This is a genomic window from Pseudomonas sp. G11-1, from assembly GCF_024031555.1.
In the GTDB taxonomy this organism is placed as follows: domain Bacteria; phylum Pseudomonadota; class Gammaproteobacteria; order Pseudomonadales; family Pseudomonadaceae; genus Halopseudomonas; species Halopseudomonas bauzanensis.
The window spans coordinates 1-461373 of sequence record NZ_QEYQ01000002.1; the positions used below are offsets into that span (position 1 = coordinate 1).

At 60.0% G+C, this 461373-nt stretch carries 389 protein-coding genes, 10 tRNA genes, 4 pseudogenes and 1 riboswitch (1 of these 404 only partly in view); of the genes and pseudogenes, 150 read left to right on the top strand and 253 right to left on the bottom strand.

Features of this window, described 5'->3' with window-relative positions:
- Positions 1-184: hypothetical protein (locus DHB74_RS06205; protein ID WP_499161037.1), on the top strand; the 184-nt coding region annotated here is incomplete at its 5' end.
- A gap of 7 nt (positions 185-191) precedes the next feature.
- On the opposite strand, the gene DHB74_RS06210 is transcribed toward DHB74_RS06205, so the two are convergent.
- The 12 genes from DHB74_RS06210 to uvrB all read right to left on the bottom strand — a co-directional run bounded on the left by DHB74_RS06210 (position 192) and on the right by uvrB (position 10971).
- Positions 192-974: an exodeoxyribonuclease III gene (locus DHB74_RS06210; protein WP_074779775.1), complete on the bottom strand. Its 783-nt coding sequence runs from the start codon at positions 972-974 to the stop codon at positions 192-194.
- A 235-nt stretch (positions 975-1209) separates the two neighbouring features.
- Positions 1210-1286, bottom strand: a tRNA-Pro gene (locus DHB74_RS06215).
- An 83-nt stretch (positions 1287-1369) separates the two neighbouring features.
- Positions 1370-1729 (bottom strand): MerR family transcriptional regulator, encoded by a 360-nt coding sequence (locus DHB74_RS06220; protein WP_036992242.1) that lies wholly within the window; start codon positions 1727-1729, stop codon positions 1370-1372.
- On the bottom strand, positions 1710-2012 hold the full coding sequence (gene ihfA / locus DHB74_RS06225; protein ID WP_036992243.1) for an integration host factor subunit alpha: 303 nt from the start codon (positions 2010-2012) through the stop codon (positions 1710-1712). Before ihfA ends, DHB74_RS06220 begins: the two co-directional genes overlap by 20 nt.
- A gap of 7 nt (positions 2013-2019) precedes the next feature.
- On the bottom strand, positions 2020-4401 hold the full coding sequence (gene pheT / locus DHB74_RS06230) for a phenylalanine--tRNA ligase subunit beta (protein ID WP_074779777.1): 2382 nt from the start codon (positions 4399-4401) through the stop codon (positions 2020-2022).
- A 36-nt stretch (positions 4402-4437) separates the two neighbouring features.
- Complete coding sequence (pheS, locus tag DHB74_RS06235; RefSeq protein ID WP_036992251.1) at positions 4438-5454, bottom strand: phenylalanine--tRNA ligase subunit alpha; 1017 nt, start codon at positions 5452-5454, stop codon at positions 4438-4440.
- A 105-nt stretch (positions 5455-5559) separates the two neighbouring features.
- Entirely contained in the window at positions 5560-5916 is a 357-nt protein-coding gene (gene rplT / locus DHB74_RS06240; protein ID WP_036992253.1) for a 50S ribosomal protein L20, read from the bottom strand.
- 21 nt (positions 5917-5937) lie between these two features.
- Positions 5938-6132 (bottom strand): 50S ribosomal protein L35, encoded by a 195-nt coding sequence (gene rpmI / locus DHB74_RS06245; RefSeq protein WP_036992255.1) that lies wholly within the window; start codon positions 6130-6132, stop codon positions 5938-5940.
- Positions 6133-6192: 60 nt separating this feature from the next.
- On the bottom strand, positions 6193-6744 hold the full coding sequence (gene infC, locus DHB74_RS06250) for a translation initiation factor IF-3 (protein ID WP_177173401.1): 552 nt from the start codon (positions 6742-6744) through the stop codon (positions 6193-6195).
- Positions 6741-8666, bottom strand: a complete 1926-nt coding sequence (thrS, locus tag DHB74_RS06255) for a threonine--tRNA ligase (protein WP_074779778.1) — start codon at positions 8664-8666, stop codon at positions 6741-6743. Before thrS ends, infC begins: the two co-directional genes overlap by 4 nt.
- A gap of 129 nt (positions 8667-8795) precedes the next feature.
- A tRNA-Val gene (locus DHB74_RS06260) sits at positions 8796-8872 on the bottom strand.
- A gap of 83 nt (positions 8873-8955) precedes the next feature.
- Complete coding sequence (uvrB, locus tag DHB74_RS06265) at positions 8956-10971, bottom strand: excinuclease ABC subunit UvrB (protein WP_499161038.1); 2016 nt, start codon at positions 10969-10971, stop codon at positions 8956-8958.
- Between the two features lie 192 nt (positions 10972-11163).
- Between uvrB and DHB74_RS06270 the strand changes: the two genes are divergently transcribed.
- Together DHB74_RS06270 and DHB74_RS06275 are read left to right on the top strand one after the other, a co-directional pair.
- Complete coding sequence (locus DHB74_RS06270; protein ID WP_136869908.1) at positions 11164-12369, top strand: amino acid aminotransferase; 1206 nt, start codon at positions 11164-11166, stop codon at positions 12367-12369.
- An 80-nt stretch (positions 12370-12449) separates the two neighbouring features.
- Positions 12450-12525: transfer RNA gene (locus tag DHB74_RS06275), tRNA-Asn, on the top strand.
- Positions 12526-12578: 53 nt separating this feature from the next.
- Here DHB74_RS06275 and DHB74_RS06280 read toward each other — a convergent pair.
- The gene (locus DHB74_RS06280; RefSeq protein WP_036992264.1) at positions 12579-12896 is read right to left on the bottom strand and encodes a hypothetical protein; all 318 of its coding nucleotides are present in this window, start codon (positions 12894-12896) and stop codon (positions 12579-12581) included.
- A 56-nt stretch (positions 12897-12952) separates the two neighbouring features.
- Here DHB74_RS06280 and DHB74_RS06285 point away from each other — a divergent pair, with 56 nt between their 5' ends.
- Both DHB74_RS06285 and DHB74_RS06290 read left to right on the top strand, forming a co-directional pair.
- Positions 12953-13840 carry a LysR family transcriptional regulator gene (locus tag DHB74_RS06285; protein WP_136869907.1) on the top strand — a complete coding sequence of 296 codons (888 nt, stop codon included), beginning with the start codon at positions 12953-12955 and terminating at the stop codon, positions 13838-13840.
- A gap of 106 nt (positions 13841-13946) precedes the next feature.
- Positions 13947-14510 (top strand): peptidylprolyl isomerase, encoded by a 564-nt coding sequence (locus DHB74_RS06290; protein ID WP_136869906.1) that lies wholly within the window; start codon positions 13947-13949, stop codon positions 14508-14510.
- Positions 14511-14546: 36 nt separating this feature from the next.
- On the opposite strand, the gene DHB74_RS06295 is transcribed toward DHB74_RS06290, so the two are convergent.
- The 8 genes from DHB74_RS06295 to DHB74_RS06330 form a co-directional block, all read right to left on the bottom strand.
- Positions 14547-15677 (bottom strand): GNAT family N-acetyltransferase, encoded by a 1131-nt coding sequence (locus DHB74_RS06295; RefSeq protein ID WP_499161039.1) that lies wholly within the window; start codon positions 15675-15677, stop codon positions 14547-14549.
- Positions 15678-15742: 65 nt separating this feature from the next.
- Positions 15743-16462 (bottom strand): DUF2057 family protein, encoded by a 720-nt coding sequence (locus DHB74_RS06300; protein WP_136869904.1) that lies wholly within the window; start codon positions 16460-16462, stop codon positions 15743-15745.
- 205 nt (positions 16463-16667) lie between these two features.
- Positions 16668-17747, bottom strand: coding sequence for a porin (locus DHB74_RS06305; RefSeq protein WP_036992584.1), 1080 nt, complete (start codon positions 17745-17747; stop codon positions 16668-16670).
- A 227-nt stretch (positions 17748-17974) separates the two neighbouring features.
- Positions 17975-19099: a beta-ketoacyl-ACP synthase III gene (locus DHB74_RS06310; protein ID WP_499161040.1), complete on the bottom strand. Its 1125-nt coding sequence runs from the start codon at positions 19097-19099 to the stop codon at positions 17975-17977.
- 76 nt (positions 19100-19175) lie between these two features.
- The gene (locus DHB74_RS06315) at positions 19176-20084 is read right to left on the bottom strand and encodes an alpha/beta fold hydrolase (RefSeq protein ID WP_499161041.1); all 909 of its coding nucleotides are present in this window, start codon (positions 20082-20084) and stop codon (positions 19176-19178) included.
- Positions 20085-20134: 50 nt separating this feature from the next.
- Positions 20135-24028, bottom strand: a complete 3894-nt coding sequence (gene hrpA / locus DHB74_RS06320) for an ATP-dependent RNA helicase HrpA (RefSeq protein WP_499161042.1) — start codon at positions 24026-24028, stop codon at positions 20135-20137.
- Positions 24029-24136: 108 nt separating this feature from the next.
- Positions 24137-25825 carry a long-chain-fatty-acid--CoA ligase FadD1 gene (gene fadD1, locus DHB74_RS06325; RefSeq protein WP_136869901.1) on the bottom strand — a complete coding sequence of 563 codons (1689 nt, stop codon included), beginning with the start codon at positions 25823-25825 and terminating at the stop codon, positions 24137-24139.
- A gap of 308 nt (positions 25826-26133) precedes the next feature.
- The gene (locus DHB74_RS06330; protein WP_136869900.1) at positions 26134-27819 is read right to left on the bottom strand and encodes a long-chain-fatty-acid--CoA ligase; all 1686 of its coding nucleotides are present in this window, start codon (positions 27817-27819) and stop codon (positions 26134-26136) included.
- 167 nt (positions 27820-27986) lie between these two features.
- On the opposite strand from DHB74_RS06330, the gene DHB74_RS06335 reads away from it, so the two are divergent.
- Positions 27987-28454 (top strand): MaoC/PaaZ C-terminal domain-containing protein, encoded by a 468-nt coding sequence (locus tag DHB74_RS06335; protein WP_136869899.1) that lies wholly within the window; start codon positions 27987-27989, stop codon positions 28452-28454.
- 68 nt (positions 28455-28522) lie between these two features.
- On the opposite strand, the gene DHB74_RS06340 is transcribed toward DHB74_RS06335, so the two are convergent.
- The 3 genes from DHB74_RS06340 to DHB74_RS06350 are packed head-to-tail and all read right to left on the bottom strand — an operon-like array spanning position 28523 to position 31304.
- Positions 28523-29629: a YkvI family membrane protein gene (locus tag DHB74_RS06340; RefSeq protein WP_036992272.1), complete on the bottom strand. Its 1107-nt coding sequence runs from the start codon at positions 29627-29629 to the stop codon at positions 28523-28525.
- A gap of 24 nt (positions 29630-29653) precedes the next feature.
- Complete coding sequence (locus DHB74_RS06345) at positions 29654-30031, bottom strand: RidA family protein (protein WP_036992274.1); 378 nt, start codon at positions 30029-30031, stop codon at positions 29654-29656.
- Positions 30006-31304, bottom strand: a complete 1299-nt coding sequence (locus tag DHB74_RS06350) for a D-amino acid dehydrogenase (protein WP_499161376.1) — start codon at positions 31302-31304, stop codon at positions 30006-30008. Before DHB74_RS06350 ends, DHB74_RS06345 begins: the two co-directional genes overlap by 26 nt.
- A gap of 140 nt (positions 31305-31444) precedes the next feature.
- Here DHB74_RS06350 and DHB74_RS06355 point away from each other — a divergent pair, with 140 nt between their 5' ends.
- Positions 31445-31936 (top strand): Lrp/AsnC ligand binding domain-containing protein, encoded by a 492-nt coding sequence (locus DHB74_RS06355; protein WP_036992276.1) that lies wholly within the window; start codon positions 31445-31447, stop codon positions 31934-31936.
- A 50-nt stretch (positions 31937-31986) separates the two neighbouring features.
- Here the strand turns inward: DHB74_RS06355 and DHB74_RS06360 are convergent, their stop codons facing one another.
- Positions 31987-33219: a CaiB/BaiF CoA transferase family protein gene (locus tag DHB74_RS06360; protein ID WP_036992277.1), complete on the bottom strand. Its 1233-nt coding sequence runs from the start codon at positions 33217-33219 to the stop codon at positions 31987-31989.
- A gap of 375 nt (positions 33220-33594) precedes the next feature.
- On the opposite strand from DHB74_RS06360, the gene DHB74_RS06365 reads away from it, so the two are divergent.
- Together DHB74_RS06365 and DHB74_RS06370 are read left to right on the top strand one after the other, a co-directional pair.
- Entirely contained in the window at positions 33595-34476 is an 882-nt protein-coding gene (locus DHB74_RS06365; protein WP_499161043.1) for an IclR family transcriptional regulator, read from the top strand.
- A gap of 63 nt (positions 34477-34539) precedes the next feature.
- On the top strand, positions 34540-35694 hold the full coding sequence (locus DHB74_RS06370; protein WP_136869897.1) for an acyl-CoA dehydrogenase family protein: 1155 nt from the start codon (positions 34540-34542) through the stop codon (positions 35692-35694).
- A 56-nt stretch (positions 35695-35750) separates the two neighbouring features.
- On the opposite strand, the gene DHB74_RS06375 is transcribed toward DHB74_RS06370, so the two are convergent.
- From DHB74_RS06375 to DHB74_RS06385, 3 genes are read right to left on the bottom strand one after another with little or no spacing between them, the layout of a single operon-like run.
- Complete coding sequence (locus DHB74_RS06375) at positions 35751-36707, bottom strand: alpha/beta fold hydrolase (RefSeq protein ID WP_136869896.1); 957 nt, start codon at positions 36705-36707, stop codon at positions 35751-35753.
- Positions 36708-36741: 34 nt separating this feature from the next.
- Complete coding sequence (locus DHB74_RS06380; protein ID WP_051611276.1) at positions 36742-37557, bottom strand: SDR family NAD(P)-dependent oxidoreductase; 816 nt, start codon at positions 37555-37557, stop codon at positions 36742-36744.
- A 20-nt stretch (positions 37558-37577) separates the two neighbouring features.
- Positions 37578-39053: a flavin-containing monooxygenase gene (locus tag DHB74_RS06385; RefSeq protein WP_136869895.1), complete on the bottom strand. Its 1476-nt coding sequence runs from the start codon at positions 39051-39053 to the stop codon at positions 37578-37580.
- A 76-nt stretch (positions 39054-39129) separates the two neighbouring features.
- Here DHB74_RS06385 and DHB74_RS06390 point away from each other — a divergent pair, with 76 nt between their 5' ends.
- A complete protein-coding gene (locus DHB74_RS06390) occupies positions 39130-39735 on the top strand; it encodes a TetR/AcrR family transcriptional regulator (protein ID WP_136869894.1) in 606 nt (201 codons plus the stop codon).
- Positions 39736-39804: 69 nt separating this feature from the next.
- Here DHB74_RS06390 and fadA read toward each other — a convergent pair whose 3' ends face one another.
- The 3 genes from fadA to DHB74_RS06405 form a co-directional block, all read right to left on the bottom strand.
- Positions 39805-40980 (bottom strand): acetyl-CoA C-acyltransferase FadA, encoded by a 1176-nt coding sequence (gene fadA / locus DHB74_RS06395; protein ID WP_036992284.1) that lies wholly within the window; start codon positions 40978-40980, stop codon positions 39805-39807.
- 30 nt (positions 40981-41010) lie between these two features.
- Positions 41011-43158: a fatty acid oxidation complex subunit alpha FadB gene (fadB, locus tag DHB74_RS06400; protein ID WP_280165590.1), complete on the bottom strand. Its 2148-nt coding sequence runs from the start codon at positions 43156-43158 to the stop codon at positions 41011-41013.
- A gap of 239 nt (positions 43159-43397) precedes the next feature.
- Positions 43398-43844: a hypothetical protein gene (locus tag DHB74_RS06405; RefSeq protein WP_036992286.1), complete on the bottom strand. Its 447-nt coding sequence runs from the start codon at positions 43842-43844 to the stop codon at positions 43398-43400.
- Positions 43845-43959: 115 nt separating this feature from the next.
- Between DHB74_RS06405 and DHB74_RS06410 the strand changes: the two genes are divergently transcribed.
- Positions 43960-44403 carry a universal stress protein gene (locus DHB74_RS06410; RefSeq protein WP_036992287.1) on the top strand — a complete coding sequence of 148 codons (444 nt, stop codon included), beginning with the start codon at positions 43960-43962 and terminating at the stop codon, positions 44401-44403.
- 60 nt (positions 44404-44463) lie between these two features.
- Here the strand turns inward: DHB74_RS06410 and DHB74_RS06415 are convergent, their stop codons facing one another.
- Entirely contained in the window at positions 44464-46383 is a 1920-nt protein-coding gene (locus DHB74_RS06415) for an ATP-binding cassette domain-containing protein (RefSeq protein ID WP_499161044.1), read from the bottom strand.
- A 173-nt stretch (positions 46384-46556) separates the two neighbouring features.
- Here DHB74_RS06415 and DHB74_RS06420 point away from each other — a divergent pair, with 173 nt between their 5' ends.
- Complete coding sequence (locus DHB74_RS06420) at positions 46557-48503, top strand: transglycosylase SLT domain-containing protein (RefSeq protein WP_169304620.1); 1947 nt, start codon at positions 46557-46559, stop codon at positions 48501-48503.
- A 66-nt stretch (positions 48504-48569) separates the two neighbouring features.
- Here DHB74_RS06420 and nfuA read toward each other — a convergent pair whose 3' ends face one another.
- A complete protein-coding gene (gene nfuA, locus DHB74_RS06425) occupies positions 48570-49154 on the bottom strand; it encodes a Fe-S biogenesis protein NfuA (RefSeq protein ID WP_036992289.1) in 585 nt (194 codons plus the stop codon).
- A gap of 250 nt (positions 49155-49404) precedes the next feature.
- Here nfuA and metH point away from each other — a divergent pair, with 250 nt between their 5' ends.
- From metH to DHB74_RS06450, 5 genes are all read left to right on the top strand, one after another.
- Positions 49405-53097, top strand: a complete 3693-nt coding sequence (metH, locus tag DHB74_RS06430; protein ID WP_136869892.1) for a methionine synthase — start codon at positions 49405-49407, stop codon at positions 53095-53097.
- 2 nt (positions 53098-53099) lie between these two features.
- A complete protein-coding gene (locus DHB74_RS06435; protein WP_235833949.1) occupies positions 53100-54449 on the top strand; it encodes an MATE family efflux transporter in 1350 nt (449 codons plus the stop codon).
- Positions 54450-54468: 19 nt separating this feature from the next.
- Positions 54469-54702 carry a DUF2970 domain-containing protein gene (locus tag DHB74_RS06440; protein ID WP_036992292.1) on the top strand — a complete coding sequence of 78 codons (234 nt, stop codon included), beginning with the start codon at positions 54469-54471 and terminating at the stop codon, positions 54700-54702.
- A 363-nt stretch (positions 54703-55065) separates the two neighbouring features.
- Positions 55066-56724 carry a nitrite/sulfite reductase gene (locus tag DHB74_RS06445; RefSeq protein ID WP_036992293.1) on the top strand — a complete coding sequence of 553 codons (1659 nt, stop codon included), beginning with the start codon at positions 55066-55068 and terminating at the stop codon, positions 56722-56724.
- Positions 56708-57202, top strand: coding sequence for a DUF934 domain-containing protein (locus tag DHB74_RS06450; protein ID WP_036992294.1), 495 nt, complete (start codon positions 56708-56710; stop codon positions 57200-57202). Before DHB74_RS06445 ends, DHB74_RS06450 begins: the two co-directional genes overlap by 17 nt.
- Positions 57203-57447: 245 nt before the next feature.
- On the opposite strand, the gene DHB74_RS06455 is transcribed toward DHB74_RS06450, so the two are convergent.
- The 8 genes from DHB74_RS06455 to sohB all read right to left on the bottom strand — a co-directional run bounded on the left by DHB74_RS06455 (position 57448) and on the right by sohB (position 63868).
- Positions 57448-58299 (bottom strand): PhzF family phenazine biosynthesis protein, encoded by an 852-nt coding sequence (locus DHB74_RS06455; protein ID WP_136869891.1) that lies wholly within the window; start codon positions 58297-58299, stop codon positions 57448-57450.
- 122 nt (positions 58300-58421) lie between these two features.
- Entirely contained in the window at positions 58422-58955 is a 534-nt protein-coding gene (locus tag DHB74_RS06460; RefSeq protein WP_136869890.1) for an AAA family ATPase, read from the bottom strand.
- 18 nt (positions 58956-58973) lie between these two features.
- Positions 58974-59564 carry a GNAT family N-acetyltransferase gene (locus tag DHB74_RS06465; RefSeq protein ID WP_136869889.1) on the bottom strand — a complete coding sequence of 197 codons (591 nt, stop codon included), beginning with the start codon at positions 59562-59564 and terminating at the stop codon, positions 58974-58976.
- Between the two features lie 205 nt (positions 59565-59769).
- Entirely contained in the window at positions 59770-60156 is a 387-nt protein-coding gene (locus tag DHB74_RS06470; protein WP_412917664.1) for a DUF5655 domain-containing protein, read from the bottom strand.
- A gap of 92 nt (positions 60157-60248) precedes the next feature.
- Complete coding sequence (locus tag DHB74_RS06475; RefSeq protein WP_036992297.1) at positions 60249-60725, bottom strand: AAC(3)-I family aminoglycoside N-acetyltransferase; 477 nt, start codon at positions 60723-60725, stop codon at positions 60249-60251.
- A gap of 470 nt (positions 60726-61195) precedes the next feature.
- Positions 61196-61846, bottom strand: a complete 651-nt coding sequence (gene alkB / locus DHB74_RS06480) for a DNA oxidative demethylase AlkB (RefSeq protein WP_136869888.1) — start codon at positions 61844-61846, stop codon at positions 61196-61198.
- Between the two features lie 6 nt (positions 61847-61852).
- The gene (locus DHB74_RS06485; RefSeq protein WP_136869887.1) at positions 61853-62839 is read right to left on the bottom strand and encodes a YhdH/YhfP family quinone oxidoreductase; all 987 of its coding nucleotides are present in this window, start codon (positions 62837-62839) and stop codon (positions 61853-61855) included.
- 9 nt (positions 62840-62848) lie between these two features.
- Entirely contained in the window at positions 62849-63868 is a 1020-nt protein-coding gene (gene sohB / locus DHB74_RS06490) for a protease SohB (protein ID WP_036992300.1), read from the bottom strand.
- 209 nt (positions 63869-64077) lie between these two features.
- On the opposite strand from sohB, the gene DHB74_RS06495 reads away from it, so the two are divergent.
- Positions 64078-64392 (top strand): SCP2 sterol-binding domain-containing protein, encoded by a 315-nt coding sequence (locus tag DHB74_RS06495; protein WP_074779849.1) that lies wholly within the window; start codon positions 64078-64080, stop codon positions 64390-64392.
- Between the two features lie 185 nt (positions 64393-64577).
- Here DHB74_RS06495 and DHB74_RS06500 read toward each other — a convergent pair whose 3' ends face one another.
- Together DHB74_RS06500 and DHB74_RS06505 are read right to left on the bottom strand one after the other, a co-directional pair.
- Entirely contained in the window at positions 64578-65705 is a 1128-nt protein-coding gene (locus DHB74_RS06500; protein WP_036992303.1) for an MBL fold metallo-hydrolase, read from the bottom strand.
- Positions 65706-65876: 171 nt separating this feature from the next.
- A complete protein-coding gene (locus DHB74_RS06505; RefSeq protein WP_036992304.1) occupies positions 65877-66770 on the bottom strand; it encodes a LysR family transcriptional regulator in 894 nt (297 codons plus the stop codon).
- A 172-nt stretch (positions 66771-66942) separates the two neighbouring features.
- On the opposite strand from DHB74_RS06505, the gene DHB74_RS06510 reads away from it, so the two are divergent.
- The 3 genes from DHB74_RS06510 (at position 66943) to DHB74_RS06520 (ending at position 70202) form a co-directional block, all read left to right on the top strand.
- Positions 66943-68076: an alpha/beta fold hydrolase gene (locus DHB74_RS06510; RefSeq protein WP_136869886.1), complete on the top strand. Its 1134-nt coding sequence runs from the start codon at positions 66943-66945 to the stop codon at positions 68074-68076.
- Positions 68077-68082: 6 nt separating this feature from the next.
- On the top strand, positions 68083-69294 hold the full coding sequence (locus DHB74_RS06515; protein WP_036992305.1) for an MFS transporter: 1212 nt from the start codon (positions 68083-68085) through the stop codon (positions 69292-69294).
- A gap of 140 nt (positions 69295-69434) precedes the next feature.
- Positions 69435-70202: an SDR family oxidoreductase gene (locus DHB74_RS06520; protein ID WP_036992307.1), complete on the top strand. Its 768-nt coding sequence runs from the start codon at positions 69435-69437 to the stop codon at positions 70200-70202.
- 30 nt (positions 70203-70232) lie between these two features.
- On the opposite strand, the gene DHB74_RS06525 is transcribed toward DHB74_RS06520, so the two are convergent.
- The 7 genes from DHB74_RS06525 to DHB74_RS06555 all read right to left on the bottom strand — a co-directional run bounded on the left by DHB74_RS06525 (position 70233) and on the right by DHB74_RS06555 (position 76290).
- A complete protein-coding gene (locus tag DHB74_RS06525) occupies positions 70233-70874 on the bottom strand; it encodes a hypothetical protein (RefSeq protein WP_136869884.1) in 642 nt (213 codons plus the stop codon).
- 18 nt (positions 70875-70892) lie between these two features.
- Positions 70893-71726, bottom strand: coding sequence for an NAD(+) diphosphatase (gene nudC, locus DHB74_RS06530; protein ID WP_074779853.1), 834 nt, complete (start codon positions 71724-71726; stop codon positions 70893-70895).
- Between the two features lie 5 nt (positions 71727-71731).
- Positions 71732-73381 carry a FimL-related protein gene (locus DHB74_RS06535; protein ID WP_499161045.1) on the bottom strand — a complete coding sequence of 550 codons (1650 nt, stop codon included), beginning with the start codon at positions 73379-73381 and terminating at the stop codon, positions 71732-71734.
- A 40-nt stretch (positions 73382-73421) separates the two neighbouring features.
- Positions 73422-74234, bottom strand: a complete 813-nt coding sequence (locus tag DHB74_RS06540) for a crotonase/enoyl-CoA hydratase family protein (RefSeq protein WP_036992313.1) — start codon at positions 74232-74234, stop codon at positions 73422-73424.
- 103 nt (positions 74235-74337) lie between these two features.
- A complete protein-coding gene (dnaQ, locus tag DHB74_RS06545; RefSeq protein ID WP_036992314.1) occupies positions 74338-75066 on the bottom strand; it encodes a DNA polymerase III subunit epsilon in 729 nt (242 codons plus the stop codon).
- Positions 75059-75520 (bottom strand): ribonuclease HI, encoded by a 462-nt coding sequence (gene rnhA, locus DHB74_RS06550; protein ID WP_036992316.1) that lies wholly within the window; start codon positions 75518-75520, stop codon positions 75059-75061. The genes dnaQ and rnhA overlap by 8 nt, the downstream gene beginning before the upstream one ends.
- A complete protein-coding gene (locus DHB74_RS06555; protein ID WP_499161046.1) occupies positions 75520-76290 on the bottom strand; it encodes a class I SAM-dependent methyltransferase in 771 nt (256 codons plus the stop codon). Before DHB74_RS06555 ends, rnhA begins: the two co-directional genes overlap by 1 nt.
- A gap of 75 nt (positions 76291-76365) precedes the next feature.
- On the opposite strand from DHB74_RS06555, the gene gloB reads away from it, so the two are divergent.
- The 8 genes from gloB to fabI all read left to right on the top strand — a co-directional run bounded on the left by gloB (position 76366) and on the right by fabI (position 86953).
- Complete coding sequence (gloB, locus tag DHB74_RS06560) at positions 76366-77145, top strand: hydroxyacylglutathione hydrolase (RefSeq protein ID WP_074779862.1); 780 nt, start codon at positions 76366-76368, stop codon at positions 77143-77145.
- A gap of 144 nt (positions 77146-77289) precedes the next feature.
- A complete protein-coding gene (locus tag DHB74_RS06565) occupies positions 77290-78639 on the top strand; it encodes a LysM peptidoglycan-binding domain-containing protein (protein ID WP_136869878.1) in 1350 nt (449 codons plus the stop codon).
- A gap of 65 nt (positions 78640-78704) precedes the next feature.
- Positions 78705-80540, top strand: coding sequence for an extracellular solute-binding protein (locus DHB74_RS06570; protein WP_499161047.1), 1836 nt, complete (start codon positions 78705-78707; stop codon positions 80538-80540).
- Positions 80541-80557: 17 nt separating this feature from the next.
- A complete protein-coding gene (locus DHB74_RS06575) occupies positions 80558-82390 on the top strand; it encodes an extracellular solute-binding protein (protein ID WP_499161048.1) in 1833 nt (610 codons plus the stop codon).
- Positions 82391-82392: 2 nt separating this feature from the next.
- Positions 82393-83466: a microcin C ABC transporter permease YejB gene (locus DHB74_RS06580; RefSeq protein ID WP_036992322.1), complete on the top strand. Its 1074-nt coding sequence runs from the start codon at positions 82393-82395 to the stop codon at positions 83464-83466.
- Positions 83467-83470: 4 nt separating this feature from the next.
- Positions 83471-84499, top strand: a complete 1029-nt coding sequence (locus DHB74_RS06585; protein ID WP_036992324.1) for an ABC transporter permease — start codon at positions 83471-83473, stop codon at positions 84497-84499.
- A gap of 1 nt (position 84500) precedes the next feature.
- A complete protein-coding gene (locus DHB74_RS06590; protein ID WP_036992325.1) occupies positions 84501-86126 on the top strand; it encodes an ABC transporter ATP-binding protein in 1626 nt (541 codons plus the stop codon).
- A gap of 26 nt (positions 86127-86152) precedes the next feature.
- Positions 86153-86953, top strand: a complete 801-nt coding sequence (fabI, locus tag DHB74_RS06595) for an enoyl-ACP reductase FabI (RefSeq protein ID WP_036992326.1) — start codon at positions 86153-86155, stop codon at positions 86951-86953.
- 51 nt (positions 86954-87004) lie between these two features.
- Here the strand turns inward: fabI and DHB74_RS06600 are convergent.
- The 11 genes and pseudogenes from DHB74_RS06600 to tig all read right to left on the bottom strand — a co-directional run.
- A pseudogene (locus DHB74_RS06600) lies at positions 87005-87127 on the bottom strand (NAD(P)-dependent alcohol dehydrogenase); the annotation flags it as partial.
- A gap of 80 nt (positions 87128-87207) precedes the next feature.
- Positions 87208-88635, bottom strand: coding sequence for an efflux transporter outer membrane subunit (locus DHB74_RS06605; protein WP_499161049.1), 1428 nt, complete (start codon positions 88633-88635; stop codon positions 87208-87210).
- Entirely contained in the window at positions 88632-91730 is a 3099-nt protein-coding gene (locus tag DHB74_RS06610; protein WP_499161050.1) for an efflux RND transporter permease subunit, read from the bottom strand. The genes DHB74_RS06605 and DHB74_RS06610 overlap by 4 nt, the downstream gene beginning before the upstream one ends.
- Positions 91727-94819, bottom strand: a complete 3093-nt coding sequence (locus tag DHB74_RS06615; protein ID WP_499161051.1) for a multidrug efflux RND transporter permease subunit — start codon at positions 94817-94819, stop codon at positions 91727-91729. Before DHB74_RS06615 ends, DHB74_RS06610 begins: the two co-directional genes overlap by 4 nt.
- Positions 94820-94869: 50 nt before the next feature.
- Positions 94870-96033, bottom strand: a complete 1164-nt coding sequence (locus DHB74_RS06620; RefSeq protein WP_499161052.1) for an efflux RND transporter periplasmic adaptor subunit — start codon at positions 96031-96033, stop codon at positions 94870-94872.
- 222 nt (positions 96034-96255) lie between these two features.
- Positions 96256-98139 carry a SurA N-terminal domain-containing protein gene (locus DHB74_RS06625; protein ID WP_051611291.1) on the bottom strand — a complete coding sequence of 628 codons (1884 nt, stop codon included), beginning with the start codon at positions 98137-98139 and terminating at the stop codon, positions 96256-96258.
- A 225-nt stretch (positions 98140-98364) separates the two neighbouring features.
- Positions 98365-98637 carry a nucleoid-associated protein HU-beta gene (gene hupB, locus DHB74_RS06630; RefSeq protein WP_036992334.1) on the bottom strand — a complete coding sequence of 91 codons (273 nt, stop codon included), beginning with the start codon at positions 98635-98637 and terminating at the stop codon, positions 98365-98367.
- Between the two features lie 211 nt (positions 98638-98848).
- The gene (gene lon / locus DHB74_RS06635; RefSeq protein ID WP_499161053.1) at positions 98849-101248 is read right to left on the bottom strand and encodes an endopeptidase La; all 2400 of its coding nucleotides are present in this window, start codon (positions 101246-101248) and stop codon (positions 98849-98851) included.
- A 185-nt stretch (positions 101249-101433) separates the two neighbouring features.
- Positions 101434-102717 (bottom strand): ATP-dependent Clp protease ATP-binding subunit ClpX, encoded by a 1284-nt coding sequence (clpX, locus tag DHB74_RS06640; RefSeq protein ID WP_036992337.1) that lies wholly within the window; start codon positions 102715-102717, stop codon positions 101434-101436.
- Positions 102718-102877: 160 nt separating this feature from the next.
- Entirely contained in the window at positions 102878-103519 is a 642-nt protein-coding gene (gene clpP, locus DHB74_RS06645; RefSeq protein ID WP_036992338.1) for an ATP-dependent Clp endopeptidase proteolytic subunit ClpP, read from the bottom strand.
- Between the two features lie 133 nt (positions 103520-103652).
- Positions 103653-104996, bottom strand: a complete 1344-nt coding sequence (gene tig, locus DHB74_RS06650; protein ID WP_499161054.1) for a trigger factor — start codon at positions 104994-104996, stop codon at positions 103653-103655.
- A 366-nt stretch (positions 104997-105362) separates the two neighbouring features.
- Between tig and DHB74_RS06655 the strand changes: the two genes are divergently transcribed.
- Positions 105363-106748, top strand: coding sequence for an iron-containing redox enzyme family protein (locus DHB74_RS06655; RefSeq protein WP_499161055.1), 1386 nt, complete (start codon positions 105363-105365; stop codon positions 106746-106748).
- Between the two features lie 40 nt (positions 106749-106788).
- Here DHB74_RS06655 and DHB74_RS06660 read toward each other — a convergent pair whose 3' ends face one another.
- The 3 genes from DHB74_RS06660 to DHB74_RS06670 all read right to left on the bottom strand — a co-directional run bounded on the left by DHB74_RS06660 (position 106789) and on the right by DHB74_RS06670 (position 108932).
- Positions 106789-107709, bottom strand: a complete 921-nt coding sequence (locus DHB74_RS06660) for a c-type cytochrome (RefSeq protein WP_499161056.1) — start codon at positions 107707-107709, stop codon at positions 106789-106791.
- Positions 107710-107719: 10 nt separating this feature from the next.
- Entirely contained in the window at positions 107720-108352 is a 633-nt protein-coding gene (locus DHB74_RS06665; protein WP_499161057.1) for a c-type cytochrome, read from the bottom strand.
- A gap of 142 nt (positions 108353-108494) precedes the next feature.
- Positions 108495-108932, bottom strand: a complete 438-nt coding sequence (locus DHB74_RS06670; protein ID WP_036992343.1) for a YqaA family protein — start codon at positions 108930-108932, stop codon at positions 108495-108497.
- Between the two features lie 395 nt (positions 108933-109327).
- Between DHB74_RS06670 and DHB74_RS06675 the strand changes: the two genes are divergently transcribed.
- A complete protein-coding gene (locus DHB74_RS06675; RefSeq protein ID WP_499161058.1) occupies positions 109328-109519 on the top strand; it encodes a low affinity iron permease family protein in 192 nt (63 codons plus the stop codon).
- A gap of 13 nt (positions 109520-109532) precedes the next feature.
- Here DHB74_RS06675 and DHB74_RS06680 read toward each other — a convergent pair.
- The 3 genes from DHB74_RS06680 to DHB74_RS06690 all read right to left on the bottom strand — a co-directional run bounded on the left by DHB74_RS06680 (position 109533) and on the right by DHB74_RS06690 (position 109876).
- A tRNA-Leu gene (locus DHB74_RS06680) sits at positions 109533-109617 on the bottom strand.
- 55 nt (positions 109618-109672) lie between these two features.
- A tRNA-His gene (locus DHB74_RS06685) sits at positions 109673-109748 on the bottom strand.
- Between the two features lie 51 nt (positions 109749-109799).
- Positions 109800-109876 (bottom strand) — tRNA-Arg (locus DHB74_RS06690).
- Between the two features lie 240 nt (positions 109877-110116).
- On the opposite strand from DHB74_RS06690, the gene folD reads away from it, so the two are divergent.
- Positions 110117-110971: a bifunctional methylenetetrahydrofolate dehydrogenase/methenyltetrahydrofolate cyclohydrolase FolD gene (gene folD, locus DHB74_RS06695; RefSeq protein WP_036992345.1), complete on the top strand. Its 855-nt coding sequence runs from the start codon at positions 110117-110119 to the stop codon at positions 110969-110971.
- A 25-nt stretch (positions 110972-110996) separates the two neighbouring features.
- Here folD and DHB74_RS06700 read toward each other — a convergent pair whose 3' ends face one another.
- The 6 genes from DHB74_RS06700 to DHB74_RS06725 form a co-directional block, all read right to left on the bottom strand.
- The gene (locus DHB74_RS06700; RefSeq protein WP_036992348.1) at positions 110997-111785 is read right to left on the bottom strand and encodes an SDR family oxidoreductase; all 789 of its coding nucleotides are present in this window, start codon (positions 111783-111785) and stop codon (positions 110997-110999) included.
- An 82-nt stretch (positions 111786-111867) separates the two neighbouring features.
- On the bottom strand, positions 111868-113055 hold the full coding sequence (gene prpF, locus DHB74_RS06705) for a 2-methylaconitate cis-trans isomerase PrpF (protein ID WP_499161059.1): 1188 nt from the start codon (positions 113053-113055) through the stop codon (positions 111868-111870).
- Positions 113056-113111: 56 nt separating this feature from the next.
- Positions 113112-115721: a Fe/S-dependent 2-methylisocitrate dehydratase AcnD gene (acnD, locus tag DHB74_RS06710; protein ID WP_499161060.1), complete on the bottom strand. Its 2610-nt coding sequence runs from the start codon at positions 115719-115721 to the stop codon at positions 113112-113114.
- Positions 115721-116881 (bottom strand): bifunctional 2-methylcitrate synthase/citrate synthase, encoded by a 1161-nt coding sequence (gene prpC / locus DHB74_RS06715; RefSeq protein ID WP_499161061.1) that lies wholly within the window; start codon positions 116879-116881, stop codon positions 115721-115723. Before prpC ends, acnD begins: the two co-directional genes overlap by 1 nt.
- Positions 116882-116932: 51 nt before the next feature.
- The gene (gene prpB / locus DHB74_RS06720) at positions 116933-117817 is read right to left on the bottom strand and encodes a methylisocitrate lyase (protein ID WP_280165571.1); all 885 of its coding nucleotides are present in this window, start codon (positions 117815-117817) and stop codon (positions 116933-116935) included.
- Positions 117814-118524, bottom strand: a complete 711-nt coding sequence (locus DHB74_RS06725) for a GntR family transcriptional regulator (protein WP_036992358.1) — start codon at positions 118522-118524, stop codon at positions 117814-117816. The genes prpB and DHB74_RS06725 overlap by 4 nt, the downstream gene beginning before the upstream one ends.
- Before the next feature lie 242 nt (positions 118525-118766).
- On the opposite strand from DHB74_RS06725, the gene rloB reads away from it, so the two are divergent.
- The 3 genes from rloB to pabB are packed head-to-tail and all read left to right on the top strand — an operon-like array spanning position 118767 to position 122647.
- Positions 118767-120296, top strand: coding sequence for an osmotic stress tolerance membrane protein RloB (gene rloB / locus DHB74_RS06730; RefSeq protein WP_036992360.1), 1530 nt, complete (start codon positions 118767-118769; stop codon positions 120294-120296).
- Between the two features lie 9 nt (positions 120297-120305).
- Positions 120306-121319 (top strand): alpha-L-glutamate ligase-like protein, encoded by a 1014-nt coding sequence (locus DHB74_RS06735; protein ID WP_280165570.1) that lies wholly within the window; start codon positions 120306-120308, stop codon positions 121317-121319.
- Entirely contained in the window at positions 121316-122647 is a 1332-nt protein-coding gene (gene pabB, locus DHB74_RS06740) for an aminodeoxychorismate synthase component I (RefSeq protein ID WP_499161062.1), read from the top strand. Before DHB74_RS06735 ends, pabB begins: the two co-directional genes overlap by 4 nt.
- A gap of 97 nt (positions 122648-122744) precedes the next feature.
- On the opposite strand, the gene DHB74_RS06745 is transcribed toward pabB, so the two are convergent.
- Together DHB74_RS06745 and DHB74_RS06750 are read right to left on the bottom strand one after the other, a co-directional pair.
- The gene (locus tag DHB74_RS06745) at positions 122745-124397 is read right to left on the bottom strand and encodes an arylsulfatase (RefSeq protein WP_499161063.1); all 1653 of its coding nucleotides are present in this window, start codon (positions 124395-124397) and stop codon (positions 122745-122747) included.
- Positions 124384-125478, bottom strand: coding sequence for an SMP-30/gluconolactonase/LRE family protein (locus DHB74_RS06750; RefSeq protein ID WP_499161064.1), 1095 nt, complete (start codon positions 125476-125478; stop codon positions 124384-124386). The genes DHB74_RS06745 and DHB74_RS06750 overlap by 14 nt, the downstream gene beginning before the upstream one ends.
- Positions 125479-125662: 184 nt before the next feature.
- Here DHB74_RS06750 and DHB74_RS06755 point away from each other — a divergent pair, with 184 nt between their 5' ends.
- Positions 125663-126613: a p-hydroxyphenylacetate 3-hydroxylase reductase component gene (locus DHB74_RS06755; RefSeq protein ID WP_499161065.1), complete on the top strand. Its 951-nt coding sequence runs from the start codon at positions 125663-125665 to the stop codon at positions 126611-126613.
- A 276-nt stretch (positions 126614-126889) separates the two neighbouring features.
- Here DHB74_RS06755 and DHB74_RS06760 read toward each other — a convergent pair whose 3' ends face one another.
- The 13 genes from DHB74_RS06760 to DHB74_RS06820 all read right to left on the bottom strand — a co-directional run bounded on the left by DHB74_RS06760 (position 126890) and on the right by DHB74_RS06820 (position 141467).
- On the bottom strand, positions 126890-127735 hold the full coding sequence (locus DHB74_RS06760) for an alpha/beta fold hydrolase (protein ID WP_499161066.1): 846 nt from the start codon (positions 127733-127735) through the stop codon (positions 126890-126892).
- 46 nt (positions 127736-127781) lie between these two features.
- Positions 127782-128807, bottom strand: a complete 1026-nt coding sequence (gene dmpG, locus DHB74_RS06765; RefSeq protein ID WP_499161067.1) for a 4-hydroxy-2-oxovalerate aldolase — start codon at positions 128805-128807, stop codon at positions 127782-127784.
- Entirely contained in the window at positions 128804-129754 is a 951-nt protein-coding gene (locus tag DHB74_RS06770) for an acetaldehyde dehydrogenase (acetylating) (RefSeq protein WP_499161068.1), read from the bottom strand. Before DHB74_RS06770 ends, dmpG begins: the two co-directional genes overlap by 4 nt.
- A 21-nt stretch (positions 129755-129775) precedes the next feature.
- Positions 129776-130561, bottom strand: coding sequence for a 2-oxopent-4-enoate hydratase (dmpE, locus tag DHB74_RS06775; RefSeq protein WP_499161069.1), 786 nt, complete (start codon positions 130559-130561; stop codon positions 129776-129778).
- Entirely contained in the window at positions 130554-131039 is a 486-nt protein-coding gene (locus DHB74_RS06780) for a GlcG/HbpS family heme-binding protein (RefSeq protein ID WP_499161070.1), read from the bottom strand. The genes dmpE and DHB74_RS06780 overlap by 8 nt, the downstream gene beginning before the upstream one ends.
- Complete coding sequence (locus DHB74_RS06785) at positions 131036-133528, bottom strand: efflux RND transporter permease subunit (protein WP_499161071.1); 2493 nt, start codon at positions 133526-133528, stop codon at positions 131036-131038. Before DHB74_RS06785 ends, DHB74_RS06780 begins: the two co-directional genes overlap by 4 nt.
- A 24-nt stretch (positions 133529-133552) precedes the next feature.
- Positions 133553-134614, bottom strand: a complete 1062-nt coding sequence (locus tag DHB74_RS06790; RefSeq protein WP_499161072.1) for a WD40/YVTN/BNR-like repeat-containing protein — start codon at positions 134612-134614, stop codon at positions 133553-133555.
- 61 nt (positions 134615-134675) lie between these two features.
- Positions 134676-136052: a DUF1329 domain-containing protein gene (locus DHB74_RS06795; protein WP_499161073.1), complete on the bottom strand. Its 1377-nt coding sequence runs from the start codon at positions 136050-136052 to the stop codon at positions 134676-134678.
- A gap of 9 nt (positions 136053-136061) precedes the next feature.
- Complete coding sequence (locus DHB74_RS06800; protein WP_499161074.1) at positions 136062-137732, bottom strand: DUF1302 domain-containing protein; 1671 nt, start codon at positions 137730-137732, stop codon at positions 136062-136064.
- Positions 137733-137838: 106 nt separating this feature from the next.
- A complete protein-coding gene (locus tag DHB74_RS06805; protein ID WP_499161075.1) occupies positions 137839-139053 on the bottom strand; it encodes an acyl-CoA dehydrogenase family protein in 1215 nt (404 codons plus the stop codon).
- A gap of 44 nt (positions 139054-139097) precedes the next feature.
- A complete protein-coding gene (locus tag DHB74_RS06810; RefSeq protein ID WP_499161076.1) occupies positions 139098-139631 on the bottom strand; it encodes a flavin reductase family protein in 534 nt (177 codons plus the stop codon).
- Positions 139628-140512, bottom strand: a complete 885-nt coding sequence (locus DHB74_RS06815) for an alpha/beta fold hydrolase (protein WP_499161077.1) — start codon at positions 140510-140512, stop codon at positions 139628-139630. The genes DHB74_RS06810 and DHB74_RS06815 overlap by 4 nt, the downstream gene beginning before the upstream one ends.
- 28 nt (positions 140513-140540) lie before the next feature.
- On the bottom strand, positions 140541-141467 hold the full coding sequence (locus DHB74_RS06820; RefSeq protein ID WP_499161078.1) for a VOC family protein: 927 nt from the start codon (positions 141465-141467) through the stop codon (positions 140541-140543).
- Between the two features lie 402 nt (positions 141468-141869).
- Here DHB74_RS06820 and DHB74_RS06825 point away from each other — a divergent pair, with 402 nt between their 5' ends.
- Positions 141870-143699, top strand: a complete 1830-nt coding sequence (locus DHB74_RS06825; protein ID WP_499161079.1) for a sigma 54-interacting transcriptional regulator — start codon at positions 141870-141872, stop codon at positions 143697-143699.
- A gap of 6 nt (positions 143700-143705) precedes the next feature.
- Here DHB74_RS06825 and DHB74_RS06830 read toward each other — a convergent pair whose 3' ends face one another.
- From DHB74_RS06830 to DHB74_RS06845, 4 genes are all read right to left on the bottom strand, one after another.
- Positions 143706-145046, bottom strand: a complete 1341-nt coding sequence (locus DHB74_RS06830) for an MFS transporter (protein ID WP_499161080.1) — start codon at positions 145044-145046, stop codon at positions 143706-143708.
- Between the two features lie 102 nt (positions 145047-145148).
- A complete protein-coding gene (locus DHB74_RS06835) occupies positions 145149-145724 on the bottom strand; it encodes a cysteine hydrolase family protein (RefSeq protein ID WP_499161081.1) in 576 nt (191 codons plus the stop codon).
- Between the two features lie 27 nt (positions 145725-145751).
- Complete coding sequence (locus DHB74_RS06840) at positions 145752-146495, bottom strand: SDR family NAD(P)-dependent oxidoreductase (protein ID WP_499161082.1); 744 nt, start codon at positions 146493-146495, stop codon at positions 145752-145754.
- The gene (locus DHB74_RS06845) at positions 146492-147940 is read right to left on the bottom strand and encodes an FAD-dependent oxidoreductase (protein ID WP_499161083.1); all 1449 of its coding nucleotides are present in this window, start codon (positions 147938-147940) and stop codon (positions 146492-146494) included. Before DHB74_RS06845 ends, DHB74_RS06840 begins: the two co-directional genes overlap by 4 nt.
- Positions 147941-148039: 99 nt before the next feature.
- On the opposite strand from DHB74_RS06845, the gene DHB74_RS06850 reads away from it, so the two are divergent.
- A complete protein-coding gene (locus tag DHB74_RS06850; RefSeq protein ID WP_499161084.1) occupies positions 148040-148981 on the top strand; it encodes a LysR family transcriptional regulator in 942 nt (313 codons plus the stop codon).
- Between the two features lie 30 nt (positions 148982-149011).
- Here DHB74_RS06850 and DHB74_RS06855 read toward each other — a convergent pair whose 3' ends face one another.
- The 6 genes from DHB74_RS06855 to thrH all read right to left on the bottom strand — a co-directional run bounded on the left by DHB74_RS06855 (position 149012) and on the right by thrH (position 155310).
- Positions 149012-149980 carry an electron transfer flavoprotein subunit alpha/FixB family protein gene (locus DHB74_RS06855; protein WP_499161085.1) on the bottom strand — a complete coding sequence of 323 codons (969 nt, stop codon included), beginning with the start codon at positions 149978-149980 and terminating at the stop codon, positions 149012-149014.
- Positions 149977-150759: an electron transfer flavoprotein subunit beta/FixA family protein gene (locus tag DHB74_RS06860; protein WP_499161086.1), complete on the bottom strand. Its 783-nt coding sequence runs from the start codon at positions 150757-150759 to the stop codon at positions 149977-149979. Before DHB74_RS06860 ends, DHB74_RS06855 begins: the two co-directional genes overlap by 4 nt.
- Before the next feature lie 10 nt (positions 150760-150769).
- Positions 150770-152143, bottom strand: a complete 1374-nt coding sequence (locus tag DHB74_RS06865) for an FAD-dependent oxidoreductase (RefSeq protein WP_499161087.1) — start codon at positions 152141-152143, stop codon at positions 150770-150772.
- A gap of 10 nt (positions 152144-152153) precedes the next feature.
- Positions 152154-152972 (bottom strand): aspartate/glutamate racemase family protein, encoded by an 819-nt coding sequence (locus tag DHB74_RS06870; protein ID WP_499161088.1) that lies wholly within the window; start codon positions 152970-152972, stop codon positions 152154-152156.
- Entirely contained in the window at positions 152969-154513 is a 1545-nt protein-coding gene (gene tcuA / locus DHB74_RS06875; RefSeq protein ID WP_499161089.1) for an FAD-dependent tricarballylate dehydrogenase TcuA, read from the bottom strand. Before tcuA ends, DHB74_RS06870 begins: the two co-directional genes overlap by 4 nt.
- Before the next feature lie 179 nt (positions 154514-154692).
- Positions 154693-155310 (bottom strand): bifunctional phosphoserine phosphatase/homoserine phosphotransferase ThrH, encoded by a 618-nt coding sequence (thrH, locus tag DHB74_RS06880; RefSeq protein WP_499161090.1) that lies wholly within the window; start codon positions 155308-155310, stop codon positions 154693-154695.
- Positions 155311-155518: 208 nt separating this feature from the next.
- Between thrH and DHB74_RS06885 the strand changes: the two genes are divergently transcribed.
- Positions 155519-156253, top strand: coding sequence for a phosphoadenylyl-sulfate reductase (locus DHB74_RS06885; RefSeq protein ID WP_036992364.1), 735 nt, complete (start codon positions 155519-155521; stop codon positions 156251-156253).
- 56 nt (positions 156254-156309) lie between these two features.
- Here the strand turns inward: DHB74_RS06885 and cysB are convergent, their stop codons facing one another.
- Together cysB and DHB74_RS06895 are read right to left on the bottom strand one after the other, a co-directional pair.
- Entirely contained in the window at positions 156310-157284 is a 975-nt protein-coding gene (gene cysB, locus DHB74_RS06890) for an HTH-type transcriptional regulator CysB (protein WP_036992366.1), read from the bottom strand.
- Between the two features lie 179 nt (positions 157285-157463).
- Entirely contained in the window at positions 157464-158417 is a 954-nt protein-coding gene (locus tag DHB74_RS06895; protein ID WP_499161091.1) for a putative 2-dehydropantoate 2-reductase, read from the bottom strand.
- 249 nt (positions 158418-158666) lie between these two features.
- On the opposite strand from DHB74_RS06895, the gene DHB74_RS06900 reads away from it, so the two are divergent.
- Positions 158667-159746 (top strand): 3-deoxy-7-phosphoheptulonate synthase, encoded by a 1080-nt coding sequence (locus DHB74_RS06900; RefSeq protein WP_499161092.1) that lies wholly within the window; start codon positions 158667-158669, stop codon positions 159744-159746.
- A gap of 47 nt (positions 159747-159793) precedes the next feature.
- Here the strand turns inward: DHB74_RS06900 and DHB74_RS06905 are convergent, their stop codons facing one another.
- Positions 159794-160060 (bottom strand): GNAT family N-acetyltransferase, encoded by a 267-nt coding sequence (locus DHB74_RS06905; RefSeq protein ID WP_036992372.1) that lies wholly within the window; start codon positions 160058-160060, stop codon positions 159794-159796.
- Between the two features lie 84 nt (positions 160061-160144).
- The gene (locus DHB74_RS06910) at positions 160145-161545 is read right to left on the bottom strand and encodes a GntP family permease (protein WP_074779899.1); all 1401 of its coding nucleotides are present in this window, start codon (positions 161543-161545) and stop codon (positions 160145-160147) included.
- Positions 161546-161753: 208 nt separating this feature from the next.
- On the opposite strand from DHB74_RS06910, the gene DHB74_RS06915 reads away from it, so the two are divergent.
- Complete coding sequence (locus tag DHB74_RS06915) at positions 161754-162011, top strand: Lpp/OprI family alanine-zipper lipoprotein (protein WP_036992373.1); 258 nt, start codon at positions 161754-161756, stop codon at positions 162009-162011.
- Positions 162012-162062: 51 nt separating this feature from the next.
- Here the strand turns inward: DHB74_RS06915 and DHB74_RS06920 are convergent, their stop codons facing one another.
- The 3 genes from DHB74_RS06920 to DHB74_RS06930 are packed head-to-tail and all read right to left on the bottom strand — an operon-like array spanning position 162063 to position 163971.
- Positions 162063-162995, bottom strand: coding sequence for a L,D-transpeptidase family protein (locus DHB74_RS06920; protein ID WP_136869856.1), 933 nt, complete (start codon positions 162993-162995; stop codon positions 162063-162065).
- Positions 162996-162999: 4 nt separating this feature from the next.
- Positions 163000-163332 (bottom strand): hypothetical protein, encoded by a 333-nt coding sequence (locus tag DHB74_RS06925; RefSeq protein WP_499161093.1) that lies wholly within the window; start codon positions 163330-163332, stop codon positions 163000-163002.
- A 21-nt stretch (positions 163333-163353) separates the two neighbouring features.
- Entirely contained in the window at positions 163354-163971 is a 618-nt protein-coding gene (locus DHB74_RS06930) for an arylesterase (RefSeq protein ID WP_036992376.1), read from the bottom strand.
- A 14-nt stretch (positions 163972-163985) separates the two neighbouring features.
- On the opposite strand from DHB74_RS06930, the gene DHB74_RS06935 reads away from it, so the two are divergent.
- The 3 genes from DHB74_RS06935 to greB are packed head-to-tail and all read left to right on the top strand — an operon-like array spanning position 163986 to position 167661.
- Positions 163986-164666, top strand: coding sequence for an ABC transporter ATP-binding protein (locus DHB74_RS06935; RefSeq protein ID WP_074779906.1), 681 nt, complete (start codon positions 163986-163988; stop codon positions 164664-164666).
- Positions 164663-167164 (top strand): ABC transporter permease, encoded by a 2502-nt coding sequence (locus DHB74_RS06940; protein WP_499161094.1) that lies wholly within the window; start codon positions 164663-164665, stop codon positions 167162-167164. The genes DHB74_RS06935 and DHB74_RS06940 overlap by 4 nt, the downstream gene beginning before the upstream one ends.
- 2 nt (positions 167165-167166) lie before the next feature.
- Complete coding sequence (greB, locus tag DHB74_RS06945) at positions 167167-167661, top strand: transcription elongation factor GreB (RefSeq protein ID WP_280165564.1); 495 nt, start codon at positions 167167-167169, stop codon at positions 167659-167661.
- A gap of 14 nt (positions 167662-167675) precedes the next feature.
- On the opposite strand, the gene DHB74_RS06950 is transcribed toward greB, so the two are convergent.
- A complete protein-coding gene (locus DHB74_RS06950; protein WP_499161095.1) occupies positions 167676-168635 on the bottom strand; it encodes a glutathione S-transferase family protein in 960 nt (319 codons plus the stop codon).
- Between the two features lie 120 nt (positions 168636-168755).
- Between DHB74_RS06950 and DHB74_RS06955 the strand changes: the two genes are divergently transcribed.
- The 3 genes from DHB74_RS06955 to dacB all read left to right on the top strand — a co-directional run bounded on the left by DHB74_RS06955 (position 168756) and on the right by dacB (position 172888).
- Positions 168756-170462: a DEAD/DEAH box helicase gene (locus tag DHB74_RS06955; RefSeq protein WP_074779917.1), complete on the top strand. Its 1707-nt coding sequence runs from the start codon at positions 168756-168758 to the stop codon at positions 170460-170462.
- A gap of 14 nt (positions 170463-170476) precedes the next feature.
- On the top strand, positions 170477-171265 hold the full coding sequence (locus tag DHB74_RS06960) for a TatD family hydrolase (protein ID WP_074779919.1): 789 nt from the start codon (positions 170477-170479) through the stop codon (positions 171263-171265).
- 150 nt (positions 171266-171415) lie between these two features.
- Positions 171416-172888, top strand: a complete 1473-nt coding sequence (gene dacB, locus DHB74_RS06965; protein WP_499161096.1) for a D-alanyl-D-alanine carboxypeptidase/D-alanyl-D-alanine endopeptidase — start codon at positions 171416-171418, stop codon at positions 172886-172888.
- Between the two features lie 65 nt (positions 172889-172953).
- Here dacB and rlmKL read toward each other — a convergent pair whose 3' ends face one another.
- Complete coding sequence (rlmKL, locus tag DHB74_RS06970; RefSeq protein ID WP_499161377.1) at positions 172954-175140, bottom strand: bifunctional 23S rRNA (guanine(2069)-N(7))-methyltransferase RlmK/23S rRNA (guanine(2445)-N(2))-methyltransferase RlmL; 2187 nt, start codon at positions 175138-175140, stop codon at positions 172954-172956.
- Between the two features lie 260 nt (positions 175141-175400).
- Here rlmKL and rmf point away from each other — a divergent pair, with 260 nt between their 5' ends.
- A complete protein-coding gene (rmf, locus tag DHB74_RS06975) occupies positions 175401-175616 on the top strand; it encodes a ribosome modulation factor (RefSeq protein ID WP_074779925.1) in 216 nt (71 codons plus the stop codon).
- An 89-nt stretch (positions 175617-175705) separates the two neighbouring features.
- On the opposite strand, the gene DHB74_RS06980 is transcribed toward rmf, so the two are convergent.
- From DHB74_RS06980 to DHB74_RS06990, 3 genes are all read right to left on the bottom strand, one after another.
- The gene (locus DHB74_RS06980; protein WP_499161097.1) at positions 175706-176752 is read right to left on the bottom strand and encodes a quinone-dependent dihydroorotate dehydrogenase; all 1047 of its coding nucleotides are present in this window, start codon (positions 176750-176752) and stop codon (positions 175706-175708) included.
- Between the two features lie 84 nt (positions 176753-176836).
- Entirely contained in the window at positions 176837-177058 is a 222-nt protein-coding gene (locus DHB74_RS06985; RefSeq protein WP_036992390.1) for a DUF2835 domain-containing protein, read from the bottom strand.
- Complete coding sequence (locus tag DHB74_RS06990) at positions 177039-181955, bottom strand: NAD-glutamate dehydrogenase (RefSeq protein WP_499161098.1); 4917 nt, start codon at positions 181953-181955, stop codon at positions 177039-177041. The genes DHB74_RS06985 and DHB74_RS06990 overlap by 20 nt, the downstream gene beginning before the upstream one ends.
- A 149-nt stretch (positions 181956-182104) precedes the next feature.
- Between DHB74_RS06990 and DHB74_RS06995 the strand changes: the two genes are divergently transcribed.
- The 6 genes from DHB74_RS06995 to DHB74_RS07020 are packed head-to-tail and all read left to right on the top strand — an operon-like array spanning position 182105 to position 188911.
- Complete coding sequence (locus tag DHB74_RS06995; protein ID WP_036992391.1) at positions 182105-183064, top strand: AAA family ATPase; 960 nt, start codon at positions 182105-182107, stop codon at positions 183062-183064.
- A 6-nt stretch (positions 183065-183070) separates the two neighbouring features.
- Positions 183071-184000 carry a DUF58 domain-containing protein gene (locus DHB74_RS07000; protein WP_136869850.1) on the top strand — a complete coding sequence of 310 codons (930 nt, stop codon included), beginning with the start codon at positions 183071-183073 and terminating at the stop codon, positions 183998-184000.
- On the top strand, positions 184000-184464 hold the full coding sequence (locus DHB74_RS07005) for a DUF4381 family protein (RefSeq protein WP_051611299.1): 465 nt from the start codon (positions 184000-184002) through the stop codon (positions 184462-184464). Before DHB74_RS07000 ends, DHB74_RS07005 begins: the two co-directional genes overlap by 1 nt.
- On the top strand, positions 184454-185455 hold the full coding sequence (locus tag DHB74_RS07010; protein WP_499161099.1) for a vWA domain-containing protein: 1002 nt from the start codon (positions 184454-184456) through the stop codon (positions 185453-185455). Before DHB74_RS07005 ends, DHB74_RS07010 begins: the two co-directional genes overlap by 11 nt.
- Positions 185448-187256, top strand: a complete 1809-nt coding sequence (locus DHB74_RS07015) for a VWA domain-containing protein (RefSeq protein WP_499161100.1) — start codon at positions 185448-185450, stop codon at positions 187254-187256. Before DHB74_RS07010 ends, DHB74_RS07015 begins: the two co-directional genes overlap by 8 nt.
- Positions 187253-188911 (top strand): BatD family protein, encoded by a 1659-nt coding sequence (locus DHB74_RS07020; RefSeq protein ID WP_499161101.1) that lies wholly within the window; start codon positions 187253-187255, stop codon positions 188909-188911. Before DHB74_RS07015 ends, DHB74_RS07020 begins: the two co-directional genes overlap by 4 nt.
- Positions 188912-189113: 202 nt before the next feature.
- Here DHB74_RS07020 and DHB74_RS07025 read toward each other — a convergent pair whose 3' ends face one another.
- The 11 genes from DHB74_RS07025 to DHB74_RS07075 all read right to left on the bottom strand — a co-directional run bounded on the left by DHB74_RS07025 (position 189114) and on the right by DHB74_RS07075 (position 205327).
- Complete coding sequence (locus DHB74_RS07025) at positions 189114-191465, bottom strand: efflux RND transporter permease subunit (protein ID WP_499161102.1); 2352 nt, start codon at positions 191463-191465, stop codon at positions 189114-189116.
- 55 nt (positions 191466-191520) lie between these two features.
- Positions 191521-192633: a WD40/YVTN/BNR-like repeat-containing protein gene (locus DHB74_RS07030; protein ID WP_083392493.1), complete on the bottom strand. Its 1113-nt coding sequence runs from the start codon at positions 192631-192633 to the stop codon at positions 191521-191523.
- A gap of 181 nt (positions 192634-192814) precedes the next feature.
- Positions 192815-195193, bottom strand: coding sequence for an efflux RND transporter permease subunit (locus DHB74_RS07035; protein WP_036992398.1), 2379 nt, complete (start codon positions 195191-195193; stop codon positions 192815-192817).
- Between the two features lie 436 nt (positions 195194-195629).
- Positions 195630-198284: an aminopeptidase N gene (gene pepN, locus DHB74_RS07040; RefSeq protein ID WP_499161103.1), complete on the bottom strand. Its 2655-nt coding sequence runs from the start codon at positions 198282-198284 to the stop codon at positions 195630-195632.
- A 10-nt stretch (positions 198285-198294) separates the two neighbouring features.
- Entirely contained in the window at positions 198295-199128 is an 834-nt protein-coding gene (locus tag DHB74_RS07045) for a DUF2797 domain-containing protein (protein WP_074779943.1), read from the bottom strand.
- Positions 199128-199400: a YeaC family protein gene (locus DHB74_RS07050; RefSeq protein WP_036992404.1), complete on the bottom strand. Its 273-nt coding sequence runs from the start codon at positions 199398-199400 to the stop codon at positions 199128-199130. Before DHB74_RS07050 ends, DHB74_RS07045 begins: the two co-directional genes overlap by 1 nt.
- 43 nt (positions 199401-199443) lie before the next feature.
- Positions 199444-200286, bottom strand: a complete 843-nt coding sequence (locus DHB74_RS07055; RefSeq protein ID WP_074779945.1) for a rhomboid family intramembrane serine protease — start codon at positions 200284-200286, stop codon at positions 199444-199446.
- Positions 200283-201239 carry a metallophosphoesterase gene (locus DHB74_RS07060; protein WP_074779947.1) on the bottom strand — a complete coding sequence of 319 codons (957 nt, stop codon included), beginning with the start codon at positions 201237-201239 and terminating at the stop codon, positions 200283-200285. Before DHB74_RS07060 ends, DHB74_RS07055 begins: the two co-directional genes overlap by 4 nt.
- Before the next feature lie 2 nt (positions 201240-201241).
- Positions 201242-202126 carry an NAD(+) kinase gene (locus tag DHB74_RS07065; protein WP_036992406.1) on the bottom strand — a complete coding sequence of 295 codons (885 nt, stop codon included), beginning with the start codon at positions 202124-202126 and terminating at the stop codon, positions 201242-201244.
- Between the two features lie 194 nt (positions 202127-202320).
- Entirely contained in the window at positions 202321-203124 is an 804-nt protein-coding gene (locus tag DHB74_RS07070) for a hypothetical protein (RefSeq protein WP_499161104.1), read from the bottom strand.
- A gap of 172 nt (positions 203125-203296) precedes the next feature.
- Entirely contained in the window at positions 203297-205327 is a 2031-nt protein-coding gene (locus DHB74_RS07075; RefSeq protein ID WP_499161105.1) for an oxidoreductase, read from the bottom strand.
- Positions 205328-205484: 157 nt separating this feature from the next.
- Here DHB74_RS07075 and DHB74_RS07080 point away from each other — a divergent pair, with 157 nt between their 5' ends.
- Positions 205485-206513 carry an AraC family transcriptional regulator gene (locus DHB74_RS07080; protein ID WP_074779953.1) on the top strand — a complete coding sequence of 343 codons (1029 nt, stop codon included), beginning with the start codon at positions 205485-205487 and terminating at the stop codon, positions 206511-206513.
- 327 nt (positions 206514-206840) lie between these two features.
- Here DHB74_RS07080 and DHB74_RS07085 read toward each other — a convergent pair whose 3' ends face one another.
- Genes DHB74_RS07085 through btuB form a run of 12 tightly spaced genes read right to left on the bottom strand, consistent with a single transcriptional unit; the run spans position 206841 to position 218076 of the window.
- A complete protein-coding gene (locus tag DHB74_RS07085; protein ID WP_074779955.1) occupies positions 206841-207566 on the bottom strand; it encodes an adenosylcobinamide-GDP ribazoletransferase in 726 nt (241 codons plus the stop codon).
- Positions 207554-208129: an alpha-ribazole phosphatase family protein gene (gene cobC, locus DHB74_RS07090; RefSeq protein ID WP_036992415.1), complete on the bottom strand. Its 576-nt coding sequence runs from the start codon at positions 208127-208129 to the stop codon at positions 207554-207556. Before cobC ends, DHB74_RS07085 begins: the two co-directional genes overlap by 13 nt.
- Positions 208123-209181, bottom strand: a complete 1059-nt coding sequence (cobT, locus tag DHB74_RS07095) for a nicotinate-nucleotide--dimethylbenzimidazole phosphoribosyltransferase (RefSeq protein ID WP_499161106.1) — start codon at positions 209179-209181, stop codon at positions 208123-208125. The genes cobC and cobT overlap by 7 nt, the downstream gene beginning before the upstream one ends.
- Positions 209182-209199: 18 nt before the next feature.
- Positions 209200-209715 (bottom strand): bifunctional adenosylcobinamide kinase/adenosylcobinamide-phosphate guanylyltransferase, encoded by a 516-nt coding sequence (gene cobU, locus DHB74_RS07100; protein WP_074779957.1) that lies wholly within the window; start codon positions 209713-209715, stop codon positions 209200-209202.
- Positions 209712-211169, bottom strand: a complete 1458-nt coding sequence (locus tag DHB74_RS07105) for a cobyric acid synthase (protein WP_499161107.1) — start codon at positions 211167-211169, stop codon at positions 209712-209714. Before DHB74_RS07105 ends, cobU begins: the two co-directional genes overlap by 4 nt.
- The gene (gene cobD, locus DHB74_RS07110) at positions 211166-212185 is read right to left on the bottom strand and encodes a threonine-phosphate decarboxylase CobD (RefSeq protein WP_280165551.1); all 1020 of its coding nucleotides are present in this window, start codon (positions 212183-212185) and stop codon (positions 211166-211168) included. The genes DHB74_RS07105 and cobD overlap by 4 nt, the downstream gene beginning before the upstream one ends.
- Positions 212178-213086 (bottom strand): adenosylcobinamide-phosphate synthase CbiB, encoded by a 909-nt coding sequence (gene cbiB, locus DHB74_RS07115; RefSeq protein ID WP_499161108.1) that lies wholly within the window; start codon positions 213084-213086, stop codon positions 212178-212180. The genes cobD and cbiB overlap by 8 nt, the downstream gene beginning before the upstream one ends.
- Positions 213087-213107: 21 nt before the next feature.
- The gene (gene bluB, locus DHB74_RS07120; RefSeq protein ID WP_499161109.1) at positions 213108-213761 is read right to left on the bottom strand and encodes a 5,6-dimethylbenzimidazole synthase; all 654 of its coding nucleotides are present in this window, start codon (positions 213759-213761) and stop codon (positions 213108-213110) included.
- Positions 213758-215050 (bottom strand): cobyrinic acid a,c-diamide synthase CobB, encoded by a 1293-nt coding sequence (locus tag DHB74_RS07125; RefSeq protein WP_499161378.1) that lies wholly within the window; start codon positions 215048-215050, stop codon positions 213758-213760. The genes bluB and DHB74_RS07125 overlap by 4 nt, the downstream gene beginning before the upstream one ends.
- Positions 215047-215658, bottom strand: coding sequence for a cob(I)yrinic acid a,c-diamide adenosyltransferase (cobO, locus tag DHB74_RS07130; protein ID WP_499161110.1), 612 nt, complete (start codon positions 215656-215658; stop codon positions 215047-215049). Before cobO ends, DHB74_RS07125 begins: the two co-directional genes overlap by 4 nt.
- On the bottom strand, positions 215655-216230 hold the full coding sequence (locus tag DHB74_RS07135; RefSeq protein ID WP_136869843.1) for a hypothetical protein: 576 nt from the start codon (positions 216228-216230) through the stop codon (positions 215655-215657). The genes cobO and DHB74_RS07135 overlap by 4 nt, the downstream gene beginning before the upstream one ends.
- Positions 216231-216261: 31 nt before the next feature.
- The gene (btuB, locus tag DHB74_RS07140; RefSeq protein ID WP_235833944.1) at positions 216262-218076 is read right to left on the bottom strand and encodes a TonB-dependent vitamin B12 receptor; all 1815 of its coding nucleotides are present in this window, start codon (positions 218074-218076) and stop codon (positions 216262-216264) included.
- A 119-nt stretch (positions 218077-218195) separates the two neighbouring features.
- Positions 218196-218435: riboswitch (cobalamin riboswitch) on the bottom strand.
- Positions 218436-218650: 215 nt separating this feature from the next.
- Here btuB and DHB74_RS07145 point away from each other — a divergent pair.
- On the top strand, positions 218651-218896 hold the full coding sequence (locus DHB74_RS07145; protein ID WP_074779970.1) for a heavy-metal-associated domain-containing protein: 246 nt from the start codon (positions 218651-218653) through the stop codon (positions 218894-218896).
- A 30-nt stretch (positions 218897-218926) separates the two neighbouring features.
- Entirely contained in the window at positions 218927-219373 is a 447-nt protein-coding gene (locus DHB74_RS07150; RefSeq protein WP_036992431.1) for a DUF411 domain-containing protein, read from the top strand.
- 73 nt (positions 219374-219446) lie between these two features.
- Here DHB74_RS07150 and DHB74_RS07155 read toward each other — a convergent pair.
- Positions 219447-219523: transfer RNA gene (locus tag DHB74_RS07155), tRNA-Asp, on the bottom strand.
- 166 nt (positions 219524-219689) lie between these two features.
- Between DHB74_RS07155 and DHB74_RS07160 the strand changes: the two genes are divergently transcribed.
- Genes DHB74_RS07160 through chrA form a run of 3 tightly spaced genes read left to right on the top strand, consistent with a single transcriptional unit; the run spans position 219690 to position 221688 of the window.
- Positions 219690-219866 (top strand): DUF2897 family protein, encoded by a 177-nt coding sequence (locus DHB74_RS07160; RefSeq protein WP_074779972.1) that lies wholly within the window; start codon positions 219690-219692, stop codon positions 219864-219866.
- Positions 219867-219918: 52 nt separating this feature from the next.
- A complete protein-coding gene (locus DHB74_RS07165; RefSeq protein ID WP_499161111.1) occupies positions 219919-220449 on the top strand; it encodes a DUF2058 domain-containing protein in 531 nt (176 codons plus the stop codon).
- A 30-nt stretch (positions 220450-220479) separates the two neighbouring features.
- Positions 220480-221688: a chromate efflux transporter gene (gene chrA / locus DHB74_RS07170; RefSeq protein ID WP_499161112.1), complete on the top strand. Its 1209-nt coding sequence runs from the start codon at positions 220480-220482 to the stop codon at positions 221686-221688.
- 14 nt (positions 221689-221702) lie between these two features.
- Here chrA and rloA3 read toward each other — a convergent pair whose 3' ends face one another.
- Entirely contained in the window at positions 221703-222395 is a 693-nt protein-coding gene (gene rloA3 / locus DHB74_RS07175; RefSeq protein ID WP_074779976.1) for a retropepsin-like aspartic peptidase RloA3, read from the bottom strand.
- Positions 222396-222723: 328 nt separating this feature from the next.
- On the opposite strand from rloA3, the pseudogene DHB74_RS07180 reads away from it, so the two are divergent.
- From DHB74_RS07180 to DHB74_RS07190, 3 genes and pseudogenes are all read left to right on the top strand, one after another.
- A pseudogene (locus DHB74_RS07180) lies at positions 222724-223476 on the top strand (cache domain-containing protein); the annotation flags it as partial.
- Positions 223477-223608: 132 nt separating this feature from the next.
- Entirely contained in the window at positions 223609-224334 is a 726-nt protein-coding gene (locus tag DHB74_RS07185) for a methyl-accepting chemotaxis protein (RefSeq protein WP_499161379.1), read from the top strand.
- 163 nt (positions 224335-224497) lie between these two features.
- A complete protein-coding gene (locus DHB74_RS07190; protein WP_074779978.1) occupies positions 224498-225817 on the top strand; it encodes a Na+/H+ antiporter family protein in 1320 nt (439 codons plus the stop codon).
- A gap of 159 nt (positions 225818-225976) precedes the next feature.
- Here the strand turns inward: DHB74_RS07190 and DHB74_RS07195 are convergent, their stop codons facing one another.
- From DHB74_RS07195 to DHB74_RS07210, 4 genes are read right to left on the bottom strand one after another with little or no spacing between them, the layout of a single operon-like run.
- Complete coding sequence (locus DHB74_RS07195) at positions 225977-227284, bottom strand: sensor histidine kinase (protein WP_499161113.1); 1308 nt, start codon at positions 227282-227284, stop codon at positions 225977-225979.
- Positions 227281-227952, bottom strand: coding sequence for a response regulator transcription factor (locus tag DHB74_RS07200; RefSeq protein WP_036992444.1), 672 nt, complete (start codon positions 227950-227952; stop codon positions 227281-227283). Before DHB74_RS07200 ends, DHB74_RS07195 begins: the two co-directional genes overlap by 4 nt.
- The gene (locus DHB74_RS07205) at positions 227952-228284 is read right to left on the bottom strand and encodes a PepSY domain-containing protein (RefSeq protein WP_499161114.1); all 333 of its coding nucleotides are present in this window, start codon (positions 228282-228284) and stop codon (positions 227952-227954) included. Before DHB74_RS07205 ends, DHB74_RS07200 begins: the two co-directional genes overlap by 1 nt.
- Positions 228277-228585 (bottom strand): PepSY domain-containing protein, encoded by a 309-nt coding sequence (locus tag DHB74_RS07210; RefSeq protein WP_036992445.1) that lies wholly within the window; start codon positions 228583-228585, stop codon positions 228277-228279. The genes DHB74_RS07205 and DHB74_RS07210 overlap by 8 nt, the downstream gene beginning before the upstream one ends.
- 102 nt (positions 228586-228687) lie before the next feature.
- Here DHB74_RS07210 and DHB74_RS07215 point away from each other — a divergent pair, with 102 nt between their 5' ends.
- Complete coding sequence (locus DHB74_RS07215) at positions 228688-229767, top strand: patatin-like phospholipase domain-containing protein (RefSeq protein ID WP_074779984.1); 1080 nt, start codon at positions 228688-228690, stop codon at positions 229765-229767.
- Positions 229768-229868: 101 nt separating this feature from the next.
- On the opposite strand, the gene DHB74_RS07220 is transcribed toward DHB74_RS07215, so the two are convergent.
- The 5 genes from DHB74_RS07220 to DHB74_RS07240 all read right to left on the bottom strand — a co-directional run bounded on the left by DHB74_RS07220 (position 229869) and on the right by DHB74_RS07240 (position 233492).
- Complete coding sequence (locus DHB74_RS07220) at positions 229869-230369, bottom strand: C40 family peptidase (RefSeq protein ID WP_036992447.1); 501 nt, start codon at positions 230367-230369, stop codon at positions 229869-229871.
- Positions 230370-230460: 91 nt separating this feature from the next.
- Positions 230461-231135 (bottom strand): DNA-3-methyladenine glycosylase I, encoded by a 675-nt coding sequence (locus DHB74_RS07225; protein ID WP_036992451.1) that lies wholly within the window; start codon positions 231133-231135, stop codon positions 230461-230463.
- A gap of 12 nt (positions 231136-231147) precedes the next feature.
- On the bottom strand, positions 231148-231972 hold the full coding sequence (gene ttcA, locus DHB74_RS07230; RefSeq protein ID WP_036992618.1) for a tRNA 2-thiocytidine(32) synthetase TtcA: 825 nt from the start codon (positions 231970-231972) through the stop codon (positions 231148-231150).
- A gap of 155 nt (positions 231973-232127) precedes the next feature.
- Positions 232128-232727 carry a Yip1 family protein gene (locus DHB74_RS07235; protein WP_036992452.1) on the bottom strand — a complete coding sequence of 200 codons (600 nt, stop codon included), beginning with the start codon at positions 232725-232727 and terminating at the stop codon, positions 232128-232130.
- 141 nt (positions 232728-232868) lie between these two features.
- Positions 232869-233492, bottom strand: a complete 624-nt coding sequence (locus DHB74_RS07240; RefSeq protein WP_074779990.1) for a DNA-J related domain-containing protein — start codon at positions 233490-233492, stop codon at positions 232869-232871.
- A 109-nt stretch (positions 233493-233601) separates the two neighbouring features.
- Between DHB74_RS07240 and DHB74_RS07245 the strand changes: the two genes are divergently transcribed.
- Positions 233602-235503 (top strand): choice-of-anchor I family protein, encoded by a 1902-nt coding sequence (locus DHB74_RS07245; protein WP_499161115.1) that lies wholly within the window; start codon positions 233602-233604, stop codon positions 235501-235503.
- 6 nt (positions 235504-235509) lie between these two features.
- Here the strand turns inward: DHB74_RS07245 and DHB74_RS07250 are convergent, their stop codons facing one another.
- Entirely contained in the window at positions 235510-236790 is a 1281-nt protein-coding gene (locus DHB74_RS07250; protein WP_063608031.1) for an MFS transporter, read from the bottom strand.
- A gap of 136 nt (positions 236791-236926) precedes the next feature.
- On the opposite strand from DHB74_RS07250, the gene DHB74_RS07255 reads away from it, so the two are divergent.
- On the top strand, positions 236927-237394 hold the full coding sequence (locus tag DHB74_RS07255; RefSeq protein ID WP_499161116.1) for a flavodoxin family protein: 468 nt from the start codon (positions 236927-236929) through the stop codon (positions 237392-237394).
- 3 nt (positions 237395-237397) lie between these two features.
- Positions 237398-237889: a SprT family zinc-dependent metalloprotease gene (locus DHB74_RS07260; RefSeq protein ID WP_499161117.1), complete on the top strand. Its 492-nt coding sequence runs from the start codon at positions 237398-237400 to the stop codon at positions 237887-237889.
- A gap of 6 nt (positions 237890-237895) precedes the next feature.
- Here the strand turns inward: DHB74_RS07260 and DHB74_RS07265 are convergent, their stop codons facing one another.
- On the bottom strand, positions 237896-238666 hold the full coding sequence (locus DHB74_RS07265; protein WP_499161118.1) for a spermidine synthase: 771 nt from the start codon (positions 238664-238666) through the stop codon (positions 237896-237898).
- Between the two features lie 235 nt (positions 238667-238901).
- On the opposite strand from DHB74_RS07265, the gene DHB74_RS07270 reads away from it, so the two are divergent.
- Positions 238902-240734: an ABC transporter ATP-binding protein gene (locus tag DHB74_RS07270; RefSeq protein WP_280165540.1), complete on the top strand. Its 1833-nt coding sequence runs from the start codon at positions 238902-238904 to the stop codon at positions 240732-240734.
- Between the two features lie 187 nt (positions 240735-240921).
- Here DHB74_RS07270 and acnA read toward each other — a convergent pair whose 3' ends face one another.
- On the bottom strand, positions 240922-243663 hold the full coding sequence (gene acnA, locus DHB74_RS07275) for an aconitate hydratase AcnA (protein WP_499161380.1): 2742 nt from the start codon (positions 243661-243663) through the stop codon (positions 240922-240924).
- A gap of 181 nt (positions 243664-243844) precedes the next feature.
- On the opposite strand from acnA, the gene glmS reads away from it, so the two are divergent.
- The gene (gene glmS / locus DHB74_RS07280) at positions 243845-245671 is read left to right on the top strand and encodes a glutamine--fructose-6-phosphate transaminase (isomerizing) (RefSeq protein ID WP_499161119.1); all 1827 of its coding nucleotides are present in this window, start codon (positions 243845-243847) and stop codon (positions 245669-245671) included.
- 61 nt (positions 245672-245732) lie between these two features.
- On the opposite strand, the gene DHB74_RS07285 is transcribed toward glmS, so the two are convergent.
- The gene (locus DHB74_RS07285; protein ID WP_499161120.1) at positions 245733-247916 is read right to left on the bottom strand and encodes a heavy metal translocating P-type ATPase; all 2184 of its coding nucleotides are present in this window, start codon (positions 247914-247916) and stop codon (positions 245733-245735) included.
- 81 nt (positions 247917-247997) lie between these two features.
- Between DHB74_RS07285 and cadR the strand changes: the two genes are divergently transcribed.
- Positions 247998-248402: a Cd(II)/Pb(II)-responsive transcriptional regulator gene (gene cadR, locus DHB74_RS07290; RefSeq protein WP_456236213.1), complete on the top strand. Its 405-nt coding sequence runs from the start codon at positions 247998-248000 to the stop codon at positions 248400-248402.
- Between the two features lie 6 nt (positions 248403-248408).
- Here cadR and DHB74_RS07295 read toward each other — a convergent pair whose 3' ends face one another.
- On the bottom strand, positions 248409-250463 hold the full coding sequence (locus DHB74_RS07295; protein ID WP_499161121.1) for an acyltransferase family protein: 2055 nt from the start codon (positions 250461-250463) through the stop codon (positions 248409-248411).
- A 3-nt stretch (positions 250464-250466) separates the two neighbouring features.
- Positions 250467-251453: an ATP-grasp fold amidoligase family protein gene (locus tag DHB74_RS07300; protein WP_074779996.1), complete on the bottom strand. Its 987-nt coding sequence runs from the start codon at positions 251451-251453 to the stop codon at positions 250467-250469.
- A gap of 225 nt (positions 251454-251678) precedes the next feature.
- Between DHB74_RS07300 and DHB74_RS07305 the strand changes: the two genes are divergently transcribed.
- The 13 genes from DHB74_RS07305 (at position 251679) to DHB74_RS07365 (ending at position 269595) form a co-directional block, all read left to right on the top strand.
- Positions 251679-252791 (top strand): protein kinase domain-containing protein, encoded by a 1113-nt coding sequence (locus DHB74_RS07305; RefSeq protein WP_280165536.1) that lies wholly within the window; start codon positions 251679-251681, stop codon positions 252789-252791.
- Between the two features lie 212 nt (positions 252792-253003).
- Positions 253004-255229 carry a polysaccharide biosynthesis tyrosine autokinase gene (locus DHB74_RS07310; RefSeq protein WP_074780001.1) on the top strand — a complete coding sequence of 742 codons (2226 nt, stop codon included), beginning with the start codon at positions 253004-253006 and terminating at the stop codon, positions 255227-255229.
- 55 nt (positions 255230-255284) lie between these two features.
- Positions 255285-256607 carry a UDP-glucose dehydrogenase family protein gene (locus DHB74_RS07315; RefSeq protein ID WP_499161122.1) on the top strand — a complete coding sequence of 441 codons (1323 nt, stop codon included), beginning with the start codon at positions 255285-255287 and terminating at the stop codon, positions 256605-256607.
- A gap of 1 nt (position 256608) precedes the next feature.
- Positions 256609-257820, top strand: a complete 1212-nt coding sequence (locus DHB74_RS07320) for a glycosyltransferase family 4 protein (protein WP_051611310.1) — start codon at positions 256609-256611, stop codon at positions 257818-257820.
- 55 nt (positions 257821-257875) lie between these two features.
- A complete protein-coding gene (locus tag DHB74_RS07325; protein ID WP_051611312.1) occupies positions 257876-259186 on the top strand; it encodes an O-antigen ligase family protein in 1311 nt (436 codons plus the stop codon).
- A complete protein-coding gene (locus DHB74_RS07330) occupies positions 259161-260162 on the top strand; it encodes a glycosyltransferase family 4 protein (protein ID WP_036992474.1) in 1002 nt (333 codons plus the stop codon). The genes DHB74_RS07325 and DHB74_RS07330 overlap by 26 nt, the downstream gene beginning before the upstream one ends.
- A 37-nt stretch (positions 260163-260199) precedes the next feature.
- On the top strand, positions 260200-261345 hold the full coding sequence (locus DHB74_RS07335; RefSeq protein WP_074780009.1) for a glycosyltransferase family 4 protein: 1146 nt from the start codon (positions 260200-260202) through the stop codon (positions 261343-261345).
- Positions 261346-261347: 2 nt separating this feature from the next.
- On the top strand, positions 261348-262799 hold the full coding sequence (locus tag DHB74_RS07340; RefSeq protein ID WP_074780011.1) for a mannose-1-phosphate guanylyltransferase/mannose-6-phosphate isomerase: 1452 nt from the start codon (positions 261348-261350) through the stop codon (positions 262797-262799).
- Positions 262796-264292 carry a lipopolysaccharide biosynthesis protein gene (locus DHB74_RS07345; protein WP_499161123.1) on the top strand — a complete coding sequence of 499 codons (1497 nt, stop codon included), beginning with the start codon at positions 262796-262798 and terminating at the stop codon, positions 264290-264292. The genes DHB74_RS07340 and DHB74_RS07345 overlap by 4 nt, the downstream gene beginning before the upstream one ends.
- Positions 264293-264320: 28 nt before the next feature.
- Entirely contained in the window at positions 264321-265571 is a 1251-nt protein-coding gene (locus tag DHB74_RS07350; RefSeq protein WP_499161124.1) for a polysaccharide pyruvyl transferase family protein, read from the top strand.
- Positions 265558-266934 (top strand): Coenzyme F420 hydrogenase/dehydrogenase, beta subunit C-terminal domain, encoded by a 1377-nt coding sequence (locus tag DHB74_RS07355; protein WP_499161125.1) that lies wholly within the window; start codon positions 265558-265560, stop codon positions 266932-266934. The genes DHB74_RS07350 and DHB74_RS07355 overlap by 14 nt, the downstream gene beginning before the upstream one ends.
- A gap of 129 nt (positions 266935-267063) precedes the next feature.
- On the top strand, positions 267064-268068 hold the full coding sequence (locus tag DHB74_RS07360; protein ID WP_499161126.1) for a glycosyltransferase family protein: 1005 nt from the start codon (positions 267064-267066) through the stop codon (positions 268066-268068).
- Positions 268069-268179: 111 nt separating this feature from the next.
- Positions 268180-269595 (top strand): undecaprenyl-phosphate glucose phosphotransferase, encoded by a 1416-nt coding sequence (locus DHB74_RS07365; RefSeq protein WP_074780022.1) that lies wholly within the window; start codon positions 268180-268182, stop codon positions 269593-269595.
- Between the two features lie 14 nt (positions 269596-269609).
- Here the strand turns inward: DHB74_RS07365 and dsdA are convergent, their stop codons facing one another.
- From dsdA to DHB74_RS07380, 3 genes are all read right to left on the bottom strand, one after another.
- Positions 269610-270968 (bottom strand): D-serine ammonia-lyase, encoded by a 1359-nt coding sequence (gene dsdA, locus DHB74_RS07370; RefSeq protein ID WP_499161127.1) that lies wholly within the window; start codon positions 270966-270968, stop codon positions 269610-269612.
- Between the two features lie 171 nt (positions 270969-271139).
- Positions 271140-272510 carry a DUF1329 domain-containing protein gene (locus tag DHB74_RS07375; RefSeq protein WP_036992633.1) on the bottom strand — a complete coding sequence of 457 codons (1371 nt, stop codon included), beginning with the start codon at positions 272508-272510 and terminating at the stop codon, positions 271140-271142.
- 24 nt (positions 272511-272534) lie between these two features.
- Complete coding sequence (locus DHB74_RS07380) at positions 272535-274346, bottom strand: DUF1302 domain-containing protein (RefSeq protein WP_036992483.1); 1812 nt, start codon at positions 274344-274346, stop codon at positions 272535-272537.
- Positions 274347-274609: 263 nt separating this feature from the next.
- Between DHB74_RS07380 and DHB74_RS07385 the strand changes: the two genes are divergently transcribed.
- Positions 274610-275662, top strand: a complete 1053-nt coding sequence (locus tag DHB74_RS07385) for an AraC family transcriptional regulator (RefSeq protein ID WP_083392497.1) — start codon at positions 274610-274612, stop codon at positions 275660-275662.
- A 57-nt stretch (positions 275663-275719) separates the two neighbouring features.
- Here DHB74_RS07385 and DHB74_RS07390 read toward each other — a convergent pair whose 3' ends face one another.
- The 7 genes from DHB74_RS07390 to galU all read right to left on the bottom strand — a co-directional run bounded on the left by DHB74_RS07390 (position 275720) and on the right by galU (position 286072).
- Positions 275720-277519 carry a DUF1302 domain-containing protein gene (locus DHB74_RS07390; protein ID WP_499161128.1) on the bottom strand — a complete coding sequence of 600 codons (1800 nt, stop codon included), beginning with the start codon at positions 277517-277519 and terminating at the stop codon, positions 275720-275722.
- 160 nt (positions 277520-277679) lie between these two features.
- Entirely contained in the window at positions 277680-279680 is a 2001-nt protein-coding gene (locus tag DHB74_RS07395; protein ID WP_499161129.1) for a polysaccharide biosynthesis protein, read from the bottom strand.
- A gap of 101 nt (positions 279681-279781) precedes the next feature.
- Entirely contained in the window at positions 279782-280798 is a 1017-nt protein-coding gene (gene galE, locus DHB74_RS07400; protein WP_499161130.1) for a UDP-glucose 4-epimerase GalE, read from the bottom strand.
- Positions 280795-282207 carry a phosphohexomutase domain-containing protein gene (locus DHB74_RS07405; RefSeq protein ID WP_499161131.1) on the bottom strand — a complete coding sequence of 471 codons (1413 nt, stop codon included), beginning with the start codon at positions 282205-282207 and terminating at the stop codon, positions 280795-280797. The genes galE and DHB74_RS07405 overlap by 4 nt, the downstream gene beginning before the upstream one ends.
- Before the next feature lie 41 nt (positions 282208-282248).
- Complete coding sequence (gene pgi / locus DHB74_RS07410) at positions 282249-283862, bottom strand: glucose-6-phosphate isomerase (RefSeq protein WP_499161132.1); 1614 nt, start codon at positions 283860-283862, stop codon at positions 282249-282251.
- Between the two features lie 26 nt (positions 283863-283888).
- Positions 283889-285184: a UDP-glucose dehydrogenase family protein gene (locus DHB74_RS07415; RefSeq protein ID WP_499161133.1), complete on the bottom strand. Its 1296-nt coding sequence runs from the start codon at positions 285182-285184 to the stop codon at positions 283889-283891.
- A gap of 3 nt (positions 285185-285187) precedes the next feature.
- Positions 285188-286072 carry a UTP--glucose-1-phosphate uridylyltransferase GalU gene (gene galU / locus DHB74_RS07420; protein ID WP_136869819.1) on the bottom strand — a complete coding sequence of 295 codons (885 nt, stop codon included), beginning with the start codon at positions 286070-286072 and terminating at the stop codon, positions 285188-285190.
- Positions 286073-286308: 236 nt separating this feature from the next.
- Here galU and pyrC point away from each other — a divergent pair, with 236 nt between their 5' ends.
- From pyrC to DHB74_RS07445, 5 genes are all read left to right on the top strand, one after another.
- Positions 286309-287343 (top strand): dihydroorotase, encoded by a 1035-nt coding sequence (gene pyrC / locus DHB74_RS07425; protein ID WP_074780051.1) that lies wholly within the window; start codon positions 286309-286311, stop codon positions 287341-287343.
- A gap of 96 nt (positions 287344-287439) precedes the next feature.
- On the top strand, positions 287440-288045 hold the full coding sequence (rnt, locus tag DHB74_RS07430; protein WP_407920278.1) for a ribonuclease T: 606 nt from the start codon (positions 287440-287442) through the stop codon (positions 288043-288045).
- A 137-nt stretch (positions 288046-288182) separates the two neighbouring features.
- Positions 288183-289157 (top strand): TAXI family TRAP transporter solute-binding subunit, encoded by a 975-nt coding sequence (locus DHB74_RS07435; RefSeq protein WP_036992494.1) that lies wholly within the window; start codon positions 288183-288185, stop codon positions 289155-289157.
- Between the two features lie 64 nt (positions 289158-289221).
- Positions 289222-291810 carry a TRAP transporter permease gene (locus DHB74_RS07440; RefSeq protein ID WP_136869818.1) on the top strand — a complete coding sequence of 863 codons (2589 nt, stop codon included), beginning with the start codon at positions 289222-289224 and terminating at the stop codon, positions 291808-291810.
- An 11-nt stretch (positions 291811-291821) separates the two neighbouring features.
- Positions 291822-292250, top strand: a complete 429-nt coding sequence (locus tag DHB74_RS07445) for a universal stress protein (RefSeq protein WP_074780062.1) — start codon at positions 291822-291824, stop codon at positions 292248-292250.
- 114 nt (positions 292251-292364) lie between these two features.
- On the opposite strand, the gene DHB74_RS07450 is transcribed toward DHB74_RS07445, so the two are convergent.
- Entirely contained in the window at positions 292365-293684 is a 1320-nt protein-coding gene (locus DHB74_RS07450) for a DEAD/DEAH box helicase (protein ID WP_036992635.1), read from the bottom strand.
- Positions 293685-293886: 202 nt separating this feature from the next.
- On the opposite strand from DHB74_RS07450, the gene dusA reads away from it, so the two are divergent.
- The gene (dusA, locus tag DHB74_RS07455; protein WP_499161134.1) at positions 293887-294912 is read left to right on the top strand and encodes a tRNA dihydrouridine(20/20a) synthase DusA; all 1026 of its coding nucleotides are present in this window, start codon (positions 293887-293889) and stop codon (positions 294910-294912) included.
- Between the two features lie 53 nt (positions 294913-294965).
- Positions 294966-295916: a transaldolase gene (gene tal, locus DHB74_RS07460; protein WP_136869816.1), complete on the top strand. Its 951-nt coding sequence runs from the start codon at positions 294966-294968 to the stop codon at positions 295914-295916.
- On the opposite strand, the gene rssC is transcribed toward tal, so the two are convergent.
- From rssC to DHB74_RS07475, 3 genes are all read right to left on the bottom strand, one after another.
- The gene (gene rssC / locus DHB74_RS07465) at positions 295905-296390 is read right to left on the bottom strand and encodes an anti-sigma factor antagonist RssC (RefSeq protein WP_036992638.1); all 486 of its coding nucleotides are present in this window, start codon (positions 296388-296390) and stop codon (positions 295905-295907) included. The two genes, tal and rssC, sit on opposite strands and share 12 nt — an antisense overlap.
- A complete protein-coding gene (locus tag DHB74_RS07470) occupies positions 296390-297580 on the bottom strand; it encodes a SpoIIE family protein phosphatase (RefSeq protein WP_036992499.1) in 1191 nt (396 codons plus the stop codon). Before DHB74_RS07470 ends, rssC begins: the two co-directional genes overlap by 1 nt.
- Before the next feature lie 158 nt (positions 297581-297738).
- Entirely contained in the window at positions 297739-298461 is a 723-nt protein-coding gene (locus DHB74_RS07475; protein ID WP_499161381.1) for an MlaA family lipoprotein, read from the bottom strand.
- 215 nt (positions 298462-298676) lie between these two features.
- On the opposite strand from DHB74_RS07475, the gene DHB74_RS07480 reads away from it, so the two are divergent.
- Positions 298677-298955, top strand: a complete 279-nt coding sequence (locus DHB74_RS07480; RefSeq protein WP_074780074.1) for a DUF4404 family protein — start codon at positions 298677-298679, stop codon at positions 298953-298955.
- 43 nt (positions 298956-298998) lie between these two features.
- On the opposite strand, the gene queF is transcribed toward DHB74_RS07480, so the two are convergent.
- From queF to DHB74_RS07495, 3 genes are read right to left on the bottom strand one after another with little or no spacing between them, the layout of a single operon-like run.
- On the bottom strand, positions 298999-299832 hold the full coding sequence (gene queF / locus DHB74_RS07485) for an NADPH-dependent 7-cyano-7-deazaguanine reductase QueF (RefSeq protein WP_499161135.1): 834 nt from the start codon (positions 299830-299832) through the stop codon (positions 298999-299001).
- A gap of 42 nt (positions 299833-299874) precedes the next feature.
- Positions 299875-300651 (bottom strand): ABC transporter permease, encoded by a 777-nt coding sequence (locus DHB74_RS07490; protein ID WP_499161136.1) that lies wholly within the window; start codon positions 300649-300651, stop codon positions 299875-299877.
- 2 nt (positions 300652-300653) lie between these two features.
- Complete coding sequence (locus tag DHB74_RS07495; RefSeq protein WP_036992505.1) at positions 300654-301589, bottom strand: ABC transporter ATP-binding protein; 936 nt, start codon at positions 301587-301589, stop codon at positions 300654-300656.
- A 2-nt stretch (positions 301590-301591) separates the two neighbouring features.
- Here DHB74_RS07495 and DHB74_RS07500 point away from each other — a divergent pair, with 2 nt between their 5' ends.
- Together DHB74_RS07500 and DHB74_RS07505 are read left to right on the top strand one after the other, a co-directional pair.
- On the top strand, positions 301592-301861 hold the full coding sequence (locus DHB74_RS07500) for a hypothetical protein (RefSeq protein ID WP_499161137.1): 270 nt from the start codon (positions 301592-301594) through the stop codon (positions 301859-301861).
- 155 nt (positions 301862-302016) lie between these two features.
- Positions 302017-304446 carry an acyl-CoA dehydrogenase gene (locus tag DHB74_RS07505; RefSeq protein ID WP_499161382.1) on the top strand — a complete coding sequence of 810 codons (2430 nt, stop codon included), beginning with the start codon at positions 302017-302019 and terminating at the stop codon, positions 304444-304446.
- A gap of 66 nt (positions 304447-304512) precedes the next feature.
- Here the strand turns inward: DHB74_RS07505 and DHB74_RS07510 are convergent, their stop codons facing one another.
- From DHB74_RS07510 to DHB74_RS07540, 7 genes are all read right to left on the bottom strand, one after another.
- On the bottom strand, positions 304513-306309 hold the full coding sequence (locus DHB74_RS07510) for an ABCB family ABC transporter ATP-binding protein/permease (protein ID WP_499161138.1): 1797 nt from the start codon (positions 306307-306309) through the stop codon (positions 304513-304515).
- Between the two features lie 64 nt (positions 306310-306373).
- Positions 306374-307768 (bottom strand): hypothetical protein, encoded by a 1395-nt coding sequence (locus DHB74_RS07515; protein WP_499161139.1) that lies wholly within the window; start codon positions 307766-307768, stop codon positions 306374-306376.
- Between the two features lie 181 nt (positions 307769-307949).
- Entirely contained in the window at positions 307950-308735 is a 786-nt protein-coding gene (locus DHB74_RS07520; RefSeq protein WP_074780087.1) for a dienelactone hydrolase family protein, read from the bottom strand.
- Positions 308736-308839: 104 nt separating this feature from the next.
- Positions 308840-310744 (bottom strand): molecular chaperone HtpG, encoded by a 1905-nt coding sequence (gene htpG, locus DHB74_RS07525; protein WP_499161140.1) that lies wholly within the window; start codon positions 310742-310744, stop codon positions 308840-308842.
- An 88-nt stretch (positions 310745-310832) separates the two neighbouring features.
- Entirely contained in the window at positions 310833-311837 is a 1005-nt protein-coding gene (locus DHB74_RS07530) for a hypothetical protein (protein ID WP_499161141.1), read from the bottom strand.
- 37 nt (positions 311838-311874) lie between these two features.
- A complete protein-coding gene (locus tag DHB74_RS07535; RefSeq protein ID WP_036992513.1) occupies positions 311875-312312 on the bottom strand; it encodes a PaaI family thioesterase in 438 nt (145 codons plus the stop codon).
- Positions 312309-312773 (bottom strand): PaaI family thioesterase, encoded by a 465-nt coding sequence (locus DHB74_RS07540; protein WP_036992514.1) that lies wholly within the window; start codon positions 312771-312773, stop codon positions 312309-312311. Before DHB74_RS07540 ends, DHB74_RS07535 begins: the two co-directional genes overlap by 4 nt.
- 160 nt (positions 312774-312933) lie before the next feature.
- Here DHB74_RS07540 and DHB74_RS07545 point away from each other — a divergent pair, with 160 nt between their 5' ends.
- Complete coding sequence (locus DHB74_RS07545; RefSeq protein ID WP_499161142.1) at positions 312934-313254, top strand: hypothetical protein; 321 nt, start codon at positions 312934-312936, stop codon at positions 313252-313254.
- 67 nt (positions 313255-313321) lie between these two features.
- Here DHB74_RS07545 and DHB74_RS07550 read toward each other — a convergent pair whose 3' ends face one another.
- The 11 genes from DHB74_RS07550 to sdhC form a co-directional block, all read right to left on the bottom strand.
- Positions 313322-314077 carry a DUF599 domain-containing protein gene (locus tag DHB74_RS07550; protein ID WP_051611327.1) on the bottom strand — a complete coding sequence of 252 codons (756 nt, stop codon included), beginning with the start codon at positions 314075-314077 and terminating at the stop codon, positions 313322-313324.
- Positions 314078-314099: 22 nt separating this feature from the next.
- Complete coding sequence (gene brnQ, locus DHB74_RS07555; protein WP_036992516.1) at positions 314100-315410, bottom strand: branched-chain amino acid transport system II carrier protein; 1311 nt, start codon at positions 315408-315410, stop codon at positions 314100-314102.
- Positions 315411-315573: 163 nt separating this feature from the next.
- Positions 315574-316455: a succinate--CoA ligase subunit alpha gene (sucD, locus tag DHB74_RS07560; protein WP_036992518.1), complete on the bottom strand. Its 882-nt coding sequence runs from the start codon at positions 316453-316455 to the stop codon at positions 315574-315576.
- The gene (sucC, locus tag DHB74_RS07565; RefSeq protein ID WP_036992520.1) at positions 316455-317621 is read right to left on the bottom strand and encodes an ADP-forming succinate--CoA ligase subunit beta; all 1167 of its coding nucleotides are present in this window, start codon (positions 317619-317621) and stop codon (positions 316455-316457) included. Before sucC ends, sucD begins: the two co-directional genes overlap by 1 nt.
- Before the next feature lie 204 nt (positions 317622-317825).
- Positions 317826-319262: a dihydrolipoyl dehydrogenase gene (gene lpdA, locus DHB74_RS07570; protein ID WP_499161143.1), complete on the bottom strand. Its 1437-nt coding sequence runs from the start codon at positions 319260-319262 to the stop codon at positions 317826-317828.
- A 101-nt stretch (positions 319263-319363) separates the two neighbouring features.
- A complete protein-coding gene (odhB, locus tag DHB74_RS07575; protein WP_136869811.1) occupies positions 319364-320611 on the bottom strand; it encodes a 2-oxoglutarate dehydrogenase complex dihydrolipoyllysine-residue succinyltransferase in 1248 nt (415 codons plus the stop codon).
- Between the two features lie 35 nt (positions 320612-320646).
- Positions 320647-323484, bottom strand: a complete 2838-nt coding sequence (locus DHB74_RS07580; protein ID WP_280165522.1) for a 2-oxoglutarate dehydrogenase E1 component — start codon at positions 323482-323484, stop codon at positions 320647-320649.
- Between the two features lie 290 nt (positions 323485-323774).
- Positions 323775-324479: a succinate dehydrogenase iron-sulfur subunit gene (locus DHB74_RS07585; protein ID WP_036992524.1), complete on the bottom strand. Its 705-nt coding sequence runs from the start codon at positions 324477-324479 to the stop codon at positions 323775-323777.
- Positions 324480-324490: 11 nt separating this feature from the next.
- Entirely contained in the window at positions 324491-326263 is a 1773-nt protein-coding gene (sdhA, locus tag DHB74_RS07590) for a succinate dehydrogenase flavoprotein subunit (protein WP_036992525.1), read from the bottom strand.
- Between the two features lie 3 nt (positions 326264-326266).
- On the bottom strand, positions 326267-326635 hold the full coding sequence (sdhD, locus tag DHB74_RS07595; RefSeq protein WP_036992526.1) for a succinate dehydrogenase, hydrophobic membrane anchor protein: 369 nt from the start codon (positions 326633-326635) through the stop codon (positions 326267-326269).
- Positions 326629-327015, bottom strand: coding sequence for a succinate dehydrogenase, cytochrome b556 subunit (gene sdhC, locus DHB74_RS07600; protein ID WP_143063068.1), 387 nt, complete (start codon positions 327013-327015; stop codon positions 326629-326631). Before sdhC ends, sdhD begins: the two co-directional genes overlap by 7 nt.
- A 351-nt stretch (positions 327016-327366) precedes the next feature.
- Between sdhC and gltA the strand changes: the two genes are divergently transcribed.
- Positions 327367-328641 (top strand): citrate synthase, encoded by a 1275-nt coding sequence (gene gltA / locus DHB74_RS07605; protein ID WP_499161144.1) that lies wholly within the window; start codon positions 327367-327369, stop codon positions 328639-328641.
- 61 nt (positions 328642-328702) lie between these two features.
- On the opposite strand, the gene DHB74_RS07610 is transcribed toward gltA, so the two are convergent.
- Positions 328703-328957, bottom strand: coding sequence for a YkgJ family cysteine cluster protein (locus DHB74_RS07610; protein WP_036992528.1), 255 nt, complete (start codon positions 328955-328957; stop codon positions 328703-328705).
- A gap of 59 nt (positions 328958-329016) precedes the next feature.
- A complete protein-coding gene (locus DHB74_RS07615) occupies positions 329017-329889 on the bottom strand; it encodes an NAD(P)-dependent oxidoreductase (protein WP_499161145.1) in 873 nt (290 codons plus the stop codon).
- A 211-nt stretch (positions 329890-330100) separates the two neighbouring features.
- On the opposite strand from DHB74_RS07615, the gene ppnP reads away from it, so the two are divergent.
- On the top strand, positions 330101-330382 hold the full coding sequence (ppnP, locus tag DHB74_RS07620) for a pyrimidine/purine nucleoside phosphorylase (protein WP_499161146.1): 282 nt from the start codon (positions 330101-330103) through the stop codon (positions 330380-330382).
- Here the strand turns inward: ppnP and DHB74_RS07625 are convergent.
- Positions 330379-330813: an acyl-CoA thioesterase gene (locus tag DHB74_RS07625; RefSeq protein WP_499161147.1), complete on the bottom strand. Its 435-nt coding sequence runs from the start codon at positions 330811-330813 to the stop codon at positions 330379-330381. The two genes, ppnP and DHB74_RS07625, sit on opposite strands and share 4 nt — an antisense overlap.
- Before the next feature lie 145 nt (positions 330814-330958).
- Between DHB74_RS07625 and DHB74_RS07630 the strand changes: the two genes are divergently transcribed.
- From DHB74_RS07630 to DHB74_RS07640, 3 genes are read left to right on the top strand one after another with little or no spacing between them, the layout of a single operon-like run.
- Entirely contained in the window at positions 330959-333214 is a 2256-nt protein-coding gene (locus DHB74_RS07630; protein ID WP_499161148.1) for an Orn/Lys/Arg family decarboxylase, read from the top strand.
- Between the two features lie 25 nt (positions 333215-333239).
- Positions 333240-333956: an AzlC family ABC transporter permease gene (locus DHB74_RS07635; protein WP_499161149.1), complete on the top strand. Its 717-nt coding sequence runs from the start codon at positions 333240-333242 to the stop codon at positions 333954-333956.
- Positions 333946-334254: an AzlD family protein gene (locus tag DHB74_RS07640; protein WP_499161150.1), complete on the top strand. Its 309-nt coding sequence runs from the start codon at positions 333946-333948 to the stop codon at positions 334252-334254. Before DHB74_RS07635 ends, DHB74_RS07640 begins: the two co-directional genes overlap by 11 nt.
- A gap of 52 nt (positions 334255-334306) precedes the next feature.
- Here the strand turns inward: DHB74_RS07640 and DHB74_RS07645 are convergent, their stop codons facing one another.
- A complete protein-coding gene (locus DHB74_RS07645) occupies positions 334307-335194 on the bottom strand; it encodes a LysR family transcriptional regulator (RefSeq protein WP_499161151.1) in 888 nt (295 codons plus the stop codon).
- 118 nt (positions 335195-335312) lie between these two features.
- Between DHB74_RS07645 and DHB74_RS07650 the strand changes: the two genes are divergently transcribed.
- The 4 genes from DHB74_RS07650 (at position 335313) to DHB74_RS07665 (ending at position 337637) form a co-directional block, all read left to right on the top strand.
- Positions 335313-335927: a glutathione S-transferase family protein gene (locus DHB74_RS07650; protein WP_499161152.1), complete on the top strand. Its 615-nt coding sequence runs from the start codon at positions 335313-335315 to the stop codon at positions 335925-335927.
- A gap of 25 nt (positions 335928-335952) precedes the next feature.
- Entirely contained in the window at positions 335953-336402 is a 450-nt protein-coding gene (locus DHB74_RS07655; protein WP_499161153.1) for a VOC family protein, read from the top strand.
- A gap of 143 nt (positions 336403-336545) precedes the next feature.
- Complete coding sequence (ycaC, locus tag DHB74_RS07660; protein WP_499161154.1) at positions 336546-337166, top strand: isochorismate family cysteine hydrolase YcaC; 621 nt, start codon at positions 336546-336548, stop codon at positions 337164-337166.
- A gap of 63 nt (positions 337167-337229) precedes the next feature.
- Complete coding sequence (locus tag DHB74_RS07665) at positions 337230-337637, top strand: OsmC family protein (RefSeq protein ID WP_499161155.1); 408 nt, start codon at positions 337230-337232, stop codon at positions 337635-337637.
- 57 nt (positions 337638-337694) lie between these two features.
- Here the strand turns inward: DHB74_RS07665 and DHB74_RS07670 are convergent, their stop codons facing one another.
- From DHB74_RS07670 to DHB74_RS07720, 11 genes are all read right to left on the bottom strand, one after another.
- Entirely contained in the window at positions 337695-339062 is a 1368-nt protein-coding gene (locus tag DHB74_RS07670; RefSeq protein WP_499161156.1) for an alginate export family protein, read from the bottom strand.
- A gap of 96 nt (positions 339063-339158) precedes the next feature.
- Positions 339159-339560, bottom strand: coding sequence for a RidA family protein (locus tag DHB74_RS07675; protein WP_499161157.1), 402 nt, complete (start codon positions 339558-339560; stop codon positions 339159-339161).
- 219 nt (positions 339561-339779) lie between these two features.
- Complete coding sequence (locus tag DHB74_RS07680; RefSeq protein WP_499161158.1) at positions 339780-340337, bottom strand: helix-turn-helix domain-containing protein; 558 nt, start codon at positions 340335-340337, stop codon at positions 339780-339782.
- A gap of 143 nt (positions 340338-340480) precedes the next feature.
- The gene (locus tag DHB74_RS07685; protein WP_499161159.1) at positions 340481-341119 is read right to left on the bottom strand and encodes a response regulator transcription factor; all 639 of its coding nucleotides are present in this window, start codon (positions 341117-341119) and stop codon (positions 340481-340483) included.
- 4 nt (positions 341120-341123) lie between these two features.
- Positions 341124-344180: a sensor histidine kinase gene (locus DHB74_RS07690; RefSeq protein WP_499161160.1), complete on the bottom strand. Its 3057-nt coding sequence runs from the start codon at positions 344178-344180 to the stop codon at positions 341124-341126.
- Positions 344181-344215: 35 nt separating this feature from the next.
- A complete protein-coding gene (locus tag DHB74_RS07695; RefSeq protein WP_499161161.1) occupies positions 344216-344989 on the bottom strand; it encodes an alpha/beta fold hydrolase in 774 nt (257 codons plus the stop codon).
- Positions 344990-344998: 9 nt separating this feature from the next.
- Positions 344999-346588 (bottom strand): MFS transporter, encoded by a 1590-nt coding sequence (locus DHB74_RS07700; RefSeq protein ID WP_499161383.1) that lies wholly within the window; start codon positions 346586-346588, stop codon positions 344999-345001.
- 7 nt (positions 346589-346595) lie between these two features.
- Positions 346596-348434: an amidohydrolase gene (locus DHB74_RS07705; RefSeq protein WP_499161162.1), complete on the bottom strand. Its 1839-nt coding sequence runs from the start codon at positions 348432-348434 to the stop codon at positions 346596-346598.
- Positions 348431-349006, bottom strand: coding sequence for an antibiotic biosynthesis monooxygenase (locus tag DHB74_RS07710; protein WP_499161163.1), 576 nt, complete (start codon positions 349004-349006; stop codon positions 348431-348433). The genes DHB74_RS07705 and DHB74_RS07710 overlap by 4 nt, the downstream gene beginning before the upstream one ends.
- Positions 349007-349052: 46 nt before the next feature.
- Complete coding sequence (locus DHB74_RS07715; protein ID WP_499161164.1) at positions 349053-349739, bottom strand: hydrolase; 687 nt, start codon at positions 349737-349739, stop codon at positions 349053-349055.
- A gap of 110 nt (positions 349740-349849) precedes the next feature.
- On the bottom strand, positions 349850-351904 hold the full coding sequence (locus DHB74_RS07720) for a prolyl oligopeptidase family serine peptidase (protein ID WP_499161165.1): 2055 nt from the start codon (positions 351902-351904) through the stop codon (positions 349850-349852).
- 236 nt (positions 351905-352140) lie between these two features.
- On the opposite strand from DHB74_RS07720, the gene DHB74_RS07725 reads away from it, so the two are divergent.
- The gene (locus tag DHB74_RS07725; RefSeq protein ID WP_499161166.1) at positions 352141-352725 is read left to right on the top strand and encodes a helix-turn-helix domain-containing protein; all 585 of its coding nucleotides are present in this window, start codon (positions 352141-352143) and stop codon (positions 352723-352725) included.
- A 64-nt stretch (positions 352726-352789) separates the two neighbouring features.
- Positions 352790-353683: a LysR family transcriptional regulator gene (locus tag DHB74_RS07730; protein WP_499161167.1), complete on the top strand. Its 894-nt coding sequence runs from the start codon at positions 352790-352792 to the stop codon at positions 353681-353683.
- A 48-nt stretch (positions 353684-353731) separates the two neighbouring features.
- On the opposite strand, the gene DHB74_RS07735 is transcribed toward DHB74_RS07730, so the two are convergent.
- The 6 genes from DHB74_RS07735 to DHB74_RS07760 all read right to left on the bottom strand — a co-directional run bounded on the left by DHB74_RS07735 (position 353732) and on the right by DHB74_RS07760 (position 360553).
- On the bottom strand, positions 353732-355165 hold the full coding sequence (locus tag DHB74_RS07735) for an aldehyde dehydrogenase family protein (protein ID WP_499161168.1): 1434 nt from the start codon (positions 355163-355165) through the stop codon (positions 353732-353734).
- 26 nt (positions 355166-355191) lie between these two features.
- Complete coding sequence (locus DHB74_RS07740; protein ID WP_499161169.1) at positions 355192-356838, bottom strand: acetolactate synthase large subunit; 1647 nt, start codon at positions 356836-356838, stop codon at positions 355192-355194.
- On the bottom strand, positions 356835-357746 hold the full coding sequence (locus DHB74_RS07745) for a pirin family protein (RefSeq protein WP_499161170.1): 912 nt from the start codon (positions 357744-357746) through the stop codon (positions 356835-356837). Before DHB74_RS07745 ends, DHB74_RS07740 begins: the two co-directional genes overlap by 4 nt.
- Positions 357747-357776: 30 nt before the next feature.
- On the bottom strand, positions 357777-358430 hold the full coding sequence (locus tag DHB74_RS07750) for a hydrolase (protein WP_499161171.1): 654 nt from the start codon (positions 358428-358430) through the stop codon (positions 357777-357779).
- A 184-nt stretch (positions 358431-358614) separates the two neighbouring features.
- Positions 358615-359550: an alpha/beta fold hydrolase gene (locus tag DHB74_RS07755; RefSeq protein ID WP_499161172.1), complete on the bottom strand. Its 936-nt coding sequence runs from the start codon at positions 359548-359550 to the stop codon at positions 358615-358617.
- Between the two features lie 10 nt (positions 359551-359560).
- Entirely contained in the window at positions 359561-360553 is a 993-nt protein-coding gene (locus tag DHB74_RS07760) for a zinc-dependent alcohol dehydrogenase family protein (RefSeq protein ID WP_499161173.1), read from the bottom strand.
- Positions 360554-360948: 395 nt separating this feature from the next.
- Here DHB74_RS07760 and DHB74_RS07765 point away from each other — a divergent pair, with 395 nt between their 5' ends.
- Positions 360949-361230: a hypothetical protein gene (locus tag DHB74_RS07765; protein ID WP_499161174.1), complete on the top strand. Its 282-nt coding sequence runs from the start codon at positions 360949-360951 to the stop codon at positions 361228-361230.
- A gap of 210 nt (positions 361231-361440) precedes the next feature.
- On the opposite strand, the gene DHB74_RS07770 is transcribed toward DHB74_RS07765, so the two are convergent.
- From DHB74_RS07770 to DHB74_RS07790, 5 genes are all read right to left on the bottom strand, one after another.
- Positions 361441-362424, bottom strand: a complete 984-nt coding sequence (locus tag DHB74_RS07770) for an AraC family transcriptional regulator (protein WP_499161175.1) — start codon at positions 362422-362424, stop codon at positions 361441-361443.
- A gap of 48 nt (positions 362425-362472) precedes the next feature.
- Positions 362473-362742, bottom strand: a complete 270-nt coding sequence (locus tag DHB74_RS07775; protein ID WP_499161176.1) for a DUF2790 domain-containing protein — start codon at positions 362740-362742, stop codon at positions 362473-362475.
- Positions 362743-362881: 139 nt separating this feature from the next.
- On the bottom strand, positions 362882-363190 hold the full coding sequence (locus DHB74_RS07780) for an antibiotic biosynthesis monooxygenase family protein (protein ID WP_499161177.1): 309 nt from the start codon (positions 363188-363190) through the stop codon (positions 362882-362884).
- Between the two features lie 29 nt (positions 363191-363219).
- Entirely contained in the window at positions 363220-364209 is a 990-nt protein-coding gene (locus tag DHB74_RS07785; RefSeq protein ID WP_499161178.1) for a zinc-dependent alcohol dehydrogenase family protein, read from the bottom strand.
- A 304-nt stretch (positions 364210-364513) separates the two neighbouring features.
- The gene (locus DHB74_RS07790; protein WP_499161179.1) at positions 364514-365191 is read right to left on the bottom strand and encodes a type 1 glutamine amidotransferase domain-containing protein; all 678 of its coding nucleotides are present in this window, start codon (positions 365189-365191) and stop codon (positions 364514-364516) included.
- A 212-nt stretch (positions 365192-365403) separates the two neighbouring features.
- Here DHB74_RS07790 and DHB74_RS07795 point away from each other — a divergent pair, with 212 nt between their 5' ends.
- Positions 365404-366354, top strand: a complete 951-nt coding sequence (locus DHB74_RS07795) for a GlxA family transcriptional regulator (RefSeq protein ID WP_499161180.1) — start codon at positions 365404-365406, stop codon at positions 366352-366354.
- Between the two features lie 71 nt (positions 366355-366425).
- On the opposite strand, the gene DHB74_RS07800 is transcribed toward DHB74_RS07795, so the two are convergent.
- The 5 genes and pseudogenes from DHB74_RS07800 to DHB74_RS07820 all read right to left on the bottom strand — a co-directional run bounded on the left by DHB74_RS07800 (position 366426) and on the right by DHB74_RS07820 (position 372166).
- Positions 366426-367088 (bottom strand): glutathione S-transferase, encoded by a 663-nt coding sequence (locus DHB74_RS07800; RefSeq protein WP_499161181.1) that lies wholly within the window; start codon positions 367086-367088, stop codon positions 366426-366428.
- Positions 367089-367321: 233 nt separating this feature from the next.
- A pseudogene (locus tag DHB74_RS07805) lies at positions 367322-367439 on the bottom strand (type IIL restriction-modification enzyme MmeI); the annotation flags it as partial.
- 428 nt (positions 367440-367867) lie between these two features.
- Positions 367868-370879, bottom strand: a complete 3012-nt coding sequence (locus DHB74_RS07810; protein ID WP_499161182.1) for a DEAD/DEAH box helicase — start codon at positions 370877-370879, stop codon at positions 367868-367870.
- 69 nt (positions 370880-370948) lie between these two features.
- Positions 370949-371605 carry a lysoplasmalogenase gene (locus DHB74_RS07815; RefSeq protein WP_499161183.1) on the bottom strand — a complete coding sequence of 219 codons (657 nt, stop codon included), beginning with the start codon at positions 371603-371605 and terminating at the stop codon, positions 370949-370951.
- Between the two features lie 81 nt (positions 371606-371686).
- Entirely contained in the window at positions 371687-372166 is a 480-nt protein-coding gene (locus DHB74_RS07820) for a VOC family protein (protein ID WP_499161184.1), read from the bottom strand.
- A gap of 139 nt (positions 372167-372305) precedes the next feature.
- On the opposite strand from DHB74_RS07820, the gene DHB74_RS07825 reads away from it, so the two are divergent.
- A complete protein-coding gene (locus DHB74_RS07825; protein WP_499161185.1) occupies positions 372306-374264 on the top strand; it encodes a metallophosphoesterase family protein in 1959 nt (652 codons plus the stop codon).
- 36 nt (positions 374265-374300) lie between these two features.
- On the opposite strand, the gene DHB74_RS07830 is transcribed toward DHB74_RS07825, so the two are convergent.
- From DHB74_RS07830 to DHB74_RS07855, 6 genes are all read right to left on the bottom strand, one after another.
- Positions 374301-374669: a GFA family protein gene (locus DHB74_RS07830; protein ID WP_499161186.1), complete on the bottom strand. Its 369-nt coding sequence runs from the start codon at positions 374667-374669 to the stop codon at positions 374301-374303.
- Between the two features lie 243 nt (positions 374670-374912).
- Positions 374913-374988, bottom strand: a tRNA-Ala gene (locus tag DHB74_RS07835).
- A gap of 39 nt (positions 374989-375027) precedes the next feature.
- A tRNA-Glu gene (locus tag DHB74_RS07840) sits at positions 375028-375103 on the bottom strand.
- A gap of 103 nt (positions 375104-375206) precedes the next feature.
- A tRNA-Ala gene (locus tag DHB74_RS07845) sits at positions 375207-375282 on the bottom strand.
- Between the two features lie 93 nt (positions 375283-375375).
- On the bottom strand, positions 375376-376863 hold the full coding sequence (gltX, locus tag DHB74_RS07850) for a glutamate--tRNA ligase (protein WP_074780639.1): 1488 nt from the start codon (positions 376861-376863) through the stop codon (positions 375376-375378).
- A 53-nt stretch (positions 376864-376916) separates the two neighbouring features.
- Positions 376917-377846, bottom strand: coding sequence for a LysR family transcriptional regulator (locus DHB74_RS07855; protein WP_074780636.1), 930 nt, complete (start codon positions 377844-377846; stop codon positions 376917-376919).
- 102 nt (positions 377847-377948) lie between these two features.
- On the opposite strand from DHB74_RS07855, the gene DHB74_RS07860 reads away from it, so the two are divergent.
- From DHB74_RS07860 to DHB74_RS07960, 21 genes are all read left to right on the top strand, one after another.
- Positions 377949-378980, top strand: coding sequence for an HlyD family secretion protein (locus tag DHB74_RS07860; protein ID WP_074780633.1), 1032 nt, complete (start codon positions 377949-377951; stop codon positions 378978-378980).
- Positions 378973-380514 carry a DHA2 family efflux MFS transporter permease subunit gene (locus tag DHB74_RS07865; protein ID WP_074780630.1) on the top strand — a complete coding sequence of 514 codons (1542 nt, stop codon included), beginning with the start codon at positions 378973-378975 and terminating at the stop codon, positions 380512-380514. Before DHB74_RS07860 ends, DHB74_RS07865 begins: the two co-directional genes overlap by 8 nt.
- A gap of 162 nt (positions 380515-380676) precedes the next feature.
- The gene (locus DHB74_RS07870) at positions 380677-381960 is read left to right on the top strand and encodes an NAD(P)/FAD-dependent oxidoreductase (protein ID WP_499161187.1); all 1284 of its coding nucleotides are present in this window, start codon (positions 380677-380679) and stop codon (positions 381958-381960) included.
- A 130-nt stretch (positions 381961-382090) separates the two neighbouring features.
- Positions 382091-382456: a PA2779 family protein gene (locus DHB74_RS07875; RefSeq protein ID WP_235818282.1), complete on the top strand. Its 366-nt coding sequence runs from the start codon at positions 382091-382093 to the stop codon at positions 382454-382456.
- A gap of 78 nt (positions 382457-382534) precedes the next feature.
- Positions 382535-383383: a PA2778 family cysteine peptidase gene (locus tag DHB74_RS07880; RefSeq protein WP_074780624.1), complete on the top strand. Its 849-nt coding sequence runs from the start codon at positions 382535-382537 to the stop codon at positions 383381-383383.
- Between the two features lie 407 nt (positions 383384-383790).
- Positions 383791-385362, top strand: coding sequence for a type VI secretion system protein TssA (gene tssA / locus DHB74_RS07885; protein WP_499161188.1), 1572 nt, complete (start codon positions 383791-383793; stop codon positions 385360-385362).
- A 12-nt stretch (positions 385363-385374) separates the two neighbouring features.
- Complete coding sequence (tssB, locus tag DHB74_RS07890) at positions 385375-385878, top strand: type VI secretion system contractile sheath small subunit (RefSeq protein WP_036990434.1); 504 nt, start codon at positions 385375-385377, stop codon at positions 385876-385878.
- 18 nt (positions 385879-385896) lie between these two features.
- Positions 385897-387375 carry a type VI secretion system contractile sheath large subunit gene (tssC, locus tag DHB74_RS07895; protein WP_074780618.1) on the top strand — a complete coding sequence of 493 codons (1479 nt, stop codon included), beginning with the start codon at positions 385897-385899 and terminating at the stop codon, positions 387373-387375.
- A gap of 6 nt (positions 387376-387381) precedes the next feature.
- Positions 387382-387786 (top strand): type VI secretion system baseplate subunit TssE, encoded by a 405-nt coding sequence (gene tssE / locus DHB74_RS07900; protein ID WP_036990437.1) that lies wholly within the window; start codon positions 387382-387384, stop codon positions 387784-387786.
- Positions 387787-387830: 44 nt separating this feature from the next.
- The gene (tssF, locus tag DHB74_RS07905) at positions 387831-389621 is read left to right on the top strand and encodes a type VI secretion system baseplate subunit TssF (protein ID WP_036990439.1); all 1791 of its coding nucleotides are present in this window, start codon (positions 387831-387833) and stop codon (positions 389619-389621) included.
- Positions 389585-390601, top strand: coding sequence for a type VI secretion system baseplate subunit TssG (gene tssG / locus DHB74_RS07910; protein WP_499161189.1), 1017 nt, complete (start codon positions 389585-389587; stop codon positions 390599-390601). The genes tssF and tssG overlap by 37 nt, the downstream gene beginning before the upstream one ends.
- A gap of 22 nt (positions 390602-390623) precedes the next feature.
- A complete protein-coding gene (gene tssH / locus DHB74_RS07915) occupies positions 390624-393230 on the top strand; it encodes a type VI secretion system ATPase TssH (protein WP_499161190.1) in 2607 nt (868 codons plus the stop codon).
- Between the two features lie 10 nt (positions 393231-393240).
- Positions 393241-394776, top strand: coding sequence for a sigma-54 interaction domain-containing protein (locus DHB74_RS07920; protein WP_136869404.1), 1536 nt, complete (start codon positions 393241-393243; stop codon positions 394774-394776).
- A 42-nt stretch (positions 394777-394818) separates the two neighbouring features.
- The gene (locus tag DHB74_RS07925; RefSeq protein WP_407920280.1) at positions 394819-394992 is read left to right on the top strand and encodes a type VI secretion protein; all 174 of its coding nucleotides are present in this window, start codon (positions 394819-394821) and stop codon (positions 394990-394992) included.
- 18 nt (positions 394993-395010) lie between these two features.
- A complete protein-coding gene (gene tagH, locus DHB74_RS07930; RefSeq protein WP_074780603.1) occupies positions 395011-396201 on the top strand; it encodes a type VI secretion system-associated FHA domain protein TagH in 1191 nt (396 codons plus the stop codon).
- 5 nt (positions 396202-396206) lie between these two features.
- On the top strand, positions 396207-396674 hold the full coding sequence (gene tssJ / locus DHB74_RS07935) for a type VI secretion system lipoprotein TssJ (protein ID WP_036991085.1): 468 nt from the start codon (positions 396207-396209) through the stop codon (positions 396672-396674).
- Between the two features lie 2 nt (positions 396675-396676).
- On the top strand, positions 396677-398008 hold the full coding sequence (gene tssK, locus DHB74_RS07940) for a type VI secretion system baseplate subunit TssK (RefSeq protein WP_280165498.1): 1332 nt from the start codon (positions 396677-396679) through the stop codon (positions 398006-398008).
- A 1-nt stretch (position 398009) separates the two neighbouring features.
- The gene (gene icmH, locus DHB74_RS07945; RefSeq protein ID WP_280165497.1) at positions 398010-398897 is read left to right on the top strand and encodes a type IVB secretion system protein IcmH/DotU; all 888 of its coding nucleotides are present in this window, start codon (positions 398010-398012) and stop codon (positions 398895-398897) included.
- A 2-nt stretch (positions 398898-398899) separates the two neighbouring features.
- A complete protein-coding gene (tssM, locus tag DHB74_RS07950) occupies positions 398900-402367 on the top strand; it encodes a type VI secretion system membrane subunit TssM (RefSeq protein WP_499161384.1) in 3468 nt (1155 codons plus the stop codon).
- A complete protein-coding gene (locus tag DHB74_RS07955) occupies positions 402367-403098 on the top strand; it encodes a PP2C family protein-serine/threonine phosphatase (RefSeq protein WP_136869354.1) in 732 nt (243 codons plus the stop codon). Before tssM ends, DHB74_RS07955 begins: the two co-directional genes overlap by 1 nt.
- Positions 403099-403113: 15 nt before the next feature.
- A complete protein-coding gene (locus DHB74_RS07960) occupies positions 403114-404154 on the top strand; it encodes a serine/threonine-protein kinase (RefSeq protein ID WP_136869353.1) in 1041 nt (346 codons plus the stop codon).
- Positions 404155-404408: 254 nt separating this feature from the next.
- On the opposite strand, the gene DHB74_RS07965 is transcribed toward DHB74_RS07960, so the two are convergent.
- Entirely contained in the window at positions 404409-405773 is a 1365-nt protein-coding gene (locus DHB74_RS07965; protein WP_136869402.1) for a DUF1329 domain-containing protein, read from the bottom strand.
- Positions 405774-405798: 25 nt separating this feature from the next.
- The gene (locus DHB74_RS07970; RefSeq protein ID WP_136869352.1) at positions 405799-407583 is read right to left on the bottom strand and encodes a DUF1302 domain-containing protein; all 1785 of its coding nucleotides are present in this window, start codon (positions 407581-407583) and stop codon (positions 405799-405801) included.
- A gap of 494 nt (positions 407584-408077) precedes the next feature.
- Here DHB74_RS07970 and DHB74_RS07975 point away from each other — a divergent pair, with 494 nt between their 5' ends.
- Entirely contained in the window at positions 408078-409115 is a 1038-nt protein-coding gene (locus DHB74_RS07975) for a helix-turn-helix domain-containing protein (protein ID WP_051610970.1), read from the top strand.
- A gap of 119 nt (positions 409116-409234) precedes the next feature.
- Here the strand turns inward: DHB74_RS07975 and DHB74_RS07980 are convergent, their stop codons facing one another.
- The 3 genes from DHB74_RS07980 to dctP all read right to left on the bottom strand — a co-directional run bounded on the left by DHB74_RS07980 (position 409235) and on the right by dctP (position 412208).
- On the bottom strand, positions 409235-410548 hold the full coding sequence (locus tag DHB74_RS07980; protein WP_136869351.1) for a TRAP transporter large permease: 1314 nt from the start codon (positions 410546-410548) through the stop codon (positions 409235-409237).
- Entirely contained in the window at positions 410545-411090 is a 546-nt protein-coding gene (locus DHB74_RS07985; RefSeq protein ID WP_136869350.1) for a TRAP transporter small permease subunit, read from the bottom strand. The genes DHB74_RS07980 and DHB74_RS07985 overlap by 4 nt, the downstream gene beginning before the upstream one ends.
- A 74-nt stretch (positions 411091-411164) precedes the next feature.
- Positions 411165-412208: a TRAP transporter substrate-binding protein DctP gene (gene dctP / locus DHB74_RS07990; RefSeq protein WP_136869349.1), complete on the bottom strand. Its 1044-nt coding sequence runs from the start codon at positions 412206-412208 to the stop codon at positions 411165-411167.
- 441 nt (positions 412209-412649) lie between these two features.
- Here dctP and DHB74_RS07995 point away from each other — a divergent pair, with 441 nt between their 5' ends.
- Complete coding sequence (locus DHB74_RS07995) at positions 412650-414314, top strand: long-chain fatty acid--CoA ligase (RefSeq protein WP_499161191.1); 1665 nt, start codon at positions 412650-412652, stop codon at positions 414312-414314.
- A gap of 74 nt (positions 414315-414388) precedes the next feature.
- Positions 414389-415786: a DcaP family trimeric outer membrane transporter gene (locus DHB74_RS08000; RefSeq protein ID WP_136869347.1), complete on the top strand. Its 1398-nt coding sequence runs from the start codon at positions 414389-414391 to the stop codon at positions 415784-415786.
- Between the two features lie 56 nt (positions 415787-415842).
- On the opposite strand, the gene DHB74_RS08005 is transcribed toward DHB74_RS08000, so the two are convergent.
- Complete coding sequence (locus DHB74_RS08005; protein ID WP_136869346.1) at positions 415843-416685, bottom strand: class I SAM-dependent methyltransferase; 843 nt, start codon at positions 416683-416685, stop codon at positions 415843-415845.
- Between the two features lie 179 nt (positions 416686-416864).
- On the opposite strand from DHB74_RS08005, the gene DHB74_RS08010 reads away from it, so the two are divergent.
- The 5 genes from DHB74_RS08010 (at position 416865) to DHB74_RS08030 (ending at position 421772) form a co-directional block, all read left to right on the top strand.
- Positions 416865-418061: an acyl-CoA dehydrogenase family protein gene (locus DHB74_RS08010; protein WP_036990459.1), complete on the top strand. Its 1197-nt coding sequence runs from the start codon at positions 416865-416867 to the stop codon at positions 418059-418061.
- Positions 418062-418274: 213 nt separating this feature from the next.
- Complete coding sequence (locus DHB74_RS08015) at positions 418275-419039, top strand: SDR family NAD(P)-dependent oxidoreductase (protein ID WP_036990461.1); 765 nt, start codon at positions 418275-418277, stop codon at positions 419037-419039.
- Positions 419040-419134: 95 nt separating this feature from the next.
- On the top strand, positions 419135-420184 hold the full coding sequence (locus tag DHB74_RS08020) for a phosphotransferase (RefSeq protein ID WP_136869345.1): 1050 nt from the start codon (positions 419135-419137) through the stop codon (positions 420182-420184).
- Positions 420185-420317: 133 nt separating this feature from the next.
- Positions 420318-421109: a 5'/3'-nucleotidase SurE gene (gene surE, locus DHB74_RS08025; protein ID WP_036990465.1), complete on the top strand. Its 792-nt coding sequence runs from the start codon at positions 420318-420320 to the stop codon at positions 421107-421109.
- A 138-nt stretch (positions 421110-421247) separates the two neighbouring features.
- Positions 421248-421772, top strand: coding sequence for a methylated-DNA--[protein]-cysteine S-methyltransferase (locus tag DHB74_RS08030; RefSeq protein WP_074780574.1), 525 nt, complete (start codon positions 421248-421250; stop codon positions 421770-421772).
- Between the two features lie 168 nt (positions 421773-421940).
- On the opposite strand, the gene DHB74_RS08035 is transcribed toward DHB74_RS08030, so the two are convergent.
- From DHB74_RS08035 to smc, 7 genes are all read right to left on the bottom strand, one after another.
- Positions 421941-423740: an acyl-CoA dehydrogenase gene (locus DHB74_RS08035; protein ID WP_280165491.1), complete on the bottom strand. Its 1800-nt coding sequence runs from the start codon at positions 423738-423740 to the stop codon at positions 421941-421943.
- Positions 423741-423866: 126 nt separating this feature from the next.
- A complete protein-coding gene (locus DHB74_RS08040; RefSeq protein WP_036990471.1) occupies positions 423867-425051 on the bottom strand; it encodes an acetyl-CoA C-acyltransferase in 1185 nt (394 codons plus the stop codon).
- Positions 425052-425110: 59 nt separating this feature from the next.
- Positions 425111-426451 carry a spinster family MFS transporter gene (locus tag DHB74_RS08045; protein WP_280165490.1) on the bottom strand — a complete coding sequence of 447 codons (1341 nt, stop codon included), beginning with the start codon at positions 426449-426451 and terminating at the stop codon, positions 425111-425113.
- 139 nt (positions 426452-426590) lie between these two features.
- The gene (locus tag DHB74_RS08050) at positions 426591-427556 is read right to left on the bottom strand and encodes a tRNA dihydrouridine synthase (RefSeq protein WP_136869343.1); all 966 of its coding nucleotides are present in this window, start codon (positions 427554-427556) and stop codon (positions 426591-426593) included.
- A complete protein-coding gene (ligA, locus tag DHB74_RS08055; RefSeq protein WP_136869342.1) occupies positions 427553-429925 on the bottom strand; it encodes an NAD-dependent DNA ligase LigA in 2373 nt (790 codons plus the stop codon). Before ligA ends, DHB74_RS08050 begins: the two co-directional genes overlap by 4 nt.
- 284 nt (positions 429926-430209) lie before the next feature.
- Positions 430210-431085, bottom strand: a complete 876-nt coding sequence (zipA, locus tag DHB74_RS08060) for a cell division protein ZipA (protein WP_136869341.1) — start codon at positions 431083-431085, stop codon at positions 430210-430212.
- A 212-nt stretch (positions 431086-431297) separates the two neighbouring features.
- Entirely contained in the window at positions 431298-434801 is a 3504-nt protein-coding gene (gene smc / locus DHB74_RS08065) for a chromosome segregation protein SMC (RefSeq protein ID WP_499161192.1), read from the bottom strand.
- 264 nt (positions 434802-435065) lie between these two features.
- Between smc and DHB74_RS08070 the strand changes: the two genes are divergently transcribed.
- Positions 435066-436526 (top strand): SLC13 family permease, encoded by a 1461-nt coding sequence (locus DHB74_RS08070; protein WP_280165487.1) that lies wholly within the window; start codon positions 435066-435068, stop codon positions 436524-436526.
- 303 nt (positions 436527-436829) lie between these two features.
- On the opposite strand, the gene ccmI is transcribed toward DHB74_RS08070, so the two are convergent.
- The 9 genes from ccmI to ccmA are packed head-to-tail and all read right to left on the bottom strand — an operon-like array spanning position 436830 to position 443743.
- Positions 436830-438047, bottom strand: a complete 1218-nt coding sequence (gene ccmI, locus DHB74_RS08075; protein ID WP_499161193.1) for a c-type cytochrome biogenesis protein CcmI — start codon at positions 438045-438047, stop codon at positions 436830-436832.
- Positions 438047-438520, bottom strand: coding sequence for a cytochrome c-type biogenesis protein (locus DHB74_RS08080; RefSeq protein WP_036990484.1), 474 nt, complete (start codon positions 438518-438520; stop codon positions 438047-438049). Before DHB74_RS08080 ends, ccmI begins: the two co-directional genes overlap by 1 nt.
- A complete protein-coding gene (locus tag DHB74_RS08085) occupies positions 438517-439086 on the bottom strand; it encodes a DsbE family thiol:disulfide interchange protein (RefSeq protein ID WP_036990485.1) in 570 nt (189 codons plus the stop codon). Before DHB74_RS08085 ends, DHB74_RS08080 begins: the two co-directional genes overlap by 4 nt.
- Positions 439086-441059 (bottom strand): heme lyase CcmF/NrfE family subunit, encoded by a 1974-nt coding sequence (locus tag DHB74_RS08090; protein ID WP_499161194.1) that lies wholly within the window; start codon positions 441057-441059, stop codon positions 439086-439088. The genes DHB74_RS08085 and DHB74_RS08090 overlap by 1 nt, the downstream gene beginning before the upstream one ends.
- A 12-nt stretch (positions 441060-441071) precedes the next feature.
- Complete coding sequence (gene ccmE / locus DHB74_RS08095) at positions 441072-441533, bottom strand: cytochrome c maturation protein CcmE (RefSeq protein ID WP_036990486.1); 462 nt, start codon at positions 441531-441533, stop codon at positions 441072-441074.
- Positions 441533-441700 carry a heme exporter protein CcmD gene (ccmD, locus tag DHB74_RS08100; protein WP_074780545.1) on the bottom strand — a complete coding sequence of 56 codons (168 nt, stop codon included), beginning with the start codon at positions 441698-441700 and terminating at the stop codon, positions 441533-441535. Before ccmD ends, ccmE begins: the two co-directional genes overlap by 1 nt.
- Positions 441697-442440, bottom strand: a complete 744-nt coding sequence (locus DHB74_RS08105) for a heme ABC transporter permease (RefSeq protein ID WP_036990488.1) — start codon at positions 442438-442440, stop codon at positions 441697-441699. The genes ccmD and DHB74_RS08105 overlap by 4 nt, the downstream gene beginning before the upstream one ends.
- Positions 442437-443108, bottom strand: coding sequence for a heme exporter protein CcmB (gene ccmB / locus DHB74_RS08110; RefSeq protein WP_036990489.1), 672 nt, complete (start codon positions 443106-443108; stop codon positions 442437-442439). The genes DHB74_RS08105 and ccmB overlap by 4 nt, the downstream gene beginning before the upstream one ends.
- Positions 443108-443743, bottom strand: coding sequence for a cytochrome c biogenesis heme-transporting ATPase CcmA (gene ccmA, locus DHB74_RS08115; protein WP_136869337.1), 636 nt, complete (start codon positions 443741-443743; stop codon positions 443108-443110). Before ccmA ends, ccmB begins: the two co-directional genes overlap by 1 nt.
- A 156-nt stretch (positions 443744-443899) precedes the next feature.
- Between ccmA and fliK the strand changes: the two genes are divergently transcribed.
- Positions 443900-445549, top strand: coding sequence for a flagellar hook-length control protein FliK (fliK, locus tag DHB74_RS08120; RefSeq protein ID WP_136869336.1), 1650 nt, complete (start codon positions 443900-443902; stop codon positions 445547-445549).
- Entirely contained in the window at positions 445549-445839 is a 291-nt protein-coding gene (locus DHB74_RS08125) for an EscU/YscU/HrcU family type III secretion system export apparatus switch protein (protein ID WP_499161195.1), read from the top strand. Before fliK ends, DHB74_RS08125 begins: the two co-directional genes overlap by 1 nt.
- A 74-nt stretch (positions 445840-445913) precedes the next feature.
- Here DHB74_RS08125 and rluB read toward each other — a convergent pair.
- The 6 genes and pseudogenes from rluB to DHB74_RS08155 form a co-directional block, all read right to left on the bottom strand.
- Positions 445914-446756, bottom strand: a pseudogene (gene rluB, locus DHB74_RS08130) (23S rRNA pseudouridine(2605) synthase RluB); the annotation flags it as partial.
- A gap of 74 nt (positions 446757-446830) precedes the next feature.
- Positions 446831-447577 carry an SMC-Scp complex subunit ScpB gene (scpB, locus tag DHB74_RS08135; RefSeq protein ID WP_036990494.1) on the bottom strand — a complete coding sequence of 249 codons (747 nt, stop codon included), beginning with the start codon at positions 447575-447577 and terminating at the stop codon, positions 446831-446833.
- Positions 447558-448442: a segregation and condensation protein A gene (locus tag DHB74_RS08140; RefSeq protein ID WP_136869333.1), complete on the bottom strand. Its 885-nt coding sequence runs from the start codon at positions 448440-448442 to the stop codon at positions 447558-447560. Before DHB74_RS08140 ends, scpB begins: the two co-directional genes overlap by 20 nt.
- Positions 448442-449662: a tryptophan--tRNA ligase gene (locus DHB74_RS08145; RefSeq protein ID WP_074780533.1), complete on the bottom strand. Its 1221-nt coding sequence runs from the start codon at positions 449660-449662 to the stop codon at positions 448442-448444. The genes DHB74_RS08140 and DHB74_RS08145 overlap by 1 nt, the downstream gene beginning before the upstream one ends.
- A gap of 97 nt (positions 449663-449759) precedes the next feature.
- Positions 449760-450392 (bottom strand): L-threonylcarbamoyladenylate synthase, encoded by a 633-nt coding sequence (locus DHB74_RS08150; protein ID WP_036990495.1) that lies wholly within the window; start codon positions 450390-450392, stop codon positions 449760-449762.
- 64 nt (positions 450393-450456) lie between these two features.
- Positions 450457-451323 carry a PHP domain-containing protein gene (locus tag DHB74_RS08155; protein ID WP_499161196.1) on the bottom strand — a complete coding sequence of 289 codons (867 nt, stop codon included), beginning with the start codon at positions 451321-451323 and terminating at the stop codon, positions 450457-450459.
- 134 nt (positions 451324-451457) lie between these two features.
- Between DHB74_RS08155 and DHB74_RS08160 the strand changes: the two genes are divergently transcribed.
- From DHB74_RS08160 to DHB74_RS08180, 5 genes are all read left to right on the top strand, one after another.
- Complete coding sequence (locus DHB74_RS08160; RefSeq protein WP_036990497.1) at positions 451458-451760, top strand: YciI family protein; 303 nt, start codon at positions 451458-451460, stop codon at positions 451758-451760.
- 14 nt (positions 451761-451774) lie between these two features.
- On the top strand, positions 451775-452179 hold the full coding sequence (locus DHB74_RS08165; protein ID WP_036990498.1) for an SH3 domain-containing protein: 405 nt from the start codon (positions 451775-451777) through the stop codon (positions 452177-452179).
- Positions 452180-452193: 14 nt separating this feature from the next.
- A complete protein-coding gene (locus tag DHB74_RS08170; RefSeq protein ID WP_036991106.1) occupies positions 452194-452850 on the top strand; it encodes a response regulator transcription factor in 657 nt (218 codons plus the stop codon).
- Positions 452851-452971: 121 nt separating this feature from the next.
- A complete protein-coding gene (locus DHB74_RS08175) occupies positions 452972-453343 on the top strand; it encodes a DUF4890 domain-containing protein (RefSeq protein ID WP_051610983.1) in 372 nt (123 codons plus the stop codon).
- Between the two features lie 5 nt (positions 453344-453348).
- Entirely contained in the window at positions 453349-454731 is a 1383-nt protein-coding gene (locus DHB74_RS08180) for a HAMP domain-containing sensor histidine kinase (RefSeq protein WP_051610985.1), read from the top strand.
- On the opposite strand, the gene DHB74_RS08185 is transcribed toward DHB74_RS08180, so the two are convergent.
- On the bottom strand, positions 454656-455219 hold the full coding sequence (locus DHB74_RS08185; protein ID WP_036991113.1) for a nitroreductase family protein: 564 nt from the start codon (positions 455217-455219) through the stop codon (positions 454656-454658). The two genes, DHB74_RS08180 and DHB74_RS08185, sit on opposite strands and share 76 nt — an antisense overlap.
- Positions 455220-455275: 56 nt before the next feature.
- On the opposite strand from DHB74_RS08185, the gene DHB74_RS08190 reads away from it, so the two are divergent.
- From DHB74_RS08190 to DHB74_RS08200, 3 genes are all read left to right on the top strand, one after another.
- Positions 455276-455605: an Mpo1-like protein gene (locus DHB74_RS08190; protein WP_036990499.1), complete on the top strand. Its 330-nt coding sequence runs from the start codon at positions 455276-455278 to the stop codon at positions 455603-455605.
- A gap of 89 nt (positions 455606-455694) precedes the next feature.
- Positions 455695-456261, top strand: coding sequence for an HD domain-containing protein (locus DHB74_RS08195; RefSeq protein WP_036990500.1), 567 nt, complete (start codon positions 455695-455697; stop codon positions 456259-456261).
- A 68-nt stretch (positions 456262-456329) separates the two neighbouring features.
- Positions 456330-457709, top strand: a complete 1380-nt coding sequence (locus DHB74_RS08200) for an adenylate/guanylate cyclase domain-containing protein (RefSeq protein WP_036991114.1) — start codon at positions 456330-456332, stop codon at positions 457707-457709.
- Here DHB74_RS08200 and DHB74_RS08205 read toward each other — a convergent pair.
- Positions 457702-458538, bottom strand: coding sequence for a UDP-2,3-diacylglucosamine diphosphatase (locus tag DHB74_RS08205; protein WP_036990501.1), 837 nt, complete (start codon positions 458536-458538; stop codon positions 457702-457704). The genes DHB74_RS08200 and DHB74_RS08205 overlap by 8 nt on opposite strands.
- 158 nt (positions 458539-458696) lie before the next feature.
- On the opposite strand from DHB74_RS08205, the gene DHB74_RS08210 reads away from it, so the two are divergent.
- A complete protein-coding gene (locus DHB74_RS08210; RefSeq protein ID WP_036990502.1) occupies positions 458697-460892 on the top strand; it encodes a patatin-like phospholipase family protein in 2196 nt (731 codons plus the stop codon).
- Positions 460893-460969: 77 nt separating this feature from the next.
- Here the strand turns inward: DHB74_RS08210 and recQ are convergent, their stop codons facing one another.
- A protein-coding gene (gene recQ, locus DHB74_RS08215; RefSeq protein ID WP_280165482.1) for a DNA helicase RecQ crosses the window boundary here: on the bottom strand, positions 460970-461373 show its 3' end. It continues 1726 nt past the right edge of the window; only the last 404 of its 2130 coding nucleotides appear in the window; its start codon lies beyond the right edge, outside the window; its stop codon occupies positions 460970-460972.

Sequence of the window (461373 nt, forward strand, 5' to 3'; positions counted from 1 at the left end):
GCTGCACCGCTTGACACATCGGCCTGGAACGCTGCTGCTGTTCCGGGCCAGGGAGGCGCATTCTACAGGAGTCATACCCCGTGTCAACGCCTTCCTGAAAATCCTTTCTCACCCTGAAAAAGCGATGCTGCCGGCCTCTTCAGTGAGCGGCGCATTCTACGCCGTTTCGCTTGTCTGTCAATAGCGTAGCGCTAAATTGATAGATCTACCCAAGTGGGCGCATGATCGCTGGCTTTTGGCTCATCGCGCACCCAGAGATCCACCCCGCCGCCGGTCAATCGCTCAGTCAACTGCGGACTCAGTAACAAGTGATCTATCCGCAACCCCGAGTTGGTTTTCCAATGCTGGCGAAAATAGTCCCAAAAGGTGTAGATACGCTGACCTGGATAGAGACTGTCCAGCGCATCGGTCCAGCCACGCCCCAATAAGCGCTGGTAGCACTCGCGGGTTTCTGGCTGAAGCAGCGCGTCATTTTTCCAGGAGCGGGGATTGTAGATATCGGCATCCGTCGGCACTACATTGTAGTCGCCTGCCAGCACCACTGGGTGCCCCGCCTCGAGCAAAGAGTCAGCATGCTCAATCAACCTATTGAACCAGGCAAGCTTGTAGTCGAACTTAGGGCCTGGCTGCGGATTACCATTGGGCAGGTAAAGGCAGCCTACGATCACCCCTTCCACTACCGCTTCTATATAGCGGCTCTGCCCCGGGTCAGGATCACCTGGCAACCCGCGCCGACTTAATAGAGGCTCAACTCCCCTGGCCAGTATTGCCACGCCATTCCAGGATTTCTGGCCGTGCCATACCGCCTCATACCCCGCCTCGCGGATAGCATCAACGGGGAAGACATCGTCTGCCGCTTTCAGCTCCTGCAGGCATACGATTTCCGGCTTCTCGCGCGATAGCCACTGCAACAGAGCCGGCAAGCGGGCACGAATGCCATTGATGTTGAATGTCGCTATCTTGAGGGTGCGCATCGCCCTTCACCTTGAATCATGCTTCTAGGTATCGGAACGAGAAGACCGCGCTTTAGTTCCTTCAATGACCATGCCCCCTAACGGAACCGCGCAAAACCAAGCTGCATCGCGCGAATAAAAATCGGAAGGGACATCGCAAGAGACACCGATTATCTACCGGCCAGGATTGAGAGAATTCGCGAATAATCGGGCATAAAAAAACCCAAGCATGAATGCTTGGGTTTTTAGGGATTTTTGGTCGGGACGGAGTGATTCGAACACTCGACCCCTTGCACCCCATGCAAGTGCGCTACCAGGCTGCGCTACGCCCCGATCATGCTTTGCGGTTCCTGCCAAAGCGGGACGAACTATACATTAACTAACTGAAATGCGAAAGGTTTTTTTCACGCTTTAGCTTATTTTGTCTTCAATACCTGCAGCACTTCTTCCAGCTCGGCGATGGTCTGCCGGATGAGCTGTTTGTAATGACTACCATCGTCCTTGGCTTCATCACCAGAGAGTCTTTGGCGGGCGCCACCGATGGTGAAACCCTGATCATAAAGCAATGCTCGGATCTGACGAATCATCAACACATCCTGGCGCTGATAGTAACGGCGATTACCGCGACGCTTGACCGGTGACAGCTGCGGAAACTCCTGCTCCCAGTAGCGCAGCACGTGTGGTTTGACGGCACAGAGCTCGCTAACCTCACCGATAGTGAAGTAGCGCTTTCCCGGGATTGCCGGCAGTTCGTTGTTATGGCTGGGTTCCAGCATAGGCTTCTACTCGGGCCTTGAGTTTCTGACCGGGGCGGAAGGTGACCACGCGCCGGGCCGTTATAGGTATTTCTTCGCCGGTCTTGGGATTGCGACCAGGGCGCTGACGCTTGTCGCGCAGGTCAAAATTGCCAAAACCGGACAATTTGACCTGCTCGTTGCTTTCCAGCGCATTGCGGATCTCTTCAAAAAACAGTTCTACCAGCTCCTTGGCTTCACGCTTGTTGAAGCCAAGCTCCTCGTAGAGACGTTCCGCCATTTCTGCTTTTGTCAGAGCCCCCATAGCAATCCTATTTCCGTAGTGTGGCGTTGAACCTTTGCTCCAATGACCCGAGCACCTTGTCCATAACTGCATTCACTTCTTCGTCAGTAAGAGTGCGCGATGAATGCTGTAAGGTCAAGCCGATTGCCAGACTTTTACTTTGGGGATCAATACCTTTCCCTTCATATACATCAAAGAGCCTGAGGTTTTTCAGGAACTCACCGGCCTGCTCGCGGATATCCGCCATCAGGTCGCCGGCAGCGACTCCCTTATCCACCAGGACCGCGATATCACGTCTGACTTCAGGGAAGCGGGAGAGTTCGCTGAAGCGCGGCAGCCGGCCTTCGACGATATTCTCCAGGCTCAACTCGAAGGCAAATACCGGACCTTGCAGGTCCAGCTCAGTTACCAGTTGCGGGTGCAGTGCGCCGAGCCAACCGGCAACCTTGCCGTCACGCATGATGCGCGCGCACTGACCCGGATGCAGCGCGGGGTGTTCCGACGGCTCGAAGTCAAAGGATGCCAGCGCGCCCCCCTGCCCCAGCACCGCCTCGACATCGCCCTTCACATCGTGAAAGTCCAGCTTGTCGCTACTATTAGCCCAGCCTTCGGGCAGTCGCGAACCACAGGCGATGCCTGACAACATGGGCTCCTGCAGCAACTCGCCGTTCGCTTGGGGCACGAAGCGCAGGCCACTCTCGAACAAGCGAACCCGTGATTGCTGGCGGTTCTGGTTATGCTGCACCGCTTTGCTCAGGCCCGGCCACAGGGAAGTACGCATGACTGCCATGTCGCTGGAGATGGGGTTGGCCAGCGCCAGGGGCTCACTTTGCGGATCAAACAGTTTGTTCAGGCCCGGCTCGACAAAACTGTAGGTGATCGCTTCCTGGTATCCACGCGCGACCAACAGACGCCGCAGAATCGGCAGCTCACCTCGAGTTTCCGGCTTGGCGGTGAGGCTCAATGCAGCAGTCGGAGCGCTGACCGGCAGGCGGTTGTAGCCATACAGGCGGGCCAGCTCTTCGATCAGATCGATTTCCAGCGAAATATCGAAGCGGTGGCTGGGTACATCCACCTGCCACTCGTCTTCGCCCCTGGCCGCGATCACCAATTCCAGGCCGCAGAGATAGGCTTCGACTTCCGCTGGGGCGATCTCCAACCCAAGCATCTGCGTCACACGCTCGTTACGCAAGGTGATACTTACCGGCTTCGGCAGGTATGCCGGCTCGACCGCTTCCACGACCGGGCCAGCTTCGCCACCCACGATATCCAGCAACAGCGCAGTAGCGCGCTCAGCCGCTTCACGCTGCAATTGCCAGTCGACACCACGCTCATAACGATGGGAGGCATCGGTATGCAAACCGTAGTTGCGGGCCTTGCCGGCGATCGCAATATTGTCGAAGAAAGCGCTTTCCAGGAACAGGTCGGTAGTGCTGTCATTGACACCACTGTGCTCACCACCCATGACGCCAGCCATGGCAAGGGGGCGTTCATGATCGGCAATCACCAGCGTATCGCTGCGCAGACTGATTTCCTGGCCGTCGAGCAGCACCAGCTTCTCACCCTCCTCGGCCATGCGCACCCGGATGCCACCGCGAATCTGCGCCAGATCGAAGGCATGCAGCGGCTGGCCCAGCTCCAGCATGACGTAGTTGGTGATATCCACTACAGCATCAATGCTGCGAATATCGCTACGGCGCAGGCGCTCGACCATCCACAACGGTGTCGGGCGAGAAAGGTCGACATTGCGAATGACACGACCGATATAACGCGGGCAAGCTGCGGGAGCCAAAAGCTCGACCGGGCGGGTCTCATCATGACTGGCGGAGACGGCATCGGTTACCGGGCGGCTGACCGGCGCTGCGTAGTTAGCGCCCACTTCGCGGGCCAGACCAGCGATGGACAAGCAGTCGCCACGGTTAGGCGTCAGGTCGACCTCGATGATCGCATCATCCAGGCCCAGATATTCACGCACATCATGGCCAACCGGAGCATCGGTGGGCAACTCGAACAGGCCGTCGTGATCGTCCGACAGCTTGAGCTCGGATGCCGAGCACAGCATACCGAAGGATTCGACGCCACGCAGCTTGGCCTTCTTGATCTTGAAGTCGTCGCCGAGCACGGCACCAACCATGGCGAAGGGAATCTTGATGCCAGCACGGGCGTTTGGCGCACCGCACACCACCTGGAATTCCTCGCTGCCGTTACTGACACGGCAGACACGCAGCTTGTCCGCATCGGGATGCTGCTCGGCGGCTAGAATCTCCCCCACCACCACGCCGCTGAACACACCGGCAGCCGGCGTTACGCTGTCCACTTCGAGACCAGCCATGGACAGGCGCGCGACCAGATCGTCTCGGGAAACCTCCGGATTCACCCAGCTGCGCAGCCACTGTTCACTGAATTTCATGTTCTCTTCCTGCTATCAAAGGTTGCGATTACGGTGTCAGCGAAACTGGGCCAGGAAGCGCAGGTCGTTGTCGAAGAACAGGCGCAGATCGTTCACGCCGTAACGCAGCATGGCCAGGCGCTCGACGCCCATGCCGAAGGCAAAGCCCTGAAACTGCTCGGGATCGATACCCGAGGAGTGGAATACATTGGGGTGCACCATGCCGCAGCCCATGACTTCCAGCCAGCCGGTCTGCTTGCATACCCGGCAACCGCAGCCGCTGCACATCACGCACTGGATATCGACCTCGGCGGACGGCTCGGTGAAGGGAAAGAATGACGGCCGGAAACGCACCTTCAGGTCTTTCTCGAAAAACACCTGCAGAAACTCGGCAATGGTGCCTTTCAGATCGGCGAAGCTGACCTTGCGATCAACCAGCAGGCCTTCGACCTGATGGAACATCGGCGAATGGGTCAGATCTGAATCGCAACGATAGACGCGGCCGGGGCAAACGATACGAATCGGCGGCTCCTGGCTTTCCATGGTACGCACCTGCACTGGCGAGGTGTGGGTGCGCAACAGGGTGTTGGCGTTGAAATAGAAGGTATCGTGCATCGCCCGAGCCGGGTGATGACCGGGAATATTGAGCGCCTCGAAGTTGTGGTAATCATCTTCCACTTCAGGGCCTTCCGCGACGGCGTAGCCAATGCGGGAAAAGAACTCTTCAATCCGCTCCATGGTCCGGGTGACCGGATGCAATCCGCCGCTGGCCTGGCCGCGGCCAGGGAGGGTCACATCGACCCGCTCCGCAGCAAGACGGGCATTCAGCGCTGCCGCTTCCATGCTGGTCTTGCGAGCATTCAGTGCTGTCTGCACCTGCTCCTTGGCTTCATTGACCATGGCGCCTACTTTGGGGCGCTCTTCGGCAGGGATATTGCCCAGGGTCTTCATCACCTGGGTAAGCTCGCCCTTCTTGCCAAGATACTGGACGCGAAGCTGCTCCAGCGCATTGACATCAGCCGCCTGCTGCACGGCCTCCAGGGCCTGGGAGACCAGCGCGTCTAGGTTTTCCATTTCACACTCCAGAAACAAAAATAGGGGAAGAGCGATGAGGCTCTTCCCCTATTAATGACGTTGCCAACCGGCACACGAGGCGCCGGTGATTGTCGTAACGAGGGCTTAAGCCAGGCTAGCCTTTGCTTTTTCGACAATCGCGGTAAACGCCGCTTTTTCGTTCACAGCCAGATCGGCCAGAACCTTACGGTCGATTTCAACGGATGCCTTTTTCAGGCCAGCAATCAGACGGCTGTAGGACATGCCATTCTGACGAGCACCGGCGTTGATACGGGCAATCCACAGAGCACGGAACTGACGCTTGCGCTGCTTGCGGTCACGATAGGCGTACTGACCTGCCTTGATGACCGCCTGCTTGGCAACCCGGAATACACGCGAACGCGCACCGTAGTAACCTTTGGCGAGTTTCAGAATCTTCTTGTGACGCTTGCGCGCCATTACACCACGCTTAACACGAGCCATTCTTTAAATCCTCAACCTTGATTAACGGAGGCGCAACATACGTTCAACCTTCTGGACATCTGCAGCATTGAGCTGAGAAGTACCACGCAGTTGACGCTTACGCTTGGTGCTCATCTTGGTCAGGATGTGGCTTTTGAAAGCGTGCTTGTGCTTGATGCCACTGCCAGTCACTTTAAAGCGCTTGGCGGCACCGCTCTTGGTTTTCATCTTTGCCATGTTCAGGTACTCCAAATAGAGTGGATAAGATAATCACAAGGCCTGGCGTTGCCCTGGAGATTACTTTTTCTTCTTGGGTGCTAGGACCATCATCAATTGACGACCTTCCATTTTCGGGTGCTGTTCAACGGTGCCGTATTCGGCGAGATCGGCTTCGACCCGCTTCAACAACTCCATGCCCAGCTCCTGATGAGCCATTTCGCGGCCGCGGAATCGCAGGGATACCTTGGCTTTGTCACCCTCACTAAGGAACTTGATAAGGTTGCGTAGCTTGACCTTATAGTCCCCTTCTTCCGTCCCTGGACGAAACTTGATTTCCTTGATCTGAATGATCTTCTGATTCTTCCGGGCAGCAGCCTGCTGCTTCTTCTTTTCGAAGATGTGCTTGCCGTAATCCATGATTCGGCAAACAGGCGGCTCTGCATCGGGGGAGATTTCAACCAGGTCGAGCTTGGCCTCATCAGCGGCGGCCATGGCTTCCTGAATGGACACGATACCGATTTGTTCACCTTCGGCGCCGATCAGGCGCACTTCGCGCGCCGTGATGTTTTCGTTGATCGGCGGGCGCTGTGCGGCTCTTTTGTCTTGTCTCATCTCGCGTTTAATCTTTATTGCTCCGAATTCGGGCGGCCTCGTTGTGCGACGGCGCGGGCAAGGAAATCGGAGAACTCGGCAATTGTCATCGTACCCAGATCTTTTCCCTCCCGCGTGCGCACGGCCACAGTGTGCGATTCGACTTCCCGGTCGCCGATTACCAGCAGATAGGGAGTCTTGTGCAAAGTATGCTCGCGGATTTTAAAGCCGATCTTCTCGTTTCTCAAGTCCGCAACAGCGCGATATCCCATTTCATTGAGAGATTTCTCAACTTCCTGGGAAAATTGCGCCTGATTATCGGTGATATTCAGCACCGCTACCTGGGTCGGTGCAAGCCACGCCGGGAAGTCACCAGCGTAGTGCTCGATCAGAATACCGATGAAGCGCTCGAACGAACCAAGAATGGCACGATGCAGCATAACCGGCGTCTTGCGCGCACCATCTTCGGCGACATACTGCGCGCCCAGACGGCCCGGCAGCATGAAATCAAGCTGCAGGGTACCACACTGCCAGACCCGACCCAGGCAGTCGCGCAGCGAAAACTCGATCTTCGGACCGTAGAAAGCGCCTTCACCGGGTTGCAGATCCCACTTGAGACCTGCCTCGTTCAGCGCCTCTTCCAATCCCCGCTCCGCCTGATCCCAGTCGGCATCATCACCCATCCGATCTTCCGGACGAGTGGACAGCTTCAGCTCGACGTCATCGAAGCCAAAATCGCGATAGACCTGCAAGGTCAGAGCAATAAAGTCGGCCGCCTCGGCCTTGACCTGCTCATCGGTACAGAAAATGTGCGCATCATCCTGAGTGAACCCGCGCACCCGCATCAAACCATGCAGCGAACCAGACGGCTCGTTACGATGACAGGAGCCGAACTCAGCCAGACGCAACGGCAGCTCACGGTAGCTCTTCAGCCCCTGATTGAACACCTGAATGTGGCACGGGCAGTTCATCGGCTTGATCGCGTAATCGCGGCTTTCCGACTCGGTAGTAAACATGTTCGCCGAGTAATGTTCCCAGTGTCCGGAACGCTCCCACAGCACCCGATCCACCACCTGAGGCGTGCGAATCTCGCGGTAGCCAGCGTCACGCTGGAGCTTGCGCATGTATTGCTCAAGGACCTGATAGACAGTCCAGCCGTTCGGATGCCAGAACACCATGCCCGGCGCTTCTTCCTGGGTATGGAATAGATTCAGGCGCTTGCCGATTTTGCGATGATCGCGCTTTTCGGCTTCTTCGATTCGCGTGATATAGGCAGCCAGCTGCTTCTTGTCCGCCCACGCAGTACCGTAGATACGCTGCAGCTGCTCGTTCTTGGCATCGCCGCGCCAATAGGCGCCGGAAATGCGGGTCAGCTGGAAAGCCTTGAGAAAACGGGTATTGGGCACGTGAGGGCCACGGCACATGTCGACATATTCTTCGTGATAGTACAGGCCCATGGCTTTCTCATCGGGCATGTCTTCGACCAGGCGCAGCTTGTAATCCTCGCCTCGCTCGCTAAATACCTGAATCACTTCATCACGCGGCGTCATTTTCTTGATGACATCGTACTCAGTAGCGATCAGCTCGCGCATGCGCTTCTCGATGGCCGCCATATCTTCTGGCGTAAAGCCGCGCTCGTAGGCGATGTCGTAATAGAAGCCTTCATCGATGACCGGCCCGATCACCATCTTCGCGGTGGGATACAATTGTTTGACCGCGTGCCCGACCAGGTGAGCGCAGGAGTGACGGATGATCTCCAGCCCCTCTTCGTCTTTCGGCGTAATGATCTGCAGACTGGCATCCTGATCGATGACGTCACAGGCATCTACCAGGCGACCGTCGACCTTGCCCGCCACAGTGGCCTTGGCCAGGCCGGCGCCGATGGACTGTGCCACCTCGGTCACGCTTACGGGATGATCAAAAGTACGCTGACTGCCGTCAGGAAGAGTAATGATGGGCATGAACCGCTCCTTCTCAGTGGTGACCGCTACGTAAGGCCACATGATGGAAATAGCCGGCCGGGATGACTGCTGCAGCCCGTTCGGCGTAGAAATAAAAAAGCCCGATCACAGGGTGATCGGGCTTTGATTTGGTAGGCACGATTGGATTCGAACCAACGACCCCCACCATGTCAAGGTGGTGCTCTAACCAACTGAGCTACGTGCCTGCGATGGAGGCGAACTATACGGACCACCCTCGCACCCGTCAACCCCTAAGTTACTGAAAAAGTGCAAAAACCTCGACACTCCCTCAGACGTTGACCAACTGCTTGCGCAGCTGCTGTATGTCATCACGCAGCTGTGCCGCGGCCTCGAATTCGAGATCCCGGGCGTGCTGGTACATCTTCTCTTCCAACTGGCGAATGCGCTTGGTGATTTCCGCCGGCGAGCGCAGTTTCTCGGCACCATAGCCGGCGGCATCTTCTGCAGCCTTGAGCTGACGCCGCTTGTTCGAGCGACTGCCAGGCACCACTGCGCCTTCCAGGATATCCTGCACACTCTTGACCACCCCTTTGGGAGTGATGCCGTGCTCCAGGTTGAAACTGATCTGCTTGGCGCGGCGGCGCTCGGTTTCGCCGATGGCGCGCTCCATTGAGCCGGTGATGCGGTCGGCATAAAGGATGGCCTTGCCATTCAGGTTCCGCGCTGCCCGCCCGATGGTCTGAATCAACGAGCGCTCGGAGCGGAGGAAGCCCTCCTTGTCCGCATCCAGAATAGCGACAAGAGAAACTTCAGGCATATCAAGACCTTCACGCAACAAGTTAATGCCAACCAACACATCAAAACCACCAATGCGCAGGTCGCGGATGATCTCGACACGCTCCACCGTATCGATATCCGAATGCAGATAGCGCACTCGCACACCATGATCGGCCAGATAGTCAGTGAGATCTTCGGCCATGCGCTTGGTCAAGGTAGTCACCAGCACCCGATCGCCTTGGGCGACCCGCAAGCCGATTTCCGACAACAAATCGTCCACCTGGGTCGTGGCCGGTCGCACCTCAATCAGGGGATCGACCAGCCCGGTCGGTCGCACCACCTGCTCTACCACCCGACCGGCATGGGTTTCTTCGTAGGGCCCAGGGGTGGCGGAGACAAAGATGGCCTGGGGCGAAATCGCTTCCCATTCATCGAAGCGCATGGGCCGGTTGTCCAGCGCCGATGGAAGCCGGAAGCCATATTCCACCAGCGTTTCCTTACGTGAGCGGTCGCCCTTGTACATGGCGCCGACCTGAGGCACCGACACGTGGGACTCGTCGATCACCAGCAAGGCGTTGGCCGGCAGATAATCAAACAGGGTGGGTGGCGCCTCCCCCTGTGGTCGCCCAGACAGATAGCGTGAATAGTTCTCGATGCCGTTGCAGTAACCCAGCTCCATGATCATTTCCATATCGAAGCGGGTCCGCTGTTCCAGGCGCTGGGCCTCGACCAGTTTGTTCTGACTGTTGAGCACCTCCAGGCGCTCCTTGAGTTCAACCTTGATTTCCTCTACCGCCTCCAGCAACTTCTCTCGTGGCGTCACATAATGTGATTTAGGATAGATAGTTACACGCGGAACCTTACGTAAAACCTCTCCAGTAAGCGGATCAAAGAAACTGATGGTTTCCACCGTATCGTCGAACAGCTCGATGCGGATCGCCTCCAGGTCAGATTCGGCGGGGTAAACATCGATCACATCCCCGCGCACCCGATAGGTGGCGCGCGACAGCTCCATATCGTTGCGCGTGTACTGCAGCTCTGCCAGGCGACGCAACATGGTGCGCTGGTCGAGGATATCGCCCCGATCGATATGCAGCACCATGCGCAGATAGGATTCGGGGTCGCCCAAGCCGTAGATAGCCGACACGGTGGCCACGATGATTGCATCCGACCGCTCCATCAGTGCCTTGGTCGCGGACAGACGCATCTGCTCGATATGGTCATTGATCGAAGCATCCTTCTCGATGAAGGTATCTGACGCCGGCACGTAGGCCTCGGGTTGGTAGTAGTCGTAGTAGGAAACGAAGTACTCCACCGCATTGTTCGGGAAGAACTCGCGGAACTCGCCATACAACTGCGCGGCCAGCGTCTTGTTCGGCGCCATGATGATGCTCGGGCGCTGCATCCGCTGGATGACATTGGCGATGGTGAAGGTCTTCCCCGACCCGGTCACCCCGAGCAGCGTCTGGTGAGACAGGCCGGCTTCCAGCCCTTCTACCAACTGCTCAATGGCTACCGGCTGGTCACCAGCGGGCTTGAAACGGGTTTGCAGATTGAATTGGTTCATGACGAAACGGCACCGCGAATGGACAGACAGCCATAATCATAGCATTGCCCACTGCATGGTCTGTTCTCGTTTCAAACACCACTGACCGGGACCGCGCGCACTCGCACCGCGCCCCAGTCTCTGTTTATAATAGTCGGCCGCCTGCGGCACAGCCCGACGCTTACATTCACCTGTTTCGAGTCTGCCCATATCATGAGTCTGTTTTCCCCCGTAGAAATGGCGCCACGCGATCCCATCCTTGGCCTGAACGAAGCCTTCAATGCCGATCCGCGTACAGAAAAAGTCAATCTGGGCGTCGGCGTCTATTACGACGAGAACGGTAAGGTTCCCCTCCTCCGCGCAGTACAGGCGGCAGAAGAGGCGCGGGTTGCCGAGCACGCTGCCCGCACCTACCTCCCCATGGAGGGTCTGGCACCTTACGATCTTGCTGTACAGAAACTGCTGCTGGGTGCCGATTCAGCACTGCTGGCCTCCGGTCGCCTGGTCACGGCCCAGTCGCTGGGCGGCACCGGCGCACTGAAGCTGGGCGCGGACTTCCTGTATCGCCAGGCAGGCAAACGTCTGGTCGCGATCAGTGATCCGAGCTGGGAAAACCATCGCTCGCTGTTCGAAACCGCAGGCTACGAGGTGGTGACCTATCCCTATTATGATCCGGCCACCCACGGGCTGAATCTCCAGGGCATGCTGCAAGGGATCGAAGCCTTGCCTGAAGGCAGCGTGGTGCTGCTGCATGCGTGCTGCCACAACCCGACCGGGGTGGACCTCAGCGCGGATCAATGGAAGCAGGTGATCGACGTTGTCCGCAAGTGCAACCATGTGCCCTTCCTGGACATCGCCTATCAGGGCTTTGGCGACAATCTGGAAGACGACGCACTGGCAGTGCGCCTGTTCGCCGAGGCCGGCCTGCCCTGTCTGATCGCCAGCTCTTTCTCCAAATCCTTTTCACTGTACGGCGAGCGCGTCGGCGCACTGACACTGATCACAGAAACGCCCGAAGAAGGCGAACGGGTACTATCCCAGCTCAAGCGTGTCATTCGCACCAATTATTCCAACCCGCCGACCCATGGCGCCAAGGTAGTGGCCGCGGTATTGAACAATGCCGAACTGTATGCCATGTGGGTTGAAGAGCTGGCCGAGATGCGTGTACGCATCAAGCAGATGCGCCACGCCCTGGCTGACAAGCTTCGTGCCGCCGGCGTCCAGCAGGATGTCAGCTTCATCGAACAGCAGCGCGGCATGTTCTCCTACTCCGGCCTGAGTCGCGAACAGGTCGCGCGCCTGGCCGAAGAGTCCGCCATTTACGCGGTCGGCAGCGGCCGCATCTGCGTGGCCGCGCTCAACCATGGCAATATTGATCTGGTCGCCAACGCCATGGCCAAGGTGATGCTCGAAGGCTGAAGCAAACCTCCGCGCACTTATTGAAAAGTGGTTCAAGGTATTGACTTGGATGATATTTTTGGTAAAGTGCGCGCATCCGTTCCGCGATAGCTCAGTTGGTAGAGCAAATGACTGTTAATCATTGGGTCCCAGGTTCGAGTCCTGGTCGCGGAGCCAAATCAAGAAGAACCCGGCGAATTGCCGGGTTTTTTATTGCCTGCAGAAAAGCCTCATTCCGGTGCGCAATCGATATGTACCCGGACCCGAATGATCTCCCGCGTGAACTCATGGGTCAGCACTACCTCCTCGCCCGGCTGCAGGCGTACTCTGCGCGGTAGCGGCCGCTCGGGGCCATTGACGAAGGTGGCTTGGCAACGCAGCGGCACAGTAGCCTGACTGGTCAGCTTGAGCGCAGCAATATTGCCCAGATCGGTGCTGCTCACCGACACCTCGTCTGCGCCAGGGCCCAGCTTCACATCGATGGGAAATGCCTCGGCGAACACTGGTGGCGCCAGGGCTATCCCGATGGCCAGCAAAAGTTGGTACATTTGCTTCCTCGTCTCAACGATATCTCATTCATCACCATAGGCCAGAGGTTCCATCGATGAAAGCACCACGCGTCACCCTGGAACAATGGCGCACCCTGCAAGCCGTCGTCGATCATGGCGGCTTCGCTCAGGCTGCCGAGGCCCTGCATCGCTCGCAGTCTTCGGTCAGCTACACGGTTGCCCGCATGCAGGAGCAGCTCGGTGTACCGCTGCTGGAGATTGCCGGGCGCAAAGCCGTGCTGACCGAAGCCGGAGCCGCCCTGCTGCGGCGCTCGCGCAACCTGCTCAAGGAAGCCAGTCAGCTGGAAGAGCTGGCCTGGAACATGGACCAGGGCTGGGAAGCCGAAGTGCAGTTGGTGGTCGATGCCGCATACCCCACCCAGCGTCTGGCCGGAGCGCTGAAGGCGTTTATGCCGCAGAGCAAGGGCTGCCGGGTGCAGCTGCGTGAAGAGGTGCTTTCCGGGGTGGAAGAGTGCTTGCATGATGGCACTGCCGATCTGGCCATTTCCGGTATTAACATCGCGGGCTACCTACCCCATCAGCTTGATGATATCGAGTTCGTGGCCGTAGCCCATCCAGAGCATCCCCTGCATCGGCTTGGCCGGACGTTGACCCACAACGATCTGCAATCCCACCTGCAGGTCGTGATCCGGGATTCGGGAAGGCGTCAGCCACGCGATGCTGGCTGGCTCGGAGCTGAACAACGCTGGACAGTGACCAACCTGAACACTGCCAGCCAGTTGGTGATGCAAGGGTTGGGCTTCGCCTGGTTTCCCGAGCATGCCATCGCCGAGCAACTGACCCGCGGCAGCTTGAAAGCATTGCCCCTGGTCCAGGGCGGCCGCCGCGCGGCCAACATGTTTCTTTTTGCAAACAAGGACAAGCCCCTGGGGCCTGCCACACGCATATTGGCCGACCTGATCATCGAGCACTCCCAACGCTGACTAGCGCACCCAGGGCCGTTGTGTCCGGCTTCGGTTGTGCTTACACTCGATGCCCTCTGAATTCCCAATGGCGCCCCTGCGCCTTTCCTTTTCGATGGAGATAAGCATGCTCAAGAAACTGATCGGAACCTGCGCGCTGCTGTTGGCCAGCACTGCTGTCCTGGCGGATAACCCGCGGGTGCTGCTGAATACCAGTCATGGCGATATCGAACTGGAACTGAACGCGGAAGCGGCGCCTATCTCCGTGGAGAATTTTCTGCGTTATGCTGACGCCGGCCACTACGACGGCCTGATCTTCCATCGCGTCATCCCCGGCTTCATGATTCAGGGTGGTGGCTTCGATGCCAACATGCGTCAGCGTGCCGTTGGCCAACCGATCAAGAACGAGGCTGATAATGGGCTGAAGAATGACCGCTACACCGTTGCCATGGCCCGCACCCAGGTGCGCGATAGCGCCACCAGCCAGTTCTTCATCAATCTCACCAGCAATGACTTCCTGAACCACGGCAGCCGCGACTTCGGCTATGCGGTTTTCGGCAAGGTTGTCGCTGGCGAGCATGTGGTTGAAACCATTGCCAAGGTACCGACCGGCAACCAGGGCGGACACCAGAACGTGCCGCAGAACCCGGTCACCATCATCAGCGCCAAGCGGGTCGGAACCGCGGAATAGGTCTCTCGGCAAGCCCCTGGAAAGCGCAGAAGGTCTTCAGGGGCGGCCTTCCCGACGATAGGGAAGATAGTTCATCGCGTCTTGCTGGTAGGCGCGAATACCGTCACGCTCCTGCAGCAGAAAATCCGCTACCGCCTCATGCAAGCCAGGCTGCATTCGGTGCCAAGATTGAGTCAATACCGGTTCAAACCCACGCAACAGCTTGTGCTCGCCCTGGGCACCGGCATCGAAACGGCTCAACCCCTCGGCAATACAACGCTCCATGCCCTGATAGAAACAGGTCTCGAAATGCAGTCGGTCATACTCCTCCAGGCAGCCCCAATAACGGCCGTATAGCGTATCACCGCCCACCAGAAACAGCGCCGCAGCAACCTCCCGATCCGCCTCCCTGGCGAACACCAACCGCACCGACTCCGCCATGCCTGCCGACAGTGACTCGAAGAAAGCGCTATTAAGGTAAGGATGACGCCCGCGCTTGAGGTAAGTCGCTGCATAGAATGGATAGAACCGCTCCCAGTCGGAGCTGCTGATTTCATTCCCGCAGCGCCAATCGAACTCGATGCCCTGCGCCGCCACACTCTGGCGTTCCTTACGGAAATTCTTGCGCTTGCGCGAGCTGCAGGCGATCAGAAAATCATCGAAGCAAGCATAACCGCGATTGACCCAGTGGAATTGACAGCCCAGCCGCTGAAGCCAACCGGCCGCTTCCAGAGCAGCGTTTTCCTGGCCATCATTGAACAGCAGATGCGCTCCGCTGATCCGGCCGGCAGCTACTTCCCGATTGAGCCAGCTGATCACCAATCCACGACTGTCAGCACAGCGTGCCACCAGGCGTGGCCCCTGAATAGGAGAAAAAGGAATGGCGGCCGTCAGCTTGGGATAATAACGCTGCCCTGCCCGCTCCCAGGCGTCAGCCCACTGGAAGTCGAATACATATTCGCCCCAGGAGTGGTGTTTGCGATACAGCGGCAATAACGCCTGAAGGCTGCCATCAGGGTTTTCCACCACCAGATGGGAAGGCTCCCAGCCCTGCTCCGGGCTCACCGACCCGCTGTGCTCAAGCGCATGAAGAAAGGCGTGGCGAAGAAAAGGATAATCGGTGCTCAGCAGAGCATCCCAGGCTGATGCGGAAATGTCGCTTATGTGGCTCAACTGACGTATGTGCATGGCGACAAGCATGCCACAGGGAGAGGATGGGCGGGAGGCCGGAATGCCTCCCGCGCGGGGCTATCTTACTGTTGCGCCCATTCAAGGAAGGTGGCGCGGCTGTCTTCGCTGAGCAGCTGCCACATCTGTTGCAGCGTGGTCAGCGTAGCGTCGTTATGCGGCAAGGTCTCACGGGCTGCAGCGCTCGGCATAGGTGCAATAACCTGTTGTGCCCGAGCCGTGTGAACCGCAGGAGCATTGGCCGGCGTCGCACCCAAAGGAGCTACCGTAGTTTGTTCAGCAACCGCAGTGGAACCACCGAGTAAATTGTTGACCAGTGACGTGTTACGCTGACCAGCGATTGCTGCATATCGCTCACCGGTGCGGGTATTCACCGCCCAGGCATTGAACTCGTTTTCGAAGTCCTTGGCTTCCTGCAGACCTTGCGGCCGGTCGAAGTCCAGCTCCCACAGCTCACCACCTTGACCATCAATGGTAAAGATCACGCTGCGCCCACGCACGACTTCATGATTGATACCACCATCGATATCGAAGCCATTCTTGTAGAAGGCGCTGACCTGATAAGCCCCCGGCTGAAGCTCCAGGCGCTTGTCCGCGGTCCCAAAGCTCCAGTTGGCAGCGGGAAGCTGCTGACCGTTGATAGTCTGCACTTCGAGTTCGTTGGGCACCACTACGGTGAGCACCTGGCCGGCGGATAACGGCGAACCGGGATAGAGCTGCACATGGGACTGCTGAGCACAGGCAGACAGCAGGCAGGCAGCGGCGAGAGCGAAAAGACTACGCATGGAAACTCCTTGATGCGAATGGGCAGGCTGGACGTTCGCAGCCACCGTGTAGGATTACGAGCGAAACAAGAATAAGAACAAATGATGTCAGTTCGATGACAGGCCGCTCGGCGCGTCAGGTAACATCAGAGCCGATTGAGCACAAAAAAACCGGGTTGCTCTGAATGAGCAACCCGGTTCGGTGCTTCCGTTCCCTCAGCTGGGATCAGAAGTCGTAGCGCAGACCCACACTGAAACCAGTAGCTTTTTCACCCGAAGCATCGGCGTCGCCCGGGTTAGCAGTACGAGCCTGGCTCCACGGCGTCAGCGCAACATCGTCGTCATTATCGACAAGGGCATAGTTGGCATAGACGCGAACGGCCTTGTCCAGCTTGTGCTCAATACCCACTACCCACATGTCGCTGTCGGCATTGTTGGCATCGGCGTCACGGGTCATGTACATCGCCTTGACCGCGGTATTGGGGGCAAATTTGAATTCGCCGCCCAGACCGTAGACATCAGCAGTCCACAAATCACGCTGAACAGCCGTAGCGTCGGAATCATCATATTCGACGGTCTGATAGAAACCCACCAGCTTGAATGCATCAGTCAGCTTGTAAGCCGCCGCAGCACGCAGACCATCACGCTCGCCGCGGCCGGTGTTGCTCTCTGCAGTTTCATAAGCCAGGGAGCCTTCAAACGCGCCGGCAGCATAGTTCAACGAGGCACTGAAAGCATCGGAGTCTTCGTTGTAGTCGGGGTGATTTTCATCAACGACCAGTGACTGACCTTCGTAGACCGAATAGGCCAGCTTGATATTGAAACCACCGAGGCTTGGCGTGGTGTACTGAACAGTGTTGTCGTAACGCTCATCGAACCGGGCATTGCCGACACGGGTCAGGTTACGCATATCACCGACCTGGTCACCGAACAGGTTGGCCGGACCACGGGCGACCTTGAACGGGCTGTCGAAACGGCCCAGCTGGACAGCACCCCAGTTGGTACCGGCGACGCCAACAAAAGTATCGCGGGTAGCGAAGTTCTCACCACCATCACTCTCGCCGGTGTTGAAGTTGATCTGCTGCTCGATCTGGAAGAACGCTTTCAGGTTCGGGTTGATCTGGTGATCGCCCTTGAAGCCCAGGCGCGAAGAGTTGCTGGAGATGTTGGTTTCGGAGTAATCGGCACCATCGTCCAGGAAGTCGGTGGAAACGTGGGCACGACCATAGACTGTTACATCAGCCATGGCCACGGCGGGCATGACAGCTGCAGCACCAACAACAAGTGCAATCAACTTCTTCTTCATCGGATAAAACTCCTTCGGGTTGTAAAACGTCATCCTGCGTGTGACTGACGTCGTTTTGTTTCGACGGAGCGATTATGGAAATCCGATATGACAGACAGCTTGCTGAAATATGAAGATTTGAAGACAGGGGGAACTTTTGCGAAAACGGATAATAGAAACGCCGGCATATTGCCGGCGAAGGGATTGCCGCCGAGAGAGTTCTGGGCGGCAGTGTAGCGAGAGAGATATTACCGTTTGCGGACGATAACGCTGCCAATGGAGTAACCGGCACCGAAGGAGCAGATCACGCCATGGCTACCGGACGGTAGATCATCCTGGTACTTGTGAAAGGCAATGATCGAGCCTGCCGAACTGGTGTTGGCATATTCATCCAGCACTACCGGCGCTTCCTTCTCCAGATCAGGATCACGGCCCAGCAGCTTGCGGGCGATCAGCATGTTCATGTTCAGGTTGGCCTGGTGCAGCCAGAAGCGGCTCACGTCGGCCACCGACAGCTTGAGCTCTTCCAGGTGCTTGCCGATCAGCTCGGCGACCATGGGGCAGACTTCACGGAATACCTTGCGGCCTTCCTGAACGAAGAGTTTGTCCGGCTGGCCGATACCGCTTTCGTCGGCCCGGTTGAGGAAGCCGAAGTTGTTGCGGATGTTATTGGAGAACTGGGTCAGCAGCTTGGTGCCGACGATCTCGAACTGATGCTCGGAGACCGCATCCTCAGCCCGCTCGACAATGACCGCGGTGCACGCATCGCCGAAGATAAAGTGACTGTCACGGTCACGGAAGTTCATATGACCGGTGCAGATCTCGGGGTTGACCATCAGCACCGCACGCGCCTGCCCCGTGCTTACGGTATTGGCGGCGGCCTGGATGCCGAAGGTGGCAGAAGAGCAGGCAACGTTCATATCGAAGCCGAACCCCTGGATACCCAGAGCGGCCTGCACTTCCACAGCGATAGCCGGATAGGCCCGCTGCAGATTGGAGCAGGCAACGATCACGCCATCGATATCCGCAGCGGTGCGGCCGGCACGCTCCAGGGCTTCGGTAGCAGCCTTCACCGACATTTCGCAGAGGATCGACCACTCGTCATTGCTGCGCTCGGGAATATCCGGAACCATGCGGTTGATATCGAGGATACCGCTCTTGTTGACCACATGACGGCTCTGGATGCCGGAGGCCTTCTCGATGAATTCGCTGCTCGACAGCGGCGCCGGTGCCAGCTCGCCGGCAGCTATGGCCTCGGCGTTCTCCTGGTTGAACCGCTCGGCCCAGGCGTTGAAACTGGCCACCAGTTCGTCGTTGCTGATGCTGTTCGGGGGGGTGTACAAACCTGTGCCGCTGATGACTACTTTCTGCACGGTCGAACCTCTTTATATTTTCAATGTAATGGGCGGTGACGCCGGATATCGGCGGTACGGCCACTGAAATATTCTGTTATGGCGTGTTTGCATCCGTCTGCCGAGCCAGCCAGGCCAGCATCAGCGGAAAATGGTCATTGACGGCCTGAGGGTGAGTCAGCACATCGAGGTGGCCATAATCACGGGCGCTGCCGGTGCCCTTGCGCAGCAATACCAACTGCGCGTCGTGGCTGCCCAGCTCCCGAGCGAACGCCTTGACGTCTGCGAAGTGCCCCATGCAATGATCCTTGTAGCCTGCCAGATACAGACTGCTCGGCCAGCGGATCGCTGCCAATGCCGCAGCATAATCGAAACTATCCTGCGGATCACGCCAGTTGCCGCCATTTTGCCACAGTTGGCTATCAGCATGCAGCCTCAACGACAGGTCAGCACTCCCCAGACCGAGCCTGCTCAGGGGTACGAAACCATGACGTCGGCCAGCCAGCGGTGCGAGCCGTTTCCACATCACATCCAGCAACAACCGACGCTGCCAGTTGCGCTGATGGCAGACGCGCCGAACCCCGATATGGATCAGTCCGGCGATATGCTCCAGCCAAGTTGGCTGCCGGATCAGCGCGCTGGCTGCCAACACGCCGCCCCAGCCGTGAGCAATGATGGCAAAGCGCTCGCCCGGGTGTTCGCCAGCAATGAGTTCGTACAACGCAGGCAGGTCTTCGCAGATCAATTGAAACTGGGAAATATCCGGTACGGGTGCGCTGTCAGTCGCGCGGTCGCGCAGATCCGGCACATACACATCGTAGCCCGCATCAGCCAGCCAGGGCGCCAGTCCGGTGCCACCGGCTGGGCAGAATACCGCGCCCCGCTCGCCCAGGCCGTGCAATAGCAGCACCGCCGGCCCACCGACGGCGGGAGTGAAGCGTCGTACCCGGAGGGACGCATCCGCGGCTCCGGGCACGGAGATAGAAACAATCCGCTCTTCATTCACCAGACAAATCCTTTTCTCGACTATGTCCATGGTCTACCGGTGGCGCCCATTCAGCCGGTGATCTCATGCCAGAGTTTCTTCAGGCGCTTCTCCGATACGGGTACTTTGGTCCCCAACTGTTGGGCAAACAACGATACCCGGTATTCTTCCAGCATCCAGCGCCACAGCTCCAGACGCTCATCCTGTCGGCCTTCCAGCCGGTAGCGCTCGACCCGGGTGCGGTGCTGCTCGCTGAACTGCTGGATCTCGTCAGTCCAGACCCGATCACGCTGCACCTGTCCGGGCAGTTTGTCCAGCCGCTGTTCAATAGCTGTGAAGTAGCGCGGATACTGCCCCAGCCACTGCGCCGGCACGGCGCGCACGAAGCCTTTGAATACCAGCTGCCCCAGCTGTTCGCGGATATCATTCATGGCGATAGCCCGGGCCAGGTCGATCTTGCCCTTGAGGCGCTTCTGTACCGCATGCCAGGCCTTGAGAATGCTCAGTACCTGCGCCGCGAGTTTCTCCGCAGTGGGCACGAACTCCGCCCTGCCCGCCTCGACCCGCGCCTGCAGCTGCGCCGGGCTGCGCGGCAAGGGTTCGCCCGCAGGCAGACAGGCCCGATCCACTGCCGCCAGCAGCACATCTTCAGTCAGTTGTTGCTGATTGCCGAAGTCACGGTAATAGATCGCCGCTTCCTTGAGCGCGCCCAGCTTCTGACGCAGGAATTTGGCCTGCTCGGACAGAGCCTGCAACAGCAACCGCTGCACCCCGAGGCGATGGGCCTGTTCCGCCTGGGCCGGATTATCGAACAGTTGCTCGGTCACCCCATCGCCCTGCTCTGCCCAGGCCGGCCAGAAGTCCACGTCGATACCAGCCTGCCGGCGGCTGACTTTCAGAGGTAACTCGGCCTGACCGGCCGGCACGCTGGTCTGCGCCGCAGGTGCCGCCTCGACCGACGCCTGACGATCCGCCAAGCGCCCGCTCAACTGGCTGCACAGCGCACTGTAGTCTCGGCCCGAGGCGATTTCCTTGCCTTCGGCATCCACTACCTCAATGCGCATCAACAGATGTTCTTCAAGACTGATGTCGGCCCAGGCTTCCTCGTCCAGACGTACGCCGGTCATCCGCGTGAGCTCCCGGCCCAGGGCTTGAGTCAACTTGCCCTCGCCGAAGGGCATTCGCTCCAGTGCCGCCCGGACAAAATCGGGCACCGGCACGAAATTCTTGCGCAGCGCCTTGGGCAGGCCGCGTACCAGCGCCACGCATTTGTCATACAACAGGCCGGGCACCAGCCATTCCAGCCGCTCCTCAGGCAACTGCCGCAGCAGGGCCATGGGCACCTTCAGGGTGACACCGTCAGCAGGATGGCCCGGCTCGAAATGATAGCTGAGCGGCAACGCGACCCGTTGCCAGCGCAGGGTATCCGGATACTGCTCCGCGCTGACCTCGTTGGCCTCACGCTGCAGGAGGTCCTCACGGGTCATGTGCAGCAGTTTTGGCTGATCCTGGCTGGTGCGCTTGACCCAGCGCTCAAAGCTGGCCAGTTGATATATATCCTCCGGGACTCGCTGATCGAAGAACCGATACAGGGTCTCATCATCGACCAGAATGTCACGCTTGCGCGCCTTGGCCTCCAGCGCATCCAGCTCCTCCAACAAGGCCTGATTGGCACGGTTGAAGGCGGCGCGCCCATGCCATTGCCCTTCCACCAGCGCATGACGAATGAACAGTTCGCGGGACACCACCGGGTCGATGGGGCCAAAATGAACCTTGCGCCGCGGCACAATGATCAGCCCGTAGAGCGTGACCTGCTCGAAAGCCACTACCTGGCCGCGCTTCTTTTCCCAATGGGGCTCGCTGTGGCTGGTCTTGGTCAGGTGACCGGCCAGAGGCTCCACCCACAAGGGATCGATCTTGGCGACCAGCCGGCCATAGAGCCGCCGGGTTTCGGTCAGCTCCGCGACCATCACCCAGGCCGGGCGCTTTTTCGCCAGGGCCGAGGATGGATGCAGCATGAACCGACGCTGCCGTGCGCCGAGATAATCCCCCTCCTCGGTCTTGTTACCCAGGTGGCTCAGCAGACCGGCCAGCAGCGCCTTGTGCACCGGGTCATAACCGGCTGGCTCGGGATTACTCTGCAGGCCCAGGTCCCGGCAGGTGAGCAACAGCTGACGGTGGGTTTCCCGCCATTCCCGCATCCGCAGGTAATTGAGGAACTGTCGCCGGCACCAGCTACGCAACTGGTTCTGCGACAAGTCCTGCCGCTGCTCCTCGAAACCGCGCCACAGGTTGACGAAGGCGGCAAAGTCGGACTGATCATCGCGCCATTGGGCATGGGCCTGATCTGCCGCCTGTTGGCGCTCGATCGGCCGCTCCCGCGGGTCTTGCACGGCCAGCGCACTGGCGATGATCAGTACCTCCTGCAAGCTGCCCAGCACTGCGGCTTCGATCAGCATGCGGCCGATACGTGGGTCCACCGGCAGTCGCGCCAACTGGCGGCCCACCTCGGTGATACTGCCGTCTCGCTCGACCGCGCCCAGCTCCTGCAACAGGTTGAAGCCGTCGCTGATGGCACGACCGTCCGGCGGCTCGATGAAAGGAAAGTCTTCGATCCGGCCCAGGCGCAGATGCAGCATCTGCAGAATCACCGCCGCCAGGTTGGTCCGCAGGATTTCCGGGTCGGTGAATTCAGGGCGCCCGAGGACATCCGCCTCGTCATACAGGCGCACGCAGATACCCGGCGCCACGCGGCCACAACGCCCCTTGCGCTGATTGGCGCTGGCCTGGGACACCGGCTCGATCGGCAGCCGTTGCACCTTGGAGCGTGGACTGTAACGACTGATCCGCACCTCACCAGGGTCAATCACGTAGACGATGCCCGGCACCGTCAGCGAGGTCTCGGCCACGTTGGTTGACAGAATCACCCGGCGCCCGGCATGGCTGGCAAAGATCTTCTGCTGCTCTGCCACTGACAACCGGGCGTACAGCGGCAAGATCTCGGTATGCTTCAGATTGGCCTTGCGCAGGAAGTCGGCGGTATCGCGGATCTCCCGCTCGCCGGGCAGAAAGACCAGCGCATCCCCCGGCGGCTTGCCGGTAGCCCGCTCATGGGCGTCCAGTTCGCGCAGCGCCGCGAGGATACCCTGATCGATGCTCAGGTCTTCCTCGACACGATTGCCCTCCTCGTCCACCTCCGCCGACAACGGCCGATACCAGACATCCACCGGGAAGGTGCGGCCCGACACTTCAATGATGGGCGCATCGTTGAAATGGGCGGAAAAGCGCTCCAGGTCGATAGTGGCCGAGGTGATGATGACCTTGAGGTCCGGCCGCAGCGGCAGAATGGTTTTCAGGTAACCGAGCAGAAAGTCGATATTCAGACTGCGCTCGTGGGCCTCGTCGATGATCAGGGTGTCATAGCGTGACAGCAGGCGGTCATTCTGGGTTTCGGCAAGCAGGATGCCGTCGGTCATCAATTTGACCAGGGTGCGCTCATTGCTCTGGTCAGTGAAGCGCACCTGGAAACCGACCAGCTCGCCCAGGGGCGTACCCAGCTCCTCGGCCACCCGGCTGGCAACACTGCGCGCTGCCAGGCGCCGCGGCTGGGTATGGCCAATCAGGCCACGGGCGCCCCGCCCCAGTTCCAGGCAGATTTTCGGTAACTGGGTGGTCTTGCCCGAACCAGTCTCCCCGGCGATCACCACGACCTGGCTGCCCATGATGGCGCGTTTGATCTCGTCACGCTTGGCGGCAATCGGCAGGCTGTCGTCATAGCGTACCGTGGGTACACTCTCACGCCGTGCCGTCACCTTGGCGCAGGAGGTTTTCAGCTGCTCCAGCCACCGCTCCAGCCGTGCGGGTTCCGGTTGCTTGCCCAGGCTCTGCAACTGGCGTTGCAGTCGGGGGCGCTCAGCGGACATGGCGTGGTCGAGATTGGCGGCAAGGGTATCGAGATCGGTCATGCTTTCCTGTCTGTCAAAGGTACGTCATGCGGGGCAATTCAGGCGGCAGCACGAAAAAGCCCCGCCCGGAGGACCCGGGCGGGGCTTATTGTCGCAAAGAATCGGGCGTTATGCTGCGCCGAGTTTCTTCAGTTCCTCGTCACGCAGCTCGCGGCGCAGGATCTTGCCAACGTTGGTAGTCGGCAGGCTGTCGCGGAACTCCACGTCCTTGGGCACCTTGTAAGCGGTCAGCTTGTCACGCATGTGAGTCTTGACCTGTTCGGCGGTCAGCTGCGCACCCGGCTCCCTGACCACGAACACCTTGATCGCCTCGCCGGACTTGTCGCTGGGAACGCCGATGGCTGCGCATTGCAGTACACCCGGGATCGCCGCCATCACATCTTCCAACTCGTTGGGATAGACGTTGAAGCCGGACACCACGATCATATCCTTCTTGCGGTCGACGATGCGCATGTAGCCGTCTTCCTGGATGATGGCGATATCACCGGTCTGCAACCAGCCGTCCGCGCTGAGCACTTCATCGGTAGCCTCCTGGCGCTGCCAATAGCCCTTCATCACTTGCGGGCCCTTGACGCACAACTCGCCGCGCTCGCCCACCGGCAGCTCCTGACCATCGTCATCGATCACCTTGCACAGGGTCGAAGGGACCGGGATACCGATGGTGCCCAGTTGCGTGGCATGGGTCGGGTTGACCGAGACCACCGGACTGGTTTCAGTCATGCCGTAGCCTTCGGACACCTCACAACCCGTCACCTTGTGCCAGCGCTCGGCGGTAGCCTGTTGCAGGGCCATGCCGCCGGACAGGGTCAGCTTCATGGCGCTGAAGTCCAGTTGACGGAACTGCTCGTTGTTGCACAGGGCGGCAAACAGGGTGTTAAGACCAACAAAGGCGCTGAAGCGGTACTGCTTCATTTCCTTGACGGTCGCCGGGATATCCCGCGGGTTGGTAATCAGAACGTTCTGCCCTCCCAGCAGCATGACCGACATGCAATGGAAGGTGAAAGCGTAGATGTGATAGAGCGGCAGCGGACAGATGATGACCTCTTCGCCCTCTTTCATGTTCTCCGGCATCATCACCTTGCACTGCAGCATATTGGCCAGCAGGTTGCGATGCGTCAGCATGGCCCCTTTGGCCACGCCGGTGGTGCCGCCGGTGTATTGCAGCACAGCGGTATCTTCAGCGCTGGGATTGGCTTCACGGAAGTCGGCCTTGGCACCGACCTTCATGGCCTTGGTGAAAGGCACCGAGCCGGGAATGGACCAGGCAGGAACCATCTTCTTCACATGCTTGACCACCGCGTTGACCAGCACCCGCTTGAGCGGCGGCAGCATGTCGCCGACCTCGGTCACGATGACGTGCTTGACGCCAGTCTTCGGCACCACTTCCTCCGCCAGGTGCGCCATGTTGGCCAGGCAAACCAGCGCCTTGGCACCGGAATCGTTGAACTGGTGTTCCATTTCCCGGGCGGTATACAGCGGATTGGTGTTGACCACTACATAGCCGGCGCGCATGGCACCGAACACGACGATGGGGTACTGCAACACGTTCGGCAGCTGTACGGCGATACGGTCGCCCGGCTGCAGACCGGCATGGGTCTGCAGGTAGGCAGCAAACTCACCTGACAGGTGATACATTTCGCCCCAGGTAATGGTCTTGCCGAGGTTGGTAAAGGCTGGCCTGTCGGCGAAACGCTCGCATGAATCCTTGAGGACCGCCAGAACATTGGGGTATTGATCAGGATTGATCTCGGTGGGAATGCCCTCCGGATACTTGTCGGTCCAAAAACTCGCGTGCATGAATACCCCCTGTAATGCGTCCGGTTGCAATTACCGCTGCTATTGTATTTGGTTATCGAAGCTCTGGCCTCGGCTGGCTTCGCCAGTCCGGGATGATGCGGTGAGCCCCTACTATCAGGCAGAATCGGGTTTCGACCTTTTGTGAATATTTCATCCATTCCGGTCGAAAAGTGGCTGCAGCCTAACAGCTTTTTTGGGCTCAGGCCATAGCGCGGAAGTGATCCGAAGTGACGGAGAAAAGCGGGACGAGAAGGACAAAAACCGACTGATCAGTCAGCCGGTTTTTGTATTCGACAATCAATGGAAAGTTACTGGTCGCGCAATTCCCGACGCAGGATCTTGCCAACCGGACTCATGGGCAGCGAGTCGCGGATCTCATAATGCTTGGGTACCTTGTAGCCGGTGAAATTGGAGCGGCAATAGGCTTTCAGCTCCTCCACCGTCAGATCAGCGGCCGAGGGCACGACAAACAGCTTCACTGCCTCGCCCGACTTCTCGTCCGGTACTCCAATCACCGCTGCGCTGGCCACCTTGGGGTGAGCCGAGACTACATCTTCAATCTCGTTGGGGTAGACGTTGAAACCGGACACAATCACCAGGTCCTTGATCCGGTCCACGATGCTGACGAAGCCGTCCTCATCGATCACGGCAACATCACCGGTCTTGAACCAGCCATCGGCATCCATCGCCTCGGCAGTGGCTTCGTCGCGCTGCCAGTAGCCTTTCATCACTTGTGGCCCCTTGACGCATAACTCGCCGCGCTCACCCAACGGCAGCTCGACGCCATTTTCATCAATCACCTTCACCGCCGTGCCGGGTACCGGCAAACCCACGGTGCCCAGTCTCGCCAGGCCATCACCGGGACTGGAGCAGACCACCGGTGAACACTCGGTCAAGCCATAGCCTTCACCGATACCGCTGCCGGTTCGGCTCTGCCAGCGCTCGGCTGTCGCCTTGACCAGTGCGGTGCCGCCGGAGGTGGTGCTCTTGAGTCGGGTGAAATCCAGCTCGTCGAACTCCGGATGCTCCATCAGCGCGACGAACAGCGTATTCAGCCCGACGATCGAAGAAAACTGCCACTTCTTCAATTCCTTGATGAAGCCCGGGATATCACGCGGATTGGTGATAAGCACGTTGTGGTGCCCGGCCAGCATCATGCACATGCAATTCACGGTAAACGCGAAGATGTGGTACAGCGGCAGGGGCGCGATGATTACCTCACCGCCGTCGGGCAGCAACCGCTGGCCGTCCTGGCCCAGCTGCTGCAGGTTGGCATGCACCTGCAACATGTTGGCCACCAGGTTGCCATGGGTCAGCATGGCGCCCTTGGCCACCCCGGTGGTGCCGCCGGTGTATTGCAGTACGGCAATATCATCCAGCGTGCGGGTGACCGGCATGGGCGACAGGTTCTGGCAACGAGCCAGCGCCTTCTTGAATGACACCGCCTGTGGCAGACGATAGGTCGGCACCATTTTCTTCACATGCTTGACCGCGGCATTGATCAGCAGCCCCTTGACCGGCGGCAGCATATCGCCCATGCGCGCCTCGAACAGGTACTTGATCTCGGTATCAGGCAGCACTTCCTGCACCAGGTGGCCGAACAGGTTCATGTAGATCAACGCACGCGCACCGGAGTCGGTGAACTGATGGCGCATTTCCCGGGCGGTGTACAGCGGGTTGGTATTGACCACCACCAGCCCAGCGCGCATGGCGCCGAAGACGGCGATGGGAAACTGCAACACGTTGGGCATCTGAATGGCAATACGGTCGCCGGGTTTGAGGTCGGTATAGTTCTGGATGTAGCTGGCGAAGGCTGCGGATTGGCGTTCCAGCTCACCGTAGCTCAGGGTTACCCCCATGTTGGTGAAGGCCGGCGTGTCGGCATGCTGCGCGCAGGACGATTCGAATACTTCGATGATTGAATTGAACTGGCTCAGATCAATATCGTGAGCCACCCCCGGTGGGCGTTTGTCATTCCAGAATGATGCTTCCATTTTAATCCTTCTCTCCCGTTGGGGCGCTGACTGTCAGGCCAGGCACCTGCGCTGTTATTATCCAAGCCAAAATTACCAGCAATAGCAAAAAACACAAAACCGCGTTCTGTTTCATCAATTGTCTGAATACGGTTGCATGTCAACCCAGACACTATCGGAGTTTTTCCATGTCCATGCTAGAAAACCGCACCTACGATGAAGTCCGTGTAGGCGACACCGCCAGTGTCAGCCATATCGTCAGCGAACGGGACCTGATTCTGTTTGCCACTGTTTCGGGAGATGTGAATCCGGTGCATCTCGACCAGCAGTTTGCCGAGACCACCCCGTTCAAGGGCCGCATCGCCCACGGCATGCTGTCGGGCGCGCTCATCTCCGCCGCGATCGCCTGCGAGCTGCCCGGGCCGGGCACTATCTATATAGGCCAGGAGTTGAACTTCCTGCGGCCGGTACGTCTTGATGATGAGATCCGCATCGAGCTGGAAGTATTGGAAAAACTGCCGAAGAACCGGCTGAAGATTGCCACCCGGGTGATCAATCAGGATGCCAAGAAAGTGGTGGACGGCGTGGCAACCGTGATGGCGCCCACCGATAAAGTGCGTCTGGAGCGCATCCAGTTGCCCGAGGTCAGCTACTGATCTGCTCTACAAACGACAAGGCCGCCATCAGCTGAGCGGACGGCGGCCTTGTTCATGAACCGAGATCGTCAGATTCGGCTCTGGGCCTCCTTGGCCAGCTCTTCGGTGGAACGCTTGCGGGTGCGAATCCAGCTCGCCGCGATGGCGATGATCAACACCAGCCCAACCACACCCAGCATCGGATAGACGGTACCCACCAGCTTGGTGAAGCCGACCTGGCTCAAGCCCAGCCCGACCACCGTGAAGATGGCACTCAAGACTTTGAAGCGCTTGGTTTCCGGCGCAGCGAAACGGGCGCTGAAGGCAAAGAACATCCCGACCGCAGTACTGTAGATCATGGCGACCAGCGCCAGGGACAGGAGCACCGCCAGCCATGGATGAATATTCTGCGCCAGCATCAGTGTGGGGATCTCGATACCCTGCAGCTTGTCCAGGTTGGCAAACAGGCCGATGTTCAACAGGATGATCAGAAAGCCCAACCCCAAACCTCCTACCACACCGCCGCGCCCAGCCGCTCTCGGCGATTTGGTCAGGCCACCGATGACTGCCAGCATGGGAAAGCCCACGGCGATATTGAAGGATGCGTAGAGCAAGCCACTCAAGGCCCAGTGCGATACTTCAGCGCCAAGGAAGGTGATGACCGGTACATCAGTTGCCGCCTGGTTCAGCTCTTCGGTAGAGCCGGTGCTGGTGACAATGGAGTAGACCATGATCGCCAGAACCAGAATCAACAGGAACGGCATAACCGCACTGATCAGGTTGATGATGCCCTTGACGTTCAGACACAGGGTGCCGATCACCAGCACGGTCATCAGGACGGAACCCACCAGCGGGTCCAGACCAAACTGCTGGGCGAGGGTCGAGCCCGCGCCAGCGAGCATGACCACACCCACGCCGTACAGAAAGAACGACAGAATAAGATCGACGACAAAACCCGCTTGCTTGCCGAAAATGATGTAGAGCACCTGCTTATGCGATCCGGCCTGCATGATGGAGCTGATGCGGGCGATCTGCATGCCCAGGAAGGCAAAAAGCACGGCTGATACAACCGATCCTGCAACCCCGGCAATACCGTAACCGGTGAAGAATTGCAGCACTTCGTTACCGGAGGCAAAGCCGCCACCGATAACCACGGACATGTACGCCAAGGCAATTTGCCAAGAGTTTTTGTTCATCTTACTTATCTCAACTTGTTAGATTTATAGGTTGTCGGGCCGCGTTATTTCAGGCAGTGCGGCAACTACTGACATTTCGACCAGAATATCCGATTCGCACATTCCGGCCTCTACAGTGGCTCGCACGGGGGCGACGCCCTCGGGCAGCCAGCGATCCCACACGGCATTCATGCCGGCGAAATCACGAGCGATATCCTTCAGGTAGATAGTTACCGAAAGGATATGCTGTTTGTCACTGCCCGCCTCGGCGAGCAGCTTTTCTATTTCCTGCAGGGTCTCCTGCGTTTGCTGTTCGATACCTGCGTCCATGCTCTCGCCAACCTGACCCGCCAGATAGACGGTGCCATGGTGGATGACGATCTGGCTCATCCGGTTGTCAGTGTGCAGTCGCTGGATGTGCATGTTGGTCAGCCTCTTTGTTGTCGCCGTAGCGCGATATGTCGAATCCGGCAGTGCTGATCGCCGAAGGCTTTTTCGCCATCATATCAGCCAGCAGGCGCGCCGAGCCGCAGGACATGGTCCAGCCCAGGGTGCCATGGCCGGTATTCAGGAATAAATTGCGATAGCGGGTTTTGCCGATGATCGGCGTACCATCGGGCGTCGCCGGGCGCAGGCCGGTCCACAGGTCGATGGTCGAAGTATCCGCGCCTTCGGGGAACAGATCCTCGACGATCATTTTCAGGGTTTGCCCTTTGCGTGGGTCAATCTTCAGATCGTAGCCGCGAATTTCCGCCATGCCACCGACGCGGATGCGGTTATCGAAACGGGTAATGGCCACCTTATAGGTCTCGTCCAACATGGTGGATACCGGAGCCATGTCCGAATTGGTGACCGGCACGGTGATCGAGTACCCCTTGAGCGGGTAGATCGGCGCAGTGATTCCCAGAGGGGCCAGCATGTGCGGACTGTAGCTGCCCAGCGCCATGACATAGCTATCGGCGGTTTCCAGCTTGCCATCGACCCAAACGCCATTGAGGCGATCACCGGCGTAATCCAGACGTTCGATGTTCTGGTTGAAGCGGAACTCCACGCCCAGTTCGCGCGCCATTTCGGCAATGCGGCGGGTAAACATCAGGCAATCGCCGGTCTGATCATTGGGCAGGCGCAGGCCGCCGCTCAGCTTATGTGCCACTTTGGCCAGCGCTGGCTCAGCCGAGGCCAGGGTGTTGCGATCCAGCAGTTCGTAGGGCACTCCCATCTGTTCAAGTACCGCGATGTCCTTGGCCGCGCTATCAAGCTGGGCCTGGGTTCGGAACAATTGAGTGGTGCCGCGCTGACGCCCTTCGTATTGAATGCCGGTTTCGGCGCGCAGCTCGTCCATGCAGTCACGACTGTATTCGGACAAGCGGACCATGCGCTCCTTGTTCACGGCGTAACGCGCGGCAGTGCAGTTGCGCAGCATGCGCGCCATGAACAGATACTGATTGATATCACCGGTCGGCTTGATGCTCAGCGGCGCATGCTTCTGCAACATCCATTTAATAGCCTTCAAGGGCACACCCGGTGCGGCCCAGGGCGATGCGTACCCGGGGGAGATCTGCCCGGCGTTGGCGTGACTGGTCTCTTCCGCCACGCCAGACTGGCGGTCGATCACGGTCACTTCGAACCCTTCCCTGGCAAGATAATAAGCACTGGTGGTGCCTACAACACCACTACCAAGAATCAGAATACGCATCATGAAACTCCTCGCCTCTACCGGGCTTATCGCAGTGACCGGGATTATAGGAGAGCCACAACAGTTGAATTCACTATTTAATCCGCTATATTTGGCGTTAATTTTCGTTCAATTAGCCAAAGGTCTAGTCAGATCCCCCAATGAGAACCAAACATCGTGCCCAGCGAGAACTCGATCGCATCGATCGCCAGATCCTAAGAGAACTGCAGGAAGAAGGCCGTCTCGCCTTTACCGAACTGGGTGAACGCGTGGGTCTGTCCACCACGCCCTGTACCGAACGGGTCCGCCGGCTGGAACGCGAAGGCGTGATCATGGGCTACAGCGCCCGCCTGAATCCCGCCCATCTGGAAGCAGGTTTGCTGGTCTTCGTGGAGATAAATCTGTCCTACAAATCCGGCGACATCTTCGAGGAGTTCCGCCGTGCGGTACTCAAACTGCCCCACGTTCTGGAATGCCACCTGGTCTCGGGCGATTTCGACTACCTGATCAAGGCTCGCATCAACGAGATGGCGTCCTACCGCAAACTGCTTGGCGACATCCTGTTGAAACTGCCGCACGTGCGCGAGTCGAAAAGCTACATCGTCATGGAAGAAGTGAAGGAATCGCTGGCACTGCCAGTGCCGGAACAGTAGGCCGCTGCGTCATCGCAGCGACCTGTGTAAAGACTGACAGGCGGGATTGTTCAGGGCGACTGCTCGATAATGCCCAGCGCCTTCAGCCCCGCCAACTGCTCGGCGCTCAATCCCAGGCGCTCACGCAATACCGCTTCGGTATCCTGCCCCAGCATCGGCGCCGGCCGCTGATATTCCACCGGCGTCTCGGACAGCTTGATCGGGCTGCCCACCATGGTGAAGTCCGGATTGAGCGGATGAGGCATGTTGACCAGCATGTCCCGAGCCTGGACCTGCGGTTCCTCCAGCGCCTGGGCAATATTGTTGATGGCACCCACCGGTACCTTGACCGCATGGATCTTCGCTACCCATTCATCGGCCATGCCGCCGAGAAAATGGGCCGCCAGAATGTCCACCACCTGCTCCCGGTTACGAACCCGGTCCGCATTACGGATAAAGCGGGGGTCCGCCGGCAGCTCTGGCAGACCGATGGCATCACACAGGGCCACGAACTGGGAGTCATTGCCACAGGCGATGATGAAGTCCCGGTCGGCCGCTCGAAAGACCTGATAAGGCACGATATTGGCGTGGGCATTGCCATAGCGCCCCGGCACCTTGCCCGAGGCCAGGTAATTCATGCTCTGGTTGGCCAGAGTCGCTACCTGTACATCCAGCAATGCCATATCGCAATGCTGGCCGCGCCCGGTCTTCTCCCGGTTGATCAATGCCGCCTGGATGGCAATGGTGGAGTACAGCCCGGTCATCAGGTCAGAGAAGGCCACCCCGGTCTTCTGCGGCCCACCACCGGGCAGATCGTCGCGCTCACCGGTGATGCTCATCAGCCCACCCAGGCCCTGGATGATGAAATCGTAGCCCGGCTCTGCCGCCCGCGGCCCGGTCTGACCGAAGCCGGTGATGGAGCAGTACACCAGACGCGGATTGATCTGCGCGAGGGTCGCGTAATCCAGCCCATATTTCTTGAGCGAGCCGGCCTTATAATTCTCGATCAGCACGTCGCAATCGGCCACCAGCGCCCGTACCAGCTCCTGGCCTTCGGCACTGGCCAGGTCAATCGCAACCGACCGTTTGCCCCGATTGGCTGATTGGTAATAGGAGGCTTCGGCCGTCCATTCCCCAGCGCTGTCCTTCATCCAGGGCGGCCCCCAGCCACGGGTGTCATCACCGCATCCGGGCCGCTCGACCTTGATTACCTCAGCTCCGAGATCGGCCAGAATCTGACCACACCATGGCCCAGCCAGCACCCGGCTCAGATCCAGTACCCGTATTCCAGTCAGCGCACCCATTCAGTTTTCCTGTTGCCATGAAGCCAGCGACTTCGTTCCCAACGAATTCCGCAGCATGGGCCCGCATCGCACCCCTGAAGTACCGCGGTTTTGATCATTCTGTTTGACCAGACTCTAACACTGCGCAACGACAGCTGGCTTCACAGTTCCATGCAACAGAGCACGAAGCCGGCCCCGAAGCAGATTATTGAATGGAGTTTCGCTATGCAGTATAAGATTCCGTATTCCGCGATAATCATAGTTTCGCCGGCAAGCTGAGTAAAGCAGCAGACCCCTCTCGCAAGGCTATAGCCCCGAGCGCCGGTATATTTACCTGCTTTTCTGACGAACTCGCGTTTCACTGTGCAGTATTTGATTTTGTTTTGTTGATATTTCATGAAAGCTGGAGATAACATGCGTGCCAGTCACAATCCGCCGACAAGCAATTTAAATGAACAGGCTTCAGATGCGGACGCCTTCGATGCACAGATGCTCGATCCGTTGAGCGCCTTTGACGAGGCGCCCAAGGACCGACATTTCGTCACGGCCTTGGCGCGTGGAGTGGAGATCCTGCGGTGCTTTACCCCGCGGGAAACGCTGCTGGGCAATCAGGATCTGGCCACGAAAACCGGTTTGCCAAAGGCAACGGTTACGCGGCTGACGCATACGTTGAGCCGGCTTGGCTGTCTGAAGCGGCAAGTGCAGACAGGCAAGTACCAGTTGGATGTGGGCGTGATGGGCATTGGTTATGCGCTGCTGTCGAACCTGTCGGTGCGCGCCTCCTCCCATCCGCTGATGGAAGAAATGGCCGCTTATGCGCAGGCGTCGGTGGCAATGGCAGCCAGGGACCGGCTACAGATGGTTTATCTGGATGTGGCCTACGGCAAGGCCAACATGAGTACGCGCCGGCACATAGGTACCTATCTGCCGATGCACCTGACCTCGATGGGTCGGGCGTGTCTGGCAGCAATGCCGGAAAACGAGCGGGAATTCATTCTCGATCACCTGCGGGCCACGCACCAGGACGACTGGCCGATGATCCGCAAAGGGCTGGAGCGCGCGTTCAGGGATTACGCGGATTTCGGTTATTGCATGTCGATTGGCGAATGGCAGCGGGACATCAATTCCGTGGCCGTCCCCATGATCCATGCGCAACACGGCCTGCTGGCTTTCAACTGCGGCGGCCCGAGCTTTCACCTGCCTCGAGAGAAGCTTGAGGAGGACATCGGACCGCGTCTGGTGAACATGGTAAACAACATAGAGGCTGCCACCCGCTGACGTAGCTCCGGGTGACGGATCTCTGGATAACCAGCCTGCCGGGCAGGCTACTGAGGAGAGCATATGATTCGTGATCCGGAAACACTGCAGATTCTGCTGGATTCCATCCATCAATTCGTCAATCAGGAATTGATTCCCCGGGAACATGAAGTCGCCGAGACCGACAGCATTCCCGCGGATATCGTCCAACAGATGAAGGACATGGGCTTGTTCGGTCTGACCATCCCCGAGGAATACAACGGGCTGGGCGTGACCATGGAAGAAGAAGTGAATATCGCCTTCGAACTGGGTCGCACTTCTCCCGCGTTCCGTTCCTACATCGGCACCAACAATGGCATCGGCTCCATCGGCATCCTGCTGGATGGTACCGAAGAGCAGAAAGCCCATTATCTGCCAAAGCTGGCCGCCGGTGAGTACCTCAGTTCCTTCTGCCTGACCGAGCCCGATTCCGGTTCCGACGCCGCCTCACTGAAGACCACTGCCGTGCGCGACGGTGATGACTACGTGATCAACGGCACCAAGCGCTTCATCACCAACGCCCCGCACGCCGGTATCTTCACCGTCATGGCCCGCACCAATCCCGAGATCAAGGGCGCCGGCGGCATCAGCTCCTTTATCGTCGAGCGCGGCACGCCGGGTCTGACCGTCGGTAAACCGGATCAGAAGATGGGCCAGAAAGGCGCCCATACCGCCGATGTGATCTTCGAGAACGTACGGGTGCCGGCCGCCAATCTGATCGGCGGCAAGGAAGGCGTCGGCTTCAAGACCGCCATGAAGGTACTCGACAAGGGCCGCCTGCACATCGCCGCACTGGCCGTTGGCGCCGCCGAGCGGATGCTCGCCGATTCGCTGCAGTACGCCGTCGAACGCAAGCAGTTTGGTCAGCGCATTGCCGACTTCCAGCTGATCCAGGGCATGCTCGCCGACAGCAAGGCCGACATCTATGCCGCCCGCTGCATGGTGCTGGACGCCGCCCGCAAGCGTGACGAGGGACGGAACATCAGTACCGAAGCTTCCTGCGCCAAGATGTTCTCCACCGAGATGTGCGGCCGGGTCGCCGACCGCGGGGTGCAGATCCACGGTGGCGCCGGTTACATCAGCGAATACGCCATTGAGCGGTTCTACCGCGATGTGCGCCTGTTCCGTCTGTATGAAGGCACGACGCAGATCCAGCAGGTCATCATCGCCCGCAACATGATTCGTGACGTCCAGGGCTGAGTAGCCCTATAGCGATCAAACCGGAGCCAAGCTCCGGTTTTTTTATGCCTGCAGAGTCAAGCGAGTGGCGCTGCCTGCAGGCTCCGCCGCACAAAATCGGTGGTGAGATCCGGCTGGGTCAGCGGCAGCATATGCCCACCATCAATCAACTCCAGCTCCACACTTGGCAGCCGCTCGACCATGGCTTGGCCTTGCTCCTGCGGATCAAGAATCCGGTCGTCACGTCCATACAGAATCCGGATCGGCAACTGCAGATCGGTATACCGCTGCTGCATCTGCGGCAGCACTTCCTCCAGCGCCACCAGATCCCGTGACGCCGCCACGAAATGGCTGGGTCGCAGCCCCAGCGCCCCGCCTCCCCTGATTGGAAAATCTGCAGGTACCGCCTCCGGCCCGAATACGATATCCAGCACCTGCTTGCGCCGACGAATAGCCATGGGCACCATCAATGTCCAGGCGAACAGCTTGCGCAGCCAGGATTGACGAATGGCCAATGCAGCAAAAGCTGACGAGGGGCCACCGGGAGGCATATGGGTCAGCGGCGCGATCAGCGCCAACCCGCGTAGCTTTTGCGGATGGCGCAGCGCTGTGGCCAGGCACACCGCTCCGCCCAGCGAGTGGCCGACCAGCAGGGGCTTATCCAGTTTCAGCGCATCGATTAACCCCGCTATCACATCCGCCTGGACCACCACAGACGCAGAGGCATGATCCGGCCGTTCCGAATAGCCACTGCCGGGCCGATCGATCGCCACTACCCGGTAATCCCTGGCCAGCTCGCCGAGCGTCCGGTAGGAGAAGTTCTGCGATACTCCGCTCAGGCCATGCACCAATAACAGGGTCTGCGCGCCATGACCCTGCTCGATATAGTGGATACGGTTGCCCATGATGGTGATGAAGCGCCCTTCTGCAGGCAAGCCCAGCTCCACCCGGCGGGCAGTCATGACAGTGAAAATAAACAGCCCGGCCGCGACCAGCACCACCAGGCAGAACAACGCAATCAACAGATATCCCATGTGCGTTTCACTTCCTTTTCATTGTACGTTGTCATCAGCGCTGGGCACCGGGCATTCTGGGCAATAGCCGCCAATAGCTGACCGGCATCAAGCGCTCCAGCCAGGACAATATCAGCGCATCGTTACCGACAATCACGCGCGCTTTATCCCGCACAATTCCCTTGAGAATGATTTCCGCTGCCTTGGCTGGCGGCATACGCAGTAACTTGGCCGCACGGTCCAGCTGGATTTTCCGCTCATGTTCGCAGGCGCCTTCAGGCCCTCTGGCGCTGGTCGCAATCGAAGTGGCAATCCCACCTGGATGTACCACCGTTACTCCCACCGGGCTGCCGGCCAACTCCTCGCGCAACGCATTGGAAAAGCCCCTCACGGCGAACTTGCTGGCGCAGTAGGCGCTTTGCCCAGCAGGTGCGATCAGCCCGAACAGGCTGGATACATTGACGATACGCGCCGCTGGCCGTTGTCGCAGCAGCGGCAGAAAGGCCCGCGTCATGCAAACCACCGCATCGAAGTTGATTGCCATCAGCCAATCGAAATTCTCTACCGATAGCTGATCGAAGTGCCCGCCAAGGGCCACACCCGCATTGTTGATCAGCAGGTCCACCTGCCCATGGCCGGCGATAACCTGTTCGGGTAAAACCGCGATTGCACTTCGATCTGCTACATCAAGCGGGTGCTCGGTGACGTTGACGCCACTATGTCGTGCTTGCTCCGCTGTTTCACGCAGGTTGTTGGCATTGATATCCACCAGCGCCAGATGGCAACCCTCACGAGCCAGTGCCAGAGCCAATGCTCGACCAATCCCACTGCCCGCCCCCGTCAGTACCGCTATACATCCCTGGATTTTCATATTTGGTTTTCTTGTTGGTTTTATTGAAGTTGCAACACGCCGTCATCCAGCTTGCCGTACTGAATAACATACTTGTCCGCCAGGTAGTTCTGACTCACCTGCCAGCATGGCCGATCACCCTGTTTGGGTAGTATCTCTGCAGCGCGCTGCACATAGCCGGAGGTGAAATTCAGAAACGGCAGCTCCGCCACCGCCGGATCACGGGGCGCCACCGCTATACGCGCACCTTTCTTGTCCATGTGGCGCAACAGCCGGGCCATGTAATTGGCGGTCAGTTCCGCTTTCAGCGTCCAGGATGCGTTGGTATAACCGAAGGTAAGAATCAGGTTCGGTACATCGCTGAGCATCATGCCCTTGTAGGCCATGCAGTCACCTGGGTTGACCGTTTTGCCATCCACCAGCACCTGCACATCGCCCATGCTGTTCAGCTTCAACCCGGTCGCGGTCACGATAATGTCCGCTTCCAGCTCCTGTCCGGAGCTGAGCTGTATGCCCTGGGCAGTAAAATGGTCGATGGTATCGGTGGCAATGTCGATCTGCCCGGCGCGGAGCATGTGGAACAGATCACCGTCCGGCACGGCACACACCCGTTGATCCCAGGGGTTGTAGCTGGGCGAGAAGTGCTTGATGTCCACCGCCGAACCGAGCTGGCGTTGCAGCAAATGCAACAGATAGGCCCTGACCCGTTGGGGCTTGTTGCGGGCGAGCCGGTAGAAGTACTGACCGAGCAAGACGTTCTTCCAGCGGGTCAGATGGTAGGCCAGCGGCAAGGGCAGCCAGCGTTGCAGTCGCTGGGCAACCCCATCCACCAATGGCCGGGAGACGACATAGCTGGGTGAACGTTGCAGCATGGTCACCTGCGCGCCCTGCTCGGCCAACGCCGGCACCAGGGTCACCGCCGTGGCGCCGCTCCCGATAACCACCACGCGCTTACCCCGGCAATCCAGATCTTCCGGCCAGAACTGCGGATGGATGATCTGCCCGGTAAACTCCGCCTCGTTGGGAAACTCGGGACGGTAGGCCTCGTCGTAGCTGTAATAGCCCGAGCAGAATGACATGAAGCGCGCCTGCAACTGCTCATCGCGCTGCCTGCCAGCGGCGTCGGTTACCCGAACGAGCACCGTCCACAAGGCCTGCTCACTGCACCAGCTGGCCGAGACCACCTGATGACCAAAGCGGATGTTATGAGTAACGCCCGCCTCGTCAGCAATATCCTCGATATAACGCTTGATATCTGGCCCATCAGCTATTGCCTTGCGCCCGACCCAGGGCTTATAGCTGTAGCCTAAGGTATACATGTCCGAGTCCGAACGAATCCCCGGATAACGGAACAGATCCCAGGTTCCACCAATGGCCTGTCGTCGTTCGAGAATCAGATAACGTTTGTCCGGGCATTTGTCGATCAATGCCCGAGCGGCGCCGATACCGGATAGACCAGCCCCGATAATCAGTACATCCAGCGGCGCTGGTTGGAATTGTTCTTGTAATTTATTCATGCTGAGCATCCCTGAAGCCTGTTGACAATCTATATTGTCAGCTATGATCTGACAATCTTAATTTTCAGAACAGATCATGACTGCAGACACCACAGGCAAACGCTACCGGGGATCGGCGACAGCGGAGCGGCGTGCGCTGCGCCGCCAGCAGCTGATTGATGCCGCCACCGAAGTCTATGGCGAGCATGGTTACCGTCATTCAGGCGTAAAACAGGTGTGTGAAGCGGCTGGCCTGACCCAACGTTACTTCTATGAATCCTTCAACCACAGTGATGAGTTGCTGCTTGCCTGCTATGAACAGGCCACGCGGCGTTTGCGCGAACGCAACCTCGCCGCTGCCAAGGCGGCAGGCGATGACCCAGTGGCGCGCAGCCGCGCCATGCTTGGCAGTTATTTTCAGGCATTGAAAGATGAGCCGAATGTGGCGAGATTGCTGCTGGTGGAGATTCGCGGCATCAGCCCGGCAGTGGACCAGGCTATCGAAGATGCGCTGCGCGCCAGCACCCATGACATGACCCTGGCACTGGCAAAACCCGGTCAGCAGTTCGACCGCATGCTCCAGGCAGGTATTCTGGGTGGCGTCATCCACATCGCCCTGTACTGGATGGCCAGCGGCTATGCCCAGCCGGTGGAGGTAGTGACCGAGACCACGCTGAAGATCGGCGCGGCCCTGCTGCAATAAGCCCAGAAACAACTACCCCCGCCATGGGCGGGGGTAGTTGTTTGGATCAAGCTGAAACAGCTCGAGCGATCAGACCCGTTCGAAAACGGTAGTGATGCCCTGACCCAGACCGATACACATGGTCGCGATACCAACGGTACCGTTGTTCTGCTTCATCACGTTCAGCAGGGTGCCGGAGATACGCGCACCGGAACAGCCGAACGGGTGACCCAGGGCAATGGCGCCGCCGTGCAGGTTGACCTTCTGGTCCATCTGGTCGAGCAGTTTCAGATCCTTGAGCACCGGCAGAGCCTGCGCCGCAAAGGCTTCGTTCAACTCGACATGGCTGACGTCATCCATGGTCATGCCAGCGCGCTTGAGCGCTTTCTTGGTCGCGGGAACCGGACCATAGCCCATGATCGACGGATCACAACCGGCGACAGCCATGGAACGGATGACCGCCAGCGGCTCCAGACCCAGGGCCTTGGCGCGCTCGGCAGACATGACGATCATGCAGGAAGCACCATCGGTAATCTGCGAGGAAGTACCCGCCGTCACCGTGCCACCTTTCGGGTTGAACGCAGGACGCAGGGCGCCCAGGCTTTCCATGGTGGTTTCCGGGCGGATGGTTTCATCCTCGGTGAACACCCGCAGGAAGCCGTTCTCGTCGTGGCCTTCCATCGGGATGATTTCATCCTTGAAGTTGCCCTCGACGGTGGCCTTGTGCGCCAGCTGGTGCGAACGCACACCGAACTGATCCTGCTGCTCGCGGGTAATGCCGTGCATCTTGCCGAGCATTTCCGCGGTCAGACCCATCATGCCGGCAGCCTTGGCGGCATACAGCGACAACGCCGGGTTCGGATCAACGCCGTGCATCATGCCAACGTGACCCATGTGCTCGACACCGCCGATCACAAATACATCACCGTTGCCGGTCATGATGGCCTGGGCGGCGGTGTGCAGTGCGCTCATGGACGAACCACACAGACGGCTGACGGTCTGGGCGGCACTGGTGTGGGGGATCGGGGTCATCAGCGATGCCATACGGGCGATGTTCCAGCCCTGCTCCAGGGTCTGGTTAACACAGCCCCAGATAACATCTTCAACTTCTGCCGGATCGATTTTCGGGTTACGCGCCAGCAGACCAGTGATCAGCTTGGCTGACATGGTCTCGGCACGGACATTGCGGTACATACCACCCTTGGATCGGCCCATCGGCGTGCGGCCAAAGTCGACAATTACAACGTCTCTTGGATTGAGGCTCATAAATTCACTCTCGCTCTGTACGTTCCGCGGTTAACCGAAGAATTTCTTGCCGGTGGCAGCCATTTCACGCAACTTTTCAGTCGGGTGGTACATGGGGCCAAACTCAGCGTATTTGTCAGCAATGGCCACAAACTCGGCCAGACCAATGGTGTCGATATAGCGCAGCGCGCCGCCCCGGAAGGGAGGGAAGCCAATGCCGTAGATCAGGCCCATATCGGCGTCGGCAGCGGACTCAACAATGCCATCTTCCAGGCAGCGAACGGTTTCCAGGCACAGCGGAACCATCATGATCTCGATGATTTCTTCATCGGTCAGCTCACGCTGTTCCTGCACGATAGGCTTGAGCAGCTCGTAGGCCTCGGCATCGACAACCTTCTTCGGCTTGCCCTTCTTGTCCACTTCGTAGGCATAGAAGCCCTTGCCGGTCTTCTGACCCAGGCGGTTGGCTTCATACATGACGTCGACCGCGGTCTTGGTCTTGTCTGCCATACGATCCGGATAACCTTCGGCCATCACGTCACGGCCATGGTGACCGGTGTCCATGCCAACCACGTCCATCAGATAGGCCGGGCCCATGGGCCAGCCGAATTTTTCCATGATCTTGTCGACGCGCTGGAAGTCGGCACCCATACCGATCAGACGGGCAAACCCGCCGAAATACGGGAACAGTACGCGGTTGACCAGGAAGCCCGGGCAGTCATTGACCACGATCGGCGTCTTGCCCATTTTCTTGGCGTAGGCAACGGTGGTAGCCACGGCCTTCTCGCTGGACTTCTCGCCACGGATCACCTCAACCAGCGGCATCATGTGTACCGGGTTGAAGAAGTGCATACCAACGAAGTTTTCCGGACGCTTCAGCGCCTGGGCCAGGTAGGTAATGGAGATGGTCGAGGTGTTGGAGGCGATGATCGCGTCTTCGCGTACGTGCTGCTCCACTTCGGCCAGAACGGCGTGCTTGACCTTGGGGTTCTCGACGACCGCTTCGACCACGATATCAACGTTGCCGAAATCGCCGTAGGACATGGTCGGGCGAATGGCATTCAATGCCGTAGCCATCTGCGCAGGCTTCATCCGGCCCTTCTCGACGCGCTTGCCGAGCAGTTTGGCGGCTTCGTCCAGACCCAGCTGGATGCCTTCCTCGCGGATATCCTTCATCAGGATCGGCGTGCCCTTGGAAGCGGACTGATAGGCGATACCGCCACCCATGATACCCGCGCCCAACACCGCAGCCAGTTTCACGTCGCCAGCTTGCTTGTCGTACTTCTTGGCCTTGCTCTTGAGCGCCTGATCATTCAGGAACAATCCCACCAGCGAGGCAGCCACAGTGGTCTTGGCCAGCTTGGCGAAGCCAGCAGCCTCAACTTCCAGAGCCTTGTCGCGGCCATGGTTGGCGGCTTTCTGGATGGTCTTGATCGCTTCAACCGGCGCCGGGTAGTTCGGGCCAGCCTGACCGGCAACGAAACCCTTGGTGGTTTCGAAAGCCATCATCTGCTCAATGGTGTTGAGCTTGATCTTTTCCAGCTTGGGCTGACGCTTGGCGCGGAAATCCAGCTCACCGGCAATGGCGCGGCGCACCATGTCCAGCGCCGCATCACGCAGCTTGCCATCGGCAACCACAGCGTCCACAGCGCCCACTTTCAGCGCATTGTCGGCACGCTGTTCAGCGCCACCGGCAATCCATTCAACAGCGTTGTCCACACCAATCAGACGCGGCAGGCGGACGGTGCCACCGAAACCGGGATAGATACCCAGCTTGGTTTCCGGCAGGCCGATCTTGGTGCTCTGCGCCATGACGCGGAAGTCGCAAGCCAGACACATTTCCAGACCACCACCCAGCGCCAGGCCATTGATGGCAGCGACTGTGGGTACGTTCAGGTCTTCGAAAGCATTGAAAATGCGGTTGGTTTCCAGGTTGGCAGTGACCAGCTCCTCTTCGGACAACTGGAAGGCCTGGACGAATTCAGTGATGTCGGCACCCACGATGAAGACATCCTTGCCACTGGTGACAATGACGCCGGTGATGCTGCTGTTGGACTGGATGCTGTCAACGGCCGCCTTGAGCTCGGCGAGGGTGGCCTGATTGAACTTGTTGACCGACTCGCCCTGCAGATCGAACCGCAGTTCGGCGATGCCGTCTTCAAGGATTTGAACCGTGATGGCTTTACCTTCGTAAATCATCAACTGATCTCCACGCTGTGAAAGCAGATGAGAAAACACCACCCAGCCGTTCTGCCGGACGGTGTCATGATAGTTCCCGACTACACTGGAATGATGCCTGACCAGGCAAAATTCATACGCTCGTTTGATTCGGGTACGCACACCTTCATGGAAAACCGCGCCATTGTCAATCTGCCACATTGGCATGACAGCAAAAAAACGGCGACAAGCTGCCCGGCGTCAGATATCAGCGATGGCGCTCAGGCTGCCCGAGCCTCCGCTTTCAGCGGCGCCAGCGCGGCGACAAGCTGGTTCAGTACCGCCGCATCATCCGGCTCTCGCCAGTACACCACTACCGACAGGCTTTGCCGATCAATACCACGAACCTGCGGTGGCAGTTGGCCCAGCACTTCCAGGCACCCCGGCGTTGCCGCCGAGCCGTTCAGCCACGACCAATTACCGTCGGCATCGCGGCGGCAACTGAATTCTCGGTCCAGTGGCGCGCGCTCCAGGGGCATACGGTAGGCAATACAACCCTCCAGCTGGTTCACCCGTTGTGCCTCTCGCAGCCACTCAACGGCAAAGCCGCAGCGTCTGGCCTGCTCGCGCAACCGGTGCAGATGACGCTCACGGCCACGCGGTAGCAGCTTCGCCAGATTGGAAATCAGGATTGCCGCTACCAGGCCGACTATTACCCAGGTGATCATCGGTTTTTTTCCCCATTCGGGTGAAGAATCAAGTATTTGATCGGCCTTCAGTCATTCACTGTAGACCTCCAGCCAAAGACTGCTAAGATCAGCGAAAAGCAAGGAGAGAACCCGCATGCTCTACTCACATGTGCTGGTCGCGGTTGACCTGATCGACGAATGTCGCGCCGTGGCGGATCACGCCCGACAACTGGCCCAGGCACTGGATGCCAAGCTGACCATTGTCCACGTCGTTGAACCCTTGGCCATGGCCTATGGCGGCGACGTTCCCATGGATCTGTCCATGTTGCAGCAACAGCAGTTCGAGCAGGCCCGCGAACGCATGCAACTGTTTGCCGGCGATTTCGGTCTGCCCACCGAACAGCTGCAGATCGCCTTCGGCCATCCCCGTCAGGAAATCCACCGCGTGGCGACTGAATACGGTTGTGATCTGATCGTGGTCGGCAGCCATGGCCGTCACGGGCTGGCGCTGCTGCTCGGCTCCACCGCCAACGACCTGCTGCACGGCGCCCCCTGCGATGTCATCGCTGTGCGCCTGCACAAGAAAGAAGCCAGCTGACACCCCGCCACCTCGCACAAATAACAAGGGCGCCGATTCCCGTAGGAACGGCGCCCTGGCTTAACCCTCCATATCCTCCAACTCAGCCCAGCGCTCCAGTGCCTGGTCCAGCTCGCCCTGTTTGCTCTCCAGAGCCGCGAGTACAGGCGCCGTCTGTTCGTGGGCCTGCAGATAGAACTCGGGATCGCTGACCTGCTGCTGCAAGGCTTCCAGTTCCGCCTCCAGCTTTTCCAGCAGCGCCGGCAAGGCATCCAGTTCCCGCTGCAACTTGTAGCTCAGCTTGGTCTTGGTTTTTGCCGCTGGCGCCTTGGCCGGTTCAGGCTCGACCGCGGACTCGGTCGGAGCTGGCGACTCGCTTACATCGTCGCCCCACTCCGCCAGCAATTCGACCTTGCCGCCCTGGCGCAACCAGTCCGCATAACCACCTACATACTCACGAACGTTGCCGTGGCCCTCAAACACCAGGCTGCTGGTGACCACGTTATCCAGGAAGGCCCGGTCGTGGCTGACCAACAGCACGGTGCCATCGAAACCGGCCAGCACTTCTTCCAGCAATTCGAGGGTTTCCACGTCCAGGTCGTTGGTCGGCTCGTCCAGTACCAGCACGTTGGCCGGCTTGCTGAACAACCGCGCCAGCAGCAAGCGCGCCCGCTCGCCACCGGACAGGGCCTTGACCGGCGTGCGCGTACGCTCGGGCGAGAACAGGAAGTCGCCCAGATAGCTGATCACATGCCGGCGCTCGCCATTGATCTCGATGAAATCGCGCCCCTCTGAAAGGTTGTCGATCACTGTCTTTTCCAGATCCAGCTGGCCACGCAACTGATCGAAGTAAGCCACTTCCAGCTTGGTACCGTGCTTGATAGTGCCGCTGGTGGGCTCGAGCTGGCCGAGCATCAACTTCAGCAAGGTACTCTTGCCGGAGCCGTTGTTGCCGATCAGACCGATACGGTCGCCACGGATGACATTGGTACTGAGGTTGCGCACCAGCGGGCGCTGACCCGGCCAGGCGAAATTGACCTGATCCAGCTCGATGACGCGCTTGCCCGAGGCATCGGCCGTTTCCATCTGGAAACTGGCTTTGCCCTGACGCTCGATGCGCCGAGCGCGCTCATCGCGCATGGCCTTGAGCGCCCGCACGCGACCTTCGTTACGGGTCCGCCGGGCCTTGATGCCCTGGCGGATCCATACTTCTTCCTGCGCCAGCTTCTTATCGAACAGCGCATTGGCCGTGGCTTCGGCGGCCAGCTGCTGCTCCTTGTGTTCGAGAAAGCTGCGGTAGTCGCCCTGCCAATCGATCAACTGGCCGCGATCCAGCTCCATAATGCGCGTGGCCAGCGCCTGCAGGAACTGACGGTCGTGGGTGATGAACAGCACTGCACCGCGAAATTCCAGCAGTACCTGTTCCAGCCAGGCAATGGTGTGGATATCCAGATGGTTGGTCGGCTCATCGAGCAGCAGTACATCCGGCTCACCGACCAGCGCCTGAGCCAGCAGCACCCGGCGACGCCAGCCGCCGGACAGCTCGGCCATGGTCTTTTCCGCCGGCAGGCCCAGGCGCGTCAGGGTGGTTTCAACCAGTTGATTCAGGCGCCAGCCATCCTTCGACTCGAGCTGACCCTGCACTTTCTCCAGCTGCGCCAATTCCGCCTCGCCCATCTCGCCATGTACCAGACGGTGATACTCGGCCAGCAGCTCGCCAACGCCTTCGAGGCCAGCAGCCACAACGTCATATACCTTCATCTGCCCCGCTTCGGGCAATTCCTGAGGCAGCTGGCCGATTTTCAGCCCCGGCGCGAACCACAGCTCGCCCTCATCCGCCGGCTGTTCGCCGGTAACCAACCGGAACAGGCTGGACTTGCCAGCCCCGTTGCGGCCGATCAGGCAAACCCGTTCACCACGATCGAGTTGGAAGCTGACCTTGTGGAGCAACGGATTCAGACCGTAGGCCAGGGAAACATCGGTAAAGGAAAGCAGCGCCATATAACACCTTTTGAGCAATCAGGCCGGCATTCTACCTGCCGCCGACCACAGCTGCATGTTTATTGCCGCTCATGGCTTTGAAGCCTCTCGGCAAACGGCTAAGCTGGAGAGCACCAGCCCACGACGGGCACCTTCGAAAACAGAGCCTTGCGCCCACCCGGGCAGGATGGTCAATGCGTCATATCGTGAAAAAACATTTTGTCAGATCCACCGGCCTGCTGTGCAGTTTGCTCATGCTGGCCGGCCTGCCGGTGCAGGCCGATCGTCTCAGCGACCAGCGGCTCCAGTACGATCAAGCCCAGAGCGCTCTGGCGCGGGGCGATCACTCGCAGTTTCAACGCCTGAAAGCAAACCTGAGCGATTACCCCCTCTATCCCTACTTGCTGCTGGAATCCCTGCGCAAGCGCCTCGACCACGCGCCGCATCAGGAGATCGAGCAGTTCCTCACCGCCCATGGCGACCTCCCTGCCGCCCGCGGCTTGAAACAGAACTGGCTCCAGCGTCTGGCCAAAGAGCAGGATTGGGAGCGGCTGCGTCGGCATGTGGATGCCGACTCGCTCACCGCCGAGCTGGAGTGCCCGCTGGTCATGCAGATGTGGCGTGAGGGCCGTACCGAGCAGGCCATGCAGCGTACCCGCGAACTCTGGACCGTGGGCCAGTCCCAGCCGAATGCCTGCGATCCGCTGTTCCAACGCTGGATGACTGCAGGTGGCCTGACCGAGGATATCGCCTGGGAGCGCATACGCGAAGCCCTGCTGTATCGCCAGGACGGCCTGGCCAAGTATCTGACGCGATATATGCCGAGCCAGACCGCACTGGCAGAACGCTTCGTCGCCACTGCCAGCGACCCCAAGCTGCTCAATCAATTCAGCCGCTACCAACCGAGCGCCAGCCAGCCGCTGGACAAGCTGACCGAGATGGTTACCGTCGCCCTGCGTCGCCTCGGCCGGGATGCCCCTGACGCAGCCCTCGCCCTGTGGCCGCACTATCAGCAGTTGCCGTTCACCGAGGAACAACGTCTGGCGCTGACCCGGGACATAGGGGTGCGGCTCGCTCGCCGGCATCAGCCGGAAGCGCTTCCCTTCATGGCCGCCAATGATCCGCAGATGAAGGACGACACCATCACCGAATGGCGCGCCCGGCTCGCCCTGCGCACCGGCCGTTGGAACGCCGTGCAGGATCTGACGCGCAGCATGCCCGACCATCTGCAGCAGCACAGCCGCTGGCGTTACTGGCAACTGCGCAGTGCTCAATTGGCCGACTCGGATACCGGCGACCTGCTGAGCGACTATGCGCAACTGGCAGGGGAAAGGGATTTCTACGGTTTTCTGGCAGCCGAGCGTAGCCGTCAGCCCTACGCCACCAATCACCAGCCGGTGCCCATCGAGCCGCGCGCCGCCGCTCGGGTTCAGGATACTGCCGGTATTATTCGCGCCCGGGAATTCTTCGCCCGTGGCGAGTATGTGAATGCCCGCCGCGAGTGGTACCACGCCGAGCGTCTGTTCAGCCGCGAGGAACTGATCGCCCAGGCCGCGCTGGCACGTCAGATGGATTGGTACTTCCCGGCGATTCGCGGCATCAGCAAGGCGCAGCACTGGGACGATCTGGAGATCCGCTTTCCGCTGGCCTATCGCGATCCCATTATCGAACAGGCGCGGTTACGCCAGCTCAATTCGAGTTGGGTGTATGCCATTACCCGCCAGGAAAGCGGCTTCATGACCGACGCCCGCTCCCATGCCGGCGCCCTGGGACTGATGCAGCTGATGCCGGCCACTGCCCGGGAAACCGCTCAGCGTTATGGCATTCCGCTGGGTAATACCAATGATGTGCTGCTGCCCGAACGCAATATTGCCCTGGGTACCGCTTACCTGTCCCAGCTATACAATCTGTTCGAAGGCAACCGGGTGCTCGCCTCGGCCGCCTACAACGCCGGCCCCGGACGCGTACGCCAATGGACCCGCGACATGCCGGCCTTGCCTTCGGATATCTGGATCGAGACCATCCCCTTCGACGAGACCCGCAACTATGTGCAGAGCGTATTGACCTATGGGGTGATCTACGGCGAGAAACTGGGAATAAAACAGGCGGTGATGGACCAGCACGAACGCTACGTGGAATAGCGTAATAGATAAGTCGATAAGCCGGGGTGTAGCTCATCTGTGCTACACCCCGGTACACGCTGCTACTTAGTAGTAGGCGTTTTCCTTGACCGAGTGGTCGGTCACATCACGTACCCCGTTGAGCTCGGGAATCCGCGCGACCAGAGTCTTCTCGACACCTTCTTTCAATGTCACGTCGACCATGCCACACCCTTGGCAACCACCGCCAAACTGCAGCACAGCGATACCACCCTCGACCACATCGATCAGCTTGATTTCACCGCCGTGGCTGGCCAGGCCGGGGTTGATCTCGGTCTGCAGCAGGTAATTGATGCGGTCATTCAGCGGGCTGTCATCATTGACCATGGGCACCTTGGCGTTGGGCGCCTTGATGGTCAGTTGGCCGCCCATGCGATCAGTGGAATAATCAACAACTGCGTCTTCCAGGAAAGGCTCGCTGGTAGCATCAACCCAGACGCGGAAAGCCTCCAGGGCGATCACGGTATCTTCGGGCTTTTCTTCACCAGGCTTGCAATAGGCAATGCAGGTCTCCGCGTAAGGCGTACCGGGCTGGGTGATGAATACCCGAATACCGATGCCGTCGGTGTCCTGCTTGGATAACAACTCCGCCAGATAGCTCTGGGCAGCCTCGGTAAGGTGAATGCCTGCCATGAAATGCCTCGTGTTCGATGACTTGATGCGACATAGTGTACGGGATACCCGGCCGCGAATAAAGTCCCACTGTTTTACTTGGTTATTATTCACAAAGCCCCCATCCAGGCAGTCGGGCGCTGCTCAGTGCCAGCCCGGATATGACTATCTGCTTGAATCAAATGAAAGATGCCCTTGAGTTCCTTTCATTCAGTGCTCCGCGACCTTCTGGTAGACTGGTTGGCTTTATCTACCCTGTTCCGGAGTCTTCATGTCTGACCTGACCACCCGCCTGGCCGCTCTGAATGATGCTTTGCGCCAGCGCATTCTGATTCTCGACGGTGGTATGGGCACCATGATTCAGAGCTTCAAACTCGAAGAAGCCGATTTTCGTGGTGAACGCTTCGCCGATTGGCATCGGGATCTGAAAGGCAATAACGACCTGCTGATCCTGTCGCGCCCGGATGTGATTGCCGATATCGAGCGCGCCTATCTGGACGCCGGCTCGGACATCATCGAAACCAACACCTTCAACTCCACCCGGGTTTCCCAGGCCGACTACGGCATGGAAGAGCTCGCCTACGAGTTGAACCTGGAAGGCGCTCGAATTGCCCGCCGGGTTTGTGATGAGAAGACCGCTGAGACCCCGGACAAGCCGCGCTTCGTTGCCGGCGTACTGGGGCCAACCAGCCGCACCTGCTCCCTGTCACCTGACGTCAACAACCCGGGTTACCGCAATATCACTTTCGATGCGCTGGTGGAAAACTACAGCGAGGCTACTCGTGGCCTGATCGAAGGCGGCGCTGATCTGATCATGATCGAGACCATCTTCGACACGCTCAACGCCAAGGCGGCTATCTTCGCCGTGCAAGGCGTATTCGAGGAGCTGGGTGTGGAGCTGCCGATCATGATCTCCGGCACCATTACCGATGCTTCCGGCCGCACGCTCTCCGGCCAGACCACTGAAGCCTTCTGGAACTCGGTGCGCCACGCCAAGCCGATCTCCATCGGCCTGAACTGTGCGCTGGGCGCAAAAGAACTGCGCCCCTACCTGGAAGAGCTGTCCGCCAAGGCTGACACCTACGTCTCCGCGCACCCCAACGCCGGCTTGCCCAACGCCTTCGGGGAATACGACGAAACCGCCGCACAGACCGCCGAGCTGGTGGCCGAGTTTGCCGAGTCCGGCTTCGTCAACATCGTCGGTGGCTGCTGCGGCACCACGCCCGAACATATCCGCGCCATCGCCGAAGCGGTCAAGCATATCGCTCGTCGGCAGATCCCGGATATCCCCAAGGCTTGCCGCCTGTCGGGCCTGGAGCCCTTCACGATCGATCGCAACTCATTGTTCGTCAACGTCGGTGAGCGTACCAACATCACCGGTAGCGCCAAGTTCGCCCGGTTGATCCGCGAGGACAATTACACCGAAGCGCTGGAAGTCGCGTTGCAGCAGGTGGAAGCCGGCGCCCAGGTCATCGACATCAATATGGACGAGGGCATGCTGGATTCGAAGAAGGCCATGGTGACCTTCCTCAATCTGATCGCGGGCGAGCCGGACATCTCCCGGGTGCCGATCATGCTCGACTCTTCCAAGTGGGACATCATCGAAGCCGGTCTCAAGTGCATCCAGGGCAAGGGCATCGTCAACTCCATCTCCATGAAGGAAGGCGAAGAGCAGTTCCGTGAGCACGCGCGCCTGTGCAAACGCTATGGCGCCGCTGTGGTGGTGATGGCCTTTGACGAAGCTGGCCAGGCCGATACCGCAGCACGCAAACAGGAAATCTGCAAGCGCTCCTACGACATACTCGTTAACGAAGTCGGCTTTCCGCCAGAAGATATCATTTTCGATCCGAACATCTTCGCCGTGGCCACGGGTATCGAGGAGCACAACAACTACGCGGTGGACTTTATCGAGGCCTGCGCCTACATCCGCGACCACCTGCCCCATGCGTTGACCTCCGGTGGCGTGTCCAACGTGTCCTTCTCGTTCCGCGGTAACAATCCGGTGCGCGAGGCGATCCACTCGGTATTCCTGTACTACGCCATCCAGAACGGCCTGACCATGGGAATCGTCAACGCCGGCCAGCTGGAAATCTATGATCAGATTCCGCTGGACCTGCGTAACAAGGTCGAGGATGTGATCCTCAACCGCCACCCCGGCGCCACCGAGGCCCTGCTGAACATCGCGGAGGACTATCGCGGCGACGGCACGGTGAAAGAGGTCGAGAACGAGGAATGGCGCAGCCTGCCGGTGGACAAGCGGCTGGAGCATGCGCTGGTCAAAGGCATCACCGCCTTCATCGTCGAGGATACCGAAGAAGCCCGCCAGCAAGCCACGCGACCGATTGAGGTCATCGAAGGCCCGCTGATGTCCGGCATGAACGTGGTCGGCGACCTGTTCGGCTCGGGCAAGATGTTCCTGCCCCAGGTGGTCAAATCCGCCCGGGTGATGAAGCAGGCCGTAGCGCACCTGATCCCCTTCATCGAAGAGGAGAAAGGCGACAAGCCCGAGGCCAAGGGCAAGATTCTCATGGCCACGGTAAAAGGTGACGTACACGATATCGGCAAGAACATCGTTGCCGTCGTGCTCGGCTGTAACGGCTACGACATCGTCGACCTGGGCGTGATGGTACCCGCGGACAAGATCCTCAAGACCGCCATTGAAGAGAAGTGCGACATCATCGGCCTGTCCGGCCTGATCACCCCCTCGCTGGACGAGATGGTCCATGTCGCCCGGGAAATGCAGCGCCAGGATTTCCACCTGCCACTGATGATCGGCGGCGCCACCACCTCCAAGGCGCACACCGCAGTGAAGATCGACCCGCATTACAAGAACGATGCGGTGGTCTATGTCACCGACGCCTCCCGTGCGGTGGGCGTGGCGACCACTCTGCTATCCAAGGAGCTGAAGCCGGACTACGCGCAGAAGACCCGCGACGAGTACGCGATGATCCGCGAACGTACCGCCAACCGCGCAGCGCGTACCGAGCGTCTGAGCTACGAGAAGGCCCTGGCCGCTGCTCCGCAGTTCGACTGGACGGAGCATGCGCCGGTACAGCCAAGTTTCCTTGGCCGCAAGGTGCTGGAAGACATCGATCTGCGGGTGCTGGAGCAGTACATCGACTGGACGCCCTTCTTCATCTCCTGGAACCTGGCAGGCAAATACCCGCGCATTCTCGAGGATGAGGTCGTCGGTGAAGCAGCCACCTCGCTGTTCAACGACGCCCAGGCCATCCTGCGCAAGCTGATCGACGAGAAGCTGATCCGCGCCAAGGCGGTGTTCGGCTTCTGGCCGGCCAACCAGATCGACCATGACGATATCGAACTGTATGACGAACAGGGCCAGCCGATCAGTCGGCTGTTCCACCTGCGCCAGCAGACAGTCAAGACCGACGGCAAGCCGAACTTCTGCCTGGCCGATTTCGTCGCGCCGAAGGACAGCGGCGTCACCGATTATGTCGGCGGCTTCATCACTACCGCCGGCATCGGCGCCGAGGAAGTGGCCAAGGCTTACCAAGAGGCCGGCGACGATTACAACTCGATCATGGTCAAGGCGCTGGCTGACCGTCTGGCCGAAGCCTGTGCAGAATGGCTGCACCAGCGGGTGCGCCGCGAGTACTGGGGCTATGACCCGGAAGAGAATCTGAGCAACGAAGAACTGATCAAGGAGCAATACAAGGGCATCCGCCCTGCCCCCGGCTATCCTGCCTGCCCGGATCACACCGAAAAAGGCACGCTGTTCGAACTCCTCGACCCCGAGAACAACAGCGGCGTAACGCTCACCGAGCACTACGCCATGTTCCCGACCGCAGCGGTCAGCGGCTGGTACTTCGCCCATCCCAAGGCGCAGTACTTCGCCGTTGGCAAGATCGACAAGGATCAGGTGGAAAGCTACAGCAAGCGCAAGGGGCAGGACCTCGACATCACTGAGCGCTGGCTGATGCCGAACCTCGGCTATGACGTCTGATATTGGGTAAGCGTCGAATCCAGCTACTGCCCAGCCGGGACCGTTTCAAGAATATTACTCTGCTGGGCTTGCCAATCGTGGGCGGCATGCTCAGCCAGAGTGTGCTGAATCTGGTGGATGCCGCCATGGTCGGCTCCCTGGGTGAAGCGGCGCTGGCGGGTGTCGGACTGGGCGGCTACGCCAATTTCATGATCATCGCACTGGTCATGGGGCTTGGCGTGGGAGTTCAGGCCACCGTGGCCCGTCGACGCGGTGAAGGCCGCAACGAAGCGATCGCCGCACCACTCAATCATGGGCTGTTCATCGCCGCCCTGCTATCCCTGCCACTGATGCTGTTGTGCTGGTTCAATGCTGAGCAGATCATCGCTCTGCTCAGCAAGGACGCAGATGTCATCGCCATCGGCAGCGAGTATTTCCAGTGGCGCACCCTGGCGGTCATCGCCGTGGGCTGCAACTTCGCCTATCGCGGCTATTGGAATGGTATCCGCCAGACCGGGCGCTATCTGCAGATCCTGGTGGTCATGCACCTGTTCAACGTGGTCATCAGTTATGGGTTGATCTTCGGTCATTTCGGCCTGCCGGAAATGGGCGCTGCCGGTTCTGGCCTGGGCACCACCATCGCCATGTTCCTGGGCACCGGGATGTACTTCCTGCTGACCTGGCACACCGGCCGCCGCCATGGCTTCATGCGCAGCCTGCCGAGCCTGACGGACATTCGCTTCATGCTGCGCCTGTCCCTGCCCAATTCCCTGCAGCAGTTCTTCTTCGCCACCGGCGTCACGGCCCTGTTCTGGATCATTGGCCAGATCGGTACCGCAGAACTTGCCATCGGCCATGTGCTGGTCAACCTGGCGCTGCTGTTGATCCTGCCCGGCGTCGGCCTGGGTATGGCGGCCACCACGCTGGTCAGTCACAGCCTCGGCGAGCAGCGCCCAGAGGAAGCCTACCGCTGGGGTTGGGATGTGGTGCGAGTGGCGGTAATCACGCTGTTCATCATGGGCCTGCCCTTCTGGTTGGTGCCTGAACTGATACTGCAGGCATTTACTCGAGACCCGGAATTGATCGCCCTGGGCACCTGGCCATTACGCATTACCGGACTGGGCATGACCCTGGACGCCGTCGCCCTGGTGTTGACCCAGGCGCTACTGGGGGCCGGTGCCAGCCGGACGGTGATGAGCGTGAACCTCGGCAGCCAATGGTTGATATTCCTGCCCTGCGCCTACCTCGCCGGCCCCATTCTTGGCGGTGGATTACTCGCGGTGTGGTTGTTGCAGAGCCTGTATAGGGTCATGACTTCTGTTATCTTTGCCATAATGTGGCAACGCAAACACTGGGCTGATATCCGGATCTGATCCAACAGGCGAGACAGCGATGACCGATAAAAAGAATGATGACAGGAACGCCCCGCCACGGATGCGCCGGCGGGACATGATCAGCACCATCCTGTTCGGTGCCCTCGGGGTTCAGAGTAACAAGGCCAGGGAGCGGGACTTCAGCCACGGCAAGCCAAGCCACTTCATCTTCTTCGGGCTTGGCTTCATGCTGGTGTTCATCCTGGCGCTGGTGGGTATCGTGATGCTGGTGACCCGTATCGCCGGCTCGTGACAGGGCAGCCTAGTGTTGGCTGACCCAGAACACCGCAGTCGCCACAGCGATCAGGATCAGCGCCACTGCCGCAAAGGCATCGAGGCCACTGTTTTCGTCACCGCCGGTGTGGGTTTCATGGTCGTCCATACGGGTATTCCTCTTGTTTTTGAAATGGGAATGTTCTGCCGGTACAGTTAAGCCCACCCCGCGCAAATGCACAAGTAACAGCGGGATTGGACTCCGTTATTCGATCTAAGCATATAAATAAACATTCCTTTTAAGCATAAAGAAAAACTGATATCGTCTCCGCGCTTCCTGGGCCATGCCGGGTTGTGCTTCCGTAGTCACGGGCAACAGAGTGCCCTACAACAGGTTGTCAGAATGTATATTTACGACGAGTATGATCAACGCATCGTCGAGGACCGCGCCAAGCAGTTCCGCGATCAGGTACGCCGCTACCTCGCTGGCGAGTTCTCCGAAGCGGAATTCCTGCCCCTGCGCCTGCAGAACGGCTTGTACATCCAGCGTTACGCTCCGATGCTGCGCATCGCGGTGCCCTATGGGGTCCTGTCATCCGAGCGCCTGCGCAAACTGGCATACATCACCCGTCGCTATGACAAGGGTTATGCGCACGTCACCACGCGCCAGAATATTCAGCTGAACTGGCCAAACCTGGAAGAAGTACCGGACATTCTCCAGGAGCTGGCATCGGTACAGATGCACGCCATCCAGACCAGCGGCAACTGTATACGTAACACCACCACCGACCAGTTTGCCGGTGTCGCCGCAGACGAGCTGATCGACCCGCGCCCCTGGTGCGAGATCGTCCGCCAGTGGTCGACTTTCCACCCCGAGTTCGCCTTCCTGCCGCGCAAGTTCAAGATCGCCATCAACGGCGCGAAAGAAGACCGCGCGGCTATCGGCGTACATGATATCGGCCTGAACGCCGTACGCAACGAGGCTGGTGAGCTGGGCTTTCAGGTGCTGGTTGGCGGCGGCCTGGGGCGTACGCCAATGGTCGGCGCCGAGATTCGCGCCTACCTGCCCTGGCAACATCTGCTGACCTACCTGGAAGCTATCCTGCGTGTCTATAACCGCTATGGTCGTCGGGACAACAAGTTCAAGGCCCGTATCAAGATTCTGGTCAAGGCGCTCACCCCCGAAGTCTTCGCCGAGAAGGTCGAAGCCGAGTGGTTGAACCTCAAGGATGGCACCGCCACCGTGACTGACAGCGAACTGCAACGGGTAAGCAAATACTTCGTCAGCCCGCAGCTGGAAAGCTTCGCAGGTGATGATGCCAGCTACCTGGACAAGCGCCACAGTGACAAGGGCTTTGCCAATTGGGCCAGCCGCAATGTGCATCCGCACCGTGCTGCCGGCTATGCCGCCGTAACCCTGTCGCTGAAACCCAATGCCGTGGCGCCTGGTGATATCACCGCCGAGCAACTTGAGGCCGCCGCCGACCTGGCCGAGCAGTACAGCCAGGGGGAGATTCGCTCCACTCACTATCAGAATCTGGTACTGCCTTACGTGCAGCAGAAGGATCTGTACGAGCTGTGGCAGAAGTGCCGCGCCGTGGGCTTCGCCACGCCGAACATCGGCCTGCTGTCGGACATGATCTGCTGCCCTGGCGGCGACTTCTGCTCGCTGGCCAACGCCAAGTCGATTCCGATTGCCGAGTCCATCCAGGCCCAGTTCGACAATCTCGACTACCTGTATGACATCGGTGACCTGGAGCTGAACATTTCCGGCTGCATGAACGCCTGTGGCCACCACCACGTTGGCCATATCGGCATTCTCGGTGTGGACAAGAAAGGTGAGGAGTTCTACCAGGTATCGCTGGGTGGCAAGTCCGGCCGTGATGCGGCCATCGGCAAAATCCTCGGCCCCTCCTTCGCCGCGGTCCAGATGCCCACTGTGGTGCAGAAGCTGATCGACGTTTATATCGAGAATCGCACCCCGGAGGAGCGCTTCATCGATACCTACGAGCGCATTGGTATGGCCCCGTTCAAGGAGCGCGTGTATGCAGCAGATAATTAAGGGCAACCAAGTCGTTCCGGACACCTGGGAAATGCTGACCAAGGATGCCAGCCTGGAACAGCTGACCAACTCCGGCGACATCATCGTGCCGCTGGCCATGTGGCTGGAACACGCCCATGCCCTGAAAGCACGGGATGGCCGCCTGGGTGTGTGGCTGGATGCCGATGAAGAAGCCGAAAGCATTGCTGATGGCCTGGAGCATTTTGCGGTTATCGCGCTGAACTTCCCGGTCTTCAGTGACGGCCGCAACTACTCCAACGCACGGCTGCTGCGCGACCGCTACGGCTACCAGGGCGAACTGCGTGCCATTGGTGACGTACTGCGTGACCAGCTGTTCTTCATGCACCGCTGTGGCTTCGACGCCTACGCCCTGCGTGAAGACCATGATCCGCATGCTGCACTAGCCAGCCTGAACGACTTCTCCGAGGTTTATCAGGCGGCCACTGACCAACCGCTGCCATTGTTTCGGCGACGCTGATCAGATAAAAAACCGGACGCATCAGCGTCCGGTTTTTGTTTGCCTGTCCATTACAGCCACATCACACCCGCCCCCTCACGAGACAAGCGCCTCAGCGAAATATCAGCATCATTACTGCATTCCAAAAGGTTGAGCTTACTTCGTGGCCTCGAACGAAGCATGGTATGCAACCTCTCCAACAGGGAGTGCGCCGCCGAAGATAATGACCTGGAAGTACTCGGCAGGTCCCCCCGGATGATGCTCACCTATATCTGAATTTCACCGGCAACGCAGGTCACAGTGGCTCCTCCCACCCAAACCGTATCATCTGCGCTTTGTTGGATACTAAGTCGGCCTTCACACCCAAGCCGTGTTCCCTGACTCACAAGATACGGTGCAGTCGCACGCCCGGTTGCGATGAGCCATTCAGCGAGTGAGGCGTTGAGGCTGCCCGTCACGGGATCTTCTACCATGGCGCCCTGCTGGTTCCTGAAAAGTGCGCGCACCTCGAAGGCACACTCCGAGCCCTGCGGATAAGGACCAACAAGGCCAATATCCAGACTCTCGCTGCCGGAGTAGCGGCTGAAATCCGCCTCGATGGCCAGAACGGTAGCCGCATCCTCAAGCAATACCCCAACCCACCCTGGCCCGTTGTCAGCCCACGCGGTATCGACAATCTGGCTGCGATCAATACCCAAGACAGCAGCCAGCTGTTCTGTATAGGCAGCATCGACCTGTCCCGAACGCAAAAGCGGTGGTGCAGCAAAAGCCAGTCCTTCGGCGGCCCGTTTGATCGATACCAGGCCGGCTCCGCATTCCTGAACAATCAGATCCTGCTGCTTCGGCTGGATTCCGGAACTGAGCCAAGCGTGACAGCTACCAAGCGTCGGATGCCCCGCGAATGGCAACTCGTGCGTCAATGTGAAGATGCGAACCCGATAGTCGGCCGACGCATCACGAGGCGGCAAAATAAACGCCGTCTCAGACAGGTTCATCCAGCGCGTAATACGCTGCATCTCCTCGGTGGATAGCCCTTCGGCATCCAGCACAACAGCAAGTGGATTTCCAAGAAACGGCTTTGCCCCGAAGACATCGATTTGTTGAAAGCATCGTTTCATCAGTCAATTTCCCTTGATTCCTGAAACCTTGATCCCATGTTAAATCAAGACGCATGCCCTCCGCTTACACGGATACAACGTTTGAGGCAAGCAGCCCGCCGAGACACGACAACAGCGCCTGGTTAGGGGTTATTTACACGCTGCAGGATGAACGATACACGCTCATCAACTTTGCCGCGTGGGACTTCTACCATCTCGTAACCCCATTCCGAATACCACTTTCTCATACCTTCAAAAACCCTTACGGACTCCTCAAGGTCTTGGTCGCGCTCTGAGTCTGTAGCGTAGATTTCTTGCCATGGAGGAAGCAAAAACACAACGCCGTTGTATGGAAACTGCTGAACGTAATGCGAAATTTCATGACGCGTTAACGCGCTCTCCGCATCAAGCATGTACAGCGCGTCTAGCACCCCACGATCAAAGAACACGGTATGGTCGTAGGCACCTGTTTCCCGATATTTATCAATATCCGAACGCAGGATCTCCAGGGCGAAAGAGTCCGGATCTGGCCGAGGTGTTAGCCCTGCCGCCAACCGTTCCTTGATTATCCTACGGGCCGACTCCGGCACGACGTGATACCCACGCTCCGCCAGGGCACTCAGCGTCGTGGTTTTGCCACCACCGGGACCGCCGGTGATTACGAATCGATGGTTCATTTCACCCTAACGCCGCTGCTATCGCGTGCTTGTCGCATGCGTTGTTTGGTGATGCTGTGTTGAATGGTCACTTACCAGTCGCCCATACATCGCCGAATCAGAGACGACTCCATTGACCTCCCAACGCTGTCTTAGTAGACCTTCTCGGGAAAAACCGAGCTTTTCTAGCGCTTTCGCGGAAGACAGGTTGTCTGGATCGATCTCTGCTTCAATTCGCCGAAGACCTAATGAGTTGAACCCATACTGTACTAACGCTTCTCCTGCCTCACTAATGTAACCCTGTCCCCAACAAGAACGACCCAAACCAAAACCGATCTCGGCACGTTTTGATTCTTTGTCGTAGCTGAACAACATGCATTTGCCAACCAACTCACCCGTAGACTTCAGATACACGCCAAGTATAAGCGCTTCTTGACGCTGCATTGAGTCGTTGCTCTCATTGATGAAGCCAAGAGAGTCCTTGATTTCTGCCCAAGCCGCAGTATTCCAATACCGCATAACCTCAGGGTCAGAGAAAATCTTCAGCAGGCTCTCCGAGTCATCAATTATCAAAGGCTTAAGTATTAATCGCTTGGTTTCAATAACAGGGAAAAACAATTTCTGGGACATTCATTCCTCCATTCTGCGCATAACGCTTGGCACATGTCCCGCAGCGCGGCGGAAAAGCGGTTACCGTGGCGCCGCTTTTGCGTTCTTTGCAAAAGGTGTGACACGGCGATTGCGTGCCTTTGGAACGCCTTGTTAGGGTGAATACTCCTGTTGCACTTCAACTTGGACAATGAGCGGATACTCCTATTTCGCTTCAAACTAGAAACTACACGGCGCTTTCCCAAGCATTCCGCAACCAACGGCGGACTTGCTCGTCGATTTCATTTTCTCGGTACAACTCCAAGTGATGTGTAAAGCGCTTCGGCCCAACCGCTGTGACCTCCTTCCAACGCGAGGAGCTATCCGGATGCGAGAAGGATAGCGTAAGAACGAGTGGCGCGGTAAAGGGACTCTTGAGGTACTGCCCTGGAATCCATACCAACGCAAAATTTCTCTTTCTACGAAATGCAATCTGGCTTTTTGAGACTCGAACCGTTGCATCTCCCAGCTGATCCACCTCGCGCGAAATAGCGTTGAAGAGCCGCTTTGAGACACTTCTACCCTGAAAGAAGTCATTGATACTCTGGTCTGACAAGCTCAAAACCTCATTCATTGCGACGTAGGAGCGCCGGCCGCTAACGCCACGTACAACGGCGGCGGCGAAGCTGACATCCGGCGCCAACAGGAGTGAATTGATGCGCTTTGTTATGCAGTTCCATCGCCGGACTCGACTGAAATATCAAAGTGTAGAACTTCTTCCCGCAGCCCAAGCTTGGTGTATAGCGCGATTGCCGGCTCGTCTTCAACGCCGGTATCAGCCTGAACGAAAATTACATAGGCGCCTCGATCAGCCGCCAGCACTCTTAGCGTCTCAATCAAAGCCGTAGCTATTCCCTTTCTCCGGTGCCCCGATGATACGGCAAGGTCGTATATATAGATCTCACTGCGCTCTTGCTCGAACTTTTTCAGTTCGTATGCTGCAAGTCCACCGACAACATCTGTGCCTTCTAGCGCTACCAGCGCCAGAAAGGAATCACCGCTGAGCAAACCTTTCAGATAGTCTGCACTTGGGCGCTTTTTAGTATAGGTGGGAATGTCTTTGAATGCTTCGCCGAAGCATGTCGACAAGGCCACCATCAGGCCGACGTCATTCGGCGCAAGTTGGCGAATTTCTACTGGCATCGACAACTCCTAAGCTGCATAACAGTGATCAGACCCCACGCGTTACGGTGAATGCGAGCTTCAGCCACCCGAGTTGGCAGACCTCATCCGCGGATCAGACTCGCGCCGAACGGAACACGCCGCTCCAGCTCATAACAGTTGCCAGGCGGTGGTTGCTGTCCGTCAGGACGATCATGAAACCAGATACGACATTCACCAGGCGGCGGCAGGTGCCCCTTGGGAATTGGCGACGAGTGTTCCAAGTATGGATAACGGCGGGGGTAGTCACCTTAGGAGTTGCCATACGCGCTACAGCCACTGAGTGCCACTGCGCCGAAAACAATCAAAAGGTAAGGTCGAAACATGCACAGTCTCCACTGAAGCCTAATAGTGATTAAGACGTATCCGGTATTGATCCCATGGTAGACACCTCGTTATGGCTTCAGATCCGTAACGACAGTGAAAGATTAATCGAGAAAGCCGGATAAACTTCAACCCGCCTTACGCAACGTCAGATTAATCCGCTGACTCCCCAACTGCGGATGCGGTATGTCTGCCAGCGGCAGCACCCCATGAAAGCGCATCCTATCTACCCCTCCCCAGACGGCTACGTCGCCGTGATTCAGGATTGTTCTGGCGGGTCGGTCCGAGCGTTTGAAGCCGCCAAACAGGAAGGTGGCTGGCATGCCCAGGGAGATCGAGACGATGGGTGCGCTGAAGTCGCATTCGTCCTTGTCCTGATGCAGGCCCATACGGGCGCCGGGGAGGTAGCGGTTGATCAGGCAGGTGTCTGGGTTGAACTGGTTGAAGCCGGCTTCACTGGCAGCGCGTTGGGCCAGTTCCAGTAGGCAGTCCGGCATGGCCGGCCAGGGTTGGCCGCTGTTCGGGTCGATGGGGCTATAGCGGTAGCCGTGTTCGTTGGAAATCCAGCCGAGCTTGCCGCAGGCAGTGGTTTGCACTGACATGCGCCGCCCGCCTTTGGTGGTCATCTGCCGGAAGGGAGCCTGGCGCTGGATGGCTTCCAGCGCGGGGAGCAACTGGTCAAGCCAGCGCTCGGCGAAGCCGGGCAGGACGAATGCCTGCGCGCCCATCGCTATGCGCTGCCCCGGCTGCGCCTGGTGAAACAGATCCAGCGTACTCATTGGCCCTCAGTCGAGGTTGACCACTGCGCGACCGACCATGCCGCCGGCCAGAATGGTTTTGATAAATCCCGGCAGTTCATCCAGGGTGATTTCCTGCTCCAGCTGTGTGAGGTCGGTCTTCCATTGCAGTGACAGCCGATCCCACATGGAGGCTTTCACCACCAGCGGCTGTTCCACCGAGTCCACACCCAGCAGGTTGACGCTGCGCAGGATGAAAGGGAGCACACTGGCCTGGAACTGGACACCAGCAGTCAGGCCACAGCAGGCGACGCTGGCATCGTAGCGCAGGGACTTGACCACATTGAACAGGATATCGCCGCCCACGGTGTCCACCGCACCGGCCCATTGCTCGGGCAACATGACCTTGGCTGTGCCGGCTTGCAGCTCCGCCCGATCGAGCACCCGAGCGGCGCCCAGGCGCTGCAGGAAATCGGCCTGATCAGCCTTGCCGGTGACGGCCACCACTTCATGGCCCAGCTGGGCCAGCATGGCCACGGCGATGCTGCCGACGCCGCCGGTTGCCCCTGTCACCAATACCGGACCCGCACCAGGCACGAGCCCAGCACGCTCCAGCTTGTCGATACAGAGCGCCGCGGTCAGGCCAGCGGTGCCGAGCACCATGCTCTCGCGCAAACTCAAGCCAACGGGACGCTTCAGGACCCAGGCAGCGGGTACCCGGATGTACTGACCGAAGCCGCCGGGCGTATTCATGCCCAGGTCGTACCCGGTGACGATCACCTCGTCGCCAACGGCCAGTTCGGCTGCCGAACTGGCTTCCACCACGCCGGCGGCATCAATGCCGGGGGTATGCGGATAGTTGCGGGTAATGCCGCGATTGCCGCTGGCGGACATGGCGTCCTTGAAGTTGAGGGAGGACCAGCGCACGCGGATCAATACTTCCCCGGCTGGCAGCTCATCCAGCTGCCTTGTCACCACCTGGGGTACAAATTGTCCCTGCTCTTCAGTTACCAGCAATGCCTTGAATTCGGACATGACGGACTCCTACCAGAAACGCTGATTATGAAAACGTGAGACCCAGGTCAGCACCAATCGGTCCAACGCAGTGGACATACTGGAACTGAGGCGATCCTGCAGCCGTTTGGGTCGGGCGAAATGCACTTCGAATACATCGGCCTGGCGGATGCGCCGGTTGATATAGTCATCGCTGGTGTTGACCTCATCGGCCAGGCCGCGCTCCAGCGCCTCGGTGCCGAACCAGACTTCGCCGGTGGCCACGGCATCGACATCCAACACCGAGCGGTAACGGCTGACGAAGCGCTTGAACAGGTAGTGGATGTTTTCCAGATCTTCCTGAAATTTCTCCCGCCCCTTCTCGGTGTTTTCACCGAACAGAGTCAGCGTGCGCTTGTACTCGCCCGCGGTGAGCATTTCATAATCCACATCGTGCTTCTTCAACACCCGGTGGAAGTTGGGCAATTGCGCGACCACGCCGATGGAGCCGAGCATGGCAAAGGGCGCCACCAGAATACGGTCGGCGATGCAGGCCATCATGTACCCACCGCTCGCGGCGACCTTGTCGACGCAGACAGTCAGGGGTACACCGGCTTCCCGAATCCGGGTCAGTTGCGCGGCGGCCAGACCGTAGGCATGCACCATGCCGCCACCACTCTCCAGCTTGACGATCACCTCGTCCTGGGGCGTTGCCAGCTCCAGTACGGCAGTGACCTCGTGGCGCAGATTCTCCAGCGCACTGGCTTTGATATCACCATGGAAATTCAGCACGAAGACCTTGTCGCGTTCGGCGCTGTGCTTGGCACGCGCTTTCTGTTCCTGCTTGCGGGTCTTCTGTAGCGCCTTGAATGCCGGCTTGTCCAGGACAGCCTGGCCCAGACGCTCGGTCATGCGGGCCAGTTGATCGTTCAATCGGGTCACGGTCAGGGCGCCCTCGCCCTTGCGCTGCCGCCCTTTAAGCGAGGCAATCAACAGCAGCACGAACACGACCGCCAGCAATACCGTCAGCGCTTTGGCGGCAAACATTCCAAACTCGGCAATCCACTCCACAGGTGTCTCCAGTCGATTCGGTTTCAGGACTACCTCAAGCATACAGGATCAGCCGATGCGGTAGACAGACCGTCCCCGGCATGATTCAAACGATCGTATGATTCTTGTTGACAGCTTCCCTGAGCCACCCTACCCTCTGACGAGTTGCACAACCCTGCGTTGCAACGATTGCCGTTGCCCCTATGAAACATCCGATAAAGGAAGAATCCATGACTACCGTTGCTGACATCATCAATAACATGGAAGGCAAGTTCAATCCGGCTGCCGCTGCTGGCCTGGATCTCGTTTTCCAATTCAACATCGAGGATGATTCCAATTTCTACGCCGTGATCAAGGACGGCACCTGTGATGTCCAGCAGGGCGATGCGGAAGACCCGAACGTCACCCTGATCATGGACTCCGAAACGCTGAACGGCGTTATCACCGGCGAGACCGACGGCATGCAGGCCTTCATGGGCGGCAAGCTGCGCGCCGAAGGCGACATGATGCTGGCGCTGAAGCTGGGCGAGCTGTTCCCGGTCTGATCGAGCAGCAAGACAAAAAACCGGAGCCAGGCTCCGGTTTTTTTATGTCCAGCATTGCTCGCCAAGTGACGCGCCGTCAGTCGCCCTTCTTTACTCTGTATCTCAGGGCGCTATCTCTGCCGCGTCCAAGTTCAGCTCGGGCTTTCTGTAATGGGTAAAGTGGATAGTGATTTTTGGCTTGGTCATTATTGCCCCTCGCTCTCTGTCTGCCACCACGATTCGAACGCCTGTGCCCGGCCATCGAAATAAACTGCCTGCCCGATCATTGGTGTCCATAGCTCGTAGCGCTGGTCTTCACTGGCGTCGGTCAGCCGCTCGAAAGGGTCATGCCAATCATGGGGAGCCAGGGTGAAGCGGCCCACATGGGCTGGCGTTAACGCGTCCGTGCCCAGGTCGCTAGCCGCCTGGGCAGCCTGCTCCGGGTTCATGTGCAGGTACGCCCAGCGCGGATCATATTGGCCGCTGTCGAGGGTCACCCACTCAAAGGGGCCGTAGCGTTGGCCGATATCGGTAAAGTGATCGCCATAGCCTGAGTCGCCACTGAAGAACAGTCGCTGCAGGGGCGTTTCCAGGACAAAACCCACCCACAGCGACTGGTTGCGGGTAAAGGTGCGCCCTGAATAATGCCGGGCCGGTGTGGCGTGGATAAGCAGATCATCGACTTCATGGGTATCGTGCCAGTCCAGCTCGTGAATGCGGGCAGGGTCATAACCCCAGGACTCGAAATGTGCGCCTGTCCCCAGCCCGGCCACCACCTGGTTGACCAGTGGCTTGAGCGCCATGATGGTCGGATAGTCAACGTGATCATAGTGGTCGTGGGTGATCAGCAGCACGTCAATCGGCGGCATGTCGTCGGCGGAGTACAGGTTGGTGCCAGCGAAAGCGGCAATCAATCCCGGCACCGGTGCGGCATAATCGCTAAATACCGGGTCGATCAGCAGGCGCTTGCCACCCACCTGTACATACCATGAGGAATGGCCCAACCACACCGCAATATCCTCGTTGGGGTCCAGCGCATGCAGGTCGGTCTTGGCCGTAGGAATCTCCTGTTCAGGCCGGGGCGTGCCCTTTTCAGCGCGGAAGTTGTCGATCTGAATCGACAATTGGGTCGCACCCTCGGTCAGAAAAGGCGTATCCATTAGATTCTGAAAGGCACCGTTCACATAGTTGGGTGAGGCTTCGATGCGCGCCAGCCGCTCGCCCTGCGGTAACTCGCCGAAGAGTGGATGGCGCAAATAAAGAAAGCAGGCGATAACCAGTGCCACGGCGATCGTGGCGAGAACGATCAATAACCCAATCCAGAATTTCTTCATCACAGTCCCAGCTGTCAGTTATTCGGTTCATGGCAGCCTTGTGGAAAAGCGACCTTCGGTTTGGCTCAAGCAACGACTGGCATGATAAAAGGCGAAGATTACGCTTACTAGATGGCCCAATTTTGATGAGGCTATGAATCGAATTCAGCAATCCCAGCCGTGCGTTGCCTACTAACCGCGATACCGCAGTGCCTCGACGAACGCCAGGAATGCAGGAGAGGTTTGCCGTCTATTTGGGTAATACAGATGGTACCCCTGAAAAGAAGGGCACCAGTCAGTCAGCACTTCTTTAAGGCGGCCATCGGCCAGGTAAGGTGCGACCAGTTGTTCCGGCACGTAAGCCAAGCCAATCCCGTCCACAGCGGCATTGAGTACATGCACGATGCTGTTGAAGACCAACTGCCCTTCGGTCTTGACGGTAAACTCCTTGCCGTCATGTTCAAACTCCCAGGCGTAAACCGCACCGGTTGGCCGATGTCGGATGTTCACACAAGCATGGTGGGTCAGGTCGTAAGGCGTCTCCGGTAGCGGGTGCTGCTCGAAGTACGCCGGAGATCCGACCACGGCCAGTCGCCAGTCAGGCCCGATGCGCGCGGCGATCATGTCCTTGCTGATCGCTTCACCGAGGCGAATGCCTGCGTCGAAGCGCTGCTCAACTACATTGGTAAACCCATAATCGACGTAGAACTCCAATGTTATGTCGGGATAATCCTTCAAAAATCCCGCCAGCATCGGCCTCAAGCACAGTTCGATCTGATCATCGGTACAAGTGATCCGGATGGTTCCGGAGGGTTTGTCTCGCAGCTCCCCCAGCGCTTCCACTTCCATGGCGATCTGATCGAACAGCGGCGCGATGGAGCGCAGCAAGCGTTCACCTGCTTCCGTAGGCGCCACGTTGCGGGTGGTACGCGCCAGCAGACGTATGCCCAGCCGCTCCTCCAGCCCCTTGATGGTATGACTCAGAGCGGAAGGGGTAACGCCCAGCCTAGCCGCCGCTTTGGTAAAGCTCTGATTCTGGGCTACGGCTATGAAGGCTTGCAGATCGTTAACTTTGCTGTTTTTCATTTGTGAGACTTTCTCACAGCTGCATGAAGATTACACCCACTAATCAAAGCCTTCGCAATCCGTCAGGATGGCTGGCATAAAAGGTCCGGCTCCCATCCGCACTCCCAAGCACCTGGGAGTATTGCATTAGCGCCGCCCATCCTCCCTCCTCCTCCTGCAAGGAATACCCTCCATGAGCACGACATTCGATTCTGGTCACGAGATTGAAAAGGCACTGGTTGCTGGCGGTTCCGAACGCCGTGATTTCTTGAAGGCTGCTGGCATGGGCGTCGCTGCACTGGGCGCGCTTTCCCTGAGCGGCGGCGTCGCTTTCGCTGCGGGTTCGCAGCGTGCTCCGGATGCTCCCGCGGGCGCTGACAACTTCTATCAAAGCAGCAAGGTGACCATTCAGAAGGTGACCTTCAATAATCAATACCGCATGCAAGTGGTGGGGAATCTCGTTACGCCCAAGGGCCTGGATCGCAATAGCCGCGCCCCGACGGTCATCGTTGGTCACCCGATGGGGGCGGTCAAGGAACAAGCGTCCATGCTCTACGCGCAAAAACTGGCAGAACAGGGCTTCGTCACTCTCGCCATTGACTTGTCGTTCTGGGGCGAAAGCCAGGGGCAACCGCGCAACCTGGTCGCGCCTGACCTGTTTACTGAGGCCTTCAGTGCCGCCGTTGATTATCTCGGAACGCAAGACTTCATTGATCGTGACCGTATCGGCGTACTGGGCATATGCGGCAGCGGCGGTTTTGCCCTCAGCGCGGCAAAGATCGACCCTCGCCTGAAAGCCATTGCCACCGTCAGCATGTATGACATGGGCGCGGTTACCCGGCATGGGCTGAAGCAGTCGCAAACACTGGCGCAACGCAAGGCTCTGCTCGCAAAAGCAGCGGAACAGCGCTATGAGGAATTCTCCACCGGGGAAATGCAGTTTCTGAATTACCTACCGGTGCAGCTGCCTGCCAATGCCGACCCGGTAACAGCGGAGTTCCATGACTTCTACCGCACCCCGCGTGGCATCCATATTCCGCAAGGCAGAACGCTTGAGCTGACGCAGAACCGCATGCTGACCAGCGAGACTCGATTCATGAACTTCTATCCGTTCAACGATCTGGAGATGATTGCCCCGCGTCCATTGCTGTTCATCAGCGGAGATCAGGCGCACTCCCGCGAGTTCAGCGAGGAGGCCTATCGCCTGGCCACCGGGCCGAAGGAGCTGGTCTGGGTGCCGGGTGCCGGCCATGTCGATCTGTATGATCGAGCGAACCTGATTCCCTGGGCCAAGCTGACAACCTTCTTTGCCGAACACCTGGCATAAGCCTTCATGGTCACTCAAGAATCGGATATGCCCGCCAGCCGGGAGACCGACAAGCAAACCGCATATTGGAGCGGTGTTTTCGCGATGACGTTATGCGTCTTTGCGCTGATCGCCTCGGAGTTCATGCCGGTCAGCCTGCTGACGCCCATCGCTGCGGACCTGCAGATCAGCGAAGGCTGGGCTGGCTACGGCATCGCCATCTCCGGCGCTTTTGCAGTATTGACCAGCCTGATCATTTCCCGGCTGGCGGCCGCGATGAATCGCAAGACCCTGCTGCTGGGGCTAACCGGATTGATGTGCCTTTCGGGCCTGCTCGTCGGGCTGGCACCAAACTATCTGGTTTACATGATTGGTCGTGCGTTGATCGGTGTGGTTGTCGGCGGGTTCTGGTCATTATCGGCGGCAGTGGCGATGCGGCTGGTGCCGACTGACCAGGTGCCCAAGGCGCTGGCGATTTTCAATGGCGGTAATGCACTGGCGGTGGTGGTGGCTGCGCCACTGGGTAGTTATCTGGGCGGCATCATCGGCTGGCGCGGTGCGTTTTTCTGCCTGGTGCCGGTGGCGCTGATCGCCTTTGTCTGGCAATGGATCAGCCTGCCATCAATGAAAGCCGAGCCAGGTGCGACCGCCACCGGTAATGTGTTCAAGCTTCTCAAGAAGCCTATGGTGGTAATGGGCATGCTGGCGGTCGGCAGCTTCTTCATGGGCCAGTTTGTGCTGTTCACTTATATGCGTCCGTTTTTGGAAACCGTCACCCAGGTGGATGTGTCCACCCTGTCGCTGATTCTGCTGACCATCGGCATCGGTGGGCTTATCGGCACCATGCTGATCAGCCGCATCTTGCGCACCGGCCTGTATCGCACGCTGATTGTCATTCCGCTGTTGATGGCCGCAATTGCACTGGCGCTGATCACCTTGGGCGGCTCACTGGCCATGGCCTTCTTGTTGCTGGGCCTGTGGGGGCTGGTGGCGACCGCTGCGCCAGTCGGCTGGTGGTCGTGGCTGGCCCGATCCCTGCCCAACCATGCCGAAGCTGGCGGCGGGCTGATGGTGGCGATGATTCAGCTGTCGATCGCGCTGGGCTCGACCTTTGGTGGGCTGCTGTTCGATGTCAGCGGCTATCGCATCACTTTCCTAGCCAGCGCAATAGTGCTGGTGGTCGCGGCCTTGCTGGCCTTCATGACTTCGCGCTCGGCTGATAGCTCATCCACCCCGTAAGCCAATCGCAACTTGCCGCCATAGACACAACCGATCCCCTGCCAACACGGTTTCTGATAAGTAACACTGCGTCTTGGCAGCCTCTTGCCCCTGCAGTAGATTGACCAACGATCATGCCTATCTCAACAAGGACAAGACAGATGCAGAAAACCCAACTGTTCGACCTGGACGGAAAAATTGCCCTGGTAACCGGCGCCAGCCGCGGCATCGGCGAAGCCATTGCCAAACTGCTGGCCCAGCAAGGTGCCCATGTCATCGTCTCCAGCCGCAAGATCGATGGCTGCCAGGAAGTGGCCGACGCCATCGTTGCCGCGGGTGGCAAAGCCACCGCCATGGCCTGTCATATCGGTGAGATGGAGCAGATCAAGGCGACCGTCGAGGCCATTCGCAGCCAGTTCGGCAAGCTGGATATCCTGGTCAACAATGCTGCCACCAACCCCTTCTTCGGCAATGTGCTGGATACCGATCTGGACGCCTTCCAGAAAACCGTGGACGTGAACATCCGCGGCTACTTCTTCATGTCGGTTGAAGCTGGCAAGCTGATGCGCGAAAACGGCGGCGGCGCCATTCTTAACGTCGCCTCGGTCAACGGCCTGGTACCGGGCATGATGCAGGGCATCTACTCGATCACCAAGGCGGCGGTCATCAACATGACCAAGGTGTTCGCCAAGGAGTGTGCGCAGTTCGGTATCCGTTGCAACGCCCTGCTGCCGGGCCTGACCGATACCAAGTTCGCGTCGGCGCTGGTGAAGAATGACAGCATTTTGAAGCCCGCCCTGCAGCGCATTCCCCTGGCGCGCCCGGCGGACCCGAGCGAGATGGCCGGCACCGTGCTCTACCTGGTGAGCGATGCGTCCAGCTATACCACCGGCACGGCGATCAACGTCGACGGTGGCATGCTCTCCTGATGCCTGGCCGGCCCTCGCGGGCCGGCTTGCTCAGTCGAATCCCTTCAGCGCCGTCAGGGCCTGGGGATTCATCGCCACCGGCGACAGACCGGTGGTGCCGATCTCAATGGCATAACGAGCACCATCGGCCGCCGGCATGAAGCGAATGGCAAAGGCATCGGCATACAGCCAGCCCAGGTCGACGCCATCCAGCCAGGACCAAGCGTCGCGCCAGCGCGGCGTATCATGCAATGGCTGAGTCGGAGTGACTTCTGTTTGCTGCTCCAGCGCCAGATAGCGCCCGCTCAGGCGATCGAGGCGATAGCCATCTTCCAGCCCCAGCGCGTGCAGCAGTCCTTGCCAGCGCAACACCTGAACCTCCAGCTCCCATAGGTCACCCTGCAATTGCAGTTGCTGAACCCCGTCTGCCGTTCGCAGGGTTGCATCAAACCGCTGGGGCGCACTTTCATTCAGCTCCAGTGTGGCAATCTGGGCACCGTCGGTAATCGGCCGGAACTGATACAGTTCCCAAGCGATAACCGCGACCGCCGCGCAGCAGCCCAGCAATGCCAACAGCAGCATGCCTTTGAGCCAGCCGAGCAGCCAATCCAGGCGCCAACCAAAACGTAGTATCAGCGATAACAGCAGCAGCGCGAGGCATCCCACCAGCACTGCCAGACCAGCGTATTGCATGCGAACTCCTTGTCACATTCAGGCCGGAACGGGGGGTTGTGGCTGGCCGGCCAGCCGTGCCAGATAACAATCGATCAACCAACGGGAAATGGTGCCCTGGGGCGGTATGGCGGGCAGTTGATGGATATTCCACCAATGGGCTTCTTCGATCTCGCCGGGCTGCGGTACGATCTCACCATCGACATAGGAAGCATGGAAACCCAACATCAGCGAGTTGGGAAAGGGCCAGTTCTGGCTGCCGAGATATTCGATATGATCGACGGTAACACCGACCTCCTCCATCACCTCGCGGCGCAGCGCTTCCTCCGCCGACTCGCCAGGCTCGATGAATCCAGCCAGGGTGCTGAAGAACCCGGCGCGGAAATTGGCCGAGCGCGCCAGCAGCACTTCTTCGCCGCGGGTGATCAGCACGATGATGCAGGGCGCGAGTTTGGGGTACTGGCGATTGCCACAACCGCTGCATTCCATCGCCCGTTCGTCCGGGCGCACCTGGGTTGGCTGACCGCAGCGACCACAAAAACGGTGGGTGTCGTGCCAGATATCCAGTTGCTGAGCCACGCCGAGCAGGCGGAACGTCGAATCATCGACTTGCCCCAGCAGACTGCGCAAACCATGCCATGACAGCCCAGGCAGATCGATCTGCTCCTTGACGCGCACCAACTGGCATGGCCGGTCATCCACCAGCCCCAGGGTCATCTGGTATTCGGCATCGCCCAGGTAACGCGCCATATCCGGATCATGCAACAGGTTGCCCTGGTACATGGCAAAGGATTGTTCATGACGGATCAGCACCCAGCCGTCGGCATGCGTTTCGGTGGTCAGGGAGGCAGTAAACCGGGTGAATCTCTGCACGGGAATCAGGCTCCGACGCCGTAGCCGAGTTCGGCAAGGCTGTCTTCGGCGACGGCCAGGACATCGCCTGTACCGACCGAGGAGCGCTCCGCCGACTCAAGATAGAATTCGATGCTGGTCAGGGCATCGGCCAGCACCTCCAACTGCTGCGGGTCCGGTGTAGCCTGCTGCTCCAGCATGGACTTGCGAATGAAGCGTGAGGCATTGCCAATGATATCCGACGCCCGGGTCATACCCAGGAAGATCAACCCGCCCCGCACGGTTTCCAGTGTCGCCGGTACGTTCAGCAAGTGCATGCGGTCGTTGCCCGACTCGATGTAGGCCGTGATGGCCCGTCTGGCCAGCGCCAGTCCCGCCTGGGATTCCTCAACTAGCACGATATGCGCTTCCTTGAGTTCGACCGGACCGGGATTGCGGCTTTCGTCGAACCCGCCCAGAGCTTCTCCCTCGTTTTCCAGGCGGTTCACCGTCAACTCGGCATGCAGTACCGCGTCGGCAACCTGCTCCAGCACCCCGCTGTTGCCGGACTGCCAGCCGCTCAACTGCTGTGCCGCATGCCGGATCTTGCCGGAAATCTCCGCCAGGTCCAACATATCCAGCGTCTTCCACAACCGCTGCAGGGCAGTATCCAGGGTTTCGAGGGATTGCTCCGCATCGCCGGCGTTGCGTGCCAACAGGTCCAGCAGATCCTTGACCGCGGCAATTTCCTCATGCAACGCCTCGGCAACCGAGCGCATTACATCGGCACCAGGGCCCTGCAGACGATCGAAGGCACGCTGCAGAGCCGCTTCGCTGTAACCGGGGTCCGGCAGATTGACGGCGCGGCGGACTTCCTCGCACAACACGCAGCCGGCATCGCCCAGGGCGACCAGATACAGCATCGCCTTCAGCAGCGATGCACTGTCCGAAGCGGAATGACCAGAAGCCAGGCGCTTGATTTCGCGATCCAGCCGCGAGTACAGACGTTTGCGCTCCGCGGTCAATTGCAGGGGCACGGCATCCATTGCTTCCAGCGAGGCGGATGCAACCCAGCACAGGGTCGCTGTACGATCATCCAGACGGGTTTCCATACGTTGCAGGGCGCGCTGCATCAACGAGATGCCCGCCGCCGGCCGCTCATCCCGGAGCATACCCAGCAGCCCCAACTGGTACATCTGCCGCAACCGTGCAAAGGTGCGGGTATCCAGCGGCTCCTTCGATCCATCACGCAGGGCCACGGGCAACCGTTGCACATCCAAGGGATAGAAATGACTTTCCGCCAGGGGCGGCGCGTCCGCCCGGTGGGCGCGCAGGTCGTTGATGGTCGGCAGCAGCAGTTCGGGCTGCTCGACACCCTGTTGGCGGCACAGATGCAAATAGCGCTGAAGCAGGAACAGGCCATTGCACAAGGCGGATAGCGGGGCGTTTCTTCCCTCGCCCTCGTGCTCCGGAATATCCGTCGCCAGGGCGATCATTTCTTCCGCCAGCAATGCTGCGCCATCCAGCTCAATCAGGTTCAGCGTACCGCGCAGCTGCTGCAGCCCCTCAATGGCCTGTTGCAGCAGGCTGCCGTTTTGTCTTTCCTCAAGGAACTGCTGCAGCAGATCCTCGACGCCAGCCATGCTGGCGAACAGCTCATCCTTGACAAGATCGAGTGATGTGGCACCGGTTAACATCGCTTCAGTCTCCTTCGTCCCTGCAGTCAGACTGGCACGCTCAATCGGCGAACTCGGCTGGTTTTCTGCTCATATGTGCCGTCATGGCCAGCTTGAGATCTTCCGATTGCAGCATGGCTGCGTTCCAGGTGGCGATATAGTTCAACCCGTCTGCAACGCTGTGATCACGGCTGTAGCGAATCATTTCCTTGGTCCCGCGAATGGCCAGCGGAGACTTGGCGGCAATCTGGCCGGCAATACCCATCACGCCTTCGATCAGCGCGGCATGGTCAGCATAGACGCGGTTTACCAGCCCCATCTCCCGGGCCTCGTCTCCGAAGACCGCGCGACCGGTGTAGGCCAGTTCGCGCATCATGCCATCACCAATAATATGGGGCAATCGCTGCAACGTGCCGACATCCGCCGCCATGCCCATGTCGATTTCCTTGATCGAGAAATGCGCGCTCGCAGTAGCATAACGCATGTCGCAGGCGCTGATCAGATCTATCGCACCACCGATACAATAGCCATGTACAGCAGCAATGACCGGCTTGCGGCATTCTTCAACAGCGTTGAAAGCAGCTTGCAGGCGCAGCACATTGCGACGGATACGCTCGGCGTTGCGGCCAATATCCTGGGTCATCTCGCCGGCCGCCTGGGCCAGCATGGCCAGATCGATTCCGGCGGAAAAATGGTCACCGGCGCCGGAGATAACCGCGACACGGACGCTCTCGGTGCGGTCGACCCAATCGAATATGTCGACCATCTCGGTCCAGAATGCTTCATCCATGGCATTGGCCTTGGCCGGACGGTTGATCAACACATGGGCGATGGCCCCGTGTTGCTCGACTTTCAGCGATTGGTATTCGTGCATCTCTACAGCTCCCTGATATTGTTCTGATGACCGGCAAACTATACCAAGCCCACCCCCAGCGGTATAACCATTCCTGTTACTGATGCGTGGGCGGCGGCGCCGTCTATTCGGTGACCAGTTCGGCTGTTTGCGGCCAGGCGACAAAGCCGGCCGCCTTTTCAATGGCCGCCAGGCGTTCCTCATGGGCCGCCAGCTCCGCCTCGCTGGCCCGGATGACCGGTAGCGCTGGACGCGCTGGGTCCAACCGGCGAATCGTACCGACCTCCCCGCCACCATTTTCCCCGGCGGCATGGCTGGCCAGCGACAGAGCCGTCTGGCCGCCGGTCATGATCAGATAGACATCAGCCAGAATCTCGGCGTCCAGCAGCGCGCCGTGCAGGTCACGCTGAGAGTTGTCGACACCATAGCGCTTGCACAGGGCGTCCAGGCTATTACGCTGGCCTGGGTGCTTGTCCCGGGCAATACGCAGGGTATCAACCACTGAACAATGATCCGCTACCTGACCATGGCCCCCTCTAAGCAGCTGTAGCTCGGCATCAATGAAGCCGACGTCGAACGCCGCGTTGTGGATGACCAGACGTGCGCCCTTGATGAAGGCCATGAAGTCATCGACGACATCAGCGAACAGCGGCTTGTCTGCCAAAAACGCATCACTGATGCCGTGGACCGCGAACGCGCCCTCTTCCACTTCCCGCTGGGGGTTGATGTAGACGTGGAAGTGGCGGCCGGTCAGGCGGCGGTCGAGCAGCTCGACACAACCGATTTCGATGATCCGGTGCCCTTCACGGACTTCAATACCTGTGGTTTCGGTATCCAGAACGATTTCACGCATCCTGCACCGCCCCTCTGCCCAATACCTGATCCACACCGCGATTGGCCAGTGCGTCGGCCAGATCATTTTCCGGATGTCCGCTATGCCCCTTGACCCAGCGCCATTCAACCTGGTGCTGATTGACCAGTGCGTCCAGTTCCTGCCAGAGATCGGCGTTCTTTACCGGTTGGCGGCTGGCTGTCTTCCAGCCGCGCTTCTTCCAGTTGGGCATCCATTCGCGGATGCCTTTCATGACGTATTCCGAATCGGTGGTAAGCAACACGCTGGCTGGCTTCTTCAGCGCCTCCAGTCCACGAATGGCAGCAGTCAGCTCCATCCGATTGTTGGTGGTATTGAGTTCACCGCCGAACAGGGTTTTCTGGTGTTCGCCCAGACGCAGAAGTACGCCCCAGCCCCCCGGCCCCGGATTTCCCTTGCAGGCGCCGTCGGTAAAAATCTCGATTGTGTGACTCATTACTCGTTCCGTTTATGTGTCCGCCGGTTGCCCGCAACCAGCGGCGGGAGATGCAGTGTGGGGAAGACTATTCCCCGTTGCCGGCGCGGCGTGAGGCCCAGCGCCTGGCGTCGTGCCAGCAGAAAGTAGAAGCCGCCGCCGGGTAATTGGTGCCGTTGCCCCAGGGCATCGATGCGTCGGAGCCGTTCCAGCCAGGCCTGCGATCTGAGGGGCGGAAGATAACACCCATCAACGCGTTTCTCCACTGCAAAACCCAGCAACTCCAGCCAGTCGGTCAGGCGCGCAGGACTGATGAATCCTGCTTCGCTGAACCAGTCGCGCCCGGCAAAGTGATTGAAACCCCAACTGCTCCAGGGGTTGAAGCCGAATACCAGCAGATGGCCACCCGCCCTCACCGCCTGGCCGGCTTCGCGCAGCAAGCTGCGCGGTGACAGGCAGAAATCCAGCCCGTGATGCAGTACCACGGCATCCAGCGAGTGCGGAGCAAAGGGCCACTGAGTCTCTTCCACCGGCAACGCCGACGGCCCGCCCAGCAGGTCCAGCTGCCAGTGATTGCGCAGCACAGTGCGCTCATCATCCAGCAGTTCGGCAGCCAGCCCGTACTGCACCAGGTGATGACCGAAGCAGGCCGGCAACGCCTTGCGCATCACTGCCCGCTCGGACTCCAGCAACCAGCACCCGGGCGGGCTGTTCAGCCAGTCCCGGGCCACGCCGAGCAGGCGGAGCAGGTCTTCCTGGCTGATGGAGCGTGACGACTCTGGTATCACCATGGGATCTCCGGGTTGGCCTGGGTCATATTACCTCCTATAAGATACAGATCACCATTCAAGGAAGGTACGAAGCCCATGCCACAGTTCATTGCCTTGCCAGCATTCCAGGACAACTACATCTGGTTGTTGCTGGACGAAACCACACTGCAGGTTGCGGCGGTCGATCCGGGCGACGCCCAGCCGGTCATCACCTGGCTGAGCCGCCATCCGGAATATCAGTTGTGCACCATACTGCTCACCCACCACCACCCTGACCATACCGGCGGGGTACTGACCCTCAAGGCCGCGACCGGCTGCAAGGTCTGGGGGCCGACCAACGACACCATCAAGGGTATCGACCGGCCGCTCGAAGATGGCTTCCAGATATGCCTGTTCGAACAGGAGATCCAGGTGCTGGCGGTGCCCGGCCATACCCTGGACCATATTGCCTACTTCTGCGATCACCCAAGTGACCCCTGGCTGCTCAGCGGCGACACCCTGTTCGCTGGCGGCTGCGGCAGACTGTTCGAGGGGTCTGCCGAGCAGATGTATGCCTCGCTGCAGAAGCTGGCCGCGCTGCCGGATAACACCACCATATATTGCACCCATGAATATACCCAGTCCAACCTGCAATTCGCCCGTGCGGTCGAGCCGGACAATCTGGATATAAAGGTGCGCCTCGAAGTGGTCGAGGACCTGCGCCGGGACGGTCGCATTACCCTGCCCACTACCCTGGCCCTGGAAAAGCGTACCAATCCCTTTCTGCGCTGCGAAGATTCCCATGTGCGCGGCGCAGCGGCCAGTCACAGCGGCAGCATGCCGGCCAGTGCAGTGCAAACCTTTGCTGCCATTCGCGCCTGGAAAGACACATTCTGAAACAGTATCATCCGGCGTAGCCGCACGTGGTGTCATGGGCATCCGTGCGGCAATTTTCGCCGGTGCGACATATGGTCCGGATCTGCTTCCTTGACCCCTCGGGGGTGGCTCCCTAGAATCGGGCAAATTTTAACGGACCAGCTCATGTTATTTTCGCCCAACGCTCTCAGAAATGGATTCCTGACGCTGTGGCTAGTCGTACTTGTCGGCTGTCAGACCACCACCGGCCCAACGGGCCAGTCCACCGCTATCAAAACCTTGCCCGCGCCCTCTGCGGCAGGCTCTGCAGACAGCGCCCAAACCACCAAGCCGCGCTGGCGGGTACCGCAACAGGTCGATGAACCACGCACCCTGTGGACACGCATCCGCGATGGCTTCCTGCTCGACCCCACGGTAGAGGACAATCCCCGCGTCGATCAGCAGCGTCTGTTTTTTGCCTCCCAGCCGCGCTATTTCGAAATCACTTCCAAGCGCGCCCAGCGTTACCTGCACTATGTAGTAGAAGAGCTGGACAAGCGCGACATGCCTCTGGAGCTGGCGCTGCTGCCCTTCGTGGAAAGCGGCTACAACCCCATGGCCTACTCCACGTCCCATGCCGCTGGCATCTGGCAGTTCATTCCATCCACCGGCCGGGTGTTCGCCCTGCGCCAGGATGACTGGTATGACGGTCGGCGTGACATCACCGCCTCCACCACCGCAGCACTGGACTACCTGAGCAAACTCAGTGATATGTTCGAAGGTGACTGGCTGCTCGCCGTGGCGGCCTACAACTGTGGTGAAGGCTGTGTCGGCCGGGCGGTCAAGCGCAACCAGGCGCTGGGACTGCCGGCGGACTACTGGAACCTGCAGCTGCCCCGCGAAACCATGAACTATGTACCCAAGCTGCTGGCTCTGGCACAGATCATCAACAGCCCTGAAGAATACGGCACCGTCCTGCCCTCGCTGGATGACACGCCCTATTTTGCCCAGATCACCATCAAGCGGCCGTTGGATCTGGTCAAGGCCGCCGAGCTGGCGAGCATTTCCACCGACGAGATGAAGTATCTCAATCCAGCATTCAAACATCGGGTGGCAACGCCCAACGGCCCCTACCAATTGTTGATTCCGGTGAATCAGGCCGAACAGTTCAGCTCGGCGCTGGCCCAGTTGCCGGAGAGCGAACGGGTATCCTTCACCCGTTATACCGTACGCCGCGGCGATACCCTGTCGCAGATTGCTCGCCGGCACAACCTGAGCGTAGGCATGCTGCGCCAGGCCAATGAGATGCAGGGCAGCCTGATCAATATCGGTCAGACCCTGATCGTGCCTCACGGCCCGTCGACCCAGCTGGCCAGTGCTAATGTGCCGGAAAAACGTACCTATACCGTCAAGTCCGGCGATTCCCTGTACAGCATCGCCCGCCGCTTCAACGTGGAAATCAAGCAGTTGCGCGCCTGGAACGGTGTCGACACGCATCTGCGGCCGGGCCAGCAACTGACCCTGCGTATGCCCTAGGGCCAGCGCTTTCGCTTATAGCCGGGGGATGTTAGCTTTACAGCTTCCCCGGTTACGCGAATGCCATGATCTTGCCGCTGAAACTGCTTTATGCCCTGCTACTGATTACCCTGCTCTGCCCTGCGGCAAGCGCGGCCGTCTATAAACAGCATGGTTATGCAGTCTTCGGTCAGCCCAAGTACACCAGGGACTTCACCCACCTCGACTACGTCAACCCCGACGCGCCCAAGGGTGGCACGCTGCGGGTAATGGGCAGCGGCACTTTCGACACCCTCAACCCCTACACCCTCAAGGGCACCAGCCCGATCAGTACCGGCAATTTCTATCAATACGGCGTCAACGAGCTGAACGAGCCGCTGATGGTTGGCAATGGCATTTATGATCCGTCGGGCGACGAACCCTATTCCGCCTATGGCCTGATCGCCGAAACCCTGGAGTTCTCCGACGACCGCAGCTGGGTGGTATTCAATCTGCGGCCCCAGGCACGCTTCCATGACGGCCGGCCGATCACCGCCCACGACGTCGCCTTCAGCTACCGGCTGCTGAGCGAACAGGGGCACCCCAACTATCGGGCCATGCTGCAGGAGATCGAGCGCATCGACCTGCTCGGCACCCACCGTATTCGCTTCATCTTCAAGAGCAGCAACAATCCGCTGCTGATCCTGCGCCTGGGAGAGCTGCCGGTGCTGCCCGAACACTATTGGCGTGACCGCGACTTTACCGCGACCACCTTCGAACCGGCGCTGAACAGCGGCCCCTACCGCATCACGCAGGTCATGCCAGGACGTCGAGTGGTATTCCAGCGGGTGAAGGATTATTGGGGCAAGGACCTTCCGGTCAACCGCGGCAAGTACAACGTCGACCGCCTGGAAGTGGAGTTCTATCGCGACAACAACGTTGCCTTCGAAGCCTTCAAGGCCGGAGAGTTCGACATCTATCTTGATCACAAGGCCAGCAACTGGGCCAACGCCTACGACTTTCCAGCGGTGACCTCCGGTGCGGTAATCAAGCGGGCCATCAAACACGAGATTCCGGCTTCGACCCAGGCGTTGTTCTTCAATACCCGGCGCAGCCCCTTCGATCAGCGCCTGGTGCGCCAGGCGCTCGGCATGCTGTTCGACTTCGAATGGTCCAACCGGGTGCTGTTCTACGATGCCTACCAGCGATCACTGAGCTACTACCCCAACAGCCCTTTCAGCGCCACTGATTTGCCGGCCGGCCAGGAATTTCTCTATCTGTCCGAATATCGTGACCAGCTACCCAGCGAGCTGTTTCTGCAGCCCTACAGCCTGCCAACCACCGATGGCCGGGGTATTCCGCGTGACACGCTGCGCCAGGCGGTGGAGCTGTTCGCCGAAGCCGGTTGGACCCTGCGTAATGGACGACTGCAGAACGCCGCAGGCCGGCCACTGACCTTCGAGGTATTGCTGGTCAACCCGAGCCTGGAGCGCATCCTGCTACCTTGGAGCACCAACCTGGCCCGGCTGGGTATCGACTTGCGCATCCGCACGGTTGACCGAGCCCAGTACAAGGCCCGGCTGGATCAGTTCGACTTCGACATGATCCTCACCACGCTGCCGCAGACGCTGTCTCCAGGATATGAGCAGCATGTCTATTTCCACTCCTCCCAGCGCGACGTCAAGGGCAGCCGCAACTATGCCGGTATCGCCAACCCGATCATCGACGAGCTACTGGGCACACTTCTGGCCGCCAATACCCGCACCAAGCAGATCGCCGCCGCCAAGGCCATCGACCGGGTGTTGCTATGGGAGCACTATACAATTCCAAACTGGTATATAAACTACCACCGCATTGCCCATCGAAGTACGCTGCGGTCATTGACGACTCCACCCTATTCATTGTCCATCCGCAGTTGGTGGATAGATAACAAGACCGACTGAACAGGAAGGCCATCTCGATGTTCGACACCTTGAAGACCTGTCTGGGATGCCTGCTGCTGGCAGCATCGACCATTGCCATCGCCGCGCCCGGCGGCCATGCATTGACCCTGTACGGCGAGCCGCCGAAGTACCCGGAAGACTTTTCCCACTTCGACTACGTCAATCCCCAGGCCCCCAAAGGCGGCACCTTGCGATTGTCCGGGTTCGGCAGTTTCGATTCCTTCAACGGTTTCATCAGCCGCGGCACGGCTGCCAGTGAACTCGGCCTGATCTATGACACCCTTACGGTACAGTCGCTGGACGAACCCTTCTCCGAATACGGCCTGCTGGCCGAGCGCATCGAGCGGCCAGCCGACAATACCTGGGTACGTTTCCACCTGCGCCCCGAAGCCCGCTTTCATGATGGCGAGCCGGTCACTGCGGCCGATGTGGTATTCACCTTCAACACCCTGATAGAACAGGGTGCACCCTTCTACCAGGCCTATTACGCCGACGTAAAGGAAGTGGTGGCCGACACCGAGCGCAGCGTGACCTTCCATTTCCACCATGGTAATAACCGTGAGTTGCCGATGGTGCTGGGTCAATTGCCAGTGCTACCAGCACATTATTGGGCCGACCGGGACTTCACCCGTAACGGTCTGGAGCGGCCGCTGGGCAGCGGCCCCTACCGCATCGGGCAGGTACGTCCCGGCCGCTCGGTGACCTTCGAGCGGGTCACCGATTATTGGGCGGCCGAGTTGCCGGTGCGCAAGGGCTTCTACAACTTCGATCGCGTGGTGGTGGACTACTATCGCGATACCGGCGTCGCCCTGGAGGCGTTCAAGGCTGGTCAACTGGATTTCAACCTGGAGTTCAGCGCCAAGAACTGGGCCACTGGCTACGACAGCCCGGCGCTGAGCCAAGGTCGCATCATCAAGGAAGAGATCGCCAACCAGAACACCCAAGGCATGCAGGGCTTCATCTTTAATCTGCGCAAGCCCTACTTCCAGGATGTCCGTGTACGCCAGGCAATCGCCCTGCTATTCGACTTCGAATGGGCCAATGAGCGCCTGTTCCATGGGGCCTACACGCGCAGTGCCAGCTACTTCGGCAACTCCGAACTGGCGGCCGATGGCTTGCCTGGAGAAGATGAACTGGCGCTGCTGGAACCATTGCGCGAACAGCTGTCCAAGACCGTGTTCGATAGCGCCTATCTACCTCCGCAGACCGATGGCAGCGGCAATATCCGCGACCAGCGCCGCCAGGCCTACGACCTGCTGCAGGAAGCCGGCTGGCGGATCGAGAACGATCAGTTGATCAATGCCGATGGCGTCCCGCTGAGTTTCGAATTCCTGCTGATCCAGGCCGATTTCGAGCGAGTGCTGCTGCCCTTCAAACGCAACCTGGCGTCCCTGGGGATCGATATGCAGCTGCGCCGCATCGATGTTTCGCAGTATGTAAACCGGCTGCGTTCTAGGGATTTCGACATGGTGGTCACCAGCTTTCCACAATCCAATTCACCGGGTAACGAGCAGCGTGAATACTGGCACTCCTCCAGCGCCGACAACCCCGGTAGCCGCAATCTCATCGGCCTGCGCGACCCGGCTATCGACCAGTTGGTGGATGGCTTGATCATCGCGGATTCGCGAGCCGAGCTGATCACCCACACCCGCGCCCTGGATCGGGTGCTGCGCGCCGGCCATTACCTGGTGCCCAATTACCACACGCCGGTCTACCGCGTGGCCTACTGGGACAAGTTCGCCCATCCCAGCCAGCCGCCCAAATACGATGTAGGCATGTACACCTGGTGGGTCAAGCCCGGCGCGCCGGACCCGGTATCGGTGCTGCCGACCGCAGAGCAGGAGCCCTGAGCATGCTCGCCTACATCATTCGGCGTCTGTTGCTGATCATCCCGACCCTGTTCGGCATTCTGCTGATCAACTTTCTCATCATCCAGGCCGCCCCCGGCGGCCCGGTGGAGCAGATGATCGCCAATCTGGAGGGCTTCGAAGGCGCTACCAGCCGGATTGGCGGCAGCGCCCAGGGTGAGGTGTCCAGCGGCGGCAATTATCGCGGCGCCCAAGGCCTGGACCCGGAGATCATCGCCGAGATCGAGCGCATGTACGGCTTCGACAAGCCGGCCCATGAACGCTTCTGGCTGATGATCAAGGGCTATCTGACCTTCGATTTCGGCGACAGCTTCTTTCGCGATGCCAGCGTCATCGACCTGATCATCGAGAAGATGCCGGTATCCATTTCCCTCGGGCTATGGACTACCCTGCTCACCTATCTGATATCCATCCCCCTGGGCATCCGCAAGGCCATCCGCCACGGCTCGGCCTTCGATGTCTGGACCAGCTCGCTGATCATCGTTGGCTACGCCATCCCCGGTTTCCTGCTGGCGATCCTGCTGATCGTGGTATTTGCCGGCGGCAGCTATTTCGACTGGTTTCCACTGCGCGGGCTGACCTCCAACAATTGGGAGGAGCTGGATACCTGGGGCAAGATCACCGACTACCTGTGGCACCTGGTTCTGCCGATCACGGCCATGGTCATCGGCAGCTTCGCCACCCTGACCATGCTGACCAAGAACTGCTTTCTGGATGAAATCGGCAAGCAGTACGTGACTACCGCCCGGGCCAAGGGGTTATCGGAAAATCGTGTGCTCTATGGCCATGTGTTTCGCAACGCCATGTTGTTGATCATCGCCGGCTTTCCCTCGGCGTTGATCAGCGTGTTCTTCACCGGCGCCCTGCTGATCGAGGTGATCTTCTCCCTGGACGGCCTGGGGCTGCTCGGCTTCGAGGCAGCAATCAACCGCGATTACCCCTTGATGTTCGGCACTCTGTACATCTTTACCCTGCTGGGGCTGGTGGTAAAGCTGATCGGCGACATCGCCTATACCCTGGTTGATCCACGGATCGACTTCGAAAGCCGGGAGGGTTGAGTCGATGCCGCGTTTTCAGTTATCACCGCTCAACCGTCGCCGCTTCGCCCGCTTCCGGGCCAACCGCCGGGGCTGGTGGTCATTGCATGTGTTCATGGTGCTGTTCGTACTCAGCCTGGGCGCCGAGTTCATCGCCAACGACAAACCGCTGCTGCTGAGCCATCAGGATGAACTCTACTTCCCGGTCTTCAAGCGCTACGCGGAAACCGAGTTCGGTGGCGAGTTTCCCATCGAGGCCGACTACCGCAGCCCCTATGTACGGGAACTGATCGAGGACGCCGGCGGCTGGATGCTATGGCCACCGATCCCCTATCACTACGACACCATCAACTATGACCTGCAGGTGCCCGCCCCCGCACCGCCCTCGGCGGACAACTGGCTGGGCACCGACGATCAGGCGCGGGATGTGATGTCGCGGGTCATCTACGGCTTTCGCATCTCGGTGCTGTTCGCCCTGACCCTGACCATTCTCAGCTCGATCATCGGCGTCATCGCCGGTGCGGTGCAGGGCTTCTACGGGGGGCGCATCGACCTGTTCGGCCAGCGCTTCATCGAAGTCTGGTCGGGTCTGCCGGTGCTCTATCTGCTGATCATCCTGGCCAGCTTCGTGCAGCCGAACTTCTGGTGGCTGCTGGGCATCATGCTGCTGTTCTCCTGGATGGCGCTGGTCGACGTGGTGCGCGCCGAGTTCCTGCGCGGGCGCAACCTGGAATACGTGCGCGCCGCCCGCGCCCTGGGCGCCGGGAACGGCACCATCATGTTCCGGCATATCCTGCCCAACGCCATGGTCGCCACCCTGACCTTCTTCCCGTTCATTCTTACCGGCGGGGTGATTACCCTGACGTCGCTGGACTTTCTCGGCTTCGGCCTGCCACCCGGTTCGCCGTCGCTGGGCGAGCTGATTGCCCAAGGCAAGGCCAACCTGCAAGCGCCCTGGCTGGGCCTGACCGCCTTCGTGGTGTTGTCAGTGATGCTGTCGCTGCTGGTGTTCATCGGCGAAGCCCTGCGCGATGCCTTCGACCCGAGGAAATGACATGACCGAACAGCCATTGATACGGATCGACAATCTCAGCGTGGCCTTTGCCAGCGAGAAGCAGGAAATCCAGGCCGTGCGCGGCGTCAGTTTCGATATCCGCCCGGGTGAAACCCTGGCCCTGGTAGGCGAAAGCGGCTCGGGCAAGTCGGTGACTGCCCATTCCATCCTGCGCTTGCTGCCCTACCCCCAGGCACGGCATCCGAGCGGCCGCGTCCTGTACCAGGACGAAGACCTGCTCAGCGCGCCGGAAAAGCAACTGCGCAAGGTGCGCGGCAACCGCATCTCGATGATCTTCCAGGAGCCGATGAGCTCACTGAACCCGTTGCACACGGTGGAGCGGCAGATCAACGAGGTATTGTTCCTGCACAAGGGGCTGGACAAGCAGGCTGCCCGCGCGCGCACCCTCGAACTGCTTGACCTCGTGGGCATTCCCGATCCGGCCCAACGCCTGAAGAGTTATCCCCACGAGCTCTCCGGCGGCCAGCGCCAGCGGGTAATGATCGCCATGGCGCTGGCCAACGAGCCGGAACTGCTGATCGCCGACGAGCCGACCACCGCACTCGATGTCACGGTGCAGCTGAAGATTCTCGAGTTACTCCAGTCCCTGCAGCAGAAACTGGGCATGGCTCTGTTGCTGATCAGTCACGACTTGAACCTGGTGCGTAAAATAGCCCACCGGGTATGTGTCATGTATCAGGGTCAGGTCGTCGAAGAGAATGATTGTGCGGAACTCTTCACCCGGCCGCAGCATGAATATACCCGGCAGTTGCTGGCTGCAGACCCGTCGGGCGAGCCGGTACCGGCCGATCCGGCGGCGCCGTTGGTGATGCGGGCCGAGCAGCTGCGGGTGTGGTTTCCGATCCGCCAGGGCGTGTTCAAGCGCACCGTGGATCATGTGAAGGCAGTGACCGATGCCAGTTTCAGCCTGCAGCGCGGACAGACCCTGGGTATCGTCGGTGAAAGCGGCTCGGGCAAGACCACGCTGGGCATGGCATTGTTGCGGCTCACTGAAAGCCAAGGGCTGATAGAATGCAACGGCCAGCGGCTGGATGGGCTAGACCAGCGGGCGGTGCGACCGGTACGGCGGCAGTTCCAGGTGGTGTTTCAGGACCCCTTCGGCAGTCTGAGTCCGCGCATGTCGATTGCGCAGATCATCAGCGAGGGATTGGAGATCCACCGTATCGGCACGCCGCAGGAGCGCGAGCAGATGGTGATCCAGGCCATGCAGGAAGTCGGCCTGGACCCGGACGCCCGGCATCGCTATCCCCATGAGTTCTCGGGGGGGCAGCGCCAGCGCATCGCCATCGCTAGGGCGCTGGTGTTGAAGCCGTCGCTGATATTGCTGGATGAACCGACCTCGGCACTGGACCGCACGGTGCAGAGCCAGGTGGTCGAGCTGCTGCGTGAACTGCAGCGCAAGCACAATCTGAGTTATCTGTTCATAAGCCACGACCTGGCGGTGGTCAGGGCCCTCAGTCATCAGCTGATGGTCATACGCCAGGGTGAAATCGTAGAACAGGGACCGGCCGAGCGAATCTTCGCCTCGCCGCAGCATGACTATACCCGTCAGCTGCTGGAGGCGGCCTTCGCCCACCCGGTATCCGATAAGTCGGCCTCGGTTTGAGGCCCTTTGCAAAACAGGAAAAGAACATGGGATTTCTAAGCGGAAAACGCGTACTCATCGTTGGTGTTGCCAGCAAACTGTCCATCGCGTCGGGTATTGCCGCGGCCATGCACCGCGAAGGTGCTGAGCTGGCCTTCACCTACCAGAACGACAAGCTCAAGGGCCGCGTCGAAGGTTTCGCCAGCGACTGGGGTTCCAGTGCGGACATGTGCTTCCCCTGTGACGTGGCCGATGATGCCCAGATCGAGCAGGTGTTCGCTGAGCTGAGCAAGAAATGGCCCGATGGTATCGACTGTATCGTGCACTCGGTGGGCTTTGCCCCTGGTGACCAGCTGGATGGCGACTTCACCGAAGCAACCACCCGCGATGGCTACAAGATTGCCCACGACATCAGCGCCTACAGCTTCATCGCGCTGGCCAAGGGCGGCCGTGAGCTGCTGAAAAAGCGCAACGGCAACCTGCTGACCCTGACCTACCTGGGCGCCGTACGCACCATGCCCAACTACAACGTCATGGGCATGGCCAAAGCCAGCCTGGAAGCCGGCGTGCGCTACCTGGCCAACAGCCTGGGCGAGGACGGCATCCGCGTCAACGCCATCTCCGCTGGCCCGATCCGTACCCTGGCTGCCTCGGGCATCAAGAGCTTCCGCAAGATGCTGGCGTACAACGAAGCCCGCACCCCGCTGCGTCGCAACGTGACCATCGAAGAAGTCGGCAATGCCGGTGCCTTCCTGTGCTCGGACCTGGCCTCCGGCATCTCTGGTGAGATCCTGTACGTGGACGGTGGTTTCAACATCACTGCCATGGGCAGCGTCGACCAGGAATAAGCGGTACTTGCAGCCGCCAGACGGCGGCTGCAAGCGTCTGTAGCGCTCACCCTAGCCCAGGGTGGCGTTATCCCTCACAAAGCGGTACTTCACATCCCCCCGGATCATGCGCTCGTAGGCTTCATTGACCCCATCGGCGCGTACCATCTCGATATCCGACACGATGCCGTACTTCGTCGTCTGAATGGCAGCCTTACAGAAACAAGCGGATTTGATTAGCCGGTGTGGTCTTCATGAATCCTTGAAGTTTTTCATCAATGATTCGGGCCGGTCACCGATTGGATCACCGGATCGTCCAGATCCCAGCCACCGCCGATGATTGCCGCCAGTTGCAGCGTAGCCGCCAATCTCTCCGCATGAATGTCCACCGCCACTCGCCGGGTACTCAGGGTAATGTTCTGCGCCGTGGCCACTTCGAGGAAGGAGACCTGCCCCGCACGATAGCGGTTGGTGATCACCCGTTCGTTTTCCAGGGCCAGTTGCAGCAGTGCATCCTGCTGCTCGGTCTTCTCCGCAAGGATCTGCAGCGTGGCCAGCGCATCTTCCAGTTCCTGCAGACTGTCGAGAACGGTCTGACGGTAGAAAGCCGCCTGTTCATCATAGCGTGCGATAGCGATGTCCCGGGTTGCCGCACGCTGCCCACCATCGAACAGCGTCTGGGCCAGGCTCGGCCCCAATGACCAGACCCTGGCCGGAGCGTCGAACAATCCGCTGAAACTGCCACTCTGCACGCCGCCCCACACATCCAGGGTCAGGTCCGGCAGCCAGGCGGTCTGGGCTACGCCGATCTGCGCGTTGGCTGCGGTGACCAAGCGCTCGGCGGCGATCACATCCGGACGCCGGGCAATCAATACGGCAGGCAGGCTTTGCGGCAAGGCGGGGATGGCCGGCAGGCCTTCACCCTCCTCTTGCAGATCCAGCTCAGCCGGTGCGATGCCCAGCAGGGCGGCCAGGGCATTCTGTTCCCGGGCACGAGCGGCCTGCAGATCATACATCTCGGTACGCAGCGACTGGCGTTGGGTCTCGGCCTGGATCACATCGGCCCGGGAGACGATGCCGGCGTCATACTGGTTGCGCGTCAGGGTCGCGGAGCGGTCATAGGCCACCATGGTCTCGTTGAGAATACCCTGCTGACGATCCAGCGCACGCAAATTGACGTAAGCGCCGGCCGCGGCCATCTGGATGGCAAGCCGGGCCGCGGCCAGGTCGGCGGCGCTGGCCTGCAGGCTGGCCTGATCCGCCTCGATCCCCCGCCGCACCCGCCCCCAGAGGTCCGGGGCCCAGCCGATCTGCAGGCGGGCATCGTATTGCTCGGTAGCGGATCGCCCGGTGTCCCCACTACCGCCGCTACGGCTGCCGCCTACCGTGGCGCCTACCTCGGGGCTCAGACCGCCGCGGGCCAGCCGCCATTGGGCCTCGGCGGCGCGGAAGCGGGCCTCGGCCTGGGCCAGGGTCTGGTTCGCCTGGGTGCTGCGCTCAACCAGCGCCGTCAGGGTGTCATCCTCGAAAGCCAGCCACCAGTTGCCACTGGCCGCCCAGCTTTGCGCCGGCATCGGCTGCCAGCCCTCCTGGTGCCGAATGGTGGCGGTGTCCACGGTCTCGGGCTGAATGTAGTCCGGCCCCACAGTACAGGCAGACAACAGAACGGCAAGCAGGGTTATGGACAGCGGCAGTATTTTCATGGCGATGGATTCATTGAGTCGGCCGGTTGCTCCCGGTGCCGCAGCACGCGCTGGCGCAAGCGCTCCAGGTATAGATAGATGACGGGTGTGGTGTACAGGGTCAGCAATTGGCTGACCGCCAGACCGCCGATAATGGTGATGCCCAGCGGCCGACGCATCTCGGCCCCCTCGCCAAAGCCCAGCACCAGTGGCACAGCGCCGAGCAGGCCGGCGAGGTTGGTCATCAGGATCGGGCGCAGCCGCAGGACGGCAGCACGGCGGATCGCCGCCTGGGGTGGCAGACCGTCACGGCGCTGGGCGTCCAGGGCGAAGTCGATCATCATGATGGCATTCTTCATCACCACGCCGATGAGCAGGAACAGCCCCAGCAGCGCGATCAGGCTGAAATTCGTGCCGCTCAGATTCAGTGCCAGCAGCGCACCGACTCCGGCTGAGGGCAGGGTCGAGAGGATCGTCAGCGGATGCAGGGTGCTTTCGTACAACACTCCCAGCACCAGATAGACCGCCAGCACTACCCACAGCAACAGCCAGGGCTGGTTCAGATTGACGCTGAAATCCGGCCGCCCGGACGAGGCCGGCACCGTATGCACACTGGTCGGCAGCATGATCTCACCGAGCAATCGGTCAATGGCCTGCTCCGCCTCATAGGCCGTTACGCCCGGGGCCAAAGCATAACCGACACCCACCGAGGCAAACTGCCCATCATGCCGTACCCGGTCGCTGGCCATGCCGTAATCCCAGCTGGCGAAAGCGGACAGCGGAACTCGGGTGCCAGCATTGGTGATCACTTCGATCTGAGCCAATACCGCCGGGTCTTCGGTATAGCGCGGGTTGAGTTCCATCACCACCCGATACTGGTTCAGTTCATCGTACAGCGTCGCTACCTGGCGTTGGGAGAAGGAGTTATTGAGAACCGAGGCAATGGTCGCCATGTCAACGCCAAGGCGGCGAGCGGCCTCGCGATCAATATCGAGCATTACCTGGCGAGTCTCTTCACCGCCCGCGGCGTCAACATCCACCAGTTCAGGCAACTCCTGCATGCCTTCGGACACCCGTTGCGACCATATTTTCAGGTCCTCCAGGGAATCGGAGCGCAATACCACTTCGTGTTCGCTGCGGCGAAACGGTGAGCCGAGATAGATATCCTGGTCCACCATAAGGAACATAATGGCACCGGGAATCTGCGGCGGGTTCTGCCGCAGCCGCTCGATCACCTGTTGGGCAGACACGCCCCGCTCTTCCAGGGGTTTGAGATTGATCGACAGTTGGGCATTGGTGGTGCCACTGGCGCCGCCGCTGGTCCCAGTAAGATCCTGCACCGCCGGATCAGCCAAGATGAACTGCCGGTAGGCCTCGATCTTCGGCTGCATGACGCGGAACGAGAAACCGTCATCGCCCCGCACGAAGCCGCGGATCTGGCCGGTATCCTGCTGCGGCAGGGTTTCCTTGGTAATGTTCACATACAGCCAGGCATTGCTGGCGATCACCGCCGCCAGGGCCAACAGGATCAGTACGCCGTGGCGCAACGCCCAATCGAGGGTGTTCTGGTAACCCTCACGCAAATCGCTGAACAGGCTTTCGCTGTACCGCGCCACCACCCCGGGGGTCTGCTCGGCCCGGCTTTTCAACCACAGCGCGCACAGGCTCGGGGTCAGGGTCAGGGACACCAAGAGTGAAATGAGCATGGCCGCGGCCAGGGTAATGGAGAATTCGCGGAACAACCGCTCAACTATTCCACCCATGAACAGAATGGAGACGAATACCACCACCAGCGCCACGTTCATCGCCAACAGGGTAAAGCCCACTTCGCCGGTGCCCTTCAACGCGGCCTGGAACGGCGTCAGGCCATTCTCGATATGCCGCTCGACGTTCTCCAGCACCACGATGGCATCGTCCACCACCAATCCCGCAGCGACGATCAGCGCCATCAATGACAGGTTGTTGAGGGAAAAACCGTAGAAATACATCACCACGAAACTACCGACCAGCGATACCGGCAGCGCCACCGAGGGGATCAGCGCGGTGCGCGCGCTGCCGAGAAACAGCCAGACCACCAGCACCACCAGCAGCGAGGCCAGCACCAGGGTGAACTGGGCCTCGTTGAGCGTGGAGCGGATGACCGGTGAGCGGTCCATCACCACCGCCAATTCACTGTCGGTGGGCATCAGCGCCTGGAGTTGCGGTAGTTGCTCATGGATGGCATCAATGGTGCGCACGATGTTGGCACCGCTCTGGCGGCTGACCATCAGGATCACCGCCGGCCGGTGATTGTGAAAACCGCTGGTGTAGCGGTTTTCCACCGAGTCGGTGACCGTGGCCAGATCGCCCAGCCGCACCACGGCACCGTCCTGATGGCGGATTACCAGCTCCCGATACTGCTCGGCGGTGCGCAGCGAATCGCTGATGCCCACCCGCCAGCGATGCGCGTCATCCTCAACGAAACCCAGCGGATACAAGGCCGTGCTCTGGGTGATGGCGCTACGCACCTCATCCAGGGCGATACCGTTGTGCAGCAGGGCACCCGGGTCCAGCTGCACCCGCACCGCTGGCAGCGAGGCACCGGTAACATTCACCTCCCCCACCCCGCTGATCTGCGCCAGTTTCTGCGCGAGGATGGTGGAGGCCGCATCATAGAGATCGCTGGAGTCCAGATTGGCCGAACTGAGCGCCAACGCCATGATTGGCGCCTGGGATGGGTTGATCTTGCGGTACTCGGGGTTGCCAGGCATACCAGCGGGCAGCTCGCCGCGGACGGTGTTGATGGCGGCCTGCACCTCCCGCGCCGCCTCATCGATATTCCGGTCCAGCTCGAACTGCAACATGATCTGGGTGGAACCCTGGTTGCTGCTGGAGGTAATGGCAACCACCCCGGAAATACTGCCCAGCGCGCGTTCCAGCGGCGTAGCGACGGTGGTGGCCATGCTTTCCGGGCTGGCACCCGGCAGACTGGCACTGACCGTGATCACCGGGAAGTCCACCTCCGGCAGCGGTGCCACCGGCAGCAATCGCCAGGTCAGCAGACCGCAGGCCAGCAAGGCCAGAGCCAGCAGACAGCTGGCGATGGGGCGGCTGATGAACAGACGTGCGGGATTCATCCGCCCTGACTCGCCACGTCCGCACCCGCCGGTTTGCGGCGCCGGCTCAGCCGGTCAAAGAACAGATAGACCACCGGTGTGGTGAACAGGGTGAGCACCTGGCTGACCAGCAAACCACCGACCATTACCAGCCCCAGCGGCTGGCGCAGCTCGGCGCCCGAGCCGCTGGCCAACATCAATGGCACCGCACCGAACAGCGCCGCCAGGGTAGTCATCAGAATCGGCCGGAAACGCAGCATCGCTGCACGGTGAATCGCCTGCCGTGGCGTCATGCCCTGGTTGCGCTGGGCCTCGAGAGCGAAGTCCACCATCATGATGCCGTTCTTCTTCACCAGGCCGATCAACAACACCACCCCGACTACCGCGATCATATCCAGCGCCCGGCCACTGACCAGCAGCGCCAACAGCGCACCGACGGTTGCCGATGGCAGCGTGGACAGAATGGTGATCGGGTGGATGGTGCTCTCATAGAGCACGCCCAGCACGATGTACATGGTCAGCACCGCCGCCAGGATCAACCACAGGGTGTTGGCCAGCGAGGCCTGGAACGCTTCGGCGGCACCCTGGAAGCGGGTTTCGATCTCCGCCGGCAGGCCCAGTTCCTGCTCCACCTGCTGGATCGCCGCTACCGCCTGGCCAAGCGATGAACCCGCGCCCAGATTGAATGACACCGTAGCCACCGGGAATTGTCCCTGATGGTTGACCATCAGCGGCGTGGCCCGCTGGTGCAGCCGCGCCACTGTAGCCAGGGGAGCCTGACCGCCCGAGGCGGTAGGCACGTAGATGCTGCGCAGCGCCTCCGGCCCCTGAGCTAGCGCCGGGTCCATCTCCAGCACCACCCGATACTGGTTGGCCTGGGTGAACAGCGTGGAGATCTGCCGCTGGCCGAAGGCGTTCTGCAGCACCTCGGCGATAGTCGATACACTCACGCCGAGGCGTGCCGCCGCGTCGCGGTCAATTTCCAGGTAGAGTTCCTGGCCGCGCTGCTGCAGGTCGGACGCCACGTCGGCCAGTTCCGGCCGCTGGCCCAAGGCGTCCACCATGCGTGGCACCCACTCACCGAGCGTCTCGCTGTCGAGGCTGGTGAGGGTGAACTGGTACTGGGTGCGGGCCACCCGGTCCTCAATGCTCAGTTCCTGCACCGGCTGGAACCACGCCTGGATACCTTCCACCTCAGCCGCCCGCTGGCGCAGCCGCTCGATGACGGTAAACACCGTTTCGCTGCGTTCACTGTGCGGCGGCAGATTGATGAACATGCGCCCGCTGTTGAGGCTGGTGTTGGTACCATCCACGCCGATGAAGGATGACAGGCTGACCACGCCGGTGCCGTCCAGCAGGGCTGCGGCCAGGGCCTGCTGCCGCTCGCCCATGGCGCCGAAGGAGATATCCTGTGGCGCTTCGGTCACCACCTGGATCACGCCACTGTCCTGCACCGGAAAGAAATCCTTGGGCACCGCAAGGTACAGCAGCGCCGTCAGCGCGACCGTCGCCACCATCACCAACAGCATCAGCGGCTGACGATTCAGTGCCCAGTCCAGCCACTCGCCGTAGCGGCGGATGGTCCGGCTCATCAGCCCCGCCCCCTCAGCCTGCTCATCATGGGTCAGCGGCTCGCGCAGCATGCGCGCGCACATCATCGGCGTCAGAGTCAGGGATACCACCAGCGAGATGGCAATGGCCACCGCCAGGGTCACGGCAAATTCATGGAACAACCGGCCCACCAGATCGCCCATGAACAACAACGGAATCAAGACCGCGATCAGCGACAGGGTCAGCGAGACCAGGGTGAAGCCAATTTCCGCTGCCCCCTTGAGCGCCGCCTCCATTGGCGAAGCACCCTTCTCCCGGTGCCGCGCAACGTTCTCCAGCATGACGATGGCGTCGTCCACCACGAAGCCGGTGGCGATGGTCAGCGCCATCAGCGTCAGGTTATTGATGGAAAAGTCCATCAGGTACATGAAACCGAAGGTGCCGATCAGGGACAACGGCACGGCAATGCTGGGAATGATGGTGGCGGGGATACTGCGCAAGAAGGCGAAGGTCACCAGCACCACCAGGAATATCGCAAACAGCAATTCATGCTGCACATCACGTATCGATGCGCGGATGCTCTGGGTGCGGTCGGTGAGCATGGTCACATCCACCGCTGCGGGCAGGGTTGCCGTCAACTGCGGCAATAGCGCCTGCACCCGATCCGCTACCTCGATGACGTTGGCGCCGGGCTGGCGCTGTACGTTGAGCAGCACCGCCGGCTGGGTATCGGCCCAGGCCGCAAGAAAGCGATCCTCGGCTCCATCGATGATCGTGGCCACGTCACCCAGGCGCAGCGCGGCGCCATCCTGCCAGGCCAGAATCAGCTCGCGGTAGTCCTCAACCGAACGGATCTGGTCGTTGGCATCCAGCATTGTGGTGCGGTGGGGGCCGTCAAAGCTGCCCTTGGGCTGGTTGACGTTGGTGGCGTCGATAGCGACGCGCACATCGTCCAGACTGAGACCGCGGGCGGCCAGCGCCCCGGGATTGGCTTGCACCCGCAGAGCCGGTCGCTGGCCGCCAGCCAGGCTGACCATACCTACCCCTGATAACTGGGCGAGTTTCTGGGCCATGCGGGTATCGACCAGATCATGAATCTGCGGCAACGGCATCGCATCGGAAGTGATGGCCAGGGTAAGAATGGGCGCGTCGGCCGGGTTGACCTTACGGTAGATCGGCGGCGCCGGCAGATCATTGGGCAGTAGGCTGTCAGCGGTATTGATCGCCGCCTGCACCTCCTGCTCCGCCACTCCGAGATCCACTGCCAGACCGAACTGCAAGGTAATCACCGAGGCACCAGCGGAACTGGTAGAAGACATCTGCTCGAGCCCGGGGATCTGTCCCAGATGTCGCTCCAGCGGCGCGGTAATGGTCCGTGCGGTAACCTTGGGCCCCGCACCGGGCTGGAAGGTGAATACCTGAATGATCGGGTAGTCCACCTGGGGCAGCGCCGCGACCGGCAACATCCGCCAGGCTATGATGCCGGTAATCAGAAAGGCCAGCATCAGTAATGAAGTGGCAACCGGGCGCAGGATGAAGGGGCGCGACAGGTTGTTCATCTATCGCGGCCCCCGGCCTGTGGGAGGCGTCAGGGCGATCAGACACCTCATCAGCCAGCAGCCTCGTCGGTAATCACCACTTCGCGGCCATCGCGCAGCCGGTCGAGCCCTTCCAGCACCACCAACTCCTGTTCCTCCAGCCCCTCGGTTACCGCCACCCGACCGTCAGCAGTGGCGCCCAGCTTGACCAGCCGGGTATAGGCCTTGCTTTCTTCTGCATTGATCACGTAGACATAGGTTCCTCTGGAACCGAACTGCACGGCATCCGAGGGGATGGTGATTACCGAAGGCAATGTCTGCAACCGCAGGCGGACATTGACGAACTGGTTGGGGAACAGCTCGTCATCGCCATTCTCGAACAATGCCTTGACCCGCAACGTGCCGGTGGCGATATCGATCTGGTTATCCATGGTATGCAGTTGGCCACGGGCCAGCACCTGCTGTTCGTTGCGGTCCAGCGCCTGCACGGCCAGCGCTTCGCCGCTGCTGGCGGCCCGACGCAGCGCCGGCACATCCGGTTCCGGCACGGTGAACTCCACAGCTATCGGGCGCATCTGGGTGATACTGACCAGCCCCTCGGTGTCGCTGCTGCTCACCAGGTTACCAGCATCTACGCGGCGCAGGCCCAGTTTGCCGGCGATGGGTGCCTCGATCCGGGTCCAGGACAACTGCAGCCGGGCATCCTCGACCTGAGCCGCATTGGCCTTGAGCGTGCCACGCAGCTCCTCTACCAATGCCCGCTGGCTGGTCAGTTGCTGGCGAGCAATGGAATCCTGCTCGTACAGCCCTTCATACAACTCCAGATCCGCCTGGGCGTTGGCCAGTTGCGCCTGATTCTGCTGAGCCAGACCTTCGGCCTGGGCCAACTGGGCCCGATAAGGCGCCGGATCGATCTCGGCCAGCAAGGTGCCCTGCTCCACCTCGGCACCTTCAGTAAACAGCACCCGGGTAAGCTCCCCGTCAACCCGACTGCGCACCGTGACCGCATTGAGGGGGGTAACGGTGCCGATGGATCTGATCTGCACATCGAGGCTGCCGCGCTGCACAGGGACAACCCGCACCGGAGTCGGCTGGTTCCACGCGCTGCGCTGGGGTAAGGGTGCCGAGGGTGGGTTCCTGGCCAGCAGGTAGCCAATTCCGATCAGTATCAACAGCAATATCAGGATGCCGATCAGGCGCTTGTGACGAACGGACAATGACGGAGAATCGGTCATGGAAAAGCACAAACCCAGGATGAGAGGAAACGGAGGCCCAGCGCCGCAATAGCGACAAGTCAATAATGGCGGGCAAGCGGAGCAGCGGCAACAGTAAATGATCGATATGCCACCTGCAAACGATTCTATTTATCAAAATAAGACCAACAATCACGCCCACGGCCACAAAAAAACCGCATGCCCAGGGACATGCGGTTTCTTATCGAGCAGCATCACTGCGAATCAGAAACGCTCGATATCAGCCTGGTCCTGCAGCTGTTGCTGGACGCCAGCGAAGTCCTGCTCACCGGTCTGGCCAGCGATGTAGTCGCCATACATGGGCGAATCGGCTTCAGCCAGCGCTTCCTCGGGGATCGAGACACCACGCAGTTCGACGATCCACTGGCTGCCGTCAGGCTGACGGAAGTGTGCATACTCCGGTGTAGAGCCGGGTTTCGACATAGTGAAGACGTTACGCAGCAGCGCCTGAGTAACATCCCGATCGGAACGGCTTATGGCTTCATGCACCTGCCACTCATTACCCAGCTCAGCGGCCAGCGCCTGGGTGTCCAGCTCGCCCTGCTCCAGTTGCGTCACCCACTGCTCTGCTCGTTCAGCCGCCAGCTCGCTGGCTTTGCGGAACTGCAGCAGGTCAGCGATCTCGGCACGCACCTCGTCCAGCGGCCGCTGCTCCGGCTTCAGGTGTTCCTTGACCCGTACCACCGCCACAGTATCAGCATCCAGCTCGATCAATTGGCTATTACGCCGATCAACCAGCACGTCTTCGGCAAAGGCCGCAGCCATGATCCTGGGATTAGCGGTCAGGCCTTCCCCACCGGAGCGCTCCAGCGGGCCGTGGGTTTCGACTTCCACGTTCAGTATCCGCGCCGGCTCGGCCAGGTCTTCGGATTCATAGGCCAGATTCGCCAGCTCCCGCGAAGCCTCGACAAAGCGACGCTCTACCTGCTCGGCCTTGAGCTCCTGCTCCAGCGTCGGACGCATGGACTCCAGCGAAGGTACTTCCGGCGATTGCAGGTCGGTCAGCTTGACCAGATGCACACCGAAACGGCTGCGCACCGGCTCGGATACCTGGTTTTCCTCCAGGGCGAACAGCGCATCGTCGAAGGCTGGATCGAAACTGCCATGTTCGACATAGCCCATATCGCCGCCATTGTTCGACGTACCGGGATCGTCCGATACTTCCTTGGCCAGCGCCGCAAAGTCTTCACCCGCATCGAGCCGCGCCTTGACCGCCGCAGCCTCTTCCAGAACAGCCGCCTCATCGTCGCTTACTTCGAAGAGGATATGCGAAGCGCGACGCTGCTCGGTCAGGTTGCCAACCTCGCGCTGGTACAGGGATTCCAGGGCAGCTTCATCCACCTCGGCGCCCTCGAAGAAGTCGCTGCGCGAGAGTGTCAGGGTTTCCAACACCACTTGTTCCTCAGTGAGGAAATCAGCCTGATTGTCGTTGTAGTACTGCTCCACCTCCGCATCGCTCACCTCGACGCTGGCAGCGTCGGTGTCCAGTTCGATCACCGCAAAGTCACGGCTCTGGTTTTCCAGCCGGGCAAGCATCTGCCGCTCAGCTGGTGTGGCGAAGGATGTGGCCTGATAGGCATTACGCAGCTGCGCGAGCATCAGCTCCTGGCGTACCAGATCGCGGAACGCCATGCGCGAGCTCATACCCATGTTGCGGATCACCACATCGAACCGGTTGGCATCGAATTGGCCATTGGTTTGAAAATCCGGCGTGTTCAACAACATGTGGTCAACCATCTGCTCGGAGATGCGCAGATTCGCATCCTGGGCGCCCTCCAGCAGAACGGCACGCTGGATCAGCCCTTCCAGCACCGATTCACGCAACAGTCGCTCGTCAATCATGTCCGGATCGAACTGTTCGCCCAGTTGCTGCAATTGCTGGGTCAGTTGGCGACGCTGCAGAGAAACAGCCTGTTCGAACTCTGCCGTGCTGATGACGGTGCCGTTGACCTCGGCTGCCTTCTGGTCGTTGCTGGTGAAACGGCTGATGGATTCCCAGCCGGTCATCGCGAAAACCAAAACAATGACGCCTACGATCACTTTCGCGACCCAGCTCTGCGCCTTGTCCCTCATGTTTTGCAGCATCATGCCCCCAAATCTGCTTGTCGGTCGTCTGTGGTATCAGACGACAGAACTGGCGGCCCCGCGGAGCTGCCAGCTCGTCCATATTCTGTACAACAAAAAAAGGCGCACCGGATTGATGCGCCTTTTCGGGAACTGACTGAACCTCTGTGTCTTTCCTGCTGACCAGGAGTCCGAAAGCATGCCGCAACAGGTGTTATGGCGGCATGTCCTGTCAGTTGCGGGACGCTATCAGTTGACGGCGTCCTTGAGTGCTTTACCAGCCTTGAAGCCGGGAATCTTGGCAGCGCTGATTTCAATCGGCTCGCCAGTTTGCGGGTTGCGACCAGTACGGGCAGCGCGCTCTTTGACGGCAAAGGTACCAAAGCCTACCAGAACAACCGAATCACCTTCCTTCAGAGCACCAGTAACGGACTCGATGACGGCGTCCAGAGCACGACCGGCGGCAGCTTTCGGAATATCGGCAGATGCAGCAATGGCATCGATCAATTCAGACTTGTTCACTCTAAGTCCCCTTATACATTTCAGTGAGTTGTTTAGTCGTTATGTAAGCTTGTGGTTCTAGCAACGCTGTAGCCAGTCAGCATACCTGCTTGGGTCGAAGCACGCTTTATATCAAGCGCTCAAAAACCGTGTCAAGGAATGCTTGCCGTTTCGCCAGCATGGCTGATGGGCCAAGCTTCATCGCCTGGACCCAATGCCGGCTAGCTTAACATCAATGAGTGCTGATGCGCCCTTTCGCGTCAGCATTATGAGGCTCTTCCTTGGCGACGATTCCATCCCCTTCTTCCTTCAAGGGCTCCGGCATGTATTGCAGCGCAATCTGCAGCACCTCGTCAATCCATTTTACCGGGATAACCTCAATATCCTCCTTGATATTGTCGGGAATCTCCCTCAGGTCCTTGATATTGTCATGGGGAATCACCACCGTGCGAATGCCGCCACGGTGCGCCGCCAGTAATTTCTCCTTCAGGCCACCGATCGGCAGAACCTGCCCGCGCAGGGTAATCTCACCGGTCATGGCGACATCGGCACGCACCGGAATTCTGCTCAGCGCTGAAACCAGTGCGGTACACATACCGATACCGGCACTGGGGCCATCCTTTGGTGTAGCACCCTCGGGAACGTGGATATGCACGTCGTGCTTCTCGTGGAAGTCGGCACCGATGCCCAGGCTCGCGGCACGGCTGCGTACGACCGTCATCGCCGCGCTGATGGACTCCTGCATCACATCACCCAGCGAACCGGTCTTGATCTGGCGCCCCTTGCCCGGCATGACCGCCGCTTCGATGCTCAGCAGCTCGCCGCCGACCTGGGTCCAGGCCAGCCCGGTCACCTGGCCGATCTGATCCGCCTCCTCGGCCAGGCCGTACTTGAACTTGTGCACGCCCAGGTGCTGCTCCAGCAGCGCGCCATCGACAGTGACGGCCGCCTGGGTGCCCTTCTCCGTCTGCTCACGCACCACCTTGCGGCAGACTTTGGCAATCTGGCGCTCCAGGCCACGCACACCGGCTTCGCGAGTGTAATAGCGGATCAGATCCCGTAGCGATTCGGTGGTGAAGGTCAGTTCGTCTTTCTTCAGACCATTGTTCTTGATCTGCTTGGACACCAGATAGCGCTGGGCGATATTGATCTTCTCGTCCTCGGTATAACCCGGGATGCGGATCACTTCCATGCGGTCGAGCAGCGGCGCCGGGATATTCATCGAGTTGGAGGTACAGATGAACATGACGTCGGACAGGTCGTAGTCCACTTCCAGATAGTGATCACTGAAGGCGTGGTTCTGTTCCGGGTCCAGCACTTCAAGCAGCGCCGACGAAGGATCGCCGCGCATGTCCTGCCCCATCTTGTCGATTTCATCGAGCAGGAACAGCGGGTTCTTCACCCCCGCCTTGCTCATCTTCTGGATCAGCTTGCCCGGCATCGAGCCAATGTAGGTGCGGCGATGGCCACGGATCTCTGCCTCATCACGCACGCCGCCCAGGGCCATACGTACGAACTTGCGGTTGGTCGCCCGCGCCAGTGATTCACCCAGGGAGGTCTTGCCCACGCCGGGCGGCCCTACCAGGCAGAGCACCGGCCCTTTAAGCTTGCGCACGCGCTTCTGCACGGCCAGATACTCAAGAATCCGTTCCTTGACCTCTTCCAGGCCGTAATGATCGCTTTCCAGGACCTTCTCAGCGTGCTGGAGATCGTGGCGCACGCGGCTGGACTTGGTCCACGGCACGTTACTCAGCCATTCGATATAGGAGCGCACCACAGTGGCCTCGGCGGACATTGGCGACATCATCTTCAGCTTGCCCAGCTCGGCGTTGGCCTTGTCCAGCGCTTCCTTGCTCATGCTTGAGGCGTCGATCTTGCGCTGCAACTCATCCAGCTCGCTGCTGCCCTCGTCGAGACCGCCCATTTCCTTCTGGATGGCCTTCATCTGCTCGTTCAGGTAGTACTCGCGCTGGCTGCGCTCCATCTGCTTCTTGACCCGCCCACGGATACGCTTCTCGACCTGTAGCAGATCGATCTCGGTATCCAGTACGCCCAGCACGTGCTCCACGCGCTGGCGCACCGCGAGAATTTCCAGAATCGCCTGCTTCTGCTCGACCTTGAGGTTGAGCTGCGCTGCCATGGTGTCGACCAGCCGCCGCGGGTCGTCAATGCCGGCCAGCGAGCTGACCGCTTCGGCGGGAATCTTCTTGCCGAGATTGACGAACTGCTCGAACTGGCTCATCAGACTGCGGACCAGTACCTGCGCCTCACGCTCGTCGAGCACATCCTCTTCGAGCAGCGTCACACTGGCCAGTTGGTAGCCTTCCAGGTCCTCGACATGCTCAACCCGGGCGCGCTGTTCACCTTCCACCAGCACCTTGACGGTGCCGTCGGGCAGTTTCAGCAGCTGCAGTATGGTGGCGACAGTGCCGAGCTCATACAGAGCGTCGCGGGTCGGATCGTCATCGGCCGGGTTGCGCTGAGCCAACAGCAGAACCTGCTTGTCGGCGACCATGGCCGCTTCCAGGGCCTCGATGGATTTATCGCGGCCCACGAACAGCGGAATGACCATGTTGGGGTACACCACCACGTCACGCAGTGGCAATAACGGAAAATCGCTGAGAGTCGTCATGACTTAGGCTCGCTCGCAGTGGGGTGAAGCCACAGGCCTGCACCCGGATTTGAAAATGTCCATGGGTTCAAGATGAGGGCGCATGGAGCAGATTACAAGATGCAATCACGCCCAAAATCGGGTGGATGCGTATCAATGGACTACGGAAGGGAGCCGCGCCGCCAGAACGGCGGCGCGGGAATCACTCAGTCTTCGGGCATGGCCTTGGGCGGCTGCTCAGCAGACTCGTACATCAACAGCGGTTTGGCATTGCCGTTGATGACATTTTCGTCGATGACCACCTTGCTCACGTGCTCGGCCGACGGGATCTCGTACATGGTATCCAGCAGCACGCTTTCCAGGATCGAGCGCAGGCCACGGGCGCCGGTCTTGCGCGTCAAGGCCCGTTGCGCGATCGCCTTGAGCGCGTCGGTACGGAACTCGAGCTCCACGTCTTCCATTTCGAACAGCCGACCGTACTGTTTGGTCAGCGAGTTCTTCGGTTCCGTGAGGATCTGGATCAGCGCGTCCTCATCCAGCTCGGTCAGGGTTGCGATCACCGGCAGACGGCCGACAAACTCGGGAATCAGGCCGAAACGCACCAGATCCTCCGGCTCGACTTCCAGCAGGGTGTCACCCACCTTCTTGCCGCCATCCTTGCTGCGTACGCTGGCATTGAAGCCGATGCCGCTCTTCTCCGAGCGGTCCCGGATAACCTTCTCCAGACCGGCAAAGGCACCGCCGCAGATGAACAGGATATTGCGCGTATCAACCTGCAGGAATTCCTGCTGCGGATGCTTGCGGCCACCCTGCGGCGGCACCGACGCGACGGTGCCCTCGATCAGCTTGAGCAATGCCTGCTGCACACCCTCACCCGATACATCCCGAGTGATCGACGGGTTGTCCGATTTGCGGGAGATCTTGTCGATCTCGTCGATGTAGACGATACCCATCTGGGCTTTTTCCACATCGTAATCGCACTTCTGCAACAGCTTCTGAATGATGTTCTCGACATCCTCACCAACATAACCGGCTTCGGTCAGCGTCGTTGCGTCGGCAATGGTGAAGGGCACATTCAGCAGGCGCGCCAGGGTTTCAGCCAGCAGGGTCTTGCCGGAACCGGTGGGGCCGATGACCAGGATGTTGCTCTTGCCCAGTTCGACTTCATCCTTGCCGTCACGCTGATGCAGTCGCTTGTAATGGTTGTATACCGCAACCGACAGTACTTTCTTGGCCTGTTGCTGGCCGATCACGTACTGATCGAGGATGCCGCAGATTTCCATGGGCGATGGCAGCTTCTGTTCGCCGCTGTCGCTCTGGCTTTCCTGCACTTCTTCCCGAATGATGTCGTTACACAGATCGACACACTCGTCACAAATAAATACGGAGGGGCCGGCAATCAGCTTGCGCACTTCATGCTGGCTTTTGCCACAGAAGGAGCAATACAGCAGCTTGCCGTTGTCATCACCCTTCCCAGTCATATCTGTCATCTAAAACCCCTGCTTGCAGATCACTCTTGTAACAAAGATGGGGGCTGCCACGCCTCTTTGCAAGTGCAATCCGATCACCCGCACCGGCACGCCGGTCAGGCAGGCTGAACATGGAAAGGCCCGGACGTATTGCCCGGGCCGTTAAACGGTGCGTCAGCCGTTACTCGGCAACCGGACGGCTTTCCAGCATCTGGTCGATCAGACCATATTCCACCGCCTCGGCGGCGCTCATGAAGCGGTCACGATCGGTGTCGCGGGCAATCACATCCAGCGGCTGGCCGGTATGATGGGCCAGCACCTTGTTCAGGCGTTCGCGGATATAGAGGATCTCACGGGCATGGATTTCGATATCCGATGCCTGCCCCTGGAAGCCACCGAGCGGCTGGTGGATCATTACCCGCGAATGGGGCAGCGCAAACCGCTTGCCTTCGGCACCGCCGGCCAGCAGGAAGGCACCCATGCTGCAGGCCTGACCGATGCACAGCGTGCTGACGTTCGGCTTGATGAACTGCATGGTGTCATAGATCGCCATGCCCGCCGTCACCGATCCGCCCGGCGAGTTGATGTACAGGTGAATGTCCTTGTCGGGGTTTTCCGACTCGAGAAACAGCAGCTGAGCCACCACCAGGTTGGCCATGTAGTCTTCGACCTGACCGACCAGGAAGATCACCCGCTCCTTGAGCAGACGCGAATAGATGTCGTAGGAACGTTCACCCCGTGCCGACTGCTCGACAACCATGGGCACCAGACCGCCAGCGGCCTGAATTTCCGGCGGTAAACCGGTATAGCTGTTATGAATCATGCTCTGGTGTCACTCCGATTTAGCCTGTCGCGTAAAACCCCGAGCCCATGCCGCAGCCGTTTTCGGGGTTTCCATAAGCATTGAGCCAGCCCGAAGGCTGGCTCAGTGTGCTGCGCAAGATCAATGACGAAAATTATTCGTCAGAGCTGCTTTCCGCTTCGTCGTCTTCAACCTGATCAGGCTGAGCCGGCTTGACGGCATCTTCGTAGGCAACCTGCTTGTCGGTCACCTTGGCCTTCTGCAACACAGTATCCACGACTTGCTCTTCCAGCACAACAGACTGGATTTCGGCAAGCTGCTGCTCGTTCTGCATGTACCAGCTCACCACCTGCTCCGGCTCCTGATAGGCGGAGGCCAGGTCTTCAACCATGGCACGCACGCGATCGCTGTCCGGCTTGATGTCGTTCTGCTTGACGATTTCAGCAACGATCAGACCGAGGGATACACGGCGCTTGGCCTGTTCTTCGAACAGTTCTGCCGGCAGCTGGCTCGGGTCGATATTGGCACCACCGAACTGCTGAACAGCCTGCTCGCGCAGACGATCGATCTCGCTGCTGATCAGCGCCTTGGGCACGTCGATTTCGTTGGTCTTCAGCAGACCGTCCATGACCTGATTCTTGGTCTTGGTCTTGATCGCCTGGCGCAGCTCGCGCTCCATGTTCTTGCGCACTTCGGTGCGGAAGCCTTCGATACCGCCTTCTTCAACGCCGAAACGGGCGAAGAACTCGTCATTCAGCTCGGGCAGCTCGGCAGCAGCCACTTCGTGGACGACGATTTCGAACTCGGCAGCCTTGTTGGCCAGATCCAGGTTCTGGTAGTCCTCAGGGAAGGTGACGCTGATAGTGCGAGTCTCGCCAGCCTTGGCGCCGACCAGGCCGTCTTCGAAGCCCGGGATCATGCGGCCGGAGCCCAGTACCAGCTTGGTGTTGCTGGCGGTACCGCCCTGGAAGGCTTCACCATCGATGCGACCAGTGAAATCGATGGTCAGTTGGTCGCCGTCTTCGGCAGCGCGTTCCACAGCGGCGTAGCCGGTGTGCTGCTTGCGCAGGATTTCCAGCATGTTTTCCAGATCGGCGTCGGTCACTTCGGAATCGATGCGCTCGACTTCGATGTCGGCGAAATCGCCCAGAGTCACTTCGGGGTATACCTCGAAGGTGGCGATGTATTCGAAGTCCTTGCCTTCGTCCAGCGACTTGGGCTCAACGCTCGGCGCGCCGGCGGGGTTCAGTTTTTCCTGAACGATGGCTTCATAAAAGGAAGACTGAATCACTTCACCGATGACTTCCTGACGTGCAGATGCACCAAAGCGCTTGCGAATCACGCTCATCGGCACCTTGCCCGGACGGAAACCATCAACACGTGCACGGCCAGCGGTCTGCTGCAGGCGCTTGTTGACTTCGTTTTCGATGCGCTCGGCAGGGATGCCAACAGTCATGCGGCGCTCAAGGCCGGAGATGGTTTCAACCGAAACTTGCATGTAGAGTCCTCGTTGAACAGACAATGATGAATGAATAAAAGGCGGACATTCTAGTCGCTTGTGCAACAGAAGTCATCCTTGCCGGCGCGCTCTTCTTTCCCTTCCTCCGCAAACGGCTGGGTGGCGCGCGGCCTGACCGGGCAGCATACGCCGCCACCGGGCAATCGACCACCTGTCGGGTCACAAAATTATCATCTGGTTCCCGGTTTCGTTACCACTCACCCGAAACCTCAGCCTTTCATTGAATTTTTTCAGCCGCAACCGCTCGATATCTATAACTATTCGACGCAGCCGCAGGCGGAGATATATGCCGGCTCGATTCACGGCATGTCATCTCGCCCGTCTGGCCCTGAACAGGATAAAGGCATGCCAACGTTGAGCACCCCCACCCCATCACAAGCAGTCGCAACGCATTTATCCCTATCGAGCCCCATCGAACTCTATCGGGGACTGCAGCAGACCCCGGAGCAGTATCTGGCTGTCGCGCGCAACTTTCTGCAGGAACAATTGAAAAAGGCAGCGAAACTGAAATGCGACCTGCCCGATTCGCCCGAGGATCTCCATCAATGGGTCATTGATGGCAATGCCCGGACCACCCAGGCCTACAGGCAGTATCTGGACACCCGCAAACAGGGCCAACCCCGGCGCTATTTTGCCAACCGCTCCCAGGCACTGTTCTTCCTTCGTGGGGTCGCACCAACCAAACTGGTGGACGGTTCCTGGCTGTACGGTGTTCTGCCCCAATGGCAGGACCTGCGCCTGCACGCCCTGGTACGCACTTACCTGGAGGAACTCGGCGAAGGCGAGCCCGAACAAAACCATGTTGTGCTGTACAAGCAACTGCTGGCACAGCATGAGCTGGAAGACATCGAATCGCTACCAGCCAGCCATTTCGTCCAGGGCGCCCAACAACTGGCACTGGGGCATCTGGCGCAGGACTTCTTGCCGGAACTGATTGGCTATAACCTGGGATACGAGCAACTGCCGCTGCACCTGCTGATTACCACCTATGAGCTCAACGAGCTGGGAATCGACCCCTATTACTTCCAGCTGCACGTCACCATCGACAACGCCGACACCGGCCATGCACACAAGGCGGCGAGCGCCGTTTTGGACAACCTGCCGGTAACTGGCGATGCGCAGATGTTTTACCGACGGGTTCGGCTCGGCTACCTGCTGAATGACCTGGCCCTGTCGTCGACCGAGGTCATCAACAGCTTCTGCCTGGAACAGGAGCTATACCGAGTGCTTGAACAGAAGGCCCTGGTCGCGCGCAACATGCACTCGGACTTCTGTCGGATAGAAGGCCGCACCATCAATGAATGGCTGAGTCAGCAAGGACAGATCGGAGATTTCCTCGCTGCCCTGGAAAAGCGGGGCTGGATTCAGCGCGACGAAGACCCGGCGCAGAGCCGTTTCTGGCAACTGGTGCAAGGCAATCGCGCACCCATGTTCGGCGTATTCAGCCACTACGAGCTGCAGCTGCTGCATGATTGGATTGCTGGGGAATGGCTGATCAATGATCAGCCCAATCGGCCGAAAAAGTTTGTCCAGCCCGCCCGCAATCAGAGCCCGGATAACAGAGCAAGGGCCGGCGATTTCAGTGCCGAGCAACAAATACTGGAAAAGGAATTGCGAACGCTGGATGGTGCGTCGAGAACCCGTCGCCTGATTCAGTTGATGTCGCCGGCTCATCACTACAAGCCAGCCGGATTGCTCGCAACCCGGCTATTCAACCAACTTCAGGCCTGACTCCATTGCTCACTGGCCGAGTGGTCAGCGAGCATCAGGATCAGTCAGCCCCCTGCCCCAGCACCACGCCGTTGACCTCGACACCATAGAGGTTGACGCCGTCATTTGCGTGGTATTTCTTGCGGGTTTCCTCAACCGAACCATCAATCAAGCGCGGATCTTGCGGCCGCTCATGGCTGTTCATGAACGCGGCGACATTCCATGCCTGTTCGTCGGTGAGCGATCCACCCTTGCCCAGCGGCATGCTTTCCTTGATGAAGTCGGCTGCGGTATTGATTCGATGCATGCCGGCGCCCCAGTTGAAGGACTCCTTCCCCCACAGGGGCGGAAAGACAAAATCCTCTCCTGACTTCTGCCCCTGGCCTTCATCACCGTGACAGATGGCACACTGCTCCTCATATACCTGCCGCCCCTGCGCGAGATCGTACCCACCCTCAGGCTCCTGCACCTTGGGGTAAGCACGCCCCGGTTGCACTTCACCGGTAGGCGCACCGGTAGACAGCCAGTAGGAATAGGCTGACAGGGCATTCATGATATGACTGTCAGCGGCCGGAGCCGTACCGTCCATGCTGAACTGGAAGCAACCCTGCATGCGCTCCACATAGGTATTGACCTTGTCGTTCTTCGAACGGTAGGCCGGGTACATGGGATAAGCGCCCCACAACGGAGCTGAATTGGCCTTGCGCCCCTGGTCGAGATGGCAGTTGGTGCAGTTCATACCGTTGCCAACATGCTCCGGTGCGCGATTGCGGGTGTCCACAAAGATCGCCCGTCCTTCGCGCACCAACGCCCCAAACGCATTATCCGGCAGCTCGCTTTCGAGCGGCGGCTGAAAATAATCCGCGCCGGCGGGCGGCTGGACTGATGGTGCCAGTTGCGACTGATCATCCATGGCAACGGGAGCTTGAGCGGCAACAGGCAGTGCAATCAGGGTCGCGGCAATGGCCAGATAGATTTTCATATTCGCTTCCTCACTGACCCAGGCCGGAAAAATAATCGGATACCGCCTTGACCTCATCATCGGTCAGGCTTTTGGCTATATGACCCATCAGGTCATTGGGATCATTCGTCCGGGTGCCCTTTTTCCAGGCTATCAGCTGCGAGCTCAAATAGGCCGAAGACTGTCCAGCCAAGGGCGGAAATGCCGCACCTACGCCCACACCGCCCGGACCATGACAGGCCACACATTCCGGAATGTTGCGCTCCCAGGCTCCTCGCAGCGCCAACCGCTCGCCCACCGAAGCGGCCTCCGCACTGCGATTGATCCGCGGGTAGTCGGGGGTCGTCATCTGCCCTATATAGAGGGAAACGCTCTGCATTTCTCCCTCCGTCAGTGCACTGGCTATTGGCAACATGACCGGGTGGGCCCGCGAGCCAGACTGAAAATCCAGCAACTGCTTCTTCATGTACTCGGCCGACAGGCCCGCCAGCCGCGGAAAACCCGCCGCCGCCATGCCCATCCCATCAGCCCCATGACAAGTGAGACAGGCAAGCGCAGCCGGATTCGCGCCGCCCTTGGTGTATACATCCGCACCGGGGTCCGCCTGCACTGATGCCACCCATATACAGGCCAACAGGCCGGCCGCGAGATTACGCTTTTTCATGCTCCCTACTCCCAAGAAAACCAAACGGTACCGCACCCATCAGGCTCGAACCGTTAATAACATTAGGAAAGACAAGGATATTACGCCGGCCGCGGCAGATTGTCACGGAAAGGAATATGCTTATTCCAGCAAGGAATAAGGCTTATCCGAACCAGGCAGTACCTGCGACCAGTATAAGATAACGCCCGCCCTTGGCCAGGGTGACCAACAGCAGGAAACGCCAGAACGGCTCACGCATGACACCGGCAGCCAACGTAAGAGGGTCGCCGATCAATGGCGCCCAACTGAGAAGCAGCGACCAGTATCCGTAGCGCTGATAGGCGGATTGCGCCTTGTGCAGCTTGTCGGCCGACACCGGAAACCAGCGCCTGTCTTGCCAGCGCTCGATATAGCGCCCAAGCAGCCAATTCACCACCGAACCCAATACATTGCCAACGGTGGCGACCAGCAATAGCAATCCCAGCGAATGATTACCCGCCAACTGCAATGCAACGAGCACCACTTCCGACTGCATCGGTAAAAAGGTCGCCGCGACGAAGGCAGCAAAGAATAGGCCCAGATAGCCCGACATCTCCCACATATCACTCTCTTCACAGGGCATAGCTGGCGCAGCTTCGCAACGCTACCGGCAACGCATGATTATTTGGTTACGCCGACAGTATAGGTGCAACCACTACTCAGCCGCGCGCCATACTTGCCCGATAGGCTGCTGGCGGAAGCTAGCAAGATACCCGGATAAATATGACGGAGCAGTGGTCAATAAATTATCGTCATAACACTCATGGTGCACAGATGACCAAGAAAGGAATATTTGAATGCGCATCCCAATGGCTTGCCGACAAAGCCGGCAGCGCCCCGGCCTTTACGCTCGCCATTGCCGGCATAGCCGTATGGGCGGCCAGCGGTCCCCTGTGAGGCTTTAACGACACCTGGCAACTGATCATCAATACCAGCACGACAATTGTTACCTTCCTGATGGTCTTTCTGATCCAGAACACTCAGAACCGAGACACGGACGAGATCCATATCAAGCTGGATGAATTGCTGCATGCCACCCGCGGCGCGCACGATCATTTGTTGTCGCTGGAAGATCGAAACGCAAAGGAGCTTAAAGCACTACGCGAGGAATACGTCGAGCTGGGCCGCAAGAATGGCGACCAGCAATGAGGAAAAACTGAAATGGTGCGGATGGGGAGACTCGAACTCCCACACCTTGCGGCGCCAGAACCTAAATCTGGTGTGTCTACCAATTCCACCACATCCGCAATACCGGTACAGATACAAAAACGCCAGGCTGATTGCCTGGCGTTTTTGCTGAAATGGGGTGGACGATGGGGATCGAACCCACGACACCAGGAGCCACAATCCTGTGCTCTACCGACTGAGCTACGCCCACCATTACAGCAGCAACACTAACACGACTTCGCAGAACCATACCATATGCGCTTGGCGCGCCCGGCAGGATTCGAACCTGCGACCACCCGCTTAGAAGGCGGGTGCTCTATCCAACTGAGCTACGGGCGCCGTATACACATTGTCAATCCCGAAGGCTTGAAATGCTGGAGCCTGAATCGCCTTCCAAACCGACTTCGTTGTGTTTGTGAAGCGGGGCGAATAATACTCAGCCCCTATCTCCCCGTCAACGATGAATTCACATTTTTTTCAAATATTTGAGTAAGTTAAGAATCCACACCCTACCGCTCTTTTGCCAACGCCCCGCCGCATGCGACAATTGCCGCATTCTATGCACTTCCCAGGAACATCATGAAAGCCCAACTGATCGATGGCAAACAGATTGCCGCCAATCTCCGGCGCGAAATCGCCGATAAGGTCAACCAGCGCCGCGAACAAGGTCTGCGTATCCCCGGCCTCGCGGTCATTCTGGTCGGCAGCGATCCCGCCTCCCAGGTTTATGTGGCACACAAGCGCAAGGACTGCGAAGAAGTCGGCTTTATCTCCCAATCCCATGATCTGCCGGCCGATACTGCTCAGGAAGACCTGTTGCAGTTGATCGATACCCTTAATGAGGATTCGGACATCGACGGTATTCTGGTTCAGCTGCCGTTGCCGGCGCACCTCGACTCATCACTGCTGCTCGAACGTATTCGCCCGGACAAGGACGTGGACGGTTTCCACCCCTACAACATCGGCCGCCTGGCCCAGCGCATGCCGCTGCTGCGTCCCTGCACCCCGCTCGGCATTATCCGCCTGCTGAAAAGCACCGGTGTCAGCCCCTACGGTCTGAACGCCACCGTGGTGGGTGCGTCCAATATCGTTGGTCGCCCGATGGCCCTGGAGCTGCTGTTGGCTGGTTGCACCACCACGGTGGCCCACCGCTTCACCAGCGATCTGGAGGAGCATGTACGCCGCTCCGATCTGGTGGTCGTGGCGGTCGGCAAGCCCGGCCTGGTCAAGGGCGAATGGATCAAGCCCGGCGCAATCGTCATCGACGTGGGTATCAACCGCATGGAAGATGGCCGGCTACGCGGCGATGTGGACTTCGAAGCGGCTGCCGAACGCGCCGCCTGGATCACTCCCGTACCCGGCGGCGTTGGCCCCATGACCCGCGCCTGCCTGCTGGAAAACACCCTCATCGCCTGCGAGAAGCTGCACAGCTGAGCAGGGCCTTGCCCTGCTTGCCTTGCTACAGGCTGGCGGTCGCGCCACCGTCTACCGGCAGGTTGATGCCGTTGATGAAGGCCGCCGCCGGTGATGCGAGAAAACCCACCGCATTGGCGAATTCCTCCGGCTCGGCAAAACGCCGGGCCGGAATGGTCTGCAGCAACGCCTGCTCCACTTCCTGCTCGGTTTTGCCGGCCGCTTCAGCGCGAAAGGTCAGCAAGCCCTCCAGACGCGCGGTACGCGTCAGCCCAGGCAATACGTTGTTGACTGTCACTCCCTCCCCCGCCAGCTCCGTAGCAAGGGTCTTCGCCCAGTTGGCCATGGCCGCGCGTATGCTGTTGGATACTCCCAGATTAGGGAGCGGGGTCTTTACTGAGGTCGAGAGCACATTGATGATGCGGCCGTAATTAAGCTCGCGCATGCCTGGCAACAGCAAATGCAATAAGGTCTGACTGCTCAGCAGGTGTTGATTGAATGCCGCTGCGTAGCTTTCTGTTGCCGCCAGATGCGCCGGCCCCGGCGCCGGACCACCGGTGTTATTGACCCAGATACAGATAGGCCCACCCCGATCCACCTCCGCTTGCACCGCTACCGCCAGCGCTGGCAGATCACCCGAGTCAACACAGATGTAGCCATGTTTTTGTCCTTCGGCGGTCGGCAATTGCTCGACCACCTCGGACAGTTTTTCTTCACTGCGAGCCAGAACGATAACCTCCGCTCCCTGCAACGCCAGTTGTCGCGCACAAGCGGCGCCCAATCCCTGGCTGGCCCCGCCGACCAGGGCTCGTTTTCCAGCTAAATTCAGATCCATCGTTGACTCCCATGATAGTGACACCCGGTTCAAGGGTTCGATGCATCTCAGCTTAACGTATCCGGCCCGCCTTGCACGGCTTTCAACAGGTGCCGTCGGGCACCCGCACCCAACCTTCCATGAGAATCCGTGCACTGCGGCTCATGATGGCCTTGTTCACCGTCCAACTGCCATTCACCTGACTGGCCTGCGCGCCCACCCGCAGCATGCCTGACGGATGCCCGAAGCGTACAGATTCACGCTCGCCACCGCCGGCCGCCAGATTGACCAGCGTGCCCGGAATGGCCGCAGCGGTACCGATCGCCACCGCGCAGGTGCCCATCATGGCGTGGTGCAGCTTACCCATGGACAACGCCCGCACCAGCAGATCGATTTCACTGGCCTGGATCTGCTTGCCACTGGAGGCCGGATAGTCCTTCGGTTTGGAGACGAAGGCGATCTTTGGCGTATGTTGACGCTTGGCCGCTTCCTCTGGATTGTTGATCAGCCCCATGCGCAGAGCGCCGGCCACCCGAATCGCCTCGAAACGCGCCAGCGCCTCGGGATTGCCATTGATATCTTCGCGCAGCTCAGTGCCCTGATAGCCAATGTCTTCGGCGTTGACGAATACCGTTGGGATGCCCGCAGTGATCATGGTCGCCTGCAGCGTGCCGATACCCGGCACCTCAAGCTCGTCCACAAGATTACCGGTGGGGAACATGGAGCCGCCCTCGCCGTCATCTTCCGACGGGTCGATGAATTCCAGCACGATTTCCGCTGCGGGAAAGGTCACTCCATCCAACTCGAAATCACCCAACTCCTGTACCTGGCCATTGGTGACCGGCACGTGGGCGATGATGGTCTTGCCAATGTTGGCTTGCCAGACCCGTACCGTGCAGGTGCCGTTGTCCGGAATACGCGCCGGATCGACCAGCCCAGCATGGATGGCAAAGGCGCCTGCCGCCGTAGACAGATTGCCACAGTTACCGCTCCAGTCGACGAAGGGGCTGTCGATGGAGACCTGGCCGTAGAGGTAGTCGACATCGTGATCCGGCTGGCTGCTTTTTGACAGGATCACGCATTTGCTGGTGCTGGAGGTCGCCCCGCCCATGCCATCAATGTGGGCAGCATAGGGATCAGGGCTGCCGATCACCCGCATGAACAATTGATTACGCGCTTCGCCGGGCACCTGACAGGAGGCCGGCAAGTCTTGCAGGCGGAAAAACACGCCCTTGCTGGTACCGCCACGCATATAGGTGGCGGGGATCTTGATCTGTGTTGCCTGGGTCATTACTTGCTCCTGTTGGAATCCCCCTCTCCCGGAAGAGAGAGGGACTCTCCTGGCCGTTACACCTTTCCTTCCAGAAAGTCCTGAGCAAACCGCTGCAGTACCCCACCCGCTTCGTACACAGTGACTTCCTCATCGCTGTCCAGTCGGCAGGTCATGGGTACTTCAACCCGCTCGCCGTTCTGGCGGTTGATCACCAGCGTCAGCTCGGCACGCGGCGCCGGCGTGCCCAGCACGTCGTAGGTCTCGGTGCCGTCCAGCTCCAGCGTTTTGCGCGTGGTGCCCGGTTTGAACTCCAGCGGCAGTACCCCCATGCCGATCAGGTTGGTACGGTGAATGCGCTCGAAGCCTTCGGCGGCAATCGCCTCCACGCCCGCCAGACGCACACCCTTGGCTGCCCAGTCGCGACTGGAGCCCTGGCCGTAGTCGGCGCCGGCGACGATGATCAGCGGCTGCTTGCGGTTCATGTAGGTCTCGATGGCTTCCCACATGCGCATCACCCGACCTTCCGGCTCGACCCGTGCCAACGAGCCCTGCTTCACGCTGCCGTCGTCGTTCACTACCATCTCGTTGAACAGCTTCGGGTTGGCAAAAGTCGCGCGCTGGGCAGTCAGGTGGTCACCGCGGTGGGTAGCGTAGGAGTTGAAGTCTTCCTCCGGAAGGCCCATCTTGTGCAGGTATTCACCCGCGGCGCTGTCCATCATGATGGCGTTGGACGGCGACAGGTGGTCGGTAGTGATGTTGTCCGGCAGGATCGCCAGCGGGCGCATACCGGTCATTGTCCGCTCACCGGCCAGCGCACCTTCCCAGTATGGCGGGCGGCGGATGTAGGTAGACATCGGCCGCCAGTCATACAGCGGGCTTTCCGCTTCCTCGATAGCGCCCAGATCGAACATCGGGATGTAGACTTGCTTGAATTGCTCGGGCTTGACGCTGGAGGCAACGATGGCGTCGATTTCCTCATCGCTCGGCCACAGGTCCTTCAAGGTAACCGGCTGCCCATTCTGGTCGCGGCCAAGCACATCCTGCTCGATATCGAAGCGCACGGTACCGGCAATGGCATAGGCTACCACCAGCGGCGGCGAGGCCAGGAAGGCCTGCTTGGCGTAGGGGTGAATACGCCCATCGAAGTTGCGGTTACCCGACAGTACTGCCGTGGCGTACAGGTCGCGGTCGATGATTTCCTGCTGGATTTTCGGATCCAGCGCGCCGGACATGCCGTTACAGGTGGTGCAGGCATAACCGACGATACCGAAGCCGAGCTTTTCCAGCTCCGGCAGCAACCCGGATTCCTCCAGGTACAGCCTGGCGACTTTGGAGCCCGGAGCAAAGGAAGTCTTGACCCAGGGCTTGCGCACCAGACCCAGCTCGTTGGCCTTCTTGGCGACCAGCCCGGCGGCAACCACGTTGCGCGGATTGGAGGTGTTGGTGCAACTGGTGATGGCGGCAATGATTACCGCACCATCGGGCATCAGCCCCTGTGCTTCTTCTGTCTTGCCAGATTCCCACTTGGCCTCGTCAGCAATACCCCGTTCGGCCAATGCCGACGTGGGCAAGCGGCGGTGCGGGTTGGACGGGCCAGCCAGATTACGCTCCACAGTGGACAGGTCGAATTCCAGTACCCGCTCGTATTCGGCCGTGGTCAGCGCATCGCTCCACAGACCCAGGGTCTTGGCGTATTGCTCGACCAGCGCGACCTGCTCCGGCTCGCGGCCGGTCAGCTTCAGATAGTCGGTGGTCTGCTGGTCGATATAGAACATCGATGCAGTGGCGCCGTATTCCGGGCACATATTGGAGATGGTCGCACGGTCACCGATGGTCAGACTGTCGGCACCTTCACCGAAGAACTCGACATAGGCGCCTACTACCCGCTCCTGACGCAGGAACTCGGTCAGCGCCAGCACGATATCGGTAGCGGTGATACCCGGTTGACGCTTGCCGGTGAGCCTGACGCCGACGATGTCGGGCAGGCGCATCATCGATGGCCGACCGAGCATCACGGTTTCCGCTTCCAGACCACCCACCCCAATGGCGATCACGCCCAGCGCATCAACGTGCGGCGTATGGGAATCGGTGCCCACGCAGGTATCCGGGAAAGCGACGCCATCACGGGCCTGGATTACCGGGCTCATCTTCTCGAGGTTGATCTGGTGCATGATGCCGTTACCGGCGGGGATCACGTCGACGTTCTTGAACGCGGTCTTGGTCCACTCGATAAAGTGGAAGCGATCCTCGTTGCGGCGATCCTCGATGGCGCGGTTCTTGTCGAAGGCCTCCGGGTCAAAGCCTGCATGCTCAACGGCCAGCGAGTGGTCGACAATCAACTGCGTAGGTACCACCGGGTTGACCTTGGCCGGGTCACCACCGGCCTCGGCGATGGCATCACGCAGGCCGGCCAGGTCCACCAGCGCGGTCTGACCGAGGATGTCATGACAGACCACCCGCGCCGGGTACCAGGGAAAGTCCAGGTCGCGCTTGCGGTAAATCAGCTGCTCCAGCGCCGCGGTGAGCTTGTCCGGCTCGCAGCGACGTACCAGTTGCTCGGCCAACACCCGCGAGGTGTAGGGCAGCTTGGCCCATGCTCCGGCCTGGATAGCGTCCACGGCCGCTGGGGCGTTGTAATAGTCCAGGTCGCTTCCTGGCAGGTTTTCACGATATTGGGTGTTCATTACTTACGATCCTTCAACGCCACAAACTGCAGATCTTCCGGGCCAACATAGTTGGCGCTCGGACGGATGATCTTGCCGTCGATGCGCTGCTCGATCACATGCGCTGACCAGCCGGCAGTACGAGCGATCACGAACAACGGAGTGAACATCGCGGTAGGCACGCCCATCATGTGGTAGCTCACGGCGCTGAACCAGTCGAGGTTGGGGAACATCTTCTTGGCTTCCCACATGACGCCTTCCAGACGCTCGGCAATGTCGTACATCTTCTTGTTGCCCTGCTCCTGGGACAGCTCCTCGGCAACTTTCTTGATCACTTCGTTGCGCGGATCGGAAACGGTGTAGACCGGGTGACCGAAGCCGATGACCACTTCCTTGCGCCCTACCCGCTCACGGATATCGGCTTCTGCCTCGTCCGGATTGTCGTAGCGCTTCTGGATCTCGAAGGCGACTTCGTTCGCACCGCCGTGTTTCGGGCCGCGCAGCGCGCCGATGGCGCCGGCGATGGCCGAGAACATGTCCGAACCGGTACCGGCGATGACCCGGCTGGTAAAGGTCGAGGCGTTGAATTCGTGCTCGGCATACAGGTTCAGCGAGGTGTGCATGGCGCGCACCCAGGAATCGCGGGGCTTCTCGCCGTGCAGCAGGTGCAGGAAGTGACCGCCGATGGAATCATCATCGGTTTCCACATCGATGCATTTGCCGTTATGGCTGTAGTGATACCAGTACAGCAGCATGGAACCCAACGACGCCATCAGCTTGTCGGCGATATCCCGGGCGCCCGGATGGTTGTGGTCATCCTTTTCCGGGGTCAGGCAGCCGAGCACCGACACACCGGTACGCATTACGTCCATCGGGTGCGCCGACGGCGGCAGTTGCTCCAGGGCGGTCATCACCGCGGCAGGCAGGCCGCGCAACGCTTTCAGCTTGGTCTTGTACGCAGCCAGCTCAGCCACCGTGGGCAGCTTGCCATGCACCAGCAGATGGGCGATTTCCTCGAATTCACAGGTAGTGGCGATGTCGAGAATGTCATAGCCACGGTAATGCAGATCGTTACCGCTGCGGCCGACGGTGCACAGCGCGGTATTGCCGGCGGCGGTACCGCTCAGGGCGACGGACTTCTTCGGCTTGAAGGTCGGGGTGGTCGATTCGTTGGCGCTCATGGCGTTCTCCTCACTTGGACCCGGTCGGGGCTGTTATTGTCTTTAGCGGTTTTACTTCTTGCCGGCGGCAAACAGTGCGTCGAGCTTATCTTCAAAGGCGTGGTAGCCGATGCGGTCATACAGCTCGTTACGAGTCTGCATGCTGTCGATTACATTCTGCTGATGGCCTTCAGTGCGGATGGCGTTGTAGACATTTTCCGCCGCCTTGTTCGCTGCGCGGAACGCCGAGAGCGGATACAGCTGGATGGCCACGCCAACCGAAGCCAGTTCCTCGCGGGTAAACAACGGCGTAGCGCCAAACTCGGTAATGTTGGCCAGCACGGGCACGTCCAGTTCCTTGACGAAACGCTCGTAGGTCGGCAGGTCGTAGGCAGCCTCGGCGAAAATCCCGTCGGCACCGGCCTCAACGTAGCGCTTGCAACGCTCCAGAGCGGCTTCCACACCTTCGGCCTGGATGGCATCGGTACGGGCGATCAGGAAGAAATTCGGATCGGTCTTGGCATCAGCAGCGGCCTTGACCCGATCAACCATTTCGCCGGTGGAAACAATTTCCTTACCCGGGCGGTGACCACAACGCTTGGCACCAACCTGATCCTCGATGTGCGCCGCAGCGGCGCCGGCCTTGATCAGACTCTTGACCGTACGCTCGATATTGAAGGCGCTGGGGCCGAAGCCGGTGTCGATATCCACCAGCAGTGGCAGATCACAGACATCGGTAATCCGGCGCACATCGATCAGCACGTCTTCCAGGGTATTGATACCCAGATCGGGCAGGCCCAGCGAGCCTGCCGCCACGCCGCCACCGGACAGGTAGATGGCCTTGAAGCCGGCGCGCTTGGCCAGCAGCGCATGGTTGGCATTGATCGCACCAATAACCTGGAGCGGATGTTCTTCGGCAATTGCATCACGGAAACGCTGGCCTGGGGTCTTGTTCATTGGGTACTCCCTCCTGAGGATGTGGTGAGGTCGCGCTGTTCCAGCATGCGACGCTCGATGTTGCGGCGGGATGCGCTGATATGACGGCGCATCAGCATTTCCGCGAGTTCACCATCGCGATCGGCGATGGCTTCGATGATTCGGTGATGTTCGGCGAATGCCTGCTGCGGGCGCTTGGGCGTGGACGAGAACTTATAGCGGTACATGCGCACCAGGTGATACAGGTCGCCACAGAGCATGTCACTGAGCGTGCGGTTCTTGCTGCCCTGGATGATCACGAAGTGGATATCCAGATCGCCTTCCTGCTGGTAATAGGATTCGTTGGCCTTGAGGCCCGAGTGCCGCTCGTGGGTGGCCAGTACATCGCGCAGGTTGGCAATCTCTTCGGCGGTCATGTTCTGTGCCGCCAGTCGACAGGCCATGCCTTCCAACGCCTCGCGCACATGGTACAGCTCGATCAACTCTTCGTAGCTCAGCGACACCACGCGCACCCCCGCATGGGGAACGCGTACTACCAGGCGGCGCCCTTCAAGGCGGCGGATGGCTTCGCGCAATGGACCGCGGCTGATACCGAAGGTCGTGGACAGAAATTGTTCACTAATGCGCGTACCCGGCGGGATCTCGCCTTTGACAATAGCCGTCTGCAGACGCTGGAAGGCGCCGTCGGACAAAGTTGCGGCTGGTAATGCGTGATCAGTCTCGGCCAATTGTTGACAACCTTATTGTGTTTTGTAAGTCGCACTGCAATTTATGGGCAGATCATGCCTTCCCAAGATAAGGATTGTCAACAATCCATTAAATGGCTGAATTTTTTGAAAAACAATCGAGGGGAACTTATCGCTCTGGGTGCCGGTCTGCTTGGCATGCTACTATTCCGCCTGCCTAACGCTGCCTTTTCCACCACATCCAGGGAATGGAGCAGCTGTCCGAAACTGCTGCTGAGAACACTATGCAATCGATCAATACGCATCTGAAAATCCTGATTGCCCTGATGGTCAGTCTGGGTCTGTTGATTACTGGCTACCAGATATATGTACTCGATATCCCCGTCAGGGAGGATGAAACGGATGATATCTGGAGCTTGGATGCGAAGGTCGAGTTCCGCGCCAGTACCGGCGTTCCGGTCAAGGCACAGCTGTTCATTCCGCCATTGAACCAGGAGTTCATCGGTCTCAATGAAAGCTTCATCTCCAACAACTATGGCGTCAGCGTAAATCAGTTGAACGGCAACCGCCGGGTCACCTGGTCAGCCCGCCGCGCCAGCGGCTCGCAAACGCTGTATTACCGCCTGGTCCTGACCAAGCGCTACGGCGTCGAACCCACCGAAGCCCCACCACCGGCCCCGCGCCAGCCAATTCCGCTGGACGGCCCCGAACAGATCGCCGCCGATGCGCTGATCAACCCGATTCGCCAGCATTCCGCGGATATCGAGACCTTCATCAGCGAGGCCATTCGCCGGGTCAACGACATCACCGATGACAATGTCCGGCTGCTGCTGGGCGGCCAGACGAGCGCGCTGGACAAAGCCCGGGTGATTGACGTGCTGCTGTCCAACGCTCGCATCCCGCTGGAGCTGGTACACACCATCCGTCTGGAAGCCACTCCCAATCAGGAGCCGGAGCTCTGGTTGCGCAGCCACAACGGCGAGCGCTGGCTGTACTTCCACCCGGAAACCGGCCAACAGGGCATTCCGGAAAACCGCCTGGTCTGGTGGACCGGCGCCACACCGCTGCTCGCCCTGGAAGGTGCGCGCAACGGCAACGTCAGCTTCACCATCAACAACAGCGAGATGAACGCCCTGCGGCTGGCCAAGATGACCACCGAGAACAGCCCCTCGGCACTGCTGGAATATTCCCTGTATGGCCTGCCCCTGCAGGCGCAGCAGGTCTATCAGGTAATGATCATGATCCCGATCGGGGTCCTGGTTATCCTGGTATTGCGTAACCTGATCGGCATTCAGACCCTGGGTACCTTCACCCCGGTACTGATCGCCCTCGCCTTCCGCGAGACCCAGGTTGGCTGGGGTATTGTGCTGTTCACCCTGATCACCGCCCTCGGTCTGTCGCTACGCTCCTATCTGGAACATCTAAAGCTGCAGATGCTGCCGCGCTTGTCCATCGTGCTGACCTTCGTGGTGATCATCATTGCGGTCATCAGTCTGTTCAGTCACAAGCTCGGCATCGAACGCGCCCTCTCGGTCTCCCTGTTCCCCATGGTGATCCTGACCATGACCATCGAGCGTCTGTCGATCAACTGGGAAGAGCGTGGCGGTGGCCACTCCTTCAAGGTGGCGCTGGGCACCCTGGTCGCGGCCACGCTGTCGCATATGCTGATGACCATTCCGGAGCTGACCTACTTCGTATTCACCTTCCCGGCCATTCTGCTGGTACTGGTGGGCTTCATGCTGGCCATGGGTCGCTACCGCGGCTACCGTCTCACCGAACTGATGCGCTTCAAGGCGCTGACCAAGCAAGGTTGAGGAGACGCCATGTTCTGGAAGACCTGGAAAGCGCTTAGTGACTTTGGAGTCATGGGTATCAATCGGCGTAACGCCGACTACGTGCTCAAGTACAACAAACGGCATCTGTACCCCGTGGTAGATGACAAGATCCTGACCAAGGAGCGCGCCATCGCCGCCAAGATCAACGTGCCCGAGATGTACGGCGTCATTGATACCGAGAAGGACATCGGCAAGTTCAGCAAGCTGGTCGAGAACCACAAGGACTTCGTCATCAAGCCGGCTCAGGGTGCCGGCGGTGACGGCATCATGGTGATCGGCGACCGTTACGAAGGACGTTACCGGACGGTATCCGGCAAGATCGTCAGCCACGATGAGATCGAACACCACCTTTCCAATATCATCTCCGGGTTGTATTCGCTGGGTGGCCACCGCGACCGGGCACTGATCGAATACCGGGTCAAGCCCGATCCGATCTTCAAAAGCATCAGTTACGAAGGCGTACCGGACATCCGCATCATCGTGCTGATGGGCTACCCGGTCATGGGCATGCTGCGCCTGCCTACCCGCCAGTCCGGCGGCAAGGCCAACCTGCACCAGGGCGCCATCGGCGTCGGTGTCGATCTCACCACCGGCATCACGCTCAAGGGCACCTGGCTGAACAACAAGATCAGCAAGCACCCGGATACCGCCAACCCGGTGGATGGCGTGCAACTGCCCGACTGGGATGGTTTCATGCGCCTGGCCACGTCCTGTTACGAGCTGTCCGGGCTGGGTTATATCGGCGTGGATCTGGTACTGGACGAGAAGCAGGGACCGCTGATTCTTGAGCTCAACGCGCGCCCCGGCCTGAACATCCAGATCGCCAACGATGCCGGCCTGACCCACCGCTGCCACAAGGTGGAAAGACACATCGCCGAACTGGCCAAGGCTGGCATCATCGAAACCCCGGAAGAGCGCATGGCGTTCTCCCAGAAGCATTTCGGCAAACCAGTCTTTCTCAGCGCAGACGAGGCGCCGGTCGAGCCCGAACTCAACGCATGACCCCCTACCACATCACCGAACTGCCCTGGCACGCCGATCCGCTGCCGGGGCTGCTTGCCATCCGCGGCATGGGCCAGCCCGTACTGCTGGATTCGGCGGCCAGCGGTGACCCATTGGGCCGCTATAGCATCCTCGCCGCAGATCCGCTGACGACGATCACCCCGCACGCCAATGAACCAGGCGAACAGACCATCGCCCGTTTACGCCAGGCACTGCAAGAGCTGGGGCCAGCCCACTGGCCAGAGTCGCTGCAACTGCCCTTTGGCGCCGGTGCGTTGGGTTATGTCAGTTATGACTTTGGCCGCGCATTGGAGCAGCTGCCGGTGCAGGCCCGGGCCGATATCAAACTGCCCGACCTGCAACTGGGCCTCTATCGCTGGAGCCTGATCAGCGACAACCAGCTGCGCCAGCGCTGGCTGGTATGTCACCCCTCGGTCGAAGCAGATTATCGAAAAGCCCTGCTTGAGCGACTGGCAGGCCCGATCAGCGAACCCGGTGCCTTTGCCTTGCAACACAGCTTCGCCGCCGAACAGTCCGCGCCGCAATACCAGCAGGCCTTCGAGCGCATCCAGCGTTACATACACGCCGGCGACTGCTACCAGGTCAATCTGGCACAGCGTTTTTCCGCGCCCTGCCACGGTGATCCGCTGAGCGCCTACCGGCAACTGCGCCAGGCCTGCCCTACTCCCTTTGCCGCTTACCTGGAGTCACCTGACCACAGCCTGTTGTGCCTGTCGCCGGAGCGCTTTCTCAAGGTCGAAGACGGACAAGTGGAAACCCGCCCGATCAAGGGCACGCGGCCGCGCGGCGATACGCCTACAGAGGATCAGGCGCTGGCCGAAGAGCTGCGCAGCAGCCCCAAGGATCGGGCCGAGAACCTGATGATCGTCGATCTGCTGCGCAACGATCTGGGCCGCGTCTGCGCCTATGGCAGCGTCCGGGTGCCAGAACTGTTCAGCATCGAAAGCTACCCCAACGTCCACCACCTGGTCAGCAGCATCACCGGCCAGCTTGCGCCAGGCCACGACGCCCTGAGCCTGTTGACCAATGCATTTCCCGGCGGCTCGATCACCGGCGCACCGAAAATCCGCGCCATGCAGATCATCGAGGAGTTGGAGCCAGTCCGCCGCAGCCTGTATTGCGGCAGCATCGGCTATATCGGCTGCGAGGGGCAAATGGACCTGAATATCGCCATCCGCAGCCTGGTGCACCAGGATGATCATCTTTACTGCTGGGGCGGCGGCGGCATAGTCGCCGACTCGGACGGCGAAGCGGAATACCAGGAAAGCCTGACCAAGGTGCGGGTATTAATGGATAGCCTGGCATAGGCAAACCCCGGCTGATTGAACGCCGCCGGGGTTTGCCTCCCACAACAACAGTCTGAGTGCCTGGCCAGAATTAAATAGTCCAAACAATCCGAGACCTTTAATCCGCTTCCGGCAGCCTGGCCCAGCCGGCATAATCGCCCCAGGCCTCCATCAACTCCTTCACCTTGTCCGGAAACTGCGTAGCCAGATCCCGGGTTTCCCCGCGGTCTTCCGCCAGGTTGAACAGCTGCCAGTGCCGTGGTGCGTTCAGGCTGGCAGGGCTACCATCCGGTGCAGCAGCCGAACGCAACTTCCAGTCGCCCAGGCGGATATAGGTCTGACCAAACATCTCGCCGGCCAGCGGCCTGCTGCGCACCAGGGATTCGCCCTGCCAGGCGGGCAGCAGTGAGATGCCAGTGATAGTGGGCCGATCTTGCTCATCCAAGCGGCCCTCTGGGCTGCTCCCCTCGGCCAGCGCCAGGAGTGTCGGCAACAGGTCGTCCACGCGACCAATCTCATGCACGATCTGGCCACCATCGACGCCGTCCAGGGTTGCCGGCAACTTGATGATCGCCGGCGAGCTGATCCCGCCTTCCCCGGTGGTGCCCTTGACCAGACTGAAGGGCGTGGCACTGACTTCGGCCCAACGGAAGCCGTAGTTGATGTTGGAGCCACGGCGGCCAATGTTGGCCAGCGAGTCGTCGGTCATCGCGTCCGCCGGCGAATAACCCCGGGCATGGTCCTCGCCGGCGGCGCCGTTATCGGAGATGAACATGATCAAGGTATTGTCGTACTGACCACTGCGTTTGAGGTAGTCGATCAGCCGGCCGATATTCATATCCAGGTGATCGACCATGGCGGCATAGACCTCCATCTTGCGTGCCTGACGTGCCTGCTCCTCAAGGCTCAACTGCTGCCATAGCGGACTCGGTACGTCCGCAGGCACCGCTGCGGGAAACGCAGAGGGGAACAGCCCGCTCTCTTGCAAGCGTGCCAGGCGCTGGCCGCGGATGGCCTCATATCCAGCGTCATAGCGGCCCTGATACTTGTCGATATATTCCGCAGGCGCATGCAGCGGCCAGTGCGGGGCAGTGTAGGCCGCCCAGGCAAAGAACGGCTTGCCAGTAGCCCGTCCCTTCTCCAGATAGCTGATCAGCTTGTCGGTATAGAAATCAGAGGAGAAGAAATCCGCCGGCACCTCCACCGGCTGACCATCCTCCCGATAGCTCACGTTCTCCACCCGTACCTTGCTGCCTGGCAGCGGTTGGAAATGACTGGCACCACCGTCCAGCAACACAAAAGCATGATCGAAACCGAAACGCAGCGGGTCCTGCTCCGGCGCCTTACCCAGATGCCACTTGCCACTCAGGTAGGTGTTGTAACCTGCCTCCCCCAGCAGCGCCGGCAGGGTAGGAGTCCCGTCGATAAGGTGCCCTTCATAGCCCGGCCGGCCCTGCAACTTGGGCATAAACGGCAGAACTTCCTCCATGGTGCCCAGCCCGACCAGGTGATTGTCGGTGCCCGACATGACCATCGAACGGGTTGGTGAGCAAGTCGGCGCTGTATAGAAGTTGGACATGCGCAGCCCTGCGTGGGCCAGTTCATCCAGATTTGGCGTCTCGATCTCGCCGCCGTAGCTACCGAGGTCGGAGAAGCCAAGGTCGTCGGCCATGATCAACAGAATGTTGGGTTGCTCCGCCGCCACCGCCGTGCCCAGCCAGACCGCCAGCAGGGTTGCAATCCCTCCGGCTTGCCAGTTACTCCTGCGCATCTTGACCTCCGCTCGGCAATGCCACCCGCAGCAGGCGATCACCAGTAAAGGTACCCACATACAACTCCTCGCCTACCTGAGTAGCGACCGTGGCCCCGGACATCACCCCCGGCTCGGCGCTGAACAGCAGCTCATGCTCCTGGGTAGCGGTATCCAGCGCGGACACGCGCACACCCATCGGACAATGTTCGATGTGTTCCTGGAAGCAACGTGTGAAAGCGCTGGAATCGGGCACCCCGGCACCAAGCAGCCGGCCATCCTGCGCCCAGTTCAGGTTGTCGACCATATAGCCGCTATCGACCTTGGCATCGACTGCGCCCGCCTGCAGGTCATAGCGCCAGATCTGGTTCGCCGTCCAGGCCGCAAACCAGGCGCTGCTGCCGTCCGGTGTCACTTGTACGCCGTTGGGGAAAGGCGCGTCGGAGCCCGGCAGCTTGTGCAGCGACTGACCTGCCGACCACTGCATCAGATAGCCGGTATCGCGCCCGTCGAGCAGCTGCTCCAGTGGCAACGGCGGTGCCATGCTCTCGGAAACGAACATGACGGTAGCCACAAAACCGCCATCCGGCGTCGCTGCTACATCGTTGAACTTGCCCTGCCCGCTGTTTTCCACACAGCCGCGCCATATCGCCTGCCACCCCTGCTCGCTGGGCAGCAGTTCGACGAACTCGATGGCCTCGCGGCCAGCGTGGTTGACTACCAGCAGTTGTTGACGCCCGTCACTGCGCTGCGACAAGTGAATGCCGTGGGCCTCGATACCCTGCTCTGGCGCCACACAACCGGTCTCGCCCCATCCTTCCTGCGCTGCATGGCTCACTTCCATATCGCTTACTTGCCCACTGGCCACATCCATTACCCGCAGGCGCGGCTGATGTTGTCCTGCCAACCCCGGGGTCACGCTCATGAATAGCTGCGTGCCGTCGCTGGACAGTTCCATATCCTCGGGTGGTGCGATGCCGCACACTGGTTCATAACCGGCTCCCGCCTCACAAGCCGGGGGCTGGTCAGCCTGGGCCATTCCGGCCAGAAGAATCACAGCAAAGGGTGCGCCATAGCGCAGAGGGAACGAGGGCGTGAACATGGGAGCATTCCTATTGGTCTTGTCGTTATCAGGAAGCCAAGCCTAACAAGCCGACCCAACGGCGTCAGTCGGTTCAATTGAACAACCCATTCAATTTATCGCCAATGACGTCGCCCCTGCGCTTGTTAGGATGGGGTGAAATCCCCATTCAAGGCGCCGCACCAGGCGGGCCGCAGGAGTTTCCATGGAAAACGTACCACCCGTCCTCGATCCTCGACAGTTTCGCCGCGCGCTGGGCAATTTCGCCTGTGGCGTAACCATTGTCACCGCCTGCGATGCCACTGGTCGCAAGGCCGGGGTGACGGCCAACAGCTTCAATTCGGTATCGCTTGATCCACCGCTTATCCTCTGGAGCCTGGACAAGCGCTCCAGCGCCTGGGAGGTATTCCAGCAGGCCAGCCATTTTGCGGTGAATATCCTGGCCTCGAACCAGATTGAGCTGTCCAACCATTTCGCCCGCCCGCAGGAGGACAAGTTTGCCAACATCGACCATCTGACCGGCCTGGGTGGCGCGCCACTCTTTCCGGGCTGTGCTGGCAACTTCCAGTGTTCCCACTATCAACATATCGATGCCGGCGATCACTGGCTGGTCATTGGCCAGGTCGAACAGTTCGAGGATGCCAGCCAGCCGCCGCTGGTTTATCACCAAGGCAGCTATGCGATGGTGCTGCCGCACCCGCGGGGTCGCAAGCCGGAGCCTGAGGTGAGCGAACGAACCGAGTCAGCGGATCTGCTGCACACGCGCCTGGGTGACAACCTCTTCTATCTGATGATCCAGGCAGTCAGCGCCAGCCACCCCCGCTTCGTCCAGCAACACCTGAAGCTGGGCATGCGCAACAGTGAATCACGGCTGCTGCTGGTGCTCGACAGCGCTCCTAACGCTGCGACCGCAGAGCTGCAGCAGGCCACCTCCATGCCCGCCCGGGAACTGGCCGATGCCATGGCCAACCTCCAGGCCAAGGGGTACCTCGCGGCCAACAACAGCCAACGCTGGGTTACCAGTGCCGGCCACGCCAAGCTCGAAGAATTGTGGAACACCGTACACCAGGCCCAGGAAGAGCTGTTTGGCGAACTCACCGAAGGTGAGCTGGAAGTATTCAAGAAGGCACTGAAGCTGGTCATTGCCAAACGCTGAAAGAAAGGCGCAATGCAGAGTGGCAGTACCATTCTGCTGCCCTACATTGCCGCCTGCGCGATGCTGGCGCCCCTCCTTCTACTATCATGGCCATTGATCAGCTGCTCAGCTTGCTTAGCGGCATCACAGTGATGGCGGGCGAACCAGCGCAACAGCATCGCGCCAGCCTCATAGAGCTCACAAGAGGCTTACGCCCTTCCAGACGCCACTTATGCAGAGCGCCCATACAGCGAGGCGCGAAGGGAACAGATTCACTCCCTTCGGCCACTTTGCAGATCAGTGCTTGATGAAATCAAGCACCAGACGGTTGAATTCCTCGGCATGTTCCCACTGGGCCCAGTGACCGCACTGACTGAACACATGCAGCGTCGAGTTGGGGATCATATTCAGCAGTTTCAGGCTCCAGTCGATCGGTACGAAGCGATCATCGCGGCCCCAGACCACCAGCGTCTTGTTGGGAATATTCGGCAGATTGTCAGTGTAATCGCCCATATTGAACTGACTCTGCGCCACGCTCTTGAGAAAATTCTCCAGATGGTGCCCGTTCTCCATCATGGCGTCATAACGCAACTGGATCAGTTCCTCGGTCAACGCGCTGGGATCGTAGACGAATACGTCCAGCATCTTGCGCAGGCTCTCCGGGCTCGGATTCTTGTACACATCGAACAGCAGCTTGATGCCTTCCATCGGCAGCGGAGTGAAGATACTGGTCTTGCCCACGCCGCCCGAGCCCATCAGGATCAGCTTGCCGACCCGCTCTGGGTAATCCTTGACGAAAGCCAATGCGCTGCCTCCACCCATGGAGTTACCAATCAGGTGCGCCTTGTCGATGTCCAGCGCATCCATCAGTTGCTTGATGGCACGGCCGTTGACATCGAAACGTGGCTCGCCGGTAACGATCGGATCGGATTTACCCCAGCCGGGGCAGTCCATCAGGATTACCCGGTAACCCGCTGCAACCAGTGGATCGATATTGCGGTGGAAGTTGGCCCAGCCCGTGGCGCCGGCGCCCGAGCCGTGGATCATCAGTACGACCTCGCCCTCACCCGCCTCGTTGTAATGCAGCTTCCACTCTTCGGTCTGGACAAACTTGCTGGTGGCTTCGTTGGTATGGTTTTTCATTGTTCTTTCCTGTTTCGGTAGTGAGTTGTTATAGGTTTTGCAGGTGTTATTTGCGTGCTGCCAACAGATCCAGCGCCACGTCCACAATCATGTCTTCCTGGCCGCCGACCATCCGGCGCTTGCCCAGCTCGACGAGAATATCCAGGGTCTTGAGGCCATATTTGTCCGCCGCCACTTCGGCGTGGCGCAGGAAGCTCGAATACACCCCGGCATAGCCCAGGCCCAGGGTTTCCCGGTCGACTCGCACCGGCCGGTCCTGCAATGGGCGGACGATGTCGTCGGCGGCGTCCATCAGCGTGTACAGGTCGGTGCCGTGGTTCCAGCCCAGGCGCTCGGCAGCGGCAATAAAGACTTCCAACGGTGCGTTACCGGCCCCGGCACCCATGCCCGCCAGACTCGCATCGATACGATCACAGCCCTCTTCCACCGCGGTGATCGAGTTGGCCACGCCCAGGCTCAGGTTGTGGTGGGCATGCATACCCGTATGGGTGGCCGGGTCCAGTACATCCTTGAATGCACGCATGCGGTCACGCACGTCCTGCATGTTCATCGCGCCGCCGGAGTCGGCCATGTAGATGCAGGTAGCGCCGTAGCTTTCCATCAGCTTGCCCTGCTCGGCCAGTTGCTGCGCCGGGATCATGTGGCTCATCATCAGAAAGCCGACGGTGTCCATGCCCAGTTCACGGGCGTACTTGATATGCTGCTTCGATACGTCCGCCTCGGTACAGTGGGTGGCTACGCGTACGACCCGTGCCCCCGCGTCATACGCGGCCTTGAGGTCATGCACGGTGCCGATACCTGGCAACAGCAGGGTGGCTATCTTGGCGTGGCTTACCACATCAGCCACCGCCTCGATGTATTCCAGATCGGTATGGGCGGCAAAGCCATAGTTGAAGGTCGAGCCCTGCAGACCGTCACCGTGGGCGACTTCGATGGAGTCGACCCGAGCCTTGTCCAGCGCCCGGGCAATATCCTGCACGTTCTGGATCGAATACTGATGGCGAATGGCATGGCTGCCGTCACGCAGGGTCACGTCGGAGATATAGAGTTTACGGGTCGGATCGAAGCTCATGCGGCACCTCCTGCAGTGAGCATGGACTGGGCCATGCGCTCGGCAGTAGCCAGCGCCGCCGAGGTCATGATGTCGAGGTTGCCGGCATAGGCTGGCAGGTAATGGGCGGCGCCTTCGACTTCGAGGAATATCGAGGTCTTCAGCCCGCTCATCGGGCCCACACCTGGCACATTGACCGGGGCGGATTCGGGAATCACATCGAACTGCACTTTTTGTTTCAGCCGGTAGCCCGGCACGTAGCGCTGCACCGCAGCGGCCATTTCCTCGATCGAGGCGGCAACCTTGTCCTGATCGACCAACTCCGACAGTACAAATACGGTGTCACGCATGATCATCGGCGGCTCGGCCGGGTTCATGATGATGATCGCCTTGCCCTTCTGTGCGCCGCCAATCACCTCGATAGCCTTGGACGTGGTCTCGGTAAACTCGTCGATATTGGCCCGGGTGCCGGGACCGGCGGACTTGCTGGAGATCGAGGCGACGATCTCGCCGTAGTGCACTTTCGCTACCCGCGATACCGCCGCAACCATGGGAATGGTCGCCTGGCCACCGCAGGTGACCATGTTGACGTTGGTCTGGTTGAGGTGTTCTTCCAGATTGACTACCGGCACACAGTACGGACCGATGGCCGCCGGGGTCAGGTCGATCATCCGCAGGCCGGGCTTGAGCTGACGCAGCAGCGCATCATTGCGCACATGGGCGCCGGCACTGGTGGCGTCAAATACGAAATCGATATCGGCAAATTCCGGCATCTGCGCCAGGCCGTCCACACCTTGATGGGTGGTCGCCACGCCCATGCGCTGGGCACGGGCCAGGCCGTCGGATTCAGGATCGATACCGACCATCACGGCCATCTCGATATGCTGCGCGTTGCGCAGGATCTTGATCATCAGGTCGGTGCCGATATTGCCCGAGCCGATGATCGCGGCTTTGAGTTTCTTGTTCATTGTTGTCATTCCTCAGACGAATCAGGCAAAACGCACACTACAGCTGCCGAGGCCGGCAATGGTCACGCTCAGGTTGTCCCCCGCCGTCACCGGCACCATGCCCGACAGCGCGCCGGACAGAATCACCTCACCGGCCTTGAGGCTCATGCCCAGTTGCCCCAAGGTATTGGCCAGCCAGGCCACGGCAATCGCCGGCGAGCCCATGGTTGCGGCACCAGCGCCAGTGCCGACGATGGCGCCATTCTTTTCCAGCACCATGCCGGTGCTGTACAGATCAAGCCCGCGTGGATCGACCAGCCGGTCGCCCAGCACGAACAGGCCGCAGGAGGCGTTATCCGCCACGGTGTCCTGGATCTTGATCTGCCAATCCCGAATGCGTGAATCGACAATCTCGAAACACGCCATCACCCCTTCAGTAGCGCGCAGCACATCGGCCACGGTGACACCAGGGCCAGCCAGGTCGTGCTTGAGTACGAAAGCGATTTCGCCCTCGGCCTTGGGCTGGATCAAGGTGGCCATATCCACGCACTGGCCTTGGTTGATCACCATGCGGTCGGTGAGCATGCCGAAATCCGGCTGATCGACCTTGAGCAGGTCCATCACCGCCTGACTGGTGACGCCGATCTTCTTGCCGATGATGCGCTCGCCATCATCCAGTCGCCGGGCGATCAACTGTTGCTGGATCGCATAGGCTTCCTGGATGGTCAGCTCCGGGTAGCGCTCGGTCAGGGGCGCCACCATGCAAGCGTCGCGCAGCGCGCCGAACAGCTCTTCGCCCAGCTGGGCATGCAGGGGGTTATTACTCATGTGCGACTCCTTCGGATTCGAATGCTGTTTCGGTATGGCGGGCAATGGCTTCGCAACCAGCCAGCGCACAGATAACGTCTTCTTCCTCACTGGCACCGGATACGCCCAACGCACCGATCAGCCGCTTGCCTACCCGGATCGGGAAGGCGCCACCCATGGCGACGATTTCCGGGCGCAGCAGCAGATTCATGCGAATGCGTTCGCAGGCGTTGTCGATCATGTCGCCCAGCGTGCTGCTGGGTAGCCCGAAGGAAGCCGAGGTACGGGCTTTCTCGGTGGCCAGCTGGATGCTGTGCCAAGGCGTACCTTCGGTGCGGGCAAAGGCCAGCAGATGGCCGCCGCCGTCAACCACGGCAATACTGACCTGCAGCTGGAGATCGCGGGCACATTCCAGCACCGCATCCACTCCCAATCGGGCCAGATCCAGCGACAAACCATCACTCTGCAAACGCGGCAGGGGTAATCCTTGACCACTCATGACAACACCTCTTCAACAGTGAACGCGCGGTGTTCGGTCGGATGCAGGGCTTCGGCTGCCTGCGCTTGTTCGGCCTGCTTTTGCTGCAGCACGAATTTCGAAGCGAAGTGTTTCGGTTGCAGCAGGAAACAAGCCAGGGCCGGCACCAGGATCAGCGCCACCAACATGTTGCAGAAGAACATGAAGGTCAGCAGCAACCCCATGTCAGCCTGGAATTTGATCGGCGACATAATCCAGGTCACCACCCCCAGCGACAGGGTGATACCGGTGAACACCACTACCCGCCCGGTAAAGTTCAACGCCTGGAAATACGCTTCGGACAGACTGGAGCCGCGCTTGAGCCAGAACAGCATCACACTGAGGATGTACAGCGCGTAGTCGACGCCGATCCCTACCCCCAGCGCGACCACCGGCAAGGTCGAGACCTTCAACCCCATGCCCAGCTTGACCATCAGGGCTTCGGCCAGCATCGAGGTGAGCATCAGCGGCAGAATCGCGCAAACCGTCGCGCGCCAGGAGCGGAACGCCAGCAGGCACAGCAGGCTCACTGCGAGATAGACGCCGATCACCATCTGGGTATTGGCTTTTTTAACCACGATATTGGTGGCGCTTTCGATACCGGCATTACCTGCGGCCATCAGGAAGGTAGCTTGCTCATCATTGAACTCGCTGGCGAAACTCTCCACGGTAGAGACCACCCCGCCCAGGGTCTGCGCTTTGTGATCCTGTAGGTAGATGTAGACCGACAGCAGATCACAGGTAGCGTTGAACAGGTCCCGCGGCGAGCGGTTGGCCGCGGCGTTGATCATCGGCTGGTTCGGTGGCAACTCGTTCCATTTGAGGAAGCCCTCGTTCATACCGACGTTGACCCGGCGAGCAACACCGGCGATTGAGTTGGTGCCATCGACTCCGGGGAGCTGCCGTAGACGCCATTCCAGCTCTTCCACCTTGCGCAGGGTTTCGTAGTTCACGCACTGCCCTGAGGGGGTTTCCACCATGACCACGAAGACATCGCTGCTGGCCTGGTAGTTGCTGATGATGAACTGGTTATCCTGGTTGTAGCGGGAGTCAGCACGCAGTTCGGGGGCACCCGGGTCCAGATCACCTACCTGCAGGTTGCGGGCTTCCAGGATCGCCCAGCCAGCCAGCGCACCGGCGCATATCAGCGCAGCTGTCGCCATCTGCGGGCGGGTAAAGGCCAGCAGACCACGGACCACCGCCGGCTTGCGATAGCCAGGCTGCTCGTGGGTCAGTTCGGAGTCCAGTCGGCGCTGCGCTGCCCGCGGCGAGACGCCGGTATAGGACAGCATGATCGGCAGCAGCGCCAGGTTGGTGAATACCAACAGTGCTACGCCGATACTGGAAATGATCGCCAGTTCCTTGATTACCGGGATATCGACAATGGTCATCACCGCAAAGCCCACGGCGTCCGCCAGCAGCGCGGTCATGCCGGCAGCGAAAAGCCGGCGGAAGGTATAGCGCGCCGCGATCAATTTATGGGTACCGCGCCCGATGTCCTGCATGATGCCGTTCATCTTCTGCGCACCATGACTGACGCCAATCGCATACACCAAAAAAGGCACCAGAATCGAATAGGGATTCAGCTCGTAGCCCAGCAGCGGTAACACACCCAGCAGCCAGACCACGCCCACCAGGGTACAGCTTTGCACCACCAGGGTGCTGCGCCAGCAGCGGGTGAAATACAGCAGGATGGCCGTCGTGATCATCACCGCTACGGCAAAGAAACCGAGCACGGCGTACAGACCGGAGATGAGATCGCCCATGACCTTGGCGAAGCCGATGATGTGCAGCGACACGCCTTGGTCGGCGTAGCGTGCACGAATGCTTTCCAGAGCGTCGGATAGCGCCTTGTAATTCAGCGCTTCACCGGTAGCCGGATCCACATCCAGCAGCGGAACCAGAATGATGCTGGAGCGAAAATCCGGCGCCACCAGTTGGCCGATTTCACCAGACAGCTGTACGTTGCCGCGCAGTACTTCCAGATCCTGCTGGGTTCCGGCAAAGCCATCCGGGATCACGGTGCCGCCATCAAAGCCTTGCTCGGTCACCCCCTGCCAACGGGTCAGCGGCGTCCACAGTGACTTCATGAAGGAACGATCCACGCCCGGCAACAGGAAGACTTCATCATTGATCTGACGCAGGGTTTCCATGTACTCGGCGGTGAAGATATCGCCCTCGCCTTCCAGTGCCACGGCGATACGCAGGGTATTGGCCGTTCCCTTCAGCTCATCCTCATGTTCGAGATAGTTGAGAATGAACGGGTGGCTGGTCGGGATGGTCTTGAGAAAGCTGGCATTCATGCGAACCTGGGTCGCAGAGGCAGCGAACAGCACCGTCACCAGAACACAAAAAGCAATGACCCAGACCCGGTAATTGAACAGCAGCCGTTCCAGCGCGTTGCCGGAGTGCTGGTCGAAATCCTTCAGGTGGGTAATGGTCTGGAAACCGTCTGAAGATGAAATAGCCATAGTGATAAACCTCAGGCAGGCCGGTCAGTCAAGCTGCGCGGCGGAGAAACGAGTGACACCATTGGAACCGACGCCCAGCACGCTGCCATCAGCCAGCGGCAACAACTCGGTCAGCGGAAACGGCCGCTCGGCGCGGACTCGCTGGAATGACTGACCGCCATCGCGACTCAGCCATCCGGCACCAGCCGCATCACTTAGCAACAGCGAACCATCAGCAAGCACAGCACCGGCCGTCAGGCTCTGAGTCGTAGGTAGCGACAGCTGGCGCCAGCTCTGCCCAGCATCCGCGGAAGTGAAGGCATGACCGCGCAGGCCAAACGCAAACAGCTCGCTGGCATCGCGCAACAAGCCGAAATAACTGCCCTCGTAGGGCTGACTGAGGCGTTCGACCTGGCTGACGGCCGCATCGCTGCGATACAGGCCACCCATCTCACCGGCCATATACAGCGTGTCGTCGATCGCCAATACGGCATTGACATGGGCCTGGTCAGTGCCTTCCATCAGCGTCAGCAAGGGGTACCAGCTGGCGCCGCCATCCGTGCTGCGTACACCGAGGCCGTATGCGCCGACTGCGACCACTGACTGCGGGTCCAGACATTGCACATCCAGAAAGGGCTTGTCGGGACCATCCTCGACCAGCATCTGGGCGCTGTATTCCAGCTCCGAGCCTTCCTGCCGGGCACGCTGGTAAGCTGCCTCGGCGAAACGCTGACCATCGAGCTGCAGCGCCCAGCTGTTACCTGCATCCGCGGTGTGCAGCGCTACCCCACGGTGTCCCACCGCCCAGCCATGCTGGCTGTCGGCAAAGCACACCGAGGTCAGGGTGACGCTCACCGGAGACGGCGCCTGGTGCCAGCTGGCACCCTGGTCATCAGACAGAATGATATGCCCGCGCTCGCCCACGGCCACCAACCGCTCCCCCGCCCGCGCTACGGCGCTAAGCATGGAACGCGCTGCAAGCTCGGAGGTGATCGCCGGACGGCCCAGGGTATCCGGCAGTTCGGCTGCCGAGGCCAGCGCCGAGGTACAGGCCAGCACGGTGACGACGAACGTCGGCAGCAGGCTGGTTATAATCTTGTTTTTCATTCCGCAACTCCTCGCAAGGCGGAGCGCCCCCTGCCGCGAACGGCAGGGGGCAATGGCACGATCAGCGACCACTCATGCGCAGCAGCGACTGCGGTGAGAAGTAGCTTTCCGAACGTTTCTCAACGATCTTGAACTGGTCGCCCTTCACATCCGTGCCCATCGCGCAGTTGTAGACCCAGGCGCGGGTGCGGTGATCATGGAAGAAGCCACCACAGAAATTCACCGTTGCGGGAATATCCGGTGCCACGAACGGGGTGTTCAGCGAGGTACGCCACAGGTTGCCCTGCGCATCCCAACCATCGAATATCGCCGTGCCCCAGTTGTCCTCACCGAAGTAGAACTTGCGCTTGGGCACCGCATGGCGGCTGCCGGACTTCAAGGTGGCATCCACTTCCCAGACTCTATGCAGCTCCCAGCGCACCAGATCCGGATTCGCATGCCGCTCACCCAACACCTCGGCATCGCTGTGCGACAGCATGGCGTTGTTGTTGTAGGGAATGATCATTTCCCGCTTGCCGACCAGCTCCCAGTCATACCGCTCAGGCGAGCCGCCATAACCGAAGGTTTCATCGACGAAGTTGGTGCCGGAGGCCACCACGTTGGGGGTATCGAAGTTGATGCTTGGCGCCTGGCGTACTCGGCGCTGGCCCACCAGGTACTGCCACAAGGTCCGGCCCTGATGGTAGTCCAGAGTGTTATGCACCATCAGCGCTTCACCCGCGCGGAACGCCGGCTCGTAGGCCAGCTGAATAGCCAGCATGTATTTCGGGTTGGGCGTGCTTTCAGCCGAACCACTGGCGTAGTAGTAAGGGTACTGGGCGTAGTCCCGCGCCGCGGTGGCGAGAATACGGCGCCCTTCCCCGGTAGTCGTCCAGACCTGATAGCGTGCCTCGGTGGCCTCGCCGCGCCACTGCAGTTGGTGGTTCCAGACCAGCTCTATACCGGTTTTCGGGATGGGGAACGGTACGCCGCCGTAGGCGCCACGTACCGTCAGGCCATCATTTTCCAGAGTCGCGCTGGTCGCGTTCTTGAAGGTGTTGTCATAGACCCACTGGGGAGCCGATGCAGTGCGCCGGGTCGGATAGACGTCAATGCGGAAAGTGTCCGGGTTGTCCTTGAACAACTGGATCACGCCGGCCGCCAGTTTGTCCTGATGCTCGTTCAGATTGGCCGCAGTGATCGAGTACAGCGGCTGATCGTCAGCCAGCGGATCGAAGTTCCGATGGCCGTTCTGGAAGCTGGCGGGCACTGAAGTGTAGCCACCGTCCCAGGCCGGAATGGTACCCTCCGCGTTGCCGGCGCGTTCAGCGCCCAGGGGCGTCAGGGTCGATTTGAGTTGGGCGGCTTCCTCGGGGCTGACTGCTGCCCCGGCGTTACCTATGCCCAGGGCCAGCAGTGAAACGCCAAGCGCGAATTGAAGAATATTCTTGTTATGCATGATCAGGCCTCAGAACGTGTAGGAAGCATTCAGGGAAATGAAATCGCGATCGCCATTGGTCTGCTTGTACGACTTGACCCCGGTAACCGCGCCGATAGCAGGAACGTATTCCGGCACGCTGGTACGATCGGTGGGACCATAGAAGCCGTTGTAGCTCAGCCCGACGGTGACGCGCTTGAGGTATTCAGCCGATAGCCCGATGTTGAAGCCGCCCCCCTTGGCCTGACTGAAACCGCCCACGGCCGAAGAGCGGCCATCGATGCCATAACTCACACCCATGGGCACCGACAGGTCGATCCCGTCGAATACCTGGAAATAGGTCGGCGTGAATACCACGCGCATGGCGGTGGCGTCGCGAGTATTGTTCGGATCCAACCACTCGCGGTTCTTGGTCACGCTCAGGGTACGGTTCCAGGCAATCTCCCCCATCAGCGCAGCGGTATCCCAGAAACGCCCCTGGGGCATGATCTGGATCATGCTGACCTGCGCGTGAGCAGTGTTACCCACGGCGTAGAGCGGATTGCTGTCGTTATCGTGATTGCCAGCCACATCGTTCAGCGTCAGGCTGACCAGCGGCGCGTTGCGGCGAATGGAACCTTCGAAGGCAACGTTGGCATCACCAATACCGGTGGTGGCGCTGAAGCCATAGGCACGCACGTCTTCGGGGAATACCAGCATATGCTGGCCAACCACGATGTCATCTGCCACGCCGGGCTGCGGAGCAGCGAACGGACGAGTCTGTACCTGGAAGTTCTTATCGTGGTAGTTGATGGCATACAGACCGAAGTCGGTATCGATACTGTCGGCCCGGTAACGTAGCTGGAAGCCCCACTGACCGGAGTCTCTTGCCTCGATGTCACTGGTGCGATACAGCGACACGCCGGGCGCCGCCAAAATCCGCTCACCGCCACCATCCAGCAAATCCGCCGGGCTGAAATAGCTGCCGGCCGCCGGAATCCGGGTGCGCTCCCACTCGAACTGATAGTAGGCGCCCAGCGACAGTGCCGGGGTCAGCTGCAGTTCACCGGAAATCTGCTTGACCGGTAGCACCAGCTCCTTGAACTGGGAGTTGGGCGCCGACAGGGCCTGGATGGCGTTGATCGGCATCATGCCACCGGCAATGCCGTTACTGCCGAAGAACAGGCTTTCACCGTACAACAGCGAGTGCTGACCGACACGTACTACACCCCAGATATCATCGGTCAGGTTGAAGTCGGAATACACGAAAGCATCCCGCAGTTCCGCATCACGGCCGTGCAAGTCCCGGGTCTCGTCGGTGAACTCGTTGTAATCCACTGACAGGTTGTTGGCGCTGGCCGGGTTGTCGTGATCGTTCTTGCGGTTATAGACCCGGTCATACCAGGCTGCACCACTGACGCGCACACCCATGCCCCGGTAGTTGACGTCGAACTCGGAAAACACATCCACCCGATTATTGATCATCGAGCCCTTGTCGAAGTTGCGGTTACCATCGTCCATGGTGATGTCGCCAAGCAGGCGGTCTTTCTGGTCCTGCACCCGCCAGGCGGCGTTGTACTTCACGTTGGTATCCAGACGGATACGCAGGTCGCTGTTGTTGGTATTGAATTGGAATGCATGGGCCGGCAATGCAGAACAGAGCAGGACGGCAGCGCCGAGTGCTGACAACTGAAACGTCTTGTTCATCCGTTGGTAAGACATAGAACACCTCAGATATGGGCGGTACACCGCCTTTTATTTTTATTCCCGTGGCAACCGCACCTGCGATTGCCACGACTTCACTTGGGGGTAAACCCCCAAAATCGGCTCAGCTGTCCAGCGATACCGGTTCCAGACCGAACACCATGGGTGGCAGTTGCTGACCGAGCAGATAAGCGCCCAGCATGCCGGCGGTATCATCGGCGTTCTGGGTAATGTGGTTGGAGGCAGCAATGACATCGCGCAGGATGCGCTGCAGCGGATTGCTCAGATAGATACCGCGTGCCGAGGTCGCCTTGAACAGCAACATCACTGCTTCTTCACAGTCCCGCCCTACGCGAGCGATATCCAGCATGTGATGGACCCGGTCGTAGTTCGGCACCAGCTCGCCCCGCTCCACGATCTCCGTGGTTTCGGCCATCATCTGCAGCAGGCGGGCACGGGCGGAACGAACCCGCACTACCGCGTTGCCCAGGCGATCCTTGACGTAGGGGCTGAGCGAGGCGTTGCTACCATCGAGGGTGCTGGTGCGTACACTCATCTGGCGGATGTATTCGTCGATGCCACCCTGGGCCATGCCGACGATTAACGCCGATACCGAACCGAAGAAAATCTGATTGAACGGGTACAGGTAGTGCGTGCCGCGGTCACCCTTGGTGTACTGGATCAGGCTGTGTGCGCGGTGATACGGCACGAAGGACTCCTTGACCACCAGGCTCTTGCTGCCGGTACCGGCCAGGCCGAACACATGCCAATCATCTTCGATTTCATAATCGGTGGCAGGCACCAGCATCGACAGACGGTCGATGACGTTGCCCTGCGCATCACGGCGCAGGCCGCCGAGAAAGGCCCACTTGCCATGGTCACAGCCGCTGGAGGTCTTCCAGGTGCCGCTGATCTGATAACCACCTTCCACTTCTTCGACCTTGCCAAAGGGAGGGTAGGACGAGGCGATGATGGTCTTGTCATCCATACCCCAGACATCCTCGCAGGCCTGATCCGGCAGGCTGCCGAACTCCCACTGATGCACGCCCAGGATCATCATGTTCCAGGCACTGCTGCAGCAGCCACGGCCCAGCTCCATCAGCACCTTGTAGAACACCGCAGGATTCATTTCGTAACCGCCGAACCTGGCCGGCTGCAGGATCTTGAAGAAGCCCGCATCGACAAACGCCTGGATGGTTTCTGGGGACACCATACGGTTCTTCTCGACCGAATCGGCCTTCTCGATCAGCATGGGAATCAGGTCGCGGGCACGTTGGATCAACTCTGCCTCGGTAGGCACGGGGAGATCGGCAGCAGTTCTTTTCAGGGCAGTAGTCATATTGATTCTCACTTTGTTGTTATTCAGGCTGGCTACGCTGCGATTCAGGCAAGCGCGGCGAATTGACCGTTGAAATAGATCAGGGGATCTGCTTCCTCCATCTGTCCGGTCACCTGAATGACCTCGCAGAGGAAAATGTCATGGGTGCTGGCCGGCATGGCCTCGACCACTCGGCACTCAAAACTGGCCAGGGCGTCGGTGAGTACCGGCACCTGACTGATGCCGGGCAACCAGCCGCCCTCGTCAAAGCGCTGTTCCCCGGCAACACCATCAACCATCCCGGCGAAACGCCGAGCAATGGATTCCTGACGGCAGCCGAGCACATTCACGCTCAGGTGGCGGGCCGCGGTGATCACGCCATGGGCATAAACGTTACGGTTAACACACACCAACAGGCGGGGCGGCTCGGCGGTAACCGAACAGACCGCAGTGGCGGTCAGTCCGGCACGCTGCTCGCCATTACCACTGGCAATCACCACGCAATGACCAGCCAGATTACGCATGGCCTTGCAAAACTCACCGGTAGCCACCGGCAGGTGTTCGCGCACGGGGTTCATCAGAGCAACCTGGGCATTCATGCGCCTACCCGCCCGGTCGACAGAAACTCGACCATCACCTGGTTGAACTCCGCTGGCGACTCGTATTGCGGCCAGTGTCCGGCGAGCTTTTTCATGACATACAACTGGCCCTTGGCGAGCCGTGGCAGTGCTGATTCGGCGGCCGCCACATCATGAATCGGGTTGTGGCTGGTCCATAGCAGCAGGGACTCGCACTGCACCTTCTCCAGCTCGATCATGTCCGGGGTGCCGCCCTCGTTGACCTTGCGCAACCGGCCGTAGACCAGCGGCGCACTGGCCTGAAAGTCCTCCCGCGAGTAGATAGCCAGGCGTGAACCGACCAGTTCCTCGTTGAGCAAATCCCAGTTGCCCTCATAGAGCAGCCACTGCATGCGCGCCAGTACGCTGTCGTAGGTCGGCTGCTGGCCGGAGCTGCGCGCCGACAGCTCGGCAAGATCCTTGAGGTCCTGCCGGCCTTTATCGCTGACGATCGGAATACCGCCGGTGGTGTTGAATACCGCACGCAGAGTGCGCTCGGGATAGCGCACCGCGAAACCTCCGGTCACCACACCCCCCAGCGACTCGCCGGAGATGTGCGCGCGCTGGATATCCAGCACGTCCATTAGTTCACGCAGTTGCTCAACGTAGTCGCTGATCGAATATTCGATATCAAGTTTCTTCGCCGACAAACCATGGCCGACGTAATCGAAGGCGATGACGTGATAGTGCTCACCCAGCGCCACCACGTTTTTGGCATAGGCCTCCAGATGACCGCCGATGCCGTGCATCAGAATCAGCGCTTCGGGCTTGCCACGACCCGCTTCGGCAATGCGGGTAAGACCGTAGGTGGGCAGATCCACGTAACGAATCTCCGCCCCGAGAAAATCCAACCAGATGCTCATATTATTGTTCTCCAGATAAAGCCTGCGATCAGGACTGTGAGTGCTCTTCAGTTTCCGGTTCCGGAATCGGGTTGCGCTTGTGCCCCCAATCACTCATCTGGTGATAGGTGCGCACCTCCCAGTCGTTTTCGTCGATGACGATCCCGCCCCAGCCCATCTCGAAGTTGAAACCGGAGGGGGTTTGCGCGTAGAAGGAAAACGTTTTGTCGTTCGGGTGATGCCCCAGTTCCAGCACGATGGGAATCCCGGCAGCCTTCGCCCGGTCGTAAGCCAGGCCCACGTCATCCATGTCCTCGACCTGCACCATGAAGTGGTTGAGTACCTTGGCGGTGGGCGCCTCGGCGGTGGCGATGGAATGATGACGGCCGGTTTTGGTGTGGAAGAAAGTGGCCTCGACCATCATCCCCGGCTGCACTTCCTGGCGGATGTAGTCGCTGATGCGGAACTTGAGTACGTTCCGGTAGAAATCCACGGTCTCGCGGCCATTGCCCCGATTGGCGAACGGCAGGACGTGCCCGACGCCGAGATTGCCGGTGACGAAGCCACCTTTGAGAACTTTCGAGCGAAACTGATCCTTCAGCAGCGCCACGCCGTGGCCAAAGAAGAACTCATGGTCGAAGCCGTTGGGATCCTGGCAGCGGTAGCCTTTCTCGATATGCCGCCGGGCACATTGTTCCGCCGTCAGCGCTTGCAGTTCGATGCCCTTGCCCCGCAGCTCGGCCACGTATTCTTCCAGTTCGCCCTCGCTGGTGAACTCCCAACCAGCGGCGATAAGATCATCCGCATCGCTCTGTTCGAGGAAGAACCGCTGCTGGTATTCATCCATGCGCAGGGTCATACCAGTAGCGTCACGCCAGCCCACCTGCATGCCGAGGATGTCGGTGGCAAAGACCTGCCACTTGTCGAGATTGCTGACGCCGAAACCGACGTAGCCCAAAGAAGAAATCTCAGCCACTGTGCTCTCTCCGTTATTCTTATTTTCCAGTCTGAATTCTCTCAGCCGGGATGTGACCCGAACCTCGGGTGCGTTGTACAAGAGAGATAGCAATGGCTGTGCCAACTTGGATATCGCCTCCAAGTCTTATAAATTTACATTTGATTTCAATCAGTTGGATGTAACAACACAATGAACAAAACATTTATCAAGTGCGCAGTACTGCGCAGACAGCTTAAGGAAATTCGTAACCATCAGAATTTTCCATAATAAAAATCGCTATATATTTCAAAAAATATGAATAATCCATTCGAGTGAACCAACCGTCGACCCAGCCCTCCGCCCCGGCACGGTTCTGGTACTATTTTCCTCCAGTGGCAGAACGACATCCCTGCCCGACTTACAACAACAATGGTGATAAAGATGTCTCCTTTTCCCGACGGCAAGCACGGCCCCCATTCACTCAAGGACGTGATTACCGACCTGCGTTTTCCTGATATGCAGGATCTCGCCGAGCACCTGTATTTCAATCCTGAGCAAGGCATGATCTGGCTGGGTGAAAAGCGCATGCTGTTGCTGCATGCCGAGGCCTTCGGCGCTCTGCGCCAGGAACTATTGGAAACCATTGGCGTTGACCAGACCCGGGGGCTGCTGACTCGCATCGGCTATCTGAGCGGCACCCGCACCGCCGAACTGGCGATCAAGACCCGGCAGACCGGCTCGCAACTGGATATTCTCGCCGCTGGGGCGCAGATCCACTCTCTCTGCGGCATCATCGAGGTAGAGCCAGTGCGTATCGAAGTCGATCCGCACAAGGGCTACCTGTATGGCGAGTTCACCTGGAAACATTCGATCGAAAGTGATCTGCACCTGGCCAGCCATGGGCAGAGTCATGACCCGGTTTGCTGGATGGCGTCCGGCTACAGCTCAGCATTTCTGACCCGCCTGATGGGCAAGCGCATCCTGGTTCGTGAGGCCGAATGTATTGCCCGTGGCGATCCAGTATGCCGCGCAGTCGCCCGCCCGGTGGAAGACTGGGATGATGCCGAGGACGACCTCCAGTATTTCCAGCCGCGCATGACCGGTCAAAGCCGCAAAGCGCCGGCGCGCAGCGAGTTCGCCGGGATGCAGCCAGGCAAGGCACCCTTCGGCCTGGCCTTCGAGCAGCACGGTGCCATCGAACTGGATCGCCCTGTGGGCAGCTCGGCGGCGTATCATGCCGTATTGCACAAGATTCTGCGGGTGGCATCGACCAACGCCACCGTACTGCTGCTTGGCGAGAGTGGCGTCGGAAAGACCATGTTCGCCCATGAAGTGCATGCCAACAGCCGGCGCGCCGAAGCGCCGTTCATCGAGATCAACTGCGCAGCCATTCCCGACACCCTGATCGAGTCCGAGCTGTTCGGCGTTCAGCGTGGTGCCTACTCCGGTGCCACCGAGGCCCGTCCCGGGCGCTTCGAGATTGCCGATGGCGGTACCATCTTTCTCGATGAAATCGGCACCCTGAGCATGACTGCCCAGGGCAAACTGCTACGAGTATTGCAAAGCGGTGAGTTGGAACGCCTGGGTAGCACCAAGACGCTGAAGATCGATGTGCGGGTCATCGCTGCGACCAACGAAAACCTGGCCGAAGCAGTCAAGCAGGGACGCTTTCGCAGCGATCTGTTCTATCGTCTGAACGTGTTCCCGGTGACCATCGCGCCACTGCGTGAACGCAAGGATGACCTGCCGCTGCTGCTGGAACGTTTCGTCAATCATCTCTGCCAACAGCACGGACGCCAGCTGGCGGGCATCACTCCACGCGCCTTGCAGCGCATCCTGGATTACCCCTGGCCGGGCAATATCCGCGAGTTCGAGAATGTTATCGAGCGAGCGGTGATTCTTGCCGACGATGGCGAAACCATTGATCTGCGCCACCTGTCCGGATTGGAGGAGAACCAGGGCGAACGGCAGACCGGTACCGTGAGCTGGGATCAAGCACCGGGCATCGGCATTCGTCTACCGGAGGCCACCACCTCTCCCTCCGGCAGCACAGAAGCCAGTGCCGGAGGCCCCTCGCTGGATCAGACCGCGCTGCGCCTGCTGCAACAGCAACCCCGGCAGCTCAACGAGATCGAGGATGCCTTCGTTCGCGCCGCCATGCATCTGGCACAGCAGAACATCACCCGAGCCGCCGCCCTGCTGGGCCTGACCCGGGCGCAAATGGATTACCGCCTGAAGAAGATGTCCAGCAGCCCCCCAGCTGCCAGTTGAACCAACTCAAGAGGGCGGACGCCCCATTCTTCGGGCTATGGGCAAGGCGGCCAGAAACATCAGCGTCAGAATGACAAACAGTATTCGGTACGGTAGGTCGACAGCTCCTGTCAGGTTTGCCGTACCGCTCGGACTGAGTGCTGCCAGCAACACCCCAATCAGGGTAATACCCAGTGCGCCACCAGCCTGCCTGGTCATGGTGGTCACCGCTGTGCCACGCCGCAGCATGGACTCCGGCACGGCTCTGGCCATGCTGGTATATAAGCCGGGGATGATCATGCCCAATGCGAACCGACTGATGATGACGCCCAACGCAATGGTCCACAGCCCCCCTGGCCAGGCCAGCAACAGATTGGACAGGGCGAAACAGCCCAACCCGATCAGCACCACCAGCTGCGAGGAAAACCGATCCACCAACCGACCGGACAGGGCGATACTCGCCGCCAACGCCAAGCCACCCAGCAACAGCAAATTACCGGTAACCACCGCTGATTGCCCCAACCCATCCTGCAATAACAATGGAATCAGGAATATCGAGCCATACATACCAATGCCGTAGACCAGGGTTACCACCAGGCCCTTTGCATAAGCGGGATGGCGCAGCAGCTCGGGATCAATCAGCGGCTGTTCTTGCCCAAGCATGCGCCGCCAGAAACACCAGACCAGGCCCGCCCAGAGCAGCATCAACCCAAGTGCTAGCCAGCCGGAATACTCCAGAACAGCTGGCCAGGCAAATACCAGCACCACCAGCACCGCCAGGAACCCCAACCCGGCGAAATCCAGCCGGCCGCCGGGTGCTGCGGCGGTCCGCTCACCCGGACGACACCAGGCGACAAGCCCCAACGACAATACCGCAGGGGGCACGCCTAGCCAGAAGGTGTAACGCCAGTTGGTGTACTCGACCACAAAACCCGCCAAGGTCGGTCCCAGCGCAGGCGCCATGACCACTCCCAGGCTGAACATCGACAAGGTTCGTCCCTGACGGGCCGGATTGGCGGTTTCCAACACCAGAAACAGCGAAAGCGGCTGCAGGATACCGGCACATAATCCCTGGACGCCACGTACCGCCAGCATGGCTGAAAAACTGTCCGAGAATCCAGCCAGCACGGAGGCCAGCAGATAGATCAGAAGCACTCTGGCAAATACCCGCCAAGCGCCAAATCGATCCGCCAACCGGGCGGCCAGCGGTGCGCAGATAACGGTCAAACCGAGAAATACCGAAGAGAAGGACTGGGCCAGGCGATGACTGATGGCGAACTCCTCCATCATCGGCGCGATCGCCACGTTGATCGTGGTTGCCGACATGACCACAGCAAAACTGCCGATAACCAGCGCAGCTATGCTCATGCGTGAGGCCTGTGCTCCCACCTGCTACCTCCATATATGAAAAAACCCGGTCTCAATATGCAAGACCGGGCTGCAAATCACCACCTCGGGGCAGATAGTGAGTTATGCAAAGGCCGACTCGGAAGTGGCCACGGAGCAAAAGCGGGCAATGCTGGCCAACGAATTGGCATGTTCCTGTTCATTGGGGCCGGCACAGCAATCCTCGAGCACCACCACATCGAAGTCGCGGTCATGGGCGTCGCGCACGGTTGCCTGGACCACCGCCTGGGTGCTGACACCGCTGCAATAGATGCGCTCGATACCCTCACGCTTGAGCAGCAGTTCCAGCTTGGTCTGATAGAACGGCGAGACCCGATGCTTGACGATATCCCAGTCGCCAGCCTGCGGCGCCAGCTCCTCATGCACCTGGCCACCCCAGGCATTCATCTTGAGAATACCGTTCTTGGCAATCGGGCCGAACACCTGGGAATTGGGATTGGCCTCGCGATGGTCGTCGGAAAACGCTACCCGCACATAGGCCACCGGAATGCCCTTGGCCCGCGCCCGGGCGATAGCCTTGGCGGTACGCTGGATTACTTCGCGGCCCTGGATATCGGCCTGCATGGGTGCCTTGCCGCTGGCGCCATCGGCGTGAACCAGATCGTTCTGCATATCCAGAACCAGGTAAATGCTCTTCATTGCAATCGTCCTTATGGTTGGTGAAGCTCAGTCGCACCACAGTGCGCCATTGACATCGAGAATCTCGCCACTGATAAAGCCGGAGCGCTCATCGAGCAGAAAGTGAATCGCATGGGCAACTTCTTCCGGCGTGCCCATACGGCCTGCCGGCACCAGTGAGCGCAGGCTTTCGGGAAAGTTGTCGGTCATTTGCGTGGCAATCGGGCCGGGGGCCACCGCATTCACACGTACGCCCTGCGGCGCCAGTTCCTTGGCCAGGAACCCGGTCAGGGAGTGGATCGCGGATTTGGACATGCCGTAGGCCACGTTTCCAGCGCGATCCGACTCGCCCGGGTCCAGCCAGGGCCGGGCATTCCCCGAGTTCTTGCCGACCACCGAGCCGATGTTGACAATAGCGCCCTGCCCCCGGGCCGCCATCCGCCGCCCTACCTGCTGGCAGACAATCACGGTACCCAGCACATTGATGCGCCAGACCCGTTCAACCTCGGCTATCGGCAGCTCAAGCGCCCGCCCCTGGGAGACCACACCCGCGACATTGACCAATGCGGTGATCTGACCGTAGCGCTGCTCACATTCATTGATCAGTCGGCTGACCGCCTGCTCATCGGTGACATCCAGGCCACGGAATATCACTGCGGCAGGCAGCGACGAGCCTGGCTGCATATCCGTTGCCAGCACCCTGTAGCCTTCGTCCAGCAGGCGCTCGCAGGTGGCCTTGCCGATCGCCCCACAGGCGCCGGTCACCATTGCCAGCCCCTTGTCGGTGCTCATGCTGTCACCTGCACCGCGGTCTGCCCGGCGCGCCGGCCGTAGACCAGGCCCCGCAGTACCGAGGTACCGCCACAGTAGTTGTTGAAGTACATGGCAGCGGCTTCGCCGGCGGCATACAGGTTGTCGATGGGCGCCCCGTCGATATTGATCACCCGGGCCTGTTCGTCGATCTTCAGGCCGCCGAAGGTAAAGACGTTGGCGGAGATGATCGGATAGGCAAAATAAGGCCCCGAGTCCAGCGGCAGCGCCCAGTTGCTCTTCGGCGGCTGCAGGCCTTCTGTGGCGACACCGTCCAGCTCCAGTGGCTTCCAGGTACCCGGGCGACAGGCCGCGTTGTACTCGGCAATGCTGCGTTCAACCTGCTCCACCGGCAGTTCCAGCTTGCGCGCCAGTTCAGCCACTGTGGCCCCCTCGATAGCCGGCTGATCGGTACGAATACCCAGGGTGTAATTGGGGATATCCTTGACCTTCTGGTCGAGGATCACCCAGGCAATTCCTTCGGTCTGGGCCAGGATCTGCCGGGTCACTCGCTCATACCAGGCATCCACGGTACCCGCAGCCTCGTCAGTAAAACGCTTGCCTTCCTTGTTCAGCAGTACGCCATAGGGGAAGATGAAAATCGACGGCTCGGAAATGCCCGAACGCGGGTCCACCGGTTCGGCGTGGAAGTTGCCGTATTCGCCCGCTGGAGCGGCGCCGATATTCAGCGCCATCTGGATCCCTTCCCCACGGTTGAAATAACCGCCTTTGCACACGGGACGGATGAACGCGGCCTTGGGTCCGATATAACGACTGAGCATCTCCAGGTTGCCTTGAAAGCCACCGCAGGCCAGCATGACAGCACCGTTGAATTGCAGCGCACCACGCTCCACCGACCAGGCCTGCAAGCCTGCCACCCGGTTCAGCTCAGGACTGATCAGACCACGCGCGGTGGTCTGGTAGAAGAACTCCACACCCAAGGCCTCAGCGCGGGCAGCCAGGCACTCCACAATGGCCTCACCACCACCTACCGGCAACAGCCGCGGCTGGGTGCTGGTGAGAAACTGGGTCGGCAGGAAATCAAAGCGCACGCCCTGCTCTTTCAACCAGGCGATGGTGCCGGGCACGTTCTCGGCGAAGGTGCCAATCAGACTGGCGTCGATGAAAGGCTGATTGCGCGTCTGAGTCGACCAGGCAGAGCGGTCGCTCAGGGTCTCGGCGACAAAGTCCGGGTCCTGATAGAATCCGGCGTTCTCGGCGAGGAAGAGATCGAAATCATCGGTGACCTCGTCGTGGCTCTGCATACGCAGATAGGCTTCGGTCCAGCGTGTCTGACCGCCGCGTTCTTCACGCAGTGAGCGCTCCAGCACTGCGACCTTCAAGCCGCGCTCCGCTGCCGATACCGCCGTTGACAGTCCCGCCGCGCCACAGCCCACCACAATGAGATCAAAATTCAATTCAGTCATTTTTGTGCCTCCCTCAGGTGGTTGCTACTATAGGAACCCGCTCGAATGGGTTCGAGGCTGGCTGGGCTAATGGGGTTTTAGAAAAACATGAAGAACCGAATGGACAAACTCTGGGCCATGCAGGTGTTCACCAGAGTGGTGGAATGCGGCAGTTTCAGCCGTGCCGCAGAATCCCTGGATATCGCTAACGCCACCGTCACCGCCAGCGTACGCAATCTGGAAACCTTCCTGGGCGTCACCCTGCTCAGCCGCAATACCCGCACCCTGCGCCTGACCGACCCCGGCGAGCGCTTCTTTCATCATTGTGTGGATCTGCTGCGACATGTAGCCGAGGCCGAGGCCGAGGTGATGGAGCAGACCGGCAGCATTACCGGCCAACTGCGCATCGAGTCCCCGGCTGCCTTCGGCAAGGAAGTCATTGCCCCCTTGCTGGAAGATTTCGCGCATCAATACCCGGAACTGCAGGTAGCGCTGCGCCTCACTGATCATCCCGAAGGCTTGATTGAAAGCGGTACCGATGTGGCGATCCGTATCGATTCGGTAAATGATGCCGACCTGGTCGCCCGGCCGCTGTATCAGGCTCATTACGTGGCCTGTGCTACGCCGAGCTTCCTGCAGCTGGCCGGTACCCCGCAGCACCCCAGCGACCTGCGTGCCGCCCGCTGCCTGGGGCTGTTCCGCAAGGCCAGCTACAGCCCGGCGGTATGGTCGTTCAGCCGTAACGGCGAACACCATGATCTGTTGCCCGAAGGCCCGGTGCATTTCAACAGCACCGACGCCCTGATCGACGCTGCACTGGCCGACCGGGGTTATATCTATGTGTTGGATGTATTCGTCAACCCGTTGATTTCCAAGGGGTTGCTGGTGGAGCTGCTGCCAGACTGGAGCACCTACGGCCGCACCTTCTTCAGCGTCACCCCCAAGTCACGCTTCGTCGCACCGCGCACCCGGGCCTTTATCGATTACATGGCCAGTTGCCTGGATGCCCAGCGGCGGATGCCGGTGGGTGTGCAAGTGAATCTGGAGCATGGTCGAAAATAGCAGCCTGTCGCGCAGGTGCGCGACAACCCGTCAGCGTGAACTTGGCAACTGCTCCAGCAGCACTGGCAATAACTGCTCCCACTCCGCCACCACACCGATGTTGGCAACCTTGAAGATATCCGCTGCCGGGTCCTTGTTGACCGCGATGATGCAAGTCTCGCTACTGATGCCAGCAAGGTGCTGCGGAGTGCCGGAGATGCCGACCGCCAGATAGGTATCGGCAGTGACAAAATTGCCGGAGATACCCACCTGCCGAGCCACCGGCACCAGTCCGGCGTCCACCGCCGGCAGGCTACCACCCAACGCACCGTCGAGCCGGGCTGCCAGTTCTTCCAGCAGCGCAAAGCCGTGATCATTGACCCCGCGCCCGCCGGATACCACCAGGCGAGCACCTTGCACCGGCGCCAGACGCTGTTCGCTGCGGGTCTGCTCGACGACCAGCGGTTCTGGTAGAGCCCCCTGCAATCGGAGCACATCCGGAGCAAGCTCAGCGGCTCCAGGTTGTGCCTTGCCCAGACGCAGGCAAGCAACTCCCAATGGGGCAGCCAGACGCAGACTCAAGGTCTGCCGGCCGCCCCATACCGCACGCTCAGCCAGCCAGGCTTCTCCATCCCATATCAGTTGGTTGCAACGCCCCAGCAGTGAACCACCCAGTTGCGCAGCCAGATGTGCCGCCAGCTCCTCACCATCGGCACCCGGCGGTACCAACAATATCTGCTGGCCGTTCTGTACAGCCAGCGCCTGGGCGGTAGCGCTGGCCAGGGCTGGCAGACTCTCACCATCGCTCAGGTCGTCATGCACTACCAATTGCACCTTTGCCGCACCGACAAGATCAACCCGCGGCACGGCCGAAGCCCGGATATCATCACCCAGCAATAGAACCTCATAACCACAATCAGCATCAGCGCTGACCTGTTGCGCTGCACCCAGGGTGGCAAGCATTGCTTCCTCGCCCCAGGCCAGGGGGACCACGGCGACAATTCTGTGAGCAGCATTCATGCCTGGCTCTCCTTTTGCAGGCAGGCCAGCAGTGCCGCTGCCTGGCTCTGCACGTCACCCTCCAGCATCCGGCAATTGCCGCCACGCTGGATCTCCCGGGTAGGTAACAGCTGTACCGGTTGTGCTTCAGCAGATCGCTCAGTCGCGGCATCGGTACTGTCAAAATTCAACTTCTTCGCCATCATCACGTTCTTCATCAGTGGATGACGCAGCTTGTTGCGGCGATCGTTGGTAACCGTCGCCACCAGCCCACCTGACGGCCGATACCACTGCTGACAGGTGCCGCGCTCACGCAGCAGGCGCAACTGCCCGTCCTGCCATTCGGCATACTGCGTCAGCGAAAACAGTGGCAAACCCAGTCGCGCCGCCAGCATCACTGGTAGCCCGCCCTCGTCCAGATCGCCAAACTCCCGGCCGATCAGCACCAGCCCGGGACTCAGCTCTTCGCGCTCGAGCAAACCGGCAATCTGCCCGCTGCTCAGCGCTGCGTCCCAAGGGCAATAGGGCTGCAATTGCAGGCAACGCAAGCGATCGGGCTTGAACGCCGCAACCGTACGTAGCAGGTTGTCCTGATTACTGCCGCCCAGCACCAGTACCTCGATCCGGCACCCGGGGCGCTGATCACGCAGTTTCAGCGCCAGTTCCAGTGCCCCTTCATCAAAGGGGCTGAGAATCCGCCGGGACTGGCCGCTTTCGCTGATCAGGCCGTTGTCCAATCGAATCTCATGCAGCGGGTAGCGGTTATCCGCCACACCCGCCAGCAGTACCAGAATATCCATGTCCGTCTCCTCAGCCATCGATCACTGTGGCTGCGGCCAGCCGCCCGAAGATCGCCGCCTTGCCCAGCGCCGAACCGGTCATATAGGCCGCACCATGCAAACCGCCGACCATTTCACCGGCCGCCAGCAAACCCTCGATCGGCTCACCGAACACATCCTGCACGCGCATCTGCGGATCGACCCGCACTCCGCAATAGGTACCGAACACCGCAGCGGTGGAAGGATAGGCATAGAACGGTGGGCGCAGAATCGGACGCAGTTCACCAAACTGATGTACCAGATGCTGACGCCCGAAGGCCGGCGTCTGGCTCCCAGTGACCGCGGCGTTATAGGCGTTCACTTCGTCGATAAATGTCTGTTCCGGTAGCTCCAGCAACTGTGCCAGTTGCTCCAGGCTGTCGGCCTCAACGAACAACCCCTCCTCCAGACGCCGCTCGAAGTCGAGAATACGCACCCGGTTATCGCCGCTGTGCATGATGTCCTGATCGAGAATCTGATAGGTCACGCCATAGGGCTGCTGCATGCACGCATCGCCGAGCAGCTTGTAGGATAGCGACTCATCGACATAGCGCTGGCCGTCCTGATTGACCGCGATGGCGCCCTTGTAGACCGCCAGGCAGGCGTGATGGTTGTGCTCGTCCATCGGGTGTTTGCCGTAGGTGCCCTTGATATGCACCATGTCGCGCACGTCGGCTCCCAACGCCCAGGCCATGCGCAAGCCATCCCCCTCGTTGCCTTCACCGCCGATGAACACTGCTTCGTCATACAAAGGCGCAAAGCGATGAATCATCTCGCGGTCATGCACGAAGCCCCCGCAGGCCAGGATCACTCCCTGCTCGGCGTGGATTTCCAGCGTCCGCCCGTCCTGCTCGGTGGTCACGCCGATCACCCGGCCGCCGATGTCACGCAGCAACTTGCGAGCGCGGGTCTGGTAGAGGACTTCTACCTTGCCGCTGTTCAATGCGGCCTGTTCCAGTTGGCGCACCATGTCTGCCGGGTCGACGTTGTGTACCCGCGGAACCGATTGTCCCGAGGCGGTCTCGATTACCGGCTGGAAGGTCACGCCGTGGCGTTTCAGCCATTCGTAGGTGGCCATCTGGTTGTCAGCGTAGGCTTTGACCAGCGCCTCGTCGCATTCGCCCTTGCCCACCTCTATCAAGTCGCGAAACAACAGCTCGGAAGAGTCCTCGATACCGCGCTCACGCTGCAGGTCGGTACCGGCAAAGGCCAGACAGCCACCGCTCATAGCCGAAGAGCCACCAGTGGCTGCGGTTTTCTCCAGCAGCAGCACCTGCAGTCCCGCTTCGGCAGCGCTCAAGGCAGCGGCAAAGCCGGCCAGGCCGCCACCGATAACCAGCAGTCGGGCTGTCAGAAAGTCACTCATGTCAGATTCCTCACCGCGGCTCGAGCAAACGCTCGCCCAGGCCATAGAATTCGAATATCTCCCGCACCCGCTCCGGCTCGGGGCGCGCAGAAAAATAGTTGCGGTCACAACTGGTGGTGCCATTGGCACGCTGCAGGTCGACCATGCTCTCCGCCTGTTTGATCCAGGCGCCTAGCGAGTCGAGCACCGGCACCCCGTCTACCTGATTGATGCCGTGGGTGGCCAGCAACACGTTCAGCGGGGCTTCACCGGGAATGATGACTTCGGCGCCGTCGGCGATCAGCGCCCGGGCCGACGCCTGGAACTGTTCTATCAGGCGGCTCGGGTCGTCGAAGGCTGCCAGCACATCGGTGAAACGGAAGCCGACATGCCGCACACTGGTCAGGCGTTGGCCCAGGCCGTGGCGAATGGCGTTATCAGTGACCTGCTCGGCCAGCTCATCGATGAATACCAGCACGCCGAAGCGCCGACCAAGCATGCAGGCGGTGAGCATCGCCGACTCGCCATAACCCACCACCGGAATGCGCAACAGGCTGCGAATCTCGCGCAGGGCTGGCTCCGGCAAGGTGCTGATGGCGTAGGCATCGTAGCCCTGGGCCTCGGCATTGATGCCATTAGCCATGAACTGCAACCCATGCAGGTACTGCAGCGCCGCGTACTTGATATCGTTACCCGGATAGTTGCTGCGGTAGGTGCCCGGCTGCATGCCATGCATGTCGATCACCGTGCCGGGGCGCGCAACTTTCTGGAAATGCGCGCGCAGGGCGGCGTCGTAAGCCCCCAGATCACTGAGGACGGTAAAACTCTGATGCCAGATACGGATACTCATGGTTGATCCTTGTCGAGTGGTTTGTCTGCGCCGTCACATGCCCCGCCAAAGATCGGCCCTCCGGCCTGGTGCCACAGCTCGCTACGCGCTGCCGCCGCGCTACCAGCCAGGCGCCCTAGTACCGAACCGGAGGTCAGGCCGGCGCCACCGGCGTACTTGACGTAATAGAGATTGCCGACCAGCTCGCCGGCGGCGTACAGGCCATCGATCGGCTGCTGTTGTTCATCCAGCACCTGCGCCTGGCTGTCGACCTGCAAGCCGCCGAAGGTGAAGGTGATACCGCAGGTCACCGCGTAGGCAACGAATGGCGGTTTGGTCAGCGGGTTGGCCCAGTTGGACTTGGGTACCGTCAGCCCCTGGGTGCAGCGGCCATCGCGGATCGCCGGGCTGAACGGAATATCGGTACGCACGGCGGCGTTGTACTGCTCCAGCGTCTGCAGCAGCGCCCGGGCATTGATGCCATCGAGCTTATCCGCCAGCTCTTCGAGGCTGTCGGCCTGGATGCGGGTTGCCTGGCGCACCCGGTACTCGTCGGGTAGCAGCGATTTGCTGTGCTGATCGAAGATCTGCCAAGCCACTCCGCCCGGCTGGCGCAATACCTTCTCGCCCATGCCCGAATAGGTGTAATTGCGAAAGTCTTCGCCCTCATCGACAAACCGGTGCCCTTCCGCATTGACCACCACACCCAGATGGAAGTAGTTCTTCTGCATGTTGAGCAGGTCGATATCACCCATTGCCGGGGCGTTGAGGTCATAGAACACCGCATGGCAGCCGGACCAGTTGCCATGGGCGGCAGCGCCAATATCCAGTGCCATCTGGATGCCGTCACCAGTGTTGAAACGCGAACCTCGCACTTTGGCCAGATCCCAGCCCGGCCCCAGATACTGGGCACGCCAGCGCAGATTGGCATGGAAGCCCCCGGTGGCAACGATCACCGTCGGCGCGACGAATACCTCGCCGTTGGCAGCCAGTACCTGCCAGCGGCCATCGCCGCAGCGGTTCAGCCGCTTGGCCCGCACGCCATAGAAGATGTCGATACCTTCACGTTGGGCCCGGCTGCTCAAAGCTTCAACCAGCCCCTGGCCACCACCGGAGACCTCAACGGTCAAGCCGCCCCAGAACTTGTATTTGCCATCTACCTTGAACGCCTGGCGCCCGTAGATCGGCATGAAGCGCACGCCTTTGCTGGTCATCCAACGTAGAGTATCCAGGCTACCTGTGACCACGGTGTCGAGCACGTCGGGATCGGCCCGGTACTGGCTCATGGTTGCGAGTTCACCGAAGAAATCGTCTTCGCTGTAACTGCCGAAGTCGCTATTTTCCAGTTCGCTGTCGAGCAGGTCCGGCATCAATAGCCGCAGGTCGTCATTACCGCGATAGGCAACCCGAAATGCGCCCCCAGTATGCGCGGAATTACCCCCTTTCAACTGTTCCGGCGCGCGCTCGATCAGTGCCACCCGGGCGCCACTCTCCCGCGCTGACAGAGCGGCACAGAGCCCGGCATTGCCGCCGCCAAGAACGATTACATCGAATAAATGCATGCAGCCCCCTGTTATGGCCGGCGCAGTGTGATGCCGGCGGTGAACATGGCTGCATTATCGGGTGAGCCCGGGAGCGGTAGGAGTCTTCGGGATCGAAGGGGGTTTTCAGGTTAGCTGTAAAATGCAAAAGGCCGGAACCAGCGTAACTGGTTCCGGCCCAGGGCTTTCAAGGCGTGCTGTTACAAACTCAGCGGGCGATTCGAAGCCTTGAGGAATTCCTGTTTCAGGTCCTCGAACGTCTGCACCGCCGGGAACTGCGGGAATTCGGCGATGACGTTGTCCGGCGCATGGAACAGAATGCCGGCATGGGCTTCGGCCAGCATGGTGGTGTCGTTGTAGGAGTCGCCAGCGGCGATCACGCGATAGTACAGGCTCTTCAACGCGATGACCGACTGGCGCTTGGGGTCCTTCTGACGCAGTTGGTAGTCCACTACCCGGCCGCTGTCATCGGTTACCAGCTTATGGCACAGCAACGTCGGGAAGCCCAGTTGGCGCATCAGTGGCTGGGAGAACTCATAGAAGGTATCGGACAGGATCACTACCTGGAAACGCTCGCGCAGCCAGTTGACGAACTCCACTGCGCCTTCCAGCGGCGCCAATGTGCCGATCACTTCCTGAATGTCCGACAGCTTCAGACCATGCTCATCGAGAATGCGCAGGCGCTGCTTCATCAACACGTCATAGTCCGGGATATCCCTGGTGGTCGCGCGCAGTTCGGCGATACCGGTTTTCTCGGCAAAGGCAATCCAGATTTCGGGGACCAGAACACCTTCGAGGTCAAGGCAGGCGATTTCCACAGAGTACTCCTGAAGCAGTGATTGAACTGGCGCAACAATCTACCGGCTCCGCTTGCGGGGCGCAACGGCGAGCCGACCGAACACCGGAGATTGATAGCCAAAGGGCATAAAACTATAACTAAATAAAAGCAGAAGTGCTAAGCAGTGCTTGTTAAAATGCCGCGATTAAAGATGGCCCGCATGCAGGGCCGCATCGCGGGAGAGCCTGATGTCCACCAATCTGTTCGATGTTGAAACCCTGGCTGCGGAATATGCGAGCAAGTCGCCGCAGGATATTCTGAAACTGGCCTTTGAGCATTTCGATGATCTCTGGCTGTCCTTCAGCGGCGCGGATGATATCGTCGTGCTGGATATGGCCTGGAAGATCAACCCGAATCTCAAGGTCTTCACCCTGGACACCGGCCGCCTGCATCCGGAAACCTATCGTTTTCTGGAAGAGGTGCGCAAACACTACGGCATCCAACTGGAAGTGCTGTCCCCGGATCAGCAGGCGCTGGAAGCCTATGTGAAGGAAAAGGGTCTGTTCGATTTCTACGAAAGCGGTCATGGCGAGTGCTGCGGCATCCGCAAGATTGCCCCGCTACGCCGCAAGCTGGCGACGGTGGACGCCTGGATTACCGGCCAGCGCCGTGACCAGAGCCCCGGCACCCGCAGCAATGTGCCCGTGGTGGAAATCGACGGCGCCTTCTCAGCTGCCGGCAAACAGCTGATCAAGTTCAACCCGCTGGCCAACTACAGCAGCGAGGATGTATGGAACTACATCCGCATGCTGGAAATCCCCTATAACAGCCTGCACGAGCGCGGCTTCGTCAGCATCGGCTGCGAACCCTGCACCCGCCCGGTGCTGCCGAACCAGCATGAGCGTGAAGGCCGCTGGTGGTGGGAAGAGGCAACGCAGAAGGAATGCGGGCTGCATGCGGGCAATCTGATCGTCAAGAGCTGATGATCGGCAGCTAACGGCCGACGGCGTGCAGCGCACGCCTCGGCTCCCGATTTAACTCAATAAACCGGCAATTCCACCGCCGCAAACAACGCTTCGATTTCCTGCCTGCTCTGGCACTGCAGCACCTCTTCTATCCGTTCCCGGGTCAGGTGCGGAGCAAACTCTTCGATGAAGTCATACATGAACCCGCGCAGAAAGGTGCCGCGGCGAAAGCCCAGGTGAGTCACGCTGGACTCGAACAGGTGGCTTGCATCCAGTACCACCAGATCATCATCGATCTTCGGGTCCACTGCCATCTTCGCCACGATCCCTACGCCCAGCCCCAGCCGCACATAGGTCTTGATCACGTCAGCGTCGGCGGCGGTGAAAACCACCTTGGGCGCCAGGCCCTGATGGTTGAAGGCATCATCCAGCTTGGAGCGGCCGGTAAAACCGAACACATAGGTCACCAGCGGCTGCTCACTGAGGACTTCCAGAGTCAGTTTGCCGACCTCGGTCAGCGGGTGGCCCTTGGGTACGATCACGCAGCGGTTCCAGCGGTAACACGGCATCATCACCAGCTCGTTGAACAGCTCCATGCCCTCGGTGGCAATGGCGAAGTCAGCAGTGCCATTGACCGCCATTTCGCTGATCTGGGTGGGCGTGCCCTGATGCATGTTCAGCGCCACATCGGGATACCGTTGCATGAAACGGCTGATTACTGGTGGCAGGGCATAACGCGCCTGGGTATGAGTGGTGGAGAGCGTCAGCACGCCCTTGCGCTCATGACTGAATTCCTGGGCGATTTGCTTGATGCTTTCGCACTTGCGCAGAATTTCCCCCGCTGTCTCGATGATCTTCTCGCCAGCCGGGGTGACCCGTGTCAGATGTTTTCCGCTGCGGGAAAACACTTCTACGCCCAGCTCATCTTCGAGCAGACGGATCTGTTTGCTGATCCCGGGTTGAGAGGTATACAGGCTCTGCGCCGTCGCGGACACGTTGAGGTCGTGGTGCGCCACTTCCCAGATGTAGCGAAGCTGCTGCAATTTCATCGAGATACCCCTCCTGTTGGATCAAGCTGAATATCATGAACCGTTTATAACCAGATTCATAGATACACGCCTGATGTTAGACCAAAAAGCCCAACAAGAAAGGTCACGCACGAGATTGACGTTACCGCCGGTCCAGCGGGTTCGCCCCAGAGCCGAGGCGGACCCGTCAGGTGGCTCGGTTACTCAGCCAGATAGCCCGCCTCGACAAACCGCAGCATCTGCAACAGCGCCTCGGTCCGCGGCATGCTGCAACCGGCTTCGGCGGCCAGCTTCAATGCCTCGCCATAGAGCGCGTCCAGCTCCATGGGCCGTTTGTGCAGCCAGTCGTGATACATGCTGGGCAGATAGTCGGGGATGCGCTGCGTACCGATCAGCAGCTTGTCCGCCAGCGCTTCAGGCATGCTGTGGCCACAGGCTTCAGCTGCATTCACCACCTCCTGCATCAGCTCCCTGATCAACTGGCGGCTGGATTCGTTGGCCAGCAACGCCTGCGTCCCCGCATTGAGAATGACCGACACACCATTGAAGGGTGCGTTCCAGATCAGTTTCTGCCAGCGGGCACTGTCCAGACCACCCATTTCCCGCGCCTTGAGCCCCGTCTCACGGAACATGGCCGCGCCGGCGCTGATGATTTCCTGGCGCTCCGCTTCGGCGGCTGGCCCTGAATGGTAGGCCAGATCGATCATGCCGTTGTCCTGATGCACCACCACGCCCGGAGCCTTGCGGTACAGACACACATAGCACAGCCCACCGATCAGATGCAGATCAGCCGGCAGCAGCTCACGCAGTTGCTGCTCATTGTTCAAACCATTCTGCAATAGCACCACCCGCGCACCCGGTGCCGCGGCGCGGGCGATGAGCGGAGCCAGGGATTCATTGGATGTGGACTTGGCGCCGACCAACAGCCAATCACAGGGCGGCATCTCGGCCACATCGGCGTATGCCTGGACCGGATGCAGATTCAGTTCACCATGGACACGACTTTCCACGGTAATGCCGTGCTCCCGGACCGCCGGATACTCACTGCGCAGCAGAAAATGCACGTCATGGCCCGCCCGGGCTAGCATCAAGCCATAGAAGCCACCGATGGCGCCGGTGCCAATGATGCCGATACGCGGTTTTACCTGTTGCATGCTTACCTCTTGTTTTAACGATGCGCGAAATAGTCAGATATGCTGGCCATGGTAAACGCTGGGTGCAACCGACAACAGTCGGCAAGGCGACAAAGCTAGCCGCCACCCTGTCCAGAGCACCTGGTTTGCGTTCAATCGCACCAATCGCCTGCCGACAGGGTAGCCGCAGCCGCCATCCATGCTTTAAGCTGTCGGCCACTATTAAGAAGGCCGACCGGTTGGTGGCCGAAAGACACGCTGGGAAGAAAGATGGCCGATTTACCTATTAATGATCTGAACGTTGCTTCCAACGAAGTGATGATTACCCCTGCCCAACTCAAGGCCAGGATCCCCATGAGCGATGCCGCACACGCCACCATCGTGGAAAGCCGGCAGGTCATTCGTGACATTCTGGATGGCAAGGATCACCGCATCTTCATCGTCATCGGGCCCTGCTCCATCCACGACGTGGAAGCCGCCAAGGATTATGCCCGGCGCCTGAAGGCCCTTGCTGAAGAAGTCAGCGACAGCCTGTATCTGGTCATGCGGGTGTACTTCGAGAAGCCGCGCACCACCGTCGGCTGGAAGGGTTTGATCAACGATCCCTACCTGGATGACTCGTTCAAGATCGAGGATGGCCTGCATATCGGTCGTCAGTTGCTGTGCGATCTGACCGACATGGGCCTGCCCACCGCCACCGAGGCGCTGGACCCGATCTCCCCGCAGTATCTGCAGGACCTGATCTCCTGGTCGGCCATCGGCGCGCGCACCACCGAATCCCAAACCCATCGCGAACTGGCCTCCGGCCTGTCCTCGGCGGTCGGTTTCAAGAACGGTACCGATGGCAATCTGGGCGTGGCGATCAACGCTCTGCAGTCCACCGCCAGCCCGCACCGCTTCATGGGCATCAACCATGAAGGCCAGGTATCCATCGTCACCACTCGCGGCAACCGCTACGGCCACGTGGTATTGCGCGGCGGCAACGGCAAGCCCAATTACGACTCGGTCAGCGTCGCGCTCTGCGAGAAGGAACTGGAAAAGGCCGCCATCCAGCCGAACATCATGATCGACTGCAGCCATGCCAACTCCAACAAGGATCCGGCCCTGCAGCCACTGGTCATGGATAACGTCGCCAACCAGATCGTCGAGGGCAACCAGTCAATCGTCGGCCTGATGGTCGAAAGCCACATCGGCTGGGGCAGTCAGTCGATCAACAAGGATCTGTCCCAGCTGGAATATGGTGTTTCCATCACCGACGCCTGCATCGACTGGGATACCACGGTCCAGGCGGTGCGCAGCATGCACGCGAAGATAGGCGATGCCCTGCGGACCCGCAAGCGCGGCCACTGATACTGCAGACAAGCATGAAAAACCCCGCCGCGGCGGGGTTTTTCATGTCAGCTGGGATGTTCTTGCATGTAGCGCTCGACATAGGAACAGGACGGGATCACCGTGTAGCCCTGCTCTCCGGCATACTTCAGCGCCTCGGCAGCGAGCCTGGCGGCCAGCCCCTGGCCGCGCAGCGCATCTGGCACAAAGGTTCGATAGATATCCATGGTCTGCTTGCCCAGGTCCATATAGGCAAGATAGGCTCGTCCACCCTCGGCGTCGATATAGAACTGCTTGCCTTCGGCGTCATGCTGGACCGGAGCAGCGGAGGTCATGGCAGTCTCCCTGATAATGCAACGTGAATGCTGAACACAGTTGACCTGCGGCAGCAGCAAAAGATTCCGCCGCTGCCGCACGCCTCAGGCTGGCGGCGTAACGCCAACCCCCAAGGCCATCAACAGTGCAATGGACAGCAGACAGGCTATCACCGGCACCGCCACGGTAACAACGAACATGTCCTTGTAGGCTTCCCGGTGCGACAACCCCATGATCATGAAGGTGGCAATGACCGCACCACAATGGGGGAGCGAATCCAGACCGCCTGCGGCAATCGCCGCGATACGATGAAGAATCTCCGGCTGGATACCCATTTCCAGATAGCTGGGCGCCAGTGTCTGCATGAAGATCTGCAGGCCGCCGGAAGAGGAGCCGACAATTGCCGACAACGTACTGACCGAGGTGAATACCGATAACAGCGGCGGCATGTCGACACCCAGAATCCACTGGGCGAACTCACCAAAGCCGGCCGTCTGGGTCACTACGCCACCGAAGCCGATCACTGCGGCGGTGTTGAGCAGTGGCATGATCGAGTCTTCCGCACCCTGGCCAAATACCTGACCAAGCTTGCGCCGGGCACTGACAAACAGGACCCCGCAGGACAGCGCGCCGATCACCAGTGCAATACTCGGCCAGATGATCGGCTGCGCCGCGCTGAAGCGCAGAATGCTCGCGAACATGCCTTCGGTCTGCGACCAGTCCGCCATGCCCAGGATCAGTCGCGGCAGCATGATCACACCCAGTACCAGCACCAGCGGAACCAGTGCCAGCCCCCATGGCGGCGCATCATTCGGATCACCGATCAACTGCTCCATCCGCACATCCTGGGCGTTTTCGACGAAGCCTTCACCCTTGGCACGAGCCAGACGCCATTCGCGCTCGACATACCACATACCCAGACCGCCCATCACCACTGCAGCGAATATACCGATCCAGCCACCGGCGAACAGATCCGTACCCAGCGCGCTGGCGGATATCACGTTGTGAATCGAGGGCGTACCGGGCAGCGCGGTCATGGTGAAGGTGCCAGCACCGACGGAGGTGGCCGCACACCAGATCCGCTTCGGCAGGTTGGCCTCGCGCATCAGGGTAATACCCAGCGGGTACATGGTGAACACCACCACGAAGACCACCACCCCGCCATAGGTCAGCAAAGCGCAGACGACCATCCCCACCAGCAACGTGTGCTTGACGCCCAAGCCGCGGGTAATGGCAACGGCGATACTCTTGGCCGCCTGGCTGGTGGCCATGGCCTTGCCGAAAATTGCACCACAGAGAAACAGCAGAAAGAACTTGCCGGCGAAAGTAAAAGCGCCCAGTGCACCGAAGGGGTAGTGCTCCAGCAGCGCCGCGGGCACCAGGATGCCATTGGGGATGGCCACCACCAGGGCGCAGATCACCGACGCCAGAAAAATATTCACACCCCTGAGCGCGAACCCGATAAGCAGTGCGAGCCCGGCAAACAACCCCAGATAACCCAGCATGAAGCGCATCCTTGTTTGTATTTTTTTTGCGTGGAATTACCTTAACCCAGACGGCCTTGGGAACAAACTGCGCGGCCACTCAGTCAATGAGCTGAATATCATCAAACCGCCACCGTTTATGACGCTCGTCAATCTCCACTCGTCGGGATAACTGCTAATATGAATCGGTCGGCAAAACGACACTATTGTCAACCAAAGGGGTATTACGATGAACATCGCATTGAAACTTTCGGCTTTGTCGCTGGCTGGCCTGCTTGCTGTCGGTTGCAGCAGTAACCAATATCAGGAAGAGACCGGCACTCGCCTGTCCGCCAATGAAAATGCCGCCGCCCGTGCACAATCCACCGCAGATGAAGCCAACCGCAAGGCGGATGAGGCGCTGGCTGCGGCCCAACGCGCCCAGCAAACCGCTGATGAAGCCAACGAGCGCGCCCTGCGCATGCTCGAGCGAGCGAGCCGCAAGTAAGCTTGTCAGGCGTCCAGCGCAAGCTGGGCGCCTTTGCTGCCCCGCCCCGCCTCAGATCGACCGGTAGGGTTCGCCGATCACCGCCGGCACTCCCTCTTCGGCAAAGACCATATCGCGGATCTTCTGCCAATCCAGCCGGTAGCCGCTGATCAGTTCACCCTGTGCCTGCAACAGCTCCTGGATCGCCGCCTGCTTGTCCAGCGCTGACGGAAGGCCCTGTTCATCCAGCGGCGTATGCACCTCCAGATACAACCTGCCATCCTGCACTCCCAGCTTGTATGGCTGGTTGACGATGGTCACCTCGGTACCGATAGGCACTTGCGGAAACAGCTCCGTCACATCCGCATTGTTCATCCGAAAGCAGCCATGGCTGACGCGCATACCGATGCCGAACGACTTGTTGGTGCCATGAATGACGTAGCCGCTCATGGCCAGGTTCATCTTGAACGGCCCCATGGGATTGTCCGGTCCCGGCGGCACCACTGCGGGCAGCGGGTCGCCAGCGGCGGCATGTTCCGCGCGGATCGACTGCGGCGGGTACCAGGATGGATTGGCCTCCTTGCGCGCAACGCGCGTCTGCCCTATGGGCGAGGACCAGCCTTCCCGGCCGATACCTACCGGCCAGGTACTGACCCTGCCGCCATCAGCCGGGTAATGGTAGAGACGGTATTCCGGCAGATTGATGACGATGCCGCTGCGCGGTGCATCCGGCAGGATGAACTGGCCAGGTAGCCGTATCGTCGTACCTTCGCCCGGCAACCAGGCATCAACACCCGGGTTGGCTGCCTGCATTTCGAGAAAGCCGAAGCCGTAGGTCTCGCCCAGATCAGCGAAGGTGTCCTCGTACACCGCCTCCACTGTCTGAACCGAGCCCACCAGCTGCTGCCCAGGCGCCAGAGGGAAGTCGGCGGCATGCGCGGCGCAGCCCAGACAGGCTGAGAGCAAACCGACACCAAACCATCTCTTGCCAGGCAGGTATTTCATTCGTTCAACTCCCCACGGGTGCATACAGATCAAATTGCTGACCAATGGACGACAACCCCGAGGCACGGCGGGCTGCTGCCGGCCGTCGCCCGGTATCCCGCAGGGTCTGCGCTGTATCTCGACAATGCGGGCATAGATTCTTCACCAACTGGCGGGTCAATTCCCGGTAGACCGGCCGGGAAGGCAGCAGATCACCGCACAGCGATCGCTCCAGCGGCGCGTCCAGCCGCAGATTGATATCGACCAGATGGAAATGCCAGGGATCTCCCACGAACAGGTCCTGTTGCTCATCCTGCTCCACCACACACCACCGTCTGGAAATCCAGGACATCGTCACGCAACCTGCTCCTCATACCGATTAATTGCCATCAAGCCACTGCTTGATGGCCGGCCAGGCATTATCCAGCAAAATCGGCTGGGCTGCAGCGGTTGGATGCACGCCGTCGCTCTGCATCATGCCTTCCACACCGCCCGCGCCTTCCAGTAGAAAGGGCACCAGAGGCACGTCATGTTCATCTGCCACCTCGACAAAAGCGTTTTCGAAGGCCTCGGAGTAACGGGGACCGTAGTTTGGCGGGATGCGCATACCCAGCAGAATGACATCCGCACCGGCCTCCCGGGCCAGGGAAACCATGGCCGAAAGATTCTGTTGCATATTGGCCACCGGCAGCGCCCGCAGCCCATCATTGCCGCCCAGCTCAATCACCACCAGTTCCGGTGAAGCCTGCTCCAACAGCGCCGGGAGCCGGGCCAGACCGCCTGCAGTGGTGTCGCCGCTGACCGAGGCATTAACCACCTCATAAGGTTCATTCTGCTCTGCCAGACGCTGTTCCAGCAGCCGGACCCAGCCCTGCTCGATTTCCAGACCGAAAGCGGCACTGATACTATCGCCGACCAGCAGAACGTTCTGCGCCGACACGGGCATCGCCAGCAGGCAGAACAGGACCGCAGCAGCGCATTTCTTCCAGACATTCATCAAGGCCGATCCCCATGTCAGACAGCGTCATCATTGCCCGCCACCTTAGCAAAGTCGTCGATGCCCCGGAAGCGAAGCTGACCATCCTCGACAACGTCAGCCTGGAGATCCAGCGCGGCGCCAGTGTGGCCATCGTTGGCGCTTCCGGCTCGGGCAAGTCTACCCTGCTGAGCCTGCTGGCCGGACTGGACCTGCCCAGTCACGGTGAGGTGATACTGGCCGGCGAATCCCTCGGCATGCTGGATGAGGACCAACGCGCCGCCCTGCGCGCCGAGCAGGTGGGCTTCGTATTCCAGTCCTTTCAATTGCTCGACAGTCTCAATGCCCTGGAAAACGTCATGCTGCCGCTGGAGCTGGAAGGCCGGCGGGACGCCGCTGCCCGCGCCCGGCAGCTGCTGGAGCGGGTGGGCCTGGAGCATCGCACCAGCCACTATCCCCGCCAGCTGTCCGGCGGCGAGCAACAGCGCGTCGCCATTGCCCGCGCCTTCGCCTGCGAACCCGCCATCCTGTTTGCCGATGAGCCCACCGGCAACCTGGATGCTGTCACCGGCGCCCATATCACCGACCTGCTGTTCGAGCTCAACCGCGAACAGGGCACCACTCTGGTGATGGTTACCCACGATGAGCGCCTGGCCCAGCGCTGTGAACATGCGTTGCACCTGGAAGCCGGGCGCCTCAAGGAAGAGCAGGTATGATGAGTCGCGACCTGCCACTGGCCTCGCGCCTGCTGCTGCGCGAATGGCGCGCCGGAGAATTGCGCATCATGCTGCTGGCATTGGTGATCGCCGTGCTCGTCAGCACCGCCATCAGTTTCTTTACCGATCGCCTGCAACGCGGCATGGCGACGCGTGCCGCGGAGTTTCTGGGCGCGGACATGCGCATCTCATCACGCGAGCCGCTGCCCGAGGAATATCTTCAGGAAGCGATTAACAATAATCTGCAACATACTGATATTGTTGATTTTTCAAGCGTAACTTCAAGTGCTTCCGAGATGCAGCTCAGCAGCATCAAGGCCGTCGGCCCCGGCTATCCGTTGCGCGGCGAGGTGCGTACCAGCCAACAGCAGTTCGGCGGCGAACAGGCCGCTGCCGGCATCCCCGAGGGCGGCACCTTGTGGATTGAACCGCGCCTGCTGAATGTGCTCGGACTGGCGATCGGCGACCAATTGGAGATCGGCTATGCCCAATTGCGGATCGCCGCCCTGCTGACTCATGAGCCGGATCGTGCCGGTGACTTCTACAGCCTCACGCCACGGGTGCTGATGAACCTCGACGACCTGCAAGCAACCCGGGTCGTACAGCCCGGCAGCCGGGTGCGCTATCGCCTGCTGCTCAGCGGTAACGAAGCCGACCTGCAAGCCTATCGCCAATGGCTGGAACCGCGTCTGGAAGACCATCAGCGGCTGACCTCGGTCGCCGACGACAATCGTCAGATTGGCAGCGCACTGGAGCGTTCCAACCAGTTTCTCGGGCTGGCCAGCATCGCGGCAGTGGTGCTGGCGGGAGTCGCCGTCGCACTGTCCGCCAGCCGCTTTGCCAGCCGACATTACGACACCAGCGCGCTGCTGCGTTGCCTGGGTGCCAGCCGCCGCCGGGCGCTGCGGCTGTTCCTGATCCAGCTGCTCGGACTGGGTATCGTCGCCACGCTGATCGGGCTGCTGCTGGGCTGGCTCATGCAGTGGGGGCTGGTGCATCTGCTCCGTGAGCTACTGCCGCCGGACCTGCCCCAGGCCGGGATCAAGCCGCTGCTGGTCGGCACCGCCACCGGCCTGGTCGGCCTGCTCGGCTTTGCCCTGCCGCCGCTGTTGCGGTTGGGCCGGGTATCCCCGCTGCGGGTATTGCGCCGCGAGCTGACACCGTTGCCCGGCAGTGCCTGGCTGATCTACGGACTGGCATTGGGCGGGCTCAGCCTGCTGATGTGGCAGTTCACCGGCAACCTGCCGATGACGCTAGCCGTGATTTTCGGCGGCGCGCTGGCCGCCCTGCTGCTCGGCAGCCTCGCCTGGGCGCTGTTACAGGCCAGCGGCAAGCGCCTGCGCAACGCCGGTCTGGCCTGGCGCCTGGGCAGCGGGCAGCTGCTGAAACAACCGAGCGCCGCCGCGGGCCAGATTCTTGCCTTCGGCCTGATCCTGATGTCCATGGTGGTGATCTTCATCCTGCGTACCGAGTTGCTGGACAGCTGGCAAGCCCAACTGCCGGAGGACGCACCCAACCATTTTGCACTGAATATCCTGCCCGCCGAAGAACCGGCATTCCGTCAGACGCTGGCCGATATCGGGGCGCGCAGCGCGCCGCTGTATCCGGTTGCGCCGGGGCGGCTGACCGCCATCAATGGCGAAGCCGTACGCGAGCATGTCACCAAGGACAGCCCCGGCGAACGCGCCATCAATCGCGACCTGAGCCTGACCTGGGCCGCCGACCTGGCGCCGGACAACCTGCTGCGTGACGGCCAGTGGTGGGATCAACTGCCAGCCAGCGATGGCCATCGCGTTTCCATCGAAGCGGAACTGGCGGACAGTCTTGGTGTGAGCCTGGGGGATCAACTGAGCTTCCTCATCAGCGGGGCCACGGTGGAGGCCGAGGTCAGCAGTGTGCGCGAGGTCAATTGGGACAACTTCACTCCCAACTTCTACATGGTGTTCTCACCCGGTGCGCTGGACGGCCTGCCCAGCACCCTGCTGACCAGCTTCCACCTGCCACCGGAGCAGCGCGAGGGATTGCGCGAACTGACCCGCACCTTCCCGGCGATGACGCTGCTGGAAGTCGAAGCCATCCTGCAGCAACTGCGCGAAATTCTCGATCAGGTCACCCTGGCGGTGGAATATGTGCTGGTGTTCGTACTGCTGGCCGGCTTCACCGTGCTGTTTGCTTCGCTGCAATCGACGCTGGATACCCGGCTATATGAAGGCGCCCTGCTGCGTACCCTGGGCGCCCGCCGGCAACTGCTGCGCCAGGCCAACCGACTGGAATTTGCCCTGCTCGGTGCCCTTGCCGGCCTGCTGGCCATCGTCGCCGCCGAGCTCATCACCTGGCTGCTGTACCGCTACGCCCTGGATCTGCAATGGCAGCCGCATTACCTGCTCTGGCTACTGGTCCCCCTCGGTGGCGCCTTGCTGATCGGCCTCGCTGGCGCCCTCGGTACCCGCGCAGTGGTCAACCAGAGCCCAATGAAACTGATCAACCGGGGAGCCTGAACATGAGCCGCTATCGCCCGCCGCGCTCTGCTGGCACGCCCTTGATCACCGCCGACGGCGCACAACGCCTGCGCGCTGAGCTGCACCAGTTGTGGAATGTGCAACGCCCGGAAGTCACCCGCGCGGTCAGCGAAGCTGCCGCCCAGGGCGACCGCTCGGAGAACGCCGAGTACACCTATGGCAAGAAGATGCTGCGCCAGATCGACAGTCGCGTGCGCTTTCTGCGCAAGCGGCTGGAGAACCTGAAAATCATCGACCAGCCGCCCAGCGACCCCGACAAGATCTTCTTCAGCGCCCGGGTCGAACTGGAGGACGAGGATGGCCAGCCACTGACAGTCCGCATCGTCGGCCCCGACGAGATCGATCCCAAGCAGCAGCACATCAGCATCGACAGCCCTCTGGCCCGCGCACTGCTGGGCAAGCGGGTGGATGACGAGGTGGTGGTACAGGCGCCGGCGGGTGAGCGGCTGTATTGGGTGATAGCTATCCAGTACTGAGCCAGCCTCCTCGCTTAAAGCCCGAGCCACTCCGCCGGCCGCACCCCGCGCCCATGGGGCAACGTCAGATCCTGCCCCTCGCCCAGCGGCACGATGCGCGTCGGGTTGATGGTGGCATGGCTGTAGTAGTAATGCTGCTTGATATGCTCGAAGCTGACCGTCTCGGCAACGCCCGGCCATTGATAGAGTTCGCGCAGATAACCGGAGAGGTGGGAATAATCCTCGATACGCCGGGTATTGCATTTGAAGTGACCGTGGTAGACCGGATCAAACCGCACCAGCGTGGTGAACAACCGCCAATCCGCCTCGGTAATGCGCTCCCCAGTCAGGTAGCGCCGCTCCGCGAGCAGGCCGTCGAGCCAGTCCAGCGCGGCGAACAACGTCCGGCACTCCTTCTCGTAGACGTTCTGAGCAGTGGCAAACCCGGTTTTGTAGACGCCATTGTTCACTTCGTTGTAGATACGCTCGTTCAACCGGTCGATTTCCCCGCGCAACGACTCGGGATAGTAATCCTCGGTGTTGCCGGTCAGGGTATCGAAGGCGCTGTTGAAGATGCGCACGATCTCCGCCGACTCGTTATTGACGATGGTTTGTTCCTGCTTGTCCCACAATACCGGCACCGTCACCCGACCGCTGTAGTCCGGCTTGGCCAGGGTGTATAGCTGATGATGGCAGGCGAAACCGTAGAGCGGCTCGACCGGATCATAGACCCAGCCCTGATCGAGCATGTGCGGATGCACCACGGTCACATCGATGTGCGGCTCCAGGCCCTTGAGCCTGCGCAATATCAGGGTGCGGTGCGCCCAGGGGCAGGCCAGAGAGACATACAGGTGATACCGCCCGCTCTGCGGAGCGAAGCGACCGCCCTCCTCGATCCCGTGGCGATACCCAGCGTCTTCACGCACGAAAGCGCCCCCGGTGGCGCTGGTGTCATACCATTGGTCATGCCATACACCCTTGATCAGGCGTCCCATTCTGCACCTCCGGCTTGTCTGTTCGACGTGTGACACTGCGCACTGCGAAATGTCTGCAGCAATTTATATTGGATAAGCGTATACTACGCGATCTTCAATCCCCCAAGGTTTACTTCCCGTATGTCCGATACCGCTCCGGCGGCACCGCAGTTTGCCGATCTTGGCTTGCCTGCACCGCTTCTTGAGGCTCTGAACAGCCTCGGCTATGAAACACCCTCTCCTATCCAGGCCGAGGCTATTCCGACTCTGTTGGCCGGCGAAGACCTGCTGGGCCTGGCACAGACCGGCACCGGCAAGACCGCGGCCTTTTCCCTGCCGGTACTGGCAGGTATCGACGTCAGCATCCGTGCCACCCAGGCGCTGGTTCTCACTCCGACCCGCGAACTGGCTCTGCAGGTCGCTGAGGCGCTGCAGCGCTACGCGCAGAATATGCGTGGCTTTTCCGTGCTGGCCCTCTACGGCGGCTCCCCCTTCGCTCCGCAGTTCAAGGCTCTGGAGCGAGGCGCCCATGTCGTCGTGGCCACCCCGGGTCGCCTGACCGACCACATGCGTCGCGGCAGCATCAAGTTCGACAACATGCGCTTCCTGGTGCTGGACGAAGCCGACGAGATGCTCAAGATGGGCTTCGCCGACGACCTCGAAGCCGTATTCGAGAAAGTGCCGGAGCAGACCCAGAAGGCACTATTCTCCGCCACCATGCCTGCCGGCGTGCGCACCGTGGCTCGCAAGCACATGCGCGAGCCGAAGGAAATCCGCCTGCACAGCGGCAAGAGCAGCAGCCTGGACACCATTACCCAGAAGGTCTGGGAAGTGGCCAACCACCACAAGCTGGACGCCATGACCCGCCTGCTCGAAGTCGAGCCGGTCGAAGCCATGATTGTCTTCGTGCGTACCAAGACTGCCAGCCTGGAACTGTCCGAGCGCCTGGAAGCCCGTGGCTTTGCCGCTGCGGCGCTGAACGGCGACCTGAGCCAGCAACTGCGTGAGCAGGTGGTTGACCGCCTCAAGCGCGGCCTGCTGGATATCGTGGTCGCTACCGACGTGGCTGCCCGTGGTCTGGACGTGGAGCGCATTTCCCACGTACTCAACTACGATCTGCCCCACGACAGCGAATCCTATGTGCACCGGATTGGCCGTACCGGCCGCGCCGGTCGCTCCGGCACCGCCATCCTGTTCGCCACCCCGCGTGAGCGTCGCCTGCTGCATGTACTGGAGAAGGCCACCGGACAGAAGATCGAGCCCCAGGCACTGCCGAGCGCCGATGCGGTGCGCAGCGGTCGCCTGACCAAGCTCGCCACTCGCCTGCAGAACGCTGCGGAAAATACCGGTGCGCTGCATCAGCAACTGGTGGAAGAGTTGCTGCAGCTGACCAATATGGAGCCGCTGGAACTGGCCGCCAGTCTGCTGGCAACCCTGCCCAGCGCCAAGACGCTGGTCGAGCCGGTAGCCGATCTGCCAGCCGCGCCGCCGCGTCGGGAAATGTCCGATGACCGCGACAGTGGTCTGGTGCGTTATAAAGTCCAGGGTGGTCGCTCCAACGGCCTGATGCCCAAGCCGTTGGTCGACGCACTGGTCAAACATGGCGGCCTGCGCCGTCAGCAGATCGGTCACATCAAGATGTTCACCGAGCACACTGGCGTTTTCCTGCCACAGCTGGATCAGTCCGTACTGGGCAAGCTGGCCGGCGTCGAAGTCAATGGTGTGGCTCTGCAGATCCGCGAATGGCCGCTGCCGCCGGGTGAAACCGAGCGTCCACGCAGCCCGCGTCCGCCGCGCAAGGACTTTGCCAGCAAACCCCGCGCAGCCAAGCCGCCTCGGCGCAGCTGAGCGGGTCCGCTTTCATGGAATGGGTCGATATCGGCGTCAACCTGCTTGACGCCGCCTTTGACAAGGACCGTGAAGCGGTACTCGAACGGGCCTGGGCGGCCGGTATCAGCCAGATGATACTGACCGCCACCTCGGTAGCAGATTGCGCTGCAATACAGGCGCAATGCGCCGAGGACCCGCTCCGGCTGTTCTGCACTGCCGGCGTTCATCCCCACGAAGCCCGTCACTGGAATACCACCCAGGCAGCTGACCTGCGTCTGCTGGCTGCGGCCGACTGCGTTCGCGCCATCGGTGAATGCGGATTGGACTTCAACCGCGATTTCTCGCCCCGCCCGCAACAGATCAAGGCTCTCGAAGAGCAGCTTGAGCTGGCCGTGGAGTTGGGTTATCCCGTCTTCCTGCATGAGCGCGACGCCAGCGACACGCTGGTGAGCATCCTGCGCGACTTCCGTGATCGACTGCCGGCGGCGGTGGTACATTGCTTTACCGCCGACAAGGCAGCGCTGTACGGCTATCTCGACCTGGACCTGCATATCGGTATTACCGGCTGGATCTGCGACGAACGGCGCGGCACCCATTTGCAGCCGCTGGTCAGCGAGATACCCACCGGCCGGCTAATGCTGGAAACCGATGCTCCCTGGCTGTTGCCAAGAACGCTTTCACCCAAACCGAAGAACCGGCGCAACGAGCCGGCATGGCTGCCCGAGGTAGCGACAATGGTGGCGCAGTGTCGTGAAGAAAGCCTGGAACAGCTGGCGGAACATACCACGGCGACGGCCCGGGCTTTTTTCCGGTTACCGTAATCCACGCGCCCTCAAAAAACACCCCAGCCGCTCACCCCACCGGTAGTTTTCCGACTCGCTCATACGCTATCCTGTCTGACAACCGGCTGTACTCCGGGAAAGGACACTCCGCACAGCCTCACCACCCGTTTTCCCTGGGAGTCGCGCTCAATGCTGCGCCTGAAAAAACTGTCCCTGTGCTGCCTCCTGCCCCTCGCCGGCCTACTCGTCAGCGGCGTCACTGTCGCTCAAAGTGATCGCGGCATCCTGCCCGCCAAGGTCAGCTCAGCCCTGGCTGCTGCCAAGATCCCAGGCGATGCCATGGCGCTGGCGGTCATTCCACTGGAAGGCCAGGGCTTGGCGCAATATGTGAATGCCGATCAGCCGGTCAACCCGGCCTCAACCATGAAATTGGTAACCACCTATGCGGCGCTGGAACTGCTCGGCCCGAATTACCAATGGCAGACCGATCTCTACGGCACGGGCGCAATCAGCGGCGGCGAGTTGCAGGGCGATCTGATATTTCGCAGCAGCGGCGATCCCAAGCTGACCATGGAGCGTCTGTGGTTGATGTTGCGGGATTTGCGCGCCGCAGGAGTGCGCGAGGTGCGCGGCGACCTGGTGCTGCAACCGGCAGACATTCGCCTGCCGCTGGATGCCGGCCAGTTCCGTGATGACGGCAATGATCCGAGCAGACCCTTTCTGGTCGAACCCGATCCGCTGCTGACCAATCTCAAGCTGCTGTCACTGAAGAGCTTTGCCAGTGCTGACGGTGTTCGCACCCATCTGGAACCGGCCCTGCCGGAAGTCACCATCGATAATCAACTGACCACCCTGCCGGCAGTCAAGAGCTGCCCGTGGCCGAACGTGGCGTACGCCATCCGCGATGACGGCAAGCGCGCCACCGTTACCCTGACCGGCTCCCTGCATGAGGGTTGTGACGCCGAGCGCTATCTGTCGGTGCTGGACGCCCCCGTCTATACCGCCAGCCTGATCCGCATCCTGTGGCACGAGATGGGCGGACGCATCCATGGCGGCAACCGCATCGGGCCCTCGCCCGCCGATGCACGCCTGCTGGCCCGCAGCACCTCGCCGGACCTGGTCAGTGTGGTGCGTGACATCAACAAGTACAGCAACAACACCATGGCGCGGCAGCTGTTCCTGACCATTGGCCGTGAACAGCGCAGCGCGGCGGATACGGATGATCATAAAGCGGCCAACCGCATTATCAACCAATGGCTGGCGGACAAGGATATCCAGCCCAACGGGTTGGTATTGGAAAATGGCTCGGGATTGTCACGCCTGGAGCGCATGACCGCGCGGGACATGGCGCAGTTGCTGGCGCAGGCCTGGAAGAGCCCCTACGCGGCGGAGTTCGTCGCGTCCCTGCCACTGGCAGCTATGGATGGCACCATGCGCCGCCGCATGCGCAACACGCCGGTAGCCGGCCAGGCTCATATCAAGACCGGCTCACTGCGTAACGTGCGGGCCATCGCCGGTATTACCCGGGATAACAACGGCCAGAGCTGGGCTGTCGCCGCCATCGTCAATCACCCCGCCGCCGGGGCCAGTCGGCAGGCGCTGGATAACCTGTTGAGTGATGTCCATCGCCGCGGGCCGACGGATGTGGCGGATAGCCGGTAAGAATCCCGGCTCTGCAGCCAACGCCCGCTTTTCAGGGCCTGGCGCATCACAGGCTTACTGTTGACTTAGCGACTCAACCGCCACGTCCGATGAATCCGCGTATTACGCTGGAAGTCCTTGTCCAGGGTCTGCGCGGAAATATCCTGCACCTGGTACTTTTCTTCCAGCACCGGATCCAGACGGAAGCGGCGGAAATTGTTGGAGAAATACACCACCCCGCCCGGCGCCAGCCGCGCCATGGCCATGTCCAGCAGTTGCACATGGTCGCGCTGCACATCGAAGACGTCGTCCAGGCGCTTGGAGTTGGAAAAGGTCGGCGGGTCGATGAAGATCAGCTCGTATTCGCCGCGGTCCTGCTCCAGCCATTTCATGACATCGTCCTGCACCAGTTGATGCAGGTCGGACAAGCCGTTCAACGACAGATTACGCCGCGCCCAGTCCAGGTAGGTCTTCGACAGGTCCACGCTGGTGGTTTTGCGCGCGCCGCCCACCGCCGCATGCACCGAGGCGCTGGCGGTATAGCAGAACAGGTTGAGAAACCGCTTGCCCCGCGCCTCGTCGGCGATGCGCAGGCGGATCGGCCGATGATCAAGGAACAGGCCGGTATCCAGGTAATCGGTCAGATTGACCAGCAGCTTCACCTGCCCTTCGGTGACCGTCATGAATTCGCCCCGGCGATCCATGCGCTGGTATTGTTGCTTGCCGGTCTGCCGCTGGCGCTGCTTGAGCACCACCTGGCTGGCCGGAATGCCCAGCACCTGGGGCAATGCCACCAACACATCCTGTAGACGGGCCTGGGCCTTGTCTTCACTGATGCTCGCCGGGGCGGCATATTCCTGCACATGGGCCCAGTCGCCGTAGAGGTCGATCGCCACGGCGAATTCGGGCATATCCGCGTCATATAGCCGGTAGCAACTGATGTTCTGCTGCCGCGCCCACTTACCCAGCGTTTTCAGGTTCTTCTTCAGTCGGTTGGCAAACATCTGCGCCGATTCACTGAGCCGCGCACCGGTCTCGACCGGTGCGGCGATGTCACGCCCTTCTTCCCGCTCCGCCTGATGCGGCGCGGCCCCGGTGATATAGCGTTCGGGCTGCAGGTCCATCATCAATAATTTGCAGGGCAAGGCGCCATTGAACAGCGAATACTGCTTGTGACTGCGGATACCCATGCGCCGGCCCAGTTCGGGGTTTCCGGTGAAGATCGCCGCCTGCCAACCGGTGCACTGCGTACGCAGCACATCGCCCAGTTTCTGATACAGATAGACCAGACTGGCGGTGTCGCCCAGCCGTTCGCCATAGGGCGGGTTGCAGACGATCAGGCCAGCCTGGCCACGGTCAGGGTTGGGCGCAAAGGTCGCCAGCTCACCCTGATAGACCTTGATCCACTCCGCCAGGCCGGCCCGCTGAATGTTGTTGCGCAGCGGCTGCAGCAGCCGTGGATCGGCTTCATAGCCGCGAATCCAAAGTGGCGGACGAGTCAGGCCAGCCTCGGCGCGCTGTTGCGCCTCCGCATGCAGCCGCTGCCACAAAGCCGGCACATGTTGCAGCCAGTGGCTGAAACCCCAGTGCTGGCGGTGCAGGTTGGGGGCGATATCCGCCGCCATCAGGCCTGCTTCCACCAGGAACGTACCGGAGCCGCACATGGGATCGGCCAATGCCGCGCCCTGGGCAGCCAATGCCGGCCAGTTGGCGCGAATCAATACGGCGGCGGCGAGGTTTTCCTTGAGCGGCGCGGCGCCTTGCTGGAGGCGATAGCCGCGCTGGTGCAGGCTGTTGCCGGACAGGTCCAGCGCCAACTGCACTTCGCCATTGCGACAATGCACATTCACCCGCAGATGCGGGCTTACCTTGTCCACCGAAGGGCGAATACCTTCCGGGGTCCGCAGACGATCGACAATCGCATCCTTGACCCGCAGCGCACCGAAGTGGGTATTGTCCACGCCAGCCAACTGTCCGGTGAAGTCCACGGCCAGGCTGCCGTCGGGTTCAAGATGGTCGGCCCATTGCACCCGTGCCACGCCTTCATACAGGCCTTGGGCATCGCTGGCCGGAAAGCGCTCCAGGATCAGCAGTACCCGGTTGGCCAGGCGTGACCACAGACATATCCGATAACCCAGCTCCAGATCACCCTCGGCATATACCCCAGCGACGGTTTCCCGGGCGGAGCCTGCCCCAAGAGCGCGCAGCTCGTCGAGCAGCAGGCCCTCGATACCTTTCGGGCAGGTTATAAAAAATTCAAGGGTGTCGCGCATCTCATTGATTTCCAGAGCAGTGTTACGTTTATGTTGCATGGAGACTTCTAAACAATGATACCAGTATGCCAATTCGATCTTTCCAATACCGTTCCAAAGCCCGCTCCGATAGGGTACAACGGACCTCAAGACTTTGCGTTGGTAAACCGAATAAGGAATCCGCAACTATTGCGGACTCCGGTGCAGAGGGCCCTTCTTCTGCGCCATATCCCGACCCCGAACAACGGTCGGGCTGTCATACCACTCGAGGGCTGTACTTTATGAGAAGACTAAAGCGTGATCCGATGGAACGAGCATTTTTGCGCGGATATCAGAACGGCGTTCAAGGCAAGTCTCAAGACTCCTGTCCCTTCAACAGTACCACCGCCAGGCAAAACTGGATCAATGGCTGGCGTGAAGGCAGAGCCGATCACTGGGCAGGATTCACCGGTATTTCAGGCGTACATCGACTCAACGAGATGCGCGCGGTAGGGTAATCCCCTCCTCACCCCTTTTCTCCCAAGGCGCTTACTCCAAGCGTCGGGCCTGCGAGGCCCAAGGCCCCCGTTTACGGGGGCCATTTCATTCAGCTTCTGGCCGTTTCCGCCGCGCCGCTCTGCAGGGCTGCGATGGCATCCACACATTCGCGAATCAACTCCGGCCCGCGATAGATGAAACCGCTGTAGAGCTGCACCAGGCTGGCACCCGCGTTGATCTTGGCCGCCGCATCAGCGCCGCTCAAGATACCGCCAACCCCGATGATCGGCATTTGCCCCTTGAGCTCCCCGGCCAGCACTCGGATCACCTCGGTCGATACCTCGGTCAGGGGACCACCCGACAGGCCACCCGCCTCATCGGCATGCGTCAGTCCTGCCACCCGCGTGCGATCCAGTGTGGTGTTGGTGGCGATAACCGCGTCCATACCCTGCGCCAGCAAGGTGCGCGCTACCAGACTCACCTCCTCGGGCGTCATGTCTGGAGCGATCTTGATGGCGATCGGCACGTAACGATCATACAGACTGGCCAACTCCTGCTGGCAGGCCTTGATCTGGCCCAGCAGCACCTTCAGCGTATCGCCATACTGCAGCGTGCGTAGCCCGGGCGTATTCGGCGAGGACAAATTCACCGTCACGTAGCCGGCGTGACTGTAGACCTTACGCAGGCAATACAGGTAATCATCTACCGCGCGCTCGACCGGTGTGCTGGCATTCTTGCCGATATTGATCCCCAACGCCCCGCGATAACGGACCTTGGCAACGCGCTCCATCAGGGCATCCACACCCAGGTTATTGAAACCCATGCGATTGATGATGGCGTTGGCCTGCGGCAGACGGAACAGGCGCGGCTTGGGATTACCAGGTTGCGGCCGAGGCGTCACCGTGCCCACCTCGACAAAGCCGAACCCCAGACCCGCCAGGCCATCTACCGCGACTGCGTTCTTGTCCAGCCCGGCGGCAAGCCCAACCGGATTATCGAAGGTCATGCCCAGCAGCTTCACTGGATGAGGCTGAACTGGCCGTGCCAAGCGGGACGCCAGGCGCAGGCGGCCGGCTGCGCCGAGCATGTCCAATGCCAGATCGTGGGAGGTTTCGGCAGGCAGGCGAAACATCAGGGAACGCAGGTTGGAATACATGGGGAGGCCCTGGTAATGAATGGCTGCGCGGAGTATACCGTTTTGCGCGAGCTTTTTAACGTGCAAATCAGCTGCAAAGCCAATCTAGCCAAGGCGCTCCAGAGAAACCAACTTGCCCTCGTCCGTAAACCGCATGACAAAGCTGCCATAGATACCTTCATGGCGCAGGAAAGGCCGCAGATGATGGGCCGGCAAGCTGACGCTGCGGCCATCACGGCTGCGCATCACCACCCTGCCGGCCTGGCCACGATACCAGGCCAGGTAACGCTCGGCGGGTAACGCCAGATCAATGATCAGTTCCTGCATGCTGCTCCATGGATGTTACCTGTCGGGTCTTGACGGCGAGGTCCGCCAGCTCGCGCATGGCAACGGCGATCATCGGGTAATCGTTCTGGCCGGCGCTTCTGAACTCGAGCAGTAATGATTGCCACCGCTGCACCCGCAGTTGATTGTGGTTCAGCCAGTCGCTCAGCAACTGTTCAACCGGCGTGTCCTTGTTGCCCGCCTGCAGTACCGACACCGTCATCGCGCCTAGCTGACTTTCCAGCTCGTCGCGGTAGGATTCCCTTGCCAGTGCCTGCCAATGGGAGTCGACCGGCAATGCGTTGATCTGGTTGACGAACCAGGTGGTCTGCAACTCGCTGCCCAGCGCAAAGAAGACCTGGGCCACCCGCTGCGCGGGCTGGCCGGTGGCGTCCGCCGCGTCGATCACCCCGAGCATGGTGTAGAAGTGCCCCGCGCCAGCGACCAGGCGAGCGATGGCGGGCGGCACACCGGCGGCAGTATAGTACTCGAAGCGCGATTCCCAAAGCTGGCGTACCGACCCCTCCAGCATGTCATCGAAGTGTTCATCCAGCTCCTGGATCTGCGGGGCGAAATGGGCCACCAGGTCAGCGGTATCGGGTTGCTGCTCCGCAGCGGTTGGCTGCCCGCCAGGGGAGATCGAACCGGCCGCCTGCCCCCCGCGGCGGATAAACCAGCGGGTAGCCCTTCGCGCCAGTCGCATCAGCTCATCCATCAGCTCCAGCTGGATAGTCGCCGGCAGTTGATAATCCAGATGAGCAATGTTGTCGAATTGCTCCATCAAGCGGAACACATCCCGCGCCACTATATAGGCCGCCATGATCTGCCCGGCGCTGGCACTGGTGGACTGTTCCAGGCGCCGCAGGAAGGTGACGCCCATGTGGTTCACCAGGTTATTGGCCAACTGGGTAGCAATGATCTCCCGACGCAGCCGATGTCCGGCGAGCGCAGCGGTATGCTCGCGCACCAGTCGCGGTGGGAAGGCGGTTGCCATTTCTCGGGCCAGCCAGGGGTCTTCCGGCGCTTCGGAGGCGATCAGTTTCTCCTTCAGATCCGTCTTGGCATAGGAAATCAGCACCGACAGTTCCGGTCGGGTGAGCACCATGCCGTTGGCCGCACGATCCGCCAACTGGTCATCCTCGGGCAGGAACTCCAGCGCGCGACTGAGCTTGCCGCTGGCTTCCATGGCGGTGATGAAGCGTCGATATTCCGTCATGGCACGGTGCGCCTGCCGCTCTACCAGGCTGATAGCCTGGGTCTGCTGGTAGTTGTTCAGCAACACCAGCCCGGCCACCGCTTCGGTCATGTCCGCCAGCAACTGGTTGCGCTGCTTGACAGTCATGTCACCGGCGGCGACCACCTCATTGAGCAGGATCTTGATATTGACCTCATGGTCAGAACAGTCGACCCCGCCAGCGTTATCGATGAAGTCGGTATTGGCCGCACCACCGTTAAGGCAGTATTCGATTCGGCCCAACTGGGTCATGCCCAGGTTGCCGCCCTCGCCTACCACTTTGCAGCGCAGGTCGCGCCCGTCCACCCGCACCGCATCATTGGCCTTGTCACCCACCTCGGCGTGGCTTTCGGTCGAGGCTTTCACATAGGTGCCGATGCCGCCATTCCACAGCAGGTCAATCGGCGCCTTGAGCAGCCGGTGGATCAGCTCGGCCGGCGTCAGTTGGTCTTCCGCGATATCGAACACATCCTTCATCTGCGGCGTCAGCGTGATCTGCTTGAGACTGCGGGAGAAGACTCCCCCCCCCTCGGAAATCAGTTGCGGATCGTAATCCTTCCAGCTCGAACGCGGCAGCTCGAACAGTCGCTGGCGCTCAGCGAAACTGCGCTCGGGGTCCGGATCAGGATCAATGAAGATATTCAGATGGTTGAAGGCCACCAGCAATTTCACCGAGCGCGAAAGCAGCAGGCCGTTACCGAACACGTCGCCACTCATGTCGCCGATACCGATCACCGTGACCGGATCTTCCTGAACATTCACGCCCAGCTCTCGGAAATGCCGCTGCACCGAGATCCAGGCACCCCGTGCGGTGATGCCCATGGCCTTGTGGTCATAGCCGGCGGAGCCGCCCGAGGCGAAGGCATCACCCAGCCAGAAACCGTAATCCGCGGCGATACCATTGGCGATATCGGAGAAACTGGCAGTGCCCTTGTCCGCCGCCACCACCAGATAATAGTCGTCGTCATCATGGCGGATCACCTGGGGCGGCGGCACTACCTGGCCATCCACCAGATTATCGGTCACATCCAGCAACCCCTGAATGAAGATGCGGTAGCAGGCGATGGCTTCCTGTTGTATCTCGTCACGCTCAGCGCCGACCGGGAGTCGCCGCGGTACAAATCCACCCTTGGCGCCGACCGGTACAATCACGGCGTTCTTGACCTGCTGCGCCTTGACCAGACCGAGCACCTCGGTGCGGTAGTCTTCCTCGCGATCGGACCAGCGCAGCCCACCCCGGGCCACCTTGCCGCCACGCAGATGCACCCCTTCGACCCGCGGCGAATATACGAAAATCTCGTACATCGGCCGGGGTAACGGCAACTCGGGAAGGGAGGCCGGGTCCAACTTCAGGCTGATGTATGGCTTCGGCTGACCCTGCGCGTCCGGTTGGTAGAAGTTGGTACGCACGGTGGCTTTGATCAACGCCAGGAAACGGCGCAGGATGCGATCCTCGTTAAGCACCGCGACCTCTTCCAGGCCGACGATAATGGCCTGCTCCAGCTTGTCTTCCAGCTCGCCGGCCGAGGTTTTGCGGGCCAGGAAGAAGCGGGTCTTGAACAGGCGTGCCAGTTCCCGGGCAATCGAGGCATGGCTGATCAGCGTCGCGGCGATGTAGGGCAACTCGAAGCCCATGCGGATCTGCTTGATGTAACGCCCATAGGCACGCAGCACAGCGACCTCGCGCCAGTGGATACCCGCGAGCAGGATCAGCCGGTTGAAGCTGTCGTTCTCCGCCTGGCCACTCCAGATCGCGGCAAATGCCTGGCCGAACAGCTGATTGACATCCTCCATGTCCATTTCCGGGTCCAGCGTCGAGCTGAACACGAAGTCGTGTATCCAGTAGCTTTGCCCGTCCCGTCGCTGCAGGTGGAAGGGAAACTCGCCGAGCACGCGCAGTCCGAGGTTCTCCAGCACCGGCATGACATCCGATAACGGCAGCGACCCGCCCCGGTGGTACAGCTTGCAGTGCAACTCGCCGGTCCTGCTCTGCAGCGGCTGGTAGAAGCTCAGGGCCAGAGGGTTGTCGTTATCGAGCGCGAGCAACTGCTGGACATCTGCGACCGCCGTCGCCGGGTTGAAGCGCTCGCTGTAGCCCGGCGGAAAAGCGTCGCCAAAATGGGCCAGGGCCTCGGCGGCAGCGGCCTCACCCAGGCTGCCACGCAGACGCTCGTTGAAATCATCAGCCCAACTGCGGCAGGCCTGTATTACATCCCGTTCAATTTTCACGTGGTCGATTTCCAGGTTGCACCGCGGGTCAACGCTCAGAATGAACTGAACACGGACCAGCTGTGATTCGGAGAAAAACGTCCAGAATTCACTGTCGGACGCTTCAAGACGTGCCATCAATACCTGTTGTATCTGCTGGCGAACGGCGGTGGAGTAGATGTCACGGGGGATGTAGGCGAGGCAATAATAAAACTGGGCATAGTTGCCCCGGCGCAGGAATAACCGGACCTGGTTACGCTCCTGAATCTGTACTATCCCCAGCGCCGTCTCGTTGAGCAGCTGGGAGGACACCTGGAACAGGTCATCCCGAGGCAGCTCTTGCAGCACCTGATCCAGCTCCTTGCCCAGATGACTGTGCGTCTCGAAGCCGGAGTCACGGCGCACCATTTCGACCTTGCGTCGCAGCCAGGGAATGCTGTGCACATCGGCGCTATGAACCCGTGAGGTATAGAGCCCGGCGAAGCGATGCTCCAGCGTCACCTCCCCGGCATCGTTCACCTCGCGGATAGAGATGTAATCCGGATAGGCCGACCGGTGGACCCGGCTGTTCTGCGCTCCTTTGGCGAAGGATAGCAGCATGGGCGACTGCAGATAGTCCAGTACTGCCTCCGGCAGGCCCTGGATACCCTCATCCGGCGGGTCCAGCGCGGCAATGCCGAGGCTGTGCTCCGGTTGCAGACCCAGCCGCCCCTCGCCGAGCCCTTCACGAATGGCAAAGCGGGTGTAACCCAGGAAGATGAAATGCTCCAGCAACCAATCGAGGAAGGCCGCCGCCTCCAGCCGGGTGTCAGTGTCGAACCAGCCGGCATCTTCGCCCCGCAACTGCACGCTCAACTCCTGAACCTGCCGTTGCATGGGAACATAGCCGGCAACCGCCGTCTCCACATACTGCAGCGCCTCATGTAGCCCAGCCTGCAGCGCCTTGAGTTCCGCTGGCGTGGCGCAGCGATCAACCTCTATATGCATCACCGACTCGCCGCGCAACTCCTCGTCCCGGGCCGCCGCCGGATGCAGCTCCAGCAGCCGGCCAGCAGCATCCCGCTTCACCATGAAGGTGCTGTTCTGCAGGACATGGATAGCGTAGCCCTGGCGATTGAGTTCGATACGTACCGAATCCACCAAAAAGGGTGAGTCCAGATGCAACAACTGGATTACCGTATGGGGCGAATGCCAGCCGTGATTTTGCACCTGCGGATTGAATACCCGGATGCTGCCCTTGCTGTCATCGAACTGCTGCAGCATCCGCCAGCCGGATAGCACCGCCCCCAGCAAATCGGTGTCCTGGCGAGCGAGCAATTCCTCCAGGGTCGCGATACCGAAGAAATGCCGTGCGAATAGAGTCACCGCCTCTTGCTCATCCGGTTCGACCAACGCCTGCAGACGCTGCTGGACGATCTGCAGAAACTCTTTTCTGTCGCTGGCAACTATGAAAGCCATGATACCTCCGGGCAGGCCATACCGAGACTTCATCATGCCTCGCCGATGCGGTGGCAAATGAAGCGGGAACAGACCCTAGTCTAGACCATGGGCTTTTCGGTAAAGTGACACCCATTGCAGGAAGACCGACCAGCCAAGGAATCTGCTTCATGTCCCATCGCGAGTCATTGCTCCAGTTGAAAACCTTCATGGCCCAGCAGATTTTCGGCCAGGAGCAGCTGATCGACCGCATGCTGATCTGCCTGCTCGCCGGTGGTCATGTGCTGGTGGAGGGGGCACCGGGGCTGGCCAAGACCAAGGCGATCAAGGTGTTGTCCGAAGGTATCGAGGCGGATTTTCACCGCATCCAGTTCACCCCCGACCTGCTGCCGGCGGACATTACCGGCACCGAGGTCTACCGCCCGGAAACCGCCAGCTTCAGCTTTCAACAGGGGCCGATCTTCCACCATCTGGTATTGGCCGATGAGATCAACCGGGCCCCGGCCAAGGTACAGTCGGCTCTGCTCGAAGCCATGGCCGAGCGGCAGGTAAGCATCGGCCGCGAGACCTGGCCGCTACCTGAGCTGTTCATGGTGATGGCCACCCAGAACCCGATCGAGCAGGAAGGCACCTACCCCCTGCCCGAGGCCCAGTTGGACCGCTTCCTGATGCATGTACGCATCGGTTTTCCCGATGCCGCGCTGGAGCGCCAGATCCTGCATCTGGCCCGGGGCGAAGCCAAGGGCTTCGAGCCGCGTATTGCCGAGCAGGTCAGCCAGGCCGCCATTCTTGCTGCTCGTCAGGAAGTGCTCGGCCTGTTCATGGCCGAGGCCGTGGAGGAATATCTGATCCAGCTGATCATGGCCACCCGCCGTCCAGAGCTGTACAACCCGCAGCTGGCGGAATGGATCCAGATGGGCGCCAGCCCGCGCGGCACCATCGCTCTGGACCGCTGCGCCCGCGCCCACGCCTGGCTGGCCGGGCGGGATTTCGTCAGCCCAGAGGATGTGCAGGCCATCGTCCATGATGTGCTGCGCCATCGCTTGATGCTCAGTTTCGAGGCCGAAGCGGCCGGCATCGACGCCGACCGGGCCATCACCCTGCTGGTCGAATCCGTTGCCGTGGTCTAGACAGACATGAGTGACGCCGCGGTCTACGTCACCCTCGACTCGTTGCTGGAGGAGCGCCGGCATTGCCGCGAACTACCACTGTCCGGGCGCCCGCTGCATTCCGGGCGTCAGGCCGGCCAGCAATTGTCGCGGTTGCGTGGCCGGGGCATCGATTTTGACCAGGTGCGCCTTTACCAGCCGGGCGATGACATTCGCAATATCGACTGGCGCGTGACCGCACGCACCCGCAAAGCCCATACCAAGGTTTTCAATGAAGAGCGCGAACGGCCGGTATTCATCATCTGCGAACAAAGCAGCCGGCTGTTCTTCGGCTCTCAGCTGTGTTTCAAATCGGTGCTGGCTGCAGAGGCCTGCGCCCTGATCGCCTGGATGGCGCTGGCACACAACGACCGCATCGGCGGTATGGTGTTCGATGCCGAGCAATGCCATGAGGTGCGCCCGCGTCGCAGTCGACGGGCGATCCTGCAGCTGTTCAGCCAACTGCTCAAAGCGAATCAGGCGCTGCAACCGAGCACCGCCCCGCCTGGCAGCGAACCGCTGAATCTTGCGCTACGCCACAGCCGCGAGGTGATTCGCCCCGGCAGTATCCTCTATCTGCTCTGCGATCACGCTGCCATCGATGGCTTGAGCCAGCCGCTGCTCAATGCCTTGAGCGCGCACAGTGATCTGGTGCTGTTGCCGATATTTGATCCACTGGAGGCCAGCCTGCCCAGCAGTCCAGGGCTGGAATTTGTGCAGGGTCAGCAGCGGCTTACACTCAACACCACCAATGCGTCGCTGCGTGAGGCCTGGGCCGCCCAATTCCTGACCCGCCAGCAAGGCTGGCAACGGCTCGCGAGCCGGTTGCGCTGCGGCTTGCAGCCGCTGGAGACCAGTCGCACGCCGATTGACCAGCTCCAGTTGATGTTGAGCATGTACGCGCGGAGGCGGCATTGATGGAACAGGCGCTTCAGGCACAACTTACCCACCCGGCGCTGCCGCCGCCTATCCCCTGGTGGCCCCCGGCCCCCGGCTGGTGGCTGCTGGTGATCGGTGTTCTGTTGATCGCCCTACTGCTGCCCTGGTTGCTGCGCCATGCCCGACGGCGGCAACGGCGGCAGCAGCGCCAGAGTTGGCGAGTAGTCGCGGATGTGCCGGCCAGCCTGCCGGATGCCCAGTGGTTGGCCGCGATCAACACCCGGATCAAGCAGTTGTTGAAGCAACGGGGCGATGTCGCGGCGACCCGGTTGTTTGGCGAGGCCTGGCTCGATTATCTCTGCAGCCGCTATCCGGGGGCCCAGCGCCAGGCGCTGCAACCGCTGGCGGCGGATCTCTACCGACCGCAGGTCGATCTGAGCCCGGCACAGCGCCAGGCCCTGCTCGCAGAGTTGCGCCGCTGGGTGCGCCATCATGATGTTTGAATTCCATTGGCCGCTGTGCTTCCTGTTGCTGCCGCTGCCCTGGCTGTATCGGCGCTGGCTGCCTCCGGCCGAAACCCGCTCTGCCGCATTGCAGGTCGGTTTCATGGAACGGCTGCAAGCGTTGCAACCGCTGGCAGCCCAGCCGGGCAGTCCCGGCCGCAAGTGGCCATATCTGGTGGTCTGGGCGCTGCTGGTCGTGGCCGCCGCCCGCCCCCAGCTACTGGGCGACAGCTTGCCCACGGCGGTCACCGGCCGCGACATGATGCTGGCCCTGGACCTGTCCGGCAGCATGGAGTTTCGCGATATGCAGCTGGACAATAAACCCGTTGATCGACTTACGCTGGTCAAACACCTGCTCGGTGAGTTTGTCGAACGCCGCCGGGGGGACCGCCTGGGGCTCATCCTGTTCGGCTCGCAGGCCTATGTCCAGGCGCCCCTTACCCATGACCGCCAGGCCATCGGCGAATGGCTCGACGAAAGTTTTATCGGCCTGGCCGGCCGTGAAACCGCGATCGGCGATGCCATTGGCCTCGCGATCAAACGGCTGCTGGACGAACCCGCCGCCAGCCGGGTGCTGATTCTGATCACCGATGGCGCCAATACCGCCGGCAGTGTCAGCCCGCTGCGCGCTGCCCGGCTGGCCGCGGAGCATGGCATCCGCATCTTCAGTATCGGCGTGGGTGCCGACACCCTGGCCCCGGATGGCGTCACGTCCAGTCTCTGGGGGTTGCAGTTCGATCCGTCCATCGAACTGGATGAGGTGAGCCTCCGAGAGATTGCCCACCTCACCGGTGGGGCCTATTTCCGCGCCCGCAACGAAGCCGATCTGCAAGCCATTTATCAACAGCTCGATACCCTGGAGCCAGCACTGCGCGAAGGCCTGCCCGATCGCCAGGCCACCCCACTGTATCCCTGGCCGCTGGCGCTGGCGCTACTGCTGAGCCTGACGTTATCCAGCTACATGGTACGCCGGAGTCACCAGCATGACTGAATTGCTCGGCCTGTCCTTCGCCCGCCCGCTGTGGCTGCTGGTCTTGCCACCGGCCGCCATTCTGCTGGTGCTGTTATACCAGCGCGGCTGGCGTCAATCGGGCTGGGAACAGTTGCTGCCCGCCTCGCTGCGGCCCTGGTTGCTGCAACAACATCCCGGCGGCAGTCACGCGCTGCGCTTTGCCCTTCTCGGGCTGACCTGGACCCTGGCAATCCTGGCGCTGGCCGGTCCGGTGATGGACAGCACCAGCCAACCCCGGCGGTTACCGGACAGTGCGGTGGTCATGGTGCTTGATGTATCGCGCAACATGCTGTCCGACGATCTTGCACCTGATCGCCTGCAGCGGGCCAAACACAAGATCCGTACCTTGATGCAGGACTATCCTGACAGCCAGCTGGGGCTGGTCGCGTTCGCCGGCAGCGCCCACCGGGTGAGCCCGCTGAGCCGGGATCGTAATACGCTGCGCAGCCTGCTGACGGCCCTGGACCCGGAAATTATGCCGATCGACGGCCAGAACCTGGACCAGGCGATGGTATTGGCCCGGCAAATGCTTTCCGGCCACCCACAGAGCACCTCGCAGATACTGCTGTTGACCAGCGGTCTGGATAGCCCGGAGCGTGAGGTATTGGCCAGCCATGCCCGGGAACTCGGCGCGCAACTGGCCATTCTGGGCATTGGCACCGCCTCCGGTGCGCCGGTTCCTCTGCCAGAGGGCGGTTTCATGCGCGACAGCGAGGGGCGTATCCTGTTGCCCCGGCTCAATGGTCAACAGCTGGCAGCGGTGGCCCGCCAGCATGGTAGTCGTTACCATGGCATCACGGTCGGCAATCGGGACCTGGATTACTTGCTACAGCCCTTGCGCACCACCACCGACGCCGATATGAGCGATCGTCGCCTGCCACTGGATCAAGGCCACTGGCTGGTGCTGCTGTTGTTGCCATTAGCCGCGCTAGGAGCACGGCGCGGCTGGTTAGGGGTACTCCTGATTGCGGCGCTGCTGCCACCACCAGCGCAAGCCCTGAGCTGGGCGGATCTCTGGCAACGCCCCGACCAGCAGGCAATGCAGCTACTCGAGCAACAGCAGCCCGCCGCGGCTGCCGAGCGTTTTAGCGATCCAGCCTGGCGCGCCTGGGCGTTATATCAGGCCGGAGACTACGAGCAAGCCGCCGCGGCCTGGGCAGCACTGGCCGCCACCGAGCCCGACAATGCTGAGCATCATTTCAACCGTGGTACCGCTCAGGCCATGGCCGGCGACTATCAACCGGCGCTGGAAGCCTACGAGCAGGCCCTGACCCGGGACCCGGGACATACCGCCGCGCGGCACAACCGCGGTATCATCGAGGCGCTGCTGGAGCAGCTGCGACAACAGCAGGCCGAACAGCAGCAACAGAAAGACGCCAGTGCTGAGGGAGACGCGGCCTCATCAGGGGAACAGCCTCGCACAACCGGCAGTCAAACGGCTGGGAACGGCAACGGCAAAGAGCCCACCCCCGCCGCGCCAACGTCCGCCCAGGGCAGCAATGCTGAAACGACGCCGGGCAGCACAACGCCGGCGACCGGAGCCGCGGCATCTGGCGATCTGAATAACGGCCAGGCTAGCCCCACCATGGGCAGTGGTCCGCAGCTGGAAGAAGGTGGCTCAACCAGCCCACGCGGCCCACAGCAGCAAAACAACAACGCAGCATTGGAACAGCGACAGGCACTGCAACAATGGCTCAGGGAGATTCCGGACGACCCGGCGGAGTTGTTGCGGCGCAAATTTCTCTATCAACATCTGCAGCAACAGGAACCGCCGCGATGATCAGATTGATAACACTGTGGCTGTTAGTGGTGCTCAGCCCCCTGGCCCACGCTGCTCTGGATGCCAGCGTCGACCGCACCCGGTTGGTGGAAGGTGAAGCCCTGGAGCTGACCCTGGAAACACCTTCGGCCAGCCGCCTGAGCGAGCTGGACCTGACCCCGCTGGAAGAAAACTTCGAAGTACAGCGCACCCGGCAATTGAGTCTGGTCAGCCAGATCGACGGCAAAACCACTCCCGTCACCCGTTGGGTAGTCACTCTGCTCCCCTTGCGCACCGGCTTCGTGGTCATCCCGCCGCTGCAGCTGGGCGCAGTGACGAGCCAGCCGGTCTCCCTGCAGGTACTGTCGGCAGCGCAGGCCGCCAGCGACAGCAGCGCGCAACTGGCACCGGTGTTCATCGACAGCGAAGTGGATATCGAAACGCCCTATGTGCAGGCCCAGGTATTGTTGACCCTGCGCATCTACCATTCGGTATCGCTGTTCGATGATTCCACCCTGAGCGGCCTGGACATACCCAATGCCCGCGTAGAGAGCCTGGGGCCGCCCCGGCATTTCGAGCGGACCATGAACGGAGTACGCCACGGCGTGATCGAGATGCGCTATGCCATCTTCGCCCAACAGAGCGGCGAGCTGGATATCCCCTCGCAACTGTTCAGCGCCACGGTATTGCAACCCACCAGCAATGAGCGATTCTCGGCGCGCACCGGCAAGCTGGTCCAAGTGCGCTCGCCGAGCATTCGCCTGCAGGTAAGACCTGTCCCTGACAGCTATCCTGCGGGCGCACCCTGGTTACCGGCGGCGGCGCTGAGCCTGAGCCAGACCTGGCAACCGGACCCCGGCATTGATCTGCTCAGTGGCGAGCCCCTGACACGAACATTGATCCTGGAAGCCAGCGGTCTGAATGCCAGCCAATTGCCGGCGCTGCAGAGTCTGACCACGGGCACGGTCGATGAACTGCGTCAGTATGCCGACCAACCACGATTGGAAAGCCGCAACAGTGATGAAGGTATCAGCAGCGCACGGCATGACAGCGCCGCGCTGGTCGCCCTGCAGGAGGGTTCCTATACCCTGCCGCCAGTCGTGGTCAACTGGTGGAATACCGAGCAGGACCGACTGGAGACTGCCACACTGGATGCGGTCACCCTGAACGTCAGTCGTAGTGGCGACTTTTCACCCACTGCCAGTCCGGTCAACTTTCCCACGGCCGAGTCCGCCCTGCTCTGGCCCTGGCAGTTGGCAACCGCACTACTGATACTGGCATTGGCGGCCAGTCTGTATTTTCTGCGTCAGGCCCGCCAGGCGCTGGCCGACTTCAGCCTACCGGAAGCCGAAGAAGACCTGGGTAACCAGGATCAGGGCAACCCCCTGGCGGACCTGCAGGCGGCCTGCCGGATCAACCAGCCGGCGGATGCCCGCAAGGCGCTGGAAGCCTGGGCGCGCCAGCAGCATGGCGAGGGGCTGATTGGCCTGGCACATAATTACCTGGAGTTGGAAGAGGCTCTCGACGAACTCAATGCCTGCCTGTTCGGCCGTGCTCACCATCCCTGGCGCGGCAAGCCGCTGTGGCGTGCCGTGCGTATGGTCATCCAGAGCCGCCGCCGGGAAGCGGAGGAAGAACAGGCCGCCAAACCCGAAGGGCTGTACCCCGAAGTCTGAACCCCCATCGCAAGTGCAGGTGCTGCCGGGACTCCCGCCCCCAGCAAATGCTACCTCATGATCATTGCCAGCCTGCGCCTGCCCCTTGTGTCGAGCTCGAACCCGCCACTCCATAGGCGGTGACTTTCCGGGAGACCCACCCACCGAACAAACAAAAAGGCCGCACGGTTACCCGGGCGGCCTTTCGTCCTGCTTGCACAGATCAGTTGCGCATCTTGTCCGGACGGAGCAGGAAGCGCGCCAGGGCCGGCAACAGCCACAGGGCACCGAACATATTCCACAGGAACATGAAGGTCAGCAGAATGCCCATGTCAGCCTGGAACTTGATCGCGGAGAAGATCCAGGTCGCCACACCGATGGCCAGGGTGAAACCGGTGAAGGTCACCGCCTTGCCCGTGGTTTTCAGGGTTTCGTAATAGGCTTCCTGCAGCGGCATCCCCTGACGCAGATAGGTCTCCAGGCGGCTGTAGATATAGATGCCGTAGTCGACACCGATCCCCACCCCCAGCGCGATCACCGGCAGGGTCGCCACCTTCACTCCAATGCCGAGGAACGCCATCAGCGCGTTGGCAAGGACCGAGGTCAGCGCCAGCGGAATGATGATGCAGAGCACCGCACGGATCGAGCGGAACGTCACCAGACACATCAGGATGACCACCGCATAAACGGTAAGCAGCATTTTCAGCTGGGACTTCTCGATCACGACGTTCGTCGCCGCTTCGATACCCGCATTACCGGCAGCCAGCTTGAAGGTGATGTTCTCGGTGTTGTATTCCTCGGCGAATTCCTCGACCGCAGCGGTAGCCCGGGTGAGCGTGTCAGCCTTGTGGTCGTTGAGGAAGATCATCACCGGTGCCAGTGAGCAGCTGGCATTGAACATGCCTTCAGGGGCGCGGCTGATCGCGGTGTTCAGGTTGTCCTGGTTACGCGACAGCGCCTGCCACTTCAGGCTGCCCTCGTTGTTACCCATGATCACCTGCTTGGCCACGGTCACCAACGATACCGCCGATTGTACACCGGCCAGGTTGCTCATGCGCCATTCCAGCTGGTCGATGGCTTCCATGGTTTCATAGGCCGAACACATCTCCGGCGGCGTACTGACCATGACCACCAGAACGTCGGAACTGGTCGAGTAGTTACGGATGATAAAATCGTTATCCAGGTTGTAGCGCGAATCGGCGCGCAGCTCCGGTGCACCCGGATCAAGATCGCCGATCTCGACGTTTTTACCGTAATAGATGCCGAAGGCAAAGCCGAGAATGGCCAGCACCACGGAAATCGGTGCCACCGCTGGATGGGCGAAGCCGGAAATGGACTGCCACAGCTTCTGCGGACGAGAAACCAGATCCCGGTTGCGCTGCACCGCACCCTTGCCGATACCGATATAGGACATCAGGATTGGCAGCAGCATCAGGTTGGTCAGGATGATCACACCCACCCCAACGGAAGCGGCAATACCCAGCTCGCGGATTACTTCAATCTCGATCAGCAGCAGGGTCACGAAACCCACACCGTCCGATACCAGCGCCACGATGCCCGGAATGTACAGCGAGCGAAAGGCGCGCCGGGCTGCGGTATAGGCATCATCCGCCCCGGCATATTCGATCGCCATGGCATTGATGATCTGCACGCCGTGGGAGATACCGATGGCGAATACGAGGAACGGTACCAGAATCGAATAAGGGTCCAGACCGAAGCCCATGGTACGCAACAGGCCGAGCTGCCAGATTACCGCGATAACCGAGCAGACCAGCGTGGTGAGCGAGCTTTTCAGGCAGCGAGTAAAGATCAGCAGCAGCACGAAGGTAATCAGCAGCGCCGCGCCGAAGAACATCACCACCTTGATGATACCGTCGATCAGGTCGCCGACCTTCTTGGCAAAGCCGATGATGTGGATGCTGATATTCGGGTTCTCGTTCTGGAACTCGCTGCGGATCTTCTCTTCCAGCAGGCGGGAGAACTCACCGTAATCCAGGCGGATCTGCTCCGACTGGTTTTCCGGGTTGGGATAGGATTCCTGCAGCGGCACATCGATGATGGTGGACTTGAAGTTATTCGCCACCAACCGACCGATTTCACCCGACTTGAGAATATTGACACGCAGCTCTTCCAGATCTTCTGCTGTCAGGTAAGCGGGCTTGCTGGCAACCGGACCACCGTCGAAACCGTATTCGGTCACTTCGGTCCAGCGCACGTTCGGTGTCCATAGCGACCGCAGATTGGCACGGTCCACGCCAGGCAGGAAGAACACCTCATCGTTGATGCGCTTGAGGGTCTCCATGTATTCGGTAGAGAAGATGTCGCCATCTTCAATGGCAACCGCAATCCGGATGGAGTTGCCGAGATTGCCCATATCGTCCTGATGCTCGATCATGTTGACGATATAGGGGTGTTCGAGGGGGATCATCTTCTCGAAGCTGGTGACCGGGCGGACCTGGGTCGCCTGAAAACCGAAAAAGATGGTCAGTGCCGCAAAGATCAGCAGCATGATCAGTCGGTTATTGAAGATGACACGCTCCACAAGTGGAGCGGTCTCCTGATGGTGTTTCGACATCCAGATTCTCCTGGCTTTAATTCTTCTTTGCACGAACGTCATCGTTCGCGGCGGTTTATTCTTCTTCTGCCGTCGGTACGGGCAGGGTCAGTGCAGTACCGCCAGCCGCCGACATGCCTTTCCCATCCGCCTTCACAGCGCCTCGCTGCCCTACCAGCACGATACTGCCGTCCTGCAGGCCAAACGCATTCGCCAGCGCCACCCGATCCGGGCGCACAGTCACCTGGAAACTGCGTCCATGATCATCGCTGACAACAACCACGCCACCAGTACCGACCACGATCAAACGACCATCAGCCGCAAGCTGCCCTCCCGACAGGGTCGCCTCCAACTCGCCGTTATTGGGCGTCAGCAGCTCGACCTGCTCCCAGCTTTCACCGAAATCAGTGGAACGGAACATGTTGCCGCGCAAACCCCACGCCAGCACCACACCGGGTTCGCCAGTACCGGCAACGCCAAACCAGGAACCGTCATAGGGCATGTCCGTCAGGGTTTCCCAGGTATCGCCGAAGTCGGCCGAACGGTACATCGTGCCCATTTCGCCGACCAGGAACAGTCCGGTGTCCTTGACGACCGTCAGGGCGTTGTAATGGAAACCATCTGGGTTATCGATATCGAAGGACACATCTTCCCAGGTCTGACCGCCATCCTCAGTACGCAGGAAAAGGCCATAGGCGCCCACGGCGAAGCCGGTCCGGGTATCACGGAACCAGACGTCCATCAGTGGTTTTTCCAGGAAGCCGAAACCTTCATCGTCCGGCGCATCGATTTCCGGATCACGGTATTGCACCGCCCAGCTTTCACCACCGTCAGAGGAATGCAGAATCAGCGAGTCGTGGCCCACCGCCCAGCCGTTGCGCTCATCGACGAAATCCACGGCAGTAAGCAGTTGGCGCGTCGGAGCCGGCGCCTGTAACCAGTTGCCACCCTGATCATCGGAATAGACTATATGGCCGCGTGAACCGACCGCCACCAGACGCTGGCCGGCCTGCTCGATGTCAAGCAGCAGAGATTTGCTCGCTTTCAGCGAAATAATTGCTGGTTTGAGATCGTCGCTGGCAACATCCTGTGCCATGGCCAGCGAGGCGGGCCCCATTAGTGCACCGGACAACCCCAGCGTCATGATGATTCTGCGAGATGAAACGCGCCAGGAATTTGGCTCGTGCATAGTCCTTCCCCTTTGTTCTTATAGACTCTCTGCCGATTGGCATGTCTGCCGAATACTATCGAGCTTTGACAAGGTCCGCCAACCGGGCTTGGTTATCTTTTGTTAATCATGTCGATGATAATGACTCGGCGCCGATCCCTTCCGATCGTCGCCAAAGTCGCCATATTCACTGCAAACTCATTCAATGTTGCAGAAAGGATTCCTTCTTGTTGCGGATTTTCTCGGGATTGATAAGGAAGCGGGCCAGCGCTGGCAACAGCAGCATCGCGCCGAACATGTTGACGATGAACATGAAGGTCAGCATCAGTCCCATATCAGCCTGGAACTTGATCGCGGAGAAGATCCAGGTCGCCACGCCGATGGCCAGACACAGGCCGGTGAACAATACCGCTTTCCCGGTGGAGCGCAGGGTCTGGTAATAGGCTTCCTGCAACGGCATGCCAGCGCGCAGGAAACTTTCCAGACGACTGTATATATAGATACCGTAGTCCACCCCGATACCCACCCCCAGCGCGATCACCGGTAAGGTCGCGACCTTCATGCCGATTCCCAGGAAGGCCATCAGCGCGTTACCCAGTACGGATGTCAGGATCAGTGGCAGAACAATACAGATGGTCGCCGGGAACGAGCGGAAGGTGAACAGGCACATGGCCCCAACCCAGATGTATACCAATACCAGGATGGTCAGCTCGGACGTCGCGATGATTTCGTTGGTCGCCGCTTCGATACCGGCATTGCCTGCCGCCAGCTTGAATTTCAGCGTGTCGGTATCGTATTCCTCGGCGAAGGCCTTGACCTCGTCGGTCGCCCGCTCAAGGGTCTCGGCCTTGTGATCGTTGAGATAGATCAGCACCGGTGCCAGCGAACAGGCACTGTTGAACATGCCCTCCGGGGCCCGGCTGATCGCGGTATTGAGGTTATCCTGGTTGCGTGACAGCCCCTGCCACTTCAGATTGCCCTCGTTATTGCCCATGATCACCTGCTTGGCCACCGTCACCAGCGATACCGTCGACTGCACGCCAGGCACATTGTTCATGCGCCATTCCAGCTGATCGATTGCCTCCATGGTCTTGTAGGCTGAGCACATCTCCAATGGGGTTTCCACCATCACCACCAGGATGTCGGAACTGGTGGAATAGTTGCTGATGATGAAGTCGTTATCGAGGTTGTAGCGCGAATCGGCATGCAATTCCGGCGCCCCTGGATCCAGATCGCCAATCTGCAGATTAGCCTTCTGATAGAGGAAGCTGCCGACCCCGGCGACCAGACCCAGAATCACGATCACCGGCGCCAGACGCGGATGCGCGACATTGGACAGAGCACGCCAGAACGGATGCTCGCGCACGGCATCACGCTTGCTGCGCTCGATTGCCCGTTTGCTGATCCCCATATAGGAAATCGCCACCGGCAGCATGATCAGGTTGGTGAACACGATCACCGCCACACCCAGCGATGCGCCGATGGCCAGCTCATGAATCACGCCGATGTCCAGGATCAGCAGCGCGATGAACCCCACGGCGTCGGCCAGGATGGCGATCATGCCAGGCAGGAACAGTTGGCGGAAGGTGCGCCGGGCAGCCATCAGAGCGCTGTCAGCGCCACCGGATTGCAAGGCGATACCGTTGATCTTCTGGACGCCATGGGAGATACCGATGGCAAAGATCAGAAACGGCACCAGCATCGAATAGGGGTCCAGTCCGAAACCGACCAGGTGGATCAGGCCGAGCTGCCAGACCACCGCTATCAGCGTCGTGACCAATACCGAGATGGTGCTGCGGATACACCAGGTGAACCAGTACAGCAGGCAGAAGGTAATGCCGACCGCGACGGCAAAGAACAACATCACCGCCGTCAGGCCCTCAATCAGATCACCGACCTTCTTGGCGAAGCCGACGATATGGATCTGGATGTTCGGGTTCTCATCCTGGAACTCATTACGGATCTTCTGCTCCAGCATGTCGGAGAACTGACCGTAATCCAGACGCATGAGCTCGGACTGATTTTCCGGGTTGGGATAGTATTCCTGCAGCGGCACTTCGATGATGCTGGATTTGAAGTTATTCGCCACCAGACGACCGATTTCCCCGGACTTGAGCACATTGATGCGCAGCTCGTCGAGGTCGTCCTCGGTTTCATAAGAAGGTCGGCTGGCCACCGGGCCGCCATCAAAGCCGTATTCGGTCACCTCGGTCCAGCGTACGTTCGGCGTCCACAAGGAGCGCAGCCCCGCCCGGTTCACACCCGGCAGAAAGAACACCTCGTCATTGATGCGCTTGAGCGTTTCCATGTATTCGCTGGAGAAGATATCCCCTTCCTTGATGGATACCGCGATACGGATGGAATTGCCCAGGCTCGCCAGATCATCCTGATGCTCGAGCATATTGACGATGTAGGGGTGTTCGAGCGGAATCATCTTCTCGAAGCTGGTATCGGGCCTGACCTTGGTGGCCTGATAGCCGAGAAACAGGGTCACCAGCGCAAACAGCACCACAACCGTCAACCGGTGATTGAAAACCAGACGCTCCATGAAGGTAGCTTCTTCCTGATCATTCTGGGACATCCAGACTCTCCTGGCTGTAATTATTATTGTCAGACTGCGGATAAGAGCACTGAAAAGCCTGCCTGGTGATCACGACTCGGGAGGAGGACGTGCTGGCAGGACCATGCGCGGTGCGCATGCAACCCAAGGATGCAGAATGAACAAGCACAAGAAAGGAGAGCGGCTCCATTGGAGCGATACGGATCACTGTCGTGGGACAGCGCGGCGCAAACCTGTTCCTTCAGGAAATTACGCATGGAGACCCCTTGTTGTTATTGGTCACCCTGAGTGATCGGGTGACTTATCTTAGAGCGAATCGGGTAGCCCACCAATGCCTCATCGGTAATCTTTTGTAATCCATTTACCGACCAGAACAAAACCGCATTCTGTATCAATGAAAGCGTTGATGCAAGAACGCGTCGGACAGCCTGATCGGCTCTCCGACGCTTCATCCACGTCAGGCCAGGGACTTGCTGACCACCTCGTAGACATCCGGCGACAGGTCATCGCTCGCCAGGATGCGCGCCAGCTCAGCCTTCATCAGCAACTGGCGGGGCTCATCGAATTTGCGCCAGCGGGTCAGCGGCGTCAGCATCCGCGAGGCGATCTGCGGGTTGAGCCGGTTCAGCTCGATGATCTGGTCCGCAACGAAACGGTAACCAGCGCCATCGGCACGATGGAAGTTGGCCAGGTTCTGATTGGCAAAGGCACCGATCAATGCCCGTACCTTGTTCGGGTTACGCAAGGTGAAGGCTGGGTGCTTCATCAACCCCTGCACCCGCTCCAGGCCACCGGGCAGCGGGCTGGCGGCCTGGATGCTGAACCACTGGTCCATGACCAGCGGATAGGCATTCCAGCGCTGGGCGAACTCTTCCAGGGCGGCGTGCTTCTGTTGCTCGTGGGGCGAATTGACCAAGGCCACCAATGCCGCCTGACGGTCGGTCATGTTGCCGGCCTCGACAAATTGCTGCACGCATACCGACAACGCTTCGGAAGACTCGGTCAGCATCAGATAGCCAAGCAGCGTATTGCGCAGACTGCGGCGCGCCATGGATTCGGCATCGGCGCGGTAAGCGCCGGCGCCATCGCCCAGCTGCCGGAATCGCGACCACATGGTCTCGACCAAGGCGGTTGCCAGCTCCCGGCGCACCCAGTCACGGACATGGTGGATGGCCTCGACATCAGCCTCCTCGGCCAGCTCCACCAGGTAGGCTTCAGACGGCAGGCGCAGGATTTCGGCCACCATCGCCGGGTCGAGGCTGTCATCCTTCAGTACCGCGCGATGCACTTCGAGCAACCGCTGGTCCAGTAACAAGGGCCGTCCGGCCTGGTGAATCCCGATCAGCCCCTGCAGCACATCCACTGCCAGCGACTGCGCCGCCTCCCAGCGATTGAAGCCATCCGGGTCATGCATCGCAAGAAACACCCGATCATCCCGGGAATAGGGATAAACCAGCTTGACTGGCGCCGAGAAGCCGCGCAACAGCGACGGCAGCGGCTCTTCGCGGACGTTCTCGAAGACGAACAGCTGCTCGGCCTCGGTCACGGCCAACACGGTTTCCGTACCACGAGCCTGCGTTTCACCGGCCAGCTGCAGCGGCATTTCGCGCCCCTCGCCGTCCAGCAATGCCAGGCGCAGCGGAATCACGAAGGGTAGTTTCTCGGTCTGACCCGGGGTTGCCGGGCAGCTCTGCCGGCACAGCAACTGGAAGGTCGAGCTCGCCGCATCATAGCGACCGTCGACCTGGAGTACCGGGGTACCCGCCTGACTGTACCAGCGCTTGAATTGAGTGAAATCCGCCTCGTTGGCATCTTCCAAGGCAGTAATGAAATCGTCACAGGTCACTGCCTGACCATCATGGCGCTCGAAGTACAGATCAGTACCTTTGCGGAAACCCTCGGCACCCAGCAGCGTGTGCAGCATGCGCACCACTTCCGCGCCCTTCTCATAGATCGTCAGGGTATAGAAGTTGGATATTTCCATATAAGAGTCGGGGCGCACCGGATGCGCCATGGGCCCGGCGTCCTCGGCGAACTGGTTGGCCCGCAGGAAGGTGACATCCTCGATGCGCTTGACCGTGCGCGAGTTCATGTCAGCGCTGAATTCGGCATCACGAAAAACCGTGAAACCCTCCTTCAGCGACAGCTGGAACCAGTCGCGACAGGTAACCCGGTTGCCGGACCAGTTGTGGAAATATTCATGGGCAACCACCGCCTCGACCCGCTGGAACGCCATATCGGTGGCGGTATCGGGGTGGGCCAGCACGCAACTGGAGTTGAAGATGTTCAACCCCTTGTTTTCCATCGCGCCCATATTGAAGTCGTTGACCGCAACGATCATGAAGATATCCAGATCATACTCGCGCCCATAGACTTCTTCGTCCCAGCGCATGGAGCGCTTGAGGCTATCCATGGCGTGGCCGCACTGCTCGCGGTTCTCCGGTTCAACATAGATACGCAGCTCGACTTCCCGGCCGCTCATCGTAGTGAAGCTGTCATCGATACGGTACAGATCGCCGGCGACCAGGGCGAACAGATAGGCTGGCTTGGGGAACGGATCTTCCCATGTCGCCCAGTGCCGACCACCTTCGTGCTCACCACTGGCGATCAGGTTGCCGTTGGACAGCAGCACCGGATAGCTCCCACGCTCAGCCATCACCGTGGTAGTGAACCGGCTCATCACATCCGGGCGGTCCAGGTAATAGGTGATCTTGCGAAACCCCTCGGCTTCACACTGGGTACAGAACATGCCCCCGGACTTGTACAGACCTTCCAGCGCGGTATTGTTCTGCGGCTCAATACGGGTAGTGATCGCCAGCTCGAACTCGCGCGCCTGCGGCTGCAGCGTCAGACTGGAATCGTCCACCTGCCAGGCATCGGCCGTCAGCGCCTGTTCGTCCAGCGCCACGCTCTGCAACACCAGGTCCTGGCCGTGCAGCACCAATGGCGGCAGCGCTCCACCCTCCCCCGCGGCATTGGCACGCATGGCCAGGCGGCTGTGCACCAGGGCATGGTCCTCGAACAGTTCGAAGGTCAGGTGGGTTTCATCGATCAGATAATCGGGCTGTCTGTAGTCCGTGAGGTGAATGGTCGTGGGTTGTTCGGTACGCATGGAAGACTCCTCAGGACACACTGAAAGCCATAGAGTAGGCAGTGTATTTGCGAATATTGATGACCGCGGTATCCAGCAACAGATATTGACCCTTGATGCCAAGCAAGGTGCCTTCCAATACCGGCTCCTTGTCCAGGTTGGCCGATTGCGGCTTGGCACTGTACTCCAGCACCGGATAGCGGATGTCCTGCACCTGGGCATCAGGCAACGGCTGGATGGCCTGCAGACCGAAGCGGGCCTGCAACGCCTCAACCCCCTCACGGGCGCCCGCCAGCAAGCGATCACGTTCGGCGATCAGATCAAGCGGTTCCGGCTCGCCGCGCAGCAGCGCCCGCCAGTTGGTCTTGTCGGCCACCTGCTCGCGCAACAGGTCTTCCACCAGCCCGGATTGCTGCCGGGTCGCCACTCGCAGGATCGGCAATGCCTGGCTGGCGCCCTGATCAATCCAGCGGGTCGGGATCTGGGTGGCGCGGGTAATGCCGACCTTCAACCCCGAGGAGTTGGCCAGATAGACGATATGGTCGGTCATGCAGAACTGCTCACCCCAGGCCGGCTCGCGGCAGGTGTTCAACTCGTAGTGGCAGCGTTCCGGGCTCATGATGCAGACGTCACAGCGTGCCAGCTTGGTCATGCAGGGGTAACAGTAGCCCTGGCTGTAGCTTTTCTTGGTTCGCCGGCCGCAGTGCATGCAATGGATTTCACCCAGTGCCTGCAACCGTATCGTGCGGCCGAGCAGCTGATTCAATGGTACCTGTTGCTCGCCCAGGGGCAGGCTGTAATCGACGGGTTCACCCAGAGCCCCAAGCAGCTTGCGGATGCTGCCCTCACCACTGACGAACGACATCAGTGCAGGGTGCCCTTGGCGGGGGTAAACAGGGATTCGTCAAGATTGGACGGCGCCTTCGCCTGGTTCTTGCAGGTCTGGCCGATATAACCGGTGCGCTCTTCTTCCGGCAGATTGTCCATTTCCCAGGCAATGATCGCCTGCAGGCACAATTCCTTCTGCTCCTGGGTCAGCTTGCGGCCGTCGGACCACTTGCCCAATTCGATGGCCTGCTTGAGGCTCTCGTACACCTCGGGAGAGATATTGCGCAACATGTCGATAAAGGTATTCATGGGTTCTCCGGAGCATGGTTCATTAGCCGGGCATTGTACCTTGTCAGCGCATGCGCTGCAGGCCGCCGGCGATCGCGCCGCACAGGGAGCCGATGACCAGCCCGCCGACATGGGCCGCATTGGCAATGGCGCCGAAACCGAGCATCGTCACCACACCGGACAGGCACAGCACCAGCCAGCCGAGCATCATCACCACCACGCCCCGGGGCAGATCGAAATGCACGTTTGGCGCCAGCGTCTGATACAGCCAGCAATAGCCCAGCAGGCCGTAGAGTACCCCCGACAAGCCGCCAAAGAGCGCCGGCCCGCCGAACAACCATTGCGCGGTATTGGAGATCACTGCGAATAACAGCGTCAGGCCGAGCAGCCACCAGCCGCCGGAGCGCAATTCGATACGCCGGCCCAGCTCCCAGTACCAAAGGGCATTGAACGCCAGGTGCAGCCAGCCAAAATGCAGGAACATCGGTGCCACCAGCCGCCACCATTGATCCATATCCGGTGCCGCAGCGATGTAGCCGGCAGGCGTAACCGGCGTAAAGGTGAACAGGACAACGGTCTGGATGTTACTCCCCAGCCCGGTGATCAGCGCCACCACCGCAGTGACCAGAAGCACCAGCAGAGTGACCGGGATCAGCCGCGCCATCCGCTGCCAGGCCAGCCGCGGCGGTCGGCGTGGCGCGGCGGGTGTCGAATCGGCGACCGGCTCCGGCACGCCCTGGGTATACAGCCCGCGAACAATGGCCGCATCCGCCTCGTTGCGGGTCCAGATCACCTGCTGGCCCCGCTCTTCAGTGATCCGGTGCGCCACCCCCCGCGCCCGGAGAAAATGGGTCAGGCTGCTCAGGTCCTCATCCAGCCGGCACTGCAAGGCACGATACATGCTCATCTCACATCCACCCAGACGAAATGGTCACGCAGCAGCTCCGTCTCGCCGCTCCAACGGTAAGCGGCCAGCTTGCCGAACTTGACCGCGCTGTAGTCCAGGCACGCCAGGTTCGCCCGGATGGCACGCGGTTCGCCCTCCTGCCAGTAGTGGCCGACGAACAGCGGCGGTTCATCAGCACCGTAGATCAGCAGCTCCGCCTTCTGCCGGTCGGTCAGCGGGCGGATGGCGATATGCTCGGGCAGGCCGTCGGGCTGGAACACGATATCACCGTAGGTCTGCGGCGCTTCTTCCCAGAACTTGGTGCGGAACATGGCCCGGGTGACGCCATCGCGTCCGGTCATGGTCAGGCCATGGGGCAGCGGCATGCCGGTACCACGCAGCAGGCGATCGAATACCTGATCGGCAAAGCCATCGCGTTCAACCGATGCCTGCACGAACTCGATATCCGGACAGGCGTCGGGATATTGCGCGGTGAATGATCTGATCAGTTCGTCATCCCAACAGGCATGCACCAGGCGGAACTGGCCCATATCCAGGTACAGCGGCAGGGTCCAGAACCAGTCGATGAAGTCATCCCATTCAGCCTGCCGGTTGGCAAACTGGTCCAGCGTGGCCTGGATCTGGCGGCGGTTGCGGTCGGTATGCTCGCGCACATATCGCCGACCGCTACCGGCTGATGCCGGCGTCACCCAACCCAGGGCATTGAATTCGTGGTTACCCATGATGCAACGGGCCGCGCCCGCTTCCACCATGTCGCGCACCAGATGCAGCGCTTCGCGGATACGCGGCCCCCGGTCGATGATGTCACCGAGAAACAGTGCCTGGCGCTGCGGGTGTCGCCAGATACCACTGACTCGCGCATAGCCCATCTGTTCCAGCAGCGCTTCCAATGTGTGCGCGCAACCATGCACATCGCCAATGATGTCGTAGCCCTGCCTATGCTCTACCGCCATGCTCATCGCTCCGTCAGGCGGCTGCTCCAGCCCAATTTGCTGCGACAGATGGAATAGAAGTTGTGATCCAGTGGGTGAATCAATCGCAGCTTCTGCGGCTTCTTGCGGATAATCAGGGTGTCACCCGGCGCGCAAGCAATATGCACCTGCCCATCGCAACTGACCTGGGGATAGATGCCATTCTGCTTGGAAATCCGCACCCGCAGTTCGCTGTTGCCGTCAACGACGATGGGGCGGCTGGACAGGGTATGCGGAAACATCGGCACCAACACCACGGCATCCAGCTTGGGATGCATGATCGGCCCGCCGGCAGAGAGTGAGTAGGCGGTGGAGCCCGTGGGCGTGGCCACGATCAGTCCGTCGGACTTCTGACTGTAGACGAACTGGCCATCCACATGCAGTTCGAACTCAATCATCCGCGCCGACTTGCCCGGGTGCAGCACCACGTCATTGAGCGCTTCGCTGCTGCCCAGGTGTTCGTCATCCCGGCAGACGAAAGCATCAAGCAGAAATCGTGATTCGACCAGATACTTGCCAGTCAGCACATCGCCGACCCGCTCCTCCAGTTCGTCTGGAGAGATGTCGGTAAGAAAGCCCAGCCCGCCACGGTTGACCCCCAACACCGGCACATCAAAGCGGCACAGTGCCCGCGCCGCACCCAGCAGGCTGCCATCACCGCCGACGACGATTACCAGGTCACAGATCTCGCCCATCATCATCCGGGTGCAGACCTGCAGCTGATGCCCCGGCAGCAGATCCGCCACGGCATCTTCGAGAATGACGGTATGTCCTTTATCCAGCAGGAAACGCTTGAGGCGTCGCACGGTATCCACGACCTGACCGCTGCCCAGACGTCCGATCAATCCGATATTGCGGAAATGCTCCATACACCACTCGCTATGTTTGGCTGAGAAATTCCGCACCAGGGTTTCAAGAAGCTCTGAATGCTTCTGTGCCGGCTTCTTGAAGCACGGAGAATGGCTCAATTATCCGCAGCCAGCAGGATTCTGGCAAATACAGAGCCTTTGAATAACGTAGCGAGCAAGGTCAGGCCGAGCGCAGTAGCTGGCGCTTCCTCGGTTTACTGAGTATCGGCCGCTGTCCGATTCTGCAATCGGCTCACTTCACGACGCAACGCGGCATTGGCCTTCTGTTGTTCAGCCAGCTCGTGTTTGATGTCCAGCAGCTCGCCCTGGGCGACCGACAATTGTTCGGCGTGCTGGATACGCTGGTTTTCCAACTGCTGACGATGAACCTGCTCCTGCACGCTGAGACGACTGCTCAGCTCGGTAATCTGGCGAAGGTACTCAGCCGCCTCGCCTGCGTGGGCCTGTTTAAGCGCTGCCAGCTCAGCAGCCAGGTCCCCGTCGGGTGCAGTAGCATGATCCGCGACCGGCACCGGAGTGCCGCCGTACCAGGTATCCTCGGCGGCGACCTGCAGATTATCCGTGGCCAGCACCGCCCGAGCCTCTTCGTCCTCGCCGAGAATGCCCAGGGCATTACGGGTTACCGCCTGCTTGATCAGGCTGAGATCGGCCTTGCCGCTGCGTTGACGCGGCTTCCACATGCCGGCACGGTATGCGTTGGTGCTGCAGAAGCCGAGACAGGCCAGCCGAATGGGGCCACCGCCCATATCCGGCCCTCGCCCAGCCTTCTCCGCCAGGTGCCGCAGCGGCATGTTCCACAGTCGGTTGACCTGGCCATCCAAGTCGAAGTCGAGGGTAAAAAACACGGCTGCGCGGACATGCAAGCGATGGTTGATCTGCAAAAACACCGCCTCGACGGTCTCATCGGCACACTCAGGTGCAGCGACCAGCCCATCGAGCAGTGCTTCAAACTCAGGAAACAGCATTTCCCGCGAGATGCCATGTTCAGAAAAAAACATTACCGCTTCAGTCAGCAACGGCTTCTGTATTCTGCCCACATCACTTGCGTTCATCGGTCTGTCCCTTTGGGGTTATTTTCAACTCCCAACTTTGCCTTTTTTTCGGGACGATTGCATCCGTCCCGAACCACTCGGGGAAACGTTGATTTCCGGCTTGTGACGAACTTGGCAGTTACAGCTCCGCCGCCAGACGCGATCCCTGGTCGATGGCGCGCTTGGCATCCAGTTCACTGGCCACGTCCGCCCCGCCGATCAGGTGTACCGACTTGCCGCTGGCCTCCAGCCCGGCCTGCAATTCACGCAGCGGCTCCTGGCCGGCGCAGAGAATGATGGTATCGACTGGCAGCACGCTGGTTTCATCACCCCGGCGGATATGCAAGCCCTGATCATCAATCTGCAGATATTCAACGCCATTGAGCATGGTCACCTGCTTGCTGGCCAACCCGGCACGGTGGATCCAGCCGGTGGTCTTACCCAGCCCGGCGCCGACCTTGCTGGCCTTGCGCTGCAGCAAGTACACCTCACGGGCCGGCGGATGCGGCTGCGGCTGGACGCCGGCGATACCGCCGCGAGCCTGAAGTTCAGGATCGATGCCCCATTCCTTCCAGAACAGCCCGGTATTGGTACTGACGCTCTCGCCAGCGTGGCAGATGAACTCGGATACGTCGAAACCGATACCTCCAGCACCGATCACCGCTACCTTCTGCCCCACCGGTTCGCGTTGCAGGATGGCGTCCAGATAGCTGATGACCTTGGGATGATCGACACCGGGGATAGCCGGAGTGCGCGGCACGATACCGGTAGCCAGGATCACCTCGTCGAAATCCGCCAGATCAGCTGCCTCAACCCGGGTATTGAGCTTCAGCTGCACGCCGGTGATCTCGATACGCTTGGCAAAATAGCGCAGGGTTTCGTAGAACTCTTCCTTGCCCGGGATCAGCTTGGCGACGTTGAACTGCCCGCCGATTTCCGCCGCTGCGTCGAACAGCGTCACCGCGTGACCACGCTCAGCCGCCACGGTGGCCGCAGCCAGACCTGCCGGGCCGGCACCGACCACAGCAATCCGCTTGCCGGTGTGCACCGGGATGTAATTCAGCTCGGTCTCGTAGCAGGCGCGCGGATTGACCAGACAGCTGGTCAGGCGACCGCTGAAGGTGTGATCCAGGCAAGCCTGATTGCAGCCGATGCAGGTATTGATTTCGTCAGCGCGGCCAGCCGCCGCCTTGCTGATGAACTCCGGATCAGCCAGGAACGGCCGGGCCATGGACACCATATCGGCATCACCCTCAGCCAGCACCTGCTCGGCTACTTCCGGCGTATTGATGCGGTTGGTGGTGATCAGCGGAATGGACACCTCACCCTTGAGCCGTGCGGTGACCTTGGTGAAGGCCGCGCGCGGCACCTTGGTGGCAATGGTTGGGATACGCGCCTCGTGCCAGCCGATACCGGTATTGATGATGGTCGCACCGGCCTTCTCGATTTCCTTCGCCAGCAACACCACCTCATCCCAGCTGCTGCCGTCCTCGACCAGATCCAGCATCGACAGCCGGTAGATGATGATGAATTCGGGACCAACCGCTTCCCTCACCCGGCGGACGATTTCCAGCGGCAGTCGCATGCGGTTCTCGTAGCTGCCACCCCAGCGGTCGGTACGCTGATTGACCCGCTCCACCAGGAACTGGTTGATGAAGTAGCCTTCCGAGCCCATGATCTCCACGCCATCATAACCGGCAACCTGCGCCAGCGCGGCGCAGTTGACGAAATCGCTGATCTGCTTCTCGATGCCCGCCTCATCCAGCTCCTGCGGGGTAAAGGGGTTGATCGGAGAACGCACCGCACTGGCCGAGACCTGCTCCGGGGTAAAGGCGTAACGCCCGGCGTGCAGAATCTGCAAGCAGATCTTGCCGCCCGCCTCATGTACCGCCTGGGTCACCACCTTGTGCTGCTCGGCTTCCTGGGGCGTGGTCAGCTTGGCTGCGCCCTTGCCGACACTGCCTTCGGTGTTGGGGCCGAAGCCGCCGGTGACGATCAACCCAACACCGCCGCGGGCTCGCTCGGCGAAGAAGGCCGCCATGCGCTCGAAGCCCTGGGGGCGCTCTTCCAGTCCAGTGTGCATGGAGCCCATCAGTACCCGGTTGCGCAAGGTAGTAAAGCCCAGGTCCAGCGGGGCCAGCATATGGGGATAAAGAGTCTGTGCGGTCATGCTCGTGCTCCAAAGATCATCATCAGGCTGCCGGTTCGTCGTCCGGCTTTGGTATGGCGCTGACAATAGGCCGGGTGTCGCTAGCGCTCAATCACCTCAAATGACATTTTCATAACCCTGGGTTACATTCTGCTCTTTCTTGCAAAATGACACAGCCATGAAACTTGGTGATCTCTCGGTCGGATATCTGTACAGCCTGCAGGCTGCCCTGCGCAGTCTCGGGCATGATCCCGAACCACTGCTGCAACGCTACCGCATCGGCCCAGCGCAGCTGGCTCAGGCTGGCGTGCGGATCAGCATTCCCCGGTTCATGCGCCTGGGGCATGCCGCCATCGCTCTCAGCGGCCGGGCCGATTTCGGCCTGCTGATGGGCTTGCACAGTCAACCCAGCCACCTCGGCCTGCCGGGGGTTACCGCCCAATGCGCACCGACGCTGGGCCAGGCATTCGATATCCTGGTTCGTTTCGAGCGACTGGTCAGCCAGAACTACCGAGGGCATTCAAGCTTCCAGCCGCCGGCCACGCGCTTTTATTCGATCAGTCCCTATAACGCCTTCAACCTGTTCGTGGTGGACTCGGCGCTGGCCTCACGTCTGCAACTGGCGCGGCAACTGACCGCCGGCGCCGCCCGGCTGCGCGAAGTGCATATAGAGTTTCCCGCCCCGGACTACGCCGAGCGGTACGAGGCGCTGTTCGGCTGCCCGGTGCTGTTCGAACAGCATCACAACCAGTTGCTGTGGGAGCCGGCCAGCCTGGAACTGCAGCCGGTGCAACATGCAGCGACGACCCATGAACAGTTACTGACACTATGCGATCAGCAGCTGCGGGAGCTGACGCGGCACCGCCGCTTGCGGGAACGAGTAGAAGAAATAGTATCGCCGCAGCTGCACAGTCGCCTGCCCACCCTGGATGAAGTGGCTGGGCTGCTTGGGCTGCCCGGCTGGACATTACGCCGCCGGCTACGGATCGAGGACAATACGCGGTTTCAGGACATCATCGATGACATCAGACGGGATCTGGCGCTCAGCTATATCCGTGATACGGAAACAGCACTGGGAGAAGTGTCATTCCTGTTGGGGTTTTCATCACCCGCGGCATTCCAGCGGGCGTTCAAGCGTTGGACCGGTGTGGCCCCGGGGCAGTATCGCCGGCAAAGCCGGGATGTGGTGATCAGGCAGAGTAATTAAGCCGGGCCTGGGTTGAGTAGTACTGGGTCTTGAGCGGGTTTTGTGGGAGCGGGGCTTTCCCGCGAAGGGGATGCCGCTTGGTGAAATGCTTGCAGGCTGATAGCAAGCCTTCGCGGCCAGGGCCGCTCCCACAGTTTGCGCTCAGGCTGCCTACATTTCCTCGGCGTCTTCCACGTCGTGGTCCCAATCCTGCGCACGTTGTTCCAGCAGTTCTTCTTCGTATTCGTTCATCTTGTTATTCCTCCGTTTCCCTGTTGCAGGGGGTGAAATCACATAATCACCTTATGGCTCCTGCATTACAGTCAGATGAACGCTGCCGGAAAAAGTTCAGAGTACGGCGCAACTCACCAGCACCGCGGTTTCCACCAGCTCGACCAGAGCACCGGCGGTATCGCCGGTGGTGCCACCAAGACGTTCACACAGATAATGACGCACCACCAGCAATACCAGCAGCGCCACTGCCAGCGCCAGCAGTCCCGGCCAGCCGAACAGCAGCATCGCCAGGGCGTGTACACCGAGCATCAGCGGCAGGCTCTGGCGCGGCATATGCCGCGCCAGCACGTCACCCAGCCCACCCGCCCGCGCATAGGGCGTGCTGAACAGCAGCAATGGCAATATCCAGCGCCCCAACCAGGGCGCCAGCAACAGCACGCCCCAGTGACCGGCTTCCAGTAGCGCCACCAGCGCGGTGAGCTTGAGCAACAATACCAGCACCAGGCTGATCACGCCGATGGGGCCGCAGGTCGGGTCTTTCATGATGGCCAGGGTGCGCTCGCGATCACCATAGCCGCCGACCCAGGCGTCGGCCGTATCGGCCAGGCCATCCAGGTGCAGCCCGCCGCTGAGCCAGACCCAAAGGGTCAGCAGCAGCGCCGCCTGCAGCCCCGTCGACACACCGTTCAACAGCCCGTGGCCCAGCAGCAGCACCGCCCCGATCAGCAGTCCCACCCATGGATACCAGAGCAGCGAGCGACCGCTTTCCTCAGCCGTGGGCATGCGCGGCAAGCGAACCGGTAGCCGGGTCAGGAACTGCAGCGCAATCAGCAAGGGCATTCGTGCAGTTCCCCGGCTTCTCTGACCTGCAGGCGTAACCGCTGGCCATGTCCGACCTCGACCTGCAACAACCCTTCCCGCGCCAGACCGCGGGCCCTGGCTGCCAGCAGGCGCATCACTCCACCGTGGGTCACCAGCAGCAGATGCTCCCCGGCGCGACGCTGATACAGCTCGCCGATAGCGTTCAATACCCGCTGCTCGAAACTTGCCAGTTGTTCGCCTCCCGGCGGGGTGAACTGATAGGGATCGGTCCAGAAGCGCCCCAGATCGTCGGCATGTTCGACCATCAGCTCACTGGCGTGGCGCCCCTCCCAGTCGCCGAAGTGCAGCTCGCGCAAGTCCTCCAGCAACACCAGCGGCGCGCGGCATTGCTGCGCCAGCTCGAAGGCAAAGTCGGCGCAGCGACGCAGTGGTGAGCTGATGATTGCATCCCAGGGTGCCGGCTGCGCCGTGGCATCCCGCATCTGTTGCCAGCCAACCGGCGTCAGCAAGTCGTCCAGGCTGCCGCGAAAGCCGCCGCCAAGCTCGGTCTCACCATGGCGCAGCAGGTCCAGGGTCAGCATGCCGCAGGCTCCGCAGCCACCGCCGCCTCCGCAAAGGTAGCCATGTCACTGTGCAGGGCGCAGGCCACGCGCAGCAGCGGCACGCTGGCCGCCGCACCGGTGCCTTCGCCCAGCCGCATACCCAGGTCCAGCAGGGGTTCCGCCTGCAGCGCCGCCAGCACAGCGGCGTGCCCCGGCTCTGCACTGCGATGGCCAAACAGCATCCAGTCGCGGCACGCCGGATTGAGACGGGTCGCGCATAGCGCCGCGGTGGAACAGATATAACCGTCCACCAGCATGGGAATGCCCTGCTGGGCGGCGGCCAGGTAAGCGCCGGCAATGGCAGCGATTTCCAGGCCGCCAAGCCGCTCCAGCACATCCAGCGCGGTATGACATTGCGGCCCATGCAGACCCACGGCTTGCTCGATGACCGCCGTCTTGTGCCGGAGCCCTTCGGCATCCAGACCGGTGCCGGGGCCAACCAGCAGCGCGACCGGTTGATCCAGCAGCAGGCTGGCCATGGCGCAGGCCGGGGTGGTGTTGCCGATACCCATTTCCCCGGCGATGAACAGTTGTGCGCCCTGCCCGGCCGCGTCAAGCACCGCCTGGCGCCCGGCAAGCAACGCCTGCCGGCATAGCGCACCGGTCATTGCCGGCTCCCGCAGCAGGTTGGCACTGCCGGGTGCCAGATTCAGATGATGCACGCCGGGCAAGGGATCCAGAGGTACGGCCAACCCCAGGTCCCGCAGATCCAGGGTGGCGCCGAGTTGCCGGGCCATGACATTGATCGCCGCGCCACCGTTGGCGAAATTGCGCAACATCTGGCCGGTCACCGCCTGCGGCACCGTCGATACGCCTTCCACCGCTACGCCATGATCGCCGGCAAACACGCTGATCCACACCCGCTCCAGCTGCGGGCGAGCATTACCCTGCCAACCGGCCAGGCGAATGGCCAACTGCTCCAGGCGGCCGAGGGCGCCCTGCGGTTTGGTCAGTTGTGTCTGGCGCTGCTGCGCCTGCTCCAGCGCCAGGCGGTCGGCCTGCGCCACTGCGTCCTGCCACCACTCTGTCATGTAGTCCTCGTTCAATTTCTAGGCTCCCTTGAGCAGCAGCGGCAGCCCAGCCACGCAGAACTGCACCCGGTCACTGCGACTGGCCAAGGCCTGGTGCAGCCAGCCGGCCTCATCCACATAACGGCGGCTCAGCTCGCCCATGGGCACCACGCCAAGGCCGGTTTCGTTGCTGACCAGAATGATACGCCCCGGCAGATCATCAAGTACGTCCAGCAGCGCCTGCCGCTCCCGCTCCAGGCACTGTGCATCTTCGTGCAGCAGCAGGTTGGTCAGCCACAAGGTCAGGCAGTCCACCAGCAGACAACGGTCCGCAGCGGCCTGCTCTCCCAGCACCCTGGCCAGGGCCAGGGGTTCCTCGATCAGTTGCCAGTCGGCTGGCCGTCGTGCGCGATGGTGGGCGATGCGCAGGCGCATCTCATCGTCCAGCGGCTGGCTGGTAGCGATGTAGGTCACCGCCAGGCCGGCGTCCTGGGCCAGTTGCTCGGCCAGCCGACTCTTGCCAGATCTGGCACCACCAAGTATCAATTCAATCAATTAGTTATCCCACACAGCGCAAGTAATTTATCAGCATCCAGATGTGCATTAATCAGGTCGGCAAGACGGTCGATATCCCGTTCGCGCAGCGCCGCATAATCCAGCTCGCGGACGCCGGTCAAACCTGCCCAGCCAAACAGTGCGGCGCCCGCTTCCGGCGCTTCGAACAATCCATGCAGGTAAGTCCCGGCGATCTGCCCATCGGCACTCAGCACGCCCTCAAGACTACCATCATCCAGCCGGATCAACGGCGCGGCCAAGGCCGGCCCAGTGCTGACCCCAGCATGAATCTCATAGCCTCGCACCCGCGCCCCGTTTGCCAACAGTTGGCCCTCGACCCGGGTCAGGCGTTTTTCATTGGTCAGCCGGGTCGCGAAATCCAGCAAGCCCAGCCCATTACTGCGCCCAGCCGGCCCTTCCAGCCCGAGCGGATCACTGATCTCCCGACCGAGCATCTGCAAGCCGCCACAGATGCCCAGCAGCTTGCCGCCATAGCGCAAATGCCGGTGGATTGTCGCATCCCAGCCCTGGGCACGCACGTATGCCAGATCGGCGCGTACGCTTTTCGAGCCAGGCAGGATAATCAGATCCGCCGGCGGCAACGGCTGGCCCGGCGCAGCGAAACGCAAATCGACTTGCGGATGCAGGCGCAGCGGATCGAAATCGGTGTGGTTGCTGATGCGCGGCAGCACCGGTATCACCACCCGCAATTGCTCCGCTGCGCTACCCACCTGGCGCGTATCCAGCCCATCCTCCGCCTCCAGATGCAGGTCATGCACATAGGGCAGCACACCCAGCACCGGTACGCCGGTGCGCTGCTCCAGCCAGTCCAACCCCGGTTGCAGCAAGGCCAGATCCCCACGAAAGCGGTTGATGACGAACCCCTTGACCCGCGCCCGCTCGCTGGCAGACAGCAGTTCCAGAGTGCCCACCAGATGGGCAAATACGCCGCCGCGGTCAATATCGGCGATCAGCAGCACCGGGCAATCCACCGCCTCGGCAAAACCCATGTTGGCGATATCGCCCTGGCGCAGGTTGATTTCCGCCGGCGAGCCGGCGCCCTCTACCATCACCACCTGAAAGTCGCGACTCAAACGCGTGTGGGAGGTCATTACCGCCTGCATAGCGGTCGGCTTGTAGGCGTGGTAGGCAACGGCATTCATATTGCCTACGGGGTGACCATGGATGATTACCTGCGAACCGGTATCGGTGTTGGGTTTAAGCAGCACCGGGTTCATGTCGGTATGTGGCTCGAGACCAGCGGCTGCTGCCTGCACCGCCTGGGCGCGACCGATCTCACCACCGTCAACGGTCACCGCTGCATTCAGGGCCATGTTCTGCGGCTTGAAGGGGGCGACCCGTACGCCCCGGCGCCGCAACCAGCGGCACAATGCGGTGACCAGCGTGCTTTTGCCGGCATCGGAGGTGGTGCCCTGAATCATCAAGGTGCTCATGCTCTGCTGCTCCCCATTCGCATCACTTCATTGAATGCCTGCTCCAGCCGCTGCCATTGCGCTGCATTGGCGGGCAGGCCGATGCGCAGCCCGGCAGGCTGCCGATACCAGCGCAGCAGTATGCCGCGCTCGGCCATCTGTCGGTACACCCCGGCCACATCGGCATCGGTCACCCACTGGAACAACTCGCAGCCCCCCGTCGGGGGCAATCCGCAGCGGGTCAACAGTTCCTGCAAGCGCACCGCGTCATCCTGCAAGCGCAGCCGCCAGGCCTGCTGCAGTGAATGATCCGCCAGGACCGAACGTCCCACAGCCCGCGCGGGCCCGCTTACAGCCCAAGGCCCTAACAACGCCCCTAGCGCGGACAACAGTGACGGCTCAGCCAGCACAAAGCCAAGGCGGATTCCCGCCAGGCCAAAGAACTTGCCCACCGAACGCAACACGATCAACCCCGCCCTGTCGGCACAATCCGCCAGGCTGCAGGTGGGTTGCGCATCGGCAAAGGCTTCGTCAACCACCAACCAGCCTCCCCTTGCTGCCAGCCGGGCGTGCCAGTCGAGCAGCGTGGACCGGTCCAGCACGCGGCCGGTAGGGTTGTCCGGGTTGACCAGCACCACCACATTGAATGTCGGCGCGGCCGGGTAATCTTCCAGCAGCACAGACAACTGCTGCGCGGTCAGCGACTGCACCTGATGACCCTGGCTCTGCCAGGCATGCTGGTGCTCGGCATAACAGGGACCGATGATCGCTACCCGACAGGGTGCCCGCAGCCGGGGCAAGGCCTGGATCGCGGCCTGGGAGCCGGCTACCGGCAGTACCGCCGATGCACCGTAGCAATCACTGGCGGCAGCTTCCAAGCCATCATCCGGCTCGGGCAGGCGCATCCAGGCGCTGGCCGGAATGGCGGGCAGCGGCCACGGCCAGGGAGCCAGCCCGGTTGACAGGTCCAGCCACTGCTGCGGCGGAATGCCGAACCGGGTGGCGGCTTCCAGCAAACGGCCGCCGTGCTCAAGCATGCCACACCGCCCCGAAGGCCAAGGCCACCACCAGCCATAACCAGACGCCCTGTCGCACCAGGCGCAGTGCCCGGTCAATATCGTCTGCGACTGCTGGCCAACCGGCGCCCAACAGCGGACGCTCATGCAGCTCGCCGTGATAGATCGCCGCCCCGCCCAACCGCACGTTCAGTGCGCCCGCCCCAGCCGCCATGACCGGACCGGCGTTTGGGCTATCCCACTGCGGCGCCTGCCGACGCCAGCAGGACCAGGCCTGGCGCGTGTTGCCCAAGAGCGCATAGGTCAAGGCCACCAGCCGGGCCGGCAGCCAGTTGAGCAGGTCATCGAGCCCCGCCGCGGCCCAGCCAAATCGCTGGAAGCGGTCATTGCGGTACCCCCACATGGCATCCAGGGTATTGGCCAGGCGATACAGCACCACGCCCGGTGCGCCCAGTACCGCGAACCAGAACAGCGCGGCGAATACCGCATCGCTGCCATTTTCCAGTACCGATTCGGTGGTGGCAGCAGCGACAGCAGTGGCATCCAGCTCGGCCGTCTGCCGGCTGACCATATAGCTCACCCGGTGGCGCGCCTGCGGCAGATCGCCTACCCGCAATGCCTGGGCCACGGGCTGGGCATGCTCGCCGAGACTGCGCAGACCGATGGCCAGATACAGCAGCAGTACCGAGAACAGCCAGCCAATCTGCGGCAGGCTGGCCAACGCCCAGGCCAACAGCGTCAGCGGCGCTACCATCAGCAGCCAGGCGAGCAGCCCGCGCCATTGACGCCGCTCGCCACGGTTCATCTCCCGCTCGAGCGCATCAGCTATTCGCCCGAAGGCCATCAGCGGATGCGCTCGTCGCGGCTCACCCAGCAACCGATCCAGCAGCACCGCCAGCGCCATCAACAGCCCTGTCACCATCGCGGCCTATGGCACTGCTGTTCACCCATCCTGCTGCCCCCAGCCATCGGTGAACAGCAGTTCCGCCAGCGACTGTTCCTCGCTCCAGCCCTGCTCAACCAGCATCGGGCGCGGATAGAACTCGGCCACCGGACCAAGGCAGAGAATGGCCACAGGGCGTGCCCCTTGCGGCAGTTGCAGCAACTCGCCCAGCGCCTGTGGGTCGAATAATGATACCCAGCCCATGCCCAACCCCTCGGCGCGGGCTGCCAGCCAGAGGTTCTGGATGGCGCAGGCAACCGAGGCCAGATCCATTTCCGGCAGCGTACGGCGGCCAAACACATGCCGCTCGCGCCCGTCCGGCAGCGCCGCCACCAACAGCTCGGCGCAATCGAGGATACCTTCGACCTTGAGCTGCATGAACTCGTCGCCACGCTCACCCAGCGCCTCGGCGGTGAGCAGCCGTTCCTGCTCCACCAGTTGCGCGATGTCCCGGCGCAGCGCCGGCCGGGTAATCCGGATGAACCGCCAGGGCTGCATCAGCCCGACGCTCGGCGCCTGATGGGCGGCCTGCAGCAAGCGACCGAGCAGTTCCGGGGCCACCTCACCACCGGTGAAATGGCGCATGTCCCGGCGCTCGCGGATGGCGCGGTACACTCCGGCCCGCTCCTCATCGGAAAAATCATGCCCGCTCATGGACGAAACAGCTCTGCGGCGGCCACCGGATTGCCCGGCAGGTAGAAATGGATATAGGAGGCCGTCAGCCGGCCGATACGCCATACCCGTTCGGCGGTGCGCCGGTAGTTCGGGCACTCACCCTGGGTCAGCGGTTCCAGCTCGCACTCCAGCACAGAGCGATGGTAGGTATGGCCACGCAGGGTGCCTTCGGGTAAAGCAATCTCCTGCAATGCCAGGGCAGCGAGCCGACCTTGCATCTGCGCCGTGGCGGGTAGCAACCCCAGCAACTCGCCACGCGCACCTTCGGCATCCGCCAGTGAATTGCATAGATAGAGCATGCCGCCGCACTCGGCGTGAATCGGTTTGCCCGCATCATGGTGAGCGCGGATGGCGGCCAGCATCGACTGGTTACCCGACAAGGCCTCCAGGTGCAGTTCCGGATAGCCTCCCGGCAGATACAGGCTGTCCACCTCCGGCAGTTGGCTGTCAGTCAATGGCGAGAAGAACGTCAGCTCTGCACCCAGACTGCGCAACAGATCCAGGTTGGCCTGATAGATGAAAGCAAAAGCCGTATCCCGGGCCACGCCGATCCGCACCCCGGCCAGCAGCGGCGCGACCGGCGGCTGCAATGCAGCAGCGAAGCTCACGGGTTCTGGCAGGCGAGTGTCGGCGCTCTGCTCCAGCGCATCGGCGGCTGCGTCCAGTCGCGCATCGAGATCCGCCAGCTCTTGCGCCTGCACCAGCCCCAGATATCGGCTCGGCAACTCCACGGCGGCATCTCTGGGCAACGCGCCGAACCAGCCCATCCCCTCGCCCAAGCTGTCACGCAGGATCTCACCATGCCGGGCGCTGCCAATGCGGTTGGCCAGCACCCCGGCAAATGGCAGGTCCGGCTGGAATGTCGCCAACCCGTGGGCCAGCGCGCCGAAGGTCTGGGCCATGGCCGCCCCGTCGATCACCGCCATGATCGGCACGCCGAAGCGGCGCGACAGATCCGCCGCCGAGGGCGTGCCATCGAACAAGCCCATGACGCCCTCGATCAGGATCAGGTCCGATTCCTGCGCCGCCTGCCATAACAGCCGGCGGCTCTCCTCTTCCCCGACCATCCACAGGTCCAGTTGATACACCGGCTGGCCGCTCGCCCGCTGCAGGATCATCGGGTCGAGAAAGTCCGGCCCACACTTGAACACCCTGACCCGCTTACCATTACGGCTGTGCAGCCGCGCCAGCGCGGCGGTGACCGTCGTCTTGCCCTGCCCCGAGGCAGGTGCGGCGATCAGCAATGCCGGACATTGTGCACTCATCAGAACTCCACTCCCTTCTGTGCCTTGATACCCGCCTTAAAGGCGTGCTTGATCACACCCATCTCGGTCACGGTATCGGCGGCCTCGATCAGTCCAAGCGGTGCACCACGCCCCGTCACCACCACATGCTGGTGGCTCGGGCGGGCGGCGATATCGGCCAGCACCTGATCCAGCTGCACATAGCTGTATTTGAGCGCGATATTCAGTTCATCGAGAACCACCAACGACACACTCTCATCGCGCATCAGTTCCACCGCTACCGCCCAGGCCGCCTGCGCCTTGACGATATCGTCCTGGCGATCCTGGGTTTCCCAGGTGAAACCGGCACCCATCACGTGATAACGCACCTGCTCCGGGAAACGACGGAAGAAATGCTCCTCCCCGGTACTGGCAGCACCCTTGATGAACTGGACGATGCCTATCTGCATGTCATGACCCAGGGCGCGCGCCGCCATGCCGAAGGCAGAGCTGCTCTTGCCCTTGCCGTTGCCGGTCAGCACCAGCAGCAGCCCGCGCTCCTCGCGGGCCAGGGCAATCTTCTCATCGACCACCGCCTTCTTGCGCTGCATGCGCTGGCGGTGGCGCTCATCCCGTTCGTTGGATTCGCTCATGCCTTGCGGCCTTCGGCGAGCCGCTGGCGGGCCAGCAGCTGCCAGCCAACGTAGAGCACCGCAGCGATGGCCACATAGAAGGCCAGCGAGCCGAGGTACTTGGGATAGTAGTTCGCCAGACGCTCGACGGTGCCGAGCAGGGTCGGGTCGGGATAACGCCCCGAGAACCAGTAGAAGCCGCCACTGGAGAAGGTCTGGCAGACCAGCGCACTGGCAGCCATGACTCCGGCCAGCACCAGCAGACTGATCGGCTGCTCACGATGCCAGCCAGCGTACAGCCGACCGCCCAGCCACAGCGAGCCATAGGCAGGCAGCAGCATCCAGTAGGCCAGCGTCATGCAGTGATGCCCTGCGCTGTTCCAGCCGACGGTCATCACATCCATGAACACCGCCTGCAGAAACAGCAACGGAAAGGCCCAGCGCGGACGCAACAGCACACCGGCGAGGAAGAACGCCGCCCAGGATGCGCCGGGCAGGTTGACCGTGCTGAAATGGCTGCCCCGGGTGATGGCCATCAACAGCACCAGAACGATACCCACGGCCAGCTGACCGCGCTTGGATAGTGCCAACATATGTCATTCTCCTGTGGATGTGGTCTTACTGTTACAAGGGTTGATAACGCACCGTCAGATAGCCGGCGCGCCCCGGCTGCTGATAGCTCGCAGCGGTCTCGTAGTCGGTATCGAACAGATTGCTGATGCGCGCCTGCAGCCGCCAGGCATGGCTGAACCAGTACTCGGCGCGCAGATCGATGGTGTTGTAGCCGTGCAGCTCGTTGCTGTTGGCGGCGTTATCCCAGCGTCGGCCTTCGGCATGCAGACCGGCGCCGACGCCAATGCGGCCGAAACGGCGGTCGATATCCAGGTTGAACATCTGCTCGGCCCGGCGGGCCAGCAGATCGCCCTGCCCCGGGCGAGAGCTGCGGTTGGCGGGGTCCTGCAAGGTCAGGTTGCTGCTCCAGTCCCAGCCCAGCCAGTGGCTGGCAATCTCGAACTCCACTCCCTTGATCACCGCCTTGTCTATGTTCTCCGACAGATAGATGCCACCACCGAGATTCACGCTGGAAATCAGATCTTCCACTTCATTGCGGAACAGGTTGACCGCCCAGTTACCCCAATCGTGCTCGCCCCGCAATCCGGTTTCGATATTGCGCGAGGTTTCTTCCTTGATATCCGGGTTACCGAAGCCGGGGTAGTACAGCTGGTTGAAAGTGGGGGCCTTGAATGCGGTGCCGTAACTGGCCACCCATTGCAGGTTGTCAGTCAGGCTCAGGCCGTAGGCGATGCTGCCGGTGTTGTAGCGACCGAACTGTTCATTATCATCATGACGCAGGCTCAGCTGCCATTCATGCACACCACGCTGCCCCAGGTACTGGGCGTAGTAGCCCTTGTTGGTGCGGCGGTTCTCGCTGTAGTTCGTACTGCTGCTGACTTCATCGGTCAGGTGGTCGAAACCCAGGGTCAGCAGGTGGCCAGGCGCAAGATCGATATCGTTCTGCCAACCCAGGCTGTCGCGCCGGGTATCGAAACGGCTGTTGAAAGTGCTGCCATTGAAGGTGTCATTCTTGTCTTCGCTGCGCGCCGCCTGCAGTGTCACCCGCCAGGGTTCGAGCGGTGAGAAGCGGGCATTGAGCCCGTGGGTTTTCAGCTTCGAGTCGTTATTGGCCTTGTAGCCCGAATCGAAGTCGCTATGGGAATGGGATTCCAGCGCATGGCCTTCCAGCTCCAGGCCATTGTCGAAACGATAGCCGGCGCGCAGGTTGCCGGAGAGCTCGCGGTAACCATCGTTATCCGGATCACCACGGCCAGGCCGGGCATCGATGCCACGGGTGGACAGGCTGGTCACCGCTGCGCTGTACCAGCCTTGCCCGATGCCGCCGGAGACACCGGCACTGCCCCCATGGTGGTTCCGGCTGCCGGCAGTGAGCGACATCCAAGGTTTGGGATCACCACCGGTACCGCGCTTGGTAAAGACCTGGATCACGCCGCCGATGGCTTCGGAGCCATACAGGCTGGAACGCGGCCCACGCACGATTTCGATACGTTCGATCTGCTCGATGGGCAGATTGTGCAACGCGGCGCTCCCACTGGTAACCGAGCCAATACGCACCCCGTCGATCAGCACCAGCACGTGGTCACTGCTGCTGCCACGAATGCCAAAGGTACTGGACTTGCCCGCGCCGCCATTGTTGACGATGCTCAGCGCCGGAGTACGGCGCAGCAGATCCAGCATATCGGTCGGCTGCAGGCGCTGGATGGCGCGCTGGTCCAGTCGTGTTACCGCGCCCAGATTGGCACCCAGGGACTGCCCGGTGCGGGTGGCGGTAACGACCTGATTGTCCAGGGAAAGGGATTCGGCATGGGAAAAAGCGGCCGTGGCCATCAGGGCCATCGCCAGGGAGGTGCGTGCAAACTTCATCTGTGCTCCGTCGCCGTACTCACCCGTACGGCATGGCTGGTTATGCAGTCGGCGAACGGAGTTGGGGAGACGGTTTCAGACCCAGCATGAAAACGCTACACCCGCAGAGCCCGCCGCACTGCTGTGATATGCGACAGGCCGGTCTCCGGGCTCATGAGCGGATGAATATCCGATGATTCGACCTTCCCGTGCAGGCACAGTGGTCGTGCTGAATCATCTGTCAGATAGTACCTTGAGGTAATCCGACTCTCATTTACCGTTGCGGGGGCAGCGCCGGGATAGTCTGGAACAGACGCACCGGCTTCCCTGTTTAACCTGCCGGGCAATACCGGGCAGGAACCTGAAGCGGGTGGAAGACTAAGAGGTTTTCACAGGTAAGTAAAGGCGCCCCCGCCAGCGCCCGAATTCACGCGCCAGCGGGAGAGTCAACCGATGGGGCCGTGGAGATTCCACTCATTCGGTAGAAGGCAAAGCGTAGGCATTTTAGACGCTCAAAAAAAGTCGGGAGCCGGGTTGACCTTGCCATCGTGTCAGGGTTGAAAATTCGAGCATGTCACGCACAAGGAGCGCCATCATGAGTTCTCTTCAATTCAATGTTCAGCAAATGACCTGCAACAATTGTGTTAAACATGTCACCGAAGCGCTGATGGCTGTCGCCGGCGTGACTGACGTCCAGGTCAGCCTCGAGGATAGCAAGGTCACGGTTGCCGGAAGTGCCGACAGTGCAGCGCTGATCAGCGCATTGGACGCAGCCGGCTACCCTGCTGCGGCGGCTGGCGCGCATGCTGGCCACACCACCTGCTGCGGCGGCTGCAGCTGATCAACGATAAATACCAACGAGGAATATGGAATGCGCACCAGACTACGTCTCATAGCTCTTACTGCCCTGCTGATCGGCGGCTTTGCCCAGGCCGCCGACAGTCTGACCATTGACGTGCACCGTGACGCCAACTGCGGTTGCTGCAAGGACTGGATCAAACACATGGAAAGCAATGGCTTCAGCGTCAACGACCATGTCGAAGCCAACATGGCGACGGTGAAACAGGAACTGGGCGTACCACCGCAACTCGGCTCCTGCCATACCGCCGTGATCAATGGTCAGTTCATCGAAGGCCATGTGCCCGCTGCCCAGGTACTGGCGCTGAAGGAACGGCCCGATCTGCTGGGCATTGCCGTGCCCGGCATGCCGATGGGTTCGCCCGGCATGGAATACGGCGACCGCCAGGATCCTTATCAGGTGGTCGGACTGACCAAGGAAGGCGAACTCGAAGTCGTCGCCGAATACCCCGGCAACTGAGTCAGCCCCTGGCGGCTCCGGCCGCCAGAAACGAAAAAAGCCTTTGACCATCACTGATCAAAGGCTTTGTATATGGCGCAGCGGACGGGACTCGAACCCGCGACCCCCGGCGTGACAGGCCGGTATTCTAACCAACTGAACTACCGCTGCGCATCTGTCCGACACCGACACTCATGTGCCTGTCATCGAAGCAGGCGCGCATTCTAATATTTCGTCAGATTAAGTCAAGCCTCGCCTTCAACCATATCGCTTTTATTTGCCATACGCTCATCCATTAACCATCCTGAGAGCAGACCTTCCAACAAAGGAGCTCGACATGTCTGGCATCGGCTGGCTTTTCATTATCATCATTCTTGCTACTGTCATCGGCGGGCTGTATATGTTGCGCAAGACCGCCAACAAGATGCCGATCGGCGATGAGCAGATGAAGCGCATCAAAGCCCGGCAAGCTGAACTCGAAGCGCAAGAGAGGCGGGAGAAGCAACAGGACTGATGCTAGAATGCGTCACTCTCATTTTTAGCCGCGTAACAGGTAGTTCCACAGTATGGTCAATTCACTGCAAGCCCAGTTGCTCAAGGCCGGACTGGTCGACGAAAAGAAACTCAAGCAGGCCCAACGCGCCAAGAAGAAGGCCGCCAAGAACACTCCGGAAAAGGTACATGACACCGCAGCCGCGGTGGAGAAGGCACGTGCCGACAAGGCCGAGCGCGATCGCCAGCTGAACCTGCAACGCCAGGAGGAGACCGCCCGTCGCGAGCGCGAAGCCCAGGCCAAGCAATTGATCGAGCAGGCCAAACTGGACCGCAGCGGCGGGGAAACCGCGTACCAGTTCGTGGCCAAGAACAAGATCAAGAAGATCTACGTCACCGAGGAGCAGTTCGGCAAGCTCAGCCGCGGCAAGCTGGGTATCGTACGGCTCTCCGGGCATTTCGAAATCATCCCGCTGGACATCGCGGAGAAAGTCGCCGAACGTGCGCCCCACTGGCCGGTAATCATTGCCAAGGTGGAAGCCGAACAGGCGGCAGAAGATGACCCCTATGCCGATTTCAAAGTACCTGACGATCTCATGTGGTAAGCCCTCCCAACCAGACCGGACAGAAATGGCATGACCCAGGCTGCGCCCGCACGCTCTCCCGACACTGATCGCAGCCCTTGGTCGGTATTTCTGATATTTCTGCGTCTGGGCCTGACCTCCTTCGGCGGCCCCGTGGCCCATCTGGGTTACTTCCGCGAGGAGTTCGTTGTACGCCGTCGCTGGCTTGCCGAACGCAGCTACGCCGACCTGGTCGCTCTCTGCCAGTTCCTACCCGGCCCGGCCAGCAGCCAGGTGGGCCTGGCGCTGGGCTTGTCCCGCGCCGGTTACCGCGGTGCGCTGGCGGCGTGGGCCGGCTTCACCCTGCCCTCGGCTCTGGTACTGATACTGTTTGCCAGTTCGCTGGCCTACCAGAACAGCCTGAATGCCGGCATGCTGGAGGGGCTGAAAGTCGTGGCCGTAGCGGTCGTCGCTCAAGCCGTCTGGGGCATGGCCCGCACTCTGTGCCCCGACCGCTTGCGCATCACGCTGATGGCCAGCAGCGCCATTGCGGCGCTCCTGCTGCCCTTCATCTGGAGCCAGCCGCTGATTCTATTGATTGCCGGTTTGCTCGGTCTCCTGCTCATCAGCCCCGACACAGATGAACAGCAGGATGAATTGCCAGTCCATATCACGCGTCGAACCGGCTCGATGGCCTTGGCGCTGTTTTTCCTTCTCCTGCTTGGCTTGCCCCTGCTGGTCACACTGATCCCCAGCCAGATGCTGGCATTGGTGGACAGCTTCTATCGAGCAGGCTCACTGGTGTTCGGCGGTGGGCATGTAGTGTTGCCACTGCTGGAGGCGGAAACGGTGCAACCCGGCTGGGTGGATATCGATACCTTTCTGGCGGGCTATGGCGCAACCCAGGCCGTGCCCGGTCCGCTGTTCACCTTCTCCGCCTTTCTCGGCACGGCGATGGACTTCGGCCCGCCCGGCTGGGTCACTGGGCTGGTCTGCCTGCTGGCGATCTTCCTGCCATCGTTTCTGCTGGTGATCGGTGCGCTACCGTTCTGGGCGCAGCTGCGTCACAGCCCCCGCACCCGGGCGGCGCTGGCGGGTATCAATGCTGCGGTGGTGGGCCTGCTGCTGGCGGCGCTGTATCAGCCGGTGTGGACCAGCGCCATTACTACGCCGAAGAGCTTCGCCCTGGCGCTCGCTGCGCTCGTTGCATTGGTATTCTGGAAACTGCCGCCGTGGCTGGTGGTACTCGCCACGGCGGTGCTGGGCTGGCTGTCAGCTTGAGATGGCCTGACGGCTCACTCACCGCCTTCCTGCTCGTCGTCTTCTTCTTCCGCTTCTGACGGCTGGTCGATCTGGCTGTCATCCACCAGATTGGCGTCTTCCTTCATCTGCTGCTGCCGGTCGCGCTCGTCTTCGCTGGCCGCATCCGGGCAGTCCAGTGGCAGCATGAAGGTATCGGATACGTCGATCAGACCGATGTGTTCGATGGTACGTCGACCAAGCAGAACCGGGTAGGTCATATCGCTGCGATCGCGCAAGGAGAACTGCTCCTCGTAGACCCGGTTACCAATGCACATGCGCATCTTCACCACCGGCCGATAGTCCTCGCCACCGGCGCCGCGCACGGTCATCTGTCTATATACCGGACGCTCGAAATGCAGGGTGACCTTGTTTCCAGTATCAGCATCCACCACCGGTACGTCGTAACGCACCCACCGCTTGCCCTTGCGGGTGAAGCGTTCCATGTTCACCGCATGCATGGACGAAGTCAGCGCGCCGGAATCCACTTTGACCTTGACGACGGCTTCCTCGGGCAGGATCAGCCCCTTCTCGACCCAGCCGACCACTACTTTGCCGGCGATATCTTCGGTCAGAACGGCCTCTTCCGGCGGGTCGATGGCTTCTTTGGCATCCGCAATCACACCATTGGATACCACGGCTGTGCTCAATAGGGCTGCGAGGGACAAGCTCTTGATAGATAACTGCATAAAATATCCTTTGGGAAACAAACAGATAGACCGGGGCGTAGGCGAAAAGTGCCATCCCTGCCGAACAGCGGCGGCAATTTAGCACGCCGTAGCAACCACCGGAAGCTCCACAATGGCGCGGAGTTGCAGCCGGATCGCCGTACAGAGAGATTCAGCTGACGAATAGTGGCCTATCGACACTGGCCAGCAAGTGAAAAGTACTTCAGTATCCGCCAATCCGACCGATAAAGCAGAAGGTAGTCTGGCTCAGCCAGGCCGCAGTTACCAGAAAACAGATGCCGGAGAGGGAAGAATGGACCTGTTGCGCAGAATAAGAATTAACCAACGGATGTGGCTCATCCTGATTGTCTCGCTCGCCAGCTTGCTGGTGCTTACTTTCATTTCACTCGACCATCTGCGCAAGGAAATCCATTCCGCTCAGATCACCAAAGCCACCCACCTGGTGGAAACCGCACATGGGCTGCTGGCCCATTACCACGCCCGGGAACTCAGTGGCGAACTCACCGGCGAGCAGGCGCGGCAGCAGGCACTCGAAACCCTGCGCGGCTTGCGCTACGACGGCAACGAGTATTTCTGGGTCAATGGCATGGACTATGTCATGCGCATGCACCCCTTCGCACCGGAAACCGAAGGTGTCGACCTCAGCACCCTGGGTCGCGACGGCTCCGTCAGCGTCATCCAGGAGATGGTCAAGCTGGCACGCAATCAGGGTACCGGCTACTACGAATATGACTGGGTCAAACCGGGCGGCACCGTTGGCGAGGGTACGCCGGTCCGCCGCCTGGCCGCGTTCACCCATTTCAAGCCGTGGGATTACATGATCGGCACCGGCATCCTGCTGACCGAAATGGAGAGCCGGTTCCGTACCCAGGTCATCTGGGCGCTGTCGGTGGTAGCGGTGATCCTACTGATCATGATTGCCAGCCTGTATGTCATCGGCCGCAGCATCACCCGGCCGCTGGATCATGTGGTGCGAGCCATGAGTGAGATCGCCGATGGCGACGGTGACCTGACACGCACGCTGGACGCCAGAGGGCAGGATGAGCTGGCCCTGCTGGCCCGGCACTTCAATACCTTCACCGGCAATCTGCGCAAGCTGATTCAGCAACTGGGCGACGGCGCCAACCAGATGATCAGTGCCAGCCAGCAACTGGACCAGATCAGCCATGCCAGTCTCGCCGGCATGACCCGCCAATCCGAACGCATGGAACTCATGGCCACAGCGGTCAATGAGATTACCTACGGCGTACAGGACGTGGCGCAGAATGCCAACGCCGCCGCGCAGGAAGTGGAGAACGCCAACGAGGGCGCTGATTTCGGCCGGGGGCAGGTGGAGAAGACCATCGCGCAGATTCAGCACCTGTCTACCAGCGTGAATACCGCAGTGGACCACATGGCTACGCTGTCTGCCGATGCCCGGGAGATTGCCACGGTACTGGATGTGATCCGCGCCATTGCCGAGCAGACCAACCTGCTGGCGCTCAACGCCGCCATCGAGGCCGCCCGCGCCGGCGAAATGGGCCGCGGTTTCGCCGTGGTGGCGGATGAGGTGCGCAACCTGGCCCAGCGCACCCAGAAGTCCACCGAGGAAATCCACGGCATGATCACCCGCCTGCAGACCAATACCGAATCGGTGGTCAGCGTGATCAACGAAAGCAGCCGCTATTCCGAGCTCAGCGTCGAGCAGGTCAATGCCGCAGGACAGGCGCTGGAACAGATCGCCACCTCGATGCAGCATCTGGTCAGCCTGAATGCGTCCATTGCCAGCGCAACCACCCAGCAATCCACCGTGGTGGAAGATGTGAACCGCAACGTGACCGAGGCAGCAGAGCTGGCTCGGGAAACCACCGACGGCGCCCAGCAGACGGCCCAGGCCAGCCAGCATCTGGCGCGCATCGGTCAGCAGATCAGCGGGTTGATCGGGCGCTTCAGAATCTGAGGCGACAGTGCCTAGTCGCAACGGCGTCCATGGACGCCGGTTTGCGGTGCACCAGCCAGGTATTGACCCGAAACAATTTCATCTGGAACTTTTGACAGCACCAGAACCATGCGGCAGAGTACGCGCCCTCCCTTGCAATTGATCTTTCGAACAGGACGTAACCATGAACGCAGTGGTCGTTGCGGTAGCAGTAATGCTCATCCTGAGCCTGTGCCGTGTACACGTAGTCGTGGCGCTGATTATCGGCGCCGTTACCGGTGGCCTGCTGGGCGGCTTGAGCCTGGATGCCACTCTGCAGGCATTTCAGAATGGCCTAGGTAAAGGTGCCAACGTAGCCCTGAGCTATGCCTTGCTCGGCGCCTTCGCCGTGGCGATCGCCAAATCCGGCACCGCACACGCTTTGGCGGACCGCGCCCTGCTCATGATCAACGGCCAGCGCGAAGGTGGTACCGGAAAACTGCGCATCATTCTCCTGTTCATGCTGCTGGTGGTAGCCCTGGCCTCGCAGAATATCCTGCCGATCCATATCGCCTTCATTCCGCTGCTGGTCCCGCCGCTGCTGTTCGTCATGAACAAGCTGAAACTGGATCGCCGCCTGGTCGCCTGCGTACTCACCTTCGGCCTGATCACTCCCTATATGTTCCTGCCGGTGGGTTTTGGTGGAATCTTTCTGAACGACATCCTGCTGGCCAATGTCCGGGATGGCGGTCTGGACGTGGCCGGTATCAGTGTCATGCAGGCCATGGCCCTGCCCGCGCTGGGCATGCTGTGCGGTCTGGCCGTAGCTTTCTTCAGCTATCGCAAGCGCCGGGATTACGCCCCCGCGGCGATAGGTACCGGGGAAACACCGGAGAAGGTTAACTATACGCCCAAGACCCTGCTGGTGGCGCTGGTGGCCGTGATCGCCGCCTTCTCCATACAACTGTGGCTGGACTCGATGATCATGGGCGCGCTGGCCGGTTTCGTGGTGTTCTCCGCCTCGGGCGTGGTGCGCTGGCGCGAAGCTGATGACCTGTTCACCGAAGGCATGAAAATGATGGCCATGATCGGCTTCATCATGATTGCCGCCAACGGCTTTGCCTCGGTCATGCAGGCCACCGGCGATATCGAGGCCATGGTCACCAGTTCCGCCGCTGCCATCGGCGACAACAAACCGCTGGCGGCCCTGCTGATGCTGCTGGTCGGCTTGCTGATCACCCTGGGTATTGGCTCGTCGTTCTCCACTATTCCGATCATCGCCGCCATCTACGTGCCGCTGGCGCTGCAACTGGGCTTCAGCCCGCTGGCCATCGTCTCGCTGGTCGGTACCGCTGCCGCCCTGGGGGATGCCGGCTCGCCCGCCTCCGACTCCACACTCGGACCCACCGCCGGCCTGAACATGGACGGCCAGCACAATCACATCTGGGATACCGTGGTGCCGACCTTCCTGCATTACAACCTGCCGCTGATCGCCTTCGGCTGGGCCGCAGCGATGGTGCTCTGACCCGGCAAGATTCTCCCAGCCATACGCGGCCAAGGCCGCTCCCACCAAAAGCCGCTGCTTGCCACGCCGCTGCAGCGCGCAAACCTTGACCGCGGTGGCGGCGACTTGCAGGGCCGATGATGGCCCTGCCGGCCGGCATCGCATTCGCCTGCCGCCAGCTTACCTCCGTGGTCCCGGCAGTCTTACCTGCACCACCAGCCCACCCGATTCGCTGTCCAGCAGTTCCAGCTCACCGCCGTACACTTCCACCAGATCCCCGACGATCGCCAACCCCAGGCCATGGCCGGTGACGCTTTCATCCAGCCGGGTGCCCCGCCGCAATACCCGCTCCCGGTTCGCGGGATCGATACCCGGACCATCGTCCTCTACCCGCAGCAGCAATGCCTCGGCGCTCAGCTCCCAATCCACACGCACCTGGCTGCGGGCCCACTTGCAGGCGTTATCCAGCAGGTTACCCAACAGCTCCAGCATGTCTTCGCGCTCGAAAGGCCATTCCGGTCCCGGATGCGCGGGACTGTCGATGGTCACCCGCTCGCCATGGATCTGCCGCAACGAGTCAATCAACCAGGGCAGGTCCTGAGCAGGATGGAAGCGGGTACCGGCCTGGCTTTCCGGTGCCAGCCGCGAGCGCTGCAGTGCTCGCTCCAGCTGCCGACGGATATCCTCCAGCTGCGCGGCGATGGCCTGCTTGTCGTTGGCTGGCAGCTCCGCCTGACGCACCAGGCTCTCGGTAACCGCCAGCGGGGTCTTCAGCGCATGGCCGAGATCACCGACACCCTTGCGTGAACGCTGGATGATCTGATCTACCTGGGCACCCAGATGATTGATTTCGTGGACCAGCGGCAACAGCTCCTGAGGTACATCATCGCTGAGTTCCAGACGCTGGCCAGTGCGCCACTCTGCCAGTTCCCGGCGGGCGCGATGCAGCGGTAGCAGCGCCCGGCGCAGCAGGCCCTGCTGAATCATCAGGGCGATTACCACCGCCAGCCCACCGAGGCCCCAGATCCACCACCTGGCCCGGCTGAAGGCTTCCAGCAGCGGCTCGTAATCCATGGCCACACTGATGGTCACTGTCTCACCGAGCTTGTTGAAACGCCCCGAGTGCACCAGCAACTGCTGACCTGCCGGCCCGGGGACCAGGGTATTCTGCAACCCCTCTGCGTCCAGCGGCAAACGCTGGTCCCACAGCGAGCGGGAGCGCCAGCGCTCCGTGGTCTGCAATACGAAATAGCGACCCGAGAATGGCCGCTGGTAATCCGGACTGACTCGCTGCAAGTCGAGATACAAGCCGCTCGGTCCCGGAGTAAGTGCTGCCAGCAGCGCATCGGTTTCCCGCTGCAGGTCAGTACCGAGGTAATCACGCAGAGCGCGGTCGAACAACCACACGCTGCCCTGCCCCACCAGCATCACCGTGAGCAACAGGACCAGCAGCAAGCCACCGCCCAACTGACGACCGATGGACCTCAAACCTGTCGCCCCACCAGTACATACCCCTGACCGCGGCGGGTCTCGATGGTCTGCTTGCCCAACTTGCGACGCAGGTGATTGATCAGCACTTCGATCACATTGGAGTCCCGCTCGGCTTCATAATCGTACAAGTGCTCGGCCAACCGCGCCTTGGATACCAACTGACCGGCGTGCAGCATGAAACAGCGCAGCAAGCGGAATTCACTGGCCGACAGTTGCACGGCTTCCAGCCCGGGCCCGGAGACCTGCTGGGTGGTTTCATCCAGGCTCAGGCCGGCCGCGTGCAACTGGTTCTGGGGCTCACGCCCATGGCTACGTCGCAACAATCCCTGGATGCGCAGCAGCAGCTCTTCCGGATGGAAAGGTTTGGTCAGGTAATCATCAGCACCAGCGCGCAGCCCCTCGACCCGCTCGGTCCAGCTACCCCGGGCGGTGAGCACCAGCACCGGCAAGCTCAGGCCCTGACCGCGCCAGGCCTGCAGCACCTCCAGACCACCGCGGCCGGGCAGGCCCAGGTCGAGAATGCACAGGTCGTAGGGCTCCTGTTCACCGAGCAACTGTACATCCCGACCATCGGCTCGCCAATCGACCGCATAACCGGCTTGGCGCAGGCTGGTACAGAGCGTGTCGGCCAGCGCTACATTGTCTTCAGCCAGCAACAGCCGCATCAATCATCCTCGTCCACATCGAGCAGCACACCGGTCACGGCGTCGTACTCCAATTCCAGCACCCGGCGATCCCGGGTGACTATTTCCATCTCGTAGATGTAACGCCCATCATCATGCTCGAGTTCAGCCTCGAGAAAACGCCCCGGATAGCGCTCCAGGGCATCGGCGATCAAGGTCTGCAATGGCAGTATCACCCCACGCTCGGCCAGCTCCAACGCTTCATCATGATCGATATCATCGGCTGCTGCCGGCGAGGTCCATCCGAGCAGCAGACCAAAACACAGCCAGCCGCACAAGGCGGCCGGCTTCAGTGCCAGAAATCGATCAGTCATCTTGTTCGGTTTTGAGGACTTCACCGGTGCTGGCGTCAATATCGATGTCCCAGTCGGTGCCGTCATCGGCGCGGATATCCAGCTTGTAGATATAGCGGCCATATTCATGTTCCAGGTCACGGTCGGTAATCTGACCGGCCTTGACGGACAGAGCCTTTTCTTCCAGGCTGTCCAGCGCTTTGATTTTGCCTTCCTCTACCAGTTTCGCTGCTTCGGCCGAACTCACATCATCATCGGCGAATACCGCAGCCGAACCCAGGCCCAGAAAAGCTGCGCAAGACAGTGCAATAAGTTTTTTCATATCATGTCGCTCCGTTGTTTGAACACAATTGAATAGTAGACCGACAAACTGAATTGAACCTTAAAAATGGCCGAGTCGCACTCGGCCAATGCAGGGATTCGCATGACCGCCATTCATATTTCCGCGCCAGCCCTCACCCTGCGAGCCGGTGAACGAGCGCTGCAGCATATTCGTAACAATGGCCTGCAGCCAACTGACGTGCATTTGATACCCGGCGCAGCGGGGGGCCCCAAAGCGCTGGGCATTCAGGGTCTGGACATGGCCATCTTCGGCGATTGGCTGCCCCGGACACCGCAGCCACGCAGCCTGGTTGGTGCTTCCATCGGCAGTTGGCGATTCGCCAGCGTATGCCTTCCTGACCCGGTCGCCGGCCTGCGCCGCCTGGGCGAGCTGTACACGGCCCAGCGCTTCCCCAAGGGCATCACCGTGGCCGAGATCAGCCGTCGCTGCGCGCACATGCTGGACCAGTTGCTGGACGATCAGGACCAGAGCATTCTCGACAATCCCCATTACCACCTGAATATCGTCGCCGTGAAAAGCCTGCGGCTCCTGCAGCATGATCACCCGTCACGCCTGGGGCTGGGGCTGGGCGGCGTCATTGGCGCCAACCTGCTCGGCCGTCGCCATCTGCGACGCTGGTTCGAGCGCGTCATCCTGCACGACCAACGCCTGCACCCGCCGCTGCCCGAGCTGCAGGACTTCATTACCAGTTACGTATCACTCAACTGCGATAATCTGCGCCCCGCCCTGCTCGCCTCCGGCTCGATCCCCATGGTCATGGAGGCCGTGCGCGATATTCCCGGCGCCAGCCAGGGTGTCTACCGTGACGGCGGCTTGCTGGATTACCACCTGGACCTGCCCTGGCGCGCGCCAGGCGTGGTGCTGTATCCCCATTTTCTGGATCGGGTGGTACCGGGCTGGTTCGACAAGGCGCTGCCCTGGCGGCGAGCCAATGCCGAGCAGATCGGTGACGTACTGCTGGTAGCCCCATCGCCCACCTACCTGGCCCGCCTACCCTATGGCAAACTCCCGGACCGCCGGGACTATCGCCGCTTCGTAGGTGATGACGCAGGACGCGAAAACTACTGGCGCCAGGCAATGGCCAACAGCCAGCGCCTGGGCGACGAGTTTCTCGAACTGGTGGAAAAGGACCGGCTTATCGAGCGAATCCAGCCGCTGTAACGGTTGCTGTCACCATGAGGGCGAAAGGTTGGTTCTGGCTATCGACATCCGAGGCCGGAGCGGGCAGCCCTCCCGCAGACTTCAGGGATATACCTCTCGCCTCAATCCAGCACCCGACGGGCACTGGCATAGGCACGCTGCCAATAGCTGGCATCCAGCTCATCCACCCGCACCCGGCCACCGGTGCTGGGCGCATGCAGAAAACGGCCATCACCGACATAGATACCGGCGTGATCGACTCGCTTGCCACCCGTGGAGAACAGCACCAGATCGCCCGGCCGGAGGGATTTGACCGAGGTGGTGCCGGGCAAGGCGCTCAGCCCAGCGGTGGTACGCGGTAGCGTCAGGCCCGCAGACTCACGATAGACATAGTTGATCAGACCGCTGCAATCGAACCCCGACTCCGGCGAGCTACCACCGTAGCGATAAGGTGTACCCACCAGGCTGAAGGCATGGAACAGCAATTGATCATGGCTGACGGCAGCCGGCGGGGCTGGCGGTGCGCTCGGCACTGCAGCAGAAGGCGCTGGTGTTTGCGGCGCACTGGCGCACCCGGCCAGGACAGCCAATGACAATACCAGCAGCAGATGAATAGCACGCATTACCCGACCTCGCCCGGAACACCGGATAACCTTGCACTGACAAGGACTTGAGGTCAAGTCGCGAGATCCAGGATCAGACTTCGCTTGTAACTCAATGATTCACCGTAAAAGCCAACATCGCCGACAGCTGCCCCAAGGGACGGCCGCTTTCACGGCCCAACTGGTTGAATGCATCCTGCACCAGGGCCAGGTCCCGCTGACTCGTAGCCTTGGCCTGATCCAGCACCCCCATGCCTTTCAACGCAGCCAATACGTCGTCGGTAGTGACAAAGGTATCCTTGCCGACCATCCGCAGAAAGCGCGGCACCGACAACCCGCCAAGCTGGTTGCCGCGCTTGGCCAGCAACCGCCACAGGCCGACGATATCCTCGCTCGGCCAATCGGCGATCAGGTTGCCCATGCTGCCGTATTCCCGGCTCAGATCCAGCACCATCTGGGCATTGCGCGGCACGCTGCGCAGCTTGGCGAGATGGCGGATGATGCGCGTGTCCTGCATCAGGCGTTCGATATGCTCGGCGCTCATCAACACCACCTTGTGCGGATCGAAGCCGAAGAATACCTCCTCAAAGGCCGGCCAGCGCGCATCCACCACGCTGTGCTTGAGACCGGCACGGAATACCCGCAGAGCCATCGCCGAGAGGTAACGGTCATCGCTCAACGCCCGCAGCTCATCAGCAGAACGAGGTGTCGGCAGCCGTGCTTCCAACGCCGCACGGGAACCGAAGCGGTTCAGGCAATATTCTTCAAGCCAGCGGTAATCGCGCATTGGGTATCCCGGTCAGAGGTTCATCAGATCGACGAAACGCGGCGCGGCGCTGGCATCGATCTTCAGGCTGGCGAAATCGAACAGCTTGGCATCGGCCAGTTGCGACGGCTGCACATGCCGCAACGCACGGAAGATATTCTCCACCCGACCGGGTGTTTCCCGGTCCCAGCTCTGCAACATGTCCTTGACCACCTGACGCTGCAGATTCTCCTGCGAGCCGCAGAGGTTGCAGGGAATGATCGGAAACTCGCGCAGCTGGGCATACACTTCGATGTCCTTCTCGCTGCAATAAGCCAGCGGACGAATGACCACATTGCGGCCATCATCGGACCGCAGTTTCGGCGGCATGGCCTTGAGATTGCCGCCATAGAACATGTTCAGAAAGAAGGTCTCGACGATATCGTCACGGTGATGCCCGAGCGCCATCTTGGTCGCGCCGATTTCATCCGCGAAGGTATAGAGGTTGCCCCGGCGCAGGCGCGAACACAGCGAGCAGGTGGTCTTGCCCTCCGGCACCTTTTCCTTGACCACCGAATAGGTGTCACGCTCGAGGATATGGTAGGGAATGCCCAGCTCGTCCAGATACGCCGGCAGTACCTCTTCGGGGAAACCAGGCTGTTTCTGGTCCAGGTTCACCGCGACGATTTCGAACTTGATCGGCGCCACCTTCTGCAGATGCAGCAGCATGTCCAGCAGCGTGTAACTGTCCTTGCCGCCCGACAGGCACACCATGATCTTGTCGCCATCCTCGATCATGTTGTAATCGGTGACTGCTTCGGCAGTCAGGCGCCGCAGGCGTTTCTGCAGCTTGTTCTGGTTGACACTCAGACTGGACATGGCGGGAACCCGGATATCAAAACCCGGCATTTTACCCCGAAACGGGGGGCAGGCAACGGCGCAGGGGGTGGATCAGGGAAATTCCGATGGGAAGTCTGTCAAGCTGAAGCCCTGGCCGCGAGGCGTCTGCAGGACGCCGGCGCGGCCTCACTCACTTATCGAAGATAGATCGGTCCGATCCCCAGCCCCCAGAAGATCACTGCGGTAGCCATCATGCCTACCAGCACCACCAGACCTACCGCCAGGATCGAGCTGGAGAATAGAAAGCCCTCATCCTGCGGAATATCCATGAAGATGGGGATACCCTGATAGAGCAGATATACCGTATAACAGATAGCCGCCGTGCCGACGAACATGGCCAACCACAGGTTCGGGTAGAGCGCCGCGAGACCGGCAAGGAACAGCGGGGTGGCGGTGTAGGCAGCAAAGACCACGCAATCGCTCAAGGTAGGGTTGGAATCATAGGTACGGGACATCCAATGAATGAAGGCCCCCATGACAGCCACCCCGGCGAGCATCGCCAGCCAGGTGAGAAAGGTCATCTGCAGAGCGCTGGCCTGAGTGAGTCTGACCGGCTCAAGAGTACCGATGGTCCAACCGACCTGCGTGGTGCCGATATAAGCGGAAACGGCGGGGATAGCCGCAAGCACCAACACGTGAACCAGGTAGAGCGGTCCGATAACGGTTTCCTCACCCTTGATGGTTCGCCAGGCACGGTCGGGGTTGGTGAAGAGTCCCACTACGTTTTGGATCATGGTCTGACCTCCTGATTATTATTGTCCCGCAGCGCCAGTTTTCTCAGCCCTTGCGGCAGATCGCTGCGACATCCTGTCGCAGCAACCATGCCTTGACTATAGTCAAATCCGCTGGAATTTGAACCCACCGCATTAGAGTGATTAGCGACTTCCCGCTTCGCGGTAATAGCGATTCAGAATTAAGTAAGCCTCGTTGATCTCGCTGCCCCGCTCGACATTGCCGCCCCGGTCGGGATGATGCTGCATCATCAGCCGACGATAACGCTGCTTGATCACGGCTACCCCGTCGTCCCTGGCCACGCCCAATATCTCCCGCGCCCAGTCCAGCTGACACTGCGTTACCGGCTCGCGCTGGCCCCGCCAAAAGTCATCCAGCAGACGGGTCACATCTTCGGCGCTGGTCTCCAGCCATTGGTTCCAATCGAGGTAGTAGCTGCGCAGCGGATCGTTGACCTGTACTCCCGGCCCCCTTACCTGCCGCGGTTGCAAACTGATGCATAGCGCTTCGATCGATAACTCGCGCCGGGAGTCGACCAGCGCGTCGGATAACCGATACAAGCCGTGGAACAGCAGGAAATGCAGCTGGAACAGCTGCAATGGATCGCGCATCGCTCCCGGTACGGCGAACACCGAGTGGGGAAATGCCGTGGCTAGGTGCCGGAGCAATGCGAACTCACCGATACCCTGGGGATTTTCTTCGAGCAGCCAGAGCACCTGCTCATCAAAGTCGGGCGGTAACAGGTCTTGAGCGGTTGGCTTGTTCATACCACCAGTTTAGCCATCATCTGGCCATAAAACAGCCATCTGCCCGCCATGAAAATGCAACAGGGAGTGCGTATGACTATCTGGCCAATTCACTTCACGAGAACGAATAATGAACAGATGGAGCTTGACTGCGATAGCGACAGCCGTGGCCGTCAGCCTTACCGGCTGCCTGGGTAGCGACAGTGACAGTGACCGGGGGGCCGGCGACACCACCCCCAGGATCAGTATCGAACTGAGCAAGCTGGGCAGCTATGCCACCGGTGAGTATGGCCAGAGCGCAGCGGAAATTCCTGCCTTCGATCCGGTCAACCAACGTATATTCATGGTCAACGCCCTATCCGGTGCGGTGGATGTGCTGGATGCCGCCGACCCGGCCAACCCAGCGTATATCACCTCGCTGGTTGCTCAAATCGAGAACGCCACCGTCAACAGCGTAGCCTGGCACGATGGCTTGCTCGCCGTGGCTGTCGAGGCGGCCATCAAGACCGACCTGGGCACCATCGAACTGTACGATGCCACGACCTTGCAGCTGCTGGACAGCCGGCCGGTCGGCGCCCTGCCCGACATGCTTACCTTTACGCCCGATGGCAAGTACGTGTTAGTCGCCAATGAAGGCGAGCCGAATGATGATTACTCGGTCGACCCCGAAGGCTCGATCAGCATCGTTGAGGTGCTCGCTGAGAGCAACCGCTTCGGCAGCGTTCGCACGGCCGGCTTCGAGAGCTTCAATGAACAGCGGCAAGCCCTGCTCGACGCCGGTGTGCGGATCTATGGTCCGGCTGACAATACCCAGGCTTATGGCCATAACAACCTGGCGAGCGTTGCTCGTGACCTGGAGCCGGAGTACATCACCGTTTCCGCTGATAGCAGCACCGCCTGGGTCGCTCTGCAGGAAAACAACGCTTTTGCCAAGCTGGACATCGCCAGCGCCACCGTCACGGATATCCTGCCCCTGGGCTTCAAGGATTATGGCGCGCAAGGCAACGGCATCGATGCCAGCGATGAGGAAGACGGGCTCATTCGCATCGAACCTCGTCCCGGTGTGGTTGGTATGTATCACCCCGACGCAATCAGCAGCTACAGCGTGGACGGCAAGACCTATATCGTTTCGGCTAACGAAGGCGATGCCCGCGCCTGGGGTGAGGACACCGATGAATACTGGGCAGGTGATGCCAGCCTGGGCTTCGTCGAGGAGTTCCGCGTCAAGCATCTGGTGCACAGCGACGGTTTCCGCCGCCGGGCCAATGACGATCTGCCGCCGCAGCTGGCTGCCCTGGCTGACGGTGCCCTGCTCAACCCGGACACCTTCGCCTACTGTGGCGCCACCGCAGCCGCGCCCGGCGCTTGCCGCGCGGATGATGAGCTGGGCCGTCTGAATATCAGCTGGGTGAATGGCTATCGCAAAAATGCCGACGGCAGCCCGATGCTGTTCGATGCCAGCGGCGCAGCAAACCCCGCCGGCAATCTACTGATGTACGATGAGCTGTACTCCTATGGCGCCCGTTCCTTCTCCATCTGGGATGAAAATGGCGAACAGGTGTGGGATTCCGGCGACTTTTTCGAGCAGTTCCTGGCCAACCAGACCGAACATGACTGCCAACTGCGAGCGGCCCGCGATATTCCCTGCGATCTGTACTTCAATACCGGTCACGATGAAGTCGGCACACTCGACAGCCGCAGCGATGCCAAAGGCCCCGAGCCGGAAGGCATTACCGTCGGTCGTATCAACGAGCAGAGCTTCGCTTTCATTGGCCTGGAGCGCATGGGTGGAGTGATGGTGTTCGATATCACCGATCCTACCGCGCCGCAATTTCAGGATTACCTGAATACCCGTGAAGACTGGGAAGCCGATCTGGAAGAATCGCCTGAACTCCTGGCCCAGACCGGTGACCTGGGTCCCGAAGGACTGGTGTTCGTTACCGCCGAGGACTCGCCCAATGGCGAACCCCTGTTGATTGTCGGCAACGAAGTCAGCGGCACCACGGCGATCTACCAGATCAACCGCCGGTAAGCTCGATCAGCGGGCGATGCCATCATCGCCCGCCTCGGTACGCACCGGGCCGGCGGCTTCGTCCGGTTTCTGCTCATCCACCACCATTTCCAGCGCCTCAGGCGAAGTAGTTACCATGCTGACATGGTGGGCGGGCTCCTCGACAATGCGATCGCTGGTGTCACGCCAGCGCAACAGACTGAACAGCGCACTGGCGGCAAACATCACAGCGAAGTACAGCGGCAACATCAGCGTCGAGGTAACACCCATCAGCCAGCCGGCCAAGGCCGGTCCAATCGCCGAACCGACACCCTGCAGCATCAGCAGCCCGGCATTGCCGGACAGCACCTCCTCCTTGTGCAAATGGTCAATCAGGTGTGCGACCACAGTGGGGTAAACCGAGAACGAACCGGCGCCGAAGATTACCGCACCGACCAGCAGCCAGGTGGTGGAACCGCTCAACAACGCCATCAGCAGCCCCCCGACTGCAGCGATACCCGCCACGATCACCAATGCCAGACGCCGGTCGATACGATCCGAGAGCACTCCCATCGGCCACTGAAACAATGCCCCGGCGACGATCACCAGGGACATGAAGGTGGCAATCTGACCGGTATCCATACCGACCCGCCCCGCATAGAGCGCTCCCAACCCCCAGAAGCCCCCCATCGCCAGACCCGATAGTACAGCGCCGGCACAGGCCACCGGGGCTGCCCGCCATAACGCCTTGAGTGACAACGTCGTGGTCTCAAGGATTTCCGGCTGCGGCAGCCGGGTTGCTACTACCGGCATGATCGCGACAATGACGAATAAGGCCGCTATCCCGAACATCAGGTTAGCCAGCGGGTTTTCCATCTGCAACAGTTGCTGGGACAGCGCCAGCGCCCCGAGGTTGACCGCCATATAGACCGCGAATACCCGTCCCCGCCGCTCCTTGGGTGCGCCGGTATTCAGCCAACTCTCGATGGAGGTATACACGCCCACCAGCACCATCCCGGTGATCAGGCGCAGCAGCAGCCAGAACAGCATATCGACATGGATTACATGCAGAATGATGCAAGCCGCTGCTGCCGAGGCGAAGAAGGCGAAGGCGCGGATATGTCCCATGCGGCGGATCAACTTGGGGCATACCCAGGTACCCAGCATGAAGCCGGCGAAATAGGCCGAACCGAACAAACCCAACGCTTGATCTGAAAACCCCTCGGTAGCACCGCGCAGGGGTACCAGGGTATTGAGCAAGCCGGAGCCCATCAGCAACAGGGCAATACCGGCCAGCAGCGCACTGATGGTTGTCACAATCCGCAGCATGCAAGCCTCTGATCTGGTTGGAGTTCATTGAGTCTCCTATCCAACCTATATCAGGATCGGGTATCTCGCCAATCAATGGCCTAAACGTCTACACTGGGCCCCGCATCCAGCCTTACCCTCCGGAAGGAGAAAAACCATGCCCAAAAAATGCCTGCTGGTGGTCGCCCACGCACCATCGGATAACACCCGCAAGCTGGTGGAGGCCGTGCTGCGCGGGGCCGCCAGCCCCGACATCGAGAATGTCGCGACCCGCTGGGTGGCGCCGTTGCTGGCCAGCCCCGAGGATGTGATGCAGGCCGATGCCATCATCCTCGGTACCACGGAAAACCTCGGTTACATGAGCGGCGCCCTGAAAGACTTCTTTGATCGCTGCTACTACCCGGTACTGGAAGAGAAACAGGGGCTGCCCTGCGCACTGTACATCCGCGCCGGCATGGACGGCACCGGCACCCGCCGCGCGGTGGAGAGCATCGTCATCGGCCTGCGCTGGAACTGGGCCCGCGACCCACTGGTGTTGTGCGGCGAGTGGCAAGACAGCTTTGTCGAGGAAGCCGAAGAGTTGGGCCTGTATATGGCCGCGGGCTTGGATAGCGGGATCTTCTAGCATATGGATCAGATACTGCACCGCCTGGAACACTGCTATCAGTTGGCTGAGCAGCGCTTCTCCCGCCCCTTCGAACGCCCCAGCGTCAGCCTCGATCTACGCGGGCAGAAGGCCGGCGTTGCCTACCTGAACCGCAACCTGCTGCGGTTCAACGCGCAGATGTACCGGGAAAACCGTGATGACTTTCTGCTGCAGACCGTTCCCCATGAAGTCGCGCATCTGATCGCCCATGCGCTGTTTGGCGGCGAGATTCGCGCCCATGGCCGGGAGTGGCAAACCTTGATGACCGACCTGTATGGTTTGCCTGCCCGGCGCTGTCATGACTACGCCGTTGCGCGGCGACGCAGCACACGTTATCTCTACCGCTGTGGCTGCCCAGAGGGCATTCCGTTCACGCCCCAGCGCCATGCCCTGGTGCGTCGAGGCCGGCGCTATCAATGCCGACGCTGCGGCGACCTGCTGCACTTTACCGGGCAACAGCGCACGGAAGGCTGAGCTGGCTTAATGATCTCCGGCGCGGGACAGGTCTCGGATGTAGGGAGCAAGCGAGTAGCCCAACTGTGGCTCCAGCCCCGCCGCCCAGGCGCCCAATGCCGACCGGTCCAGCGCCAGCGGCGGATCACCCGCCGCCGGGACGAATAGAATGATATTGCCCTCCTCGACCTGCGCCTGCAGATAGCTGTCGCCAAACAGGTCCCGCAGCATCGCGGCGGCATAAGGCAAGCCGGTTTCGCCCATCTGCCATTGATTGATCACCAGCACGCCGCCGGGCCGCAATGCCCGCTGACAGGCGGCGAAAAAGTCCGCCTGCAGTTGCAGACGCGATAGGCCGCCCTCCATGTACAGGTCGACGCACAGCAGATCGCAACTGGTCGGCGCGGCGGCAATATACTTCTCGGCACAGCCGATGCTGACCTGCAATCGCGGGTCGGCTGAAAGCCTCAGCCACTCCCGCGCCAACGCCAGCACCTCCCCACGCAGCTCGATCACCCGCACCCCGGCGGGGGCAAAATGCCGTACCAAACAATTGGCCAGGGCCCCACCGCCCAACCCCAACAGCGTCATCTGCGGGTTAGATCTGCACCAGAAGGTCCCCAGCAACATTGCCCGGGTATAGTCATATTCCAGCCACGCAGGATCGGCCAGGAAGATGCAACTCTGTTCGGTCTGCTCGCCGAAATAGAGGAAGCGATAGCCTTCCCGGTTCTCGGTGATGCGCAACGTACCGTAATCGTCGCGGCGCTTTTCCAGCAGGGTCTCCTGATCGGTCATCAACAGCATTCCCAAAAACATATTCCACCAGGACATGGATCACCTATGGCCTGAATCATTCCGGCCATTGTGGGGCACGGCACAACAAAAGTCTTGCCGTCGGGCAAGCCCGCTCCCGCAAGGTACGTTTCTCCCGTAGTCGTCAGCATTGACACTCGGCCCTTCCATCACTTGAGCCATGCTCCCCTCTGCGCGCATAATGCCCAGCCTTTGCTGTTTTCAACAGGCTGCTTCCATGTTCCGCTGGTTTGAACAACGTCTCGATCCCTTCCCTGCCGAAGAACCGATCCAACCCCCGCGCCAGCTACTGGCTTTTTGTCTGCACTACACCCGCGGCTCTTGGCCATTTCTGATCATTGCCGCCCTGCTCATGGCGAGCATTGCCATCACCGAAGTCTGGCTGTTCAGCTTCCTCGGCAATATCGTCGACTGGCTATCGAATCAGGACCGCAGCACCTTTCTGCAGAACGAGGGGCTCAAGCTCACCGGCATGTTCCTGGTGGTCATGGCCCTGCTGCCATTGCTGATCCTGGTCAACTCGCTGTTCAGCTATCAGACGCTGATGGGCAATTACCCGATGCGCATCCGCTGGCTGGTGCATCGTTATCTGCTCAGACAGTCGATGGCCTTCTACCAGGACGAATTTGCCGGCCGTATCGCCACCAAGATGATGCAGACGGCGCTGGCGGTACGCGAATGCGTGATCAAGCTGATCGACGTGCTCAACTACGTGGTGGTGTATTTCCTCGGCACCCTGCTGGTGGTCGGGCTGGCCGACTGGCGGCTGATCATCCCCATGCTGGCGTGGCTGGCCGGCTATGCATTGATGATGCGCTACTTCATCCCGCGACTCGGCAAAGTCGCCGAGGCCCAGGCCGATGCACGCTCGGTAATGACCGGCAGCGTGGTCGACAGCTACACCAATATCCAGACGGTGAAGCTGTTCTCCCATGCCCGCCGCGAAGCCACCCACGCCCGCGAAGGCATGACCGGCTTCATGGAAACCGTCTATCGCCAGATGCGGCTGGTTACCCTGGTCAACGTCTCGCTCTACCTGCTCAACGGCATGCTGCTGGCGGGCGTGACCGGACTGGCGCTCTGGCTATGGCTGCAGGGCAGCATCAGCGTCGGCGCCGTGGCGGTGGCCGTGGGTCTGGTGTTGCGTCTGTGGGGCATGTCGCAGTGGATCATGTGGGAAATCTCCGCGCTGTTCGAGAACGTCGGTACCGTGCAGGACGGCATCAACTCCATCTCCCGTCCGCAACTGATCACCGATCAGCCGGATGCCAAGCGCCTGGAAGTCAGCCGGGGCGAGATCCAGTTCGAGCATGTACGGTTTCATTACGGCAAAGGTCATGGGGTGATGGATGACCTGCATCTGCACATCCGTCCCGGCGAGCGGATCGGCCTGGTGGGCCGCTCCGGGGCCGGCAAGTCGACCCTGGTGAATCTGCTGCTGCGCTTCTATGACGCGGAGGGCGGGCGCATTCTCATCGATGGGCAGAATATTGCCGAGGTCAGCCAGGACTCCCTGCGCGAGCATATCGGCATGGTCACCCAGGACACCTCGCTGCTGCACCGTTCGGTACGGGACAACATTCTCTATGGCCGCCCCGACGCCACCGAGGAGATGATGCTGCAGGCCGCGCGCAATGCCCATTCTGACGGCTTCATCCCCGGTTTGAGCGATGCCCGGGGCCGTCGCGGCTATGATGCCCATGTCGGCGAGCGCGGTGTGAAGCTTTCCGGCGGCCAGCGCCAGCGCATCGCCATTGCCCGCGTCATGCTCAAGGATGCGCCCATCCTGATTCTCGACGAAGCCACCTCGGCGCTGGATTCGGAAGTCGAAGCCGCGATCCAGGAAAATCTCAATCAACTGATGCAGGGCAAAACCGTGATCGCCATCGCCCACCGACTATCGACCATCGCCGAAATGGACCGGCTGATTGTCATGGATCAGGGGCGTATCGTCGAAGACGGCAGTCATGCCGAGTTGATCAGCCAGGGCGGACTATATGCCCAGTTATGGGCACGGCAGTCGGGCGGGTTTCTGGGGGAGGATCTGTAGTCACCAGCCTTCCATAGTCCGCTGGATGCCTGGGAGGTTCGAGCACCAGCTCGTACCGGAATTGGCCGGCAACACCTGCGTTACCGGCTGACTCCGCCATCGAGTCCGATCGCGCCCCCCGGGCTCGTCGCTCCCAGGGCTTTTAACGCCCCTCGGACGGCTCAACGTCCGCGGGGGCATCGCCGACTTACCCTTTACCCTCCGCCAATAAACCCCGCAGCACATAATGCAGGATCCCACCGGCCTTGAAGTAATCCACCTCATTGCCGGTATCGATCCGGCACAGCACCTCGAACTCGATCTGGCGACCGCTCGGATGATGCGCCGTGACCTTGAGCATCTGCCCGGGGCGCAGGTTGTCGTCGATGTCGGGGATATCCAGCACCTCGTGCCCGTCCAGCTGCAGCGTCGGGGCATTCTGCCCATTGATGAACTGCAGGGGTAACACGCCCATGCCAACCAGGTTGGAGCGGTGGATACGCTCGAAACTCTCAGCAATGACGGCTTTCACACCCAGCAGGTTGGTGCCCTTGGCTGCCCAGTCGCGGCTGGAGCCAGTGCCATACTCCTTGCCCGCCAGTACCACCAGGGGCGTGCCTTCGGCCTGATACCGCATAGCCGCATCGTAGATGGACATCCGCTCACCGCTGGGAGTATGGATAGTCAGGCCACCCTCCTCGCCACCGAGCATGCGGTTGCGGATGCGAATATTGGCGAAGGTCCCGCGCATCATTACTTCGTGGTTGCCGCGCCGCGAGCCATAGGAGTTGAAGTCTTCCGGCTTCACACCCAGCCGTTGCAGATATTCCCCAGCCGGTGAGCTGGACTTGATAGTCCCCGCCGGCGAGATATGATCCGTGGTGATCGTGTCACCGAACACCGCCAGTACCCGGGCCTGATGGATCGGCTGCAGCGGCTCCAGTGGCTGATCAATGCGCTCGAAATAGGGAGGGTTCTGGACATAGGTCGACTGACTGTCCCAGGTGTAGGTATCCCCACCGCTCACGCTGATTGACTGCCAATGTTCATCGCCGGTGAATACATCAGCGTAACGGCGACGGAACATGTTGTCTTCCACCAGTGCCACCGCCTCGGCAATTTCGGCATTGCTCGGCCACAGATCACGCAGGTATACCGGCTTGTTGTCACGGTCCAACCCCAACGGCTCTTCCTGCAGATTCAGGCGGCTGTCGCCAGCCAGCGCATAAGCCACCACTAAAGGCGGCGACGCCAGCCAGTTGGCCTTGACCTGCTGATGCACCCGCCCCTCGAAGTTGCGGTTGCCGGACAGTACCGCCGATACCACCAGATCATGCTCACTGACCGCATGGCTGATCGGCTCCGGCAGCGGGCCGGAGTTGCCGATACAAGTGGTGCAGCCATAGCCGACCAGGTTGAAACCGAGCTGGTCCAGATAATCGATCAACCCGGCCCGCTCCAGATAGTCGGTTACCACCTTGGACCCCGGCGCCAATGACGACTTGACCCACGGCTTGCGCTGAATGCCACGCTCGACCGCTTTCTTGGCCAGCAACCCCGCCGCCATCATGACGCTGGGGTTGGACGTGTTGGTACAAGAGGTGATGGCGGCGATCACCACCGCGCCGTTTTTCAGGACGTGCTCTTCGCCATCGATGGTCACACAGACTTCACCGCGCGGGCCACCCACCGCCGTACCGCCACCACCTTCGTCTTCCAACCGCTCGACATCAGTGGCAATGGTCGCCGTCTGCAGCGCCAGCAACTCCTCGAACGCCTTGGGTACCTGGCCCAGGGGCACCCGATCCTGGGGGCGGCGCGGCCCGGCCAGGCTCGGCTCGACCTCGTTCATATCCAGATGCAGGGTATCGGTGAACACCGGCTCATGACCCGGCTCACGCCACAGCCCCTGCGCCTTGGCGTAGGCTTCAACCCGCTCGACGACCTCCTGGGGGCGGCCGGTCAGGCGCAGGTAGCCTAGGGTAATATCATCAATGGGAAAGAAGCCGCAGGTGGCGCCGTACTCCGGCGCCATATTGGCAATGGTGGCGCGATCGGCCAATGGCAGGTCTGCCAGACCGTCGCCGTAGAACTCGACGAATTTACCCACTACCCCGTGCTGGCGCAGCATCTGGGTCACCGTCAGCACCAGATCGGTGGCGGTCATGCCCTCACGCAACTTGCCAGTCAGCTTGAAGCCCACCACCTCGGGGATCAGCATGGACACCGGCTGGCCGAGCATGGCCGCCTCGGCCTCGATGCCGCCGACGCCCCAGCCCAGCACGCCCAGGCCATTGACCATGGTGGTGTGCGAATCCGTGCCCACCAGGGTGTCCGGATAGGCCCACCACTGCCCATCGCTCTCTGCCGCCCAGACACTCTGCGCCAGATACTCCAGGTTTACCTGATGGCAGATGCCGGTACCCGGCGGCACTACCCGGAAATTGTTGAAGGCCTTCTGGCCCCAGCGCAGGAAGGCATACCGTTCACCGTTACGCTGCATCTCCATCTCGACATTGCCTTGGAAGGCCGCATCGTTGCCGAAGTGGTCCACCATCACCGAGTGGTCGATGACCAGGTCCACCGGTGACAGCGGATTGATCCGCTGCGGGTCGGCACCGGCCCGCGCCACGGCATCGCGCATCGCGGCCAGATCCACCACCGCCGGCACCCCGGTGAAGTCCTGCATCAACACCCGCGCGGGCCGGTATTGGATCTCCCGGTCCGAATGCCGCTTGACCAGCCAGTCAGCCATCGCCTGGATATCCTCGCGGGTCACCGTTTCACCATCCTCGTGACGCAGCAGGTTCTCCAGCAGCACTTTCAGCGACATCGGCAACCTGTTGATCTCGCCCAGCAGTTCACCGGCCTTGGGCAGGGAGTGATACTGATAGGTCCTGTCACCCACTTGCAGGCTGCTCAGGGTTTGCAAACTGTCAATCGACATCAGGCGCCTCCTCTTGGTAGTACGTTGACCGGCAGGTCACTCTCGAACCCTGTACGCCGGCCGATAGCTTTCAGAATAGTCCAGATAACAGAACAATTCAGAACATGGCCGAAGCGCAATATCGTGCACCCGGCCTACCGGTGATAAACTGCGGTCTTTGCAGCTAGCAAACAAGGAATATCCCATGTGCGGAATCGTCGGCGCCGTCGCCCAGCGTAATATCACTCCCATCCTGCTCGAAGGCCTGCGCCGGCTGGAATACCGCGGTTATGATTCGGCCGGGGTTGCCGTATTCGACGCCGACAGCGGCATCCAGCGGGTACGCGCCACCGGCAAGGTAATCGAGCTTGAGAACGCACTCGCTGCCACTCCCGCCATCGGTAACCTGGGCATCGCCCACACCCGCTGGGCAACCCATGGCAAACCGGCCGAGCATAATGCCCATCCACATGTATCCCAGGGACTGGCGATCGTGCACAACGGCATCATCGAGAATCACTCGGCGCTGCGCCACAGGCTGATCGATCTGGGCTACGTGTTCACCTCCGAGACCGATACCGAAGTGGTCGCGCATCTGATTGCCTGGCATTACAGCCAGACGCGCAATCTGCTGCAGGCCTTCCGCAACGCCCTGGGCGAACTGCACGGTGCCTACGCCCTGGCATTGATCCACGAGGACGAACCGCAGAACCTGTATTGCGCCCGTATGGGCAGTCCGCTGGTCATTGGCGAAGGCAGTGGCGAATCCTATATCGCCTCCGATCCGCTGGCGCTGCTGCAGGTGACCGACCGCTTCCGTTATCTGGATGAAGGTGACCATGCCCGCCTGACCATCGATGGTTGCGAGATCTGGGATCGTGAACACGCCAACGTCGAGCGCCCGGTCAAACGCTACGAGCATGCGGCGCATAGCCTGGACAAGGGTGAATACCGTCATTACATGTTCAAGGAAATCTTCGAGCAGCCCGAGGCCATCAGCAATACCCTCAGCGGCACCCTCGGCGATGACCACGTGCTGACAGCCATCCTCGGTCCAGATGCCGAAAGCCGTCTGGCGCAGGTGCAGAATATTCATATCGTCGCCTGTGGCACCAGTTATCATGCTGGCCTGGTTGCACGCTACTGGATCGAATCCCAGGCCGGCTTGCCCTGTCAGGTCGAGGTTGCCAGCGAATACCGCTATCGCACTGTGGTGGTGCCGGCCAATACATTGCTGATCACCATTTCCCAGTCAGGTGAAACCGCCGACACCCTGGCCGCCCTGCGCTTCGCCAAGGACCAGGGTTATCTCGCATCGCTGGCCATCTGCAACGTGGCCGGCAGCTCTCTGGTCCGTGAAGCCGACTGGCGACTGCTGACCCAGGCCGGCCCGGAGATCGGCGTGGCCTCGACCAAGGCCTTCACCACCCAGCTGGTGGCGCTGCTATGGCTGACTACCGCGCTGGTGCAGGTGCGCGGCCTGTCGCCCAAACAGGTGGCCGCGAACGTCGCCGCCCTGCGCCAACTGCCGCCGTTGATTGAGGCGGTACTGACATTGGAGCCAGCCATCACCACCCTGGCCGAGCGCTTCGCCAACAAGCACCACGCCTTGTTCCTCGGTCGCGGCCCGCACTACCCTATCGCCATGGAAGGTGCGCTCAAGCTGAAGGAGATCTCCTATATTCACGCTGAAGCCTACGCCGCCGGCGAGCTAAAGCATGGCCCATTGGCGCTGGTCGATGAAGACATGCCCGTGGTCAGCGTCGCGCCCAGCGACAGCCTGCTGGAAAAACTCAAATCCAACCTGGAAGAAGTGCGCGCACGGGGCGGACAGCTGATCACCTTCGCCTGTGAAACCATCGAACAACCCGGTGATGACAGTGACACCATCAGTTTGCCGCAGGTCGATGACATCATCTCGCCAATTATCTACACCATCCCCCTGCAATTGCTCAGCTACCACGTGGCGCTGGTCAAAGGCACCGACGTGGATAAACCCCGAAATCTGGCCAAATCGGTGACGGTGGAGTAGGCGTAGGCCCTCTCCCCTCGCGGGAGAGGGCTGGGCCCGCCCAGCTCCACATCAAATCACCTCATCCTCGCAGCAACCGCAACCCATTCGCCACCACCAGCAAACTCGCCCCCATATCGGCAAAGACCGCCATCCACATGGTCGCATCCCCGGTAAAGGTCAACACCAGAAATACCGCCTTGATTCCCAGAGCCAGCACAATGTTCTGCATCAATACCCGCGAAGTCGCCCGAGACAGCCGTACGAATGCCGGTATCTTGCGCAGATCATCACTCATCAGTGCCACATCGGCAGTCTCGATGGCAATGTCGGTGCCCGCCACGCCCATGGCAAAACCGATATCGGCCCGCGCCAACGCCGGGGCATCGTTGATGCCGTCACCCACCATGCCCACCTTTCCTGCATCAGCCAGGCGTTCGATGGCCCGCGCCTTATCTTCAGGCAACAGGTTACCCTCGGCGCGGTCGATGCCGGCTTGATTGGCGATTGCTCGCGCAGCATGGGGATTGTCACCGCTGAGCATCAGCGTGTGGATGCCCAGCTCATGCAACTCGGCCAGGGCCTCGCGGCTACTGTCCCGGATCGTGTCGGCGACGGCAAACAGGCTACGCACCTCGCCCTCGACCACCAGCAACACCACGCTTTTGCCCTGCGCTTCCAGATTGGCGACCGGCAACCCTTCCGCCGCCCTACTTAGCCCCAGTTCTTCCAGCAGCCGCTGATTGCCAAGGTGACACAGCCTGCCGTCGATCACACCACGTGCTCCCCGGCCCGGCAGCGCTTCGAAATCCGTTACCTCATGCAGCGCCAGCCCCTCCGCCAACGCCGCATCGGTGATGGCCCGAGACACCGGATGGTCGGATCGCCGTGCCAGACTGGCCGCCAGCGTGCGACTGTCAGCCGGATCATGTCCTGCCAGGGGAATGAAATCAGTCTGGACCGGCTTACCGTGGGTAATGGTTCCGGTCTTGTCCAACGCCAACCACCGCAGCTTGTGGCCTTCTTCAAGGTAAGCCCCGCCCTTGATCAGGATGCCTTGCCGGGCGGCCGCCGCCAGTCCACTGACGATGCTGACCGGCGTGGAGATAACCAGTGCACAAGGACACGCGACGACCAGCAGCACCAGGGCCCGGTAGATCCAATCCAGCCAACCGCCGGCCATGAACAGCGGCGGCAATACCGCCACCGCTACCGCCAGGGCGAATATGGCAGGCGTGTACCAGCGGGCAAAGCGGTCAACGAAACGCTGGGTGGGTGCACGACTGGCCTGCGCCGCCTCTACCGCATGGATGATGCGTGCCAGCGTGGATTGGTCGGCTGGCGCAGTGACACCCAGTTCGAAAGACCCGGACTCGTTGATGGTACCGGCGAACACCACGTCCCCCGGCGCCTTCTCGACCGGCAGACTCTCGCCGGTGATGGGTGCCTGGTTCACGGTCGAGCGCCCTTCCAGTACCTCGCCATCCAGGGCGATACGCTCACCGGGGCGTACCCGTACCCGACTGCCGACCGTAACCTGCCTGGCCTCTACTTCCAGCCAGCTACCATCAGGTTGCTGCACCGTAGCTCGCTCCGGCGCCAGATCCAGCAGTTTGCGGATGGCATTGCGGGCGCGGTCCAGAGACCTGGCCTCGATGACCTCCGCCAGGGCAAAAAGCACCATTACCATTGCCGCTTCCGGCCAGTGGCCGATCAGCATGGCCCCAGTGACAGCGATGGACATCAGCGCGTTGATGTTGAGGTTGCCATGTCTGAGAGCGATCCAGCCCTTGCGGTAAGTGGAAAGACCACCAGTGAAAATGGCGCCCAATGCCAACAGCATCACCAGCCAGTGATTCCCGCCCTGAACCCAATACACGACTTCCGCCGCACCAGCGGCAACCAACGCGACAACCAAGGTCCACCAGCGAGTATTGCTCTGCGCCGGAGGCGGCGCTTCGCCCCGATCATCGTGCTGCACCGCCCGCATACCGATGGCCGCCAGGGCGCGCTCCACCGGTACCAGCGAAGCCAGATTGTGATGCACAGTCAGTTTGCGCTGGAGCAAGTTGAAGTCCAATCCCACGATACCGGGCAGACCGGCGAGCTTATTGCGGATCAGCGCCTCTTCCGTGGGGCAGTCCATATTCTCCACGTGATATCGGGCAACCGCCGCAGCTGTCCCTGCCGGCTGGGTCATCTTCGGGATGACAGTGGCGGCATGGACGCTGTCGCAGCCGCATTCTCTGGTTGGCACTTCGCTCATGGCATTTCCTTGACTTGTCGTTCGGTATTGGGATTAGAATCCCTATAGCCACTATAGAGTCAAGCGGGAGCAAACATGGATATCAGAATCGGCGAACTGGCCCGACGTACCGGCTGCGAGGTCGTGACCATTCGTTACTATGAGAAAGAGCGACTGCTGCCGGAACCAGCGCGCAGCGAGGGGAATTATCGGCTCTACAACGAAGCCCACCTCGAGCGGCTGCAGTTCATTCGCCATTGCCGCTCGCTGGACATGTCGCTCGGGGAGATTCGGGCTCTGCTGAGTCTGCGGGAGAACCCTACCCTGGATTGCAGTGAAGTGAATGCCATGCTGGACACGCACATCCAACAGGTGGAAGACCAGATTGAAGCTCTGGGTCAACTCAAGCAGCACCTGATAATATTGCGCGAAAAATGCGCCGGCGTCCGCCCGATGGAAGCCTGCGGAATACTGCAGGGCCTGACGGACAGTTCATGTCATACATAGAAGCCGTCAGCGCTCAACAAGATGGCGCTCGGCATGCTCTTGCATCGCTTGGTCGATTTCTTGTCCCAGATAGCTGCTCAGGGATTTCATGTAGACGGTCGAAATATGGCTCTTGTCCTTGTAGACCAGAACGTTGCCCACGACCGCCGGACAGGTATCACGGGTACAGAAATAATCGCTCATATCGATGAAATGCGCGGCTGTACCCGCAACGTTCAATTGCTCCAGCACCAGGGTCTCCGTCAAGGCAGCGTTGCGCGGCCGGGAACATTGGGGTGAGTTTGCCCCGTTCATATCGACGCAGGTCGGTACATGAAAACCCATGAAAGGAGTATCGCGCACCGCGAGTACCTTGAAGCCCAGCGCCTGCAGCTTTTGCCACTGCTGCACGTAACCTTCAGGCACATGCTCGGGCTGATCGACTGTCATCGCTACCGTGGCTGTGGTGAAGACGAAATCCGGTTCGAGTTCGGCAATAGCCGCGAGTACATTGTCGTTCCATTGGGCACAGGAGTTCTGCCGATTCTCCGGTGATTCCTCAGCCAGCGCGGTAAAGCGGCAACCATTCTTGGTATAGCTCACCAGTCGCCAGTTGCGCTGCTGGGCGATGACATCCAGGGCGGGCACCCAGTGCGTGGCGTGCGAACTGCCGGCCACCGCGATAGTCATCTCCCCGTCGGCGCTCCCGTAATGGCAAGGCGTGGCCTCGGTACCATACAGGCCCTGGTGGCAACCTTCCCGGTAGGGTCTGGGAACATCCTTGCTGGCCATAAAGGGTTCCGGAACAATGGCAGCATGGGTGACGCCTCCGGAGGGGCTGCCATCAGCCAGCACCCGGGCACCAGGATAGAGAGTGGCGTCGACTACTTCGGGCACCCGGTATTCCTCGGTCAGGTCCTTCACCTCGTTGCGCCACAGCAGGATTGCCAGCACCAGCGGGGCCACTGCCGCCAGCCCGGCCGCGTAGGCAAAACCAGGAGACCGTCGCCCGAGGTGTTTGCGTAGCGGTTTTTCGACCAACCGGGTAGTGAGCCAGGCCAGGATCAACGACAGCAGCATGATCACCACTCCGCCATACCAGGTGGTGGCCGGTTCACCGAAACTCGCCCGCAAGAAAATCATCACCGGCCAGTGCCACAGATAGAAGGCATAACTGATCCCGCCCAGCCAGACCAATGGCCGGATCGACAGCAAGTTCCGTGCGCTCAACGGCAGCATGCCCGCACCGGCACCAAGCACCAGCGCCGCGCCCAGCGAGGGCCACAACGCGGCATAACCCGGGAAGCTCAGCGACACATCCAGCAGAAACCCGCAGCTGACGATGGCGGCCAGCCCTATCCAGCCCAGCGGCCGGCGCAAACTACCATTGACCGTTATCCATGGCGTGATGGCGACAAGCCCCCCGAGTGCGAACTGCCAGACCCGGGCAAAGGTGTTGAAATAGGCAAAAGTCTGATTCGCCGCGGTATGGATGATGGAAAACCCGAGCGAGAGAATGAACACACTGACGAAGGTCAGCAATAGCCCCCGTCGTTGGCTCAGTGCCAAACGTGAACTCAGATACAGCGCCAGCATGACCACGAATGGCCAGAGCGCATAGAATTGCCCCTGCGCCGACAGCGCCCAGTAATGTTGCACCGGGCTCGGCAGATTGTCTCGCGCCAGATAATCCACCGAGTTCAGCACCAGCAGCCAGTTCTCCATATAGAACATCGCCGCCAGGCTTTCCTTCATTGCGGACATCCACAGCGAACGGGGTAACAGCAGCCAGGTCCCCAGCAATACTGCCGCGATCACCAACAGAGCGGCCGGCAATAGCCGCCGCGCCAGCCCCGCCCAGAACACCAGCGGTCGCACCCGCCCCTGCTGGTCGTATTGCCTGAGCAGTGAGAGCGTGATCAGGTAGCCAGACACCACGAAGAATACATCCACCCCGCCGGAGACTTTGTTCATCCAGATGTGGAAGATGGCGACCAGCAACGCCGCCAGCGCTCTCAGACCTTCGATATCTCCGCGGAATGCCCCGGTATCCGACACACCGGTAGTTACAGGCTTGCCCATGATTCACCCCAACTCGTTGACCGCATCATGAAAATGGCGGCCGCGTCCAATCGCTTCGAGGGTAATAGCCGACAGCGGCAGCTCCGGCCAACGAAACAATGCCCCCAGTTTCAGGTCCCACTCCGCGGGGTACAGCTTGAAAGCCCCGGCTCCAGGGGTGAAAGTGATCTCCCCCACGTAGATCCGCCCCTCGAACACATACATGTCCACCCGGCAATAGCCAAAAGGTTGCGCCAGCCGCCGGGCAACATCGAGCATCTCGGCCAGCTCGGCAGGAGCGCGGGTAATGCCGGTATCGATACTGGGAGGCAACGTCTCGCCAAGACGGAACGGCAATTCCTGCCAATCTGCGGAGAACAGATTCTGGGTCATACGGCCGAACCGCCCGTTAATCACCTGGATAAACAGGTAGCTATCCCCTTCCACGGGGTTGAATACATGAATCTTGTAATCCGCCGGCGGCCCATTGGCTGTCAGTAATGCCTGTTCGAACAGCACCTGAGGGCGGATGGCCTTGTAATGCCGTTCGCCCCGACGTCGGGAAAAGTCGTCTCGCAACCAGGCATTACTCAACGCTGCAAGTTGCTCCATGTCTTCCCGAGACTTGTCGGAAACAATCTTGACCGCACCGCTGCTGTTATTCGTTTTCATGACAAAACTATCAGGCAAACATTCAAACTGTGACGCAGTTACCACTTCCATGGCGGCATACAAGGGAACATTGAATCTGTCTCCTACAGTGTCTCGAATATAATCACGAACCAACACCTTATCGGCCAGGCGTGAAAAATGTGGCAAGGGATAGCGCATTCGATGATGCAACTTTTCGGACAACCTTTGCGGGTCGCGGAAATTGCACAGTTTCCTGTGCCGTTTCAGGTATCTGAGTTGGTACTCAGCCCACTCCGGGAGCATATCAACGACCGACAAGGTAAACGAAGATTTCACCATCCTGGCCAGCTTTTCGGAGAACTTATCATCAACATCCATATAAACACCCCAACAAGTGAGGAAACCCCTGACCCGGCGCGGCAATATACGACTGCCCATGCCAATTTCAAAACATTCAGGCACGAAACCGAGCGGTGCGCCTTCACGAATCAGTAACGACTACAGCGTAATAACCGATCTATAACCAATTGCTAACGAACAAAACTTAATCTTGAATTATCTGCCTTAATATCCGGCGTGACCCATGCAGAGAGGGAGATAGCAATGGATTTACTGCACAAGCGACCTGCCAGGCTGTATCGATATTTTTTCGGTACAGCGGAGTTTAACGAAGCGCGCTTCGAACTTAGAATCGATGGATCACCGGTAGCAATCGAACGCAGGCCCTTGGTGTTGCTGGCAAAAATTCTCGAGCACGCCGACGAGGTAGTAACCAAGGGAGAGTTATTGCATACCGTCTGGGGCGGGCGGATTACCGTGGAAAACGTACTCGCCAACGCCATGGCCAAACTGCGTAAGGCGCTGGGCGTCAATGCGCTGCTGTTGGTCACCATCCCCCGGGTCGGCTACCGGATCAAAGGACCGGTGAAGAAAATGGAGGCTCAGGCCGATTGCGATATCATTCCGACACAGCCATACGTCGGCGCAGGCGCAGCCATCGGCGACCCCCTGTTCACCAGCGCCCGGATAGCGCCGCCCGCCCCCTCGTTCCACCATCTGGATGTAATTCCCCTGAACCCCGCCGGATTCGATCGGGCTGGAATGATTCTGGATGCGGGCACCGCAATGAATACAACGCATGCGGGAGCACGCGCCTTCCACCATGCAGGTGGCGCTACCTTGGAAGCCTGGGCCGGACAGCGTCACCTGGACATCATGCCAATCGAACAACGGCTCAACCTGTTCATGAGCTTGGCGAGGGAAGTGTCCGAGCAACACTCCAGAGGCACTGTCCATGCGTTCTTGCAACCGGACAATCTCATCGTTGCGGATAACGGCCGCATTCGGATTACCGCACCGGAAAAGTCCCTGGCGAATCCCGGGCAGCCCCATAAAACAAGCTGCTGCTGCTTTTACCGGGCGCCGGAAACCTACCGCAACGACGATGTAACCCCGCGCAGTGATATCTACTCGCTGGGGATTCTGCTGTATCAGTTACTAACATCGGATTTTTCCCGACCGCTGCTTCCCGACTGGCGACAGGACATTACCAACAGATCGCTCCAGCACATCATCGAAGCAGCCACGCACTCCTGCCCTTCATTGCGCCCGGAGTCCGTGGAAGAATTTATAAAACCGTTGTACACCCATCGTATCGGACATCACCAGAAGCCTGAAATCTGGACGGCGACCTCAGCCAGCATGCTCCGGCAGTAACGAACTTTTTATTACCAACTGCCTTTCTCAAACGTGCAGTAGCCGTTGTGGCTGCCGTATGCCCGCCTGAGAAGTTCAACCATACATAGCGACAACAGTCTTCAGGATCCGACTGCAAATCCTGGGGCGGTAGCGTGCCTGAAGCCTCACCCCAACCCAGTTGGAACCGACGCTTCAAGACCACTTCATCATGCGCATGCGCAAGGGAAATCATGCAAAACATCACCTCCCCCTATCGGAACCAGAGCAGTACCGACGAAATCGACTTGGCGGTGCTCTTCGGCGCGTTGATCGATGGCAAATGGATCATCGCCGGATTGACCCTGGGGTTCGCTCTACTTGGCATGACCTACGCCATTCTGACCACCCCGATATACCAGGCCAACGCTCTGATCCAGATTGAAGAAAAGAGTGGTGGCCTGGCAGGTATGTCGGAGCTGTCGGATGTATTTGGCGGCCCCTCCAAGGCCGTTACCGAGATCGAGCTGATCAAGTCCAGAGCGGTGATCGGTCAGGCGGTTACCAACCTCAAGCTGGATACGGTAGCGGCACCCAATTACTTTCCGGTTTTCGGCGAATGGGCCGCGCGGCGCTTCCAACCCGAGTTCGCTGGTGAGCTGGCCCTGCCCTGGTTTGGCCTGGTCGAATACGCCTGGGGCGGTGAAGAGCTGGAAATATTCCAGCTACATGTACCTACCGCTTACCTGGACACACCGCTTACCCTGGTCGCCGGCGCCCATGACTACTTCAGTCTATATGACGGCAATGATGAGCAACTGCTGACCGGCCAGGTCGGTCAACAGGTCGAGCAGAACGGATTCAGGGTGCAAATCGCCAGGCTCCAGGCCCGTCCCGGCACCCGCTTCACAGTAGCCCGAAACCGCCTGCTGAACACCATCATGTATTTCCAAAGCGAGCTAGACGCCAGCGAGCGCGCCAAGGATTCCGGTATCATCAGCCTGTCCCTGCAACACGCCGATCACCAGTATGCGATCCGGGTTCTGGACGAAGTCAGTCGACTCTATGTGCGCCAGAACGTCGAACGTAACTCGGCGGAGGCCGCGCAAAGCCTGCAGTTTCTGCGTGAACAGCTGCCCCAGGTACGCTCCGAGCTGGAGCGCTATGAACAGGCACTGAATGACTTCCAGATGAGCAGCAGGTCCGTGGACATCTCCATCGAGACCCAGTCAGTGCTGAACCAGATCATCGAGCTGGATACCTTGATCTCCGAACAGGAACTCAAGCGTACCGAGCTGCAGCGCCGCTTTACTGGTGAGCACCCGTCCTATCAGATTCTGCTGGAGCAGACCCAGCAACTGCAGCGCCAGCGCAACGAATTGAGCAAGAAGGTCGATGAACTGCCCGAGACTCAACAGGAGCTGCTGCGGTTGTCACGTGATGTTGCGGTAACCACCGAGGTATATACCGCAATGCTCAACCGCTCGCAGGAACTGGACGTCCTGCGCGCCGGCACCGTCGGGAACGTGCGTATCATCGATGCAGCCGACGCCAGCGTGTCGCGTCCCGTCAAGCCGCGCAAGACTATTGTCACCATCCTGGCCACGCTGTTCGGCGGGTTCCTCGGCGTCGCCCTGGTCCTGCTGCGCCAGATGCACAATCGCGGAGTGGAAAATCCCGAACTCATCGAACAGCTCGGCCTGCCGGTCTATGCTGCCATTCCCTTCAGCAAAGATCAGGAACATCTGGAGAAGCAGATGCGCAGTAATAGCCGCGCCGCGCAACGTGACAGTCTGATCCTGGCGCTGAAGAACCCCGCCGACCTCGCGGTGGAGTCCTTGCGGCGCCTGCGTACCAGCCTCCATTTCGCCCATGCCGAGGCGATGAACAATGTCTTGATGATCTCGGGACCCAGCCCCTCCGTGGGCAAGTCCTTCGTCGCCGTGAACCTGGCCGCCAGCATGGCTCAGACCGGACAGAAAATCCTGTTGATCGACGCGGATATGCGTAAGGGCTACCTCAACAAGGTATTTCGGCTACCGGCAAGGGATGGTCTGTCCGATCTGCTGACTGCCCGCATCGATATCGACACCGCCATCCAGCGCACCGAGATGGACAACCTGCACTTGATGGCACGAGGCCGCATTCCACCCAACCCATCCGAACTCCTGATGCATGAGAACTTTCGCCGTTTCCTCAGGGAGATCGACAACCGATACGATCTCATCATCATTGATACCCCACCGGTACTGGCCGTCACCGATGCCTCCATCGTCGGCCGTGAAGCCGGTATCAGTCTGCTGGTCACGCGTTTCGGACAGAATTCGGCCAAGGAGATCGAAGCCGCCAAACGCTGCTTCGAACAGGACGATATTCAGCTCAAAGGGGCCATCTTCAATGCCGTAATCAAAAAGTCATCCGCCTATGGATACAGTCAGTACGGCCATTACTTCTACGAATACAAATCGGAAAAAGCATAGGCCCCTCACTCACCCGACTGCCATAGAAGCGCGCTGGATTCTCTGAGGAATTATCATGAAAGTAACCGTATTTGGTACCGGCTATGTAGGATTGGTGCAGGGCGCCGTGCTGGCAGAAGTCGGCCATCACGTTATCTGTGTGGATGTGGATCCGGGCAAGATCGAGCGTCTGCAACAAGGTCAGATTCCGATCTACGAACCCGGCCTGGAAAACCTGGTGCGCGACAACCACGCCGCTGGCCGGCTGCAGTTCACCACCGACGCCCCTGTCGGGGTCCGTCATGGCACAGTGCAATTCATCGCGGTCGGCACGCCGCCGGATGAAGGTGGTTCCGCCGACCTGCAGTATGTCCTGGCCGTCGCCGCCACCATTGCCGAACACATGGATGGGCACCGCATCATCATCAACAAGTCCACGGTGCCGGTGGGGACCGCGCGTCAGGTCTGCGAAACGGTCAACGGCGTGCTGGCCAGGCGCGACGACCCGGCGCTCACCTTTGATGTCGTGTCCAATCCCGAGTTTCTCAAGGAAGGTTCAGCGGTGGCCGACTGCATGCGCCCGGACCGGATCATCATAGGGACCGACAGCAGCGACGCCGAGGAAGTGATGCGCGAGTTGTATGCGCCCTTCAATCGCAACCATGAAAAGATCATCGTCATGGATGTGCAGAGCGCCGAACTGACCAAGTACGCAGCCAATTGCATGCTGGCGACCAAGATCAGTTTCATGAACGAAATGGCCAATCTGGCCGAGTTACTCGGCGCGGATATCGAGATGGTACGCCAGGGTATCGGCTCGGACCCGCGCATCGGCTACCACTTCATCTACCCCGGTGCCGGCTATGGCGGTTCCTGTTTCCCCAAGGACATCCAGGCGCTGATACGAACCGCCGAAATCGTCGATTTCGATGCCCGGCTGCTACGAGCTGTGGAGTCACGCAACCAAGAGCAGAAGACCATGCTGTTTCGCAAGATTTCCCGACACTTTCAGGGGGACCTCCACGGCAAGACCTTCGCCATCTGGGGGTTGGCCTTCAAACCCAATACCAATGATATGCGCGAAGCACCCAGCCGGGTGTTGATGGAAGCGCTCTGGAAAGCCGGCGCACGGGTCCGCGCCTACGATCCCGAAGCCATGGAAGAAACTCAGCGCCTTTATCTGGATTGCGATGAGCTGCAGCTGTGCGGTACCAAGGAGTCGGCACTCAAGGGGGCCGATGCCCTGGTCGTGGTGACCGATTGGCAGGCTTTCAAAGCGCCGGATTTCGAGCTGATTCGCAACTACCTCAACAAGCCGGTGGTCTTCGACGGCCGTAACCTCTATGACCCCAGACGCATGGCGAAGAACGGCTTTCAATACTACGCCACCGGACGCTGAGATGAAGATCGCCATTCTCAATACGCTGTATTACCCCTATCGGATCGGCGGAGCCGAGGTCTCGGTGCAGTTGCTGGCCGAAGCCATGGCGGACCAGGGGCATGAGGTCAGCGTGATCAGTCTGCACGACGCTCCGGGGAGCCGCGTCGATCAGTTGCACGGCGTTACGCTGTATCGACTGCCTCTGCGCAATCTGTATTGGCCCTTTACCGGCTCCCCTGCGCGACCGCTGCGGTTGTTGTGGCATTTGCGGGATATCTACAACCCGCTCGCCCGGCTCGATGTCTCCCGTTTGCTAAGACAGATACAGCCGGACCTGCTGCACACCAATAATCTGGCCGGCTTCTCCGTTGCCGTATGGGACGCGGCGCATGCACTTGGCATCCCGGTAGTGCATACCACGCGTGACTATTATCTGATCCATCCCAACTGCACGCTCTATGACGGCAACCGTAACCAGGATCCAGGCTCGCTGAGCTGTCGGCTATTTTCCCTGATCAAGAAGTGGCGGTCCCGGCGCGTTCAGCAGTACGTAGCAATCAGCAACCACGTTCGTGCTTTGCATCTGCGCCTGGGCTACTTCCGTGCGGCGCCTGCCAAGGTGATCTACAACTCGGTAGCCCAACCGCTACCCTCATCACGTTCGTTCCCAGCCAACGGCGGCCTGACGCTCGGCTATTTAGGTCGAATAGAACCGGCCAAGGGTGTGGAAACGGCGCTGCAGGTATGCCGTCGGCTCGGTCCCGGATACCGGCTATGCCTCGCCGGCCGGGGTGACAGCGCCTACGTGGCCAGGCTGCAATCAACCTATGCCGGCCTGGATCTGGCCTGGCTGGGGCACGTATCACCGGATGAATTCTTTCCAGACATCGACATCCTGCTGGTGCCGTCGCAGTGGGCCGAGCCCTTGGGTCGCGTGGTATTGGAGGCCAATGCCCATGGTGTACCGGTGGTCGCCTCGGATGCCGGGGGCATCCCCGAGATCATCAATGCCGGCGAGACTGGCTATGCTTGCCCCGCCGGTGACATCAATGCCTTTGTCACCGCAGTCCAGCGATTGGCAGCTACCGACCGGCAACAGCTGCGTGAACAATGCCTGGCCTGGGCCACGCAGTTTTCCGGCGACCGCATCACGGCTCGGTATATCGACGTTTATCAGACACTGCAAACCGATCAGACCGAACCACTTTCACCGACCCAGACCATTACTTGAACCCCGGCAGCCTACCTGCCGCTACATCGCGCCGCGCTCAGCCGCCCGAGACCCCATGAAAACCCAGTATCTTCGACTCAATGCCGCCTTTCTGGCGCTGGTATGTCTATTTGTCGTGTTCGGCAATCTGCCACGCTTTGTGCCAATTGCTGGTTCCTTCGGCAACGTCAATGCCAGCGAGCTGGTGATCTACTTATGCGCCGCGCCCATCCTGATCAAGAACTTCAAGCGGTTGATCACCTCCCGGGCGGTACTCTTTCTGCTCGCGGTCAACGCCTTTTCTCTGGGTGTCGGCATCTACCATTATGGCTTGGCGCTGGATTCGATGTTCTACAACATCCGGCTCAGCGCGATGATCCTCTCGGGCTTCGCCGCTGGCGTGGCACTGCATTGGATTTTCCGTGATGACATTACCCGTCTGACCAAGGCCTACGTTGTCACCTATGGCGCCGCAGCCCTGTTCAGTTTCGTACTGCTGGTTATTTATCCCGACTCCACAGTGCTATGGCTCAAATTGGAACAGATGGGTATCAGTTTTACCGGCGACCCCCATCAGTTCCGCCTGGTCTCGACCTACCTGGACCCAAACTTCTTCGGCACTATCATCGTATTACCAATCCTCATGGGCACCTTGCTGATACAGCGCAGCAGCTATTTTGCGATCTTGCTGCTGATGGTGATCGCCCTGCTGTTCAGCTTCTCCCGTTCAGGCATTTCCCTGGCGCTGCTGGCATTCGCTTGCGTATTCGGCCTGCGCATCCTGAGCATGGTCACCCAGTATCAGAGCAAGCACATCGGCGTGCGACCGGCCCATGTTTACTTCCTGTTGCTTTCACCTTTTCTCGTTTTGGCGCTGATATATGTTTTCGACAGCCAGGTGGAGCGAGTGGTCGAACGCTTCACCACGACTCGTGATGACGGCTCGGCGCTGTCACGGCTGCGGGCGTTCGATACCGGCACGGAACTGATCGCCCAGCACCCGCTGCTCGGCCACGGTTACAACTTCGCCATCCGCTATTTGTTCAAAGATGGCACCAAGGTCGACTCCAGCCTGCAGATGGTGATCATGAGCTACGGATTCATCGGCACTTTGGTGACCTTGGTGGCAGGCAGCCTATGGGCCTGGGTCATCAGCGGCAAGTTACGCCAGCTCCCTTCGCCCCTGCCCTATCTGCTGTTTCGCAAGTTATTGATTTACACCGCGCTCACCCTGCTCTGGGCCGGTCATTTCAATCAGATTGTGTTTTACCCCTTCTGGCTGCTGCCAGTGCTGGCTCTGTTCTTCTACTTCGACCAGCTCTGCGTAAGCCTGAAGTCCCCCCATCCTTTTCGGAGCCCGCATGGAACATTCGCACATAGCTTTTGATTCCAGGTGGATTGGCCAGCACGGCATCGGTCGATTTGCCACGGAGTTGCAGGACCGTCTCAACTTTACCTGTCTGTTTGACGACCCGAGCCCTCCCGCTTCCTTTTCCTCGTCAGTCCGGCTCGGTCGCTGGCTTGCCGGTAGCGGTGCGAAGGCGTTGTACAGCCCCGGTTACATACCCCCGTCGGGAAGCCGGCTGCCTTTCGTCTTCACCATCCATGACCTCAACCATATCGATGTAGAACACAACAGCTCCACCCTGAAGCGACTCTATTATCAGCTCATCATTCGCCCGGCGATCCATCGCGCCGAGCAGGTACTGACCGTGTCGGAATTCTCCCGTGGGCGGATCGTCGAATGGGCCGGTTGCGATCCCGAGCGGGTGACGGTAGTCGGCAATGGGGTCAGCGATATATTCCATGCCGAGGTCTCCCCCATGCAGCCCGGTTACGCCTATTTCTTCTGCTGCAGCAACCGCAAGGGCCACAAAAATGAAAAGCGTCTGATAGAGGCGTTCAAGCTCAGCGGCCTGCACCGCGACTGCAAATTGGTATTCACCGGCAAGGCCAATAATGCCTTGCAGCAACTGATTTCCCGTGAGGGTCTGCAGCAGCAAGTGCTGTTCACCGGTCATCTCTGCGAAACCGAGCTGGCGAGCTGGTACCGCGGTGCTATCGCCACGGTCTTCCCCTCACTCTATGAAGGTTTCGGCCTCCCCGTGGCTGAAAGCATGGCCTGCGGCACACCGGTCATCACTTCGGAACTAACTTCAATGCCAGAAGTGGGAGGCAATGCCGCGCTCTATATCGATCCCCATGACAGCGACAGCATATCCCTGGCGATGATTGCGGTGGCCGAAAATGCCGAATTGAGCAGCCGACTCTGCAACAGAGGGTTGACGCAGTCTCGGAACTTCACCTGGGACAGAACCGCGAGCCTGGTCAGAGATGTTCTGACGCAGCTGCAAGCCCAATGATCAGCCTGTCCCGCCTCATCTCAACAAGGAACTCACCATGAAAGTTGCCATTGTCGTCGACTGGCTTACCGTTTACTCCGGTGCAGAACGCGTGGTCGAGCAGATTTTGCGGCTCTACCCCGAGGCTGACCTGTATTCCCTGATCGACTTTCTAGAGGACGATCAGCGGGCATTTCTCAATGGTAAACAGGCAACCACCTCCTTTCTCCAGCGCATGCCTTTCGCCCGAACGCGTTACCGCAGCTATCTGCCGCTCATGCCGCTGGCTATTGAACAGTTCGATCTGAGCAACTATGACCTGATCATTTCCAGTTCCCACGCGGTCGCCAAGGGGGTACTGACCGGGCCGGACCAACTGCATATCTGCTATATCCATTCTCCAGTGCGTTATGCCTGGGACCTGCAACACCAGTATCTATTGCAGTCGGGGCTGAGCAGAGGTCTGAAGAACTGGATCGCGCGCTGGTCGCTGCATTACATCCGCAACTTCGATGCGCGGTCCTCGCTGGGTGTCAACGCCTTCATCGCCAACTCCGAATTCATTGCCCGGCGGGTGCAGAAGTGCTATCGGCGGCCAGCCGAGGTGGTGTATCCGCCAGTAAACATCACCGACTTCAATCTTGAGCGGGACAAGCAGAACTTCTATGTCGCGGCATCGCGCATGGTGCCCTATAAGCGCATGGACCTGATCGCCCAGGCCTTTCGGCAGATGCCCAACCAGCAGCTGGTGATCATCGGTGACGGGCCGGACCTCGACAAGGTCCGTGCGGTCGCTGCCGGCAGCGCCAACATAAGGGTCACCGGCTTCCTGCCCTTCCCACAGATGCGCCACTACATGCAACGAGCCAAGGCATTCGTGTTCGCCGCAGAGGAGGATTTTGGCATCACGCCGGTCGAGGCAATGGCTTGCGGCACACCGGTCATTGCCTACGGCAAGGGCGGCGCACTGGAAACCGTGATCGACGGCAGGACCGGCCTGTTCTTTCCCCAGCAGACCACCGAATCACTGATCCAGGCGGTCGAGCGGTTCGAAACCATTGGCCATGGTATCCGTCCCGAAAACTGCCGCGAACAAGCGGAAAACTTTTCCATTGAGCTGTTCCACGAACGGTTCTCCCAGACCGTGGATGCAGCCATCCAGGAGTTCCAACCGAACTCCACCTTAACCCTTGCAGGAGTATGACCATGTTGCAGCCCGTCATAATGGCCGGCGGTTCCGGCTCCCGACTCTGGCCTCTGTCACGCCAGCTCAACCCCAAGCAGTTTCTGCCCTTGACCGAGCCGCAGTTGACCATGCTGCAGGCGACCATCAAACGACTTGATGGCCTGGCCTGCTCGCAGCCTTTGCTCATCTGCAATGAACAGCATCGTTTTCTCGCGGCAACCCAGCTGAAGCAACTGGGCATGGATGACACCCGCATCATCCTGGAACCCTGCGGGCGCAATACCGCACCCGCCATCGCCCTGGCAGCGATCAAACTGCACACCATCGGCCAGGACCCGTTGCTGCTGATCCTGCCGGCCGACCATCAGATCGCCGATACCAACGCGTTCCATGCCAGCCTGGAAGCTGCCATTCCCCTGGCCGAAGCCGGCAAGCTGGTCACTTTCGGTATAGTGCCCACTGCGGCAGAAACCGGCTATGGGTATATTCAGCTGGGCGAACGAATGGGCGACAGAGCGTTTGCCGTCAATCGCTTCGTGGAAAAGCCCGACGCTGCTACCGCCAGTGATTATGTGAGCTCGGGGCAGTATCTCTGGAACAGCGGAATGTTTCTGTTCCGCTCCTCGCGTTATCTTGAAGAACTTGCCGAGCACCGCCCGGATATCCTTACCGCCTGCCAGCAGGCCGCATTGGCCAATGCCTATGACCTGTTGTTCACCCGGGTAGATGCCGACGCCTTCGCTGGGTGTCCCGATGAATCCATCGATTACGCCGTGATGGAAAACACCGCTGATGCGGTGGTGGTAAGCCTGGAAGCTGGCTGGAGCGATATTGGTTCCTGGTCGGCATTATGGGAGACCAGTACCAAGGACGCGAATGGCAATGCCACCCAGGGGGATACCCTGGCACATGACTCGCATAATACCCTGGTCCGGGCCGAGCATCGTCTGGTCGCTACGCTGGGGGTCGATGATCTGATCATTATCGAAACCAAGGATGCAGTGCTGGTCGCCCATAAGGACCGGAGCCAGGATGTGAAGGCCCTGGTCGAGCAACTCAAGACCACCGGCCGTCAGGAAACCATCAGCCACCGCGAAGTCTATCGGCCCTGGGGAGTCTATGATTCCATCGACCATGGTCACCGCTATCAGGTCAAGCACATCACCGTAAAGCCCGGCGCCAAGTTGTCCTTGCAGATGCACCATCATCGGGCCGAGCATTGGATCGTGGTCTGCGGCACAGCCAAAGTGACCAACGGTGACAAGACCTATCTGGTGACCGAGAACCAGTCCTCCTATATCCCGGTCGGCCAGATCCATACTCTGGAGAACCCCGGCGTCATCGATTTGCAGCTGATCGAGGTGCAGTCCGGGTCCTATCTGGGCGAAGACGATATCGTGCGCTTCGAGGACCGTTACGGTCGCGTCGAAAAGGCTGCCGTCGACACCCGAGCGGTGACCCACCTCAAATGAGTGATCGCGCATCGACAACGACACCCTCTCCTGCTCGAAGCCTCGGCAGCATTGCTGCCCGAGGCGCCATACTCACCATGGGCGGCCAAGGTGTGAAGATCATGCTGCAGTTCTGCGGCATCGTGATCCTCGCGCGCCTGCTGTCGCCCAACGATTATGGCTTGATGGCCATGGTGGTGGTGCTGACCGGCATTGGCGAGGTGCTTCGTGACTTCGGCCTGTCGTCCGCGGCGATTCAGACGCGGAGCCTGTCCGTCGAGCAACGCAGCAACCTGTTCTGGATCAACTCGGCAATCGGTGTGATCCTCGCTCTGACGCTTTTTACCATCGCCCCGGTGCTCGCCGCCTTCTACGATGAGTCCCGGCTAATCCCTATCGCTCGTATCCTGGCCATCACCTTCCTGTTGAATGGCATCGCTACCCAATACCGGGCCCAACTCAATCGGGGGATGTCCTTCGGCACGCTGGCCATAATCGATATTCTCGGCATGGCCGCCGGGCTGGCGGTAGGGCTGTTCATGGCCATCGAGGGTTACCAGTATTGGGCGCTGGTCGGTCAGCAACTGGCCTTGTCCGCAGCCACGCTGGTGACATTGGTGCTTGCGGCACGCTGGCTGCCCGGCCTGCCGTGCCGCAGCGCCCCAATGGCAGGCCTGCTGCGTTACGGCTGCAATCTGATGGGTACGCAGTTGATCGGCTATGCCACGCGCAACCTCGACAGCCTGATTATCGGCTATCGCTTCGGCGCAGAGGCCCTGGGGCTGTACAGCAAGTCCTACCAGCTTTCCATGTTGCCGCTGAATCAGATTAACGCACCCGCTACCACCATCGCCCTGCCCGTGCTGTCTCGCCTGCAACAACAACCGACGCGCTATGACCAGTTTCTGCTGCATGGTCAGACCCTGATGCTGCATCTGATCGTTTGTGTATTGGCATTTGCCGCTGCCTTGGCCGAACCGCTCATTCTGTTGGTGCTGGGGCCGCAGTGGCAGGAGGCGGTGCCGGTATTTCGTATTCTGGCGGTAGCGGGCATCTTCCAAGCCGCCAGCTATGCCAGCTATTGGGTGTTCCTGTCCAAGGGCCTGACGCCACTGCATCTGCGTTTCACCCTGATATCCCGACCAGTAATGATCGTTTTCATCTTTCTCGGGGCACTCTGGGGCGTATCGGGCGTGGCGATTACCGTCGCCAGCGGCATGGGCGTGCTGTGGCTCTGGGGCTTGTTCTTTCTGCGGCACTCCGGCGCCCCGGTCGGCGCCATGCTGCGCAATGGCCTGATCATCATCAGCGGTTACGCGCTCAGCGCCGGGTTCGCCTGGTACAGCGCCGACCGCTGGGGCTCATCGCTACCCCTACAGTTGCTGATCGGTAGCGCAGCCATGGTCGGCGCCGTCCTGACGCTCGGCCTGAGTTGGCCACCTTTCCGAGGCAGCCTGCTGCAAGTGCTCAGTTCCAGCACCCTATTACGTGCAGGGCGCCCGTCCCAACCTTGACCACTCCAACTTTACCTGCGGGACAATCATGAAAAAACGAATCAGAGCGGCCCTCGGGCATCCACGCCTGCTGCTTTTCATCGATCGGCTGCTATTCACAGTCGGGCCGGCAACCAATCAGCGCTCCACCTTCAGCCTGCTGATCGCGCCGCCTGGTGCTGGAAATATCGGCGATCAGGCCATGATCGAGGCCTATCTGGAGAACACCCCGGGTGATATCCGCATCATCTGCCACGGGCAGCAGGACATCATTGTTCCCGACCAGCATATCGAGCGAACCCGGGTGATCGTCCTGCCAGGGCTCATTTACGGGCATCTTATCCCGCATGTGCGCAGCATCGGAGTATTTCGCCGGTTGCTCGGACGAGCCCAGTCACTGGCCATTACCGGTGCCGACATCATGGATGGCGCCTATAACTGGCAGGCTTCCACCAATCGCGCCAACATTGCCTGGCTAGCGGCCCAGGCCGGGGTTGCCGTGCGTATTCTCGGCTTCAGCTGGAATGGGCAGGCACACCCCCAGGCGGTGACCGCCTTGCGGCGCGCCACCGCAGCCGGTGTCCAGCTGTGCCTTCGCGATCCGTTATCCGCCGAACGCGCCCGCGCCGACGGTCTGGCCAATGTCACCGAAGTTGCGGACATCGTATTCGCCGCCCGTACCGTCAACTTCGCAACGGCCTCGCGGTTGCTGTATTCCCTGCCGGCCCACTGCGACTATGCACTGGTCAATGCCAGCGGCCTGATTGGCCGAACACAGGGACAGATCGACGGCTACGTGCGCATTATTCGCGAACTGCAGCACCAAGGGCTGCAGGTAATACTGCTACCCCATGTCTCCCGCCCCGGCGGCGATGACCTGCCGGTCTGTCAGGCGATCCATCAGGCCCTCAAGGACCCGCAGGTCGTTCTGGTCGACCAGTTGCTCTCTCCTTCAGAAATACGCGGCCTGACCGCCAGCGCAACGCTGACCGTCACCGGACGTATGCATCTGGCGATCATGTCGCTGTATAGCGGTGTGCCAGCTATTACTCTGACGACGCAGGGCAAGGTCGAGGGCATGATGCGATTGTTCGGTGCGGAATTCCTGTGCATTGAACCGCAGCCCGACTTCGCCGATCGCGTTATCACCGTCGCCCAGCAGATTCTGTCGCGCCCGGATGACCTGCGCCAACATCTACATAGCAAGCTGCCTGCCGTCCGCAGGCTGGCCAGCCGCAATTTCGATAGCCCCCAACAAGACATCGTCAACCAGAAGGAATTGTCCTGTGCCTACGATTGAGCAGGTAGTCCAACGGGATATCTGTGTGGGCTGCGGCGCTTGCCAGTTCATCACCCGTGGTGAAATCCAGGTTCGACGCAACACGCTTGGTTATTACAGCGCCGACCTGTCACATGCCCGGCCCCGCAGCCTGGCCACGGCCAGTCGCGTTTGCCCGTTCAGCAATGAATCCCGGAATGAAGATGACATCGCCGCGGCGGTCTTCCCGGCCGAGCTCAAGAATGATCCGCGCACCGGCAAGTACCTCAGCATCGCCGCCGCCCGGACTACAGACGATGATTACCTGCGCGGCAGTAGCTCCGGCGGCCTGACCAGCTGGATCCTGATAAAACTGCTCGAGTCAGGGCATATAGACGGGGTTATCCATGTCGGCCAGGGCGGTGATGGGCTGTTTTCCTATCGCATCTCCCGCAGCCGTCAGGAACTGACCGCACGGCGCAAATCCATCTATTACTCGACCAGCTTCAATACCGCCTTGCAGAGCATCCACGGTGACGGCCAGCGCTACGCCCTGGTGGGCGTGCCCTGTTTCATCAAGAGTGCGCGGTTGCTGTGTATGGAAGACCCAGTGCTAGCTTCGCAACTGGCCTGTTTCATCGGCCTGGTCTGTGGCCACCTCAAATCCGCCGCCTTTGCCGAGCTGCTGGCCTGGCAATGCGGGATCAGCCCCGATGAGCTGACCGCTGTCGATTTTCGGGTGAAGCAGCCCGGACAGGATGCGGGGCGCTACAGTTTCGGTGCGCGGGCCGGCAAGGACATCAGCGAGTGGACCACGCGCCCCACCAGCCAACTGCTGGGTGGTAACTGGGGACACGGCATGTTCCAGCTCAATGCCTGCAACTATTGCGACGACATTTTTGCCGAGACCGCCGACCTGGTACTCGGTGACGCCTGGCTACCCCAGTACCGGTCCGATTGGCGTGGCACCAACCTTCTGTTGTGCCGCAATGCATTGATCCAGCAGTTGATTGATGATGGCGCGGCGACCGGTGAACTCTTCATTCAGTCTCTCTCGGTAGCCCAGGCTGCCAGTTCCCAGGCAGGCAACTTCCGTCACCGTCATGAAGGTCTCGCACTGCGCCTGGCCGATGACCAGAATGCCGGACACTGGGTTCCCAACAAGCGCGTCACGCCGGACCACAATGTGGTCGGCAACCGTCGCCGCGAACTCATCCGTCGTCGCCGCGAACTATCCCGGGCCAGCCACGAGTTGTTTGCCGAAGCCAGGGAGCAGGGTTCGCTGGCGCTCTTCATCGACCGAATCACCCCGCTGGTGCAACGGTATGAAAAGTACAACGCAGCGTCGCTGCCGCGCCGGCTGCTGGGACTGGCCAAGCGGCGAATCCAACTGATCCTGTCCTGATTCCATCTTCGCTCACTCAACGAGCCCCCCCCAATGATTCGAACAGTCTGTGACGCATTGCGCTCCCGCCCAAGAGCAACTGCCCCGGTCACGAGACCGGAAACCGGATGCTCAAAGAAGGAGTACCATTTGACGAATAACACGGCTCGCCGGCTGAGAATCGGCTATGTTCCTGGGCATGCGGAGGGCAACGCCTACGTACAACGCACCCAGGAGGCACTGGCCGAACTGGGTCAGGTTTATCCATTGTCGCCTTCCACCAAATCCCTGTGGCGGCTACTGAAGTTTCGCCCCGGCTTCTTCGACGTGATCATCGTCAACTGGCTGGAATACAAGATCGCCAACCCGGCTACCGGCAGGCCCTCCTGGGCCGGTGTGCTGGCGTATTTCATGCAGATTCTCTCCTTCCGGATATTCTGCCGAAGACTGATCTACCTGCGTCACAATACCTATCCGCACCACGCCCGCAGTCGGTCCGCCAACACCCTGACCCGAATAATTGATCTATCCGAGCACTTTTACTCCACGACCGCCACCCACAGTGGCCACTTCACCGACAAGTACTACGTTCCCCATCCGCTCTATCAGGAGCACCCCCTGGCGACCAAAGGCGACCATTTCATCGTTTTCGGACGAGTCATGCCCTACAAGAACATTGAACAACTGATCCGCCACTTCCCCGCTGATGAACAACTGATCATCGCCGGCCCCTGCGATGACCCACCCTACTTTCGCAAACTCCAGACAATCGCCGAAGGCAAGAACATCGAATTCATTTCCCGTTTCCTATCGGAAGACGAGGCCCAACACCTGGTGGGCACCGCGCGCGGCCTGATTCTGTCTCATGCCGATAACGACATGATCGTCAGCGGCAGTTTCTTCTACGCATTGAGTCTTGGCACACCGGTCATCGCCGTAAAGACGCCGTTCTTCAACTGGGTACAGCGCGAACTGGACGTGGAAGGACTGACCGTTGTCGATGAGGTCGAATCCATCGGCTTGGCACTCAAACAACAAGTCCATCTGCCGGCCGAAACGATCCTCAGATCCGCAAGAAAATACTTCTCCTTGGCGACCGTCACCACCTGCTGGGATGCGTTGTTTGCTCAGCTTCAACTCCAGGACCCGACCTGAGCCATATCCACCCGAACTGCCGAACGGACTCCGCACTCCGACCGCCCGACGCTTCCCCCGGCTCGGAATCTGCGGGAAATCACATAACGACGCAATTGGAATGTACTCAATATGTTGAACAACCAAGACGGCATCATCCGCTCCAATGAACCTGTACTCGCAGTAATTCAGCGCTGGCTGGATCTGGGGGTCATTTGTGTGGCCCTCTTGTTGGTGATGATGTGGCGGGACATTCCCGGATCGCCTCAGCATATGCTCAGTCTGCTGGTCACGCTTTTTCTGTTCTATCTGCTCAACGATGTCAGCCAGTTGTACGGATCCTGGCGGGGTGAGCAGACCTTCCGTGAGCATCGGCGCGTGGCAGGAAACTGGGGCGCGGCTTTTGTCGGCATGTTCATCATTGATTATTTCCTGCTGCACAATGATCTGCTCACCGACCGCGACCGAGTCTACTGGTTCGCTGCAGGGTTACTCATCCTCAGTGGCTATCGCATCGCCCTGCGCCAGACGATGCGCACCTTGCGCGCAAATGGTTACAACACCCGTACGGTCGCCATCGTGGGTGCGGGCTCGCTGGGCCGGCGGCTTGCCAGCAATATCGTTGACAATCCCTGGATGGGGCTTGATCTGCTCGGGTTCTATGATGATGAGGCCAGTGATGCGATCTACCTGCACAGAATACAGGGCTTCGTGCCTGTACGCGGCGATCACCAGGCGCTCATCGACGGTGCGCGCGCGGGTTACATCGACAAGGTTTACATCACCTTGCCGATGGGGGCGGAAGAACGCATCAAATGGCTGCTTGATCAGCTCAGCGACAGCACCGCATCGGTCTACCTGATCCCGAATGTGTTTATCGTCGATCTGCTGCATGCGCGCAGCGAATCCATCAACGGTCTGCCCAGCATCAGCATCTTCGACTCACCGATGGATGGCGCCAGCCGACTGGTCAAACGCATTGAGGACATTGTTCTGTCGCTGATCATCCTGGCGCTTATTGCCGTACCCATGTTGATCATCGCCTTGGGGGTGCGCCTCACCTCCCGGGGCCCAGCGCTGTTCCGGCAGAAACGCTACGGCATGGATGGCAGACCGATCGAGGTCTGGAAATTCCGCAGCATGACCGTGATGGAAAATGGTGACACCGTTACCCAAGCCAAGCGCAACGACGCCCGCATCACCCCATTCGGTGCATTCTTGCGGCGCACCTCCCTCGACGAACTTCCCCAGTTCCTCAATGTGCTGCGCGGCGACATGTCCATTGTCGGTCCCCGCCCCCACGCGATTGCCCACAACGAGGAATATCGCAAGCTCATCAGCGGTTATATGCTGCGCCACAAGGTCAAACCGGGTATCACCGGCTGGGCTCAGATAAACGGCTGGCGTGGCGAAACTGACACCCTCGACAAAATGCAGAAACGCATCGAATACGACCTCAACTACATTCGCCGCTGGTCCCTCTGGCTCGATCTCAAAATCGTGTTTCTTACCGTATTCAAGGGATTCCTGAACAAGAATGCCTATTAACCTCAGCTCCTCCCCTATACCCTTTGTTTCAAAGCATCTTTCCCTTTAGCCACATACGCCCCCATCTCGTCATCCGGCACCATACTGCCACCGGTGGCCCAAGCCAGGTGGGTAGCGTTCTTCAGCCGATCAGGTGTCAGCTGGAGACGTTGCCGATAGGCTTCGTTTTCGGCGGCAAGCACACGCGCCACACCCGGGACCCCGGCCAGTGCGGAAGGCTCCAGCAGGACGTTCTCCAGTTGCTCCAGCAACGCGAGCAAGGCATAAAGCTCTTCATCCCGGATCGTGTAATAGCCGTCAATGAGCCGCTGCATCGCCTTTCCGACGAAGCCGGACGGCCGCCCTACGGCCAGACCATCAGCGGCAGTGACGTTGTCGATGCCGAAATCCTGCACCGCAACTTCATCATGCAAGCCGGTATATACGCCCAGCAGCATGCAGGGCGAGTGTGTGGGTTCGGCGAAGATACAGTGAACGGCATCACCGAACATCAGCTTCAAACCGAAAGCTACCCCACCCGGTCCTCCACCAACGCCACAGGGTAGATAGACAAACAGCGGGTGGTCAGCATCCACCACTACACCCGCTTCCTCCAGTTGGGGTTTCAGCCGCACTGCGGCGACAGCATAGCCAAGAAACAGGCTGGTGGAATTCTCATCATCAATGAAATGGCAACCTGGATCTGCGTCAGCCTGCTTTCTGCCTTCTGCCACAGCGACGCTGAAATCCGCCTCATACTCCACCACCGTCACGCCGTGGCCACGCAGCTTCTCTTTCTTCCATTCCCGTGCGTCAGCCGACATATGCACGGTCACGTCAAACCCCAGGGTCGCGCTCATGATGCCGATCGATAATCCCAGATTCCCGGTGGAGCCTACCGCGATACGGTGCTGGCGGAAGAATGACCGAAAAGCATCGCTATCGAGCCTTGCGTAGTTATCATCAAGGCTCAGTAGCCCTGCGTTCAGTGCCAGGTCCTCCGCATGCTTGAGCACTTCATATATTCCACCGCGCGCCTTGATCGAGCCGGAGATAGGCAGATGGCTGTCAAGTTTCAGCCAGAGCTGGCCTGGCAGCGGCAGGCCGTAACGCTCACCAAGCGCCTCCTGCAACCAAGGTACGAGCTGGATAGGAGACTCGATGATCCCGCCTGCCTCCTCGGTCTGTGGAAATACCCGACGAATATAGGGTGCGAAGCGGGTCAATCGAGCACTCGCGCCCTGCACGTCTTCCCAAGTAAGCCCCACATCCGGTAATGCGATGTCCGCCGGTTGGACGGCCGGATTGAACCATGCCGTTTCCTTCAATGCCACGAGGTCCTGAACCAGCGGGTGGCCTTGCAACCAGTGGTCAATTGAAATGCCGGTGCTCATATTGGTTCCTCATTCGGTGGGTAATAGTCTCTCCGTATCGCATGAAGTGTATCAGCCGACGAGGCGTCCTGCGGATGCCAGTCGTAACGAGCGCCCCCAGACCGGCTGCGAGCACAAAAAAGGGGCATCCGAAGATGCCCCTTAAACCCAAACGTCCAGCGAACTTACTAATCAGCGCACGCCGGAAGCCCTCAACGCAGCCGGTGTGAACTGGTTGTAGGTCGGAGGCGTACCGCCATACTGCGGGGCAGAGTTTTCTTCGGTGTACATGCCCAGGGCGATATAGCGACCGGCCAGCAGATCGTACAGAGTTTCCAGGGTGTAACCCGGGATCTTGTGCTTGTAGTTGAAGGCAATATGACCCTCACCTACGCGCCACAAAGTGCCACGACCGTCGTAGTGGTCCGCCAGGCCGATCTGCCAGGAGTCCTCGTCAACGAAGAAGTTACGCTGCGCATAGATATGCCGCTGCCCCTGCTTCACGTCACCCTGAACTTCCCATACCCGGTGCAACTCGAAACGCGTATGCTCCGGATTCACGTGACCGGCCTTCAATACATCACTGTATTTCAGATCGGGATCGGACAGCCTGCCGGAGTTATACGGCAAGTAGATTTCCTTCTTGCCGACCAACTTCCAGTTGTAGCGATCAGGCGCACCGTTGTACATGGAGAAGTTATCCGATGTACGCATACCGTCCGATGCAGTACCCGGGCCGTCGTAGGCCACCTGCGGCGCACGGCGCACACGGCGTTGACCGGCGTTGTATACCCAAGCCATACGTGGCTCTTTCAGCTGATCGAGACTATCGTGTACCAGCAGCACGTTACCGGCGAGTCGTGCCGGCGCATTCACCCGCTGCTTGAAGAACAGCAAAGTGTTAGGCATGGACGTCGCGTCGATATCGGGCATCAGGTTTGGATAGCCGACTTCTTCTTCCAGCTTGATCAGTGTGTAAGAACCATTGGTCTGCGGCATGGCCTGCATGTACCAGCGATGCACGTTGAGACGGTAGCGCGTCATGTGGTTCCAGATGACTTCGGCGCCCGACTTGGGAACCGGGAATACGAAGGAAGCACCGGGAGTGACGTTCTCGACACCATCTCCACCGTTGACCAGCTTGGCCTGGCCGGCAGTCCGCTTGACCTGATCATAGAGCTCTTGCGGATAGCCAATGCTACGGTGAGTCTGATAAACCGGCATACGGAAAGTTTCTGGATAGCGCTCGAACATTGCTACCTGGCCCGGCGTCAGATTCTCCTTATATTGCTGGTAGTTCTGCGCAGTAATTACAAACTCAGGCTGTTCGCTCTTGTACGGGTTCTCCAGAAAATTGTTAGCTAAGTCCTGTCCCGCATTGGTAGGCAAACCGCCAGTCCACTCGGGAATGGTACCTGCCGCATTACCAGCCTTCTCCGCCCCGATGGGTGTCAAAGTGGTACCCAATTGATCGATTTCAGACTGGGTAAGGCTTTGTGCCGCAATGCTGGTGGCAATCAAGCTGAGGGCCAGACCGCAGGCACCGATTATTGTTTTCTGCATATGCATTTTTTTCTCCTAGCCTGCTTAGAAACTTACGCCGAAGCTGACAGCGGCAAAATCGCGATCAACCAAGGTGTTGTACTTGCCATCAAAGAAGTTGGTGTAGCTGAGACTGGCGTTGTACTTGTTGGCGTAGTCGGCATTCACCCCAACGCTGATCGATTTGGCATTCTCGACGAAGTTAGGGCTGTAACCTTCAACGTCATGTGACCAGGCGATGTTCGGAGTCAAGTTGATACCAGCAATTACGTTGCTGTAATCCAGAGACGCGCGCAGACGATAGCCCCAGGAGAAGTCGGTGAAGAAGCCGTCGTTTTCACACCAGCTGGCTGCATGAGGAGACTCCCCCGCTGCACCTGAATTGGATGAGCATGTGCCGTCAGCGTATGGACTTTGACCAAAGAGAGAGTCGCGACCAAACTTGGTCTCTCCATTACCATTGCCAATGCTACTGATATGGTTGGCACCGACTTCACCGATCAAAGCCAAGCGGCTCGCCCCCAGAACACGGTCAACAAAATGGACCGCGCTCATGGACGCTTGCCAGAACCCCTTGCGCTCATAGCCCTGGATGTAATCGCCAGGGGCAAGCTCTCCCTCCAAACCGCGATGAGTATTGTCAGGAACTCCGGCCGCGGCCAGCAACGCCGTACGACTCAAGTCACCCGAGCTGATCTGAAGCGGCATGTTAGGTCGATAGCTCAATTCACCGGCCACGGATACACCGCCGACATCGGTCCCGAAGCTGACGCCATACAAGCGGATATCTTCAGGGTGCTCAAAGAAGTAACCCGCCGCCCCAACACTGCCGTCGTAGCCGATTGTTGGCGGACCGCCAACTGCTGCCGTACCCGCAATGTTCGAGTAGATCGGAGCGCGGCTATGATAATTCATTGCGTAAAAACCAAACTCGGTGTTGTTCAGTTCTGGTACGAACCAGCGGAACGCCACCCCAAACTGCCCGCTGTCACTGGCATCCCTGTCCTTCTGGCTTCGCGCAATAAAAGTTCCGGGAGGCTGAGTGCCCTGAGGAAGATCAAGCCCGGCAAAGACCAGACGATCATTACACCCACGCCCTACCACATCCGAGCCAGCGAAGAACGTACCGCAGTTATCAGCAATGGTCCCATGCCACTTCAGCTGATAAAACGCCTCCATCGTCAGGTTTTCAGTCAAACCTTGTGACAGATACAACATCTCAACCGGCAGCAGGCCTTCCTTCAACTCCGCCCCCGGGCGGCGGAAGGCGGATGCATCGATTGGGTTGATGGAGTTGATACCGTTCTGGATGAAGACGCCCTCACCCCAGCTGACTACCTGGCGACCGAGGCGAACGTTGCCGGGGTTATTGCCAATGGCGTAGTTGTGATAGACGAACGCATCCAGCAATTGAATACCGGCACCCTTTTGCAGGGGATGACGACCTGAGTCATCGATATCATAGAAGTCCTGGCTGCCGTCTTTGGTTTCGAAATCGTACCAGTAGTTGCCCCGGATGAAGGCGCCGGAGTTACCGTAGCGCAGTTCCAGATCGTGGGAGCCTTTGAAAATCTTGGAAAACACGTCCCCCTTCTCATAATTCAGACGTCCGTCGTCCGATGTCCGTGCTGCAGCCTCACCACCCTGGTTTACGCCATTAATTTCGGTAAGCGTATGGATGAAGCGCTTGTCCGGATCGGACATCGACATGCTGGCCCCGATGGAAAGCTGTGAGTCAAACTGCGCTTCCACCTCACCGATATTGAAAGTGACTGCATTTGCCGAGCCTGTAACACTTGCGAGCCCGATTGCCAGGGGCAATGCGGCCAACGCCCAAGCATGCTTTGTTTTTGTCATTGTGCTGCTCCGTTAGATTGGATCCATACCAACAGGCCTTCGCAGGGCCCGAGGGTCGGTATCAAGTCTGTCACGGCCCGCTGGGCGGATTTGTCTGATTCGGACCAATACCTTGGCCCAACGGGACATTCAGCGGATGAATGTGATCAATTTACAGAACGGAATGGTCTGTTGTGTTTTTTTGCACAATCGATGGTATTGCTCTATGTTATGTCTCAACGATAGAAATCGTTACAAAATAAAAACAACAAAGAGAATCGGGCATGAACCAGATCCATCCTCCCCTTCCCTGTGCACGACTGCAGGAACGAGCATTGTGGGCGAAAGGTATTGTCCAGGCATTAGTCCCCTACGGCAGACAGGCACGTGAGCTGCCGGAGGATCTCCGTCAATACAACGCACCAGATGACATGAGCCTGGCTCATATCAGCCAGACCGACATGAACCGGCTATGGCACGCCGCCGCCACCCTCAGCCGAGATGATTGCTTCGCCCTGCGTATGGGGCAAGCGTTCTCCAGTCCCACCTCCCAATTGCTGGCCCTTGCCAGTCGCTCCAGTGAGACGGCCAGCGCGGCTGTGCAGCGCCTGGTGCGTTTTATTCAAGTGTTCAGCACGCAGGTGCAGCTGTATTCGGTGGAAGATGAGTATCATCTGACTGTGTATTTTGAACCCAAGGGAGCTGCGCACCCGTTGCAGTTAGAGGCGCTGGTGTCGCGCTGCGTGGCAACCTGGAGAGAATTGGACACCGGGAACCTGCCGCTGATCATGGAGGTGCGTTTGGGCGATGAGATGGATAAGCGACGCGACGAATGTGAACACATCCTCGGCACCCGAGTCCGCCTGGGATGCAAGCGAATCGCTGTGCGCCTCAACCGTCGCGCTCTGCAGGTACCACTGCCGAGCCGCGATGCTTTTCTGCTGAAACGCCTGGATGCGTCTCTGGCGGACATGGTCGAAGACCTGCCCAATGTGGATTTCGCCGAGCAGGTAAAACAGCGCATCCGGGTCCTGCTGTCTGAACGGGAGGTATCCGAAGATCTGGTGGCCACGCCCTTCAACGTCAGCCCGCGACATCTGCGCCGCAAGCTCAGTGAGTCCTGCACAACTTATGAGAAGCTGCTGGATGAGGTGCGCATGGAGTTGGCTATCAAGTTGATCCAGGAACACCGCCTCAATCTCGGGCGCATTGCCTTCGAACTCGGCTTTCTCGATCCCAGCAGTTTCACCCGTGCCTTCCGCCGCTGGACCGGCATGAGCCCAACCGCCTTCCGCGAGCAGGGCCTTGGCAAATCCGAAAGCTCGGTACTTGTGTAAAAAAGAGGGCCCCCACAGGGCCCTCAAGCCAGATCGCTGCTGCGATCATCCAATGCGTCAGAAACTCACACCGAAACTCAACGCAGCAAAGTCCCGGTCTGTCATTACGTTATATTTACCATCAAAGAAGTTGGTATAGCTGATGCTTGCCTGATAGCGGTTCGCGTAATCGGCATTCAGGCCGATGCTCACCGACTTGGCGTCTTCAATGAAGTTGGGCCCATAACCGTTCACGTCGTGGGACCATGCGATGTTCGGGCTCAGGTTGATACCGGCGATCACGTTGCTGTAATCCAGTCCTGCCCGCACACGATAGCCCCAAGAAGAGCGCGTCACATAGCCTTCATTCTCACACCAGCGGGCATTTTCCGGACGCTGGCCGTAGCATATGCCATCGATGGCCGGGCCCTGCCCGAACAACGGGTCACGGCCATAGCGAGTACTGCCCGGCCCGCTCTCCAGCCCGCCGATGTAGTTGAAGCCCACTTCGCCTGCCAGACTCAGGCGATTGGCGCCTAGTACCCGGTCGATCAGATGCACGACCGATACCTGCGCCTGCCACAGCTCCTTGCGACGGTAGCCATTGATTTCATCCAACGGCTGCAATGTCACTACCTCACCGTTATATACCGGCGTAGGGTAGAGATAACCAAGCACCCCGGCGGGGATGGCGGTCAAGCTCAGGTCGGAGGTATTGATCTGCAGATTGTAATTGGGCCGGTAGCTGATTTCCCCGGCTACCGTCGAGCCAGCGACGCTGGTCTGAAAGCTCAGCCCATACAGCTGGATATCTTCCGGATACTCCAGAAAGTAGCCCGCCGGCCCGCTGACACCGTTGATCCCCGGCACTCCCGGTATCACAGTGTCGTGTCCCCTGACCACTGAGAACGCCGGCACCCGGCTGTGGTAATTCATGGCGTATAGCCCAAACTCGGTATCATGCAGCTCAGGTACGAACCAGCGCAGGGCAATACCATACTGACCACTGTCGCTCGCCTCGCGGTCCTTGTCATAGCGAACGTTGTAGTCCGTGGTCAGGTTGGTTGGCGGATACAGGATCGACGGCATACTACCCTGCGGATTGTCCACCCCAACGCCAAGCCGGTCGTTACAGCCCTTGGCCAGGGTATCGCTGGTGGAGAAAAAGGTGCCGCAGTTGTCCACCACGCTCGGCGCCCATTTCAACTGATAGAAGAGCTCCATCGTCAGGTTCTGCGTCAAACCCTGGGAAAGGTAAAGCATCTCGACCGGAATCAACCCCTCCTTGACTTCCGCACCCGGCCGGCGGAAGGCGGACACGTCGATCGGGTTGATGGTATTGAGTGAGTTGCCAATAAACAGGCTCTCTCCCCAGCTCACAACCTGACGACCGAGCCGGATGTTGCCGGGATTATTGCCGATGAAATAGTTGTGGTACACAAAGGCGTCCATCAGCGCGATGCCAGAGCCCTTCTGCAGCGGATCGCGACCACGGTCACTAATATCGTAGAAGCGCTGGCCGCCGTCCTTGGTCTCGAAGTCGTACCAGTATTTGCCGCGGAAGAAGGCACCCGAATCGCCGTAACGCAATTCCAGATCGTGGGAACCCTTGAAGATCTTCGAGAAGGCATCGCCCTTGTCGAAGTTCAAGCGTCCATCGTCGGTGGTTTTGGCCGCCGCTCTGCCGCCGTTGTACGGATCAATGAAATCCGCATCAGGGTTGGCAGTAGCCCAACTGGCACCGATGGACAACTCGCTGTCGAATTGCCCATCCAGATTCCCCCAGGTAAAAGACGCGGCCTGGGCCAATGGTGTGAAAGCAAGGCCGATTGCCAGAGGCAGGAGCGCCAGCGGCCGTGGATTGTCTATTTTTGTCATTGTTCTAATCCCTTGTGTTGATCCACAGGCTCCAACAGGAGTCAATTAGAGACTAGCACCACATGAATGAACATTCATTTTATTTTTTGTCTATGGATCGCAGAAACCAAAAACCGGAGCATGAAGCTCCGGTTTTTAAGAACACGCCGCTGATAGCCCTTCAGCTACCCAGTTTCAAATGTTGTTCATACAGCAGATCAACAATACCGTTACTCGGTGCATAGCCCTGTACTGTGGATAGCAGTGTTTCGCGCACCAGGTTGTAATTGTCATCCCGTACCGCCTGGCGCAGGGTATCGAGAATCGGCAGCAACTGGTTCCACGGTATGTAGATCTCATTGGCCCGGTGGATCTTGCTGTGTGCGGTCGCCTCCGGGTTGTCGCCGATCAGCAGCTCCTCATACAGCTTCTCACCCGGCCGCAGTCCGCTGAAGGTCACCGCGATATCGCCCGAAGGATTGATCTCATCGCGCACTGTCAGGCCCGACAGCATGATCATCTTGCGCGCCAGATCGACAATGGTCACCGGCTCGCCCATATCCAGCACGAACACATCACCACCCTGCCCCATGGCGCCCGCCTGGATTACCAGCTGCGCGGCCTCGGGAATGGTCATGAAGTAACGGGTGATATCCGGGTGGGTCACGGTCACCGGGCCGCCACGGCGGATCTGCTCGCGAAAGCGCGGAATCACCGAGCCGGAAGAACCCAGCACGTTACCGAACCGAACCATGGTGAAACGTGTACGGTTCACCTGACTGACCTGCGCCTCCTCGCCCCACAGGCGCGGTGCCTGCTCGGCACTCAGCGCCTGCAATACCAGCTCCGCCAGGCGCTTGGTGGAGCCCATCACGTTGGTCGGGCGTACGGCCTTGTCAGTGGAGATAAGGACGAAGTTTTCCACCCGGCACTTGATCGCCGCCTGCGCGGTATTCAGGGTGCCGAACACATTGTTCATGATGCCTTCGGCAATATTGTGCTCCACCATCGGCACATGCTTGTAGGCTGCGGCGTGGTAGATGGTATTGATCTTCCAGGCACCGATCACATCCTGCAGCCGACTGAAGTTGCGGATCGACCCCATGATCGGCACCAGCTGGATGTCCAGCTTGCGGCTGCGAATCCAACCCTCCAGCTCGCCATGGATCGCATACAGCGCATATTCGCTGTGCTCGAACAACACCAGGGTGGTTGGCTCGGACTGAACAATCTGGCGGCACAGCTCGCTACCGATCGAGCCACCCGCGCCAGTGACCATCACCGCCTGACCCTTGATGCAACGCTGGAACAGCGATGGGTCCGGCGGCACTGGATCGCGCCCCAGCAGATCGGCGATGTCCACCTCCTGCAGGTCATCCACTTTCACCTTGCCGCAGGCCAGGTCCATGATCCCCGGTATGGTACGCACATGCAGACCATGGCCCTGCAGCTTGGCCAGAATCTCCTGGCGCCGCGACCGGGTCGCCGACGGCAGAGCCAGCAGCATTTCCGCCGCGCCGGTTGCGGTGATCATGCTGCCTACCTCTGCTCCGGAATACACCGGCAGGCCAGCAATAGTCCGGCCGACCAGCTTGGGATCGTCATCCACGAAAGCCACCGCCTTGTACATCCGCCCCACCTTCAGCGAGGCCAGCAACTGAGTACCCGCAGCACCTGCGCCATAAATGGCCACCGGCTGCCCAGCTATCTCGCCATCGCGGGAGCGGATGCTTGGCAGACCAGCGGTCAGCCAATCCCCCATGAAGTATTCCCGAGCCAACAGACGCAACCCACCGATGAAGATCAGACTCAGTGCCCAGTAGGAGAAATACACTGAACGGGGGAACAGCACATTCCAACCCAGGTCCTTGGCCACCAGCAGGGTGAAAGCAAACGCCAGGAAGCCCAGGGTGACAGCCTTGGCGATGCAATAAAGCGCAACGTTACCGAAATGCCGCATGACGGCGCGATACATGCCCATGCGTACATAGAGTGGCAAGGCCAGCAGCGGCGCAAGCACGAATAGCAATCCTTGGCCATTCTCCGGCCAGAGCCAACCCTCATCGCCCAGCCGCAGAAACAGCGCCAGCCAGAGGGCCAGTGACAACAGAAGCACATCAGCCACGATCTGAATGGAGCGTTTCTGGTTATGGTTGAGTTCAATCAGTCGTTCTTTCAACACAGGAGAAGGCCTCTGTTTTTGGGAAGCAGTACGCCGGGCGCGGCCGCACGGCGCAACCTGACACAGATGCGACAGTTAATGTAACAGAATGTTCCGATCAATTAACGGTAGCCATTTGGGTTGGCTGACTGCCAACGCCAGGCATCGACGCACATCGCTTCGAGATCCAGGCCCGCGCGCCAGCCAAGTTCCTGCTCGGCCAGCATGGGATCGGCGTAACAGCTGGCGACATCCCCAGGACGACGATCAGTCAGGGCATAAGGCAGTTCGCGACCGCAGGCACGCTCGAACGCATGCAACATATCCAATACCGAATAACCCATGCCCGTGCCAAGGTTGAAAGCCTGGATGCCCCGTCCGCGCTCCAGCCACTGCAGCGCCTTGACATGCCCCTCGGCCAGATCCATGACGTGGATGTAATCGCGAACCCCGGTGCCATCGTGGGTCGGATAGTCACTACCGTAGACACTCAACCGCTCGCGCCTACCGACCGCCACCTGGGCGATATAGGGCATCAGGTTGTTGGGGATGTCCGCCGGGTCCTCGCCGATACGGCCACTGATGTGAGCGCCTACGGGGTTGAAATAGCGCAGCAATGCGACGTTCCAGCTGTCATCTGACACATGCAGGTCACGCAGCATTTCTTCGATCATGAGTTTGGAGCGACCATAGGGGTTGGTCGCGCTGGTTGGAAAGTCCTCACGGATCGGCAGGGTCGCCGGATCGCCATAGACAGTGGCAGAGGAGCTGAACACCATGTTCTTCACCCCGGCACGCTGCATGGCCTGGCACAGCACCACAGTGCCGCTGACGTTGTTGTGGTAGTAGCGTAGCGGCTGCGCCACCGATTCGCCCACCGCCTTCAGGCCGGCAAAGTGGATTACCGCATCGATGGCGTGGTCTTGAAACAATTGATCAAGCAATGCTGCGTCGTTGATGTCACCTTCAACCAGAGTCACCGCGTGGCCGACGATATCCTCGACCCGCCGCACCGCTTCACGGCAGCTGTTGCTGAAATTGTCCAGCACCACGACCCGGTATCCCGACTCCAGCAATCTGATGCAAGTGTGCGAGCCGATATAGCCTGCCCCACCTGTCACCAAAATGGACTTGTTCATGCATTGTTTCCTTGATCAATTGCGCGTATGGCTTTCAGCAACTTATCCGTTTCGCGTTGCATCAGGATTTCATCGCCGCGGCTTTCCACATTCAGGCGAATAACCGGCTCCGTATTCGAGGCCCGCAGATTGAAGCGCCAGTCCGCGAAACAGACACTCAGACCGTCAGTGTAATCGATATCCAGCGCACCGGGCGCGTACCGTGCCTCCATCGCCTTGAGCATCGCCGGGGCATCACTGACTGTCAGATTGATTTCCCCAGAAGACGGATAGGCTGCAATGCGCTCGCCTACCAGCTCAGAAAGCGGCTTGCCCTTGCGACAAACCAGTTCCGCCACCAGCAGCCAGGGAATCATGCCACTGTCGCAATAGGCGAAGTCACGGAAATAGTGATGCGCACTCATCTCGCCGCCGTAGGCCGCATCCTCGGCGCGCATGCGCTCCTTGATGAAGGCATGCCCGGCCTTGGTTTGCACCGCCGTTCCGCCATTCTGCTCGACCTGCTCCACGGTATTCCATACCAGTCGCGGATCATGAATGATGCGTGCCCCCGGCTCCTTCTGCAGAAAGGCCTCGGCCAGCAACCCGACAATGTAATAACCCTCGATAAAGCGACCCTGCTCATCGAACAGGAAACAGCGATCGAAATCGCCATCCCAGGCAATTCCCATATCGGCCCGGTATTCGAGCACCGCATCGCGGGTCACGCCACGGTTCTCGGTCAGTAACGGGTTCGGGATACCGTTGGGGAAGCTGGCGTCGGGCTCATGACATATTTTTACCATTTCCACCGGCATGTGCAGTTCGGCAAAGGCCTTCTCCAGCGCATCCACCACCGGGCCGGCCGAGCCATTGCCGGCATTGACCACAAGACGCAGCGGCGTGAATGCCGCCGGGTCGATATAGCCGAGCAGATGCTCGATGTAATCGGCGCGAATATCGATCTGCTCGTAACCACCACGGTCCACATCGGCGACAGTTGGATCGCGGCCATCGACCAGATCGTATTCATTGGCCTCGGCGAGAGCGCGGATATCCGCCAGACCGGTATCCGCCGAGATCGGTCGCGAGCCTTCGCGTACCAGCTTGAAACCGTTGTAATCGATGGGGTTATGCGAGGCTGTCACCTCGATCCCCCCATCTACCCCCAGGTGGAACGTGGCGAAATACACTTCCTCAGTGCCGACCATACCCAGATCCAGCACATCCACGCCTTCGTCACGCAGTCCGTTGGCCAGCGCCGCCTTCAATACCGATGAGGTTTCTCGCACATCGCCACCCAGAACGACTTGTTTGGGCTTGAGCCATTGCGCGAACGCTCGGGCGATGCGGTAAGCAATGCTCTCATCCAGTTGCGAGCCCAACTGGCCGCGGATGTCATAGGCCTTGAAACAGGTGATCTCAGACATGTTGGTTCCTTTGCTTGAAAATCAGAAAATCGTCCGAACCGCTAACCCAATATCCGCCGCAGCAACCCTGCCGTCGATGAATCCACTCCCTCCAGGTCTTCTCGCTCCCCTCGAATTCGCGCCAGCGTATCCACCGCCAGCCGCTTGCCCATCTCCACTCCCCATTGATCGAAGGGGTTGATATTCCAGATCACCGACTGTACGAACACCTTGTGTTCGTACAGTGCGATCAGCGCGCCAAGACTGTAGGGAGTAAGCTCATCCAGCAGCAGCGTGGAACTCGGCTGGTTCCCGCGGTAGCGCTTGTAGCTGGGCATGCTATCGGGGTCCGGGAGCGCGGCGTCGCCCAGAGCCAGCAGACGGGACTGGGCGAGGCAGTTGGCCAACGCCAGTTCATGTTGAGCGGCGAGCTCCTCCACCGGTTGCCCCTGTGCTTCGCGGTAACGCCGAGCCGGCATGATGAAGTCACAGGTCACCGCTTCGGTGCCCTGGTGCAGCAATTGGTAGAACGCATGCTGGGCGTTGGGGCCTACATCGCCCCAGATGATCGGGCAGGTGCTCTGCTCCACCGGCGTGCCATTGCGCGTCACGCTCTTGCCATTGGACTCCATTTCCAGCTGTTCAAGATACATCGGCAGGTGTTTCAATCGCCCGTCATAGGGCAATATCGCCTGGGCATTGATGCCCAGCACATTGGTATTCCACACCCCGATCATCGCCATCAGTACCGGCAGGTTGCGTTCCCAGGACGCGGTACGGAAATGCTCATCGATCAAATGCGCACCGGCGAGCATATTGCGAAAGCCATCCATGCCTACCGTCAGCGCGATCGGCAGGCCGATCGCTGACCACAGCGAGTACCGGCCGCCAACCCACTCCCATATCTGCAATTGGTTCTCTTCGCTGATGCCCCACTCGGTCATCTTCGCCACAGCTGACGAGACACCCAGGAAATGGCAGTGCAACACCCCGCTATTGCTGCCCAACGTCCGCTGCAACCACTGCCGGGCGGTTTCCGCATTGCTCAGCGTATCGATGGTGGTGAACGACTTGGAAGAAATGATGAACAGGGTGGAATGCGGATTCAGGGTTCGCAGCAGTTGCGACAATTGGCTGCCATCCATGGTCGAGGCAAAGTGTACCGTCAGCCGCGACGAGGTAGGCATCGCGCTGTCGCACAGCGCCTCACTAACCATCAAGGGGCCCAGGTCCGAGCCGCCAACACCGATATTGACCACGTCCGTCACCACCTCGCCGGTCACGCCCCGCCATTGTCCGGCGTGGAGCTTGTTGACGATGCGGTCCATACGGTGCAATTGCTCATGTACCTGAGCAGTGATGTTCTGGCCCCCAACCATGCATTTGGTCTCGGCCGGTAGTCGCAATGCCCAATGCATCGCCGGGCGTTGTTCAGTGCAGTTGACCGGGTCGCCAGCGAACAAACGCCCGATCCAGTCATCCAATTTGCTCTGTCGTGCGAGCTCGAACAGATTGGACAATGTCTGCCCCGTCAACCGCTGCTTGGAATAGTCGAATAGCAACGGCCCGCATTCACAATGCAGCTGCTTGAAGCGCTGGGGATCGCTCGCGAACAGCTGCGCCAGATGTTGTTCCTTCATGGTGTCGGCGTGGTCCGCCAGAACGCGCCAGATCATATGCTGTCTCCCGCTGCCGTAGCCATTCAACGCCGCCCGATGCCGTAGTACATAAACCCGCTGCGCTTCACGAAGCCCGGATCCCAGATGTTACGCCCATCCAATAGCAGCGGCGTCGCCATCTCGGCATGCAGCCGCGTGAAGTCGGGGCTCCAGTAGGACTTCCACTCGGTCACCAACATCAGCGCATCGGTTGCTGCCGCTGCCGCATAGGGATCATCATGCAACACCAGATCATCCCGCTCACCAGCCCATTCAGCCAGCGCCTGCAATGCTCGCGGATCATGTACATGCACCTGCACTCCCTGGGCCCACAACGCTTCGATCAGTTTCAGCGCCGGCGCATTGTCAATGCGCGCCGACTCGGGTTTGAATGCCACGCCCCAGATTGCCACCCGACGTCCTTCCAGCTGCGTGTCATAATGGCGCCAGAGCTTGCGGAACAGCGACTCCTTCTGCCGCTCGTTGATTTGCAGTACCTCTTCCAGCAGCTGCGCCTGCAGACCGCTGTGTTGCAATGTGCTGGCCAGGCTCATCACATCGCGGGAGAAGCTCAGGCCGCCGAACCCGCAACCGGGGTACAGGTAGGCTTCACCAATACGCGTATCCGCTCCCATGCCCTGGCGTACACGTTCGATATCAACGTCCAGACTGTCTGCCAGATTGGCCATATCATTCATATAGCTCAGGCGCGTCGCCAGCATGCCGTTGATCGCCAGCTTGGTGAATTCGGCCTCGCGCGGGCGCATATGCATGATGCCGTCACGTCGGCGGTTGAAGGGGCGCAGCAGCTCGGCCACCAGCCGGCTGGCCCAGGGCGTGTCGGCGCCCACCAGCCAGTGATTGGGCCGAGTGAATCCGGTCAGCGCCCCCCCCTCGGTCAACAGGTCCGGCACGCTGACTACCGCACCGAATCGCGAATCTGCACCCGGGCGGTTCAGCAGCGCGCGCTGCAAGGCTTCGGTGCTCCCCACCGGAAAAGTCGACTGGTTGACCACCAGAAATTCCGGATCGATATCCGCCGGCAGGCCTTCAACCAGACGGTGCGCAAGCCCCAGCGCGTCCGGCGATAACGCCAGCCACAAAACGGTACAACGCGCATCAGGCAACACATTAAGGGGGGCCACAGTCAGCCGACCGGTCCGCTTCTGTTCCACCATCAAAGGCGCCAGACCAGGTTCACGCAGAGTGAACTCATCACTGTCCAGGGTGTTTGCGACCGAACCGGGTGAAACATGCAGGGTCACCTGATGCCCCGTCGACGCCATCGCCGCCGCGCTCACCAGGGCGCACAGCGTATCGCCATACACTTCAAGGTTCATTTATCAGCCCTCAGCCTGATAACGTGCCAACAGCGCGCGAAAATCCGCGCCCAGTTGCGGGTGCTGCACACCATAGGCCAGTGTCGCCTCCAGGTAGCCCAGCTTGCTGCCGCAATCATAGGAGCGCCCCGCTATATGCCAGGCCTCCACGCCTTCGCTCTTCATCAGCTCGGCAATCGCATCGGTCAACTGAATCTCACCACCTGCGCCCGGCGCCGTGTTGGCCAGCAGATCAAAAATACCGGCAGGCAACACATAACGCCCGACGATCGCCAAATTCGAAGGTGCTTGCTCGCGCGGCGGCTTCTCCACCACACGGGTCATGCTGGCATGTCCGGCTGGCTGCAGATCAGCGCCGTTCAGATCGACAACCCCATACTGATGAACAAGCTCAACAGGCACCGGCTCGACCATGATCTGCGCCCGGCCGGTGTCGGCAAAACGCTGGGTCATCAACCCCAGATCGCTGACATCGCCGGCCTGTTCCACCAGCACATCCGGCAGCATCACCGCAAAAGGAGCGTCACCGACGACCGGGCGCGCGCAGTACACCGCGTGCCCCAATCCGAGGGCCCGCCCCTGGCGTACCGCCGTCACCTTCAATTGCGGTGGTGCGATATCGCGCAATACCTGCAGCAGTTCTTGCTTGCCCCGGCGTTCCAGCTCCGCCTCCAGTTCGTAGTTGACATCGAAGTGATCCTCGATGGCCTTCTTGCTGGAATGCGTCACCAACACGATTTCATTGATTCCCGCGGCCAGGGCCTCTTCCACCACATACTGGATCACCGGCTTGTCCACCACCGTGACCATTTCCTTGGGAATCGCCTTGCTGGCCGGCAAAAAGCGTGTGCCCAGCCCCGCAACCGGTAGAACTGCCTTGGTAACCATCACGGTAACTCCTGAATATCCAAAAAATGCTCCATTTAAGAAAGCGCAGCGTACAGAGAGTTCAGATGATATCTGTGCCACGGCTCCTTTTCCCACCTATAACTGAACCGTTATGGAAAAGTGGCCAGAGCGGCCCTGGACGCCGCTGCCGCTCACCCGGCAATCGGCGCGTGCGACGTGTAAAGCAGTGGCGTTTCCGGTAGCATGACGCCATCGTAACCGCCTGGAATTCACCCATGACCGATCGCCTTACCTTGATCCGGCCCGACGACTGGCATATTCACCTGCGTGACGGCGCTGCGCTGCAGCATACCGTTGCCGATGCAGCACGCCATTTCGCCCGCGCCATCATCATGCCGAACCTCGTGCCACCGGTGCGCGATGGCCAGCAGGCGGACGCTTACAAGGCGCGCATTCTGGGCGCGCGCCCGCAGGGTAACGCCTTCGAGCCGTTGATGGTGCTCTACCTGACTGACCAGACCACACCCGAGATCATTCGCCAGGCCTGGCAACAACGTCAGGCCATCGCCGCCAAGTTGTATCCCGCCGGCGCCACGACCAATTCGGACTCCGGTGTAACAGCGCTGGAGAAAATCTACCCAGCCCTGGAAGTCATGGCCGAGCTGGGCATGCCGTTGCTGGTGCACGGTGAGGTGACCCATGCCGAGGTGGATATCTTCGACCGGGAAAAGGCTTTCATCGACCAACAGCTGGTCGCGCTGACCGAACGCTTCCCAACACTGAAGGTAGTGTTCGAACACATCACCACCGCCGATGCCGTGGATTTCGTGCGCAGCGCCTCCGGTCGCGTCGGCGCCACCATCACCGCCCATCACCTGCTGTACAACCGCAACCATATGCTGGTGGGCGGTATCCGGCCGCACTTCTTCTGCCTGCCGATTCTCAAGCGTCAGCGCCATCAGCAGGCGCTGGGCGATGCAGTGCTGTCGGGCTCCAACAAGTTTTTCCTCGGTACCGACTCGGCCCCCCATGCGCGCCATGCCAAGGAAGCCGCCTGCGGCTGTGCGGGCTGCTACAGTGCCCATGCGGCAATCGAACTTTATGCCGATGCGTTCGAAGAGCTGGGTGCGCTGGATCGGCTGGAAGGGTTCGCCAGTCTGCATGGTCCGGACTTCTATGGCCTGCCGCGCAATACCGACCGTATCACCCTGGTGCGCGAGCCCTGGACCGTACCCGCGACACTGCAATTGGGTGAGCAGGAGCTGGTGCCATTGCGGGCCGGTGAAACCATCCATTGGCGGGTCGTCTGATCCCTTTTGAATTAAGGACGCTGTGTGAGCGAGTTTGACTACGACGATAACGATGCGCTGGAGGGCCCGGCCCATTCCGGTGGCCCCAAACCACCGATGGCCTACCGCTTTCGTGGCTTTCTGCCGGTGGTCGTGGATGTGGAGACCGGCGGCTTCAATTCAGCGACCGACGCCCTGCTGGAAATTGCCGCTACGCCAATCCTGATGGATGACGATGGGCAGGTGTATCCTGACCAGACGCATTTTTTCCGGATCGAGCCCTTCGAGGGCGCTAATGTCGAGCCGGCGGCGCTGGAATTCACCGGCATCAAGCTGGACCATCCGCTGCGTATGGCCGTAAGCGAAAGCCATGCCCTGACGGAAATCTTCAAGCATGTGCGCAAGGCCGTGAAATCCGCTGGTTGCAAACGGGCGGTACTGGTTGGCCATAATGCCTTCTTCGACCTCGGCTTCCTCAATGCGGCTGTCGAGCGCACCGACATCAAGCGCAACCCCTTTCATCCCTTCTCCTGCTTCGATACCGCCACCCTTGGCGGCCTTGCCTATGGTCAGACCGTACTGGCCAAGGCCTGCGCTGCGGCCGATATCGAGTTCGACGGTCGCGAAGCCCATTCGGCTCGGTACGATACCGAGAAGACCGCTGAACTGTTCTGCACCATCGTCAATCGCTGGCGCGACATGGGTGGCTGGCCACCGGTCTGAAGCGCCGCGCAGGCCGGCCAGATAATTTCGATCTGGTCGGCTACACTTTACAGCGGTATTAACAGTTGCTCTGCCAACCACGTGATACCGGCGTGCCTCTGGCATACCGGTGAGACCAAGAAGAAGGAACTATTCCCATGAAATTCAAAGCACTCCCGTATATTTTTTCTGCAGCACTGGGCTACGCCGCAGTGGCGGCCACACCCGCGGTCGCCCAGCAGAATTTCATCACCATCGGTACTGGTGGCCAAACCGGCGTCTACTATGTGGTCGGACAGTCCATGTGCCGTCTGGTCAACCGTAACACCAACGAGCATGGTATCCGCTGCAACGCACCCTCCAGTGGCGGTTCGGTCGCCAACGTCAACGCCATTCGCGGCGGTGAAATGGACATGGGCGTAGTGCAGTCCGACATCCAGTACAAGGCCTATGAAGGGATCGAGAACTTTGCCGATACCGGCGAGTTCAAGGAAATGCGCGCAGTCTTCGCCCTGCACGGGGAGCCCCTGACCATCGTCGCTCGCCGAGACGCAAACATCGAGCATGTCAAAGACCTCAAGGGCAAGCGCTTCAACGTCGGCAACCCCGGCTCCGGTCAGCGTGACACCATGGACGTGGTCATGGACGCGCTGGGCTGGACGCTTAATGATTTCGCCCTGGCCTCCCAGCTGTCCGCTGCGGAACAGGCGGCTGCGCTGGGTGACAACAACATCGACGCCATGGTCTATGTGGCTGGCCACCCCAACGGTTCAATTCAGGAAGCCACCACTACTGTGGACTCGGTCATCGTCGCGGTCAACGGCGAGGAAATCGACGGCATCATCGCCGCGCAACCCTACTATGCCAAGGCAACCATTCCCGGCGGCATGTACCGCGGCAACGACAACGATGTAGAAACCTTCGGCGTACGTGCCACCATGGTCGCTTCGACCAATGTTCCGGAAGAAACCGTATACCAGACCGTAAAGGCCGTATTCGATAACTTTGATCGGTTCAAACGCCTGCACCCCGCTTTTGCCAATCTCGATGAACAGGAAATGATCAAGGAAGGCCTGTCCATTCCGCTGCATGATGGCGCCGTGCGCTATTACAAGGAACGCGGCTGGATGTAAGCCCTGGGTCGGGCCTGCCCGAGGTAGGCCCGATCTTATCTGAAACACCCACAGGGAATAGTCAATGACCGACTCTGCCAAGCGCGAAGACCTCCTTACCGAACTGGATGACCTCGTCGCCACAAGCGACACCGGTGCGCGCAAACCCCACGGCCTGACGGGCAAGCTGTTACTCTCAGTTGCCGCCTTCTGGTCCCTCTTTCAACTCTGGATCGCCTCACCGCTCCCTTACATGGTCGGGTTTGGCGTATTCAACAGTACCGAAGCCCGCTCTATTCACCTGGCCCTGGCGGTGTTTCTCGGCTTCATGGCCTTCCCCGCACTGCGCCGCTCGCCACGAGACCGAGTGCCCCTGTCGGACTGGATCATGGCGTTGGCTGGCGCCTTCTGCGCCGCCTATATCTACCTGTTTTATGCCGCACTGGCTGGACGCCCCGGCAACCCCACAACCCTGGACGTAGCCGTCGCCATCGTCGGCCTGCTGCTGTTGTTGGAGGCCACGCGCCGCGCCCTGGGCCCTCCCCTGATGATCGTGGCCCTGGTCTTCATCGTCTACTCTCTGGCCGGCCCCTGGATGCCCGGCATGCTGGCCCACCGCGGCGTCAGCCTGACATCCCTGGCCAACCATCAATGGTTGAGCACCCAGGGGGTGTTCGGTATCGCCCTGGGCGTATCCACCAGTTTCGTCTTTCTATTCGTGCTGTTCGGCTCTCTGCTGGACAAGGCCGGTGCCGGGAACTACTTCATCAAGCTGGCGTTCTCCCTGCTGGGCCATTATCGCGGCGGTCCGGCCAAGGCTGCCGTGGCCGCCTCGGGCATGACTGGCCTGATTTCCGGCTCGTCCATTGCCAACACCGTGACCACCGGCACCTTCACCATTCCGATGATGAAACGCGTCGGCTATACCGCAGAGCAGTCCGGTGCAGTAGAAGTATCCGCGTCGGTCAACGGTCAGATCATGCCGCCGGTAATGGGTGCGGCGGCCTTCCTGATGGTTGAGTACGTCGGCATCTCCTATACGGAAGTCATCAAGCATGCCTTCCTGCCGGCGATGATTTCCTATATCGCCTTGTTCTACATCGTGCATCTGGCCGCCCTGAAAGCGGGCATGCAGGGATTACAGAGCAGTAACCCTGACCGCCCCATGCTACGCAAGGTGCTGGGGTTTCTCACCGGCCTGCTATTGATCATGGGATTGTCGGTAGCCGTCTATTACGGGCTTGGGTGGCTGAAACCCTTGTTGGGCGATTACGCCGCCTGGGTCATCGCGGCCGGTCTCGCGGCCACCTACCTTGCCTTGGTGCGAATCGGCGCCCGTTATCCGGATCTGGAGCTGGATGATCCGAACTCCCCCGTGGTGTCCATGCCGCAGACCAGACCTACGCTGATGACCGGCTTGCATTACATTCTGCCGGTGATCGTGCTGGTGTGGTGCCTGATGGTCGAGCGCCTCTCGCCCGGTCTGTCTGCATTCTGGGCCACGGTGTTCATGATCGCCATTATCATCACCCAACACCCGCTCATCGCCCTGTTTCGCAAGGAGCAGGATGTCGCCACGAAGGTCCGCCAGGGCTTTTCTGACCTCTGGGAAGGTCTGGTCGCCGGCGCGCGCAACATGATCGGCATTGGTATCGCCACCGCAACCGCAGGCATTATTGTTGGCGCCGTATCCCAAACCGGCGTCGGGCTGGTGCTGGCAGACCTGGTGGAAGTCCTGTCCATGGGCAACCTGATGCTGATGCTGATGCTGACGGCGGTGCTCAGCCTGATCCTCGGCATGGGCCTACCCACCACGGCGAACTACATCGTGGTATCGGCGCTCCTGGCCCCGGTGATCGTTACGCTGGGGCAGCAGAACGGCCTCATCGTACCGCTGATCGCGGTGCACCTGTTCGTGTTCTACTTCGGCATCATGGCGGATGTCACGCCGCCCGTCGGCCTGGCCTCCTTTGCCGCTGCAGCGATTTCCAGGGGTGACCCCATCCGTACCGGCTTCCAGGCGTTCTACTACAGCCTGCGCACCGCGGCTCTGCCCTTCCTGTTCATCTTCAATACCGACCTGCTGCTGATCGACGTGAGCTTCGTATATGGCGTGGTGATATTTGTGATTGCCACCATTGCCATGCTGATCTTTGCCGCCGCCACTCAGGGCTGGATGATCACCCGTAGCCGCCGCTACGAAAGCCTGCTGCTTCTGCTGGTGGCCTTCACCCTGTTCCGTCCCGGGTTCTGGATGGATCTGTTGCATGACCCCTACCGCTCCATTCCACCGGCGGAGATCACCCAAGCCCTGGATCGGATGGATGAAGACAGCAATCTGCGCATGCAGATCAGCGGTGTTGATGATATCGGCAACCCGACCACCTTCTATTTGCTCGTCCCGATTCCCAATGGCCTGACTGGCGAGGAAAAACTGGAGAATCTCGGTCTGACACTGATGCAGGAAGGCGACCGCACCCTGGTGGACATGGTGAGCTTTGGCAGCCTGGCGTCACAGCTCGGCTTCGATTTCGATCAGGAGATCCTCGAGGTAATGGCACCGGTTGACCGCTACCACAAGGAATGGATGTGGATTCCCGCACTGCTGATATTCGCACTGGTAGCCTGGCTGCAGTGGCGTCGTCGCCCCGCGACGCCGGCAACCACGGCGTAAGGAGCCCAAGCATGTACAAGGTGATATTGGTACCGGTAGACATCGACCACAAGGCCTCCTGGGCCAAGTCGCTGCCTACGGCGATTCAGCTGTGCCAGACCTATGGCGCCTCATTGCATCTCGTGAGCATCATTCCCAGTGTCAGGATGCCGATGGTCGATGGATTCTTCCCCGAGGATTTCACCGCAACGGCGAAGAAGAAAATGAAGGAAGCGCTGCAGGCCTTTGCCGCCAAGCAAGTACCAGCCGAGCTGAAAGCCAAGCTGATCGTGGTCGATGGCAAAGCCTATGAAGGTATTCTGCGGGTGGCGAAGAAGATCAATGCCGACCTGATCGTCATGTCCACGCATAAGCGCAAGCGCATCGAGGACTATCTGATCGGCACCAATGCCATGCGGGTGCTGCAACAGTCGAAGGTATCGGTGTTGGTGGTGCGCTGAGGCCGCTGCCAACATGACGTGAAACCCAGGCGTCGGGTGGCAAAGGGGCCTCCTCTGCTCTTGCAGGAGCCCCGCCCCGAGGCGATGCTGGCCGCGAGGCCAGCCAAGCTACCGTCAGGTACGCCGCTTCGGTGGTGCCAGCCCGTCGGAACTGGTTACCACTTCGCCCTTGGGCACCGCCGGTTTGCGCCGGGCTGCCGGCTTCGGCGTTTTCGGCCGCTTGACCTTCTTCTTGTCATCCTTTTTCTTCTTGGCGCCCACTGGCTTGCCGGACGCCTTGAGCTTTTTCGGCCCCTTGAAACTGCCAGCCAGCTCCTTGATCACCCGCCGCTCGAACTGTCGACGCAGATAGCGCTCGATGCTCGACATCAGGCTCCACTCATGGGGAGCCACCAGGGATACGGCAACCCCTTCCCCACCAGCCCGACCGGTGCGGCCCACCCGATGGAGATAGTCATCACCACTGCGTGGCATGTCGAAGTTGATCACCAGATCCAGCTCGCTGATGTCCAGGCCACGGGCGGCCACATCCGTAGCGACCAGCACACCGCTGCCACCCTGCTTGAAGCGCTCAATGGCCAGCTTGCGGTCCTTCTGATCCTTCTCGCCATGCAGCACATACACCCGCAGCCCTTCCACCGCCCGCAGCACACCATTCAAGCGATCAGCCATGACCCGCGTATTGGTGAAGACAATCGCCTTGCCCTGACATTCATTGAGCAGTAGCCATTTGACCAATGCCTCGCGGTGCGCATTGTCATCCACCGCGATCACTTGCTGACGAATGGCTGGGGTATCGTCGCGCACGCTGTCCAACTCCAGCCAGCGCGGCTCGCGCAGTACCTGCTCGATAATACGCTTCAGGCCCGCGTTGCCGGTGGTAGCGGAGAACAGCATGGTCTGGCGTTGCTCGGGGCAGGCCTGGGCGATAGTCAGCACATCTTCGGCAAAGCCCATATCCAGCATGCGATCAGCTTCATCGATGATCAGCGTCTGAATGGTGGACAGATCCAATCCGCCGGCGCCCAGTTGCTCCAGGCAGCGACCCGGCGTGGCAATAACGATGTCCGGATTCTTGCGCAGCTTGGCAGCCTGGACCTTGAAATCCTCACCGCCGATGACCAACTCGGATTTGAGAAAGGTAAAGCGCGCCAGGTCCTGGATGTCCTTGTGAATCTGCTGCGCCAGCTCGCGGGTCGGCGACAGGATCAGCGCCCGTGGCGCCAGCGGCTTGCTGTCATCGTCCAGCAGACGCTGCAGAGTCGGCAGCACGTAGGCCGCCGTCTTGCCACTGCCGGTCTGAGCGATGATATACAGATCCTCACCAGCAATCGCATGGGGAATCGCCGCCGCCTGAACCGGCGTGGGCTTTTCGAAGGACAGGGCCGAGAGTGCCTTGAGCAGGCGTTCATGCAGGGAGAGTTCTGTGAACACAAGTTTACCTTTCTGGAAACGGGGGTACTGATAATCCGACATGCCGCTAGTGTATCACTGCTTGCAGAAAACACCGGTAGCTTCGCCATACCAGACGCCTGACGCCGGTCGCCCGCGCCGGTCGCCTCCATCGTCCAAGATGCGGCGTTCCTGATACACTAGCGCCCCTATTTATCGCCTCAGCGCCAGGATAATCTCTTCAATGCAGCAACCGTCGCCCTCTCTCTCACGCCCCGGCCCATCCCGCCGATTTTCCGTGGCGCCCATGATGGATTGGTCTGACCGCCATTACCGCTATTTCGCGCGCCTGATCAGCCGGCATGCACTGCTGTATACCGAGATGGTCACCACCGGCGCGGTACTGTATGGGGATCGTGCGCGGTTTCTGGGTTACAGCCCGGAGGAACAGCCGTTGGCGCTGCAGTTGGGCGGCAGCAATGCCCAGGAATTGGCGCAGTGCGCCCGACTGGCCGAGGACGCCGGTTATGCCGAGGTGAACCTCAATGTCGGCTGCCCCAGCGACCGGGTGCAGAACAATCTGATCGGCGCCTGCCTGATGGGCCACCCGCAGTTGGTGGCCGATGCTGTGAAGGCAATGCGGGATGCCTGCAGCATCCCGGTCACCGTCAAGCACCGCATCGGCATCAATGGCCGGGACAGCTATGAGCAGCTGGTGGATTTTGTGGGCCAGGTCCATGAGGCCGGCTGTGATACCTTCATCGTGCACGCCCGTATCGCCATCCTGGAGGGGCTGTCGCCCAAGGAGAACCGGGATATCCCGCCGTTACGCTATGAGGTGGTGCATCAGCTGAAAGCGGATTTTCCGCAGATGGAAATTATCCTCAACGGTGGCCTGACCGACCTGGATGTGATGCAGGAGCATCTTCATGGGCTCGATGGCGTGATGGTCGGCCGTGAGGCATACCACAATCCCTATCTGCTGGCAGAGGTGGACCAGCGTTTCTATGCTGACGAGGCGCCAGTACGCAGTCGCATCGAGGTGCTGGAAGCGCTGCGTCCCTACATCGCTGCACACCTGGCCCAGGGCGGCATGATGCATCACGTCACCCGCCATATTCTCGGCCTGTTTCAGGGGCTGCCGGGCGCGCGGCATTTCCGCCGGCAATTGAGTACCGAAATTCATCGCACCGACCAGCCCCTGGCGCTCTATGACCAGCTGGTCACGCAGATGGCTGAACGCACACAACCGCAGGATTGCCCCCTGTAACGGGCTTGAGGTAAGGTCGAAGTCTACTTTCTTCGCAATCACCTTGGGCCATCATGACAAGCAAACTGGACAATCTCCGTCAGCACACGTTGATTGTCGCCGACACCGGTGACATCGACGCGATCCGCACTCTGCAACCGGTGGATGCCACCACCAACCCTTCACTGTTGCTCAAAGCCGCCCAACAACCGGACTACAGCCACCTGCTGGACCGAGCCTTGCAGCAGGCAGCTGGCAGTTATGACCTTATTACCGATGCCTGCGATCACTTCGCGGTGGCGGTCGGCAGCCAGATCATCGAGCTGATTCCAGGAAGAGTCTCGACCGAGGTGGATGCACGGCTTTCCTTCGACCGCGCCGCCACCCTCGACAAGGCCCGCAAACTGATCGAACTGTATGAGCAGGCCGGCGTTACCCGTGATCGGGTGCTGATCAAGATCGCCGCCACCTGGGAGGGCATCCAGGCCGCTGCCGAGCTGGAACGCGAAGGCATCCAGTGCAACCTGACACTGCTGTTCTCTTTCGCCCAGGCCCAGGCTTGTGCTGATGCGGGTGTGTTTCTGATCTCGCCCTTCGTCGGGCGCATCTACGATTGGTACAAGCAGCGCGACGGCGTTGATTATCAGGGTGTGGATGATCCCGGTGTGCAATCAGTGGCACGCATCTTCCGCTATTACAAGGAGCACCTGTACGCCACCGTGGTCATGGGTGCGAGCTTCCGTAATATCGGCCAGATTGAAGCGCTGTGCGGCTGCGATCGTCTGACTATCAGCCCGGCCCTGTTGCAGCAGTTGGCCAAGGAGGCCGGCAACCTGTCACCCTCCGCGTTCCTGACCGGCGCTTCGGATGATCCAAGGGAGGAATTGAACGAGCCGGCTTTTCGCTGGGCACACAATGAAGACGCCATGGCCACGGAGAAACTCGCCGAAGGCATTCGCGCCTTCGCCGCGGATCAACTCAAACTGGAAAAGTTGCTGGCTGAACGGGCCGCGTCAGTGGCCTGATTCGAGCGTGCTGACCAGGTCGGTGAAAGCCGACCGGTTATGCTCGTTGAGGTTCATCAGGATACGATGGGCCTCCAGCACTCGGCTTTTCACCTGCTCCTCCGAAAGAACCTGACCGGGCAGATCCTGCAGCTCGGTATCGGTAGGCGTGGATTCGGTCACGATATTGAATATCTGGTCAAACCCCATACTCTGCAGCAGCCGGTTCATGTCCTCATGGGTGGATACCAGGGTCGGCAACAGGCCGACCCTATCCCGTGACAGGATCGACAGTTTGGCCAGCAACCCCAGGGAAGTGCTGTCAATGTTATCTGTTTCGGTCAGATCAATGACGATGCAGCTGAAATTCAGGCTGCTGAAAATCTTCTCGATGTAGGCATCCAGCGCAGCGCAGAGTGTCAGGCGCACATCGCCAATGAATTTGAGGATAAAAGTACTCTCGGATTCAGCGAACTGAATCCTGCCTGTGGTCATCATTCCGAGGTCCTGCTCAACAACAATACTGAGATATCGTCCGGCATCACCTTGGTCTGGTCGAGGCCGAGCAAATGCATGAAACGCTGCATGTCTCCTCCTGCCTGGCCGATCAGCCCAGGTAGCCGGTCTTCCTTTTCCTTCAGAGTAGTCCCTTCGACACAATCAAGCACGCCATCCGAACACAGCGTCAGGGAGAACCGGGACGGCAGTGGAATCTGGTGGTTTTCAAATTCGGCTTCGGGAAACAACCCCACCGGTCGCCCCTTGCCCAGCAGATACTCTGCCTTGCCATCGACACACAGCACCGGCAACGGCAAATGCCCACCAATACTGTAGGTAAGCGTCTGCTGCGCCTCGTCGATAACACCGCCGAGCATGGTGACATGCTTACCCAGGTTACAGCTGATCAGGCTGCGGTTGATATGCCCGAGCACATCCGATGGCTGGAACCGGATCGGCCCCTGCTCCTGCAGCTTGCGCTGCTCATAGAGCAGCCGCGTGGTCATGAACTTGAGCAGCACGGTGACGAACGCCGACGAGGCGCCATGCCCGGAGACATCCGCCAGATAAAACGCCAGTTGGGTTTCCGACACACGAAAGTAGTCGACGAAATCGCCGGACAGATACAGTGAGGGGATGATGCGGTGTTCAAATAGATACTGACCGCTTCCCCAGGGCGAAGCCGGCAACATGTTGAGCTGCACCTGCCGCCCCGCGGTCTGATCATCGCGCAGTTCGCGCAGATGATTTTCCAGTTCGCGGTTGGCCAGCTCAAGACGCTCACGGATACGCTGGTTTTCGGTGCGTAGCCGCGCCCGATCAAGCGAACGGCGTACCGCGTGCTCAAGCAATTCAAGGTCCGCCTGGGGCTTGATCAGATAATCGCTGGCACCCAGCCGCAAGGCCTCGACCACATCGCTCATGACGCCGTCATCGGAGATGACCACCACCGGCGTATCCGGCCTGGCGTCAGCAATCTGGGCAAGCAGCTCGAAACCGCTCATGTCCGACATGTACAGATCGCAGAGTACCAGTTCAGGACGCTGGCCCGCGACGAGTGTCAGTCCTTCGTGGGCGCGACTGGCCTGCAGTACCTCGAAGCCACACTGTTCAAGATGAATCGAGATGCTTTGACGAACCTGATCGTCATCATCAATAACCAGCAAAGTGGTGCCAGGAAGCTGCATAGATTCCCTACGTCATTGCCGAGAAGCCAGGCTGAGCGTCTCGGCCACAGGGTGTATTCGAAGTCAGACTCGAGTCTGAAGCCCAGGGATGTCTCCCGAAGGGGCAGACATTACTCCCATCCGCTCCGGCAGGCAACCATCGACAGGACGGTGCAGGATCAGAAGTCGTCTTCCACCTGCCCATCCATGACCTTGAACTCGCGATTCTGTAACCAGACATTGCGCACGAAGCTATATTTGTCGCCGCGAATGAGCCGTTCCTGGGACAGCAACCCGGCGCGGGTATCGACCACATCCACCCCCAGCGCGGTGTTGCGGCTGGGTACGTGGTCCATCTGGCCGCGGTAGCTATAACCGGCATAACCTTCAACGGCAAGGGCGCTACCATCGCGCACGGTGCTCGGGCCAAAGAAGGGCAACATGACATACGGCCCGCTATCGACGCCCCAGGCGCCCAGGGTCTGGCCGAAATCTTCGTCGTTGCGCTGCAGGCCCATGCGGGTAGCCACATCGAACATGCCCACCAAGCCGACGGTGGTGTTCATCAGAAACCGCGACAGGTCCACACTGGCATCATGGAATTTGCCCTGGAGCAGGTTATTGACCAGGTTCTTCGGCTCACCCAGATTGTTGAAGACGTTGGTGATGCCATTATTCAGTGCCGTCGGCATGACTCGATCGTAGCCCTGCGCAACCGGTCTGAGGGCGTAGGTATCGAGGGTATCGTTGAAACGGAAAACCACACGGTTGACCGGCTCCCAGGGGTCGGGATTGCGATACTCGGCCGCATAGTCATCATCGTCACCCTCATTCGCCGAGGCCGGGATAACCAGCGACAGGGCGAGTGCTCCGGCCAGCAGACCGTGTGCAGTGGAGTTCATCAGGTTCATTGTTGCTAAAGTCTCCATTCAGGATGGCAAGTGACCGAGACAGCAATACCACGCTGCAAGCCGCCATTGTAATCCAAACAGGCTGCTCGACCAGTGACTTTGTGATGAATTCGGTCGATCGTGACATCGGGAATGCCAGCCGGCAGGCAGACGTCTCCCATGCGCAGCGCTATAGTGTGGTCAGGATCTTACCGAGGAGAGCCCCCATGGCAGATGAACAACTGCAAGCCCAGCTTGAGTCCCTGCAGCAGACACTGAACGATCCGGACGTCACTCTGAGCGAGGAAGAACGCAGCGCCGTGCAGGCCCTGGCGGACAATATCGAAGCGCGATTGCTGGTCAGCGAAGCCGGCGAAGAGGGTGTGGCCGACCCCAGTCTGGTCGACAGCGTCAATCTACTGATCGAGGAGTTCTCCGAGCGCCATCCCACCCTGGCCGCAACCCTGCAGAATGTCGTGCAGAGTCTGTCGAACATGGGGATTTGACCCCAAAGCCTGCCCTTCACTCATGCCGGGCAGGCTGTCCACCCTACTGGCGCGCCAGCCGCATGTTGTCCGGCATACCGGCGCGGGTCGAACGCCAGGGGTTGATATCCAACCCACCACGGCGTAGATACCGCGCATAGACTGTCAGTTCGCAGTCATCACCAAGCACCCGCCGCACATCGAGAAAAATCCGCTCGACGCATTGCTCGTGAAAGTCGCCATGCTGACGAAATGAAATCAGATAGCGCAGCAGGCCGGCCTTATCGAGCGCTGGCCCGGCATAGTTGATCATCACACTGCCCCAGTCCGGCTGCCCGGTGACCGGGCAGTTGGATTTGAGCAGGTGACTGTACAGGGTCTCCCGCGCCCAACCACCACCGGAAACGCACTGCAACAGCTCCGGCGTGTACTCATAGGTGTCGATCGTCACATCCAGATCATCCAGGCACTCACCCGGCAAGCGCCCGATACCTTCCTGCTGCAGCTGACCCACATTCAGTACCCGCACCATCACCGGCGCCTGCGCGGTCACGCTCAGGTCAGATTCAAGCGTTCGCAGCACATCAGCGCGATCACTGAATACGGTCTGGTTGAAGGAGTTCAGATACAGCTTGAAGGACTTGGATTCGACGATGCGCGCATTCGCTGTCACCGGGAAGGTGAACTCCACCGCCGCCACCTCGGGCTTGCCCGACGGCGTCAACCAGGAGACCTCGTAACTGTTCCATACATCCACCCCATGGAACGGCAACTGCTGCGGGTCCACCCCGAGCTCCTGCCAGATGGGTTGGCGCGAGATCGGATACAGCAGCGACGGGGTATAGATGCCGTCGTAACTGCTGGACTTACCGAGGGGCGATTGCTCTGCCGGATGCATCTGCGAGTCTCCTTTAGTTAGGGTCAGGTCAATAACCGATGACTACTGTCGCAGCCCGGTGCCCCGCACCAGCAGGCGATAGCTGAACAGATACAGCCCCAGCGCGAATACGGCCATCAGAACCAGTGCGATCCCGATATTGATATCCGACACACCGAGAATACCAAAGCGGAACGCATTGACCATATGCAGGATCGGATTGATCAGCGACACGCTCTGCCAGAACTCCGGCAGCAGGCTGATCGAATAGAACACGCCGCCCAGATAGGTCAGCGGCGTCAGCACGAACGTCGGCACAATGGAGATATCGTCGAAATTCCGGGCATACACCGCGTTGATAAAGCCACCAAGCGAAAATACCAGCGAGGTGAGAAATACCACGCCAATGGTCAAGCCGATATGCTGCACCTGCAGTCGGGTGAAGAACAGAGACATCAGCGTGACGATCAACCCCACCGCCAGCCCCCGCGCCACACCACCCAGCGAGTAGCCCAGCAGAATCACATGGGGCGACACCGGTGCCACCATCAATTCTTCGATGGAGCGCTGGAACTTGGTGCTGAAGAAGCTCGACACCACGTTGGAATAGCTGTTGGTGATCACCGACATCATGATCAGCCCCGGCACGATGTAATCGATATAGGCGAAACCATCCATTTCACCGATCCGGCCGCCGATCAGGTTGCCGAAGATGACGAAATAAAGGGCCATGGTGATACCCGGCGGCAATAGCGTCTGCGGCCAGATACGGGAAAAGCGCCGCACTTCCTTATTGAGAATAGTGATGAAGGCGATCCAGCTGCTGCGCCGATGACCCATATTCAAGCCGCTCCTTTGTCGTTATTGCCTTCCACCACGCCGAGAAACAGTTCCTCGAGGCGGTTGCTCTTGTTGCGCAGGCTCAGCACCTCGATACCTTGCGCGGCCAGTTCGACGAACAGGCTATTCATCCCCTGTTCCTTGTCCACCTGTACCTCCAGCGTGTGGTCATCCGCCAGGACGCAGGGGAAACCCGGTAGCGCCGGTGCCTGCTCCATCGCGTCGCGGCAATCCAGCAGAAAGGTCTCGACATGCAGCTGCTTGAGCAGCTTGCGCATGCTGGTGTTATGGATGATCTGCCCGCCGTCGATGATCGCGATGTTGCGACACAGCTGTTCAGCCTCTTCCAGATAGTGCGTGGTCAGGACGATGGTCACACCCTGGGCGTTGATCTCCTCGAGAAACTGCCACATCGAGCGGCGGATTTCGATATCCACACCGGCGGTCGGCTCGTCGAGAATCAGCAGCCGAGGTTCGTGGATCAACGCCCGGGCGATCATCAGCCGGCGCTTCATGCCGCCCGACAGCATGCGCGTGGGCACATCGCGCTTGTCCCACAGGCTCAGGCGGCGGAGAAAATGCTCGGCCCGCTCCCGCGCCTCACCCGCAGGGATCCCGTAATAGCCGGCCTGGTTGACCAGGATATCCTGCACCTTCTCGAACTGGCTGAAGTTGAACTCCTGCGGCACCACGCCGATGCAACGCTTGGCGGCTATCAGGTCGGTGTCCAGATCATGGCCAAAGATGCTCACCTTGCCGGCACTCTTGTTGACCAGGGAAGAGAGGATACCGATAGTGGTGGACTTGCCTGCACCGTTGGGACCGAGCAAGGCGAAGAAGTCGCCCTGCCCCACATCCAGGTCCAGCCCTTTGAGCGCACGCATGCCGTTGGGGTAGGTTTTCTCGAGCCCGCGGATTGTGATTGCTGCCGTCGTCATGCATGCCCCTCAATCAATTCATGGATCAGCCCGACGATATGGGGGCGAAATCCGCGGATTCAAGCCTCACGGTGATACTGATAACACTGTTCGGTCTGGGTTTCGGCCCGCAACTGATAGGCCTGGCCAGTGATCTCATGAACACAGCCTACGGCATGGATAGCCTGCGCTATGCGCTGATCGCCGCATCGCTGATGAATATCTGGGCCTGCTTCCACTGCTACCTGGCTGGCCGCACCATCCAGTACGATACGGCCAATATCGAGCCCTGATACTCTGCCCTACCGGGGCAACAGACCTGCGCTGTTGCCCTTTTTCCTTTCCTGCCCCTCCTCCCAGGTGATATCCCGTTACAGCCCCAGCCACATAGTGACGGCAGACCGACTATGCTGAAAGCTGGATTTCCACCCTGAAGGAGTGCTTCATGTTGACCCTGCTCTGGCTGCTGGGCCTGATACTTCTCGTTGCCGTGCTCGCCTGGGTACGCAGCGGCCTGCTGAACGGCTGCCTGGTCGTCGGCGTCTACCTGCTGGCAATGACCCTGCTGGGCCCGGTCCACTGGCTGCTGGATATCATCCTGTGGGCGCTGTTCCTCGGCGTTGCCATTCCGCTGAACTTGACCGACTGGCGCCGCCGCAGCATTACTACCCCACTGTTCCACTGGTTTCGCAAGGTGCTGCCACCGATTTCCGACACCGAACAGGAAGCACTGGATGCCGGCACCGTCTGGTGGGACGGCGAGATTTTCAGTGGCCGCCCCGACTGGAACCGACTGCACAGCTACCCCATGCCCACCCTGACCGCAGAGGAACAGGCTTTTCTCGATGGACCGGTGGAAGAGCTCTGCAGCATGACCAATGAATGGCAGGTCACCACCGAACTGCAGGACCTGCCGGCGCCGGTCTGGGACTTCATCAAGGGCAACGGCTTCTTCGGCCTGATCATTCCCAGAGAATACGGCGGCAAGGGCTTCTCAGCCTACGCCCATTCACAGGTCGCCATGAAGCTGGCCAGCCGCAGTGGCGATCTGGGATCCACAGTGATGGTCCCCAACTCCCTGGGCCCCGCCGAGCTGCTGATGCAGTACGGCACCGACGACCAGAAGCAATATTACCTGCCGCGCCTGGCGGCCGGGCAGGAAGTGCCCTGCTTCGCCCTGACCTCTCCCGAAGCCGGCTCGGATGCCGGTGGCATGCCGGACCGGGGCATCGTCTGCCGGGGGCAATGGCAAGGGGAAGAGGTATTGGGCCTGAGCGTGACCTGGGAGAAGCGCTACATCACCCTCGGCCCAGTAGCCACGCTGCTCGGCTTGGCTTTCAAGGTCTATGACCCCGACGGCCTGCTGGGAGATCAGGAAGACCTGGGCATCACCCTGGCACTTATTCCCACGGATACCGAGGGCGTCGAGATCGGGCGCCGCCATTTCCCGCTCAATGCGGCCTTCATGAACGGGCCGAACTCCGGCAAGGATGTGTTCATTCCGATGGATTACCTGATCGGCGGCCAGCCGATGATCGGCCATGGCTGGAAGATGCTGATGAATTGCCTGGCCGTGGGACGTTCGATTTCCCTGCCGGCCGGCAGCACCGGCGCGGCGAAGATGACCAGCATGACCACCGGGGCCTATGCCCGTATCCGGCGCCAGTTCAACCTGCCCATCGGCGAGTTCGAAGGCGTACAGGAAGCGCTCGCGCGCATTGGCGGCAATACCTATGTGATGGACGCAGCCCGCACCATGACCGCTGGCGCGGTGGACCTGGGCGAGAAACCTGCCGTGCTGTCCGGCGTGGTCAAGTATCACCTCACCGAGCGTATGCGCCAATGCATCAACGACGCCATGGATGTGCATGGTGGCAAGGGCATCTGCATGGGGCCGAAGAATTACCTCGGCCGCGGTTATCAGTCGGTGCCGATTTCCATCACCGTGGAAGGGGCCAATATCCTCACCCGTAGCATGATGATCTTCGGTCAGGGTGCGATTCGTTGCCACCCGTACGTGTTGCAGGAAATGCAGGCCACCCAGGACCCGGACCAGGACCGTGCCATCGCGCGCTTCGACAGACTGCTGTTCGAACACATCGGTCACGCCCTGGGCAACGCCGCCGGCAGCCTGCTGCTGGGCCTGACCTGCGGTGCTTTGGTGAAAACTCCGGGCAACGACGACACCCGTGCTTATTATCGGCAGCTGTCACGCCTCAGCGCGGCCTTCGCTACCTTGACCGATACCAGCATGCTGATGCTGGGTGGCGAGCTGAAACGGCGCGAGCGGCTGTCAGCCCGGCTGGGCGACGTGCTCAGCTTCATCTACCTGGCCAGCGCCACGCTCAAGCATTATCACGACCAGGGTGAACCGGAAGAAGATCTGCCGCTGTTGCGCTGGGGGGTGGAGGACCTGCTGGCGAAGATCGAACAGGCCATGCACGAGATTCTGCTGAACTTCCCGGACCGCTGCATGGGTATCGCCTTGCGGGTGTTGATCTTCCCGCTGGGCCGGCGTCTCAAGCCACCGTCCGACCGCACCGGCGGTGAGGTCGCGCGTCGGTTGATGACCCCCGGCGCCTCACGCGACCGCCTGCTGGCTGGCTGCTACCGCAGCAGCGATCCGGACGATGTCACCGGTCTGCTCAATGACACGCTGGACAAGGTCATCCTCGCCGACCCGATCGAGCACCGCCTGAGCAAGGCGATCCGCTCCGGCGAACTGGAACATGAAAGTGCAGCCGATGATCTTGCGGTCGCGGCCGAAAGCGGCGTCCTCAGCCCCGATGAAGCGCAGAAGCTGCGTGATGCCCGGCTGGCCCGCCGGGCGGTCATTGAGGTGGATGATTTTTCACAGGAGGAAATGCGACCCGGTTGAGCCAGGATGTTCACGGCGGGCCGGGGTCTATCCCGGCCCAGCGGTGTTGCCGGCTAGCTATGGTGCTCAGGCTTCGGAGGTGTCCTCCCCTTCACGCTGCTGCTCCGCCCACAGCCGCGCATAGGCTCCGCCCGCCGCCAGTAACCGCTGATGCGTGCCCTGCTCCACCACCTGCCCCTGGTCCAGCACCAGGATCTGCTCCGCATGGGTGATGGTTGACAGCCGATGAGCAATGGCGAGGGTGGTACGCCGCCGCGATACCAGGTTCAGCGCGTCCAGAATCCGCCGCTCCGAATGCGTATCCAGTGACGAGGTCGCCTCGTCGAGGATCAGCAATTGTGGGTCCTTGAGCAGCACCCGGGCGATGGCGATACGCTGCTTCTCGCCGCCGGACAGCTTCAGCCCCCGCTCCCCCACTTGCGTCTGCAGGCCTTCGGGCAGCCGTTGGACAAAGTCTTCCAGCTGCGCCATGCGCAACACCGCCCAGACTTCCTCATCGCTGGCACCCGGCTTACCGTAGGCAATGTTGTAACCGATGCTGTCATTGAACAGCACGGTATCCTGCGGCACCACGCCGATGGCCTGGCGCAGGCTGCGCTGGGTCACCGTGCGGATATCCTGACCATCAATGGTGATGCCGCCACTGCTGACGTCATAGAAGCGAAACAGCAACCGCGCCAGCGTGGACTTACCGGCGCCGCTGGGGCCGACCACAGCCAACGTCTGGCCGGCCGGAATCGTAAAGCTGACGTCCTTGAGGATCGGCCGCTCCGCCGTGTAAGAATGATTGACGTGCTCGAAGCGCACCGTGCCGCCCTCAACCCGCAGCGCTGCCGCCTCATCCACATCAGCCACCTTGACCGGTGCCTCCAGCAATCCGAACAACCGCTCGATATTGATCAGCGCTTCACGAATTTCCCGGTAGATGAAACCGAGGAAATTCAGCGGAACGAACAGCTGGATCATGTAGGCGTTGATCATGACCAACTCACCCAGCGTCATGCTACCAGCGGACACCTGGTTCGCCGCCAGTACCATCATCAGCGTCACCGAGCCGGCAATGATCAACGCCTGCCCCGAATTCAGCGCTGACAACGACAGCCGAGTCTTCATCCGCGCTGATTCCCAGCCAGCCAGGTGCTCGTCGTACTGCCTGGCCTCAAACAGCTCGTTACCGAAATACTTCACCGTTTCATAGTTCAGCAGGCTGTCCACTGCTCGGGTATTGGAGCGGTTGTCGAGCTGATTGCTTTCACGCACGAAGCGGTTGCGCCATTCGGTAAAGTCAATGGTGAACAGGCTATAAACCACCACCGCACCGAGTACCGTCAACGCATACACCGGACTGAAGTTGGCCAGCAGAATGACAGTGATCAGGCCAATTTCCAGCAAGGTCGGCAGGATATTGAACACCATGAAGCGCAACAGAAAGCTGATGCCACTGGTACCGCGCTCGATATCCCGCGCCAGTCCACCGGTCCGGCGCGACAAATGAAAGCCAAGATCCAACCGGTGCAGGTGCTCGAATACCTTGAGCGATACCCGCCGCATTGCCCGCTCGGCTACCCGGGCGAACACCGCATCACGCAATTCGGAGAAGAACACTGTGGAGAAACGCAGCAGGCCGTATGCCGTCAGCAACGCCACCGGCACCAGGATCAGCGCATCGGTGACTGCCTCGTAATGCTCGACAATCAGCTTTAGCATCCAGGGCACCGCCACCCCGGCCAGCTTGGCCAGCAACAGACAGGTCATGGCCAGGGCCACCCGGCCACGGAACTCACTCAGATAGGGAAGGAGACTGCGGATGATCCGCCAGTTGACCGGACCACCGGCATAGGAATTGTCGCTACTGGGTCGCAATGCAAGGGCCTCGGGTGATTGTGCCGAGACGGCAGTCTATCATCCCGAGGCCTGTTTATTTGCTCTAGCCTTCGGCCTCCAGCTTCACCGGTGCCGGTGCCGGCGCTTCCTCATGCTCCTCGGGAATCGGCTCAACGCTGCGATCCCAGCCCACCAGCAGCAGTGTGGTCAACACACCGAACAGCAGGCCCACCCAGGGCTCGAAGAAGGCCAGCCCCGCACCAATCAACAGCACCGCGCCCCGCGACGCGTTGTTCTTGGGAATGGCCATGGCGATATAGGCGCAGGCAAAACCGGTCAGCACCAGCGTCAACGACAGCGCGATGCCCAGCAGCGGCTGCAGGCCGGTTACCAGTGGCAACAGGAAGAACAGAATCGGGATGCCCATGCCGTAATAGGAGATCAGCCCGCTGTGCAGACTATCCATGGTCTGCCGACCCTGCTTCCAGCGCTGGATGATGATCACGTGAACGCCGGTCCACATCGGCCCCTGAGTGGGGAAAAACGGTGCGCTGATACCCATCACTGCGTTACGGATGGCCAGGGCGAAATGCGAACGGGTCGGATTGATGTCGATGTGTTCATCGTTGCGCTCTTTCAGGCCCTCGCGGATCACTTCGTTGCCGGTCACCAGGTCACCGAACAGGATGACATAAGTGATGATGGCCAGCGGCATGGCCTGGATCATCATGCTCATGTCCGGGAAACCAATGGCAAACGGCGACATCTTGTTCCACATATCGCCGACCGGTGGGATTAAAAACCCCCACTGCACGTCATAGGCGACCTCTCCCACCAGCGGCCCGACAATCCCGGCGATGACAAAGCCCGGCAGCAGCCCCAGCGCCGCGATCATGGCAACCCAGCGGTATTTCTCCTTGAGCCGCTGCATCGGCAGGGAAAAGGCAAAGATCAGGCACACCGCGCAGGCCAAGGTGGTGGCGATAGGTTGCTGCAGGAGAAAACGCTCGGCGTCATCGATGAATACCCGCTTGAGCGCAGCCAGGGCGGCCCCCAGGATGATCCCGGCCTTGAGAGTATCCGGCAGCCAGATGACGAACTTCTTGCCCAGGCCGGTCAGGCCCAGCACGAACAGCAACAGCGCAAAATCCAGCGACAGCGCCGTCATCGCCTGCAGTCGCAGCGTCGGATCGTCCCCCGCGCCGATGGCAAAGGCCAGCGCCAGCGGCAGCGCAGGGGTAAGCCAGCCCGGCGCATAGGGCTCACCAAACACGATCAACGCTGAGCTGATCAGGATCGAATGGATCATCGAGGCGGCAACGGCCTCCTCGAAGGTAAGACCGAAGAACATGGTCATCAGCGGAATAAGGGATAACCCCGTCGCCGCAGCAATGAAGATGCCCTGAAACAGTTCCGGCCAGTACAACCGGGTGTGGTAGAACGGCAAGCGGAAGGTAAAGGGTCCCCAGCGCCAGCCGGGCAGTTCAGGTTGCGACATGATCCATCTCCATCGTTTATTGTTATCGGTGCGCGATCTCGCCTTACCTGGCCTTCGCTGCTTGTTCGTATTATTGATGGGGAGCTGATGAAAGCTCTAGTCGCATCATCTCTTCATCAGTTCGCTGAATATCACCCGTTAAGGTGAAGTCGCGATGGCATTATGCATAGCACCGGCGACTTCAGTCGGCGAGCACTTCGCCGAAGAAGCTGCGCATTTGCATGAAGGCGCGCTCAGCGACCCGCGGATGGTATTGGGCCTGGCCCTTCACGTTGGCCGATGGGTCGGTGAACGAATGCACTGCCCCGCCGTAACTGAGCAACTGCCAGTCCGCCACGCCAGCGTTGCGCATTTCCTGTTCGAAGGCTGCCACCTGCTCCGGCGGCACGTAGGGATCATCCGCCCCATGCAGCACCAACAGCGGCATCCGGATAGCCTTGGCAGCATCCGGGTCCGGCGTATCCAGATTACCGTGGAAGGACACCACGCCGCCGATCTCGGTACCCGAGCGGGCCAGCTCCAATACCGCCGTGCCGCCGAAACAGAAGCCGATGGCGCCCAGCCGCTGGGTATCCAGCGCGACCGTATCGCTTTGCGCCTTGAAGACTTCCAGAGCGGCATTGACCCGCTTGCGCATCACGGCACGATCAGAACGTACCTCCCCCGCCGCCGCGCTCGCCTGCTTCGCATCGGTCGGGCGAATATCCCGGCCATACAGGTCAGCGATGAACACCACATAATCGGTACCCGCAGCACGGTAGGCCTTCTTCGCCGCGTTGTCGGTGACGCCCATCCAGTTCGGCACCATCAACAGACCCGGACGCGGCTCCGTCACCGCCTCGTCATACACCAGCAAGCCCTGATAGGCCTCGCCATCGATTTCGTAATCCACTGTGTGCGTAATCATATCCGCCTGCGCCAACCCGACCGTCGCGGTCATCAAGAGAGTGGTGAGTGTCTTCTTCATGCAGATGTCCCTTGCAGGAGTGTTGAACAGCAAGAATAGACGATGGGGAAAGAAAAAACGCCCGGCGCGGAAATCCGGGCCGGGCGTTTTTATCGCGCAGAGGTTTACTTGCTCAGTTCCACCAACAGCGCGTTCAGGCGGCGTACGTAGCTGCCCGGATCCTGCAGGGCTTCGCCGGCGGCCAGGGCCGCCTGGTCGAAGAGGATATGGGTGAGGTCGGCAAAGCGGTCCTCGTCCTGTTCCTGATCGAGCTTGCCCAGCAGCGGGTGCGCCGGGTTGATCTCCAGGATCGGCTTGCTTTCCGGCGCCTTCTGGCCGGTGGCTTCGAGGATCTTGCGCATCTGCAGGCCCATGCCATCTTCAGTGACCACCAGCACCGCCGGTGAGTCGGTCAGACGGTGGGAGACCTTGACCTCGTCCACGCTGTCCTTGAGCACATCCTTGACCCGCTGCACCAGGTCCGCCTTGGCCTTGGCCACTTCGTCCTGCGCCTGCTTGTCTTCCTCGCCTTCCAGCTTGCCCAGGTCCAGATCGCCACGGGCGACGTCGACGAACTGCTTGCCCTGGTATTCGCTCAGATGGCTCATCAGCCACTCGTCGATCCGGTCGGTCAGCAGCAACACCTCGATGCCTTTCTTGCGGAAGATCTCCAGATGCGGGCTGTTCTTGACCTGGCTGTAGCGCTCACCGGTGAGGTAGTAGATCTTGTCCTGACCTTCCTGCATGCGCTCGATATAGGCATCCAGGCTGACCACTTCGCTGTCGTCGTTCTGCGCGGTGGAAGCAAAGCGCAACAGGCCAGCAATCTTCTCGCGGTTGGCGAAGTCTTCCGCCGGGCCTTCCTTCATCACGCTGCCGAAGGCCTTCCAGAAGGTGGCGTATTGCTCGGCATCGTTCTTCGCCAGTTTCTCCAACATGTCGAGCACACGCTTGGTCAGTGCCGACTTCATGCTGTCGATGGCCGGATCCTTCTGCAGGATCTCGCGGGAAACGTTCAGTGACAGGTCGTTGGAGTCGACCACACCCTTGATGAAACGCAGGTACAGCGGCAGGAACTGCTCGGCGTCATCCATGATGAATACGCGCTGCACATACAATTTCAAGCCCCGCGGCGCCTCGCGCTGGTACAGATCGAACGGTGCACGACCCGGTACGTACAACAGGCTGGTGTACTCCAGCTTGCCTTCGACCTTGTTGTGGCTCCAGCTCAGCGGGTTCTCGAAGTCGTGGGCAACATGCTTGTAGAACTCCTGGTATTCCTCTTCCTTGACCTCGGTACGCGGACGGGTCCACAGGGCGCTGGCGCGGTTGACGCTTTCCCACTCCGGCTCAGCCGGCTGGTCCTGCTCTTCACCCATCTGCTGCTTCGGCAGCTCGATGGGCAGGGAGATATGGTCGGAATACTTCTTGATGATGTTGCGCAGGCGCCAGCCATCGGCGAACTCGCTCTCGTCTGCCTTGAGATGCAGAACGATACGGGTGCCGCGCTCGGGCTTGTCGATATTCTCGATGGTGAAATCGCCTTCGCCAGCCGATTCCCAGCGCACCCCTTCCGCGGCGCTGGCGCCGGCCCGGCGGGTAAATACTTCCACCTTATCGGCGACGATGAAGGCACTGTAGAAGCCCACGCCGAACTGGCCAATCAGACTGGCGTCCTTCTTCTGGTCACCGGTCAACTGCTGCATGAAGGCAGCGGTGCCGGATTTGGCGATGGTGCCCAGATGGCTGATGACTTCATCGCGGGACATGCCGATGCCGTTGTCCTCGATGGTCAGCGTCTTCGCCTGTTCGTCAGCACTGATGCGGATACGCAGGTTCGGATCGTCTTCCAGCAGCTCAGGCTTGGCGATCGCCTCGAAGCGCAGTTTGTCCGATGCGTCCGACGCGTTGGAAATCAGCTCACGGAGAAAGATCTCCTTGTTCGAGTACATCGAATGGATCATCAGGTGCAGCAGTTGCTTCACCTCGGTCTGAAATCCGAGCGTTTCCTTTTGGGCTTCCACGGTCATGTTTGCAGTATCTCCATGTTTCACAAGGATTGTTGGCCCACGCGTGGGCGGGCGGATGGATCCTTGATGGGGATGCTGCAGTCGTATTTCAAGGCGTGGCGCGCGACTCGATCATACGAATGTCCAGCGGATGAAAATGCAGCTCGACCTGATCCGCGCCCCGGGCCTGGGCGAGAATCAGCCGCTGTTCCGCGCTGAGCTCACGGAAGGCACCCAGATGCACCCGGCCCGACCAGGTCGTCAGACGCACCGCCGAGCCGCTGAATAGCGCGGGCTCATCAATCAGTGCCAGCAGGCTCAGCTCTTGCCATTCCTTCTCCTCCCCTGGCTGTCGACCCTCCTCCCGAGCGACAGCTGCAGCGGCATGGGCGGCTGCCTGTTCTTGCGCAAGCTGCTCGGCCTGCTCGCGTTCGAGCAACCATGGCGGTACCGACGCCAACTCAATGCGACCGGTCAGCCAGGTGCTGTAGATGGTCGGCAGATGCAGGTGGATACGCCCCTCGACCCGCCCTTGCACCGGCTCGCCGAAATCCAGGCTCAGGCTGTAGTCATCCACTACCTTGCGCAGCCCCGGCGCCGCCAGCGCGCCTGAGTACCACTGCAGTACCAGCTCGGGCCACTCGCCCTCGTCACCGGGCAGACGCTGGACCACTGGCTCCTGCAACAAGCTGCGAGCGCCAGCGAAACGAATGGTCAGCACCCGGCGCAGCCGCTCTGGCGGACCTTCCTCGAAAACCAGATCCTCACCACGCCAGACTATCCGCTCGGGAACAAAGGGTTGCCCCATGATGGTGCCCTGCAGATCGCTGGTGGCCGGCGCGGCGGCGGACCAGTGGCCACTCAACAGCAGATCCAGCCGCTCGGGCTGCTGGCGCTGCAGTTCAAGGGTACCGACCACCAGACTGACGATACCCAGCAACAACAGCAAACGCGGCCAGGTCGGATAGCCGCGGCCACGCAGAAACAGAGTGAGGGGAGCAAGAAACAAGGCCACCAGCATGCGGCCTACGGACAGACGGATGGCTGCAATCACCAACCAGAACCAGCCCAGCACCAACAACAGCCCACCGGCCAATATCATCAAGGCTTCCATGTCTCGACTATCTCCTTTTGGCGCCAGAATGCCTGGTTCAATCCAGCTTGAAATGCGCTCGCGCAGTGGCTACCGGTTCTTCCGAGCGGGTTTGCCAGGCGGTAATGGCCACATTACCCACTCGGCGGCCCTGACGCCATACCTGGCAGGTGGCATAGGTATCACGGGACAGCCCGGCCCGCAGATAATCCACGGAAAAGTCGATGATCTTCGGGAAGGTCTGGCTATGCATGGAGGTCATCAGGTGCAGCATCGCCGCTTGCTCCATGAACCCAGCCAGCACGCCACCGTGCAGCGCCGGCAGCATCGGGTTACCGATGTTGTCAGCCTTGATCGGTAGATGAAAGATCATTTCCTCACCGAGGCGCATCACCCGTATCCCGAGCATGCGGGCGTAAGGAATTTCTGCGATCAGCGGCATGTAGTCACCGGACTCATGGGCATCCCGCACCAGCTGTTCTATATGCTCGTTCATGCTGTTCCTCCCGACGCAGCCGGCACCTTCTGGCTATCAATCGCTCCCTTACCCATGCGCATGAAGGTACCAACAACATGGGCCAGCGGCTCTTCACGACTCTGCTGATAAGCCACCCCACGGGTAAAGATCACTGTCGGGGTCACCCGGTAGCATTCGGCAAAACCGAAAATCGGCGCTCCGGGTTCAGCCGGATGCATGTAATCGATGCGCAGGTCCAACGTCGGACAGATCTCGAACTCATCCAGATAACAGACCGTCGATATACCGCAACAGGTATCCATCAATGTCGTGATGGCCCCGCCATGGACCACTCCGGTCACCGGATTACCAATGATGAGGTCGCTGTAGGGCAGCTTGATCACCAGCCCGTTCTCGTCAGCCTGTTCTACCGTCATGCCGAGCAGTTGACAGTGGCGCAGCACGGAAAGGAAGCTCTGCGCGCGTTGTTCGATGGTCATAGGTTATCCATACCGGACAGGGTAAAAGTGGATGGATTTTAACAGATCGCGACATGTTGGCGCCAAAGCAGCGGCGATATCCGACTTCATTTAAGCGCAGCGGGAACTCTTGCCGTTCCGGTTGGACTAAGTTCTCGTGAATCATCACTTGGAGAATCAGATGAAAAAGCTTTGCGCAACTGCCGTCCTGATAGCTAGTTTCGGTTTGCTGGCAGCCTGCCAGGATGAGCCGGAAGACAAGATGGAGTCGGCCCAGGAGTCGATGTCCGATGCGATGGCAAACATGGGTGACGCTGCCGAGGATGCGGGCGAGGCCATCGAGCAGAAGGCCGACCAGACCTTCAACAACGAACCTACCACCGGGGAAAGGATCGAAGAAAATCTTGATGAAGCCGGTGAGCGGATCGGTGAAGCCTATGACGACTCGGCTGCTTACCTGGAAGAGAAAGGTGAGGACATCAAGGCCGCTGTGACCGAATAAAGCTGGCTCATTTGCTGTATCCCACGACATTACCGGCCGCTTCTGCGGCCGGTAATGTTTCTACCACTCACTGCTCCGGTTTCGCGGTCTCTTCGGCCGACGATTCGGGAAAGTGGGTCGGCGTCGCCATCAGCACTTCCAGTACAGCAGAGCGAAACTCCCGGCGGTACAACACGTACACCACGCCGGTGGTCATCATCATGAACACCCAGGGATTGATGAACCAGCTGAGTGTCGCCAGGGCGAAATAATAGGAACGCAGCCCCAGGTTGAACGAGTGCGCTGCTTTGGACAACACCTTGGCCGCCCGACTGGTGAAGGCCTTACGCTCGATCTCACTGACATGCTTCTCCCCTACCAGCGGCGCCGCACCGAACAGCACCGAGGCAAAGTTGTATTGGCGCATGGCCCAGGAGAAAGTAAAGAAGGCGTAGACAAAAATGCCGAGCATGATCAGCAATTTCATCTCCGAGACCTCGCGGCTGACCGGCGCCACGAAGGGCAGATCGTGCAGCAGATTCTGTGCCTGGTCGCTGGCCCCCATGACCGTGATCAGACCCGCCAGGATCAGCAACGTACTGGAGGCGAAGAACGAGGTATTTCGTTCCAGGTTGCTGATCAGGCTGGCATCGGCGATGCGCTGCTCACGCAGCAGCAGCCGGCTCATCCAATCCTTGCGATACAGATGCAACACACTCGCCAGGCAAGGCGTATCGCGTCCCCGATGCCAGGCATAACGCGTGTAGCCAACCCAGCAGAACATGAACCAGCACAGTGCCGCGAGATTCAGCCACAGCGATCCCGCATCGGGTAGCCCGGTCATTCCCTCTCCTTCAAACATGCCATCAAGCCTGTTGCCCCCTGGGGTGGCGCAGGCGATCAACCACCAATGCCACGATCAGCATGATGATAGCCGGCACCAGCCAGCCCAGCCCCTGTGAGGTGAATGGCAGTGAACTGAGCCAGGCCACGTCCCGCTCGATGAACCCGGCGGCCTTCAGGCCGTCGATGATGCCAAAGACCAGGGCCACCAGCATCACCGGGCGCATGATGTTTTGCGGGCGCTGCCAGCCGGGTATGAACAAACCAAGACATACCAGCACGATCGCCAGCGGATACAGCCCCACCAGCACCGGAATGGAGACCCGGATCAGGCTGTCCAGCCCCTGGTTGGCTACCGCCATGCAGAAGATGGTGAATACCCAGACCACCTGCGCATAGCTGACCGGGAACTCGCGGCTGAAGAAGGCGCCACAGGCAGATATCAGCCCCACCGCGGTGGTCAGGCAGGCCAGCGTGATAACCACTGCCAGCAACAGGCTGCCGAGATTGCCGAAACGATGCTGTACGAACGCCGCCAGAATCTCACCGCCATTGGCGCCGGGCTCTACCAGTGCACTGCTGGTACCGCCGAGCTGGAACAGGGCAAGGTAGACGAGGGCCAGACCAATCGCCGCGATGATCGCCGCGATAACGGTGTACCGGGTGATGATATGGGTTTCCTGCACCTGGCGGTCCCGAATCGCCCGGGTGATCACCACACCGAACACCAGGGCGCCCAGCGCGTCCATGGTCAGATAGCCTTGCAGCACACCTTCGACCAGTGGGCTGTCGCGATAGGTCGGTATGGGCGCGCCCACCTCGCCCAGAGGGAACAGCACCGCAGACAGCCCAAGAACCACCAACGCCAGCAGCAACACCGGAGTGATCAACTTGCCGATGTTGTCCACCAGCCGGCCGGGCTTGAGCGCCAACGCCAGCACCACGGCAAAGTACAGCAGCGAGTAGATCAACAAGGTCTGCCAACTGTCACCTACCAGACCGACGACGCCGACTTCATAAGATACAACCGCCGTGCGCGGCGTAGCGAACAGCGGCCCAATGGACAGGTAAACCAGGACGGCCAGGCACAGTCCCGGGAGGCGCCCCAGCGGCGCAGTCAGTTCCTGGATACCACCGCCCACCCGGGCCAGGGCCACCAGCGTCAACAATGGCAAGCCTACCGCGGTCAGCAGAAACCCAGCGGCCGTGGGCCACATGTTCACGCCAGCGGACAGGCCGGCACTGGGCGGAAAGATGATGTTGCCAGCCCCGAGAAACAGGGCGAAAGTCATGAAGCCAAGGGCTATGAGGTTAGCCGGAGATAGTGTTTTCATCGAAATTCTTCTTTGCAGTATGCCCGGTACAGGCAAAAATCACCGGCATTATAAACAGCCAGAAGGGCAAAGGCCCATGTTGATCCGCCCCGCAGTGGAACAGCGCGTATCGCACCCACAAAAAAGCCCCGCCGAAGCGGGGCTTTTTAATGGCGCAGAAGTATTACTTCATTGCCCAGCCGGTCAGTTCCGACAGTGCCTTGCCGATATCGGCAAGCGAACGCACGGTCTTCACGCCAGCGTCTTCCAGTGCGGCGAACTTCTCGTCGGCAGTACCCTTGCCGCCGGAGATGATCGCACCAGCGTGACCCATGCGCTTGCCTGCCGGAGCAGTAACACCTGCGATGTAGGACACAACCGGCTTGGTCACATTGGCCTTGATGTAGGCGGCAGCTTCTTCTTCAGCGCTACCACCGATCTCGCCGATCATGACGATCGCTTCGGTCTGCGGGTCGTTCTGGAACATTTCCAGAATGTCGATGAAGTTGGAGCCCGGGATCGGGTCACCACCGATACCAACACAGCTGGACTGACCGAAACCGGCGTCAGTGGTCTGCTTGACCGCTTCATAGGTCAGGGTGCCGGAGCGCGACACGATACCGACCTTGCCCGGCAGGTGGATGTGACCGGGCATGATGCCGATCTTGCTCTCGCCGGGGGTGATCACGCCCGGGCAGTTCGGCCCGATCAGACGCACGCCCAGTTCGTCACACTTGACCTTGGCATCCAGCATGTCGAGGGTAGCGATACCTTCGGTGATGCAGACAATCAGTTTGATACCAGCGTTAGCGGCTTCAAGGATGGAGTCCTTGCAGAACGGGGCCGGAACATAGATAACCGTTGCTTCAGCGCCAGTAGCCTGGACCGCTTCTTCAACAGTGTTGAACACGGGCAGACCCAGGTGAGTAGTACCGCCCTTACCAGGAGTAACACCACCAACCATCTTGGTGCCGTATTCGATGGCTTGCTCGGTGTGGAAGGAACCCTGGGAACCAGTGATACCCTGGCAGATTACCTTGGTGTTCTTGTCGATCAGGATGCTCATTACTTGCCCTCCGCCGCTTTCACGACCTGTACTGCAGCGTCGGTCAGACTGGTTGCAGCGATGATGTTCAAACCACTTTCGGCCAGGACCTTGGCGCCCAGGTCAGCATTGTTGCCTTCCAGACGTACCACGACCGGCACCTTCACACCTACGTCCTTGACTGCACCAATGATGCCTTCGGCAATCATGTCGCAACGAACGATACCGCCGAAGATGTTGACCAGAACCGCAGCCACATTGGTGTCGGACAGGATGATCTTGAACGCTTCGGTTACGCGCTCCTTGGTTGCGCCACCGCCAACATCGAGGAAGTTGGCCGGCTTGCCGCCGTGGTGGTTGACGATGTCCATGGTACCCATGGCCAGGCCAGCACCGTTGACCATGCAGCCGATGTTGCCGTCCAGCGCCACGTAGTTCAGTTCGAACTGGGCAGCGTGGGCTTCACGCGGATCGTCCTGGGACGGATCGTGCATGGCGCGCAGCTTGGGCTGACGGTACAGAGCGTTGGCATCGATGTTGATCTTGGCGTCCAGGCAGTGCAGGTTGCCGTCTTTCTTGATGACCAGCGGGTTGATTTCCAGCAGCGCCAGATCGTAATCGGCAAACAGTTTGCCCAGTCCGACGAAGATGTTGGTGAACTGCTTGATCTGGTCGCCCTTCAGGCCCAGTTTGAAAGCCAGGTCACGGCCCTGGTAGGGCTGCGGCCCAACCAGCGGGTCGATGGTAGCCTTGAGGATCTTCTCGGGAGTCTCCTCGGCGACCTTCTCGATTTCAACACCACCTTCGGTGGAGGCCATGAACACGATACGGCGAGTGGAACGGTCCACTACGGCACCCAGGTACAGTTCCTGGTCGATATCAGTGCAGGATTCAACCAGAATCTTGGCAACCGGCTGACCATTGGCGTCTGTCTGGTAGGTCACCAGGCGCTTGCCCAGCCACTGCTCAGCGAAGGCCTTGGCGTCTTCCTTGCTCTTGACCAGCTTCACACCGCCAGCCTTACCACGACCACCGGCATGCACCTGGGCCTTGACCACCCACTCAGTACCACCAATGGTATCGCACGCCTCGGCAGCTGCTTCGGGAGTCTCGACAGCAATGCCCTTGGAGACGGGAAGGCCGTACTCAGCGAACAGCTGCTTCCCCTGATATTCGTGAAGGTTCATTCTTTTGTACCGTTGTTCATATGAATTCAATAACGGTGGCCCTACCGCACCACCGCCACCAGTCAGGCTGCCGGATCAGAAACCCGACACACCGGTTCACCCTCCCAGGGGTGATGGTCAATCCGTTGACCTTGCCTTGTGAATGGCAACCAGGCTACCGGCACGCCCCCTGCGGGACCTGCCGGCAGCAACCGGGAAGATTCTTCAGCGCTTCTTGCGGTTGGCGATGTGAATGGCCTGACCACTCACTGCCAGAGCAGCTTCCTTCATCGCTTCCGACATGGTCGGGTGCGCAAAGACCATCATGCCCAGATCTTCAGCGCTGGTGCCGAATTCCATGGCAATGGCGCCCTGCTGTACCAGCTCGGCCGCGCTCGGGCCGATTACGTGTACACCCAGTACGCGATCGGACTTGGCGCAGGCGATGATCTTGACGAAACCGCTGGTGTCGTTGGCAGCCATGGCACGACCGCTGGCAGCGAAGGGGAACACGCCGACGTTGATATCAACGCCTTCGGCCTTCAACTGCTGCTCGTTCTGGCCAACCCAGGCGGCTTCCGGATGGGTGTAGATGACGGACGGGATCAGATCGTAGTTCATCTGGGCCTTGTGACCGGCGATGCGCTCGGCAACCACCACGCCCTCTTCCGAGGCCTTGTGCGCCAGCATCAGACCGCGCACCACGTCACCGATAGCGTACACGCCCGGCACCGAAGTGGCGCAATGATCGTCAACGTAGACATAGCCGCGCTCATCCAGGGTAATACCGGAGTCGGCAGCCAGCAGATCAGTGGTGACCGGACGACGGCCAACGGCAACGATCAGCTTGTCGAAGGTCACTTCCTGATCGCCCTTGGCATCAGTGAACTTGACGGTAACTTCCTCGCCCTTGACATCACTGCCGGTGACGCGCGCACCCAGCAGCACCTTCAGGCCCTGCTTGGTATAGATTTTCAGAGCTTCCTTGGACAGCTGCTCGTCAGCTGCGGGCAGGAACTTGTCCAGCGCCTCGATGACGGTCACTTCCGCACCCAGGCGGGACCACACCGAACCCAGCTCCAGACCGATGACGCCAGCGCCGATCACGCCCAGACGAGCCGGAACCGCTTCAAAGTCCAGGGCACCAGTGGAGTCGACGATGATCTTCTGATCCACCGGAGCCGGCGGAATTTCGACCGGACGCGAGCCGGAAGCCAGAATGACGTTTTCAGCGGCCAGCACTTCGCTGCTGCCGTCTTCCTTGATGACTTCGACCTGCTTGCCGGCCAGCAGCTTGCCGTGCCCCTGGTAAACAGTGACGCCATTGGCCTTGAGCAGCCCGGCAACACCGCCGGTGAGGTTCTTGACGATCTGATCCTTGCGGCCAATCATCGTGCTGACGTCCATCTTCACTTCGCCAGTGCTGATGCCATGAACCTGGAATGCATCCTTTGCCTCATGGTATTTCCAGGAGCTGTCCAGTAGCGCCTTGGAAGGAATGCAACCCACGTTCAGGCAGGTCCCACCCAGGGCCAGCTTGTCATCCTTGCCTTTGTACTTTTCGATACAGGCTGTCTTGAGACCCAGCTGGGCAGCGCGGATAGCGGCTACGTAGCCTCCCGGGCCTGAACCGATGACCACTACATCAAATTTATCGCTCATAAACCAATTCCTCTTTTTGCAGCTATGTGCTCAAGGCTGCCGGTGGGATCGCCACCAGCAGCTTGCCGCTTGATGCGTTGAAGCCTGACACCGATGCTGGATCAGATGTCCAGCAGCATGCGCGCCGGATCTTCCAGCAGTTCCTTGATGGCGACCAGGAAGCTCACCGCTTCCTTGCCATCGATCAGGCGGTGGTCATAGGACAGCGCCAGATACATCATCGGCAGGATCACCACCTGACCGTCAACGGCCATCGGACGGTCCTGGATCTTGTGCATGCCCAGGATCGCCGCCTGCGGTGGGTTGACGATCGGCGAGGACAACAGGGAACCGAACACGCCACCGTTGGAGATAGTGAAGGTGCCGCCAGTCATTTCTTCCATGGACAGCTTGCCGTCACGTGCCTTGCGACCGTACTCGGCAATGGTACCTTCGACCTGTGCCAGATTCATGAATTCAGTGTTACGCAGTACCGGCACCACCAGGCCGCGATCACTGGATACGGCAACGCCGATGTCCTGGTAACCGTGGTAGACGATGTCCTTGCCATCGATCGAGGCGTTGACTGCCGGGTAGCGCTTCAGCGCCTCGGTAGCAGCCTTGACGAAGAAGGACATGAAGCCCAGACGCACACCGTTGTGCTTCTTCTCGAACAGGTCCTTGTACTTCTTGCGCAGGTCCATGATCGGCTTCATGTTGATTTCGTTGTAGGTGGTCAACATGGCCATGCTGGACTGTGCTTCGACCAGACGCTCAGCGATGCGGGCGCGCAGACGGGTCATGGGCACGCGCTTCTCGACGCGGTCACCTTCGCTCAGCACCACGCTGGACGCAGCGGCAGCAGCAGGCTTGGCAGCCGGTGCAGCGGCTGCGGCCGGAGCGGATTTCTTCGCTTCGATGGCGTTGAGCACGTCTTCCTTGGTGATGCGGCCACCCTTGCCGGTACCCTTGATGTCCGCCGGGTTCAGGCCATTCTCTTCGGCCAGCTTGCGGGCTGCGGGGTTCAGCAGTTGCTCGTCACCTTCGCTGTCAGCGGCCGCAGAAGCAGCAGGTGCAGCGGCGGCAGCCGGAGCAGCGGCCGGGGCGGCAGCGGCTTGAGGAGCAGCAGCGCCGCCTTCGTTCAGGGTGCCCAGCAGCTCGGCGCTCAGTACGGTTTCGCCTTCGCCCTTGATGATCTCGCCCAGTACGCCGTCAGCCTCGGCCAACACTTCCAGAACTACCTTATCGGTCTCGATATCGACGATCAGATCATCACGCTTGACGGCATCGCCAGGCTGCTTGTGCCAGGTTGCAACAGTACCGTCGGCAACCGATTCGGGAAATGTGGGGGCCTTGATTTCAATAGCCATTGTCGATCCTTAAATAAACAGTGTTATGCAGAGGCTCAAGCGTAGAGCGCATCTTGCAGGAGTTTCGCTTGTTCTTCCGCATGGACGGAGGGATAGCCACCGGCAGGTGCCGCGGAAGCCTCTCGTCCAGCGTAGTCCAGATACAGATTGCTGACGCTGTGCTGTGCCAGTACCCGACGCATGTGATGCTGACTGCAGTACCAGGCGCCCTGGTTCATGGGCTCTTCCTGACACCAGACCACTTTCTGCAGGTTGGTGTAGGGTGCCAGCACCTCGGCCAGATCGTCCTCGGGGAACGGATACAGTTGCTCGATACGGACAATGGCAACATTCTCGTTCTCATCAGCACGACGTTTTTCCAGCAGGTCGTAGTACACCTTGCCGCTGCACATGACTACGCGATCCACCTTCGCCGGATCGATCGCATCGGCTTCGGGAATCACGGTCTGGAAGGATCCTTCAGCCAGATCTTCCAGGGTCGAGATTGCCAGTTTATGACGCAACAGAGACTTGGGCGTCAGTACTACCAGCGGTTTGCGCAGCGGACGGATCACCTGACGGCGCAGCAGATGGTAGATCTGAGCTGGCGTGGTCGGTACGCAGACCTGGATGTTCTGCTCGGCGCACAGCTGCAGGAAACGCTCCAGGCGTGCCGAGGAGTGCTCCGGCCCCTGACCTTCATAGCCGTGCGGCAGCAGCATGGTCAGGCCGCACAGGCGACCCCACTTGTGCTCGCCGCTGGTGATGAACTGGTCGATAACCACCTGTGCACCGTTGGCGAAGTCACCGAACTGTGCTTCCCAGACCACCAGCGCGTTGGGCGTGGTGGTGGCGTAGCCGTACTCGAATGCCAGCACCGCTTCTTCCGACAACAGCGAGTCGTAGATATCGAAGCGCGGCTGGTTCTCGCTCAGGTTGGCCAGCGGGACGTAGGCGCCCTGCTCTTTCTGGTTGTGCAGCACCGCATGACGATGGGAGAAAGTACCGCGGCCCACGTCCTGACCCGTGATGCGCACCGGATGACCTTCGTGTACCAGCGTGGCATAAGCCATGGTCTCGGCGAAGCCCCAGTTCAGGGCCAGGCCGCCGGCCGCCATCTTGCGCCGATCATCGACGATCTTGGAAACCTGACGTTGTACCACCAGGCCATCCGGCAGGTCATTCAGGCGATTGGCCAGTTCCTGCAGTGTCTTGAGATCAAAGCGGGTATCGTGACGCGCGGTCCACTGATGCCCCAGGTAGGGAGCCCAGTTAACGAAGGAACCGGTGTCGGGTTCCTTGACCAGGCTCTTGACCACGTGGTCACCGTTGTCCAGCGCGTTACGGTATTCCTCGATCCGCGCCTGCACCGCTTCCGCATCCAGCACACCTTCTTCAACCAGGCGATTGGCATAGATCTCACGGGTAGTCGGATGCTTGGCGATGATCGCGTACATGCGCGGCTGGGTGCCGGACGGCTCATCCGCTTCGTTGTGACCACGACGGCGGTAGCACACCAGATCGATCACCACGTCACGCTTGAACTGCATGCGGTAGTCGACTGCCAGCTGAGTCACGAACAGTACCGCTTCCGGATCGTCACCGTTGACGTGGAAGATCGGCGCCTGAATCATCTTGGCGATATCGGTGCAATACTCGGTGGAACGGGCATCATCCTGGCGGCTGGTGGTAAAGCCGACCTGGTTGTTGACCACGATATGAATGGTGCCGCCGGTCTTGTAGGCGCGAGTCTGGGACATCTGGAATGTCTCCATGACCACACCCTGCCCGGCGAATGCCGCATCACCATGAATGCTGATCGGCACTACCTTGTCACCGGCGGTATCCTTGCGGCGATCCTGACGCGCACGCACCGACCCTTCCACCACCGGAGAGACGATTTCCAGGTGCGAGGGGTTGAACGACAGTGCCAGATGCACTTCACCGCCGGAGGTCATGACGTTCGAGGAAAAGCCCTGGTGGTACTTCACATCACCGGAGCCCAGGTCGATCATCTTCTTGCCTTCGAACTCGTCGAACAGATCACGCGGGTTCTTGCCCAGAGTGTTGATCAGCACGTTGAGGCGGCCACGGTGGGCCATGCCCAGAACCACTTCATTGACACCGTAGGAACCGGAACGCTGGATGATCTCGTCGAGCATCGGAATCAGGCTCTCGCCGCCTTCCACACCAAAGCGTTTGGTACCGGGGTATTTGGTGCCCAGGTACTTTTCCAGGCCTTCGGCCGCGGTCAGGCGCTCAAGCAGGTGGCGCTTGCTCTCCACCGAGTGCTGCGGCTTGCCGCGTACGCTTTCCAGACGCTGCTGGAACCAGCGACGCTGGTTGGAATCGACGATGTGCATGTATTCAGCACCATAGGTGCTGCAATAGGTCGATTTCAGCGCATCGAGGATTTCGCGAAGGGGAGCTTCTTCCTTGCCGATGTTCAGTTCGCCGGTACGGAACACAGTGTCCAGGTCGGCATCGGTCAGACCGTACTCGGCCAATGTCAGATCAGCGATCTCTTCCCGCTCCCACAGACCCAGAGGGTCAAGGGGAGATGCTTGATGGCCCCGCATCCGATAGGCCTGAATCAGGCGCAGAACGCCTACCTGCTTCTTGTCACGCTCACTGCTGACCTGGCCACCGCTGACCGCCTGAGGGCGTCGGGTGTTCCGGGCGAGCGACAGAAAGTGCTCACGGATAGTGGAGTGGGAAATATCCGATCCAGTGAAACCGTTGATCTGGGGCAGCTTGTCGAAGTAGCTGCGCCATTCCTCGGCGACACCGTTGGGATCGTGCAGATAGAGCTCATAGAGCTCTTCAACATAGGAGGCATTCCCACCGGATAGGTGAGAGGTACTCCACAGCTGCTGCATTTCGCTGTCTGGCATGCTTGGTCACCCTCTATAAGGGGACACCACCTGGCGCAAAGACCATTAATAGGCAAAATGAATTGCCCTCCGTGCAGAACAGTCAGATGAGCATTCGGCATTGTCCCTGCCAGTCGCCCTGCTCTGTCACATTCCGCGAAACCGGAATATTGCCGGCCCCGACAGATAGTTCGGGTGTTACCCGTTGCCCCTGTTGGTTTAGGTACTAACAAACCGCAGCTTTGTGGGCGCGGTTCGATTTGTTCGGGTTACCAGCTCCGTTGCCGGAGCTGGAACGATTCACTTACTGATCAGGTACCGCTCTGCAACAGCATGTTGCGAATGTGGCCGATAGCACGAGTCGGGTTCAGACCCTTGGGGCACACATTAACGCAGTTCATGATACCGCGGCAGCGAAACACACTGAACGGGTCATCCAGCGCTGCCAGACGATTCTCGGTCTCGGTGTCGCGGCTGTCCGCCAGGAAGCGGTAAGCCTGCAACAGACCCGCGGGGCCGATGAACTTGTCCGGGTTCCACCAGAACGACGGGCAGGAGGTGGAACAGCATGCACAGAGAATACACTCGTACAGGCCATCCAGCTTCTCCCGCTCTTCCGGCGACTGCAGACGCTCGATAGCCGGCGCCGGCGTGTCGTTCTGCAGATACGGCTGAACTTTCTCGTACTGCTTGTAGAAGATGCTCATATCGACGACCAGGTCACGGATTACCGGCAAACCTGGCAACGGACGCAGCACCAGCTTGTTGTTCTTCACTACGCTAGACAGCGGAGTAATACAAGCGAGGCCGTTTTTGCCATTGATGCTCATGCCGTCGGAACCGCAGACACCTTCACGGCAGGCGCGGCGGAAACCCAGACCCGCGTCCTGCTCCTTGGCCAGCTGCAGCACATCCAGCACCATCAGGTCTTTACCTTCGGTGTCGACCTGAAAATCCTGCATGTAAGGAGCCTTGTCGGTCTCCGGGTTGTAACGATAGATACTGACTTGCAACATACCGGACCCCCTTAGTAAGTGCGGATTTTAGGTTCAAACACCGGAACGGTTTTCGGTGCGAAGTTGACGCTACGCTTGGTCAGCTGCTTGGTCTGCGGATGGAACATGCTGTGGCACAGCCAGTTCTCATCGTCACGATCTTCGTAGTCTTCACGAGCGTGGGCGCCACGGCTTTCCTTCCGCGCTTCAGCGGCGATAGCGGTCGCTTCGGCCACTTCCAGCAGGTTCTGCAGTTCCAGCGCTTCGATCCGCGCAGTGTTGAACGCGTTGCTCTTATCGTCGATCTTGACGTTGGCAATACGCTCGCGCAGGCTCTCCAGCTCCTTGATGCCCTTCTGCATGTATTCACCAGTACGGAATACACCGAAGTAGTTCTGCATGCAGTTCTGCAGTTCCTTGCGCAGGGGCGCAACTTCTTCACCCGTGGTACGGGTGTTGATGCCGGACAGGCGAGCCAGGGAGGCATCGATGTCGGACTCGGAAGCACCGCGGTAGTCGATACCTTCCTTCAGTGCGCTTTCCAGGTGCAGACCGGCAGCGCGACCGAAGACCACCAGGTCGAGCAGCGAGTTGCCTCCCAGGCGGTTGGCGCCGTGTACGGATACGCAGGCCACTTCGCCAACGGCGAACAGACCATCGATGATGTGATCGTTGCCGGCGGCATCCTGGGTAATCGCCTGACCATGAATATTGGTAGCAACACCACCCATCATGTAATGGCAGGTCGGTACGACAGGTACCGGAGCGGTAACCGGGTCAACGTGGGCGAAGGTCTTGGACAGCTCACAGATACCCGGCAGGCGGCTGTGCAGTACTTCTTCACCCAGGTGATCCAGCTTCAGCATCACGTGGTCGCCATCCGGGCCACAGCCGTTGCCAGCCAGGATTTCCTTGACCATGGAGCGGGCCACAACGTCACGACCGGCAAGGTCCTTGGCGTTTGGCGCATAACGCTCCATGAAGCGCTCACCGTGCTTGTTGATCAGGTATCCACCTTCACCACGGCAACCTTCGGTAACCAGTACCCCGGCACCGGCGATGCCGGTCGGGTGGAACTGCCACATTTCCATGTCCTGTACCGGCACACCAGCGCGCAGCGCCATGCCGACACCGTCACCGGTGTTGATCAGGGCGTTGGTAGTAGAGGCATAGATGCGGCCCGCGCCACCAGTGGCCAGTACGGTGGCCTTGGAGCGGATGTAGACGGTTTCGCCGGTTTCGATGCAGATGGCGATAACACCGACGACGGCGCCGTCCTGGTTCTTGACCAGATCAACTGCGTACCATTCGTTGAGGAAGGTGGTGTTGTGCTTGATGTTGGCCTGATACAGGGTGTGCAGCAGCGCGTGACCGGTACGGTCGGCAGCGGCACAGGTACGGGCAGCCTGGCCGCCGTTACCATAATCCTTGGACTGACCACCGAACGGACGCTGATAGATGCGGCCCTGCTCGGTACGGGAGAACGGCAGGCCCATATGCTCGAGCTCGAACACGGCTTCGGGGCCTACGGAACACATGTATTCGATCGCGTCCTGGTCACCGATGTAGTCGGAACCCTTGACGGTGTCGTACATGTGCCAGCGCCAGTCGTCATTCGGGTCCGCCGAGGCGATGGCACAAGTGATACCGCCCTGGGCGGATACTGTGTGCGAACGGGTCGGGAACACCTTGGTTACCACAGCAGTCTTGTGACCACCCTGGGCCAGCTGCAGCGCTGCACGCATGCCAGCACCACCACCACCAACGATGATGGCGTCAAAAGTCAAAGTACGAATATTAGCCATTGATCAAATACCCCACAGGATCTGTACACCCCAGACGAACAGCACGAACATCGCCAGACCGCAAACCACCTGGAACAGGAAGCGCAGTACGGTGGCGGCTTTGCCGAAAGCCATAGGCGTCAGGTAGTCGGTAGAAATGGTCCACATACCGACCCAGGAATGCACGCTCAACGCGACCAGCGTCAGCAGACTGAAGATGCGCATGGCGTTGTTGCTGAACAGACCCTGCCACTCGGCATAGGTCAGACCCGGATTGAAGATCAGGTAACCGAGCAGAAACAGCGTATAGGCCGCCAGCAGAACGGCGGAAACGCGCTGCGCCATCCAGTCATACAGGCCGCTGCGCGACAGGTTGGTGACGTTGGTTACCATATCCATACTCCCAGAAGAACAATCAGAACGACGGCGATAACGATCACCAGCTTGGAACCAAGTCGGCCACCCTCCAAGCTCTCACCGACACCAGCATCCATCACCAGGTGACGAATACCCGCTACCAGGTGATACAGCAGGGCGGACAGGACACCCCAGAGCACCAGCTTGGCGAACGGATTTTGCAGGCATGCCTTGACTTGCTCGAAACCGGCTTCGGAACTCAATGATGTGCTCAGCATCCAAAGCAGACCTGCAATGGCGATGAACAGAATGATTCCCGACACTCGGTGAGCAATAGACGTATAGGCGGTAACAGGAAGCTTGATTGTCCTGAGATCTAGATTGACAGGTCTTTTGCTATTCACGGCTATCTTCACACTCATGGCCCTGTGGTCAGGGCTGGTTATAGGAAGGTGTGGATCACACCCAAATGACGCGCGGCGCAGCTTCATGGAAGAAGCCGAATGGGTCACTTTTGCCGGTCAAGGAGTATAGTGATTCGGGCGTCTGATTACAATCTGCAAAACCCCTGCCCTCGGCCTTCGCAGCTGGACATCAGCCAGGCAACTGCGACAATTGCGCACATATCCGCTTACCAATGAAACCTTTGAATAACGACGATTTGCAAACTCAATCGGTAGAATTGACAAACGGGTTTTTGACTTTATAGTGATGCGGGCCCTGCGTGGGGGGTCACACTTTCGATACAGCAAAACAGGAGGCCATCAATGGCTGACAAAAAAGCGCAGTTGATCATCGAGGGCGCTGCCCCCATCGATCTGCCTGTCTATTCGGGCACTTTGGGGCCGGACGTCATAGATGTTCGCGGCCTGACAGCCGAAGGCGTCTTCACTTTCGATCCCGGTTTCATGGCGACCTCGTCCTGCGAATCCAAGATCACCTTCATTGATGGCGATAACGGAATTCTCTTGCATCGGGGCTACCCGATCGAACAGCTGGCAGAAAAATCTGATTTCCTCGAAACCTGCTACCTGCTGCTCAAGGGCGAACTGCCCAACGCAGAAGAGAAGCAGAAGTTTGACAGCACCATCAAGAACCACACCATGGTGCACGAGCAATTAAAGAACTTTCTCAACGGCTTCCGTCGCGATGGCCACCCAATGGCCATCATGTGCGGCGTAGTGGGTGCCCTGTCCGCCTTCTACCACGACTCGCTGGACATCAATAACGCTCAGCATCGCGAAATCTCGGCCATTCGCCTGATCGCCAAGATGCCGACCATCGCCGCCATGGTCTACAAGTACTCCATGGGCCAGCCGCTGATGTACCCGAACAACGAGCTGAGCTACTCGGAAAACTTCCTGCACATGATGTTCAACACCCCGGCCGAGATCAAGCCGATCGATCCGATCCTGGCCCGCGCCATGGATCGCATCTTCGTGCTGCATGCCGACCATGAGCAGAATGCCTCGACCTCTACCGTCCGTCTGGCGGGCTCCACCGGTGCCAACCCCTTCGCCTGTGTCGCCGCCGGCATCGCCGCGCTGTGGGGACCGGCTCATGGGGGCGCCAACGAAGCCGTACTGCGCATGCTGGATGAAATCGGTGATGTATCCAACATCGATACCTTCATCGCCAAGGCCAAGGACAAGGACGACCCCTTCAAGCTGATGGGCTTCGGCCACCGCGTGTACAAGAACTTCGACCCGCGCGCCAAGGTCATGAAAGAGACCTGTGACGAGGTATTGGGCCTGCTGGGCATCAATGATCCGCAGCTGGAACTGGCCATGAAGCTCGAAGAAATCGCCCTGAGCGATCCCTACTTCGTCGAGCGCAACCTGTACCCGAACGTCGATTTCTACTCCGGCATCATTCTCAAGGCCATCGGCATTCCTGCCGAGCTGTTCACCGTGATCTTCGCCACCGGCCGCACCCCGGGCTGGATCGCGCACTGGAACGAGATGATCAGCAATCCGTACAAGATCGGTCGTCCGCGCCAGCTGTACACCGGCCACACCAAGCGCGACTACCCGAACAACTAAGTCGCCGCTCAGGTATGAAAAAGCCCGCATCTGCGGGCTTTTTTGTGTCTGGCTGGCAAACTCAGCAAGCTGTGGCCTGCTCCCACCAGGTCAGGATCTGCAACGCCTCTTCGGCATTGTTGCCACATACCTGCGCATCGGCCATGAAGCCCGCGCAGACTGCCGGCCGATCCGGAGAGTGAAAGATATTGCAGCGCCGATCCGCGGCCAGGTGGATACAAGCCATACCCGCCGGCTTGCCCTGGGGCATGCCGGGGATGGGTGAAGTAATAGAGGGCGCTACGCAGCAAGCACCACAGCCTTCTCGACATTTCATGGAAGCACAGCATCTCGTGACGGAATACGGGAACGCCCGATGGCCGGGCGCCGCGTATTTTATTTTCCGTTCTTGAGTCTGGCAATCAGACTTGATGTATCCCAGCGATTACCGCCCATCTGCTGCACATCGGCATAAAACTGATCCACCAGCGCCGTGACCGGCAACTGCGCACCATTGCGGCGGGATTCATCCAGCACGATGGCCAGGTCCTTGCGCATCCAGTCCACGGCAAAGCCGAAGTCATACTCACCGGCCAGCATGCTCTTGTGACGGTTCTCCATCTGCCAGGACTGAGCGGCGCCCTTGCTGATCACCGAGACCACCGCTTCTCCGTCCAGACCGGCACATTCGGCAAAATTCAGCGCCTCGGCCAGCCCCTGTACCACGCCGGCAATGCAGATCTGGTTGACCATCTTGGTCAGCTGACCACTGCCTACCGGGCCCATCAGACGAATCATTCTGGAGTAATGATGGATAACCGGCCGCGCGAGATCGAACACCGACTCCTCACCGCCGACCATGACTGTCAATTGGCCATGCTCAGCTCCCGCTTGCCCGCCCGATACCGGCGCGTCGAGAAAACCCACGCCCCGCTCAGCAGCCAGTTGCGCCACCTGGCGCGCCACACCTGCCGAGGCAGTGGTGTGATCGACGATAACCGTGCCAGTGCGCGCCCCGGCAAGAATACCCTCCGGCCCGTCCACCACCTGCAGCAGGTCCTGATCATTGCCCACGCAGATCATTACAAAATCCTGCTCCGCCGCCGCTTCCGCTGGCGTAGCACAGGCCCTGCCACCGTACTCTGCTACCCAGGCCGCCGCTTTTTCAGCTGAGCGGTTGTATACCGTCACCTCGTGTCCGGCCCGGGCCAGATGCCCCGCCATCGGATACCCCATTACCCCAAGACCTACAAAGGCTACATTGGCCATACAGACTCCCCGATTCATCAATTCGATTCCTGCCCCCGGACCCATGCGGCATGGTAGTTCAGGACATACCGGAGGACGACCGCTGGATCATAGCAGGCTTGAGGTCATCGGCCAGCCACACGGGGGCGATCGCCATCGATTCCGGCTCTGGTTGGCGAGCAGCGCGACAGGCATAATGTGCGCCCTTTTACGCCGTCCACGGAGTCACCGGATGTTCAATACCAATCAGTATTTCGAAGGAAAAGTAGCTTCCATTGCCTTTCGCCAGCCCGAAGGCGCGGCCACTGTCGGCGTCATGGCCCCCGGCGAATACGAATTCGGCACCGGCAGCCTGGAAATCATGCATGTCATCACCGGCCAACTGACCGTCAAGCTGCCTGGCAGTGACGTCTGGGAAGAGTTCGGCGCCGGCACCCGGTTCACCGTGCCGGCCAACAGCCGCTTCAATCTGCAGGTAGAACAGGATACCGCCTACCTCTGCGAGTATCGTTAAACCGTAACGATCGCCTTGCCATACAACTCGATGAACTCCCGCGGCATCCGCCGCGGCCGTCCACTGCTCAGCTCGACACAGGCGAAGGTGGTGTGGGCGCGCAGCAGCGTGGCACCATCGCGCGGCCGGCACAGCTGAAACTGACGCGTCATGCGCAGCTTGCTGTCCCAGCTGACGATCCAGGTGCCCATGCACAGCTCTTCATCCAGGTAGGCCGCCGCCAGATAATCGATCTCGTGACGCACCACTACCATGGCCCGGTCCAGTTGCTGATATTCATCCAGCCCCAGCCCAAGCGACCGCGAATGCTGCCAGGCGCAGCGCTCCAGCCAGCGTACATAGACCGCATTGTTGGCATGCCCCAGCTCGTCGATATCCTCTGGCAGCACACGAATCTCATCGATAAAGGGGTTTTCCAGATCCCATTTCACACTCGGTCTCCCGGCAAGACATAACGTAGGGCGTGCAGCATATCATTCCCGACGGCGACAGCGAGGCCATGCTACCCCTGCGGCGAACTTGCCAATCCCCCGGCGCAGCACAACACTGTCATACAGCCCCCATGTAGGAGACCGCATGTTCAAGCATCTGCATTTCCCGATTCTGGTGATCAATCCTGACTGTGGACGCGGCAATGTCGCCGGCCAGCAGCTCGACGAACTCTTCGATGCTTTGAAGCATGAAGGCTTCGAAGTACTTTCCACCACCTCCCTGGATGAGGGCCGCCTGGTCGCCGAGGCCCACCGCGGGCTGTCCTGCATCCTCTTCAGTGCCGAAAATGATGCCCAGCAGGGGCTGGAGCCGGTCCGCAAACTGTTCGCCGCCGCCCATTCACGCTCGCCAGAACTGCCGATCATGGCCCTGAGTACCGCCCAGGCCCTGGATAACCAGTTGCTGAGCAATCTGCGCGACCTGCACCAGCTGCGCGGCATCATCTACCTGTTCGAAGACACCATGCCCTTTATCGCCGGCCAGATCGCCCGCACCGCCCGGGCCTATCTGTCGCAGCTGCTACCGCCGTTCTTCAAGGCCCTGCTCGACTATACCGGCCGCGCCAGCTACTCCTGGCACTCGCCGGGCCACGGCGGTGGTGTGGCCTTTCGCAAGAGCCCGGTGGGCCGCGCCTTCCATGACTTCTTTGGGGAAAACACCCTGCGCTCGGACTTGTCCGTTTCGGTGCCCGGCCTGGGCTCGCTACTGGATCACAACGGCCCCATCGCCGAAGCCGAAGCCAATACCGCCCGCACCTTCGGCGCCGACCACAGTTTCTATGTAATCAACGGCACCTCCACCGCCAACAAGATCATCTGGCACGCCTTTGTCACCCGGGATGACGTGGTACTGGTCGACCGCAACTGCCACAAGTCCATCCTGCATGCGATCACCATGACCGGAGCGATACCGGTGTACCTGACCGGCTCGCGTAACGACTACGGCATTATCGGCCCCATCAGCCTGGATTCCTTCTCCCCACAGAACCTGCGCCAGCGCCTGGCCGAACACCCATTGTTGCAGGGGCGTGCCCCGCGCATCCGCCTGGCCGTGCTGACCAACTCCACCTACGACGGCCTGTGCTACAACGCCGAATTGATCAAGGATGAGCTGGAAGACGCCGTGGAGGTACTGCACTTCGATGAGGCCTGGTACGGCTATGCGGCCTTCCATGAGTTCTATGCGGGACGCCATGGCATGGGCAGCAAGCGCGGCTTCGACCGCGCCCAACACCCGCTGGTGTTCGCTACCCAGTCGCCGCACAAGGTGCTGGCCGCGCTGTCCCAGGCCTCGATCATCCTCGCCGAGAACAGCGTCGAACAGCAGCTGGATGTGGAGCGCTTCAACGAAGCCTTCATGATGCACACCTCCACCTCACCGCATTACGGCATCATTGCCTCGATCGATGTGGCCACCGGCATGATGGCCGGCGAGCCCGGTCGCTCGCTGGTACAGGAAACGCTGGACGAAGCGCTGTCCTTCCGCCGCGCCATGCAACAGACTGCCGAACGGCTGGCCGAAGATGAGTGGTGGTTTGATGTCTGGGAGCCGGAACAGGCGTTGGATAACGAAGAGCTGCAAGCCAGCGACTGGACTCTGGACAACCACGCTGACTGGCACGGCTTCGGCGAGATGGCCGACGACTACGCCCTGCTCGACCCGATCAAGGTCACCCTGCTGACCCCCGGCGTCGAAGAACATGGCCGGCTGGGCCGCACCGGCATCCCCGCCGCCATCGTTACCCGTTTCCTGGCCGAACGCGGCCTGGTGGTGGAGAAGACCGGCCTGTATTCCTTCCTGATCCTGTTCTCGTTGGGCATCACCAAGGGTAAATGGAGCGCGCTGGTCTCCGAACTGCAGGAATTCAAACGCCTCTACGACAGCAACGCCCCGCTGGAACTGACCCTGCCCGCGATCGCCCGCAGCGGTCATTACCCCGGCATGGGCCTGCGCGACCTGTGCCAGGACCTGCACCGTTTCTACAAGACCCAGCGCATGGTGCGCGTATTGCGGCAGATCTACACCGAACTACCGGAGATCGTCGTGCGCCCCGCCGATGCCTGGCAACAGATGGTCCGCGGCCAGGTGGAAATGGTTCCGGTCGACCAACTGGCCGGCCGCATCAGCGCGGTCATGCTCGTCCCCTACCCGCCCGGCATCCCGGTGATCATGCCCGGAGAGCGCTTCCCTGAAGACAGCAGCGCGATCACCGATTACCTGCGCATCGCCCTGGCCCAGGATCAACAATTCCCCGGGTTCGAGAGCGATATACATGGACTGCGGCCGATGGTGCAGGAAGATGGGAGTGTGCGGCATTCTGTGGATTGTCTGGTGGAGTGATCTCAAAATAAGCGATCATCACGGCATGACCGACACTGATCATCACTTGCACCAATTCGACCGCCACATTGTATGGGCCGGCTTCATCCAGCTGGCACCCATCTCCCTGTTTGTCGCGGTCTTTGGCGCCGCCTTTGGATTAGCCGCAACGCAGGCCGGCCTGAGCGATTCTCTGATCGTCACCATGAGCACCCTGGTGTTTGCCGGTGCCTCGCAGTTCGCTGCGCTGGAGTTGTGGGGTCCGAGTGTCCCACTGCTTACCTTGGGCATCACCGTCTTCGCCATCAATGCCCGACACCTGCTGATGGGCGCCACGCTCTACCCCTGGCTGCAACACCTGCCCGCAAGGCAACGTTATGGGGTGATGCTGGTGGCTTCGGATGCCAATTGGGCGCTGGCCATGCAGGCGTTCGCCAATCGCCGCCCCGGCATAGGCCTGTTACTGGGCGGCGGCCTGGCGCTGTGGCTGTCCTGGGTTATCGGCACCTGGCTGGGGGTGCTGTTGGGCGGCGCCATCTATTCGCCCGAGGCACTGGGGTTGGATATGGTGATGGGCTGCTTTCTGCTGGCCATGGCGGTCAGTGGCGACAAGAACCTGCGCCTACTGGTGATCTGGATAATCGCTGCCGCCGCCTCCCTGTTGGCCTACCGCTATCTGCCCGAGAACAGCCATGTCGTGGTCGGCGCAGTGGCGGGCGGGATAGCCGGCACCATTTGGGCGGGAAACAAGCATGAGCGTTGACGCCACAGGTTCAGGCGCCTGGCTGCTGGTACTGGTCATGGCGGTAGTCACCCTGGCCACCCGCTGGGGCGGCGTCTATGTCATGTCCTTCGTGCCCATCGGCTTTCGCGTCCGGCAATTTATCAGCGCCATGTCCGGCTCGGTGCTGGTCGCCCTGTTGGCACCCATGGCCCTGGATGGCGACACCGCAGCCCGGCTGGCACTGCTGACCACTGGCGTTGTCATGTTGCTGGTGAAGAAGCCGCTTCCAGCGATTGCCGCTGGTATTGTGGTGGCGGCGTTGTTCAGGCAGTTTTGATCGCGTCAGACTGACGCGGGGCTGCCCGTCAGCAATCCCTACGGAGCTGCGGTTACAGCGATGCTCCCTGCAGATGCTGTTTGGCAGCTTCGATAAAGGCCCGCACATTGGGATGATTCTTGCGCCCGGTTTGAAAGAGTAATGAAACCGGCAAGGTTGGTGCGGTTTCATCGGTCAGCAGGAGTTCGAGCCGGCCCGCGGCGAGTTCATCAGCGACCTGATACGACATTGTCCGAATCACACCCAAACCTGAGACCGCCGCCGAAACGGCTGACTGCATATTGTTGACCGACAACCGTGCGGAGCGACCAAAGCGGCGTACCTCATCAAGCCCCCATCCGCGATGGGGACCGGCCTCATCCTCGATCCAGATCACCTCGTGCTGGCGAAGGTCGGACAAGGAAGTCGGACGGCCGTGTTTTGCGAGATAAGCAGGACTGGCGGTGAACACCCGCCTGACCTCCCCAACCCGCAGCATATGCAGTGAACTGTCAGGCAGGTCAGCGATGCGGACAGCAATATCAATCCCCTCCTCCACCAGGTTAACCATCCGGTCGAGCAGCAGAAACCGGATCTGCAGCTCGGGATACGCCCGTAACAGCTCGACGATAACCGGCTGAATATGCAAGCGACCGAACATGAGCGGAGCCGTCACCGTCAGGATGCCGCTCGGCGCCGAACGGCGTCCCCGGACTATATCGAAGGCCTGATCAATCTCGGCAATACCGGCGCGGCAGCGCTCCAGAAACAGTGCGCCTTCGTCGGTCAGCCGCACGCTGCGTGTGGTGCGCCGTAGCAGCTGCACACCGAGACTCGACTCCAGCGCAGCGACCGTCCGCGAGACAGTCGTGGGCGATAAATTGAGCCGTCGCCCCGCTTCGGCAAAGCTTGCGTGCTCAGCCACGCTGATAAAGGTTCTTAGCGTCCGGAGTCTGTCCATGGCCCGCCCCCGTGGATTGATATCAGTTTTCGCAATAGTGAAGTGCCAACTGGACTGATTCTCTCACTTCCCATCACCAGACAGAATGGCTGCATCGTCAATACGGAGAACCTTCGCCATGAAACTCTACCACTACCCACTATCCGGGCACGCGCATCGCGCCGCCCTGTTCCTCTCGCTCACCGGCGTGCCGCACCAACTGATCGAGGTCGACCTGTCCTCCGGCGAACATAAGCAACCGGCCTTTCTCGCCCTCAACGCGTTCGGCGAAGTGCCCGTGCTGGACGACGCCGGCGTGATCATTGCCGACTCACTGGCGATCCTCGTCTACATAGCGCGCAAGATCGGGCCTTCGCATTGGTTGCCGAACGAGCCAGCGGAAGAAGCCCAGGTGCAGCGGTGGTTGTCGGTAGCCGCCGGAAAGATCGCCTACGGCGCCTGCGCCGCGCGGCTCATCACCGTATTCGGTGCGCCCTTCAACGTAGAAGAAGTCATCGGCCGCGCCTACGCCACACTGGCGGTCATGGAACAGACGCTGAAGGAGCAGCGCTGGCTCGCGAGCGCAGAGAAACCCACCATCGCAGACGTCGCGCTGTACAGCTATATCGCCCGTGCCCCCGAAGGCAATGTGGACCTGACCAGCTACCCGCAAGTCCAGGCCTGGCTGCGCCAGATCGAGGAGCTACCCGGCTTTGTTCCCTTTCAACGTACACGGGCCGGGCTGCAAGCCTGAGCCCTGCCCTTGAGGAGCGATCAATATGAACTTTGACAATCTACGTCTCGACCATATCGGCATTCGCGTCACGGACCTGGCGATAGCCGAAGCCTTCTACGCCAAGCTCGGCTTCCTCCGCGATCCCGAGGAATACGCCCCAGCAGTCAAAGCCTGCGGCCTCGTACACCCTGGCGGCTTGCGTATCCACCTGATTTATAACGGCGAAACCGCAAGCGAAGGCAATGTCTTACTGGATGCCCTGGTCAAACGGCCCGGCTACACCCATGCGGCCTTCATCATCGACAGCATGGATGAGCTGGTAGCCTGGCTTGACCGCGAAAACATCCGCATCAGCGAAGGCCCGGTGATGATGGGGCATGGTCGCCGCAACGTCTGCTTTATCCGCGATCCAGATCTGAATGTGCTGGAATTCAACGAGATACTCGACCAGGCCGTCGCAGAACCATCCCAATTTCGTACCGCTATCCAATAGCAGGTAACGAAGCTTGGCTATAGTGCATAAGCACGCACCGCCCTTCCCCGTGCCTGTAACAGGAGAGCGCTACGTAGAACCCCAGCAGCCGCAAAGAATGCAGCGCGCAGAGTGTTGCAAACCAACTGAAGTGGAGACGGAAAATGGCTTTTGAATACAAGCGCTTGGATAAAGACGACGTAGCCCTGCTGATGGTCGATCATCAGGCCGGCCTGCTTTCCCTGGTGCGGGACTTCTCTCCCGATGAGTTCAAGAACAACGTCCTGGCTCTGGCCGATATCGCCAAGTTCTTCAATATTCCCACCATCCTGACCACCAGCTTCGAAGACGGTCCGAACGGCCCTATGGTTCCGGAGGTCAAGGCTGCATTTCCCGATGCGCCCTACTTCGCGCGGCCCGGCCAGATAAACGCCTGGGACAACGAAGACTTCGTCAAAGCAGTAAAAGCGACCGGCAAGAAACAGCTGCTTATCGCCGGTGTTGTCACTGAGGTTTGCGTGGCCTTTCCTGCCCTATCGGCCATCGAAGAGGGTTTTGATGTGTTTGTCGTGACGGATGCATCAGGCACGTTCAACCCGGTAACCCGGGACGGCGCGTGGAGCAGAATGCAGGCGGCTGGCGCGCAACTGCTCAACTGGTTCGCTGTGGGGTGTGAACTGCATCGCGACTGGCGCAACGATGTCGAAGGCTTTGGTGGCATCCTGGGCAATCACCTCCCGCATTACTCCAACCTGATGCAGAGCTTCGGCTCACAGCAGAAGTAACCTTGAGCGCGTGCCCTCAGCTGTTGAGGGCACGCTTTCCTGACCATTCCTAGGGTGCGCCTCATGTCCATAAAACTATCCAAAAGTGATTTAGGCAAATTCCGTCAACTGCTCCAGTTCGACCAGCACGAACTAATTGCTGACGCACGGCTTGATACGGATTCTGATGGCGGACCCAATCCCCATGACCTCTATGACGCGGCTCTTGCTGCATGCAAGGCAATCACTTTATTGATGTACGCAGAAAAAGCCGGTATCCCTTTGGAAGAAGTGCAGATAACCGTCGACCGGGACAGCAGTGAAGAGCGATCTGGCAGATACCATTTACAGGTTGGTCTGGGTCTCAAGGGTAAATTGGATTCCAACCAGCTCGATCGTCTCGAAAAAGTGGCCGCCAAGTGCCCCGTGCATAAATTGATGACAACCGTCGAAACCACGATCACGACAACTTGTGAAGCTATTCACGGATAGATCGCATCTGACGTAGGGATGATTGTGTGATGGGTAAAGGGATTACCCCATGACGGATCAAAACTTCCATTCAATCTGGGTCTTGAAAAAGTCCACGTCACCTCCGCCTGCCTGCTTGATCACCTCCTCCGCAAAAAAGTGACTGACACTCAGATCCAGCTTCAAGTGCCGGCCCCATTGGTAATCCAGACTGATCGACGGCGTATGCGCCACAAAATTTCCGGACGCCACCGCCGTGCCTGGCAAAGGGGCCAATCCACGAACATAGACAGCGTCCTGTTTCTCCAGACGCCAGAAAAAGTTCCAGTCCAGCGCCAGTGATAGCTGGGGAGTCAGGCGCCAACTGATCTCTGGTTCGATATTGTAAAAATTCTGAGGCGCAAAGATCGCTGCCTCCTCGAAGTAAGCCAGGTTCGGAAACAGCGGATTAAACGTCTGAAGTCGGCCATCATCAGGATCACTGTCTCCACTGGCAACGTTGGCACTCAAGGCAATTCGTGGCTGCCAACGCACGTCGGCAAATCGGTAGCCAACGAGGCTGGCCACGGTCCAGGCACGAATGTCGGAATCGCCAAAATCGCCAAACTGGTACAGCGCTTCCAAATCCCAATCCCAGCCATTTTGCATACCGTAGAGACGTATCCCCACCGAATGCCGAGTTTCATTCTCCATACCTTGAGCATACACAGCGTCTTTTCGATCCAGGCCAAGGTAATAAAAGTCAGCGCTGCCGCGGCCAAGCGCCCAGGCACTGTACAGTCCCCAGACGGATTCATCGCGGCGACTCGTGTTGTCGAATCCCCCTTCCTCCACATCAACTGGCTGGAGGTAAAATGCCTTCCACTGTGCTCCACCGTAAGAGCCATCCCACCGCAACCCGTCATAAGAGCGCCGGACATTGGATCCGTCCCGGGTGCCCATAAGCCGCGCCGACCCCAGCCCCATTTCCTGCCGACCGACCCGCCACCGGGAATCCCCGGTTTGCCAGTCGAAGAATGCCTGACCCACTGCAGCCCTATCCTTATCAAAGGGGCCCGGCGCAAGGTCACCACGCGCATCCGCATAGTTTGCACTCAACTCGACAAAGGCTCTAAACCCGCCACCGAGATGGATATCCGCATGCCCATAAAAGCGCTGCAACCAAACCGTGCCGTCCGCCCCACCCTGCAATCCAAACCGATCATTATCATAGGCGTTGATACGGCTGCGCACTGATCCTCCGAACGAAACGAACCCTTCGTGACCCGCCATCTCAAACGGCTGATACTTCAGGTTTTCGTAAGTATTTCGCGGCGTATTCTCAGCTAGATAGCGATAGTCTTCGTTCCAGCGGAAGGTTTCAAATGCGGGATCAGCCGCCTCACTTCTGGACGCTACAACCATCATTACCAGCGGCGTTAACATCCTCGCCATATAGATACCCATCAGGAGAATAGGTCCTGAAGTCATTGCTAAGTGCCCTCGCAAAGGTAACAGCGCGGCTGAACGGACGTGCCCAGTCACACTCCGCCGTGTCGTTGTTCAATGAATGATTGCGGTGACGCGAATCTCGAAACGCATCGCAGGAAGTCCCAGTGCTTCAACCCCCAACTGGGTCCAGACCGGTGCATGGTTGGGCATGTACTGGCGGTACAGTTTGACGATCGTGTCGTTGACGATCGGCGGAAAGCCACCGACATGGTATGTATTGACGTGAATAACATGACCCCAGGTCGCCCCGGCCTTCGCCAGAACGAGTTCGATATTGCGGAAGGCGGCGGTAATCTCCTCCTCGATGGCCTCCGGGATTTGCAGGTCATCGTTCCAACCACCCTGACCGGATGTCTCCACCCGGTTTCCGATCTTGACAGCGGTCGAGAAATGCAGCGTTTGGCGGAACGTCTCGCCGAACCCGGGTGTGACGGTGAATTCGGGCTTTTCCATTGTGTTTCTCCGAAAAAGTTAAGCGCTTCAACTAGATTGAGCATTGCGACTCGCCAATGGCACTGTCGCAATGCAGTGCCACTTATTATTGGATGGCTATCTGGGGTTTGGATGAGTGTGGGGTCAACGGGATGAACTCCGCATCGGCTGCTCTCACTCGCTGAACTGCATGGATACCGCAGCGCCGAGAGGCGCCAGCAACAAGATTCAAACCTTGCCTCACAGCGCGGAATTCCCCGAATGCAGCTTTCGCCAGGTCTGCGGCGACAAACCCGTTTCACGCCTGAATACCCGGCAAAAGTGAGACTGGTCGCAAAAACCATGCACCAGAGCAACGTCGCTCAATGAGTGCACCGAACAGAGCATATATTGCCCTGCCGCTTCCACACGCCTCGCAGCTACATAGGTCAGCGGCGTCATTCCTGTCGTCTGTTTGAATGCATGGGAAAAGTGACTGACACTCAGACCCAATAGCGCAGCGAGCTCAGAGGTTCGTATGCTCTGATCCAGGTGTTGCTTTATGAACTCGTCAATACGCGCAACCTGCCACCGGGCTAACCCGCCTCTAGATTTGTGCTGCGAAGGATCAGAGTCAGTTTCAGCGCCTAGTAAAGCGATCGCACGGTCCAGATAAGCAGCCGCCGCGTCCGGGTCTCGATGAATCGCTCTCTCCGTCTCCGTTAGCAGCGCCAGCATTTGCCGGCTCTGCTTCAACCACTCTGGATGTTGGGGCGGGGTACTGTTCGACGGGTAATGTACATTCGCGTTCTGGTTCATGACTCACGCTCCTCGGCCGAGATCAGTTCCAGGCGGCGCGCTTGGCTCGCCACCGTAGGCTGAACAGGATGGCCCTATGACCGAACCGCTCACAGACCCAAAAGGGGCAGCCTGAATCAACTCAAAAGTGGGGGGAACGCCAGCTACTGTGAGAGTTCGATAATCCCTCGCTGAATGCCAATTGACACCGCATGGGTGCGATTATTGGCTCCCAGTTTGTCCATGATATTTCTAAGGTGCCCTTTCACCGTATCCTCGCCGATAGCCAGAGCAATAGCCGTCTCTTTGTTCGACAGGCCACAAGCGACATGTCGCAACACTTCAAGCTCCCTGCCAGTCAAGCCGTCCTGATCAATGTGAGCGGCCAGTTCTGCGGCGATTTCCGGGGGAAAGCGTCGCTTTCCGGCGGCCAGGGCGCGGATGGTGTCGATGAGCTCATGACGCAGAGTGCTTTTCAAAAGATAGCCACGCGCGCCCGCCTTGATTGCTTGCAGCGCCCTTACATCACCTCGGTAGGTCGTCAGTACAGCGATGCGAGCCTGGGGAAACTCCGAGATGATAGAGCTGATGGCAGCAATGCCGTTGAGCTCCGGCATCTGCATGTCCATGAGGGTGACATCCGGCTGCAGCGTCCGATACAGCCGGATAGCCTCCAGGCCATCGGAGGCTTCGCCGACGAGCATGATGTCGTCGAAACCTTCTATAACCGCGGTAATACCTTCGCGTATCAGCGGGTGATCATCCACGATCAACACCGTGATGGGCTTCATGCGACTGATCATAGCTCTACCCTGTCCCGCCGATGCGGGTCTGCTTACTGCTTGTTGTAGATTCATAGGCAACGGCAGCAGGCAGTGACAAGCTGATCTGCGTACCGCTGCCAGCATTACTCCTGACCGACAGTCTGGCCCCAATTCTCTCGGCGCGCTCATACATACCCCTCAGCCCGCCGTGTTCAGGCCGCCCGCGCATTCGCTGATAAAGCGGGTCAATGCCAACCCCGTCGTCGACAATGCGCATTTCGAACTTGCCCGGTGCATATATGAAAGTAATACTGACCCGAGTAGCCAGCGCATGGCGAAGTGAATTGGAAACAGCTTCCCTGCCCACCTGGTAGAACGCATCTCGAACGCTGTTTTCCAGCGCAAGCGGCTCGCCCTCATTGCACACCCGGTAGGTTGCAGTACCGGGAACGTCGACCTCCAGTTTCAATGCCTGAAACGCAACAAGCAGATCCTCAGTGGGCGCCATCTGGCCGCGCAGCCCCATGATTCGGTCACGGCCTTCAGCAATCACCTCCTCGGCCCGATCCAGCGCCAGCCCCATTGAATCGCGAGCACGAGACCCTTTGGGTAGGCTGTCAGCGACTGCCTGAAAGCTGAGCATCATGCCCTGTACGCTTTGCAGCAGAGTGTCATGCAACTCGCGCGCGATGCGCTCGCGCTCCTGAAAGCGCTCTTCCAGGCGGGTCCTGAGGGCTGCCTTTTCCCGGCGCGTATAGACGCGGGACATCCAGAACACCAGTACCAGCACCGTTAATGAAACACCCAAAAGGAAAGCTGGGCGCAGATAGAAAACCTGGGGGATCCTGATGGGCAATGCCGCGTCCGGTAGGCTGAGATTACCGTTTACCCCCAGCGCTCGGACCTCGAATCGGTAATCACCCGGAGGCAGAGATGAGAAAGTCGCTTGCCTCGACCGCCCCGCATCGATCCAGTCAGAATCATGGCCTGTCAACCGGTACTGAAAACGCATAGCCTCTGGCGCAGCGAGGTTCAGCGCTGAATAGCTGAAAGTCAGCTTCTGCGGCATCGCAGATAGCCGAACCGGCGTGGCAGAAATATCCAGCTCAGTGCCGTCCACTATCAGCGACTTGACCATGACAGCCGATAATCGTGTGGTACTCCTTGAGCGGTGAGGATCAACACGGACAACCCCACTTCCGGTGGCGAACCACAGCGAGCCTTCTTCGGTGTAGACCGCAGTAGGCAGCGGCAAGACCTTGTATGGATCCATGGGCAGCCGGCCAATATGATCATGCGAGCTGTACAGCAAGGTGTGCCCCCCGGCTACAACCCGCTCGATCTCGGTTGCGGGCAGCCTGAAGATGCCACCGCGACTGTGTATCCATAAATCCAGTGCGGATTCGTCTGCGTTGTTCGCCGCCGGTACGGCGACCAGCCCGTAGATATTCTCGAAGGAACCGGCGGCAGGCAGATCCAGACGATGAAACCGCCCGTCCTTCAGATACGCCAGGCCGTGCTGGCCGCCGACCCAGGTACGCCCGGGCAGATGCAACATCGCTGTGACATGGCCGATGTCCAATCCCTGCTGCTCACCCCAGCGTTCGGTGTGCTGCCCGTCAACGGACACCAGGAGATTGTCCCGGTAGCCAAACCACAAGGTGCCCGTCAGGTCTCGGGACGCGATGACAGGCATCAGCTGCCGTTCTGCATCACTGACCGGCTCGACGCGTCGCCATTGCTCATCAGTCCAGACAAACAAGCCGGCTCGGTTGATGGAAACCCATATGTCGCCGTTCTTGCCTACCGTCATCGCCCTGACGGCAGCCTCGCGGGGAGATTCGACAGGTAAGGTTGCTATGTGCACCGGCCCGTCATCTGATAACGAGAAAATGCCCTTATGTCCGCCAATCAGCAAACCGTGTTGCTGACTGTTTACCAACGTGGTGATAGGCATATCCAACTCAAAGGAGTAACGCCTGTCATTTTGCAGACGCACCAACTCACCACTGTCGGCACCGATCCATAGTGAGCCGTCATCGCTGACGGCCAGGGCATGGCCGCCCGCACTCCCAGACAGCACGAGAGGGTGCTGTGTTTTTGGGGTGAACCGATCCAGGCCTGCATCCGTGCCCACCCACAGGCTACCGTCACGGTCAATGAGCTGAGCCAATACCCTGTCGGAGCTGAGCCCATCGCGCACGCTGTAACGGCTGACGGCAACCTGATCTTTCGCAGCCCCGTACCATTGCCTCGCGGCCAAGCGCTGCACACCGGCGCTCAGCGTGCCCAGCCAGGCGCCTCCGTGGTGATCCACAACGATACTGACAGTGCGAGGCGCCGGAACCTCCTCGACAAACCCAAGTTCGGCGTGACCGGACATCTTCAGACGCAGCAGACGATCTCTGGCACGATCCGTTACCCATATCTCGCCCGCGGGGGAAGATGTGATCTTGCTGATCGACTGACTGGAGGTGGCAAGCTGAATGAATGCGGACGCGCCGGGCGGGAGCATATATAGATTCTCCTCGCTTGCTGCCCATACATAGCCATTGCCATCGACATGCACCGCCCTGGCATGCCGCTCGGGAAAGCCAGCCTCCTTTCCCAGTATGTGCCACCCCGTGTCGTCACGCCGTGCCAGACCATCATCCGCCGCGACCCAGACTTGCCCTTGCTGGTCCTCGGCCATGCTGTATACCACCCCGCCGGGAAGGCCAAGCTCCAGCGGCTGCAACACGCCGTTGGCGTTGATCAAACGCGCGCCGCCGGCCCGGAGTCCTACCCACAGGCCTTTGCTGGTACTGAGCAGAGTCGAGACTACCCCCAGCGCCTCATCGCCTGCCGACACAAATTTCTCGAACTCGAAACCATCAAAACGATACAAAGAGTCATGTGTGCCAAGCCACAGATACCCATCAGCGGTTTGCGCAAGCGCTCCCACTGCACTCGGGCCCTGGTCGCTCGCAGTCCAGCGGCGATGACTCATATCGTCAGAGATGCTCGCCGATACCTTGGCACACGCAGCGCAACCGAGCATGAGGCTAAGCAGCAAAGTGACATATTTTCGCAAACGGATACCTATCCCACGCACTTTCACGCTTACTTGTCCTGAACACTCAGTGGAAAGCACATTCAAATCCAGCCCAGTTGGTGCTGGAGCCACGTAAGGATGCGGTCCGCGACCGCCTCCCAGCCCGGCTGTGTAAGGATCAGATGCCCGTAGCCGGGAAAGCAGATGTAATGCGTCGGCGCCAACGACCGGTGCTGATGGAGATAATTGGCGTGAACCACGGTACTGGCAACCATACGGTCGTCACCGCCGGTAACCAGCAATAGCGGGCCGCGCTCCCGATTGAAGTGCAATCGGCACCCAACGCCTGTTGCCGCCGCAGCCATCAGTCGTTGCGGAACTCGCCCAATCAACCTTTTATGGAGCGGGCAAATCGTCCGCCCCGACAAAGGATAAGCAACCCGGCGTGCAAACTGCGCAGGCGTCAGACTGAGGAAGCGAATGCTGTGCAGGCTCTCTACCTTCGCTGTGAGCACATGCATCAGCGAAACAGCACCAGGGAAGACACCCTGCGGGGGTCGCGGAGCGATAACGACGCCGGCCGCACCAAGTCCACGATCCAGCAACAATTGAACAACCAGCCCGCCCAACGCATGCCCGATAAGTATAGGCGGCGTCGGATAGGCCGCAATCAGCTCCGCATAGAAATCGACGAGACGTCCCATGAGCGACGAACGGCTATCACCATGCAGGATCTGCTGCCATCGAACTCCGTCAACAGCAGGTATTGACAACACACTACAAACGTAGCCGCACGCCCTGAAGTGGCGCTCGAACTTGTCCCATACCGTCGGCAACAGCCAATCGCCCTGAATGAAACAGACCTGGTAATCCACGGAAGACAATCAGCGACGCGCCTTATGCATGAGGTGGTGTTTTATTACGAGCTTCACATCAGATCGCTGAAAGCGCCGCGCAGCGGACTCAACGCGCCAGTCTGCGCGGGTGACGCGCCCATGGTGGCGCATGTGCTCCAGCCAGGAGCCATCGATAAAGAACTCCAGCCAGCTGTCAGGATTCTCGGTGTTCTGGACCAACCCCCAGGTCAGCGCACCGTTGCGCCGGCGCATTGCCCTGACCTCCTCCATGGCCAGCGTGAACTGTTCGGCGTCTCCGCGTTTGACGCAATACTCCAACGTCACCATAACCGGTCCGCGATCAGCGTCCTCGTCCTGTGGGGCCAGCGGTACCGGCCAGTGAAGCGACGGCACCAGATCGTCCGCCTCGGTCACCGGCAAGACCAGACGCAACGTGACAACTGTGCCAAGAATCAGCGTGGCGCTGGCACAAAGCAGCGCGAATGTCAGATCAAAGCGGCTGGCAACGGCGCCCCAGAGAATACCGCCCGCTGCCATGCTGCCAAAGAAGATGAGAATGTAAACGGACAGTACCCGCGCCCGGACCCAGGCCGGCAGCGAGGTCTGCACAGCGATCTGCAAACTGGACAATATCGAAATCCAGGCCACACCGCTGAGTGCCATGATCGGAATCAACCAGACCAGCTCTCGCAGCAACGCCAGCCCAGCCAGCACCCCGGCATACACCAGGCTGGCTACTACAACCAGCAGGTGGTTGCTGATACGTGAACGGATGGTCGGCAATACGGCTGCTCCCACCAACGCGCCAGCACCGACACTGCCCAGCATCAAACCGAAATCCATGGCGTTACCCTGCATCTCGCCGCGGACAATCAGCGGTAGCAGCGCCATCCCGGCACTGGCGCCCAGAAAGAATGCAAAGGTTCGCGCCAGCACCCGCAGCACCGGCGGCGACTCAAGGCTGAAAACCAGCCCCACGCGCATCGCGCCCAGCAACCGCTCCGCCGGCAATACCGAGGGTTCAACTGGTCTTTTCCAGAACAGCAGCACCGTCATCACCGCCAGGAAAGATACCGCGTTCAACGAGAAGGTAAGCCACGGGCCGCTCAGGCTGACCAGCACGCCGGCAATAGCCGGCCCCACCGCCCGGGCAACGTTGGTGCCGACACTGGATAAGGCTATCGCTGCAGGCAGCTCGGTCTTGCCGACCAGATCGGGAATGAGTGCCGACCAGGCCGGCATCATCAACGCAGTGCCAATGCCCATGCAGGCGGTCAGCCCCAGCAGCAGAGGCACGGTTACCAGACCGGAGACGGTCAACAATGCCAACACCAGCGCCGTGGTTGCCATCCACAACTGCACCCCCAGCAGGTAGCGCCGTTTGTCGATCACATCGGCAAGCGCACCGGCTGGCAAAGCCAGGAAGAACATCGGCGCAGCACCTGCCACCTGCACCAGGGCGACGGCAATCGGGCTGGCCGACAGACCGGTCATCAGCCAGCCGGCGCCCACCTCATGCATCCAGGTGCCGATGTTCGAGGCTATGCTGGCAATCCACAACCAACGGAAAGTCGCATGGCGCAGCGGGCTCCAGGCCGAGGCAGCGGGGCCGGACACTGCATTATCAGAAGGCAAAACAGGAACACCCGAAAGCGCCCCAGAAGCCCTGATAATCACTGACCGGTACTGAAGACGTCCGCACCCGATCATGCTGATGGGCATGCACACCGCAGGGGCCCGAGCAGTGATGAACGCTGGCCTGCAGCGGAGCACTGGGTTTCCAGTGTCCGGGCACCCGGGCAACGGGCGACCAGTCCGGCATCACCGGGATTTCACCCGGAGACAGTGGCCCAAACTCCCCGGCGGCATACACCACCTTGCCGCCGACCACTGTCAGCAGCGATTCAATCCATTTGATCTGCTCGTCCTCGACGCTGAAAAAATCGGCGTTGAGCGCGATCAGGTCCGCCAGCTGACCGACCTTCAACTGACCCTTCTTACCCTGCTCTGACGAGAACCAGGCACTGCCGTGGGTAAAGAGCTCAAGCGCGACCGCCCGGGACAAACCTTCAGGATGCAGCGCCAGTCCTCCCAGCGTCTTGCCACTGACCAACCAGTACAGCGAGGTCCAGGGGTTGTAGCTGGCGACCCGCGTCGCGTCCGTACCCGCGCCCACCGGCACGCCTTCGGCTAGCATCCGCTGAATCGGCGGCGTCTGCTCCGCAGCCTTGCTGCCGTAACGGTCAACAAAGTATTCGCCCTGAAAAGCCATGCGATGCTGAACCGCGATGCCGCCGCCCAACGCGCGCACGCGCTCTATATTGCGTGGCGTAATGGTTTCAGCGTGATCAAAGAACCACGGCAAACCATTGAAAGGAATATCCTGATTGACCTTTTCAAACACATCCAGCATGCGCGAGATGGATTCGTCATAAGTAGCGTGCAGACGGAACGGCCAGCGCTGTTCCACCAGGTGGCGGACTACCGGCTCCAGCTCCTGCTCCATCTCCGGCGCAAGGTCCGGACGTGGCTCAAGAAAGTCTTCGAAATCCGCCGCAGAAAACACCAGCATTTCACCTGCGCCGTTGTGGCGGAAGAAATCATCACCATCCCCGGGTTTCACCTGTCCGGTCCAGTTCTTGAAATCCGTCAGTTCTTCCTTGGGCTTCTGAGTAAAGAGGTTATAGGCAATACGCACGGTCAATTGATCGTTCTCCGCCAGCTCGCGCACCACCTCGTAATCGTCCGGGTAATTCTGAAACCCACCACCGGCGTCAATCGCACTGGTCACACCCAGGCGGTTCAGCTCACGCATGAACTGGCGCGTGGAGTTGACCTGATACTCGAGAGGCAGCGCCGGCCCCTTCGCCAGCGTTGAATAGAGAATCATCGCGTTGGGCCGGGCGACCAGCATCCCGGTCGGCTCACCATTGGCATCGCGCTGAATTTCACCGCCAGGGGGGTTGGGTGTATTGCGGTCATACCCGACTACCCGTAACGCGGCTCGGTTCAACAGCGCCCGGTCATACAGATGCAGGACAAACACCGGCGTATACGGCGCCGCCTGGTTAAGCTCATCCAGCGTCGGCATCCTGCGTTCAGCAAACTGAAACTCGTTCCACCCGCCCACCACCCTTACCCACTGCGGCGTTGGCGTGCGGTCGGCCTGCTCCTTGAGCATACGCAGTGCATCAGCCAGCGAAGGCACCCCTTCCCAGCGCAGCTCAAGATTGTAATTGAGGCCACCACGGATCAGATGCAGGTGCGAGTCGTTCAACCCGGGAATCACCGTGCGCCCCTGCAGATCAACCAGTTGGGTGGCGTCGCTGCGGAACGCCATGGCTTCGGCATCACTGCCAACGGCTACAAACTTGCCATCCTTGATGGCTACGGCTCTGGCCCGCGGCTTTTCGCGATCCACCGTGTGCAGATCGCCATTGAAGAAAATGATGTCAGCAGTCATGACGTCGCTCCATCATCGTCACCTAACCAACCAGCAAACCAGCCGGTGACCATGGGCATAAAGAGGTAAACCACCAGCACAACGATGGTGGCCGTGATAAGAAGGTTGGCGGCAAAGTAACCACCCAGCCAAGGAATGCTGGTGAATACCGGCCGCCATGCCAGCGGCACCAGCAGACTGAGCGGCAATATCACCAGAAAGGTGACGCAGACCTGTTTCCAGCGCGGCGGCTGAGTATTCGAACCAGTCGGGGTAAACCAGAAGTCCTTCACCGTACTCACTTCGGTCTGGTCCCCCTCGACCAGTAACGGCAACGCCTCGTTGATCAATTGTTTACGTTCAGGAGATTCGAGCCATGTCTGCAATCGCTGGGGACCACAAAAACGCAACACGATGGTGAAGCTGGTCAAACCGGCAGCTCGACTACGTGCCACATTCACACCCAGGTGGCCTTCAAACTGAGCTGCGACATCTATGGTGCGGCGCAGCCAGGCTTCATACGCGGTGAGTTGTACGGGCCGCACGCGGTGTCGGACGACCAGCGTCACGATGTCGGGTAATTGTTCGACCATGGGGGCTGCTCCAGAATCAGGGCGGTCAGAACCGCCCCGTAACGGTTTAGATCTTCGCGTGAACCGGGGCCAACGTAGGCCCGTGCTTCACCCGTTCTTCAGCCTTGTGCACCATGGTGTAGGCATAATCGATACCCATGCCATAGGCGCCGGAATGCTCTTTAGCGACTGCCATTACCTCGTCGTAGGTGTCACGGTTCTTCCAGTCGCGCTGCCATTCCAGCAATACCTGTTGCCAGGTTACCGGCACCACTCCGGCCTGAATCATCCGCTGCATCGAGTAGTCGTGGGCCGCCTGGGTAGTGCCGCCCGAGGCGTCGGCGACCATATAGATCTCATATCCGCCCTCGAGCATTGCAGACAGTGCGAAGGTGTTATTACAGACCTCTGTCCAGAGGCCGGACACAATCACTTTATTGCGCCCGTTACGCTTGAGCGCATCGCGCACTTTCTGGTCATCCCAGGAGTTCATCGAGCTACGCTCCAGAAGTGGCGCGTCGGGGAATACTTCCAGCAGTTCGGGATAGGTATGCCCCGAGAAACTGTCGGTTTCGACCGTGGTGATAGTCGTCGGCACGTCGAAGATGCGCGCCGCCTTCGCCAGGCCGACAACATTGTTCTTCAGCGTCTGCCGATCAATGCTCTGCACACCAAACGCCATTTGCGGCTGCTGGTCGATAAAGATCAGTTGGGAGTTGCTGGGGGTCAGGACTTCAAGCTTGGGGTTCTGCATAGTGCTCACCTTCTATAAGCAGGGTTTGTTTGAAGCGTTCGCTCACTGTCGCAGAGCACCGCCGCCGGCTATTGGATGAATGTCTTGGGTTTGGATGACAGTGCGACGGGTTAAACGCGGTAACCTACGCTCAGCCCAACCCAATGGGCAGCAAAGGCCCACATGTCAGCAACTTCTGCTATCGCCTTGTCCGTCGGCTTGCCGGAGCCGTGACCCGCACGGCTCTCGACGCGCAACAACCGTGACCGGGCGCCGAGATCGGACGCCTGGAGCGTCGCGACGTACTTGAAAGAATGCGCGGGAACTACGCGATCGTCCGTGTCGGCGGTGGAGACAAGGAGCGCCGGATAGCTCACGCCAGGCCGGATATTGTGCAGCGGTGAATAGCTGAGCAGGTTATGGAAATCCGCCTCGACATCCGGGCTACCAAACTCCTGCGTCCAGAACTGCCCTCCGGTGAAATGCCCGAAACGCAGCATGTCGAGCACACCGACATTTATAATGGCGGCGGCAAACAGCTCGGGCCGCTGATTGACCACGGCGCCGATCAACAGACCGCCGTTGGACTCGCCGTGAATGGCAAGCCCGTCTGACAACGTGATGCCTTCGCGCTTCAGGAATTCCCCGGCGGCGATGAAGTCATCGAAGGAGTTCTGCTTCTGTTGCCCACGCCCGGCGTCGTGCCAGGTTCTGCCGTACTCTCCCCCACCACGAATATTCGCCACCGCATAAACCCCGCCCTGCTCGACCCAGGCCATTACCGCAGGCGAATAGAAAGGCACCATGGAGATACCAAACCCGCCATAGGCCGTGAGGATGGTAGGCGCGGGAGCTGTCACATCGGCGCGGCGGACGGTAAAGATCGGCACCTGGGTACCGTCCTTCGATGCGTAAAAATGCTGCTCCACCGTGATATTGGCGAGATCAACCGGGACGCTTGGCTCCGCCCAGACGGTTATTGAATTACTGGCAACATCGTAGCGGTAGATACGGGTCGGCGTATCGTGACTGGTGAACACAAAAAAGGCTTCATCATCACCGGGACGACCGTAGAAGGCGCCAGCGCTGCCTACGCCGGGCAACTCAACGGCGCCGTCGGGCGTTCCGTCGAGCCTGTAGGGCTCAATCTGGGTCTTCGCGTCCTGCATATAGGAAACGATAAGACGGTTGCCGACCAAAGCCCCGAACTTGAGTACCCTGTCCTGCTCGGCGACGAGCTCAGCGAACACCGCGTCAGCATGGGCAAGTTCTTTCGTCACTATCCTGCCGCGTTCTGCGCCCCACTGGGTGGACAGGAACAGCCTGGTGCCGATGTTGCCAACCAGAAGCCAGGAATGCTCGAACGTATCGATGACCGTCCGGATTGGCCAATCGGCTTCGCCCAGGTCAAGTAGCACGACCCCATTGCCCCCGGTCAGCGCGGTCGAGTAGATGACCGCGTATTGACCGTCGGCAGTGACTTCAACTGTATGGATCATCGGGAGGTCGGTCGCCGGCGCATGGATCAGCCGGTCTTCACTTTGCGCCGTACCCAGCCGATGAAAATAGACCGCATGCCCGAGCGCCGGCGACACGTATTCGGCATCCTGCTCCGGCTCGGGATTACGAGAGTAGAAAAAGCCCGAACCGTCCTTCACCCAGGCGATGTTGGTGAAGCGTGCCCACTTGATCTCGTCATCCAGGAGCGTGCCACTGTCGACATCAATAACACGGATGCTGCGCCAGTCCGAGCCGCCCTCCTGGACTGCATAAGCCAGACGGGATCCATCCTCCGATGGTGTCCATTCCGCCAGCGCGGTGGCGCCGTCGGTCGACCAAGCGTTTGGATTGATGACCTCACGATCCCGACCATTCACGCCCTCACGGACACAGAGTACCGCTTGATTATCCAGCCCCGAATTACGTGTGAAGAAATAACGCTGGCCGCGCTTTTCCGGCGTGGTGAAGCGTTCATGATCGAACAGCGCTGCGAGGCGTTCGCGAAAAACCTCCCGGCCCGCAAGCCGCGCCAGATAAGGCGCGGACAACCCATTCTGCGCCTCAATCCAGGCCGAAACAGCAGGATCGCGGCGAATGTCATTTTCCAACCAGCGGTAAGGGTCAGCGACCCTCTGGCTGAAATACTCGTCGACAACATCAACCCGATCTGTTGGTGGATAGATCATTACGCTCTCCCATTTTAGATGATCTAGTGGTGCGCAGATCCCTCCAGCCAATCACCAATGGCACGCCGGGATGAATGGCGCGCAGTGCCCGGGCGTTCCCCTTTTCGCGACAAAGTTCATCATCAGACACGACTACCGCAACGAGCGTGGTCCATGCATGATTTTGCCCCAGAGAAAAACTATCCACCCAAGGATCAAGGCGCCCGTAAAGGCGGTCGTCCGCCGAGGTATCAGCTATGAGCGGGAGCAGCAGTACTTGTTATTCAACAGACACTACCCTTTCGGACACGCCCGCCTGTTTGAAACAGACCAGACACGTACTGACGTTGCTGGCTGAGACAGAAAGATCCATTCACCGCAACCCTGACGCTGCTGCGACGTATCTGCACCAAGCAATCGCCGCGCTGGCAGCCGAAGATCCGCGCGAACCTTTACAGCGCAAAGCCAGAGGCGGACTGGCCCGATGGCAAGTTACGCGTATCGATGACTTTATAAAGCAGCATATTGACCAAAGCATCCGAACAACCGATCTCGCATCGCTATTGGGTCTGAGCACCAGTCATTTTTCCCATGTATTCAAACAGGCAACCGGAATGACGCCGCTGATGTATGTGGCTGCACGGCGCGTGGAAGCCGCGGGGCAATATATGCTCTGTTCAGCCAGTCACTTAAGCGAGATAGCGTTACGTCACGGGTTCTACGATCAGTCGCATTTCTGCCGGGTCTTCAGGCGCGAAACAGGCTTATCGCCACAAACCTGGCGAAGGCTGCATGCGGTACCCCCTTCTCGGGGTGACCAGGACGCAAAGCGCGGTCGTTAAAATAAGTCATGTATCCTTCCTCTATTGCATAAGATTGGTTTTCCGCTTTAGAGGAAGCACTGGAATGGACATTGAAGAGCTCAGGACCTTCGTGGAAGTGGCCTACGCTGGAGGAATTTCGCCTGCAGCCCTCCGGCTGGGTGTATCCAAGTCGATCGTCAGCCGTCGGCTTGCGCGCCTTGAAGCGGAACTGGGGGCCCAGCTGCTTTCGCGAACCACCCGCGGCGCCGCTCTCACGGAGGCCGGGGCCACGTTCAGAGATTACGCAGCCAAAGTCTGCGCCGAGATCGATGCCGCCAGAGAATCGATTCTCCCCACAGGTGATCTTCGAGGCCGCCTGCGAATTGCTGCACCGCTGTCTTTCGGTCCTACCCATTTTGCCCCTGCCCTCGCGGAAATGGCACGACGCCATCCCGAGCTCCAGATTCACACCTGCTACACCGATCGTTTCGTTGACCTGATCAGCGAAGGTTTCGATTGTGGGATACGGGTTGGCACCCTTCAGGATTCCAACCTGATCGCCAGACGTATTGGCCCGATCTACGGCAAACTGGTCGCGAGCCCAAGCTATATCAAGGCGCATGGTGCGCCGGAGACACCGGATGAAGTGCCCGCCCATCAGGCCCTCATGCAAGGCACAGAAACCTGGCAATTCCTGGACGGAAATCAGATTGTTACGGTACGCCCGCAGGGGCGATTCAAGGCTGACAACGGCATAGCTTTGGTTGCTGCCGCCGTAGCAGGACTCGGCATCGCCTGGCTTCCCGATGCTCTCACCCATGCCGATCTCGCCTCCGGCGCACTTGTACCCATCATGACAAATCATCCACCGCCTCCTGCAGGCGCGTATGTCGTCCGTCCTCCTGGTCAACATCCCGCGCGCAAAATCCGGGTCCTCACTGAAACGCTGATCGAGCACTTCGAACAGACTCCGCATTTATGGGTTCACGAACACTGAAGCGCAGAAAACACGCAATCCTGCTCAGCCCTTACCACCGAGTGCACCCTAAGCTCGCCGAATCACCAGGTTGCGGATTTCGGTCATGTCTTCCATCGCGAAACGCACGCCTTCGCGGCCCAGCCCCGAATCCTTGACCCCGCCGTAAGGCATATTGTCGACCCGATAGCTGGGTACATCGTTGATCACCACCCCGCCGACATCTAGCAGATCCCAGGCGTCGAACATCTTGAACAGGTCGCGGGTAAAGATGCCTGCCTGCAACCCGAATTTGGAGGCGTTGGCCTCGGCCAGTGCGGCAGAGAAATCCGTAAAGCGTGACAACACCGCAACCGGGCCGAATGCCTCTTCGGTGACAATTTTGGTGTCCGCAGGCACCGCTTCCAGCAGGGTGGCGTCAAGCATTGCGCTCTCGCGTTTGCCACCGCACAGCAGAGTGCCGCCGGCGGCGACTGCTTCATTGACCCAGCCTTCGAGCCGTGTTGCTTCGTTGACATGGATCATCGGGCCGATGAACGTCTCGCGCTGCTTGGGGTTGCCCGCTACCAGCGTCTTCGTTCTGGCGACCAGCATGTCGCGGAAGCGGTCGTAAACCTCGGCATGGATGATGATGCGCTGCACGCCGATACAGCTCTGCCCCGACTGGTAGAAGGCACCGAAGATCACACGCTCGAGCGCGTCGTCCAGATCCGCGTCGGCATCAATGATCACCGCGGCATTGCCGCCCAGTTCGAGCACCACCTTTTTCTTGCCGCAACGCGCCTTGAGGTCCCAGCCGACGTCGGGCGAACCGGTGAACGAGAGTAGCTTGAGCCGGTCGTCGGTAGTGAACAGATCGGCACCGTCACGGCTGGCGGGGAGGATCGAGAAGGCGCCTTTGGGCAGATCAGTCTCGGCCAGCACTTCCCCTATGATGAGCGCGCCCAGCGGCGTGCGACTGGCGGGCTTCATCACGAATGGACAGCCCACCGCGAGCGCCGGCGCTATCTTGTGCGCGGCCAGGTTCAGCGGAAAGTTGAAGGGTGAGATGAACGAACACGGCCCGATAGGCACCCGCTTCCAGATGCCCTGATAGCCCCTGGCCCGCGCGGTGATGTCGAGTGGCTGCACCTCGCCGGTCATACGCACTGACTCCTCGGCGGCAATGCGGAAGGTGTCAATCAGCCGGCCCACCTCGCCCTCGCTGTCCCTGATCGGTTTGCCCGCCTCGACGCACAGCGCATAGGCAAGCTCATCGAAGCGCTCGGTAAATCGCGATACGCAATGGTTGAGCACCGCCTGGCGCTCGTAGCTGGCCATCTGCGCCATCGGCAAAGCGGCTTCGACTGCGCCGCTGATAGCCGCATCGATCGTCGCTGCATCGGCCTGGGCGACGCGGAACGCCACCTCACCGGTAAACTTGTCGGTCACTTCGAGATCGGCGTTGGGCTGCTGCGCCACGTTGTTCAGATACAGCGGATAGACGGATTTAAGCGTGGTCATGCGTAACTCCCGTGGCGCGGCTGGGTTTACAACTCTTTCGACAAGGTCTTGATGTCGTGATTGAGGATCTGGTCGTTCTCCGAGTAGTCGACCGGGCAGTCGATCAGATGCACACCGGACGTGTCGCGGGTGTGCGCCAACAGCTGACTGAGATGCTCGGCGCTTTCCGCTCTATAACCGTGTGCGCCGTAGCTTTGTGCATACTGGACGAAATCCGGGTTGCCATAGCTCAGACCCCAGTCCTTGAAACCCATGTCCGCCTGCTTCCAGCGGATCATGCCGTAGCTGTTGTCGTTGAGGATCAACACCGTCAGGTTGAGCTTCAAGCGAACGGCGGTCTCCATCTCCTGACTGTTCATCATGAAGCCACCATCACCGCAGATCGCCAGCACCTTGCGATCGGGATAAACCATCGCCGAAGCCATGGCCGAGGGCAGGCCCGCGCCCATGGTGGCGAGCGCATTGTCGAGCAGAACGGTATTGGGGCGGTAAGCCGTGTAGTTTCGCGCGAACCAGATCTTGTACACGCCGTTGTCGAGGCAGATGATGCCGTTGTCGGGCATCACTGCGCGGACCTGTTCGACCAGATGGGGCGGGAAGATCGGGAAGCGGGCATCGCCGGAGATGGACGCAGTGTGCTCCACTTCAGCCTTGCGCGCGGCCAGCATCGCGTCAAACGTCCAGCCCCCGTTGGGCACGATGTCCTGCTTGATCTGCCAGATGGCATTGGCGATATCTCCGACCACCTCGATCTGCGGGAAGTAGACCGGGTCCACCTCGGCGGCTCTGGACGAGATATGGATCACCGGCGTGCCACCCGCGCGCATAAAGAACGGTGGCTTCTCGATCACGTCATGGCCGATATTGACGATCAGGTCCGCGGCCTCCACGGCACGGTGAACAAAGTCGCCCGCTGACAGTGCGGCACAGCCGACAAACCCTGAATGACGTTCATCAATCACGCCCTTGCCGAGCTGCGTGGTCAGAAAGGGAATGCCGGTCTTCTCGATAAACTGCAGCAACATACGGCAAGTCATGGTGCGGTTGGCACCAGCGCCGATCACCAGGATCGGCGATTTGGCATTCTCCAGCGCATGCACTGCCGCGCGGACCGACTTCACATCCGCATTCGGCCGGCGTATATGGCTGCGCTTGAGCGGCACCGACTCGGTCTGCTCGTCGGCGACGTCTTCAGGAAACTCGATATGCGTCGCGCCGGGTTTCTCCTCCTCGGCGAGCCGAAACGCCTCGCGCACCCGGCTGGGAAGGTTGTCGGCGCTGGCAAGCTGGTGGGTAAATTTGGTCAACGGCTTCATCATGTCGACCACATCAAGAATCTGGAAGCGGCCCTGCTTGGATTTCTTGATCGGCTTCTGCCCGGTGACCATCAGGATCGGCATACCGCCAAGCTGCGCATAGGCGGCAGCGGTCACCAGATTGGTCGCACCCGGCCCCAGCGTCGCCATGCACACACCGGTCTTGCCAGTATGCCGGCCGTAGGTGGCGGCCATGAAACCGGCACCCTGTTCGTGCCGCGTAAGAATCAGTTGAATGCGGGTTGATCGGCTGAGGCTGTCGAGCATGGCGAGGTTCTCCTCGCCGGGAACCCCAAAAATATATTCCACGCCCTCTTCCTCAAGGCACTGGATGAACAGATCGGATGCTTTGGTCATGGTGAGGTTACCCTGTTTCTGAATAACGTTGCCGATAGCGCCGGTTCATCCGGCAATGGAATGAACTCCGCATCGTCGGCATCCGGCAGTTTCATCCGTCCCGCCTGCCAGTCAGAGGCGGCTTGGGCGAGCCTGTCCTTCGAGGAGGATACGAAGTTCCAGTGCATGAACCGCTCGCCGACCGGGTCGCCGCCCAGCGCCATGACTCTGGAGCGCTCAAGGGCGCGCACCTGTGATGCGGCTGCGCCGAGCACCAGCATTCTGCCGCTCTCGTAGCGTGTGCCGTCCACTTCCACGGCACCGGTCGCAATGTAGATCGCGCGTTCTTCATATCCACCGGGAATCTCAGCGATAGCACCCGGTGTCATGTCGAGATGGGCGTAGAACAGCGGTGAATGGGTTTCGGCGCCGGCGGTCAAACCATAGGCACTGCCGGCGATAAGCTGGCCGGCCACACCCGCGTCGTCCCATTGGGGTAGATCGAATCCTGCATGGTGAGAAAAGGACGGAGCGACCTCTTCCTGCTCGGTCGGCAGCGCCACCCACGCCTGAATCCCGTGAAGATGATCGCCGTGCACCCGGGCATGTTCAAACCGCTCGCTATGGGTGATGCCCCGTCCGGCGGTCATCCAGTTGACCTCCTGCGGTCTGATTGCCTGTTCGTAGCCCAGACTGTCCCGATGCATCACATTGCCGGAGAACAGGTAGGTCACCGTAGACAGGCCGATGTGCGGATGCGGGCGAATGTCTAGCCCAGAACCCAAACCGGAAGGGAGATCAAGCGGCCCCATATGATCAAAAAAGATGAACGGTCCCACCATGCGCTGCTTGGCAAAGGGCAGCACACGGCCTACTTCCAGACCGCCGCCGAGAGCTCGACGTCGCTGCTCGATAATCATCTTTATCATTTCATCTCTCCTGATCGGGCTACTGACAGATCATCGTAGAGTGTCAGACACCGGCGTATTAAGCAGCTGCTGTTCCCACAGGAAGGCGATACCGCTACCGCCGCCATGCTCTTTCATCACGCCGATCATCCCTTCCAGACTTTCAGTTCGAGCCCAATCACGCTGCCACTCGGCTGCAACAGCCAGCCAGGTCATCATGTTCACACCGGCGCCGAGCATGCGCTGGATGGCGACTTCATGCGCCTCGACAGAAACGCCGCCGGACGCATCCGTCACTACCGTCACGTCCCAACCTTCTCCTGCAGCCTGAATGGCCGGCATGGCCACGCAGATCTCAGTCCACAGTCCGGCGATGATCAGCTGCTTGCGGCCGGTCCCACTCACTACATCCACTACCGCCGGGTCCTCCCAGGTATTGATGAGGGTGCGGTCGATTACCTTCTGGTCAGGAAACACATCGGTAATCTGAGGAAAGATCACTCCGCCCTGCGCCGCAAGCACGCTGGTCAGAATGGTGGGCACATTGAATGCCTTGGCAGCCTTCGCCAGAGCAGTCGAGTTGTTGATCACCATCAGTGGCTCGTGGCTGTTCAGGTTCGCCAGCTGGAACGGCTGGTGGTCGATCAGTACCAGTACAGAGTCTTCGGGACGCAGAAGTGAAGCGAGGCCGTTACGAAAAGTCATTGGGTTCATCCTCTAAAATCATATGAGCCGACTGGGGTTTCCCGTCCGCATTTCTCGATGCGTTCCCAGTGTCGCAAGGCGTCGCCGCTGGTTATTGGATGGTTGTCTGAGGTTTGGATGAGAGTGTGACCTCGGCACTGAACCGCCCCACTTATTGAGACAATCCAGTGCACGGAGCTTCTGGTCACTCTTGCTGCAGGAAGCTTAATAAATCCTGATTGAGACGGTCTTTGTGAGTATCGGCCAAGCCATGCGGTGCGCCTGGATAGACCACCAGCTTGGCGTCCTTCACGATTTCGGCAGCAGCACGGGCAGAGGCGTCAATCGGCACGATCTGGTCATCGTCGCCATGCACTATCAGTGTCGGCACATCGAACTTGGCCAGATCCGCGCGGAAATCGGTCGCTGAGAACGCCGCGATAGAGTCGTAGGTATTCTTGTGGCCCGCTTGCATGCCCTGAACCCAGAACGAATCGATCAGCCCCTGGGAGGGTGTCGCCCCTTCACGGTTGAAGCCGAAGAACGGCCCCGATGCAATGTCGCGATACAACTGCGAACGGTTTTCCAGCGAGGCCTTGCGCAAGCCGTCAAAGACCTCGATAGGCAGGCCGCCCGGGTAGTCTTCCGTTTTGAGCATCATCGGCGGGACGGCGCTGATCAGTGCCGCCTTCTTCACCCGGCCGGTACCATGCCGACCAATGTAGCGGGTGATCTCTCCACCACCCGTTGAAAAGCCAACCAAGGTGACATCCTTGAGGTCCAGCGCATTGATCACACTGGCCAGATCGTCGGCGTAGTGATCCATGTCGTTACCTTCCCACGGCTGGCTGGAACGACCATGGCCCCTGCGATCGTGCGCAATGACACGATAACCATGGTCTGCCAGGAACTGCATCTGTGATTCCCAACTGTCCGAGTTCAGCGGCCAACCGTGACTGAAGGTAACAACCTGTCCATCCTTCGGCCCCCAGTCCTTGTAATACAGCTGTACGCCATCGCTTGTTGTGACGTAACTGCCGCTCGCGGCTGAAGACGGCTCGGCAGCCGCCACATTGCCAACGCCGGCAAGAAGTAACGCAGCTGCGATAATGGGTGCGGTATTCGATCTGAAAGTTGTCATGGCGATTTCCTCATGAATGCGATGTTGTGACGGAGTGAGCCTGTGGCACGACTGCGATCGCGATTTTGCCTCTGAGGCCGTTATTTGGGGTTTCCAGCAGGGCATGGGCGAGACCAATGTCAGCAAGCGAGTAGACCGCGCCAACATGTGGCCGCAGCTGAGCGCGCGCGACCAATGCGCCCAGTTCATCAAGCTTGTTGCGATTCTGTCTGGTGAAAACGAAGTGATAGCTGGCGTTCTTGCCCCAGGCCTCGACCAGGTTCTGTGGCTGAGCAAGATCCACAATCGTGACCACGCGGCCAAGTTGTGCGAGCGCGTTGGGGCTGCGCGACAAGGTATCGCCACCGATGGTGTCGAACACCACATCTACTCCGTGGCAACCGGTTTCTCGCAGGATGGCGTCGACGTAATCTTCCTTCTGGTAATCGATCACCACGTCGGCGCCCATGCTCCGTGCGAACTCAAAGTTTGCTTCGCGCACCGTGGTAAAAACCCTGGCGCCTATGGCTTTTGCCAGTTGAATCACCACATGCCCCACGCCACCTGCGCCGCCGTGCACCAGGATGCTCTCCCCTACTCGGAGACCAGCACGCGTGACCAAGGCTTCCCATACCGTCCCGCCGACCAGACTCAGACTGGCCGCCTCGAGATGACTCAGTTCGGGAGGCTTCTTTCCGACAATACTTTCGGCGGCAACGTGGTACTCGGCATAACTTCCGGGACCGTTAAAAATCTGCGGGGTATACCAGACCTCGTCACCCGGCGCGAAGCTTGTCACTCCCGGCCCGACCGCCTCGACAACGCCCGAAACGTCATGCCCGCTGATGCTCGGCAAGGGCACCAGATCGGCGTAATGCCCACGCCGAATCTTTAAATCCAACGGATTGATGGAGGTTGCGTGTACCCGCACCAGCACTTGCCCAGCCTGCGGCACCGGCTTGGGCACCTCACATAGCTCGAACGCTTCCGGACCGCCAAATGATTTAAGGATCTGCGCTTTCATTGTCGATTCTCGCTTTGACAAAAGGGGCGTCCGACTGATTTCTGGAACGCTCCCGTACCGTCGCAGAACAGCGTTACTGATTATTGGATGACTGTCTGAAGTTTGGATAATTGTGTGATCGGTGAAGTACTGCAGTGCCCACAAGATAGCTGAGCGCGTAAGCGACAAGATGTTCCCAAACCCCAACCCAACAAACGGGCATCGTATTACCCCATGGATCACTGTCCGGAAGATACACAGAATCAGGCAATAACGTCGCAGATTCCGTATATCACCACCCAGCCTCAAGAATATATATTTCCATCCATGAGCCGAGCTATTCGAGCTTCGCTTTCTGATTCTTTGAATCAACTTATTTAGCGACTTCAAAACCATTTATCTTCAGGAGAATCGTCATGAAACCATTTAATCGCATTAAAGCAAGACTTATAGTAAGTGCGCTGTCCTTCGCCGCTCTTGGTGCAATACCGTTAACCAGCGCGGTGGCAGAAGATGGCTCGAAGCGTCTCAGAGAACTTCACAAAGTAGGCAGTGAACAGAGGCTCCCTGCTGACCGGTCGGTCAGCTCATCTCTTTCTTCAGACAAGAAAAACCAGGAAATAAAGGGCAGCGCTTCAAGCACGAAGCGTTTTCAAAAGCGCAATAAACCGGGATTTCCGAAGCGTTACGGTCGCTAGACTATTTTGTCTGGTAGGTTCCAAGCGTTACATGATTGAATACCGGGCCCGAATTACCAGCCGTGCGACGGCTGCTCTTTTCGGGCTCGAGTGCCAGCCTACGCTGCGATAGTTCGGTACGGCTCAATATCAGTCCGTTTGGTTCGTGGAGGAATGCTCCCTTTGACGCATCGCATCTTACCGAAGCAAGAAAAAGCGCCTGGATGGATGTTATGCCGACGCGCCCATCCCCGGCTCGCCGCGCAGCTTAACAACATCCGCACGCGGCGGCGCACCAAACATCCGACGGTACTCGCGGCTGAAATGCGACGGGCTTTCATAGCCGACGCGATAGCTTGCCGTCGCCGCCTCAAGTCCTTCCCTGAGCATCAGTCGTCTTGCTTCATGCAAACGCAGCTTCTTCTGGAACTGGAGCGGCGACATTCGCGTGACCTGTTTGAAGTTGTGGTAGAACGTCGATTCACTCATGTTGACGTCTTTGGCTAGATCACGCGCCCGCAGCGGTTCGGCAAAGCGATCTTTGAGTATTGAGATGATCTTGGAGATACGGTTCGATTGGCTGTCGGCAGATACGCATTCACGTATCCGCGCTCCCTCCTCGCCAATCAATACTCGATAAATAATCTCGCGCCGGATTAGCGGAGCGAGTATGGGTGCATCGGTAGGCGCGTCGAGAAGACGCACCAGACGGATCATGGCGTCGAGTATTCCCATGTCTACCTGCGCTAACCAAAGGCCGCACCCAGAGTACGGGCAATCCGACACTTCGGCGGTCGGTGCCGCATCACCCAGCTGCAACAACAATTCAGCCACCTCGGCCAGGTCCATGTTGATTTTTGCTGCCAGAAACGGACGTTCAGGAGAGGCATCCACCACCCAGCCGTCCGCCGGGAGCTCGACATTGGACATCATGCAACTGAGTGCGCCATAGACGATATCATGGTCACCAAGCTGTACCGTCATGCGCCCCTGAACAATCACGCACAGGGACGGCTCGAAGACGGTGGGCATGCAGGATGTCGGCGCGTCGACACGGAAGAGTTCCAGCCCCGCAATACCGGTTTCGTAAACGCCCTCGTTCGGCAACTTCGATGACACCAAATCTGTCAGCTCGCTACAGAGAGGCGCAGCATATAGTCTGCCGGTACTGGGTAAGGCATAGGCGACTGGGGCCTGATATGTAGTGGTATTCATAACTACCCTCCAGAGTCGTGCAAGCACGAATGCAGCCTTGGGTTGTGGTTACCCCCTCCCCGAGCTGCACACAGCTGAAAGAACCCTATATTTTAGAGATCGGATTTCTCCATACGAATCCATGTATTTCATTATGCGGTCTACTGGTTTGCAGGTAGGGGTGTATTCGGTTGATATAGATAACACCTTCACAATATCAAGCTTCGCTCCGTATTCATAAGTTACGGGGCGGCATTCACCGAGCGCATTGCAGGATAAGAGTAATCCGAGACTGGCGAAAACAATTTTAACTGGCCCGCAGAGTTTTTTGCTGTTCATAATCTCGATACCGAATAGTTGAATACTGAGACACAACAATTTATCGACATCAGACCTGCATATTTATCAAAACAGCTTACTTCTTAAAGCTACAACCGCCTGAGACAATGACATTACGATGTCAAAGGAGCCGTGCTGATTACAGGTCCTCCATAGTAAAACCGCCCCCTTCAATATGATAAACCTTCGGTTCTTCCGAAAAATATTCTTCCAAACCCATCATGAATACCCGATGGTCTTCGCTCGCTTCGAAGCCCGGCGTGTGATCCTCGAGAGATTGCCACCGCACTATAAGATTGAACACATGGGGATCTTCGATCCCCTGCGCGAGCATATGGCCGCCGTAACCCTTGGCCCGTCTGAGCAAAGGAGCAACGTCGGCAAACGCAGATCTGAACTGTTCAATGTGTTCCTTGTGAACGGGCAGCAGAGCGATTTCATAGATCATGACGTACTCCCTCAGTGTGAGCTCAACGATTACCCATTTGCGCCGTCGGAGTGAGCCTGTGGCTCGACTGCGATCGCGATTTTGCCCCTGAGGCCGTTGTTCGGGGTCTCCAGCAAGGCATGGGCGCGACCAATGTCAGCAAGCGAGTAGACCGCGCCAACATGTGGGCGCAGCTGACCGCGCGTGATCAATGTGCTCAATTCATCCAGCTTGCCGCGGTTCTGTCTGGTGAAAACGAAGTGATAACTGGCGTTCTTGCCCCAGGCTTCAATAACATTCTGTGGCTGGGCAATGTCCACAATTGAGACCACGCGGCCAAGTTGTGCGAGCACGTCGGGGCTGCGCGACAATGTATCCCCACCGATGGTGTCGAACACCACATCGACCCCCTGGCCGTCGGTTTCGCGCAGGATGGCGTCGACGTAATCCTCTCTCTCATAGTCGATGACTACGTCGGCACCCAGACTCCGTGCGAACTCAAAATTGGCTTCGCGCACCGTGGTAAGTACCCTGGCGCCTATGGCTTTTGCCACCTGAATCACCACATGCCCGACACCGCCCGCGCCGCCGTGTACCAGAATGCTCTCCCCCACTCTGAGCCCCGCACGCACGACCAATGCTTCCCACGCCGTCCCGCCGACCAGGGTCAAACTGGCCGCCTCAAGATGACTCAGCTCTGGAGGCTTCTTCCCGACAATACTTTCGGCGGCGACGTGATACTCGGCATAACTGCCAGGGCCGTCAAAGATTTGCGGGGTATACCAGACCTCGTCGCCTGGCACGAAGCTCGTCACACCCGGCCCGACCGCCTCGACAACACCCGAAACGTCATGCCCGGTAATGCTCGGCAGTGGCACCAGCTCAGCATAATCGCCACGCCGGACCTGGAAATCCAACGGATTGATGGAAGTTGCATGTACCCGCACCAGCACTTGCCCAGCCTGCGGCACCGGCTTGGGCACCTCGCAAAGTTCGAACGATTCCGGGCCGCCAAATGATTTAAGTATCTGCGCTTTCATTGTCGATTCTCGCTTTGACAAAAGGGGGTGTCCGACTGACTCCGATAACTATGCAGCAACGGCGGCACAGTCCTATCGTTGACCAGTCCCAATATCTAGAACGTTCGCACACTGTCGCAAAACACCCCTACTGATTATTGGATGTATGTCCGAGGATTGGATGAGTGTGTGATCAGCAATGTCCGGGCCTGCTGCCGGACGGATAGGCCGCGGTCAGAACGTCGCGGTAGCGTCCCAGAGCGGGCGCAAAGCACGCCCGTTCATAGCTCGCGCGGGTTCGTCTGAACCCTGCAGATTGCGCGAATCAAGCCAGCAGTTTGAGCAAGGCGTTGGCAGCGGACTCGGAACTGGCGGGGTTCTGACCGGTGACCAAACGCCCGTCGACGACAGTGAACGGTTGCCAGTCGCCGGCTTTCTCATAGCGCGCGCCAAGTTCCTGGAACTCGTCCTCGATAAGAAAAGGCACCACGTCAGTCAGCTTTACAGCGGCTTCTTCGCTGTTGGTGAAACCAGTCACCCGGCGACCTTTGACCAGCGGCTCACCATCCGCAGCTTTGACGTGGCGCAGTACTCCCGGTGCATGGCAGACGAAGCCGATTGGCTTATCGGCGCGCTCGAAGCTTTCGATCAGAGCGATGGATGTGTTCGACTCTGCCAGATCCCACAAGGGGCCATGACCACCTGGGTAGAACACCGTGTCGAAATCCTCAGCCTTCACCTCGCTGAGTTTCACCGTGCTGGCCAGTGCCTGTTGCGCGGCCGGATCAGCAGCGAAACGGTGGGTCGCCTCGGTCTGGAAGTCAGGCAGATCACTCTTGGGATCCAGAGGGGGTTGGCCACCTGCCGGCGATGCCAGCACGATGTCGGCGCCGGCGTCCTTGAAGACGTAGTAAGGTGCGGCGAACTCTTCCAGCCAGAAGCCGGTTTTCTGGCCGGTGTTACCCAGCTTGTCATGGGATGTCAGTACTATCAGAACTTTCATGAGCATTGCCTCATATTGAGCATTGTTAGCTTCGACCGACCCTTGCCGATCATGAGTTCCCTGTCTATCGAGGAGTTGGGGGCATGTTAGAAACCGGTACCGATAGCAGCAATGTCATATCCGCAAGGATTTCGGACATGCACGGCAAACCGGTTGCGCGAGCCACCCTGTCCGACGAGAATCGATGAATGCCAGCAGAGAGGAAGTGATCGATGCATACCGTGGCGTTGGTGGTTTACCCGCAGTTCCAAGCATTGAGCCTGTCAGTCGGTTCCGTCTTCGAGTGCGCCAACCTCCTGCATGGCGTGCCGGTCTACCGATTCACTCTGGTATCCGAGACAGGTGAAGCCGTGGTGTCATCTCAGGGGTTCTCGGTCAGTACCGAGGTTCTCGGCTCAGCTGGCTATGACACCATCATCGTCAGCGGCTACCTGGAGTTGGGTGAACCCAGTCCCGAGCTGCTGACATGTCTGTCCAGCGCGAGCTCGCAATCGCGGCGTATTGCATCCCTGTGTACAGGTGTCTTTGTGCTTGCCGACGCCGGTCTATTGGAGGGCAAACGGGTCGCGACTCATTGGTTACACGCGCCCGAGTTCAAGAGACGTCATCCCACCGTCCGAATCGATGATGATCGACTGTTCGTGGTCGACGGGCAGATCTGGACCGGTGCAGGCATGAGTGCCGGAGTGGATCTGGCCCTGGCAATGGTAGAGAACGACCTGGGCCCTGACCTGGCCCGCCGCGTGGCCCGAAAATTGGTAATCGCCCAACGCAGAGGCGCCGAGCAGTCACAGCTCTCGGCGCTGCTGGAGATAGATCCGAAATCCGACCGCGTGCAACTGGCGATGGCCTATGCGCGCGAAAATCTGCGCAGTGATCTCTCGGTCGAGGCACTGGCAGATGTCGCGCGATTAAGCCCACGCCAGTTCAGCCGAGTGTTCCGCGAGGAAACCGGAAAAACTCCAGCGAAAGCAGTCGAAAGCCTGCGCATAGAGGCGGCACGCGTGATGATGGAGACGAGCCGTCATCCAGTAGAAGTGATCGCACGCGAGACGGGTTTCGGCGATCGTGAGCGCATGCGTCAGGCTTTTCTTCGTGCCTATGGCAAGCCGCCGAAGCTGATGAGGGATGACCTATACGGAACAGCTAACGGCCATGACTGAAGCTCTCTGATCAAAGCCCTCCACGAGCGGGAAGAACTCGATATGTTGTCGGGTTCTGCTTAACTCAGGATTCAATAATTCCAAGGAAACACCACCACTTCATCCCCTTCCTGCCAGGGTTGAAACTTGGTCATGACCTGCTGAAATACCGGATGCGCCAGCCAGCTCCTCAACCACTGCTGCAGATGTGGGTAGGGCAAGCTGTAGAACACGTCCGGATCGACATGAGCGAACTGGCGCACAAAAGGCATGATGCCGATATCCGCGATGCTGATGCGGTCGCCGAGCAGATAGCTGTGATTGGCAAGAGTCCTCTCCAGCACCTGCAGAAACACCTCACCCCGCTGCCGATACTCTGGCTGGTTCAATTCCGGATGGCGATCGGCGTACTTGTAGCGATCCAGCCAGTACTTGAATTCGTTGTCGTTCTGATCGATCAGCGCATTGGCGCTGACCAGATCGACCTGCAATAACCCCTGCGGATCACTCTGCCCCAGCGCCCACTCCACTATCTCTCGGCTCTCTTCGATAACCACTCGCTCAGCGCCACCCTCTCCCACCAGCTGCAGAACCGGAACCGTGCCCTTGGGGCTGATAGCCAACATCTGCGGCGGCTTGTTTTTCAGCACCACCTCACGCAGCTCCACCTGCAGCTCGGCAAACAGCAGACCGAGCCGAGCGCGCATGGCGTAGGGGCAGCGGCGGAAGGAGTACAGGCGTGGGAGTGTCTTCAAATCTAAGCCTCTTCAATATGAGCCATATCAAGCGGTTGCATCGGTACAGTCAGCTATCAGCACGCATTAGGTTGGCTGTGGCCCGATCATAGACCATCTCGGCAAACGATCCATTCTGAATGCACTGCACTACTCCATCGATCATCTGCAGCCGGGCTCCCTGCCCGCTTCCTGGGTGTTCACTTCTTCGGCTTTGTATCATCCAGCTCACGCTCGATCTGTTCAATGCTCGGCAGCCGCTTGATGGTGGGTTTGTTACCGAAGGCAGCAAAACTGGAACGGGAATTCTGCTGCATCAAAAGGCAGCAAAGCCAGATCGGAAATGGCTGATTCAATTTCTGCTACGTTCATGGTGTTTCGGTATCACTGTTCAGATCGGTCTGAGGAGAGCGTGGGTCCTCTCTATGCGTACAGATTAACCACTAGTCTCGCAGAGCAGGGCGAGCGGTCGGAGGGGGAGGACAAGCAGATAGTGCTGGTTGGTCACGCAACCGGCCAAAAGCGGCCACTGGCGAGCGGCCCTATTTCGACCCATAGGCGACATCCGGTCGGCATATGGTTGACTCAAACCGCCACAGTAAGCTTTTGTTTGTAAGTACTCACGAACATTTAATCGATGGGTTGGCTTGGTGGAACTCTTATGTGTCGTGTCTGAATAGCGTATAGGCTTAATCACTAAAGTATCCTTTGGCGACTCATGCATACGCAGTTTTATTCAACCACACTCGAAACCCTTTAAACTTACAGGCCTAACCCTTACCCAACTCAAGCGAACGTGCTTAAGGGGACGTAAAAATCTTTAAATCCACATCAAGTTCATCCGCAGTGCTCAACCAGTCCTCAATGAGTTGGTATGCTTGAATACTAGTAGGCGAACAGGCTAGCGGGTTCTCCATGCTATTAATGAAGTGCTTAGTGGAGAAGGAGTTACCGGCCACAATCCAAATCTCCTTCTTGCACTTCATCGACACTCTCCGCTCGCAGATGACATCCCAAACCTTCTCAGAAAGTGAATCATCAGATGGAGCAGGATGGTTAATAGTTCCGTCCACCAACCTATAACGGGTGTCTAGCGGAAACTCCGCACCAGCAGCGGGCCAGGATTGTTTCCATGCAGAAAAGTTACCAGGCTTCACACCTTTAAATCCTGAAACCAACATGTGAATATTTTTTATTGCCTGGCTACCAACTTCGGCAATGGCACCGGCTGAAGATTCAGGATTCAAAGAATCACCACACTTAACATGAACGAAGCACAGCTTCTCCGGCGAAGATAAGATGAAATCAGCTGGCTCAACGCCCATATCACAGCAAAGAACGATATCGCAGCCAGGAATATATGTTGCAAATGGGCCAAGCGATCCAAGTGTAGTTGTTTGGTCTCCATAACCCTTCAACAGGTCGATCAGATAAAAAATTGAATCCGTATCAAAATTGTCTCTAGTAGTACGATGGTACTTATGATCGAGCGTGTGCCCCTTCTCTCTAAGCATCGGAACCTTCAATGCATCAAGCGGAAAAAGAGCGTTACCCGCGAAGCTGTCCTCGGCAGAAATCCCACGCTCATAGGGTAAGGCGAGCTTATAAAAAGCTCCTGCCAGATACGTTACGCCGTCTTCGTACAGTACTTTTAATCTGTGATCAGAATTCAAATACTCAACGACCCACTCGATATCCGGTCTTCCTTCGGAAGACCCTGTTAACAGAACCTCAAAACACCCGTCGCCATCCGAATAATTTAACGCTAGTTCTATAAGGTCACCTTGAGCGTCGAAAGTAATCCCTTGCTGATAGTCAGCATAAACAAAACCAGGGTAGACTTCACCGTTAGCAGTCGCCATCGAGCCGTCAAGATCCGTAAAATCCAGTAGCACGGATAAGATATTTGAAGTGGGTTTTTCGGTAATAGGCTGCGCATAGGATTTGATCAGTCGCCCCGCATTTCCTCCGGCATTGATACATTGGTCGACAGCATCTACCCATTGAGAAATATCTTGAAGGGTAAAATTAGATTCTTTTTGGTCGACGACCCGTCCCGACCTGGCACCAATGTAAAAGCTGCTGTCTCTTTTGCCGTCCAGACCAATATTATCGACCTTCACCATAGTTAATGCGTACCGGGAGTTACTCTGACTGCCACGCCCGCCATCAAGGTTCTGCCCCTTCAGTGCTACGGACTCTGGACGACGCACAGCTTGACCGATAGCTCGGGCGTTAGTTTCTTTGATCTGATGAACTGCTGTTTTTGCAGCCAACGCAGTGAGTTTGTCAATATGAATCGCATCGCCAAGTCTATACTGCTCCCGGTTGTAATACCTTCCACCGCCGCTGTCAAAGATAGCTACACCCGAATCAGTTTCTTTTACAATAATGACGTGCAGCTTTGGCTCGAAGAAGAACTTATTTTTAAAAAACTTTGAACTATTAAACTCAACATAAACCATAACCTGCAAATCAAAAACTTCTTCATAGACCTTGACTAATGACCCAGAACCGTGCAACTCCCAGTATAGACGATCTATCAGTAGTGACAAAGAAAAATCGCCGTCCTTTTGGACAAAGCATACCGACGCATGTGGTATTTTGAGATCATCTTCTGGGTCAATTATATTAAGATCAACTCTCTCTTTAAACTTACCATCAAAGTAGCTGTATCTCGGAAAGCCTTCGAGAAAAGATTCAATCAGATAACTTGTGCTTAGTGACCCAACAAATTCTAATGCCCCACCACTGGCGAGATAGTCGTCAAATTTTTGATACCCTACCCACATGCCCTCATTCGCCCCCCGGCTTAGATCGATCACCAATGGCTGGACCTCTCCATAGCGGCGTACGATCCGACCTACGGCCTGCACTAGCTCACGCCCACTCCCCAATTCATAGGTGAGGACCAGCAACTTAGCCTCAGGGATATCTATCCCTTCGTCAAGCTTGTGCTGGTGAATGATCACCCGCAGCCCTTCGACTTTAAGCGCCGGAGCAACTCGCTTGAACTTATTTTGTGCCTCGTCCATTTCTAGTCGCTCATGCACGCTTGCAGTGGTGAATGATTGAGAAAAAAGGTCGTGGTATTTTGTTATTTCCTCAAGGCTCTTGCACTTCACGATACACTTCACATCTTCATTCGTACCTAGATAGGCTAGGATACCTGCAAGCAATTCAGTCTCTCCGTCCATCTGCTCATACTGAGGCTCCATAATGGTCCCATCTTCGATGGCCTCTTTAAATGTAAAAACATAAAAATGTTTTGTGTTTACATTCAGTTCAAACAAGTCGTTTCGGTAAGGCGTCGCGGTAACCACCACTTTCATTGCTGCAGACTGGCGTATTATTTCCCGCCAAACAGGAGAAGGCTCAGAGTGCCCTTCATCCACGATAATCAGATCAAAATCGCCTTGAACGTTCTTTAATTCTTCGTCACCCAGCATCGTCAGCTTCTGGAAACTGGTGATATAGACCCCGTCGCCTTGGTCAAAATTAGAGTCCCGATAAGTCTTCTTTAGATCAAACTCTTTATCGTTAATTGTATTGCGAAAAAACCTCTTCGAAACCTCTCGAAACAGCTGATCTTTCACAGCTTTTCGATGACATATAACAAGAACTTTCGAGGCATCTGATAGATGTGATATTAGAGAGATTACCCCAGTCTTCCCAGCACCTGTGGGTAGGTTGATCAAGAAACCTCTCTCAGTATCGCTTTCTTCTGCATATCTGACGAAGCTACGTACTGCTTCCAGCTGGCATTGTCTTAGCTTTTCTTCAGCAGAATCCAAATATTCCAAGATAGTCACAGCAACCTTCCATGCAGTTAAAGACGTCGTATCGGCGGTTCAGACAAGATGCGAGGACAGGATATCAAACTAATCCACAGAAGCTCCTCGCCCCCGCACCCCCAACACCCCCAACCCAATCAACGTCTGCCCCGCAAAATAAGTAGTCACAATCACCGGCACCGCATACGCAAACGGCATCGCAAACTTGTTCACCCCAATCAGCGAGTCCGCTATCACAAACAGCATCGCTCCCAGCCACAGCAGCCCGGTCTTGTCTTCCACCCGGCAGGCCATGAAGGCCATGGCGTAGAGGCACAGCAAATAGATGGCTACCGGTATCTGGTAGGCGCCAGGGGCAGGAACCAGCCAGACGGCGAGTAGCAGGCTGTAGAGGGTGACGGGGAGCATGCGCCAGCGCAGCCAGGGTTTGCCTTTGGCCATGAGGGCGAAGGCGGCGACGAAGGCCAGTTGGTTGACCAGAAAGGCGCACAGCGCCTGGATGAACAGGCCGTCCCGGTCGCCGTAGTCGAGAAAGAAGTCGCCAGCCGCAGCGCCAATGAAGCCTACGCCCAGCAGAATGCCGGTGATACCGGGCCAGGCGCGCCAGGCGAGCAGCGCGAAGATCAGCATGGGGATGGGTTTGAGCAGCCAGCTCAGCGGGTAGGGTTTGAGGGGTATCAGTGCAAGGTAGATCAGCCCCAGTACCACGGCCACGGCAAAATAACGGCGCTCGAAGGCGGACATGCATCACTCCTTGATTTTTTGTTGTGTCAGCATGCTCGCCCGTCATGTACTTGCCGTCAAGTAACTGCGGCGTGCCGGTGACTACCCTTTCACCGCCGCCTCTATCCGCGCAATATCAATCTTCCCCATCGTCATCATTGCCTCAAACGCCCTCTTCGCCACCGCCGGGTCCGGATGGGCGATGGCCTCGATCAGCATCTGCGGGGTGATCTGCCATGACAGTCCCCACTTGTCCTTGCACCAGCCACATTCACTTTCCTGGCCGCCGTTGTTGACGATGGCGTTCCACAGGCGGTCGGTTTCGGCCTGGTCGTCGGTAGCGACCTGGAAGGAGAAGGCTTCGCTGTGCGGGAAGACAGGGCCGCCGTTGAGGCCTATGCAGGGGATGCCCATGACGGTGAATTCGACGGTCAGTACATCGCCCTTTTTGCCTGACGGGTAGTCGGCTGGGGCGCGGTAGATGGTGCCTACGCTGCTGTCCGGAAAGGTGTCGGCGTAGAAGATCGCGGCTTCCAGCGCGGCGTCGTCGTACCAGAGGCAGATGGTGTTTTTGCTGACCATGGCCGTTGCTCCAGGGTAGAGAATGACTGTTGAATTCTAGTCGCGGTTTGGGCTCTCAACAGGTGCCGTTCGGCGGTTGCAACGAACTGCCGTGGTGGAAGTCCTTGCCAAGAAGCTCACGAGGCTGGAGCATGTTCCGATGATTCAATCTGATATTTCTGCTGTTCTGCCGCCCGTGCTGGCGGGGCCTATTCTGCGGCGTCTTGAGCCGAATCGCTTGGTGCTCTGGCTGGTAGGCAGTACGCCGCTGTCGCTGACGCTGTTGCTCGAACCTGCCGGAGAAGCGCCCAGACGCGTGACGCTGGATGCCAGCTGTTGCCGCGTCGTTGCCATCGGTCGCCACGCTTATCTGCATCTGATCGATCTGAGCCTTCCCGAGCCGCTGCCGCAGGATGTGTTGATTCATTACGATCTGATGATCGCCTCGGACACCGGCAACGAAGCCGGAATCGCCGAATGGGCGCCGCATCTGCTGCATGAAGGTGCGACGCGGCCAAATCTGGTGCTGCGTAGCCGGGCCGATAATATTCTCTATGGCTCCTGCCGCAAGCCGCACCATCCTTCCCGGGATGGACTGGCGCGGGCGGATGAACTGCTGGCGGTGCAGATCAGTCGAGCCGAGGCGCGCCCTGCTCTGCTGATGATGTGCGGTGATCAGGTCTATGCCGATGATGTCGCCGGCCCGATGCTGGCGGCGATCCATGCGCTGATCCGTCGCCTGGGTCTGTATGGCGAGTGTCTGGACGGTGCTGTGGTCGAGGACAGCGAGGCGCTCTATAACCACCCGGCCAGCTATTATCGCCGTGAGGATCTGCTGCCCGCGTTCAAGTCCAACGAGGCGTTGCGCGAGCGTTTCTTTGGTGGCGTGGAAAAGCCGATTTTTACCACCGCCAATGCGCACAACCATCTGGTGACGCTGGCCGAGGTGATGGCCATGTATCTGCTGGTCTGGTCTCCGGTGCCGTGGCGGGTCATCTCCACTCCGCCCATGCCCGCGCTGGATACCGAACATGCGGCCCGCTGGCACACCGAAGCCGCTGCGCTGCGGGGCTTCTGCAGGGATCTGCCGCAGGCAGCGCGTCTGTTTGCCCATGTGCAGACGCTGATGATTTTCGATGACCACGATGTCACCGATGACTGGAATCTGTCAGCCAAATGGGAAGAGACGGCCTATGGGCATCCCTTCTCCCGGCGTATCGTCGGCAATGCCCTGCTCGCCTATATGCTATGTCAGGGCTGGGGTAATCGTCCGGAGGTCTTCAACGAGCTGCTCGATGAGATGGATGCGCTGAGCGCGGCGGTCGATGGTCATGACCGGCTCGATGCTGCTGCCCAGGACGGGCTGATTGGCCGCCTGCTGGGCTTTGATGAGTGGCACTATGTGTTGCGCACCTACCCGACGGTTATCGTGCTGGATACCCGCACCCGTCGCTGGCGCAGTCGACGCTTGCTCAGTCGCCCGTCGGGGTTGATGGACTGGGAGTCGCTGACCGAGCTGCAGCATGAGCTGCTGGATGAAACCGCCAGCGTGATCGTCTCGCCGACACCCATGTTCGGCGTCAAGCTGATCGAGGTGATCCAGCGCATCTGCGCCTTTGCTGGCCATGCCCTGACCGTGGATGCGGAGAACTGGATGGCCCATCGCGGTTCGGCCAGTGTCATGCTCAATATCTTCCGCCACTCCCGCACGCCGGGTAATTACGTGGTTCTGTCGGGCGATGTGCATTATTCCTTTGCCTACGATGTGCAGGTGCGCGATCGGGACCGCGCGCCGCATATCTGGCAGATCACCAGCAGCGGCATCAAGAACGAGTTTCCCCGGCGCTTGCTCGATTGGCTGGATCGCTTGAACCGCTGGCTCTACTCGCCACGCTCGCCGCTGAACTGGTTTACCCAACGCCGGGATCTGGAGATAAGCCCGCGCTTGCCTGACCAACGCCACCGTGGGGAGCGCGTGTGGAACGGCGCCGGGCTTGGGCAGGTGTGGCTGGATACGCAGGGCCGACCGGCGCGTATCGTGCAGCACAACGCTGATGGGCGGCCTTCCACGCAGTTTCTGGCGCAGGATGAGTCTGAAGCGGCGGCTACGCCGGTGTAGCAATCGGGGTCCCAGCTCTAGTTTGGCCGAGACCTCCTAGTTGTCCCGCTCATACCGTTCGGCAACGGGGAATGCCGGTAGCCAGGCTTCCCGGCGGATGGTCCACAGTTCGTAGGTCGGCTGCAGCTGGTTTGGCGCATCCAGCGAGCCCAGATTCACTTCTATCTCATTCCCGGTTCGGGAAAACACCGAGGAGCCGCAGCGGGGGCAGAAGAAGCGGCCTTGGTATTCGCTGACCTCGCCCGTTACGGTGACAGCTTCCTGCGGGAATATCGCGGAGGCGTGGAACAGCGCGCCGTGGAATTTGCGGCAGTCGAGGCAGTGGCAGATGCCGACGCGGTTGGGTTGGCCGGTTGTGGAGAGGCGGACGTTGCCGCAGAGGCAGCCGCCGGTGAGCTGGGTCATGTGGTGTGCTCCTCTGGATCTGGATTTGCAGCAGGGGCAAACACTTCCTGCTGGGCCGACCAATATCATTTCCCCGGGTTGCTTCGGGGCAATGATAGTCGCGGGGAGGGTGTTTTGTATTGGCTGGCTGAAAAGCTTCGCGGCCAAGGCCGCTCCCACTGCGGTCGAGTTCCAAACCCAGGAGATAAGAAATATTGCGGGCAAAAAAAAAGGACCGACAACAAGTGTCGGCCCTTTAAAAAATGGTGGAGCTATGCGGGATCGAACCGCAGACCTCCTGCATGCCATGCAGGCGCTCTCCCAGCTGAGCTATAGCCCCGTGGTCTTTCGACCCCGACACCGAAGTGTCGGTAAAAAATGGCGTCCCCTAGGGGACTCGAACCCCTGTTACCGCCGTGAAAGGGCGGTGTCCTAGGCCACTAGACGAAGGGGACGCAAACCCTTCTCGAAACGATGTTTGTCGTTTCATCACCAGATATGCAGTAAAGCATATCGGCTAGTGTAAAACAGGTCATCACAAAGCAATGACCCAAAAATTGGTGGAGCTATGCGGGATCGAACCGCAGACCTCCTGCATGCCATGCAGGCGCTCTCCCAGCTGAGCTATAGCCCCGTCGTTCTGGACGGGGCGCATATTAGGTCTCTCACCAAAAACTGTCAACAGAAAATTACGCAAAACAGCAACTTATAGCCAATTAGCCCGAAATCACTGGGCGCTGGCAAAGTCCGCCAACAGCTTTTCCCAGGCCTTCACTTCCTTCTTCGACGCACCGCCGAGCAGCTCCAGCGCCTGACGCAGGCGGAAGCGGGTCAGATCCGGCCCCAGGTGGGCCATGGCATCGAGTACCGAGACCGAGCTGGCCTGGCCGGTGATGGCCACGAACAGCAGCGGCATCAGGTCCCGCAGCTTGAGCTGCAGCCCCTCGGCGACCTGCTGGATGCTGGCGGTAATGCCGTCCTTGTCCCACTGACGCAGCGCTTCGAGCTTCCACAGCAGCAGCTGCAGGGTCTGGCGCACTTCATCCTGGGAGAGCTTCTTGTGGGCGAACTGGGCCGGGTCCAGTTCCAGCTTGCCGGTCATGAAGAAACCAGCCAGCGGTATCAGGTCGCTGAAGGTTTCCACGCGGCTCTGCACCAGCGGCACGATGGGGCGCAGATAATCGCTGTTGAGCGCCCACTTCTGTACGGCGTCCACGAAATCCTGCTCGGACAGATCGCGAATCCACTGCCCGTTCAGCCAGGCGAGCTTCTCGACATCGAAGATCGGCCCGCCGAGGGAGACCCGCTGGATATCGAAATGCTCGACCATCTCTTCCAGGGAGAATTTCTCGCGTTCATCCGGCATGGACCAGCCCATGCGGCCCAGATAGTTGAGCAGCGCCTGGGGCAGATAGCCCATGCGCTGATAGAAGATGATGCTGGTCGGGTTCTTGCGCTTGGACAGCTTGCTCTTGTCCGGGTTGCGCAGCAACGGCATGTGGCACAGCTGCGGCATGTCCCAGCCGAAATACTGATACAGCAGGATGTGCTTGGGCGCCGAGTTGATCCACTCCTCGCCCCGCAGCACATGAGTGATCTGCATCAGGTGATCGTCGACCACGTTGGCCAGGTGGTAGGTAGGCAGGCCATCGGCTTTCATCAGCACCTGCATGTCGACCTGTTCCCAGGGGATCTCGATTTCGCCGCGCAGCATGTCCTGCACCTTGCAGATGCCGCTCGCGGGTACCTTCATGCGCACCACATGGGGCTCGCCGGCGGCGACCCGCTGGGTCACTTCCTGCTCGGACAGATGCAGGCAGTGGCCGTCATAGCCGGGGGTCTGCTTGTTGGCCATCTGTTCGGCACGCAGCGTATCGAGACGCTCGGAGGTGCAGAAGCAGCGGAACGCGTGCCCTTTGGCAATCAGCTGTTCGCTGTGCTCATGGTAGATGGCGCTGCGCTCGCTCTGGCGGTACGGACCATGGGCGCCGCCGATATCCGGACCTTCGTCCCACTCCAGCCCCAGCCAGCGCAGGGAGTCGAGAATCTGCTGCTCCGACTCGGCACTGGAGCGCACCTGATCGGTATCCTCGATGCGCAGGATGAACTGACCACCATGCTGGCGGGCGAAGCACTGATTGAACAGCGCGATATAGGCGGTGCCTACATGGGGATCTCCAGTGGGCGACGGAGCAATACGGGTACGGACGGTCATGGAATATCTCGATTACAGCGGCCGCAGCGGGCCAGATAGTGTGAAGCAACGCCTCAGGTTGGGGGCAATGTTACCAGCGGTCCCTCGTCCTGCTCTACCCCGACATTCAGCCGCTCCCGCAACTGCTCAATCACATAATCGATGAAGGCTTTCACCTTCATCGCCTGGAAACGGCGGGAGGGATACAGGGCATACAGCTCGGTCGAAGGTAACACGCAATGCTCCAGCACCCGGCACAGGGTACCCTCCGCGACCTGGGCCTCGGCGATGAAGGCCGGCACATTGATCACCCCAGCGCCAGCCAGCGCTGCCTCGCGGGCGAAGGTAATATTGTTGATGGTCAGCACCGGACTGATAGCCACGCTCACCGCCGGCTCCAGAAAGTGCCATTTCCGCCCGTCATCCATCAGCGTATGGATACAGCGATGATCGACTAGGTCCTCCGGCTTCTGCGGGGTACCGTGCTCGGCCAGATAGGCCGGGCTGGCGAACAGCTGGCGCGGGCTGTGCATCATCGACCGCGCCACCAGGCTCGAGTCCTGCGGCCGGCCTCGGTGGATGACGATGTCCACGCCCTCCTCCACCGGATCGACCACCCGCGTGGTCAGCTCGACCTCGACCTGGATCGCCGGATAGCGGCGCATGAAATCCCCCACCACACCGCCGAGAAACAGCTGGCCGAACTCGATCGGCGAGCTGATGCGCAGCAAGCCGGTGGGCTCGCGCTGCAACTGCATGATGGCCTGCTCGGCCTCGGCGAATTCCTGCATGATCTGCCGGCAACGCTCGTAATAGGCCTGCCCCACCTCGGTCAGGCGCAGCTTGCGTGTGGTGCGGTTGAGCAACCGCACGCTCAGGCGCTCTTCCAATTGTGCGATACGGCGGCTGACAGTGGACTTCTGCATGCCCAAGGTCATCGCCGCGCTGGTAAAACTGTGACACTCCACCACTCGAGTGAAGATCAGGGCGTCATCCAATCCCATCCACTGTTCCCGTCATGCAACAAAGTTTCCGGATTCTAGCGCCATTAGGCCGGTGCGCAACAGTGGTAGAGTGGCTCACACAATAAACAAGGAAAATAAAACATGCCGTCCCGGGTTCGCACTCGTCTGTTCATCTTCCTGTTGCTGATCGCCCTTGCCGCAGCTGCCTTCTTCGCCAACTGGTGGTTCATCAGTCGGCATTACGAAACGACCGACAACGCTTATGTGCATGGCGACATCACCCGCGTCAGCAGCCAGCTTGCCGCCCAGGTCACCGAAGTGCTGGTCGCCGATAACCAGACCGTCGATACCGGCGACCTGCTGGTACGCCTCGATGCCCGGGACTTCACCAACGCGCTGGCCCAGGCCCAAGCCAATCTCGCCACCCGTGAAGCCGAGCGCCTGCAGGCCCGCGCCCAACTGCTGCGCCAGGACAGCCTGATCGAAGCCGCCCGCGCCGCTGTCGAAGCGCGCAAGGCGGAACAGCGCCGCATCGAACTGGACATCAAGCGCATCCTGCCCCTGCGCCAGTCCGGCTATGCCTCCGAGGAGCAAGTGAGTAATTTCCGCGCGGAGCTGGATGTCGCCCGGGCGCAGGTGCGGGGCGCCGAAGCCGAACTGCAGACCCAGATTCTCAGCAAGGACACCCTCGGCGCCGATATCGATCGTCTGGCGGCGCTGATCCAGGCCGCGCAGAGCGAGGTGGACCGGGCCGAGCTGGACCTGTCACGCAGCGAGATTCATGCACCGGTGCCCGGGCGGGTCGGCCAACGCACCGTGCGCATTGGCCAGAACGTGCAGCCCGGTGATCATCTGCTGGCCCTGGTACCGAGCCAGGATCTGTGGGTGCAGGCCAACTTCAAGGAAACCCAGATCAAGCGCATGCGCAAGGATCAGCGCGTCACCCTGACCTTCGATGCGTTCGATGACCAACCGATGCAGGGCACCATCGACAGCCTGTTCCCCGCCTCCGGCGCACAGTTCAGCCTGCTGCCGCCGGACAACGCCACCGGCAATTTCACCAAGGTGGTGCAGCGCATTCCGGTAAAAGTCCGCCTCGACCAGGACCATGCACTGAGCCAGGTGATACGTCCGGGTATGTCGGTCAGCGTCAAGGTCGATCTGCGTGACTGAAACGGCCCAGACGCAGCAGATTCCACCACCGACGCGACGCGACTGGATCGCCATTCTCAGCGCCATCCTTGGCGCCTTCATGGCTATTCTGGATATCCAGATCATCAACTCGTCGCTCAAGGACATCCAGGGCGCGCTATCGGCCACCATTGAAGAAGGCTCGTGGATCTCGACCTCCTATCTGGTTGCCGAGATCATCATCATTCCGCTGGCGGCCTGGCTGGCCATGGTCATGTCACCGCGGCGCTTTGCCGTGGCCATTTCCATTACCTTCGTGATCGCTTCGCTGCTGTGTTCGATGGCCTGGAACCTGGAAAGCATGATCGTGTTTCGGGTGTTGCAGGGATTGGCAGGCGGCGCGCTGATTCCCTTCGCATTCTCCCTGGTACTCACCAAGCTGCCGCTGGATGTGCGCCCCAAGGGCATGGCACTGTTCGCCATCACCGCCACCTTCGCCCCTTCCATCGGCCCGACCATCGGCGGCTGGCTGACAGAAAATTACGGTTGGGAATTCATCTTCTACATCAACATCGTCCCCGGCGTGTTGATGACCCTCGGCCTGCTGTACGGGCTGGACAAGAGCGAGCCGCGCTGGGAGTTGCTGAAAAAAGGCGACTATGCCGGCATCCTGAGCATGGCCATCGGCCTGGGCTGCCTGCAGGTCTTTCTGGAAGAGGGCCAGCGTGAGGACTGGTTCGAGTCGGCCGAGATCACCTGGCTGGCCAGCATCGCTTTCGTCAGCCTGGTGATTTTCATCATTCTGCAGCTGTCGCGCGACAATCATCTGGTCAACCTGCGGCTGTTCAAGGAGCGCAACTTCCTACTTGGCAGCCTGGCCAACATCGGCCTCGGGGTGGGGTTGTACGGCACCGTGTTCATTCTGCCGCTGTACCTGGCGCAGATTCAGGATTACAACGCCTTGCAAATCGGCCAGGTGATCATGTGGATGGGGTTGCCGCAACTGCTGCTGATTCCGCTGGTGCCGGTCATGATGCGCTATATCGATCCGCGGTTGATCTGTGCGCTCGGCCTGGCACTGTTCGGCCTCGGCAGCTTTCTCAGCGGCTCGCTCAACCTGGACTTTGCCGGGGATCAGTTCATTGCCATCCAGATCATCCGCGCCTGCGGGCAGCCCATGGTGCTGGTGCCGCTGTCGATCATTGCCACGGCGATGTTGCCGCCGTCCCAGGCCGGCTCGGCTTCCAGCCTGTACAATATTCTGCGCAATCTCGGCGGCGCCATCGGTATTGCGGCGCTGGCTACCATTCTCGATAGCCGGGCTGCACATTATTTCGAGATTCTGCGCAGTCACGTCAGCCTCGGCAATCCGGCAGCAGCCGAGCGCCTGGCGCTGCTCGGTGAGCAACTGGGCAGCTCCGAGGCGGCGCTGCGCATGCTAGATGCGCAGGTGCGCGAACAGGCGCAGATCATGGCCTATAACGACGCCTTCCATCTGATCGGCATCATGCTGGCCTGCTCGGTGCTGTGCATCATGTTGACCAAGGCATTGCCGAAGGCGCTGGGCAAACCCTGAAAGCCTCAGGCGCCCTTGCGAGATTCCTGTGTGGGAGCGGCCTTGGCCGCTCCCACAATAAAAACCTTGTTCGCTGCAGACGCTCACCCTCCTCTCTGGCATTCGCTCAACCGGATCGGTAGCATGCAAGGCATGTAAAAAATATCACACAAGGTGCGCAGCATGAGCCATACGCCTTATCCGGATTCCTATTACGCCGCTTCCGCCAATCCCGCGCCCGACCGGCCTGCCCTGCAGGGCGACCATGAGACCGATGTATGCGTGATCGGCGCGGGCTATACCGGCATTTCCACGGCGCTGTTCCTGCTGGAACAGGGTTTTCGGGTCACGGTATTGGAGGCTGCGCGAGTCGGATTCGGTGCTTCGGGGCGCAATGGCGGTCAGATCGTCAATAGCTACAGTCGCGATCTGGATGTGATCGAAAAGCAGGTTGGCCCGCAGCAGGCCAGACTGTTGGGTGAAATGGCCTTCGAGGGTGGACGTATCATCCGCGAGCGGGTCCAGCGTTACGCCATCGATTGCAATCTCAAGGAGGGTGGTGTATTTGCCGCCATCAACGCCAAACAGCTGCGCCACCTGGAGCAGCAGAAAGCGCTGTGGGAGCGCTATGGTCACACCCAGCTGGAGTTGCTCGATGACCGGGGGATCCGCAGCGTGGTCGGCACCGAGCGTTACGTGGGCGGCATGCTGGACCGCAGCGGTGGGCACATCCACCCGCTGAATCTGGTGCTCGGCGAGGCCGCGGCGGTGGAATCGCTGGGCGGCATCATCCATGAGCAATCGCCGGTAGTGAAGGTACAGCAAGGGGCGATGCCTGTGGTTCTTACGGCACAGGGCCAGGTCCGCGCTCGCTTCGTCGTGGTGGCCGGCAATGCCTACCTCGGCGACCTGCTGCCGCCGCTGGCGGCCAAATCCATGCCCTGCGGCAGCCAGGTGATCGCCACCGAACCCCTGGGCGAGGAGATGGCACGTCGGCTATTGCCCCAGGACTACTGTGTGGAGGACTGCAATTACCTGCTGGACTACTATCGCCTGTCCGCTGACCGGCGTCTGATTTTTGGCGGCGGCGTGGTCTACGGTGCGCGCGATCCGGCCAATATCGAGGCGCTGATCCGGCCCAACCTGCTGCGTACCTTCCCCGCCTTGCGCGATGTGAAGATCGATTATGCCTGGACCGGCAATTTCCTGCTGACCCTGTCGCGGCTACCGCAAGTGGGTCGGTTGGGAGATAACATCTACTATTCCCAGGGTTGCAGCGGCCACGGTGTGACCTACACCCATGTTGCCGGCAAGGTACTGGCCGAGGCGATTCGCGGCCAGGCCGAACGCTTCGATGCCTTCGCCGCATTGCCCCATTACCCCTTCCCTGGCGGCCGCCTGTTCCGGGTGCCGTTCACCGCACTGGGCGCCTGGTATTACCAATTGCGGGATCGCTTCGGTGGTTGAGGTCGGAACCCGCGGGGTATTATGGCGGTCATAGAGGTGTTGCAAGGGTTTACCAAGAAAAACCAAGAGCCAATCCAAGGAGTAGTCCCCCATGAAGCATACTTCCGCCACCCGACGCTATCTGTCCATCATGATGGCCGCCCTGTTCATGTTCACCAGCATGGCCAGCATCCACGCCCAGGCCTCCATGGTCGGTACCCATGAGGTGATTGCCTCCGAACAGCTCAGTGTCGATCGCGACCAGCTCAAGTCCATGCTCGATGATGAAGCCGTGCAAGACAAGCTTGCCAGCATGGGGGTTTCTCCCGATCAGGTCGAACAGCGCATCAACAGCCTGACCGCCGAAGAGCTGGCCTATTTCAATACCCAGCTGGATGAAGCACCCGCCGGTGCCGGTGTGCTGGGAGTGATCGTTCTGTTCCTGGTCATCTTCATCATCACCGACATGCTCTGCGCCACCAACGTCTTCCGCTTCGTCAACTGCATCAACCGTTAACCGGTGCGTTTCCTGCGCATTGCCGCTCTGCTCGGGCTGACAGCACTGCTGTCAGCCTGCGCCGGGCGCGCTCCCGTCATGCCTGACCCCGCCGACCTGGCTGAATTCCCTAACCGAGTGGTATTGGACAACGTGCCTTTCCACGCCCAAGACGCCTACCAATGCGGACCAGCCTCCCTGGCGATGGTATTGAACTACCGTGATATCGCTGCCACCCCGGACGAGTTGAAAGACCGCGTTTATCTGCCCGAGCGCAATGGGACATTGCAAGTGGAAATGGTCTCCGCCGCTCGTGACCGGGACCTGCTGGTCTACCCGCTGGAAAAGCAGCTCGAGGCTATTCTCAGCGAATTGAATGCGGGCAACCCCGTATTGGTCATGCAGAATCTGGCCTTCAACTGGTATCCGCAGTGGCATTACGCTGTTGTCATCGGCTACGACCTTGCTGCCGAAGAGATGATCGTGCACAGCGGCCTGAACGCTGCCCAGAGGGAACCCTTCCAGGTGTTCATGCGCACCTGGGATCGGGCCGACCGCTGGGCCAGGGTAATGCTCCCGCCCGGTGAATTACCCGCCACGGCCAAACCGCTCACTTACCTGAAGGCCGCCAGTGACCTGGAACAGACCGGTCGCCTACAGAGCGCGCTGCGTTCCTATCAGCGAGCCGTGGCTGAGTGGCCAGAGCAACCGGCTGCGCGCCTGGGTCTGGGTAATACCCATTGGGCTCTCAACGACAGGCAAGTTGCCTTGGAGCAGTTCCAGCGCCTGGTGAATGACTTCCCCGACTTTCAGCCCGGCTGGAATAATCTGGCCACGGGCCTCGAAACCCTGGGCTGTACGAGCCAGGCCAAACAAGCCCGCCAGTGCAGCGAGCAACTTGACAAGCCCGCGTCATGCACCAACTTGAAGTGCGCAGCAAGCAATTAATCCGAAACTTGTGAGCCATTTCAAAACAACACACCCACAACTAACTAAAAACCTGAAAACACTCTCGCAAATTGAATAGCCGCCACTTAAACGGCGGCTAATTCAATAACCCATTCGTAGTAAATCCTGACTGACTCTTGCGCAGCAATGCCTGCATACACCCGTCTACGACGCGGTTCACACTGTGATGCATGAGGCGACTTAATTGCCTATAAAGTAGATCAGGTCACATTATCCGCCTTGAACCACAGCCTGCCGATCAATAGGATACGAGCCGTATTTCGAGGGGGTGCGCAACTTACTGCACAACTCACCTGCGCAACTTCTTGCGCACTTTGTATATCTGCCTGAACACTCTTTCTGGCTGGCGACGGAACTCATCTATTTATCAGGGATTGATGTGAAACATGCTGGATGAAAATTACATCAATTTAATGGAGACGCCGATCGCCGCGGACAATTTCGCCGGTGAGGACGCTCGCTATACGTCCGAATTCGACAGTCTGGAAGAGGAGCTGGCCAAGGACACGTCCGTCCATCGCACCACGGGTACCGACTGGGCAATCGTCCGGGAACGCGCCGAGCAGTTGCTGCAGACCCAGTCCAAGGATCTGCGCGTCGCCTGCTGGCTGATCTGGAGCCTGTATCACACCGAAAGCATCGCCGGCCTGGCAGCCGGCCTGGGCATGCTGCGCCATGCCTGCACCGAGCATTGGCAAACGTTGCACCCGCAGCGCACCCGCACCCGAACCGCAGCCATAAGCTGGCTGTGCACGCGCCTGGAGCAGGTGCTCGGCGAGCAGACACCCGACGCCGCGCAGATGGCATTGTTCAGCAGCATCGCGGGTGATCTGCGCGAACTCGATACCTTGTTTGCTGCGCATCTTCAGGATGCACCCTCACTCGCGCCGCTTTATCGTCGGGTCGAAGAATTGCTGAAACGCGTCGAAGCGAACCCACAGCCCGCCGCGGCGACGCCAGCGTCGGTACCGCCAGCTAGCCAGCCACTGCCTCCGGCCACACACGCTTCCGCAACCACTGACGCGCCCATTGTCGATAGCCGCGATGCCCACCGCAGCCTGCGCGCTCTGCAGGACCAGGCTCGTTCCCTGACCAGTTGGTGGCAGCACCAGAACCCCGGCGACGTCCGCGCGGTACGACTTGCCCGCACACTGTTGTGGCTGCCCATCGACGGCCTGCCGGAGCATGATGCCGACCATGTCACCAGCCTGCGCAACCTGCCAGCCGATCGTCTCAAGGCCTTTCAGGAGCGCTTCAACCAGGGGCAGTATCAAAGCCTGTTCAGCGAAGTTGAAGCCAGCCTCAATCGTGCCCCCTTCTGGTTGAGTGGTCAGTATCTTGCCTGGCGCTGTCTGGAAGCGTTGGGTGCCCAGCCGGCCATGCAGGAAGTCGAAAACCAGCTTCGTCACTTGCTGATCCGTCTGCCGGGGCTGGAGGAACTGCGCTTTCATGATGGCGAACCCTTCGCCGACATCGATACCCGGCAATGGATTGGCAGTCGAATCATCGCGGTCAGCACCACCCCGCAGATCACCGGCTGCGAGACCACCAGCGAGGCTGGCGCGCCCTGGGATATAGCCCTGCAGGAAGCCCTGGACCTGTTAAGAAAGGACGGCCTGCGTCCGGCCATGCAATTGCTGCTGCAAGGTAGCCGGCAGAGCCATGGCGAACGAGCCCGTTTTCACTGGCAATTGGCCGAGGCGCGCCTGTGTTACCACGCGCGCCAGCACGACATCGCCTACGCCCGTCTCGATGCGCTGCAGCAAAGGCTCCAGTGCGCCGAGCTGGACCGCTGGGAACCCAACCTGAACCTGGAGGTACTGCGTCTGTTGCATGCCTGCTGTGAATTGCTGCCGCAGAGTCAGCTTGTGCGTGATCGCAGGGAAGAGATCTTCCACCGGCTGTGCCACTTCGATCTCGAAGTGGTACTGAACAAGGCCCTCGGGCCATCAAAGTAGCGGAGAAACAGAATGGCCAAAGAAGGCACAGTAGCACCCAAAGAACGGATCAACGTCACCTTCACCCCCGATACCAACGGCGCGGCGGAGGAGATCGAGCTGCCGCTGAAGCTCATGGTGCTGGGCGATTTCACCCAGCGCGAGGACGAGCGCAAGATCGAGGATCGCAAGCCCATCGCCATCGACAAGGCCACTTTCGACGAGGTGCTGGCCAAGCAGGAGCTGAACCTGAGCTTCAACGTGCCCAACCGGCTGCAGGATGACGCGGCCCGGGAAGACCTCGCTGTCAACCTGCAGATCAATTCCATGAAGGATTTCAATCCTGCCAGCCTGGTCGATCAGGTACCGGAGCTGCGCAAGCTCATGGAGCTGCGCGATGCCCTGGTCGCCCTGAAGGGTCCGCTGGGCAACGCACCGGCTTTCCGCAAGGCGATCGAAAGCGTGCTCAGCGACGACGACTCCCGGGAGCGTGTACTCGCCGAACTGGGCCTGGCCCAACAACAACCGGACGCCTGACCACACAAGGACGCAAGCATGAGCACCCAGACAACCGCCATCAGCGCACCCAGCGCCAGCGAAGACGCCAGCATTCTCGATCGCATCATCGCCGAGACCCGCCTGACCCCGGACGATGAAGCCTACGGTATCGCCCGCCGCGGCGTGTCCGCTTTCATCGAGGAGCTGCTGAAGCCCCATAACGACAAGGAGCCGGTCAAGAAGGCCATGGTCGACCGGATGATCGCCGAGATCGATGCCAAGCTCAGCCAGCAGATGGACGAGATCCTGCACCATGAGCGCTTCCAGGCGCTGGAATCCTCCTGGCGCGGCCTGAAGCTGCTGGTCGACCGCACCGATTTCCGCGAGAACATCAAGTTCGAGATGATCAATGCCTCCAAGCAGGATCTGCTCGAGGACTTCGAGGATAGCCCGGAGATTGTCCAGTCCGGCCTGTACAAACATGTCTATACCGCTGAATACGGCCAGTTCGGCGGCCAGCCGGTCGGCGCCCTGATCGCCAACTACTATTTCGATCCCAGCTCCCAGGACATCAAGACCCTGCAGCACGTCGCCAGCGTCGCCAGTATGTCCCACGCGCCATTCATCGCTTCCGCTGGTCCGCGTTTCTTCGGTCTGGAAAGCTTCACCGGCCTGCCGGACATCAAGGATCTCAAGGATCATTTCGAAGGTCCGCAGTTTGCTAAGTGGCAGGGCTTCCGCGAGCGCGAGGATGCACGCTACGTCGGCCTGACACTGCCACGCTTTCTGCTGCGCAATCCCTACGACCCGGAAGACAACCCGGTGAAGAGCTTCGTCTACAAGGAGAACGTCGCCAACAGCCACGAGCATTACCTGTGGGGCAACACCGCGTTCACCTTCGCTACCCGCCTGACCGAGAGCTTCGCCAAGTTCCGCTGGTGCCCGAACATCATCGGCCCGCAGAGCGGCGGGGCGGTCGATGACCTGCCGCTGCATCATTTCGAGAGCATGGGCGAGATCGAAACCAAGATCCCCACCGAGGTGTTGGTGTCCGATCGCCGCGAGTACGAACTGGCCGATGAAGGTTTCATTGCCCTGACCATGCGCAAGGGCAGCGACAACGCCGCCTTCTTCTCCGCCAACTCGACGCAGAAAGCCAAGTTCTTCGGCAACTCCGAAGAAGGCAAGGCGGCGGAGCTCAACTACCGGCTCGGTACCCAGTTGCCCTACCTGTTCGTCGTCAACCGCCTGGCCCATTACCTCAAGGTGCTGCAGCGCGAGCAGATCGGCTCCTGGAAGGAACGCACCGACCTGGAGCTGGAGCTGAACCGTTGGATTCGCCAGTACGTGGCTGATCAGGACAATCCCAACCCGGAAGTCCGTGGCCGACGCCCGTTGCGCGCGGCGCAGATCAGCGTGGCCGATGTGGAAGGCGAGCCGGGTTGGTACCGGGTCACCCTCAGCGTGCGTCCGCACTTCAAGTACATGGGGGCGGATTTCACCCTGTCGCTGGTGGGCAAGCTGGACAAGGAGTAACAGCACATGGGCTACGGCAGTCTGTTCGAGCGTCTGGGCGGCGAAACCGCCAGCCGCGCCGGTTGGGAGCTGCAGCGGGCGGCAATGGACTCGGTGGCCAGCCACCTGTCCAAGATGCTCAGCACCCGCGCCGGCAGTGTACTGACCCTGCCGGATTACGGACTGCCGGATCTCAATGACATGCGCCTGTCGCTGCACGATTCGCTGCAGCAGGCGCGGCTCGCTATCGAACGATTCATCGAGGCCCATGAGCCGCGACTGTCCCAGGTACGGGTAATTGCCCTGCCCCGGGACCACGATCCCTTGAGTCTGGCTTTCGCCATCGAAGGCCGACTGGAAGTGCAGGATCTCAAGTGCAACGTCAACTTTTCCGCCCGCCTGGATGGCAGCGGCAAGGTCCAGGTCGCCTAAAAGCTGTTCTACGGAACGGCTGCAACACTACACAGGGATGCATAGTGTCGTTCAATCATTACTATCAGAGTGAGCTCACCGCCTTGCGGCAACTCGGCAAGCGTTTTGCCGAACGCAGCCCGGCGCTGGCACCCTTCCTCGGCCAGAGCGGCAAGGACCCGGACGTCGAGCGACTGCTCGAAGGCTTCGCGTTTCTTACCGGCCGGCTGCGGCAGAAGCTGGATGACGAGCTGCCGGAACTCACCCATTCCCTGATGCATCTGCTGTGGCCGAACTACATGCGCCCGCTACCGGCCATGAGCATTCTGCAGTTCGAACCTCTGCGCCACGCCGGCGAGGCGCTGACCGTACCGCGCAATACACCGGTGGAGTCGCGACCGGTGGATGGCGTCAGCTGCCGCTTTCGCACCAACTACGATACCGAAGTGCTGCCGCTGGCGATGCATGCTCTGGATTATTCGGTCAAGGGCAACGGTGCGCTGCTCAATCTGCAGTTGATGATGAGCGCACCCGGCAGTCTGGCAGATATCAATCTGCGGCAGTTACGCCTGCATTTCGCCGGCGAGCGCTATATCAGCCAGATGCTGTTGCTCGGCCTGGTGCGCAATCTGCAGAGCCTCGAGCTGGTCTTGCTAGACCGTCACGGCGCTCCGCTGGAGCTGCCCGCCGAGGTGTCGGCGCAGATGCTGCAGCTGGGCCAGGAGCAGATACAGCAAGTGGGCTTCGCCGATGAAGAGGCGATGATCCCCTACCCGCTCAATACCTTTCGCGGCTACCGCTACATACAGGAATATTTCGCCTTTCAGGACAAGTTCCTGTTCGTCGATATCCTTGGCCTGAATGTCCTGCAGCGGCTGCCGGCGGCACTGCTGAAGCAGGCACGGGGGCTGGAGTTGCGCTGCCATATCGCCAAGACCGGGGAGCAGCGCATCAGACCCTCGGTGGACAACGTGCGGCTGTACTGCACGCCCATCGTCAATCTGTTCACCCACGACGCCACACCCATTCGGCTCGATGGTCGTCAGGATCAGTATCTGCTGCGCCCAGCTACCTACGGCAACCGCCACTGCGGCGTGTTCTCCATCGACCGGGTCACCGGCTGGAAGCCCGGTGGCCAGGGCTATGAGGAATATGTGCCCTTCGAGTCCTTCGAGCACGACACCAGCTTCGGCGCCGATACATCCCGGCCGTACTACAGCATGCGCCAGCATGCCTCGCCGGTCGGCGATGGGCTGGAGACCTTTCTCAGTTTCGGTCTGTATACGCTGGAGCATCACGAGACGCTGTCAGTGGAGCTGACCTGTACCAATCAGAACCTGCCGCAGAAGCTGGCGCTGGGCGATATCTGCCAGCCCTGCGAAGGCACCCCGGAATTTCTCGGGTTTCGCAATATCAGCGCCGTCACGCCCTGTCACGCGCCGCCGCTGCATCGCGACTTCCTGTGGAAGCTGATCAGCAACATGTCGCTGAATTATCTATCGCTGTCGAATGTCGAGGCGCTCAAGGTCATCCTCGAGACCTACGACCTGCCCCGGCATACCGACCAGCATGCCGCCAAGGTCAGCAAGCGCCTGCTCGGCGGCCTCAAGCACATCAACCACACCCATGTTGACCGCCTGCACCGCGGCCTGCCCGTACGCGGCATCCGCACCGAGTTGAGCATGGACGCCGATGGCTATCTGGGCGAAGGCGATCTGTTCCTGTTCGCCTCTGTACTCAATGAGTTTTTCGCGCTCTACGCCAGCCTCAACTCCTACCACGAGTTGCGGGTCAAGAGTTCCAAGGGAGAGATATATCAATGGCCGCCACGCATGGGGCAACAGCCCCTGCTTTGAGTCCGATCGTGCGCAGCATCCGCGAGTACTGCCTGTTTCAGGGTGTGCAACTGGTGCAGGAGCGCCTGCGTCAGGCCCATCCCGAGCTGGATGATGAGGCGCTGTACGAGCGACTGGAATTGCAGGCAAACCCGAGCATGGGGTTTCCCGGCAGCGAGATCGAATCGGTGGAGTACTTCGAGGAACGCGGCGAACTGCGGGCCCGCCTGCGGGTGAACCTGGTCAGCCTGTTCGGCGCCGGCTCACCGCTGCCGGCCTTCTATGGCGAACAGGCGTTGGGTGACGGGGTCGATGGCAATCCCACCCGCATGTTCATGGATCTGTTCAACAACAGACTCCAGCGGCTGCTGTTGCCGGTGTGGCAGAAGTACCGCTATCACGCTCGCTTCAAGCCCGGCGGGCGCGACCCGGTGTCCGCCCTGCTGTTTTCGCTGATCGGCCTGAGTGGCAACACCATTCGTCACTCCACGGAGCTGAACTGGAAACGCCTGCTGCCCTACCTGGGCCTGCTCAGTCTGCGGGCGCAATCGGCGGCAATGGTCGAATCGGTACTGCGCTACTACTTCAAGCATGAGCAGTTGCATATCGAACAGTGCCTGGAGCGCGAGGTGGATATTCCCGGCGATCAGCGCTGCCAGCTGGGCCTGGGCAACAGCACCCTTGGCGATAGTCTGGTGCTCGGCGAGCGGGTGCGTGATCGCAGCGGCAAGTTCCGCATCCACATCCTCAATCTGGATTGGGCGCGCTTTCATGACTTTCTGCCACCCGGCTGCGACAACCAGCCGTTGCGCGTGCTGATCCGGTTCGTGCTGCGCACCCCGCTGGACTATGACGTGCGCCTGCACCTGCGACCGGATGAAATTCGTGAGCTGCGCCTGGGCGCCGGCAACACCTGTCGCCTGGGCTGGACCAGCTGGCTGGGCTGCGAGCACGCCGATGCCATGGTCACCCTCGGCAGCCAGCCGCATCAGGCGCTCTGAGATTCAAAACTAAGGACGGATAATGATCAATCTGGATTTGCAACAACTGGTACAGGCACTCGACGCTGACAGCCGCCGCGACCTGGAAGCCGCCGCCGAACGCTGCGTCAGCCGGGGTGGCTCCAAGGTACTGATCGAAGACCTGCTCGATGGCCTGCTGAACCGTTCCGACAGCCTGCTGGTACGCGCATTGCTGGATGCCGGCAGCAGCGTCGATGAACTCGCTGCAGTATTGCAGCCCCGCCCGGAATCGGGCGCAACCAACAATCCGGTGTTCTCCACCGAGTTGGTGCAGTGGCTGCAGGATGCACTGCTGACGGCCTCGCTGGAACTCAAGCAAAGCCAGATCGACCAGGCAGCGCTGATTCTCGCTCTGCTGCGCAACCCGCTGCGTTATGCCGGAACCGCTTACATGGCGATCCTCGGCACCCTGAACGCCGAGCGCCTGGGTGAGTTCGCTCGCTCACAACAACCCGCTACCCCAGCGCCAAGTGGTACCGGGAACGATGAATCAGCTCTGCAACGCTTCACCCATAACTTCACCCGCCAGGCCCGCGAGGGTCGGCTCGATCCGGTCCTCTGCCGCGATGCAGCCATCCGCCAGATGATCGATATCCTGGCTCGCCGCCGCAAGAACAACCCCATCGTGGTCGGCGAGGCCGGCGTCGGCAAGACCGCCATTGTCGAGGGGTTGGCACTGCGCATCGCCGAAGGCGAGGTGCCGCCAGTACTGCAGGATACCGAACTGCTGTGCCTGGATCTGGGGCTGCTGCAAGCCGGCGCCAGCATCAAGGGTGAGTTCGAGCGGCGGCTGCAGGCGGTGATTGACGAGGTCAAGGCATCGGAGCAGCCGATCATCCTGTTCATCGACGAGGCCCACACCCTGATCGGCGCTGGGGGGCAGGCGGGTGGCTCGGATGCGGCCAACCTGCTCAAACCCGCCCTCGCCCGTGGCGAGCTGCGCACCATCGCCGCCACCACCTGGAGCGAGTACAAGAAATACTTCGAGAAGGACCCGGCGCTGGCCAGACGATTCCAGCCGGTGCAGTTGCACGAGCCGACGGTCAGCGAGGCGATCACCATCCTGCGCGGACTGGCACCGGTCTACGAGCAGAGTCATGGGGTCTATCTACGCGATGATGCGGTGGTCGCGGCAGCAGAACTGTCGGCCCGCTATCTGGCCGGCCGCCAATTGCCCGACAAGGCGGTGGATGTGCTGGACACTGCCTGCGCGCGGGTGCGTATCAATCTGGCGGCGGCACCTGAAGCCATCGAAAGCCTGCGTCAGGAGCTGGCCGAGGGCGACCGCCAATGCGACGCCATGCGCCGCGATCAACAGGCCGGTCTGGCAATCGATACCGAGGCCCTGGATCATCTGGAGAACCGGCTGCTCAGCGCCCGCAGCGAACTGATCGATATGCAGCAACACTGGGAAGCGCAACGGGATCTGGCGCTGCGCCTGCTCGAACTGCGCAAGCAATGCGCCGCCGCGCGCCAGGCCAACGAGGCAACAAGCGCAGATTTGCCGGAAGCGGAGACAGAAAGCGCCGACCTCGAATCTCGGCTGCGCGCGACCCAGGCTGAACTTCATGCTGCACAGGCTGATGGCGTGCTGGTCAGCCATGAAGTCTGCCCGCGCCTGGTCGCCGAGGTCATCAGCCACTGGACCGGCATTCCGCTGGCCCAACTGGCGCGCCAGCATAACGCCAAGGTGGCGACTTTCAGCGACGATCTGCGTCAACGACTGCGCGGTCAAGAGCAGGCCGTCCAGGCGGTGAACCGCGCCATCCGCGCCGCCGCCGCCGGCATGACACCAGTGGATGCGCCCACCGGTGTCTTCCTGCTCGCCGGCCCCAGTGGCGTCGGCAAGACCGAGACGGCGCTGGCACTGGCCGACCTGCTGTACGGCGGCGAGCGTTTTCTCACCACTATCAACATGTCCGAATTCCAGGAAAAGCACAGTGTGTCCCGGCTGATCGGCGCTCCGCCCGGCTACGTTGGCTACGGCGAAGGGGGCATGCTGACCGAGGCGGTTCGGCAGAAGCCCTATTCGGTGATTCTGCTCGACGAGGTGGAGAAGGCCGACCCGGATGTGCTCAACATCTTCTACCAGATTTTCGATAAGGGCGTAGCCAATGACGGCGAAGGCCGGGAGATCAACTTCCGCAATACCCTGATTCTGCTCACCTCCAATCTGGCGTCGGAGGTTATCGTCGAGCTGTGCCGCAGCGGCGAACGTCCCACCGCCGAACAGCTGGAACAGGCCATCCGGCCGACGCTGAGCCGCCATTTCAAGCCGGCGCTGCTAGCCCGCATGAAGGTGGTGCCTTATTACCCCGTCGCTGGCGAAGTCCTGCAGGAACTGGTTGCGCTGAAGCTGGAGCGCTTCGCCGAGCGGCTGCAGCGTCGCCGCTTGAGCTTCAGCCATACACCGGAGCTGGCCGCCCATTTCGCCGACCTCTGCGGCGACAGTGAGATGGGCGCCCGCCTGATCGATCAACTGATCGACCGGCATCTGCAAGCCATGACCGTCGATCGTCTGCTGGATGCGATGGCCACTGGCGAGACCCTGCGGCAGGTGCAGGCCACCGTCACTGACGAAGGGCGGGTTATCTGTGAATTCGCCTGAAGCACCGCTGATGTTCAGCCAGTTGCCGCAGCCATTGCGCTATGCCCAGGCACTGCTCGAACACTTCTCCCGGCTGGCAGGGCTGACCGACAGCCGCCGCCTGTGCCAGGGCCTGGTTGAGTCGGCCAGTCAGTTGACCGGCTGCGAACTGAGTCAGCTGTACCTGTTGGATGACACCCATACCCAACTGACCCTGGCGGCCGAATGGCATGAGAACAACTGGCAGATCCGGGAACAGGCCGGCTTGCCCAGCGACTATCACCGCGAACAGTTGCTGCAGTACTGCTTGTGCCAGAACCAGATATTGGCCATCGATACGCTCGACAGCAGCCTGCATGACACCGCTTTCCTGCCGGATAGTGCCACGCCGTGGCGCACCCTGCTGTGCCTGCCGCTGCTCTCCGAAGCCCGGCATGTACTCGGTGTATTGCTCACCGCCAGCACCCAGTCACTGCGCCTGGGCAACTTTGCCGACTCCCTGGGGTTGCTAGGCAACTTCACGGTGAGCCAGCTCGGTCTGCTGCAGCGGGTCGATACCGTGCCCGCCCCGGCCACGGCAGAGCCGGCACCGGATCGCCCCTGCCCCAGCGGCTACGGACTGATCGGTAACAGCCCGGCCATGCGCACGCTCTATCAGTTGCTCGGCAAGGTACTGCACAACCCCGTGAATGTGCTGCTGACCGGCGAAACCGGCACCGGCAAGGAGCTGGTGGCCCGCGCGATCCATGATTACGGTTTCCGGCGTACCCGCCCCTTCGTGGTACAGAACTGCGCTTCGCTGCCGGAGAATCTGCTGGAAAGCGAGATGTTCGGCTACCGCAAGGGCGCCTTCAGCGGCGCCGACCGGGATCATACCGGCCTGCTCGACGCTGCCGACACCGGCACCCTGTTCCTCGATGAAATTGGCGACATGCCGTTGAGCCTGCAGGCCAAGTTGCTGCGGGTGCTGCAGGAAGGCGAAGTGCGGCCACTGGGCAGCACCGACACACACAAGGTTGATGTCCGCATCATCGCTGCGACCCACCGTGACCTGAAGCTGCTGGTGGAAGCCGGCACCTTCCGTGAAGACCTCTACTACCGGCTGGCGCACTTCCCCATCGAGCTGCCGCCACTGCAGGAACGTGGCCAGGACATCCTGCAGCTGGCCCGGCATTTTGCCGAACAGGCCTGCGCCTTTCTCCAGCGTCCGCTCTGTCGCTGGTCGCAGGCCGCCGAGTCGCAGCTGCTCGGCTACCCCTTTCCCGGCAACGTGCGGGAACTCAAGGGGGTAGTCGAGCGAGCCATTCTGCTGTGCGACGGCAATGAGCTGCTACCCGAGCACTTCTCGCTGGAAGACGCCGCGGATACCAGTCGCAACCTGCGCGAGCGCCTGGAACAGGTTGAACGCAACCTGCTGATCGAATCACTGCGCCGCAACCAGGGCAACCAGACCAGTGCCGCCACCGAACTGGGATTGCCCCGCCGCACGCTGCTTTACCGCATGCAGCGCCTGAATATCTGTGCGGCGGACATCAGATCGCGGGAGAAAGCCGATGCCCGTCAATGACCGCCGCTTGAATTGCCCGGATAACCCAAGGAGTAGCAATAGATGATGTTCGGATCTTCCATTTCGACATGCGTGCAACAGTCCCGACGCCGCCGGCGTAGCCTGCTGCTACTGGCCATGACTCTGTGTCTGGCCGGCTGTGGTGCCAATTACAAGCTCAGCGACGGCGACTACCGTCCGCTGGGAGACCCCACCGCGGCCGAGCGCCGCCCGTAGCGCCAGGAGTACCTCACCATGGAATTGGTATTCGATGTGGTCAGCGCCCCGCAGCAGATGCCCGGTCTGGCCATCAGCAAGAGCTTCAAGCAGGCCGGCGGCATCATCGGCCGCGCCGACAGCTGTGACTGGGTGATCCCCGACACGCGGCGGGTCATCTCCGGCCAGCACGCACGTATCAGTCATCATGACGGTCATTTTTATCTGACCGACACCAGCAGCAATGGCATCGAGCTGACGGGCAGCGGCGAGCGACTGAACAAGGGCGAGCCCCAGCGCATCGAACATGGCAATGTGTACCGCCTTGGCGAGGTGGAGATCCGGGCACGGCTGATTCAGGACCCGTCGGTGTTCCTCGACCACGCCAGCGGCTCCCCCGGCGCGGACAATATCATCCCCGACGATGCCTTTCTCGACCTGGACCCGCTGAATGCGCTGGATCAGCAGGAGCGACTGTACAACGAGACCGATGAGCTGGCGATGCCCGGCCTGGCCCCTCAACGGCAGGCCCAGCAGGACTATGCACGTGTCGATATGGAAAGCCTGGCGGTGCCCGAGCTGGTCGCCCCACCGGCGCCCTCCGCCCCGGCGCCGGCCCCCGAGCAGGAACGCCAGCCGCCGCGTTTCTGGGAGCGTTTCGGCAGCGAACTGGGGATGGATCTGGAACAGCTGGATGATACGCAGCGCGAAGCGCTGGCGCTGCGTGTCGCCCGGCTGCTGAAGATCAGTGTGGGCAATCTGCAGCAGAGCCTGCGTACCCGCAGCGACCTGAAAAGCGAGATGCGCCTGGCCCAGACCACTGTGCAGACCGCTGGCAATAATCCACTCAAGCACAGCAGCGATGCCACCGCCGCGCTGACCATCCTGCTGCGCGACAGCGAGCCCGGCCAGTTGCCCGCGGAACAGGCGGTAAGCCGTGCGTTCCGGGATCTACAGGCTCATCAGGTGGCGCTGATCGCGGCCAGCCGTGCCGCCGTCAAGGGCATGCTGGAGCACCTGTCCCCCGAGCAGCTGACGCTGCGTTTCGAGCGGGAGAACAAGTCGCTGATCAGCACTGCAGGCGGTCGCTGGCGCGCTTATATGCGGCTGTACAACGCGCTGGAAGAAAACAATGAATGGAGCGAACGCCTGTTCGCCCGGGACTTTGCCACCGCCTACGAAGAACAGATTCGCCTTATCGCCACCCTCAACAATGACTTTCAAGGATGACTGCCATGCCGCGTCCCATGCTTTTGCTTGCTCTGTGCACCCTGCTCGCCCTGAGCGGCTGCTCGCCCTTTTCCAGCACCACCAAGCTGGACTTGACCCTCGAAGGCAGTCCCCGGTTGAACCCGGACATCAATGACCGCCCTTCACCGATCGTGGTCCGACTGATCGAACTGCGCAATCCAGTGGCCTTCGAGAACACCGAATTTTTCTCGCTGTATCAACGCCCCCGGGAAGTGCTCACGCCCGACCTGGTAAGCCAGGAAGAGCTCGAACTGCGCCCTGGTGATAAGCGCAGCTACAAACTGTCGACGCAACCCGAGAGCCGCTATATCGGCGTGCTCGCTGCCTATCGCAACCTGCCCGAGGCCAATTGGCGCTACGTGATCCCGCTCAAGCAGAAGAGCCACAACCAGGCCGAGCTGTATCTCGACGCGCGGGGCATCAGCACGCCTGCATCCGCCAGGGAAGACTGATCATGGCCACACGTAAAGTCATATGGCAGGAAGGCATGCTGCTGCGTCCGCAGCACTTCCAGCAGAACGACCGCTACTACGATTACCAGTTGAAGGCCCGGACCCAGCGGCAGACCAGTTGCAGCTGGGGATTCTTCCAGCTGGAGATCGATCACCAGTTTCTCACCACCGGCAAGCTGGTGATCAACCAGGCCAGCGGGATCCTGCCCGACGGTACCCTGTTCGAACTGGGTACCGAGCAGGAGCCCCTGGCGCTGGATATTCCACCCAACACCAGCAACACACCGGTCTATCTCACCCTGCCCCTGGTCAGTGGCAATCACATCGAGGCCCGGCGACCGGAGCAGAAAGACGTGCTCGCCCGTTACGTTGCGCGCCAGGCCGAGGTAGCCGACTCCAATGCAGGCGACAGCAGCTCGGCTCAGGTCAGCTGCGGCCAGCCGGATTTCCGGCTGCAGCTGGCAGATGGTGAAGAGAGTCAGGCCTGTGTGCAACTCAAACTGTGCCAGGTATTGGATACCACCCCCGACGGTGTGGTGAGCCTGGATCAGGATTACATCGCCACCCATCTGCACTTTCAGACCAGCCCCTTCCTCCAGTCCTGCGTCAAGGAAGTTGTCGGCATGCTCGCCCATCGAGGTGACATCCTGGCCGAGCGTGTGCGGGCAACCGGCAAGACCGGTGCCGCGGAAGTGGGCGACTTTCTGATGCTGCAATTGATCAACCGTGTGGAGCCGGTGCTGCGTCACTATCTGACCCAGGAACAAATCCATCCCGAGCAGATCTATCGCGATCTGCTGGCAATGCTCGGCGAGCTGTCGAGCTACTCCGGTGAGGCCCGCCGGCCGCGGCTGGAAGGCCGCTATCAGCACAGCGATCAGGGCACCAGCTTCCGCAAGTTGATGACCGCCATCCGCCAGGTGCTGTCCATGGTGCTGGAGCAGCACGCCATCGAGATGGCCCTGCAGCAGCGCCAGTACGGTATCCAGGTGTCGCCGTTGAATGATCACAAGCTGCTCGGCAATGCCTCCTTCGTACTCGCCGCCAGTGCCCATTGCGACTCAGAGGAACTGCGCCAACGCCTGCCCGCCCACCTCAAGATCGGTCCGGTGGAACGCATCCGTCAATTGGTCAACCTGCATCTGCCCGGCATCCGCATTCGGCCCATGCCAGTAGCGCCACGGCAGATCCCCTTCCATTCGGGCAAAACCTATTTCGCGCTGGAACTCAGCTCCGAAGACCTGGCACAGCTGGAACGTTCAGGCGGTTTCGCCTTCCACGTTTCCGGCGAATTCCCCGGGTTGGAAATGATGTTCTGGGCCATCAGGAGCTGACATGACAATCAGGGAACTACATCACGGCCAGGATGACCAGACCGTCATCCTCCACCGCGGCAACGAAGCGCCGGCACAGACTGCGCTGACCGACTTCACCCCACCGGCGAAGTTCGAGCAACTGGATGAGCGCATGATCTATGCGGCGCGGGTACGCCCCGCCGAAAGCTTCAATCTCAGCCTGAACCCGCTCACTGGTGCAGCGGCGACGCTGCTGTCCGAAGTGGTGCGGCTCAAGCACAGCCATACCACCGAAGACCTGCCGCACCTGCGCGAGCGGCTGATTACCGAGATCAAGCTGTTCGAGCACCGCACCCTGCAGGAAGGCATGGAAAGCAGCCAGGTAATGGCTGCTCGCTACGTTATCTGCACCACCCTTGACGAGGCGGTAGTCACCACCCCCTGGGGCAATGAAAGCGAATGGTCACAGATGAGCCTGCTCAGCAGCTTCCATAACGAGACCTTCGGTGGCGAGAAGTTCTTCCTGCTACTCGAGCGTCTGTCACGCAATCCGGTGAAACACCTGGCCATGCTGGAGTTGATGTACCTGTGCCTGTCCCTGGGCTTCGAAGGCAAGTATCGCGTGCTGCCGCGCGGCATGCAGGAACTGGAATTGATCCGCGACAGCCTGTTCCGCCAGATCCGCCAGCTGCGGGGCGACATCCCGCGAGACATTTCTCCCCACTGGGAAGGTTTGCAGCACAAGGGTGGCCAGTTGATCCGGATCATCCCCGGCTGGCTGGTGGCGTTGTCCACGGCAATCTGCCTGGCAGTGATGTACGGCGGATTCAGTTGGGTCCTCAGTGAACAGCGCGCCAGCGTACTGCAGCCCTGGATCAGCCAGGCTCCGGTTGAAAGCTCATTGTCATCCAGGGAAGACGGCCAATGAATATCAGATCTGTTTTGTATCGCGCTCTCGCATTGTTTCGCCAGGGCTGGGCCTTGAGCCTGTGCGTCGTGCTGGCATTGGCTGTGCTGGTCTGGTTCAGCGGCCCGTTGCTGGCCATCAATGACCGCAAGATCCTCGCCCCGGTCGCCAACCGCCTGCTGCTTATCAGCCTCATCGTCCTCATCTGGGGCTTGTGCATGGCTTTCGTCCATTGGCGCAACGGCAAGCAGAAGAAGGCCGAGGAGGACGACGAACAGGCGCCGGAACGTCTGCGCCGCGAAGGCATCATCGTCGAAGAGCAGTACGAGCTGCACAACCGCTATCGCAACGCCGTCCGCACCCTGCGCCGCTCCAGTTTCTACCGCGGACGCAGCGAGCGCTGGCGCAGTGAGCTGCCCTGGTACCTGTTGATCGGCCCCCAGGGCAGCGGCAAGACCAGCCTGCTGGATTTTTCCGGCATCGAGTTCCCGCTGAACAAGAGCGAAAAGGGACGCATGACCCGGGATATTTCCCCGACTCGCCATGCCGACTGGTATTTCGCCGAGCATGCGGTGCTGATCGATACCGCTGGCCGTTATCTCACCCAGCCGGACAACCAGATCGACGGCCTGGCCTGGCAGACCCTGTTGACCCTGCTGCGTCGCCGCCGGCCGCGCCCGCTCAATGGCGTGCTGGTGAACGTGCCCATGGATCAGCTACTTGGCCAGAACGAGCTGGGTCTGGAAACCCTGGCCCGGCAGACCCGCCAACGGCTGCTGGAGATCAACCAGAAGCTGGGCATGGACGTGCCTGTTTATCTGGTGCTGAGCAAGGCCGATGAACTGCTCGGCTTCGATGAGTACTTCGATCAGCTGGCGCGCGATGAAGCCGATCAGGTACTGGGCGCGACCTTCGGGGAGGGCCAGGACAGCACCAGTATTCAGGTTGTTCGCGAGGAGTTCGAGGAACTGTTGCGCCGACTCAACAGCCAGGTCATCTCCCGCCTGCATCAAGAGCGCGACACCCAGCGCCGCGGCCGCATCCTGGACTTTCCCCATCAGTTGGGCCAGATCGGCGAGCGTCTCGGTCTGTTCATCGAACTGGCCTTCTCCGGCAATCGCTACCAGCAGGCAACGCAGCTGCGCGGGTTCTATCTGACCAGCGCACCGCACCTGCAGAGCCAGGTCGACCCGCTGACTGCCAGCATCGGTCAGAACCTGTCGCCATTGGCCAGCGAGTTGCCGTCGTTGCGCAGCGGCCAGGCGCGCTTCATTCAGCATCTGCTCAGTCGGGTGGTGTTTCCTGAATCCGAGCTGGCCGGGCTGGATCAGCGCGAGGTGAAACGCATCAACTGGCGTCAGCGTAGCATGTATGCCTGCGCCGTCGTCTGTCTGATGGCGCTGGGCATTACCTGGACCAGCGGCTTCTCCAACAACCATGACCGCCTCGAACGGCTGCGGGAAATGGGCCGCGAACTCGGCCAGGAACGCCACGGTATCGAGTCACGGGATGACGCGCGGGATATTCTCGGCGTGCTCGATGCCAGCTATGCGGCCAGTCAGTTGTTCCCACCGGCGGACCAGGTTGCCTGGCGCCATCGCGGCGGGCTGTATCAGGGTGAGAAGGTAGAATCGACGCTGTACCAGGCCTACCGCCGGGATCTGGAAACCTTACTGCTGCCGCGGGTCGGCCAGCAGCTGGAACGGCAGATTCGCTACAGCATGAACAACCGCGAACGCCTGCTGGATAACCTGCGTGCCTATCTGATGCTCAACCTGGAAAGGCGCCGGGATGCCACTTGGTTGCAGAACTGGATGGCCGCCGACTGGTCACGTTTGTACCCCGGCAACAATCGCGTCCAGGAAGGGCTGAATAACCACTTCCGCCGCCTGCTGGACGAGTCGTTCTCGCCCTACCGGCTCAATGGCCGTCTGGTTGCCGAAGCGCGACTGCAACTGCGTAGCGAATCCCTGGCCAGCATTCTGTACCGCAGCCTGGGCGAACAGGCCGAGAGTCTGCCGGAGTACCGTCTGGCCCACCATCTGGGTCCCAACGCCACACTGGTCACCGGCAGCAACTACGGCATTCCCGGTTTCTACACCCGCAAGGGCTACCAGAAGATGTTCGCCGACCGTGGCGCAGGATTGGTGGGCAATATTCTCAAGGACAACTGGGTACTCGGCGAGAATGACAAACTCAGCAGCAAGGACATGGAGCGGCTGCAGGCGGAAATGGAACAGCTGTATTTTCAGGATTATGCCAACTACTGGTCCGAGGCGTTGTCACTGCTGAAATCCGAACCGCTGATCAATGCCAATCAAGCAGCGCAGCAACTGGCCGGCCTTACCACCTCCAGCTCTCCGTTGCTGCGCTTGCTTACCGAGGTGCGTGATAACACCCGGTTCACAATGGTCGAGCCACCCGTCGATGGCCTGCCGGATACGGATAGTCTGTCGGTAGTCGGCCCCGCGACCAACAATGCTCGGCAACTATTGGAGCGCCGCTTTGAGCCGCTGCATCGCCTGCTCGACGAGCAGGGTGCCGCCAGCCCCGAACTGGCCACCGCCATGCAGGCCCTCAACGGTCTGCAGCAGCAATTGTCCGGATTGGCCCATGCCAGCTCACCGCAGCAGGCCGCCTTCGAGATGGCCAAGGTACGCATGACCGGTCGCCAGGATGCAATCAACCAGGTACGCGCCAATGCCGATCTGTTGCCCCAGCCGATCGGCAACTGGTTCAGCAGCATGGCGGCAGAAAGCTGGATGCTGGTGCTGGATGATGCTTACCGGTACATCGCCGAGCGCTATCGCAGCGAGTTCTATGCGCCCTACCGGGCCTCCCTGCACCAGCGCTACCCCTTCCTCGCCAACACTGAAAGCGAAGTGGCTCTGACCGATTTCCGTGAATTTTTCAAGGTCCATGGCGTGGCGGACAACTTCTTCGATAACTACTTGCGTCCCTTCGTCAGTGGCAGCGCCAACCGCTACCACCTGCGCCGGGTCGATGGGCGCGGCCTGCCGTTGTCCAGTCAGTTCCTGGCGCAGATGAGCCGTATTCAAACCATTCGCAAAAGCTTCTTCAGTGAAAGCCCCGACGAGCCGCAGATCCTGTTCAAACTGGAACCTTACTCGCTGGATTCCAGCCTCGGTCGCGCGAGTTTCCGCTTCGGTGACCAGAATATGGAGTATCGCCATGGCCCCATCGTGCAGACCCCGTTCCGTTGGCCGGCAACGGCGGAAGATGGTCGCATCACGCTGACCGTGGAGGATCTGGGTGGCAAGCGCACCAGTATCGAACAGAACTCCGGCGCCTGGTCGCTGTTCCGCCTGCTGGATCAGATGGAAGTCGCCCATCACAATGACCGCGATGTATTGCTGGTCAAGGCCAGTCTGGGCGGCATGCGAGCGAACTACCTGCTGCACAGCCAGCGCTCACCCAACCCATTCGATATCAGTCTGATGCGCGGCTTCAGTCTGCCGGCGAAACTGTAATGGCAGCGACGTCAGGCAGCTGGCGCTGCGCCGCCCGCACCGATACCGGCAAGGTGCGGGCGCGCAACGAGGATGCCTTTCTCGCCCTCCCTGAGCTGGGTCTGTGGATTGTCGCTGATGGCATGGGTGGCCACCAGAACGGCGACCTGGCCAGCCGCCTGATCGTCGAGCGACTGGCCGAGCTGCCGGACTTCCTCGATCTGGATCAGCAGGTCGACTGGCTACGCTCGACGCTGCATAGTTTGAACCGGCATCTGGCCCTGGACCTGACAGTACATGCTGATCAACCCGAGACCATCGTCGGCAGCACCGTGGTTGCGCTGCTAGCCCGTGGCGACCAGGCCTGCTGTCTCTGGGCGGGCGATAGCCGTTGCTATATGTGGCGTGGTGGGCGGCTGTTTCAGCTTTCCCACGATCACTCGTTCATGGAGGAGCTCATCCGCGATCAGCGGATGAGCCCAGCCGAGGCGGCGCGACACCCGTCAGCGCGTGCGCTGACCCGGGCTATTGGCGCCCATGAAAAACTCGATCTGGACATGATCCGCTTCACCGTCTATCCGGGCGACACCCTGCTGCTGTGCAGCGATGGGCTTTACCAGAGCCTGCTACCCGACGCCATCGGTGCAGCCATGGACCTTCCCTCTCCCTCATTGGCTCTCCAGAGACTGTTCAATCAGTGCCTGGCCGGGCCGGCGCGGGACAACATCAGTGCCGTGGTAATCCGCCGCTGAGACATGGATTCCGAGATGACGACTACAGAGAAAGAAATACCCTCTTCCAAACTCACCCGTCTCGCCCGCGCCGAGGTTGAATCGCCAACGCCGCCGAAAGCCGCAGGTGGCAACGCCGATGTGCTGCCCCAGGTATTGTGCAAACGCTATCGTATCGAACGCCTGCTGGGTGTGGGTGGCATGGGGGCCGTCTATAGAGCCAAGGACCTACTGCGTGCCCATTTCGGTGATCCCGAACCCTGGGTAGCGCTGAAGGCCTTGAATGAGAGCTTTCTGGAATACCCCGATGCCAACGCCCTGCTCTACAGCGAATATGCCCTGACCAACCGTCTGCACCATGCCCATATCGTTCGGCTGCACGATTTCGCCATTGACCGTCCTAGCCAGCGCGCCTTCATCACCATGGAGCTGCTCAAGGGGCCGACGCTGGACCAACTGATCGAAGCCCACCCTGCCGGCCTGCCCTGGCAGCAATTGCAAGACATTGCCCTGCCGCTATTACAGGCGCTGGTCTGCTCACACAGTCATGGCGTACTGCATGGCGATCTCAAGCCGAGCAACGTGATTCTTACTGAAGATGGTGTGCGCCTGTTCGATTTTGGTCTGGGACAGGCCATGGATGGGTTATTGCCGGGATTACCCCGCCTCAGCCGCAAACGCATCGCCGCCTGGACACCGCGTTACGCCGCCCTGGAGTTGATCAATGGCGAGCCCCTGACCGCCTCGGCCGATGTCTACGCCATGGCCTGCATACTCTATGAGTTGAGTGGAGGACTGCATCCGTTCAGCCGGCTGACCGCGCAGCAAGCCAAGGACATGCAGCAGGACCAATCGCTGCAACGCCCCGCCAATCTGCCGGTACATTGCTGGCCCGCGCTGCGCAATGCGCTGTCCTTCGACCGGCAGCACCGCACCATGGATGCTGCAGGTTTGCTGAAGGTGTTCAGCACCGCACAGCCGAACCGGTTCGTGGGTTTGCTGCGCAACTATCTATCTGGCCGCAGCGGGCGCGCTAGCGCTTCAGCGATTAACGGAACCCGAGGAATGACAGGATAGCCAGGACAATGACCACAGCGCCGACGATGTAAACGATGTTATTCATGGGATTACCTCTTGTTAGTGAAGAGTTGAACCACAATGCTCCGCGGTCCCAACGTTAACGAAGAGGCTTCGGCCTGACCAAAACCCCTCCCGCTGTGGTTTTGGACAGCACCGTTTCGGGAAAAGTTTGGTGCAAATTCCCGTTACCCACTGACATGAAAAAAGGGAGCCCGAGGGCTCCCTTTTTCAATCACCGAAGTGATCAGCTATTAACGAACACCCGAGGAGCGCAGGGCTGCCGGAGTGAATTCGTTATACGAAGGCGTCATACCGAACTTGGGTGCGGAGGACTCTTCGTTGTACATGCCCAGAGCGATGTAACGGCCTGCCAGCAGGTCGTACAGGGTCTCGGTGCTGTAACCCGGCAGCTGTTCGCTGTAAGCGTGGGCCAGATGGCCTTCGGCTACGCGCCACAGAGTGCCGCGACCATCGTAATGGTCAGCCAGGTTCAGCATCCAGGAGTCTTCATCGAAGAAGAAGTTACGCTGGGCGTAGATGTGACGCTGACCGTCTTTCACGTTGCCCTGAACTTCCCACACACGGTGCAGCTCGAAGCGGGTGTGTTCCGGGTTGATGTGACCGGCCTGCAGGATGTCACTGTACTTCAGCTTCGGATCAGACAGCTTGTAGCTGTTATACGGTACGTAGATTTCCTTCTTGCCGACCAGCTCCCAGTTGTAGCGATCCGGCGCGCCACTGAACATGGAGAAGTTGTCGGTGGTACGCATACCGTCAGAAGCGGTACCCGGGCCGTCATAGGCTACCTGGGGAGCACGGCGCACACGACGTTGACCGGCGTTGTAGACCCACGCCATGCGCGGCTCTTTCAACTGATCCAGGGTGTCGTGAACCAGCAGCACGTTACCGGCCAGACGCGCTGGAGCGTTCACCCGCTGCTTGAAATAGACCAGGACGTTGGCGGCCTTTTCCAGATCCACGTCAGGCATGAACTGCGGATAGGCAACATCTTCCTCGAACTTGATCAAGGTATAGGAGCCATTGGTCTGCGGCATCGCCTGTACGTAGGAACGGTGAACGTTCTTGCGATAGCGGGTCAGATGGTTCCATACCACTTCGCCGCCGGCCTTAGGGATCGGGAAAGCAAAGCTGCCATGGGTAAAGTTGTCGATACCGTCACCGCCATTAACCAGCTTGGCCTGACCAGCGGTCTGCTTGATCTGGTCATACACTGACTGCGGCAGGCCAACGCTACGATGGCTCTGGTATACCGGCATGCGGAAGGTTTCCGGGTAGCGCTCGAACATGGCGATCTGACCGGGGGTCAGGTTGTCCTTGTGCTCCTGGTAGTTCTGGGCGGTGATGACAAACTCGGGCTGCTCGTTCTCATAGGGGTTTTCCCAGAAGCCGCGCTCGATCTGCTTGCCAGCATCTTTGGCCAGGCCGCCGGTCCACTCGGGAATGGTGCCTGCCGCGTTACCGGCCTTTTCCGCACCGACTGGCGTCAGGGTGTTACCCAACTGATCGATTTCTGCCTGGGTCAGGCTCTGAGCCATCACGCCAGTGGCGATCATGCTCAAGGCAAGACCACATGCACCCAATACTGCTTTTTGCATACGCATATTATTTTTCTCCAAAACCTTAGAAGCTTACGCCGAAGCTGACTGCGGCGAAGTCGCGGTCGACCAGAGTGTTGTACTTGCCATCAAAGAAGTTGGTGTAGCTCAGGCTGGCGTTGTACTTGTTGGCATAGTCGGCATTCACCCCGAGGCTGACCGACTTGGCGTTCTCCACGAAGTTCGGGCTGTAACCCTCAACGTCGTGCGACCAGGCGATGTTCGGGCTCAGGTTGATACCGGCAATCACGTTGCTGTAGTCCAGGGAGGCACGCAGACGGTAGCCCCAGGAGAAGTCGGTATAGAAACCATCGTTCTCGCACCAGCTCGCACCGTGCGGGTTATCTGCAACATTGGAATCGCAGCTACCATCGGCGTAGGGGCTTTGACCAAACAGCGAGTCGCGACCGAACTTGGTTTCCCCGTTGCCGCTACCGATGCCACTGATATAGTTCGCACCGACCTCACCGATCAATGCCAGGCGGCTCGCACCCATAACGCGATCAATAAAATGGACCGCGCTCATGGACGCCTGCCAGAACTCCTTGCGCTCATAGCCTTGGAGATAATCGCCGACCTGAACCTCGCCGGGCTGGTAGCGGTGCGTATTATCAGCAGCGCCAGCCCCTAAATACAATGCAGCGCGACTCATGTCTCCAGTATTGATCTGCAGCGGCATATTCGGACGATAGCTGATCTCACCAGCTACAGACATACCGCCAATGTCGGTACCAAAGCTGATGCCATACAGACGAATGTCTTCCGGATATTCAAAGAAATAGCCAGCACCGCCGGCGCCGCCATCATAACCTGGTGTTGGGGCTTGGCCAGCCAACAGACCACCTACCTCGTTTGAGTATACGGGGCCTCGGCTATGGTAATTCATTGCGTAGAAGCCGAACTCAGTGTTGTTCAACTCTGGCACAAACCAGCGGAACGCCACCCCGAACTGGCCGCTATCACTGGCGTCTTTATCTTTCTGGGTACGGGCGATATAGAAAGGAGCTTGAGCCTCCCCCTGTGGGAAATCTACACCATTAAAGATCAACCGGTCGGTGCAACCACGCGCCGCCACGTCAGTAGTGGAGAAGAACGTACCGCAGTTATCCGCAACAGTGCCATGCCACTTGAGCTGGTAGAAGGCTTCCATGCTCAGGTTTTCAGTCAGGCCCTGGGAAATGTACAGCATCTCGACCGGCAGCAGACCTTCCTTCAGCTCGGCGCCGGGACGGCGGAAAGCGGAGGCATCGATGGGGTTGATGGCGTTGATACCGTTCTGGATGAAGACACCTTCACCCCAGCTGACCACCTGACGGCCCAGACGGACGTTGCCAGGGTTATTGCCAATGGCGTAGTTGTGATAAACGAACGCGTCCAGCAGTTGGATACCCGCGCCTTTCTGCAGCGGATGACGGCCGGAATCATCGATATCGTAGAAATCCTGGCTGCCGTCTTTGGTTTCAAAGTCGTACCAGTAATTGCCACGAATGAAGGCACCCGAGTCCCCGTAGCGCAGCTCGAGATCATGGGAGCCCTTGAAAATTTTGGAGAAAACATCGCCTTTGTCGTAGTTCAGGCGACCATCATCGGAGGTACGTGCTGCAGCTTCACCACCTTCACTGCGCAGATAATACAGGCGCTTGTCCCGGCCAGCGGTAGACATGCTCGCCCCGATCGACAGCTGCGAATCCAGCTGAGCCTCGACTTCCCCGATGTTGAAACTGACTGCGTTTGCAGAACCTGAAAAACTGGCCAATCCGATAGCCAGGGGCAAGGCCGCGAGCGACCAAGCATGCATTTTTTTTGTCATTGTGCTGCTCCGTTTGGGTGACATGAACCTGTGTATCAAAGAGACACGTTCAGGACATTTCCGAGTCTGTCACGAGCACCACAGAAAGAACCTGTCTTGGATGGCCAAATCATTTGTCCTAAGCGGCCATTCATCAAACAAATCTGACCAATCAGCCATTTCAAACCAGCTTGACTCCAATGGAGCATCCCCACGCAACAAAATTGCAAGTCAAACGAATGTTTGATAGAAAGAGAGCTCTGGACAAGGAGTTCAGCAGCCATACCGGCATCGCGGCAGGAAATGAATACAAGGCGGGTTTTCGCAAAGGAGCCAAAAAGCGCTCTTCACCCTAACAGGTGATCGCTCATAGCCCTTTGCCATGCTATTCATTTTCAAGTTTCGCCACGCGAAATACGATTTCAGTCGAAAACGGGTTGTCAGCAGCGTTGCAGTTTAACATCAATGAGACAGAGTATTGATGTGTTCACATCCCAAGCATTAGAGGGAGTAGTATGCCGGGAAGCCTGAATGAGCAGTCGAAACCACGTGTCCGGGAGCATGGTTTCTGGGTCTCCGTGATCGAACGCGCGCTGGGGCATTATGGCGTGGGGTTGGCACAATCGAGTCTTGCGTACAACCTGACCAATGGCAGTCGGCCCGATACCCCCTTCATTGAGCAGGCCAGCTGCAACCTGGTGTGGGCAGAAGCCAGCCGTCTAGCTGATGATGACCTGTTCGGCCTGCGGCTCCAGCGATTGTTCACTCCCACCGTATTCAACTTGCTCAACCTGTCAGCCAGCGCGTGCGGCAGTGTCGCTGCGGCCCTGGGGCATCTGATTCGATTCTTTCCAATCATCAGTAGCCAGGTGCGCCTGGAGCTGCAACGCGACGCCGACGAATCCTGGCTGCTGATCCTTCCGGTTGGTAAACCCCATACCCAACAACTCGAAGCCATGCTCGGTTATCTCGGCCATCTGTTGCAGCAGCTCGATCCCGGCAGCGACGGTCTGCTCAAAGGCGCCAGCTTATACCGGCCGAACCTGGATCTCGACCATTGCCGGCGTCTGCTGGGTTGCGAAGAGATTCATAACAGTGAGGTATACGGCCTGGCCATGCCCCAGGCGCTACTGGAAAAACCTCTGCCCAGTGCCGATCCTTTTATCGCCACCCGTTTGACCGAAACCCTGCAAGATATGCTTGCCAATCTGCCCTCTCCTGATCTGGCCGAACAGGTCAAACGCCGGGTTCAGCTGCTGCTGGGTTCCGGTGATATCTCGGTAGAGCGCATCGCCGGCCCGATGAATATCAGCCCACGCCATCTGCGGCGCAAATTGAGCCAGGAAGGAACGTCTTACGAGCAGCTGGTAGATGAAGTACGCCGAGAAACCGCCATGCGCATGATTGGTGAGGGTCAGCTTTCACTGACCAGTATTGCCTACGAGCTGGGTTTTCTCGATCCAAGCAGCTTCACTCGAGCCTTTCGCCGCTGGACAGACATGAGTCCCACCAACTTTCGGCAACGGGTTACCGAGTCGTCGACTGGACGCTGAGTGGGGCCACCGAGCGGCAATAGCGCTTTGTCTCCCATATTCCTCCCCCCTGATGTACTCGCTTGCTCTTGAAACAACAAATCCCGGAAATCCGGGATTTGTTGTTTCGTCCGATCCTATTATTGAAATAGTAGATTCGGCAGGTAGGTCACAATCTGGGGAAAGATCATCATGATAATGATGGCGAGGATTTCCAGAAGAACAAATGGAATGACAGACGCATAAATGTCTTTCATCGTTATGCCAGGCGGCACTATCGCTTTCAAATAAAACAGGTTGAAGCCCAGCGGGGGCGTCATGTAACCGATTTCCATGTTGATCACGAACAGGATACCGAACCAGATCGGGTCAAAACCCAACGCATCCACAATCGGCAGAAATACCGGCAGGGTGATCAGCATGATACCCAGTGGATCGAGGACCATTCCCAGCAGGAAGACGATGATCATCATCGCGATGATGATACCCCAGGGGCCACCGGGGATCAGTTGCATCAGGCCTTCAATCAGCTGTTGCGCGCCCATGCTTTGATAGGCTGCACTGAAGGCATGCGCAGCAAACAGGATCCAGGCAATCATCCCTGTCAGCTTGAGCGTCCGGATGCTTGCTTCATGCACCATGGAAAAGCTCAACTGGCGGTAAACGGCGGCAGATATCAGCGCCCCCAGCACCCCCATTGCAGCTGCCTCAGTAGGCGTAGTCAGACCGCCGATAATGGAACCCATGACCATTACCACGACCAGGACAGGCAGAACGACCGACCTCACAGCACGGAACTTTTCCGGCCAGCTTGCCCTCTCGCTTGCTGGCAACGCAGGTGCCAGCTCAGGCTGGAGAAAGCTTCGGATAATGACATACAGCACGGTAATTACGATCAGCAGCAGGCCCGGCAGGATACCTGCGGCAAACATCTTGCCAACAGAGACACCGGAAATGAGGGCATAGAGGATCATCATGATACTCGGTGGTATCAGAATCCCCCAACCACCGCCCGTATTGATCACGCCCAACGCCATACGCTTGTCGTATCCGCGCTGGAGCATCGCCGGCAGAGCGATCGTACCCATTGCCACGACGGCAGCGCCGCTGACCCCGACCATTGCGGCAAATATTGCACAAATGCCGAGCGTACCCACGGCCAGCCCGCCACGCATACCGCCAAACCATAAATGCATCATATGGTATAGATCGCGTGCCACGCCGGTACGTTCGAGGATCATCGCCATGAAAACATATAGCGGGATCGCAACCAATGTAAAACTGCCCATGCTGCCGTAGATCTGCGACGACACCATGTAAAAAGACTCGATCCCCCAGGTAAAGTAAAGAAATACGACGGAGACACCGCCAAGTACGAAGACCAGGGGGAGCCCTAAGAGAATAAATAATACCAAGGCACCGAAAAAAAGTAGGGTAAGAACTTCAACGCTCACAGTGTATCCCCTGCTTCACCTGTTTCATCTGCATTGGGACACTTAACACCCAAGGCAATGGCAATATCCTGAATAAGTTTAACAATACCCTGCAGCAGCAAAAGGCCTGCACCGATAGGGATTGCCAGTTTGATCGGCCAGATAGGAGGGTTCCATGCGGAATAGGACGTTTCCCATGTAGCGATTGATTCTTTGGCCATCTCGTACCCAAACCAGCCGAATGCCATAACAAATATAAAGAAGAGAACGGAAGTGAGGATATCGACTGTCGCCTGGACTCGCCGGGGCAATGTGGCATGGAAAATATCCACATTTACATGTCCGCGGTGCGCCAGAATGTAACCGCCGGACAACACTGCATAAAGACCAAAGAGCATCTGGGTAAGCTCATTCGTCCAGACAGTCGGCGCATTAAACAGATAGCGAAGAAAAACTTCTATTAAAATAAAAACAAAGATAGGAATAACGAGGTAGGCAAGAATACGACCGACCCACTCATTGACTTTCGTCACGCCATTCATGAATGCAGAAATTGCACGCATTATACCCTCCCCGGATATATGTATGGCCTATTAAGACTCCCCGGAGGCTATGCACCCCCGGGGATATGGGTCGATTAAAGGTAACCCAGTTCGCCCAGGAATTCTTTAAGCATGCTTAATGCCTTTTTGGTATTGTCGCTGCGCTGACCTTCCTTCTCCCACTGCCCTTCTGCCACACCCATCAAATGCTCCATTACCGGCTCGGGCAGAGTGTTGACTTGCACGCCCTGCCCGGCAATCGCGTTGGCCAAAGCAACACGTTCCTGGTAGAGGTACTCATTAGTGCGGAACCAGAACTGCTCTTCCAGCGCCTGCTTGACGATCTCTTGCAGGTCCTCTGGCAGCTTGTCGAGAGAACGCTGGCTCACGATATTCACGTCTGTACCGGCAATGTTCAGGGCAGGCTGTACGTGATACTTCGCAATCTCGTACAACGCCATGCTATCAGCACCTTGCGAACCGCCCCAGTGCGCACCGTCCACGATCCCCCCATCCAGCGCAGAATAGAGTTCACCGCCCGGGATATAGGATGCTGCTGCGCCACCCGCTGTCAGAAAACTCTGCAGTGCGCCGGAGGAGCGGATCTTGAGCCCCTGAAAATCTGCAAGATTATTGACCGGGCGCTTCAGGACCATCTCGGTGGGATAGATTTTGTCTGTAGACCAATACACGTTATGAGCAGCGGCCTCTTCCTTCAACATATCCTCAAAGCCCATGACCTTATGAAAATAGGTCGCTTCCCAGACATTACGAAACGCAAAAGGCAAGCCAGAAGCAATACCAGCGAGACTGATACGATTCTGGGCATATGAGGGCGAGATTGTTCCCATATCGATAATGCCGCGACTAACAGCATTGAATGTTTCTTGCGCACTGAATAGCGACCCCGCTTCAAACAACTGAAGTTTCAGGCGCCCATCAGAACGCTCTTCGATAATATTCTTTATTCTGACAAGGCTATCTTCATAGGATGAACTTGATCCAGGCCAGTGCGACTGCACACGCCACGTTATGGAATCGTCAGAAAGTGCTGCAGTGGAAGTGATGGTTGTAGCCGCAGCCAGAGCCAAGGACGCGGCGACAACACCTAACTTGTAACGAAGAGTTCTAAACAACATGGCGGCCTCATTTCATTATTTATTATTAGTTTCGCTGTGCGAAATACTGCTCCACATGGCGACACAGAAAATCAAACCATAGCACACAAAAAGGTGATCGCAACATCCCTTTTTCCACCCTCCTAAAGTAGGGTTGGCATCCCGTTCGGGCCCGTTACGCTGTGACGCACCCTCTCTATATCAGTCTTTTCCAAACGGCAGAGCTTAACAAGATAGTAAGACAGATCTCAAAAGACCAGTCGTCGGGTAAAAATGCATATTCAGTTTGATGATAAGACCTATTTCGCCTAGTGATATCAGGTTTCATTGCCATTGACTTGCTATCCCAACAACTGTCCAATTCATTGCCCATGAATAAGCCACAGTAATAACAGAACAAAACAAGTAAAAACACCGGTTAGAGACATAACAGAAAAAAGACTCAAGGCGGAATATAAATCAATGTTCACTCATCACTACGCTGTCTGGCCGAAACATCTTCCTAAAAGCCTGCCGTTACCCGAAACCAGCCTTGTAACCAACTTGGAGATATCTGCCCGGCGTTATCCGGCCAGGCCAGCCATCATTTTCTACGATACTACGATCAGCTATGCGGAACTCCTGAGCGAAGTGGAATCCCTGGCAGGCTGGCTGCAGAAAAAAGGTCTGAAAAAGGGTGATCGAGCACTGCTTTACATGCAGAACTCCCCCCAATACGTCATAGGTTATTACGCCATTCTGCGTTGCGATGGCATTGTGGTACCGGTAAACCCGATGAACCGCACAACTGAGTTGGAGCATTACGCTTCCGATACTGGTGCAGAGTTCTGTCTCGCCGGTTATGAGCTGATGAGTCATGTTTCGCCGCTACTCGGCAAGACCAGCCTCAAGCATATCGTTGTGTCCGCCTACGGCACTCGCTTGCGCGCCCCCACTGACCTTGAGCTGCCAGAAGAGGTAGCGACCTCCCCAGGCCGCTTCGATGAAGGCTGTACCAATTGGGATGAAGCGCTGCAGTCCGGGCACAAGCCCTCCCCCTACACTGCGGGCCCTGACGACCTGGCACTTATTCCCTACAGCTCGGGCACTACCGGTGCTCCCAAGGGTTGCATGCACACCCACCGCTCGGTCATGACAACAACGGTACAACGTGTGGTCTGGAACAGCGCAACGGTCAATTCCGTGCAACTGGCAACTCTCCCCTTTTTCCATGTGACCGGCATGCAAGCGTCCATGAACGGCCCGATTTATATCGGCGGGACCAGTGTGATCATGACGCGCTGGAATCGCACCGTAGCCGCACAGCTGATTGAGCGTTACCACGTTACCGGCTGGGCCAACATTGTCACCATGGCGGTGGATTTCTTGCTCAATCCGGAGCTCGACAGGTACGACGTCTCCTCTCTGACTCATATAGGCGGCGGCGGGGCAGCCATGCCGGAAGCGGTGGCTGCCAAACTCTACCGCCTCACAGGGCTCCATTACATAGAAGGTTATGGCCTCTCGGAAACAATCGCCGCAACGCATACCAACCCGCCGGACGCGCCCAAGCCCCAATGCCTGGGTATCCCTATGTTTGATGTTGACTCACGGATCATCAACCCCGATACCCTGGAGCTGCTGGGGCCGGGGGAAGTAGGTGAGATCATCAGCCACGGACCGCAAGTTGCCCAAGGTTACTGGAACCGTCCGGATGAAACCGCGGCGGCATTCATTGAGCTGGAAGGCAAGCGATTTTTCCGCACCGGCGACCTGGCCCGCTATGACGACAATGGTTACTTCTACATGGTCGATCGCATCAAGCGAATGATCAATGCCTCGGGATTCAAGGTCTGGCCATCTGAGGTGGAAAGCATGATGTATCAAAACCCCCTCGTTCAGGAGGTATGCATCATTTCATCACCGGATACCAAACGCGGCGAAACAGTAAAAGCCTGCGTTGTGCTATCGGCTGATGCAGACCCGCAAACGGCCGAGCAGGAAATCAGCTCCTGGTGCAAAAGCAACATGGCTGCCTACAAGACTCCCCAGGTCTTCGAATTCGTATCCGCGCTGCCCAAATCCTCATCCGGAAAAATCATGTGGCGCGAACTCCAAGAGCAGGAACACCGCAAGATCGGGCACTAAGTGCCCCCACAAGGAGGTAGGAAATCCATCCGTTTGGCCTAGAGCCTGACTCATTTAATAAAAAAGAGATTTCAATGATCAGACCAACCGTTTTTTTTAGAAAGCGCCCACTTGCAACTACCATCGCCTGTCTGGGGTTGCCCATCATGTTGATGGGCGCCGGGTCCGCAGCTGCTCAGAATGGAGAGATAGAAGCGTTGCGGCAACAGCTTAGAGCTCTTGAACAGAAGCTTGACGAAGCTACCGCTCGCATTGAAGCCGAAGCGGCAGCCGCTCGCAACGATGCACAGGAAGTACGAAGCGAGTTGGCCTCGCAACAAAAAAACAACATGGAGACCCGGGAAGCAATCGCCAAGTCCGATCTGATCGTGCGAGATGGCAAAGGCATCAAGATCGGCGATACCACAGTCACCGTGAGCGGTTTCATCAAAGCGGACGCGGTCTACGCTTCCGGGGGTGACGGCAGCAAGAATAACCGTACCCTGGGCCAAGCAGCCAATTTTGCCGAATTCGCCCGTTCGGACAATGCTGATCGGTGGCGCCTGGGTTCCAGCATTCGGGAAAGCCGCTTGGGCCTGCGCACAGTCACCCCGGATGTGAATGGCCGTGATCTGACCACTTATTTCGAGTTTGACTTTCATGGCTCCGAAGATGGCGCCAATGAATTCGTTTCCAATAGCTACAATCCCCGCGTACGTCTGGCGTACGCTTCTTGGGGGGACTGGACTGTAGGCCAGGATGTAACCACGTTTTCCGAAGTCGCAGCGATCCCGGAAATTCTCAATCAAGGCAAGATGGCAGCTTTCATTTATGCTCGCCAACCGCTGCTGCGATACAGCATGAATGCACCGGGCGGCCGTCTCTTTGCCGCCTTGGAAAACCCGGAAGACGGCGATCACGATCAGGCCTTCCCTGATGCGGTCCTGCGCTATCAGGTGCGCAACGATTACGGCACCTACGCCCTTGCGGTCATGGCACGCACCCTCGAAAAAGGAAGCACCGGCGATCGCTCGTTGCAAGGCGCAACATCCCTGTCGGCACGCATCCCCACTATTGGCAAGGATAACCTGCGGCTACAGTACAGTTACGGTGCCTTGGGCCGCTATGCGGGGCTGAGAACGTTCCAGGATATTCTGAATACCGACGGTACGGATGTTAATGGGGATACTGTTTACGGCGACCTCAAGCCTGCTGTCTCCTACGGCGCAACCGCCGCCTATCAGAGACACTGGTCACCGAAATGGCGTTCCAACCTGAGCCTGTCGCAAGTGGAAATGGTGACCGATACCGACCCGCAGGAACTGGGCCGCTATTTTGATCGCTTCTCTTCCGCCCATCTGAACCTGCTGTATGCCGCCACAGACCGCATCACGCTGGGATTGGAATACGCATATTGGGACTTCGCTGCCATTGAGCAGTCCACGTCATATCAATATGAGCAGGTGATGGCGTCAGCCAAGGTTGATTTCTGAATCGGCACCAATAACGCAGCCCCATTGCCGGGGCTGCTTCTTACCAACCATCGATCTTATTCATTCTTGATAAACAGTAGCGTCATTCTGTCACTCTCGCCGATCGACAAATATTGCGCCCGATCTTTATCACCAAGACGCAATGTCGGTGGCAGAGTCCATACCCCTTCCGGGTGTGTGGTGGTATCCCGTGTATTCTGGTTGACGGGGCTGCGGGACAACAGCTCAAAGCCTGCCTCCTCTGCCAACTCCACAATCAGCTCTTCAGTCACATAGCCAGTCCGGATCATCGTTTCCAGGTCGGTACCAATACGCGCACGGTGCTCCACCAGCCCCAGCATGCCGCCCGGTTTCAGCGCCGCATGCATTTTCCTGAATACCAACAAGGCCTCATCTCTTCCCTGCGCCAACCAATTATGGACATTGCGGAAGGTCAGGACACGATCCACCGAAGCTGGCGGCGCGATAGGTGTTTGTGGATCGTAATTCAGCACGGTCAGCTCAACATCACCGTATACCTCAGGCGATTTGTCCAGCTTTGCCTGGAATTCCGCCCGGGACTTGCGGAAAAACTCCAGTTCGCTGTCAGGGTCGAAATGCGCGGCAATATATAACCCCTCATCGCGCAGGAGGGGAGCAAGAATCTCGGTATACCAGCCACCGCCCGGCCAGATCTCGACAACGCTGTGCTGGGGTTCGATTGCGAAGAAGGTCAGAGTCTGCTCAGGATTTCTGGCTGCATCGCGCATCACATTACTGATTGACCTCACGCTACTCCCAACCGCTTGCTTTATCACCCCCTGTTGCTCTGCATCCAGTCTCGGCGCGGTAGTGTTTTCTTGCGCACTGACGAGGCTGGCCAAAAGCACCAGGATGCCGCCAATTACTATCTTCAACATCATCAACTCCATGGGAGAAAAAATTAGCTCGTGCGCATGACGACAGGCCTATCAGACTTGCTTATGCACCTCCATTCCAACCAAGGGACATGCTTCTCCCAATGCTTGTCCCTGTATAAGGTCGGCATCAACCTACACACGTTATGGTTCAAACTACTCCGACTGCCCAAGGACCCATTATGTTCGATCTCAGCCCGCGAATTCAGGAACTGAAACAACAGCTCGAAGCCTTCATGGACGAGCACATCTACCCCAACGAAGCGCTCTTCTATGAGCAGGTCAAGCAGAGCAAGTGGTCCCACCCGGCCATTCTGGAGGAATTGAAGCAGAAGGCGAAAGCCCAGGGCCTATGGAATTTGTTTCTGCCTGAGTCCGAGCGCGGCGCCGGCCTGACCAACGAAGAATACGCCCACCTGTGCGAAATCATGGGCCGTGTGTCCTTTGCCGGTGAGGTATTCAACTGCAACGCGCCGGATACCGGCAACATGGAAACCATTGAGCGTTACGGTAACGACGCGCAGAAAGAACAGTGGCTGAAGCCGCTGCTGGCCGGCGAAATCCGGTCCTGCTTCTCCATGACCGAACCGGACGTCGCTTCTTCCGATGCCACCAACATCGAATGCGAAATCCGCCGTGAGGGCGACGAGTATGTGATCAATGGCACCAAGTGGTGGTCCTCTGGAGCCATGAACGAGCATTGCAAGATTGCCATCGTGATGGGCAAAACCGACCCGAATGCACCCAAGCACCTGCAGCAGAGCATGATTCTGGTACCGCTGGATGCCCCGGGCGTGACCATCGTCCGCGACCTGCATGTGTTCGGCTACGACCATGCGCCCCACGGCCACGCCGAAATTCGCTACGAGGATGTCCGCGTACCGGTATCCAACATCCTGCTGGGTGAAGGTCGCGGCTTCGAGATTGCCCAGGGTCGCCTCGGGCCAGGCCGGATTCACCACTGCATGCGTGCCATCGGCCAGGCCGAGCGCGCGCTGGAAGCCATGTGCCGCCGCGCCGCTGAGCGTGTTGCCTTCGGCAAGCCGATGTACAAGCTGGGCAGCGTGCCGGAAATGATTGCCCGCTCGCGCTGCGAGATCGACCAGGCCCGCCTGCTGACCCTGCATGCCGCGCGCAGCATGGACAAGCACGGCAACAAGGTCGCTCGCCAGCAGATCGCCATGATCAAGGCAGTAGCACCGACCATGTTGTGCAACGTCATCGATCGTGCCATCCAGGTCCATGGCGCCAAGGGTGTCTGCCAGGATTCCTTCCTCGCTTCGGCCTACGCCAAGGCCCGCACCCTGCGCCTGGCCGACGGCCCGGATGAAGTGCACCTGAACACCATCGCCAAGCTGGAGATGGGGCAGTATCTGTAACCAGCACGGCGAGCCCCGTGGGAGCGGTCTTGATCGCGAATGGACTGGCAGTAAACTTGCAGTCAAGACCGCCCCACCGTAAGACTGCTCCCACGGCAAGTGCAAGCAAGCAAGTGAGAGTAGCTGAGAGGGGCGCCCTCGCCGCGACGCTGGCCGCCAGGCTAGCCAATGCGGCCAGCACCGAATCCATTTATTTCCGAACAGGAGCTGCCCATGAGCACTCTTTTTGACCTGACCGGCAAAGTCGCCGTCATCACCGGTTCCACCAAGGGTATCGGCCGTTCGATCGCCGAAGAATTTGCCAGGGCTGGTGCCCGTGTGGTCATTTCCAGCCGCAAGGCCGATGCCTGCGAAAAAGTCGCCGGTGAACTGCAGGCCCAGGGTCTGGAAGCCATGCCAATCCCCTGCCATGTGGGTGACAAGGCTCAGCTGCAGAATCTGGTCGACACCACCATCAATACCTGGGGCAAGATTGATATTCTGGTCTGCAACGCTGCCACCAACCCGGTCTACGGACCGACTGCCAACGTCAGCGATGAAGCCTTCGACAAGATCATGGCGACTAACGTCAAGGGCACTTTCTGGCTGTGCAACATGGTCATCCCGCAGATGACTCGATTGGGTGGCGGTTCCATCGTGCTGTTGTCGAGCATCGCTGGTATCCGTGCCAGCGCCAATATCGGTGTATATGGCATGTCCAAAGCCGCCGAAGCCGGACTGGCACGCAACCTGGCGCTGGAGTATGGCCCGCAGAACATCCGCGTCAACTCCATCGCTCCCGGCTTGATCCGTACCGATTTTGCCCAGGCTCTGCTGGACGATCCGGATCGCCTGACCCGCGTCGAGCAATCCCTGCCGCTGCGCCGGGTCGGCGAGCCCGTTGATATCGCTGGCGTGGCGCTGTTCCTGGCCTCCTCGGCCGGCGCCTATGTCACCGGCCAGACCATCGTCGCTGATGGCGGCGATACCATTACCTGAGCTGCCTACGGTAACCAGTCTGCCCCCTGGCATATTTGCCGCCGGGGTGGCAGGCTTTACATCCAATCAAAAAACAGATACCACGGATCTTCTACATGAGCGAAGCCACCCTGATCGATGTACTGTCGGCCCACCGTTTTGATGAAGCGAAACTGGCCGCCTACCTGCAAGGACGCATACCGGGCGCCGAGCACGGCATGACCATTCAACAGTTTCAGGGTGGACAGTCCAACCCGACCTTCCTGCTGAGCCTCGGCGAGAACCGCTACGTGCTGCGCAAGAAGCCGCCGGGCAAGTTGCTGCCATCCGCACACATGGTTGAGCGCGAGTACCAGGTCATCAGCGCACTGGGCAGCACCGATGTACCCGTGCCCACCGCTCGCCTGCTGTGTGAAGATCCCGACGTGATCGGTACACCCTTCTACATCATGGATCACGTTGAAGGCCGGGTGCATTCCCATCCACTGCTGGAAAAGGTATCCGCTGAACAGCGCATGCCGATCCATCGCTCGATGATCGAGACCATGGCCAAGCTGCACAATGTTGACTGGAAAGCGGTCGGCCTGGAAAGCTACGGCAGACATGAAGGCTACGTTGCGCGCCAGATCAAACGCTGGAGCGGCCAGTTCGAGGCCAGCCGCACGGGTGACATGCCCTCCATGGATGCACTGATGGCCTGGCTGCCGGAAAACGCGCCGCAGGATGATGTAACGACTATCGCCCACGGCGATTTCCGGATCGGCAACCTGATCCTGCATCCCGAGCGCCCAGAGGTCGTCGCCATTCTTGACTGGGAGCTCGCCACCCTGGGCCATCCGCTGTCCGATCTGGCTTACTGCTGCCTGCCCTATCACCAGAATACCGGCTTTGAAGGGATGCGTGGCCTGAAGGGGTTGAATCTCAAGGATTACAACGTGCCGGAGGAACAGCAGGTGCTGGATTGGTACTGCGAGTTCACCGGGCGCACGGAAATCCCCAACTGGAATTTCTTCCTTGCCTTCTCGCTGTTCCGCCTGGCCGCGATTGTCCAGGGCGTGTACCACCGGGCATTGCAGGGCAACGCCAGTAACGCTGACGCTCTCGAGGTCGGTAAGCGTGCCAGCCTGCTGGCCGATACCGGCTGGGAAATCGCCCAGCGGAAGTAGATGTCCATGTGACAGCTGCTTTGCTTTGTGGGAGCGGCCAAGGCCGCTCCCACAAAAGCTTTCACACATTAACAGCTGCTACCTGCAGGTATAACCCTCCATACGCCACAACAAAATTCCAAAAGGTACTTTCATGTCCAAACCCGTAAAGCGCGTTCTGCTCACCAATGATGATGGCTGGCGCGGGCCCGGTCTCAAGGTCATGGAGGAAATTGCCGCGCAAATTGCCGAGGAAGTCTGGATCGTCTCACCCGACCTGGATCAGAGCGGCGTTTCCATGTCCGTCACCCTGCATCATCCGCTGCGCCTGCATACCTTTGGCGAACGCCGATTCAGCGTCAGCGGCACACCCAGTGATTGTGTGCTGCTAGGCGTGTCCGAACTGATGCCCGAGCCGCCGGACCTGGTGTTGTCAGGTGTTAACCACGGCGCCAATTTCAGCGACTCGGTGGCGTTCTCGGGCACCATTGGTGGTGCGCTTACTGCCACTTTGCTGAACATACCGGCCATTGCCCTGAGTCAGGCGTATCATCGCGGCGTCCCGGCGCACTGGGATACCGCTCGCCAGTTTGGGCCCGTGGTGGTGCGCCAACTGCTGCAACGTGGCTGGCCGGAAGATTGCGCGATGAACGTCAACTTTCCAGCAATGACGCCCCAACAGGTGAAAGGTGTTGCCATTTGCCGACCGCGCCGCGGCAGCATCGGCGGTGTCAATATCGAAGCGCGACGTGATACCCGTGACATCCCGTACTACTGGATGGGCTTCCGTCGCCAGACCGAACGGGTCGAAGCGCCGGAAAGCGATGTTTGCGCCCTGCGGGAAGGCCTGATCGGCATGTCGCCCTTGCGGCTGGAGCGGGATATTGCCGCCGACTGGCAAATCGATACCAACGACATGGCACGCGAGATGGGTATCGATACCTGAGCCAACGCCCTGGGTCGCACCTGCAGCAATTGCTACCTGCAGGGCGACCGACCGCTGATCCACCTCCGCGCCTGCGGAGGTTCCTTAACCTTCCAGCCGGTAATAAGATGGTCTTGTCATCCAACCCAGGAGCAAGCCATGCACAGCCTTCCCGATCATATTCGTTACAGCCTCGGCCAATGCAAGCTCGGCAGCCTGTTGCTGGCGGGCTGCGAAACCGGTATCTGCGCGATTCTGCTGGGTGATGATGAGCAGACCATGATGGCTGACCTGCAGCGCCGCTTTCCTCGCGCGACATTGACCCAGGATGATGCCGCGCTCGGCGCTGACCTGCAGGCGTTACTGCGCTATGTGGATCAACCCCTGGGGCGGTTGCAGATGCAGCAGCCGCTCAACGCCTTCGGCAGCGACTTTCAGCAGCAGGTCTGGGGCGAACTGGCCAAGGTCCCGGCCGGGCAGACCATCAGCTATACCGAGCTGGCCCGACGGCTTGGCAAACCAGCTGCAGTGCGCGCCGTAGCCGGCGCCTGTGCAGCCAACCCGCTGGCGATTGTCGTGCCCTGCCATCGTGTGCTGCGTAGCGACGGCGGCATCTCCGGCTACCGCTGGGGTGTAGAGCGCAAACAGCAACTCATCGAGCTGGAGCGCCAGCTGGCAGGCTGATATCCAATATACGGCTGCCCTGCTGCGCTGGCTCTCTCACTGCGGTCTTGCATGGATGCAGGAGTTAGGGCGAGGCAGGACGCCAACGAGGGCGAAAGATCCATCGACAACTCCGAACCCCGCACCAGACTGAATTCTCGGCCTTCGCCGAGAATTCAAGGGGCACCCTCAGAAACAGCCTTCGGGCATATCCAGCGTGGTGCGGTCCGCCGCGCCCAGCACCTTGGCCAGCGCCAGCGGCTTGGGAAGTTCGTAGCGCAGGAAATATTCGCAGGCTCTGAGCTTACCCTCGTAGAACGCCGCTGTACGCGGCCCACCCTGCTCCAGCCCGCGTAGCGCGGTCTGGGCCTGGCGCAGCCATATCCAGCCCACCACCACATGGCCAAAGCACTCCATGTACAGATAGGCATTGGCCAGGGCGCGCTCCGGATCTTCCCGGCGCAAGGCCTGCAGCGACTCGGTCACCGCCTGCAGCGTATCCAACGCCTCGGCCAGCAGCGCCCGCGAGCTTTCCAGTTGCGCATGGCCGGCGCATTCACTCAGGGTATTGCTGATATTCTGGACCAGCGCCCGATAGAAACGGCCATCCTGCATCGCCACCTTGCGCCCCAACAGATCCTGGCCCTGGATACCGTGGGTGCCTTCGTGGATCGGGTTCAGGCGATTGTCGCGGTAGAACTGCTCAACCGGATACTCCCGGGTGTAGCCATAACCGCCATGCACCTGAATCGCCAGGCTGTTGGCCTCGACACAAAACTGCGATGGCCAGGACTTGACGATGGGAATCAGCAGATCCAGCAGGCCGGCGGACTCCTCACGCACCTGCTGATCTTCCGCATATTTCTTCTGATCGGATAGCGTTGCTGCATACAGACAGAGCGCCAGACCGCCTTCGACGAAGGATTTCTGCGCCAGCAACATGCGACGAATATCGGCATGCTGGATCAGCGGGATCATCGGGCTCTGCGGGTCGCGCTCCTTGAGCGGTCGACCCTGGCGCCGTTCACGGGCATATTCCAGGGCGTGCAGATAACCGGTATAGCCCAGCATTGCCGATCCCAGCCCGACCCCGATGCGCGCCTCGTTCATCATGTGGAACATCTGCGCCAGCCCTTGGTGCGGCTCGCCAACCAGATACCCCACCGCCCCGCCCTGCTCGCCAAAGTTGAGCATGGTCGAGGTGGTACCGCGATAGCCCATCTTGTGGATCAGGCCAGCGAGGGTTACATCATTGCGCCCGCCCAGACTGCCGTCCTCGTTGACCATGAACTTGGGCACGATGAACAGCGAAATACCCTTTACCCCAGGCGGAGCGTCTGGCAGCTTGGCCAGTACCAGATGCACGATATTCTCGCTCAGTTCATGATCACCGGCGGAAATGAAGATCTTGTTGCCAGTGATGCGATAGCTGCCATCACCCGCCGGTACCGCCCGGGTCTTGATGTCCGCCAGCGAGGAACCGGCCTGAGGCTCGGTCAGGCACATGGTGCCGAAGAAGCGTCCGGCCATCATCGGCTCGGCGAAGCGCTGTTTATATTCCTCACTGCCGTGGGCCATGATCAGGTTGCAGGCAGCGATAGTCAGCCCGGCATAGGCCTGGGTGCTGACGTTGGCGCCCTTGATCAGACCAATACAGGTCTGGGCAATCACCGACGGCAACTGCATGCCACCACGCTCATAATCCTGCGAAGCTGCCATCAGCCCGGTATCACGTAGTACCGCCAATGCTTCGGAGACCTCCGGGCGAATCACCACCTTGCCGTTCTCGAAACGCGGCTCATCGCCATCGCACAGGTGGTTATGCGGGGCAAAGGTCTCAGCACCGACTTTCAGCGCCAGCTCGATCGCCGCGTCGAAGGTATCGCGGCTATGATCAGCATAACGGGGGAATTCGGTAAAACGCTCGACGTCCAGCAGCTCGTACAACAGAAAGGCGAGATCGTCGGTATTGATGATCTTCTGTGACATGGCAAATCCTCCGGCATTGAGCCTCAAGCGGCAAGATGCAGAAAAAGCTCAAAAGCAAATCCAAAAGCAAAACCCGAGCCTAGGCCCGGGTTTGCTTGCAGCGACAACTTAACGCTTGCAGCTGCCTTATACGATCTCGAACAGACCAGCAGCACCCTGACCGCCGCCGATGCACATGGTCACGACCACGTACTTGACGCCACGGCGCTTGCCTTCGATCAATGCGTGGCCGGTCAGACGCGAGCCGGTGACGCCATAGGGGTGACCAATGGCAATGGAACCACCGTTGACGTTCAGGTTTTCCATCGGGATACCCAGACGATCGCGGCAGTACACCACCTGGGAAGCGAAAGCTTCGTTCAGCTCCCACAGACCGATATCGTCCATCTTCAGACCGTTGCGCTCGAGCAGGCGCGGAATCGCGAAGACCGGACCGATACCCATTTCGTCCGGCTCGCAACCGGCAACCGCGAAGCCGCGGAAGATACCCATGGGTTCGATGTTCAGTTGCTCGGCGACCTTGCCGTTCATCACGGTGCAGACCGAGGCACCGTCGGACAGCTGACTGGCGTTACCGGCAGTCACGAAATGCTCGGGGCCACGCACCGGGTTCAAGCCGGCCAGACCTTCCAGCGTGGTCTGCGGACGGTTGCACTCGTCACGGGTCAGGGTAACCTGCTGGTCGGTGACTTCGCCGGTTTCCTTGTTCTGCACTTTCATGCTGGTGGTGAACGGTACGATTTCGTCATCGAACTTGCCCGACTCCTGACCGGCAGCCACACGCTGCTGGCTGATCAGCGAGTACTCGTCCTGAGACTCACGGCTGACATTGTAGCGGGCAGCCACGATATCGGCGGTTTCGATCATGGACAGGTACAGCTCAGGCTTATTGCGCTTGATCCACTCGTTGGTGCCGCGGAACATATTGAGCTTGTCGTTCTGGCACAGGCTGATCGATTCAACACCACCGGCAACGATGGCAGGAACCTTCTCGCTGATCACACGCTGGGCGGCAATCGCGATGGACTGCAGGCCCGAGCTGCAGAAACGGTTGATCGACATACCGGCGGTGGTTACCGGCAGGCCGCCACGGATGGCCGCCAGGCGGGCCATGTTCTTGCCCTGGGCACCTTCATGGAAGGTGGCACCGAGGATCACGTCCTCAACCAGCGCAGGATCGATGCCGGCACGCTTTACCGCTTCCTCGATAACGAAGCCGGCCAGGTCGACACTGTGAGTGTCATTCAGCGCACCGCGGTAGGATTTGCCCAGGCCGGTACGGGCCGTGGATACGATTACTGCATCAGTCATGGTTCAGCTCCTATTTTCAAACACTGCGCCCGCAGGCGCGCAAGTCGAATGATGGCGGCTCAGCCCGCCTGTTCCTGTTCCTGCCGGGCGCCCCAGGCGGCGAGCGTCTCGCGCGCCTCCCGGTAGGGCTTGATCCCCATCCATAGCAGCACCACGGACCCGAGGGTAATGATGCTGGCTACCCAGAAAATCGAATAACGGATGGCGTAATCATCCTGGAATACATAGTCGGTCACCAGTGCCACGGCAGTCGGGCCAATACCCAGGCCGATCAGGGTGATGATGAACAGATAGATGGCCGATGCCTGACCACGCATGGCGTTGGGCATCACTTCCTGGATCGCTGCCGGCGCGACACCGAACGGCATCGCCACGGTGAAGACATTGAAGAACATGATGATCCACAGCAGGGTCATGTTATCGACCAGATAGACCACATTGCAGAGCAGTGTCAGCGAGGCAGCAAGCACCCCTACCCGCATGTTCGAATCCTTGTAGCCACGGCGTGACAGGTAATCGGACAGACGCCCACCAAAGACGATCCCCAGTGAACCAGCCACCATCACCAGCGAGCCATAATAGATACCTACCTCACCCGGAGTCAGCCCATGGTTGCGGATGAAGAAGGTGGGAATCCATGCCGAGGCGCCGTAGGAGGCGAACGAAAGGCAGGCGAAGCCGAAGTTGTGGCAGATCACGGCCTTGCGGATGCTCAGCAGATACGCGCCCACTTCTTTCAGCGGCACTGCCACACCAGCGCCCACACCCTTGCGGGTCGGCTCCCGAATGGCCAGCAACACCAGGCAGAAGAGTACGCCCGCAGCGCCCAGCACCAGGAAGATTATCTGCCAGGGTCGCACCGTGCCCAATAGCGGCAGCACCATGTCACCGTGCGCATTGGCCCAGGTAATGACAATCCCGCCCAGCAGAAACGCCAGACCGGCACCAAGATAGATACCCATGGAGTAGACGCTGATAGCGGTGGCGCGCTTTTCCGGTGGGAAGCTGTCAGCCATGAGGGAATAGGCCGCCGGCGACAACGCCGCCTCGCCGGCACCCACGCCGATACGGAACACCACGAAGTGCCAGTACTGTTTGGCCAGGCCGCAAGCAGCGGTCATCAAACTCCAGAACAGGATGCCCCAGGCGATCAGCCCGCGACGACTGCGGCTGTCAGCCACCCGCCCCAGGGGGATACCGGCAATGGTATAGAAGATAGCGAAGGACAAGCCCATCAACAGGCTCATCTGCGTATCGGAAATACCCAGGTCCGCCCGGATAGGCCCGACCAGCAGATTCAGTATCTGGCGGTCGATAAACGACAACACATAAGCCATCAACAGAATGGCCACAGTGATCCAGGCACGAGCTGTAGTTGGGTAGCTATTCTTATCTATCACTAGCGCACTCCGTGGCGTCGACGAAAACCTTATCGAAGACTACCAAGTTCGCAGTGCGAAAGTCGATTTCGAAAATACTACATCAGCAAATACGATGCGGAACTATCATCTGGAGCTATAACCGCCTCAAAAAATGACATCACGCCGCGTCTCGTGCGTCTGTTTCCAGCAATGTCTGCAGAGTATCGGCGCAGGTCTGGCGACGAACGTGGTCGAACAGCAGCTGCGCCTCCGGATAGTTACGCGCCAGAAACCCCAGCCATTGCTTGAGCCGCCCCGGAGCATGACGATCGGCCGTGCGCAGGCGTACCTGGCGGTAGAAATCGATCAACCAGGGCCGCAGATCGTTCCAGCTCATCAACACAGGCGGCGCGCTCCGGTGCATCGCGCGGATCCCTTGGCCCAGATCCGGACAGGCAACCAGGCCACGGCCTATCATCACCTGTTCGCAGCCACTGATTTCCCGGATGCGCTGGTAGTCGGCCACGTCGTTCACGTCGCCATTGGCGATCACCGCCACGCTCACTGATTCACGCACCCGCGCCAGCCATTCCCAATGCGCCGGAGGTTTATACCCTTCCACTTTGGTGCGCGCATGCACGGCGATTTCCACCGCACCGGCGGTAGCCAGAGCGCTGGCGCATTCGAGGGTCAGACTGGTATCGCTGTAACCCAGGCGCATCTTGGCGGTGACCGGTATGTCTGCCGGCACTGCCGCCCGCACGGCAGCAACGATCTGGTGGAGCGTGTCCGGCTCGCGCAGCAAGGTGGCGCCACCCCGATGGCGATTGACGGTCTTGGCCGGACAGCCGAAATTCAGGTCCACCGCCGGCGCACCCAGCTCCGCCAGCAGCGCAGCATTGTGCCCCAGCCAGTCGGGGTCGGAGCCAAGCAGTTGCGGATGCACCGGCACTCCCGCTGCGGTCTTCCAGCCATGCAGGCTTTCCGGCACGATGCGGCGGATGCTGCCGACATTCAGCGGCCCCTCGGTGACCCGGATGAATTCGCTGACGCAGCGGTCGATACCGCCGATACGGGTCAGGATATCGCGCAGCGGCGCATCCACCAGCCCCTCCATTGGCGCAAGAATGATGCCGTGCTTCATGGCTTGAGGCCGTGACCGGCGAGCAGTTCGAGCAGTCCGGCCTCGTCCATCACCGCCACGCCCAGCTGCTCGGCCTTGGCCAGTTTGCTACCGGCGCCGGGGCCGGCCACTACACAGTGGGTCTTGGCCGAGACACTGCCGGCAACCTTGGCACCGAGGCTTTCCAGATGATCCTTGGCGATATCCCGGGAGAAAGCTTCCAGGGTTCCGGTCAGCACCCAGGTCTGACCGCTCAGGGGCAGCTCCGCCCCCCGGGCCTTCGGGCTGTCCCAGTGCATGCCGAAGTCCCGCAACTGCTGCTCGATAGCCAGTACCTGCTGGCGTTGCTCGGGTTGCTGGAAGTATTCGCGCAGGCTCTTGATGGCTTTTTCATTGAGCCGTTCCACCTGCTTGAGGTCCAGCCAGTCTGCCTCGATGATGGCGGTCAGACTGCCAAACCGCTCCGCCAGTCGCTGGGCACTGGTGCGCGCGACCGAGGGAATTTCCAGCCGGGCAAGGAACTCATCAAGGCCGACGCTGGCAGCGAACTCCGCAGCCAGCTGCCCCTCATCCTGCAATTGCACTCCCCGTTCGAGCAGCTTGCTGATCACCGTTCGGTTGTGCTCATCCTCGAAGAACGCAGTGATTTCATGGGCGACCTCGGCACCGATTTCCGGCAGGAACTGCAATACTTCCGCCCGCGCCTGGCTGATCCGCTCCAGCGTGCCCAGGGCCCGGGCCAACAGCTTGGCGGTTTCCTCGCCCACATCGGGGATGCCCAGCGCATAGATAAAGCGCGCCAGACTGACCTGCTTACTCTGCTGGATGGCCAACAGCAGATTGTTGGTCGATATTTCAGCGAAGCCTTCCAGCGTAATCACCTGGTCGTAGGTCAGCGCATAGAGGTCGGCGGGTGAGGCAATCATCTCCCGCTCGATCAATTGCTCAACGATCTTGTCACCGAGGCCATCAATATCCAACGCCCGCCGGGAGACGAAGTGGATGATCGCCTGCTTCAACTGCGCCTTGCAGGCCAGCCGGCCGACACAGCGATAAGCCGCGCCCTCGGTCACCGTCTGCTTGCCCCGTCCGCGCTTGATCAACTGAGTGCGCTCGACCGCCGAGCCGCATACCGGACAGTGCTCGGGTACCAGCACCGGCCGTGCATCGGCCGGTCGTAGATCGGTCACCACCTGCATGACCTGGGGAATGACATCACCGGCCCGGCGAATGATCACGGTGTCGCCGATCATCACGCCCAGGCGCTGCACTTCGTCCATATTGTGCAAGGTGGCATTCGAAACGGTGACACCAGCGACCTGCACCGGCTTCAGTCGCGCCACCGGGGTAACCGCACCGGTGCGTCCAACCTGGAATTCCACATCCAACAGCTCGGTCATTTCCTCGCTGGCGGGAAATTTGTGGGCAATCGCCCAGCGCGGCTCCCGAGCGCGAAAGCCCAGCTCCCGCTGCCAGCCCAGGTCATTGACCTTGAACACCACGCCGTCGATCTCGTAGGGCAGACTGTTGCGGCGCTCGCCAATCTCACGGTAATAATCCAGACACCCATCGATGCCTTCAACCAGCTTCAGTTCACGGCTGATCCGCAGCCCCCAGTCACGCAGCCGATGCAGAATACCAACCTGGGTATTCGGCAACTCGCCCTCAAAGCGGCCGACGCCATAGCAACAGAATTCCAGCGGCCGCTGGGCGGTGATGCCGGAATCCAGTTGCCGTAGCGAACCGGCAGCAGCGTTGCGCGGGTTGGCAAAGGTCTTGCCGCCGGTTTCGCGGGCGCTCTCGTTCAGACGCTCGAAACCGGCCTTGGTCATGTAGACCTCACCGCGCACTTCAAGCACCGCCGGCCAGCCTTCACCGCGCAGCTTCAAGGGGATATTGCGCACGGTACGCACGTTGGCGGTGATGTCTTCGCCGGTAGTGCCATCGCCCCGCGTGGCACCGCGGGTCAGCACGCCATTCTCGTACAGCAGGCTGAGCGCCAATCCATCGAGTTTGGGCTCGCAGCAATAGGCGACAGCGGTGCCCTGGTCCAACAGATCACCTTCCGGCAGATCCAGCGAGCGTCGTACGCGGCGGTCGAAATCGCGCATATCGGCTTCTTGAAACGCATTGCCGAGGCTGAGCATGGGGACGTCATGGCGCACCTGGCCGAAGGCCGATGAAGCCATGCCGCCGACCCGCTGGGTGGGCGAGTCGGGCGTGATGATATCCGGGTTGGCCTCTTCCAGCGCCCGCAGCTCGGTGAACAGGCGATCGTATTCCGCATCGGGCACCGTGGGTTCGTCGAGTACGTAGTAGCTGTAATTATGCTGGTCGATCGTTTCGCGCAGCTCTTTCGCACGCAGGGCCGGGTCGGGGATTACGGTCATGGTCGGTCAAATCATCGGAGGTGGAACGAGGGTGTGATTGTAGCAGGATAAGGGGGCGGGAGGCTGAGCTGACGGGGCTTGAGGTTGTCGCCGGACCGATACTGGCCAGCGAGGTTTCGCTGGCCTTTCGAGCTACATAGCCCAATGGGGAGTGGGTGTTCGGAGACTCCGATGGTCGAGGTGGCGCTCAACCTTTCCAAGAATCCGAATGTGGGAGCGGGCACAGACTTGCGAGAAAACCTTCGCGGCCAGCCCGCCCCCACAGAAAGGCGTACGCAGATAGATCAGCGACGCAGCCCGAAGCGCTTGCGTTCGAATTCGGCGATGCGTTGGCGATAATGCTCGATGGTTTGAGCGGTCAGCACGCTGCGATTCTCGTCTTTCAGATCGCCACCCAGTTCCTGTGACAGCTTACGTGCCGAGGCAATCATCAGATCCAGGGCCTGCTTCGGGTGCCGCGGGCCGGGCAATCCCATGAAGAAGGTCACCGCACGCACATGATTGTGCTCCAGCTCGTCGAGATCGAAAGTACCGGGTTTCAATGCATTGGCCATGGAGAACAGCACATCGCCGTTGCCGGTCATGCTTTCGTGACGATGGAAGATGTTCATGTCGCCGTAGCGCAGTCCGCTTTCCATGATGCTCTGCATCATCGCGGCCCCAGGGAAACCTTCCTCGCTGCGAGCCACCACCAGAATGACCAGCACTTCTTCCGGCGCCACGGGCTCACTGGCCGCCGATGCGGGCGCCTGGGCAGCCTGGGCAGTAGCCGGCTCTGATTCAGCAATCGGCTCACGCCGAGGCCGCGGCGTACGGCTCGACTGCGCGCGCGGCGCAGGCTCCGGAGCACGCTCGGGCTCATCCAGATCCAGTCCGGCCTGCTCCGGCTGACGCATCTCGTCAACCTCCAGACTATCGATGGTGTCAGCAGTCACCTGGTCATCGCCGAAGGTAGGTTCTTCCCGTTCGCCGCGCGCGATAACACGCGCCGGGCCGAGCAGCTCGTCGCCGGCCGCGCCCTCAGGCAAGTCCTTGAAATCGCGTTCCAGTTTGAAGCGGATGCGTGAGCGGCCGCCCATGCGTCGCCACCCATCGAAAAGAATCCCCGCAATGACCAGAAGGCCGATAATGATTAGCCACTCTCGCAAACCAAAATCCATGAATATGCAGTTCCCGTTATGCCATACCGTTGAAGAGTCCCCGAGCGGGACTCCCGGCGTATGGCATTTTCACGCCACACCCCAATACATGCGAGACAGTAACACGCCCGAGCAATGTTGTGCAGGTGCTAGGGTCTGTTGACGTTTCATCGCGAACCGCAGGGCCGGACCTGTTTTTGGGCGGCGCGGTCGTGATGAAACGTCAACAGACCCTAAACCTCTGCCAATGCCACCGCCTCTTCGACATTGACTGTGACAAGTCGAGAGCAGCCAGGTTCATGCATGGTCACCCCCATCAGTTGATCGGCCATCTCCATGGCGATCTTGTTGTGGGTGATGTAGATGAACTGCACCCTGCTCGACATCTCCTTGACCATCCGAGCGTAGCGGCCGACGTTGGCGTCGTCCAGCGGTGCATCCACCTCGTCAAGCATGCAGAACGGTGCGGGATTGAGCTGGAAAATGGAGAACACCAGGGCAATGGCGGTCAATGCTTTCTCGCCGCCGGACAGCAGATGGATGGTGCTGTTCTTCTTGCCGGGCGGCCGCGCCATGATGGTCACGCCGGTATCCAGCAGATCATCACCGGTCAGCTCCAGCCAGGCATTGCCGCCGCCGAACACTTTTGGAAACAGATTCTGCAGGCCAGCATTGACCTTATCGAAGGTTTCCTTGAAACGGCTGCGGGTTTCCCGGTCGATCTTGCGGATGACCTGTTCCAGGGTATCGAGTGCCTCCTCCAGATCCGCATTCTGGGCGTCCAGATACTGCTTGCGCTGGGACTGCAGCTCATATTCCTCGATTGCCGCCAGGTTGATCGCACCCAGCCGCTGGACCTGCCCGTCCAGTCGCATCAACTGCTGCTCCCACTCGGCCTCAGTGGCACCAGCAGGCAGCGTGGCAATGACGCTCTGCAAGTCGTAGCCGGCCTCCAGCAATTGCTCCTGCAAGCCTTGCCGGCGGGTCTGCATGTCGCGCGCGAGCAACTTTTGTTCGTCCAACTGGTTGCGCAACAACTGGGCCTGTTGTTCGGCCTGCTGCCGACGGCGCTCCTGCTCACGCATCTGCTGGTCGACCAACTCCAGTGCCTGCCGGGCGGTACCCAACTCCTGTTCGGCCTGCAGCCGACGCTCCAGCAGGGATTCCAGCTCGATACGCTGGTCCTCCTCCGGCCCCTGCGTCTCCTCCAACGACATCTGCAATTGCTCGCGGCGCTCGGCCAGCCGTTCGACCTGGGTCTGCAATCGCTCGAGACCTTGACGAGTGGACTCCAGCTGCGCGCGCAATGACTGGGTGCGCAGGGCCAATTGATGCGAGCGGTCGCGCTGGGTTCGTGATTGCTGCCGGACCTGCTCCAGGTGCTCTCGATGTTGTTCGCGCTGCTGCTGCAGAGCTTCACGCCGACCGGTGTCGTCAGCCATACGATCCAGTGCTTCCTGCAGCACCATCCGCGCCTCACCCAGCTCCTCCAGTTCCTCGGCGCGCTGGGCCTGAATATCCTGCAGATCAGCCCGGATGCGTTCGCGCCGGGCGGTCACCTGCTCCAACCTGACCTGGCGAGCGGAACGCTGGGCCTTCAGCTCGCCCTGCTCGCGCCCCAGTTGTGCCAAGCCCTGCTGCAGACCGTCACGACGCAACTCCAGCTGCCGAACCTGCTCACGCAGCTCCGCCATGCGTTCCTCGTTCGCATCCAGCTGCGCCTGCTGCTGTTCGAGAGTGGCGTGCAGCGCCTCCATTTCCTGTTGCCGGGCAAGCACGCCGGCTTCCTGATCGTCGCCCCGCTGAAAGCGTAGCCAGTTTGGCCCCAGCCAATGCCCTGCGGGGGTCACCACGGACTCATGGCTGGCGAGCGAGGCGCGCAATGCCAGCGCCTGTTGCAAGTCAGCGGCAGTATGAATGCCGCCCAGCCAGGGCGACAGATCCACGGCCGAGTCGACCTTATCCAGCAACGACGCCGCCCTGACGGGTCCGGCGCCCCCCGATGTCGACTGCTCCACCAGCCGCAGATCGCCCTGTTCGAAACTATCGAGCTGGGCCTGCAGGGCATCCAGCGAAGGCAGGCTGATCGCGTGCAGATCCGCCCCCAGCACCATTTCCACCGCTTGCTCCCAACCGGGCTCGACACGCAGCTGGCCGGCCAGTACCGCAGCGTTATCCAGCCCCTGCGTCTGTAACCATTGCTGCACCCCGACGCCCTGATCCAACGCGGCCTGCTGCAATGCCTCCAGGGATGCCAGCCGCCCCCCCTGACGCTGGTATTCGCCACGGCGACCGTCCTGTTCCTGAACCAGGGCCGCAAGCACCTCACGTTGCTGCTGCAGGGTGTCGGTCAAATCATCCTGGGTCAGTTGGTCGCTCTCACTGCGCATGTCCAGTTCGGCCAGCTGTTCATTCAGCGTATCAAGCTCGTCATCCAGTGAATCGGCAGACAGACCCGCGCGCTCTTCCTCCAACCGCTGGATGCGTTCACCGAAACGCTCCACGCTCTGCTCCAGGTGCCGGATCCGCGATTGCTCGACCTCGGCCTGCTGCCGCGGCGCCGAAGCTTGCTGGTTGAACTCATCCCAGGCGGTCTGCCAACCCTGCATCGCCGCTTCGGCTTCGGCCATCCGCACGGCATCATCCTCATCCGCCGCCGCGGCCAGCTCCAGTTCAGGCTCGGTGCGCTCAAGTTCGCTGCGCAGATCGCCCAGCAAGGCCTGATCCTGCGTCAGATGGCTCTGCGCCTCCTGCCAGGCCTGCTCGGTCTGCTCCAGGTCATCGCGCACCTGGCGCTGGCGGTCGCGGTTGAACTGCAACACCTGTTCGATGCGACTGATATCCGCGCCAATACTGTAGTAGCGCGCCTGCGCCTGGTTGAAGCTGTCGTTCAGCTCGCTATGCTGATCGCGCTGCTTCTCGATTTCGCTATCGGCATTGCGCTGCTCGGCAATTACCCCTTCCAGCGCTACTTCGAGGCCGCGCACCTGCTGTTCACGCTCCAGCGTCTGACCATCCAGCGTCTGCCAACGCAACGCTTGCAGTTGCGCCTTGAGCTGACGCTCATCAGCCTTGAGCGTCTTGTATTTCTCCGCCGCCTGGGCCTGGCTATGCAGGCGGGATAACTGCCGCTCCAGCTCCTCGCGCAGGTCGGTCAGGCGTGCCAGGTTCTCATGGGTACGGCGGATACGATTTTCAGTCTCCCGACGGCGCTCCTTGTATTTGGAGATACCGGCCGCCTCTTCTATGAACAAACGCAGCTCATCGGGCTTGGCCTCGATGAGCTTGGAAATCATGCCCTGTTCAATAATGGAATAACTGCGCGGCCCTAACCCTGTGCCGAGGAATATATCGGTAATATCCCGGCGTCGGCATTTGGTCCCATTGAGAAAATACTGATTTTGTGCTTCACGGGTAACTTTGCGACGAATCGATATCTCATTGTAGCCGGCGTACTCACCCTGCAGAGTGCCATCACTGTTATCGAAGACCAGCTCGATAGACGCCTGTCCTACGGGCTTGCGGCTGTTCGAGCCGTTGAAAATGACATCCGTCATCGACTCGCCCCGCAGGTTCTTGGCCGAGCTTTCGCCCATCACCCAGCGCACTGCATCGATTATGTTCGACTTGCCACAGCCGTTCGGCCCAACAACCGCGCCCATATTGGTGGGAAAGAAAACTGTGGTAGGATCCACGAAGGACTTGAAACCCGCCAGTTTGATGCACTTGAGTCGCATTGAAAAATGTCTGTCCCTTGCCGTTCGGTGAGTGTCTGGCAGCCATCCGGCGGATATTTGCAGAAGTGGAAAACGTCCCCTTTTTACCTGTATTACTCCCCGAATAGAAGCCCCATCACCAAGCAGTGGCATCCACTGCATGGGAAAAGCTATTCGGTTGGGCAGGTAGATAAGCAATAGGCTTTACTGATGGTTGGCAGCGCCCTGGCAAGTGCGCTGCTGCAAAGGTGAAGCAAAGACAAAAATTCGATCTGGAAAAAGAGAATGTCTGCCACGACAACAAACCAATCACTACCCGATGGCTGGACCACTAGCCGACTCGTGGGCTTGCTCGCCGGCGTTGCGCTGCTGGTCATGACCCTGTTGTTGCCCGCACCCGAGGGCATGAGCGACGCCGCCTGGAAAGCTGCCGGCCTGATGATGCTGCTGGCCGCCTGGTGGGCCACCGAGGCGATTCCGATCCCGGCCACCTCGCTGGCGCCCATCGTGTTGATTCCCGCATTGGGCATCGGCACCGTAAGTCAGGCCACTGCTCCCTATGCCAATCCGACCATCTTCCTGTTCATGGGTGGCTTTGTGCTGGGGCTGGCGATGCAACGCTGGAATCTGCACAAGCGCATCGCCCTGATGACGCTGCTGGCCGTAGGCACCAAGCCCAGCCATCAGATCGGTGGTTTCATGATTGCCACAGGCTTCCTCAGCATGTGGGTGAGCAACACCGCCACCGCTATCATGATGCTGCCGATCGGCCTGTCCGTCGTCAGCATGTTCGAAAATGATGATCCGGCAGCGGTGCGCAAGTATGCGACCGCCCTGCTCCTGGCCATCGCCTATGCGGCCAGCATCGGCGGCATAGGTACCATCATCGGCACACCGCCGAATGCGCTGTTGGTAGCCTATCTGGCTGACAACCATGACATTCATATCGGCTTCGGCCAGTGGATGTTGATCGGGGTACCAATCTCGGTAATGATGCTGGCCACCGTGTGGTTCATGCTGACGCGCAAGAATTTTGGCCTCAACGCCGAGAATAACAGCCGAGAATTGCTACAGAAGCAGCTTACCGATCTGGGGCCGATGAGCCGTGGCGAGAAACTGGTAGGTGTCGTATTCCTGCTGACCGCTGCCGCCTGGATCTTCCAGCCTCTGTTATCCAGTTCGCTCATCCCCTGGCTGAACGACACCATCATCGCCATTGCCTCGGCCATCATCATGTTCCTGATTCCGGTCAACCGTGAAAAAGGCAATCTGATGGACTGGGAAACCGCTTCGAAGATGCCCTGGGGCGTGCTGCTGCTGTTCGGCGGTGGCCTGTCGCTGGCGGCGGTGATTACCTCCTCCGGCCTGGCAGTCTGGATTGCCGAATCCCTGTCCGTGATCGGTACGCTGCCGACACTGGCTATTGTGCTGGTCATTGCGGCGGTGATTATCTTCCTGACCGAGATCACCAGCAATACCGCCACGGCCGCCGCCTTCCTGCCGCTGATGGGCGCCCTGGCCATGGCTCAGGGTGTATCGCCGATCCTGTACGCGGTACCGGCCGCGGTTGCCGCCAGCTGTGCCTTCATGATGCCGGTGGCCACGCCGCCAAACGCCATTGTGTTCGGTACCGGCCATATGAAGATCACCGATATGATCTCCGCTGGCTTCAAGCTGAATATCGCCGGGGTCATCATTGTCGGCCTGCTGGCCTACTACCTCATGTTCTGGGTATTCGGCATCTGATCCGATACATCCCCGCATGACCAACCGCCGTCCTCGTGACGGCGGTTTTTTTATGCCCCGGCATCGGGCACAAAGCTCATTCCGTCATACTCCATACGATCACGGCCCGACCGCTCAGCACGCCCGCACTCCATAGAACGCAGCGGTTCAAGGGCCACCCAGTACGCGGGCAAGCCTTCTTCTACACATCCACCATAGGCTATGGGAGCGCGATCTCGCGGTACTTATCGTTTGTGCGGGAGCGGCCTTGGCCGCGAAGAGGCTGCGGGCTGGCCGTCAGGCCAACCCACGAGGAGGGATAGATCAGAGGGCGCGGTCGATTCGCAGTACGGTGGGCTGTTCCAGCTCTTCGCTGACGGTGATGTCGATAGCTTCGGCCGCATGGCTGGCCTGCATGACATCACTGGAAGTCGAGATGCGTGCACTCAACTGCAAGGCTTGCCCCTGCTGCAGCTGCACACCGGGCATCAGCGCATCGCTGGCATCCAGTACCACCTCGGTAGGCAGCTCGCCCTTGCCCAGACGCTGGGCGAGCAACGGCATGGGCGGACCCTGTGGGTCGCGGGCGGAGACGAAGACCACCGCGTCATCACCGAACTCGGCGGCCAGCTCATCAGCCAATTCCACCCGCACGCTGATCTGCAGTTGCTGCGCCGCTGGCGCCTCCACTCCATTTGCTGTTGCGCCGGCTTCCTGAATGCGTTGGCGCGCCCGCTCGATGCCGCCCTGGATTGCCCGAGCACCCTCGCTGCCCGGCGGCATACCGGCGAGCAAGCGCTCCCAGTAATTGATTGCACCGGCATATTCGCCGGACTCGAAAGCCGCGATCCCCAGCAGCCCCAATGCCGTCGGCTCATGGGGATTCAGCTCCAAGGCCCGATCCAGTGCAGCCACGGAGTCGGTGTCGAGCTTGTTGCCATTGGCGAAGAAGCGCGCCTGGGCCAGTTGAGCCAGCACTTCCGGCCGCTCGCCAAGGCGCTGCAGGCTGGCGGAAAAGGCATCTGCCGACTCCTGCGGTCGCTGATCAGACAGATAGGCGCGGCCGAGCATGTACCAGGCCTCTCCATTCTCCGGCTGGATCTCGGTGATACGCTCCATGCGGTCGATATAGCCATCAAGGTCTTCGGGGACCGGGTTATTCGCCATTTCCCGCGCCAGCTGCACACCCGCCGGGTTGCCCCAGCTCAGGTACAGGGCAATCACTACCAGCGGCAGGGCGCCAGCGGACAACAGCAGCGGCCAGGCGCGGCCACGGTGTAATGGCTGCCGCTGGTCCTCCGCCCGAGCGGTATCTTCCAGCAGCAACTTACCCGCTTCCTCCAGCGCCGAGTCATGCTGCTCTGCGCTCACCTCGCCGGCCGCCAGCTGGTTAGCCAGTTCGGCCACGCGTTCTTCATACAGCGCCACGTTGAGGGCGGTGCGGTCGGCCTTGCTGCGGCTACGCAGTTTCCACATCGGCCAGACTATTACGAGCATGCCTGCCAGGATCAGCAGCGCACTATACAACCAGAAATCAGTCATCAGCTGTCTTCTTCTCTTTCCAGCAGGGATTGCAGGCGTCGTTGTTCATCCTGATTCAAATGTTGCGTTTCGCTATCACGCAGCGCGCGCTGACGACGACGCAACAGGACCACCAGGAACAGGAAGCCACCCAGCAGCAACACGGCCGGCGCGAACCAGAGCACCAGGGTGGCCGGCGTCAATGCGGGCTTGTAACGCACGAAGTCGCCGTAGCGGCTGACCATGAAATCGACGATCTGCTCATCGCCCTTGCCCTCGGTGACCATGCGGTACACCTCCCGGCGCAGGTCCATCGCGATTGGCGCATCGGAGTCGGCGATATTCTGGTTCTGACATTTGGGGCAGCGCAGTTCTGAACTAACCTTGTAGAACTGCTCACGCTGCGCTTCGGTCTCGAACTCGTAGGTATCGATGGCCGCCAATGTCAGCGGTGCCAGACTCAAAGCCAGCAGGAAACCCAACCAGCGGATCATGGCGCACCTCCTTCATCGACCAGGGCCTGGTAACGCGGGCCCAGCTGCGTTTCCCATACACGCTCGTCGACCACGCCGACAAACTTGTAGCGAATGACACCTTCGGCATCGATCAGGAAGGTTTCCGGCGCACCGTAAACACCCAGGTCCAGGCCCAGTCGCCCGTCAGCATCGCTGATGTTCAACTGGTAGGGGTCATGAAATTCCTTTAACCATTGCCGGGCGTCCTCGGTGTTGTCCTTGTAGTTCACCCCATGGATGATCACGCCCTGGTCCGCCAGCCGGTTCAGCACCGGGTGCTCGACCCGGCAGGCGACACACCAGGTGCCCCAGACGTTGACCAGCGCCGGCTGACCCAGCAGGTCCGCCTGAGTGAGCAACGGTCCACCCTCTTCCACCGATGGCAGGGAAAAGTCAGGGAACGGCTTGTCGATCAGCGCTGACGGCAAGGTGCTGGGATCGATAGCCAAATCCTGCTGGGTCTTCTTGTCGTTCAGCGCCTTGAGAAACAGCACCAACAGCAGGATGAACAATACCAACGGAATCAGCATCCAGGGTCTGCGCATCAGACAGCCTCCCGTGTTGCCGTCTGGGGCACGGTGCGACGCTGGCGCACCTTCAGGCGATAGCGTTTGTCACTGGCCGCCAGCAGGCCACCGATGGTCATCAACAGACCGCCGCCCCAGATCCAGCGCACGAACGGCTTGATGTGCACGCGAATCGCCCAGGCACCATTCGCCAGCGGCTCACCCATGGCAACGAACAGGTCGCGGGTGAAGCCCGGATGAATGCCGGCCTCGGTCATCGGCATGTTCTGCACGGTGTAGAGGCGTTTCTCCGGCGTCAGCGTAGTGATACGGCGCTCGTTGCGGTATACCTCGATAATGCCCTCATCAGAGATCCAGTTCGGTCCTTCGCGGTGGTCCGCGCCCTGGAACACGAAGCGGTAACCGCCCAGTTCCAGCGCGTCGCCCGGCGCCATGCGCAGGTCGCGCTGACTGTCGAACAGACTGGCCCCTACCACGCCCACGGCGCAGACAGCGATGCCCAGGTGGGCCAGGGTCATGCCCCAGTAACTGCGGGTCAAGGCGCGTACGCCGCGGACCAGCCCCTTGTTTCGCGACTTGTCGAGAATGTCACGCAGGCTGGCACCCGCCACCCAGAGCACCAGAAACAGCATGCTGGCCACCGCCACGTGATGATCGCCAATCCACACCGCCAAGCCGACCGCGGCGATAGCCGACAGCACCAGCACCCACTTCAGTTGACCAACCAGCCATTTCACCGGCGTGTCTTTCCAGCGGCTCAGCACACCGACGCCCATTGCCAACATGAGCGCGGCCATCAGCGGTACGAACAGCGCATTGAAGTACGGCGGCCCCACCGAAACCATGGTGCCGGTCAGCGCATCCAGGGCCATGGGGTACAACGTACCCAACAGCACCATCAGGGTCGCCACCACCAGGATGACGTTATTGACCAGCAAGAGGGTTTCCCGGGACCACAGGGCGAAGCCAATCTGGCTCTTGACCACCGGGGCACGCAGGGCGTAAAGCGCCAGCGAACCGCCGACCACGATCAACAGGAAGCCGAGAATGAAGACGCCCCGCTCCGGGTCAGTGGCGAAGGCATGAACCGAGGTCAGCACGCCCGAGCGAACCAGGAAGGTGCCCAGCAGACTGAGGGAGAAGGCGGCGATGGCCAGCAACACGGTCCAACTCTTGAACACACCGCGCTTTTCGGTCACCGCCAGCGAGTGAATCAGCGCGGTACCGACCAGCCAGGGCATGAAGGAAGCATTTTCCACCGGGTCCCAGAACCACCAGCCGCCCCAGCCCAGCTCGTAATAGGCCCACCAGGAGCCCAGCACGATACCCAGTCCGAGGAAGGCCCAGGCGACGATGGTCCAGGGCCGCGACCAGCGCGCCCAGGCCGCATCCAGGCGTCCACCCAACAGCGCAGCAATGGCGAAGGCAAAAGCCACCGAGAAACCGACATAACCCATGTACAGCATCGGCGGGTGCACAATCAGGCCAAAGTCCTGCAACAGCGGGTTCAGGTCGTTGCCATCGGCGGGAAAGAACGGCAACTGGCGATCGAAGGGGTTGGATGTCATCAACATGAATAGCAGGAAGCCGATACTGATCATGCCCATGACCGCGAGCACCCGGGCGAGCATTTCTTCCGGCAGGTCGCGGGAAAAGACCGCCACGGCGAAGGTCCAGGCCGCCAGAATCAAGGCCCACAGCAACAGCGAGCCTTCGTGACCGCCCCACACGGCACTGACCCGGTAATACCAGGGCAGCGCGGAGTTGGAGTTGAGTGCCACGTAGGTCACGCTGAAGTCATTGCTGACAAATGCGTATACCAGACAAACGAAGGCGAACAGTACGAACAGGCACTGGGCCAGGGCCGCCGGCTGGGCAAAGCCCATCGCCAGGGTATCGCCGCGCCAGGCGCCATACAGAGGAATGGTGGCCTGCAACACCGCCAGTACCAGGGCGATAATCAGGGCAATCTGGCCAAGTTCGGGAATCATGCAGCCTCCGAATCAGTTGACGGACGGCGTATAGCCGTCCACTTTCATGTGTTCGACCCTTTTCAGGGCCTCGGCCACTTCCGGCGGCATGTATTCTTCATCGTGCTTGGCCAACACTTCATCGGCCATCAGCACGCGGTCCTCATTCAGACGCCCCATGGCGACGATGCCTTGCCCCTCGCGGAACAGGTCAGGCAGGATGCCGCTGTAGGCGATGGTTACCTGCTCGGCACCGTCACTCACGTCGAATGTTACTTGCAGGCTGTCGGGCGCGCGTTTCACGCTGCCGTTCACCACCATGCCGCCGGCACGGATGCGGGCATCCAGTGGCGCCGTTCCAGTGGCAATCTCCGTGGGGGTATAGAACAGGTTGATGTTCTGCTTCAACGCGCCCAGCGCCAGGGCCACCGCGACACAGACTCCAACCACGACCAACAGGATCAGCAACAGGCGTTTCTTGCGCTGCGGATGCATTATTTAACCTCCCGACGGCGGCGACGCGCCTCTTCATTGACCAGACGACGACGGGCCAGCCAGGGCTGCACCACGTTCAACGCCAATACGACCAGAGTTATGGCATAGGACGACCAGACATAAACACCGTGCCCGTCCATCGCCAGCATGTCTGCCAGATTGTTCATGATGATTTCTCCAGCACCTCGCGCACCCAGCGCGTCTTGTGCTCACGACGCAACACCTCGAGCCGCATCCGCATCAACAGGCTGACGGTGAACAAGGCATAGAAGCCCAGCACCATCAGCAGCAGCGGCAACCACATCTCCACCGGCATGGCCGGCTTCTCGGTGATCTTGAAAGTGGCCGGCTGGTGCAAGGTATTCCACCAATCCACCGAGTATTTGATGATGGGAATATTCACTACGCCGACGATCGCCAGCACAGCGGTAGCCTTGGCCGAGGTTTCACGATTGCTGATCGCCTGCCCCAGCGCAATGATGCCGAAATAAAGGAACAGCAGGATGAGCATGGACGTCAGTCGCGCGTCCCAGACCCAGTAGGTGCCCCAGGTCGGCTTGCCCCAGATGGCGCCGGTCAGCAGCGCGACGAAGGTCATCCAGGCGCCGATGGGCGCAGCGCACTTGAGCGCCACGTCCGCCAGCTTCATACGCCAAACCAGACTGACTATCCCCGCCACCGCCAGCATCATGTAGCAGGACTGGGCGACGAAAGCCGCCGGCACATGAATGTAGATGATCCGGAAGCTGTTGCCCTGCTGGTAGTCCTCCGGGGCAAAGAACAGCCCCCAGACGCTGCCGACCGACAGCAACAGCACACCGGCCACGGCAAACCAGGGCAGCCAGCGGCCACTGATGTCATGAAACCATTTGGGCGAACCCAGTTTGTGGAAGAAACTCCAGTTCATTCACTCACTCCAATACGCAATCCGGCGGCAATGGCGATGGGGGCCAGACTCAGCGCCAGCATCGCCAGACAGCCGAGCCACAATGCATAACCGGTCACCGGCATGCCCTGCAATGCCGCATCCATCGCCCCGGTTCCGAGAATCAATACCGGGATATAGAGCGGCAGGATCAGCAATGCCAGCAGCACGCCACCGCTCTTGAGGCCCACCGTCAACGCCGCACCAACGGCGCCCAACAGGCTCAGTACCGGCGTGCCCAACAACAGCGTCAGCACCAGCACTGGCAGGGATGATAGCGGCAGGGCCAGCATCAACCCGAACAGCGGCGCCAACAGCACCATCGCCAGGCCGGAAAGCAACCAGTGGTGCAGCACCTTGACCAGCACCATGAGGGCCAGCGGGTGCGGTGACAATACCCATTGTTCCAGCGAGCCGTCGTCGTAATCGCTGCGAAACAGGCCATCGAGCGACAGCAGCGTGGCCAGCAACGCCGCGACCCAGATAACCCCGGGTGCCATGCTGCGCAGCATGCTGGGCTCCGGCCCGACGGCCAGCGGAAACAGACTCACGACCAGGGCGAAGAACACCAGCGGATTGAGCAGATCGCCCGGACGCCGCCAGGCCAACCGCCACTCGCGGCAGAACAACAACCACACGACCCTGCGCATCAGTTGAGCTGCCCCATATCCAGTTGACGCACACCTGGCAGGTGCTCCAGACCGTGGTGAGTGGTCATGATCACCATTCCACCCAAGGCCGCGTGCTTCACAATATGCTTTTCCAACGCAGCTACGCCGGCCTTGTCGATGGCCGTGAAAGGCTCATCCAGAATCCACACGGGATGCCGCTCAAGATACAGCCGCGCCAGCGCCACACGGCGATGCTGTCCGGCGGACAGGTTATGGCAGGGAATATCCTCGAAGCCCCGCAGGCCAACCTGCTCCAGCGCCTGCCAGATAGCCTCGACCGCTACCGGCTCGCTCAGAGCACAGAGCCAGCTCAGATTTTCCTCGGCAGTCAGCGCGCCCTTGACCGCCGGAGCGTGCCCGATGAACAGCCGATGGCGACGCCAGTCTTCCTGACCGGCACCATGAAAGACCGACCGACCGCCATAATGGATATCGCCCGCCGACGCCGGCAGCAGCCCGGCCATAATGCGCAGTAGACTGGTCTTGCCGGACCCGTTGGGGCCGGCCACCTGTAGTATCTCCCCGGGTTCGAGTCGCAGCGACAGCGAAGCAAACAGCTCACGCTGATCCCGCTCACAGGCCAGGCTGTCCAACTCAACAGGCAGTGGCTTCACTTTTACTCCAAACCATCGGGAAGAGAATATCGTTCACTCATGTTTACCTGTGCGCTGCCGCTATACTGCATAGGCGACAGGCACCTTGGTGACTGGCGCCATTATACATAGCGCCCCTACCCTGAGGTGCCTGATTTACATCAATATGTGACACACATGACGCCGGATCTGAACCTGCCGCCCATCACCGCCAACCGCCCTGGAACCGGGGCTCTAGCCCCCACCACGACGGCCTCGGCGGTGGCTCTGGAGTTGCTGCGTCCGATTGCCGCAGCGACCTTGGCACCAGGCGAAAGTGCCCAAGCCGAGGTGGTCGCCAGCCAGCCCCGATCCGGCCCGTTCGAAGTGCTGCTGCGCCTGGCCAAGGCGGGCCTGCCGCCGACCGATGTAAGCGTGCTCAGCCGCCAACCACTGGAAGCGGGCACCGGCCTGACGGTGCAGGCGGTCAGCCCCACCCGCCTGCTGGCAGTGCTCGACAGCCTGGCCACACAGGGCGCTGGCCAGACACCACTGACCAAACTGGACCCGCAGCTGTTTCCCCAGGGCAGCCTGGTGCAGGCGCGCATCATCAACAGCCAGGCATTACCCGCGGCCAGCGAGCAGGCCCGCTTCGCCATCCTGGCGAAGATTCTGCAGGGGCCGGCAGCCGGCGCGGTCCTGAGCCTGGACAGCAGCCGCGCCGCCACACCCGGCAGCCTGCTGACAGCCCAGGTGGGCAGCCAGGGCGAGCTGCGCGTCACCTCCGTCACCGAGCAGGTTCGCCAGCTCGACCTGCTGCAAGGCATGCGTACCACCTTGCAAACCCAGGCGTCCGCCGAACCCCTGTTGCGTATGCTGGATAAACTGGCGGCGCTACCGGACCTGCCACCGCTGTTACAGGCCGGCATGCGCCAGGTGCTGACCCATGTCACCACCCCTGAATATTTGAGCACCCCCGCCGGGGTCGCCCAGGCGGTGCGTCAGAGCGGTATATTCCTGGAAGCCGGGCTCGCCCAGTTGAGTCAGACACTGCAGACCGGTAGCGCATCAACCGCCAACCAATCGCCCACCGAGTCGATGCAGCAAAACCTGTTGCCACCCCTGGCACGGCTGCTGCCCCTGCTCTCCAGTCTGGCCACACCGCCCGGCGCCGAACCTTTACCCGGCGCGGATTTCAAAGCCAGCCTGCTCAACCTGCTGGTCACTCTGCAACATCAATTTCCGCCGGATACCAGCAAATTCACTGCCCTGCCCCCCGGCCCGTGGCAGGCCGCCGCGTTAACAGCCAGACCGGGCCTGTTTCCACTGCCCTCGCGAGCGCTGCAGACCCTCAGCGATGCGCCCGATCTCGGCAGCCTGCTGCGCTTGACCGCCGCCCTGCTGGCACGCATTCAGCACCATCAGTTCCAGGGCCTCGGTCAGACCCAGACCTTCACCGACGGCAGTACCCAGACTGTCTGGCAGCTGGAGATTCCGTTGCGTGAAGGTCAGCAGTTCACCCAGGTGCAGATGCGCATTCAGCGCGATCAATCGGCGCCGGACAGTCGCCAGACCGAGCAAACGCCCCAATGGGAAATACGCCTGGCCTTCAATCTGGAAAGCCTCGGTCCCATGCAGAGCATCGCCCGACTGTACAAGGGCCGCGTCAGCAGCGAATTCTGGGCCGAACAGAGCGATACCCTGCAGCGTATCAACGCCGAGATGGGCCGACTGCGCGACCGTCTGCTGACCCGCGGATTGGAAGTCGGTGAACTCAGCGCCCACCGGGGCAGCCCACCAGCACCACAGCAAGCGGTGCAACAACGCTGGATCGACGAGGTAACCTGATGAGCGAACATCGCGAAGCCATTGCGCTGCTCTACGAGGGCGGCGAACAGGCTCCCACCGTCACCGCCAAGGGTGAGGGCGAACTGGCCGAACGGATCATTGAATTGGCCATGGACCATGAAGTGCCGATCTATGAAAACGCCGACCTGGCAAGCATGCTGACGCGCATGGAACTGGGTGACCAGATCCCTGAAGCGCTGTACCGCACCATCGCCGAGATCATCGCTTTCGCCTGGCATCTACAAGGCAAGACGCCGGCGGGGTTTGTACCGCCGGACGAGGAGAGTTAGTCGCGTTACTTGCGCGTACGATCGCTGCCCTTGAACTTGTTCTGACGCACGACACGCGCCTGGTGCATGGAGGGTTTGCGGGCCTGGCGCTTCTGCTTTTCCTTCTCGGCGACAGTGGACTCCGGCAGGCGCACTGGCTTCAGGCCAACCTCTTCACTGAGCACATCGAGTTCGTTCTGCTTCATTTCGCGCCAGCGACCGACCGGCAGTTCCGGACCGAGGAAGACCGGCCCGAAGCGGACCCGCTTGAGGCGATTGACCCGAACGCCCTGGGATTCCCACAGCCGTCTGACTTCCCGGTTGCGGCCTTCCATCAGGCAGACGTGGAACCAGCGGTTGATACCTTCGCCGCCAGAGCTGACCACATCGGTGAACTTGGCGGGACCGTCATCCAGCATGACGCCGGTCAGTAGCCGCTCGACCATGGCTTCGTCGACTTCGCCCATCACCCGCACCGCATATTCACGGTCCATCTGCGAGGATGGATGCATCAGCCGGTTGGCCAGCTCGCCGTCAGTGGTGAACAGCAGCAGGCCGGAGGTATTGATGTCCAGTCGCCCGATATTGATCCAGCGCCCCTGCTTCAGGCGTGGCAGCTGTTCAAATACCGTCGGCCGCCCTTCCGGGTCATCGCGGGTGCAGACTTCGCCTTCGGGCTTGTTGTAGATCAGTACGCGGCGTACCACCTCGGTGTTGAGGTCACGCTTGAGGGGACGGCCATCGACCATGATCTGGTCCAGGCTGTCGACCCGGCAACCAAGTTGCGCAGGCTCGCCGTTGACGGTGACGCGGCCGGCGCCGATCCAGCCTTCGATCTCGCGACGCGAGCCAAGGCCCATACGGGCCAGTACTTTCTGGAGTTTTTCTCCGGAAACCGGTGTTTCTTCGGTTTCTGGATTGATAGGTTGGTCAGTCATGCGTGGCACCTCCCGGTGTGATGGGGACAATTTCCGGGGAATCCGGTCGCGCAGAATAGCATCGACCTGCCGGCTCAGCCAGCGGGGTCGGGCTCGCTGTCATTCTCGACTGGCGGCAGCAGGTCATCGAAGTCCGTTTTCAGATCGGTTTCCATTGCCTCCAGCTCCGCCAGCAACGCACCGAAATCACCCGTACCGACGCTGCCGTCCGCCACCAATGGAACTACAGGGTCCCAGCCCGGCGTGCTGTCACCGGTATCCGACATGCCGACCAATGGCGATACCGACTCTTCCGTGCTTTCCCGCAGGTCGGCCAGCGGCGGTAGCTCCGCCAGGTTGCGCAGGTTGAAATAATCAAGGAATTGCCGCGTGGTAGCGTACATCGCCGGGCGGCCTGGCACCTCGCGATGCCCCACCACCCGCACCCACTCGCGCTCGAGCAGTGTACGGATGATCTGACTGCTGACGGCCACCCCACGCACGTCCTCGATCTCGCCGCGGGTGATGGGTTGTCGGTAGGCGATCAGCGACAGGGTTTCCAGCAGCGCCCGGGAGTAGCGCTGGGGCCGCTCTTCCCACAGGCGCGAGACCCAGGGCGCGTATCCATCGCGCACCTGCAAACGCCAGCCGCTGGCCACCTCGCGCAACTCCACCGAGCGCTCCGCCAGATCCTTGGCCAATTGGGCCAGCGCCTGGCGCAACTCCTCCAACGAAGGTGCTGTGTGCTCGTCGAAAAGCTCGCGCATTCGCTCCAGCGATAGCGGCTTGCCGGCAGCCTGTAGCGCCGCCTCCAGAATCCGTTCAAGCGGTGGTTGAGTCATCGTTCCTTGCCTTGACGTGAATGGGCGAAAAGGGCTCGCTCTGCACCAGGTCGACCAATTGCTCCTTGACCAGTTCCAACACCGCCATGAAGGTCACCACCACGCCCAGCTTGCCCTCGCTCGGCTGGTAGAGACTGATGAAAGGTACGAACTGGCCGCCCCGCAGGCGATCCAGCACATCAGCCATGCGCTCGCGGGTCGACAGCGTCTCGCGACTGATCTGATGACTTTCGAACATGTCGGCGCGGCGCAGGACCTCGCTGAGCGACAACAACAGCTCTTCCATGCTGATATCCGGATGGGCCTTGCGCGTTTCCAATGGCGGCGGTGCGGCAGCCGCCAGGGCGATATCCCGCCCGACCCGCGGCAGCGCGTCGAGATCCTCCGCCGCCTGGCGGAACCGCTCATATTCCTGCAACCGACGAATCAGCTCAGCGCGAGGATCGTCGTCAAAGTCAACATCGTGATCCTCTTCCTGACGCGGCAACAGCATGCGCGACTTGATCTCGGCCAGCATCGCGGCCATCACCAGGTATTCGGCCGCCAGCTCCAGTCGCACCGTCTTCATCAGCTCGACATAACCCATGTACTGGCGGGTAATTTCGGCAACGGGAATATCGAGGATGTCGAGGTTCTGGCGGCGGATCAGGTACAACAGCAGATCCAGCGGCCCTTCGAACGCATCAAGAAAAACTTCGAGCGCCTCGGGGGGGATGTACAGATCCTGGGGCAGCTCGGTGAGTGGCTGGCCGTTGATGACGGCCAGCGGCAGCTCATGCTGAATCGGGCCCGGCAGCTCTGCAATCGGCTCGCCGCTCACCGCAATGGGTGCAGCGGCCAGTTGTGCAGGTTCCCGGGCGCTCATCAGCCGCGACGGTAGTTCAGGCCGATGGCCTGGCGCACTTCAACCAGAGTGTCGCGAGCCGCGTCGCGGGCACGCTCGGCTCCTTCGCTGAGGATCAGGCGTACTGCGTCCGGATTCTCTTCATACTCCACGGCCCGCTGCTGCATGGGCGCCAGCTCGGTGCAGATCGCATCGATCACCGGCTTCTTGCAGTCCAGACAACCGATCCCAGCGCTGCGGCAACCCTGGTTGACCCAGTCATGGGTCGCCTGGTCGGTGTATACCAGGTGCAACTGATAGACCGGGCACTTGTCTGGATCGCCCGGATCGGTACGCCGTACCCGCGCCGGATCGGTAGGCATGCGGCGGATCTTCTCGCTGACCTCGTCGGTGGTATCGCGCAGGGTAATGGTGTTGCCATAGGACTTGGACATCTTCTGCCCGTCGAGACCAGGCATCTTCGAGGCCGGCGTCAACAGCGCCTGGGGTTCGGGCAGAATCACCTTGCCGCCACCTTCGAGGTAGCCGAACAGGCGCTCCTTGTCACCGAGGGTGATGTTCTGCTGTTCCTGCAACAGCGCCCGTGCGGTATCCAGCGCCTCGCTGTCACCCTGCTCCTGATAGGCGGTGCGCAGGTTGTTGTACAGCTTGGCCGCTTTCTTGCCCATCTTCGACACGGCAGCCCGCGCCTTGTCCTCGAAGCCAGCCTCCTTGCCGTACAGATGATTGAAGCGCCGCGCCAGTTCCCGGGTGATTTCCACATGGGACAGTTGGTCAGCACCAACTGGCACCAGGCCGGCACGATAAACGAGGATGTCCGCACTCATCAGCAACGGATAGCCCAGGAAACCGTAGGTAGCCAGGTCCAGATCACGCAGCCTTTCCTGTTGATCCTTGTAGGTCGGCACCCGCTCCAGCCAGCTCAGCGGCGTGGACATGGACAGCAGCAGGTTCAGCTCGGCATGTTCCGGTACCTGAGACTGGATGAACATGGTCGCGGACGTACCACTGACGCCCGCCGCCAGCCAGTCGATCATCATGTCCCAGACGTTCTGTTCGATATCCTGCGGGGTTTCGTACAGCGTGGTCAGCGCGTGCCAGTCGGCAGCGAAGAAAAAGCACTCGTACTCATGCTGCAGCTTTACCCAGTTCTTGAGCACGCCATGATAATGACCTAGATGCAGGCGCCCGGTGGGGCGCATGCCGGACACGACCCGGCGCTGGGATTCAACGGAACTCAAGGGAAACTCCTGATTGTCTGGTGATACATGGTGTTGGCATTGTGCTGCTTATCATACTCTTCGGCCCCGGCGCCTGCATGGGGCGCCGGTTGACCAATCATTCACGGCTGACGCCGAAGGGTTCGGGGTCGCCTCGGCCAATGCGGCGCACTTCGGTTTCCCCGTTGAGCAAGGCCACCACGGTGGTGGGCTCGATAGTACAGGCGCCGCCGTCGATAATCAGATCGACCTGCTTGTCCAGACGCTCGCGGATATCCTCGGCATCAGTCAGCGGCAGACTCTCGCCCGGCAGTTGCAGAGTCACGCTCATCAAGGGCTCGCCCAGGGCTTCGAGCAGCGCCAGGGTCAACTGATGGTCAGGAATGCGCAGACCGATGGTGCGCCGCTTGGGATGCAGCAGGCGCCGCGGTACTTCGGTAGTAGCGTGCAGGATGAAGGTGTAGGGGCCAGGGGTGTTGTTCTTCAACAACCGGAAGGTGGCGTTATCCACCTTGGCATAGGTGCCCAGCTCCGACAGGTCGCGGCAGACCAGGGTGAAATTGTGCTTGTCATCCAACTGGCGCAGACGGCGGATACGTTCCAGCGCGTTCTTGTCGCCCAGGTGGCAGCCCAGGGCATAGGCAGAATCAGTCGGATAGGCAATAACCCCACCGTCACGCACGATTTCCACGGCCTGGCGAATCAGACGCGCCTGCGGATTGTCGGGGTGGATTTGGAAATATTGGCTCACGGCTGCATTCTCGCTATGTTTTCCCGCAGTTTAGGGAACTGCGCCTTTTCCGTCGAGCGGCCGCTCATGGCATGACATTATCGGGGAACCGCGCATCCTGCCATACCGGCGCGCAATCGGCCGGTAAGGGCGTCATCTGGCCCAGCGCCATCCACGGCGAATCCGGATGATGAAAATCACTGCCGCAACTGGCGAGAAAACCGAATTCGATGCTCATGCGCGCCAGTACCGCCACCTGTTCCGGTGCCTGCTTGCCGTTGGACACTTCGACGCCACGCCCACCGGCCTGGGCGAAATCGCGCAATAGACGGCGGATACGCGCCCGGGTGAAGCCGTAATGCCAGGGGTGCGCCACGACGGCCAGCCCGCCCGCCTCGCGCAACTGTGCCACCGCCGTTTCCAGCGCCGGCCAGTGCTGTTTGATATCACCCAGCTTGCCCGCCCCCAGCCACTTGCGGAAGGCTTCACCGCGATCACGCACGTATCCGGCCTGCACCATCCAGTCAGCGAAGTGCGGCCGCGCCGGTGGGCTATCCGGGTCGCTGCCGGTTGCCTGCTGTACCGCCAGCGCCCCTTCCAGCGCGCCGGGCATACGCTTGGCAGCCAGCCGATCGGCGATCTGCTCGGCCCGCTGCCAGCGGCCATCGCGCACGCCAGCCAGCGCCTCCCGCAGGGCCGGAGACTGCATGTCGAAGCCGTAACCCAGAATGTGCACGGTATGGCCCTGCCACTGCGCCGACAGTTCGACGCCGCTCACCCAGTCCATGCCATGCGCTGCGGCGGCCGCCTGGGCCTCCGGCAGACCATCGAGCGTGTCATGGTCGGTCAACGCCACCAGGTCGATACCGGCCGCGGCCGCACGCGCCATCAACTCGGCGGGCGCCAGGGCGCCATCCGAAGCCGTGCTGTGCATATGCAGGTCCGCTAACAAATTTGCTCCAGGGCCATCATCAAACCAGGCCATTCAGGGAAAGAATTTGGCTATTATGCCGTCTGGGCGCTGACAATGCCCAACTGAATGGCATAAGTTACTGCACTATCACCTACCCACCCCAAGGATCCGACATGTTATACGCCATCATGGCCAGCGATGCCCCCGGCACCCTCGATGCACGAATGGCTGCCCGCCCCGACCATCTTGCCCGTCTGCATCAACTGCAGGACGCCGGCCGCCTGGTGCTCGCTGGCCCGCATCCGGCCATCGATTCGAATGATCCCGGCAGCGCCGGCTTTACCGGCAGCCTGGTGGTGGCCGAGTTCGACTCCCTGGAGCAGGCCCGGGAATGGGCCGATCAGGACCCCTACATTGCCGCCGGCGTCTATGACCAGGTACTGGTCAAACCCTTCAAGCGTGTTCTGCCGGCCTGATGAGGAGCACCCGAATGTCCCTTCGCCCATCCCTGCTGCCGCTGCTGGCCGCCTTGCTGCTGCCACTGCCACTGCATGCACAGCAGGCCGACGCCCCGGTCGATCCGCAGATGCCCACCGCCGAGCAGGATGTCGGCACGCTGCAGGCCGAACTGGCCAAGGTCGAGGCCGAGCGCCAGCGCCTGGCTGACGAACTGGCCAACGCCGCCGACCATACCGAGGTGGAGCGGTTGGGCAGGCAGAACCTTGCCCTGCGCGACCGACTGGTCGCCATGGAAGAAGTCGCCGCGCGCAATCAGCAAGAGCAGCAGCGCAAGTGGTTCATCGTCGGCGGTGCCACCGTCGCCGGCAGCCTGCTGCTGGGCTGGATACTGGCGCAGCTCGGCGGTCGTCGCAAACGCAGCGAGTGGCTGAATTGAACCAGTCGGTATTGATGATCGACGACGATCAGGAACTCTGCGAACTGCTGGGTTCCTGGTTGGCCGCCGAAGGCTTCACCCTCACCAGCGTACACGACGGTCCTGCCGGCCTCGAAGCTGCCCGCACCGGCAGTTATGGCGCCATCGTGCTGGACATGATGCTGCCAGGCATGAACGGCCTGGAAGTGCTGCGCGCTCTGCGTCCGCACTGCAATACCCCGCTATTGATGCTCAGCGCCCGGGGCGAGCCGGTTGACCGCATTCTCGGTCTGGAACTGGGTGCCGATGATTACCTGGCCAAACCCTGCGATCCGCGGGAACTGGTGGCCCGCCTGCGCGCCCTGCTGCGCCGCGCCATGCCGATAGCCGATGAACAGTTGCTGCAGGTCGGTGACCTGCGGCTCGACAGTGCCAGCCTGATGGTCTGGCAGAACGACGAACTGCTGCCACTGACCCAGACCGAAGTATTGATCCTGCGCGAACTGCTGGAGCGGCCGGGCCAGTTGATCGACCGTCAGAGTCTGTCGCGCCAGGCCCTGGGCAAGCCGCTCGGCCCCCATGACCGCAGCCTGGACATGCACATGAGCAATCTCAGGCGCAAACTCGGCCCCCACGAGGACGGTCGCCCGCGCATCCAGTCCATCCGCGGCCGGGGCTATCTGTACAGTTGAAACGGGAACAGACGGATCTTTACACAGCCTTTACCGCCCGCCAGCCCTGCTTGACATCCCCATGACTAGACTGGATACCAATGGCCGGACACGCCGGTCATCTGCAAACCAGGAGATACCCATGAAAAAGACACTGATGGCAGGTCTGTTCGCTCTCACTACCGCCGCATCCTGTGTAGCTCTGGCCATGCCCGGCATGGATGGGGACAAGGGTCGATACCATGAGCGGCACATGGAACGGATCGCGACCGAACTGGAGCTGACGACCGAGCAGCAGGAACAGCTGCGCGCCGTGCACGAAGAGCAGTTCGAGAAAATGAAAGCGCTGCACGAAGAGAAAAAGGAAAAAATGGATGCCATTCTCACCGACGAACAGCGCCAGAAGATGCAGCAGATGCGCGAAGAAAAGCGCGAAAAGATGAAGAAGCACATGGAAGAGCGCAAGGAGCGTAGAAGCGACAAGCGCGACGACACGCGCTCTGACGCGAGCTGATCCGCATGCGGCTGTTCTGGAAGGTCTTCGCCGTTCTCTGGCTCGCCACGCTGCTGGTGGGCGGTTCGGGCTTTCTGATCAGCCGCGCCTTGCAACAGGACTGGCTCCTGCTGCAATTTCACCCCAAATTGCGGGACTTCAGCGAACAGCTGGTCACCCTGTATGAACAGGACCCCGCGTCTGCCCAATCCTGGCTCGAAGCTCAACGCCGGCAACATCGGCTGCGGGCGCAGCTGTTCGATGCCCAGGGGCAGCGCCTGATTGAAGGCACCCTGCCCACGCTACCCCGTTTCGATCTGCCAGTGCCCAGCGGCCCGGAACGTACCCGCCATGGCCGGCTGTTCCAGCTCGGCTGGGATTCCCCACAGGCGCACTATCAATTGCTGTTGCACGTGCCGGCACCAGAGCTATTCCGCTGGCAACATACCCCGTTCGCCATGTTCACCAATATCAGCATGGCCCTGCTGCTGCTGGCGCTCCTCAGCCTATTGCTCAGCCGCTATCTGACCGGACCGCTGCGCAAGCTCGGCGTCGCCGCCCAGGACCTGGCCCACGGGCGGTTCGATGATCAGACCCTGGGTAACATCGGTCGGCGTCGGGACGAGATCGGCGAGTTGTCCCGGCGCTTCCAGAGCATGGGCAACCGTGTGCAGAGCCTGCTCGACAGTCAGAATCAACTGATGCGGGATATCTCCCATGAGCTGCGCTCGCCGCTGGCTCGCCTGCGCATCGGTCTGGCTCTTGGTAGCAAACAGGGCCTGGTAGCGGGCGATCCGTTATGGACGCGCCTGGACCGCGAGTGCAGCCGGCTGGACAGCCTGATCGGCGACATTCTCACCCTGAGCCGGCTGGATGCGCAGAACGTACCGCTGGAGCGGGTCGATGTGGATGCGTTGGTGGCCAATGCCGTAGAGGATGCGCGCTTCGCCGCCGCCCATCAGCGCCTGGAAATTCAGGGTAGCACCGGCCGTGCGATCCAGGGCTGGCCCGAGCAACTGGCCAGCGCGCTGGATAACTTGCTGCGCAATGCCCTGCGCTTCTCGCCCAACGATGGGTTGATCAGCGTAGTGCTGTCAGCCAGCCCCGAGGGTTGCGACATCCGCGTGATTGACCAAGGGCCGGGCGTGCCGCAGGAATGGCTCGAGCGCCTCGGCGAACCCTTCGCCCGGGTCCCGGGCCAGCCGGCAGATAGTGGTCACGGGTTGGGCCTGGCCATTGCCCGCCGCGCAATCATCCGCCATGGCGGCACCCTGAGTTTCAGTCAGGCTGCATCGGGCGGGCTATGCGCACGCATTCACCTGCCCACCCGTCCTCAACTGTCCGGCCAGCGGCGAAAAAAGTCCCGTGAGTCCAACACCGGAACCGATCTCGGGGCTCCCGTCGACTGACCCAGATACAGGTAGGCAACAATTTTCTCGTGGGCCTGCAGCCCCAGACCTTCATGAATCAGCGGATCATAGGCGGGTTCACCGGTACGCCATACTGCCCCCAGACCCAGTGCGTGGGCCGCCAACAGCATATTGCCGACGGCGACGGCGCAGGACATCTCCTGCTCTATTTCCGGCACCTTGGGATGGGCTTTCGGACTGCTGATGGCAATCACCACCATCGGTGCGCGCTGCGGCAATGAAGGCGCCCGCAGCACCTCCGGCGCCTGCGGGTCGCCAACTCGGGCCAACGCAGCCTCGGCAAACAACTCACCCAGGCGCTCCAGCCCCTGCCCTTCCAGCACCAAAAACCGCCAAGGCCGCAGCCGGGCATGATCCGGCGCCCGCAACGCCGCCTGAAACAGCGCCTCCTGTTGCTCGGCGCTGGGCGCCGGGCCAGTCAGGCGCGGTTCGGAAACCCGGTTGTGCAATGCGGTCAGTGCGTCCATTATCATCAGCTCCAGATACATGATTGCCGGATCATAACAAAACCAGGGAGAACATCATGTCTGATAGCGACACCACCAACCGGACCAGGGAGTTCCACTCCTTCGCCGAATTTTATCCGTTCTATCTCAGTGAACACAGCAACGACACCAGTCGGCGCCTGCATTATGTGGGCAGCACGCTGGTGCTGTTGATCCTGCTGTGGGCTATTGTCAGTGGCAATGTCTGGTGGTTGCTGGCCTTGCCGGTGGCCGGCTACGGCTTCGCCTGGGTGGGACACTTCTTCTTCGAAAAGAACCGCCCCGCCACGTTCAAATACCCGCTCTACAGTTTCATGGGTGACTGGGTGATGCTCAAGGACATGCTTACCGGACGTATCCGCTTCTGACCCCAGCGACAAATTGTCGAACGGCCGACAGTTGTCACGTCGGCCACCCTGTAGCATCGGCATACAACGACAAGAACCGGAGATATGCCATGAGCGAGCAACGCGCCACCTTCCGCGCCATGCAGGAAGGCACCGCCGAAGACTGGAGCCTTATCGCCAGTCACTTCCGTCCCTTTGCCCAACAGCTGCCTGATCGCATCCTCACTCACCTGAAGCTACTTGATGGCGACTTCGGCGGCTTCCCCATCGATCGACTGCAACATTCCTTGCAGACCGCCACGCGCGCCCACCGCGACGGGCGGGATGAAGAATATGTCATCTGCGCTCTGTTGCATGACATTGGCGACACCCTCGGCAGTTACAACCACCCTGACATCGCTGCCGCCATGCTCAAGCCTTTCGTTTCGGCGGAAAATCTATGGATGGTGGAAAAGCACGGTGTCTTCCAGGGCTACTACTTCTTCCATCATCTGGGCATGGATCGCCATCTGCGCGAACAGTTCAAGGATCACCCCCTATACCAGCGCACCGCCGAGTTCTGCGCACTATATGACGCACCGGCCTTCGACCCGGATTATCCGACAGAGCCACTGAGCTTTTTCGAGCCCATGTTGCGCCGCGTATTTGCCCGCCCGCGCCAGTCCATGTACGCCTGAGCTTTCCACCGCCTGCCTTGCATACTATGATCGGTCTGGCACACCATCAGGCCAGGGAAAGACTGATCATGACATTGCAAACCCGCATACAACCGGTACGCCCTCCACTCGAGGGCTACTACTCCCGGGTCATGGCCTATTTCTGCGTCGCTATCATCTTCACCGCCATAGCCTACGAGCAGGGGCTGACCACCCTGACCGGCGGGGTCATCATCTACTCGCTGCTGTATCCCCATGCCATCCGCCTGTTGACCGAGTTTCGCCGCCAGTCCGGCGCGCGCAACCTGCGCCTGGCCTTGCTGGCTCTGGATGCGCTGCACACCGGCGTGTTCATCACCCTATGCCAGTTCAGCCTGATTCCGAGCCTGGTTTTTCTACTGCTGATCAGCTTCGCCAGCATCATTATCGGCGGGCCGCTGTATTTGTTCGCCGCCAGCCTGCTGACCCTGGCGGGTTGCATGCTGTCGGCCGCCATTCTCACCCCCGAGCCACAACTGGTGAGCAGCCAGTTGCTGGCCTTCTGCAGTCTGGCCAGCGGTGGCACCTTCACGGTAACCATCGCCGCCTTCGTCTACCGCCAGGGGCGGCGTCTGGAGCAGGCACAGCAACTCATTAGCGCCGAGCAGGCAAAAACCGCTGAGCTGGCCAGCAACCTGGCCAAGTACCTCTCGCCTCAGGTCTGGGAATCGATCTTTTCCGGCAATCAGCGGGTCACTCTGGAAACCCATCGCAAGAAGCTGACCGTATTCTTCTCCGATATTCGCGGCTTCACCGAGCTGGCCGAAGAAATGGAAGCCGAGGCGCTGACCGATCTGCTCAATAACTATCTCAACGAAATGGCCCGCATCGCCCTGCAATATGGCGGCACCATCGACAAGTTCATCGGCGACAGCGTCATGGTGTTCTTTGGCGACCCGGTCAGCCGCGGCGCCAAGCAGGACGCCGAAGCTGCCGTGTCCATGGCCATCGCCATGCGCAAGCATATGAAAGTACTGCGTCAGCAATGGCGCAGCCAGGGCATCACCCGGCCACTGGAAATCCGCATGGGGTTGAGTACGGGCTATTGTACGGTGGGCAATTTCGGTGCAGATATGCGCATGGACTACACCATCATTGGCCGTGAAGTGAATCTCGCCAGCCGCCTGGAAAATGCCGCCGAGGCCGGCGAGATCCTCATTCCCCATGAGACCTGGTCGCTGATCAAGGATCTGATCATGTGCCGCGACAAGGGCCGGATCGAGGTCAAGGGTTTCAGCCGGCCGGTGCAGATCTATCAGGTGGTGGGGCTGCGCCGGGATCTGGGCGCAGCGCCCACTTTCGTCGAGCACGAGTTGCCTGGCTTTTCCATGTATCTGGATACCAATGGCATTCGCAACTATGACAAGGACGACATCGTCAAGGCGCTGGAATTGGCAGCGCGTAAACTGCGGGACAAGGTAATCATTTGATCAGCGTAACGGGCAGTGGCAACACCTCTTCTGTCGCCTCGACCTCGACTTCGCCCAAAGCTTCGCTCTCGGCCCAGTTATACTGCGCTATGCTGCCATCCCACTGCTCGATCAACGCGGTGCAGGATTCTACCCAGTCACCGCAATTGTGGTAGCTGATACCATTGACCTCGCGGATCTCCGCATGGTGGATATGCCCGCACACCACACCCTGCAGATCGCGCTTGCGACATTCATGGGCCAACGCCTCTTCGAATTCGCTGATGAAATTCACCGCCTTCTTCACGCGGTGCTTGAGGTAGCCGGACAATGACCAGTAACCATAGCCGTAGCGGCTGCGCCAGTAGTTGAGCCAGCGATTCAGGCGCAGACTGAATTCGTAGGCGTAGTCTCCGAGGAAGGCCAGCCAACGGTGACAGCGGGTAATGACATCGAACTGGTCACCATGAATGACCAGCAGTTTTCGGCCATCAGCGGTAACGTGCTCAGCCTCGTCCACCAACCGGATGTTGCCGATATTGAGGGTCGCATAACGGCGCAGGAATTCATCATGATTGCCAGTGACATAGGTCACCCGGGTGCCGCGCTTGCTCATGGTCAGGATGCGGCGAATGACATTAGTGTGTGATTGCGGCCAATACATGCTCTTGCGCAGCCGCCAGCCATCAATGATATCGCCGACCAGATATAGCTGGTCGCATTCGTACTCCTTGAGAAACCCTGCCAGCTTCTCGGCCTGACAGTCGCGTGTGCCCAGATGCACATCGGAAATCCAGATGGTGCGCACCCGCTGTTTGCCAACCGCCGAGAAATCTTCCACATGAGTCATCTGTCATCCCCCTTCCATCTCTGCGGTCAAACTAGTGTCACTGGGTGACCGGATGATGACGCTCACATGACCAAAAGATGACAGCCACGCAAAACAACCACAGTGTCGTATACAATGTGCCGTCGATTCGGTCACCTCGCTCAAAATCAGGCTTCGCCATGTTCAGACCCGTTATCCTGCTACTGTTGGTGCTGCTCCCGGCCCTGGCCGTGGCCCAGAACAACCCACCCTCCACCGAAATACGCACCGGCCTGGTGCTTTCCGGCGGCGGCGCCCGCGGTCTGGCACATATCGGCGTGCTCAAGCAGATCGAGGAACAGAACATTCCAATCCACGCCATTGCCGGCACCAGCATGGGCGCGGTGATCGGTGGTCTGTATGCGGCGGGCTACAGCGCCGATGAACTGGAGCAGATTGCACTGGAGATGGATTGGCCGGCGGCGCTCAGCGATTCGCCGTTGCGTGAGGATATTCCCTACCGCCGCAAGCAGGATGATCGTGATTTTCTGGTCAAGCAGCGCCTGACCTTCAAGGGTGGCAAGCTCAGCTTCCCGCTCGGCCTCCTGCAGGGCCAGAACCTGGGCCTGGTCCTGGAAAGCCTGCTGGTGCATACCAACGATATCGATGATTTTGACCGCCTGCCGATCCCCTTCCGCGCCGTGGCCACCGATATCGCCACCGGCGATGCCGTGGTGTTCAAGAGTGGTCATTTGCCCCAGGCCATCCGCGCCAGCATCGGCCTGCCCGGATTCTTCGCGCCGGTAATGGTCGATGGCCGCATGCTGGTAGACGGCGTGTTGTCGAAGAACCTGCCGGTGGATGTTGCCCGGGAAATGGGTGTGGATCGGGTCATCGTGGTGGATATCGCCACCCCGCTGAAACCGGCCGAGGACATGCACACCATCCTCGACATCATGGACCAGACCACCACCCTGCTGACTCGCAACAACACCCAGGAGCAACTGGCCACGCTGACCGAACAGGACCTGCTGCTGCAACCTGAACTGGGCAGCATCGCCTTCAGCAGTTTCGCCGAAGCCGATGAAGCCATCGACGCCGGCGCCCAGAGCCTGTTGCAATCACCGCACCTGCAGGCGTTCGCTCATCCGGCCAACGTGCAACAGCCTGGCGGCAACCTTGCCAGCAACCGTCCCCATCGCCAGCCGATCATCCATGAAATCCGGGTGGTCAACAGCGGCAAGGTCGCCGATGAAGTAGTGCGCAGCATGGTCCGTCAGCAGCTCGGCGAACCGCTGAATACCGATCACCTGGCCAAGGACATGGGCACCATTTACGGCACCGATTATTTCAGCCAGGTCAACTACGAGATTCTCCACGAGGGCGATCGCAACACCCTGCTGATCCGCACCAGCGGCCGGGAGACCGGTACGGATTATCTGCGCCTGGGGCTGAACCTGGTGGATGATTTCGAGGGCGGCAGCCAGTTCACCATGGGAGCCAGCTTCCGTGTCAATGGCGTCAACCCGCTGGGCGCTGAATGGCTGACGCGCCTGCAACTGGGCGAGCATCAGCAGTTGTACAGCGAGTTCTACCAGCCACTGGATTACGGTTCACGCTATTTCATCGCGCCCTTCATCGATGCCGAAGCACGCAACGTCGAAGTGATTCTGGACAACGATCCCGTCGCCGACTATCGCCAGCAGCGCTACGGCGCCGGCATCAATTTCGGCCGCCAGATCGCCAACAATGGTGAAGTCCGCTTCGGACTGTCGCGCTATTGGGGCGAATCCGAAATCCGCGTGGGTGACCCCGAGCAACCCACCCTTGAGTTCGATGAAGCCTTCTACTCACTGCAGGTCGATCGCGACACCCTGGATAACGTCAACTTCCCCCGCTCCGGAGACGCCGCACGCATACTCTGGCGCCAATCGGAACCCGATCTGGGGGCGGACGAGCGTTACCAGCAATTGGAAGTGCGGGCCAACAAGGCCTTCGCCTCGGGGCCCCACAGCTTTCAAATCGGCGCATCCCTTGGCCGCACCGACAGCGATGTCGATGTGGCCCAGAGCAGCTTCCTGCTCGGTGGCATTGGCAAGTTCTCGGGCTTTCGTCAGAACGGCCTGGCCGGACAGAACTACAACCTGGCGCGGGTGGTCTACTATCGCCAGCTGAACCCCGGCAGCACGCCGTTGACCATGCCCTTCTACCTGGGCGGCAGCCTGGAGTACGGCCGGGTCTACAACAAGGGCGAAGAGGCCCTGGATACCGGCTACATGGGCGCCGGCAGCCTACTACTGGGCATGGACACCTTCCTCGGTCCGCTGTTCTTCGGCATCGGTGCCAACCAGGAGGGCGAGCGGGCGTTATATATGAACCTGGGGCAGACATTCTAGGACGCCCCGACATTCAGTACAGCTTGCTGCGCCCAGGCCGGGATGGACCCCGGCCGATTGTCATCTCGACAACGCTCTCAGCCGCTGATTTCCAGTACCAGCGCGGCGCGGATACAGTGCAGCACGCCCTCCTCCACCGGCTCGTCCAGTTCCTGCGCAACGGCGCGTACGCCGGGCAGGTCTTCTTCCGCTTCATTGAGAAACAGATCCTGGATTCGCTCCAGCTGACCCGGTGGCAGGTCGATGGCCTGGTGCAGGTCCAGTTGACCGATGCTGATGGCCTGGGCCAGCTTTTGGTAGACCTGCCGGATCGGCAACCCGGTCTGCCGGGCAATCTGCTGCGCTTCCATGCCGGCCTGGGCCAGTGCCTGCACCTCATGGGCCTGATGTGCGGGCGCAGCGGTCTCCGCGCCACCCTCTTCCAGCAGCACCTGCAGGAAGTCCGCACCGTAACGCTCCAGCTTGTGCGCGCCAATACCAC

Excerpts from the sequence above, each read along its gene's own strand:
- DHB74_RS06210 (WP_074779775.1), bottom strand. The coding sequence starts at position 974 with ATGCGCACCCTCAAGATAGCGACATTCAACATCAATGGCATTCGTGCC.
- DHB74_RS06220 (WP_036992242.1), bottom strand. The coding sequence starts at position 1,729 with ATGCTGGAACCCAGCCATAACAACGAACTGCCGGCAATCCCGGGAAAG.
- ihfA (WP_036992243.1), bottom strand. The coding sequence starts at position 2,012 with ATGGGGGCTCTGACAAAAGCAGAAATGGCGGAACGTCTCTACGAGGAG.
- pheT (WP_074779777.1), bottom strand. The coding sequence starts at position 4,401 with ATGAAATTCAGTGAACAGTGGCTGCGCAGCTGGGTGAATCCGGAGGTT.
- pheS (WP_036992251.1), bottom strand. The coding sequence starts at position 5,454 with ATGGAAAACCTAGACGCGCTGGTCTCCCAGGCCCTGGAGGCCGTGCAG.
- rplT (WP_036992253.1), bottom strand. The coding sequence starts at position 5,916 with ATGGCTCGTGTTAAGCGTGGTGTAATGGCGCGCAAGCGTCACAAGAAG.
- rpmI (WP_036992255.1), bottom strand. The coding sequence starts at position 6,132 with ATGGCAAAGATGAAAACCAAGAGCGGTGCCGCCAAGCGCTTTAAAGTG.
- thrS (WP_074779778.1), bottom strand. The coding sequence starts at position 8,666 with ATGCCCATCATTACTCTTCCTGACGGCAGTCAGCGTACTTTTGATCAT.
- uvrB (WP_499161038.1), bottom strand. The coding sequence starts at position 10,971 with ATGAACCAATTCAATCTGCAAACCCGTTTCAAGCCCGCTGGTGACCAG.
- DHB74_RS06270 (WP_136869908.1), top strand. The coding sequence starts at position 11,164 with ATGAGTCTGTTTTCCCCCGTAGAAATGGCGCCACGCGATCCCATCCTT.
- DHB74_RS06280 (WP_036992264.1), bottom strand. The coding sequence starts at position 12,896 with ATGTACCAACTTTTGCTGGCCATCGGGATAGCCCTGGCGCCACCAGTG.
- DHB74_RS06285 (WP_136869907.1), top strand. The coding sequence starts at position 12,953 with ATGAAAGCACCACGCGTCACCCTGGAACAATGGCGCACCCTGCAAGCC.
- DHB74_RS06290 (WP_136869906.1), top strand. The coding sequence starts at position 13,947 with ATGCTCAAGAAACTGATCGGAACCTGCGCGCTGCTGTTGGCCAGCACT.
- DHB74_RS06295 (WP_499161039.1), bottom strand. The coding sequence starts at position 15,677 with ATGCACATACGTCAGTTGAGCCACATAAGCGACATTTCCGCATCAGCC.
- DHB74_RS06300 (WP_136869904.1), bottom strand. The coding sequence starts at position 16,462 with ATGCGTAGTCTTTTCGCTCTCGCCGCTGCCTGCCTGCTGTCTGCCTGT.
- DHB74_RS06305 (WP_036992584.1), bottom strand. The coding sequence starts at position 17,747 with ATGAAGAAGAAGTTGATTGCACTTGTTGTTGGTGCTGCAGCTGTCATG.
- hrpA (WP_499161042.1), bottom strand. The coding sequence starts at position 24,028 with ATGACCGATCTCGATACCCTTGCCGCCAATCTCGACCACGCCATGTCC.
- fadD1 (WP_136869901.1), bottom strand. The coding sequence starts at position 25,825 with ATGCACGCGAGTTTTTGGACCGACAAGTATCCGGAGGGCATTCCCACC.
- DHB74_RS06330 (WP_136869900.1), bottom strand. The coding sequence starts at position 27,819 with ATGGAAGCATCATTCTGGAATGACAAACGCCCACCGGGGGTGGCTCAC.
- DHB74_RS06335 (WP_136869899.1), top strand. The coding sequence starts at position 27,987 with ATGTCCATGCTAGAAAACCGCACCTACGATGAAGTCCGTGTAGGCGAC.
- DHB74_RS06340 (WP_036992272.1), bottom strand. The coding sequence starts at position 29,629 with ATGAACAAAAACTCTTGGCAAATTGCCTTGGCGTACATGTCCGTGGTT.
- DHB74_RS06345 (WP_036992274.1), bottom strand. The coding sequence starts at position 30,031 with ATGCACATCCAGCGACTGCACACTGACAACCGGATGAGCCAGATCGTC.
- DHB74_RS06350 (WP_499161376.1), bottom strand. The coding sequence starts at position 31,304 with ATGCGTATTCTGATTCTTGGTAGTGGTGTTGTAGGCACCACCAGTGCT.
- DHB74_RS06355 (WP_036992276.1), top strand. The coding sequence starts at position 31,445 with ATGAGAACCAAACATCGTGCCCAGCGAGAACTCGATCGCATCGATCGC.
- DHB74_RS06360 (WP_036992277.1), bottom strand. The coding sequence starts at position 33,219 with ATGGGTGCGCTGACTGGAATACGGGTACTGGATCTGAGCCGGGTGCTG.
- DHB74_RS06365 (WP_499161043.1), top strand. The coding sequence starts at position 33,595 with ATGAAAGCTGGAGATAACATGCGTGCCAGTCACAATCCGCCGACAAGC.
- DHB74_RS06370 (WP_136869897.1), top strand. The coding sequence starts at position 34,540 with ATGATTCGTGATCCGGAAACACTGCAGATTCTGCTGGATTCCATCCAT.
- DHB74_RS06375 (WP_136869896.1), bottom strand. The coding sequence starts at position 36,707 with ATGGGATATCTGTTGATTGCGTTGTTCTGCCTGGTGGTGCTGGTCGCG.
- DHB74_RS06380 (WP_051611276.1), bottom strand. The coding sequence starts at position 37,557 with ATGAAAATCCAGGGATGTATAGCGGTACTGACGGGGGCGGGCAGTGGG.
- DHB74_RS06385 (WP_136869895.1), bottom strand. The coding sequence starts at position 39,053 with ATGAATAAATTACAAGAACAATTCCAACCAGCGCCGCTGGATGTACTG.
- DHB74_RS06390 (WP_136869894.1), top strand. The coding sequence starts at position 39,130 with ATGACTGCAGACACCACAGGCAAACGCTACCGGGGATCGGCGACAGCG.
- fadA (WP_036992284.1), bottom strand. The coding sequence starts at position 40,980 with ATGAGCCTCAATCCAAGAGACGTTGTAATTGTCGACTTTGGCCGCACG.
- fadB (WP_280165590.1), bottom strand. The coding sequence starts at position 43,158 with ATGATTTACGAAGGTAAAGCCATCACGGTTCAAATCCTTGAAGACGGC.
- DHB74_RS06405 (WP_036992286.1), bottom strand. The coding sequence starts at position 43,844 with ATGATCACCTGGGTAATAGTCGGCCTGGTAGCGGCAATCCTGATTTCC.
- DHB74_RS06410 (WP_036992287.1), top strand. The coding sequence starts at position 43,960 with ATGCTCTACTCACATGTGCTGGTCGCGGTTGACCTGATCGACGAATGT.
- DHB74_RS06415 (WP_499161044.1), bottom strand. The coding sequence starts at position 46,383 with ATGGCGCTGCTTTCCTTTACCGATGTTTCCCTGGCCTACGGTCTGAAT.
- DHB74_RS06420 (WP_169304620.1), top strand. The coding sequence starts at position 46,557 with ATGCGTCATATCGTGAAAAAACATTTTGTCAGATCCACCGGCCTGCTG.
- nfuA (WP_036992289.1), bottom strand. The coding sequence starts at position 49,154 with ATGGCAGGCATTCACCTTACCGAGGCTGCCCAGAGCTATCTGGCGGAG.
- metH (WP_136869892.1), top strand. The coding sequence starts at position 49,405 with ATGTCTGACCTGACCACCCGCCTGGCCGCTCTGAATGATGCTTTGCGC.
- DHB74_RS06440 (WP_036992292.1), top strand. The coding sequence starts at position 54,469 with ATGACCGATAAAAAGAATGATGACAGGAACGCCCCGCCACGGATGCGC.
- DHB74_RS06445 (WP_036992293.1), top strand. The coding sequence starts at position 55,066 with ATGTATATTTACGACGAGTATGATCAACGCATCGTCGAGGACCGCGCC.
- DHB74_RS06450 (WP_036992294.1), top strand. The coding sequence starts at position 56,708 with ATGCAGCAGATAATTAAGGGCAACCAAGTCGTTCCGGACACCTGGGAA.
- DHB74_RS06455 (WP_136869891.1), bottom strand. The coding sequence starts at position 58,299 with ATGAAACGATGCTTTCAACAAATCGATGTCTTCGGGGCAAAGCCGTTT.
- DHB74_RS06460 (WP_136869890.1), bottom strand. The coding sequence starts at position 58,955 with ATGAACCATCGATTCGTAATCACCGGCGGTCCCGGTGGTGGCAAAACC.
- DHB74_RS06465 (WP_136869889.1), bottom strand. The coding sequence starts at position 59,564 with ATGTCCCAGAAATTGTTTTTCCCTGTTATTGAAACCAAGCGATTAATA.
- DHB74_RS06470 (WP_412917664.1), bottom strand. The coding sequence starts at position 60,156 with ATGAATGAGGTTTTGAGCTTGTCAGACCAGAGTATCAATGACTTCTTT.
- DHB74_RS06475 (WP_036992297.1), bottom strand. The coding sequence starts at position 60,725 with ATGCCAGTAGAAATTCGCCAACTTGCGCCGAATGACGTCGGCCTGATG.
- alkB (WP_136869888.1), bottom strand. The coding sequence starts at position 61,846 with ATGAGTACGCTGGATCTGTTTCACCAGGCGCAGCCGGGGCAGCGCATA.
- DHB74_RS06485 (WP_136869887.1), bottom strand. The coding sequence starts at position 62,839 with ATGTCCGAATTCAAGGCATTGCTGGTAACTGAAGAGCAGGGACAATTT.
- DHB74_RS06495 (WP_074779849.1), top strand. The coding sequence starts at position 64,078 with ATGACTACCGTTGCTGACATCATCAATAACATGGAAGGCAAGTTCAAT.
- DHB74_RS06500 (WP_036992303.1), bottom strand. The coding sequence starts at position 65,705 with ATGAAGAAATTCTGGATTGGGTTATTGATCGTTCTCGCCACGATCGCC.
- DHB74_RS06505 (WP_036992304.1), bottom strand. The coding sequence starts at position 66,770 with ATGAAAAACAGCAAAGTTAACGATCTGCAAGCCTTCATAGCCGTAGCC.
- DHB74_RS06510 (WP_136869886.1), top strand. The coding sequence starts at position 66,943 with ATGAGCACGACATTCGATTCTGGTCACGAGATTGAAAAGGCACTGGTT.
- DHB74_RS06515 (WP_036992305.1), top strand. The coding sequence starts at position 68,083 with ATGGTCACTCAAGAATCGGATATGCCCGCCAGCCGGGAGACCGACAAG.
- DHB74_RS06520 (WP_036992307.1), top strand. The coding sequence starts at position 69,435 with ATGCAGAAAACCCAACTGTTCGACCTGGACGGAAAAATTGCCCTGGTA.
- DHB74_RS06525 (WP_136869884.1), bottom strand. The coding sequence starts at position 70,874 with ATGCAATACGCTGGTCTGGCAGTGCTGGTGGGATGCCTCGCGCTGCTG.
- DHB74_RS06535 (WP_499161045.1), bottom strand. The coding sequence starts at position 73,381 with ATGTTAACCGGTGCCACATCACTCGATCTTGTCAAGGATGAGCTGTTC.
- DHB74_RS06540 (WP_036992313.1), bottom strand. The coding sequence starts at position 74,234 with ATGCACGAATACCAATCGCTGAAAGTCGAGCAACACGGGGCCATCGCC.
- dnaQ (WP_036992314.1), bottom strand. The coding sequence starts at position 75,066 with ATGCGTGAAATCGTTCTGGATACCGAAACCACAGGTATTGAAGTCCGT.
- rnhA (WP_036992316.1), bottom strand. The coding sequence starts at position 75,520 with ATGAGTCACACAATCGAGATTTTTACCGACGGCGCCTGCAAGGGAAAT.
- DHB74_RS06555 (WP_499161046.1), bottom strand. The coding sequence starts at position 76,290 with ATGGTGATACCAGAGTCGTCACGCTCCATCAGCCAGGAAGACCTGCTC.
- gloB (WP_074779862.1), top strand. The coding sequence starts at position 76,366 with ATGCCACAGTTCATTGCCTTGCCAGCATTCCAGGACAACTACATCTGG.
- DHB74_RS06565 (WP_136869878.1), top strand. The coding sequence starts at position 77,290 with ATGTTATTTTCGCCCAACGCTCTCAGAAATGGATTCCTGACGCTGTGG.
- DHB74_RS06570 (WP_499161047.1), top strand. The coding sequence starts at position 78,705 with ATGATCTTGCCGCTGAAACTGCTTTATGCCCTGCTACTGATTACCCTG.
- DHB74_RS06575 (WP_499161048.1), top strand. The coding sequence starts at position 80,558 with ATGTTCGACACCTTGAAGACCTGTCTGGGATGCCTGCTGCTGGCAGCA.
- DHB74_RS06580 (WP_036992322.1), top strand. The coding sequence starts at position 82,393 with ATGCTCGCCTACATCATTCGGCGTCTGTTGCTGATCATCCCGACCCTG.
- DHB74_RS06585 (WP_036992324.1), top strand. The coding sequence starts at position 83,471 with ATGCCGCGTTTTCAGTTATCACCGCTCAACCGTCGCCGCTTCGCCCGC.
- DHB74_RS06590 (WP_036992325.1), top strand. The coding sequence starts at position 84,501 with ATGACCGAACAGCCATTGATACGGATCGACAATCTCAGCGTGGCCTTT.
- fabI (WP_036992326.1), top strand. The coding sequence starts at position 86,153 with ATGGGATTTCTAAGCGGAAAACGCGTACTCATCGTTGGTGTTGCCAGC.
- DHB74_RS06605 (WP_499161049.1), bottom strand. The coding sequence starts at position 88,635 with ATGAAAATACTGCCGCTGTCCATAACCCTGCTTGCCGTTCTGTTGTCT.
- DHB74_RS06610 (WP_499161050.1), bottom strand. The coding sequence starts at position 91,730 with ATGAATCCCGCACGTCTGTTCATCAGCCGCCCCATCGCCAGCTGTCTG.
- DHB74_RS06615 (WP_499161051.1), bottom strand. The coding sequence starts at position 94,819 with ATGAACAACCTGTCGCGCCCCTTCATCCTGCGCCCGGTTGCCACTTCA.
- DHB74_RS06620 (WP_499161052.1), bottom strand. The coding sequence starts at position 96,033 with ATGACCGATTCTCCGTCATTGTCCGTTCGTCACAAGCGCCTGATCGGC.
- DHB74_RS06625 (WP_051611291.1), bottom strand. The coding sequence starts at position 98,139 with ATGATGCTGCAAAACATGAGGGACAAGGCGCAGAGCTGGGTCGCGAAA.
- lon (WP_499161053.1), bottom strand. The coding sequence starts at position 101,248 with ATGACGACTCTCAGCGATTTTCCGTTATTGCCACTGCGTGACGTGGTG.
- clpX (WP_036992337.1), bottom strand. The coding sequence starts at position 102,717 with ATGACAGATATGACTGGGAAGGGTGATGACAACGGCAAGCTGCTGTAT.
- clpP (WP_036992338.1), bottom strand. The coding sequence starts at position 103,519 with ATGATTCATAACAGCTATACCGGTTTACCGCCGGAAATTCAGGCCGCT.
- tig (WP_499161054.1), bottom strand. The coding sequence starts at position 104,996 with ATGCAAGTTTCGGTTGAAACCATCTCCGGCCTTGAGCGCCGCATGACT.
- DHB74_RS06655 (WP_499161055.1), top strand. The coding sequence starts at position 105,363 with ATGCCAACGTTGAGCACCCCCACCCCATCACAAGCAGTCGCAACGCAT.
- DHB74_RS06660 (WP_499161056.1), bottom strand. The coding sequence starts at position 107,709 with ATGAAAATCTATCTGGCCATTGCCGCGACCCTGATTGCACTGCCTGTT.
- DHB74_RS06665 (WP_499161057.1), bottom strand. The coding sequence starts at position 108,352 with ATGAAAAAGCGTAATCTCGCGGCCGGCCTGTTGGCCTGTATATGGGTG.
- DHB74_RS06670 (WP_036992343.1), bottom strand. The coding sequence starts at position 108,932 with ATGTGGGAGATGTCGGGCTATCTGGGCCTATTCTTTGCTGCCTTCGTC.
- DHB74_RS06675 (WP_499161058.1), top strand. The coding sequence starts at position 109,328 with ATGGTCTTTCTGATCCAGAACACTCAGAACCGAGACACGGACGAGATC.
- folD (WP_036992345.1), top strand. The coding sequence starts at position 110,117 with ATGAAAGCCCAACTGATCGATGGCAAACAGATTGCCGCCAATCTCCGG.
- DHB74_RS06700 (WP_036992348.1), bottom strand. The coding sequence starts at position 111,785 with ATGGATCTGAATTTAGCTGGAAAACGAGCCCTGGTCGGCGGGGCCAGC.
- prpF (WP_499161059.1), bottom strand. The coding sequence starts at position 113,055 with ATGACCCAGGCAACACAGATCAAGATCCCCGCCACCTATATGCGTGGC.
- acnD (WP_499161060.1), bottom strand. The coding sequence starts at position 115,721 with ATGAACACCCAATATCGTGAAAACCTGCCAGGAAGCGACCTGGACTAT.
- prpC (WP_499161061.1), bottom strand. The coding sequence starts at position 116,881 with ATGAGCGCCAACGAATCGACCACCCCGACCTTCAAGCCGAAGAAGTCC.
- prpB (WP_280165571.1), bottom strand. The coding sequence starts at position 117,817 with ATGAACAAGACCCCAGGCCAGCGTTTCCGTGATGCAATTGCCGAAGAA.
- rloB (WP_036992360.1), top strand. The coding sequence starts at position 118,767 with ATGCAATCGATCAATACGCATCTGAAAATCCTGATTGCCCTGATGGTC.
- DHB74_RS06735 (WP_280165570.1), top strand. The coding sequence starts at position 120,306 with ATGTTCTGGAAGACCTGGAAAGCGCTTAGTGACTTTGGAGTCATGGGT.
- pabB (WP_499161062.1), top strand. The coding sequence starts at position 121,316 with ATGACCCCCTACCACATCACCGAACTGCCCTGGCACGCCGATCCGCTG.
- DHB74_RS06745 (WP_499161063.1), bottom strand. The coding sequence starts at position 124,397 with ATGCGCAGGAGTAACTGGCAAGCCGGAGGGATTGCAACCCTGCTGGCG.
- DHB74_RS06750 (WP_499161064.1), bottom strand. The coding sequence starts at position 125,478 with ATGTTCACGCCCTCGTTCCCTCTGCGCTATGGCGCACCCTTTGCTGTG.
- DHB74_RS06755 (WP_499161065.1), top strand. The coding sequence starts at position 125,663 with ATGGAAAACGTACCACCCGTCCTCGATCCTCGACAGTTTCGCCGCGCG.
- DHB74_RS06760 (WP_499161066.1), bottom strand. The coding sequence starts at position 127,735 with ATGAAAAACCATACCAACGAAGCCACCAGCAAGTTTGTCCAGACCGAA.
- dmpG (WP_499161067.1), bottom strand. The coding sequence starts at position 128,807 with ATGAGCTTCGATCCGACCCGTAAACTCTATATCTCCGACGTGACCCTG.
- DHB74_RS06770 (WP_499161068.1), bottom strand. The coding sequence starts at position 129,754 with ATGAACAAGAAACTCAAAGCCGCGATCATCGGCTCGGGCAATATCGGC.
- dmpE (WP_499161069.1), bottom strand. The coding sequence starts at position 130,561 with ATGAGTAATAACCCCCTGCATGCCCAGCTGGGCGAAGAGCTGTTCGGC.
- DHB74_RS06780 (WP_499161070.1), bottom strand. The coding sequence starts at position 131,039 with ATGAGTGGTCAAGGATTACCCCTGCCGCGTTTGCAGAGTGATGGTTTG.
- DHB74_RS06785 (WP_499161071.1), bottom strand. The coding sequence starts at position 133,528 with ATGGCTATTTCATCTTCAGACGGTTTCCAGACCATTACCCACCTGAAG.
- DHB74_RS06790 (WP_499161072.1), bottom strand. The coding sequence starts at position 134,614 with ATGAAAAACAAGATTATAACCAGCCTGCTGCCGACGTTCGTCGTCACC.
- DHB74_RS06795 (WP_499161073.1), bottom strand. The coding sequence starts at position 136,052 with ATGCATAACAAGAATATTCTTCAATTCGCGCTTGGCGTTTCACTGCTG.
- DHB74_RS06800 (WP_499161074.1), bottom strand. The coding sequence starts at position 137,732 with ATGTCTTACCAACGGATGAACAAGACGTTTCAGTTGTCAGCACTCGGC.
- DHB74_RS06805 (WP_499161075.1), bottom strand. The coding sequence starts at position 139,053 with ATGACTACTGCCCTGAAAAGAACTGCTGCCGATCTCCCCGTGCCTACC.
- DHB74_RS06810 (WP_499161076.1), bottom strand. The coding sequence starts at position 139,631 with ATGAATGCCCAGGTTGCTCTGATGAACCCCGTGCGCGAACACCTGCCG.
- DHB74_RS06815 (WP_499161077.1), bottom strand. The coding sequence starts at position 140,512 with ATGAGCATCTGGTTGGATTTTCTCGGGGCGGAGATTCGTTACGTGGAT.
- DHB74_RS06825 (WP_499161079.1), top strand. The coding sequence starts at position 141,870 with ATGTCTCCTTTTCCCGACGGCAAGCACGGCCCCCATTCACTCAAGGAC.
- DHB74_RS06830 (WP_499161080.1), bottom strand. The coding sequence starts at position 145,046 with ATGAGCATAGCTGCGCTGGTTATCGGCAGTTTTGCTGTGGTCATGTCG.
- DHB74_RS06835 (WP_499161081.1), bottom strand. The coding sequence starts at position 145,724 with ATGAAGAGCATTTACCTGGTTCTGGATATGCAGAACGATCTGGTTCAC.
- DHB74_RS06840 (WP_499161082.1), bottom strand. The coding sequence starts at position 146,495 with ATGAGCACCGACAAGGGGCTGGCAATGGTGACCGGCGCCTGTGGGGCG.
- DHB74_RS06845 (WP_499161083.1), bottom strand. The coding sequence starts at position 147,940 with ATGACTGAATTGAATTTTGATCTCATTGTGGTGGGCTGTGGCGCGGCG.
- DHB74_RS06850 (WP_499161084.1), top strand. The coding sequence starts at position 148,040 with ATGGACAAACTCTGGGCCATGCAGGTGTTCACCAGAGTGGTGGAATGC.
- DHB74_RS06855 (WP_499161085.1), bottom strand. The coding sequence starts at position 149,980 with ATGAATGCTGCTCACAGAATTGTCGCCGTGGTCCCCCTGGCCTGGGGC.
- DHB74_RS06860 (WP_499161086.1), bottom strand. The coding sequence starts at position 150,759 with ATGGATATTCTGGTACTGCTGGCGGGTGTGGCGGATAACCGCTACCCG.
- DHB74_RS06865 (WP_499161087.1), bottom strand. The coding sequence starts at position 152,143 with ATGAGTGACTTTCTGACAGCCCGACTGCTGGTTATCGGTGGCGGCCTG.
- DHB74_RS06870 (WP_499161088.1), bottom strand. The coding sequence starts at position 152,972 with ATGAGTATCCGTATCTGGCATCAGAGTTTTACCGTCCTCAGTGATCTG.
- tcuA (WP_499161089.1), bottom strand. The coding sequence starts at position 154,513 with ATGCATTTATTCGATGTAATCGTTCTTGGCGGCGGCAATGCCGGGCTC.
- DHB74_RS06885 (WP_036992364.1), top strand. The coding sequence starts at position 155,519 with ATGTCCACCAATCTGTTCGATGTTGAAACCCTGGCTGCGGAATATGCG.
- cysB (WP_036992366.1), bottom strand. The coding sequence starts at position 157,284 with ATGAAATTGCAGCAGCTTCGCTACATCTGGGAAGTGGCGCACCACGAC.
- DHB74_RS06895 (WP_499161091.1), bottom strand. The coding sequence starts at position 158,417 with ATGCAACAGGTAAAACCGCGTATCGGCATCATTGGCACCGGCGCCATC.
- DHB74_RS06900 (WP_499161092.1), top strand. The coding sequence starts at position 158,667 with ATGGCCGATTTACCTATTAATGATCTGAACGTTGCTTCCAACGAAGTG.
- DHB74_RS06905 (WP_036992372.1), bottom strand. The coding sequence starts at position 160,060 with ATGACCTCCGCTGCTCCGGTCCAGCATGACGCCGAAGGCAAGCAGTTC.
- DHB74_RS06910 (WP_074779899.1), bottom strand. The coding sequence starts at position 161,545 with ATGCTGGGTTATCTGGGGTTGTTTGCCGGGCTCGCACTGCTTATCGGG.
- DHB74_RS06915 (WP_036992373.1), top strand. The coding sequence starts at position 161,754 with ATGAACATCGCATTGAAACTTTCGGCTTTGTCGCTGGCTGGCCTGCTT.
- DHB74_RS06920 (WP_136869856.1), bottom strand. The coding sequence starts at position 162,995 with ATGAAATACCTGCCTGGCAAGAGATGGTTTGGTGTCGGTTTGCTCTCA.
- DHB74_RS06930 (WP_036992376.1), bottom strand. The coding sequence starts at position 163,971 with ATGAATGTCTGGAAGAAATGCGCTGCTGCGGTCCTGTTCTGCCTGCTG.
- DHB74_RS06935 (WP_074779906.1), top strand. The coding sequence starts at position 163,986 with ATGTCAGACAGCGTCATCATTGCCCGCCACCTTAGCAAAGTCGTCGAT.
- DHB74_RS06940 (WP_499161094.1), top strand. The coding sequence starts at position 164,663 with ATGATGAGTCGCGACCTGCCACTGGCCTCGCGCCTGCTGCTGCGCGAA.
- greB (WP_280165564.1), top strand. The coding sequence starts at position 167,167 with ATGAGCCGCTATCGCCCGCCGCGCTCTGCTGGCACGCCCTTGATCACC.
- DHB74_RS06950 (WP_499161095.1), bottom strand. The coding sequence starts at position 168,635 with ATGGGACGCCTGATCAAGGGTGTATGGCATGACCAATGGTATGACACC.
- DHB74_RS06955 (WP_074779917.1), top strand. The coding sequence starts at position 168,756 with ATGTCCGATACCGCTCCGGCGGCACCGCAGTTTGCCGATCTTGGCTTG.
- DHB74_RS06960 (WP_074779919.1), top strand. The coding sequence starts at position 170,477 with ATGGAATGGGTCGATATCGGCGTCAACCTGCTTGACGCCGCCTTTGAC.
- dacB (WP_499161096.1), top strand. The coding sequence starts at position 171,416 with ATGCTGCGCCTGAAAAAACTGTCCCTGTGCTGCCTCCTGCCCCTCGCC.
- rlmKL (WP_499161377.1), bottom strand. The coding sequence starts at position 175,140 with ATGCGCGACACCCTTGAATTTTTTATAACCTGCCCGAAAGGTATCGAG.
- rmf (WP_074779925.1), top strand. The coding sequence starts at position 175,401 with ATGAGAAGACTAAAGCGTGATCCGATGGAACGAGCATTTTTGCGCGGA.
- DHB74_RS06980 (WP_499161097.1), bottom strand. The coding sequence starts at position 176,752 with ATGTATTCCAACCTGCGTTCCCTGATGTTTCGCCTGCCTGCCGAAACC.
- DHB74_RS06985 (WP_036992390.1), bottom strand. The coding sequence starts at position 177,058 with ATGCAGGAACTGATCATTGATCTGGCGTTACCCGCCGAGCGTTACCTG.
- DHB74_RS06990 (WP_499161098.1), bottom strand. The coding sequence starts at position 181,955 with ATGGCTTTCATAGTTGCCAGCGACAGAAAAGAGTTTCTGCAGATCGTC.
- DHB74_RS06995 (WP_036992391.1), top strand. The coding sequence starts at position 182,105 with ATGTCCCATCGCGAGTCATTGCTCCAGTTGAAAACCTTCATGGCCCAG.
- DHB74_RS07000 (WP_136869850.1), top strand. The coding sequence starts at position 183,071 with ATGAGTGACGCCGCGGTCTACGTCACCCTCGACTCGTTGCTGGAGGAG.
- DHB74_RS07005 (WP_051611299.1), top strand. The coding sequence starts at position 184,000 with ATGGAACAGGCGCTTCAGGCACAACTTACCCACCCGGCGCTGCCGCCG.
- DHB74_RS07010 (WP_499161099.1), top strand. The coding sequence starts at position 184,454 with ATGATGTTTGAATTCCATTGGCCGCTGTGCTTCCTGTTGCTGCCGCTG.
- DHB74_RS07015 (WP_499161100.1), top strand. The coding sequence starts at position 185,448 with ATGACTGAATTGCTCGGCCTGTCCTTCGCCCGCCCGCTGTGGCTGCTG.
- DHB74_RS07020 (WP_499161101.1), top strand. The coding sequence starts at position 187,253 with ATGATCAGATTGATAACACTGTGGCTGTTAGTGGTGCTCAGCCCCCTG.
- DHB74_RS07025 (WP_499161102.1), bottom strand. The coding sequence starts at position 191,465 with ATGTCGAAACACCATCAGGAGACCGCTCCACTTGTGGAGCGTGTCATC.
- DHB74_RS07030 (WP_083392493.1), bottom strand. The coding sequence starts at position 192,633 with ATGCACGAGCCAAATTCCTGGCGCGTTTCATCTCGCAGAATCATCATG.
- DHB74_RS07035 (WP_036992398.1), bottom strand. The coding sequence starts at position 195,193 with ATGTCCCAGAATGATCAGGAAGAAGCTACCTTCATGGAGCGTCTGGTT.
- pepN (WP_499161103.1), bottom strand. The coding sequence starts at position 198,284 with ATGCGTACCGAACAACCCACGACCATTCACCTCACGGACTACAGACAG.
- DHB74_RS07045 (WP_074779943.1), bottom strand. The coding sequence starts at position 199,128 with ATGTCGTTCGTCAGTGGTGAGGGCAGCATCCGCAAGCTGCTTGGGGCT.
- DHB74_RS07050 (WP_036992404.1), bottom strand. The coding sequence starts at position 199,400 with ATGAATACCTTTATCGACATGTTGCGCAATATCTCTCCCGAGGTGTAC.
- DHB74_RS07055 (WP_074779945.1), bottom strand. The coding sequence starts at position 200,286 with ATGAGCATGTATCGTGCCTTGCAGTGCCGGCTGGATGAGGACCTGAGC.
- DHB74_RS07060 (WP_074779947.1), bottom strand. The coding sequence starts at position 201,239 with ATGGCGGTAGAGCATAGGCAGGGCTACGACATCATTGGCGATGTGCAT.
- DHB74_RS07065 (WP_036992406.1), bottom strand. The coding sequence starts at position 202,126 with ATGGAGCATTTCCGCAATATCGGATTGATCGGACGTCTGGGCAGCGGT.
- DHB74_RS07070 (WP_499161104.1), bottom strand. The coding sequence starts at position 203,124 with ATGTTTTTTTCTGAACATGGCATCTCGCGGGAAATGCTGTTTCCTGAG.
- DHB74_RS07075 (WP_499161105.1), bottom strand. The coding sequence starts at position 205,327 with ATGACCGCACAGACTCTTTATCCCCATATGCTGGCCCCGCTGGACCTG.
- DHB74_RS07080 (WP_074779953.1), top strand. The coding sequence starts at position 205,485 with ATGAAACTTGGTGATCTCTCGGTCGGATATCTGTACAGCCTGCAGGCT.
- DHB74_RS07085 (WP_074779955.1), bottom strand. The coding sequence starts at position 207,566 with ATGCCCTTGCTGATTGCGCTGCAGTTCCTGACCCGGCTACCGGTTCGC.
- cobC (WP_036992415.1), bottom strand. The coding sequence starts at position 208,129 with ATGCTGACCCTGGACCTGCTGCGCCATGGTGAGACCGAGCTTGGCGGC.
- cobT (WP_499161106.1), bottom strand. The coding sequence starts at position 209,181 with ATGACAGAGTGGTGGCAGGACGCAGTGGCGCAGGCCGACCGCCTGGCG.
- DHB74_RS07105 (WP_499161107.1), bottom strand. The coding sequence starts at position 211,169 with ATGAGCACCTTGATGATTCAGGGCACCACCTCCGATGCCGGCAAAAGC.
- cobD (WP_280165551.1), bottom strand. The coding sequence starts at position 212,185 with ATGCTTGAGCACGGCGGCCGTTTGCTGGAAGCCGCCACCCGGTTCGGC.
- cbiB (WP_499161108.1), bottom strand. The coding sequence starts at position 213,086 with ATGGTGACAGGGCTGTTGATGGCGCTGGCGGTGCTGCTGGATCGGTTG.
- bluB (WP_499161109.1), bottom strand. The coding sequence starts at position 213,761 with ATGAGCGGGCATGATTTTTCCGATGAGGAGCGGGCCGGAGTGTACCGC.
- cobO (WP_499161110.1), bottom strand. The coding sequence starts at position 215,658 with ATGAGCGAATCCAACGAACGGGATGAGCGCCACCGCCAGCGCATGCAG.
- DHB74_RS07135 (WP_136869843.1), bottom strand. The coding sequence starts at position 216,230 with ATGTTGGCACTATCCAAGCGCGGTCAGCTGGCCGTGGGTATCGTTCTG.
- btuB (WP_235833944.1), bottom strand. The coding sequence starts at position 218,076 with ATGAAGTTTGCACGCACCTCCCTGGCGATGGCCCTGATGGCCACGGCC.
- DHB74_RS07145 (WP_074779970.1), top strand. The coding sequence starts at position 218,651 with ATGAGTTCTCTTCAATTCAATGTTCAGCAAATGACCTGCAACAATTGT.
- DHB74_RS07150 (WP_036992431.1), top strand. The coding sequence starts at position 218,927 with ATGCGCACCAGACTACGTCTCATAGCTCTTACTGCCCTGCTGATCGGC.
- DHB74_RS07160 (WP_074779972.1), top strand. The coding sequence starts at position 219,690 with ATGTCTGGCATCGGCTGGCTTTTCATTATCATCATTCTTGCTACTGTC.
- DHB74_RS07165 (WP_499161111.1), top strand. The coding sequence starts at position 219,919 with ATGGTCAATTCACTGCAAGCCCAGTTGCTCAAGGCCGGACTGGTCGAC.
- chrA (WP_499161112.1), top strand. The coding sequence starts at position 220,480 with ATGACCCAGGCTGCGCCCGCACGCTCTCCCGACACTGATCGCAGCCCT.
- rloA3 (WP_074779976.1), bottom strand. The coding sequence starts at position 222,395 with ATGCAGTTATCTATCAAGAGCTTGTCCCTCGCAGCCCTATTGAGCACA.
- DHB74_RS07185 (WP_499161379.1), top strand. The coding sequence starts at position 223,609 with ATGGCCACAGCGGTCAATGAGATTACCTACGGCGTACAGGACGTGGCG.
- DHB74_RS07190 (WP_074779978.1), top strand. The coding sequence starts at position 224,498 with ATGAACGCAGTGGTCGTTGCGGTAGCAGTAATGCTCATCCTGAGCCTG.
- DHB74_RS07200 (WP_036992444.1), bottom strand. The coding sequence starts at position 227,952 with ATGCGGCTGTTGCTGGCTGAAGACAATGTAGCGCTGGCCGACACGCTC.
- DHB74_RS07205 (WP_499161114.1), bottom strand. The coding sequence starts at position 228,284 with ATGACTGATCGATTTCTGGCACTGAAGCCGGCCGCCTTGTGCGGCTGG.
- DHB74_RS07210 (WP_036992445.1), bottom strand. The coding sequence starts at position 228,585 with ATGAAAAAACTTATTGCACTGTCTTGCGCAGCTTTTCTGGGCCTGGGT.
- DHB74_RS07215 (WP_074779984.1), top strand. The coding sequence starts at position 228,688 with ATGACCGCCATTCATATTTCCGCGCCAGCCCTCACCCTGCGAGCCGGT.
- DHB74_RS07220 (WP_036992447.1), bottom strand. The coding sequence starts at position 230,369 with ATGCGTGCTATTCATCTGCTGCTGGTATTGTCATTGGCTGTCCTGGCC.
- DHB74_RS07225 (WP_036992451.1), bottom strand. The coding sequence starts at position 231,135 with ATGCGCGATTACCGCTGGCTTGAAGAATATTGCCTGAACCGCTTCGGT.
- ttcA (WP_036992618.1), bottom strand. The coding sequence starts at position 231,972 with ATGTCCAGTCTGAGTGTCAACCAGAACAAGCTGCAGAAACGCCTGCGG.
- DHB74_RS07235 (WP_036992452.1), bottom strand. The coding sequence starts at position 232,727 with ATGATCCAAAACGTAGTGGGACTCTTCACCAACCCCGACCGTGCCTGG.
- DHB74_RS07240 (WP_074779990.1), bottom strand. The coding sequence starts at position 233,492 with ATGAACAAGCCAACCGCTCAAGACCTGTTACCGCCCGACTTTGATGAG.
- DHB74_RS07245 (WP_499161115.1), top strand. The coding sequence starts at position 233,602 with ATGAACAGATGGAGCTTGACTGCGATAGCGACAGCCGTGGCCGTCAGC.
- DHB74_RS07250 (WP_063608031.1), bottom strand. The coding sequence starts at position 236,790 with ATGCTGCGGATTGTGACAACCATCAGTGCGCTGCTGGCCGGTATTGCC.
- DHB74_RS07255 (WP_499161116.1), top strand. The coding sequence starts at position 236,927 with ATGCCCAAAAAATGCCTGCTGGTGGTCGCCCACGCACCATCGGATAAC.
- DHB74_RS07260 (WP_499161117.1), top strand. The coding sequence starts at position 237,398 with ATGGATCAGATACTGCACCGCCTGGAACACTGCTATCAGTTGGCTGAG.
- DHB74_RS07265 (WP_499161118.1), bottom strand. The coding sequence starts at position 238,666 with ATGACCGATCAGGAGACCCTGCTGGAAAAGCGCCGCGACGATTACGGT.
- DHB74_RS07270 (WP_280165540.1), top strand. The coding sequence starts at position 238,902 with ATGTTCCGCTGGTTTGAACAACGTCTCGATCCCTTCCCTGCCGAAGAA.
- glmS (WP_499161119.1), top strand. The coding sequence starts at position 243,845 with ATGTGCGGAATCGTCGGCGCCGTCGCCCAGCGTAATATCACTCCCATC.
- DHB74_RS07285 (WP_499161120.1), bottom strand. The coding sequence starts at position 247,916 with ATGAGCGAAGTGCCAACCAGAGAATGCGGCTGCGACAGCGTCCATGCC.
- DHB74_RS07295 (WP_499161121.1), bottom strand. The coding sequence starts at position 250,463 with ATGGGCAAGCCTGTAACTACCGGTGTGTCGGATACCGGGGCATTCCGC.
- DHB74_RS07300 (WP_074779996.1), bottom strand. The coding sequence starts at position 251,453 with ATGGATGTTGATGATAAGTTCTCCGAAAAGCTGGCCAGGATGGTGAAA.
- DHB74_RS07305 (WP_280165536.1), top strand. The coding sequence starts at position 251,679 with ATGGATTTACTGCACAAGCGACCTGCCAGGCTGTATCGATATTTTTTC.
- DHB74_RS07310 (WP_074780001.1), top strand. The coding sequence starts at position 253,004 with ATGCAAAACATCACCTCCCCCTATCGGAACCAGAGCAGTACCGACGAA.
- DHB74_RS07315 (WP_499161122.1), top strand. The coding sequence starts at position 255,285 with ATGAAAGTAACCGTATTTGGTACCGGCTATGTAGGATTGGTGCAGGGC.
- DHB74_RS07320 (WP_051611310.1), top strand. The coding sequence starts at position 256,609 with ATGAAGATCGCCATTCTCAATACGCTGTATTACCCCTATCGGATCGGC.
- DHB74_RS07325 (WP_051611312.1), top strand. The coding sequence starts at position 257,876 with ATGAAAACCCAGTATCTTCGACTCAATGCCGCCTTTCTGGCGCTGGTA.
- DHB74_RS07330 (WP_036992474.1), top strand. The coding sequence starts at position 259,161 with ATGGAACATTCGCACATAGCTTTTGATTCCAGGTGGATTGGCCAGCAC.
- DHB74_RS07335 (WP_074780009.1), top strand. The coding sequence starts at position 260,200 with ATGAAAGTTGCCATTGTCGTCGACTGGCTTACCGTTTACTCCGGTGCA.
- DHB74_RS07340 (WP_074780011.1), top strand. The coding sequence starts at position 261,348 with ATGTTGCAGCCCGTCATAATGGCCGGCGGTTCCGGCTCCCGACTCTGG.
- DHB74_RS07345 (WP_499161123.1), top strand. The coding sequence starts at position 262,796 with ATGAGTGATCGCGCATCGACAACGACACCCTCTCCTGCTCGAAGCCTC.
- DHB74_RS07350 (WP_499161124.1), top strand. The coding sequence starts at position 264,321 with ATGAAAAAACGAATCAGAGCGGCCCTCGGGCATCCACGCCTGCTGCTT.
- DHB74_RS07365 (WP_074780022.1), top strand. The coding sequence starts at position 268,180 with ATGTTGAACAACCAAGACGGCATCATCCGCTCCAATGAACCTGTACTC.
- dsdA (WP_499161127.1), bottom strand. The coding sequence starts at position 270,968 with ATGAGCACCGGCATTTCAATTGACCACTGGTTGCAAGGCCACCCGCTG.
- DHB74_RS07375 (WP_036992633.1), bottom strand. The coding sequence starts at position 272,510 with ATGCAGAAAACAATAATCGGTGCCTGCGGTCTGGCCCTCAGCTTGATT.
- DHB74_RS07380 (WP_036992483.1), bottom strand. The coding sequence starts at position 274,346 with ATGACAAAAACAAAGCATGCTTGGGCGTTGGCCGCATTGCCCCTGGCA.
- DHB74_RS07385 (WP_083392497.1), top strand. The coding sequence starts at position 274,610 with ATGAACCAGATCCATCCTCCCCTTCCCTGTGCACGACTGCAGGAACGA.
- DHB74_RS07390 (WP_499161128.1), bottom strand. The coding sequence starts at position 277,519 with ATGACAAAAATAGACAATCCACGGCCGCTGGCGCTCCTGCCTCTGGCA.
- galE (WP_499161130.1), bottom strand. The coding sequence starts at position 280,798 with ATGAACAAGTCCATTTTGGTGACAGGTGGGGCAGGCTATATCGGCTCG.
- DHB74_RS07405 (WP_499161131.1), bottom strand. The coding sequence starts at position 282,207 with ATGTCTGAGATCACCTGTTTCAAGGCCTATGACATCCGCGGCCAGTTG.
- pgi (WP_499161132.1), bottom strand. The coding sequence starts at position 283,862 with ATGATCTGGCGCGTTCTGGCGGACCACGCCGACACCATGAAGGAACAA.
- DHB74_RS07415 (WP_499161133.1), bottom strand. The coding sequence starts at position 285,184 with ATGAACCTTGAAGTGTATGGCGATACGCTGTGCGCCCTGGTGAGCGCG.
- galU (WP_136869819.1), bottom strand. The coding sequence starts at position 286,072 with ATGGTTACCAAGGCAGTTCTACCGGTTGCGGGGCTGGGCACACGCTTT.
- pyrC (WP_074780051.1), top strand. The coding sequence starts at position 286,309 with ATGACCGATCGCCTTACCTTGATCCGGCCCGACGACTGGCATATTCAC.
- rnt (WP_407920278.1), top strand. The coding sequence starts at position 287,440 with ATGGCCTACCGCTTTCGTGGCTTTCTGCCGGTGGTCGTGGATGTGGAG.
- DHB74_RS07435 (WP_036992494.1), top strand. The coding sequence starts at position 288,183 with ATGAAATTCAAAGCACTCCCGTATATTTTTTCTGCAGCACTGGGCTAC.
- DHB74_RS07440 (WP_136869818.1), top strand. The coding sequence starts at position 289,222 with ATGACCGACTCTGCCAAGCGCGAAGACCTCCTTACCGAACTGGATGAC.
- DHB74_RS07445 (WP_074780062.1), top strand. The coding sequence starts at position 291,822 with ATGTACAAGGTGATATTGGTACCGGTAGACATCGACCACAAGGCCTCC.
- dusA (WP_499161134.1), top strand. The coding sequence starts at position 293,887 with ATGCAGCAACCGTCGCCCTCTCTCTCACGCCCCGGCCCATCCCGCCGA.
- tal (WP_136869816.1), top strand. The coding sequence starts at position 294,966 with ATGACAAGCAAACTGGACAATCTCCGTCAGCACACGTTGATTGTCGCC.
- rssC (WP_036992638.1), bottom strand. The coding sequence starts at position 296,390 with ATGACCACAGGCAGGATTCAGTTCGCTGAATCCGAGAGTACTTTTATC.
- DHB74_RS07470 (WP_036992499.1), bottom strand. The coding sequence starts at position 297,580 with ATGCAGCTTCCTGGCACCACTTTGCTGGTTATTGATGATGACGATCAG.
- DHB74_RS07475 (WP_499161381.1), bottom strand. The coding sequence starts at position 298,461 with ATGAACTCCACTGCACACGGTCTGCTGGCCGGAGCACTCGCCCTGTCG.
- DHB74_RS07480 (WP_074780074.1), top strand. The coding sequence starts at position 298,677 with ATGGCAGATGAACAACTGCAAGCCCAGCTTGAGTCCCTGCAGCAGACA.
- queF (WP_499161135.1), bottom strand. The coding sequence starts at position 299,832 with ATGCATCCGGCAGAGCAATCGCCCCTCGGTAAGTCCAGCAGTTACGAC.
- DHB74_RS07490 (WP_499161136.1), bottom strand. The coding sequence starts at position 300,651 with ATGGGTCATCGGCGCAGCAGCTGGATCGCCTTCATCACTATTCTCAAT.
- DHB74_RS07495 (WP_036992505.1), bottom strand. The coding sequence starts at position 301,589 with ATGACGACGGCAGCAATCACAATCCGCGGGCTCGAGAAAACCTACCCC.
- DHB74_RS07500 (WP_499161137.1), top strand. The coding sequence starts at position 301,592 with ATGCCCCTCAATCAATTCATGGATCAGCCCGACGATATGGGGGCGAAA.
- DHB74_RS07515 (WP_499161139.1), bottom strand. The coding sequence starts at position 307,768 with ATGTCGCAACCTGAACTGCCCGGCTGGCGCTGGGGACCCTTTACCTTC.
- DHB74_RS07520 (WP_074780087.1), bottom strand. The coding sequence starts at position 308,735 with ATGAAGAAGACACTCACCACTCTCTTGATGACCGCGACGGTCGGGTTG.
- htpG (WP_499161140.1), bottom strand. The coding sequence starts at position 310,744 with ATGACCGTGGAAGCCCAAAAGGAAACGCTCGGATTTCAGACCGAGGTG.
- DHB74_RS07530 (WP_499161141.1), bottom strand. The coding sequence starts at position 311,837 with ATGGAAGCCTTGATGATATTGGCCGGTGGGCTGTTGTTGGTGCTGGGC.
- DHB74_RS07535 (WP_036992513.1), bottom strand. The coding sequence starts at position 312,312 with ATGAACGAGCATATAGAACAGCTGGTGCGGGATGCCCATGAGTCCGGT.
- DHB74_RS07540 (WP_036992514.1), bottom strand. The coding sequence starts at position 312,773 with ATGACCATCGAACAACGCGCGCAGAGCTTCCTTTCCGTGCTGCGCCAC.
- DHB74_RS07545 (WP_499161142.1), top strand. The coding sequence starts at position 312,934 with ATGAAAAAGCTTTGCGCAACTGCCGTCCTGATAGCTAGTTTCGGTTTG.
- DHB74_RS07550 (WP_051611327.1), bottom strand. The coding sequence starts at position 314,077 with ATGACCGGGCTACCCGATGCGGGATCGCTGTGGCTGAATCTCGCGGCA.
- brnQ (WP_036992516.1), bottom strand. The coding sequence starts at position 315,410 with ATGAAAACACTATCTCCGGCTAACCTCATAGCCCTTGGCTTCATGACT.
- sucD (WP_036992518.1), bottom strand. The coding sequence starts at position 316,455 with ATGAGCATCCTGATCGACAAGAACACCAAGGTAATCTGCCAGGGTATC.
- sucC (WP_036992520.1), bottom strand. The coding sequence starts at position 317,621 with ATGAACCTTCACGAATATCAGGGGAAGCAGCTGTTCGCTGAGTACGGC.
- lpdA (WP_499161143.1), bottom strand. The coding sequence starts at position 319,262 with ATGAGCGATAAATTTGATGTAGTGGTCATCGGTTCAGGCCCGGGAGGC.
- odhB (WP_136869811.1), bottom strand. The coding sequence starts at position 320,611 with ATGGCTATTGAAATCAAGGCCCCCACATTTCCCGAATCGGTTGCCGAC.
- DHB74_RS07580 (WP_280165522.1), bottom strand. The coding sequence starts at position 323,484 with ATGCCAGACAGCGAAATGCAGCAGCTGTGGAGTACCTCTCACCTATCC.
- DHB74_RS07585 (WP_036992524.1), bottom strand. The coding sequence starts at position 324,479 with ATGTTGCAAGTCAGTATCTATCGTTACAACCCGGAGACCGACAAGGCT.
- sdhA (WP_036992525.1), bottom strand. The coding sequence starts at position 326,263 with ATGGCTAATATTCGTACTTTGACTTTTGACGCCATCATCGTTGGTGGT.
- sdhD (WP_036992526.1), bottom strand. The coding sequence starts at position 326,635 with ATGGTAACCAACGTCACCAACCTGTCGCGCAGCGGCCTGTATGACTGG.
- gltA (WP_499161144.1), top strand. The coding sequence starts at position 327,367 with ATGGCTGACAAAAAAGCGCAGTTGATCATCGAGGGCGCTGCCCCCATC.
- DHB74_RS07610 (WP_036992528.1), bottom strand. The coding sequence starts at position 328,957 with ATGAAATGTCGAGAAGGCTGTGGTGCTTGCTGCGTAGCGCCCTCTATT.
- DHB74_RS07615 (WP_499161145.1), bottom strand. The coding sequence starts at position 329,889 with ATGGCCAATGTAGCCTTTGTAGGTCTTGGGGTAATGGGGTATCCGATG.
- ppnP (WP_499161146.1), top strand. The coding sequence starts at position 330,101 with ATGTTCAATACCAATCAGTATTTCGAAGGAAAAGTAGCTTCCATTGCC.
- DHB74_RS07630 (WP_499161148.1), top strand. The coding sequence starts at position 330,959 with ATGTTCAAGCATCTGCATTTCCCGATTCTGGTGATCAATCCTGACTGT.
- DHB74_RS07635 (WP_499161149.1), top strand. The coding sequence starts at position 333,240 with ATGACCGACACTGATCATCACTTGCACCAATTCGACCGCCACATTGTA.
- DHB74_RS07640 (WP_499161150.1), top strand. The coding sequence starts at position 333,946 with ATGAGCGTTGACGCCACAGGTTCAGGCGCCTGGCTGCTGGTACTGGTC.
- DHB74_RS07645 (WP_499161151.1), bottom strand. The coding sequence starts at position 335,194 with ATGGACAGACTCCGGACGCTAAGAACCTTTATCAGCGTGGCTGAGCAC.
- DHB74_RS07650 (WP_499161152.1), top strand. The coding sequence starts at position 335,313 with ATGAAACTCTACCACTACCCACTATCCGGGCACGCGCATCGCGCCGCC.
- DHB74_RS07655 (WP_499161153.1), top strand. The coding sequence starts at position 335,953 with ATGAACTTTGACAATCTACGTCTCGACCATATCGGCATTCGCGTCACG.
- ycaC (WP_499161154.1), top strand. The coding sequence starts at position 336,546 with ATGGCTTTTGAATACAAGCGCTTGGATAAAGACGACGTAGCCCTGCTG.
- DHB74_RS07665 (WP_499161155.1), top strand. The coding sequence starts at position 337,230 with ATGTCCATAAAACTATCCAAAAGTGATTTAGGCAAATTCCGTCAACTG.
- DHB74_RS07670 (WP_499161156.1), bottom strand. The coding sequence starts at position 339,062 with ATGGGTATCTATATGGCGAGGATGTTAACGCCGCTGGTAATGATGGTT.
- DHB74_RS07675 (WP_499161157.1), bottom strand. The coding sequence starts at position 339,560 with ATGGAAAAGCCCGAATTCACCGTCACACCCGGGTTCGGCGAGACGTTC.
- DHB74_RS07680 (WP_499161158.1), bottom strand. The coding sequence starts at position 340,337 with ATGAACCAGAACGCGAATGTACATTACCCGTCGAACAGTACCCCGCCC.
- DHB74_RS07685 (WP_499161159.1), bottom strand. The coding sequence starts at position 341,119 with ATGATCAGTCGCATGAAGCCCATCACGGTGTTGATCGTGGATGATCAC.
- DHB74_RS07705 (WP_499161162.1), bottom strand. The coding sequence starts at position 348,434 with ATGACTGCTGACATCATTTTCTTCAATGGCGATCTGCACACGGTGGAT.
- DHB74_RS07710 (WP_499161163.1), bottom strand. The coding sequence starts at position 349,006 with ATGGTCGAACAATTACCCGACATCGTGACGCTGGTCGTCCGACACCGC.
- DHB74_RS07715 (WP_499161164.1), bottom strand. The coding sequence starts at position 349,739 with ATGCAGAACCCCAAGCTTGAAGTCCTGACCCCCAGCAACTCCCAACTG.
- DHB74_RS07720 (WP_499161165.1), bottom strand. The coding sequence starts at position 351,904 with ATGATCTATCCACCAACAGATCGGGTTGATGTTGTCGACGAGTATTTC.
- DHB74_RS07725 (WP_499161166.1), top strand. The coding sequence starts at position 352,141 with ATGAGCGGGAGCAGCAGTACTTGTTATTCAACAGACACTACCCTTTCG.
- DHB74_RS07730 (WP_499161167.1), top strand. The coding sequence starts at position 352,790 with ATGGACATTGAAGAGCTCAGGACCTTCGTGGAAGTGGCCTACGCTGGA.
- DHB74_RS07735 (WP_499161168.1), bottom strand. The coding sequence starts at position 355,165 with ATGACCACGCTTAAATCCGTCTATCCGCTGTATCTGAACAACGTGGCG.
- DHB74_RS07740 (WP_499161169.1), bottom strand. The coding sequence starts at position 356,838 with ATGACCAAAGCATCCGATCTGTTCATCCAGTGCCTTGAGGAAGAGGGC.
- DHB74_RS07745 (WP_499161170.1), bottom strand. The coding sequence starts at position 357,746 with ATGATAAAGATGATTATCGAGCAGCGACGTCGAGCTCTCGGCGGCGGT.
- DHB74_RS07750 (WP_499161171.1), bottom strand. The coding sequence starts at position 358,430 with ATGACTTTTCGTAACGGCCTCGCTTCACTTCTGCGTCCCGAAGACTCT.
- DHB74_RS07755 (WP_499161172.1), bottom strand. The coding sequence starts at position 359,550 with ATGACAACTTTCAGATCGAATACCGCACCCATTATCGCAGCTGCGTTA.
- DHB74_RS07760 (WP_499161173.1), bottom strand. The coding sequence starts at position 360,553 with ATGAAAGCGCAGATCCTTAAATCATTTGGCGGTCCGGAAGCGTTCGAG.
- DHB74_RS07765 (WP_499161174.1), top strand. The coding sequence starts at position 360,949 with ATGAAACCATTTAATCGCATTAAAGCAAGACTTATAGTAAGTGCGCTG.
- DHB74_RS07770 (WP_499161175.1), bottom strand. The coding sequence starts at position 362,424 with ATGAATACCACTACATATCAGGCCCCAGTCGCCTATGCCTTACCCAGT.
- DHB74_RS07775 (WP_499161176.1), bottom strand. The coding sequence starts at position 362,742 with ATGAACAGCAAAAAACTCTGCGGGCCAGTTAAAATTGTTTTCGCCAGT.
- DHB74_RS07780 (WP_499161177.1), bottom strand. The coding sequence starts at position 363,190 with ATGATCTATGAAATCGCTCTGCTGCCCGTTCACAAGGAACACATTGAA.
- DHB74_RS07785 (WP_499161178.1), bottom strand. The coding sequence starts at position 364,209 with ATGAAAGCGCAGATACTTAAATCATTTGGCGGCCCGGAATCGTTCGAA.
- DHB74_RS07790 (WP_499161179.1), bottom strand. The coding sequence starts at position 365,191 with ATGAAAGTTCTGATAGTACTGACATCCCATGACAAGCTGGGTAACACC.
- DHB74_RS07795 (WP_499161180.1), top strand. The coding sequence starts at position 365,404 with ATGCATACCGTGGCGTTGGTGGTTTACCCGCAGTTCCAAGCATTGAGC.
- DHB74_RS07815 (WP_499161183.1), bottom strand. The coding sequence starts at position 371,605 with ATGTCCGCCTTCGAGCGCCGTTATTTTGCCGTGGCCGTGGTACTGGGG.
- DHB74_RS07820 (WP_499161184.1), bottom strand. The coding sequence starts at position 372,166 with ATGGTCAGCAAAAACACCATCTGCCTCTGGTACGACGACGCCGCGCTG.
- DHB74_RS07825 (WP_499161185.1), top strand. The coding sequence starts at position 372,306 with ATGATTCAATCTGATATTTCTGCTGTTCTGCCGCCCGTGCTGGCGGGG.
- DHB74_RS07830 (WP_499161186.1), bottom strand. The coding sequence starts at position 374,669 with ATGACCCAGCTCACCGGCGGCTGCCTCTGCGGCAACGTCCGCCTCTCC.
- gltX (WP_074780639.1), bottom strand. The coding sequence starts at position 376,863 with ATGACCGTCCGTACCCGTATTGCTCCGTCGCCCACTGGAGATCCCCAT.
- DHB74_RS07855 (WP_074780636.1), bottom strand. The coding sequence starts at position 377,846 with ATGGGATTGGATGACGCCCTGATCTTCACTCGAGTGGTGGAGTGTCAC.
- DHB74_RS07860 (WP_074780633.1), top strand. The coding sequence starts at position 377,949 with ATGCCGTCCCGGGTTCGCACTCGTCTGTTCATCTTCCTGTTGCTGATC.
- DHB74_RS07870 (WP_499161187.1), top strand. The coding sequence starts at position 380,677 with ATGAGCCATACGCCTTATCCGGATTCCTATTACGCCGCTTCCGCCAAT.
- DHB74_RS07875 (WP_235818282.1), top strand. The coding sequence starts at position 382,091 with ATGATGGCCGCCCTGTTCATGTTCACCAGCATGGCCAGCATCCACGCC.
- DHB74_RS07880 (WP_074780624.1), top strand. The coding sequence starts at position 382,535 with ATGCCTGACCCCGCCGACCTGGCTGAATTCCCTAACCGAGTGGTATTG.
- tssA (WP_499161188.1), top strand. The coding sequence starts at position 383,791 with ATGCTGGATGAAAATTACATCAATTTAATGGAGACGCCGATCGCCGCG.
- tssB (WP_036990434.1), top strand. The coding sequence starts at position 385,375 with ATGGCCAAAGAAGGCACAGTAGCACCCAAAGAACGGATCAACGTCACC.
- tssC (WP_074780618.1), top strand. The coding sequence starts at position 385,897 with ATGAGCACCCAGACAACCGCCATCAGCGCACCCAGCGCCAGCGAAGAC.
- tssE (WP_036990437.1), top strand. The coding sequence starts at position 387,382 with ATGGGCTACGGCAGTCTGTTCGAGCGTCTGGGCGGCGAAACCGCCAGC.
- tssG (WP_499161189.1), top strand. The coding sequence starts at position 389,585 with ATGGCCGCCACGCATGGGGCAACAGCCCCTGCTTTGAGTCCGATCGTG.
- tssH (WP_499161190.1), top strand. The coding sequence starts at position 390,624 with ATGATCAATCTGGATTTGCAACAACTGGTACAGGCACTCGACGCTGAC.
- DHB74_RS07920 (WP_136869404.1), top strand. The coding sequence starts at position 393,241 with ATGTTCAGCCAGTTGCCGCAGCCATTGCGCTATGCCCAGGCACTGCTC.
- DHB74_RS07925 (WP_407920280.1), top strand. The coding sequence starts at position 394,819 with ATGATGTTCGGATCTTCCATTTCGACATGCGTGCAACAGTCCCGACGC.
- tagH (WP_074780603.1), top strand. The coding sequence starts at position 395,011 with ATGGAATTGGTATTCGATGTGGTCAGCGCCCCGCAGCAGATGCCCGGT.
- tssJ (WP_036991085.1), top strand. The coding sequence starts at position 396,207 with ATGCCGCGTCCCATGCTTTTGCTTGCTCTGTGCACCCTGCTCGCCCTG.
- tssK (WP_280165498.1), top strand. The coding sequence starts at position 396,677 with ATGGCCACACGTAAAGTCATATGGCAGGAAGGCATGCTGCTGCGTCCG.
- icmH (WP_280165497.1), top strand. The coding sequence starts at position 398,010 with ATGACAATCAGGGAACTACATCACGGCCAGGATGACCAGACCGTCATC.
- DHB74_RS07955 (WP_136869354.1), top strand. The coding sequence starts at position 402,367 with ATGGCAGCGACGTCAGGCAGCTGGCGCTGCGCCGCCCGCACCGATACC.
- DHB74_RS07960 (WP_136869353.1), top strand. The coding sequence starts at position 403,114 with ATGACGACTACAGAGAAAGAAATACCCTCTTCCAAACTCACCCGTCTC.
- DHB74_RS07965 (WP_136869402.1), bottom strand. The coding sequence starts at position 405,773 with ATGCAAAAAGCAGTATTGGGTGCATGTGGTCTTGCCTTGAGCATGATC.
- DHB74_RS07970 (WP_136869352.1), bottom strand. The coding sequence starts at position 407,583 with ATGACAAAAAAAATGCATGCTTGGTCGCTCGCGGCCTTGCCCCTGGCT.
- DHB74_RS07975 (WP_051610970.1), top strand. The coding sequence starts at position 408,078 with ATGCCGGGAAGCCTGAATGAGCAGTCGAAACCACGTGTCCGGGAGCAT.
- DHB74_RS07985 (WP_136869350.1), bottom strand. The coding sequence starts at position 411,090 with ATGCGTGCAATTTCTGCATTCATGAATGGCGTGACGAAAGTCAATGAG.
- dctP (WP_136869349.1), bottom strand. The coding sequence starts at position 412,208 with ATGTTGTTTAGAACTCTTCGTTACAAGTTAGGTGTTGTCGCCGCGTCC.
- DHB74_RS07995 (WP_499161191.1), top strand. The coding sequence starts at position 412,650 with ATGTTCACTCATCACTACGCTGTCTGGCCGAAACATCTTCCTAAAAGC.
- DHB74_RS08000 (WP_136869347.1), top strand. The coding sequence starts at position 414,389 with ATGATCAGACCAACCGTTTTTTTTAGAAAGCGCCCACTTGCAACTACC.
- DHB74_RS08005 (WP_136869346.1), bottom strand. The coding sequence starts at position 416,685 with ATGTTGAAGATAGTAATTGGCGGCATCCTGGTGCTTTTGGCCAGCCTC.
- DHB74_RS08010 (WP_036990459.1), top strand. The coding sequence starts at position 416,865 with ATGTTCGATCTCAGCCCGCGAATTCAGGAACTGAAACAACAGCTCGAA.
- DHB74_RS08015 (WP_036990461.1), top strand. The coding sequence starts at position 418,275 with ATGAGCACTCTTTTTGACCTGACCGGCAAAGTCGCCGTCATCACCGGT.
- DHB74_RS08020 (WP_136869345.1), top strand. The coding sequence starts at position 419,135 with ATGAGCGAAGCCACCCTGATCGATGTACTGTCGGCCCACCGTTTTGAT.
- surE (WP_036990465.1), top strand. The coding sequence starts at position 420,318 with ATGTCCAAACCCGTAAAGCGCGTTCTGCTCACCAATGATGATGGCTGG.
- DHB74_RS08030 (WP_074780574.1), top strand. The coding sequence starts at position 421,248 with ATGCACAGCCTTCCCGATCATATTCGTTACAGCCTCGGCCAATGCAAG.
- DHB74_RS08035 (WP_280165491.1), bottom strand. The coding sequence starts at position 423,740 with ATGTCACAGAAGATCATCAATACCGACGATCTCGCCTTTCTGTTGTAC.
- DHB74_RS08040 (WP_036990471.1), bottom strand. The coding sequence starts at position 425,051 with ATGACTGATGCAGTAATCGTATCCACGGCCCGTACCGGCCTGGGCAAA.
- DHB74_RS08050 (WP_136869343.1), bottom strand. The coding sequence starts at position 427,556 with ATGAAGCACGGCATCATTCTTGCGCCAATGGAGGGGCTGGTGGATGCG.
- ligA (WP_136869342.1), bottom strand. The coding sequence starts at position 429,925 with ATGACCGTAATCCCCGACCCGGCCCTGCGTGCGAAAGAGCTGCGCGAA.
- zipA (WP_136869341.1), bottom strand. The coding sequence starts at position 431,085 with ATGGATTTTGGTTTGCGAGAGTGGCTAATCATTATCGGCCTTCTGGTC.
- smc (WP_499161192.1), bottom strand. The coding sequence starts at position 434,801 with ATGCGACTCAAGTGCATCAAACTGGCGGGTTTCAAGTCCTTCGTGGAT.
- DHB74_RS08070 (WP_280165487.1), top strand. The coding sequence starts at position 435,066 with ATGTCTGCCACGACAACAAACCAATCACTACCCGATGGCTGGACCACT.
- ccmI (WP_499161193.1), bottom strand. The coding sequence starts at position 438,047 with ATGACTGATTTCTGGTTGTATAGTGCGCTGCTGATCCTGGCAGGCATG.
- DHB74_RS08080 (WP_036990484.1), bottom strand. The coding sequence starts at position 438,520 with ATGATCCGCTGGTTGGGTTTCCTGCTGGCTTTGAGTCTGGCACCGCTG.
- DHB74_RS08085 (WP_036990485.1), bottom strand. The coding sequence starts at position 439,086 with ATGCGCAGACCCTGGATGCTGATTCCGTTGGTATTGTTCATCCTGCTG.
- DHB74_RS08090 (WP_499161194.1), bottom strand. The coding sequence starts at position 441,059 with ATGATTCCCGAACTTGGCCAGATTGCCCTGATTATCGCCCTGGTACTG.
- ccmE (WP_036990486.1), bottom strand. The coding sequence starts at position 441,533 with ATGCATCCGCAGCGCAAGAAACGCCTGTTGCTGATCCTGTTGGTCGTG.
- ccmD (WP_074780545.1), bottom strand. The coding sequence starts at position 441,700 with ATGAACAATCTGGCAGACATGCTGGCGATGGACGGGCACGGTGTTTAT.
- DHB74_RS08105 (WP_036990488.1), bottom strand. The coding sequence starts at position 442,440 with ATGAACTGGAGTTTCTTCCACAAACTGGGTTCGCCCAAATGGTTTCAT.
- ccmB (WP_036990489.1), bottom strand. The coding sequence starts at position 443,108 with ATGCGCAGGGTCGTGTGGTTGTTGTTCTGCCGCGAGTGGCGGTTGGCC.
- fliK (WP_136869336.1), top strand. The coding sequence starts at position 443,900 with ATGACGCCGGATCTGAACCTGCCGCCCATCACCGCCAACCGCCCTGGA.
- DHB74_RS08125 (WP_499161195.1), top strand. The coding sequence starts at position 445,549 with ATGAGCGAACATCGCGAAGCCATTGCGCTGCTCTACGAGGGCGGCGAA.
- scpB (WP_036990494.1), bottom strand. The coding sequence starts at position 447,577 with ATGACTCAACCACCGCTTGAACGGATTCTGGAGGCGGCGCTACAGGCT.
- DHB74_RS08140 (WP_136869333.1), bottom strand. The coding sequence starts at position 448,442 with ATGAGCGCCCGGGAACCTGCACAACTGGCCGCTGCACCCATTGCGGTG.
- DHB74_RS08160 (WP_036990497.1), top strand. The coding sequence starts at position 451,458 with ATGTTATACGCCATCATGGCCAGCGATGCCCCCGGCACCCTCGATGCA.
- DHB74_RS08165 (WP_036990498.1), top strand. The coding sequence starts at position 451,775 with ATGTCCCTTCGCCCATCCCTGCTGCCGCTGCTGGCCGCCTTGCTGCTG.
- DHB74_RS08170 (WP_036991106.1), top strand. The coding sequence starts at position 452,194 with ATGATCGACGACGATCAGGAACTCTGCGAACTGCTGGGTTCCTGGTTG.
- DHB74_RS08175 (WP_051610983.1), top strand. The coding sequence starts at position 452,972 with ATGAAAAAGACACTGATGGCAGGTCTGTTCGCTCTCACTACCGCCGCA.
- DHB74_RS08180 (WP_051610985.1), top strand. The coding sequence starts at position 453,349 with ATGCGGCTGTTCTGGAAGGTCTTCGCCGTTCTCTGGCTCGCCACGCTG.
- DHB74_RS08185 (WP_036991113.1), bottom strand. The coding sequence starts at position 455,219 with ATGGACGCACTGACCGCATTGCACAACCGGGTTTCCGAACCGCGCCTG.
- DHB74_RS08190 (WP_036990499.1), top strand. The coding sequence starts at position 455,276 with ATGTCTGATAGCGACACCACCAACCGGACCAGGGAGTTCCACTCCTTC.
- DHB74_RS08195 (WP_036990500.1), top strand. The coding sequence starts at position 455,695 with ATGAGCGAGCAACGCGCCACCTTCCGCGCCATGCAGGAAGGCACCGCC.
- DHB74_RS08200 (WP_036991114.1), top strand. The coding sequence starts at position 456,330 with ATGACATTGCAAACCCGCATACAACCGGTACGCCCTCCACTCGAGGGC.
- DHB74_RS08205 (WP_036990501.1), bottom strand. The coding sequence starts at position 458,538 with ATGACTCATGTGGAAGATTTCTCGGCGGTTGGCAAACAGCGGGTGCGC.
- DHB74_RS08210 (WP_036990502.1), top strand. The coding sequence starts at position 458,697 with ATGTTCAGACCCGTTATCCTGCTACTGTTGGTGCTGCTCCCGGCCCTG.